The 361,567-nt window shown below is 62.3% G+C and carries 322 protein-coding genes, 2 tRNA genes, 5 pseudogenes and 2 riboswitches (1 of these 331 running past the window's edge); of the genes and pseudogenes, 131 read left to right on the top strand and 198 right to left on the bottom strand.

Annotation, left to right across the window (positions count from 1 at the left end; genetic code table 11):
• From AC07VH_RS14365 to AC07VH_RS14340, 6 genes and pseudogenes are all read left to right on the top strand, one after another.
• A pseudogene (locus AC07VH_RS14365) lies at positions 1-112 on the top strand (IS5/IS1182 family transposase); the annotation flags it as partial.
• A gap of 19 nt (positions 113-131) precedes the next feature.
• Positions 132-479, top strand: coding sequence for a hypothetical protein (locus AC07VH_RS14360; RefSeq protein WP_494789563.1), 348 nt, complete (start codon positions 132-134; stop codon positions 477-479).
• A gap of 715 nt (positions 480-1,194) precedes the next feature.
• Entirely contained in the window at positions 1,195-1,512 is a 318-nt protein-coding gene (locus tag AC07VH_RS14355; protein ID WP_494789562.1) for a hypothetical protein, read from the top strand.
• Positions 1,513-1,575: 63 nt separating this feature from the next.
• Complete coding sequence (locus AC07VH_RS14350) at positions 1,576-2,127, top strand: hypothetical protein (RefSeq protein ID WP_494789561.1); 552 nt, start codon at positions 1,576-1,578, stop codon at positions 2,125-2,127.
• A gap of 542 nt (positions 2,128-2,669) precedes the next feature.
• The gene (locus AC07VH_RS14345; RefSeq protein WP_494789560.1) at positions 2,670-3,125 is read left to right on the top strand and encodes a hypothetical protein; all 456 of its coding nucleotides are present in this window, start codon (positions 2,670-2,672) and stop codon (positions 3,123-3,125) included.
• 565 nt (positions 3,126-3,690) lie between these two features.
• Positions 3,691-4,770 carry a DUF4062 domain-containing protein gene (locus AC07VH_RS14340; RefSeq protein WP_494789559.1) on the top strand — a complete coding sequence of 360 codons (1,080 nt, stop codon included), beginning with the start codon at positions 3,691-3,693 and terminating at the stop codon, positions 4,768-4,770.
• 578 nt (positions 4,771-5,348) lie between these two features.
• On the opposite strand, the pseudogene AC07VH_RS14335 reads toward AC07VH_RS14340, so the two are convergent.
• A pseudogene (locus AC07VH_RS14335) lies at positions 5,349-5,477 on the bottom strand (IS6 family transposase); the annotation flags it as partial.
• 454 nt (positions 5,478-5,931) lie between these two features.
• On the opposite strand from AC07VH_RS14335, the gene AC07VH_RS14330 reads away from it, so the two are divergent.
• Positions 5,932-7,545, top strand: coding sequence for a hypothetical protein (locus AC07VH_RS14330; RefSeq protein ID WP_494789558.1), 1,614 nt, complete (start codon positions 5,932-5,934; stop codon positions 7,543-7,545).
• Between the two features lie 439 nt (positions 7,546-7,984).
• A pseudogene (locus AC07VH_RS14325) lies at positions 7,985-8,140 on the top strand (IS3 family transposase); the annotation flags it as partial.
• Positions 8,141-8,431: 291 nt separating this feature from the next.
• On the opposite strand, the gene AC07VH_RS14320 reads toward AC07VH_RS14325, so the two are convergent.
• Genes AC07VH_RS14320 through AC07VH_RS14310 form a run of 3 tightly spaced genes read right to left on the bottom strand, consistent with a single transcriptional unit; the run spans position 8,432 to position 10,297 of the window.
• Positions 8,432-8,911 (bottom strand): toll/interleukin-1 receptor domain-containing protein, encoded by a 480-nt coding sequence (locus AC07VH_RS14320; RefSeq protein WP_494789557.1) that lies wholly within the window; start codon positions 8,909-8,911, stop codon positions 8,432-8,434.
• A gap of 21 nt (positions 8,912-8,932) precedes the next feature.
• On the bottom strand, positions 8,933-9,907 hold the full coding sequence (locus tag AC07VH_RS14315) for a caspase family protein (RefSeq protein WP_494789556.1): 975 nt from the start codon (positions 9,905-9,907) through the stop codon (positions 8,933-8,935).
• An 18-nt stretch (positions 9,908-9,925) separates the two neighbouring features.
• The gene (locus AC07VH_RS14310; RefSeq protein WP_494789555.1) at positions 9,926-10,297 is read right to left on the bottom strand and encodes a TIR domain-containing protein; all 372 of its coding nucleotides are present in this window, start codon (positions 10,295-10,297) and stop codon (positions 9,926-9,928) included.
• A 151-nt stretch (positions 10,298-10,448) separates the two neighbouring features.
• Between AC07VH_RS14310 and AC07VH_RS14305 the strand changes: the two genes are divergently transcribed.
• Positions 10,449-10,688: a transposase gene (locus AC07VH_RS14305; protein WP_494789554.1), complete on the top strand. Its 240-nt coding sequence runs from the start codon at positions 10,449-10,451 to the stop codon at positions 10,686-10,688.
• Positions 10,689-10,962: 274 nt separating this feature from the next.
• Here the strand turns inward: AC07VH_RS14305 and AC07VH_RS14300 are convergent, their stop codons facing one another.
• The 34 genes and pseudogenes from AC07VH_RS14300 to AC07VH_RS14135 form a co-directional block, all read right to left on the bottom strand.
• The gene (locus AC07VH_RS14300) at positions 10,963-12,528 is read right to left on the bottom strand and encodes a TIR domain-containing protein (protein ID WP_494789553.1); all 1,566 of its coding nucleotides are present in this window, start codon (positions 12,526-12,528) and stop codon (positions 10,963-10,965) included.
• A 354-nt stretch (positions 12,529-12,882) separates the two neighbouring features.
• Positions 12,883-13,403 (bottom strand): annotated as a pseudogene (locus AC07VH_RS14295) (DDE-type integrase/transposase/recombinase); the annotation flags it as partial.
• Between the two features lie 93 nt (positions 13,404-13,496).
• Positions 13,497-13,815: pseudogene (locus AC07VH_RS14290) on the bottom strand (transposase); the annotation flags it as partial.
• Positions 13,816-13,953: 138 nt separating this feature from the next.
• On the bottom strand, positions 13,954-15,195 hold the full coding sequence (locus tag AC07VH_RS14285; RefSeq protein ID WP_494789552.1) for an RNA-guided endonuclease InsQ/TnpB family protein: 1,242 nt from the start codon (positions 15,193-15,195) through the stop codon (positions 13,954-13,956).
• A 122-nt stretch (positions 15,196-15,317) separates the two neighbouring features.
• Positions 15,318-16,316, bottom strand: a complete 999-nt coding sequence (locus AC07VH_RS14280; RefSeq protein ID WP_494789551.1) for a S49 family peptidase — start codon at positions 16,314-16,316, stop codon at positions 15,318-15,320.
• A gap of 32 nt (positions 16,317-16,348) precedes the next feature.
• Positions 16,349-16,927, bottom strand: coding sequence for a hypothetical protein (locus tag AC07VH_RS14275; RefSeq protein ID WP_494789550.1), 579 nt, complete (start codon positions 16,925-16,927; stop codon positions 16,349-16,351).
• A gap of 449 nt (positions 16,928-17,376) precedes the next feature.
• Entirely contained in the window at positions 17,377-20,241 is a 2,865-nt protein-coding gene (locus tag AC07VH_RS14270; RefSeq protein WP_092797224.1) for a conjugal transfer protein TraG N-terminal domain-containing protein, read from the bottom strand.
• 37 nt (positions 20,242-20,278) lie between these two features.
• A complete protein-coding gene (locus tag AC07VH_RS14265; protein ID WP_494789549.1) occupies positions 20,279-21,700 on the bottom strand; it encodes a conjugal transfer protein TraH in 1,422 nt (473 codons plus the stop codon).
• Between the two features lie 10 nt (positions 21,701-21,710).
• Positions 21,711-22,565: a conjugal transfer protein TraF gene (traF, locus tag AC07VH_RS14260; RefSeq protein WP_494789548.1), complete on the bottom strand. Its 855-nt coding sequence runs from the start codon at positions 22,563-22,565 to the stop codon at positions 21,711-21,713.
• The gene (locus tag AC07VH_RS14255) at positions 22,562-22,975 is read right to left on the bottom strand and encodes a hypothetical protein (RefSeq protein WP_494789547.1); all 414 of its coding nucleotides are present in this window, start codon (positions 22,973-22,975) and stop codon (positions 22,562-22,564) included. Before AC07VH_RS14255 ends, traF (AC07VH_RS14260) begins: the two co-directional genes overlap by 4 nt.
• Positions 22,969-24,282, bottom strand: coding sequence for a conjugal transfer protein TraN (gene traN, locus AC07VH_RS14250; RefSeq protein WP_494789546.1), 1,314 nt, complete (start codon positions 24,280-24,282; stop codon positions 22,969-22,971). Before traN ends, AC07VH_RS14255 begins: the two co-directional genes overlap by 7 nt.
• A gap of 2 nt (positions 24,283-24,284) precedes the next feature.
• Positions 24,285-24,962 carry a type-F conjugative transfer system pilin assembly protein TrbC gene (gene trbC / locus AC07VH_RS14245; protein ID WP_494789545.1) on the bottom strand — a complete coding sequence of 226 codons (678 nt, stop codon included), beginning with the start codon at positions 24,960-24,962 and terminating at the stop codon, positions 24,285-24,287.
• Between the two features lie 85 nt (positions 24,963-25,047).
• On the bottom strand, positions 25,048-26,055 hold the full coding sequence (locus AC07VH_RS14240) for a TraU family protein (protein ID WP_494789544.1): 1,008 nt from the start codon (positions 26,053-26,055) through the stop codon (positions 25,048-25,050).
• Positions 26,052-26,744 carry a type-F conjugative transfer system protein TraW gene (gene traW / locus AC07VH_RS14235; RefSeq protein ID WP_494789543.1) on the bottom strand — a complete coding sequence of 231 codons (693 nt, stop codon included), beginning with the start codon at positions 26,742-26,744 and terminating at the stop codon, positions 26,052-26,054. Before traW ends, AC07VH_RS14240 begins: the two co-directional genes overlap by 4 nt.
• A 14-nt stretch (positions 26,745-26,758) precedes the next feature.
• On the bottom strand, positions 26,759-27,283 hold the full coding sequence (gene traF, locus AC07VH_RS14230) for a conjugative transfer signal peptidase TraF (RefSeq protein WP_494789542.1): 525 nt from the start codon (positions 27,281-27,283) through the stop codon (positions 26,759-26,761).
• Entirely contained in the window at positions 27,280-27,624 is a 345-nt protein-coding gene (locus AC07VH_RS14225; RefSeq protein WP_494789541.1) for a hypothetical protein, read from the bottom strand. Before AC07VH_RS14225 ends, traF (AC07VH_RS14230) begins: the two co-directional genes overlap by 4 nt.
• A gap of 5 nt (positions 27,625-27,629) precedes the next feature.
• Positions 27,630-30,197 (bottom strand): type IV secretion system protein TraC, encoded by a 2,568-nt coding sequence (gene traC, locus AC07VH_RS14220; protein WP_494789540.1) that lies wholly within the window; start codon positions 30,195-30,197, stop codon positions 27,630-27,632.
• A gap of 24 nt (positions 30,198-30,221) precedes the next feature.
• On the bottom strand, positions 30,222-30,884 hold the full coding sequence (locus AC07VH_RS14215; RefSeq protein ID WP_493027838.1) for a TraV family lipoprotein: 663 nt from the start codon (positions 30,882-30,884) through the stop codon (positions 30,222-30,224).
• A gap of 2 nt (positions 30,885-30,886) precedes the next feature.
• A complete protein-coding gene (locus AC07VH_RS14210; RefSeq protein WP_494789539.1) occupies positions 30,887-31,663 on the bottom strand; it encodes a DsbC family protein in 777 nt (258 codons plus the stop codon).
• Positions 31,647-33,029 carry a TraB/VirB10 family protein gene (locus tag AC07VH_RS14205; RefSeq protein ID WP_494789538.1) on the bottom strand — a complete coding sequence of 461 codons (1,383 nt, stop codon included), beginning with the start codon at positions 33,027-33,029 and terminating at the stop codon, positions 31,647-31,649. Before AC07VH_RS14205 ends, AC07VH_RS14210 begins: the two co-directional genes overlap by 17 nt.
• Before the next feature lie 6 nt (positions 33,030-33,035).
• Positions 33,036-33,842, bottom strand: coding sequence for a type-F conjugative transfer system secretin TraK (locus AC07VH_RS14200; protein ID WP_494789537.1), 807 nt, complete (start codon positions 33,840-33,842; stop codon positions 33,036-33,038).
• Positions 33,793-34,395: a type IV conjugative transfer system protein TraE gene (gene traE / locus AC07VH_RS14195; RefSeq protein WP_076572811.1), complete on the bottom strand. Its 603-nt coding sequence runs from the start codon at positions 34,393-34,395 to the stop codon at positions 33,793-33,795. Before traE ends, AC07VH_RS14200 begins: the two co-directional genes overlap by 50 nt.
• 16 nt (positions 34,396-34,411) lie before the next feature.
• Positions 34,412-34,711 carry a type IV conjugative transfer system protein TraL gene (gene traL / locus AC07VH_RS14190; RefSeq protein WP_494789536.1) on the bottom strand — a complete coding sequence of 100 codons (300 nt, stop codon included), beginning with the start codon at positions 34,709-34,711 and terminating at the stop codon, positions 34,412-34,414.
• A gap of 44 nt (positions 34,712-34,755) precedes the next feature.
• On the bottom strand, positions 34,756-35,136 hold the full coding sequence (locus tag AC07VH_RS14185) for a hypothetical protein (RefSeq protein ID WP_489627811.1): 381 nt from the start codon (positions 35,134-35,136) through the stop codon (positions 34,756-34,758).
• Between the two features lie 171 nt (positions 35,137-35,307).
• A complete protein-coding gene (locus AC07VH_RS14180) occupies positions 35,308-35,955 on the bottom strand; it encodes an OmpA family protein (protein ID WP_494789565.1) in 648 nt (215 codons plus the stop codon).
• A 59-nt stretch (positions 35,956-36,014) separates the two neighbouring features.
• A complete protein-coding gene (locus AC07VH_RS14175) occupies positions 36,015-36,575 on the bottom strand; it encodes a transglycosylase SLT domain-containing protein (protein WP_494789535.1) in 561 nt (186 codons plus the stop codon).
• Between the two features lie 153 nt (positions 36,576-36,728).
• A complete protein-coding gene (locus AC07VH_RS14170; RefSeq protein ID WP_489627813.1) occupies positions 36,729-37,235 on the bottom strand; it encodes a hypothetical protein in 507 nt (168 codons plus the stop codon).
• A gap of 154 nt (positions 37,236-37,389) precedes the next feature.
• Positions 37,390-38,004 carry an IncC plasmid conjugative DNA transfer DtrJ family protein gene (locus tag AC07VH_RS14165; RefSeq protein ID WP_489627814.1) on the bottom strand — a complete coding sequence of 205 codons (615 nt, stop codon included), beginning with the start codon at positions 38,002-38,004 and terminating at the stop codon, positions 37,390-37,392.
• A complete protein-coding gene (traD, locus tag AC07VH_RS14160) occupies positions 37,998-39,911 on the bottom strand; it encodes a conjugative transfer system coupling protein TraD (RefSeq protein ID WP_494789534.1) in 1,914 nt (637 codons plus the stop codon). Before traD ends, AC07VH_RS14165 begins: the two co-directional genes overlap by 7 nt.
• A gap of 2 nt (positions 39,912-39,913) precedes the next feature.
• Positions 39,914-41,605 carry a MobH family relaxase gene (gene mobH, locus AC07VH_RS14155; protein ID WP_494789533.1) on the bottom strand — a complete coding sequence of 564 codons (1,692 nt, stop codon included), beginning with the start codon at positions 41,603-41,605 and terminating at the stop codon, positions 39,914-39,916.
• Between the two features lie 463 nt (positions 41,606-42,068).
• Positions 42,069-42,551, bottom strand: a complete 483-nt coding sequence (locus AC07VH_RS14150) for a hypothetical protein (RefSeq protein WP_494789532.1) — start codon at positions 42,549-42,551, stop codon at positions 42,069-42,071.
• Between the two features lie 91 nt (positions 42,552-42,642).
• Entirely contained in the window at positions 42,643-43,152 is a 510-nt protein-coding gene (locus AC07VH_RS14145) for a hypothetical protein (protein WP_494789531.1), read from the bottom strand.
• A gap of 1,810 nt (positions 43,153-44,962) precedes the next feature.
• The gene (locus AC07VH_RS14140; RefSeq protein WP_489627819.1) at positions 44,963-45,544 is read right to left on the bottom strand and encodes a FlhC family transcriptional regulator; all 582 of its coding nucleotides are present in this window, start codon (positions 45,542-45,544) and stop codon (positions 44,963-44,965) included.
• 7 nt (positions 45,545-45,551) lie between these two features.
• A complete protein-coding gene (locus AC07VH_RS14135; RefSeq protein WP_489627820.1) occupies positions 45,552-45,899 on the bottom strand; it encodes a flagellar transcriptional regulator FlhD in 348 nt (115 codons plus the stop codon).
• Positions 45,900-46,288: 389 nt separating this feature from the next.
• Between AC07VH_RS14135 and AC07VH_RS14130 the strand changes: the two genes are divergently transcribed.
• A complete protein-coding gene (locus AC07VH_RS14130; RefSeq protein ID WP_494789142.1) occupies positions 46,289-46,945 on the top strand; it encodes a S24 family peptidase in 657 nt (218 codons plus the stop codon).
• A gap of 97 nt (positions 46,946-47,042) precedes the next feature.
• Here AC07VH_RS14130 and AC07VH_RS14125 read toward each other — a convergent pair whose 3' ends face one another.
• From AC07VH_RS14125 to AC07VH_RS14110, 4 genes are all read right to left on the bottom strand, one after another.
• A complete protein-coding gene (locus tag AC07VH_RS14125; RefSeq protein ID WP_494789141.1) occupies positions 47,043-48,104 on the bottom strand; it encodes a DUF932 domain-containing protein in 1,062 nt (353 codons plus the stop codon).
• Between the two features lie 165 nt (positions 48,105-48,269).
• Positions 48,270-49,289 carry a DUF7146 domain-containing protein gene (locus AC07VH_RS14120; protein ID WP_489627824.1) on the bottom strand — a complete coding sequence of 340 codons (1,020 nt, stop codon included), beginning with the start codon at positions 49,287-49,289 and terminating at the stop codon, positions 48,270-48,272.
• Positions 49,267-49,641, bottom strand: coding sequence for a hypothetical protein (locus AC07VH_RS14115; protein WP_489627825.1), 375 nt, complete (start codon positions 49,639-49,641; stop codon positions 49,267-49,269). The genes AC07VH_RS14120 and AC07VH_RS14115 overlap by 23 nt, the downstream gene beginning before the upstream one ends.
• Entirely contained in the window at positions 49,634-50,254 is a 621-nt protein-coding gene (locus AC07VH_RS14110) for a hypothetical protein (protein ID WP_494789140.1), read from the bottom strand. The genes AC07VH_RS14115 and AC07VH_RS14110 overlap by 8 nt, the downstream gene beginning before the upstream one ends.
• A gap of 583 nt (positions 50,255-50,837) precedes the next feature.
• Between AC07VH_RS14110 and AC07VH_RS14105 the strand changes: the two genes are divergently transcribed.
• The gene (locus AC07VH_RS14105; RefSeq protein WP_494789139.1) at positions 50,838-51,623 is read left to right on the top strand and encodes a DUF1845 domain-containing protein; all 786 of its coding nucleotides are present in this window, start codon (positions 50,838-50,840) and stop codon (positions 51,621-51,623) included.
• Positions 51,624-52,431: 808 nt separating this feature from the next.
• A complete protein-coding gene (locus tag AC07VH_RS14100) occupies positions 52,432-52,833 on the top strand; it encodes a helix-turn-helix transcriptional regulator (protein WP_494789138.1) in 402 nt (133 codons plus the stop codon).
• 4 nt (positions 52,834-52,837) lie between these two features.
• Here AC07VH_RS14100 and AC07VH_RS14095 read toward each other — a convergent pair whose 3' ends face one another.
• From AC07VH_RS14095 to AC07VH_RS14075, 5 genes are all read right to left on the bottom strand, one after another.
• Positions 52,838-54,034 (bottom strand): tyrosine-type recombinase/integrase, encoded by a 1,197-nt coding sequence (locus tag AC07VH_RS14095; RefSeq protein WP_489627829.1) that lies wholly within the window; start codon positions 54,032-54,034, stop codon positions 52,838-52,840.
• Positions 54,035-54,433: 399 nt separating this feature from the next.
• Positions 54,434-56,044: a glutamine-hydrolyzing GMP synthase gene (gene guaA / locus AC07VH_RS14090; protein ID WP_489627830.1), complete on the bottom strand. Its 1,611-nt coding sequence runs from the start codon at positions 56,042-56,044 to the stop codon at positions 54,434-54,436.
• Between the two features lie 175 nt (positions 56,045-56,219).
• Positions 56,220-57,680, bottom strand: a complete 1,461-nt coding sequence (gene guaB, locus AC07VH_RS14085; protein ID WP_475414226.1) for an IMP dehydrogenase — start codon at positions 57,678-57,680, stop codon at positions 56,220-56,222.
• A gap of 129 nt (positions 57,681-57,809) precedes the next feature.
• Positions 57,810-58,106, bottom strand: coding sequence for an RnfH family protein (locus tag AC07VH_RS14080; protein WP_475414227.1), 297 nt, complete (start codon positions 58,104-58,106; stop codon positions 57,810-57,812).
• Positions 58,099-58,530, bottom strand: a complete 432-nt coding sequence (locus tag AC07VH_RS14075) for a type II toxin-antitoxin system RatA family toxin (RefSeq protein WP_035818194.1) — start codon at positions 58,528-58,530, stop codon at positions 58,099-58,101. Before AC07VH_RS14075 ends, AC07VH_RS14080 begins: the two co-directional genes overlap by 8 nt.
• Positions 58,531-58,623: 93 nt before the next feature.
• Here AC07VH_RS14075 and smpB point away from each other — a divergent pair, with 93 nt between their 5' ends.
• Positions 58,624-59,073 carry an SsrA-binding protein SmpB gene (smpB, locus tag AC07VH_RS14070; RefSeq protein WP_034784131.1) on the top strand — a complete coding sequence of 150 codons (450 nt, stop codon included), beginning with the start codon at positions 58,624-58,626 and terminating at the stop codon, positions 59,071-59,073.
• A 311-nt stretch (positions 59,074-59,384) separates the two neighbouring features.
• Here the strand turns inward: smpB and AC07VH_RS14065 are convergent, their stop codons facing one another.
• The 6 genes from AC07VH_RS14065 to ppsA form a co-directional block, all read right to left on the bottom strand.
• Positions 59,385-59,693, bottom strand: coding sequence for an H-NS histone family protein (locus AC07VH_RS14065; RefSeq protein WP_010397665.1), 309 nt, complete (start codon positions 59,691-59,693; stop codon positions 59,385-59,387).
• A 329-nt stretch (positions 59,694-60,022) separates the two neighbouring features.
• Positions 60,023-60,205 (bottom strand): hypothetical protein, encoded by a 183-nt coding sequence (locus tag AC07VH_RS14060; protein WP_494789137.1) that lies wholly within the window; start codon positions 60,203-60,205, stop codon positions 60,023-60,025.
• Between the two features lie 132 nt (positions 60,206-60,337).
• Positions 60,338-61,282, bottom strand: a complete 945-nt coding sequence (locus tag AC07VH_RS14055; RefSeq protein WP_326458630.1) for an SPFH domain-containing protein — start codon at positions 61,280-61,282, stop codon at positions 60,338-60,340.
• A gap of 15 nt (positions 61,283-61,297) precedes the next feature.
• Positions 61,298-61,714 carry an NfeD family protein gene (locus AC07VH_RS14050; protein WP_475414229.1) on the bottom strand — a complete coding sequence of 139 codons (417 nt, stop codon included), beginning with the start codon at positions 61,712-61,714 and terminating at the stop codon, positions 61,298-61,300.
• A gap of 177 nt (positions 61,715-61,891) precedes the next feature.
• On the bottom strand, positions 61,892-62,389 hold the full coding sequence (locus AC07VH_RS14045; protein ID WP_070304020.1) for a Dps family protein: 498 nt from the start codon (positions 62,387-62,389) through the stop codon (positions 61,892-61,894).
• Between the two features lie 147 nt (positions 62,390-62,536).
• A complete protein-coding gene (gene ppsA, locus AC07VH_RS14040; protein WP_070221573.1) occupies positions 62,537-64,969 on the bottom strand; it encodes a phosphoenolpyruvate synthase in 2,433 nt (810 codons plus the stop codon).
• Between the two features lie 152 nt (positions 64,970-65,121).
• On the opposite strand from ppsA, the gene ppsR reads away from it, so the two are divergent.
• The 3 genes from ppsR (at position 65,122) to AC07VH_RS14025 (ending at position 67,542) form a co-directional block, all read left to right on the top strand.
• Positions 65,122-65,970 (top strand): posphoenolpyruvate synthetase regulatory kinase/phosphorylase PpsR, encoded by an 849-nt coding sequence (ppsR, locus tag AC07VH_RS14035; protein ID WP_475414230.1) that lies wholly within the window; start codon positions 65,122-65,124, stop codon positions 65,968-65,970.
• Positions 65,971-66,618: 648 nt separating this feature from the next.
• On the top strand, positions 66,619-66,930 hold the full coding sequence (locus AC07VH_RS14030) for a hypothetical protein (RefSeq protein WP_494789136.1): 312 nt from the start codon (positions 66,619-66,621) through the stop codon (positions 66,928-66,930).
• Positions 66,931-66,990: 60 nt separating this feature from the next.
• On the top strand, positions 66,991-67,542 hold the full coding sequence (locus AC07VH_RS14025) for a hypothetical protein (protein WP_494789135.1): 552 nt from the start codon (positions 66,991-66,993) through the stop codon (positions 67,540-67,542).
• Positions 67,543-67,578: 36 nt separating this feature from the next.
• On the opposite strand, the gene AC07VH_RS14020 is transcribed toward AC07VH_RS14025, so the two are convergent.
• The 17 genes from AC07VH_RS14020 to rpsB all read right to left on the bottom strand — a co-directional run bounded on the left by AC07VH_RS14020 (position 67,579) and on the right by rpsB (position 84,476).
• Entirely contained in the window at positions 67,579-68,787 is a 1,209-nt protein-coding gene (locus AC07VH_RS14020) for an aminotransferase class V-fold PLP-dependent enzyme (protein ID WP_494789134.1), read from the bottom strand.
• 22 nt (positions 68,788-68,809) lie between these two features.
• On the bottom strand, positions 68,810-69,595 hold the full coding sequence (locus AC07VH_RS14015) for a TrmH family RNA methyltransferase (RefSeq protein WP_475414232.1): 786 nt from the start codon (positions 69,593-69,595) through the stop codon (positions 68,810-68,812).
• Entirely contained in the window at positions 69,592-70,230 is a 639-nt protein-coding gene (rnhB, locus tag AC07VH_RS14010; RefSeq protein ID WP_489627834.1) for a ribonuclease HII, read from the bottom strand. Before rnhB ends, AC07VH_RS14015 begins: the two co-directional genes overlap by 4 nt.
• 44 nt (positions 70,231-70,274) lie before the next feature.
• On the bottom strand, positions 70,275-71,459 hold the full coding sequence (gene lpxB / locus AC07VH_RS14005) for a lipid-A-disaccharide synthase (RefSeq protein WP_494789133.1): 1,185 nt from the start codon (positions 71,457-71,459) through the stop codon (positions 70,275-70,277).
• On the bottom strand, positions 71,443-72,234 hold the full coding sequence (gene lpxA, locus AC07VH_RS14000) for an acyl-ACP--UDP-N-acetylglucosamine O-acyltransferase (RefSeq protein WP_494789132.1): 792 nt from the start codon (positions 72,232-72,234) through the stop codon (positions 71,443-71,445). Before lpxA ends, lpxB begins: the two co-directional genes overlap by 17 nt.
• The gene (fabZ, locus tag AC07VH_RS13995) at positions 72,234-72,728 is read right to left on the bottom strand and encodes a 3-hydroxyacyl-ACP dehydratase FabZ (RefSeq protein ID WP_436472853.1); all 495 of its coding nucleotides are present in this window, start codon (positions 72,726-72,728) and stop codon (positions 72,234-72,236) included. The genes lpxA and fabZ overlap by 1 nt, the downstream gene beginning before the upstream one ends.
• Positions 72,725-73,780 (bottom strand): UDP-3-O-(3-hydroxymyristoyl)glucosamine N-acyltransferase, encoded by a 1,056-nt coding sequence (gene lpxD, locus AC07VH_RS13990; RefSeq protein ID WP_494789131.1) that lies wholly within the window; start codon positions 73,778-73,780, stop codon positions 72,725-72,727. The genes fabZ and lpxD overlap by 4 nt, the downstream gene beginning before the upstream one ends.
• A 21-nt stretch (positions 73,781-73,801) precedes the next feature.
• Positions 73,802-74,320: an OmpH/Skp family outer membrane protein gene (locus AC07VH_RS13985; protein WP_046684967.1), complete on the bottom strand. Its 519-nt coding sequence runs from the start codon at positions 74,318-74,320 to the stop codon at positions 73,802-73,804.
• 51 nt (positions 74,321-74,371) lie between these two features.
• Positions 74,372-76,708 (bottom strand): outer membrane protein assembly factor BamA, encoded by a 2,337-nt coding sequence (gene bamA, locus AC07VH_RS13980; RefSeq protein ID WP_475414238.1) that lies wholly within the window; start codon positions 76,706-76,708, stop codon positions 74,372-74,374.
• 83 nt (positions 76,709-76,791) lie between these two features.
• Positions 76,792-78,153, bottom strand: a complete 1,362-nt coding sequence (gene rseP / locus AC07VH_RS13975) for an RIP metalloprotease RseP (protein ID WP_494789130.1) — start codon at positions 78,151-78,153, stop codon at positions 76,792-76,794.
• Positions 78,150-79,334, bottom strand: coding sequence for a 1-deoxy-D-xylulose-5-phosphate reductoisomerase (gene ispC / locus AC07VH_RS13970; protein WP_494789129.1), 1,185 nt, complete (start codon positions 79,332-79,334; stop codon positions 78,150-78,152). Before ispC ends, rseP begins: the two co-directional genes overlap by 4 nt.
• Before the next feature lie 8 nt (positions 79,335-79,342).
• A complete protein-coding gene (locus AC07VH_RS13965; protein WP_475414241.1) occupies positions 79,343-80,176 on the bottom strand; it encodes a phosphatidate cytidylyltransferase in 834 nt (277 codons plus the stop codon).
• Entirely contained in the window at positions 80,176-80,943 is a 768-nt protein-coding gene (uppS, locus tag AC07VH_RS13960) for a polyprenyl diphosphate synthase (protein ID WP_475414242.1), read from the bottom strand. Before uppS ends, AC07VH_RS13965 begins: the two co-directional genes overlap by 1 nt.
• Positions 80,944-81,042: 99 nt before the next feature.
• Positions 81,043-81,603, bottom strand: coding sequence for a ribosome recycling factor (gene frr / locus AC07VH_RS13955; RefSeq protein WP_092715571.1), 561 nt, complete (start codon positions 81,601-81,603; stop codon positions 81,043-81,045).
• Positions 81,604-81,788: 185 nt separating this feature from the next.
• Positions 81,789-82,505 (bottom strand): UMP kinase, encoded by a 717-nt coding sequence (gene pyrH, locus AC07VH_RS13950; protein WP_034752258.1) that lies wholly within the window; start codon positions 82,503-82,505, stop codon positions 81,789-81,791.
• A gap of 148 nt (positions 82,506-82,653) precedes the next feature.
• Complete coding sequence (tsf, locus tag AC07VH_RS13945; protein WP_086137734.1) at positions 82,654-83,565, bottom strand: translation elongation factor Ts; 912 nt, start codon at positions 83,563-83,565, stop codon at positions 82,654-82,656.
• A 158-nt stretch (positions 83,566-83,723) separates the two neighbouring features.
• Complete coding sequence (rpsB, locus tag AC07VH_RS13940; RefSeq protein ID WP_086137733.1) at positions 83,724-84,476, bottom strand: 30S ribosomal protein S2; 753 nt, start codon at positions 84,474-84,476, stop codon at positions 83,724-83,726.
• A 400-nt stretch (positions 84,477-84,876) separates the two neighbouring features.
• Between rpsB and map the strand changes: the two genes are divergently transcribed.
• From map to AC07VH_RS13920, 4 genes are all read left to right on the top strand, one after another.
• Complete coding sequence (gene map / locus AC07VH_RS13935; protein ID WP_326459945.1) at positions 84,877-85,689, top strand: type I methionyl aminopeptidase; 813 nt, start codon at positions 84,877-84,879, stop codon at positions 85,687-85,689.
• A 36-nt stretch (positions 85,690-85,725) separates the two neighbouring features.
• A complete protein-coding gene (locus AC07VH_RS13930) occupies positions 85,726-88,293 on the top strand; it encodes a [protein-PII] uridylyltransferase (RefSeq protein WP_494789128.1) in 2,568 nt (855 codons plus the stop codon).
• A 41-nt stretch (positions 88,294-88,334) separates the two neighbouring features.
• Entirely contained in the window at positions 88,335-89,084 is a 750-nt protein-coding gene (locus tag AC07VH_RS13925) for a pseudouridine synthase (RefSeq protein WP_289915539.1), read from the top strand.
• 144 nt (positions 89,085-89,228) lie between these two features.
• Positions 89,229-89,993, top strand: coding sequence for a flagellar brake protein (locus AC07VH_RS13920; protein WP_475414244.1), 765 nt, complete (start codon positions 89,229-89,231; stop codon positions 89,991-89,993).
• Positions 89,994-90,090: 97 nt separating this feature from the next.
• On the opposite strand, the gene def is transcribed toward AC07VH_RS13920, so the two are convergent.
• From def to AC07VH_RS13885, 7 genes are all read right to left on the bottom strand, one after another.
• On the bottom strand, positions 90,091-90,627 hold the full coding sequence (gene def, locus AC07VH_RS13915) for a peptide deformylase (protein ID WP_475414245.1): 537 nt from the start codon (positions 90,625-90,627) through the stop codon (positions 90,091-90,093).
• Complete coding sequence (gene galU, locus AC07VH_RS13910) at positions 90,624-91,517, bottom strand: UTP--glucose-1-phosphate uridylyltransferase GalU (protein ID WP_475414246.1); 894 nt, start codon at positions 91,515-91,517, stop codon at positions 90,624-90,626. Before galU ends, def begins: the two co-directional genes overlap by 4 nt.
• A gap of 25 nt (positions 91,518-91,542) precedes the next feature.
• Entirely contained in the window at positions 91,543-93,894 is a 2,352-nt protein-coding gene (gene ligA, locus AC07VH_RS13905) for an NAD-dependent DNA ligase LigA (protein WP_494789127.1), read from the bottom strand.
• A gap of 14 nt (positions 93,895-93,908) precedes the next feature.
• Complete coding sequence (locus AC07VH_RS13900; RefSeq protein WP_475414248.1) at positions 93,909-95,075, bottom strand: cell division protein ZipA C-terminal FtsZ-binding domain-containing protein; 1,167 nt, start codon at positions 95,073-95,075, stop codon at positions 93,909-93,911.
• Complete coding sequence (gene smc / locus AC07VH_RS13895; RefSeq protein ID WP_494789126.1) at positions 95,072-98,599, bottom strand: chromosome segregation protein SMC; 3,528 nt, start codon at positions 98,597-98,599, stop codon at positions 95,072-95,074. The genes AC07VH_RS13900 and smc overlap by 4 nt, the downstream gene beginning before the upstream one ends.
• A gap of 184 nt (positions 98,600-98,783) precedes the next feature.
• Positions 98,784-99,419 (bottom strand): phosphatase PAP2 family protein, encoded by a 636-nt coding sequence (locus AC07VH_RS13890; RefSeq protein ID WP_475414250.1) that lies wholly within the window; start codon positions 99,417-99,419, stop codon positions 98,784-98,786.
• A gap of 162 nt (positions 99,420-99,581) precedes the next feature.
• On the bottom strand, positions 99,582-100,154 hold the full coding sequence (locus AC07VH_RS13885; RefSeq protein ID WP_489627840.1) for an ATP-dependent Clp protease proteolytic subunit: 573 nt from the start codon (positions 100,152-100,154) through the stop codon (positions 99,582-99,584).
• A gap of 169 nt (positions 100,155-100,323) precedes the next feature.
• Positions 100,324-100,410, top strand: a riboswitch (glycine riboswitch).
• A gap of 28 nt (positions 100,411-100,438) precedes the next feature.
• Positions 100,439-100,544, top strand: a riboswitch (glycine riboswitch).
• A 75-nt stretch (positions 100,545-100,619) separates the two neighbouring features.
• On the opposite strand from AC07VH_RS13885, the gene gcvT reads away from it, so the two are divergent.
• From gcvT to gcvP, 3 genes are all read left to right on the top strand, one after another.
• Positions 100,620-101,741 (top strand): glycine cleavage system aminomethyltransferase GcvT, encoded by a 1,122-nt coding sequence (gcvT, locus tag AC07VH_RS13880; protein ID WP_475414252.1) that lies wholly within the window; start codon positions 100,620-100,622, stop codon positions 101,739-101,741.
• A gap of 69 nt (positions 101,742-101,810) precedes the next feature.
• Positions 101,811-102,191, top strand: a complete 381-nt coding sequence (gene gcvH / locus AC07VH_RS13875; protein ID WP_494789125.1) for a glycine cleavage system protein GcvH — start codon at positions 101,811-101,813, stop codon at positions 102,189-102,191.
• Positions 102,192-102,309: 118 nt separating this feature from the next.
• Positions 102,310-105,210 (top strand): aminomethyl-transferring glycine dehydrogenase, encoded by a 2,901-nt coding sequence (gcvP, locus tag AC07VH_RS13870; RefSeq protein ID WP_494789124.1) that lies wholly within the window; start codon positions 102,310-102,312, stop codon positions 105,208-105,210.
• 218 nt (positions 105,211-105,428) lie between these two features.
• On the opposite strand, the gene AC07VH_RS13865 is transcribed toward gcvP, so the two are convergent.
• On the bottom strand, positions 105,429-105,587 hold the full coding sequence (locus AC07VH_RS13865) for a hypothetical protein (RefSeq protein ID WP_489627843.1): 159 nt from the start codon (positions 105,585-105,587) through the stop codon (positions 105,429-105,431).
• 145 nt (positions 105,588-105,732) lie between these two features.
• Here AC07VH_RS13865 and AC07VH_RS13860 point away from each other — a divergent pair, with 145 nt between their 5' ends.
• The 5 genes from AC07VH_RS13860 to AC07VH_RS13840 all read left to right on the top strand — a co-directional run bounded on the left by AC07VH_RS13860 (position 105,733) and on the right by AC07VH_RS13840 (position 111,540).
• A complete protein-coding gene (locus AC07VH_RS13860; protein WP_494789123.1) occupies positions 105,733-106,950 on the top strand; it encodes a Bcr/CflA family efflux MFS transporter in 1,218 nt (405 codons plus the stop codon).
• 25 nt (positions 106,951-106,975) lie between these two features.
• Entirely contained in the window at positions 106,976-107,572 is a 597-nt protein-coding gene (locus AC07VH_RS13855) for a TetR/AcrR family transcriptional regulator (RefSeq protein WP_494789122.1), read from the top strand.
• A gap of 387 nt (positions 107,573-107,959) precedes the next feature.
• Complete coding sequence (gene mgtA, locus AC07VH_RS13850) at positions 107,960-110,644, top strand: magnesium-translocating P-type ATPase (RefSeq protein WP_494789121.1); 2,685 nt, start codon at positions 107,960-107,962, stop codon at positions 110,642-110,644.
• A 36-nt stretch (positions 110,645-110,680) separates the two neighbouring features.
• On the top strand, positions 110,681-111,022 hold the full coding sequence (locus AC07VH_RS13845) for a hypothetical protein (protein WP_475414259.1): 342 nt from the start codon (positions 110,681-110,683) through the stop codon (positions 111,020-111,022).
• Complete coding sequence (locus tag AC07VH_RS13840; protein WP_475414260.1) at positions 111,019-111,540, top strand: ribonuclease HI family protein; 522 nt, start codon at positions 111,019-111,021, stop codon at positions 111,538-111,540. Before AC07VH_RS13845 ends, AC07VH_RS13840 begins: the two co-directional genes overlap by 4 nt.
• Here the strand turns inward: AC07VH_RS13840 and AC07VH_RS13835 are convergent.
• From AC07VH_RS13835 to AC07VH_RS13825, 3 genes are all read right to left on the bottom strand, one after another.
• A complete protein-coding gene (locus AC07VH_RS13835; RefSeq protein ID WP_494789120.1) occupies positions 111,537-113,174 on the bottom strand; it encodes a methyl-accepting chemotaxis protein in 1,638 nt (545 codons plus the stop codon). The genes AC07VH_RS13840 and AC07VH_RS13835 overlap by 4 nt on opposite strands.
• Before the next feature lie 81 nt (positions 113,175-113,255).
• Positions 113,256-114,884 carry a methyl-accepting chemotaxis protein gene (locus AC07VH_RS13830; RefSeq protein ID WP_494789119.1) on the bottom strand — a complete coding sequence of 543 codons (1,629 nt, stop codon included), beginning with the start codon at positions 114,882-114,884 and terminating at the stop codon, positions 113,256-113,258.
• Between the two features lie 242 nt (positions 114,885-115,126).
• The gene (locus AC07VH_RS13825) at positions 115,127-115,618 is read right to left on the bottom strand and encodes a chemotaxis protein CheW (RefSeq protein WP_034752308.1); all 492 of its coding nucleotides are present in this window, start codon (positions 115,616-115,618) and stop codon (positions 115,127-115,129) included.
• 328 nt (positions 115,619-115,946) lie between these two features.
• On the opposite strand from AC07VH_RS13825, the gene AC07VH_RS13820 reads away from it, so the two are divergent.
• The 4 genes from AC07VH_RS13820 (at position 115,947) to AC07VH_RS13805 (ending at position 119,782) form a co-directional block, all read left to right on the top strand.
• Positions 115,947-116,597, top strand: coding sequence for an HD domain-containing protein (locus AC07VH_RS13820; protein ID WP_489627849.1), 651 nt, complete (start codon positions 115,947-115,949; stop codon positions 116,595-116,597).
• A 117-nt stretch (positions 116,598-116,714) separates the two neighbouring features.
• A complete protein-coding gene (locus tag AC07VH_RS13815) occupies positions 116,715-117,995 on the top strand; it encodes a TCR/Tet family MFS transporter (RefSeq protein WP_475414264.1) in 1,281 nt (426 codons plus the stop codon).
• A 100-nt stretch (positions 117,996-118,095) separates the two neighbouring features.
• The gene (locus AC07VH_RS13810) at positions 118,096-118,917 is read left to right on the top strand and encodes a substrate-binding periplasmic protein (protein WP_494789118.1); all 822 of its coding nucleotides are present in this window, start codon (positions 118,096-118,098) and stop codon (positions 118,915-118,917) included.
• A 7-nt stretch (positions 118,918-118,924) separates the two neighbouring features.
• Positions 118,925-119,782 carry an EamA family transporter gene (locus AC07VH_RS13805; RefSeq protein WP_494789117.1) on the top strand — a complete coding sequence of 286 codons (858 nt, stop codon included), beginning with the start codon at positions 118,925-118,927 and terminating at the stop codon, positions 119,780-119,782.
• On the opposite strand, the gene AC07VH_RS13800 is transcribed toward AC07VH_RS13805, so the two are convergent.
• On the bottom strand, positions 119,779-121,722 hold the full coding sequence (locus AC07VH_RS13800; protein ID WP_494789116.1) for a CocE/NonD family hydrolase: 1,944 nt from the start codon (positions 121,720-121,722) through the stop codon (positions 119,779-119,781). The genes AC07VH_RS13805 and AC07VH_RS13800 overlap by 4 nt on opposite strands.
• A gap of 316 nt (positions 121,723-122,038) precedes the next feature.
• Between AC07VH_RS13800 and trpS the strand changes: the two genes are divergently transcribed.
• The 3 genes from trpS to AC07VH_RS13785 all read left to right on the top strand — a co-directional run bounded on the left by trpS (position 122,039) and on the right by AC07VH_RS13785 (position 126,096).
• Positions 122,039-123,115 carry a tryptophan--tRNA ligase gene (gene trpS, locus AC07VH_RS13795; protein WP_494789115.1) on the top strand — a complete coding sequence of 359 codons (1,077 nt, stop codon included), beginning with the start codon at positions 122,039-122,041 and terminating at the stop codon, positions 123,113-123,115.
• Between the two features lie 120 nt (positions 123,116-123,235).
• Positions 123,236-124,825 (top strand): pyridoxal-dependent decarboxylase, encoded by a 1,590-nt coding sequence (locus AC07VH_RS13790; RefSeq protein WP_494789114.1) that lies wholly within the window; start codon positions 123,236-123,238, stop codon positions 124,823-124,825.
• A gap of 35 nt (positions 124,826-124,860) precedes the next feature.
• On the top strand, positions 124,861-126,096 hold the full coding sequence (locus tag AC07VH_RS13785; RefSeq protein WP_494789113.1) for a voltage-gated chloride channel family protein: 1,236 nt from the start codon (positions 124,861-124,863) through the stop codon (positions 126,094-126,096).
• A 9-nt stretch (positions 126,097-126,105) separates the two neighbouring features.
• On the opposite strand, the gene AC07VH_RS13780 is transcribed toward AC07VH_RS13785, so the two are convergent.
• Positions 126,106-130,329, bottom strand: coding sequence for a DUF3857 domain-containing protein (locus AC07VH_RS13780; protein ID WP_494789112.1), 4,224 nt, complete (start codon positions 130,327-130,329; stop codon positions 126,106-126,108).
• 210 nt (positions 130,330-130,539) lie between these two features.
• Between AC07VH_RS13780 and AC07VH_RS13775 the strand changes: the two genes are divergently transcribed.
• The gene (locus AC07VH_RS13775; RefSeq protein WP_494789111.1) at positions 130,540-131,271 is read left to right on the top strand and encodes a class I SAM-dependent methyltransferase; all 732 of its coding nucleotides are present in this window, start codon (positions 130,540-130,542) and stop codon (positions 131,269-131,271) included.
• Here the strand turns inward: AC07VH_RS13775 and AC07VH_RS13770 are convergent.
• From AC07VH_RS13770 to AC07VH_RS13740, 7 genes are all read right to left on the bottom strand, one after another.
• The gene (locus AC07VH_RS13770) at positions 131,268-131,729 is read right to left on the bottom strand and encodes an ADP-ribosylglycohydrolase family protein (RefSeq protein WP_494789110.1); all 462 of its coding nucleotides are present in this window, start codon (positions 131,727-131,729) and stop codon (positions 131,268-131,270) included. The genes AC07VH_RS13775 and AC07VH_RS13770 overlap by 4 nt on opposite strands.
• Before the next feature lie 90 nt (positions 131,730-131,819).
• Entirely contained in the window at positions 131,820-132,770 is a 951-nt protein-coding gene (locus AC07VH_RS13765) for a cupin-like domain-containing protein (protein ID WP_494789109.1), read from the bottom strand.
• Positions 132,771-132,822: 52 nt separating this feature from the next.
• Positions 132,823-133,410, bottom strand: a complete 588-nt coding sequence (locus tag AC07VH_RS13760; RefSeq protein ID WP_494789108.1) for a chemotaxis protein CheB — start codon at positions 133,408-133,410, stop codon at positions 132,823-132,825.
• Between the two features lie 231 nt (positions 133,411-133,641).
• Positions 133,642-134,385 carry a DNA-binding protein gene (locus AC07VH_RS13755; protein WP_494789107.1) on the bottom strand — a complete coding sequence of 248 codons (744 nt, stop codon included), beginning with the start codon at positions 134,383-134,385 and terminating at the stop codon, positions 133,642-133,644.
• Positions 134,386-134,526: 141 nt separating this feature from the next.
• Positions 134,527-135,144 carry an LON peptidase substrate-binding domain-containing protein gene (locus AC07VH_RS13750; RefSeq protein ID WP_494789106.1) on the bottom strand — a complete coding sequence of 206 codons (618 nt, stop codon included), beginning with the start codon at positions 135,142-135,144 and terminating at the stop codon, positions 134,527-134,529.
• A gap of 66 nt (positions 135,145-135,210) precedes the next feature.
• Positions 135,211-136,449 carry a DEAD/DEAH box helicase gene (locus AC07VH_RS13745; protein WP_475414277.1) on the bottom strand — a complete coding sequence of 413 codons (1,239 nt, stop codon included), beginning with the start codon at positions 136,447-136,449 and terminating at the stop codon, positions 135,211-135,213.
• A 119-nt stretch (positions 136,450-136,568) separates the two neighbouring features.
• Entirely contained in the window at positions 136,569-138,797 is a 2,229-nt protein-coding gene (locus AC07VH_RS13740; protein WP_489627860.1) for a TonB-dependent receptor plug domain-containing protein, read from the bottom strand.
• A 238-nt stretch (positions 138,798-139,035) separates the two neighbouring features.
• On the opposite strand from AC07VH_RS13740, the gene asd reads away from it, so the two are divergent.
• Positions 139,036-139,884: an archaetidylserine decarboxylase gene (gene asd / locus AC07VH_RS13735; protein WP_475414279.1), complete on the top strand. Its 849-nt coding sequence runs from the start codon at positions 139,036-139,038 to the stop codon at positions 139,882-139,884.
• A gap of 15 nt (positions 139,885-139,899) precedes the next feature.
• On the opposite strand, the gene AC07VH_RS13730 is transcribed toward asd, so the two are convergent.
• Complete coding sequence (locus tag AC07VH_RS13730) at positions 139,900-140,805, bottom strand: LysR family transcriptional regulator (RefSeq protein ID WP_099411149.1); 906 nt, start codon at positions 140,803-140,805, stop codon at positions 139,900-139,902.
• A gap of 125 nt (positions 140,806-140,930) precedes the next feature.
• Between AC07VH_RS13730 and AC07VH_RS13725 the strand changes: the two genes are divergently transcribed.
• The 3 genes from AC07VH_RS13725 to AC07VH_RS13715 all read left to right on the top strand — a co-directional run bounded on the left by AC07VH_RS13725 (position 140,931) and on the right by AC07VH_RS13715 (position 143,522).
• Entirely contained in the window at positions 140,931-141,530 is a 600-nt protein-coding gene (locus AC07VH_RS13725; RefSeq protein WP_494789105.1) for an FMN-dependent NADH-azoreductase, read from the top strand.
• Between the two features lie 57 nt (positions 141,531-141,587).
• The gene (locus tag AC07VH_RS13720) at positions 141,588-142,463 is read left to right on the top strand and encodes a pirin family protein (RefSeq protein WP_494789104.1); all 876 of its coding nucleotides are present in this window, start codon (positions 141,588-141,590) and stop codon (positions 142,461-142,463) included.
• Positions 142,464-142,580: 117 nt separating this feature from the next.
• Positions 142,581-143,522, top strand: a complete 942-nt coding sequence (locus AC07VH_RS13715; RefSeq protein ID WP_494789103.1) for a cation diffusion facilitator family transporter — start codon at positions 142,581-142,583, stop codon at positions 143,520-143,522.
• A 136-nt stretch (positions 143,523-143,658) separates the two neighbouring features.
• On the opposite strand, the gene AC07VH_RS13710 is transcribed toward AC07VH_RS13715, so the two are convergent.
• Genes AC07VH_RS13710 through AC07VH_RS13700 form a run of 3 tightly spaced genes read right to left on the bottom strand, consistent with a single transcriptional unit; the run spans position 143,659 to position 147,237 of the window.
• Positions 143,659-145,911 (bottom strand): RelA/SpoT family protein, encoded by a 2,253-nt coding sequence (locus AC07VH_RS13710; protein WP_494789102.1) that lies wholly within the window; start codon positions 145,909-145,911, stop codon positions 143,659-143,661.
• 39 nt (positions 145,912-145,950) lie between these two features.
• A complete protein-coding gene (locus tag AC07VH_RS13705) occupies positions 145,951-146,301 on the bottom strand; it encodes a RidA family protein (RefSeq protein WP_475414283.1) in 351 nt (116 codons plus the stop codon).
• Positions 146,302-146,355: 54 nt separating this feature from the next.
• Entirely contained in the window at positions 146,356-147,237 is an 882-nt protein-coding gene (locus tag AC07VH_RS13700) for an alpha/beta fold hydrolase (RefSeq protein ID WP_489627867.1), read from the bottom strand.
• A 252-nt stretch (positions 147,238-147,489) separates the two neighbouring features.
• Here AC07VH_RS13700 and AC07VH_RS13695 point away from each other — a divergent pair, with 252 nt between their 5' ends.
• Both AC07VH_RS13695 and AC07VH_RS13690 read left to right on the top strand, forming a co-directional pair.
• Positions 147,490-148,791 (top strand): dicarboxylate/amino acid:cation symporter, encoded by a 1,302-nt coding sequence (locus tag AC07VH_RS13695; protein ID WP_475414285.1) that lies wholly within the window; start codon positions 147,490-147,492, stop codon positions 148,789-148,791.
• A 248-nt stretch (positions 148,792-149,039) separates the two neighbouring features.
• Positions 149,040-149,450, top strand: coding sequence for a DoxX family protein (locus AC07VH_RS13690; protein WP_489627869.1), 411 nt, complete (start codon positions 149,040-149,042; stop codon positions 149,448-149,450).
• 52 nt (positions 149,451-149,502) lie between these two features.
• Here AC07VH_RS13690 and AC07VH_RS13685 read toward each other — a convergent pair whose 3' ends face one another.
• Both AC07VH_RS13685 and AC07VH_RS13680 read right to left on the bottom strand, forming a co-directional pair.
• Positions 149,503-150,153, bottom strand: a complete 651-nt coding sequence (locus tag AC07VH_RS13685; protein WP_077403229.1) for a CoA transferase subunit B — start codon at positions 150,151-150,153, stop codon at positions 149,503-149,505.
• A gap of 157 nt (positions 150,154-150,310) precedes the next feature.
• Positions 150,311-151,009 (bottom strand): CoA transferase subunit A, encoded by a 699-nt coding sequence (locus AC07VH_RS13680; protein ID WP_092715653.1) that lies wholly within the window; start codon positions 151,007-151,009, stop codon positions 150,311-150,313.
• Between the two features lie 147 nt (positions 151,010-151,156).
• On the opposite strand from AC07VH_RS13680, the gene AC07VH_RS13675 reads away from it, so the two are divergent.
• Complete coding sequence (locus AC07VH_RS13675) at positions 151,157-151,723, top strand: LuxR C-terminal-related transcriptional regulator (protein ID WP_494789101.1); 567 nt, start codon at positions 151,157-151,159, stop codon at positions 151,721-151,723.
• Here AC07VH_RS13675 and AC07VH_RS13670 read toward each other — a convergent pair.
• Positions 151,720-152,496, bottom strand: coding sequence for an SDR family oxidoreductase (locus AC07VH_RS13670; RefSeq protein ID WP_034752351.1), 777 nt, complete (start codon positions 152,494-152,496; stop codon positions 151,720-151,722). The genes AC07VH_RS13675 and AC07VH_RS13670 overlap by 4 nt on opposite strands.
• A 251-nt stretch (positions 152,497-152,747) precedes the next feature.
• Here AC07VH_RS13670 and AC07VH_RS13665 point away from each other — a divergent pair, with 251 nt between their 5' ends.
• Positions 152,748-154,424: an electron transfer flavoprotein-ubiquinone oxidoreductase gene (locus AC07VH_RS13665; protein WP_475414287.1), complete on the top strand. Its 1,677-nt coding sequence runs from the start codon at positions 152,748-152,750 to the stop codon at positions 154,422-154,424.
• Positions 154,425-154,487: 63 nt separating this feature from the next.
• Here the strand turns inward: AC07VH_RS13665 and AC07VH_RS13660 are convergent, their stop codons facing one another.
• Positions 154,488-155,150: an acetyltransferase gene (locus AC07VH_RS13660; RefSeq protein WP_494789100.1), complete on the bottom strand. Its 663-nt coding sequence runs from the start codon at positions 155,148-155,150 to the stop codon at positions 154,488-154,490.
• Between the two features lie 272 nt (positions 155,151-155,422).
• On the opposite strand from AC07VH_RS13660, the gene AC07VH_RS13655 reads away from it, so the two are divergent.
• The 7 genes from AC07VH_RS13655 (at position 155,423) to AC07VH_RS13625 (ending at position 164,863) form a co-directional block, all read left to right on the top strand.
• Positions 155,423-158,632, top strand: a complete 3,210-nt coding sequence (locus tag AC07VH_RS13655) for a tetratricopeptide repeat protein (RefSeq protein WP_494789099.1) — start codon at positions 155,423-155,425, stop codon at positions 158,630-158,632.
• The gene (locus tag AC07VH_RS13650; RefSeq protein WP_489627874.1) at positions 158,632-159,783 is read left to right on the top strand and encodes a DegT/DnrJ/EryC1/StrS family aminotransferase; all 1,152 of its coding nucleotides are present in this window, start codon (positions 158,632-158,634) and stop codon (positions 159,781-159,783) included. The genes AC07VH_RS13655 and AC07VH_RS13650 overlap by 1 nt, the downstream gene beginning before the upstream one ends.
• Positions 159,783-160,511: an LbetaH domain-containing protein gene (locus AC07VH_RS13645; protein ID WP_489627875.1), complete on the top strand. Its 729-nt coding sequence runs from the start codon at positions 159,783-159,785 to the stop codon at positions 160,509-160,511. The genes AC07VH_RS13650 and AC07VH_RS13645 overlap by 1 nt, the downstream gene beginning before the upstream one ends.
• Before the next feature lie 143 nt (positions 160,512-160,654).
• Positions 160,655-161,530, top strand: a complete 876-nt coding sequence (locus AC07VH_RS13640) for a flagellin N-terminal helical domain-containing protein (protein ID WP_070303093.1) — start codon at positions 160,655-160,657, stop codon at positions 161,528-161,530.
• 243 nt (positions 161,531-161,773) lie between these two features.
• Positions 161,774-162,649, top strand: a complete 876-nt coding sequence (locus AC07VH_RS13635) for a flagellin N-terminal helical domain-containing protein (RefSeq protein ID WP_070303092.1) — start codon at positions 161,774-161,776, stop codon at positions 162,647-162,649.
• A 180-nt stretch (positions 162,650-162,829) separates the two neighbouring features.
• Positions 162,830-163,705: a flagellin N-terminal helical domain-containing protein gene (locus AC07VH_RS13630; RefSeq protein WP_494789097.1), complete on the top strand. Its 876-nt coding sequence runs from the start codon at positions 162,830-162,832 to the stop codon at positions 163,703-163,705.
• A 57-nt stretch (positions 163,706-163,762) separates the two neighbouring features.
• Entirely contained in the window at positions 163,763-164,863 is a 1,101-nt protein-coding gene (locus tag AC07VH_RS13625; protein WP_494789096.1) for a hypothetical protein, read from the top strand.
• 80 nt (positions 164,864-164,943) lie between these two features.
• On the opposite strand, the gene AC07VH_RS13620 is transcribed toward AC07VH_RS13625, so the two are convergent.
• The 7 genes from AC07VH_RS13620 to AC07VH_RS13590 are packed head-to-tail and all read right to left on the bottom strand — an operon-like array spanning position 164,944 to position 171,257.
• Positions 164,944-167,031, bottom strand: a complete 2,088-nt coding sequence (locus AC07VH_RS13620; RefSeq protein WP_326457476.1) for a flagellar biosynthesis protein FlhA — start codon at positions 167,029-167,031, stop codon at positions 164,944-164,946.
• A complete protein-coding gene (locus AC07VH_RS13615) occupies positions 167,028-168,167 on the bottom strand; it encodes an EscU/YscU/HrcU family type III secretion system export apparatus switch protein (protein ID WP_489627878.1) in 1,140 nt (379 codons plus the stop codon). Before AC07VH_RS13615 ends, AC07VH_RS13620 begins: the two co-directional genes overlap by 4 nt.
• Complete coding sequence (locus tag AC07VH_RS13610) at positions 168,157-168,957, bottom strand: flagellar biosynthetic protein FliR (RefSeq protein ID WP_475415843.1); 801 nt, start codon at positions 168,955-168,957, stop codon at positions 168,157-168,159. Before AC07VH_RS13610 ends, AC07VH_RS13615 begins: the two co-directional genes overlap by 11 nt.
• 11 nt (positions 168,958-168,968) lie before the next feature.
• Positions 168,969-169,241: a flagellar biosynthetic protein FliQ gene (locus tag AC07VH_RS13605; RefSeq protein ID WP_034757874.1), complete on the bottom strand. Its 273-nt coding sequence runs from the start codon at positions 169,239-169,241 to the stop codon at positions 168,969-168,971.
• 3 nt (positions 169,242-169,244) lie between these two features.
• A complete protein-coding gene (gene fliP, locus AC07VH_RS13600) occupies positions 169,245-170,015 on the bottom strand; it encodes a flagellar type III secretion system pore protein FliP (protein ID WP_475415842.1) in 771 nt (256 codons plus the stop codon).
• Entirely contained in the window at positions 170,012-170,377 is a 366-nt protein-coding gene (locus tag AC07VH_RS13595) for a FliM/FliN family flagellar motor switch protein (RefSeq protein WP_046684914.1), read from the bottom strand. Before AC07VH_RS13595 ends, fliP begins: the two co-directional genes overlap by 4 nt.
• A gap of 1 nt (position 170,378) precedes the next feature.
• The gene (locus AC07VH_RS13590) at positions 170,379-171,257 is read right to left on the bottom strand and encodes a FliM/FliN family flagellar motor switch protein (RefSeq protein ID WP_475415841.1); all 879 of its coding nucleotides are present in this window, start codon (positions 171,255-171,257) and stop codon (positions 170,379-170,381) included.
• Positions 171,258-171,803: 546 nt separating this feature from the next.
• Between AC07VH_RS13590 and fliE the strand changes: the two genes are divergently transcribed.
• The 17 genes from fliE to AC07VH_RS13505 all read left to right on the top strand — a co-directional run bounded on the left by fliE (position 171,804) and on the right by AC07VH_RS13505 (position 185,485).
• Positions 171,804-172,142 carry a flagellar hook-basal body complex protein FliE gene (fliE, locus tag AC07VH_RS13585; protein ID WP_152252600.1) on the top strand — a complete coding sequence of 113 codons (339 nt, stop codon included), beginning with the start codon at positions 171,804-171,806 and terminating at the stop codon, positions 172,140-172,142.
• Positions 172,143-172,202: 60 nt separating this feature from the next.
• The gene (fliF, locus tag AC07VH_RS13580) at positions 172,203-173,945 is read left to right on the top strand and encodes a flagellar basal-body MS-ring/collar protein FliF (RefSeq protein ID WP_494789095.1); all 1,743 of its coding nucleotides are present in this window, start codon (positions 172,203-172,205) and stop codon (positions 173,943-173,945) included.
• Positions 173,923-174,963 carry a flagellar motor switch protein FliG gene (locus tag AC07VH_RS13575; protein ID WP_475415839.1) on the top strand — a complete coding sequence of 347 codons (1,041 nt, stop codon included), beginning with the start codon at positions 173,923-173,925 and terminating at the stop codon, positions 174,961-174,963. The genes fliF and AC07VH_RS13575 overlap by 23 nt, the downstream gene beginning before the upstream one ends.
• Positions 174,960-175,649, top strand: a complete 690-nt coding sequence (fliH, locus tag AC07VH_RS13570) for a flagellar assembly protein FliH (RefSeq protein WP_076569647.1) — start codon at positions 174,960-174,962, stop codon at positions 175,647-175,649. Before AC07VH_RS13575 ends, fliH begins: the two co-directional genes overlap by 4 nt.
• Positions 175,646-176,956 carry a flagellar protein export ATPase FliI gene (fliI, locus tag AC07VH_RS13565; RefSeq protein WP_475415838.1) on the top strand — a complete coding sequence of 437 codons (1,311 nt, stop codon included), beginning with the start codon at positions 175,646-175,648 and terminating at the stop codon, positions 176,954-176,956. The genes fliH and fliI overlap by 4 nt, the downstream gene beginning before the upstream one ends.
• A gap of 8 nt (positions 176,957-176,964) precedes the next feature.
• The gene (locus AC07VH_RS13560) at positions 176,965-177,402 is read left to right on the top strand and encodes a flagellar export protein FliJ (RefSeq protein WP_046684908.1); all 438 of its coding nucleotides are present in this window, start codon (positions 176,965-176,967) and stop codon (positions 177,400-177,402) included.
• 89 nt (positions 177,403-177,491) lie between these two features.
• Positions 177,492-178,904 carry a flagellar filament capping protein FliD gene (gene fliD, locus AC07VH_RS13555; RefSeq protein ID WP_494789094.1) on the top strand — a complete coding sequence of 471 codons (1,413 nt, stop codon included), beginning with the start codon at positions 177,492-177,494 and terminating at the stop codon, positions 178,902-178,904.
• A 50-nt stretch (positions 178,905-178,954) separates the two neighbouring features.
• The gene (gene fliS / locus AC07VH_RS13550) at positions 178,955-179,344 is read left to right on the top strand and encodes a flagellar export chaperone FliS (RefSeq protein ID WP_034757830.1); all 390 of its coding nucleotides are present in this window, start codon (positions 178,955-178,957) and stop codon (positions 179,342-179,344) included.
• Positions 179,337-179,654 (top strand): hypothetical protein, encoded by a 318-nt coding sequence (locus AC07VH_RS13545; RefSeq protein ID WP_475415836.1) that lies wholly within the window; start codon positions 179,337-179,339, stop codon positions 179,652-179,654. Before fliS ends, AC07VH_RS13545 begins: the two co-directional genes overlap by 8 nt.
• On the top strand, positions 179,651-180,790 hold the full coding sequence (locus AC07VH_RS13540) for a flagellar hook-length control protein FliK (protein WP_494789093.1): 1,140 nt from the start codon (positions 179,651-179,653) through the stop codon (positions 180,788-180,790). Before AC07VH_RS13545 ends, AC07VH_RS13540 begins: the two co-directional genes overlap by 4 nt.
• An 11-nt stretch (positions 180,791-180,801) precedes the next feature.
• On the top strand, positions 180,802-181,266 hold the full coding sequence (locus AC07VH_RS13535) for a flagellar basal body-associated FliL family protein (protein WP_475415834.1): 465 nt from the start codon (positions 180,802-180,804) through the stop codon (positions 181,264-181,266).
• Positions 181,267-181,299: 33 nt separating this feature from the next.
• Entirely contained in the window at positions 181,300-182,043 is a 744-nt protein-coding gene (locus tag AC07VH_RS13530) for a FliA/WhiG family RNA polymerase sigma factor (protein ID WP_326456117.1), read from the top strand.
• Between the two features lie 56 nt (positions 182,044-182,099).
• Positions 182,100-183,014 carry a flagellar motor stator protein MotA gene (gene motA, locus AC07VH_RS13525; protein ID WP_034757817.1) on the top strand — a complete coding sequence of 305 codons (915 nt, stop codon included), beginning with the start codon at positions 182,100-182,102 and terminating at the stop codon, positions 183,012-183,014.
• Positions 182,941-184,002, top strand: coding sequence for a flagellar motor protein MotB (locus tag AC07VH_RS13520; RefSeq protein ID WP_494789092.1), 1,062 nt, complete (start codon positions 182,941-182,943; stop codon positions 184,000-184,002). Before motA ends, AC07VH_RS13520 begins: the two co-directional genes overlap by 74 nt.
• 16 nt (positions 184,003-184,018) lie before the next feature.
• Positions 184,019-184,309, top strand: a complete 291-nt coding sequence (gene flgM, locus AC07VH_RS13515) for a flagellar biosynthesis anti-sigma factor FlgM (RefSeq protein WP_100872639.1) — start codon at positions 184,019-184,021, stop codon at positions 184,307-184,309.
• Positions 184,306-184,746, top strand: a complete 441-nt coding sequence (flgN, locus tag AC07VH_RS13510) for a flagellar export chaperone FlgN (protein ID WP_494789091.1) — start codon at positions 184,306-184,308, stop codon at positions 184,744-184,746. The genes flgM and flgN overlap by 4 nt, the downstream gene beginning before the upstream one ends.
• Positions 184,733-185,485 carry a glycoside hydrolase family 73 protein gene (locus AC07VH_RS13505; protein ID WP_494789090.1) on the top strand — a complete coding sequence of 251 codons (753 nt, stop codon included), beginning with the start codon at positions 184,733-184,735 and terminating at the stop codon, positions 185,483-185,485. The genes flgN and AC07VH_RS13505 overlap by 14 nt, the downstream gene beginning before the upstream one ends.
• A 7-nt stretch (positions 185,486-185,492) precedes the next feature.
• Here AC07VH_RS13505 and flgA read toward each other — a convergent pair whose 3' ends face one another.
• Positions 185,493-186,089 (bottom strand): flagellar basal body P-ring formation chaperone FlgA, encoded by a 597-nt coding sequence (gene flgA / locus AC07VH_RS13500; RefSeq protein ID WP_475415830.1) that lies wholly within the window; start codon positions 186,087-186,089, stop codon positions 185,493-185,495.
• 305 nt (positions 186,090-186,394) lie between these two features.
• Between flgA and flgB the strand changes: the two genes are divergently transcribed.
• The 14 genes from flgB to AC07VH_RS13430 all read left to right on the top strand — a co-directional run bounded on the left by flgB (position 186,395) and on the right by AC07VH_RS13430 (position 198,561).
• On the top strand, positions 186,395-186,757 hold the full coding sequence (flgB, locus tag AC07VH_RS13495; RefSeq protein ID WP_034758109.1) for a flagellar basal body rod protein FlgB: 363 nt from the start codon (positions 186,395-186,397) through the stop codon (positions 186,755-186,757).
• Between the two features lie 8 nt (positions 186,758-186,765).
• On the top strand, positions 186,766-187,182 hold the full coding sequence (gene flgC, locus AC07VH_RS13490; RefSeq protein WP_034757795.1) for a flagellar basal body rod protein FlgC: 417 nt from the start codon (positions 186,766-186,768) through the stop codon (positions 187,180-187,182).
• A gap of 3 nt (positions 187,183-187,185) precedes the next feature.
• Positions 187,186-187,839, top strand: coding sequence for a flagellar hook capping FlgD N-terminal domain-containing protein (locus AC07VH_RS13485; RefSeq protein WP_475415829.1), 654 nt, complete (start codon positions 187,186-187,188; stop codon positions 187,837-187,839).
• Positions 187,840-187,897: 58 nt separating this feature from the next.
• On the top strand, positions 187,898-189,076 hold the full coding sequence (locus AC07VH_RS13480; protein WP_475415828.1) for a flagellar hook protein FlgE: 1,179 nt from the start codon (positions 187,898-187,900) through the stop codon (positions 189,074-189,076).
• A gap of 26 nt (positions 189,077-189,102) precedes the next feature.
• Complete coding sequence (locus tag AC07VH_RS13475; RefSeq protein WP_475415827.1) at positions 189,103-189,831, top strand: flagellar basal body rod protein FlgF; 729 nt, start codon at positions 189,103-189,105, stop codon at positions 189,829-189,831.
• 32 nt (positions 189,832-189,863) lie between these two features.
• Positions 189,864-190,652 (top strand): flagellar basal-body rod protein FlgG, encoded by a 789-nt coding sequence (gene flgG, locus AC07VH_RS13470; protein WP_171985002.1) that lies wholly within the window; start codon positions 189,864-189,866, stop codon positions 190,650-190,652.
• Positions 190,652-191,326 carry a flagellar basal body L-ring protein FlgH gene (flgH, locus tag AC07VH_RS13465; RefSeq protein ID WP_475418120.1) on the top strand — a complete coding sequence of 225 codons (675 nt, stop codon included), beginning with the start codon at positions 190,652-190,654 and terminating at the stop codon, positions 191,324-191,326. Before flgG ends, flgH begins: the two co-directional genes overlap by 1 nt.
• 9 nt (positions 191,327-191,335) lie before the next feature.
• Positions 191,336-192,448, top strand: coding sequence for a flagellar basal body P-ring protein FlgI (locus tag AC07VH_RS13460; protein ID WP_475415825.1), 1,113 nt, complete (start codon positions 191,336-191,338; stop codon positions 192,446-192,448).
• 18 nt (positions 192,449-192,466) lie between these two features.
• Positions 192,467-192,862 carry a rod-binding protein gene (locus AC07VH_RS13455; RefSeq protein WP_494789089.1) on the top strand — a complete coding sequence of 132 codons (396 nt, stop codon included), beginning with the start codon at positions 192,467-192,469 and terminating at the stop codon, positions 192,860-192,862.
• An 81-nt stretch (positions 192,863-192,943) separates the two neighbouring features.
• On the top strand, positions 192,944-194,305 hold the full coding sequence (gene flgK / locus AC07VH_RS13450) for a flagellar hook-associated protein FlgK (RefSeq protein WP_475415823.1): 1,362 nt from the start codon (positions 192,944-192,946) through the stop codon (positions 194,303-194,305).
• A 10-nt stretch (positions 194,306-194,315) separates the two neighbouring features.
• The gene (gene flgL, locus AC07VH_RS13445; protein WP_475415822.1) at positions 194,316-195,227 is read left to right on the top strand and encodes a flagellar hook-associated protein FlgL; all 912 of its coding nucleotides are present in this window, start codon (positions 194,316-194,318) and stop codon (positions 195,225-195,227) included.
• A gap of 5 nt (positions 195,228-195,232) precedes the next feature.
• Positions 195,233-196,276 carry a hypothetical protein gene (locus AC07VH_RS13440; protein WP_489627893.1) on the top strand — a complete coding sequence of 348 codons (1,044 nt, stop codon included), beginning with the start codon at positions 195,233-195,235 and terminating at the stop codon, positions 196,274-196,276.
• A 170-nt stretch (positions 196,277-196,446) separates the two neighbouring features.
• Positions 196,447-197,415, top strand: coding sequence for an IS1595 family transposase (locus AC07VH_RS13435; protein ID WP_475415820.1), 969 nt, complete (start codon positions 196,447-196,449; stop codon positions 197,413-197,415).
• Positions 197,416-197,460: 45 nt separating this feature from the next.
• Positions 197,461-198,561, top strand: a complete 1,101-nt coding sequence (locus tag AC07VH_RS13430; RefSeq protein ID WP_494789088.1) for a glycosyltransferase family 9 protein — start codon at positions 197,461-197,463, stop codon at positions 198,559-198,561.
• Here AC07VH_RS13430 and AC07VH_RS13425 read toward each other — a convergent pair.
• Positions 198,546-200,720, bottom strand: coding sequence for a putative bifunctional diguanylate cyclase/phosphodiesterase (locus tag AC07VH_RS13425; RefSeq protein WP_475415818.1), 2,175 nt, complete (start codon positions 200,718-200,720; stop codon positions 198,546-198,548). The genes AC07VH_RS13430 and AC07VH_RS13425 overlap by 16 nt on opposite strands.
• A gap of 117 nt (positions 200,721-200,837) precedes the next feature.
• Positions 200,838-201,287 (bottom strand): hypothetical protein, encoded by a 450-nt coding sequence (locus AC07VH_RS13420; protein ID WP_494789087.1) that lies wholly within the window; start codon positions 201,285-201,287, stop codon positions 200,838-200,840.
• A 193-nt stretch (positions 201,288-201,480) separates the two neighbouring features.
• Here AC07VH_RS13420 and AC07VH_RS13415 point away from each other — a divergent pair, with 193 nt between their 5' ends.
• The gene (locus tag AC07VH_RS13415; RefSeq protein WP_314608180.1) at positions 201,481-201,948 is read left to right on the top strand and encodes a PACE efflux transporter; all 468 of its coding nucleotides are present in this window, start codon (positions 201,481-201,483) and stop codon (positions 201,946-201,948) included.
• Here the strand turns inward: AC07VH_RS13415 and AC07VH_RS13410 are convergent.
• Positions 201,924-202,805 (bottom strand): LysR family transcriptional regulator, encoded by an 882-nt coding sequence (locus tag AC07VH_RS13410; protein ID WP_489627898.1) that lies wholly within the window; start codon positions 202,803-202,805, stop codon positions 201,924-201,926. The genes AC07VH_RS13415 and AC07VH_RS13410 overlap by 25 nt on opposite strands.
• A gap of 96 nt (positions 202,806-202,901) precedes the next feature.
• On the opposite strand from AC07VH_RS13410, the gene AC07VH_RS13405 reads away from it, so the two are divergent.
• Positions 202,902-203,105, top strand: coding sequence for a DUF3460 family protein (locus AC07VH_RS13405; protein ID WP_475415815.1), 204 nt, complete (start codon positions 202,902-202,904; stop codon positions 203,103-203,105).
• Positions 203,106-203,111: 6 nt separating this feature from the next.
• On the opposite strand, the gene AC07VH_RS13400 is transcribed toward AC07VH_RS13405, so the two are convergent.
• Entirely contained in the window at positions 203,112-203,861 is a 750-nt protein-coding gene (locus tag AC07VH_RS13400) for a YcbK family protein (RefSeq protein ID WP_489627899.1), read from the bottom strand.
• A 99-nt stretch (positions 203,862-203,960) separates the two neighbouring features.
• A complete protein-coding gene (locus AC07VH_RS13395; protein WP_475415813.1) occupies positions 203,961-204,788 on the bottom strand; it encodes an EAL domain-containing protein in 828 nt (275 codons plus the stop codon).
• A 233-nt stretch (positions 204,789-205,021) separates the two neighbouring features.
• Between AC07VH_RS13395 and AC07VH_RS13390 the strand changes: the two genes are divergently transcribed.
• Complete coding sequence (locus tag AC07VH_RS13390; RefSeq protein ID WP_494789086.1) at positions 205,022-205,834, top strand: class II glutamine amidotransferase; 813 nt, start codon at positions 205,022-205,024, stop codon at positions 205,832-205,834.
• 77 nt (positions 205,835-205,911) lie between these two features.
• On the opposite strand, the gene AC07VH_RS13385 is transcribed toward AC07VH_RS13390, so the two are convergent.
• Positions 205,912-206,442 (bottom strand): GNAT family N-acetyltransferase, encoded by a 531-nt coding sequence (locus AC07VH_RS13385; RefSeq protein ID WP_070291260.1) that lies wholly within the window; start codon positions 206,440-206,442, stop codon positions 205,912-205,914.
• 301 nt (positions 206,443-206,743) lie between these two features.
• On the opposite strand from AC07VH_RS13385, the gene AC07VH_RS13380 reads away from it, so the two are divergent.
• Positions 206,744-207,799 carry a sulfate ABC transporter substrate-binding protein gene (locus AC07VH_RS13380; RefSeq protein ID WP_494789085.1) on the top strand — a complete coding sequence of 352 codons (1,056 nt, stop codon included), beginning with the start codon at positions 206,744-206,746 and terminating at the stop codon, positions 207,797-207,799.
• 43 nt (positions 207,800-207,842) lie between these two features.
• Here the strand turns inward: AC07VH_RS13380 and AC07VH_RS13375 are convergent, their stop codons facing one another.
• Positions 207,843-209,099: a helix-turn-helix transcriptional regulator gene (locus tag AC07VH_RS13375; protein WP_494789084.1), complete on the bottom strand. Its 1,257-nt coding sequence runs from the start codon at positions 209,097-209,099 to the stop codon at positions 207,843-207,845.
• Positions 209,100-209,147: 48 nt separating this feature from the next.
• Between AC07VH_RS13375 and AC07VH_RS13370 the strand changes: the two genes are divergently transcribed.
• Positions 209,148-210,395: a hypothetical protein gene (locus tag AC07VH_RS13370; RefSeq protein ID WP_494789083.1), complete on the top strand. Its 1,248-nt coding sequence runs from the start codon at positions 209,148-209,150 to the stop codon at positions 210,393-210,395.
• 17 nt (positions 210,396-210,412) lie between these two features.
• Here the strand turns inward: AC07VH_RS13370 and AC07VH_RS13365 are convergent, their stop codons facing one another.
• Complete coding sequence (locus AC07VH_RS13365; RefSeq protein ID WP_494789082.1) at positions 210,413-210,898, bottom strand: hypothetical protein; 486 nt, start codon at positions 210,896-210,898, stop codon at positions 210,413-210,415.
• A 173-nt stretch (positions 210,899-211,071) separates the two neighbouring features.
• On the opposite strand from AC07VH_RS13365, the gene AC07VH_RS13360 reads away from it, so the two are divergent.
• Positions 211,072-211,290, top strand: coding sequence for a TOBE domain-containing protein (locus AC07VH_RS13360; protein ID WP_034757699.1), 219 nt, complete (start codon positions 211,072-211,074; stop codon positions 211,288-211,290).
• Positions 211,291-211,312: 22 nt separating this feature from the next.
• Here the strand turns inward: AC07VH_RS13360 and AC07VH_RS13355 are convergent, their stop codons facing one another.
• The 3 genes from AC07VH_RS13355 to AC07VH_RS13345 are packed head-to-tail and all read right to left on the bottom strand — an operon-like array spanning position 211,313 to position 213,780.
• Positions 211,313-211,741 (bottom strand): DsrE family protein, encoded by a 429-nt coding sequence (locus AC07VH_RS13355; protein WP_494789081.1) that lies wholly within the window; start codon positions 211,739-211,741, stop codon positions 211,313-211,315.
• 42 nt (positions 211,742-211,783) lie between these two features.
• Positions 211,784-212,533, bottom strand: coding sequence for a LytR/AlgR family response regulator transcription factor (locus AC07VH_RS13350; protein ID WP_494789080.1), 750 nt, complete (start codon positions 212,531-212,533; stop codon positions 211,784-211,786).
• Positions 212,530-213,780 carry a sensor histidine kinase gene (locus AC07VH_RS13345; RefSeq protein ID WP_494789079.1) on the bottom strand — a complete coding sequence of 417 codons (1,251 nt, stop codon included), beginning with the start codon at positions 213,778-213,780 and terminating at the stop codon, positions 212,530-212,532. Before AC07VH_RS13345 ends, AC07VH_RS13350 begins: the two co-directional genes overlap by 4 nt.
• Before the next feature lie 418 nt (positions 213,781-214,198).
• On the opposite strand from AC07VH_RS13345, the gene AC07VH_RS13340 reads away from it, so the two are divergent.
• Positions 214,199-215,077, top strand: coding sequence for a serine hydrolase (locus tag AC07VH_RS13340; protein WP_034778183.1), 879 nt, complete (start codon positions 214,199-214,201; stop codon positions 215,075-215,077).
• A gap of 46 nt (positions 215,078-215,123) precedes the next feature.
• On the opposite strand, the gene AC07VH_RS13335 is transcribed toward AC07VH_RS13340, so the two are convergent.
• Positions 215,124-216,056, bottom strand: coding sequence for a DMT family transporter (locus AC07VH_RS13335; protein ID WP_494789078.1), 933 nt, complete (start codon positions 216,054-216,056; stop codon positions 215,124-215,126).
• A gap of 119 nt (positions 216,057-216,175) precedes the next feature.
• Between AC07VH_RS13335 and AC07VH_RS13330 the strand changes: the two genes are divergently transcribed.
• A complete protein-coding gene (locus tag AC07VH_RS13330) occupies positions 216,176-217,075 on the top strand; it encodes a LysR family transcriptional regulator (RefSeq protein ID WP_494789077.1) in 900 nt (299 codons plus the stop codon).
• A gap of 3 nt (positions 217,076-217,078) precedes the next feature.
• On the opposite strand, the gene AC07VH_RS13325 is transcribed toward AC07VH_RS13330, so the two are convergent.
• The 6 genes from AC07VH_RS13325 to AC07VH_RS13300 all read right to left on the bottom strand — a co-directional run bounded on the left by AC07VH_RS13325 (position 217,079) and on the right by AC07VH_RS13300 (position 232,332).
• On the bottom strand, positions 217,079-219,010 hold the full coding sequence (locus AC07VH_RS13325) for a methyl-accepting chemotaxis protein (RefSeq protein WP_494789076.1): 1,932 nt from the start codon (positions 219,008-219,010) through the stop codon (positions 217,079-217,081).
• 159 nt (positions 219,011-219,169) lie between these two features.
• Positions 219,170-221,128 carry an exodeoxyribonuclease V subunit alpha gene (gene recD / locus AC07VH_RS13320; RefSeq protein ID WP_494789075.1) on the bottom strand — a complete coding sequence of 653 codons (1,959 nt, stop codon included), beginning with the start codon at positions 221,126-221,128 and terminating at the stop codon, positions 219,170-219,172.
• Positions 221,118-224,780, bottom strand: coding sequence for an exodeoxyribonuclease V subunit beta (gene recB / locus AC07VH_RS13315; protein ID WP_494789074.1), 3,663 nt, complete (start codon positions 224,778-224,780; stop codon positions 221,118-221,120). The genes recD and recB overlap by 11 nt, the downstream gene beginning before the upstream one ends.
• A complete protein-coding gene (gene recC, locus AC07VH_RS13310; RefSeq protein ID WP_494789073.1) occupies positions 224,777-228,196 on the bottom strand; it encodes an exodeoxyribonuclease V subunit gamma in 3,420 nt (1,139 codons plus the stop codon). The genes recB and recC overlap by 4 nt, the downstream gene beginning before the upstream one ends.
• 75 nt (positions 228,197-228,271) lie before the next feature.
• A complete protein-coding gene (locus AC07VH_RS13305; RefSeq protein ID WP_494789072.1) occupies positions 228,272-231,298 on the bottom strand; it encodes a CHASE domain-containing protein in 3,027 nt (1,008 codons plus the stop codon).
• Between the two features lie 143 nt (positions 231,299-231,441).
• On the bottom strand, positions 231,442-232,332 hold the full coding sequence (locus tag AC07VH_RS13300; protein WP_494789143.1) for a LysR family transcriptional regulator: 891 nt from the start codon (positions 232,330-232,332) through the stop codon (positions 231,442-231,444).
• Positions 232,333-232,440: 108 nt separating this feature from the next.
• Here AC07VH_RS13300 and AC07VH_RS13295 point away from each other — a divergent pair, with 108 nt between their 5' ends.
• Positions 232,441-233,424 carry a cyclase family protein gene (locus AC07VH_RS13295; protein WP_475417860.1) on the top strand — a complete coding sequence of 328 codons (984 nt, stop codon included), beginning with the start codon at positions 232,441-232,443 and terminating at the stop codon, positions 233,422-233,424.
• Positions 233,425-233,436: 12 nt separating this feature from the next.
• Here AC07VH_RS13295 and cobA read toward each other — a convergent pair whose 3' ends face one another.
• The 11 genes from cobA to AC07VH_RS13240 form a co-directional block, all read right to left on the bottom strand.
• The gene (gene cobA, locus AC07VH_RS13290) at positions 233,437-234,201 is read right to left on the bottom strand and encodes a uroporphyrinogen-III C-methyltransferase (protein WP_494789071.1); all 765 of its coding nucleotides are present in this window, start codon (positions 234,199-234,201) and stop codon (positions 233,437-233,439) included.
• A gap of 14 nt (positions 234,202-234,215) precedes the next feature.
• On the bottom strand, positions 234,216-235,394 hold the full coding sequence (locus tag AC07VH_RS13285; protein ID WP_494789070.1) for a CmpA/NrtA family ABC transporter substrate-binding protein: 1,179 nt from the start codon (positions 235,392-235,394) through the stop codon (positions 234,216-234,218).
• Positions 235,395-235,551: 157 nt separating this feature from the next.
• Positions 235,552-236,190 carry an ANTAR domain-containing response regulator gene (locus AC07VH_RS13280; protein WP_475417857.1) on the bottom strand — a complete coding sequence of 213 codons (639 nt, stop codon included), beginning with the start codon at positions 236,188-236,190 and terminating at the stop codon, positions 235,552-235,554.
• Between the two features lie 73 nt (positions 236,191-236,263).
• Positions 236,264-237,763 (bottom strand): CoA-acylating methylmalonate-semialdehyde dehydrogenase, encoded by a 1,500-nt coding sequence (locus AC07VH_RS13275; protein WP_494789069.1) that lies wholly within the window; start codon positions 237,761-237,763, stop codon positions 236,264-236,266.
• Positions 237,764-237,777: 14 nt separating this feature from the next.
• Positions 237,778-238,575, bottom strand: coding sequence for a 5-deoxy-glucuronate isomerase (gene iolB / locus AC07VH_RS13270; protein ID WP_494789068.1), 798 nt, complete (start codon positions 238,573-238,575; stop codon positions 237,778-237,780).
• Positions 238,572-239,486: a myo-inosose-2 dehydratase gene (gene iolE, locus AC07VH_RS13265; protein ID WP_494789067.1), complete on the bottom strand. Its 915-nt coding sequence runs from the start codon at positions 239,484-239,486 to the stop codon at positions 238,572-238,574. Before iolE ends, iolB begins: the two co-directional genes overlap by 4 nt.
• Positions 239,487-239,488: 2 nt before the next feature.
• A complete protein-coding gene (gene iolD, locus AC07VH_RS13260; protein WP_494803989.1) occupies positions 239,489-241,318 on the bottom strand; it encodes a 3D-(3,5/4)-trihydroxycyclohexane-1,2-dione acylhydrolase (decyclizing) in 1,830 nt (609 codons plus the stop codon).
• The gene (locus AC07VH_RS13255; RefSeq protein ID WP_494789575.1) at positions 241,315-243,261 is read right to left on the bottom strand and encodes a bifunctional 5-dehydro-2-deoxygluconokinase/5-dehydro-2-deoxyphosphogluconate aldolase; all 1,947 of its coding nucleotides are present in this window, start codon (positions 243,259-243,261) and stop codon (positions 241,315-241,317) included. The genes iolD and AC07VH_RS13255 overlap by 4 nt, the downstream gene beginning before the upstream one ends.
• An 8-nt stretch (positions 243,262-243,269) precedes the next feature.
• Complete coding sequence (locus AC07VH_RS13250) at positions 243,270-244,055, bottom strand: ATP-binding cassette domain-containing protein (RefSeq protein ID WP_494789574.1); 786 nt, start codon at positions 244,053-244,055, stop codon at positions 243,270-243,272.
• Between the two features lie 3 nt (positions 244,056-244,058).
• Positions 244,059-245,228, bottom strand: coding sequence for an ABC transporter permease (locus AC07VH_RS13245; protein WP_475416882.1), 1,170 nt, complete (start codon positions 245,226-245,228; stop codon positions 244,059-244,061).
• 139 nt (positions 245,229-245,367) lie between these two features.
• On the bottom strand, positions 245,368-246,417 hold the full coding sequence (locus AC07VH_RS13240; protein WP_070218091.1) for a sugar ABC transporter substrate-binding protein: 1,050 nt from the start codon (positions 246,415-246,417) through the stop codon (positions 245,368-245,370).
• Positions 246,418-246,676: 259 nt separating this feature from the next.
• On the opposite strand from AC07VH_RS13240, the gene AC07VH_RS13235 reads away from it, so the two are divergent.
• Genes AC07VH_RS13235 through AC07VH_RS13225 form a run of 3 tightly spaced genes read left to right on the top strand, consistent with a single transcriptional unit; the run spans position 246,677 to position 249,588 of the window.
• Positions 246,677-247,543 (top strand): MurR/RpiR family transcriptional regulator, encoded by an 867-nt coding sequence (locus AC07VH_RS13235; protein WP_326457795.1) that lies wholly within the window; start codon positions 246,677-246,679, stop codon positions 247,541-247,543.
• On the top strand, positions 247,536-248,528 hold the full coding sequence (gene iolG, locus AC07VH_RS13230; protein WP_494789577.1) for an inositol 2-dehydrogenase: 993 nt from the start codon (positions 247,536-247,538) through the stop codon (positions 248,526-248,528). Before AC07VH_RS13235 ends, iolG begins: the two co-directional genes overlap by 8 nt.
• A 37-nt stretch (positions 248,529-248,565) precedes the next feature.
• Positions 248,566-249,588, top strand: coding sequence for a Gfo/Idh/MocA family oxidoreductase (locus AC07VH_RS13225; RefSeq protein WP_494789573.1), 1,023 nt, complete (start codon positions 248,566-248,568; stop codon positions 249,586-249,588).
• A 15-nt stretch (positions 249,589-249,603) separates the two neighbouring features.
• Here AC07VH_RS13225 and AC07VH_RS13220 read toward each other — a convergent pair whose 3' ends face one another.
• Both AC07VH_RS13220 and AC07VH_RS13215 read right to left on the bottom strand, forming a co-directional pair.
• Complete coding sequence (locus tag AC07VH_RS13220; protein WP_494789572.1) at positions 249,604-249,951, bottom strand: helix-turn-helix domain-containing transcriptional regulator; 348 nt, start codon at positions 249,949-249,951, stop codon at positions 249,604-249,606.
• On the bottom strand, positions 249,908-250,273 hold the full coding sequence (locus AC07VH_RS13215) for a type II toxin-antitoxin system RelE/ParE family toxin (RefSeq protein ID WP_475416885.1): 366 nt from the start codon (positions 250,271-250,273) through the stop codon (positions 249,908-249,910). Before AC07VH_RS13215 ends, AC07VH_RS13220 begins: the two co-directional genes overlap by 44 nt.
• Positions 250,274-250,510: 237 nt before the next feature.
• Between AC07VH_RS13215 and AC07VH_RS13210 the strand changes: the two genes are divergently transcribed.
• Positions 250,511-251,728, top strand: a complete 1,218-nt coding sequence (locus tag AC07VH_RS13210; protein ID WP_494789571.1) for a hypothetical protein — start codon at positions 250,511-250,513, stop codon at positions 251,726-251,728.
• 16 nt (positions 251,729-251,744) lie between these two features.
• Here the strand turns inward: AC07VH_RS13210 and AC07VH_RS13205 are convergent, their stop codons facing one another.
• The 3 genes from AC07VH_RS13205 to AC07VH_RS13195 are packed head-to-tail and all read right to left on the bottom strand — an operon-like array spanning position 251,745 to position 255,217.
• Positions 251,745-253,208: an ATP-binding protein gene (locus AC07VH_RS13205; RefSeq protein ID WP_475416887.1), complete on the bottom strand. Its 1,464-nt coding sequence runs from the start codon at positions 253,206-253,208 to the stop codon at positions 251,745-251,747.
• Entirely contained in the window at positions 253,201-253,914 is a 714-nt protein-coding gene (locus AC07VH_RS13200; protein WP_475416888.1) for a response regulator, read from the bottom strand. Before AC07VH_RS13200 ends, AC07VH_RS13205 begins: the two co-directional genes overlap by 8 nt.
• Positions 253,889-255,217, bottom strand: coding sequence for an ABC transporter substrate-binding protein (locus AC07VH_RS13195; protein WP_494789570.1), 1,329 nt, complete (start codon positions 255,215-255,217; stop codon positions 253,889-253,891). Before AC07VH_RS13195 ends, AC07VH_RS13200 begins: the two co-directional genes overlap by 26 nt.
• Before the next feature lie 355 nt (positions 255,218-255,572).
• Here AC07VH_RS13195 and AC07VH_RS13190 point away from each other — a divergent pair, with 355 nt between their 5' ends.
• The 6 genes from AC07VH_RS13190 (at position 255,573) to AC07VH_RS13165 (ending at position 262,303) form a co-directional block, all read left to right on the top strand.
• Positions 255,573-256,838 (top strand): ABC transporter substrate-binding protein, encoded by a 1,266-nt coding sequence (locus AC07VH_RS13190; protein ID WP_494789569.1) that lies wholly within the window; start codon positions 255,573-255,575, stop codon positions 256,836-256,838.
• Between the two features lie 111 nt (positions 256,839-256,949).
• Positions 256,950-257,864, top strand: a complete 915-nt coding sequence (locus tag AC07VH_RS13185; RefSeq protein WP_475416891.1) for a carbohydrate ABC transporter permease — start codon at positions 256,950-256,952, stop codon at positions 257,862-257,864.
• An 8-nt stretch (positions 257,865-257,872) separates the two neighbouring features.
• Positions 257,873-258,712: a carbohydrate ABC transporter permease gene (locus tag AC07VH_RS13180; RefSeq protein WP_070218105.1), complete on the top strand. Its 840-nt coding sequence runs from the start codon at positions 257,873-257,875 to the stop codon at positions 258,710-258,712.
• 10 nt (positions 258,713-258,722) lie between these two features.
• Entirely contained in the window at positions 258,723-259,856 is a 1,134-nt protein-coding gene (locus AC07VH_RS13175; protein ID WP_494789568.1) for an ABC transporter ATP-binding protein, read from the top strand.
• Between the two features lie 90 nt (positions 259,857-259,946).
• Positions 259,947-261,182: a maltoporin gene (locus AC07VH_RS13170; protein WP_475416893.1), complete on the top strand. Its 1,236-nt coding sequence runs from the start codon at positions 259,947-259,949 to the stop codon at positions 261,180-261,182.
• A gap of 98 nt (positions 261,183-261,280) precedes the next feature.
• On the top strand, positions 261,281-262,303 hold the full coding sequence (locus AC07VH_RS13165) for a ParB/Srx family N-terminal domain-containing protein (protein ID WP_494789567.1): 1,023 nt from the start codon (positions 261,281-261,283) through the stop codon (positions 262,301-262,303).
• 71 nt (positions 262,304-262,374) lie between these two features.
• Here AC07VH_RS13165 and AC07VH_RS13160 read toward each other — a convergent pair whose 3' ends face one another.
• The 5 genes from AC07VH_RS13160 to AC07VH_RS13140 all read right to left on the bottom strand — a co-directional run bounded on the left by AC07VH_RS13160 (position 262,375) and on the right by AC07VH_RS13140 (position 268,168).
• Positions 262,375-263,484, bottom strand: a complete 1,110-nt coding sequence (locus AC07VH_RS13160; protein ID WP_494789566.1) for an ABC transporter ATP-binding protein — start codon at positions 263,482-263,484, stop codon at positions 262,375-262,377.
• Between the two features lie 9 nt (positions 263,485-263,493).
• Positions 263,494-264,363: a carbohydrate ABC transporter permease gene (locus AC07VH_RS13155; RefSeq protein ID WP_070290751.1), complete on the bottom strand. Its 870-nt coding sequence runs from the start codon at positions 264,361-264,363 to the stop codon at positions 263,494-263,496.
• A complete protein-coding gene (locus AC07VH_RS13150) occupies positions 264,360-265,244 on the bottom strand; it encodes a carbohydrate ABC transporter permease (protein ID WP_010397323.1) in 885 nt (294 codons plus the stop codon). Before AC07VH_RS13150 ends, AC07VH_RS13155 begins: the two co-directional genes overlap by 4 nt.
• A gap of 115 nt (positions 265,245-265,359) precedes the next feature.
• Complete coding sequence (locus tag AC07VH_RS13145) at positions 265,360-266,613, bottom strand: ABC transporter substrate-binding protein (protein ID WP_475416896.1); 1,254 nt, start codon at positions 266,611-266,613, stop codon at positions 265,360-265,362.
• 268 nt (positions 266,614-266,881) lie between these two features.
• The gene (locus tag AC07VH_RS13140; RefSeq protein WP_475416897.1) at positions 266,882-268,168 is read right to left on the bottom strand and encodes a maltoporin; all 1,287 of its coding nucleotides are present in this window, start codon (positions 268,166-268,168) and stop codon (positions 266,882-266,884) included.
• Between the two features lie 345 nt (positions 268,169-268,513).
• Between AC07VH_RS13140 and AC07VH_RS13135 the strand changes: the two genes are divergently transcribed.
• Together AC07VH_RS13135 and AC07VH_RS13130 are read left to right on the top strand one after the other, a co-directional pair.
• Positions 268,514-270,427 carry a glucokinase gene (locus AC07VH_RS13135; protein WP_489627936.1) on the top strand — a complete coding sequence of 638 codons (1,914 nt, stop codon included), beginning with the start codon at positions 268,514-268,516 and terminating at the stop codon, positions 270,425-270,427.
• Positions 270,411-271,475 carry a LacI family DNA-binding transcriptional regulator gene (locus tag AC07VH_RS13130; protein ID WP_494788122.1) on the top strand — a complete coding sequence of 355 codons (1,065 nt, stop codon included), beginning with the start codon at positions 270,411-270,413 and terminating at the stop codon, positions 271,473-271,475. Before AC07VH_RS13135 ends, AC07VH_RS13130 begins: the two co-directional genes overlap by 17 nt.
• 20 nt (positions 271,476-271,495) lie before the next feature.
• Here the strand turns inward: AC07VH_RS13130 and AC07VH_RS13125 are convergent, their stop codons facing one another.
• The 5 genes from AC07VH_RS13125 to AC07VH_RS13105 all read right to left on the bottom strand — a co-directional run bounded on the left by AC07VH_RS13125 (position 271,496) and on the right by AC07VH_RS13105 (position 276,265).
• On the bottom strand, positions 271,496-271,948 hold the full coding sequence (locus tag AC07VH_RS13125; RefSeq protein WP_475416900.1) for a hemerythrin domain-containing protein: 453 nt from the start codon (positions 271,946-271,948) through the stop codon (positions 271,496-271,498).
• Positions 271,949-272,212: 264 nt separating this feature from the next.
• The gene (locus tag AC07VH_RS13120; RefSeq protein WP_475416901.1) at positions 272,213-273,145 is read right to left on the bottom strand and encodes a carbohydrate kinase family protein; all 933 of its coding nucleotides are present in this window, start codon (positions 273,143-273,145) and stop codon (positions 272,213-272,215) included.
• Positions 273,142-274,356: an AGE family epimerase/isomerase gene (locus tag AC07VH_RS13115; RefSeq protein WP_494788121.1), complete on the bottom strand. Its 1,215-nt coding sequence runs from the start codon at positions 274,354-274,356 to the stop codon at positions 273,142-273,144. The genes AC07VH_RS13120 and AC07VH_RS13115 overlap by 4 nt, the downstream gene beginning before the upstream one ends.
• Before the next feature lie 68 nt (positions 274,357-274,424).
• Complete coding sequence (locus tag AC07VH_RS13110) at positions 274,425-275,426, bottom strand: tetratricopeptide repeat protein (RefSeq protein ID WP_475416903.1); 1,002 nt, start codon at positions 275,424-275,426, stop codon at positions 274,425-274,427.
• Positions 275,423-276,265 carry a tetratricopeptide repeat protein gene (locus tag AC07VH_RS13105; RefSeq protein ID WP_494788120.1) on the bottom strand — a complete coding sequence of 281 codons (843 nt, stop codon included), beginning with the start codon at positions 276,263-276,265 and terminating at the stop codon, positions 275,423-275,425. Before AC07VH_RS13105 ends, AC07VH_RS13110 begins: the two co-directional genes overlap by 4 nt.
• 134 nt (positions 276,266-276,399) lie before the next feature.
• On the opposite strand from AC07VH_RS13105, the gene AC07VH_RS13100 reads away from it, so the two are divergent.
• A complete protein-coding gene (locus tag AC07VH_RS13100; protein ID WP_494788119.1) occupies positions 276,400-276,789 on the top strand; it encodes a DUF1090 family protein in 390 nt (129 codons plus the stop codon).
• Here the strand turns inward: AC07VH_RS13100 and mmsB are convergent.
• The 3 genes from mmsB to AC07VH_RS13085 are packed head-to-tail and all read right to left on the bottom strand — an operon-like array spanning position 276,786 to position 280,438.
• Positions 276,786-277,691 carry a 3-hydroxyisobutyrate dehydrogenase gene (mmsB, locus tag AC07VH_RS13095; RefSeq protein WP_494788118.1) on the bottom strand — a complete coding sequence of 302 codons (906 nt, stop codon included), beginning with the start codon at positions 277,689-277,691 and terminating at the stop codon, positions 276,786-276,788. The two genes, AC07VH_RS13100 and mmsB, sit on opposite strands and share 4 nt — an antisense overlap.
• A 9-nt stretch (positions 277,692-277,700) precedes the next feature.
• Positions 277,701-279,215, bottom strand: coding sequence for a CoA-acylating methylmalonate-semialdehyde dehydrogenase (locus AC07VH_RS13090; RefSeq protein WP_494788117.1), 1,515 nt, complete (start codon positions 279,213-279,215; stop codon positions 277,701-277,703).
• A 26-nt stretch (positions 279,216-279,241) separates the two neighbouring features.
• A complete protein-coding gene (locus AC07VH_RS13085; protein ID WP_494788130.1) occupies positions 279,242-280,438 on the bottom strand; it encodes an ABC transporter substrate-binding protein in 1,197 nt (398 codons plus the stop codon).
• 141 nt (positions 280,439-280,579) lie between these two features.
• On the opposite strand from AC07VH_RS13085, the gene AC07VH_RS13080 reads away from it, so the two are divergent.
• From AC07VH_RS13080 to AC07VH_RS13070, 3 genes are all read left to right on the top strand, one after another.
• Positions 280,580-281,497: a LysR family transcriptional regulator gene (locus AC07VH_RS13080; RefSeq protein ID WP_494788129.1), complete on the top strand. Its 918-nt coding sequence runs from the start codon at positions 280,580-280,582 to the stop codon at positions 281,495-281,497.
• A 178-nt stretch (positions 281,498-281,675) separates the two neighbouring features.
• Positions 281,676-282,206, top strand: a complete 531-nt coding sequence (locus AC07VH_RS13075) for an isochorismatase family protein (RefSeq protein WP_494788116.1) — start codon at positions 281,676-281,678, stop codon at positions 282,204-282,206.
• Between the two features lie 106 nt (positions 282,207-282,312).
• Entirely contained in the window at positions 282,313-284,184 is a 1,872-nt protein-coding gene (locus AC07VH_RS13070; protein WP_494788115.1) for a transthyretin-like family protein, read from the top strand.
• Positions 284,185-284,205: 21 nt separating this feature from the next.
• Here AC07VH_RS13070 and AC07VH_RS13065 read toward each other — a convergent pair whose 3' ends face one another.
• Genes AC07VH_RS13065 through AC07VH_RS13055 form a run of 3 tightly spaced genes read right to left on the bottom strand, consistent with a single transcriptional unit; the run spans position 284,206 to position 288,424 of the window.
• Positions 284,206-285,363: an acetyltransferase domain-containing protein gene (locus AC07VH_RS13065; protein ID WP_494788114.1), complete on the bottom strand. Its 1,158-nt coding sequence runs from the start codon at positions 285,361-285,363 to the stop codon at positions 284,206-284,208.
• Between the two features lie 3 nt (positions 285,364-285,366).
• Entirely contained in the window at positions 285,367-287,457 is a 2,091-nt protein-coding gene (locus AC07VH_RS13060) for a TonB-dependent siderophore receptor (RefSeq protein ID WP_494788113.1), read from the bottom strand.
• Positions 287,458-287,512: 55 nt separating this feature from the next.
• Complete coding sequence (locus tag AC07VH_RS13055) at positions 287,513-288,424, bottom strand: LysR family transcriptional regulator (RefSeq protein WP_494788112.1); 912 nt, start codon at positions 288,422-288,424, stop codon at positions 287,513-287,515.
• A 121-nt stretch (positions 288,425-288,545) separates the two neighbouring features.
• Between AC07VH_RS13055 and AC07VH_RS13050 the strand changes: the two genes are divergently transcribed.
• Together AC07VH_RS13050 and AC07VH_RS13045 are read left to right on the top strand one after the other, a co-directional pair.
• A complete protein-coding gene (locus AC07VH_RS13050; RefSeq protein WP_494788111.1) occupies positions 288,546-289,532 on the top strand; it encodes a zinc-dependent alcohol dehydrogenase family protein in 987 nt (328 codons plus the stop codon).
• 73 nt (positions 289,533-289,605) lie between these two features.
• Positions 289,606-289,929 (top strand): tetratricopeptide repeat protein, encoded by a 324-nt coding sequence (locus tag AC07VH_RS13045; RefSeq protein ID WP_475416915.1) that lies wholly within the window; start codon positions 289,606-289,608, stop codon positions 289,927-289,929.
• A 5-nt stretch (positions 289,930-289,934) separates the two neighbouring features.
• Here AC07VH_RS13045 and bla read toward each other — a convergent pair whose 3' ends face one another.
• From bla to AC07VH_RS12985, 12 genes are all read right to left on the bottom strand, one after another.
• Positions 289,935-290,876, bottom strand: coding sequence for a subclass B3 metallo-beta-lactamase (gene bla / locus AC07VH_RS13040; RefSeq protein ID WP_494788110.1), 942 nt, complete (start codon positions 290,874-290,876; stop codon positions 289,935-289,937).
• 81 nt (positions 290,877-290,957) lie between these two features.
• Positions 290,958-292,721, bottom strand: coding sequence for a M56 family metallopeptidase (locus AC07VH_RS13035; RefSeq protein ID WP_494788109.1), 1,764 nt, complete (start codon positions 292,719-292,721; stop codon positions 290,958-290,960).
• On the bottom strand, positions 292,718-293,110 hold the full coding sequence (locus AC07VH_RS13030; RefSeq protein ID WP_494788108.1) for a BlaI/MecI/CopY family transcriptional regulator: 393 nt from the start codon (positions 293,108-293,110) through the stop codon (positions 292,718-292,720). The genes AC07VH_RS13035 and AC07VH_RS13030 overlap by 4 nt, the downstream gene beginning before the upstream one ends.
• A gap of 61 nt (positions 293,111-293,171) precedes the next feature.
• On the bottom strand, positions 293,172-294,665 hold the full coding sequence (locus tag AC07VH_RS13025) for a hypothetical protein (RefSeq protein WP_494788107.1): 1,494 nt from the start codon (positions 294,663-294,665) through the stop codon (positions 293,172-293,174).
• A 98-nt stretch (positions 294,666-294,763) separates the two neighbouring features.
• Complete coding sequence (locus tag AC07VH_RS13020) at positions 294,764-296,110, bottom strand: DUF3422 family protein (RefSeq protein ID WP_494788106.1); 1,347 nt, start codon at positions 296,108-296,110, stop codon at positions 294,764-294,766.
• A 121-nt stretch (positions 296,111-296,231) separates the two neighbouring features.
• Complete coding sequence (locus AC07VH_RS13015) at positions 296,232-297,440, bottom strand: multidrug effflux MFS transporter (RefSeq protein WP_494788105.1); 1,209 nt, start codon at positions 297,438-297,440, stop codon at positions 296,232-296,234.
• Positions 297,437-298,111 carry a CerR family C-terminal domain-containing protein gene (locus AC07VH_RS13010; protein ID WP_494788104.1) on the bottom strand — a complete coding sequence of 225 codons (675 nt, stop codon included), beginning with the start codon at positions 298,109-298,111 and terminating at the stop codon, positions 297,437-297,439. The genes AC07VH_RS13015 and AC07VH_RS13010 overlap by 4 nt, the downstream gene beginning before the upstream one ends.
• A 122-nt stretch (positions 298,112-298,233) precedes the next feature.
• Positions 298,234-298,698, bottom strand: coding sequence for a copper chaperone PCu(A)C (locus AC07VH_RS13005; protein WP_489627957.1), 465 nt, complete (start codon positions 298,696-298,698; stop codon positions 298,234-298,236).
• Between the two features lie 17 nt (positions 298,699-298,715).
• Entirely contained in the window at positions 298,716-299,312 is a 597-nt protein-coding gene (locus AC07VH_RS13000; protein WP_475416924.1) for an SCO family protein, read from the bottom strand.
• A gap of 62 nt (positions 299,313-299,374) precedes the next feature.
• Positions 299,375-299,761, bottom strand: coding sequence for a DUF2946 domain-containing protein (locus AC07VH_RS12995; protein WP_475416925.1), 387 nt, complete (start codon positions 299,759-299,761; stop codon positions 299,375-299,377).
• 20 nt (positions 299,762-299,781) lie between these two features.
• The gene (locus AC07VH_RS12990) at positions 299,782-300,405 is read right to left on the bottom strand and encodes a helix-turn-helix transcriptional regulator (RefSeq protein ID WP_475416926.1); all 624 of its coding nucleotides are present in this window, start codon (positions 300,403-300,405) and stop codon (positions 299,782-299,784) included.
• Positions 300,406-300,467: 62 nt separating this feature from the next.
• Positions 300,468-301,169, bottom strand: a complete 702-nt coding sequence (locus AC07VH_RS12985) for a Crp/Fnr family transcriptional regulator (protein ID WP_494788103.1) — start codon at positions 301,167-301,169, stop codon at positions 300,468-300,470.
• A gap of 115 nt (positions 301,170-301,284) precedes the next feature.
• Between AC07VH_RS12985 and AC07VH_RS12980 the strand changes: the two genes are divergently transcribed.
• Complete coding sequence (locus AC07VH_RS12980) at positions 301,285-302,919, top strand: acyl-CoA synthetase (RefSeq protein ID WP_494788102.1); 1,635 nt, start codon at positions 301,285-301,287, stop codon at positions 302,917-302,919.
• 13 nt (positions 302,920-302,932) lie between these two features.
• Here AC07VH_RS12980 and AC07VH_RS12975 read toward each other — a convergent pair whose 3' ends face one another.
• From AC07VH_RS12975 to AC07VH_RS12965, 3 genes are all read right to left on the bottom strand, one after another.
• Positions 302,933-304,339 (bottom strand): MFS transporter, encoded by a 1,407-nt coding sequence (locus tag AC07VH_RS12975; RefSeq protein WP_494788101.1) that lies wholly within the window; start codon positions 304,337-304,339, stop codon positions 302,933-302,935.
• A gap of 77 nt (positions 304,340-304,416) precedes the next feature.
• A complete protein-coding gene (locus tag AC07VH_RS12970; protein WP_489627963.1) occupies positions 304,417-305,133 on the bottom strand; it encodes a ribonuclease T2 family protein in 717 nt (238 codons plus the stop codon).
• Positions 305,134-305,203: 70 nt separating this feature from the next.
• Entirely contained in the window at positions 305,204-306,304 is a 1,101-nt protein-coding gene (locus AC07VH_RS12965; RefSeq protein WP_494788100.1) for a branched-chain amino acid aminotransferase, read from the bottom strand.
• 196 nt (positions 306,305-306,500) lie between these two features.
• Between AC07VH_RS12965 and AC07VH_RS12960 the strand changes: the two genes are divergently transcribed.
• The 4 genes from AC07VH_RS12960 to AC07VH_RS12945 all read left to right on the top strand — a co-directional run bounded on the left by AC07VH_RS12960 (position 306,501) and on the right by AC07VH_RS12945 (position 310,372).
• On the top strand, positions 306,501-309,047 hold the full coding sequence (locus AC07VH_RS12960) for a PepSY domain-containing protein (RefSeq protein ID WP_494788099.1): 2,547 nt from the start codon (positions 306,501-306,503) through the stop codon (positions 309,045-309,047).
• A 135-nt stretch (positions 309,048-309,182) separates the two neighbouring features.
• Entirely contained in the window at positions 309,183-309,368 is a 186-nt protein-coding gene (locus tag AC07VH_RS12955; RefSeq protein WP_219136259.1) for a hypothetical protein, read from the top strand.
• 150 nt (positions 309,369-309,518) lie between these two features.
• Positions 309,519-309,674 (top strand): hypothetical protein, encoded by a 156-nt coding sequence (locus tag AC07VH_RS12950; RefSeq protein ID WP_175445243.1) that lies wholly within the window; start codon positions 309,519-309,521, stop codon positions 309,672-309,674.
• A 299-nt stretch (positions 309,675-309,973) separates the two neighbouring features.
• Positions 309,974-310,372: a bacteriohemerythrin gene (locus tag AC07VH_RS12945; RefSeq protein ID WP_475416932.1), complete on the top strand. Its 399-nt coding sequence runs from the start codon at positions 309,974-309,976 to the stop codon at positions 310,370-310,372.
• A 7-nt stretch (positions 310,373-310,379) separates the two neighbouring features.
• On the opposite strand, the gene AC07VH_RS12940 is transcribed toward AC07VH_RS12945, so the two are convergent.
• Positions 310,380-311,231 (bottom strand): hypothetical protein, encoded by an 852-nt coding sequence (locus AC07VH_RS12940; protein ID WP_475416933.1) that lies wholly within the window; start codon positions 311,229-311,231, stop codon positions 310,380-310,382.
• A gap of 327 nt (positions 311,232-311,558) precedes the next feature.
• Here AC07VH_RS12940 and AC07VH_RS12935 point away from each other — a divergent pair, with 327 nt between their 5' ends.
• Together AC07VH_RS12935 and AC07VH_RS12930 are read left to right on the top strand one after the other, a co-directional pair.
• The gene (locus AC07VH_RS12935) at positions 311,559-313,793 is read left to right on the top strand and encodes a TonB-dependent siderophore receptor (RefSeq protein ID WP_494788098.1); all 2,235 of its coding nucleotides are present in this window, start codon (positions 311,559-311,561) and stop codon (positions 313,791-313,793) included.
• A gap of 190 nt (positions 313,794-313,983) precedes the next feature.
• A complete protein-coding gene (locus AC07VH_RS12930; RefSeq protein ID WP_489627970.1) occupies positions 313,984-315,792 on the top strand; it encodes a carbohydrate binding domain-containing protein in 1,809 nt (602 codons plus the stop codon).
• A gap of 3 nt (positions 315,793-315,795) precedes the next feature.
• Here AC07VH_RS12930 and AC07VH_RS12925 read toward each other — a convergent pair whose 3' ends face one another.
• Entirely contained in the window at positions 315,796-316,554 is a 759-nt protein-coding gene (locus AC07VH_RS12925; protein ID WP_494788097.1) for a nucleotidyltransferase domain-containing protein, read from the bottom strand.
• A gap of 95 nt (positions 316,555-316,649) precedes the next feature.
• Between AC07VH_RS12925 and AC07VH_RS12920 the strand changes: the two genes are divergently transcribed.
• Positions 316,650-317,216 (top strand): methylated-DNA--[protein]-cysteine S-methyltransferase, encoded by a 567-nt coding sequence (locus tag AC07VH_RS12920; RefSeq protein WP_494788096.1) that lies wholly within the window; start codon positions 316,650-316,652, stop codon positions 317,214-317,216.
• A gap of 58 nt (positions 317,217-317,274) precedes the next feature.
• A complete protein-coding gene (locus AC07VH_RS12915) occupies positions 317,275-317,649 on the top strand; it encodes a DUF1294 domain-containing protein (protein WP_475416191.1) in 375 nt (124 codons plus the stop codon).
• A 2-nt stretch (positions 317,650-317,651) separates the two neighbouring features.
• On the opposite strand, the gene AC07VH_RS12910 is transcribed toward AC07VH_RS12915, so the two are convergent.
• Complete coding sequence (locus AC07VH_RS12910; RefSeq protein ID WP_494788095.1) at positions 317,652-318,371, bottom strand: hypothetical protein; 720 nt, start codon at positions 318,369-318,371, stop codon at positions 317,652-317,654.
• A 165-nt stretch (positions 318,372-318,536) separates the two neighbouring features.
• Here AC07VH_RS12910 and AC07VH_RS12905 point away from each other — a divergent pair, with 165 nt between their 5' ends.
• The gene (locus AC07VH_RS12905) at positions 318,537-318,728 is read left to right on the top strand and encodes a hypothetical protein (protein WP_475416193.1); all 192 of its coding nucleotides are present in this window, start codon (positions 318,537-318,539) and stop codon (positions 318,726-318,728) included.
• Positions 318,729-318,893: 165 nt separating this feature from the next.
• Here AC07VH_RS12905 and cydX read toward each other — a convergent pair whose 3' ends face one another.
• From cydX to cydD, 5 genes are all read right to left on the bottom strand, one after another.
• Positions 318,894-319,019 (bottom strand): cytochrome bd-I oxidase subunit CydX, encoded by a 126-nt coding sequence (cydX, locus tag AC07VH_RS12900; RefSeq protein ID WP_092712907.1) that lies wholly within the window; start codon positions 319,017-319,019, stop codon positions 318,894-318,896.
• 22 nt (positions 319,020-319,041) lie between these two features.
• A complete protein-coding gene (gene cydB, locus AC07VH_RS12895; RefSeq protein WP_494788094.1) occupies positions 319,042-320,196 on the bottom strand; it encodes a cytochrome d ubiquinol oxidase subunit II in 1,155 nt (384 codons plus the stop codon).
• A 13-nt stretch (positions 320,197-320,209) separates the two neighbouring features.
• On the bottom strand, positions 320,210-321,787 hold the full coding sequence (locus tag AC07VH_RS12890) for a cytochrome ubiquinol oxidase subunit I (protein ID WP_489627974.1): 1,578 nt from the start codon (positions 321,785-321,787) through the stop codon (positions 320,210-320,212).
• A gap of 124 nt (positions 321,788-321,911) precedes the next feature.
• Positions 321,912-323,594, bottom strand: a complete 1,683-nt coding sequence (locus tag AC07VH_RS12885; RefSeq protein WP_494788093.1) for an amino acid ABC transporter ATP-binding/permease protein — start codon at positions 323,592-323,594, stop codon at positions 321,912-321,914.
• Positions 323,591-325,279 (bottom strand): thiol reductant ABC exporter subunit CydD, encoded by a 1,689-nt coding sequence (gene cydD, locus AC07VH_RS12880; RefSeq protein WP_494788092.1) that lies wholly within the window; start codon positions 325,277-325,279, stop codon positions 323,591-323,593. Before cydD ends, AC07VH_RS12885 begins: the two co-directional genes overlap by 4 nt.
• A 137-nt stretch (positions 325,280-325,416) precedes the next feature.
• Here cydD and AC07VH_RS12875 point away from each other — a divergent pair, with 137 nt between their 5' ends.
• The 3 genes from AC07VH_RS12875 to AC07VH_RS12865 all read left to right on the top strand — a co-directional run bounded on the left by AC07VH_RS12875 (position 325,417) and on the right by AC07VH_RS12865 (position 327,197).
• Positions 325,417-325,968 (top strand): GbsR/MarR family transcriptional regulator, encoded by a 552-nt coding sequence (locus tag AC07VH_RS12875; protein WP_494788091.1) that lies wholly within the window; start codon positions 325,417-325,419, stop codon positions 325,966-325,968.
• 313 nt (positions 325,969-326,281) lie between these two features.
• Positions 326,282-326,848, top strand: a complete 567-nt coding sequence (locus tag AC07VH_RS12870) for a PEP-CTERM sorting domain-containing protein (RefSeq protein WP_475416198.1) — start codon at positions 326,282-326,284, stop codon at positions 326,846-326,848.
• A gap of 169 nt (positions 326,849-327,017) precedes the next feature.
• Positions 327,018-327,197 (top strand): hypothetical protein, encoded by a 180-nt coding sequence (locus AC07VH_RS12865; RefSeq protein ID WP_489627976.1) that lies wholly within the window; start codon positions 327,018-327,020, stop codon positions 327,195-327,197.
• A gap of 81 nt (positions 327,198-327,278) precedes the next feature.
• Here AC07VH_RS12865 and AC07VH_RS12860 read toward each other — a convergent pair.
• The 6 genes from AC07VH_RS12860 to AC07VH_RS12835 all read right to left on the bottom strand — a co-directional run bounded on the left by AC07VH_RS12860 (position 327,279) and on the right by AC07VH_RS12835 (position 332,752).
• Positions 327,279-327,353, bottom strand: a tRNA-Arg gene (locus AC07VH_RS12860).
• Between the two features lie 94 nt (positions 327,354-327,447).
• Positions 327,448-327,524, bottom strand: a tRNA-Pro gene (locus AC07VH_RS12855).
• Between the two features lie 135 nt (positions 327,525-327,659).
• Positions 327,660-328,997 carry a phosphoglucosamine mutase gene (glmM, locus tag AC07VH_RS12850; RefSeq protein WP_494788090.1) on the bottom strand — a complete coding sequence of 446 codons (1,338 nt, stop codon included), beginning with the start codon at positions 328,995-328,997 and terminating at the stop codon, positions 327,660-327,662.
• A gap of 39 nt (positions 328,998-329,036) precedes the next feature.
• Complete coding sequence (gene folP / locus AC07VH_RS12845; RefSeq protein WP_475416201.1) at positions 329,037-329,870, bottom strand: dihydropteroate synthase; 834 nt, start codon at positions 329,868-329,870, stop codon at positions 329,037-329,039.
• A 115-nt stretch (positions 329,871-329,985) separates the two neighbouring features.
• The gene (ftsH, locus tag AC07VH_RS12840) at positions 329,986-331,866 is read right to left on the bottom strand and encodes an ATP-dependent zinc metalloprotease FtsH (protein ID WP_077402824.1); all 1,881 of its coding nucleotides are present in this window, start codon (positions 331,864-331,866) and stop codon (positions 329,986-329,988) included.
• 202 nt (positions 331,867-332,068) lie between these two features.
• The gene (locus AC07VH_RS12835) at positions 332,069-332,752 is read right to left on the bottom strand and encodes an RlmE family RNA methyltransferase (RefSeq protein WP_034757436.1); all 684 of its coding nucleotides are present in this window, start codon (positions 332,750-332,752) and stop codon (positions 332,069-332,071) included.
• A 42-nt stretch (positions 332,753-332,794) separates the two neighbouring features.
• On the opposite strand from AC07VH_RS12835, the gene AC07VH_RS12830 reads away from it, so the two are divergent.
• The gene (locus tag AC07VH_RS12830; RefSeq protein WP_010397237.1) at positions 332,795-333,265 is read left to right on the top strand and encodes a YhbY family RNA-binding protein; all 471 of its coding nucleotides are present in this window, start codon (positions 332,795-332,797) and stop codon (positions 333,263-333,265) included.
• 203 nt (positions 333,266-333,468) lie between these two features.
• On the opposite strand, the gene AC07VH_RS12825 is transcribed toward AC07VH_RS12830, so the two are convergent.
• The 6 genes from AC07VH_RS12825 to AC07VH_RS12800 all read right to left on the bottom strand — a co-directional run bounded on the left by AC07VH_RS12825 (position 333,469) and on the right by AC07VH_RS12800 (position 340,653).
• Entirely contained in the window at positions 333,469-333,912 is a 444-nt protein-coding gene (locus AC07VH_RS12825; protein ID WP_494788089.1) for a DUF4149 domain-containing protein, read from the bottom strand.
• The gene (greA, locus tag AC07VH_RS12820) at positions 333,912-334,388 is read right to left on the bottom strand and encodes a transcription elongation factor GreA (protein ID WP_034757428.1); all 477 of its coding nucleotides are present in this window, start codon (positions 334,386-334,388) and stop codon (positions 333,912-333,914) included. Before greA ends, AC07VH_RS12825 begins: the two co-directional genes overlap by 1 nt.
• A gap of 172 nt (positions 334,389-334,560) precedes the next feature.
• Positions 334,561-337,797, bottom strand: a complete 3,237-nt coding sequence (gene carB, locus AC07VH_RS12815) for a carbamoyl-phosphate synthase large subunit (RefSeq protein ID WP_475416203.1) — start codon at positions 337,795-337,797, stop codon at positions 334,561-334,563.
• Positions 337,790-338,968 (bottom strand): glutamine-hydrolyzing carbamoyl-phosphate synthase small subunit, encoded by a 1,179-nt coding sequence (gene carA, locus AC07VH_RS12810; RefSeq protein ID WP_494788088.1) that lies wholly within the window; start codon positions 338,966-338,968, stop codon positions 337,790-337,792. The genes carB and carA overlap by 8 nt, the downstream gene beginning before the upstream one ends.
• 295 nt (positions 338,969-339,263) lie before the next feature.
• Entirely contained in the window at positions 339,264-339,671 is a 408-nt protein-coding gene (locus AC07VH_RS12805; RefSeq protein WP_070219521.1) for a GlcG/HbpS family heme-binding protein, read from the bottom strand.
• Between the two features lie 70 nt (positions 339,672-339,741).
• A complete protein-coding gene (locus AC07VH_RS12800) occupies positions 339,742-340,653 on the bottom strand; it encodes a patatin-like phospholipase family protein (protein ID WP_494788087.1) in 912 nt (303 codons plus the stop codon).
• Between the two features lie 172 nt (positions 340,654-340,825).
• On the opposite strand from AC07VH_RS12800, the gene AC07VH_RS12795 reads away from it, so the two are divergent.
• From AC07VH_RS12795 to AC07VH_RS12780, 4 genes are all read left to right on the top strand, one after another.
• Entirely contained in the window at positions 340,826-341,488 is a 663-nt protein-coding gene (locus tag AC07VH_RS12795) for a hypothetical protein (RefSeq protein ID WP_494788086.1), read from the top strand.
• The gene (locus tag AC07VH_RS12790) at positions 341,485-341,772 is read left to right on the top strand and encodes a barstar family protein (RefSeq protein ID WP_494788085.1); all 288 of its coding nucleotides are present in this window, start codon (positions 341,485-341,487) and stop codon (positions 341,770-341,772) included. Before AC07VH_RS12795 ends, AC07VH_RS12790 begins: the two co-directional genes overlap by 4 nt.
• A gap of 352 nt (positions 341,773-342,124) precedes the next feature.
• Positions 342,125-343,831, top strand: a complete 1,707-nt coding sequence (gene leuA / locus AC07VH_RS12785) for a 2-isopropylmalate synthase (protein WP_489627981.1) — start codon at positions 342,125-342,127, stop codon at positions 343,829-343,831.
• A 168-nt stretch (positions 343,832-343,999) separates the two neighbouring features.
• Positions 344,000-345,604, top strand: a complete 1,605-nt coding sequence (locus AC07VH_RS12780) for a methyl-accepting chemotaxis protein (RefSeq protein ID WP_475416209.1) — start codon at positions 344,000-344,002, stop codon at positions 345,602-345,604.
• A 16-nt stretch (positions 345,605-345,620) separates the two neighbouring features.
• Here AC07VH_RS12780 and egtB read toward each other — a convergent pair whose 3' ends face one another.
• Positions 345,621-346,865, bottom strand: coding sequence for an ergothioneine biosynthesis protein EgtB (gene egtB, locus AC07VH_RS12775; protein ID WP_489627982.1), 1,245 nt, complete (start codon positions 346,863-346,865; stop codon positions 345,621-345,623).
• 9 nt (positions 346,866-346,874) lie between these two features.
• On the bottom strand, positions 346,875-347,867 hold the full coding sequence (egtD, locus tag AC07VH_RS12770) for an L-histidine N(alpha)-methyltransferase (RefSeq protein ID WP_475416211.1): 993 nt from the start codon (positions 347,865-347,867) through the stop codon (positions 346,875-346,877).
• A gap of 322 nt (positions 347,868-348,189) precedes the next feature.
• On the opposite strand from egtD, the gene AC07VH_RS12765 reads away from it, so the two are divergent.
• The 3 genes from AC07VH_RS12765 to AC07VH_RS12755 all read left to right on the top strand — a co-directional run bounded on the left by AC07VH_RS12765 (position 348,190) and on the right by AC07VH_RS12755 (position 355,093).
• Positions 348,190-348,882, top strand: a complete 693-nt coding sequence (locus AC07VH_RS12765) for an ABC transporter ATP-binding protein (RefSeq protein WP_289905495.1) — start codon at positions 348,190-348,192, stop codon at positions 348,880-348,882.
• A gap of 179 nt (positions 348,883-349,061) precedes the next feature.
• Positions 349,062-349,349, top strand: coding sequence for a hypothetical protein (locus tag AC07VH_RS12760; RefSeq protein WP_034757399.1), 288 nt, complete (start codon positions 349,062-349,064; stop codon positions 349,347-349,349).
• Positions 349,350-349,615: 266 nt separating this feature from the next.
• Positions 349,616-355,093, top strand: coding sequence for a CHAT domain-containing protein (locus AC07VH_RS12755; protein ID WP_494788084.1), 5,478 nt, complete (start codon positions 349,616-349,618; stop codon positions 355,091-355,093).
• On the opposite strand, the gene AC07VH_RS12750 is transcribed toward AC07VH_RS12755, so the two are convergent.
• On the bottom strand, positions 355,026-355,787 hold the full coding sequence (locus tag AC07VH_RS12750) for a GNAT family N-acetyltransferase (RefSeq protein ID WP_475416214.1): 762 nt from the start codon (positions 355,785-355,787) through the stop codon (positions 355,026-355,028). The genes AC07VH_RS12755 and AC07VH_RS12750 overlap by 68 nt on opposite strands.
• Positions 355,788-355,932: 145 nt before the next feature.
• Between AC07VH_RS12750 and AC07VH_RS12745 the strand changes: the two genes are divergently transcribed.
• Positions 355,933-358,236 carry an FdhF/YdeP family oxidoreductase gene (locus AC07VH_RS12745; RefSeq protein ID WP_494788083.1) on the top strand — a complete coding sequence of 768 codons (2,304 nt, stop codon included), beginning with the start codon at positions 355,933-355,935 and terminating at the stop codon, positions 358,234-358,236.
• On the opposite strand, the gene fdhD is transcribed toward AC07VH_RS12745, so the two are convergent.
• From fdhD to AC07VH_RS12725, 4 genes are all read right to left on the bottom strand, one after another.
• Complete coding sequence (gene fdhD / locus AC07VH_RS12740) at positions 358,233-359,060, bottom strand: formate dehydrogenase accessory sulfurtransferase FdhD (RefSeq protein ID WP_494788082.1); 828 nt, start codon at positions 359,058-359,060, stop codon at positions 358,233-358,235. The genes AC07VH_RS12745 and fdhD overlap by 4 nt on opposite strands.
• Positions 359,061-359,128: 68 nt before the next feature.
• Positions 359,129-359,812, bottom strand: a complete 684-nt coding sequence (locus AC07VH_RS12735) for a hypothetical protein (protein ID WP_494788081.1) — start codon at positions 359,810-359,812, stop codon at positions 359,129-359,131.
• Between the two features lie 93 nt (positions 359,813-359,905).
• A complete protein-coding gene (locus tag AC07VH_RS12730; protein ID WP_475416218.1) occupies positions 359,906-361,363 on the bottom strand; it encodes a Ppx/GppA phosphatase family protein in 1,458 nt (485 codons plus the stop codon).
• Positions 361,364-361,526: 163 nt separating this feature from the next.
• A protein-coding gene (locus tag AC07VH_RS12725; protein WP_475416219.1) for a calcium:cation antiporter crosses the window boundary here: on the bottom strand, positions 361,527-361,567 show its 3' portion. The gene runs 1,042 nt beyond the window's last position; 41 of the gene's 1,083 nt are visible here — the last part of the coding sequence; the start codon falls outside the window, past its right edge; its stop codon occupies positions 361,527-361,529.

Here is a 361,567-nt window from a genome sequence, read left to right as displayed (position 1 = left end):
CCGCTTCCGCCGATTACGCATCCGCTACGAGCGCCGTGCCGATATCCATCAGGCATTCCTCTCGCTTGCCTGCATACGCATCTGCTGGAGATACATTCAGCGGTTTTGTTAGGCGTTCTTAAAGGAACTAAGTGGCCTATCATCTGATGATATTTAAACAGTCTACAGCGATTGAGCCAACCATCGATCTGTACTTAGGTTCCGCTCGCACCGTGAATCTCTATTGGGAAGCCGCCGGCATCGATATCGGACTGCCAACGATTAGTGCAATTACGGAACGAGCTGATTCCGAGGCGGGATTCTGCCTTTCGGGTACCACGCTTACTGCTTTTAAGGTGGAGTTGGAGCTGCTTTACAAACACTGGAATACATCACACAAAGGCCACGAATTGCCGCCTACGCATTGTGAACTGATGCGTGCAGTGATTTTAGCATTGGACGATGAGTCGTTTGACAACGCAACGCTGATGATTGCATAGCTCGCTGGTAGGATTTGAGAGTCCACTTTGGGGCGTAACCTGCCGACGACGGCAACCGGCCAGGAGCGGACATTCGCATCAGCGTGACAATGCGTGACTTTTCTCGCTTGGTAATTCGTTATGCTCATAGGCCGCAGGCGGCCAACTCCGTATGTTGACCAACTCATCAAATCAGTTTTTCGCACAGTCCGATCATGACCACATTGCGTAAAGCAATTATCTTGGCAGTCTTTTTTTCGATGATAAGCGCTTGCGCAGCGATGTCATATGCAGCACCGTGGACGGACATATCGTGGCGGCACGCGTTGCTTTGGACAGGTTCCCTCTGTTGTCTCGGATTCTTACTCGGGGGGATATACGCCTTCGATCCAGATTCCGACTTGAAGATCAAGTCCAGTGCAATCGGTCGGATGTCATTCGGAGTCATAGCCTCGTTAATATTGTCCGCTTTGTGGCGCTGGCCGCTTGAAGGCGTCGCGCTCGCATGCCTTATTGGTGCTGTGCTTGGGTATTTAGGCATGATGTGGGCAAAATTTGCCGACTTTTGACGATAGGGCTCAAGGTCTGCAACGGGACGGAAACTGCCAACGACGGCAACCGGCCACAAGCGGTCATTCGCGGCAGCGTGACAATTTGTGAGTTTTTCTGCTTGGCAATCCGCTATGCTCTGGTGCCGCTACCGGCCACTAGCAGACGTTGCCTATAGAATTATGATATGAAGCTTACTGAAGATATGCGAGTCGACGAACAGTCAATCGGCATGCTGAAAGACAAAGAGACCGATGGGTTCGTCGACTATTTTTTCATCGCGAATCTGTGGTGCGAAGACCCTCGCTACGAAAGCCGCCACATGCAGGCTGGAGAATGCCGTGGCCTTTTTCGTTTCGACAAGAACACTCTGGATGCGGAGCTTCTATTACCAATGCCCGGCGATGACTCCGGAACTAGATTTAAAAAAGCTGTGTGGAAAATCCTTAACGAGTATCGTGCAAATGGCGAATGGCCTAAAGGCAACCAATATGCGTCGGGCTGAATCCGGCCAAAAACAGACGTAGGAATTCGTCTGCGAATCACCTAATAAAAGGGCTCTATCCAGATGGCTACGACTTATCGATTTGCCGCCAGTCCAGAAGCCTGCTCTGAAATACTTGAATGGTTTCGTGCGCTTGCTGCACCCCCAGCCGTTACACTTACTGACTGGGGCGCTGCTCTGCACTTCAAGGATTTCGGCGAGATCAAGTACCGCTCTGACGGCTCGATTGATACCGATGCTTCGCCTTTGGCGACTGTATTGCTCCCCAAGGTTCGCCGCGACATCATCTGGACCATCGGCGAGGTTCGATTTCTGACGACGCCGTTACGTCGTTTATATCCGGGGCTACACGGAATTAGTACCCAGTTCGCAAAATGGATCGAGGGGTTCGACTGCGTCTTCGCCAATGACGCCAAACGCGGATCGATAGACGGATTTAACTATTATTTAGAAGGCTCACTCAGAAATTATCTTGAGCCAATCTGGGCGCTGCCGTCTGGATTTGAGGCTCTGCAAAATGAAAGATATTTTGTGAGCGTGCAGGATAATGAAATTAAGGTGGATACGCTTTGTCGTTCGCTTCGCTTGCGTGGTGTCGAATGTTCCGCGACATAGGCAATGTCCGCTTTGGGGCGCAAGCGGACGGAGCCGATTAGCGCTCTGAGGCGCTGCCAGTAGCTTACTCTCCTCGCTGCCAGTAGCTTACTCTCCTAATCCATAGTTCTTGAAAGATGAAAAGCCGATGTTCGTGTTTAGGTCTGGGGTCTTGCCAGGCGCCGGTGTGCGATTTCGTAGCTACCTGATCCAACGACGAGATCGGGTCTGGCCGGTCTATCTCCCCTGCACTGTAGAGACTCTTGCCGAGCTGAAGCCATAGTTGCTTGAGCTTCGGTGGATTCCACCATGAACGCTTCCGTGGCTAATCCTCTTGCAACGTTAACCCCGGCTTTCGCGGGTCGCGGCGCAATCGATTCGAGTTATCTCTCGCATCATTTCCGCTCTGCAACGATGCATTTAAGTTAAAGTGTTGCGTTGATCGATTGAGTCCGCAGCCCTTTCCAGACGGTCACTCCTTCCCCGCAACTGATATCGTTTTGCCTGAAATTTTTTGATAGCAGCATTCGCTGATTCTGAACTCTACATGATTGGCATATTTCATGGATCTCCAAACATTCATGCCGCTCCTCGTTCCAAAAGCAATTGCCTGGGCGCAGGAGCAGTCTCATCTCATACTTCGCAGCGGCGTTTCCTTGAATGAGAAGGGCGCGGCGCTTGCGATGCGCTCGGGCGTTGCGGAGCCTGGACTAGTCCGAATAAAGTATGTCTCGGAGCTGCCGATGCCGGAAGACCAGTTGCTGCGTGAAGTCGCCGAAGCTACTGGCCTGATTGGTCCAAACATGGCGGGGATGACCCTTGGCTATGGCATTTTCATCGTGGAGAGACATGCTGATGTACGGCTCATTTCCCATGAGCTGCGCCACGTACAACAGTACGAGAGGTTCGGAAGTATCGAAGCGTTCATGCCTGTGTACTTGGCCCAGATTGCTTCCGTAGGCTATTACGATGCACCGCTTGAACAGGACGCACGCGCCTATGAAGTCGATGCGATCTAATTTGGCAATCGACCAGCACGTCGTGTCGATTGGCGGTCGCCCGCCAAATGTCCATTGTCATCACTGCTGCTCTGCGACTTCTTCAGAAGCAGTTTCGGGGCCAAAGCGCACGGAGCCAATTAGCGCTCTGAACCGCAGCCTGTAGCTTAGATCCTCCTGATCCATAGTTCTTGAAAGATGAGAATCCAATGGATCGTGTCGGGAGCCAGGGCGCCCTGCCAGGCGCCTGGTGTGCGATCTCGTCGCTGCCTGATCCAACGACGAGAGCGGGTCTGGGTCTATCTCCCCTGCCCTGCAGAGACTCATACGGCGCACGAGCAAGAGTTGCTTGAGCTTTGGCGCGTTCCTGCACTAACGTTCACATCGCAAAACGCCTTGTGACGGTAATCTCGGGTTCCACGGGGCGCGGAGCAATCGATTCGAGTGCTTTTTCGCATCATTTCCACTCTGCAACGATGCATTTAAGTTAGAGTGTTGCTTTGATCGATTGAATCCGCAGCCAACAGCGGTCATTGACTAGATGCAAAGCGTATCCAAATTGTGGACTCAAGAACTAGGAGCGTAAGTGGAGAAGAAATACCAAGTTTTCATAAGCAGCACGTTCCGCGACCTCGAGGTCGAGCGGCAGGAAGTCATGCACGCACTCCTTGAGTTAGATTGTATGCCCTCCGGCATGGAGCTTTTCCCAGCTGCGAATGAGACTCAATGGAACTTGATCAAAAAGGTAATAGACGACTGTGACTACTACATTTTGATTCTTGGAGGTCGCTATGGCTCAATTGGGACCGAGGGCATCAGCTATACGGAGATGGAGTATCGATATGCTCTCTCAACCGGCAAGCCAACAATTGCCTTCCTGCACCGCTGTCCCGGAAAGATAATCGCCGACAATTCGGAACCGACAGCAGAGGGAAAAGAAAAGCTACAAGCGTTTCGGGAATCTGTAGAGCAAAAGCTTTGCAAACATTGGGAGTCAGCTCAAGAACTTGGATCTGTCGTTAGTAGGAGTTTAATTCAACTGATAAGGTCAACCCCAGCAGTGGGTTGGGTGCGGGCCAACGAGTTGGCAGATCGAGAAGCAACGATGGAATTGCTGCAGCTACGTCGTCGCGTTGAAGAACTCCAAACCGAGTTATCTCGGGCACGTATTTCTGCACCTAAGGGTTCTGAGGGGTTAGCTCAGGGCGATGAAGAGCATTCAATAAGGTTTTTATTTTCAGCGAAAGCGCCAGGCGATTACCTAAGCCAAAAGTGGAATTCGACCTTTTCGCCCACCTGGAATGAAATATTTGCATCGATTGCTCCATTAATGATTCATGAGGCGACGGAACCCGTGCTAAAAAGTTCACTTGACCAGTTTGCCGAAACAGTCAGCATTGAGCGTGTGAGCAAAAACAAGGAACTCGTTGGCCATGCGCTGCGCAACTTTTACATTAGCGAAGACGACTTTCAGACGATCAAAGTTCAACTTCGCGCCTTGGGCCTTATCACTAAAAGCGAAAAAGCTAGAAGCGTTAAAGACGCGGGTACTTATTGGACGCTAACGCCATATGGCGATGAGATTATGACGCAATTGCGTGCAATTCGGCGCAATGAAGATGAGTCCCAATTTAGCGAGGAGATTCTTCTTAGTGATGCTGAGTAAATCGCCCTTTGTTCCCATTGCCAGCTTTCGGTTACTCCCGGACACGAAAATTGACGGTCAGCTTTGGGGGCGGAAGCGGACAGTACCATTGAACCGCCACCAGTAGCTTAGACTTTCCAGGTCCATGGTTCTTGCAAGATGAAAACCCGATGAATTGTGTTGGGCATGGACACCCTGCCTGACTCTTGGTGCGCGATAGCTGCCTGATCCTACGACGAGATCGGGTTTTACCTGTCCATCTCCCCTGCCCTGCAGAGACTCCTGCCGCGCTCAAACAAAAGCCAATTGAGCTTCGGCAGGCTCCGGCTGGATCTCTTCCATGGTTAAACTCCTTGCGATGATGTAGCTGAGGTTTTGCGGGGCGCCGGCTTTGACTTGATACGTTGGCGGTGCCAGCGGTTTGGGGCTGGCAGCCACGGCCGGTCAAGGCGTTTGAACGTCGATTGGTACTGCAGTGCATCGTTCTGGTCGCGTTGCATTGGGGTGTGCGATCACACTGCCCTCCTCTGCTGATTGGTACGCGCCGATATGGATCGGGTTATATGTCAGGCCTTGCCGCGCTGGTTGATCGATGATTAGTCGACCGATACGCCACGCTCCTCCATAATTTCCTCGATGTGCGGGTAGCTCAGTGGGTAGGCCGTATATCAGCGGATGCTGACCAAGATGACGTCGGTCGAGAAACGTATTCCTTTAAAGTTGATCATGGCGCGCCGTCAAGGCTTCGATAGTGCAGCTATCCCATGGCAGCGGTCGTGTCGCCAATACGACTGAGCCACTCATACTAACCGGCCTTCACAAAATCCGGGGCGGTTCACTTCTTGTCCGGTACGCGTGCGAGACGAGGACGAACCGGTCGCTGTGTATTAACGTACTCCCGAAACATAATTGCGGGTGTGTTAGTCTAGGAATGACCTTCTGGCGTAGAGGGTAGTCCGGGCGTTACACGTGCTCCGCCGAAGAGGTAGTTTGGTCGTTATTTGGCGCTCAACATGCAAGTGTGTTTTGAACTGTGACAACGCCCCTACCAAAAACTCGATTCGTGAATTTCTCAAGATGCTGATTTTAAACATCTTTTTCGTCGCCACGGCAGAAATTTTCGCACCACTGTCACGCCGCCTTACGATTATAAATATCGCTCTGTGACATAGGAAGATGACCATGCGTGATGATGTACTTGACGTCTTATTGAGTGAAGGGCCCCAGCTAAGCGGCCAACTTGCCGTCGCCCTTGAAAAATGGCTTGGTATCACGCCGGCTGCTGCTCGGAAGAAGGTCGAACGACGAAGCACGGCAGTTCGCGAGTTGAAGCTACCTTTTGCACGCAGAGCGAAGTTTTTGTATGCGACAACTCAATACGGAAGTGATAAGTTTTGGGCACGTTTAGCTGAAGCGCTCGAGATGGGTAACGGTGCGTATGCGCGGGTTATTCGAGCACTTCATGCTCGCGGTGGCCTTCTCCCGCTGGCACATCTTGCCTCTGCAGCGGGTATATCGTCCGGGGCTCGCCAAATTTCATTCGAACGTGTCTGGCAAGACCTTGTAGGCACTGAGCTCTTTCAGACTATTGAAGTACCTGGCTTGGGCGAGTGTTTCGCATTCGCGAAGAGAAGTGCATCTATTGATGAGCAGCTCCCTGGTGTACGCGCTCGATTGATTGTGGAAAGTGTGCTGCTTCAGTCCATCCAGGAATGGGCTGCGAGACTTGGGCTAGGTAGCTTTGCGAGCTTTAAGTTGCGAAGCTATCAACAGGAATCCGCGCCGACCGTCTCTGTTTTTCAGTGGGACTTGACGGCACCGTCCTATATTAGTGCGCTTGCTGCCTGGAATAACTCTGGCCGCCCGAAGCCGGGGTTTATGGTTTTGGACGTGCTTTTGAAAGAGCAGGTCGAACTAAACGACCTTAAGTCTTTCATATACAAATGCAAGACACTGCGCCAAGTCCGTAACGTTCGCACGCTTCAATTTTTCGTCGCTCACCGATATACCCGCGAAGCGCTCGATGCGATGCGCCAAGAAGGCATTATTCCCGCTACTACTGAGTCAATATTTGGTACGGATGTCGCTAATGCTTTGATGGAGCTAAGCGGCATGCTGACGCAAGCCGCGACTCAAGCTGTTGACCTCGACAAGTTCGCGTACCTGTTCGACAAACTCGGAAAAGTCGAAGGCGCGGCTGGCACGCTTCGCGGGGCTCTTTTCGAGTTCGTCGTGGCAGAGGTGATGCGGAGAACGGTAGGAGGAGCCACCATCCTGATGAACAAGATTTACCGCAAGGACGGAAAAGACGTAGCGGAAGTCGACGTTAGGGTGCATGTCCCCGATCAGGAGATTAGATTCATCGAATGCAAAGGGCTATTGCCCGGCCGACTGCTGCAGGATTCAGAAATCGAGGCGTGGCTGACCAAGCGTATTCCGAACGTGAGAAACCAAACTCTCGACAACTCCGAATTCAAGAACATCACGCAAACCTTCGAACTGTGGCTTACCGGCGAGCTTTCGCCCGAAGCTCGAGAACGAATCTCGGCCGCACAGGCGCAGGTAGACCCGAAACGTTACACCATTAAAGTTTCGTTTGCTCGGGACATCGAAGAATCAGTGAAATCATTCCCAGACCTTCGAAAACTTGTAAAGCAGCACTTCCTGGCACATCCTTTGGCGGCGTCCCCTGAAGAAATAAATCCTCTTTCCAAACGGAAGATTTCTCAAGTCGAGGTTGCTTTTTCGGACCTTACGCGTCGCGACTTTGGTGGTGAATCGCCACCAGTAGCTTAAACTCTCCTGAACCAGAGTTCTTGAACAATGCAAAACCTATGGATCGTGTTAGGTAATTGGGCGTCTTACCATGCACCTGGTGTGCGATCTCGCAACTGCCTGACCCAACGACGAAGATCCGGTCTGACGTGCCTATCCCCTGCCCTACAGAGACTTCTGCCGCGCGCTAGCAAAATCAGACCTTCCCTAGCCATGTTTATCCGATCGAGGCAGCAGCAGAGCGCCTGCATTCGCGCGCGATAGCGGCACAGTTGGCTACGATAAACTAGCCCGTCGTCTGCTACGTGCGCTCGGCCAGATCGGGGACTTTGCGCGCTGGCGGTTGAGTTGCGATCACCGCTGACGCGACATGGCACCTGACGCTATCACGCCAAAACAGAAGCTTGCCATGGCCGCTTAACCTCTACTTTTAGCACGATCTAAAAATGGGGGGATTACCCCGTCAACTGGTTACATGACGGCACAGGAAGCACAACGGGACATTAGCCATTACCTGATGCACCGGCATAACTGGATGCGGCCACATCAGTTCAACCAGGGACTGGCACCGGCCGTCGCCGAAGAAAAACTTAACGTAGTGTCCGGGATGGGTTGACCACTACATTAAGTTAAAGTGTTGCGTTGATCGATTGAGTCCTTAATCCTAAAGGAGTCCTGTTCAAGCCAATATTCCGACTTGCGAATTTCCTACCATTTTATCTGTATCTAAAGTAATTCCCATCAAAAACGTGACGGGAACTACTTTGAAATATGCGGGCTTTTAAAGGTAGGCGGCGGTGGGAAAAACTTTCCATTATTGTGGCTGAGTTGGAATCGGTATCGCTTGCTGAGAGTAGCATTATTTGTTTAGCACCCTCAGCAGGGAAAGCTTCGCCCCCCCACACATTCACTGCCCGAGTTTTGCACGCAATATTTTGTAAAAGTGTTTGGTCGCATCGCCTCTGAATACAGTCGATCTGGACGATTCTGACTCCATGGTTGCTGTCAGCACATGTTTTGACGCATCTTTAGAAGCCTCAGCATATTTATCCAAATCAGATATGCTTTTGAGGTACGGCCATTTCTTTAAGTATTCTGGAAGCACAACATTTCCTCCAAATGTTGCAAGAGGAAAATCTTTCTCGGTTGCAACACCTATTTCCCACGGCACCCACCATGACGCTTTGGTCGCATCAGAAACGACGGCCAGGAGTTGCGTGCATTTATCGAGTTCCTTTCTAACGTGCGCGGCAATGTCCTCGCCATTGTCAAATTTAGGATCAATGACGTCTAGATAACAATCAATCTTATGATTAATTTTCAGATGCTCTTGTATCTTCAGGGCTAACATCGAGTCAGTCTGTTGGTGAGACAAAAATATTTTCATTCTTAATCCTTTGGCTAAACCCTATAAACGTTGCTTTTCAGCCAGCAGTCGATAATGTTCGCCTAGCACTGTTAATTTGCAGGACTTGCTTTGCATGGCGGCGTGCCACATATGCGGGGCATCCACAGGCGCGACCAAATTTAGGCGGTTATATCGCTGGAGAAGCGCGAACTTCCGCGTGTTTTCAGGATCAGGGGGAAGCATACCTGGGTCTCTCCCCTTCAATTCAGGCTCAAACGTAGGGTCAAGCTTATATTCATAACCCCGCCGAGGGAAAAACTCCGTTATACGCCTGAGATCATCTAGGGAAATAGGCGGATTAACCTTTCGAAGCGACACAAATTGCCGGACGTTAGTTTTAAAAATCGGACGTTGCTCCCACGCTCCCAAGGATTGGTCAACATGCGCATAGATGCTGCCCGGGGTAATATCACCAGTGAGATTGGCTGCCCCGCCGTGAAGGGCATCAACCAATAGTGTTGTGAATACCCCTCTGCCATTTTCTTCCGTTGCATATTGATCGGCCGCTGATGCAGTAAGAATTGTCAAGCCCTCAGATAAACTGGCAAGTTCTCCAGCGGTTGGTGGAATACCAGCTATTCCTGAGTGGCAACTGTCAAGGATGACTATCTTATTGCGTGCTGGTGATTTATTGGCCATTACTAGAACGTCGGAGAGCGATAGCCCTTCGTCGCCACGGCGAGAGTCCGTTGCCAGCAAATAACCTCCGGTTGCTTCGATATGCCCATGGCCGGCAAAATAAAACAGCGCAATATCGGCCTGGGCCTTGAAAAGCTCTTCAACACGATCTTTTAAAAAAGCCCGTTCAACGCGATCTTTAGGGCCGGTCCCTGTGAAAATTTTGCAATCAAAGTTAACCGATCCATCACCATGTCGAGCTAGAACAGCTTGCAATGCATGGGCATCATCAACACACCCATACAAAGAGCCGCCATGCTCGTAGTGATTTATACCGACTACAAGAGCTATACGCATAAAGTAACTCCTCTTATGTTAAATTCCGTCAATAAAGTTTTTGATTGCATCCCATGTCCATACGACGGTATTTACGCCTTCAATTTTTGTTCGATCATCGGAATAGGCCCAAATACCTAGGACCTTCTTTCCCTCCTCCCGCGCGCAAGAAATCTCCCACTTCTGTCCGCTTGATGCTAAGGAATTTTTGCTGATCAAGGCGATTACACCATCAGATCTGCGAATCCGTGTGCGAACTTTATCTTTCCATTCCGATGCATAGGCTTCTTTGACTGACATATCTATGTATTCAAATGGAGAGTTTGTAAGGAGCGATTGCCCCTTCAAAAAGTCCCTCTGCCTTTCGTCTTCAATTGCAAATGCAATAAAAATAGTTTTCTTGTCTGCCATGTGATCCTCTCTTTTTGAAATGGTGTTGGGAGTGCCAGTTGTGCACGCCAGATCAAATATAACAGATATTTTGTTAATAATCGTGTCGGTCGCTGAATCCCCACGACTACTGTAGACACTCCTGAGCCAAAATTTAGAAAAAGGAGAAATCATGAGTGGTAAGCGTTACACGGAAGAATTTAAGATCGCTGCGCTCAAGCAGGTGATTAATCGAGGGCACCCAGCGGCTGAGATCGCTGAACGGCTTGGTGTCAGTATCCACAGCATTTATACGTGGACAAGGCGGCATGGCGTACCTGAAGCCGAGCGCAAGGCCGAGGACTCCCAGTCTGACGAGATGCCTCGACCGAGGGTCGAATTGAAGCGCGTCACGAGGAGCGAGATACCTTAAAAAAGGCCGCGGTGTACTTTGCCAAGACGTCCGGCTAAGGTACACCTTCATTCAAGAGGTACAGGACGAATTTCCAGTGCGGCGCTTGTGCAAGATGATGGGGGTACATCCCAGCGGCTTCTATGCATGGCGCCTTCAGCCGGAAAGCGAGCGTCCCAGGAAGACGCTACACTACTAAACACCGGCTCAACGATTTGAACAGTGTGTTGCGTTGACCGATTGAATCCGCACCACGTTGCTGTCAGTCGCTCTCCCCCCTATTTAAGATGTTTTTTCAAGTCTCAGAACCGATTTTCTCAAGCATTGGCAAAACACACCTATTCTTAATTGTATTGACGTTATCAGTAGAAATTGCTCCCGTCTTTTTAATTTCCGACCATATATCTTTTAATTCAATTCGCCCGATAGTATTGGAAATTCCAACTGTACCACTGGCACCTTCCTCATCGATAATGACTGGCACTATATGCCCACTTCTTTTTCCAGAAGTTATCACATCTTTTTCAAATCTAGTCCAAACCTTTTCACGATAATTCTTATCCATAAACACAAGGTAATATCTACAGGACTCGGCATATATCTTTTCAAGGACATCTTGCAAGTCCGACGCAAGTAAAATAGCTTGCTGATCAAAGTCGTAAAACGTGATTACATCTTCGGCTTTCATTTCGGCATTGATCAGCTCTACAATTTTTCTTGCCTCACCTGCAAACGAGAATCCTATATCGTACGTGTACAAACGGCCATTTTCGACGGCGCTCTCTTCGATACCTAAATCGCGGAACAGTACTTTCACATCGATATTAGTAAGGAAATACCTAAATAGCGGATCTTCAATCGAAAAGCCAGAATCCGATTCAAAAACAATTTGTTTTCGCAAGTCTGTGCTCTTACTTGGATCATGTATAACCTCGGCGATACGTGTTCGAACCGCTTTAAGACCAGGACGTCGACGATCAGAAACGACCTGAAGCAACTGATCGAAAGTAACAACCGAATCAGGAATTTTGCACAGCGCGAGCAAAATTTCGAGGTAAGGCTTGTTGCCACCTGGGCGCCACTTTTTCCCTTTAGCGAATGTCCTTGCGATCGGTAGATATCGTTGTGTCAGTTCGGCCATCAATCGGCTTCGAATCCCGAGGATATCAAATGTCAGTATGCGAGTGTCATCTTGCGTTTCGTATACTTCTTCGATGGCGCAAACCTTGTTGCAGACATATTGCGCTAACCAGAAATTGCCGGCACTTTCAGACAGTAAAACTGCGCGGTCCTCAAAGATCACCTCGAGGGCCTGCTCTCCCTCACTGATTAGTTTATCGATTTCGGAATCAGATGCGCGTTTCAAAGAGTACGAGCCCAAGCGCGGCCCAAGATCATAGGCTTCGGACAGCAGGGAGACCCCTGTTGTTGGGATTCCAATTAAGATAACTTTTGCTGGCTCAATTAATTCAAAAGACCGATCGCTCAAGCGTTTCAACGTTGACCCGATTTCTGCTCTCTTTTTTATAGTCAAGAGGTGGAAGTCATCGACGACTAAAACGCGCGGCATTGGCATATCGCCCACGACAGCATTCTTGAGAAAATCATCTATTATCTGCTCGGAATTTTCATCACGGCAGCCAATATATTTGAACTCTTTTCCCTGCTGCCATTGGAGTTCTTCAAATACCTTAAATACGACGCAGGTTTTACCAATTCCGGAGGGCCCCTCGATTAAGAGGTGTTTGCCAGTCTGTGAAATATCAGCTCGCACTTCGCCAAAGTGGTGCGGTTTCACATAGGTATACGGCGGCAATCCAACTGTTTTGAAAACATCCTCAAGCTTCTTTTTATCGACCATTTTTAAATTCTCAATTAATATTCTAAATTATTGATTTCTGGAAAACCTCAATGAATATTTTATCTTATTTTATTTTATTTTATTTTTGCATTCCAGGATAGTGACTTTTCAAAAGAAGTGTGTGTGCCATAGTTCGTTCCACTATATCTCGTTCATTAATACTTGTTGATCACATGCTAAATTTTGAGTAGGTCCGCTAATGGCCGGACTAGGCTGGTGACCATAGAGAATAGCATCTTGCTCATCTGAAAAATACGCGAAATATCACAAGTCTGATTGGCGGTGTTCATGCCATGGGATGGCGGTGACTAGTGGGGTAATCCCCCCATTTTTGGAGCGCTCTAAAAGTAGAGGCTAAGCCGCCATGGCAAGCTTCTGTTTTGGTGTAATGCCGCCAAGTGCCATGCTGGGCTTGTCGTGATTGTAAGTCCACAGCCAGCGGTTTGCAAAATCCTGAGTGTCATCAATCGTTTCAAACAGATGAGGGGCAGCCAGTCGTATCGCACCGTGCGGTTATAGCGCTCGACATAAGCATTCTGCTGCGACTGGCTAGGCTGAATGAAGTCGATGCGTATGCCGCGCTTGGCAGTTCAGGCCAGCGTCACGGCGCTGATGTATTCCGGGCCGTTATCGCAGCGAATGACCTGGGGTTTGCCACGCCATTCGATGATCCTATCGAGGGAGCGCATGACGCGTTCGGACGGCAATGAGAAGTCAACCTCGATGCCGAGCCCATCACGGTTGTAATCGTCGATCAGATTGAACAAGCGGATGCTACGGCCATCACCCAGCTGGTCATGCATGAAGTCCATCGACCAGGAGTCGTTGATCTTTGCAGGTACGGCCAGCGGCAGCGGCTTTTCGCGCACCAGTCTTGATCCGCAGGCTAGCTTTTTCGTAAAACCCGGAGCAACTTATTGTTAAAGCGGTGACGTACGCGCCGTTACTGCCCCCTTCCCTCCCTAATTCGGGTACGTCTGACTGGCGCGGTATAGTGGCACGGCCAGCAACATGCCGCCATTCCATCTGGTACGCGAATTGCCGCCTGAACTCGACCCACCTCTGGTCGAGAATGGCACGGTGCAGCCCCGACTTTTGGCTGACCTTCTTGCCCGGCTGTTCGAGGGTGCCTTTGGAGGATCTGGACATATTCCGTACCTGCAAATCCTCAATGCAGACAAGCCCGTGGTTTTTGCTAATCGCCACTGTAGCCTTGTGCAGGAAGTCGCGTCTAGCCTTGGCGATACGGGGGTGAATCTTCTGGGCGCGAGATTTCGCCTTGTTCCATTGACATCCTCCCCGTCTAAAGGACGGAGATTTCTACGGCGCGGCGCGATGAGATGCGACGCGCTTCGGCGGGTTCCTGCTTCTTCGAGCGACCTGACTGCACCATCTCTCCGCAGGCTAAATTGACATCCTCCCTGCCTAAAGGACAGGGATTTCTACCGCGCGGCGCGATGAGTTGCGAAACGCTTCGAGGGGTTCCTGCTTCTTCGAGCGGCCTGACTGCGCCATCTCTCCACAGGCTAGCAAGCGGTGCCCCCGCTCAACAATATTAATCGCGCCGACCACGTCTGCGTGATTTTTGTAGCCGCACTCGACGCACAGGAATTTCGCCTGGGTCTGCCGATTGTCTTTTGATATGTGCCTGCAAGCCGGGCAAGTCTGGCTAGTGTGGTGCGGTGGCACGGCAAGCAGCATGCCGCCACTCCATTCCATCTTGTAGTTGAGCTGCCGTCTAAACTCGCCCCATCCCTGGTCGAGAATGGCGCGGTTTAGCGTGGCTTTCTGACGCACCCTCTTGCCTGGCTGTGCAACCGATCCCTTTGACGATTTGGACATATTCCGTACCTGCAAATCCTCAATGCAGACGAGCGCGTGATTTCGGCAAATTGTCGTGGTAGTTTTTTGCAGGAAGTCTCTCCGGGCATTGGCGATGCGGGTGTGAATCTTCTGGACGCGCGCTTTCGCCTTATTCCAATTCCTGCTGAATTTGACCATGCGGCCCATGCGGCGCTGGTAGCGCGCCAAGCGCTGCTGGTGTCTCTTGAAGCTGTTCAGCGGCGCTATGAAGCTGCCGTCGCTCAGGGTGGCAAAGCGAGCGATGCCGACATCTATTCCAACTGCACTCGTAGCGATAGGAACCACCGGATCTACCTCGCGCCGGGTCTGTATTGAAATGAACCACTTACCAGCAGCCTGGCTTATGGTTGCACTCACAGGTTCACCAACAGAGTCCCGGCTCTTGCGGTACCGTAGCCATCCTAATTTGGGAAAACGCAGGCGGCTGTTAGTTTGTTCGAATCTAATTGCCCCTTTTGCTGCCACGCGGAAGGAAATTCTGTCGCCCTTGCACTTGAATCTTGGAAATTTTGCACGGCCAGCAAAGAAATTCGCGTAAGCTTTCTCTAAGTCCTTCAACACATATTGAAGTGCTGAACGAGGTGCGGCAGCAAGCCAAGGAGTTTCGCAACAGTTGCGCCATGCTGTCAGATATTTCGACATGTCCACATATCCGATGAACTTGTTGCCGGCTGCGTGATTTTCTTTTTGCAGAGCCAAGGCTTTGTTGAAGACGAACCGGCACGAACCAGCGAAGCGGCGCATGGCGCGCTCCTGTTCGCCGGTTGGTCTCAACTCGAACCTGTAGGCTTGATATCTTTCCATGATTCTTCAAGCTTACTCGTGTGAAGGCAGTATCGGCCACAAGAAAGCTAGCCAATTTGCACCGTATTTTTGCTTGACATGGGTCGCATACCGTACGGAATTGCACCTCCGCTCTCCCTCCTCTACCTGAGCTGAAACCTCTGCCTCGCGATGATGTCGTCGAGCGAAGAAATGAGCGAGGTTGAGATCAGGGCACCCATTTGGCCAAATCCGCCAGGATGTGGTCCAAAGTTGAATGCAGTCCCCTCCTTTTGACCATCCACGAAGTCATCCACCGTGCCGATGGCATCGATCAGGCCAATTTCCTTTGCCTCTAACCCGCTCCAGATTTCCCCGCTGGCGTAGTTGACGTCGTGCCGCAGTACGCGGCCGCGCCGTTCCTCTAGTTCGCGCAAAAATGTTCGCCCTACCCTGTCCACCAAATCCTGCGCCTTGGCTTGCGCGTCTTGGCTAGGCGGTGTGAACGGATTCAAGAATGCCTTCAGGTGACCGGATGCATATACCTGCTGCGAGATTTCCAGGCGGTCCAGCGCACGCGACAGCTGCCATGGCGCGATGATGGCGCCGATCGATCCCACCAGACTGTATTTCCCCGCGATGATCTTGTCGGCGTGCAAGGCAATCATGTAGGCAGCCGATGCGCCGACGTTGCTGATCGCCGCCACTACCGGTTTCGGGTGCTTTTTCCTGAAAGAGTGAATCGCGTTTCCGATACGCTCGGCCTCGACCGGCGCGCCGCCGGGACTGTCTATCGCCAGAACTATCTGCGTAACGTTGCTGGACTCAAACGCCCGCTTCAGGGCCGGCACAATCTTGTCTGCGGACGCGAGTGAGGTTGCAGCGATCTCGCCTTCGATGTGCACAATGCCTATGACCGGGCTGAAGGGACCTATTTTAAACTGCAACATTTGCATGAAAAAGTACAGGCCGAGCAAGAGTGGCATGAGAACGAGCAACGACTTCAGCGTCAAGGTGAGGCGGCGAGCAAATTTTCGATCCCGCTCAAGCGCCAGGCGTTCTTCCCTGAATCCCGCGCGTTGTTCGCGTATCTCAGCCAACATCAGTAGTGCGAGATTTGCGGCCTGCAGTTCAGCTTGACTCTTATGGTCTTTGTTTTCCATGGCGTTTCCTTGGGGGGGCTAGGCGCGAGAAGTTAGCGACAACTGCCCCCCCAACCCAGTACGACAGTTTCCCAGGTCATCTTGTCACCGCACGTTTTTTTGTCTTCTTCTCTCCGGTTTGGCTGTGCACTTCGCATCGGCGCACCGTCCGCGATCATGGCTTCCGTCGGTTTTGCTTTTTCCATTTCGGCTAATGCTGCGGTGGCTTCTTTGATCTTCGAGATCGGGCATTCCAGCATGAAAGCATGTGGGCGTTCTTGAGTAGCGGCAGATTCTCGTTTTACCGCAGAGGCGCTACATAGCTGAGCTGTAACGGCGCGAAAATATTGCTCGTCGAATTCTGTTCCATCCTCGGAGTGCAAAAGCAAAACCTGGCCATTTGTACACGCCTTTGTGACGAAGCGAAGGGCGAGCCGAGCATAAATTTCGCTCTCATCGCGCGTGCCGGCTTCAACGAAGGTCCTTTGCCCTAACCGACTCGTGGTCTTCGGCGCTAAATCGCAGACCGAGTCATCCGTCGGTTTTTTTGCGAAGGCTACAGCATGCGACGAAGTTGAAAAAAGACTTAAAGAAAGGAAAATCATAATTGATAAAAATTTCCAGCCATACATGATTTTAATGTCCTTCCGTAAAGTTATTCAGTCTGAATTTATATTTAAATACTTGAAAAAAGAAAAAATATCACTATTATTTCCTTTCTTGGTCACCTGTTCGTGGAGGAAGTTCATGATTCATTTAAAGAAAGTATTGATGTGTGGAATCGTCGGATCGATCTTCGGTGGCGTTCTCGGATATGGCGAATCTACAACGGTAACAGCCATTTTTTCGATAATTGGTTTCATTTTTATTGTAATGCTATATGAATTGATTTACATTATACATTATACAATTACGAAATTTCACAAATGCAGTGGGAAAACCACATTGCGCTCTCATGCTCATCGATACGATACCGATTTTAATGATGGAAATCTCATAAAAAATCCGTCATACAGAATCGATGAGCATGGCAATTCAAGTTTAGATGCTAGATGGTTATCTAGGGAGAATTAATGTGCGTCTATTTATTTAATAATTTATTCAAATTATCTTTCGCCTTTCTTTTTAGATATTGGAAATGTTTGGCAACGACATCGGGATCTTCAGTAACCTGTTCATTTGCATTTCCAAAAAGAGATTTATCTGTCGCAATGTGTCCTGATGGGTTTTCTTTAATGCCTGTAGATTTGTAAAAATCCTTCTTTGATTGATTTACTTCTCGGTCTAAAGCGTCGTATTTGTTAGAAATTTCCTTCTGCAATGGCGATGGGGATTCTTTGATTCTCACTTGTTCCTTTTCAACCCAGCTTTTTCCTTCTCGCTGTAAGCTTGTGCCGCCTGCATCGGCAACCTCCCCGCTGCCCCCTATTTTCCCGGAAGGTTTTTGATTCACCTTTAATTTGTTGTTTTTGTGAATTTTTATTAAATCCTGATTCAAAGACAGGTCGGATTTATCACGATGATAAATTTCTCGAACAGCTTTAAATGAATTCGGAAGATTAGATTTTGCGCTAGGAATAATCGGTGACTTCGCGATACTACCTAAATGCGAATCAAATAATATTTGAGCGGAAGCGCTACTCTCGCCATGTGAGAGTAGCGCTTCAAACAAGTCGATGTTTTTAGGATTTTTTGCAAGATCGATGCTCATTAATTCACCGCGTTCAAATGCCCCGGAGACAGTTCTTGAATATTCTTCTTGTTCTCGAAGCGTTGCATCCGCTCTTTCAGATCTAGAAACAGAATTTGTCAATCTTGCAGCGATCTCTTGCCCATTTCTATGGTCCGATATTACCGAATTCAATAAGCTAGTATTTTTGGCAAGCATTTCTCCCCATTCCTTAAATTTTGTTACTTCTTCACTACTTAGTTTATTTTTGATCTCTTTTAGTTGTTGGTCAATCGATGCGACGTAATCCTTGGCACCACGAGCAGATATACCGACGCTTCCGACTCCAGGTATGCCGGGCTTAAACTCAACAGCGCCGCCAAATGCGACGGTTGCTACTTGCTGCTCGGTGGCCCCAGTTGCTTTGGCCACATTCTCGGCCACTTGGCGGAGCTCGTTCGTACGTTGTCCAAAACCTTCTGTACTAGCCCTGTTTGTACCTTTAGACGCGTTTTGAATACCAGAGGTTCCTTGCGAATGTGTTAGCGCGTCCGACAGGACTGCGGCTTTATCATTGGTGGCTGCGATGGCCTCAGACTTTGCCGCGCTAGCGGACTTCCTAGCGGCTGCAACGTGCTGTTGCGTAATCTTGGCGTCGACGATCTTCGAAACAGGCCCCTCATTGGCAAATGCTTTTCCTGCCGTGATTCCAGACAGTTCACCACCTGTATACGTGTTCCCCGAAAAATCATTTTGCCGACTTCTGAAGAACGGTGACGAGCGGACAGGCGCCAAGGTCATCTGGTCCATGGAGACATTTCCCATAGATACGTTGCCTGTTGCCGCCGAATTGGTGGCAGTGGTCACATTGCCTTGCAACAGGCGCATGCCATCGACGAGCGCGGTGCCGAAGTTCTCCATGCGCTTGAGGGCAGCCCAGGCAATGAAGGGAATGCTGATGGTCATATAGCCGACGACGGCTTCGCCAGAAATGGCGCTGGAAAAAATGGTCGAGGAAGTAGTCAGCGACAGGGCGTTGACCCCGTTGCCTACGCTGGCCGCGGCCGCCAAATCGCGCATTGCATACATGGTCGCAGCGTAGTTGAGGATGGCATACAACGGCGGCCAAAGCTGGATCCAAATAAGCACAGACGCATAGTTCTTGAAGCCAGCCACGGTATCTTTGCCGTTAGCCAGCATAAGGAGCAGGATCAGCAGCGGGAACATCGCGTACGCCACCACTTCGACCACGTTACGGATGACGGGCAGTGCTTGTTCAGCTATTTTCCCAGCATTGATCCACGCCGCATTGGTCTGAACCACCGCCTGCGCGCGGCCGACAGCCAGCAGCATCGTGGCCGGATCGTTGTCCTTTTGGCCAGCCAGAAGGCTAGTGTCGTTCACAGCATTGATGAGTGCGTTTTGGCGGATGATATCAGCAGCGCTGGCCGAGGCGTCGGCAATTTTTGCTTTCAGATAGGCTTGCTGTATCTGGTCCGCGATCAGGGCCGAGGCTACCGCCCCAGGAAGCGTCGGATTCATGCGGAATGCCAGTGTGCCCTGGATGCGCTGAACTTCGGCCGGCATTTTCGCCGATAGCTTTGTATATGCCTGAGGACAGGTGAGCACTTCCGAGGTACCGGCCGCATTCGTGACGCCGGTAAACCTGGCAGGATTGGGATCCCCCATGAGCGCCCAAACGTCACCAGAGGTCGCAAATGCTTCCGGTGACAGGTAGCCAGAGGCCAGATCGAACATCGTGCACTGGTGCAGAAAATTAATCAGATCGTTCCTGAAGTACGGACTTTGGAACACGACCTTGGACGTTTCGCGCACCAGCCGGCTGCCGAACATGAGTCCATTGTTCTGATAGCTCAGCTTATCCGGCATGCCGGCGGGCCCCGGAATCACCTGCATGGCTGTTTCTTCGAGTTCCGTCAGACTATTGCCGACCGTACTGGTCAGCGAAGCAAGCACCGCCAGGCCGAACGGGACGTTGTCGACGAATACTTCGGCCGAACCTCCCGTCTTGTCGACAATACCGACAGTGACCTTTGGCACTACGAGTACTGAAAATACCAGGACGACCGAGGCGAGCCACTTCCAGCCCACCATCTTTTCCGGGGCGAAGGCATAGCCTACCAGTGCGGCCACGAAGCCGCACACGGCGACGATGCCGAGAGCATTTCGGTAGGTGTTGGCGCCGACCATGGCGGCCACTGCATTCATCAGCCCGTACAAACTGTCCGAGTTCTGGTAAGCGAAAATTTCCCACATGACTATTTACCTCCTTCTTTTACTTCTCTACTTTTTATCAACGCAGATAGGCGGCCTGGCGTCCCAGCAGATCGAGTACCTGCTGCGGCATATTGGCGCGCATTTGCCGTGACAGTTGTTCCAGGTGGTTGGACACCACCGTGATAGAGCCTACTTTCTGGTAGACGAGGGCCTTTTCGCGGGACAGCTGGGCCAGCATGTCTTTGGCACGCAGCCGGATTTCTTGCGCTCTTATCTTTTGTTGGGCGTTTAACGTGAAATCCTTTTCGAGCGCCCCCATACCCAACCTGAGGTTCTTCTCGAGAAACATGTAGGCGTAATCCGCGGCAATCACATCCCGATAGGTGGCAATCAGCTGCTCATTGGCTGTGGCAGAAGGAAACGATGCGCCGATCGACAGCATGCGGTAGACAGGCTCACTGGTCTGGTTCACAAAACCGACCTCCGGCGACATGTTGGGAATCGGTGTGCGCGTCTCGATTTTGTAAGCGATAGAACGCATCAGTTTTTCAACCTTGGCGGTAAATGGCGTGTGGACGTAGGCGGGATCCACGGTAACCTGGTCACACGTTGTAAAATTGTTGCACCGCAACACTGTTTGGTGGACGTTCCCGCCGCCAGCGTCCGACTGGCCATAGAGCAGCTGGGAGATGGAAGTGAAGGTCGGAGCAATTGGGTTGTCGTCTCGTCCTTCCGGATAGAAAATAACGGTGCCGACCATGCTCATGACCATTTCCCGCTCTTTGTCGTCGAGGTAGTTGCCAGCGAGCTTAAGCGATTCCCAGGTGAGGTTGCCGACGAACGGCGCCTTGTTTTTGACGAGGGGATCGGAGGATTTACGCGCGGCATCCAGAATGGAACCCTTGTCGGACTTGCAGCGGACGGCTGCGGCGGCATAGTCCGATTCGAGGCCCAGCGAGACGGCGATGTCCTCGCAGGCCTTGCTGGAGCTGAACCCCGTGGCCTCGGCGGCCGACGAGACCAGGGATTTGGCGGTGTTGCAGGAATTGATTTGCGCATTCGTCATCATCGATTCGAGGTTTTTGGTCCACTTGGTGATACCGCCGAGCATCGGAGACACCGATTCGAGCGCGAGCTGAAACGCTACGCCTGGCAGCGCGGAGGTGACGTTCTTGAGCATGTTCTTGAATTCGGCCGCCGAAATGTAAGAGAACGAGCCGCCGAAAAGATCAATGCCACCGCAGCCAGCTTTGGCCGTCGGGTAGTCGATGGCCATGAGTTGATAGGTCTTGTTCGGCGCGCGCAGCATCAGGCTGCCGCCACTGTAGGTGTTGTAGACCTGGCCTCGGAAGGCGCCCGGCGCCGAGTAGTTGCCGATGGCGCCGAGGTCGTTGAACATCTTGTTGACTTCGGCATTCAGGTCACCGGCGAAGGCCGGATGGATGTACAGGCTGCTGGTGGACAGGGATAGTGCGATGATGAGTTTGCGCATAGGCATGATGAGCTCCTTAACGAGATGAAAGTGTTTTTCCAAAAAGTGTTTCGACGGTCTCAACGGCGCGCGGCCGCAAGGCGTCGATCCGTTCCACCAGCTGGCCTTCCGACAGCACACCAAAACCGACCGGCATGATCTTGCCGGTGATGGGTTGTGCCAAAAACAGCGCCGGAACTTGCTTGACGTTGAGCGTGGCGGCGGTACCGTTGTCGGTGCGGGCATTGGTAAAACCCGGCACCGCGCCGCCATCCAGGCTGACCGGCAGCACCTGGATACGGTATTTCGTGGAAAACGCCCGCAATACCGGCCCATAGGCATGGCAGTACGGACAATCGCCACGGAAGAAGAACATCAGGATGTGGTCGCTCCCGATGTTGGCGAGGGCGGAATATCTCTCCTGCATCTGCACCTGTTCAAAGACCTCCAGCGCCTGGGCATTGACGGGGCGGCCCTGCGTGGTGGGGTCCAGGTCCGGATTGGCCCACGCCACTTTCTGCGACAGGTCGGCAAACAGCGAGGCATTCCTGACGATCTTCGATTCGAGCTCCATGTAGCGGCGCACATTGGCGACAGTGGGATGCATGACGGCGACGGCCTTGAGCTGTTCCAGCTGCACCTGTAAATCGCGCAGCGCCTTGACTTCAGGCGGTGGCTGCGGCCCGGTGGGTTTTGGTAGCGCGACTGGCGCAGGCGACACTATTTCCTTCTGCGGTTCGTACCTTGCCGGGTCGTCATAAAAATGCCAGCCGCGCCGCACAGCGGCCTGCGCGCCAGCAGCGTGGCCTTGTGCAGGGACACTGGCGGGAACCTGGGCGTGTACGGCTCCGCATGCGAGCAGCACTGCCAGACAGTATTGGTACGTTCTCATGGCGATTTCTCCAGACGCAGATGGGCGGGCGGCTGGCCATTGCGGCAGTAATTGATGCCGATATCGATCGTTTGCCTATTTGGTGCCTGCCCCGGTGCGAGCCTGACGCCTTCCTGCCAAAATCTGACGTTGAGCCGGCGGCAGCCGTCCTGGGCGTAGCGGGCCAGTGTCGTGACCTCCATGAAGAGTGCGGAGGTGGCAGAAAAGCGCTGGGTGATCGCGTCAGCCAGTTCTCCCGTCAGCATGCCGGCTGCACGGCCGTCTGGTGCATCGATGGCCGCCAACATCAGTACTTTCGGATCGTTCACCGCCACGCGGGGTGTGGTTTCCGGAGCCGCACAGGTTGCGGCGCAGAGCATGGCAGAGCAAAGGGCAAGCGAAACCTTGCGCGTCGTGGTTCGATTCAGCATTTCCCTCTCCCCAGATAACAGGCTGGCGCACGCTGGGCGGCAGCATCCTTCAGTGCCGCCACGTTGGGCAGCGTCGGCACGATGGAGGCATAGAACTCGGTCAGATCGAGCTTCGCAAAGTCGATGCTTTGCAATTGATCCACACTAAAGCCGGAACAGGCAGGATTTTTGGGTGCTCCCCAGCCCATGCCGAGCTGCGCCCTCCCCTGTTCGTTGATCATCCTGGCCAGGCGCGAGTTAAAACAGCATTTAGAGGTCGTGTGCTCGATGCACGACACGCATTTGCCCAATACCCGGATGCAGGAGCTGCACCAGGTGCCGATGGTGTGACATAGCTGGGCGCCCTCCTTCATCGCCAGCTTTCCCTCACCGGCGTTGCAGGACATCATCGACACCGCGATGTACATCACCGCAGTCATCGCCAGGCTCCAGGGATTGAACGCGATCGCCAGGTGCTCGGTGGTGGCCAGCGTGATGGAACCTGCAGGCAGCGCCGTGCCATTGACGGCCACCGTCACACCAAACGTCGTATAACTGCCGCTGAAACCGCCACTGGTTAGCAGTGCCTTGGCGCCTTGCGTGATGAACTCGCGGTTGCCGCTGTTCATCAGGATGTCGAATACCAGGCGCGAGCCGATACCAAACAGGGATTGGTTAGTAAAGTGGGCCCCGGCGCCATCGGTATAGCAGCAGTTTTTGAGGAGCCGGTTGCGGCAGGTATTACCCTCGCCATTGAACAAAGTCATGGTCTTCGGATCGAGATAGACGCCGGCCTCGCGCACGGCCTCCATGTAGGTCATGACCTGCGCAAAATCGACGTCATTCGTATAACTCGTACTGAAGCATTGCGTACCGAGACAGAACGTTTTTGGCGCACATGTAGCGCCAGCGGGGCAGCCGGTGGTGTACGCGGCCAGCGTCGTCTCGGCACTCAAGGGATCGCGGGCGATGGCTTGCGCGGCGGCGATAGCCGGATCGGTGGCCAGCACGGGCGGGCGCGGCGTGTTGGCCGAGTTCAGGGCACCCACTTGCGCCGCGCAGGCCGGGTCGCCGGGTGTCAGGGCGCAGGCCGCCAGGTGGGTACTGGCATCGCTTTTGAGGTTACTCTTGCCGTGGTAGACGGTTTCGGGTGGCGACAGCGTATAGCCGGGCACGTGGGCAGTGGCGCTCTGGGTGGTGACGCTGGCCCGGGCCGCCTGGTTGGCAGCCGTGGCGCCGGCCAGATCCTGGTTGACTTGCGCCAGGACAATGGCAGGCTGCATGCTGCTCAGGCAGCAGGCGGTCGTCAGGGCGATCAAACGGCGCATGGCTATTTCCTCATCTTCTCCAGGAGGCGGCCGGCGCTGTCGGCGAAGCGCGGTGCGCGTTGCTGGATGGTTTTGAGCGCGTATTCAAGCGAGACGTCGCCGGCGACGCGGACATAGGCATCCGGTGCGAAACAACTCCCTGCCCCGCAGGCCTGGGCGGGTGCGCCGGCACTTAGTAAAACGAAGGTCGGCGCCTGGCGTACGGCAAAGCGGTCAAATGCCTGCGGATCGATTTGCCATGCCACCTTGCGCTCGCCCATGATTTTTTGGACATGCACCACGGTTTTGACCAGTGATCCGTCGTCCAGGCCACGTAGTAACAGGGTCGCCTGCAGCTGCGCCGCTTGCATCGCCAGTTTATTCAGCGCGGCTTCCGGCATGGCGAAGGTCACAAAGACCAGCAGCCGGTCGCCATTCAACGCGGACAGCGCGATTGGATTGGATGCCGCTTCATAGCCTTTGGCAATGGCGCCCAGATCAACGGGTGGCGTTGGGCGAGGCTGGGGCAAGGCGTCGATCCGCATCCGTGGCGTAGTGGAAGTTGGCCCTGGCGACGGGTCGTGCGGCATGGGATTGGCCCGTACCGCGCGGGCGATATCCTGCTCGGTGATGACCGGCTGCAGCTTTTTGGCGCGTTCGATGTCCGCGTCGGTGATCGTTGGTATCGCTTGCGCCGCCATGGCCTGGGCCAGGAACAGAGAACTTAGCCCTGCCATGGTACGCAGCGCAGCAGGCCTGGCGCCCGCAGGGGGCACTTGGATCGAATTAGTAGCCAACACAGCAGTTCCTTTTTCGAAATAACATAAACGCAAAATCTTCGCCCTTGACCGGGTACTCCTTCCCCGCTCCCCAGGCGATGGTGGTGCGGCCAAAAGGCTGGCAGCATTTGCCCAGGTCCTTGTCGGTGGCCGGAATCGGATACGTCAGCTGGGATTTGTAGGCCGTCTTGTCCATTTCCGGCAGGAAGTACGGACCGCACAGCCCTTTCTGGCCATGCATGCCCCATGTCAGCAGTTCTCGGTGCATCTTGGCGGTGAGGCGCTGCATCATCAATTCGGCGGTGCGCACCCCGCCTACGTGGTAGGCCGCGTGGCCATCGAGGGGGAAAAGACCTCCCTGGCAACCGGCGCACCAGAACAATTCCGGGCGGCCGAATCCCGCCGTGGCGGCAACGCAGTCGGCAGCGCAGGCGGCGACGGCGCCCGGATTGGCAAAGAGCACCGTTTCCGGATTGATAATGAGCGTGAGTTCGTCATCACTCCATAGCGGATCGACCTCGGTCATGTACGCGACATCGAAGGAGCCGGCTTCCAGGCAGGGAAAATCAGCGACCGCCTTAAGCCAGTACATGACCGGATTAACGTAGTAATGCGCCTGGTAGAAGGCGTCCTGGGCGCCGCCTGCGTCCGTGGCCCGGGCGGCTTCCGGCGCAGGAATGCCGGGATTGAGATCGATGCCACCGAGGGACACCAGGCAGAACGGTTTGCGCACCACTTCCACGTGGCGCACGGGTTCCCAAAAGCCAATGGACAGGCCGATCAGCGGATTGACTTTGCACGAACAAATCGGACTGGACGGATTGGCGGTGTCTTCCTGGCCGCCCAGGTTGCCCAGGGTGACGCTGCCCAGGGAAATCGGCAGGATGCATGACCAGCAGATATCCGTGATCGGGTTCGGGAAGGCGCCAGTGCAGGTTCCGACCGGCGCCGCCTGGGCATGGCCTGCCCCGATCAGGAGCAGGATCAAGCCGATGGTGTGTTTTAGTAGGTTCATTTGGCCACCACGATTTCGTCGATGCGAAGGCGCATGCCTTCCTGGTAGACCAAGGCCGGGACATGCCGGATGCCAAAGCGCCCTACTAATTTGCCCTGCTGATCGAAGTAGATCCGCGTTTTCCACTGTTTCATCAGCTCCAGATACGAACCGCCGACGAGTACCGGCTTGATCCGCGCGCCATCGCGCTGGAGCAGGCTGCGCGCCAACTTTGCCTGCATAGGATCGCGCGCGTCAAAAAACAGGAGGCTCTTGGACATGGACGTGATCGCGAGCGGGTTGGTGCGGGTGCCTGCGGGGAACAGGACGTGACCCTTTGCGTCGAGGATGTTCTTGTCGAGCACATACGTGGGGTCAACATACAGAGTCCGTGGTTCCTTCGCCGGCGTCAAACCAGCGACCGGGGCCGGACTGGCCACGGCCGCCCTGCCTTTGGCGATCGCCTGCTCCTGCAACTTGTGAAGCTGGCCGCTCTTTTCCAGCGCGCGCAGGCGCTGGGCGATCATGTCGAGCAAGTTTTTCTCGGCAATCGGATATGTCGGCCCGATCGCGGCCAGTTCCTCGGCCTCTGCCAATGCTCCCATGAGGCCACTGGCCAGCAACAGGACGGACAAAATCCGGCTGGTCAGCCCACCGCATAGCAGGCAGTGAAAGCCCCGTGTCGTGGGTGCGGGTTCAGGTAATGGCATGATTTGCTTTTCCTTCAAAAGATCGGAATGACGACGCCCAGGACCGCGTCGGCGCGTACCAGGCCATTGATGCTGTAGCGTGAATCGAAGCTGTCCGGGCTGGTGCCTTGCACATAAAAATACGAGGGTGGAATCACGGTCTCGGCGATGGGTTCGAGCCGGAGACGTTTGACGGTGGTATGCGTCTTGGCAATGCCGACCTCCTCACCATTGACGAAAACGTGGCGATCCCGGACGGTCACTTTATCGCCGGCCACGCCGCGCACGATCTTGAAGAACGGCTGGTGGTACAGGCCGGGGAAGATGCGGTACGCCGCCCCTTCGAATGCATAGATCACATAATCCCCGCGACGGATGCCGTTCGCCCGGTAGTCGACCACTGCGACCGTGTAAGGCAAGCTGGGGGTCACGTTAAACAGAATAGGCAAGCGCGGTGTGGCATCGATAAACAGACGCACATAGGCGAGTGTCCAGATCACGACCAGCACCAGGTACAAATACCAGCGTCTGCGCACATGCTGAAAAAAATCACGGGTCACAGCTTCACCTTTTTTCTGAGCAATGGAGTGAGATCAAGCAGCGTTGCGCGGCTGCCGATCACCGCCGTTTTGTCGACCACCAGGCATGCGCACTCTTGCGGCAATTGCGCCAACGCGGCAGCAAAACTGGGAACGAATCGTTCTGCATCGGATATCGCCTGCCGCCGTTCCATGTCGGTACGGCTGGCCGCCACCACGTTGAGGTACTGTTCCTGTTTTGCATTGAAGACGTTCGCCGCGTCGACTACCCCGATGACCAGCATCGGCCGCAGCACCAGCCGGTCATAGGCCGCAATGCCGATCGCCACGAAGCAGGCCGATACGAAGATATTGATCAGCATGATCCTCATTGAAGTCCCCTATCTGCCAGTACCCGGGCGATGGCCTCGTCGATGGAGTAGCCTTGGGCGCGCAGGGCGTCGATCGGCTTGTTATCGGCGAGTTTGTTCGAGAACAGCAGCTGTGTGGCGTGATCAATGACCAGGCGTACGACGCCTTCGCCGATGGGCGACGAGACGTACATTTCCGCAAAGGCCCCCGCTTCCGTGCGCAGCGATTTGAGCAGCCGCTTTTTGGCCGCATCCATGACGAGGCGCTTGTTGCTTTCCAGGATGTCAATCGACTCCGGTTTTTGCCGCAGCAGGAAAACCCAGTCGGAGCAATTGAAAGCGGCCGTCATTTGCACCGAACCGTAATAATCATCGGCACCCTGCGTCGCGGTGCCCAGTGCACCGCCATACTTGCGCGCACGCCGGGCTGCTTCTTCCACCACGGCGGCCTTGACCGGGTCGTCCGCACCGATCTCTCCAAGCTGTTGCTTGAGTTCATCGATGATCAGGAGCTTCTTGCGATCACGGTTCAGGTACATCTCTCCGGTGATCTGGTACATCTGCAGGATATTGACGACGGCATGCAGATCTGGCTTGCGTTTGAGTTCTTCGTTTTCGATCACGACGAAGTCATTCGAGAAGTCGACGTTATTCTTGCCCTCGAAGAAGCGTTCGTACTGCCCGTCCTTCGAGTATGGATTGAGCATGATGGCAAGATCGCGGATGCGGTCATCGCCTTTAATTTCGAGTTCGGCAATACTGCCGGTCTTGAATTCGTCGCGCAAAGCGGTGATCGTCAGATCATTGCCGTACGACTTCCATAGCTTCAGGAGGACCGTTGAAATGGCCTTATATTGCACTTCTTGCAATTGCTGACTCATGGAGCACATCTTCGCCAGGGCGGGCATTAGCATATCGATGTCTTCGTGAATGTCATTGACCGCTGTAAACGGGTTCAAAATGATCTTCGAGCGGGGGCTGAACTCGACATGCGTGCCATTGGCTTTCTTGCACAGCTTCTCGAACGAGCGTCCCAGATCGAGCAGGCGCACCTGCGCACCGCCGGAACGGTACGACCAAGCGATTTCGTTGAGGGTGACAGATTTACCCGATCCTGGTGCCCCCACGACGGCAAAATTGGGGTTGCCCAGGTCATTGTCATACAGGTCCAGCGTCACGAGCTGGCCGCGGCGGCCGGCGAAGATGAGCGTTGGCGTGTCGGTTCCTCGCCATTCCGCCAGCAGGGGCGCGAGATGGATGGCGTTCGCCATGGATTTGCGCGTCACCCGCTTCATCTTCTTCATATCATTGTGGAATGCGGGTGTCAGGGTCATGGGCAAGCTCGCCAGCAGTGCCTGGCGGTGCATGTACACATCGGCATTGAGTTCAAAGCCGCTGGCACGCCAGATTGCCTTGGCCGCTTCTGCCGCCGCCGTCGCCTCGGCGGGCGGGCAGAAAATGGCCAGCTGGTGGTACATCGAGACGAGGTTGCCGCCGACATCCATCGCGTTGGCGACTGCATTCCAGTCTTCCTGCTTCTTCTGCACGTCCGGCATAATGGCGGCCATCTTGCTGCCCGCGTTCTGTGTCGCGCGGATATGGTTCGCAGTAATCAATGTCCGCGTCGTGTTCGTATCGAGGATGTGCACGCCCATGGTGAGCAGGAACGGTGCACGGTACTGCAGTGCCGGTTGCATGACGTGGCCGATGAGCGCACCCATCTGCCAGAGGGCGAAACGTTCTGGAAACGATTTAATGGAGAAGAAGCGTGCTTCCACGTGCTGCGGCTTGCCTGGCTTCGAAAACCGGATGCCTTCGTTGGTCGGCTCCTGGACGGTATCGAAGTCCACAATCTGATCCCGCAGTTCCCTTCCCTCATCGTAGTGAATCCATGGGATGAAACCATCTGTGAGCCGGTGCGGATTGGTGAACAGTGCGCACCAGTTGATTAACGCGGCCGCATCGCATTCTTTGCTGGGTATAGAGGCGGCGTCAAGGGTGCTTGCCATCGAGTCGCGCAAACCAATCGCCGCTTCGCGCTGGCCGATATCATCGGCGCGTCCATCCACCGTGACGCTCATCATCAGTCGAAAGTCGCGCAGCGTAAAATGAAATCCCTTGGTCAGGGATTTCTGGCTCCCGGCCAGCAGATGATGCACGCGTTGGCGTGCCAGCTGGCGGTACAGGTTGCTGTTCCGGGCCGGACGGCCCCACTGCTGCGAGTTTTCATACTGATCCTCGTCTTCCTTGCGCATGTTGGCATATTGGATCAGCGGGGCGCGGATGTCCGGCGAGCCAAACAGATGAAATTGCACACCCGTGTTCGCGGGACAATTGCTGTACAGGCTTTGCAGCACCTCCACCATACGTTCGTCGGCGCCGGCCTGGGGCATGAGTTCCAGCATGAAGCCGAGCCGGTGATGGCGATTGATGAACAGGTGCTCGCTGTCGACATAGGGACCGTACGGTAGCCAGCTGGAAAACTGATCCTTGGAAAACGCCTCGCCTCGGCTTAATCCAAACAGATCCCAGAGGCCAGCGCGGATCCCTTCGCCATCGTTTTCTGACGTGAAGAACTTGAGCATATTTGTCCTCTGAATGCAATACCGCTATTGGCTTGTCGCCGACGCTGGAGACGGCGCGCCTTCTGGAACCGTCGTGACGGTCCCGATGGGAGGATCGGCAAGCGCTCCCGCTGGCGGCAAGGTTGGCCGTGTTTCGGCGCCGGAGTTGGCCTGTCCAGAGGGAGACGCAGTACCCGAAGATGACGCCTGCTGAGGTGCGGGCGGTTTCAGGGGAGCAAAGGCATCACGGATCTGCCGCTGCGCGTGGGCGATCTGCCACCGGCCAGAGTCTGTCTGCAGGTAGACAAAGGACTGATCGTGGAGATCATGGTCGCTGTCCTCCCACGGCTTGATCCAGAGCCGCATGACGCGCGGCGGCGAGCGCAGTGCGGCGGGTTCGAACGCAGGCAGTCCCTGCATGGAACTGCCGCTGGAGGCCGCTTTGGCCATCGTGTACATGCTGCGCGGGGCTGCAGGTGGCCTGCCCTTGGCAGCTGCCCCTTTGGCCGCCGCGCCGCCGCCCAATGTCAACGAGTTGTAGTAATTGCCGGATACGGAGTTGCACTGCACGCCTTCCGGCGCCTTGCAGGCATATTCGGACTTGCCGCCCAGGCCTGTCATGTCGCCGCACCCGGCCAGGATCGTCAGGCAAACCGCTGTGACGGACAGGTTTGTGGCACAGAATGAAATCGATGGATTCAGTTGCATGATTACTCCTTTGGGTTCTTGCTGGCTTGGTGGCGCGACGCGGCCTGCGCCAGATGGGCCTCGATTTCGCTGGCACTGATAAAACCGGTTTCCCGTGCGCCATCAGCAAAGAAGAGGGTCGGCGTGCCCTGTACGCCCAATTTGCTGGCCAGGGCCAGGTTGCGGTCGAGCGGATGGGCGCATTGGGCTGGTGCGCCCTGCCCGTCCAAGGTGCCGCTGACGGCGCTGCGCCAGGCAGCGATGCGGTCGGTAGCACACCAGATGCGCAGAGGTAAAACCTGGTCCTGGAACGGCACCATGAAGTTGTAGATGCGCAGGTTCGGGATTTTCGCCAGTTCCGGTTCGAGCTGGCGGCAATACGAGCAATGCGGATCGGTGAAGAGATAAAGGACGCGTTCGCCCTTGCCCTGCGTAGAGACGATCGCATCGGCCAACGGCAATTGGCGTACATCGATAGCCGCTGCCGTCGGCGCTGCCGGGTTGGCGGCATTGCTCCGCTGCTGCAGTTTCGGTGCGGTCATGTCGCGCATGGCGCGCAAATCGACCAGGCGGCCAAAAATCATGTAGTCAGGGCGGGTATCGGCGACAAAGCCGACGTTCTCTCCCATCCACACCTCGAAGACGCGGGGGATCGGCGTCGCCGTGACAGTATCAAAGGCCGTGCCGGGATAGGATCGCCTCAGCGCGGCGAGCAATGTGTCCTCGGCCGTACTGGCGTGGGCGACCAATGTAGCGGCGCAGGTGAGAGCGGCGAGGGCCAGTCTAGTCGGTATCATCATTGGGAACCTCCATCGTGCGCTCGGCAAGGCCGAGCCGATCCTGCCGGTCCGCGTCACTGCGTGACATGGGCCGCGCGGGAATACGCACGCCACGGGTCAGCACCACGTCCACTTTGCGGCCCGCATGTACCTCGATGACGGGAAACGTCTGTTCGGCCAGCCGGATGTAATAGTTGGCCAGGTTGTTGAGCGCGCTCCCCATGCCGTTGCCAATGCCGCGGCGGAATTGATCGCCGGTGCCGCCGGTTGTTGTCGACAGGGTGCCAAACGGCGAAGTCGTAAATGAGGTGTTGCCTTGTGCAAAACCCTGGCCGATGCCGCTGACGATCCCGGCGCGCAGGCTGTTGGCCAGCAGCTGCCCCTGTTTGGAGACGAGCGTGCCGCGCAGCCCCAGGTTGCCATCCTCCCCAAAGATGTTGCCCTCGATCTTGACCTCGACCACCGAGCGGTCGTAGCGGATGCAGGAGAGCACGTCAGTGCGCAGGTACGCGCGCTCGGAACTGATGTCGCCATAGCCGGAGGCAACCACAAAGCATTCCTTGACGTCCGCGTGGAACTGATTCGGCAGGATGGCGGCGGCTGAAATCTTGATGAGTGCCGGCAGCGGATTGCTTTGGGCCTGGCCGCCCGTCGGCGCATCGATCCCGCCGAGCAGTTCTCCCGGCAGGACGCCGACTGGGAGAAAGTCGTCCAGCGTATTTACTGGTTTCACCACATTGGCCCCGGCCTCCTTGGCGGCCCCGGTGTTCCCGCTGGAGTCTGTCGCTGCGCCCAGGGAGACGCGAATCATGGGGGCGGGCGTCTCCGGTGGCTCGTTTGGCCGCAGTACGCCGGTGTTGCCACTGGCTACGTCGGTGGCGGGCGGTCCTGGCGGCACGTTGCCACCGAGTGGCGTGCCTGGAGGGTACTGCAACGGAGCCGGCGCCGGTGGCTGGGGAATGGGCGGCGTGACGGACGCGGGCGGCGCTGGTGGCGGCCCTTGTTCTGCCGTGGCGGCCGTTTTTGCTTCCAGATCCGCCAGGCGCTTGAGCAAGGCTGCTTCGACGGCCTTGCGATCACTGTTGATTTTGTCTTGCGCTTCCTTGTCACTGTCATATTGGGCCAGCTTCTTGCCTGCATTGCCGACCCATTGATCTTCTGGCGATATCTGGCCCGGCACCATCATGCTGGCACCATCCACATTGACGGTGGCGCGTTTGTCGGTCGACTTGGGAAGCTGCCGGGCGGGGCTGCCGGACTCGGAATAGGCCAGTACCGCCCACAGGACGCCAATGCAGGCTGTCACGATACTGGCGGCGGCCAGGTACTGCTGCTGCCTGGGCGTCAACCGTGCCGTGCAGGATTTCAATGTTTGCATGATGCGCATGGCGGCTCACTCCCCTGCCCTGATGACATAGACTCGCGTGCTTTCATTCGGACGCAAGTTGAGGTTGTCGATGGCGACGGCCAGGACATCGCCATCGTCGCGGTCAAATTCCTGTTCTGCGAGCACCAGCGGCGCACCGCTGATATTGCTCAGTGCATAGGTCTCGCCGATGAGGCCACGGCCTTCAAACTGGCGGATGAGCTTCATTTCCGCTTCCGCCCACAGCAGGCGCGCTTCGTCGCGCTCTTCCATCCGGACGTCGTCGGGCACCTGCTCGGAAGCCATGAACATCAGCATCGATTTCAGGGAGCGGATGAATGTGGCGGACCTCCCCGGCGCCGCCCCGCCGGCATTGGCTGCCTTGACCGGGCGTCTGGCCGACTTGTCTGAGATCACGATGGTGTCTGCAGGAACCTCCGCGCGGTTCAGGCGCAAGGTATAGGTGGCCGTGGCGGACGAAATAAACAGGTTGATCGGCTTGGCAGCAGTGCCCACCGGTTGAATATAGATTTCGCCTTTGGCCAGGTCGCAGGCAAGCGACAGCTGGCCGCCGGGATTGACGGCAGTAACGCCACCTGGCGCCACGGGCAGGCTGGCGTCAGTCGGTTTGGGAGCACAGTTGCTGCTCGAGTAAATGTTGCCAACGACGTCGATGATCTTGGCGCCCTCGATGCGGATGCGCGTGGGTTCATGTGCGGCGATGACCGCCTCGATGGTGGCGCCGTCCCTGACCTCTCTGGTCTGTACGGCCCAGGCGGGCAGCTCAACGAGCCCCAGCAGCAGCCACGCCAGTGGCAGTATCCGGTTTTCCATCTTTCAACTCCTTGAAATCTTTCAAATGCACGCGCGCGCCCCTGAAGGCGAAGTCCACGCGGTAGGTCTTGAGGTTGTCGGAGGTATTGGCCCCGTTTACCTGGGTTTTGAGATAGCCGGTCATCGTGACCGATTGCGTTTCTTCGTCAGGTACCAGTTGCTGCATCTGGAAGTACGTGCTCGCATTGAGCTTCTTCAGTCTTGCCGCCTCCAGATCCTGGCGGGTCTTGATGCTGCCGGCGTTCTCCGGCAGGCACCAGCTGAGCAGCATGTCCTTCTTCCATTCGATCGACTTCGGCGTGACGTCCAGCATCAGGTAGGCGATATAGCCGGACATCTGCACCAGGTAATCGTTGCTGGCCTTACCATCCTCGATCCAGAACGTTTTATTGATAGCCGGCGGAACAATGACAGTGCGTTCCGTGCCCGCGATGCGGACAATGATGGTCAACGCCAGCATCAGGCAAACGGAAAGGATGCCAATGGCCAGGCGCTGGTCAAATACGCGGCGCCGTAGTGCACCCAGGTCATCCTGATAGGTTTCCAATTTCACGGTGCTCTCCTTGGTACTACCCGACCATCTTGCGGATATGCGAAGGCGGGGTCGCGCGCATGGACGTCAACGGGCTGACAGGCAGGTACCAATACGCCCAGTGCAGGACAAAGGCCGGATGCTTGTCCGCTTTTTTGCGGCTGAGCCAGCGCGACACGGCAACACCGGCGCAGACCGCGAGGAAAAATCCGAGTTTGCTGCTGGCCAGATAGCCGACAAAGATGGAAAGGAGGACCGGAAAGGCAACATCAAAGTCCCAGAGGCCAATCTTCCACTGGTCGTCTAGCCGCCGGGGAATATAGGTATCGGCTTGCATGGCGTCCTCCTTTCGTCGATGTGCAGCGTATCGGTTGGCCTGGTTCAGATCGTGGCGCCCATGATGGAGCCGCCGATGATCAGCCCAACCGCGCCGAAAATCGCCAGGCCGATGTAGAACAGCACCGGACTGAAATTACGTAGGGCGGTCAGCGAGATCAGGGCCACCACGAAGCCGATGAAGCCGACCAGTGCTTTCACGCCAGGGGCCAGTGCGGCCAATTGCGTCAGCGCCGACGTCAGCGGGCCGGTGATACCGGTGAACGCGACGAGGTCGATGGCGGTAGCGGGGATCGCAGCGAGCAGGCCCAGGGTGATCAGGGTCAGCAGTGCCAGGACCTTGGCCGCAGTGGAGACGCGCAGGCCAAGCGGCCGCTTGCCGTGTTGTTTGAAAGGGAGAACGGTGACGTATTGCAGGGTGTTCATGTGCATTCCAATCGTGATCGTGAAGAAAATTGCCTAAAACTGTCTGTGCGGGCGGCCAGGTGATGCGGCATGGCGGCGTAGGGGGACCACGGACGGGGCATTGCCACGCGATCTTGCCCGGCCGGCACGTTACCCGTGCCGAAGTCAGGTTGATCAGGTGAGTTGGGGTTCTCATCTCTGCACCTGCCGAGGTGCGTCGGCGGTGAGGCTGAGCTCTACCCTCCGGTTGTTCTGGCGGCCCGTTTCGGTCGCGTTGGCGGCGGCGTAACAGCAAGCGCCGCTGCTTTCCACCTCAAGCTGGACAGCAGGCACGCGTAGATGGCGGCGCAGATAGCGCTCGACCCTGGCCGCGCGCTGGCGGGCAATGGCATCGTTCAAGGCAGGCGTACCGGTGTTGTCTGTTCTGCCCGCGATACGAATATGGGACGCTGGCTGTACCAGCGTGAGAAATTGCTGCAGAGCGTGTTGCGCCGTTCTATCCAGACGGGAAGATCCCGGCGCAAAGTACACCGCAAGTTCGGTGACATCGGACAAATCATTGTCGTTCGCCGCACCAGTTCCCGCGGTTGTCCCAGCCAGTGTCTGTTGGGCGCTGGCTGCCGCGATCGTGGTGTGCGGCACCTCTTCAATGTGCGCATCCCGTCTTGCCAGCGTCTTGGGCGTACGCGTAGGGCAAGCTGGATCGATACACAGGCCGTAGTGTGCTTGTCTACCGTAGTGCAACTGGGTGATGTGCTGCAGGTGGGCCCCATGCGTGGCTGCGCGGGAAGACAGTCCTGCAGGTTGTGGCTGGGTAGGCACATTTTCGCAGGAGGCCATCAGCAAGCAGGCTGCAGCCACTCCTGTGGCGGCTCGTGTGGCATGAGCAAAAGAGCGTCTCATGTCAGCCCCACTGCCACCAGAGCAGGCTGCGTTGGGGCGACCGATTCAGCTCGCGTGTTTTTCTGAGTCCGGTACTTGTCCCGCGGTGTAGCGCGGCGTATTGCCGGCAGCCTGGTATTGGTGAGAAAGCCGTATACGCGCCAGGCGTAGCGGGTGCGCGTAGCTTGACATTGGGCCGCATCCAGTTTGGTACACGAGGCGTTGTATGCTCCGATCGCCTCCCAGGTATTGCCGTACCTGTGCAGCTTTTCCACGAGAATACGGGAGCCAGCATGAATGTTTTTGCAGGGCTCATGCAGGTCTTGCTCGGTCACCCCCAAATTGCGCAGGACCCGTGGATCAGAACTGACACCCATATAACCGATATCCACGGTACCAGTTTGGCGCAGATGGCGGCGATTGACTGCGTTCGGATCCAGTGACGATTCCGCTTGAGCAATCGCATAGAGCAGCGGTGCCGGCACATTGTGGCGAATGGCGGCTTGATCCCAGCAAGCCCAGGCAGAACCCGGACAAACAACGAGGATCGCGATGAAGCACGAAAGAGACCGTTCCATGGCAAAGAGCAGGCATGCCCCCGAAAGCGTTGATCCACCCGGCGCGCGCAGACGCCGGACCAATAAGGGTGTAGATCGGGTAAGCCTGGCATCAGCCTGGCAAGGTCACTTCGGGTCGCATATCCGTTTGCGGTATGCCTTACGATCTGTCCTTTATGGCAGGTGGGATACTGCTCGCTCGGCGATATTGCGGCGTGCCTGTTCAAATATTTTGCTTTGCGCCCCGTCTTCCAGCAGAGCCAGGGCGATGCACGCGGTCGTAAACTGTCCCAGATCGAATCGAGGATGGGGATGCCGATTCATTTCTGACTTCTGCAGCGCCAGCAACAATACATACTGGGCGCGCCAGATTTCCTCTTGTCGACGCGGCATGCGTTGGTCGCGCAACACCATCCGGGTATGCAAAAACGAAAAAATATGCTTGGCGGGTTCCGGCTGCGCAAACACTCTCGCAATACAAGCACTAATCAGATCGGGGTGCCGCAATTTTGGCGAACAATTGTGATGATGGTTGAACAGCTGATCGAGCTGATGAAATTCCTCCAGCCATACCAGCGTACCGACCGTTTCCTCACACCCCGTCGATGAGGCCGCAGAACGATGCGTAGCGGCCTTGTGAGCAGAGGATGAGGACGGCATCGAACGATATTCAGTATTCATGGCAACTCGAAATCAAAAGTGATTACGTAGACATCATGCTAGCGCATCGCAGAATCAATGTTTGTCCAAAAGATCGCGCTTTTTGTGGACTATTTGGATTAACCTAGTTTCCCTTCGATAGGTAGCGATGGCTGCAGGGCTGTGAATGGGACGCTCACGCATAGTGCACTGCCATTTGCCCGGCCAGCCACGCAACCACGAACAACATGGCAGGTAGCAGAAACGGGGACAATTGAACAGGCAGCACACACGCGACAGCCAGCAGACAAACTAGAAAAATCGCTATCCCCATCGCTGCCGCGAACCACTCCGGGTGCTGCCTGGCGAATTCCAGGCGTTTAATTCGCCGGCGCACCAAAGCGTCCACGATACAGGCTGTCATCAGCACCACGAACGTTGACCACCACTGTACAAGGCCGGCCAGTCGATACAGCGCCAGCATGATCAACGTATCGAGCGAGCGGAAATAGCTGCTCTGAAAAAGCTGCAGACGTACCCGCCCCAGGCTATTGGCGATGGGTTGTGCGACCGGATCCCCCTTCACCTCGTGGGTGGGAACCGATCCCGGTTCGATGGCCAATGCAGCTTGATACTCAAACAATCGGCTCAACACGCGGCGTGCATACGGACTCCCCCAGCAATCCGCACTGGCGATATGTTCTGCCCGAATCTGCGCGACAAATCGCTGCGGGGGAAAGGCTGACGGCAGGTACAGCACCAGAATCAGGAGCACGCTCAGCGAAACAATGGCCGTCAACCGAATCAGCATGTCTCCCCCTTTTCCTTCTCTTCAAGGCTAGCATCGTCCACGCCAGGGTTGATCAGCGTAAACCGTCCCTTGTACACGTGGCCGCCGGAAACTGAGGCGAAAAACTGCAAATTGGGCAGCTTACCCAGGATCGATGGCGGCACCAACTCGTTGACTTCCTCGCTCAACTGCGTTGAATCGACCGCCGTATAATCCGTGAAATGGCCATCTCTGGCCGTGTTATGCCCCACTTTCATGTTATGGATGGTGGTCTGCCCCAGTGTTTCATTGATGAACTCCTGAGTGGGCTGATCCTTTGTTCGGAAAGCGATGAGGTTATTTAAGTTCCCCAATGCCATGCGTGCCGCCTCCTGGCTGCCAAGGCGTTTTGCCAGGTCGGCAATCGTCTGCATCGCGGCCGTGGTATACAGCCCTCCTTCTGCCCCCTTGTTCAGTATTTCAATCAACGGCTGATTGATCACGTTCGACAGCTCATCCACAAACAGGGAAATGCGCCGCTCTCCTCCCAGGTTGTAGCGAATTCCTGAGCGGGCCGCCAGGTCGGCAAGCGCCATGGCGCCGATTGCCGTTGCAACGGAAGGATCTGGCAACGAATCCAGACACAGCAGCAGTACATGTCCCGCGCGCTCGATCTTTTCCAGATTCATGATCGGGCGCTGGTCATCGGCATCAAACGGATCCGGAGACAGGCTTTTCCCCAGGTCTCCGGATGTCAGCATGGACAAGATCGGTAAGAGATTGGCGGTTATTTTTTGATAATGTTCGCGATTATGCTGAAATACCCGGACTTGCGAACTGATCACCGGATCACGCCGAGCCTCATGGACGTGGTGATCGTAGTACGTCACATACGCCAACAGTTCATGACTCGCGGCCGGCGTCGGCGATTTAATCTGGCCTCGTCGTGCTTTATCCAGCAAGCGCACCATCTCAGGTGTGCTACGCCACTGCATGCCAAGGAGCTCTTCGTAAAAACGCTCGAGCGCCTGTTCCAGGATGGGTTCGACGCCACCTTCAATATATTGCTTCAACTTTGCCAAATTCGGGCGCCTCTCCAGCTGCACCATCCCTTGTACGACCACATTCACCGCGTCCCAACCAAATGCGCTGAACGTTCCCGCTGTGTCCGGCGGCATGATCGACTGAATACGGGAAGCGACTTCGGTAGGTTTTTGCCAATTGAACGTGAAGTCGAGACGAACACCCGTTTCCGGAAAGGCCGGATGAAACCAAAGAAAGCTGTCTGGCTCGCGATACAGTTGACATGCCTTCATGACCAGTCGCTTGAGGCGGCGTGAATTTTTCGGATCAATAATAATGACGACGTCGCCACGTCGAATGGCTTGAAAAATCAACCAGCCAAGGCATACCCCTTTACCCGACTGAGTGGTTCCGACCACCAAGGTTCCACCTTCAAAGTTCTGCAAGGGCCGCATCAACAAGCGCTCGTCCGACTCGACACCATGAATCCAGGGTAGGCCAATCTCTGCGTCGGATTGTGGATTGGGCTGATATCCCAGCGCCCGTATGAGCCAGGGAGAAATGGTCATTGCGCGGTAGTCGATCTTGATCAACTCGTAGAGGCGCTGTGAGTGTAGCGGCAGCCAGATAAAGCCCAGCCCAAACACGACCTGTTCAGGATCGCCTGTCCATGTCGCCAGCCGGGAAATTGGCACCATTTCCATCGCGCGGCCAGACAACGCGGCACGAGTACGTATGACGCGCAAGGCTTGCCGGCAGCGGATCAATGCTATGAGTATTGAACAAAAGATGAGAAGAAAACCTGCACGTGGTGGCAAATGATCAGGTATCAGAAAGCAAAAAATGGCGGCGGCGAGCATCCATGCCAGAGCGGCAGCCGCCTCAACGGGGCCACGCCATGGCATTTCGTACTGTCGCAGCAACATGGTCAACCTGCGTTCGAATTGATTGGGGGCTCCCCTGCTCCATCCATGCCCTCGATGAATTGGCGTGCGATGACTATACCGGCCAACACCTTGCCATGTAAGTTGTGATGCTCAACAGGCTCGGATCCTGCTGGCCCTGTGACCAGCATGTTGGCATCGGCAAGTGCACGTAGCGCCATCTTCGCATCCGCCTGTCGCGCCGCGAAGACATCCAAGGGGACAAACAGGCCTGACGCCATGGGATAGCATGCCGGAGGCAAGCTCGTATCATTGAGAGTCTGCACGATCGCTTGCAGTATCTTGGCAACACCTGGATTCAATCGAATCGGTGCGCGTAACGAGTAGTTCCCGATTGCCGACTGAATTGGTTCAGTATGTTTGACCTTCTTTGCCTTTCCTTGGCGGCCATCTGTACGTGGTTCGATACCGGCACTCCCCGCAACTGCAGGGATGGGTGGGATGGTTGGCAGCGACAACTGACGATCACTAGCATCCGGAGGGGTCTCTGGCGCAGGGCACTCTTCCTGAGCCTGGGATGGTGTCGCCCTCGCCTGCCGCAGCTTGATATCACTCTCCGTGGTGCGCTCCTCCTCATGCGATCCACTGAGAGCAATGTTCATGTCCAGCGCCACTGGTGACGGGTGTAAGACAGCAAGGACACAACCTGGCGTCACCAACTTCAACGCCTCCAAGGGTTCGGGGGCACCTGGTGGCCGGATAGACCAAACACAGTCACATTCGTCTGAATTCCTTGGCAGGACGATCCCGGCATCGTTCAAAATTTCCATGGCATCTACTGGCGAGGCCGGCAAGCCATACAATCCCTCGTCTTGCAGCAAGGTGAGTACGTCGCTGATACCGTTCGGCCACACCAGAAACAAACCATCCCGCCCAAGCCACATGCGGGACCGATCCGAATTGGGCACCCATCCCTGATGAGACTGCACCAACTCGCGCATCGCGTTCAGGAGAAACCTCGCAAGGTAGGCTCTCGCCCGCGCCCTACCTGCCGGCGCATCTGCGTCGCGCAAGTCGCGGTGTATCACCAAAGTCGATGCTCGATTGACGAGATGATCAATGACATTATGATCTTGATACCTCACCTCACCACTGATCGCCGCAAACATGTGGGCGACGATCGTCGAGCCGTCCTGGGTCAGGTAGGCCAACGTGTCGGTCGGCAGGATCATCGGTAGCGCGAACAACGACAGGGAGCGGCATTCCTGCCTGGCCTCCCCCCATTTTACAAACAGACGGCCAACCTCGTGTTTGTGGATCCATTCCCCGAGGGATGTCAGGTATGGTTGCCACACGGTTCCATGCGCGTCACTCACGACAACAGTGTCTAACGCGCGGTAGAGGTATGCGCATAGGCCTGCGGCGAAGGTGCCGAAGCGCCAGCGTGGCTCCAACTGTCGACGAGTAGAAATCGTCGCTCTGCCAGCAAAAATCTGCGAATCGGTCGCTTGTAATGCAAAGAACGCCGTCTCCAGCCCCAGGCGTGCTAAACCTCCTGGGCGAGCAAAAAAACTGTCCTGCGTCGCAGGCATTACGTTCACGTAAGCGATGTACTTCCTGATGAGCGGAAGCATTTCCTTGGCAAAGGCATTCGCATCGCCGCCATAAGCCAATTTAATGCGCCCCAGGATATCCCGATTATCGTCCAAGATCGCATCGACACTACGGGGACGCATCCCGCCGTCACGCGTTTGAGCGGGTTGGGGCAGTGAACGTTGCGGACAGATGGGCGCGGCCTGCCGGCCGCGATCACATTGGTGATCGTGGCCAAGCCAACCCAGGTACTTGAGGATATTCACACCGGCCATAAGAATCACTCACTTGGCTAGGTGAGCATTATGGCTATGCAGATCGACTTACATCCAGGTGAAAGCCCGCCCTCCGCTGCGATCATTCATCGACACACGGCTCGATCACCGATTAACAAGCGCCTTGCTTTGACAATGCTAAATGTACAAGAAGGTGAGCCGCGATATTGGACCCGAGCATATCGGCCGGCACTACCGTAGCCAAAGGCGTACCCCTGCTGAAAGCACGTTCGCAATCCTGTCGCTGACTGCCGTGTACGTCCGCTTCCGCCCCGAAGCAGACCTTCCCAACCGCAAGATCCGGATGGTTGCGTCTCATCTCTCCGCTCGTTCAACGCGTTGATCGACCAGCCGGTTCTACCTGCCCAGCCAGATATGCCGTAATGCCGCACCAGGCGGATGGAGTGAAGCTCAGTTTGCTGCGGCCAACTAATCCTGATCCCAAAGGAAAAATAGTCAAGCACTGCTTTTCAACAATAAAACCAATCATACCGATCCAACCTTCAGGTATGAACCACCATGAGTCACCTTCAATTGAATAACTCAGGTCGCACTCAACCGGTCGGCCAAGGTGCCGCTGTAACGCTCTGACGGCTTGGTCGAGAGAGTCTTTTGAATTGTGGCCAACGCTTCCGCGTCGGCCATGAAGAGAATATCGTTCAAGGAATTCTGATTCGCGCTGCTGAACTTTTCGATCAGCTTCGATGACCCACTTATCACAAGCCGGATGAGCTCCTTGCATCCCACAGATTTCGCACACGCCTTCACCGAAGAGGCCGCAGGCCTCGACTTCTTCCAAATATTGTTTGTCCATTGTTCAGGCTTGCAAGTCACGTAAATATGTCTGCTTGTGGCCGGTTGCCGCCGTTCATGTGAGACAGCTTCCGCCCCACAGCCGACCTTTCCTAACCAATGCTAGCTTGGAAAATTCGATCGCTGGAAGCGAGAAATGCGTTTGGATCCTTGACGAATCTGGATGCAGACGATGCTTTCAGGGCTTCTGTCACTTGTTCCACTATGGGAGCGATAACTCGTCCCCCTTCGCACAGTACTATGCAGTACCCACAGTCATCAGCAATAGCAACGATGCTTTCAAGCAGCCTGATATTCAGATTTGAACAATCCAGACGAACGTCAACGGAATCGTCCCAAACCTGTATGTCGTCTGTTTTAGAATTGCCATACATAGTCGCCTCAGCGCTCCAAGAATCAGCTACGGGCAATACACTCTTCGCGAGGGCATGTATGGCAGATTTGTCTACGCCTTCCCAATAATTTGGCCAAACCATTTCATCATCGAAACTTGCGTCTGGCACAACAGCAGCAAACTGAAGCAGGAAATCAGGCACTTTGCCATGTACTTCGACAATCCGTCTTGCGGGAATCAAGGTGAACTTGAATTGCCATACAGCCATTGAAATTCTCCAGTATTCAAAAAAGCTCGACCGTTCTGCCCCCGAACGCTTTGTCGAACGACCGCTTCTGGCCGAATGCCGCCTAAATTTAGTGATGAATCATTGGCCCATCCACTGGATTTCAGGTGTTCTCACCTGCAGCGGCAACCAGTACTTCAGTGCATTTATTGCAGTCTCGACGGTCAATCCATCCACAAAAAACCCTCGATGCTCGTGTGCTTGTACCGTGGCTCGACCTTGTGCATCTACGTTAATTATAAAATTGCCATAGTCGATGCCGTCGCCGAGGCACGCGACAAAAAGGTCCGATTCAGGCTTCAGATTGACAATCGAGAACGTCAGAACATCATCCTCGCTAAGGGACCTGAACTCCAATTGAGTTGGCTTTTTCCCTAAGGTCTCGAACTCTACATAGTAATGTGCTGCTAATCGCGTTCTGCTTTATCTTATAGTGGCTGAAGCTTAGTTCTGCCGAATGTCTGCTACTGGCCGGTTGCCGCCTAGCCGAAAACCTGTTTGTACCAATACATTTTCGGAGCAGCAAACCAACCTTCATTCCTGATATTTCTAAACTGAGCCAGCTGCTTCATGGGTATTTGATACCGAGAAAAAAGTGCTAGCAAGTCCCGTAAGGACGCTTGATTGAGATTCGATGACCTCATCACAAGAGTATCTTGCTCCCACCGAAGCGTGCCCGAAATTTGCATGCCCCACTCGAACAAATGTCGTTCGTCAAGTTGCGAGGCGAAGGTGATGCCAGAACAGTCAAGTCGAACCATCAATTCTTTCCATTCATTGCTCTGAGTGCTTTCCAATGGCTGCTTCTGGCCGGTTGCCGCCGTTCATGTGAGACAGCTTCCGCCCCGAAGCGGACAATTTCGATCTGGCCGATGCGGACCTTAGAGGCACGCAGGTGCCCACATACAGCCAGGTACAAATGAAACAATAAGGTACGCTAAGCAAGACCAAACGCTAACGGCCACAACCCAAAGCAGTTTCCTCACCAAAGAATAGGAAAAATAGCTTACGGTGAGAACTGCAGCACCCAGTGCCAGAAAGAGGGAAATTGGCTCAATAAATTCAGGGAAGGGCCACGGCAGCCGGTACTGCCAGTACATCAGCGCGATTTTGGAGACGGGGACACATCCTGCTGCGAAAGCAAGCGCCGGGACGCTCGCATATCGAGGGCGTACTTTAAAATTCATGCTATCCATAAATGCCCGCTGTTGGCCGTTAGCTGAACAAATATTCGTCGGCAAATGGAATCATGCCGGCTTCATGCCTTAGTCTGCCACTTGACATCTTTCGGGGATAATCCGAAAAATTGCACCAGCAGCGTAACTGCTGAATGGACATGGCAGGAGGCATCCACATATAGAGCTGTTAGTCCCGATGGGCTGTTGTCGTGCCTCATGATCAAAACCGTCCCCACTCCATCAATTTGTACATAGGCCCCCTCGAACCAGTCGAGGTCATCTTTATCTCTAAAGATGGTGGCATCAGTATCAACGATTAGCTCAACTGGAGTGCGCAGGGTAGCGATGATAGGTTTGCAGTCCCCACTCGGCCATACAAGGCCAGTCTGTTTACTCACTTGAGCCGCCCACCTATCAAAGAGAAAAATGAAATACCACAGGCAATACAAAGGCCCGCTTCTGGCCGATAGCGGACGATCTGAATAGCTCAGTGTACGATATTATTGCTTTAATGGCAAGCAAGGAGTTTGTTATGGGTTCAAGCCTGATGTTGGATCGCAATACAAAACTATCAGGGCATCACTACAAAGAACGCAGAAAAAACCATGCCATGACTAATTTTTCTCTACATTCAGGCGCAAGTCAGGGTTGCCGGCAAAGCTCGATTGAATACGGGAATCAGTGGCATACCGTTTAACGAGCTTGCAGAACACACATCCGGAGTGATCCGCCGAGGTATCCCCGAGTGCGATCAGATAGCGGCAGCGGCAACGCGGGCAGGTATGCAGCGCCAACTGCGATGAATGGTGGGTCCAAATGCCCTCTACGCTAGCGATCAGCTCGAAAGCTCGGTCAAACGAAATGCTGGACCGGCCAGTCCATCGCTCTCGATACATTTTATAGGCGTACACCATGGCCTTGCGTGCCGAGCATGCATGTTGCGTACGCAGGAAATGAAAAATAGTAGCGATCAGTGACGCCTCGGCACGTTGCACCACGGTCGCCATGTGGTACCAATCCTGCGAGCTAGGCCATCGACCGCCGGTGGCCGCCCGGTCATTGTAGAAATATTCCCGTAGCAGTGATGCACTCAATCCGGTCAAATAGGCGACGGTTTTCATGCGCGCGCCCTGTTCGACGCAGGATTTGGCAAGCTGCAGGGCCTGAATGTGTCGCTCAGCATGTTCGTACGCCATACGTCACCTATGCAACGCGCGCACGGGCCGCAGTGGCCTGGCTGGCACGCGATGGTCCGCGGGTTGCATCCGTATCCACAGCGCCGACCCGGCACAACGTCATGGCTAATACGGGCGGCGTTTCAAGGAGAGTTTTAAAATTACCTATCGGCTTAAACAAGCTTTCATGCGACATGCTAGCGGCAAGCTGCTGCAAGGAGTCCACGCTCATTGCGGCCAGCGTCTCGGCGGAGGCAGTGTCGAGGTGAAAAGTGCAGCAAGTGGCAAGGGGGTCTTGCTTCAGACCCACCTGGATAGTGAGTAAGTAATTTAAGTTGAGGTACTGCACGTCCGTGTATCGAATCGCGTCTTCCATGGTCCACCCCGCTTTGCCCCGCTACGGCGGGGCGTGGTCATTCATCCGGTTTCCGCTGTGCACATCTGCCACGTCGGTCAACGAATGGGCGAAGTCATGGGTAAGAGGACCGCGCGCGACGGCAATAGCACATTAAAAAAAGACTACTCCGCAAAATTTCAAAGGTCAATAGCAACTGCTAATCGAATAAAAATATTTATATGCATTTTAGCAAAATTTTACTAGAGGAAATGCGATTCCCAGCCTAAAATCAAACTCTACCCGATAAAAATCTACTCGTAACAACTGCTACAAATAATCTACAAATAAATCAAAGTCTCTCACTTTACCCCTGCATGGAGACAAAAATCGTGACAATAAGCAATAACATCCCGCTTACCAGAGAGGCCGTGCGCGAACTGGACATTGATATCGTCCCTGGTGTGCGGCAACGCCTCATTGCAGAACTCGACAGGCGGGGAATACATCCTGGACAACGCGAGCACTTCCTGAGCCAGATTACCGGCCGAGCCCTGCAAACAGTGGCGCGGTGGATCGATGAAGAAAAACCAGGTCTCCCCGATCTCAAATCCCTCGCCATTGTCTGCCTTCAGTTCGACATGGATGCGAACTGGATCCTGGGATTGACATCGCATCGTCTCCCGTTCCCCAAGCAACAACTATCGCCACGGGTTCAGGAACAGATGTACGGTGATGAAGAGCCCACCTTTGACTGGATCGGTCACATGCTCGGGCAAACCGCATCGTTCACCGGCCCCAATCAAGTAGGAGTGATGAAAGGAGATGACATGGCTCCGCTCATCCATGATGGCGCCCCATTTTTTTTTGATGCGACGGTCCATGAGGTGGAGGTCAACGGAATCTATCTATTGGATTACCAAGGCAGGCGCCTTGTGCGACACATTGAAATCATCGTGGGAGAAGGCCTATTACTTCGTTGCGAAAACCAACGCTACAACTCAACTCTTGTGAAAATATCAAAAGCAATGCTTACCCTGAAAATTGTAGGACGTGTTAAAGCCGCCATTAATATCAATCGTTTTTGACGTATCAAGACTCGCATCATGTTTCATTGAGCGAAATTCCCCGGTAGCCAAGCTACCGGGGGAACCCAATCGTCGTGGTGTTAGATTTCATGCCACGCTACTTTGCTTCAGCGACCTCGCTCCACTCCTTAAGCGAAAATTCGAGCATTTTTCCACCAAACTCCTCAAATTCAGTGGCGCGATCATAAGCATCCACTTCTTGCGAGTAGCCTGTCACCGCATTGAGCAAGCCGTAGCCGTTCAGCTGCTGTTCCGCAATCAAATGGCGTAATACGCCGGCACGCTCCGCCTCGTTCATTACGAAGCGATTCGCTAGCACCTCCACAGATTTCACCGGATCGCCCGTCAATGCGATGCCCATGGTCTTGCGCATCTTCTCCGATATCAGTTGAAAGGTCGTCTCCGATACAGCGGTCTGCACCATGTCCCGCGCTTTCAAAAAGATCGCGCGATCTTCGGCCTCGACTGTGTCATCTTGCAGTACGACGTCATCACCACACTCCAGTAAACGCCCAGCATGGTTTTTTCGCATCGAGCGCTCACAAGCGATGAGCCCGTTGCTGCATTTCAGCCGATAAATCAACGGGTCCACGCGCAGCCGCCCCACCCCGATCTCCGAATTACTGACGACGACGCCGGCCTGCAATATGTCTCCTGGCACGACCTCATGCGTCACCTCGGCACTCACGACCTTCAAATACATCTTGGTTTCGGTCAGCTCCACCGACTCAAAACGGGCACCGGGCAGTTTAAGCAAGATCGGTAAAATGCTGTGGGCCAAATCGATGTTGTCGAGCCGACGGAAGCGCGACGACAAGAATGCCCTGGCCCGACCCGCCATGGTCCGCACCATATAGCTATCTGTGGCATTGATTCTGAGCCACGCATTGATGTTGTCATCGAGCAGTTGGGTATCAAACGAACGCATGCGCTTGAAGTACGGCAACGGTATATCCAGTTTCCTTGCCAGCTGCGCGCAGGCAAAATCGTTCATCAGGTATCGCTTCTTGCCATAGGGTTCATCAATGACGAGATTGCACTGCCCTGCCGCCGTCGTCTCGCTTACCAGCTTCGTCGCCGGCACGATCATGTCCTTCTTGAGCGCTGCCTGCCGCTCAAGTTCGATGACGAGTTGTTCCAAAGGACGTCCTGTTTTCATCACAACCTCCATGAAAAAAGCGGGCGATGCAGCTCCCTGGCGGGAGTGCATCCCCGCAGGGTCAAGCACGCGGAATTCACTGACTTCCACGTGGGCGCACTATTGCGCCAACATGCGGCGCCCAAACGGCCACCGCGCCACATCTACTGTTTTGCTCTCGGGACTTCACGCCGCATGACGCGCGCGGTGTGAAATCTTCAGTAACACCTCGGCCCAATCGGCGCCAGCCGACTTCGGCACAAACACCTCGGCCGATCTCCCTGTCCTTCCTGCATGAGATTTCAGGTAGCGACGCGCAAGGCTATAAGCCGCAGCCTGCCCATCAAAAAATGCATTCGCATCGTTGTCAGCATAAATTCGTAGGCGTTTGACTGTTTCCGGAATCCATAGCTTTTCCAGGTTCCCGGCACTCATCCCCGCCCACACTGGCTGATGCGAACGTTTCATGACCGCCAGCGCGGTCTCGATGCCTTCACACACAGCCAATTCGTCTGAGGATGGCGCCAGACGAATGGCAGCGCCACCTATGCCAGCACACAGCAGCTTCTTGACCGCGCATTCGCGGGCCTTCTCGCCATTGCTCAAATACGTGCGATGCAACGACACCGTGCGCCCGCTCTTGTCCTGTACGCAGGCCACCATGGCAGGGTACCGCCGAACCACAACGGCTTGACCAGTGAGCACATTGCGCTCGTAGTAACCCAACGCAGGATGCATGCGCAGCGTCGATGGGTACCGCTCCAGGTTGATGCCCCGGTTCCACAAATACCTGTCCACTGCATCTCCGGGTGTCACTGGCACTGTTTCGGCCAGAATCCTCCGAATCAGGCCATCCCGTTCTGTACGCGAGTCCTGTGGCAGCGAGATCGCCTCCCTCGGCGCAGTCATACCAAGATGGCCTTCTACCCTGCTCAGCGCGTCAACAGCACTAAGCCCCAAGCAGCCCATTAGCAATTTAAATCCGCCACCGGCGCCGCAGCCACGGCAAACATAATTGCCGTGGCCAAACTTGTCCGTGTATTGAAACCGGTCTGTGCCGCCGCAATCACCCAATGGGCACGGCTGATTGCGTTGATTGAGCACTTTCGCGTCCACGCCCAGCGCCAGCAGAATTTCCGTCCATCGCCCAAACGCGCGCTGCTTAACCTGCTGAAAACGCGCGTTAAATTCCTCGTTTCTGATCATGTTGACCTCCCCAGGTCAGGCCCCAAGAAAATTTGCCTTCGCACGGGTAGGCTACGCGGCGTGCGAACAGCCACCCGTGATCCATGGCAACGCCAACTTCCCCAGACAGCAGTTCGCTTACAGTAATGGACATCGCTCTCCTATCCGGACGGCCACGCTGTGGATCAACCTGAAAACCACCCGGCACTAAGGACAAGCGTATTGACCGCAGTTCTTGACCGAGGTAAAAAACACGACCTGCCTTCCCCACAACAATCTCGCTTTCCTTGATTCTGTAAATCAACTCGTCGATGTCCCGTACCCGACAGAAGCGAACGGAAGGGAATGCAGCGGTAATGAAGGCATCAAGCATGGCGCCCTCCCTTCGTATTTACCTGGCGTCCAGACTTACCGCCATGGCCACTCAAATATTCCTCACCGTCCTCTGCAATCAGCGATGCAAAAAGATCGGACTGATGGAGCTTGATCTGCTCATTCATCCATTGTGGATTTTTGAATAAGTTCTCGGAAATCCAGTCTGGCTTTGTCAGTACCGCTTGGCGGGCCCACTCGGGGTAGTCCTGCAGCGCAGTCATAAACCAACGGCACAACTGCGAACCAATCCAATCGCGCACCTCCTGCGCATCGATGGCGCCGATGAATGGCAGCTGCGACAACGGACTGCCGCTCACCACCTTCATGCAATTGACGAAGGAAAACGGCTGCCTATCACGAACCGGATCCGTAAACACCCAACGGACCAATTCAAATTTCTCATCCAGTGGCGTGCGCGGGTCGCTGAGCAAACTTACTTTGCGCAATAGCCACCAGTGCAATGCCACCAGCTCCTCTTCTGAAAATTCAATCGCGTCATCATTCGTTTCGCGCGCGGGTACCTTGCTCACAGGTGCGCGCGGCGCGGCGCGATGGAAGGAAGTGTCCCTATCCTGGGGGACGCGACAATAGTTGATCTGAGATCTGCTCATGATTGCCTCGCACAAGAAAAAGAGACGAGGCAAGTCCCTCCCGGGATGCATCGTCCCAAAGGGGGAAATAGATCATCCGGTTGCTGCGACGCACCGGAACTTCAATTGACTGGCTTGATACTGTCGGCTGATGCCGTTTCGGCGGGGATGCCAGCTACCGTCCTGAAAACGCATGCAAAGTGCTTTGACGTAACGGCGCGGTGCGCGTGGCGCGTCAAAACACTCTCGTTATTCAGGAACACGGACGTCACGCCTGGAAACAGGAGACGGTCCAACCGGTGCTGCGGCGCGCTGGGCGCAATTGATCAGGCTTGCCAGACGATGCAGGGCTAGCTGCTGCGATATAACTTTAGGTCGCCCTCCCCGGGCTGTCAACACAGGTTCGACGAAAAATGCTTCCGGCAAATCCACCGGCACCGGGATCACGCAGTGGCGTACGCATCCTTAAGGGTATCGACGTATCCGAATGGCGAACACAGTACCCGCAAATACGCTTCCAAAGCTCCGCGCATTCCTCTTGAATCAACAGGATGGTGAGTACACCATGTTATGTAGCCCAATGGGCATTTTCGAGGACATCACCATGAACTACCCAGCTCCCACCCATTTAATCGTCACGCGTGATTATGGCGAAACCAACAGGAAGTTGCTGGCCAAAGAGGCCGCCGCCGATCTGACACGCGTCGAATCAGCGAGCCGCAAGGTCAATATCTCGCTCGCCAGTCCGGAAGGCAAGCGTTTGTACTTGCGCTGCTTCTACGTATCACAAGCGAATTTCCATTTTATTTCCGTCTTTGCCAGGATGAAATTACCAGCCGAGGATGTCGATCAAGTGGAGCAGGAATTGCGCACCATGCTTGACGCGCGCATTGCCCTTGCCAACCAGCGGATCGTCGCCTTCGAGAAACTATGCCATCAACATGGCATCCACGAACTGGCCAGCTACGACATCGAACCTCTCGCCCTCGAAGCAAAAGTCTTTTCCATGTTTGGCCGGCGTTTACTGGAATTGATCAGCAAAGTCGACCAGCTCATGCCCATGCTCGAAACCTTGTGCATTGACGAGGTGCTCTCGACAAGCCAGCTCATCACCGAAAAATCGCAGATCAAGAAAACCGTACGAGCGGTCACCGCTACCACGCGCGCGCTATCCCTCGGCCTGCTCAAACGCATCAATGCACTGCCAGCATCCGAGCGCAAGCCCACCGCACCGAGCAGCCTCCCCTCCCAGGGCGATGATTCAGCCACCTCTCCAGCGTTCACCGGAGTGACGCAACGAGCAGACCATCCGGCACCAAATCCGGCCCCTGAGCAGGTTTTAAGCACTCCAGTCGCCCCATTCAGCGAAGAGGTTCCGGCAAGTCCCTGACGAGCCTTACAAGCCTTCCTACCCGCATCCCGGATAGGAAGTCTATCCCCCAACCAACCGGCACGGAGGAAGCCATGTGCCTTAAGATGTTACTCTGCAGTGAAGCGCCTGCGGCACCGGCATGGTGCCTAGCAGCGATGGAAGTCGCATTTGGTCGGTCCTATCGGGTGGAGCCAAGAGGCGACAGCATGTTGGCTCTGGAGACGCCGCAACGACACAGCGGCATAGCAATCATGGTGATTGAGCAGGCAACCAGGTTCGACCCGCATGATGTCCGGCGCCTGATCGAATGGTGCCATGTCCACGACAAGGTGTTGTTCGCATGCGGAGTGTTAACGGAGGACGAGCGGGAATCCTACGGATTGAACCATTGCATCGAATTGGATGTCATTGCCACACATGCACCGCTCTGTATTCAATGGACTTCCTGCGCCGGCACGCTTCACCTTTTCGAAGAGATGTTCGTGCCAACGCTGAGAGCCGTCCAGCGCACTTCTCATCTCTATTGCTCCGGGCTACGATGCCAGCACCATCGCAGTAGAGACACAACAGGAACGCAGCGGACATGGACACCTCGCCAGGGTCCTGAGCGCAGGAAATGTCTCACAGGCCGTTCCCATGCCATCTCTTTTCCACAGGGTGACAATCCATCGGCCACACGCCACTAACAGCGGCCACCGCGCCTTCACGCAATTGCCGTGAAATACCACCGAAATATGCCGGTTTTCAACTTGATGCCCAGGATCAGCGCGGCCACCATGGAGCAGGATGATTCGTCATCCGTCATCGATCATGGAGACAGCTCATCATGAAATATATCCCCCCTTCGAACCATTCGCCGTTTACCAACTTGATGCACCCTGCCATTGGCCTGCGAACATTTGCCGGCAATCTCAAACGCCAGCGTCGGTCTAGCCCGAAAACCGGCCGCTCTCCTCGCGCAGTACGTGTCTTGACCGAGAGCGAACTCAATGTACCTGGCCGGGTTCTCATTAAACGCCGCCAGCTCTTACAAAAAGTGCCGCTATGCGAGCGCACTATCCTAAACCTTGAAAAAAGCGGGCAATTTCCCCGGCGTTTTACTATTACCTCGCGCCTAGTTGCCTGGGACCTCAACGAGGTGGATGCATGGATCGCCGAACAGCAGACGGCCGCACGTCTGCCTGGCGTGCCGCAGGCACACCCAGTGCCACGCAGCCCTTCCAGGTAACACCCTAATCTCTCTGCGTTGTCCAGGCGTCGATCATGTCTGCCCACTCCTGCAGCATGGTCCGGCGCTGAACCGCGTATTCAGCCTTGTTGTAGACGGCTCGCACGCCCCTCTGCTCGTGGGCGAGACATTTTTCGATCCAATCGGTGTTGTAGCCGGCTTCGTGCAGCAGGGTCGATGCTGTTCGCCGTAAATCGTGCGGCGAAAAATCGGCCAGTTGTTTCCCACAGTCTCGTGCCGTGGCACAGACTGACACCAGGATGCGATTGAGCGAAGCACCATTCATCGGCACATCAGGGTCATATCGCGATGGCAAAATGTAAGGGGACGTACCAGCACAGGTGCGTAGCGCGACGAACATATCGAGCGCCTGGCGTGACAGATAGACGTTGTGGGGGTTGCGACGCTTCATCCGCCTGGCCGGAATGGTCCATAGAGCATCGGTAAAATTCACCTCACTCCATGTTGCGTCCGTCAGTTCGGATTTGCGCACCATGGTGAGTAATAGTAATTTGCAAGCCAGACGCAAGGTCGGCGCGCACTGCACGTATTCGATATGTTCGTAGAACAGCGCGATCTCTTCGGCACCCAACGCGCGGTCGCGCGGCTCAAATACGGCAATGGATGAGGGAGCAACCAGATCCGCAGGGTTTTCAACCTTCTGTCCTCTTTGTTCTGCGTACTTAAAGACCAGTTTCACGATATCGCGCACATGCACGGCCGTCGCGGGGGCGCCACGTGCGAGGATGGCGTCGCATACGGAACGCAACTCGTTGTGCGTAATCTCATGCAGCAGGAGACTGCCAAAGGGGCGTTTCAGATCGCGTTCGTACACCGAGCGCCGCATATCCCGCGTCGACTCCGCCATTTTGTACTTTAATAACCAACGTTCGGCCCACACACTAAAAGGCTCTCCATCGGCCAACTGATTGCGCAATTGGGCTTTGAGCCGCGACGGGGACTTGCCTTCCGATTGCGCTTTCTTGGCGTCCTGCAGGCGCTCCCTCGCGTCTTGCAAACTCAAGCCACCGGCGCCGTACCGTCCAAGCACCAAGGTTTCGTATCGGCCATTGACGCGGTAGTTATAGCGAAACGAGATCGTGCCACTGGGAAGGACCGTTGCATACATTCCATCACGATCCGGCACCTTGTAGGCTTTTTCAGCTGGTTTCAGATTTTTCAATTTTGTATCGGTCAGCATGGGCACCTCCCATTCATTCACAAGTCTGTACCGGCACCGGGCGCATTTCAAACAATCAATCACTGAGTACGAAAAAAGTGATATCCACTGCCACTCGCGAGGCCTAGATACCCTCGCCCCGACGAGCTTCCCCGGAACCTAAAATTAACCTTAAAATCAATGACTTGGCATAAAAAAATACCCTCATTGATACCCTCGCCGTGGAAATGACCAGTAAGAACCAAATGTTAAATATTCCCCACGACAATTTGAGTCCCCTTAAAAATACCCACAAAAAAACGTGCTTGGCTCTGCCATGGGTTGCTTGCGTTTGCCAGACAAAATAAAAAAAGCCCCTGAAAAATCAGGGGCTTAGCTGTTGCATTGACCCGGCGTTACCTTACGGTGCCGGACGGGAGATTATTCCCACTCAATGGTCGCCGGCGGCTTGCCCGAAATATCGTAGACGACGCGGTTGATGCCGCGCACTTCATTGATGATGCGGTTCGACACCTTGCCCAGCAGGCTGTGCGGCAGGTGCGCCCAATGCGCCGTCATGAAGTCCTGCGTCTGCACGGCGCGCAGGGCCACCACGTATTCGTAGGTGCGGCCGTCGCCCATCACGCCCACCGATTTGACGGGCAGGAAGACGGCAAAAGCCTGGCTCGTCGCTTCGTACCAGTTGGTCGGCACGCTATCCTGGTCGAAGCCAGGCACCACCACCGGTTCATACGGCGTATTGCGCAGTTCTTCGATGAAGATGGCGTCGGCGCGGCGCAGCAGGTCGGCGTAGTCTTTCTTGACTTCGCCGAGGATGCGCACGCCCAGGCCCGGGCCCGGGAACGGGTGGCGGTAGACCATGTCATGCGGCAAGCCCAGGGCCACGCCCAGTTTGCGCACTTCGTCCTTGAACAGTTCGCGCAACGGTTCGAGCAGCTTGAGCTTCATGGTGTCCGGCAAGCCGCCCACGTTGTGGTGGCTCTTGATGGTCTGGCCCTTCTTGCCCTTGCCGGCCGATTCGATGACGTCCGGGTAGATCGTGCCTTGCGCCAGCCATTTGGCATTGACCAGCTTGCCGGATTCCACCTGGAAGACTTCGACGAATTCGCGGCCGATGATCTTACGCTTCTGCTCGGGGTCGGTGACGCCGGCCAGGTGGCCCATGAACTGGTCTTCCGCATCGACGCGGATGACTTTCACGCCCAGGTTCTTGGCGAACATGTCCATCACCATCTTGCCTTCGTCCAGGCGCAGCAGGCCGTGGTCGACGAAGACGCAGGTCAGCTGGTCACCGATGGCGCGGTGGATCAGGGCAGCGGCCACGGACGAATCGACACCGCCGGACAAGCCCAGGATGACTTCATCGGTACCGACTTGCGCGCGGATCTTTTCCACCGCTTCGCTGATGTAGTCAGGCATGTTCCAGTCCGACTTGCAGCCGCAGATCTCATGCACGAAACGGCCGATCATGGCCTTGCCCTGCACCGTGTGCGTCACTTCCGGATGGAATTGCACGCCGTAGAACTGGCGCTCTTCATCGGCCATGGCGGCGATCGGGCAGCTTGGGGTGTTGCCCATCAGTTTGAAGCCTGGCGGCATTTCCAGCACCTTGTCGCCATGGCTCATCCACACTTTCAGCATGCCGTGGCCTTCGTCGGTGACAAAGTCGGCAATACCGTTGAGCAATTTGGTGTGGCTGCGGGCGCGCACTTCGGCGTAGCCGAATTCGCGTACCAGGCCGTTTTCCACCTTGCCGCCCAGCTGGGCCGCCATGGTTTGCATGCCGTAGCAGATGCCCAGCACGGGCACGCCCAGCTCGAACACGGCTTGCGGCGCGCGCGGCGAATCGCCGTCCAGCGTGGAGTTGTGGCTGCCCGACAGGATCACGCCGGCGGCGCCATAGTTGCGCACGAATTCGTCGCTGACGTCATACGGGAAGACTTCGGAAAACACGCCGGAATCGCGCACGCGGCGGGCGATCAACTGGGTGACTTGGGAACCGAAATCGAGAATGAGGATTTTAGAATGCATGATGGGGACTTTATCTGAGGTCATTACAAAACCGGCGCACTAGGCGCCGGTCTGGTCTGTCGCTACCACAATAGCGTAGCTGGAAAACTGTTCAGGGCAAGGCGCAGTGCCGAAGACAGTACGAATAGTACGGCGAGGCACTGGAACGCAGTCATGGACAGTTTCTCCAGTACGCTTACTCTGAACGGTAGTTAGGGGCTTCTTTGGTAATCTGCACATCATGGACATGCGACTCGCGCATGCCGGCCGAGGTGATTTCCACGAATTCTGCCTTTTCGCGCAGTTCGTCGATGGTGGCGCAACCGCAGTAACCCATCGATTGACGCACGCCGCCCACCAGCTGGAAGATGATCGCCAGCACGCTGCCCTTGTAGGCCACGCGGCCTTCGATACCTTCAGGCACGAACTTGTCGGCCTTCATGGTGGCATCCTGGAAATAGCGGTCGGCCGAACCATCGGACATCGCGCCCAGCGAACCCATGCCGCGGTACGATTTGTAGCTGCGGCCCTGGTACAGGATCACTTCGCCCGGTGCTTCTTCCGTACCGGCAAACATGGAACCCATCATGACGGTCGAGGCGCCGGCTGCCAGCGCTTTCGAGATATCGCCCGAGAAGCGGATGCCGCCGTCGGCGATACATGGCACGCCCGTGCCGGCCAAAGCTTCGGCAACGTTCGAGATGGCGGTGATTTGCGGCACGCCCACACCGGCGACGATACGCGTGGTGCAGATCGAACCAGGACCGATGCCGACCTTGACCGCATCGGCGCCGTATTCCACCAGCGCCTTGGCGGCGGCGGCGGTAGCGATGTTGCCGCCAATCACTTCCACTTGCGGGTACTTGGTCTTGATCCAGCGTACGCGATCGAGAATGCCTTGCGAGTGGCCGTGGGCCGTGTCGACCACCAGCACGTCGACGCCGGCGGCGACCAGCAGGTCGATGCGCTCTTCATCCTTGGCGCCCACGCCGACGGCAGCGCCGACCAGCAGTTTGCCCTGGCTGTCTTTCGACGCGAACGGGTGGGAAGTCGACTTCTGGATATCCTTGACGGTGATCAGGCCGCGCAGTTCAAACGCGTCGTTGACGACCAGCACGCGCTCGAGGCGGTGCTTGTTCATCAGGCGCTTGGCTTCGGCCGTATCGGCGTCTTCCTTGACGACCACCAGCTTTTCGCGCGGGGTCATCTTGGCGGAAGCTTCCGCGTCGAGTTCCTGCTCAAAGCGCAAATCGCGGTTGGTGATGATGCCGACGACTTCCTTGCCTTTGACGACAGGGAAACCGCTGATGCCGTATTGTTCCGTCAGGGCGATCACGTCGCGGATTTTCATGTCCGGCGGAATCGTGATCGGATCGCGCAGCACGCCAGCTTCGAAACGTTTTACGCGGGCCACTTCACGTGCCTGGTCCTTCGGATTCAAATTCTTGTGGATGATGCCGATGCCGCCTTCCTGGGCCATCGCGATCGCCAGACGGGCTTCCGTCACCGTATCCATGGCTGCGGACAGCAAGGGAATATTCAGGGTGATATTGCGGGTCAGGCGAGTTTTGAGGGACGTATCGGCGGGCAGAACGTTGGAGTAGGCTGGGACGAGCAGCACGTCATCGAATGTGAGTGCTTTTTGAAGTAGACGCATAGCATTTCCTATTGGCGCAAAAGCAGATTATACAGAAAAAAGCGCCCTCCGTCCTTGCAGCATAGAAAAGATATTTAAAAATGGCAAAAAAATGACCCTCGCCATGTAGCGGCCAGGCAAGCACCGCCCTCAGGCCTTGGCGGGCTTGCTGCCAGCGCGGCGCCGGCGCGCTTCTTTCGGGTCCGCCTGCAGGGGACGATACACCTCCACCCGGTCATGCTCGTGCAATACGGTATCCAAAGGCTTCTTCTTGCCATAGATGCCCACCATATTGATGGCCAGGTCGATGCCGGGGATGGCCTGCAGCAAGCCGCTCTGCGTCACCGCCTGTTCGATGGTGGTGCCGGCGGGCACCGTCAAGGTACGCAGGAAACTGCTATCCGGCAAGGCGTAACAGACTTGCACCTGAATGCTGGCCTCAGCCATACACGGTCTCCGCGCGCTTGCAAAAGGAATCGACCATGCTGTTGGCGATCATGCCGAAGACGGGGCCGATGATCTGCTCCAGCACGCGGCTGGAAAATTCGTAGTGCAGGTCCAGTTCGATCTTGCAGGCATCTTCGCGCAGAGCCTTGAAGGTCCACACGCCGTCGAGGGTCTTGAAAGGACCGTCCACCAGCTTCATCTTGATGGAAGTCGGCGGCACGTTCTCGTTGGACGTGGTGAAGCTTTGACGCACGCCGTGGTAATGTATGCCCACGCTGGCGACAACCGTGTTCTCGCCCCGCTCGCGAATCTCGACCGCACCGCACCAGGGCAGGAATTTGGGATAATCCTCCACCGCCGCCACCAGCGCGAACATTTGTTCGGCGCTATAGCCGAGAAAAACTGATTTATGTACTACTGCCATTGAAGAACCATTTGCTATGATGTTGGATACATTTGATTTTATCGCGCTTGCGCGAGACAGTAGTTTAACCGACCCGCGCACATTTACCATCTCATGACCATAGCAGACAACAGAAAAGCCTTCCACGACTACTTTATCGAGGATCGCTACGAAGCGGGCATCGTACTGGAAGGCTGGGAAGTCAAAGCCATCCGCGACGCCCGCGTACAAATCAAGGAAGCCTACGTCGTCGTCCGCGGCGATGAACTCTTCCTGTTCGGCGCGCATATCAGCGCCCTGCCGACCGCCTCCACCCACATCCACCCGGAAGCGGTGCGCACGCGCAAGCTGCTGCTGCACCGCGCGGAAATGGATAAGCTGATCGGCAAGGTGGAACGCTCCGGCTACACCCTGGTGCCGCTCAACCTGCACTACAAGGGCGGCCGCGTGAAATGCGAAATCGGTCTGGCCAAAGGCAAGAAACAGCACGACAAGCGGGCGGCGGAACGCGACCGCGATGGCGCGCGCGAAGTACAGGCGGCAATGAAGTCGCACCGCCGCTGATCCGGCACTGCGCGCAGCATGCTGCGCCGATACCAGCAAGCCCGGCTATATGCCGGGTTTTATTTTGCCGATTGCCTGCGGCCAGCGGAAAAACTCAGCGCGAGGGGAATAAAACAGGGAAAGAAAGAGATATAGCGGGAGAAAGACTGGTATTGGCGAAAATACCGTGGAAATACGGCGATATGCATCAGCTTGGCCTGCCTGGCCCAAGACAACAGTAAAGTTCCGGATGCTTGCGTGCTGCCTGGTATTACCCCTGCACGACTCCACAGGACAAGCATCCGAATGAACGGTTTTTTACGCCTTCAGAATCAAACCTTCAGCAGATCACGCGACTTGCCCGAATCGGTCCACTCCTTGACCCATTTCGGTTGACGGCCACGGCCAGTCCATTGCTGCGTCGCGTCGTCCGGATTGCGATAGCGTACGGCAACCGTGCCGGTTTTAGCGCGGATGCCCGTACCAACCAGGTCTTTTACGGAAACGCCGACGCTCTGGGCAATCGCCAGTATTTGTTCGCGCGCCTTGGACAGATCGTCCTGTTCGCGTTTCTTCATTTGCTTCTTGATGTCGTCCTGCAAGGTGCGCAGTTCGGACAGGGATAAGCTGGACAGATCCATGATATTTCCTTGTGTGAGTTGAAAAATATAACTGAACAGTTAAATTCTATCCAATTGTAACGCGACTGAGGTGATTTTTTCTAAAGATTTGATTGTTTTTTACAATTCTTTTACCAAAAAACCGACTCCCCCGGCTTTCAAGCGATGTAAATCATCAATCAAGGAGGGAACAGCGCACATGAACCGTCTGCGCAAGTACCTCTACCCCTGCCTGGTGCGGTGGCGATGCAATACAGCGCCATCGGCCGCATTTATTCTGCAGTAATTTTTGTTTCATTGCAATTTATAGTAATTCTAAATAACAATTCAAAAATAGACATGGGCCAATACTATCGCCCATCGCCCATCGCATCCAACCCGATCCCGACATCCGCACCGGACATCGGCGCAATCATCACCATGCATGCGCGGCAGATTTTACGCCATTCAAAGAAATCAGCGCCGCACGACAGCACATAATCCCGAAAGTGCGCACAGCATAGCATGAAGAAAATATTTTCAGCGTTACGCATTCACCTGCAGATACTCCTTCCCGGCTGCTGCCAGATAATCATGGCGGCGCAAATGCAAACTGCCCGCTATACAGCGGGCAGTTTGGACAACAAACATGCTACGGATTTGCTATTCACCCAAGCGGCAGGCAATCAAGGAATGGCCACGCCGCTTTTCGGTTTCTGCGTTTTTACCACCTGCATCGCCGTAGCGATCAAACCGCTCATATCGCCCAGATTGGCCGGTACGATAATCGAGTTATTCGTTTTCGCCAATTGCGCGAAGGCGCCCACATACTGCTCGGCCACTTTCAGGTTGACGGCATCTTCACCACCGGGCTCGCGGATGGCGGCGCCCACCTGGCGCAACGCTTCGGCGCTGGCCTGCGCCAGCGCGACGATGGCCGTGGCCTGGCCCTCGGCGCGGTTGATCGATGCCTGCTTCTCGCCTTCCGAACGGGCAATATTCGCTTCCCGCTCGCCGCTGGCGATATTGATCTGCTCCTGCTTGCGCCCTTCCGAGGCGGCAATCAGCGCGCGCTTTTCGCGCTCGGCCGTAATCTGCGCCTGCATCGCATGCAAAATTTCCTTGGGCGGCGTCAAATCCTTGATTTCATAGCGCAATACCTTGACGCCCCAATTCGCCGCCGATTCATCGATGGCATTCACGATGGCCGTATTGATATGGTCGCGCTCTTCAAATGTCTTGTCGAGTTCCATTTTACCGATCACCGAACGCAAGGTCGTTTGCGCCAGTTGCGTAATGGCGGCAATATAATTCGACGAGCCGTATGAAGCACGCATCGCATCGGTAATCTGGAAATACAGAATACCATCCACCTGCAATTGCGTATTGTCACGCGTAATGCACACCTGCGGCGGCACGTCGAGTGGAATCTCCTTAAGCACGTGCTTGTAAGCGATACGATCAACAAAAGGCACGACAATATTCAGGCCAGGCCCCAATACCGCATGGAACTTACCCAAACGTTCCACCACCCACGCATGCTGCTGCGGCACCACATTGACCGTCTTGAAGACAAATACCAACGCCAGCAATAACAAGATCAGCGACATGCTTCCGATACTTACTTCCATAATCTATTCTCCAGGTTATCCAACAATCAAACGGCTTCCACGCACGGCACGTATCGTGTAATGACCGGCCTGCGTATCGCTGCCGGGTATCAGTTCCACATCCCACAAGGCGCCGCGATACATGACGCGCGCCACGCCATCGACCCAATGCGCGACCGCCACGCTTTGGCCGATATCCAGATTCACATTCGGATCCTGCGCCGCATCGCGCCGCCCCGCCCTGCCAAAACGGCTGCGCCGCAATAACAGCGTAGCCGCCACGCCGACCACGGCGGCCGTCAAGGCCTGCCAACTGCCATTTCCGCCGGCCAGCGCCACCAATCCTCCGGCACTGATGCCGATGGCGATCATCAGCAGATAAAACGTGCCCGTGAACAGCTCCAGGATCAATACCGCGCCAGCCGCTACAAACCAGCCTACCCATTCAGCCATGATGCCTCCATCTTTGTGAATCCAAAATAAAAAACCCCGCAGCCTATATAAGCGACGGGGTTTAATGCGCTGTACTGCCTGATATTATTCTTGCCAAACACCTATATACAAGCAGTCTAACGCAATTCCAGATGACGTCAATAGCCGGGGGCGAATTAGCGCCGCCAGACCAGCCAATTATTCCTCGAGCAGGCTGCGCAGCATCCACGCCGTCTTTTCATGCAGATCGAGGCGCTGCGTGATCAGGTCGGCCGTCGGCTGGTCATTGGCTTTTTCCAGCAGCGGGAACAGGCGGCGCGCCGTGCGCGCGGTCGCTTCCTGCGCCGCCACCAGGTGGCTGACCATGTCCAGGGCCGGCGGCACGCCGTCGATTTCCTTGATCGAAGCAAGCTTGACGAATTCCTTGTAGGTGCCGGGCGCCGGATAGCCGAGAGCGCGGATACGCTCGGCGATCAGGTCCAGCGCGGCCCACTGCTCCGTGTATTGCGTCATGAACATCAGGTGCAGGGTGTTGAACATCGGTCCCTTGACGTTCCAGTGAAAATTATGGGTCATCAGGTACAAGGTGTAGCTGTCGGCCAGCAGGCCGGACAGGCCTTCCGCAATCTTCGCGCGGTCCGCCTCGGAAATGCCGATGTCGATCTTTGCCACCTTGCTCGGTTTCTTGCTTGCCATGTGAACTCCCGTTTCAATGTATTGGTGGAATCATTTTAGCTGATCTGGCGCAAGCCCATCGGATACTCCCGTGCGCCCCATGGCAGGCATAAAAAAACCCGCTGCCGGGTCAGCGGCAGCGGGTTTTTCAGCGGACGGGAAAGACGCTTACGCTTTCAGCGCAGCGAGCTTTTGCCACGTATCGATCACCGAGTCGGGATTCAGGGACATCGACTCGATACCCTGCTCCATCAGCCAGACGGCGAAGTCCGGATGGTCGGAAGGCCCCTGGCCGCAGATGCCGATGTACTTGCCGCGTGCCAGGCAAGCCTTGATGGCCAGGGCCAGCAGGGCTTTCACGGCAGGATCGCGCTCGTCGAAGTCGGCGGCCAGCAATTCCATGCCGGAATCGCGGTCCAGGCCCAGGGTCAGCTGGGTCAGGTCGTTCGAGCCGATCGAGAAGCCGTCGAAATGGTCGAGGAACTGGTCGGCCAGGATGGCGTTCGACGGTACTTCGCACATCATGATGACGCGCAAGTCGTTCTCGCCGCGCTTCAGGCCATTTTTCGCCAGCAGGTCGATGACTTTCTCGGCCTGGCCCAGGGTACGCACGAATGGCACCATGATTTCCACGTTCGTCAGGCCCATGTCGTTACGCACGCGCTTCATCGCTTCGCATTCCATGTTGAACGCTTCGGAGAAGTCTGCCGACAGGTAGCGCGCCGCGCCGCGGAAGCCCAGCATCGGGTTTTCCTCGTCCGGCTCGTAGCGCGAACCGCCGATCAGCTTCTTGTACTCGTTCGACTTGAAGTCGGACAGGCGCACGATGACTTTCTTCGGCCAGAACGCGGCGGCGATGGTGGCGATGCCTTCGGCCAGCTTGTCGATATAGAACGCCTTCGGCGAAGCGTGGCCGCGCGCCACCGATTCCACGGCCTTTTTCAGGTCGGCATCGATGTTCGGGTATTCGAGGATCGCGCGCGGATGCACACCAATATTGTTATTGATGATGAATTCCAGACGCGCCAGGCCCACGCCCGCATTCGGCACGGACTGGAAGTCGAACGCCAGCTGCGGATTGCCCACGTTGAGCATGATCTTGGTGTCGAGCTTCGGCAGTTCGCCGCGCGACACTTCCGATACTTCCGTTTCCAGCAAGCCATCGTAGATCTTGCCTTCGTCGCCTTCGGAGCACACGACGGTGACAAAGGTGCCGTCTTTGAGCACGTCGGTCGCGTCGCCGCAGCCGACGACGGCCGGCACGCCGAGTTCACGGGCGATAATTGCTGCGTGGCAAGTACGGCCGCCACGGTTGGTGACGATGGCCGACGCGCGCTTCATGACCGGTTCCCAGTTCGGGTCCGTCATGTCGGCAACGAGCACGTCGCCTGGCTGCACGCGTTCCATGTCGGCCGGGTCGTGAATCACGCGCACTGGGCCGGCGCCGATCTTCTGGCCGATGGCGCGGCCCGACGTCAGCACGGTGCCGGTGCTCTTCAGCTTGAAGCGTTCCTGCACGTCGGTCGCCTTTTGCTGCGACTTGACGGTTTCAGGGCGTGCCTGCAGGATGTACAGCTTGCCGTCGCGGCCATCCTTGCCCCACTCGATGTCCATCGGACGGCCGTAGTGGTTTTCGATGATGACGGCATATTTCGCCAGTTCCACCACTTCGCTGTCGTTGAGCGAGTAGCGGTTGCGCATTTCGACGGGCACGTCGACGGTTTTCACGGAACGGCCGGCTTTCGCTTCGTTCGTGAATTCCATCTTCAGCAGCTTCGAGCCGATATTGCGGCGGATCACGGGCGACTTGCCCTTTTCCAGCATCGGCTTGTGCACATAGAATTCGTCGGGGTTGACGGCGCCCTGCACCACGGTTTCACCCAGGCCATAGCTGGAGGTGACGAAGACCACGTCCTTGAAACCCGATTCCGTATCGATGGTGAACATCACGCCGGCCGCGCCCAGGTCGGAACGCACCATGCGCTGCACGCCCGCCGACAAGGCCACTTCGGCGTGCGTAAAGCCCTTGTGCACGCGGTACGAGATGGCGCGGTCGTTGTACAGCGACGCGAATACCTGTTTCATGGCTTCGAGCACGTTGTCGATGCCGACCACGTTCAGAAAGGTTTCTTGCTGGCCAGCAAAAGACGCGTCCGGCAAGTCTTCGGCCGTGGCCGAGGAACGCACGGCAAACGACATTTCCGTGTCGGAATCGGCCACCAGCTTGGCGTAGAACTGATCGATTTCAGCGGCCAGGCGTGGCTGGAACGGGGTTTCGACGATCCATTGACGGATCTCGGCGCCGGCTTGCGCCAGCGCGCGCACGTCATCGATGTTCAGCCCTTCGAGGCGCTGGGCGATGCGTTCGGCCAGCGGCAAGCCGCCGTTGGCGCTATACGAGAGGAAATCGCGGAATGCCTGTGCCGTGGTGGCAAAGCCACCGGGCACGCGCACGCCGGCTTCCGCCAGTTGGCTGATCATTTCGCCCAGGGAGGCGTTCTTGCCGCCGACGGATTCGACATCCGTCATGCGCAAATGCTCGAACGAGGCAACATACACCGCGTCCTTGTCTTCCTGCTGTTGCGATACTGCGTTGGTCATAATGACACCCTTACTGATGATAGAAATCTTTACGCGCGGCGCACAGACAGTCTTCTTGTTATTCTTGGCGTCGTGCAGCACAATCATACCGTTACAGCCATTTTACCTTGTGCGGCGCAAATTGACGACGCACAATCTCGATCCAAAGACCCATGACACAAGAACCACGCCCTCCTCTGCCCGCCGCGGCCCGCACCGTCTTCTTCGTTTCGGACGGCACCGGCATCACCGCCGAGACCTTCGGCCATTCGGTGCTGACGCAGTTCGATCTGCGCTTCCGCCAGATCCGCCTGCCCTTCATCGACACCATGGACAAGGCCTACGAGGCGGCGCGCAAGATCAACGAAGCCTTCGCCGCCGATGGCCAGCGCCCCATCATTTTCTCCACCCTCGTGAAGAACGACCTGTCGGCCGTGATCCGCAAGTCCAGCGGCATGCACATGGACCTGATCCAGACCTTCGTCGCCCCGCTGGAGCAGGAACTGGGCGTGATGTCGACCCATACCATCGGGCGTTCGCACAACATCGTCGACAGCGAGGAATACAAGAACCGCATCGAGGCGATCAACTATTCGCTGGCGCACGACGATGGCCAGTCGCACAAGAACCTGTCCTCGGCCGATGTCATTCTGGTGGGTGTTTCGCGCTCTGGCAAGACCCCGACCAGCCTGTATCTGGCCATGCAATACGGTATCAAGGCGGCCAATTATCCGCTGATTCCCGACGATTTCGAGCGCGACAAGCTGCCATCGGCCCTGCTGGAATTTAAGAATAAAATTTTCGGATTAAGCATTACGCCCGAACGTTTGTCGGAAATACGCAACGAAAGACGCGCAGGAAGCAAGTATGCGGCGATTGAAAACTGCCGCTACGAGGTCAACGAGGCGGAAAAGATGATGAAACGCGAAGGCATCCGCTGGCTCTCGTCGACCACCAAGTCGATCGAGGAGATCTCCACGACGATCCTGCAAGAGATCAAGCCGAACCGCCGCGAGTATTGACACAAAAAGGTCCGCCGCGTAGCGCAGGCATCAAGTCGAAAGCAAGGTGTCTGCAAGGTGGCCCAGGCTATCGCATGTTGAAGTGGCACTGCCGCTGGCCGAGGTCTTGCCAGTGGCTTGCGCTGGCGGTCTGGCGGTCTGGCGGCGGCCGTCATCGTCGTAACGGTATTGGATTCAGAGCAAAGCAAAACCGCGTGGCCAGCGATGCTTTTACCATGCCGCTTAAGGCTTGCTCTTAAAATATCTTTCGCACTTTCCACGACCATACTCGCTGCTGCAGTCATCCCCGACTGGCCAGTGATCAAAAACTCCCTTTCGAGGTCCCTGACCAAACTACGGTGATCCGGCGTGGCAGGCCAGGTCGCAGCGGGCTGAAAACTCAATCTTTACACTTTCCTATTTATCAAAAATGCATTATTATTTTATTTCTTAAAAGCAAATAAGAGTTCTGCACCGCGCGAACATTATTTTGCTCGATCGCGTTACCACCTAGGCCATCATAGTATGTTTAAACGTAATACCCTTTCCGTTTTTGCTTCAAGCTGCACTATGCTGGCGGCTCTGTCCCTGACCGGCTGCGCTGTCAATAGAGCCACCAGCTCGCTCAGTCCGGGAACCGATCTGAACAGCATCAAAAGCGTCTACGTGGTGAAGTTACCGCAAGACGGGCGCCATATCGACAAGATCATCAAGGCTAATCTGGAAAAGCGCGGCTATGTGGTGACCAACGGTCCTGTATTGGAGGGACCGTACAACGCCGATGTCGCCGTCACGTACGCCGATAAGTGGGTGTGGGATATCACCATGTACATGGTGGAACTGAGCGTCAACTTGCGCGACCCGAAAACCAGCTTCCCGCTTGCCACTGGCAATTCCTTCCATACCTCGATGGCACGCAAGTCGCCCGACGAAATGGTCGATGAAGTGCTGAACAATATTTTTTCCGCCTCGCCGCAGTAAATCCTGCGGTTTGCTGCCTGCGGCAAACCGCGCCGTGTTCACTCATCCACTCCCCATACCATGAAAAAAATTCTGCCATTCCCTGCAGCGCGCCTGCTCGCCATCCCTGTCGTTGCCACTCTGCTGACACTGGGCGGTTGCGCATCACCCGTCACCTATCAGGCAATGGTGCCGGTGACGCTGAAAGTAAGCCAGCAGCACCCACAATCGGTGTCAGTGGCGGCGCTCGGAGGCAGCGACACCGACAGCATGGGTAAATCGCAGATCGACAACGCGGAACTGGCGAAAGCGGTCACCGAAGCGATCAACCAAACCAAGACCTTTTCGCGCGTGGTGCCCGGCAAGGGCGGCGACTACCTGCTGACCGTCAACATCGTCAACGTCGTCCAGCCCAATTTCGGCTTTTCCTTTACTGTGGGCCTGGAAATGGGTTGGACACTGATACGCGCCAGCGACAGCAGCAAGGTATGGCAGGAAGCCATCAAGTCGGAATACACGGCCAGCGCCACCGACGCTTTCGCAGGAACCACACGCCTGCGCCTGGCGACGGAAGGTGCGGCACGTAACAATGTCGAACAGGGCCTGCGCAAGATCGCTGAGCTGAAACTGTAAGTCACCGCACAGCCGGCTTGCCTGGCGGACCTGCCGCTATGCCTCGCTGCCCAGCACCTCCAGCGCCGCCACCAGCCGGTCCAGTTCACCGGTGGTGGTGGTGACGGCCACCGTGGCGCGCACGATGTCGGCATCGCCGACATTGCGCTGCACGGTGAATATGCCAAAGCGCTGCAGCAAGGCTTGCTGCAGATCGCGCGCGCTCATGCCGTCGACGGCGAAGGCGACCAGCGCCGTGCCACGCTTGGCATCGAGCGGCGACAATATGCGCACGCCAGGCAGCTGCGCGGCGCGGCTGACCCAGTAATTGCGCAGCCAGGCCAGGCGTTCCGTCTTGGCCGGCGTGCCGCCCAGGCGCGCATGGAAGTCCAAGGCGGCAGGCGCGGCCAGGATGGCGCCGATCGGCGGCATGCCCATGTGCAGGCGGCTGCGGATATCGTCAAGCGGATAATCGTCGTCGCCACAATGCGGCTCGATCTTGTGCAGCTGCGATGCACGGATATACACGACACCGAGTCCCGCCGGCGCCCCCAGCCATTTGTGCAGATTGAAACCGGCGAAATCGACGCCCATGGCTTGCACGTCCACGTCGAGCTGTCCCAACGCATGGGCGCTGTCGAGCAGCACGTCGATACCGTGTTCGCGCGCCAGTGCCATGATGGCCTGCAGCGGCAGTTGCTGGCCATTGGCCGGCGCCACCTGCGACAGCAGCAGCAATTTCGGCTTGACGGCCTGGCGCATGGCTTGCGCGTAACGGGCGATGATCTCGTCATCGCCGATGGGCAAGCGCAAGGTGACTTGCGTGCTGGTGACGCCACGGCGCTGCGCCAGCCAGCGCATGGCCGTGCGCATGGCCGGATAGTCGAGATTACTCCACAGCACCGTATCGCCGGGCGCCAGGCCGTGGTATTGCGTGATCAGCACCTGCATCGACTCGGTGCCGCTGCGGGTCAGCAGGATCTCGTGCGGCTGCGCATGGATCAGCGCGGCAACGCGGCGGCGCAGGATATCCACATGCGTGCGCGTGAATTCTCCGCGCACGAAGGGACTCAGTTGCTCGTTGGTGTAGCGCACGGCCTGCTCGAAGGCCGCTTGCACGGGGGCGGCCATGGCGCCGAAATAGCCGTGTTCCAGATTGACGATGGCGTCCGGCGGCGCGGGATACAACGCGGCGACCTGGCGCCACCAGGCCTCGTCGCGTGCGGCACCGTCGGCGAGCAAAGGAAAAACAGGATAATCAGGCATGGCTGGCCTCGGTGTGAAAGTGTCAGGACTGGCCCTGGCGCAGCTGTTCGAAGAAGCACACGGCGGCGCAGGCGGCCACGTTCAGCGATTCGATCTGCCCCAGGTGGGGAATGACCACCTGGTGCGTCGCCATCGACAGCAGGTCGTCGGCCACGCCCTGCCCTTCATGGCCGAACAGCCAGGCGACGGGCTGGCGCAGGTCGACGTCGTACAATCGCTGGGTGGCGTAGCCGCTGGTGGCCAGCGTCGCCACCTTGGCGTTCGATACGAGTGCCGCCAGGTCGACGTTTTCAAAGATGTCGAGCACGAAGTGCGCGCCCATGGCCGCGCGCAGCACCTTGGGCGACCAGCAGAACGCCGTGCCGGCACTGCAGTACACCTGCGTGATGCCGGCGGCGGCCGCGCTGCGCAGGATGGAGCCCACGTTGCCCGGGTCTTGCAGGTTATCGAGCAGCACGGCCGACACGCTCAGGGGCTGCGTGACGGCCCGTTCCGGCGTCTCGATGAGGAACATCACGCCCACGCCGTGCTCGACCTGGCTCACCGCGTGGTACAGCGCGTCGGGTAAGCCCAGTACGTGCGCGCGCCGGCTTTCCAGCTGACCGACGATGTCCGCCACTTCGGGGTTCTGCAAGGCGCTTTCGCTGACGATGCACTGCTCCGGCATGCCGCGCAGCTGCAGGTACGACTGGCACAGGTGCACGCCGTCGAGCAGGGTGCGGCCCGACTTGCGGCGCGCCTGGGAACTGCCCGCCAGCTTCAATAAATCCTTGTATTGCGCATTGTCCCGCGAGGTAATCGTCTTCATGCGACCACCTCCTGCCCGCCAAACAGGGCGATCACGTTGCGCACGGGCGCGAACGAGCGGCGGTGCACGGGCGAGGCGCCGTGCAGGTGCAGGCGCTCCAGGTGCAATTTTGTGCCATAGCCCTTGTGCTGGTCGAAGCAGTACTCGGGATAGGCCGCATGCAGGTGCACCAGGGCCGCATCGCGCGCCGTCTTGGCCAGGATCGAGGCGGCGGAAATCGAATCGACCTTGTCGTCGCCGCCGACGATCGCCATGCCGCGCACCGGCATCACGGGGCAGCGGTTGCCGTCGATCAGGGCCAGGGTCGGCACGGTCGCCAGGGCTTCGACGGCGCGGCGCATGGCCAGCATCGACGCCTGCAGGATGTTCAGGCGGTCGATTTCCTCTTCCGACGCTTCGGCGATGGCCCAGGCCAAAGCCTTGGCCTTGATCTGCGGCGCCAGCAGCTCGCGCCTGGCTTCGGTTAGTTTTTTCGAGTCGCGCAAGCCGTCGATAGGCTGGTTCGGGTCGAGGATCACGGCGGCGGCGAAGACGGGGCCGGCCAGCGGACCGCGCCCTGCCTCGTCGACGCCGCAGATGATTTCGTCGAGCGAGAATGGCAAGTCGTCAAACAGGCCGGGATAGATATTTTTCACGTTGAATCTTTAGTTGGTACTGCGGTTGAAGCGGTGATCGGGCGTTACTTGCGGTTGGCGGCGATGACCTGCATGACGGCGTTGGCGCTTTCGCGCGCGCTGTCGCGCAGCAGGCTGTGGTGCATGTCCGTAAAGCGCTGCACCAGGCGCAAACGGCCCGGCACGTCGCTCAGCTGCTGCCACATGGCGTCCGCCAGCGCTTGCGGGCTGGCCGCGTTTTGCAGCAGCTCGGGCACCAGGTAATCACGCGCCAGGATGTTCGGCAAACCAATCCACGGCTGGTAGCCCATGTGGCGCATGATTTCCCACGAGGCGCGCATCATCTTGTAGGCGATGACCATGGGCTTCTTGTACAGCGCAACTTCCAGCGATGCCGTGCCGGAGGCCACCAGCACCGCATCGGCGGCGCAGATGGCCGTGTGCGAGCCGCCATCGGTGAGCAGGATCTCGACGTCCTGCAAGCCCGCTTCACGGATCAGCTGCAAAAAGTACTGGCGCTGCTTTTCTCCGGCCATGGGCGCGACGAAGCGCAGCGAACGGTCGCGCGCCAGCAGCAGCTTGCAGGCGCCGACAAACGCCACCGTATTGTATTTGAGTTCGCCCATGCGGCTGCCCGGCATCAGGGTCACGACATTCGCGTCTTCCGGCAAGCCCAGGACACGGCGCGCGGCCGCTTCATCGGGCTGCAGGGGGATCATCTCGGCCAGCGGATGGCCGACATAGGTGACGGGCACGCCCGCCTTGCGGTAGATATCTTCCTCGAAGGGGAAGATCACCAGCATGTGCGAGACGGCCTTGATGATTTTCTTGATGCGGCCACCGCGCCAGGCCCAGATCTGCGGCCCGATGTAGTGCACGGTGGGGATGCCGCCTTCCTTCAATTGCTGCTCGAGTCCCAGGTTAAAGCCAGGATAGTCGGCGCCGATGAAGACGGCGGGACGCTCGGCCAGCAGCTGGTCGCGCAGCGCGTTCTGGATGCCCTTGATTTCGCGGTAGCGGGGAATGATCTCGAACAGGCCGCGCACGGTCAGCTTGTCGAGCGGCCAATCGGACACAAAGCCCTGCCTGGCCATGTGCTCGCCGCCGATGCCGTGGAAACGGGCACCGGGCAGCTGCGGCACGAGGCCCGACAGCAACCGGCTGGCCAGCAGGTCGCCCGACACCTCGCCGGCGACGATGGCGACATTGGCGACACCGAGGCCGCTGGACTGGTCAGCGGACGATGCCACGCGACGCCACGCCAAGGAATTCGCGCATGGCGCGAATGTGTTCCGCCACCTCGGGCGACGCTGCCGCTTCTTCTTCGAACAGGGCCGCCTTGGATTCTTCCAGGGTCAGTCCGGAGCGGTAGATGAGCTTATACGCGGTGCGGATGCCGTTGATCTGTTCGCGCGTAAAACCGCGGCGTTTCAAACCCTCGATATTGACGCCGTGGGCCTGCGCCGGATTGCCGTTCAGGAGCACGAAAGGCGGCACGTCCTGCGTCAGGCTGGTGCTCATGCCGACAAAGGCGTGCGCGCCGATCTTGCAGAACTGGTGCACATTGGCGAAACCGCTCATGATGACCCAGTCGCCGATTTCCACGTGGCCCGCCAGCTGGGCGTTGTTCGAAAAGATAGTGTTGTTGCCCACCAGGCAGTCGTGCGCCAGGTGCACATACGCCGAGATCCAGTTGTCGTTGCCCAGGCGCGTCACGCCGCCGCCCTGCACGGTGCCCGTGTTGAAGGTGCAGAATTCGCGGATGGTGTTGCGGTCGCCGATTTCCAGGCGCGTCGCCTCGCCCGCCCATTTTTTATCCTGCGGCTGCGCGCCGATGGAAGAAAACTGGAACAGGTGGTTGCCGCTGCCGATCGTCGTGTGGCCGTCGATGACCACATGCGGGCCCACCTTCGTGCCGGCACCGATGCGCACGTGCGGACCGATGATGGTGTACGGACCCACCTCGACCGAGCTGTCGAGCTCGGCCTTCGGATCGATGACTGCCGTGGAGTGGATGCCCGCCATTACTGCCCCGCTGGCTGGCTCGCAGACTGGCTCGCATCCTGCGCGCTGCGGATGGTGCACATCAGTTCGGCTTCCACCGCCAGCTTGCCGTCGACCGTACCGACGGCCTTGTATTTCCAGATGCCGCGCGAAACGCGCAGGATTTCCACGTCCATCTTCAGCTGGTCGCCCGGTTCGACAGGACGCTTGAAGCGCGCATTGTCGATGCCGACGAAGTACACCACCGAATTTTCGTCCGGTTTCACACCCATCGACAGGAACGACAGCAGGGCCGCAGTCTGCGCCAGCGCTTCGATCATCAGCACGCCGGGCATGACCGGCTTGTGCGGGAAATGGCCCTGGAAGAACTCTTCGTTGACCGTTACGTTCTTGATGGCGGTGATGGTTTTGTTCGCTTCCCAGTCCAGCACGCGGTCAACCAGCAGCAACGGGTAGCGGTGCGGCAGCAGCGATTTGATGGCGAGGATGTCGAGGGTCTTTTTTTCAGTAGTCATTTTTCGTCTTGCGTGGTCAGTGTTTTAATTGTTTTTTCAAGCGCGCGGATCTTCTCGCGCATGCTTGACAGGTTGCGCACGATGGCGGCGCTCTTTTCCCAGTCGGCGTTCTTCGCCAGCGGATAGAAACCCGTGTACTGGCCCGGCTCCGCGATCGAACGCGAGACCATGCTGCCCGAGCCCACGTGGACGCGGTCGGCAATGGTCAGGTGGCCCAGCACCATGGCGGCGCCGCCGAAGGTACAGTACTTGCCGATGATGGCGCTGCCGGCCACGCCGACGCAGCCGGCCATGGCCGTGTGCGCGCCGATATGGCAGTTGTGGCCGATCTGGATCTGGTTATCGAGCTTGACGCCATCTTCGATGATGGTGTCGGCCAGCGCGCCACGGTCGATGGTGGTGTTGGCGCCGATGTCGACATCGTCGCCGATCACCACCCTGCCCGTCTGCGGTATCTTGATGTACACGCCGCCTTCGTTGGCGAAGCCGAATCCGTCGGTGCCGATCACGGCGCCCGAATGGACGATGCCGCGCTGGCCGATCACGCAGCGCGCGTGGAAGGTGACGTTGGCCAGCAATTGCGTGCCGGCGCCGATGACGGCGTCGCGCCCCACCACGCAGCCGGGGCCGATGACGCAGCCGGCGCCGATCACGGCGCCCGCTTCGATTACCGCGTGCACGCCGACGGAGGCGCTGGCGTCAACCTGCGCGCTGGCATCGACAAAGGCGCGCGGATGGATGCCGGCCGGCGCCTTGATTTCGTGCAGGGTGGCGAAATACTGCGCCGCGCGCGCGAAATACACATAGGGATTCGGGGTGACGATGCGCGCGCCGGCGTAGTCGCCGCCGATCAGCGCGTCGTCCGCCGGAGTGAGTATCAGCGCCGCGGCGCCGCTCTGGGCCGCCTGTGCGCGGAATTTGCTATTGCTCAGAAAGCTGATGTGCGAAGCGCCGGCGTCGGCCAGCGGCGCGATCCCTGAAACTTCCAGATTGGGATCGCCCGCCAATTGTCCGCCGAAGCGTTCGACCAAGTCTCCTAGTCGAGTGCCCATCTATTTACCTCTATTCTAATGTTACTTGTCCAGCGCCTTCAAGACCTTGTCGGTAATGTCGATGCGCGGGCTGGCCCACAGGGCTTCCTGCAGCACGATGTCATATCCTTCGATATGCGCCATCTGCTGGATGATGGTGTTGGCTTTTTCCGCGATGGCGCTGCGCTCTTCGTTCGTGCGCTGGCTCAGGTCTTCGCGGAACTCGCGCTGGCGGCGCTGCAGTTCCTTGTCCAGCTCGAAAAATTCGCGCTGGCGCTTGGCGCGCTCCGCTTCGCTCAGGGTCGGCATGTCCTTTTCCAGGGCTTCATTGGCCACCTTGAAACGGGCCGCCAGTTCCTGCACGGCTTTTTCGCGCGAGCGGAACTCTTCGGCCAGCTTGGCGCTGGCCAGCTTGGCCAGCCTCGATTCGTTATAAATACGTTCGCTGCTGATCCAGGCGATCTTCGACTCCTGAGCCTGCGCCTGCACCGGCAACAGCGAACTCCAGCACAATGCGATCACGGCAAGGGTCTTGGGCAGGGTAGCGGATGCGGTGTTCATGATACTCCATGGTCAAAAGGTAAAAGCTGTCGCCCCCGTTCAGATGGCCGGTTAGAAACCGGTGCCCATCTGGAACTGGAAGCGCTCCAGGCGGTCCGTCGGCTTGGCGTTCAGCGGTTTGGCATAGCTCAGCTTGAGCGGGCCCACCGGTGAAATCCAGCTGATGCCCAAGCCAGCAGAATAGCGCAATTGCGAGATCCGCATTTTTTCGCCTTCCTGGTAGACCTGGCCGCCGTCAAGGAAACCGAACCAGCGCAAGCTGCGGTCATTGCCCGAACCGGGGAATGGCATCTGCAGTTCCGCGTTACCGATCAGGCGCGACGCGCCGCCCAAGGCATCGTTGGTGCTCGGTTCGACCGCGCCCAGCGAGGAACTCAGGTAGCCGCGCACCGAACCGATACCGCCGCCGTAGAAGTTCTTGAAGACGGGGTAGACGTGCTTGCCGATGCCGTGGCCGTAATCGAGCTCGCCCTTCAGCGCCAGGGTGACCTTGCTGAACAGCGGACGGAAATACTGGTGCTCATAGATGGCACGGAAGTATTTCTGGTCGCCGATCAGGTCGGCCTCCAGGTTGACGCGCTGGTAGCGGCCGATCGATGGCGTCAGGGCGCTGTCGCGGCTGTCGCGCTGCCATGCCGCCGTCAGCGGGATGGAATTCGTGGTGGCCGAACCGATACCGTCGGACGGGCCGCCATTGTCGATCACGTACTGCTTGAAGCGGATCGGGCTGGTGATGTCCGTTTCGATGCGCGAGCGCTCGGCGCCGATGCCGAAGAAGACGGTGTCGACTTCCGAGAACGGCACGCCGAAACTGACGCGGCCACCGGTCTGCTTGATCTTGTAGCTGCCGATGTTGAGCGCCGGCGGTTCCGTCGTCCGCAGGTAGACTTCGAAGCTGCGCGAAATGCCATCGTCCGTGTAGTACGGATTGGTTTGCGAAAACGCGATCGTGCGGCTGTAGTGGCTGGTATTGAGTTCGATGCCGACCGTGTTGCCGCTACCGGCGAAGTTGGCTTGCGAAATCGAGGCCGACAGGGTGAATTTTTCCGATTGCGAGAACGCGCCGCCGATCAGGAAGTTACCCGTTGGTTTTTCCACCACCGTCACGTTGACGTCGACCTGGTCGGTCGTGCCCTGCGCTTCCGGCGTGTCGATGGTCACGTCCTTGAAGTAGCCGAGGCGGTCGACACGGTCGCGCGACAGCTTGATCTTGTTGCTGTCGTACCAGGACGATTCGAACTGGCGGAATTCGCGGCGGATGACTTCATCGCGCGTGGTGGTGTTGCCGGCGATATTCATGTGGCGCACGTAGACGCGCTTGCCCGGATCGATGAAGAAGGTGAAACCGACTTCGTGCTTTTCGCGGTTGATCTCGGGATTGGCGTTGACGTTGGCAAACGCGTAGCCGAACGTGGCCAGGCGGTCCTGGATACGCTTGTTCGTCGCCGTCAGGCGCGCGCCCGAGTAGATCTCGCCTTCGCGCATCAGGTTCAGCGCCTTGAGCTCTTCTTCGCGGCCGAACATCTCGCCTTCGAACTTGGTGCCGGCGATCTTGTACTTCTCGCCTTCGGTGATGTTGATCGTCAGGTAGATGTCTTTTTTATCGGGCGTGATCGACACTTGCGTCGAATCGACCTGCATCTCGATGTAGCCGCGGTCCAGGTAGAAGGACTTGAGCGACTCGATGTCGCCCGTCAGCTTGGTCTTCGAATACTGGTCGGCCTTGGTGTACCAGCTGAACCAGCCGCCCGTGTTCAGGGCCAGCTGCTCGCGCAGTTCCTTGTCCGTGAAGGCCTTGTTGCCGACGATGTTGATCTGCTTGATGCGGGCCACGTCGCCCTCGTCGACGGCGAACACCACGTTGACGCGGTTGCGCTCGATCGGCGTGACGGTGGTGGTGATCTTCACGCCGTACAGGCCATGCGACAGGTACTGGCGCTTGAGTTCCTGTTCCGCGCGGTCGACGGACGCCTTGTCGAAAATCTTGGCTTCACCGACGCCGATTTCCTTCAGGGCCTTGACCAGCACGTCCTTCTCAAATTCCTTGGTACCGGTAAATGCCACGCTGGCGATGGCCGGACGTTCCTCGACCAGCACCACCAGCACGTCGCCATCGGCTTCCAGGCGCACATCCTTGAACATGCCCGTTGCATACAGGGCCTTGATGGCGGCAACGCTCTTCTCGTCGGAGAACGTTTCGCCGACCCGCACCGGCAGGTAGGCAAAGACGGTGCCCGCTTCAGTACGCTGGATCCCTTCGACCCGGATGTCCTTGACAGTAAATGGCTGGACGGCCAGCGCGTGGCCGGAACAGATGGCCATGACGGCGGCGCCGATCAGGCTGCGGCGAAAGGAAGGCAAGGCAAAACGAGCAGAATGTAATTTCATTGGGGTTATTCAATGGGTAAATCAATGGACAACATACACAAAAGATTGCTTGTGCGACTCACGCAATGGCATCAACCACCGCCCTAATTCAGCAATCGCAACACGTCATTAAAGACGGCAAGCACCATCAAGGTCAGCAACAAACCGATCCCCAGGCGCTGGGCAATCTCGCCTACGCGCTCCGGCAAGGGGCGTCCGGTCAAAACTTCCAGCGAATAATACAGCAAATGCCCGCCATCCAGAACAGGAATGGGTAGCAAATTCATCACGCCCAGACTGATACTGATGAAGGCGATGAAGCTCAGGTAGCTTACCAGGCCGATGCGCGCCGTCTGACCCGCGTAATCGGCGATGGTAATGGGTCCGGTCACATTCTTCAGCGACACCTGGCCCGTGATCATTTTGCCCAGCATTTTCAGGCTCATGACACTGGTATCCCAGACCTTGGCGGACGCCTTGCCAACGGCAGAGAACGGTCCCGATGCCACGGTGATCATATCCGGCACCTGTCCCAGCTTTGCCTGTATCTTACCAACTGTTACAGCTCCCTCTGCCCCGGCGCCCGGCACGGCGTCCGGCGTAATCGACAGGGTCAGGTCCTGGCCCTGACGCAAGAGCTGCAATTGCAGGGTTCGGCCAGGCGTCTGGCTCAGGGTGGCGATGACGGCCGCCACGTCGTGCACGGGCTGTTCGTCGATGGCCAGGATCTGGTCGTTTTTCTGCAGGCCGGCGCGCGCGGCGGCGCCACCGGGCATGATTTCCATCAAGGTGGGCGCGGAACGGGCCATGGTCAGGCCCAGCTTGCCCAGCACGTCGCCTTCCAGGTCCGTTTCCGTCAGGCTGGCCGTCGGCAAGGCCGCTTCCTGCTGGCCACGGTCGGGGCGGCGCACTTCGATGCGCGCCGGCAGCTTGTCGAGGGTGGCCTGGATCAGTTCCCAGCGCAGTTCGGACCAGCTGGCCACGGCCTTGCCATTCACCGACTCGACCGTATCGCCGCTGCGCAAGCCGGCCGCAAAGGCGGCCGTCTGTTCGGCCACGGGACCGAGCTTGCTCGACGGCTCTTCGATGCCATGCATGAACAGGCCCGCGTACAGCACGATGGCGACGAGGAAATTGGCCAGCGGGCCGGCGGCCACGATGGCGATGCGGCGCCACACGCTCTGGCGCGTGAATTCGCGGCGCAATTCGCTTTCCGGCAAGTCGCTGAGGTCTTGCGCACGGCTGTCGAGCATGCTGACATAACCGCCCAGCGGCAGCGCGGAAATCGCCCATTCCGTCTGGTCCTTGCCAAACTTGCGCGAATACACCACTTTTCCCATGCCGATCGAGAAACGCAGCACTTTCACGCCGCACCAGCGCGCCACCAAATAGTGGCCCAGCTCGTGCAGGGTGATCAGTGAACCGAGCGCGACGATAAAGGCCAGCAAGGTGGTGATGAGCGTCATGCAGCCAGCCTTTGCGCGATGTACGCGTGCGCGGCCGCTCTGGCCAGGCGGTCCTGCTCCATCACGGCTTCGATGCTCGAAGCGGCGCCGTGCGGCACCGTCTCGATCACGTGGGCGATGACGCGGTCGATCTGGCGGAAGCCGATCTGTTCGTCAAGAAACGCTTGCACGGCCACTTCATTGGCCGCGTTGAGCAGGGCCGGCGCCGTGCCGCCCGCGCGCAAGGCGTCGAAGGCCAGCGCCAGGCAAGGGAAACGGCGGAAATCGGGACGTTCGAACTGCAGGGTAGCCACTTGCGCCAGGTCCAGCTGCGCCACGCCGGAAGCGATGCGCTGCGGATACGCCAGCGCATGGGCGATCGGCGTGCGCATGTCCGGATTGCCCAGCTGTGCCAGCACGGAACCGTCGATGTACGAGACCATCGAATGGATCACGCTTTGCGGATGGATCAGCACCTCGATCTGGTCGGCCGGGGCGCCGAACAGCCAGTGCGCCTCGATCACCTCCAGGCCCTTGTTCATCATGGTGGCCGAATCGACGGAAATCTTGCGTCCCATGGCCCAGGTCGGATGCTTGCACGCCTGGTCCGGCGTCACGCTATCCAGCGTCTCGACGTCGCGCGTGAGGAAGGGGCCGCCGGAAGCCGTCAGCACGATTTTTGCCACGCCGGCGGCGCCAGGCGCGCGGCCATGGGCGTGCGGCATGCATTGGAAGATGGCGTTATGTTCGCTGTCGATCGGCAGCAGCACGGCGCCGTTATCGTGCACGGCGTCGATGAACAGCTGGCCGGACATGACCAGCGCTTCTTTATTGGCCAGCAATACTTTCTTGCCAGCACGCGCTGCGGCCAGGGTGGGCGCCAAGCCGGCGGCGCCGACGATGGCCGCCATCACGCCCGTCACTTGCGGTGCGCTGGCGATGGCGCACAGGGCTTCCTCGCCGTACTCGACCTGCGTATCGACGCCCTGCCCGCGCAGCAAGCGCGTCAGTTCAAGGGCGGCATCCGCCGTGCCGACGACGGCGCGCCGGGGGCGGAATTGCAGACACTGGGCGGCCAGTTCGGCCACACGGCTGTGGGCACTCAGCGCATACACGCTGTATTGCTCCGGATGACGCGCGAGCACGTCCAGGGTGGACACGCCGATCGAGCCGGTCGCGCCTAGAATGGTGATGTATTGCATGAGTTTCCTTAAAGCCAGCTGGCCACGAGGGCGGCAAATGGCAGGACCGGGATCAACGCGTCGATACGGTCGAGTACGCCGCCATGGCCAGGCAGCAGCTTGCTGCTGTCCTTGATGCCCGCGCGGCGCTTCAATTGGGATTCGAACAGGTCGCCGACGATGCTGGCGGCGACGAGCAATAGCAGCACCAGCAAGGCCAGCGGCCAGCCGCGGCGCAATTGCAGCTGCACGGCGAAGGTGTCTTGCAGCACCGGCAGCGATGGCGCGGCCACGATGGTGATGGCGGCGATGGCCAGCACGGCGATGCCGCCGCCGATGGCGCCTTCCCAGGATTTGCCTGGGGAAATACTCGGCGCCAGCTTGCGCTTGCCGAAAGCCTTGCCCGAGAAATAGGCGCCGATATCGGCGATCCACACGAGGGCCATGACGGAGAGCAGGTACAAGGGGCTATGCAGGAACAAGGCGATGATGGCGACGAAGCAGCCGACGATGGTCACCGGGTACACCAGGCTGAGCAAGGTATTGCCCAGGCCTTCGGTGGGCGGCAAGCCTGTCGCCAGCGAGGGCACGAAGCGGATCAGCCAGATGGCCACGCACAGGGCGAACCAGAAATTGAGCTGCGCCATGCCGTTACCGACAAAAAACGTATAGGCGAAGGCGGCGGTCCAGACGGCGGCGATCGGCAGCGCCTGGCGATTTTTGAAGATGCGGAAGCTTTCCCAGACGGCGGCGCCGAAGAACGCCGTGGCGATCACGGCGAAGGCGGGGAAATAATTCAGATACAGAACCGGCAGCAAGACCGCCAGAAGGACCAGGGCGGTGATTATCCGTGTTTTCAGCATCAGTTTGTCTTTTCAGTTAGTTGCGCGCTGGTACGGCCAAAGCGCCGTTCGCGCTGCTGGTAAGACGCGATTGCCGCGTCGAGGCACTCGTCATTGAAGTCAGGCCAGAAAGTCTCGGTAAAAAACAACTCAGTGTACGCCAGTTGCCACAGGAGGAAATTGGAAATGCGCTGCTCGCCGCCCGTGCGGATGAACAGGTCGGGCTCGGGCGCATAGGCCATGGCCAGGTGCGGCGCCAGTTGCTCTTCCGTGTAAGCGTGCCCGTCAGGCTGGCCCTTGACGGCAGCCTCGGCCGTCATTTTGTTGACTGCCTGCATGATGTCCCAGCGGCCGCCATAGTTGGCGCAAATCGTCACGGTCAGGCGCGTATTGCCCGCCGTCTTGCGCTCGGCGTCCGCCACCAGTTGCTGCAACTGGGCATTGAAGCGCGACATGTCGCCTACGACCTTCAGGCGGATATCGTTGGCGTGCATGCGTACGACCTCGCGTTCCAGCATCGTGACGAACAGGCGCATCAGCATCGACACCTCTTCTTCCGGGCGGCGCCAGTTTTCCGAGCTGAAGGCAAACAGCGTCAGATATTCGACGCCCCGGTCGAGGCAGGTCTCGACGACACGGCGCACGGTGTCCGCGCCCTTGACGTGGCCAGCCACGCGCGGCAGGAAGCGCTTGGTTGCCCAGCGACCATTGCCATCCATAATGATTGCCACATGGCGCGGCACCGTGCCCACCTCAGGTACTGCCGTTGTCGAACTCGAATAGATCATGAAAACACGAATACCAAAAATAAAAGATAACTATTATGCGCCAAATAGCACTGCCCGGAAAAGCCATGCTTTCCCGGGCAGCGTCAAAAGAACTGAAAACTAGACCGTCAGCACTTCTTTTTCTTTGTCGACAACCATCTTGTCGATGTCCGCAATAAACTTGTCCGTCAGCTTCTGCACTTCTTCCGACGAGCGGCGCTCATCGTCCTCGGAGCAGGCTTTTTCCTTGACCAGTTTCTTCAGCGACTCGTTCGCATCGCGGCGAATGTTACGCACGGCAATCTTCGCGTCTTCCGCTTCGCTCTTGACCAGCTTGACCATTTCCTTGCGGCGCTCTTCCGTCAGCGGCGGCGTCGGCACGCGGATCAGGTCGCCCTGTGCCGACGGGTTCAGACCCAGGTCGGCGTCACGGATGGCTTTTTCGATGGTGCTGGCCATCTTCTTTTCATACGGCTGCACGCCGATGGTGCGCGCGTCGATCAGGGTCACGTTGGCCACCTGGGTCAGCGCCGTCGGCGAACCGTAGTACTCCACCATCACGTGGTCCAGGATACCCGTATGGGCGCGGCCGGTACGCACTTTGGCCAGATCGGCCCGCAGTGTTTCCAGCGATTTCGTCATGCGTTCCTGGGCATTCTTTTTAACGTCAGCTAAGGACATTGCTGTACTCCTTGTCTTGATAATAATGAATATTGCTACTTCGCTTGCGATGAAAACACCAGCGCAGTCGGGAGTGCCGAAAACCGTTCAGGGCAAGGCGCGGCGCCGAAGACGCTACGAATGTACATAACGTGGCTCAGGCACTGCAACGCAGCCATGGACGGTTTCTCGGCGCTCCGCTTCCCTTATACGTGCACCAAGGTGCCTTCGTCTTCGCCCATGATGACACGCATCAGCGCACCTGGTTTGGTGATCGAAAACACTTTAATGGGCAGCTTCTGGTCGCGGCACAGGGCGAATGCGGTGGCATCCATCACTTGCAGGTGCTTGGCGATGGCGTCGTCGAACGTAATCGTGTGGAACAGGGTGGCGTTCGGATCCTTCTTCGGATCGGCCGTGTAGACGCCGTCGACCTTGGTGGCCTTCAGGACGATCTCGGCGCTGATCTCGGAACCGCGCAGGGCGGCTGCCGTGTCGGTGGTGAAGAACGGATTGCCGGTACCGGCGGCGAAGACGACCACTTTGCCTTCTTCCAGGTATTGCAGGGCTTTCGGGCGGACGTACGGCTCGACCACTTGTTCGATGCCGATGGCCGACATGACGCGCGCGGTGATACCGACATGGCGCATGGCATCGGCCAGGGCCAGTGCGTTCATCACGGTGGCGAGCATGCCCATGTAGTCGGCGGTGGCACGGTCCATGCCTTGCGCGCCAGGCGCGACGCCGCGGAAGATATTGCCGCCGCCAATCACGATTGCCAGTTCCACACCCAACTTCGCCACCTCGGCCACATCGGCCACCATGCGCTCGATCGTGGCGCGGTTGATGCCGTAGGGATCATCGCCCATCAGGGCTTCGCCGGACAACTTGAGGAGGACGCGCTTGTAGGCTGGTTTTGACATGAGCTGGGGCTCCATAAATGAGGTTATTCGAGTATGACATGGCGCAGCGCCTTGCAGCGCCGGATAGGCGGGAGGAAGCTGCCCATGCCGCCGCCCGGCACGACAGGTGCGGGCGGGCCAAAAAAACGGGCCTCTCGGCCCGCTTTACTTACGCTCCCTGGGAGGCAGCCATCTGTGCTGCGACTTCTGCTGCGAAGTCGTCTTGCTTCTTCTCGATGCCCTCGCCTACCACGTACATGGCAAAACCTTTGACGCTGGTGTTAGCCGCCTTCAGCATTTGCTCAACCGACAGCTTGTCGTTTTTCACGAAAGCCTGGTTCAGCAGCGAAACTTCTTTCAGGAACTTCTGTACGGAACCTTCCAGGCGCTTGGCCAGGATTTCCGGCGATTGCGCTGGCTTGCCTTCGGCGGCCGCTTTGGCTGCGTCTTCTTCGGCTTTCAGTTGGGCAACCGAACGCTCTTTTTCGATCAGTTCCGCTGGCACTTCGTTCGACGACAGCGATACTGGCTTCATGGCAGCGATGTGCATGGCCACGTCTTTGCCCACTTGCTCATCGGCACCGTCGAATTCGACGATCACGCCAATGCGCGAACCGTGCAGGTACGAAGCCAGCTTGGCGCTGGTTTCGAAACGCTGGAAGCGGCGGATGGTCATGTTTTCGCCGATCTTGCCGATCAGGGCAGCGCGCACTTCGTCCAGGGTCTTGCCGTCGAGCGGCAGGGCCAGCAGGGCAGCGACGTCAGCCGGGTTGTGTTCCGCTACCAGACGGGCAGCGTTGTTGGCCAGTGCCAGGAAATCGTCGTTTTTCGCAACGAAGTCGGTTTCCGAGTTGACTTCGACCAGGGCGCCTACGCCGTTGGCGATGTAGGTTGCCACGACGCCTTCAGCGGTGATGCGCGCCGATGCTTTCGATGCCTTGCCGCCCAGCTTGACGCGCAGGATCTCTTCCGCACGCGCCATGTCGCCTTCGGCTTCGGTCAGTGCTTTTTTGCATTCCATCATTGGTGCGTCGGTTTTGCCGCGCAATTCGCCTACCATCGCTGCTGTAATCGCTGCCATGTGTTTCTCCTGATTCGGTGAGTCGATAGTCGCGGCCGGGCATGCATGCCTCGCCAGCGGTCACTATCGTTTTTTTGTTAAAAAAAAGGGGGAGCTGCTGCCACCCCTTTTCCCTTACTGCTGTGCTTACAAACGGCTATCCTGCGATAGCCTGGCCATTAAGCCTGTTCGTTTACTTCGACGAATTCGTCGCCAGCGGCTGCTTTAACCATTTCAACAACTTCGTTACCGGCAGCTGCACGGCCTTCGATGATTGCATCAGCAACACCGCGAGCGTACAACATGATGGCTTTCGAGGAGTCATCGTTACCTGGGATCACGAAGTTCACGCCTTCTGGGGAGTGGTTGGTATCGACAACGCCGATGACCGGGATACCCAGTTTAGCTGCTTCGGTGATCGCACCTTTGTGGTAGCCGACGTCGACGACGAAGATTGCGTCAGGAACGCCGCCCATGTCCTTGATGCCGCCGATCGATTTTTGCAGCTTGATCATTTCGCGGGAGAACATCAGCGCTTCTTTTTTCGACAGCTTCTCGATCGAACCGTCTTCGATCATCACTTCCATGTCCTTCAGACGCTTGATCGAGGTTTTGATCGTCTTGAAGTTGGTCAGCATGCCGCCCAACCAACGTTGATCAACGAAAGGCACGCCAGCGCGTTGTGCTTCAGCAGCGATGATTTCGCGAGCTTGACGCTTGGTGCCAACCATCAGGATGGTGCCACGGTTTGCAGCCAGTTGACGCACGTGCTTCATTGCGTCCTGGTACATCGCCATGGTTTTTTCCAGGTTGATGATGTGGATCTTGTTGCGATGGCCGAAGATGAACGGTGCCATTTTTGGATTCCAAAAACGGGTTTGGTGACCAAAGTGGACACCGGCTTCCAGCATTTCGCGCATTGTTACGGACATTATTAACTCCAGGGTTGGGTCTGGAATCCGATCAGTCACCATACAGGCACCCTTGTCGACCGGATTCGCGTGTTTATATAAATTAAAGACACTGTTTTGCTGCATTGCTTAAAAGAGAATTCAAGCAACCCGGGATTCTACACTGAAATGCCCGCAGCATCAAGTCCACGCCGCAAATCGCGCGCCCGATGGAAACAGCCAATGCACCACGATGGTGCAAGGCGTGGCGGCACCGCCTTTTCATCCATTTTCCACTCATAATTCCCTTCCCGGCCATAGGAAGGAGGCGGCGGATTCAGGGCGCCTCGTTTATAATTTCGGCATATTTGCAGACTTTTCCCCCTACAGCAGGAATCGTCTGTGCTTTTCACCTGAATTCTTGCAGATTGCGAATCACACCATGTCCACCATCCGTATCAATACCGCCGCCGACATCGAAGGCATGCGCGTTGCAGGCAAGCTCGGCGCCGAAGTACTCGACTACATCACGCCCTTCGTCAAGGTCGGCGTCACGACGGGCGAACTGGACCGCCTGTGCCATGAATACATGGTCAACGTGCAGGGCACCATCCCTGCCCCGCTGAACTACTGCCCGCCCGGCTACACGCCCTACCCGAAGGCCATCTGCACCTCCGTCAACGACGTCATCTGTCATGGCATTCCAGGCGACAAGGTCCTCAAGAGCGGCGACTCCGTCAACCTCGACATCACCGTCATCAAGGATGGCTACCACGGCGACAACAGCCGCATGTTCCTCGTCGGCACGCCGACCATCCTGGCCAAGCGCCTGTCGGAAATCACCTATGAGTGCATGTGGCTGGGAATCGACCAGATCAAGCCGGGCGCCCACCTGGGCGATATCGGCCACGCCATCCAGCAGCATGCGGAAAAGGCCGGCTACAGCGTGGTGCGCGAATTCTGCGGCCACGGCATCGGCAAGGTCTTCCATGAAGAACCGCAAGTATTGCATTACGGCAAACCTGGCACCCTCGAGCGCCTGGAAGCGGGCATGATTTTCACCGTCGAGCCGATGATCAATTCGGGCCGCCGCGAAATCCGCGAAATGAACGATGGCTGGACCATCAAGACCAAGGACCGCAGCCTGTCGGCGCAATGGGAACACACGGTGCTGGTGACGGAAACGGGCTACGAAGTGCTGACCGTCTCGCCCGGCATGCCGCCGCCGCCCGCCTTTATCGTCAATAAAGCCTGATCGATCAAACCCGACCCACCGCCACCCAGGGCCCAGATGAAAAAGCAAGTTCGGGAACAGCTGAAACAGCAACTGAAAGCCGACCGCCAGGTCGTCATCGCGGCCTTCCAGGCCGACGGCAAGCCTGAAAAACTGCTGCGCAGCCTGCGCCACAGCGTCGACGGCGTGCTGGCGCGCGCCTGGCAGGAAGCGGGCTTGCCGCCCGGCATGGCCCTGGTGGGCGTGGGCGGCTATGGCCGCGGCGAACTGTTTCCGTATTCCGACGTCGACCTGCTGATCCTGCTGCAACAGGCGCCCGATGCCGCCACGCAGGAAAAGCTCGAGGAACTGGTGCAGCTGCTGTGGGACCTGGGCCTGGAAATCGGCCACAGCATCCGCACGGTCGAGGAGTGCATGGTCGAATCGAAGGCCGACATCACCGTGCAGACGAGCCTGCTCGAAGCGCGCCTCGTGTGCGGCAACGCGGACCTGTTCGCGCAATTGCAGCAGCGCTATGACGCGGCCATGGACCCGCAGGCGTTTTTCCAGGCAAAAACGGCGGAAATGCGCCAGCGCCATGCCAAGTACGAGGACACGGCCTTCAGCCTGGAGCCGAATTGCAAGGAAAGCCCGGGCGGCTTGCGCGACCTGCAGGTCATCCTGTGGGTCGCCAAGGCGGCCGGCCTGGCGAACTCGTGGCGCACCCTGGCCACGGGCGGCCTGATCACCCTGACGGAAGCGCGCCAGCTGATGGAAAAGGAGCGCGCCTTCAAGGATATCCGCGTGCGCCTGCACCTGCATGCGGGACGGCGCGAAGACCGTCTCGTGTTCGACGTGCAGACGGCGATCGCCGAATCGCTGGGCCTGCAGGCGACGGGCAGCGGGCCGCACATGCGCCGCGCCAGCGAATTCCTCATGCAGCGCTATTACTGGGCCGCCAAGACGGTGACCCAGCTCAACACGATTTTGCTGCAAAACATCGAAGCGCGGCTGTTTCCGCAAGACGACGTGGCCGTGCCCATCAACGAACGTTTCAATGAAGTCAACAGCCTGATCGACATCAGCGCTGACAATACCTTCGAGCAACACCCGTCGGCCATGCTGGAAATCTTCGTCCTGATGACGGAGCGCCCGGCCCTGAAGGGCATGACGTCGCGCGCCACGCGGGCCCTGTGGCACGCGCGCTTCAAGATCGACGCCGCCTTCCGCCAGGATCCCGTCAACCGCGCCCTCTTCCTGCGCATCATGCAAGCCCCGGTCGGCATCATCCATGCGCTGCGGCGCATGAACGAGATGAGCATCCTGGGGCGTTACCTGCCGAACTTCCGCCGCATCGTGGGCCAGATGCAGCACGACCTGTTCCACGTGTACACGGTCGACCAGCACATTCTGATGGTGGTGCGCAACATGCGCCGCTTCACCATGAGCGAACACGCGCACGAATACCCGTTCTGCAGCCAGCTGATGGCCGATTTCTCGCAATCGTGGCTGCTGTACGTGGCGGCCCTGTTCCACGACATCGCCAAGGGGCGCGGCGGCGACCACTCGAAGCTGGGCGTGGCCGACGCCACCCAGTTCTGCCAGGACCACGGCCTGTCCGCCGAGGACACGGAACTGGTCGCCTTCTTGGTGGAAAATCACCTGACCATGTCGCAAGTGGCGCAAAAGCAGGACTTGTCCGACCCGGACGTCATCGCCGCCTTTGCGAAAGTGGTCAAGGACGAGCGCCACCTGACGGGCCTGTACCTGCTGACGGTGGCCGACATCCGCGGCACCAGCCCGAAAGTGTGGAATGCCTGGAAGGGCAAGCTGCTGGAAGACCTGTACAAGATCACCCTGCGCGTGCTGGGCGGCGAGCCGCACACGGCCGACCGCGAGCTCAAGAACCGTCAGCAGGAGGCGCTGGCCACCCTGCGCCTGTACGGCTTGCCGCCCGATGCGCATGTAAAGCTGTGGCAGCAGCTGGACGTGGCGTATTTCCTGCGCCACGACGCGTCCGACATCGCCTGGCAGACGCGCTCGCTGTACGACAAGCTCGACAGCAAGTTGCCGGTGGTAAAATGCCGGCTGGCGCCCATCGGCGAAGGCTTGCAGGTGGCCGTATATATTCCCGACCAGCCCGACCTGTTCGCGCGCATCTGCAGCTATTTCGACCGCAAGAATTTCAGCATCCTCGACGCGAAGATCCACACGACGAAAAATGGCTATGCGCTCGACACCTTCCTCGTCACCGAGCAGAACTTCGCCAAGAGCTACCGCGACATCATCAGCCTGATCGAGCATGAGCTGGGCGAGCTGCTGCAGTCGCAGACGCCGCTGCCGCCGCCGGGCAAGGGACGGCTGTCGCGCCTGTCGCGCACCTTCCCCTTCCAGCCGACGGTGGACTTGCGGCCCGATGAAAAGGGCCAGTACTACCTGCTGTCGGTGGCCGCCAACGACCGCACGGGCTTGCTGTATGCGATCGCCAACGTGCTGACCAAGTACCGCATCAACTTGCACACGGCCAAGATCATGACCCTGGGCGAGCGGGTCGAAGATGTCTTCCTCGTCGACGGCCCCGCGCTCAACAATGCCCGCAACCAGATATTGCTGGAAACCGATTTACTCGATGCGCTGAAAGTGTAAGCTTTCCGCGCAGCGCCTACCCTTACTGAAACTGAAACAACATGACCGAAGAATTATTACGCTTGTCCAAACGCATGTCCGAACTGGGCCTGTGCTCGCGCCGCGAAGCCGATGAATGGATCGCCCGCGGCTGGGTCCGCGTGGATGGCAAGGTGGTGTCCGAGCTGGGCAGCAAGGTCTACCCGAGCCAGCGCGTCACCGTGGAACGCCAGGCGGCGGCCGAGCAGTCGAAGCGCGTCACCGTGCTGATCAACAAACCGGTCGGCTACGTCAGCGGCCAGGCCGAAGACGGCTACACGCCCGCCGTGGCCCTGATCAAGGCGGAAAACCGCTGGGCGGAAGACCGCAGCCCGGAACAGTTCCACCCGACCCAGCTGCGCAGCCTGGTGGCCGCCGGCCGCCTGGACATCGATTCCGTCGGCTTGCTGGTCCTGACGCAGGATGGACGCGTGGCCAAGCAGCTGATCGGCCACGATACCGACATCGACAAGGAATACCTGGTGCGCGTCAGCTACACCAAGGGCGGCACCCTGCCCGACAGCGAACTGAAAAGACTCAACCACGGCCTGTGGCTCGACGGCAAGCCGCTACTGCCGGCCAAGGTACGCTGGCAAAATGAAGACCAGTTGAGCTTTACCTTACGCGAAGGCAAGAAACGCCAGATCCGCCGCATGTGCGAAGCCGTGGGCCTGAAAGTGCTGGGATTGAAACGCGTGCGCATCGGCAAGGTCAAGCTGGGTGACTTGCCGACGGGCCAATGGCGTTACCTGAGCGCGGACGAACAGTTTTAAGCGGCGATGTCAGGGCGGCAGGCCAGGATATATAAATAAGCAACAGGAATATAGTGATATAAAATCAATTATTGTGATTTACTTAGTAAATATTGCCTTAAACCTATACACTATTCCCCATTAGAATAAAAGAGATACGCTGTCGTGAACGATCCCATCCCCAATCCCCTGCGCAAAGGCGCGCCCAGCCTGGCTGACGTGGCCGAGCCGATGGCGCCCGGCACCAAGCCGCACCATATGAGCGATCCGTGGGATATCGGCGAAACCCTGTGCAGCCTGGCTGATAACGGCGATGCCATTTCCATCTACCCGACGGGCGGCGAAGACGTCATCCTGGCGCGCATCCTGTCCGTCGACGATGACTTGCCGCAATTCGTACTGGAACTCAATGAAGGCGCGACCCTGCCGCCAGGTGGCGCCACGTTTGTGTCGTGGGTGCAAAGCGCCAAACTGCAATTCACCATCAATGGCGAATGGCAAGCGTATCCCGAGCGGCCGAACGTCTACCTGACGAACTTCCCCAGCCATTGCCTGGTGCTGGAACGGCGTGAATCGGCGCGCCTGGAAACGCCGCTGGGCGTGTACTACCTGGCCGCCTTCGTGCTCGAGGGCCGTCCGTATGAATTGCAGCTGTATGATTTCTCGGCCGGCGGCATCGGCATGCGCGCCCATCCGCGCGACACGGTGGGCCTGTACGTGGGCCGCAAGCTGTCGCGCGTGCGCCTGGAACTGGGGCCGGACAAGGTCATGATCGCCGACCTGGAAATCCGCCTGTCGCGCACCTTCCGCTCCTTCCTGCTGGGCGAGCAGGTGCAGATCGGCTGCCGCTTCCTGAACCTGACGGATGCCATGCAGGATGAGCTGAAAACCTTGCTCGACAACCTGGGCAGCAGCCGCAAGGTGCGTTAGGTTCGCAGGTTTGCCCCAGGCATAAAAAATGGCCGCGCAGCTAATGCTGCGCGGCCATTTTTATACTTGATGATCACAGTCATGAGGCAGGTGTCGATCAATCGTCGTCGTTCGGGTCCAAATCCGGGAACATGACGTCAGTAAATCCGAACTGCGTGAAGTCGACGATACGCATCGGATACAGGATGCCGTGCAGATGGTCCACTTCATGCTGCACCACGCGGGCATGGAAGCCGTCGCAGTCGCGGCTGATGGGCTGGCCGAACTGGTCGACGCCCTCATAGTGCAGCTCGCTCCAGCGCGGCACGCTGCCGCGCAGGCCGGGCACGGACAGGCAGCCCTCGAAACCCTCTTCCTTGCGTTCCGACAAAGGCGTCAGCACGGGGTTGATCAACACGGTTTCCGGCACTTGCGGCGCGTCGGGATAGCGCAGGTTCTGCTTGAAGCCATAGATCACCAGCTGCAGGTTGACGCCGATCTGCGGCGCCGCCAGGCCCGCGCCATTAGCCGCATGCATGGTGTCGAACATGTCGGCGATCAAGGCACGCAATTCGGGCGTATCGAATTCACGTACGGGCTCGGCCATCCGCAGCAGGCGCGGATCGCCCATCTTCAGAATTTCACGTATCGTCATTTTGCTTCCAGTGCCGCTTGCAGTTCTTGCAGATAGGTGCGGAAGGCCGCCCCCGTTTCCGGATGTTTCATGCCCATCGCCGTCGTTGCTTTCAGATAACCCAGCTTGGAGCCGCAGTCATAGCGCTGCCCCTGATAGCGGTAAGCCAGCACGCGCTCTTCGCGCATCAGGGCGGCGATGCCGTCCGTCAACTGGATTTCGCCACCTGCGCCCGTGCCGATATTTTCCAGGTGGTTAAAGATGCGGCTGGTCAGCACATAACGTCCCACCACGGCCAGGGTCGATGGCGCCTCTTCGGGCGCGGGTTTTTCCACGATGGCCGAAACCAGCTCCAGATCGGGCTGATAATTCTTTGCCGACACGATACCGTACTGCTTGGTTTCCGCGCGCGGCACATCCTGCACCGCCAGCAGCGAGCAATTTTCATACTGGAAGACATCGGTCATCTGCGCCAGCACGGGGCGCACGCCCTCTTCCACATCCATGAAATCGTCGGCCAGCAAGACGGCAAACGGCTCGTCGCCGATCACGGGACGGGCGCACAGCACGGCATGCCCCAGGCCCAACGGCGCCGACTGGCGGATGTAAATGCAATTGATGTGCTTGGGAATGACGTTTTGCACCATTTCCAGCAACTGGCGCTTGCCGGCCGCTTCCAGTTCCGACTCGAGCTCATAGGCCGTATCGAAATGGTCTTCGATGGCGCGCTTGTTGCGGCCCGTGATGAAAATCATTTCCGTGATGCCCGCCGCCACCGCTTCTTCCACTGCGTACTGGATCAAGGGCTTGTCGACGATGGGCAGCATTTCCTTCGGTTGCGCCTTGGTCGCAGGCAAGAAACGGCTGCCCAGGCCTGCGACGGGAAAGACTGCTTTTCTGATTTTTTTCATGGGTCTTCTGTAATGTTTTGAATAATTAGTCTTGCACCAACAGGTTCAGCAAGCCAGCCTCGTCGAGTATGGCCACACCCAGTTCCTGTGCCTTGGCCAGCTTGCTGCCGGCGTCCGAGCCAGCCACGACGTAACTGGTTTTCTTCGACACTGAACCGCTGACCTTGCCACCGGCCGCCTCGATCAGCTCTGCTGCCTCGTCGCGGCTCATGTTGGGCAAGGTGCCCGTCAAAACGAAGGTCTTGCCGTCCAGCTTACCGCCAGCGGCTGGCATTTCAGGCAATTGTGACAGTAATTCATTTCGCAGGGCGTCCAGTTGACCAAGCAGCTTGACATTACCCTCATCGGCCAGCCATTGCGCCAGCGCTTCGGCCACGGCGGCGGGCAAGCCCGCGTGGAAGCTGGCGCCCTGCGCCGCCAGACTGGCCAGGGTCACGCCCCGCTCGACCAATTGCCTGCTGCGCGGCTCCGTCAGCTTCGGGATGCCGATGGCGGCCAGCAAGGTGGTTTGTTCGAGCTGCGTGCGCAGCTTGGCGCTGGGCGCGTGTTCGCCCTGCGGCGTGACGCCCGCGTCCAGCAAAGCCTGCAACGCCTGCTGATTCTTTTCTTCGGCAAAGAAATCGGCAATCGATTCAGCCACGGTGCCGCCGATGTCGGGCAGCACGCGCAGCAAGGCGGCCGGCGCCTGCCGCACATAGGCCAGACTGCCCAGCCACTCGGCCAGGGTCTTCGCCGTCGATTCGCCCACGTGGCGGATGCCCAGGGCGAACAGGAAACGTTCGAGCGGCGGGCGCTTGCTGGCCTCGATGCCGGCCAGCAGGTTTTCCGCCCACTTGGTGGGAATCTTGCCTTGTTGCACTGTTTCCGGCGTGGAACCATCACGTTCGTCGGCGCGCAGCTTCATTTCCAGCAGTTTTTCCAGCGTCAGGCTGTACAGGTCAGCCAGGCCATGCACGTATTCGAGTTCGACCAGGGTATCGATATAACGTTCCCCCAGCCCCTCGATATCCATCATGCGGCGGCCCGCGAAATGGCGGAACGCTTCCTTGCGCTGCGCCGAGCAGAACAGGCCGCCCGAGCAGCGGGCAATCGCCTCGCCCTCTTCGCGTACCACGTGCGAGCCGCAGACGGGACACGCTTCCAGCATCTTGAACGGCAGCGGCGCCGGTTCCGGACGCTTCTCCAGCACCACGGACAGCACTTCGGGAATCACGTCGCCGGCGCGCCGCACGACGACGGTATCGCCCACGCGCACATCCTTGCGCAGCACCTCGTCTTCATTGTGCAAGGTGGCGTTGGTCACCGTCACGCCGCCCACGGAGACGGGCGCCAGGCGCGCCACGGGCGTCATGGCGCCCGTGCGGCCCACCTGGATGTCGATGCCCAGCACCTGCGTCAGCGCTTCTTCGGCGGGAAACTTGTGCGCCAGCGCAAAACGCGGCGCGCGCGAGACAAAGCCCAGCTCCTGCTGGTCTTCCGTCGCGTTCACCTTGTAGACGACGCCGTCGATCTCATACGGCAAGGCGGGGCGGCGCGCACCGATATCGGCGTAGTAGGCAAGCAATCCCTGCGCGCCCTGCACCACACGGCGCTCCTTCGACACGGGAATGCCCAAGGTCTCGTACCAGTCGAGCAAGGCAGAATGCGAGGCCGGCATGGCCGCGCCATCGAGGGCGCCGATGCCGTAGGCATAGAAACGCAACTTGCGCTGCGCCGTGATGCGCGAATCGAGCTGGCGCAGGCTGCCGGCCGCCGCATTGCGGGGGTTGGCAAATTCCTTGTGCCCCGCTTCGCGCTGGCGTTCGTTCAGGCGGGCAAAATCGCCCTTGAACATCATTACTTCGCCGCGCACGTCGAGCAAGGCGGGAATCTTGTCGCCATGCAAGCGCAGCGGGATGCCGGAAATGGTGCGGATATTCGCCGTCACGTCTTCGCCCGTGGCGCCATCGCCGCGCGTGGCCGCCTGCACGAACAGGCCGTGCTCATAGCGCAGGTTGATGGCCAGGCCGTCGAATTTCACTTCGGCCGCATACGCGACGTCCTGCGCATCGAGGCCCAGGCCTTCGCGCACGCGGCGGTCGAAATTGACGATGTCGTCATCGGTGAAACCATTGTTCAGCGACAGCATCGGCACCGTGTGCGTGACTTGCTCGAATTGCGGCAAGGGCGCCGCGCCCACGCGCAGGGTGGGCGAATCAGGTTGCAGCAAGTCAGGATGGGCCGCTTCCAGCACCTGCAGTTCGACGAACAGCTTGTCGTACTCGGCGTCTGGGATGGTGGGATTGTCGAGCACGTGGTAGGCGTGCAGGTGCCGATTGAGTTCGGCCGTGAGTGCCAGGACCCGCGCTGCGGCGTCCTGGTTGATCGGATCAGTCATTGTTGCGGGATTCTTCAGCTAAATAAACGCAGGGCGCGGGTGGAACCGGCCGGAATGTCGGCCGCATCCATTTCCTGGTAAAACTCGTGCACCTGGCCGGCGATCTCGGCCAACGCCGCGTCCGACAGGGCCTGGTTGTAATCATCGACGATGGTGGCGTCCAGGCGGCCCACCAGTGCCTTGGCGCAAGCGACCATGGCGCCGAAACCGTCGCGCGCGGGCGCCACGCAGGGCACGTCCAGCAGCAGGGTCAGGCGGGACGTCGTTTCCTCGGCCAGGGTGACATTCGTCGACAGCGAGAACAGATAGCTGCCGTCGCCGTCGGGCATGACGAAACGGCCGTCCGGACGCACGTCGAAGCCCTGCTTTTCCAGCGCGAACAGCAAGGTGGAAATGGCCCATGGCGCGCCATTCGTATGCAGGTTGACGCCCAGCTGGGCGTCGTGGCCGGCCACGAAACGGTGCAGATTGCGCGCTTCGGCCATCACTTCCATCATATCGGGCACTTCCGGCTCGGCGCCGATCTCGTCGGCGACGCCGCGCAGGCGCGTGACCAGTTCCGAGTATTCGAGTTCATTCAGGGCCGTGCTGCGGCTGGCCAGCTGCACGCCGCCCTGCATCTTCGTGTAGACACCGCCATGCGTGATCGGTTCCCAGTCGCCATTCACGTGCAAACCGATGAAGTGGACGGGCTTGTTGCCCACCAGGCGCAGGGTTTGCAGCACGGGCAGGATCTTGTCGCCGCGCACGGGCGCTTCCAGCGACAGGGGCAGCAGGCAATCGATCAGCGGGTCGACCAGGCTGGTCGCCTGCTCGCTGGCGGCGCTGACTTCCTGCTGCAGCGGCGCGGCGGCGGCGGGAGGCGCTTCCACGCCGGCATCGCCGAGCGACGGTTCCGTATGGACGGGCGCGTCCGGCACGGCGCTAGCCGGCGGTGCGCCGAACGATGGTTCCGCCTTGGCGGCGGGCGCGGCATCAAAACGCGGTTCCTGGCGCAGGACGGGTTCCTGGGCCTCCACTGCCGGCGCATCGCCGTCGCGCATCAGCACGTCGTCGTGGTCGGTGGAAAAAGCCCGCTCCACGCTTTTCTTGGCCTTGTATTCCTGCCATTTGTTGTACGAGAAAACGCCGACGATAAAGACGCCGCCGGCGCCGAACAAGGTAATTTGAAGGTCTGTCATGCTGCTTGTGCCTCGGTTGCAAAATTTGCGGCGGACTCCATGTCCACCGCCACGATGCGCGATACGCCCTGCTCCTGCATCGTCACACCGATCAATTGATGGGCCATTTCCATCGCAATCTTGTTATGCGAAATGAAAAGGAATTGGGTCTGGTCGGACATGCGCTTGACCATGCGGCAAAAGCGTTCCGTGTTCGAATCGTCCAGCGGTGCATCGACTTCGTCGAGCAGGCAGAACGGCGCCGGATTCAGGCGGAACATGGAAAACACCAATGCGGTCGCGGTCAGCGCCTTCTCTCCACCGGACAACAGGTGGATGGTGGCATTTTTCTTGCCGGGAGGCTGCGCCATGACTTGTACACCGGAATCGAGAATCTCGTCGCCCGTCATGGTCAGCCTGGCCTGTCCCCCGCCGAACAGGATGGGGAACAGCTCGGAAAAGTGGTGGTTGACCTTGTCGAACGTGTCTTGCAGCAAGTCGCGCGTTTCCTTGTCGATCTTGTGGATCGCGTCTTCCAGCGTGTTGATCGCTTCCGTCAGATCGGCATTCTGGGCGTCGAGGAAATTCTTGCGCTCGGATGCCTGCGCCAGTTCATCGAGCGCGGCCAGGTTGACGGCGCCCAGGGACGTGATGGCGTTGGTCAGGCGCGTCACTTCGCCCTGCAGATACGATGGACGCATGTCCGGATGCAGTTTTTCCGTCAAGGCGGCCTCGTCGGCGCCCGACTCCAGCAATTGCTGGGCGAATTGCTCCTGATTCAGGCGCGCGGCCTGTTCCTTGAGCTGCATTTCCATGATCTTGTCGCGCTGCGGCTGCAGACTGCGTTCCGATTGCGTGCGCGCATCTTCGGACAGGCGCAGCTGCTGCGTAATCTGATCGAGTTCATGGCGCGCGTCGGCCAGCGCCTTCTCCTGCGTCGTGCGGCGCTCGAGCAAGTCCTGCAAGCCGTCGGCGGCCGCGCCGCTTTCCAGGTTGGCCAGCTCCAGTTCGCCCGCCTGCAGGCTGGCCGTCACTTGCTGGGCCTGCGTACTGGCCGTGGCGATATTGCGGCGCAATTCCTCGATCTTCGCGCGGTGGGCTTTTTCCGCGTACTCCGTATCCTTGGCAGCCCGTTCCAGGTCGCGCAAGGCTTCGCGCGCCTCGGCCAGACGCTGTTCCTTTTGCAGGAAGTCCGTATGGCCGTCTTCGTGTGCTTCCTGCAGGTTGCCCAGCTCCATGTCGAGCTGTTCGAATTTCTCTTCCGATTCGGCCTTGATCTGCTGCTGCTCCGCTTCCTGCGCGGCAATTTCCGCCAGGTCGGCGCCGATCTGCGTGCTGCGCTGGTTGAAACGCGCTTCCACTTCCGACAGTTTCACCACGTCCAGTTGCAGGGTATGCACGGAGGAAGTGAGCTGCTGTATGCGCAGGCGCAAGTCGGACAGGTTGCGCGTGAGCGTCGCCACGGCCGCGTCGGCCCGCACGGAACGGGCGCGCGCCTCTTCGGCCAGTAGTTGCTGCGCGCGCAGCTGCTTGCCGATATTGTCGATTTCCTGCTGGCGGCCCAGCATGCCTTCCTGCTCCGAATCGGCCGCATAGAAGCGCACGCTGGTGGCCGTGACCACGTGGCCCGCGCGCGTGACGAAATAGCCGCCCGGCGGCAATTTCGCCCGTTCGGCCAGCGCCTCGGCCGCGTCTTCCACGGCGTAGGCGTTGTACAGCCAATCCTGCAGCAAGCCGCGCAAGCCGGGATCGTTGAGTTTCAGCAAGTTCAAAAACGGCTTCAGGCCTGGCACGTCCGGCAGCGGCAACGGCGCCACCGTCGATGGCGCATACAGGGCCAGCTTGGCCGGCGGCGCGTCCGCAAAGAAGGCCTTGGCCCAATCGATATTCGACAGTTGCAGGGCCGACGTACGCTCGCGCAAGATCGACTCCATGGCCGCTTCCCAGCCCGCTTCGATCTGCAGCTTTTGCCACAGACGGGGCAAGGTATCGAGTTCGTGCTTTTTCAGCCACGGCTGGACCTTGCCCTGCGTCTGCACCCGCTCCTGCAATTGTTTCAACGCGGAAAGACGGGCTTCCAGCTGGGCATTGGCCGCCGTCTCGGCATTGACCTGCGCCTGGGCCTCGGCCCGTTCCTGTTCCAGTTTGGGCTGCTGCTCCAGCGCCTCTTCCAGATAGAAACCCTGCTCTTCCAGGGTTTGCTGCTTTTCTTCCAGCTGCAGTTTCAGGTTTTCCAGGTGGCTGCTGTCGGGCAAACTCAGGCTGTTCTTTTCCTGCTGCAGGCGCTCGCGGCGGCTCAAGAGGCTGGCCAGGATGTTCGAGGCGTTGCGCTGATGCGCCGATTCCAGTTCCAGCTGCTGCTGGGCCTGCATGATCCGCGCGCGCGATTCCGTGCTCTTGTTCTGGGCGGCGCGCCAGGCGGCATCCAGCTCGGGCAATTGCTCGCCCTTCTGCTCGGCCATCATTTGCGACTGTTCCACCTTCGCGGCCAGTTCCTCGAGATGGAATTCCGCCTCTTCGATCTGTTCCTGGTATTCGCTACCCTGCTGCGTCCACTGGTCGCGCTGGGCCGTCAAGGTGGCCAGCTGGGCCTGCAGGCGGGCGCGCGATTCGATGACGAACTTGATCTGCGCTTCCAGGCTGCCGATTTCCGCATTCGTCTGGTACAGATGGCCTTGCGCCGTATGCAGGCGGTCGCCCACGGCAAAGTGCGCCTGGCGCATCTGCTCCAGGGTCAGCTCGACATTGCGCAGCTTGGCCGTCTGCTCTTCCAGGTCCGTCTGCGCCTGTTCCACTTCGCGGAAATAGCGCGTCTGCTCGTTTTGCGCCTCGTTCTTGCGCAGCAGCCACAACAGTTTCTGTTTTTCTTCCTGGTCCGCCTGCAAGGCGTGGAAACGCGTAGCCACGGCCGCCTGCGCTTCCAGCTTTTCCAGGTTGGCATTGAGTTCGCGCAAGATGTCTTCCACGCGCAGCAGGTTTTCGCGCGTGTCCTGCAAGCGGTTTTCCGTCTCGCGGCGGCGCTCCTTGTATTTGGAGACACCGGCCGCTTCCTCGAGGAAGACGCGCAATTCTTCGGGGCGCGATTCGATGATGCGCGAAATCATGCCCTGGCCGATGATGGCGTAGGCGCGCGGGCCGAGGCCCGTGCCGAGGAAGATGTCCTGGATGTCGCGCCGGCGCACGGGCTGGCCATTGATGTAATAGGTGGACGTGCCGTCGCGCGTCAAGGTGCGCTTGACGGCGATCTCGGCGTACTGGCCCCACTGGCCGGACGCCTTGCCGTCGTTATTGTCGAACACGAGTTCCACGGAAGCGCGGCCGGCCGGCTTGCGGTGGGTCGAGCCGTTGAAGATGACGTCCTGCATCGATTCGCCGCGCAATTCCGACGCTTTCGACTCGCCCAGCACCCAGCGCACGGCGTCGATGATGTTCGACTTGCCGCAGCCATTCGGTCCGACCACGCCCACGAGCTGGCCTGGCACCTGAAAATTGGTGGGATCGACGAAAGACTTAAATCCCGACAACTTGATGGAAGAGAGACGCACGTGTTTTAGAGTTCCTGGCCTATGCTGGCGGTTGAATTATCGGCGAACCCGGTTCATATTCAGTTCAGATGCACCATTGCGACGGCAGCCTGGCCGCTCGCCGCAAAAAAAGTGGTTCATCATACCATTTCCTGATGCTTTTCTGGCCAAAAAACCGTAGCGCCAGGTGCCTGCTGGCAGCGGATCAGGGGGCCGGGCGGCCATCCTGCGCCAGTTTCCAGTCCGCGCGGGAAAAAACGCGCTCATGGCCGGACAGCACCATGGCCAGTTTTTGCAGCCATTGCTCGGTCGGCATGGGTTCGGCCTTGAAGCTCAGCACCACCATCAGCGCCAGGCTGGCCAGGGCCAGCGCATGGCTGACGGCGAAATTGACGGCGCCACGGGCATTCCACATGAAGCCCAGCGCCAACGCCAGGCCCAGCACGCAACCGCTGACGGCTTCCGACACGCTGTGCGCATGCACGGCCACGCGGGAAATGGCCACCAGCACGGCAAAAGCCACGCCGACGAGCACGCCGGCATGGCGCCAGCGCGGTTCGGCCCGCTGCAGCAGCACGTACATAAGGACGGGAAACACGGCACCGGCGCGCATGGCGTGGCCGCTGAAACCCGTAAAGTCGAGCGTGCTGCTGCCCACGCCCCAGCTCATGAAGGCCAGCTTCGACAGCACCACGAGGGCCAGACCGCCGCCGTACCACAGGCTCCAGCTGAGTACCAGACGCCACTGCCGCGACACGAGCAGCCACAGGGCGATCGCCACGCCAGCCGGCCCCATCACGGACATGTCGGCCGCAAAAGAAATCCCATTCCACCAAGTCATCGTGCCTACGCTTATTTCATGATCAGCGTGCACTATGCCACGACTGACCCTGCTTGCACCCGGGTTTTCATCAACTACGGGCAAGAATTACATTCCATTACAATTTCCACCTCGAAAATTGCCATAAGAAAATATTCTCGCGGATGCCCCACCGGCGGCGCGTCAGATATTCGTCAGGCGCTTGCCCTTGGGCGGCGCAAAGTCGCGGATCGATTCGACCATGCCCACTTCCAGCGCCTGGTCGGCCGTCAGGTGCAGGTCGGAATACGCATGCACCTGCCACTGCTCGTCCGTCAGGTTGACGTGGCCGCGCAGGATGCGCTCGGTGCGCATGTCGTCGGCGCGCAAGCCCTCGACGATGATGCTCAGCGCATCGGGGCGCGAACCAGGCGAGGCTGTCGCATGCGACTTGTGCACCATGAAGCGGGCCGTGTCGCTGGCATGGCGGTGCCGCCCCGACAAGAACAGGGTGACGGCGATGGACGCCACGGCGCCCGCGTTGTAGGTAATGATGTCGAGCGGCAACTTGCTGAGGAAGTTGTACAGACAGATGCCATCGCTGACGTAGCCGCCGTTGGACTGGATCAGGATGTGCGCGGTGGTGAGCTTGTCTTCCGTCATGTCGGCGGCGGCATTGAAGACGCGCCGCACCATGTCGCTGTTGACGTCTCCCGAGAGGGTAAAGTAACCGTGCTGCTCGGTGTTGTTTTGCGTCTCGCTTTGTGTAGTGTTCATGGCAGGCACCCGCAAGAAAGCCAGGATTTCATCATAGCGCATTCCCGCGCGGCCGGGCGCCCTTTTGCACCGGGCCAGCACCCCTCCCAGCCCCGCAAACCGGGACTTTTGCTGCAATTTGGCAACGTCTTTTCAGATTGACAGAAACACCCTGCTGGCATATATTCCTCCCACTTGATCGGGAGAGGGCAACCCAGCGTTGCCGCCGAAGGGGCACTACCCAAAAACTCTCAGGCAAAAGGACCGATCAGGCGGACTGAAGCTGTTGCTTTGGCGACACGTTTTAGCTCAACTCTGGAGAGCGGCCGCGGCACATGCCGGCGGCCCACCGAAGGGGCGCACGGGGCAAGCCCCCGTAATCTCTCAGGTACAAAGGACAGGGGGGTCAGTGATCACGCTGGAAAGCCGTGTTTGGCTATTCTATGTTTTGTTAACTTCCCCCTTTACCTTCGTCCCGAGGAATCCATGACGCTCAAAGCGACCCCACTCAACAACGCCCACCGTGCCCTCGGCGCCCGCATGGTCGATTTCGGCGGCTGGGACATGCCTGTCAACTACGGCTCGCAAATCGAAGAGCACAACGCCGTGCGCGGCGACGCTGGCATGTTCGACGTGTCCCATATGTGCGTGGTCGATATCGAAGGCCCGAACGTGCGCGTCTTCCTGCGCGGCTTGCTGGCCAATAACGTCGACAAGCTGCAAGTGTCGGGCAAGGCGCTGTACTCGTGCATGCTCAATGCCGAAGGCACCGTCATCGATGACCTGATCGTCTACTTCTTCAACGAAAACTGGTTCCGCCTCGTCGTCAACGCGGGCACGGCTGAAAAAGACGTGGCCTGGATGCAACAGCAAAATACAGCCACCAACAGCGGCCTGACGATTACCGAACGCCGCAATGCGAACAACCCGATGGCCCTGGTGGCCGTGCAAGGCCCGAACGCGCGCGCCAAGGTGTGGCAAGTGCTGCCGGAAACGCAAGCCGCTTCCGAGGCCATCAAGCCGTTCAACGTCGTCATCGTCAAGGACACGGCCTTCGGCGAAGTCATGCTGGCGCGCACCGGCTACACGGGCGAAGACGGCTTTGAAATCGGCGTGGCCGCCACCCAGGTGGAAGCGCTGTGGAACGCCCTGGCTGCCGCCGGCGTCAAGCCGGCCGGGCTCGGTGCGCGCGACACCCTGCGCCTGGAAGCAGGCATGAACCTGTACGGCCAGGACATGGATGAAACCGTCAATCCGCTCGACGCGGGCCTGGCGTGGACCATCGACCTGGTCAGCGAACGCGATTTCATCGGCAAGGCCGCCCTGCTGGCCAAGGGCCAGAACGCGCAATTCGTCGGTCTGATCCTGCGCGAAAAAGGCGGCGTGCTGCGCGCCCATCAAAAAGTCATCATCGCCGGCAGCGACGCCACGGGCGAAATCACCAGCGGCACCTTCAGCCCGACGATGCAGGAAGCCATTGCTCTCGCGCGCGTGCCGAACGGCGTGAACGTGGGCGACACCGTGCACGTGGAAATCCGCGGCAAGCAGCTGGCCGCTTCCGTCGTCAAGCTGCCTTTCGTGCGTAACGGTAAAATCCTGGCTGCGTAAGCGATGAGAGCCGCCCGCAAGACCGTACAACCATAATCAATAACGAACACTTACCATCTGGAGCCACACATGAACATTCCTGCAGACCTGAAGTACACCGCTTCCCACGAATGGGTACGCCTTGAAGCCGACGGCACGATCACCGTCGGCATCACCGAGTACGCGCAGGACGCCCTGGGCGACATCGTCTTCGTCGAACTGCCAACCGTGGGCAATACCTACGGCGCCGGCGACGACGCCGCCGTGGTGGAATCGGTCAAGGCAGCGAGCGACATCTACGCGCCGATCGCCGGCGAAGTCGTGGCCGTCAACGACGACGTGGTCAACTCGCCTGAGTCGATCAATGCCGACGCCTACGCCAACTGGCTGTTCAGGATCAAGCCAGCCGACGTGTCGGCCCTGGACGGCTTGCTCGACGCTGCCGCCTATGGCGCCACCACCAGCGCGTAATCGCGTTTGACTCACGGGCCGCGTTTGCGGCCCGTTTGCATTTAATTTTGTAGCTATACCCCGCCGCCGCGCCCGCGCGCCGCATCCCGGTTTTTCAGTCTTTTTTGGCCTCTATATCATGACCCGCACCAGCCTGACCCAACTCGAAGCACGCGATGCCTTCATCGCCCGCCACATCGGCCCTTCTGCCACCGAACAGCAAGCCATGCTGGCGACCCTCGGCTATCCATCGCGCGCCGCGCTGATCGACGCCCTGGTACCGGCCAACATCCGCAACAAGGGCGCCCTGCCCCTGGGCGCGTACTCGCAGCCGATGCCGGAACAGGAAGCCCTGTCGCGCCTGAAAGCCATCGCCGGCAAGAACCAGGTGCTGAAATCCCTGATCGGCCAGGGTTACTACAACACGTTCACCCCTGGCGTCGTGTTGCGCAACATCTTTGAAAACCCGGCCTGGTACACGGCGTACACGCCTTACCAGCCAGAGATTTCGCAAGGCCGCCTGGAAGCGATTTTGAACTTCCAGCAAGTGATCACGGATTTGACCGGCATGGGCATCTCGAACGCCTCGATGCTGGACGAAGGCACGGCCGCCGCCGAGGCGATGACCCTGATCCAGCGCGTGGGCAAGTCGAAGTCAAACGTGCTGTACGTCGCCAATGACGTGCTGCCGCAAACCCTGGAAGTGGTGCAGACGCGCGCCCAGCCGATCGGCATCGAGGTGCGTACCTTCGACCCGGCTGAAATCGAGTCGCTGGACGCCTGCTTCGGCGTGCTGCTGCAATACCCTGGCGTGAACGGTGTCGTGCGCGACTACCGCGCCGGCGTGGAAAAACTGCACGCGAATGGCGCCATGGTCATCGTCGCGGCCGACCTGCTGGCCCTGACCATGCTGACGCCGCCGGGCGAATGGGGCGCCGACGTCGTCGTCGGCAACAGCCAGCGCTTCGGCGTGCCGCTCGGCTTCGGCGGCCCGCACGCGGGCTACCTGTCCACGCGCGATGAATTCAAGCGCAATATGTCGGGCCGCCTGGTGGGCGTGACCGTCGATGCGCAAGGCAACAAGGCCTATCGCCTGGCCCTGCAAACGCGCGAACAGCACATCCGCCGCGAAAAAGCGACGTCGAATATCTGCACGGCGCAAGTGCTGCTGGCCGTGATGGCCTCGATGTACGCCGTCTACCACGGCCCTGCCGGCCTGCTGCAGATCGCCCAGCGCGTGCACCGCTTTACGGGCGTGCTGGCGGCGAACCTGAAGACCCTCGGCTATGGCGTCGTCAACGCGAGCTATTTCGACACATTGACGATCAACGTCGCCGATGCGGCGCAACTGCACGCGACGGCCATGCACCACGGCGTCAACCTGCGCAAGATCGACAATACTCACGTCGGCGTGTCGCTCGACGAAACCACCACGCGCGACGACATCGCGCTGCTGTGGAAGGTGTTCGCGCACGGCCTGGCCAACGCGCCTGCCGCGCCTGACCTGGACGCCGTCGAAGCAACTGTCACCAGCGCGCTGCCGGCGCAGCTGGCGCGCGAGAGCGCCTACCTGACGCACCCCGTCTTCAACAGCTACCACTCGGAACACGAAATGCTGCGCTACCTGCGCAGCCTGGCCGACAAGGACCTGGCGCTGGACCGCACCATGATCCCGCTCGGTTCGTGCACCATGAAGCTGAACGCGACGAGCGAAATGATTCCCGTCACCTGGCCCGAGTTCTCGAACATCCACCCGTTCGCGCCGGACGCGCAAACGGTGGGCTACCGCGAAATGATCGCGCAGCTGGAAGAAATGCTGTGCGCGCTGACGGGCTACGCTGCCGTCTCGCTGCAGCCGAACGCCGGCTCGCAGGGCGAATACGCGGGCCTGCTGGTGATCAAGGCCTACCACGAGTCGCGCGGCGAAGGCCACCGCAACATCTGTTTGATCCCGTCGTCGGCGCACGGCACCAACCCCGCATCGGCCAACATGGTCGGCATGCAGGTCGTCGTCACCAGCTGCGACGCCAACGGCAACGTGGACCTGGCCGACCTGAAAGCCAAGGCAGAAAAGCACAGCGCCAACCTGGCCTGCGTGATGGTCACCTACCCGTCCACCCACGGCGTGTTTGAAGAAGGCATCCAGGAACTGTGCGAGATCATCCACTCGCACGGCGGCCAGGTCTACATCGACGGCGCCAACATGAATGCGCTGGTCGGCGTGGCCGCTCCCGGCTCGTTTGGCGGCGACGTGTCGCACCTGAACCTGCACAAGACCTTCTGCATCCCGCACGGCGGCGGCGGACCAGGCGTCGGCCCGATCGGCGTGGGCGCCCACCTGGCGAAATTCCTGCCGAACCAGCGTTCCTCGGGCTACCAGCGGGACGTCGCCGGCATCGGCGCCGTCAGCGCCGCGCCATTCGGCTCGGCCAGCATCCTGCCGATTTCGTGGATGTACATCGCGATGATGGGCGCGGAAGGCTTGACGGCCGCCACCGAGACGGCGATCCTGGCGGCGAACTACATCGCGCGCCGCCTGGCGCCGCACTACCCCGTGCTGTACTCGGGCCACGACGGCCTGGTCGCGCACGAGTGCATCCTGGACCTACGCCCGATCACGGACGCCACCGGCATCAGCAACGAAGACGTGGCCAAGCGTTTGATGGACTTCGGTTTCCATGCGCCGACCATGAGCTTCCCCGTGCCGGGCACCCTGATGATCGAGCCGACGGAAAGCGAATCGAAAGTGGAGATCGACCGCTTCATCGACGCCATGATCGCCATCCGTGCGGAAATCGCCAAGGTCGCCAGCGGCGAATTCGACCATGACGACAACCCGTTGAAAAATGCGCCGCACACGGCACAGGTATTGATGTCGGACAGCTGGGAACGCAAGTACAGCCGTGAAATCGCGGCCTACCCCGTCGCTTCCCTGCGTCAGCGCAAATACTGGCCGCCGGTCGGCCGCGCCGACAACGTGTACGGCGACCGCAACCTGTTCTGCGGCTGCGCGCCGATCAGTTCCTACGAAGAGGAATGACGCCAGACCAAACCTACTGCGCGTCGCGCTTTGCGGCCGGCGATGCTCACCGTACTAGAGTACGGTTGCGCTTCTCGGCCACAAATCACTGACGCTCGCTACGGTTTTGTCAGGCGTCGAAACTCAGCAATCAAGAAATGAAATCCCGGCAAAAGCCGGGAGTATTAAATTAAAACAGAACGGCAGGCCGCAAGGTCTGCCGTTTTTTTGTGCGCGCTCTACAGCGCCAGCAAGACGGCGCCCGGCAGCCCTAGGGTAGTGCCGAGTATCGTCAGGCACACGACGTCGCGCCGTTCGCAGCGGCTGCGGTGCGAACTCCAGGCCGCGAACAGCAGCGCGACCGCCACGCCGCTGAGCGAAATTCCCACTTCCGTCATGCCGACTCTCCCCTCATAGTTTCTTCCCTCATCGTTCTCATCCTTTTCATTGATCGAGCAAACTACCTACCGGTAGGCAGTGAGTGTACAATAAAAAAGACGGCAGTGTCCATGCCCCGTTTTTTTGATAGATGAAGGAATCGCAATGCAGCAGCAAACCACTCTCCCCGCCGCCAGTCTCGGGCTGGCGGCTTCCCTGGCCCTGGTGGCCGTGCTCGGTCCGGCCGGCATCGACATGTACCTGGCCTCGATGCCGGCCATGGCGCGCGAGCTGCACACCTCGTATGCGAACGTGCAGCTGAGTCTGACTGTTTTCCTGCTGGCCCTGGGCGGCGGGCAGCTGCTGTGCGGGCCGCTGACGGACATGCTGGGCCGGCGCCGCCCATTGCTGGCCGGCATCGCCGTCTATATCGCTGCCGCCGTATGGGCGTCGCAGGCGGATCAATTGACCACCCTGCTGCTGGCGCGCACGGTGCAAGGCCTGGGTGCGGCGCTGACCCTGGTCGTGGTGATGAGCATGGTGCGCGACGTGGCCGATGGGGTCAAAGCGGCGCAGCTGTTCGCCCTCCTGATGACCATCGTGGGCCTGGCGCCCGTGCTGGCGCCCGCCGTGGGCGGCTTGCTCGACGCGCATTACGGCTGGCGCGCCGTGATGCTGGCCCTGGCCGCGCTGGGCGCCTTGACCCTGCTCAATAGCGCGTTGTTCCTGCCGGAAACCTTGCCGCCGAAGCAGCGTGTATCGCCGAAAGGCATGCACCGCACGTATGCGCGCATCGCGCTCGACCGCGCCTTCCTGCTGCCCGCGCTGGCCCTGTCGGCCGCCTTCTTTTTCCTGTTTGCGTATATCGGCGGCGCCTCGCTCGTGTACCAGCGCGATTTCGGCCTGTCCGCCGGCAGCTTCGGCCTCGTGTTCGGCGCGACGGGCGTGGCCGTACTGCTCGGTGCCATGGCCAGTGGGCGCCTGGTAAGCCGCCATGGCGTGGCGCGCTTGAGCGTGGCGGGCAGCCTGGCCATGCTGGGCGGTGCGGCACTGGCCCTGCTCGGTGTCTGGGCCGGAGGGGGAATCATGGCCGTCGTCCCCGGCATGTTCGTGGCCCTGTTTGGCCTGGGCATGGCGGAAGCGGCGCTGATGGCCATGGCCATGGGCTCGCAGCAGCGCGCGCTCGGTTCCACGGCCGCCCTGCTGGGCGCCATCCAGATGAGCTTATCGTCGCTGGCCACGCCGCTGGCGGCCGGCCTGTCCGAACGGGGGCCGCTGCCCTGGCTGCTGTTCTTGACCATGGCCGGCCTGCTGGTATCATGGCTGACCCTGGCCACTGCGCGCAGCCATCCGGCACACGCCACCAGCCTGGGAGCGCACTGACGCTTCACCCAACTACTACCCTCATATGAAGAAACGCTCGGCCTCGGCCGATAACATCTGCGCCGTCGCCGTCGTGCACTTTTCCGAACACGGCTACGACGCCTCCTCCCTCAACGATATCGCCGCGCAGGCGGGCATGCGCAAGGCCTCGCTGTACTCCCACTTCGCCGGCAAGGACGCCCTGTTTCTGGACGTGTTTGCCGACGCACTGGCCGAAGAGCAAGCCTTCATGGACGCCTGCTTCACCGACGAGGCTACGCTGGCGGCACCGGGCGGCCAGCTGGCCGGTTCCCTGTACTGCGACCGCATGGCACAGCGCTATGCCGATTCGGCCCATCTGCGCTTTTTGCTGCGCACGGCGTACCTGCCGCCCGCGCCCCTGCGCGTGGAAGTCGGCACGGGTTACGAAGCCTTGCTGGCGCAATTGCAGCGGCACTACGTGGCCAGCCTGGGGCGATTGGCGCCCGCCCTGCCGCCGCAACGCATCGACCTGTATGCGCAAGCCTATCTGGGCATCGTCGACAGCCTGCACGTGGAGCTGATCTACGCTGGCGGCGCCGCCCTGCAGCAGCGCCATGCGGCCCTGTGGCAGATATTGTCCGATTCGCTGGCGATGGCATGACAGCGGCCGATACAACAACCACATTACACTTTGGAAACCTAAGATTTCTTCAGTTGACACTGAAGCGGCCCATCCATAAGATGCCCCCATTATTCATTTACGGAGTCCCACGTGGGTACTTGTTCTAGTGACAGTAGCCGATCTTGTATCGGCGATTGCCTCGGCAGCTAAACAGCAAGCAACGCGGAATTCCGTTTCCTCCGTGCCTTGCTGAGCAAGGTGCGGTGTCTCGCGCGGCCAGTCCGGCTGCGCGCCTCTCCCTCCCTCTTTCCGATCGCGACCGGCTACTGACCCGGATTGCCCGCCAGCACGATTGTGTCTTGGCGGCACGCAAGGCTTGCCTGCGGCTGCGCCGCCCGTCAACACCTCGTCGTGAAAGGAAGAGCAATGAATCTCTTCACCCGCTTATTCGAATCGTTCCTGCGCAAGCGCCACACGGCTGGCAACTTCCGCCGCCGCGCCATGCCGCTGGAAAACAGCACGGCCCGGCCCGTACCCGACCACCTGGCGCGCCAGCTGCTGGCCGCCGCGCATGAAGACCTGGACAGCGCCCTGAACCGCCTGCACACGCGCCTGGAAGGCTTGCGCGATGCCGAGGCACAAGTCATCGGCGCGCAAACGGGGCCGAACGAGGTCGAGCATGAGAAACCGCTGGCCTGGTACCAGCACCTGTGGCTGTGCTACAAGAATCCGTTCAACCTGCTGCTCACCGTGCTGGCCATCGTGTCCTACCTGACGGAAGACCCGAAAGCGACCATCGTCATCGGCACCATGGTGATTTTGTCGACCCTGCTGCGTTTCGTGCAGGAAGGCCGCTCGAACCGGGCTGCCGAACGCCTGAAAGCCATGGTCAGCAATACCGCCACCGTGCTGCGCAATGGCCAGCAGGTCGAACTGCCGATCCGCCAACTGGTGCAGGGCGACATCATCGTGCTGTCGGCCGGCGACATGATCCCTGCCGATTGCCGTTTGCTGTCCGCGAAAGACCTGTTCGTCAGCCAGGCCGCCATGACGGGTGAATCCTTGCCGGTGGAAAAGATGGCCGAGCTGGCCGATGCCCATGGTAAAGACCCGATGGAGCTGGCCAATCTGTTGTTCATGGGCACGAATGTGATTTCGGGCGCCGCCACGGCGCTGGTCTTGGCCACGGGCAACCGCACCTATTTCGGCACCATCGCCACGCGCGTGACGGCCACGGAGCGCACGCCGACGGCGTTCGAGGCGGGCGTGAACAGCGTCAGCTGGCTCCTGATCCGCTTCGCCCTTGTGATGGCGCCGCTCGTGTTCCTGATCAATGGCTGGACCAAGGGCGACTGGATGGAAGCGTTTCTGTTTGCCCTGTCCGTGGCCGTGGGCCTGACGCCGGAAATGCTGCCCATGATCGTCACCAGCACCCTGGCCAAGGGCGCCGTGAAACTGTCGAAAAAGAAGGTCGTCGTGAAGCGCCTGGATGCGATCCAGAACTTCGGCGCCATGGACGTGCTGTGCACGGACAAGACGGGCACCTTGACGCAGGACAAGATCGTGCTCGAGCGCCATACGGACGTGTTCGGTCAGCCGTCCGATGAAGTACTGCAATTTGCCTACCTGAACAGCCACTACCAGACGGGCCTGAAAAACCTGCTCGACCGCGCTGTGCTCGACCATGTGGAGTTGCAGACGGAAATGCAGCTGGCCCGCGATTACGTCAAGGTCGATGAAATCCCGTTTGATTTCGTGCGCCGCCGCATGTCCGTCGTCGTGTCTGAAAAGAATGACCACCATGAGCTGATCTGCAAGGGCGCCGTCGAGGAAATCCTCGCCGCCTGCAGCCAGCTGCGCCTGGGCGGCGTCAACATTCCGCTCGACGCCGCCCTGCTGGACAAGGTATTGGAAACCACGCATGGCCTCAATGCGGAAGGCTTGAGAGTGGTGGCCGTGGCCGTCAAGGAAGTGCCGCCGCATAAAACCGTGTACGGTGTGGCCGATGAAACGGCGCTGACCCTGATCGGTTATGTCGCCTTCCTCGATCCGCCGAAGGAATCGACGGCGCCCGCCCTGCGCGCGCTGGCGGAACACGGCGTCACCGTAAAAGTATTGACGGGAGACAACCACCTGGTGACGGCGAAGATCTGCCGCGAAGTGGGCCTGGCCGTGCATGGCGTGCTGCAAGGCCCGCAACTGGACGACATGGATGACGCCACCCTGGCCAGGGCGGCCGAGGACAACACGGTGTTTGCCAAGCTCAGCCCGCTGCACAAGGAGCGCCTCGTGCGCGCCCTGCGCGGCAATGGCCATATCGTCGGCTTCATGGGCGACGGCATCAACGACGCGCCCGCCCTGCGCGCGGCCGACATCGGCATTTCCGTCGATTCGGCCGTCGATATCGCCAAGGAAGCGGCCGACATCATCCTGCTGGAAAAAAGCCTGATGGTGCTGGAGGAAGGCGTGCTGGAAGGCCGGCGCACCTTCAGCAACATGCTCAAATACATCCGCATGACGGCCAGTTCGAACTTCGGCAATGTGTTTTCCGTACTGGTGGCCAGCGCCTTTCTACCGTTCTTGCCCATGCTGCCGCTGCACTTGCTGGTGCAAAACCTGCTGTATGACGTGTCGCAGATCGCCATCCCGTTCGACAATGTCGACGCCGAACTGATCCAGCAACCGCTGAGCTGGAACCCGCGCGACATCGGCCGCTTCATGGTATTCTTCGGCCCCATCAGCTCGATCTTCGACATCAGCACGTTTATCCTGATGTGGCATGTGTTTGGCGCGAATACCCCGGAACAGCAGACCCTGTTCCAATCCGGCTGGTTCGTCGTGGGACTGCTGACGCAGACGCTGATCGTGCACCTGATCCGCACGCCCAAGCTGCCCTTCATCGACAGCATCGCGTCCGTGCCCCTGCTGGTGGCGACCACCGCCATCATGGCCGTGGGCGTGTTCCTGCCGATGGGGCCGCTGGCGACCTACTTCAAGCTGCAAGCCTTGCCACTGAGCTATTTCCCATGGCTGCTGGGCATCCTCGTCTGCTACACCGTGCTGACGACGTTCATGAAACGCGTGTATCTGCGCAAATTCGGCTGGCAATAGTATGATGAGCCGCTCTTTCCCCTAGAAAAGGCACGCATGAGCGGCTCCTCCCTTTCCAAACGTCATCTCGCCCTGCTGCTGTCGGCCCTCGTCTTCCCCGGCAGCGGGCATTTTGTCTTGCAACGCAAGGCCCGTGGCTGCCTCTTCCTCGTGCCGGCCCTGGTCGCGCTGGCGATCGTATTGCGCCAGATCATGGCACGATTGGACCAGGTTATGGCACAGATCGACAGCGGCGCCCTGCCCCTCGACGTGCAGCTGATCATGGAAAAAGTGGAGGCGCTCTCGGTCAACGACGGCCCCGCCATGACGGTGGCCGTCTGTGTGCTGGTGGCGTGCTGGATAGCCAGCCTGATCGACACCTTGCTGATCAAGCCATGACGCCGGAAGCAGCGGCGCGCAATGAACGCAAAAAACGCAAGGAAGCCAGGATGCAGGCGCGCCGCGCCCAGCTGGCGCTCAGCCGCCAGGACCATGGCGGCCCGCTGGCCTGGCGCGGCTGGTTCGACGGTTCCGCCCACCCGAACCCGGGCAAGCTGGGCATAGGCGCCCTGCTGCAGGGACCGAACGGCGAGCGCATCGAAGTGAGCGAGGCGGCCGGTTATGGCAGCAGCAGCGATGCGGAATATGCGGCCCTGACGGCCGTGCTGCAGGCGGCACTCAAGGTGCGTCCGCTGCCCGAGCAGTTGCTGCTGTACGGCGACAGCCAGGTGGTGATCAATGACGTGCTGGGAACGACGCCCGTGGGCGCCAAGGGGCTGGAAACGCAGAGGGCCACCGTCGTGGCCCTGCTGGAACAATTCACGGATGTAAGCTTGCGCTGGCTGCCGCGCCACCGCAATGGCGAGGCGGACCGGCTGTCGCAGCTGGCGATCGCCGGCTGGGTGGAGAAAGATTAAGCGGCGCGGCCGATCCGCAAGGCTTCTTGCGGCTCTTTCGCCACCGCACGTTGCTTGCCCTTCAAACCGCTGACACTCGCCTGCTGGGCATTGAGCTTGAACACGCTGACGACTTGCGCCAGGTTATGCGCCTGGTGCTGCATCGATTCGGCCGCCGCCGCCGACTCCTCCACCAGCGCAGCATTCTGTTGCGTCACGGCATCCATCTGGCCGATGGCGCGGTTGATCTCGTCGATGCCCACGCTTTGCTCGCTGCTCGCTGCCGTGATTTCCGTGATGATGTCGCTCACGCGCTGCACGCTGTCGACGATGTCGTTCATGGTCGAACCGGCTTGCGCCACCAGCATGCTGCCCGCGTTGACTTGCTCCACGGAAGCACCGATCAGCGTCTTGATCTCTTTCGCGGCGCTGGCCGAGCGCTGGGCCAGGTTGCGCACTTCGGACGCCACGACGGCAAAGCCGCGGCCCTGCTCGCCGGCACGGGCCGCTTCCACGGCCGCATTCAGGGCCAGGATGTTCGTCTGGAAGGCGATGCCGTCGATGACGCTGATGATGTCGACGATCTTGTTCGACGACGCGTTGATCGATTCCATCGTGCCCACCACCTGCGCCACCACTTCGCCGCCCTTGACGGCCACTTGCGCGGCCGAGGCCGCCAGCTGGTTCGCCTGGCGCGCATTGTCCGCATTCTGTTTCACGGTGCTGGTCAGCTCTTCCATCGACGAGGCTGTTTCCTCCAGGGAACCGGCCTGCTCTTCCGTGCGGGAAGACAGGTCCTGGTTGCCGGCGGCAATTTCCGTCGACGAGGTCGCGATGCTGTCCGTGCCGCTGCGCACTTCGCCGACGATGTTGAGCAGGCTCGTGTTCATGTCCTTCAGGGCCAACAGCAGTTGCCCCGTTTCATCCTTGGCGCTGGCGTCGATCTGCGCCGTCAAATCGCCATCGGCCACCTTGCGGGCGATGTCCACGGCCGTGCGCAGGGGACGTACGATGCCCATCGTCAACAGCCAGGCGCAGACGACGCCAAAGCCCAGCGCCAGCACGGCCAGGGTCAGCAGCAAGTTGCGGCTGGTATTGGCGACGGTGTCGATCTCGCGCGCCGTCGTATCGATGCTGGCGCGCTGGTGCTGCAGCATGTCGTTGACCACTTTCAGGTATTTCGTCGAACCGGGCACGAAGATACCCTGGAACGCCTGTTCCGCTTCCGCTTCCTGTCCATCCGCCTTCAGCTTCGACACTTGCGCGCGTGAATCGAGGTAAACCTTGCGCTGTTCGCTCACCAGGCGGAACAGTTCCTTTTCTTCCGGGCTGGAAATCAAGGCTTCGATTTTCTTTTGCAGTTCGCCCGAGACGACGGACGACTGTTTCGCCTCTTCCGCAAAATACGCGCCCAAGGTCGTGTCGCTGCTGCGCGCGATGGCCGTGGTGCGGCGCACGCCGCTGTCGATCTTGGAATACCAGTCGGAAATATAGCGTTCCTTCGCCAGCGGCAGCTCCATCATGGTGCGCGTGGCCGTGGCCACGTCGTGCAAGCGCCACACGCTGATGCCCGTGATGAGCATGGAAAACAGCAAAATCACGGCAAAACCCAGGCCGAGGCGCACACCAATACTGACGTTTCTTAACAAATTCATGTGAATATCCTAAAAAAGCGGAACCAGACTATATAAAAGGGGGACAGCAGAAAGCGGCCGCACGGGGCGGCCACGACGGCATCAGCGTGTGCCGATGCGCAAGGCGGTTTGCGGTACGGCCGGGCGTTTCAGCGCGTGTGTTACACCGTTCGCACCGCTCTGGCCATGCAGTTTAAAGACGCTGACGACTTGCGCCAGGTTATGCGCCTGGTGCTGCATCGATTCGGCCGCCGCCGCCGACTCTTCCACCAGCGCCGCATTTTGCTGCGTCACGGCATCCATCTGGCCGATGGCGCGGTTGATCTCGTCGATGCCCACGCTTTGCTCGCTGCTCGCTGCCGTGATTTCCGTGATGATGTCGCTCACGCGCTGCACGCTGTCGACGATGTCGTTCATGGTCGAGCCGGCTTGCGCCACCAGCATGCTGCCCGCGTTGACTTGCTCCACGGAAGCACCGATCAGCGTCTTGATCTCTTTCGCGGCGCTGGCCGAACGCTGGGCCAGGTTGCGCACTTCGGACGCCACGACGGCAAAGCCGCGGCCCTGCTCGCCGGCACGGGCCGCTTCCACGGCCGCATTCAGGGCCAGGATGTTCGTCTGGAAGGCGATGCCGTCGATGACGCTGATGATGTCGACGATCTTGTTCGACGACGCGTTGATCGATTCCATCGTGCCCACCACCTGCGCCACGACTTCGCCGCCCTTGACGGCCACTTGCGCGGCCGAGGCCGCCAACTGGTTCGCCTGGCGCGCATTGTCCGCATTCTGTTTCACGGTGCTGGTCAGCTCTTCCATCGACGAGGCTGTTTCCTCCAGGGAACCGGCCTGCTCTTCCGTGCGGGAAGACAGGTCCTGGTTGCCGGCGGCAATCTGCGTCGACGAGGTCGCGATGCTGTCCGTGCCGCTGCGCACTTCGCCGACGATGTTGAGCAGGCTCGTGTTCATGTCCTTCAGGGCCAACAGCAGTTGCCCCGTTTCATCCTTGGCGCTGGCATCGATCTGCGCCGTCAAGTCGCCATCGGCCACCTTGCGGGCGATGTCCACGGCCGTGCGCAGGGGGCGCACGATGCCCATCGTCAAGACCCAGGCGCAGACGACGCCAAAAGCCAGCGCCAGCACGGCCAGCACCAGCATCAGGTTGCGGCTGGTATTGGCCACGGCGTCGATCTCACGCGCCGTCGTGTCGATGCTGGCGCGCTGGTGTTCCAGCAATTCCTGCACCATCTTCTGGTACTTGGCGGCGGCCGGCACGAAGGCCTTTTCAAACACGTCATTGGCGGCATCGACCTGCGCTTCACCCTTGAGCTTGTAGACCTGGTCGCGCGAACCGATATACACCTTGCGCTGTTCCAGCAAGCCCGCGAACATGGCTTTTTCTTCCGGCTTGTCGATCAGCGCCTCGATCTTCTTTTGCAGTTCGGCCGAGCTGGCAGACGAGACTTTCGATTCTTCGGCGAAATAGCCACTGAGCGAGGTATCGCTGCTGCGGGCAATGGCGATGGTGCGGCGTACGGCGCTGTCGATGCGGCCATACCAGTCGGAAATATAGCGTTCCTTCGCCAGCGGCTGCTCCATCATGACGCGCGTGGCGCTGGCCACGTCGTGCAGGCGCCAGACGCTGATGCCCGTAATGAGCATGGAAAACAGCAAAATCACGGCAAAACCGAGTCCGAGGCGGACACCGATGCTGACGTTGCGTAATACATTCATGTGACTATCCTAAAAAGCCCTGCCGTCAACCTGAGACAAGCTGACGATCTCGCTCATGGGCGGGCGCTGGCTGGCCGCTGTCGCGAATTGGCGTAAAAAGTGAAACGAAAGTGAAACTGGCGCACGGTTCGGCTGAACCGTGCGCCAGGAAAGGTGCTAGCGTGCACCTTGCAGAAAAAGCAAACAATGCTTGGGGTCAATTGTTTCCGACAAACTTGATCTAAATGACCTTCAGCAAGAACTTAGGCAGCAAGCTTCTCGATCAAGCCCATGTCGGCGCTGGACATCAGCTGGTCGATATCGACCAGGATCAGCATGCGTTCGTCGATGGTGCCCAGGCCGATCACGTATTCCGTATTGATCGAACGGCCCATGTCCGGCGCCGGCTTGATCTGTTCCGGCATCAGGGTGGTGACGTCGGAGACGCGGTCGACGACCATGCCGACGACGCGGTTGCCGATATTGAGGATGATGACGACGGTAAACTGGTCGTAGCTGGGCGTGCCCAGGTTGAACTTGATGCGCATGTCGACGATCGGCACGATGATGCCGCGCAGGTTGACCACGCCCTTGACGAACTCGGGCGCGTTGGCGATGCGGGTCGGCGTTTCATAGCTGCGGATTTCGCTGACTTTCTGGATGTCGATGCCATACTCTTCCTGGCCGAGGGTAAAGGCCAGGTATTCGGCAGCCTTGGCAACGGTGGCGCCAGTGTCGCTGGAATTGGTGTTCATGATGATCCTTTCGTTAACTCGCCTGTGGCGCAGACCGAGGCACGCTGCGCGCAACCTTGGACGTGACGCGCCATGCACGATGGAATGGCCGCCACTGCTATGTTTTTGCAAATACTTTCTCGCAATTAGCTTATGCTTCTAATTTCCGTGCGGCAATGTTACCCCATGTAAATTTTACATGCACTAAAAAAGAGCGGCCGTCTGATTTTGGCTTTTCAAAAATGCAATTTATGTGGCGAATACGGCACGCCGCAGCGTCACGCTCCCCGCCGCACGGGGCGGCGTTTTATGCCACACTGGCGGCCCCTGCTTTTTATGACTTTGAACCATGGATTCTTTGCTTTCTCAATGGCAGCCACGCCTGCTGGCGCTGGCCGCGGCCGGCCTGGGCGATGACGGCGCCCACGACATCAACCACCTGCACCGCGTCTGGCGCAACGCCAGCGTCCTGCTGCAGGAGCATGCGCAGGCCGACGCCCTCACCGTGATGGCCGCCTGCTATCTGCACGACCTCGTCAACCTGCCGAAAAACCACCCCGAGCGCCACCTGGCCTCGCGCCAGGCAGCCACCCTCGCTTGCCGCCAGCTGGCCGAACTGGACTTCCCGGCAGAAAAATTGGCTGGCGTGGCCCACGCCATCGAGACGCACAGTTTTTCCGCCAACTTGCCGCCGCACACGCTCGAAGCGCAGATCGTGCAGGATGCCGACCGCATCGACGCGCTGGGCGCCGTCGGACTGGCGCGCCTGTTCTATACGGCGGCGCGCATGGATAGCGCACTGGCGCACGGCACGGATCCGCTGGCCCGGCATCGCGAACTCGACGACAAGGCGTATGCGCTCGACCATATCGTCACCAAGCTCGACAAGCTGCCAGGCAAGATGCAGACGGCGGCCGGCCGCGCGCTGGCTGAACGGCGCCTGGCCGTGCTGACGGATTTCCGCGCCGCCTTTGCCGACGAATGGGGAGTTGCGCTCTGACATGGGTGGCGATAGCCAGTCTGGTCCACGCTGTCTATAATGCAAGCCTCAGCTATTGCGCCGCGCCAGCAGAAAACTGCAGCGCGCCGGCGCTTTGCCAACGCGCCGAAAGCATGCATGTCCGATAAAACCAGCCCCGACGGCCATTCCCCGTCCAACGACGCGCCCGCGCGCGCCGGCAACCTCAATTTCATCCTCGTCTGCGTCTTCATCGACATGCTGGGCATCGGCCTGGTGGTACCCGTACTGCCCATCCTGATCGGCGACTTTGTCGACGGCAAGGATGCGCAGGCGTTCTGGTACGGCATCATGGCGGCCGTCTTCGGCTTGCTGCAGTTCATCTTCATGCCCATGCTGGGCGCCATCAGCGACCGCGTGGGACGCCGTCCCGTGCTGCTGTACTCGATGGCCGGCATGGGCATCAATTTCCTCGCCACGGGCTGGGCGCCGAACCTGGCTTGCCTGTTCATCGGCCGCATCATCGGCGGCGTCTCGTCGGCCAGCATGTCGGTCGCGTCCGCCTACGCCTCCGATATTTCCACGCACGATAACCGCGCCAAGAGCTTCGGCAAGATCGGCGCCGCCTTCGGTCTGGGCTTCATCTGCGGCCCCATGCTGGGCGGCCTGCTGGGCGAGATCAACCTGCGCCTGCCGTTTTACGTGGCGGCCGGCCTGTCGGCGGCCAATTTCATCTATGGCTATTTCTGCGTGCCCGAATCGCTGCGGCCCGGTCCCCGCGCGCCCTTTACTTTGGCGCGCATCAATCCGTTCGCCGCCCTGATAAAACTGGTGCGCCGCGTGGAGATCCGCGGCCTGGTGCTGGCCTTCGGCCTGATGACGTTTGCACAAATGATGCTCAACACCACCTGGGTGCTGTACACGCATTTCCGCTTCGACTGGACGCCGCGCCAGAACGGCATCGCCATGTTCTGCGTGGGCCTGTGCGCGGCCGTCGTGCAGGCGGGCTTGCTGGGCATCCTCATCAAGCGTTTCGGTGAAGTGCGTTTGTCCTTGCTGGGCATGGCGTCTGGCGCCCTCACCTACCTGCTGTACGGCCTGGCCACGCAAGGCTGGATGATGTATGCGTTGATCCTGTGCAACCTGCTGGCCTTTGCCGCCGGCCCAGCACTGCAAGGCATCATCTCGAAATCATCGAACGCCGGCGAACAGGGCGAACTGATGGGCTCCCTGCAATCGATCAGCAGCCTGGGCATCATCATCATGCCTTTGCTCGGCAGCATGATCCTCGGCGAGGTGAGCCACTTGCCAGCACAGGACTGGCGCATCGGCAGCACCTTCTATCTGTGCGCCATCATGCAAACCCTGGGCATCGTGGTGGCCTGGCGCTACTTCCAGGCGCAGCGGCTGGCCAGACTTGTGGTTTCCACCACAAAGTAGTCAGCGGGATAATATTGCATTTGAGAAATAGATCGGCGAGAATGGGATAATCAAGCGGACGTTGCCGACGCCCGCGATTCGATGGTGAGCAAGGATGGGTATGACTGAATTTTATTCGAGCGCCTGGCGCCGGACCATGGCCATGCTGGCGCTGGCGCTGCCGGCCCTGGCGGGCGCGCAATGCTCGCGCGACATCCAGGTGCCCGTCTCGGCCATCGGCGCCAGCGTGGTGGTCAATGGCGCCGCCATCGGCGGCATCTACCCCGACTTGCTGCGCAGCATGGGCGCCAAGCTCGGCTGTAATTTCATCTTCACGGCCGTGCCCCGCGCGCGCCTGGAGGCGATGTTCGAGGCGGGCAAGGCCGATATGCTGATACCGGCCAGCAGCACGCCGCGGCGCGACCAGCACGGCCTGTTCATCCCCCTGATGGGCAGCCGTCCCCTGCTGATCTCGCTGCAAGGCACGCGCACGCCCATCAACACCATGCAGGAACTGATCGAGCGGCGCGACTTGCGCGTGGCGCTCGTGCGCGGCTACGACTATGGCGTGTCCTACCAGGCGCTGGCCAAGGAGCTGAGTAGCCAGGGCCGCCTGTTCTACGAAGTCGACGCGCTGTCCGTGGCGCGCCTGATGCAAAGCGGCTTCATCGACGCCACCATCATGAGTCCCACCATCCTCGCCGGCGTGGCGCAAAACGATGCGCGCGTGTACGGCCTGGCCGACCGCCTGCGCCTGGAAGCCTTGCCGGAATTGCCGTGGGGCATGAGCGGCGTCTACCTGTCGCGCAAGTCGCTGACGGCGGATGACCAGGCGGCCCTGCGCGAACTGCTGGAAAAAGCCAGCCGCTCGGGCACCCTGATGGAAGGCTTCCAGCGCCATCACCGCCAGGAACTGTTGTCGCAGAGCATACGCCCGCGCTAGGGCCTGCATGTCCGGTCTCGTCGTCGCCGTCGTCCTGTTTGCCGCCCTGCTGCATGCCAGCTGGAACGCCATCGTCAAGGCGGGCAAGGATACCTTCCTCACGACCGTGCTCGTCTCCGTGGGCGCGGCCCTGATCTCGCTGGCAATCCTGCCCTTCGTCGATGCTCCCGCGCCCGCCAGCTGGCCCTACTTGGCCGCCTCGGCCGTGGCGCAGCTCGCCTATTATTCTCTGCTGGCGGCCGCCTACCAGGCCGGCGACATGAGCCATGCCTACCCGCTGATGCGCGGCAGCGCGCCGCTGATCGTGGCGCTGGCCAGCTGGCCGCTGATCGGCGAGCGCCTGTCTTCCATGCAGATGGGCGCCATCGCCTGCATCTGCGCGGGCATCTTCGGCCTGTATGTTGCCGCGCGCCGGCCCGCCACGGCCATCGCCGCGAAAAACACGGGACGCGCCACCGCCTTTGCGCTGGGCAACGCCTGCGTCATCGCCAGCTATACCCTGATCGACGGCATCGGCGTGCGCCTGTCCGGCGCGCCGGCCGCCTACACCATGTGGATTTTTGTCTTGAACGGTACGGGACTGTTGCTGTGGACGGTGCTGCGCCGCCGCGCCGGCCTGCTGGCGTATGCGCAAACGCAATGGCATCTGGCCGCCTTTGGCGGTTTCGGCACCCTCGCTTCGTATGGCCTGGCCCTGTGGGCCATGACGCAGGCACCCGTGGCGGCCATCGCGGCCCTGCGCGAAACGTCGATCCTGTTCGCCATCGCCATTGCGGGCCTGTTTCTGCGCGAAAAGATCAGCCCCCGCCGCTATGTGGCCATCGGCCTGATCGCGGCGGGCGCCATCCTCATGCGAATCGCCTAGCGGGCGTCGAGCGGCGCGATCGGCAACTCGATCGCGCTGGCCGCCCCTGCCGCGTGGTACACGCGCTGCGTCGCCTTTCTATAATGGCCTGGGTCGGCCAGGAAGATGTTCGGCACGTAGTTTTGCGGGTTGCGGTCGTACAGGGGGAACCAGCTCGACTGCACTTGCACGGCAATGCGGTGACCGGGCAGGAAGACGTGATTCGCGTTCGGCAAGGCGAAGCGGTAGCGCTCCACTTTGCCCGCCGGTATCGGCGTCGGGTGCTCGAAGCTGTCGCGGTAACGCCCGCGGAAGATATCCATGGCCACGCCCAGCTGGTAGCCGCCCATGGCCGGCTGCGACGGCACTTCGTCTGGATACACGTCGATCAGTTTCACCACCCAGTCCGCATCCGTGCCGCTGGTGGCGGCGAACAGGTTGACCATCGGTGCGCCGGCGATGCGCACGGCCGTTTTCAACGGTTCCGAAACATAGCTGAGCACGTCCGTGCGGTCCGCATAGCCGCGCTGGTCGCTGACCAGCCATGGCTTCCACACGTCGGCATCGCTCAGGCGCACGGGACGGGGCACGAAAGGCACGGGCTTGGCCGGATCGGCCACGTATTCGTCGAACGCGCCTTCCGCCGCCTCCGCAGCGCCCGCTGGCGCCGCAAAGCCCAGCCTGGAACCGTCCTGCAGGTAGATCGGCGTCAGCTTCGTGTCGCAGGTCTCGCAAGCCAGCGGCCACTGCTGCAGGCGCTGCCACTGGTTGGTGCCGCTCTGGTAGGACACGACGGGCGCCGTGTTCGCTTCCGGCGCGCCATCCTTCAGGTATTGATTGAGGAATGGCTGCATGACTTTTTCGCGGAACTGGCGCGCCGTATCGCCGTCAAACTTCAGGACGCCCAGGCTGGAGCCTTCATAGTTGACGCCGCTATGGCGCCACGGGCCGATGGCCAGGTAATTGAGGTTGTTGTGCTTGTCGCGCCCTTCCATCGCCGTATAGGTGGCATAGGGGCCATAGATATCTTCCTGGTCCCACTGCCCCACCACGTGCATGGTGGGCACGATCAGCGGACGCTTGGCGAGGATTTTATCGAGCGCCTGTTCCTGCCAGTAACTGTCGTAGGCCGGATGCTCGAACAGCTTTTTCGTGTAGGTCAGCTTGTCGATGCCGAATTTCTTCGCGAAATCACCGGCCGAGCCGATGCGCAGATACGCGTCGTAATCGTCGTAGACGCCCAGCACGGGCGCCTCGCCGCTGCCGCGCACGCTCGTCTGCCATGCCAGGTAGGACAAGCTCGGCATGCGGAAGGCGCCGTTATGGAACCAGTCGTCGCCGCGCCAGCCATCGACCATGGCGCTCATGGGAATGGCCACCTTCAGCGCCGGATGCGGGTCGACCAGAGCCATCAGTACCGTATGCCCTTCGTACGAGGAACCGAGCATGCCCACCTTGCCATTGCTTTCCGGTACATTTTTCACCAGCCAATCGATGGTGTCCCATGCATCGGTCACGTTATCGACCTTGGTATTGTTCAGCGGGCCGCGCACGGGGCGCGTCATCACGTAATCGCCTTCCGAGCCATGCTTGCCGCGCACGTCCTGGAACACGCGGATGTAGCCGTTTTCCACCAGGGTATCGTCGCCCTGCGGCAAGGTGGCCAGCATGCTGGCGCTGGTGGCGCGCTGCGCGCGGCGGGCCGCGTTGTACGGCGTGCGCGTGAGCATGATCGGCGCCCGCTTGGCGTCTTTCGGCACGACGATCACCGTGTACAGCTTGACGCCGTCGCGCATGGGGATCATCACCACGCGCTTGACGTAATCATTCATATCGGGCAGCACCAGCCTGGCGCCGATATCGGGCGCCATCGGCGGCGTTTGCGCCAGCACGGGCGCGGCAAACAGGGAACTCATAACCAGGGCCAGGCCGGTGAGCCGGACGGGGGACGACACGCGCATACTGTTCTCCAATGATTCATGCCACGCAAAAGTGGCCGAACGGCAATAGTACCCGGAAAGCAAGTTCCGCAGTAGGCTAGCCTCTGACGCGGCGCAGCAGATATATGGGCACGCAACTTGACAGAACGCGCCCGAACTGCAACCATATCGCCATGAAATTTATCCCGTCACAACACGCCTGCTTGAATTGGTGGTCCCGCTCACTTTCGCGCGGCCACTCTATAGTGATGTGAATTTGATCCACGCCGCCTCGATCGGTGGCGTAACAGGCTCAGCCTGGATCATCCCCGATGCAGGCGGCTCAAAAGGAAACTTGATGAGCTTGCCTAACACCCCCGATACCCCCGACACCGACAACGCCCCGGCAGCACCGCTGTCCGCCGCCGCCATCGCGTCGCAATCCGTGATCCTGACGGGCGACCGCCCCACCGGCCCCCTGCACTTGGGCCACTACGTGGGCAGCCTGCGCGACCGCGTCGCCTACCAGAACAGCTACAAGCAATTCATCATGCTGGCCGACGCGCAGGCGCTGACGGACAATATGGACGACATCGACAAGGTGCACCGCAACGTCGTCGAAGTGGCGCTCGACTACCTGGCCGTCGGCATCGACCCGAGCAAGACCACGGTCTTCATCCAGTCGCAGATCCCGGAACTGGCCGAGCTGACCTTTTACTACCTGAACATCGTCACCGTGGCGCGCCTCGAGCGCAATCCCACCGTCAAGGAAGAAATCCGCCTGCGCGGCTTCGAACGCGACATTCCGGCCGGTTTCCTGACCTACCCGGCCAGCCAGGCGGCCGACATCACGGCCTTCAAGGCGGGCGTGGTGCCTGTGGGCGAAGACCAGATCCCCATGATCGAGCAAACGAATGAAATCGTGCGCCGCTTCAACCGCATGTACAACCGTGAAGTGCTGATGGAATGCAAGGCGCTGGTGCCGGACATCGGCCGCCTGCCCGGCATCGACGGCAAGGCGAAGATGAGCAAGTCGCTGGGCAACACCATCAACCTGGGCGCCACCCCGGCCGAAATCACGGCCGCCGTGAAAAAAGTCTACACGGACCCGCTGCACCTGCGCGTGGAAGACCCGGGCCACCTGGAAGGCAACATCGCGTTTACCTACCTGGACGCGTTCGATCCGGAAAAAGCGGCGCTGGCCGAAATGAAAGCCCATTACGTGCGCGGCGGCCTGGGCGACAGCATCGTCAAGAAACGCCTGGAAGTGGTCTTGCAGGAAATGCTGGCGCCGATCCGCGCCCGCCGCGAAGAGTTCGCCAAAGACAAGGGCCAGGTCATACAGATGTTGAAAGAAGGCACCTTCAAGGCGCGCGAAGTGGCGGCCCGCACGGCCGATGAAGTCAAGTCGGCGCTGGGCCTGAATTACTTCTAATTACCATTTGCAAATAGCAAACTGATGCGCCCAGGCGGAGTCGGGTAAAATCCCGCTTCCGCCTGGGCGCAATTCGTTTGTCACCGTGGCACCAGCAATCCGTAGAAAAGACAACGCGCCATGACCGAGACCCCTATCGAACAGCTGCTGCGGCAGCATTTTTCCATCGATGCGCTGCAGCAGGCACCCGCGCCCTTGCAGCAGGCCCTGCGCATGCTGGGCGGCTGGCTGGCGGCCGAACGCGCCGAACCGTATCCGCACACGCCGTATGCGGAACTGCTGACGCAGCTGTCCGACATCAGCCCGCCCGCGCACGGCATGCCCGTGGCCGATTTCCTGCAGGAGCTGGACGCCACCGTGCTGGCCAATACGGCCCAGCTGAACCATCCGCAATACATCGGCCACATGACGCAGGCCTTGCCTTGGATCAGCGTGCTGGCCGAAGCGTTTACGGCCACCCTGAACCAGAACCAGGTCAAGATCGAGACGGCGTATGTGTCGACCCTGATCGAAAAGCAGATCCTGGGCTGGCTGCACCACCAGGTGTACCAGCAGCCGGACGCCGTCTACGCGCAGGCCATGGCCGCCACCAGCGGCGCGCTGGGCAATGTCGTCAATGGCGGCACCATGGGCAACCTGACGGCGCTGGCCGTGGCGCTGGAAAAACAGTTGCCCGGCACGCGCAAGCGCGGTTTGTTTGCCGTCATGCAGGAGTCCGGCTACGTGGGACTGGCCGTGATCGGTTCGGCCCGCAGCCATTATTCCGTGAAAAAGGCGCTGGCGACCCTGGGCCTCGGCGAAAACGCCCTGCACCTGGTGGCCGTCGACCGCGACAACCGCATCGACGTCGCCGCGCTGGAAGCGACGATTGCCGACTTAAAGTCGCGCAAGATCAAGGTCGTCGCCATGATCGGCATCGCCGGCACGACGGAAACGGGCGCCATCGACCCGCTGGCCGCCATGGCCGCCATTGCCGCGCGGGAAAACATCTGGTTCCACGTGGATGCGGCCTGGGGCGGGGCCCTGCTGATCGCGGAACAGTACCGCGCCCTGTACGACGGCATCGCCCTGGCCGACTCCGTCGTCATCGACGGGCATAAATTGCTGTGGGTGCCGATGGCGCAAAGCATGGTGCTGTTCAAGGATAGCGCCAGCCTGAACCTGTTGAAGCACAACGCCAACTACATCCTGCGCGACAACTCGGGCGACCTGGGCCAGACCTCGCTGGAAGGCTCGCGCCGCTTCGATGCCTTGAAACTGTGGACCTCATTCAAGGTGCTGGGCGTGTCCGGCTACACGGCCCTGCTGCAGCAGGCGGCCGCCCTGTCCGGCCAGTTGCAGGACTTGCTGGCAGACCAGCAGGATTTCGAACTCGTCACGCGCTCCGACACCTTCATTCTCACCTACCGCTACGTGCCCGCGCCCTTGCGCCAGCGCATGGAGACAATGCTGGCCGGCGGACAGGTCGAGGCGGCCACCGAGCTGAACAAGCAGCTGAACACCTTGAACGCCAAGCTGCAAAACCGCCAAAAGGCCGAAGGCCACAGCTTCGTCTCGCGCACGGTGCTCGAATCGACGCGCTACCCTGGCCCGACGAATGTATTGCGCGTGGTCATGACGAATGTCAAGACGCGCCCTCACCACCTGCGCGCCATCCTGGCCGAACAGCGGGCCATCGGCCAGGCGCTGGTGGCGGAACTGGGCCTGTAAGAAACACCCACCCATCGCCCATGACTGGATGACCGATGCACCGCCTGAGCGCCCTCACCGATCTGTTACAGCATCTGTTGAAATGGCTGCTGCTGGCCTTTGTCGTGGCCGTCCTGGCCGGGTCGGCCTCGGCCGGCTTCCTGTTCGCCCTCGACTGGGCCACGCGCACGCGCCTGGCGCACGCCTGGCTGATCTGGCTGCTGCCCATGGCGGGCTTTGCCGTCGGCTGGCTGTATCTGCGCTACGGCAGCAGCGTCGAGGGCGGCGCGAATCTGCTCATCGATGAAATCCACGATCCGAAAAAAATCATCCCGCTGCGCATGGCGCCGCTGGTGCTGGGCGGCACCGTCATCTCGCATCTGTTCGGCGCTTCCGTCGGGCGCGAAGGCACGGCCGTGCAGATGGGCGGCGCGCTGGCCGACCAACTCACGCGCCTGTTTCGCCTGAACAATGAAGACCGACGCATCATCCTGATGGCCGGCATCAGCGCCGGCTTCGCCTCCGTCTTCGGCACGCCGCTGGCGGGCGCCATCTTCGGCCTGGAAGTGCTGGCCATCGGCCGCTTGCGCTATGAAGCCATGCTGCCCTGCCTGGCCGCCGCCGTCATCGCCGACCAGGTGGGCTTGCTGTGGGGCGTCCAGCACACGCATTACGCCATGCCATTGATCCCCGCCCTCTCCGCCTGGACTTTATCCGCCATGGTGATCGCGGGCGTGCTGTTCGGCGTGACAGGTAAAATGTTTGCGCAAGCCACGCACGGCTTGAGCGCACTGATGAAGCGCTGGATCGGCTACGCCCCGCTGCGCCCGCTGGCGGGCGGCGTCGCCGTCGCCGTCGCCGTGTGGCTGCTGGGCACCGACAAATATATCGGCCTGGGCATCCCCACCATCGTCGACGCGCTCAAGGAGCCGCTGCCCGCATACGATTTCCTCGGCAAGATGGCGTTCACCATCGTCTCGCTGGGCACCGGCTTCAAGGGCGGCGAAGTGACGCCATTGTTCTTCATCGGCGCGGCCCTGGGCAATGCGCTGGGGCCGCTGCTGCACCAACCCGTCACTCTGCTGGCCGCCATCGGCTTTGTCGCCGTCTTCGCCGGTGCCGCCAACACGCCGATCGCCTCGACCCTGATGGCCATGGAACTGTTCGGCGCCGAGATCGGCGTGTACGCGGCCATCGCCTGCGTCGTGGCCTACCTGTTTTCCGGCCACGCGGGCATTTACCGGGCGCAGCGGGGCGGACATGCCAAGCGGCAGCCGCCAGACCAACAATAACGAGCTGACTTAAAGACTGCCCGGAGCCGGCAAGGCACTGCCCTGCTTCCAGCCAAGCGCAAACGCATCCGCTGCGGCAACCTTCTCAGCATTGACCTTTGTCGACAAGGGCATGCACACTTCTGCAGAATATCTTGTCCCTGCATGCACGGCGAGCTTGCAATATGTATAGGCAAGCACCGGGTCCAGCTGTACCCCCAAGCCTTTTTCATACAGAGAGGAAAGACTGATCAGCGAGGTAGCAAATCCTTTTTGCGCTGCCTGGCGATACAAGCCGAACGCCTTGGCATAATCCTGCGGCACGCCGTGGCCTGTTTTATACAGGTCAGCCAGGTTATTCATGGCAAAAAGATTTCCATCATCCGCCGCCTTCTGGTACAAGCTGGCAGCCACAGTGAAGTTCTTGCCCAGGCCACCTTTGCCAAAGTGATACATGGCGCCCAGGCGACTCTGCGCATCACTGTCGCCCAGGTCGGCGCCCGCCTGCAGATAATCACGCGCCCGGACCTCATCGACCGGCATGTCTTTCTCGTACAGATAGATATCTACCAAGTCCCAGTACGCAGCCTTTCTTAACTCAATATACGCCGCCTTTCCCTTATCTTCGCCGGCCTGTTGCAACAGCGCGATCGCCTTCGGCAGATTTCTCTCCGCACCCTTGCCATCCCTGTACATCCGGCCCAGATAGAGGCTGCCATACCCATCGCCAGCATCCGCAAGCTGCGTATACAGCTTAAATGCCATTCCCAAATCTTGTGTCACACCCAGGCCACGTTCGTACATGAAAGCCACTCTTAGCCTGCCCCGGGAATTACCCTTACTCTCCAGCAACTGGTATAGGCTGAAAGCCTTGGTCTTGTCTTCCGTTACTCCCAAGCCATCATCGTAAATATTCGCCAGCGCCAATATGCCATCCTCATTCTCGCGCGTGGCAGAACGCTTGGCCCAGCGCAATGCCTTTGGTTCGTTCAACTTTATATTCGACCGCATGTAAAACGCAGCAAGCTTGGCCTGTGCGCCGGCATGGTTCCGCTCAGCCCCCTGACGGTAGTAGAAAACAGCCTTATCCAAATCCTTTTCCACCCCATCTCCATACTCATAGGCCTGCCCCAAGTTAAACGAAGCGTGGCGACTGCCCAATTCCGCCGCCGTCGCATACCATTTTGCCGCCATGACAAAGTCCACCGGAAGGCCTTGACCATTGCCATACATATTACCCAGTGAATTCATGCCGCCCTGAGAGCCATTTCCTGCCGCAAGCTCGAACCAATGCTTGGCCTGCTGGTAATCCTGGGGAATATATTTGCCGGCCTCATAAAGCATGCCCATTTCATGCTGGGATGCGGCGCAACCCGCTTCGGCGCTGGCACGCCACTTCACGATGGCCGTCGCAAAATCGCCACGATTGAAAGCGGCGTTGCCTAAATGATGGTTCTCATCATCAGGCATAAGCCTGTCGAGTTCCCGCTCTGCCTGACCATACAGAGGAGAGCTACGCAAGCCGTCCACGCCATACCACAGGAAAGCGCGGCGAGCCGCCAGCGTGTCGTTTGCCAGCAAGCGCTGCTGGCCGATATAAAACCAGGCGTCGTTCAAGGCCAGATCGCGCTGGTCTTCAGGAAAAGTTGCTATCAGCTTCAGCAAGGCATCGGCACTGAGTACGCCAAGCTGCATGGCCAGCAGGGGACGCGGCCAGATGCCATCAGGAATTTCCCGGGCCAGCCGTACCAACTCATCGGGCACGGGTTTGCCCGCCCTTTGCGCCAGGACAATCTCATCGGCCAAGCTCAGTCCCGCGCTGAGATTGTTGCCTGCCACACCGCGCGCTGCGCGATACGCGGCCATGGTCGCCATGCCGCCGGCGTCGTCGCCTGCATAGGCTTGCGCCCACGCCAGGTCGCGGCGATAGGGGCTCGCGTCCTGCAATGCGGCGCTTCGATAAAATGCAACGCTTTCCGCAAAACGCCCCTTCGCAAAGGAAAGGCGCGCCAGGCACAGCGTTCCGCCCGGCACTTTTTCTTTCTTCAAGCTTTGTTCCATTTGCCGCAGCGTGCCCTCGACATCGGAGTCCAGCAGATCGCGCAGTCGGTACGCGCTGAGCAGCACATCGCACGCCTTGTCCAGATTGGCCGGCGTCGCCTTGACGACATCGACCTTCTGCACCAAGGCATGAACATCGGCCACAATCTGCAAAGCGTCCAGTTCGCGCATGGACAGCGACATGGCGACAACTTCGGGCTTGCTGACGATTTCCTTATTGATGCGGAAAGTTGCCGAAATATAGGGCGCCAACAATTTCGACTGGGCCTGCAGCTCGGGCACGTCGGCGGCCTGGACCACGGGCTGCTTGACGCGGTAGTCCAGCATATAGTCGAGGACATTGCCTTTCAGGGTCAATTCGTCGCGCACCGTGAAGAAGGGATTATCGATCGACTTGACGCCGGGTGCCTGGTCGGCGCGCACGCCATCGGGCCACTGGATTTGCAAACGGTAGCGCGCAGCATACCGGCCCCTGGGCAGCGCCAGCGGATAGCTGCGGACGATTTTCTTGGGCAAGCCCAGGCTACCGTCGACGATATGGCTTTCATAGTCGATGACATAACCATCGTCGTTCTGGCGCACCGGCTTGGGCAGCTTGTAGCGCCCCACCATGGCAAAGACATTCGCCTCGCGGTCGTCCTCGACACGCGGAGGTTCGAGCAGGGTTAAGCCCGGATACAGGCTCTCGTAACGTTCCAGCATACTCTTGCTGAACTCGACGCTGGACAGCTTGGGAATGCCGGCGCGCATCGCCTCGGCATAGCCGCCGCGGTAGGTCTCCCGCGCTTCCAGCACGGCGTCGCCATCGAAACTGCCGATGCTGATACGGTCCAGGTGTTCGTATTCTGGCCCTACATCGCTCCGCTCAGGCAGCAGCGTCAAGCCTTGCGTTGCGGGGTCGACAATCAGGCCGGAAGCGCCGACGAATACCGTCGTCAGCTTCTCCAGAGGCAGCTTCTGCCCGTTGGCGGTCGGGTCGACGTAATAATCGCGGCCATCGAGGTGCATTTGCACGATCACATGATCGAACCAGGAGGGTGAAGCGATGATCTTCGTCATTGCCTTGGGCGCCTGGGCATTGAGCAAGACCAGACGGGCGCGTATGCCCAACTGGTTGAGCAAACTGACCAGCAAGTAGCTCTTGTCCTTGCAATCCCCATATCGGAGCTTGAGCACGGTATCAGGTGCTTGCGGACGATGCGAATTCTCGCCGATGGAGACACTGAAATAGCGGATTTCATCCTGCACCCAGCGCAAGGCAGCGCTCGCCTGTGCGGCGGGCGTCGCTTCCTTGCGCAATTGCGCAGCCACCGCCTGCAAAGCGGCACTGGCCGGAGCCGGCGGAAACAGACTGTTGGCCCAAACGGCGACGCTGTTCCAGTCACGGTGTTCACTCAGCTGCAGCGAACGCCCCGGCTGATACTCGCTCGGGGTGGACTCCTCCGACTCCACTGCCTCCAGCGAGTGCTGCTCAAATCGCAGCGTCTCGATATCGCCCTGACGCGAAATGACGGGCGTCAACGGCGCCCCCTGGAAATCGCCCAGCTGGCGCCAATACAGAGACCTGTCTTGTCGATGGAACACCGTCAGGCTACGGCGTTCCAGCGGCAGGCCCGTATCCCAGGAGAAGTCACCGGACCACTGCTTGCCGAAGACAGGATTACTGCCTTCTACGCTATAGGTAGTCCACAAGGTGTCACCCACGCGCACGTCGTCGAGCAAAAGTTGCAAGGTGACGGCGCCCCCATACATGCCCGCATCGATACGGGTTTCCCGCTCAAGCAGGCGCGTGCTGACGGTCGCCGTGCGATCCATGACTTGGCCGCCGCGCAGAATGGCCACGCGGTGCAGACGCAGTTTCTGATATGCGGGGAAATAGTCGATACCAAACTGGCCTATCACCCCCAGTACGGATTGCTCATTGACTTGAATGGCACGGTTCAGCAACACCGCGTGGTTGTCGCCTACCCAGGCTTGAGTTTCCGCCAGGCGAATGACCACAGGATCCTTGCGTGCAGTGGCCGGGATATCCAGCAAAGGCGCGGCCCATTTTGGCAATACCGAGCCACGGCTGAATGTGTTTTTTGGTGAGGACTGTGCTTTCTTGGCGGCGGAAAGCAATTGCCCTGCGCTTGCGGACTCAATGGTTGCCAATGCCAGGGTGCAGGCGAATACGGATAAAAGAATACGCATATAGAGTCGATGAGATATAAGATAACGTCCAGCCACCCAGGTATCTGGACAAGCGCCCCTATCCGCTTTTACTCGGGCAGAATAAAAAAGCATGAATTTTTATTGTAATTTGGAAATTAACAAAAAATCAAACTTTAAATAAGTGGACATCATCAATAAGTGCCCTGCCGCCGGCAAGCGATAGCCCAACGCGCGATTTTTCAAGAGCCCATGACACAAAATATCTACGACAACGACGCCTTTTTCACGGCCTACAGCCAGCTGCCCCGCTCCATCGGCGGCCTCGACAGCGCGCCCGAATGGCCGGCCCTGCGCGCCATGCTGCCAGACGTGCAAGGCAAGCAGGTACTCGACCTGGGCTGCGGCTATGGCTGGTTCTGCCGCTGGGCGGCAGAACAGGGCGCGGCGCGGGTCTTGGGCGTGGACGTGTCGGAAAAGATGCTGGCGCAGGCAAGCAGCATGGGAGAGCAGACAACCGTCAGCTATGCCCGGCTGGACCTGGAACAACTGGCCTTGCCGCCAGCCAGCTACGACCTGATCTACAGCTCACTGGCCTTCCACTACATCGCGGATTTCGCCACCTTGCTGGCCGCCATCCGCCACGGCTTGAAGCCCGGAGGCAAGCTGGTGTTTTCCATCGAGCACCCGATCTTCATGGCGCCGCGCCAGCCGGGCTGGCTGACGGATGGGCAAGGCCGAAAATGCTGGCCCGTCGACAGCTACCAGCAGCAAGGCCCGCGCGTGTCGGACTGGCTGGCGCCCGGCGTCATCAAACAGCACCGCACTCTGGGCACGACCGTCAATGCGCTGCTGCAAGCGGGTTTCCAGCTGGAGCATGTGGAAGAATGGGGGCCGAGCGACGAGCAGGTGGCGCAGCAGCCGGCCCTGGCGGAAGAGCGGGAACGGCCGATGCTGCTGCTTATCGGCTGCGGCCTGCGCTAGTCCCGGCCCCGCTCGAACAATTTGCCCGCCAGTTCCTCGATATCGCCGCGCATGGCCAACGCTTCCAGCCATAGCGGCGGAATTGCCTGTGCGCCATAATACGCGCCGGCAAGCTGGCCAACGATGGCGCCGGTCGTATCGGCATCCTCCCCCAAGTTGACTGCGCGCAATACCGCCGCTTCCAGCGATTCCACGCAATAGCCGCTGCCGCGTATCTGCTGCTCCGTCTTGGCGAGGAAACTGCCGCTGGCCAGCTCCACCAGCTTCGGTTCGACAGGCCGGAACGCGATACGGTCCATCAGCGCGTCTTTCACCGTGCCCGCCAGCGCACCGCACAGCAAGGCGGCAAGCAACTGGCAGCTTTCGACGGCTTCCGCCGCCGCGTAGGTGGTGCGCGAACTGTTGGCAGCGCAGGCCCTGTTGTGTAAGGTTGGCTTGTGCAAAGTAGACACCATCATGGTTTTCCCTGGATTCCTGGCTGGCCACATTCATCCGGTTTCCACTGCCAGCACGGTGCGCCTGCCGGCACTGGCCATCGCGCCATAAGGTCAGGCCTCCTTACGCCGCAGCGCCGTATCTCCATGCAGGGCCAGCGGCATGGCCCTGGCCCAGCGGTTAGACGACAGCGAAAACGTCAGCGCGCGCACCTGATGGTACCAGCCGGCGGGTACGTACAGCATGTCGCCCGGCTCGACGAGGCATTCGATCATGGTCGCCTGGCGCGCCAGGGGGAAGCGCTGGAAATCGGGCGCTTCCGGGTCGAAGGGCGAACCGAACAGGATGGCGTTCGCTTCGCTGGGATACAGGAAGGCATCGTGGTGCGGCGGCGACAGGAAGATACGCTTGCGTCCCCACACTTGCGCGAAGATATTGTCGTCGTAATCGCAATGCAATGGCGTCACCGTGCCGGCCGGCCCCACCCAGAAGCGCGGCGGGCCCATCTTGTCGAAATACGTGGGCCAGTGGCACAGCCGGTTCAGTTCGCGCAATTCCAGGTTGCCCAGGTACGGCGGCAACGCGTGCCCCCCTTCTTCCACCAGGTCCAGATATTGCCCCATCGACATGTCCTGCATGGCGCGGTCGGCCGCGAACGCCGTGTTGATGTAGTCGCCCACCCGCGCACGCACGGGCACGTGGCTGAACTGCTCGCGCAAGACCTCTGGCCCCAATGCCGACAAGGGCCAGCGCCGCACCAGCCCGCGCATCAGGAAGGGCAAGCCCAGCGCGGCGCGCGCGCGGAAGGCGCCGGCATCCAGCATGGGCAGGCGCGGCACCTCGGCGATGGAGGGCAAACCGCGCGCCGCGCGCTTGATGGCCTCGCGCATGGCGTCGATGGACGTGACGCCACGCACCTGCGCATCCTTGTCTTCGCGCGCCTGCTTGCGCGCCAGGGCCGCTTCGGGCGAACTGAATTCTGCTGGCGGCCGGGGCGGCAGCGCGCGCGGTGCCGTGGAGGGCGGCAGACGCCCGGGGGCCGGTGAATTTTTCTCTACTGACATAAACCTTCTTTGCTATCGATGCCTTGCGCGGCAGGGGCCGGCGTGCGCTATTTTAAGCGAATGCGGCCCGGCCGGTGCCGGCCAGCGCCAGCAGGACGGGAGCGATGCCGGCGGCGGGCAAACGCCAGTCCACGTCCACATGGGCCAGCGCGCTGTACGGCATCGATGGCGCTTGCGCCTCCCGTGGCTCCTGCACCAGCGCCTTGCCGCCACAGGCCTTGATGGCCCGCAAGCCCGCCGTGCCGTCGTCGAGGTAGCCGCTGAGGATCACGCCCACCACCGCCGGGCCGAAAGCGGCGGCCGCGCTGCGAAACAGCGGGTCGATGGCGGGACGCGTGTGATGTTCCATGGGACCCCGGGTCAGCTCGACCGTCGCCCGGCCAGCCAGCCTGGCGACGAGCATATGCCGGTCCGGCGGCGCCAGCAGGATGCAGCCGGCGCGCAAGGGTTCGCCCGTTACGGCAAAGCGCACGGGCAAGGCGGAGTTCTTGCCGAGGATGGCGGGCAGCACGCTCTTGCGCGCCCCCACGTGCATGACGGCCAGAATCGCCGCAGGGAAACTCGCCGGCAAGGCGGCAAAGATGGTGGACAGCGCATCCACGCCGCCCACGGAAGCACCGATGACGATCAAGGCCCGCATGCCAGCCCCTTTTGCCCACATCCAGCCTGGATTCTGCTGCGCCTTGCATCACGATTCCGTGCGCCGTCTAACCCAGTATGTCACATCAGACACGCCCCCCACGACGCATCGACGCCTGGCAAAAGCGTCGCGAGCGGAAGGGAGAGGTGGCCGAGAAGCGCAACCGCACTGAAGTGCGGTGAGCATCGCAGGCTACCTATACCGACGCGCAGCAGCTTAGGCCAGGCGTCCTCAGACAGGGGTCTTGAAGATGGGGTCCACGATAAACTGCTGCGCCTTGATGCGCAAGGTACGCTCCTCGTCCAGCTCGGCGCGCGTTTCGCCCAGCTCTTCGCGTTCCGCTTCCAGTTCCAGGCGCACGGCCGCCAGTTCCGTTTCCACGCGCGTCAGGCTTTCCAGCTTCAGCTGGGCCTGGATCAGTTCCGCGCGCGCCGCTTCGGCGGCCTCTTCCAGGCGTGGGATACCTTCGAGCTTGAATTGCGCCTTGGCCAGGTCCATGCGTGCCTGCTCGGCCGCCTCTTCCAGGCGCGGCAAGCCTTCCAGGCGCAGTTGCGCCTTGGCCAGGTCCGTGCGGGCCTGGTTTGCCACCTGCCGCTCGCGTTCAAGTTCCTCGCGCAAGGTTTCCAGTTCGCCCGCCTGCAGGTCGAGCAACTCTTGCTGGCGCTCGTTTTCGCTGGCCAGGTCCATCAATTCCTGTTGATTGTCGTTCATCTCGGCTTCATGCGCGCTGTGGCTGGCGCTTAATTCCTGTCCTACATAATCGAGGATGGCTTGCTGCAGCACGGGCGACAGTTCGGCGGCGGCAGCGATCTGGCGCTGCGCACCCGCCTTGCGGCGCTGCAAGAGCTTGCTGATGGTGCCCAGGCAGGCGCCGTTGCCCAGCCGTTCGCGCAAGGCGCGCACCGTGATGGCCTGGCCTTCGCCCGCCATCGCTTCCATTGCCGCATTGATCTGTTCCGCGCTTACTTTTGCCATGTCGTCTGCTCTTGAATGTTGCCCAGGGCAATCTTGCCCAGGGGCATTATCTTATGTCAGCGGAGGCAAAGCGTAAAGTATTTCTCAATAGTAATTGCAATTGCACAACGGAAGCGCGAGAAAACATGCGGCCTGGTGTGTCTACTCTTCCAGCAAGCCGTTTTCCGTGAGCATATCCTGTACCAGCTCCAGGCGCAGCACGGGATTGTCCTGGCTCAGCAGCAATTGCTTTTGCATGGCACTCAGGGACAGCAGCTCGCACCAGCGGTTCGCCACCCAGCCGCACTCGTCGAGGCGGTACGGCGGCTGCAGGGGCATTTGATCGGGCGGAATCTTTTGTTCCTGCAAGGTGCGGATCAGGGCACCCAGCGCGTCGGCCACGTTCTGCTGCTCCTGGGGGATGGGGATGGTTTTGTCGGGCGGCAAGGTTTCAATCTGCGCCATCCACAAGCCGTGCTTCAGCTGTTCGCTGGAGACGATGTGGAAGCGCTGCATGCCCATGCATTTGATTTGCAGCAAGCCCGACAGGGGCGCGGCCCAGTCGATAACGCGCGCCAGGGTGCCCACGGGCGCCAGGGTTTCCAGCTGGCCCGGCTTGCGCACTTCCGCGCCGTCCAGCAGCTGCACCACGCCGAACGGCTGCTCGCCCATGATGCACTGACGTATCATGTCCAGGTAGCGTACCTCGAAGATCTGCAGGGGCAGATAGCCGTCGGGATACAGCACCGTATTGAGCGGGAACAAAGGTATCGAGGTCATGGCGCATGATGGCACGAATGCGATATCCGTGCTGCGCGCCTTGCCCTGCCCGGCCAACTGCGCCGATTATTTGTAGAAGCGCCTTTTCTTGGCCCGCTCCGCCGCCTTCGGCGCCAGCACTTTCACGATCTTTTTCTGGATGGTGCCGCCGGCGGACGTGCCCGGCACGCGGTGTTCCGCCTCGAAACCGGGTTCCTCGTTGCGTTTGAGGGTTTGCCGCGTCAGCGCTTCCACGGCCGACAGCAATTCGACTTCGTCGGCGCAGACGAGGGAAATGGCTTCGCCCGAGGCGCCCGCGCGGCCCGTGCGGCCGATGCGGTGGATATAGTCTTCCGCCACGGTGGGCAAGTCGAAATTGACGACGACGGGCAACTGGTCGATATCGAGGCCACGGGCGGCCACGTCGGTAGCCACCAGCACTTGCACCTCGGCAGATTTGAAACGGGCCAGCGCGCGCAGGCGGTTCGGCTGGGTCTTGTCGCCGTGGATGGAATCGGCGCGCACGCCCTGCTCCAGCAAGGTGTTCACCAGCAGCTCGACACCCTTGCGCGTCTTGACGAAGACCAATACCTGGCCCCAGCGCTTTTTCTTCAGCAAGTGCAAGAACAGTTCCGGCTTGCGTTTCTTGTCGCACACGATCACCGACTGCTTCACGGCCTTCACCGTGCTGTTGCGCGCGCTGACTTCCACCGAAATCGGGTCTTTCAGCATGGTCTTCGCCATGGCGCGGATGGCGTCCGAGAACGTGGCAGAGAACAGCAGGGTCTGGCGCTGCTTGGGCATCGTCATCAGCAATATATCGAGTTCGCGCTCGAAGCCCAGATCCAGCATGCGGTCCGCCTCGTCCAGCACCAGCGTCTGCACTTGCTCGAACTTGACGGCGCCCTGCGTCTGCAAGTCCAGCAAACGGCCCGGCGTGGCCACCAGCACGTCGAGGCCCTTGCGCAGCTTGCTGATCTGCGGCTCGATGGGCACGCCGCCATAGGCGACAAAGCTGCGCAGCGGCAAGTTGCCGCCATAGCTGCGGAAGCTGGCATAGACTTGCTCGGCCAGCTCGCGCGTGGGCACCAGCACCAGCACGCGCACGCATTGGGGCGCCACCACGCCTTCCAGGGTCAGGCGCTGCAGCAGCGGCACGGCAAAGCCGGCCGTCTTGCCCGTGCCCGTCTGGGCGGCGGCCATCAGGTCGCGCCCGGCCAGCACGGCCGGGATTGCCTGTGCCTGCACGGGCGTGGGCTTGGCATAGCCGAGCTCATCGAGTTTGCGGGCCAGAGGATCGATCAGGCCGAGGGAGGAAAACGTCATGGGGAAAGCAATCTTGGCAAATGAAAAGGCGGCGCGCACGGGCTGGCCGCGCGCGCAATTGCCGAGATTATAGGCCAGCGGGGATGCCGGCCGGGGTTTTCAGCGCGAGAACATCGCCATCAGAACTTCATTTCCAGGGTCGCGCGCGCCTGCGGCGAGCTCGGCGAGATGCTGTTGCGCACGATCGTGCCGCTGGCATCTGTATAGATGGTGTCGCTTTCGAAGTCTTGCGCCAGCAGGTTCGACACGGCCAGGCGCAGCTGGTTCTTCGCATCGAATTTCCACAGCGCATAAATGTCGACGTCGCGCCGCGGCGACGTATAGGCGCTCTGGCGCTCGGTGATGCGCACGGGGCCGCCGTTGCGGAAGTTGAAGCTGCCGCCCGTCGTCAGCATGCCGTCCGGCGTCTTGTAGTCGATGCCGAAATTGCCGCTGACGGGCGTTTGCTGGTCGAGCCGGTTATTCGGCCCCGGCACCTGCTCCACCTGCGACCAGTTGCGGCTGACGCTGGCGCGCAGGTCGATGGCCGGCACGGGCGCGGCCAGCACGGCGCGCAGCGGGAACTTCGCTTCCAGTTCCAGTGTCTGCGTATTCGCGCGGCCATCGTTGACGGGCGTGGAGACCCAGCGATCATTGATGAACAGCAAGCCCTGGCGCGTATAGCCGTCGATGCGGCGGGCCGAGGCGCGCGCACTGAGCAAGGCGCCTTCGGCCCAGTAGTGCTCATATGAGGCATCGATGCCCAGCGCCAGCTCCGGTTTCAGGTAGGGATTGCCTTCGCGGTCGGGGTCCGTCTGGCTGTTGTTGGTCGAGGTATTGCGGCGCGGAATCAGGCTCGCCGTGGGCTGCGCCTTGTAGGTGCGCGTCAGGGCCAGGCGCACCTGGTCGCCCTTGGTATCGGGCAACTTCCACAGGGTTTGCAGCAGCGGGCTCCACACGCTGGTGCGCTGGTTCACTTCGTCGTAGGTATCGCCCGCGCTGCGCGTATCGATGCCTTCCCAGCGCACGCCCGCATACATCGACCAGCGCGGCGTGATTTCCCATTCATCCTGCACGTACAGGGCCAGGCGCTGGATGGTGGCGTCGAAACCCTCGTCGCTGTTGACGGGCGGGCGCGCGCCCAAGGCCGCCAGCGCCGCTTCGCGCTGCCGGCGCGTTTCCTCGCGCTCCGTGTAGGCGCCATCCCAGCCCATCGACAGAGCATGGCCGGGCAGCAAGGGCGAGGAGTACTTGCCGGTGGAACTGACGCCGTTTTCCGTCGCCTTCACGCCCACCTTGCGCTCGAGCGCCAGGCCGCTGCCGTCGATAAAGCCCTGCTGCAGGCTGTCGGACGTGTTGCGGGCGGCCGAGGCGCCGATCTTCAGTTCCAGCTTGGCGCCGCCGGCCAGCTTGTGCATCCACGTCAGATCGCTGCGGCCGAAGGCATTGTGGTTGCTGGAGCTGCCCGTGTTGGTGTCGTAATCGGGGCGCAAGCCCAGTTCTGTTTCCGCGCGGCTGAAATTGCGGTGGTTCGAGCGCCCGCCGTTGAAAAAGAATTGCGCCGTCACGTTATCGCCGTTGGCCAGCACCCAGTTCAGGCGCGGCGACAGATTGATGCCTTCCGGACGACCGTCGCCCGTGCCATTCGTGCGGCGCAGCAGGTTTTGCCGGCCATCGGGCGCGTAGCCCAGTTCCAGGCCGGGATTGTCGTAGTGATAATCGTAGCGGAACAGCGAGCCGGCCAGCGAATACGAGAAATTGCCGTCGCGGTCGGACAATTGCAGGTTGACGCTGGGCGAAAAACTCACGTCGCTGCCCTGCACGCCCAGCTTGAGTTCGCGCTGCGCCGTCTTGACCGCTTTTTTCAGCACCACATTGATGGTGCCGGCGATCGACTGGGTGCTGTATTCGGCGCTGGCCGCATGCAAAATCTCGATGCGTTCGATCACGTCGGGCGACAGGGTGTCGAGCGAAAAGCCGGCCGGCGCCCGCTCGCCGTTGAGCAATATCTGCGTGTAGCCGCTGCCCAGGCCCCGCATGCGGATTTCGCCGCCCGAACGCCCGGCCGCGCCGGACACGGTAATGCCGGGCAAGCGCTTGAGCACGTCGGTGACGTTCGTGTCGCCATACTTGAGGATTTCCTCGCTGCCCACGATCATCTTGCTGGCCGTATCGTCGCGGCGCGGATCGTAGCCGCTGCCCTTGACTTCGACGGTTTGCATGGCGGGCGCGGCGGTTTTATCGGCCTTCAGCGGCGCGGCGGCGGCACCGTCGGCGGCTGGCGTTTCGGATGGCTGGGCCTGGACATTCCAGGCGAGTAAAACGGCGGAACAAACAACGGTGAGGCGGAGGCAACGGCGTGGCATCATGACCTGGCTGAAAAAGTTGGCTGAATAAAAATGGCTAAAAACTAAAAAACCGGCCGCCATATTGTGCTGCAATTTTTTCCGAGCGACACAGTTTCCTGAAAATATTTCCTATGGCAAATTAAATTCGGTGGCAGACTGCGATACGCACCCTTGCATACGGCACATATCATTGCCTGCCACATCGCCGCTATAATGCGTTTTTCGCCGATTCCCATCACCCCGTCAAAGGCTTCCCATCGTGTCTGACCGTCTTGCCGTTTTGCCTCAATATCTGCTGCCCAAGGGAGCGTTGACCAACTTCGCCGGCCGCATCGCCGGTGCCAAGGGCGGCGCCATGACCACGCGGCTGATCCGCTGGTTCGTCGGCCGCTACAACGTCAACATGGATGAGGCGCTGGACCCGGACATCACGCACTACGCCAGCTTCAACGACTTTTTCACGCGCGCGCTGCGCCCTGATGCCCGCCCGCTGGCCAAGGCCGACTACGTCTGCCCCGTCGATGGCCGCATCAGCCAGTTCGGCACGATCGACAAGGACCAGATCTTCCAGGCCAAGGGCCACAACTTCAGCACCACGGCCCTGGTAGGCGGCGACGCGGCGCTGGCGGCCCAGTTCGAACACGGCAGCTTCGCCAACCTGTACCTGAGCCCGCGCGACTACCACCGCATCCACATGCCGTGCGACGGCCGTTTGACGCGCATGATTTATGTGCCCGGCGAATTATTCTCCGTCAACCCGACAACGGCGCGCGGCATTCCCGGCCTGTTCGCCCGCAACGAGCGCGTCGTCTGCGTATTCGACACGGCCAACGGCCCCTTCGTCATGACCCTGGTGGGCGCCACCATCGTCGGCAGCATGGCCACCGTCTGGCACGGCGTCGTCAACCCGCCCCGCACGGGCGAGATCCGCGACTGGAGCTATGCCAACGACAATGTGGTGCTGAAACAGGGCGAAGAGCTGGGCCGCTTCCTGCTCGGTTCCACCGTCGTGATGCTGTTCCCGAAAGACACCGTGCAATTCAACGCCAACTGGCAACCGGCCGGCCCCGTGCAGCTGGGCGAAGTCATGGGCAACGTGCCCAGGTAGATCCTCTGGACGCGCCTACACGGGCGCGTCGGTCCGGTACATTTCTTCCATCAAATCGAGAAACGCCCGCGTCTTGGCCGGCATCAAGCGCCGGCCGGGAAATACGGCCCAGCCCGTGACCAGCGGGAAACTCCACTCCGGCAGCACGCGCACCAGTTCCCCCGTCGCCACATAGGCCTTGGCGAAGCGGTCCGTGCTGGCCGCGATGCCCACGCCCGTGCAGGCCATGCGCACCAGCAATTCCGGCGAGTTCGCCAGCAGGCGCACGGGCAAATCGCGCTCCCACGTCGTCTTGCCGCGGATCAAGGTCCAGTGCACGAGGCCATGCACGGCGCGCGGCAAGCTCAGCAGGTCATGGCCATACAGATCGTCGGGATGCTCGGGCAAGCCGTGCACGCTCGTGTATTGCGGCGAGGCGTACAGCGCCAGGGTGCTGAAGGCCACGCGGCGCGCCGCCAGGCTGGCGTCGTCGGGCAAGTTGCCCATGCGGATGGCCAGGTCGAAATTTTCTTCCAATAAATCCACGCGGCGCGCCGACAAGTCCAGTTCCAGCGAAATTGCTGGATAGCGGCGCACGAATTCGGCCAGCACCTGGCGCATCAGCGCGTCGCCGAAGTCGGCCGGCATGGAAATGCGCAGCAAGCCGCTGGGCCCCGCCTGGCGGTGCTGGGCCAGCGCGCCGGCCGCCTCCGTTTCCTCGACCACCTTGCGCGCGTGCTCGAGCAGGCTGGCGCCAAATTCCGTCAGCGCCAGCTTGCGTGTGGTGCGCAGCAGCAGCCGTTCGCCCAGCTTCGCTTCCAGCTGCGAGATGCGGCGCGACAGGGTCGACTTGGGCAAGTCCACGCGCACGGCGGCGCGACTGAAACTGCCGCACTCGACGACGCGGGCGAACAGCAGCAAATCTCCGGGATCGATATCCATCGCTTACCTTTACAGTCAATTGTTCCATGAGTGAATTAATGTTATCCATTTTAACGGCTTCCGCATCAATTTTGGAATTGCTATAGTTCATCCATCGCAAGACACCTCACAACGGAGAAAACAAGATGAACATCCTGCAAATCAATTCCAGCGCCCGCAGCACCGGTTCCGCCTCGACCCGCTTGGCTGACGCCATCGTTGCCCGCGTGCAAGCCGCCAACCCCGGCGCCACCCTGGCGCGCCGCGACCTGGCTGCCCAACCGCACCCCGTGCTCGACGAGCCGACCCTGCAAGCGCTGTTCACGCCGGCCGACAAACGCACGCCGGAACAGGCAGCCCGCATCGCCCTGGACGACGCTTTGATTGCGCAAGTGCAAGCGGCTGACGTCATCGTCATCGGCGCGCCGATGTACAACTTCGGCATCACCGTGCAACTGAAAAGCTGGTTCGACGCGATTGCCCGCGCCAACGTCACCTTCAAGTACACGGAAAACGGCCCCGTGGGCCTCTTGGCCGGCAAGAAAGTCTACGTGGGACTGTCCCGCGGCGGCTTGCACCGCGACAGCGCCCACGATAGCCAGGTGCCTTACCTGAACACCATGTTCGGCTTCCTGGGCATGACCGACGTGCAGTACGTGTATTCGGAAGGCATGGGCATGGGTCCGGAAGCCGTCGCCAAGGCGCAAGCCCAGGCGGACGCAGAGATCAATGCCATTTTGGTGTAATTCCCAGCAGTGAATGGGGCGGCGCACTGGCGCCGTCCTGGCCTAGAGGAGAAAGCAATGAGCGACATCACCACCGTCACGAAACCACGCGCCGTCGAGCGCGTGATCGCCGGCCAGGCCGTCATGGATGGCGCCGGCGTGAAGATCAACCGCGTGCTGACGCAGCAGTTGCAGCGCCGTCTCGACCCGTTCTTGATGCTCGACAACTTTGCCAGCGACAAGCCGAACGACTATATCGCCGGCTTCCCCGAGCATCCGCACCGGGGTTTCGAGACGGTGTCGTACATGATCACGGGGCGCATGCGCCACAAGGACAGCGCTGGCCACGAAGGCTTGCTGAGCTCGGGCGGCGTGCAATGGATGACGGCCGGCAGCGGCGTGATCCACTCGGAAATGCCGGAGCAGGAAGAAGGCGTGATGGAAGGTTTTCAGCTGTGGCTGAACCTGCCCGCGCGCGACAAGATGCGCACGCCGTGGTACCGCGATTTCACGAGCAACGAAATCCCCCGCTACACGACGGACGCGGGCGTGGCCGTGCAAGTGATCGCAGGGACCAGCCATGGCGTGACGGGCGCCGTGCAGCGCGAACTGACGGAACCGCTGTACCTCGATATCGACTTGCCTGCCGGCAGCAGTTTCGAGCAGCCCTTGCCGCCAGGCCATAACGCTTTCCTGTACACCTTCCGCGGCGAAGTGCAGGTCGATGGCAAGGCCGTGCCCGCCCTGCGCATGGCCATCTTCGCCAACACGCCAGGCAGCGACGGCGTGCGCATCGAAGCACCGGAAGGCGGCCGCGTGATCCTCGTCGCCGGCCAGCCCTTGAACGAGCCCATCGCGCAGTATGGCCCGTTTGTCATGAATACCCAGGCGGAAGTATTCCAGGCCGTGCAGGACTTCCGCGAAGGCAAGTTTGGCGAGACGGCCGCGCAGTAAAAATGTTTGCTTAAGAAAAAACCTGCAGCGCCTCCGGGCCTGCGGGTTTTTTGTCGTGCCGACTATGTTGTTGCTTTTCAATTACACTGACGGCAAGTTCATTCCACAAAGTATTCCATGCAGCCGACGCACACCGAACACGACGCTACCCATTTGCACGCCCACCTGAAGGGCGACGCCAAGCATACCCACTCGTTCGAGGGCCGCAGCCAGAGCATCCTCGCCTGGGCGCTGGGCCTGACCCTGTCGTTTGCCGGCATCGAGGTGGCGGCCGGCTTCCTGTCCAATTCGCTGGCGCTGATTTCCGACGCGGGCCACATGGTGACTGACGCGGCCGCGCTGGGCCTGGCCTTGCTGGCGCAGATCATCGCGCGCCGCCCGCCGTCGCCGCGCCACTCGTTCGGCTTCGGCCGCGCCGAGGCGCTGGCCGCCTTCGTCAACGGCCTGGCCATGCTGTGCGTGGTGGGCTGGATCTGCTATGAAGCCGTGCTGCGCTTTTCCGCCCCGCAACCCGTCAAGGGCGGCATGGTCTTCATCGTCGCCTTCATCGGCCTGGCGATCAATATCGTCGTGGCGTGGGTCTTGTCGAAAGACAAGCAAAGCGTGAATACGCGCGCCGCCCTCGTGCACGTGATGGGCGACCTGCTCGGCTCGGTCGCCGCCATCGTCGCGGGCGCCGTGATTTACTTCACGGGCTGGATGCAGATCGACCCGCTGCTGTCCGTGCTGGTATCCCTGCTGATCCTGAAATCCACGTTTGGAGTATTGAAGGAGTCCTACCATTTCCTGATGGAAGGCGTGCCCATGCACATCGACTACGTCCAGGTGGGCGCGGACGTGGAACAAGTGGACGGCGTGATCGCCGTGCACGATCTGCATGTGTGGGACATGTCGCCGGGCCAGCCGGCCCTGATCGGCCACGTGGAAATCGAACACCTCGACCATTGGCCGAAGGTCTTGCGCGCGATCAAGAAGATGTTGCTGGCCAAGCATGGCATCGACCACATCACCCTGCAGCCGGAGACGGCCACGATGGCGGGCTTGCACGAAAACACCTGATCAAACCTACTGCGCGTCGCGCTTTGCGGCCAGCGATGCTCACCGTGCTTCAGCACGGTTGCGCTTCTCGGCCACAAATCACTGACGCTCGCTACGGTTTTATCAGGTGTTGTTACTCTGGATAACCCCAAAAGCGCTAGCTGCGGCGTGCCTCCAGCACCCCGCTCACATCCTTGATCACATTCAGCGCTTTTAATAACTGCGCCGTCGAGCTGATCTCGGCCGTAAACGTCATGCGGGCCTGGCCCTTGGCGCTTTGGGTGTTGACGCCGATCACGTTGATCTTTTCGCGCGAAAAGATTTCGGAGATGTCGCGCAGCAAGCCCTGGCGGTCGCCTGCCAGAATGAAGATGTCGACCGGATACACGGTATCGTGCCCGCCCGTGCTGCCCCATTCAGTAAAAATCACGCGCTCGGGCGATTTGGCGCGCATTTCCTCGAAGTTTTTACAAGTTGCGCGGTGGATGGAAACGCCCTTGCCGCGCGTCACAAAACCGACGATGCTGTCCGGCGGCGCCGGCTTGCAGCACTTGGCCAGCACGGTCATGAGGCCTTCCGTGCCCACCACCAGCACGCCGGACTTGGCGCCCTGCTCCACGCTGGAAGCGCGGCTCTTGCCGACCAGAACGGCGTCTTCCGGCACCACCACTTCGCCATTATCGTGCAGCGCCTGCTCCACATGGCGCAGGCTGAATTCATCCTTGCCCACCGACAGGAACAATTCGTCGACTTTGGCAAAGCCCAGCTTTTGCGCCAGTGCCTCGAGGTTGACGGCCGTCTTGCCTTCGCGCTGCAGGGACTTTTCCACCAGCGCGCGGCCGTGGGCCAGGGTTTCCTGCATGTCGATGGCGTGGAACCAGGCGCGGATCTTCGAGCGCGTGCGCGTGCTGACGGCGTAGCCGGCGCTGAGCCAGTCGCGCGACGGCCCGGCCGTGCCCGGCGCGCCCTTGGCCGTGATGATTTCGCAGGTCTGGCCGTTCTTCAGCTGGGTATTCAGGGGCACCATGATGCCGTCGACCTTGGCGCCGCGGCAGCGGTGGCCCACGTCCGTGTGCAGGTGATAGGCAAAGTCGACGGGCGTGGCGCCCACGGGCAATTCCAGCACGCGCGCCTGCGGCGTCATGACGAAGATGCGGTCATCCAGGGTGGCGGATTTGAGCTTTTCCACCCATTCGCGCTGGATTTCTTCCTGGCCCACGACGGCATCGGCCACTTCCGTTTTCCACGCCAGCAACTGGCGCAGCCAGGCGATCTTTTCGTCGTATTTCTGCCCGGCAAAGTTCGAGCCTCCCTCTTCCTTGTAGCGCCAGTGCGCGGCCACGCCGTATTCGGCAAAGCTGTGCATTTCATTCGTGCGAATTTGCACTTCCAGCGGGCGGCCATCCTCGGCCGTCACCACCGTGTGCAGCGACTGATACCCATTCGGTTTCGGGCGCGAAATGTAATCGTCGAACTCTTTCGGGATGGGGGTCCAGATATTGTGGACCACGCCCAGCACCGTGTAGCAAGTTTTCACGTCGGCAACGATGACGCGGAAGGCGCGCACGTCGTACAGGGCCGTGAAATCGAGTTCCTTGCCGCGCATCTTGTTCCAGATGCTGTAAATATGTTTCGGGCGGCCAAATACTTCCGCCTGGATACCGGCCGAAGCCAATTCCGTCTGCAGGCGCAGAATCGCCGAGGACACGAAGCCCTCGCGCATCATGCGCTTTTCTTCGAGCATCTTGGCGATGCGTTTATACGCTTCCGGTTCGATGAAGCGGAACGACAAATCTTCCAGTTCCCACTTCAATTGCCAGATACCGAGGCGATTAGCCAGCGGGGCGTACAAATCCAAGGTTTCCTTGCCGTATTCGCGCGTCATTTCATTGAACAGCTTCAAGTCGGCAAAGTAACGCAAGGTCGTCACGCAGGCGGCCAGGCGCACCAGCACGACACGCATGTCGGATGCCATCGCCAGCAGCATCTTGCGCAAGGTTTCCACCTGGGCCACGGCTTGCTGCGCCGCATTCTTGCCGCGACCGCCAGCGCTGCCGTGCTGCGCCTGGGTCAGCGCGCGCAGACGGATCAGCTGGCGCACGCCTGTTGCCAGGTCGCACACCTGCTTGCCGAAGCGCGGCTCGATGTCAGCCGCCGTATCGGGTTCCAGCAAGGTCAGCTCGAACATCAGGCCCGCGATGCGCGTTTCCGCATCGCTGCGCAAAAACGCCAGGGTGGTGGCCACGCCGATGGCGAACTCCAGCGCGGAACGGCCGGCAAAGGTCTGCTTGTCGCCATATGCTGCGGTGGCATACGCGAGCGCATCCAGCACGCGCGCGCTGTCCGGCGCACTCAAGCCCTCTACCAGTTGTTCCGAGGTGGCGCTATTCGGGGCCGAGATGGAAACCATGTGACACCTTTAAACTTAACAACTCAATAACTGAATGACTTAACGCTCTGCAGCGATGATGACGATTTCTACCAAGCAAGCCGGATTGGCCAGTTTCGCTTCCACCGTGGCGCGCGGCGGCGTGTGGCTTGATGCGACCCAGTCGTCCCATACTTCATTCATGCCGTCGAAATCCTTCATGTCGGCGATATAGATCTGGCACGACAGGATGCACGTCTTGTCGCTGCCCGCTTCCATCAGCAGACGGTCGACGTGGCCCAGCACTTCGCGCGTCTGGCCGACGATGCCTTGCGTGGTGTCTTCCGCGATCTGGCCCGCCAGGTAGATGGTGCTGTTGTGTATCGCTACTTCGGAGAGGCGTTTGCCTACGTGCAGTCGTGTAATTTCCATGCTTCTTCTTTCGGTTGTTTCAAAATCGGTACAGCGGTATCGCTTGATATCTGATTACTTGCCTAGCAAAAACTTGCGGGCGATGGCGATCTGGTCGTCATGCACGAAAGTGGGCGCATGGCCCACGCCGGCGATCTCGACCAGCTGCGCCTTCGGGCCGCGGCCCAGCATGATCTGCGCCGTATCGTGCGACAGCAGATCGGATTCCGACCCGCGCACCAGCAAGGTGGGGCAGCGCACGGCATCATACGCGGCCCACAGCATGGCTTCGTCGCTGGCCGCCGATTCCGGCGTTGCCGAGCGGAACGGCATGGCCAGTCCCATATCATAGTGGCGGCGCCAATGGCCATCCTTGTCTTGCCGCAACACATCCACCGCCAGTTTATGCCATTCCGCGTCCGTGTGCGGGCCGAAGCTGGCGGACACGTCGCGCACAAACTTGGCGCCCTGCTCGAAGGTCTCGAAACGCAAGTCCTGGCCGATGTAGTCGCCGATGCGCTGCAAGGCTTCCGGCGCCAGGGTCGGGCCGATATCGTTCAGGACCAGCTTGCTGATCGGGCTGTCCGGCAGCGAAGCCAGGCCCAGGCCGATCAAGCCGCCCATCGAGGTGCCGAACCAGTCCACCGTCTGGCGCTCGCCATTGGCCAGCACGCGCGCCAGCAGGGTCACCATGTCGCTTACGTATTGCGGCACGCGGTAGAACTGGGGATTGGCCAGCCAGCCCGAGCGCCCGCGTCCCACCACGTCGGGGCAGATCACGCGGTAATCGCTGGCCATGGCGCGCGCCAGGTTGTCGAAGTCGTCCGCCACGCGCGTCACGCCATGGGCGCAGACGAGCACGTTCGGATTGTCGGGTGCGCCCCACTCCTTGTACGACATGGTATGCAAGCCTGCGGGGGAGATGCATTGCACTGACTTGATGCTCGCTTCGATCATGCCGATTCCTTATTTGATATAAAAAGAGCACCGCTTCCTGCCTTCTGCCGGGTCTCCCGCGCGCGACGCTACGGCAGTGTAGCGCAGCGCGGGCAATGCTCCAAGCGCGCGCCTGAAATGCTGCGCCGCAGCACGCTGGCCATGGCGCAATACCCGATATAGCGAAACTGCATATCTGCGGTTATCCACAATTGAGCACGCCTGGCAATGGGCGGATGATTCGCAGCATCAACCCGCAAGAGGAGACCACTCGTGAAAAAACCATTCTATAAAATCCTGTACGTGCAGGTGCTGTTCGCCATCGTGGCTGGCGTGCTGCTGGGGGTGTTCTACCCATCGAACGCCGTCGACATGAAACCGCTGGGCGACGGCTTTATCAAACTGATCAAGATGATCATCGCCCCCGTGATCTTCTGTACCGTGGTCTCCGGCATCGCCGGCATGCAGGACGTCAAGAAAATCGGCCGCGTGGGCGGCAAGGCGCTGCTGTACTTCGAAGTGGTCTCCACCTTCGCGCTGGCCATCGGCTTGCTGGTTGCCAATATCCTGAAACCGGGTGCCGGCTTCAACGCCGATCCGGCCCACCTGGACGCCAAGTCGATCGCGCAATACACGCACGCCGAAGGCATGACCACCGTCGACTTCCTGATGAACATCATCCCGAAGACCTTCGTCGATGCCTTCGCCAAGGGCGACATCCTGCAAGTGCTGCTGATCGCCATCCTGTTCGGCTTCTCGCTGTCCCTGCTTGGCGAGCGCGGCCGTCCGGTCACCAAGCTGATCGACGAGCTGTCGCATGCCATCTTCGGCATGGTCAACATCATCATGAAAGTCGCACCGATCGGCGCGTTCGGCGCGATGGCCTTTACCATCGGTAAATACGGCCTGGCGTCGCTGATCCCGCTGGCCAAGCTGATGGGTTCGTTCTACCTGACCTGCTTCCTGTTCGTCTTCGTCGTGCTGGGCCTGATCGCCAAGTACACGGGCTTCTCCATCGGCCGCTTCTTGCTGTACATCAAGGAAGAACTGCTGATCGTGCTCGGCACCAGCTCGTCGGAATCGGCCCTGCCGGCCCTGATGAAGAAACTCGAGCGCCTGGGCTGCTCCAAGCCAGTCGTCGGTCTGGTCGTGCCGACCGGTTACTCGTTCAACCTGGACGGCACCAACATCTACATGACCATGGCCGCCCTGTTCGTGGCACAGGCAACCAACACGGAACTGACGATCTGGCAAGAGCTCACCATCCTGGGCGTGGCGATGCTGACGTCGAAAGGCGCGTCCGGCATCACGGGCGCCGGCTTCATCACCCTGGCCGCCACCCTGGCCGTGGTGCCGACGATTCCCGTGGCCGGCATGGCGCTGATCCTGGGTATCGACCGCTTCATGAGCGAATGCCGCGCGCTGACCAACTTTGTCGGTAACGGCGTGGCCACCATCGTCGTGTCGAAATGGGAAAAGGAACTGGACATGGACAAGCTGCACAGCGAGCTGGCCCATCCCACCCACCCGGCCGACGACGCCTACGTTGCACCGAGCGTCAATATCGTCAAGTAAGCCCGTCAAGCAAGCTGTACTCTCCATTGAAAAGCCCCGCAGAGCGATCTGCGGGGCTTTTTGCATGCGCGCGGGTTTTTTATTGCATTATCAACATACAGTAAATCATGCATCAATATTTCACTGAATGATCAATGAATGCAAAACCATTACAGTACTGCTTACCGTTCGCCGCCAGGCTCCCGCATAATGACATTGCGTTAATGCAAGTCTGACACCGAACCATCCACCTTTGAATGGAGTACGCCATGTCCCTCTCGCCCGCCCTCTACGCCACCTGGTCCCCACGCTTGCTGGGCCTGCTGCGCATCATCCTCGGCTTCCTCTTCCTGCAGCATGGCACGGCCAAGCTGTTCGGCGCGCCGCACGTGGCCATGTTCGACGGCTTGCAACTGTTTTCCCTGATGGGCGCCGCCGGCGTCATCGAGCTGGTGGGCGGCACCCTGCTGCTGGTCGGCCTGTTCACGCGCCCCGTCGCCTTCATCCTGTCGGGCCAGATGGCTGCCGCCTACTTTATCGCGCATGCGCCGGCCGGCTTTTTGCCGATCCTGAACGGCGGCGAAATGGCCGTGATGTACTGCTTCACCTTCCTGTATTTCGCGGCAGCGGGCGCCGGCGCCTACAGCCTGGACGGCTTGCGCGGCAAGGCAGGCGCATAAAAAAAGGGCGGACATCGCTGTCCGCCCTGCTTCGATACGACCATCTGCCTGCTTACACGGCGGAAACGTCCAGTTCCGCGCCCGTGGCCGCCTGCACCTGCTCCTTGGTCACGCCCGGCGCCAGTTCCACCAGCTTCAGGCCGTTTTCCGTCACGTCGATGACACCCAGGTCGCTGATGATGACATCGACCACGCCCACGCCCGTCAGCGGCAGGTCGCACTGCTTGAGCAGCTTGTGCGACGTCGTGCCATCCTTGGCCGTGGCCACGTGCTCCATCAGCACGACGACGCGCTTGACGCCGGCGACAAGGTCCATCGCGCCACCCATGCCCTTGACCATCTTGCCTGGAATCATCCAGTTCGCCAGATCGCCCTTTTCCGACACTTGCATGGCGCCCAGGATGGCCAGATTGATCTTGCCGCCGCGAATCATGCCGAAGGAATCGGCCGAGCTGAAGTAGGCGGCGCCGGGCAAGGCCGTCACCGTCTGCTTGCCCGCGTTGATCAGGTCGGCATCAACTTCGTCGTCGGTAGGAAACGGGCCGATGCCCAGCAAGCCGTTTTCCGACTGCAGGAATACTTCGATATTCTCCGGCACATAGTTGGCCACCAGGGTCGGCAAGCCGATGCCCAGGTTCACATAAAAGCCATCCTGCAATTCCTTTGCCGCGCGCGCGGCCATTTCGTCACGTGTCCAAGCCATTATTATCTCCCTCAATTTTCGTGGAACGCCTGTCCAAACCTACTGCGCGGCGCGCTTTGCGGCCTGCGATGCTCACCGTACTAAAGTACGGTTGCGCTTCTTAGCCACAAATCACTGCCGCTCGCTACGGTTTTGCCATGCGTAAATCTTCTATTTATTAGTCGGCGCGCACGGTGCGCTGCTCGATGCGTTTTTCCGGGTTCGCGTTGACCACGATGCGGTGCACGAAGATGCTCGGCGTGTGGACCTGGTCCGGATCGATCTCACCCACTTCGACCAGTTTTTCCACTTCGACGATGGTGATCTTGCCCGCCATGGCCACGTTCGGGTTGAAATTGCGCGCCGTTTTGCGATAGACCAAATTGCCCGCGCGGTCGGCCATGTAGGCTTTGACCAGCGCCACATCGGCCACCAGGCTGCGTTCCATCACGTATTGTTCGCCGTCGAATTCACGGATTTCCTTGCCATCGGCAACGATGGTGCCCACGCCCGTCTTGGTGAAGAAGGCGGGAATGCCGGCGCCGCCGGCGCGCAGTTTCTCGGCCAGGGTGCCTTGCGGCGTGAATTCCAGTTCCAGCTCGCCCGCCAGGTACTGGCGCGCGAACTCCTTGTTTTCACCCACATAGGAGGCGATCATTTTCTTGATCTGGCGCGTGGTCAGCAGCTGGCCCAGGCCGAAGCCGTCCACGCCCGCGTTGTTGGAAATGGCCGTCAGGCCCGTCACGCCCGAATCGCGCAAGGCGCCGATCAGGGCTTCGGGAATGCCGCACAGGCCGAAGCCGCCGACGGCGATGGTCTGGCCATCTTGGACGATACCGGCCAGCGCCGAGGCGGCGTCAGGATAAACTTTATTCATGGGTGTCCCTCTATCTTTTGTTAAGCTTTGGTCTTGAGTCCATGACTCAGGCAGCGACTCAGCATAAAATACGCGAGTGGAAAGTACAATACCGTAGAACTACCGGCGCCGTGCCGGCCATCCCCCTGTGAGAGTGATACGTATCAGATGAACGCCGCGTCAGCCATCGATTATGAAAGCATCTTCCTGCACGCGCCCGTGGGCATGTGCATGTCGGAAAACCGTATCATGCGCAGCTGCAACGAAGCGCTGGCAGCCATGTTCGGCTATGCGCGCACCCAGCTCGACGACCAGTCCTTCGAAGTACTCTACCCCACGCACGACGAATTCCTGCGCACGGGTGACCGCATCATCCCCATCATGAACGCCAGGGGCCGCTATTCGGACGAGCGCATCATGCGCCGCAGTAATGGAGAATTGTTCTGGTGCCATGTCACGGGCCACGCCATGCTGCCGAACAAACCGCTGGGAGCGGGCATCTGGACGTTCGAGGATGTCAGCGAGAAACGTCCCGTGACGGCGGAACTGACCCCGCGCGAGCGCGAAATCGCCGCCCTGCTGGTGGAAGGCAAGACCAGCAAGGTCATCGCCCGCCAGATCGACCTCAGCCCCCGCACGGTGGAAATGCACCGCGCCAAGCTGATGCGCAAGTTCGCCGCCTCGACGTCGTCCGAACTGGTGCACAAGCTGGTGGGACTGCAGCTGCAGCGTTAGAAGGTACTCATTCCACCGTCTGCGGAAATGATCGCGCCATTGATGAAGTGCGAATCCTCGCCCGCCAGCAACAGCAGCAGGCCGTCGAGGTCTTCCGGCTTGCCCGGGCGTTTATTTGGCAGCATCTCGATCAGCTTCTTGCCCTGCTCGGTGGCGAAATAATCTTCGTTGATTTCCGTGGAAATGTAACCGGGGCAGATGGCGTTGGTGTTGATGCCATATTTACCCCATTCCACGGCCATGGCGCGCGTCATGTGCACCATGCCCGCCTTGCTCATGCAGTACACGCCGATCTGCGGCAGCACCTGCAAGCCCGCCATCGAGGCGATATTGATGATGCGGTGCTGTTTCTTCGGATCGCCCTTGGCGCGCGCGATCATGCGTTTGGCCGTCTGCTGGGCAACGAAGAACGAACCGCGCAGGTTGGTGTCCATCACGAACGAGTAATCTTCGGGCGTGACGTCGACCAGGCGTTGCGTGGTGGAGACACCTGAATTGTTGACGAGGATATCGATGGGGCCCGCTTCCGTTTCCGCATGCGCGATGGCCGACTTGATGCTGGCGAAATCGGTCACGTCGAGCGACACCACGTGCGCGGCGCCGCCGTCCGCCTCAATTTCGGCGCGCAACTCCTTCAGGCGTTCGGTGCGGCGCGAGGCCAGCACGACCTGGGCGCCGGCCTGGGCCAGCACTTTCGCAAAGCGCGCGCCGAGGCCGCTCGATGCGCCGGTAATCAGGGCAATCTTGCCCTCGAAATTGACTTCTATGCCCACGAGCTACTCCTGTTTTATTTTAGATAACACTTTACGCCGTGCCGCCGGCACCGGGGCAAAATACCCTGCGCCGTACTTGAGCAAAGGTAAACGTCATCATTACACAAAATGGCCGGATTTAGATTGCGGCGAGGGGCAATGTCACGCAAAATGGCGCCAAAGTTGCAATCCTCGCCAAAAACAAGCACACTCGTGCTTAAATTTCCCCGAAGATTCCTCACCCACCCATTTAGTGACTAACAATCGAGACCATGACACAGCCTAATAACTTAGTTGAACAGTACGGACCGCGCGAGACCATGGAGTATGACGTGGTGATCGTCGGCGGCGGCCCTGCGGGCCTGGCGGCGGCGATCCGCCTGAAGCAGCTGGCCGCGGAAAAGAGCCAGGAAGTGTCCGTCTGCGTGCTGGAAAAAGGCGGCGAACTGGGCGCGCATATCCTGTCGGGCGCCATCATGGACCCGAAAGCGCTGACGGAACTGATTCCGAACTGGAAAGAACTGGGCGCGCCCCTGAACACGGCAGTAACGGAAGACCGCATCCTGTTCCTGACCGAAACGAAAGCCTATAAAACGCCAGGCTTCGCCGTGCCGGCCTGCTTTGAAAACCATGGCAACTACATCGTCTCGCTGGGCAACGTGGTGCGCTGGATGGGCCAGCAGGCGGAAAACCTGGGCGTGGAAATCTTCCCCGGCTTCCCGGCCGCGGAAATCCTCTACAACGACGACGGCTCCGTGAAGGGCGTGGCAACGGGCAATATGGGCGTCAAGCGCGACGGCGAGCCGGGTCCCGACTTCCAGCTGGGCATGGAATTGCACGCCAAGTACACCCTGTTCGCCGAAGGCGCGCGTGGCCACCTGGGCAAGCAATTGATGGCCAAGTATGACTTGAACGCCGGCAAGGACCCGCAATCGTACGGCATCGGCATCAAGGAATTGTGGGAAATCGACCCGGCCCAGCACAAGCCGGGCCTGGTGATCCACTCGAGCGGCTGGCCGCTGGACACGAAAACCTATGGCGGCTCCTTCCTGTACCACCTGGAAAACAACCAGGTCATGGTCGGCTATGTGGTCGGACTGAACTACGAAAACCCCTACCTGTCGCCGTACGAGGAATTCCAGCGTTATAAAACGCATCCGGAAATCCGCAAGTTCTTCGAAGGCGGCAAGCGCATCTCGTACGGCGCGCGGGCGATCGCGGCCGGCGGCTTGCAATCGCTGCCGAAGCTGGTGTTTGCCGGCGGCGCGCTGATCGGCTGCGATGCGGGCTTTTTGAACATGAGCCGCATCAAGGGCAGCCACGCGGCCATCAAGAGCGGCATGCTGGCGGCGGACGCGGCCTTCGGCGCGCTGGGCGAGCAGCGCCAGCACGACGAACTGACGAGCTACCCTGTGGCATTCGAGAAATCCTGGCTGCATGAAGAACTGCACGTGGCGCGCAACGTCAAGCCATGGCTGTCGAAGGGTTTGTATCTGGGCAGCCTGATGACGGGCATCGACCAGCTGATCTTCCGCGGCAAGGCGCCGTGGACCCTGCACCACTCGCATGGCGACCACGAATGCCTGAAACCGGCGGCCCAGTCGAAACCGATCGTGTATCCGAAACCCGATGGCAAGCTGACCTTCGACAAGATGTCGTCCGTGTTCATCTCGAACACGAACCACGCGGAAGACCAGCCCATCCACCTGACCTTGAAGAACGCCAGCGTGCCCGTCGACGTCAACCTGGCCACGTATGCGGGTCCGGAAGCGCGTTACTGTCCCGCCGGCGTGTACGAATTCGTGAAGAACGACGACGGCGCAGAGCGCCTGCAGATCAATGCGCAAAACTGCGTGCACTGCAAGACCTGCGACATCAAGGACCCCACGCAGAACATCGTGTGGGTGACACCGGAAGGCGGCGGCGGGCCGAACTATCCGAACATGTAAGCTCGTCGCGCGGCATGCCAGCGCAGCAGCGCTAGCGCTGCCGCGCTTCGGCTGCCGCGGTTTCTACAGATACTTGTCGCCCGCCTGGCGGCCGCGTACGGTTTTTGCCGGCGCGCCATAGCTGACGCACAGATCTTCCACGGGCCGCGTCACGACGGCGCCGGCGCCGACCACGCAATGACTGCCAATCCGCATGCGCTGCAGCAGCAAGGCGCCCATGCCCAGGGCGCTGCACCTGCCGATAAGGCAATTGCCGCCCGTCGCGGCGGCAGGCGCCAGGCTGGAAAACGCCTCCATCACGGAATCGTGGTCGAGCGAGGCGCGCGCATTGACGATACAGCCCTCCCCCACGTCGCAGCCGGGATTGATCACCGCCCCCGCCATCACCACGCTGCCCGCGCCGACGCGCACGGCCCTGGCAACGCTTGCCTGCGGATGCACGGCGCTGACGAATGGCAGTAGCGGGCACAATGCCGCCACGCGGGCCGTCACGCTTGCCCGCACAAAATTGTCGCCGATGGCCACCAGCACCCCGGACACGGCGAGCCGTTCCACCAGGACCGGCAAATCGGACTCGGCGCCAAGCACGCGATAACCCGAGGTTTCTTCGCCGATCGTCCGGAACGCGTCGATCAAGCCGGCAATGCGAAAGTTCCCCTGTCGCTCGACCACGTCGATCACGACCTTCGCATGGCCCGATGAGCCTATGATTAAAATGTTTTGCATATATCTGCTGAAAAATGAACGATATCGGGCAGCGGCCATCCACCAGGGAAGGCGCCAATGCCGGGCATCATACCAGCAGCCCGGCGCGAGGCATGCCGTCCATTCCCCTGCAAGGTTTTTAAAACGGCCACTTTTTCCCACGCTTTGACCAGCCAGCAACACCTAGTTTGCATTGCGACAGCATTCCTGGATAAATTCCATCTGGAAAGTTTCTCAGAAGCACTTTCACCAGTTACAATTCCCTCTGCTAACTATTTCACCTCCGCCCGCCCATGAACGCTAACGCCCTTCCCGCAGTGCCCCTCGACGCCGACTTGCAGCAGGCAATTGCCGAACACCAGGCTGGCCGGTATGCCGAGGCGGAAGCACTTTACCTGGCGATTCTGCAGGCACAGCCGTATCACGCCATTGCCAACCATAATATGGGCTTGCTGGCGGGCCAGCTGGGGCAATACCAGGCCGGCTTGCCGTATCTGCACAAGGCGCTGTCGGTCAATCCCGACGAAGGCCAGTTCTGGCTGTCGTATGCGGATGGCTTGCTGAAGGCGGGCGAACGCGAGCAGGCGCTGGAAATCGTCACGGCGGCCATCGCGCGCGGCCTGGACAACGACCAGTCGCAAGGCTTGCGCAAGCGCATCGAAACGGCCATCGCCAGCACGCCGACAGCGCAGGAAACGCAGCACGTCATTGCGCTGTATCAAGCCGGCCACCATGCGGCACTGGAAGCGGCCAGCCGCGACCTGACGCAGCGCTACCCAGACTCCGACTTTGCCTGGAGCGTGCTGGGCACCGCCCTGCAATTACAGGGCAAGGACGCCTTCGAGGCCCTGCTGAAAACCACGCAACTGGCGCCCAACGATGCCGAGGCACATGGCAACCTGGGCACCGCATGGCAGGAACGGGGCATGTACGAGCAGGCGGTCGACAGCTATACCCGGGCGCTGGAACTGAATCCGGACTTTGTCGAGGCACATGGCAACCTGGCGGCGGCGCTGCAGGCGCAAGGCAAGCTGGAGCAAGCCGAACAGGCATACCGGCAGGCGCTGGCGCTGCGACCCGATTACGCCAAGGGCCATTTCAATCTGGGCAATACACTGCAAGCGATGCAGCGCAGCGCCGAAGCCGTCGCGTGCTATCAACGCGCGCTGGCCCTGCTGCCGGGCGACGCGGACATCTACCTGAACCTGGGCAATGCCCAGCAAGACCTGCAGCAATGGCACGCGGCCATCGTCAGCTACCGGGCGGTGCTGCAACTGGCGCCCCACACCACGGCGGCGCATGCCAATCTGGCCGCGGCGCTGCATGAAGCCGAAGACTACGCGGGTGCCGTGGCCAGCTACCGCCGCGCCATCGCACTGCATCCCGGCGACGCCAAGCTGCACAACAACCTGGGACGCGCGCTCCAGTCGCTGGACCAGGCGGAGGAAGCCATCGCCGCATATGCCCAGGCGATCGCGCTCGATGGCGATTTCACCCAGGCGCTGAGCAATCTGGGATTGCTTCAATGCAAACAAAAAAATTACACGGCGGCCATCGAGTACTGCGCCAGAGTGCTGCGCCTGCAGCCGGACGATGCGCAAGCCTGCGGCCAGCTCGCCATCGCCTACGGCGCGGCCGAAGACCGGGACAATGCCCTCAAGTATTTCCAGCAAGCCATTGACCTGGCCCCCGGCAGCGCCGCGAACCACAGGCAGCTGGCCGATTACTACAGCACCATCAAACGCTATCCGCTCGCCGTGGAGGCATACCGCCGCACGCTGGAACTCGATGCCGGCGATAGCGAAACGCACAATCACCTGGGCGTCGCCCTGCAGGAACTGGAGCAATACGAGGCAGCCACCGCCGCCTATGAGCGCGCGCTGGAACTGGAACCGAAAAACATCTCGGCGCTGTGCAACCTGGGTTCGACGCGGCAGGCGCAGAAACAATTGGAACACGCAAAGCGGACGTATCTGGCCGCACTCGAGCTCGACCCCGCCTTCGAGCGCGCGCACTTTGCACTCGGCAATTGCTACGTGCTCATGAACGAGCCTTTGCTGGCGCTCGAGTGCTACCACAAGACGCTGGAGATCAATCCCGACTATCGTGACGCCTACGTCAACATCAGCGCCACCTTCAGCAATATCGGCAGGATAGAAGAAGCGATTGAAACCTGCCGCAAGGGCCTGGCCGTCTGCCCGCTGTGGGAAACCCTGTTCAGCAACTACCTGTTCTTGTTGTCGCATAGCACCGAGATCGATCCGCAGGCGCTCTTTGCGGAGCATCAGCGTTTCAGCGCCACCTTTGAAACGCATATCGCCAAGGGACGCGCAGGCCACAGCAACAGCCGCGACCCGCTGCGCACCTTGAAGGTCGGCTTCGTGTCAGGCGACCTGCACAACCATCCGGTGCCGCACTTCCTCATTCCGGTACTGGAAAATATCGCCGATGGCGCCCAATTGTCGCTGTATGCCTACCACAACAATCCGCAAAACGACGATATCACGGAGCGCCTGCGGGAAGTCATTCCCCACTGGCGCCAGGTCGAACACCTGTCCGACCCGGACCTGGGCCAGCTGATCCGCGACGATGGCATCGACATCCTCATCGATCTGTCGGGCCACACGGGCAAGAACCGGCTGCTCATGTTTGCTGGCAAGCCCGCGCCTGTCCAGGCCAGCTGGATCGGCTACCCGCTCACGACGGGACTGCAATCGATCGATTACTATCTGGGCGACCAGCACTTCACGCCGCCGGACGAACTGGGCGACCAGTTCTCCGAGAAACTGATGCTGCTGCCCGCCTGCGTTCCGTTCCTGCCGTCCAAGCTGGCGCCCAGCGTCCAGCCGGCGCCTGTATTGACTAATGGCTACATCACGTTTGGCAGTTTCAACCGCACCAATAAAATCAATCGTCAGGTCATCGCGCGCTGGGCCAGGGTGCTGCGCGCCGTCCCCGACGCCAGGATGATCGTGGCGGCCATGCCGAAATCGGAAGCGCCGCCGCAACTGGCAGCCTGGTTCGCGGAAGAAGGCATTGCGCCCGAGCGCCTGACCTTCGAAGGACGCACGGGGATGGCGCAATTCATGGCCATCCATCACCGCATCGATATCTGCCTCGATGCCTTCCCCTACTGCGGCAGCACGACGACCCTGCATGCGCTGTGGATGGGCGTCCCCACGCTCACGACGGCAGGGCCCACCATGCCTAGCCGCGCCGGCAACATGATCTTGCGCCAGGTCGAACTCGATGACTTCATCGCCGCCGACGAAGAGGATCTCGTGCGCAAGAGCGTGGCCATGGCGGCCAACCCCATGCTGCTGGGCGCCTACCGCTTCAGCATGCGGCACCGCCTGGAGCGCTCCGTCCTGGGCAAGCCCAAGCTGATTACGGAAGGGCTGGAAAATGGCTTGCGCATGGCATGGCAACGCTGGTGCGAAGGCTTGCCGCCCGTTTCGTTCGAAGCCCCCGTGGCCGTGCCCAACCCGCCGATCGGATTATGATGAGTATCAAAAAAAACAAGCCGGTCTATGTCACCCAGCCCCTGCTGCCGCCGCTGGAGGATTTCCTGCCCTATCTGGAAACGATCTGGGACAACAAGATCCTGACGAATGGCGGCCCGTTCCACCAGCAGCTCGAGCAGGCGCTGTGCGACTACCTGGGCGTCAAGCACATCTGCCTGTTCGCCAACGGCACGCTGGCATTGATGACGGCCTTGCAGGCGCTGCGCATCAACGGCGAAGTGATCACGACGCCGTATTCGTTCGTCGCCACCGCCCACTCGCTGCTGTGGAACAACATCAAGCCCGTCTTTGCCGACATCGAGCCGCACAGCCTGAACCTCGACCCGACCAAAATCGAGGCGGCCATCACGCCGCAGACCACGGCCATCATGCCGGTGCATTGCTACGGCCGGCCATGCGACATCGAGGCCATCGAGAAAATTGCCGACAACTATAATCTGAAGGTGATCTACGATGCGGCGCATGCGTTCGGCGTGCGCCACCGGGGCGGCAGCGTGCTCAATCACGGCGACCTTTCCGTGATCAGCTTTCACGCCACGAAGATCTTCAACACCTTCGAAGGCGGCGCCATCGTCTGCCCCGACGCCAAGACCAAGCAGCGCATCGACCACCTGAAAAACTTCGGCTTCGTCGATGAAGTCACGGTGGTGGCCGCTGGCATCAACGGCAAGATGAGCGAGATCAATGCGGCCTTCGGCCTGCTGCAGCTCAAGGGCATCGACGGCGCGCGCCAGAAGCGCAAGGCCATCGATGCGCACTACCGCCAGCAGCTGGCCGGCATTCCAGGCATCACCTGCGTGCAGCAAGGGGATGCCGAGGCGGCCAACCACGCCTATTTCCCGATTCTGGTGGGTCCCGGCTATCCGCTGTCGCGCGACGCCCTGTTTCAATCGCTGCGCGACCAGGAAATCTACGCGCGCCGCTATTTTTACCCGCTCATCAGCGACTTCCCCATGTACCGCGGCATGCCGTCCGCCGCACACGCGAACCTGCCCGTGGCGCGGCTGGCGTCGTCGCAAGTGATCTGCCTGCCCATCTATCCGGATCTGGACATGGCAACCGTCGATGCCATCATCGCCATGATCGCCGCCCCCGCCTTGCAGCAAGAAACCGTACGGAACATCGCCTGATGCACATTTCCACCGAAACCAATTTCTCGGGCGTGGCGGAGAACCATGCCTGGTCGGCCCAGTTCACGGTACTCGGCTACGACGATGGCGCCATCAGCACCCTGCCGCATCAATTTTTCCGCGACTGGCTGGACCAGGAACCGGAGAACGGCCACTTTTATATCGGACGCGGCTCCTGCTTCGGTGTCGGTTCGCTGGTGAAATATGACAGCGGACAGCAAAGCCTGTGCGTGGGACGCTATGTGGCCGGCGGCTCGCGCCTGAGTTTCATCCTGAATGGCCAGCACGAGATGCGCACGATCTCGACGTACATGCTGTCGATCCTCGGCGGCGGCCTGAAAAATGTGCCGCCGCCGCAGTACGCCGACACGGTGATCAAGAACGACGTGTGGATCGGCGACGAAGTGATGGTACTGGGCGGCAGCGTGATCGAAAACGGCTGCATCATCGGCGCACGCTCGCTGCTGCCACCGAATTTCCGCTCGGAACCCTATGGCATTTATGCGGGCTCGCCGGCGCGCCTGATACGCTACCGTTTCACGGAAAAAGTCCGTGCCGCGCTGCTCGAGCTGGCCTGGTGGGAAATGCCGCTGGAATGGGTACGCAACAACAACGCCATGTTCCTGGAAGACCTGTGCGCCGACGAAGCGAAGGCATTGCTGGTCCTCGACATCCTGAAAAGCAGCCGCAAACAATGGGAAGCGGAACACGGCGGTGTGGCGGATTGAAGCCGGCATGGATTATCATTCAGGCAAGGGAAAAATATATTTCCACACGGCATTTAATAAAGTGAAATGAATGGTCGTCTTGTACTGGTAGGAGCAGATAAACCGTCGCTCCTCACCATAACCACCCAATTAGGAATGACACCATGCTGAGTCTTCACACCAACGCTGCCTCCCTGTCGGCACAAAATTCGATCTCGAATACCCAATCCAAACTGTCGACTTCGATGACGCGCCTGAGCACCGGCTTCCGCATCAACTCGGCCATGGACGACGCTGCCGGCCTGCAAATCGCCACCCGCCTGAAAGCGCAAACCAGCGGCATGACCGTTGCGATGAACAACACGCAAAACAGCACCTCGCTGCTGCAAACGGCTGAAGGCGCGTTCGCCGAAGTGACCAACATGCTGGTACGCATGAAAGACCTGGCTACCCAGGCTTCCGATGCCTCGTCGACCGCAGCCGACAAGACCGCCATGCAAGCTGAATACAATGCATTGGGTCAAGAGCTGTACAACGTCATGACCAACACCACGTTCGGCGGCACCAAGCTGCTGGGCAAAGGTAGCGCTGCTGCCGACGGCACGCTGTCGACGTCGATGACGTTCCAGATCGGCGCCAGCTCGACGGAAAAAATGACCTTCGACGTATCGGGCAACCTGTCCACGCTGAACACCGCCCTGAGCGGCCTGAGCGCGAACTTCTCGAGCGGCGCATCGACCGGCGCGACGGAACTGACCGCTTCCGCCAACGCCACCATCGGCCTGCTGGCTACCGCCATCGACAGCGTCAGCACCGTGCGTTCGGCACTGGGCGCGACGGCCAACCGTCTGGACCACGTCAACACCAACCTGTCGAACATCGCCACCAACACCAAAGCCGCTACCGGCCGCATCATGGACACCGACTTCGCGACCGAAAGCTCGAACATGACGTCGTCGCAAATGCTGCTGCAAGCTGGCACCGCGATGCTGAAACAAAGCAACAGCATGTCCTCGATGGTCATGTCCCTGCTGCAATAATATGGACTTGGCCGCTTGCGGCCAATCTATTGAAGCCAGACTCCGGTCTGGCTTTTTTTTCATGCGCGCCTGGCGCGGGCATGCCGTCGCACGGGTCTGGCGGAGCGGCGAGGCAACAAATACCATTTATTTTCAAAAATTTCCGTAAAGCATTTAATTAAGGTGGCGGCACGGTCGTCTTGTACTGATAGGAGCAGATAAATCGTCGCTCCTCACCGTAACCACCCAATTAGGAATGACACCATGCTGAGCCTTCACACCAACGCTGCCTCCCTGTCGGCACAAAATTCGATCTCGAATACCCAATCCAAACTGTCGACTTCGATGACGCGCCTGAGCACCGGCTTCCGCATCAACTCGGCCATGGACGACGCAGCCGGCCTGCAGATCGCCACCCGTCTGAAAGCACAAACCAGCGGCATGACCGTTGCGATGAACAACACGCAAAACAGCACCTCGCTGCTGCAAACGGCTGAAGGCGCATTCGCCGAAGTGACCAACATGCTGGTACGCATGAAAGACCTGGCTACCCAGGCTTCCGACGCCTCGTCGACCGGCGCCGACAAGACCGCCATGCAAGCTGAATACAATGCATTGGGCCAGGAACTGTACAACGTCATGACCAACACCACGTTCGGCGGCACCAAGCTGCTGGGCGACGGCGCGGCTGCCGCCTCCGGCACGCTGTCGACGTCGATGACGTTCCAGATCGGCGCCAGCTCGACGGAAAAAATGAGCTTCGACGTATCGGGCAACCTGACCGCGCTGAACGCAGCCCTGACCGGCCTGAGCAAAAACTTCTCGTCGGCAGCATCGACGGGCGCGACGGAACTGACCGCCACCGCCAACGCCACCATCGGCCTGCTGGCTACCGCCATCGACAGCGTCAGCACCGTGCGTTCGGCACTGGGCGCGACGGCCAACCGTCTGGACCACGTCAACACCAACCTGTCGAACATCGCCACCAACACCAAAGCCGCTACCGGCCGCATCATGGACACCGACTTCGCGACCGAAAGCTCGAACATGACGTCGTCGCAAATGCTGCTGCAAGCTGGCACCGCGATGCTGAAACAAAGCAACAGCATGTCCTCGATGGTCATGTCCCTGCTGCAATAATATGGACTTGGCCGCTTGCGGCCAACCTATCGAAGCCAGACTCCGGTCTGGCTTTTTTTTCGCCTGCAGCGCGACGCATTCAGGCAAATTGAACTAAATTGCCATCACGTTTAACGATGTTGCCGGCATAGTCGCCTATACAAGGCAGAACACCGAACAATCATCCACTGGAGCCGCCGCGTGCTGAGCATTCATACCAATACCGCCGCACTGTCTGCCCAGCGGGCCATGGGCTGGGCCCAGCAGCTGCTGTCGACGTCGATGACGCGCCTCTCCACAGGCTTTCGCATCAACTCGGCCATGGACGACGCGGCCGGCTTGCAGATCGCCACCAGGCTCAGCGCCCAGACCAGCGGCATGGCGGTGGCCATGCGCAACACGCAAAACAGCACCTCGCTGCTGCAGACGGCCGAAGGCGCGTTTGGCGAAGTCACCAGCATGCTGGTGCGCATGAAGGACCTGGCCACCCAGGCAGCGGACGCCTCGTCGAACCAGAAGGACCGCGACGCCATGCAGGGCGAATACGATGCGCTGGGCGCCGAACTGTACAACGTGATGACGAACACCCGCTACGGCGGCACCTTATTGCTGGGCAACGGCGGCGCCGGCAACGGCACCTTGTCGCAAGCCATGACGTTCCAGATCGGCGCCAGCGGCAGCGAGACCATGCAGTTCAGCGTGGCGGGCGACATGGCCGGCCTGGATGCGGCGCTGCAGGCGATCTCGGCCAATTTCGCGCCAGGCGCCACGCCCGGCAGCGAATTTGCCAGCAACAGCAGCGCCAACGGCATGATCGACCTGCTGGCCGCGGCCGTCGACAAGGTCGGCAGCGTGCGCTCGGCGCTGGGCGCCACCGCGAACCGGCTCGGCCATGTCTACAATAACCTGTCCAACATGATCACCCACACCAAGACCGCCATCGGCCGCATCATGGATGTCGATTACGCGGCCGAAAGCGCCAACATGACCTCGGCGCAAATGCTGATGCAGGCGAGCACGGCCATGCTCAAGCAAAGCCAGAGCATGAGCAAGCTGATTCTTTCTTTACTACAATAGTGACTGGCAGGACGCGATGGCGGATCGGATGAATAGGTATCAGCAGGAAGCAATGGCATGGCGATAGACCGCATTGCATCGGGCAATCCCGTGCCCCTGATTACCCAGCGCTTCGACGTCAGCCCCGCGACGCCGATGGTGCCGGGCGTGGTCCAGCCGCTGGTGCCGATCGGGCCCTACATGGCACCCGCACCGGACGCCGGCACCCTGCCCGCCCAGCTGCAGCAGCAGGGCCAGGACAGCCTGGCGTCCCTCATCAAGCCCAACGCCGACGGCACGGGCGGCGCCATGCCGCGCGACAGCAGCGCCATGCAGGTCAATCAGCTGTTCTTCACGCGCCAGCTGGTGTGGCAGCCGCCCGACGCGGCGCAGCTGGCCGCCTCGTGGCGCGTGATGGTCAAGACCTATGGCGAACAGTATGCGGCGCTGCAGGAACAGGCGCGCGGCCAGCACGTGCCGGGCAGCCTGTTCATGGCCGAGCAGCAACCGGCGCTGCTGCGCGAAGGCGCGCGTCCGCCACTTACGGTCGACAGCGAAGCGTGGCGCTTTGCCGTGTATGGCTGGGGCGGCCAGCGCCTGCTGCTGCGCGTGCTGGCCAGCGATGAAGACGATGAGGCAACGCCGAGGCGGCGCGGCAAGGTGGCGCTGCGCGTCGAGCTGATCATCATCGGCATCGGCCGGGTGGTGATCCAGATGGAGCCGTCCGGCGACGGCGTGCTGCTGGAACTGGCCGCCGACGAGGAAGCGGCGCTGCGCCACCTGCGCCTGGCCCTGCCCGAGATCGCCGGCGCCGTGCGGCGCGCGGGCCTGCGCGTCGTGCGCTGCCGCCTGAACCGCCAGCTGCACGCGCAGCGCATGCACGGCAATTACCCGATGCAGGCGGGTGCCGCTGCGCTGTCGCTGCCCCTGTTCCGCGCCATGGCCGAAGTGGCCTTGCTGCTGACGCAGCCGGAAGCGGAAGCGGCGGCCGATCCCGATGCGCCCGCAGCACCTGCGGCGGCGGCAGAAGAAGAGACCATCGCCGCCTCGAAGGAAGTAGCGGCGCCGCTCGGCTACGACTATGGCAACGAGGCAGAAGCGGCGCAAGGCGGCACCGTGCTGCTGCTGGCCGATGGCCAGGAGCACGACCTGCTGCCGCCCATCGACGAGCAGGATTGATACAGCAGGATTGACGCAGCAGGATTGATGCAGCACAAAAAACGGCGCCCGCAGCGCCGTTTTTTTTATTGCCCCGCCGTTTACCCCACCGTGCCGATGATGCTCACTTCGCGGTTTTCCGGGATTTCGTTGTACGACAGCACATGCAGGCCCGGCGCGAACAGGCGCGCATAGCGGGCCAGCAGCGGACGGATCTGCGGCAGCACCAGCAGCAGCGGCGGCGTGGCCTGCTGCTTCATCTGCTCGCGCGCCACCGGCATGTTCACTTGCAGCTGCGACAGCAGGTGCGGGTCGATCGGATAGTTATCGAGCGTCACCTTGCCCGACTGGCGCGCCTGGTTCAAGGAGCCGAGCAGCATGTTTTCCAGCTCGCCGCCCAGGTTGAACGCCTGCATTTCCATCTTCTGGCCAAACAGGCCGCTGACGATCTGGCGCCGCAGCGCGCAACGCACTTCGGCCGCCAGCAGGATAGGATCCTTGGTGGTTTCTGAACTGTCGAGCAAGGTGGTGGCGATGGGCACGATATCCTTCAATGACACGTTTTCCGCCAGCAAGACGCGGAACACGCGCAGCAGCTGCGTGTGCGTCAGCGCCTTGTCCAGCGCGCCGGCCAGTTTGGGCGACAGGGCCGTCAGGCGCTCCATCATGTTCGAGACGTCTTCGTGGCGGAACAGTTCCGGCAGGTATTCGCGCACCATCTTCGACAAGTGCGTGGCGATCACGCTGGGCGCCTCGATGACCTGGTAGCCAAGGCCCAGCGCATGCGCCTTTTCGCTCGGTTCGATCCACGTGACGGGCATGCCGTAGGCCGGCTCGATGCCGGGAATGCCATCCAGCTGGCCATACACGTTCGGCGACGGGATCGCCATCAGCCGGTCGGCCTGCACTTCCGCCTGCGCCACCACGGTGCCGGACAGCACGATCGCGTATTGCGACGGTTTCAGGGCCAGGTCGTCGCGCACGCCGATATTCGGCAGCAGCAAGCCCATCGCCTCGGACAAACTCTGGCGCACGCCCTTGACGCGCTTGTTCAGCGGCTCGCCTTGCGTTTTATCCACCATGCCGACCAGTTTATAGCCGAGCATCACCATCAATGGCTGCACGGCCGGCAGTTGCTGCCACTCCAGTTCGGCCGGCTTGTCGTCGCGCAAGGCCGCCTCGATGGCCGCCATGCCCGCCGCGTCCGGCCCCTTCACGCGCTTGGTCAATCGCCAGGCCACGAAGGCCAGCACGGCGGCGAAGGTCATGAACATGAACCACGGCATGCCCGGAATCAGGGCCAGCGCCACCATCATGCCGGCGGCGCTGAAGATCACCGTTGGCGAGGTCAGTACCTGGCCTGCCACCTGCTGTTCGAAGTCGCCCGAATCGCTGATGCGGGTGACCAGGATGGCGGCCGCGGCCGACAGCAGCAGCGCCGGGATCTGCGCCACCAGGCCATCGCCGATGGTCAGCAGCGCGTATTGACGGAAGGCATCGCCAAACGACAGATCGTGCATCAGCGAACCGATGGCCACGCCGCCGACCATGTTGATGATCAGGATCAGGATACTGGCGACGGCATCGCCGCGCACGAACTTCGACGCGCCGTCCATGGCGCCGTAGAAATCCGCTTCGGCGGCCACGTCCTTGCGGCGGATCTGGGCTTTTTCCTGGTTGATCAGGCCGGCGTTCAGGTCGGCATCGATGGCCATCTGCTTGCCCGGCAAGGCATCGAGGGTGAAGCGCGCCGACACCTCGGAAATACGCTCGGCGCCCTTGGTGACGACGGCGAAGTTGATGATCATCAAGATCACGAAGACCACGATACCGACGACGAAGTTACCGCCGATCACCACGTTACCGAAGGCCTCGATCACCTTACCGGCCGCGTCCGCGCCAGTATGGCCGTGCAACAGCACCACGCGCGTGGACGCCACGTTGAGGGTCAGCCTGAGCATGGTGGTGGCCAGGATCACCGTCGGGAAGACGGAGAAATCGAGGGGCCGCTTGGCCGACACGCTGACGAGGATGACGATCAGTGCCAGCACGATATTGAAAGTGAACAGGATATCGAGCAGCACGGGCGGCAGCGGCAGGATGATCATCGCCAGGATCACCAGCAGGAACAGCGGCGTGGCGAACTTGTGGCGGCGCATTTCGGCAACCAACCGGTTCAGGAAATTCATGGCGGTACGACCTCGCTCAAATGAGATGGCACGGCCATCTCGGTGGGTAATACGGGCTGGGCAGCACGCTGCCCGGACCGGAATGCTTTCAATTGCAGGATGTAGTTCAGCACCTGCGACACGGCCTGGTACAGCTGCACGGGAATCTGCTGCTGCACCTGGCTGGTGTTGTAGATGGCGCGCGCCAGCGGCGGCAACTCCAGCGTTTCGATATGGTGTTCCTTCGCCACTTGCCGGATATACAGCGCCATCTCGTCGACGCCCTTGGCAACGACGAACGGCGCCTCGGCGCGGTCCTGGTCATACTTGAGCGCGACGGCGTAGTGCTCGGGATTGACGATCACCACGTCGGCGTCGGGCACGGTCTTGCGCACGCTGCGCCGGCCGATCTGCTGCTGCAGCTGGCGGATGCGCTGGCGCACTTCGGGCCGCCCTTCGCTGCTCTTGTGTTCTTCCTTGACGTCCTGCTTGCTCATGCGCTGGTTGCGGGCAAAGAAAAACGCCTGCGCCGGCACGTCGATGATGGCGAACAGCACGAAGACGGAAATGAGCGCCATCAGGCCGTCAAGCATCAGCGCGGAACCGTCGAGCATGGCTTGCTGCAGGGGCCGGTGTTGCAAATCCACGTACTGCGTCAGGCTGGAGCGGCTCACGTGCACGAGCACCATGCCCAGCACGGCGGCCTTGGCGATGGACAGGCCGAATTCAAAGCCATGCTTGGGCGACACCAGGCGGCCCAGGTTCTTGGCCGGGCTCAGGCGCTCCATCTTCGGCATCCAGTTCTTCGTGCTGACGACCCAGCCGCCGGGGATCAGTGAGCCGAGCACGACGAACAGGGGCACGCAAAACAGCGGCACGATCATCTTGATCAGCAAGCCCACCGAGGTGGTAAACGCCATCGACATGGCATTGTCCAGCGCGCCCTTGCTGTCGAGCGGCATGAAGGCCATGGCGAACAACTCGCGAAAGCTCACCAGATAGCCGGGCAGCAGGTAGATGAAGACCTTCATGCTGATCAAAATGCCCAGCGCCGTCGACAGGTCGCGCGAACGCACCACCTGCCCTTCCTGGCGCGATTTCTTCAGCTTCTGGGCTGACGCCTTTTCTGTCTTGTCGCCCGTGCTGCTATCCGCCATGGGCCACCCGCATCTGTTCGGCGATCATGTCGAGCACGCGGTTCGTCATGGCGACATAGTGTTCGGGGATAAAGCGCACGATCTGCATCAGCATCAGCAGGCCGAACATGGTGATCATGGAAAAACCCAGCGAAAACAGGTTCAGCGATGGCGCCACGCGGTTCAGGAAGCCGAAGCCCAGCTGCACCACCATGGTGGAAAAGATGATGGGCAAGGCCAGCAGCATGGCCGCGGCGAAGATCCACGCCACGTTGTACGCCACCGTCTGCAGCAGCAGCGGCCCGTAGCCCTGCCCCACTGGCCAGGCCTTGAAACTGGCGCCGATCACGCCCGTCAGCACGAGGTGGCCGTCGATGGCGAAAAACACGATCATGCACATGATGGTGAGCAAACCCGTGATCACGTCCGACGAAGTGCCGTTGAGCGGGTCGTTCATGACGGCCATGGAAAAGCCCACCTGGCTCGACACGAGGTAACCGAGCACCGACATGACGGACATGGCAAAGTGGAAGGCCAGGCCCAGGACGAAGCCGACGATGGCCTGCTCAAGGGTGGCGACGACGGCGTGCAGGGAAAACGGATCGATCTTCAGCAAGTCCTGCGAGATGCCCGACGCCTGCATCACGGGCAGCATCAGGATCGCCAGCACCAGCGACAGCAGCACCCGCACGGGCACGGGCACCATGGCGTCGCCGATCACGGGCGAGGCGCTGAGCATGGCCAGGATGCGGCAGAACGGCCACCACACGGCCAGCAGAAACGGCAGCAGCTGATTGAAAATCTGATCCATGGCGCGCGGCGCTATCCGACCAGGGTGGCGGCGCGCTGAAAAATGGACACGCAATAATCCATCAGGTAGCCGGCCATCCAGCGTCCGGCCAGGATCAGGGCCAGCAAGGTGACCAGCAAGCGCGGCAGGAAACTCATGGTCTGTTCATTGATCGAGGTGGCCGCCTGCACCAGCGCGACCAGCAAGCCCATGAGCAAACCCGGCACGACCAGGATGACCACCAGCAGCATCACGACATGCAGCGCTTCGATGATCAGGTCGACGGCGACTTCAGGGGTAAACATCGCTCAATAGCCCTGTATGCTGGTAACCAAGGTGTTGACGGTCAGGGTCCAGCCGTCGACCAGCACGAACAGCAGCAGCTTGAACGGCAACGAGATCACCAGCGGCGAGAGCATCATCATGCCCATGGCCATCAGCACGGACGCCACCACCAGATCGATGATGAGGAACGGTATGAACAGCATGCAGCCGATCTGGAACGCCGTCTTGAGTTCGGACAAGACAAACGCGGCCAGCTTGACCGTGAAGCTGTGGTCTTGCGGACGCATGCTCGACGGTTCGCCGGCCAGGTGGGCGATCTGCGCCAGCGCGGCCTTGCTCGTCTGCGCCAGCATGAAGCGCGAAATCGGCACTTCGGCGATCTTCAGGGCCTCCTGCATGCCGATCTGGTCGCGGTCGTACGGCACGAACGCTTCCTTCCACACCTGGTCGCCGATGGGGCGCATGACCAGCAAGGTGAGGATCAGGGCGATGCCCGTGACGATACGGTTGGGCAAGCCCTGCTGCAGGCCCAGGGCCTGGCGCAGCAGGGACAGCACGATGACGAAGCGGGTAAAGCTGGTCATCATCATGACCATCACAGGCAGCAGCCCGAGCAGGGTCATGACAACGAGGATCTGCATCTTCACCGACAGGTCGGTCTTTGCGCCCGGCACCACGCCGGCCAGCAGGTCCTGCGCGCCGGCGGCGCCGCAGCACAGCATCAAAAGAGGAACAGCCAGCGCGGCAGCCAGCGCGCCGCGGCGCCGGCTCAAACCGGGTACCGCCAGCTTCATGCTGTCATCAGGTCGAGATTGAGGCCGTCGAGGTCGATGACTTTGAGGCCATAGTTCTCGCCGGCCACCACCACTTCGGCGCGGCCGATCGGCGTGCCGTTGACCTTGATCACCAGCGGTTCGCCGGCCAGCATGTCGAGTTCGATCACGCTTTCCGGGCCGATGGCCATCAGCTCTTCCAGCGAAATGCGGGCCGAGCCCACTTCCAGGGTCAGGGTGACGGGAATCTTGCGCATCATCTGCGGAATGTCGCGGCGCGCGCGGGTGCTGGCCACGTCGGAGACGTCGCCCTGGTCGATGATCATGTCATCGCCCAGGTCTTCCAGCAGGGTTTCGCTCTGGTTGGTATCGGTCATATTCATATTATTCGACATCTTCAAATGAGGTTAAACAGAGCTTGCCCTTGTGTTCGGAAACAGCCGCTGTAAATAAACGGGAGTCGTCCAGCATGACGTCGGTACGACTGAGGCTGACGGGAATCACGTCGCCCACGCGCAAGTCGAACAAGGCGCCCAGCTGCATCTGCTTGCTGACCAGCCGGCCTTCCAGGGTCACTTGCAGGCGCGACGCGAGCGGGCGCACGCTGCCGCGCAAGGCTTTCTTCGCTTGCGCGCGCTCAGGCAGCAGGCCGCGCAGCACGTCGGCCATCAGGCGCTTGTCGAGCGAAAACCAGAACTGGCCGCTCTGCCCCGCCTCGACGTCGCTGAGCGCCACCGTGATGATCCAGCTGCCGCGCGCCGGATGCACGCCCGACTGCACGGCGACCTCGGCACTGGTGTCGATGTCGCTGCTCTTGCCCAGGGTTTGCAGGTTCTTGTGGATGCGGGCAAACAAGCTGCCCACCAACTGTTGTCCCAGCACCACAGCGAGGCGCTCCTCCGTGGCCGTCACGCGCACCTGCGCCGGATCGGGCAGCGCCCCCTTGGCGCCGGCACTACCATAGCGATAGTTCAGCACGCTCAAGAGTATCTGCCGCTCGAGCGCAAAGCCCGGCTGGCCGGCCGGCGCGGAAAAACTCAGCCAGCGGTTCGCGCCGTCCTCGTTCTCCACGCGCGACAAGCTCACGGCATCGATCTGGAAATTGCCCCAGTAGCGACGGCTCATGGGCTGGCGCAGGGCCACGGCCAGGTCGTCGCGCAGCTGGGCGCCGAATACATGCAGCAAATGGACAGGACGTCCAAGCAGACAGGAATCGAGGACTTGATGGCGCGCAGTTTGATCTGTCTTGGTAATGATTGTCATGTAGTGGTCATGTCGGTATTGCGGTGGCAGAACAAATTATACGGATCGCCCGAAATTAAATACAGCATCATCTTGGCCTGGCCGGCAGGCCCGCAAGCAAACGATTGCGCATCGTATCGCATGGTAGATGACTACGGTGCTGAACAATACATGAAAACGCTAAATATTGCCATGTATCAATATTCCTTGAGCCAATCCACTCTTTACTTTATAGTTGCCGCGAGGTAAGCTTATAGCGACAAAATAGTGATTTGCAGTGCGCCATTCCGCTTACCTGATTCCGGTTTTTATGGCAGTTTCCATTCCGTTATTGCCACCAGAAGAAACTTTTATCAGATAAATATTAGTTGTCATGGCCATGTGAATCATGTCGGCGCAGGTTTGCTGAGTTTGTTCGAGTCTGCTTCAGCGGATGGTGTGGCAACTGATAAAACTGATGGGCCTTGTGGACCGGGCCGGGCAGGATGGCATGATTGCACTGCTGCCGGATTGGCAACACCAGTAATTCTATTGATACGTCACCGCATATTGAAAGTAGAGGGCAAGATGAGCAACGAACTCGCAGGTCTGATCAAGGCCGATCTGGCAGCACTGAGCAATGACGCGCGCGCCCTGGGCGCCAGCATCGCGCCCGCCGCCCAGTTCGGCGCGCCGGAACAATCGGGCTTCTCCTTTGCGCAAAGCATGCAAGACGCCATCGGCAAGGTCAACGGCGACGACCGCCTGGCCGCGCAGAAAATGAGCGACGTCGACAGCGGCAAGAGCGACGACATGGTCGGCGCCATGCTGGCCAGCCAGGAAGCAAGCCTGTCCTTCTCCATGTTGATGCAAGTGCGCAACAAGGTCATGGGCGCCGTCGACGAACTCATCAAACTGCCTCTGTAATCTTCACGTCCTGATCCACGCCCAGCCTCCCAGCGAAAGTTACCCCAAGTGATTACCACCATGAAGTCCGCATTTGCGCGCTGGCGCCCTGGCGCCCAGCCCGCCATCCCGCCCGCCCTGCTGAAAAACCTGGTTCCCATCGTCGTGCTGGCCATCGGCATCACCGCCATGGTGACCATGTATGCCTGGCGCGACCAGGCCAACTACAAGCCGGTGTTTGGCGCGCGCGAAAAGGTGGCCGTGACGGACATGATGGCCACGCTGGACGCCGAGCACATCCCCTACCGCCTGCATCCGGACAGCGGCCAGGTGCTGGTGCCCGACGCCATGCTGGGCAAGGTGCGCATGCTGCTCGCCTCGAAGGGCGTGACGGCGCAGCTGCCGGCCGGCCTGGAACTGATGGACAAGAATGATCCGCTGGGCGTGTCGCAATTCGTGCAGGACGTGCGCTTCCGCCGCGGCCTGGAAGGCGAACTGGCGCAAAGCATCATGACGATGGACGCGATCGCTTCGGCGCGCGTCCATCTGTCGATCGCCAAGTCGACCTCGTTCGTCGCCAGCGACGGCGACAAATCGTCCGCCTCCGTGGTGGTGGCGCTGAAACCGGGCCGCACCCTGGCGCCGGAACAGATCGCCGCCGTCATCAACATGGTGGCCGGCAGCGTCGCCAGCCTGGCGCCCACGCGCGTGAGCCTGGTCGACCAGGGCGGCAACCTGCTGTCCTCGCACGTCGACCTGACGGACGGTTTCGATGCGTCGGCCGCCGGCAATGAAGGCGCGAAACGTTTCCAGGATGAAATTCGTCGCAACGTCACGGGCTTGCTGGGCCCCGTCATCGGCGAAGACAACTTCAAGCTCAGCGTGACGGCCGCCGTGAACAACGACCGCGTGGACGAAACGCTGGAAAAATACGGCGAAGCCCCGAAAGTGACGAGCGAAGCGATGCGCGAAGAGCAGGAACGCAACCGCACCGTGGCCGGCATTCCCGGCAGCCTGTCGAACCGTCCTCCGGCGGCCGCCGTGCCGGCACCGGCCGACGCCGCCGGCGCCGCGCCCGCCGATGGCGCACCGAAGCCATCCGACGACGGCACGGCCCGCAAGAACGCCACCACGCGCCAGTACGCGTATGACCGCAGCATCACGCAGATCAAGCGCAGCCGTGGCCGCCTGGAAAAACTCAGCGTCGCCGTGGTCCTCAACAGCGCCGCCGCACCGAACCCGAAAACGGGCTGGACCCCTGCCGAACTGGGCAATATTGAAAAAATGCTCAACAGCGGCCTGGGCATCAACGCCCAGCGCGGCGACAGCCTGAGCCTGACGGCGCTGGCCTTCCCTGCCAAGCCGCCCGTGGCGCAGTGGTGGGAAGAGCGCGACACCGTCGTCGATTTCAGCGGCTGGCTGCTGTACGCCCTGGGCGCCGTGCTCGGCTACTTCCTGATCCTGCGTCCGCTGCTGCGCCTGCTGACCTCGCGCCTGGCGCCGCCGCCACTGAAACAGCTCGATCCGGCCCTGGCACTGGGCGGCAGCAGCAGCGCCGCCGCCGCCGGCGCCAATGGCGTGGCCGCAGCCGGCGCGCCGGCCTTGGGCGTAAATGGCAGCCCGCTGGCGCTCGAAGGCGAGGCCGCCGCCGGCAACAGCATGCCGGTGGTGCCGCTGCTGGAAAATTATGACTTGCCGCCACCAGGCTCGGCGGTCGACGTGATGGTCGACCACCTGAAAGTGCTGGCTGAAAAAGAACCCGAGCGTGTCGCCGAAGTCGTCAAACAATGGATGCAGAAAAATGGCCGAACTCAACAACAATAATCCCTCCGACGGCGCAGAGTACGAAAGCGTCAGCCTGACTCCCGTGGAACAGGCCGCTATCGTGCTGCTGAGCATAGGCGAAGAACAGGCCGCCAACGTGCTGCGCTGCCTGTCGCGCGAAGAATTGCTGGAAGTCACGCAAGTGATGTCGCGCATGAGCGGCATCAAGGTCGAATCCGTGAAAACGGCCATGCAGACCTTCTTCGACGACTACCGCCAGCAAAGCGGCGTGCATGGCGCCTCGCGCAGCTACCTGAAGCGTTCGCTGGACATGGCGCTGGGCAGCGATATCGCAAATAGCGTGCTCAACAACATTTACGGCGACGCTATCCGTCCCAAAATGGCGCGCCTGCAGTGGGCCTCGCCAAAGTGGCTGGCCGAATACATCGTCAACGAGCACGTGCAGATGCAAGCCGTGTTCCTGGCCTTCCTGCCGCCCGCGCTGGCCGGCCAGATCCTCGACGCCCTGCCCGCTGAAGGCCGCGACCTGGTCTTGCTGAACCTGGCGCGCCTGGACGAGATCGACCGCGACCTGCTGGTCGAGCTCGACGAACTGGTGGGCCGCTGCCTGGGCACGCTCGACACGCAAAGCACCAGCGTGGAAGGCATCCGCCAGGCGGCCGAGATTCTCAACCGCATGCCGGGCAACCGCGCCGCGCTGGTCGAACTGCTGCGCGCGCACGACCCGGACGTCGTCTCGGAAATCGAACTGAGCATGTACGACTTCCTGATCCTGGCCACGCAGAGCGACGTCACGCTCACGCGCATCCTGGAAGACGTGCCGATGGAACAGTGGGCCATCGCCCTGAAGGGCGCGGAACCGTCGATCCGCGACGCCGTGCTGAAGACCATGCCGCGCCGCCAGGCGCAGAGCTTCGAAGACATGATGCGCCGTTCCGGTCCCGTGCCGCTGTCGCGCATCGAACAGACGCGCCAGGAAATCATGGCCACCGTCAAGGGCCTCGCCGATGCGGGCGAGATCGAAGTGCAGTTGTTTGCTGAAGCGGTGATCGAATGAAACACTTCCGCTCGTATCGTTTCCCGCCCCTGTCGCAATTCATCGCCGCCGGCCAGCGCGCCGCCAGCGAGGACACGGACGGCCAGTGGCAGGCATCCGTCTCGGAAGGCTTCGAGCAGGGCCAGCGCGACGGCTACGAAGTGGGCCTGGTGCAAGGCCAGCAGGACGGCTATGACGCCGGGCGCAGCGATGGCATGGCGCAGGGCCGCGAAGAAGGCCGCAATGAAACCCTGGTGGCGCTGGACCGCCTGGCCCGCCCCGTCGACGCCATCCTGCGCGACCTGAAGAAAGTGCGCGCCGATTACCGCGAAGCGCAGCGCAAGGAAGTGGTCGACCTGGTGGCCAAGGTGGCGCGCCAGGTGATCCGCGCGGAACTGGCGCTGCAGCCGGTGCAATTGCTGGCCCTGGTCGACGAGACCCTGGCGTCGATGCCGCCTACGCGCGAGGAAATCGACGTCTTCCTCAATCCGGAAGAATTGAAACGCATCAGCGAACTCGATCCGAAGCGCGCCAAGCGCTGGAACCTGATCGCCGATGCGCGCCTCGACGCGGGCGAATGCCGCATCAAGGCCGGCGACAATGAAGTCGACGCCGGCTGCCATCAGCGCCTGTCGGCCTGCATGGAACAGGTCAGCAGCCACCTGGCGCTGGCCGCCGAACACGCGGACCAGGGCGCGCCTGCATGATCGCCGACACGCTGCGCAGCTTCGAGATCGGCGATATCCCGGTCGCGACACCGACCGGCCGCCTGGTCGGCGCTTCCGGCCTGCTGCTGGAAAGCGCCGGCTGCCGCCTGCACACGGGCCAGCGTTGTCAGATTGAAACTGTGAGCGGCGAGTGGCTCGATGCGCAAGTCGTCGGTTTCCGCGAAAAACTGTCCTACCTGATGCCGTTCAAGAAGGCGACGGGCCTGACCACGGGCGCCAGAGTCCTGCCCCTGCCCGACAAGGCCAGCCTGCAGATCGGCCCCTCGTGGCTGGGCCGCATGGTCAACGGCCTGGGCGAACCGATCGACGACCTGGGCCGCCTCGGCGGCGAACACGTCCTGGAAGTGACGCCGCCGAAAATCAATCCCCTGAAGAAACAACCGGTCGTCGAGCCGCTGGACGTGGGCGTGCGGGCGATTAACAGCATGTTGACCTTGGGCAAGGGCCAGCGCGTGGGCCTGATGGCCGGCTCCGGCGTGGGCAAGAGCGTGCTGCTGGGCCTGATCACGCGCCAGACGGTGGCCGACGTCGTCGTCGTCGGTCTGATCGGGGAACGGGGCCGCGAAGTACGCGAATTCGTGGAAAAGTCGCTCGGTGCCGAAGGCTTGAAAAAGGCCGTGCTGGTGATCGCGCCGGCCGACGAATCGCCCTTGATGCGCATCATGGCCACCGAACTGTGCCATTCGATCGCCGCGCATTTCCGCGACCAGGGCAAGCACGTGCTGCTGCTGGTCGACTCGCTCACGCGCTATGCGATGGCCCTGCGCGAAGTGGCGCTGGCCCTGGGCGAGCCGCCGGCCACGCGCGGCTATCCGCCGTCCGTGTTTTCGAACCTGCCGCAACTGGTGGAAAGCGCCGGCAACGGCGCCCACCTTGACGGCAGCATGAGCGCCATCTACACGGTGCTGGCCGAAGGCGACGACCAGCAGGACCCCGTGGTCGACACGGCGCGCGCGATTCTCGACGGCCACATCGTGCTCACGCGCGAACTGGCCGAGCGGGGCCACTACCCCGCCATCGACATCGCCGCCTCGATCAGCCGCTGCATGGCGCAGGTGATCACGCCCGGGCACATGCAGGCGGCGCGCGCGCTGAAAGCGTCGATGGCGCGCCATGCGCGCGTGCGCGACCTGATCCCGCTGGGCGCCTACGTGCCCGGCGCCGATCCGATCACCGACCGCGCCGTGCAGCTGCACGCGCCCATCGAAGCCTTCCTGTGCCAGGGCACGAAGGAAGAGGCGCCGATGGGACCGTGCATCGAACAACTTGAACAGATCATGGCCTAGGAGCATACGTGAGCGACGCGCATACCATCCGCAACCTGACCACCCTGGTCGGCCTGCGCAGCACCGAAGTGGAACGCCTGCAAGGCGAAATGGCGGCGCAGACGGCCGTGCGCGAGCGCTACCAGAAGAACCTGGAGCGTCTGACGGGCCTGTACACGGATAGCGGCCCCAGCGGCGCCCTGCCCCTGGCCCTGTCCGTCAATTGCGGCAACTTCAAGCAGGCGGTGATGCAGATGGCCGACCAGCACCGTACCGACCTGCATTTGCACGAAGCCAACATGGCCGTTTCGCAACGCGCCCTGAATACGGCCTGGGCCAAGCGCGAGGTGCTGGACCAGGTGCTGACGCAAAAACAAAAGCATGTTGCGAATGAGCAACACCGAGTTGATGCCAAGCGACAAGACGAGCTGGCGACGCAATTCTGGTTCCGCGGGCAGGTAAAATGAGGCTTGTGTAAGTTTCTTTCAGGAAAACTTCACGAAACGGGAATGGGGGTCGCCTTGTACCGGTATATCCCTTTATTCAGGAGTCTGGCATGGCAAACGCAATTACCGCACCACGATACGATCCGCTCGTCACAGCAGAACAACTGGCAACCAAATCGGTCGCGGCGCAAAAGGCAGCCCTGGCGGCTCAGACCACGCTGGCCAACAACACCACTAGCGCGCTGAGCAGCCTGAAATCGGCCATCTCGGCATTCCAGCTGGCGATGACGACCATGACGTCCAGCAAATCCGTGCTGAGCCAGTCCGCCACCTTCAGCAATACCGCGTATGGCACGGCCACGGCCGGCATCAAGGCGTCGCCGGGCAGCTATGCGTTCTTTGTCGAACAACTGGCCACGGCCAGCCAGACTTCGTATGGCGGCTTGAGCAGCACCACGCCCGCCAACGGCGGCAACATGACCATCCGCATCGGCGACCCGCTGGCCGCTGTCACGGCCGACAACGCCTTCGACATCGACCTGGCAGCCGCCAACAAGGATGGCGACGCCTACCTGACGCCGCAGGAGCTCGCCGCCGCCATCAATGGCAACAGCAAGAATAACGCGCGCGTCACCGCTTCCGTCATCAATATCGGCAGCCAGGCGCAACTGGTGCTGACGTCGAATCTCACGGGCGTGGCCAATGCCGTCTCGATCGACACCGGCAGCGTGACGGATCCAGCGCTGCAGACGGCGCTGCAGAGCGACATGAAAAGCCTCGTGGCACCCAAGGATGCCATCGTCTGGCTGGGCGCCCAGGGCACCGGCACCAAGATCACCCAGGCATCGAACACGTTTACCAACGTGCCCGACGTGAAAATGACGTTCACCAAGGCCATGACGGCAGGCGAGAATCCCCTGACCGTGACCGTCGGCACCGACAGTGCCGGCACCATCGCCAACGTGCAAGCCTTCGTCGACGCCTACAACAAGCTGAAAAGCGTGATGGATGGCCTGGCCAGCCCCGGCAATCCGGAGAAAAATATCGCCGCCGGCATCTTTGCCCACGACTCCGGCCTGAACGCCCTGCGCAGCAGCATGGGCGATGCCTTGCGCCTGAACGTCGATGGCGTATCGCTGGTGGCGTACGGCATTACCGCCCAGCGCGACGGCACGATCAGCCTGAATACGGCCAAGCTGACGGCCAAGCTGGCGGACAATCCAGGCGGCCTGGACAAGCTGTTCGGCAACAACAGCCTGTCGGCCCCTGCCGGCGTGCTCGGCGGCCTGGACAAGGTGCTGGGCCAGTGGAGCAATGTCACCAAAGGCCAGATCACCCAGCGCATGGCAGCGACGGACAAGTTGCAGAAAAGCCTGGCCAAGAGCAGCGAGCGTCTGACCAACCAGTACAACACGGCGTACACCCGTTTCCTGGATCAGTATTCCCGCCTGCAAGTATTGCAGGAACAAATGACGCGGAATTCCGACATGTTCGATGCCATGTTCAGTAACGACAAATCCTAAGGCGGACGTGCCAGCCGCGCCGCCACAGTTAACATAGCGAGAAGATAACAATGTTGAACAATGAAGCTTACGGCAGCTACCACGCCGTCAACCTGGACTCCCAGACCGCCCGCGCCACACCGGTCGAACTGGTACTGGTGCTGACGGACGGCCTGCTGGAAGAACTGGCGCGCGCGCGCGGGCATATCGTGGGCAAGCGCTACGAGCAGAAGGCGATCAGCCTGGACAAGTGCACGCAAATCATCAATGGTTTGTCGAGCTCGCTCGATTTCGACAATGGCGGCGAGGTGGTGGTCAATCTGGCGCGCCTGTACGACTACTGCGTGGCGCGCCTGTACACGGCCGGCATCAAGCTCGACCCGACGCTGATCGACGAAGTGACGACCTTGATGACCACCATCAAGCGCGGCTGGGTGGGCGTCCAGGCCAACAATGCCTAGGCGCGCCGCGCTGCAGCAGCTGAGCCGGCAATTGAGCGCGGCGCTTGCCGAGCCGGACTGGGCGGCGATGGAAAAACTCTCGGCCAGCCTGGCGAAAAACATCCCGCTGCTGGCCGAACGTGGCGCATGGACTGCGCTGGAACAAACAGAATTGTTGCAATTGCGCAAAATTCACGCGCAAGCGGTTAAAATTTGCTCTGAGGAAAAAGAACGCCTGGGCTTACACCTGGGTGCATTACAGGCAAATAAGGAAGGTTGGGTCGCCTACGCCGCGCTCGGCGAATACGACTCGGACGGGAATCAAGCATGATCATGAACTTCAACACGGCGCCGGCCGCTCCGGCACGGGCGGCCCAAGCCGCACCTGCACCAGCACCGGCGCCTTCCCAGGCCGCCGCCTTGCCCGGCGCGCCAGGCTATGGCGGCAATGGCGCCGCCCCCGCCGCCCTGCCCCTGTTTGCGCAGGTGCTCGACGTGACGGGCGTGGACAAGGCCGACGCCGGCACGCCCGCGCCCGCCAAGGACGGCGATGCCGAGAGCCAGGCCGATGGCAGCCTGCCGGCCATGGCCGCCCCCGTCATCGGCTTGCCCGTGACCATGCTGCCGCCAACGGACGCGGCCGAAGCGCGCGCCGGCGCGCAGGCACAGACACAAGCGCAGGCGAATGTGGCGCAAGCGAACCCGGCACTCAACATCAGCCTGCATCCGGCGGCGGTCACCCTGAACGCGGCTGCGCCGGCAACGCCGCAAGCGGCAGGCCGCGACACGCGCGAACCGCTGGCCGCCGCCAATCCGGCGACAGCCGCCAAAGGCAGCGCGCCGGCGCAGCCGTTCGAATCGCTGCTGCAGCAGAACGCGCCGGTGACAGCCGCCGCCCCTGCCGTCACCGCGTTCACCGCGCGCGAAGGCGAACGCGGCGCCGCGGCGCCGGCCGCGCCCAACCTTGGCCTGGCGGGCGCGGTGGCCAACACCGCCACGGCGGCCCCGGCCGGCGACACCATCAAACTCAACGGTCCAGCCCAGCAGTGGCAGGAACCGCTGCGCGAAGCGCTGGGCGAACGCCTGCAGACGCAGATCGGCCGCAACAGCGAACACGCGACGATCCGCCTCGAGCCGCCCATGCTGGGCCGCATTGAAATTTCCATCCGCCACACGGCCGGCGCGCTGCAGGTAAACGTCACGGCGTCGAACTCGGAAGTGTTGCGCCAGCTGCAAGGCATCGGCGAAAACATGCGCAGCGACCTGGCGCAGCGCCAGTACACCGACGTGGCCGTGAATATCAGCGCCACCCCGCGCAGCCCCGCCGCCCAGGCGTTTGCCGAAGGCGATGCGCGCGGCCAGCGTCAGCCGGGCCGCCAGCAGGACGATGCCGAACCGGGCCGCGCCCTGTCCGACGGCAGCACTGCCGCCACCACTTACGCCATGCACGAGCGAGAGAGCGCCTGATGAATATGAAAATGAAACTGATCGCCGGCTTTGTCGGCGTGGCCGTGCTGGCCGCCGGCGCGGCTGGCGGCGCCATGTGGTACCTGGCCAAGCCGGTCGCCGGCCATGCCGATGCCGCCGAAGCGAAAGCCCCGCCGCCGCCCGCCACGGGCAAGAAGGCGCGCAAGTTCATCACGCTGGACAAGGTCATCGTGATGCTGCGCCGCGGCCCCGGCGAAGGCGACACGCATTACCTGTCGGCCGACCTGGTGATCGCCACCACCGAGGAAAAGGAAAAGCTGACCAAGGATCACTTGCCGCTGATGCGCTCGATCGCCGTCAGCACCCTGTCGAGCTTTCCGCTGGACAAGGCGCAAACCATGACCGTGGAACAGTATGCCGAGCAGATCAACAAGGCCTTCAATGTCAGCTACGAGCGCGAACAGATGGAAAAGCCGTTCACCGAAGTCATGGTCGGCAAGCTGATCATTGAATAAGCCAACACGCCAGCCGACCTAGTGGGAGATCCCTTGGCCTATGTAGAGCAATACCAGGAAGCGTATGGCGCCGGCGAATATGCCGCCGCCAGCGCTTGCGCGGCCGTGCTCAGCGTTGCTGAAGAGCAACAACATCTGGTGGCGTACTCCCCGCTGGTGAAACGCATCGTGCGCCAGCTCAATTCGCAGGTGTCGGGCGCCATCGACCGCGACGACATGGAACAGATCGGCCTGATGGGCCTGCTCGAAGCCCTGCGCCGCTACGGCGTGCCGGACCAGTCTTTCGGCAGCTATGCCAGTCTGCGCATCCGCGGCGCCATCCTCGATGAACTGCGGCGCCAGGACTGGCGCCCGCGCGCCGTGCGCCAGGAAAGCCACCGCCTGCGCGACAGCGTGCGCGCCCTGACCCGGCGCCTGGGACGCGAGCCGCAGGAAGCGGAAATCATGGCAGCCCTGAAGTTGACGCCGGAAGCCTTCCAGGAATATCAATTGGCGGAAAACGCCGAGCTGATCGCCAGTTTCGACGAAGTGCTGCAGGAAAGCCTGGGACAGGCCGACAGCGCACCGAGCCCGGAAGAGCAATTGATGGTGCGGCGCAGCCTGGAACAAGCGCTGCGCGCGCTGGACGAACGCGAGCAGCGCGTGATCCAGATGTATTACGAATTCGAACTGAGCTACAAAGAAATAGCCGCCGTACTGGACCTGAGCGACGCCCGCGTCTGCCAGCTCAACAAGACGGCGCTGGGCAAGATGAAAGCCATGCTGCAAGACGCATAAGTTTCAGCACTATCCATCAAATTGACGCAGCACAATGACGCAGAAAGGCAGTTGACATGGTAATTATCGGTATCTTAATCGTGATGGGGTGTGTATTCGGAGGCTTCGCCCTGATGGGCGGCACCGTCCACGCGATCTGGCAACCGGTCGAGCTGATCATCATCATCGGCGCCGCCGTCGGCGCCCTGGTGCTGGGCAACCCCAAGCATGTACTCGGCGAAATGCTGCACCAGATGCGCAAGATCGTCACGCACAAGAAGCAAGGCTCGGAATTCCAGCGCCAGTTGCTGCTGCTGATGTATGAACTGCTGCAAACGGCCGCCGGCGGCCTGAAGGCGCTCGACGCCCACGTCGAGGCGCCGCGCGAAAGCGCCCTGTTCCAGCGCTATCCGCTGGTGCTGGAAGAGCCGAAGCTGCTCGCCTTCATCGTCGACAACTTCCGTTTGATGGCGATGGGCAAGATCAACGCGCATGAACTCGAAGGCGTGCTGGAGCAGGAACTGGAAGCCATCCACGACGAACTGCTGCAACCGTCGAAGTCGCTGCACAAGATCGCCGAAGCCATGCCCGGTTTCGGTATTCTGGCCGCCGTGCTGGGCATCGTGATGGCCATGAATTCCGTGGCCGACGGCGCCGATGCGGCGGAGATCTCGGAAAAAGTGGGCGCCGCCATGGTCGGCACCTTCATCGGCATCTTCTTTTGCTACGGCGTGCTCGATCCGATGTGCAACATGATGAAACAGCTGGTGGGCGAGGAAGGCTCGACCATGGAATGCGTGAAGGTCGTGCTGGTCACGCACGTGGCGGGCAAGCCGCCCCTGCTGGCCATCGATGCGGGCCGCCGCCTGGTGCAGCTGAACATCAAGCCGAGCTTCGCCCAGCTGGAAAGCTGGATCAATGCGCTGGAAGATGGCGGCGCCGAACAAGAGCAAGGCCAAGGCCGGGGAGGCCGCCGTGCTAAAGCCGCATGAGAAACATGAACAGGCCATCATCAAGCGTGCCGGACGCAAGCACGACGACGATGGCCATGGCGGCGCCTGGAAAGTAGCGTTCGCCGATTTTTGCCTGGCCCTGCTGTCGCTGTTCCTCGTGCTGTGGCTGATGGCCGCGCGCGAGCAGCAGGCGATGAAGGAAATCATGATGGATGCATCGGCCAGCAGCCGCCAGGGCGAAGGCCAGGGCGTCATGCCGGAACAGAGCGGCGGTCCCCGTGGCAGCCTCATCGAGCGCTTCCCCATGCCCCGCAAGGGCTCGGGCGACACGCGCACGGAAGGCAAGCAGACGCAGGAAGGCAAGGCCGGCGCCGCGCCGCAAAACCAGACGAAAGTGAGCTACCAGTCGCCGGAAGACTTGCTGAGCCTGTCGCGCGCGCTCGACAAGCTCAGCGACGAAGCGGGATTGAAGAGCAACCTGCAATCGGTGATCACGCCGTACGGCTTGCGCGTCATGCTGCACGATACGGACAAGCAAGGCATGTTCGTGCGCGGCAGCGCCGTGCCGACCGACCGTTTCCGCAAGCTGTTGCGCCAGATGGGCCCCGTGTTTGCGCAAATGGACAACCAGATGCTGATCGTCGGCCACACGGACTCGATGCAATACGCCAACACCGGCTATGAAGGCTTTTCGAACTGGACCCTGTCGGCCAACCGCGCCATGTCGGCGCGCGCGCAATTGCTGATCGGCAGCATGAGTCCGGACAGCGTGCTGCAAGTGGTGGGCATGGCCGACCGCGCGCCGCTGGACGTGAAAAATGCCAGCGCCGGCATCAACCGCCGCATCGAACTGTTAATATTGACGCGTGGCCAGGCCGACAGCATCGCCGCCATGTTCGGCATGGCCGGACAAAAACCGCAAGGCGAGGAGCTGCAGGTGGGTGAGCCGGACTCGGGCACCTTGCAGCGCCTGCGCGACAAACTGGGCCTGCCCGCAAAGAAGGAACGGGACGAGCATGCAAATTAAGGGCAAGGGACAACGTATGAAAATCTCCTCCGGCAATACCGGCGCCGCCGTGCGCAGCAGCGCCGTCGCGCCGGCCGAGGCGATCGCCGAGAACGCGGGCGCCGCGGGCGCCATGGCCGGCTCGTCGGCCGGGGCGGAACTGCAATCGGCCGTGCTGCAACCGGCCATGGCCGCCCTGCGCGCCATGCCCGAGATCGACCACGAGCGCGTGGCCATGCTGCGCGATGCGCTGGCCAAGGGCGAATTGCCGTTCGATCCATCGAAGCTGGCGGGCTTGATCCAGCGGTTCCACGGCGGCGAATCGTGACCGCGCCGCGCAAGGGCATCACGCGCCAGGAAGCCGTGCGCCGCGTGCTGCTAGGCATGACGGAAGACCGCGCCGGCTATGCCGCCCTGCAAACCTTATTGGAAGAGCAATTCCAGGCCACCCTGCAGCACCAGAGCGCCCGGCTGACGGCGCTGGCCGACCAGGTCATCGCCGCCGTCGAACCGCTCGACGCGCGCCGCCGGCAACGGGTCAGCCTGGTCACCGCCCTGCTGGGCCCGCAAGGCGATATGGCGCAATTGTTTGCGCTGTTGCAACAAGACGCGCGTACGACCGCCCAGCGCGACTGGGCCGCGCTCGAACAGATGGTGCTCGAATGCAAGCGCCTGAATGCCCGCAACAGCGATTTATTAACAGAGCAGTACAGCATCATGCAGCGCGTGCTGCATGGCGAGGAAGATACGTATGCGCCAGGCTGATTTCCTGACCACCCGCGCCACGGCGGCGACGCCATCGACGGCGGCGACCCATGCCGTGCAAAGCAATATGCGCGCCACCGACGCCACCGCCTCCGGCGGCAGCTTTGGCAGCGTGTTCCGGCAAGTGCAGGGCGAAGTGGCCCGCTTCATCGAACAGGGCGGCGGCAATGCCACCAGCCTGAGCCCGCAAGGACGCGCCTACCTGGAGCAGAGCCAGCCTGTGAATGTGCTGGGCGCCATCAGCCAGGGCGGCGAGATCGGTGAAACGCAGCAGCAATTCCTCGCCTCGATCAAGCCATGGACGCAGGAAACGGGCGCGCGCCTGGGCGTGGCGCCGGAAATCGTTGCCGCCCACGCGGCGCTGGAATCGGGCTGGGGCCAGCGTCCGCTGCGCCAGGGCACGGGCGCGGATACGAATAATTTGTTCGGCATCAAGGCCGGCGGGAAATGGCAGGGCGACGTGGCCAGCAATGTCACCACCGAATACGAAGCGGGCAGCGGCACGGCCCTGAAGAAAACGGAGCGCTTCCGCAGCTATCCGGACCAGGCCAGCGCCTTCCGCGACTATGCGCAGGTGTTGCTCGACAACCCGCGCTACCGCGCCGCCCTGAACACGGGCGCCGATGCGGGCGCCTTCGCGCAAGGCTTGGCGCGCGGCGGCTATGCCACCGATCCCAACTACGCCGCCAAGCTGACCCAGCTGGCGACACGGCTGCAGCGCACGGCCGCCGCCGAGTAAGTTTCCCTCAACGGCCGGGAAGTTCGGCCGGTTCCACCACGCCCGCATCGACCACCCTGGCACGTATCACCGTGCCGCTGGTGGCGTTGCGCACGCGGATCAGCTCGCCCAGCGCGCCCGGGTCCATCGCTTCGCCGGCCATGCTCACTTCCACCTGTTCCTTGCGCGCCACGATATTCACCGCACTGCCCCGCTTGACCAGCACGGGCGACGCCAGCTGCCCTTGCCGCAGCACTTCGCCCGTACGCAAGCTGCGCCGGCTCGACAGGCCAACGGCGCCGGGCAAGGAAGAAATGCTGTCCGGCACCATCGTCACGTCGCGCCGCGCCATCGTCACGTCGCCCGCCTGCAGCGGCGTATTCGCCGTGACGGGGGCGCTGGTGACGGCCACTTGCGCCGTGATGCTGCCGCGCGCCAGCATTTCATAGCGCCATCCGTTGCTTCCAGGACACACCGCGACAAAGCGCATGCGCTGCGCCGAGCGGCTGTCCGCCGTTTCCAGCGTGACGGGCGCCGCGCACGCCGGCACGGGGCGCGTGCTTTTCACGACGGCCACTTGAAACTGCGGTTCCAGCAATCCTGCCGTGGCCGCCTGCTGTGCCAATTGCTCCCGCGCCAACTGTTCCACACGTGAAAATATATTGTCGGCTGGCAATTCTGCGCGACCTGCACTACTATATAGGCTGGTCAGTAAAAAGAGACCAGGAAGCAGTATGTAGCGACATTGCGCCTTGTTCCACATCACGGAATAGTTCTCAAAGTAAATCATTGCTAACCTTAATCAAAGATACTGAAGCGGCATGACCTTACCATGCGTCAACATGACCAGGCTGGGATTTTACCTCTGCACCACCTATTTTCTGGCCCGAACCGCAAAAAGCACGATCGAATTCAATACAAAGGATGACCATGGGGATTAATTTCAAGGATGCGCTGGGCGTGCACGCCGATGCGCTCGCGCTGCGCGCCGACCGTACACGCGTGCTGGCGGCCAACATCGCCAATGAAAACACGCCCGGCTTCCAAGCCATGGACATGGATTTCGGCAGCGCCCTGCAGCAGCTGCAGGACAACGAGGCCGGCCTGCTGTCGACCGATGACGACGCCAGCGCCCTGTACCGCGTTCCCTACCACCCCAGCCGCGACGGCAATACCGTCGAAATCGGCGTGGAGCAGGCGGCGTTCTCGCAGAATGCCACCGACTTCCAGACCAGCCTCACTTTCGTCAACATGAAACTGAAGGGGCTGTCCAAGGCCATTTCCGGACAATAAGGATCAGCATGAGCTTCCAGGATATTTCCAAGATCGCCGGTTCGGCGATGGCGGCGCAAACCGTGCGCCTCAATACCATCGCCAGCAACCTGGCCAATGCCGATTCCGTTGCCGGTTCCGAAGGCGAGACCTACCGCGCGCGCAAACCCGTGTTTGCGGCCGTGATGGATGGCCCCGGCGCCAGCGGCGCCGGCGGACGGGTTCAGGTGCTCGACGTGGTGCAAAGCGATGAGCCGCTGCGCAAGGTGTATGAACCGGGCCACCCGATGGCCAATGCCGATGGCATGGTGTTCTACCCCAACGTCAATCAGGTTGCCGAGATGACCGACATGATGTCGGCGTCGCGCGCCTTTGAAACGAATGTCGAAGTTCTGGGCCGTATCAAGTCGATGCAGCAATCGCTCCTCAAATTAGGTGAAGCATAATCCATGGAAACCAATCTCTTTACAAATAACACCAGCGGCAGCAACAACGGCAGCAATGCCGTCAAGTCGCAAGGCAATGCCACCCAGGACATGTTCACCAAATTGCTGGTTGCGCAGATCAAGAACCAGGATCCCCTCGCGCCGACCGACCCGAGCCAGTTCGTCAATCAATTGACGCAGCAGGCGCAGACGGAAGCGATGCAAAACCTGTCGGCGCTGACCAGCGCCAATGCCAGCGTGCTGCAATCGATGCAAGTGCTGGCCCTGGGCGCGCAAGTGGGTTCCGAAGTCATGGTCAACAGCGACACGGTGCAGCTCGACAAGAGCAAGGTCAGCGGCAGCATCGCGCTGGCCGCCGGCACCACCAAGACCACGGTGACCCTGAAAGGCATCGACGACAAGGAATACAAGATCGAACTGGGCGCCAAGGGAGCCGGCACGGTGCCGTTCACGATCGACCCCGTCGCGCTGGGCTTGCCTGCCGGCACCTACAGCATGAAGGTCAGCACCAGCGGCACCGAAAAGCCGACGGTCGACATCGCAGGCAAGCTCAACAGCGTGCGCCTGTCGTCCGGCGGCAGCATGATCCTGAGCGTGTCGAACCTGGGCGAAGTCAACCCTGGCGCGATCACCGGTTTCAACGGCAAGACGGCTTGATCCGCCCTTTCCTTCGTTTCCTGAACACTAATATCGTCCTTCACTAAAGGAAATCAACATGAGTTTCGACATCGCCCTGTCCGGTATCCAGTCCATCAACCAGCAGTTGAACAGCACCAGTAACAATATCGCCAATGCCGGCACCTACGGCTTCAAGAGCAGCCGCGCCAACTTTTCGGCCATGTATGCCGGTTCGCGCGCCACGGGCACGGAAATCGGCTCGCTGACGCAAAGCATGTCGCTCAATGGCGGCGTGCTGAACACGGGCCGGGCGCTCGACGCGGCCATCGACGGCCGCGGCTATTTCGTCACGCGCGATGCGCAAAACACCATGACCTACAGCCGCGTCGGCATCTTTTCGGCCAGCAATGATGGCAAGCTGATCGACTCGAACGGCCGCCTGGTGCAGGGTTATGCCGCCGTCAAGGGCACCACCACCCTGGGCACCATGGGCGACATGCTCATTCCGACGGGCCAGATTCCCGCCGTGGCAACGACCAAGCTGGCGTATGCGGCCAATATGTCGTCCGAATGGGCCGTGAAAACCCCGCCTTTCAGCAAGACCAATGAACTGAGCTACAACAGCGCCAAATCCTCGATCGTCTACGATTCGCTGGGCGCCAAGCACTCGCTGGGCCAGTACTTCGTCAAGACGGCGACGGGCGTGGACGTGCACTACACCTTCGACAACGCCGACGTGACGCCGGTAACGAGCATGACCTTCGACACGAACGGCAAGCTGGTGACGGGCGCGTCCGCCTCGCCAGTGCTGCCGACGCCGCCTGGCGCGGCGCCGATGACGGTCGCCATCGATTACACGGGCACGACCCAGTTCGCCGGCGAGGCGACGACCTCGACCGACCGCGCCGACGGCTATGCCTCGGGCACCTACACGGGCGTGGAACTGGCCGACGACGGCTCCGTCGTGGCGAAGTACACGAACGGCCAAAAGCAGAGCATCGGCGTGATCGCCCTGGCCACCTTCCCCGACGAAGGCGCGCTGACGGCCGTCAACGATACCAGCTGGGTCGCCTCGACCACCTCCGGCACCGCCATGTATGACCGCCCGGGCGTGGGCATGGCCGGCAAACTGGTGACGAGCTCGCTGGAACAGTCGAACGTCGACATCACCTCGGAACTGGTGGGCCTGATGACGTCGCAGCGTAACTACCAGGCGAACTCGAAGGTCATCTCGACCGAGAACGCCATGCTGCAATCGCTGATGCAAGCGCTGTAATCCACGATACGCAAAGGTAAAGAGCAATGGATGCGCTGATTTATACCGCCATGAGCGGGGCCGACCGCGCCCTGCGGGCACAGCAGGTACACGCCAACAATCTGGCCAATATCGAGACGGGCGGCTTTCGCGCCAACCTGGAAGTGTCCACTGCCCAGCCGCTGCAAAACGGCTATGGCTACGACGACCGCCACATGACGCAGACGCAGTCGAGCGCCGTCGGCACGCGCACGGGCACCATCAAGGAAACGGGACGCGAACTCGACGTGGCCGTCACGGGCCCCGGCTTTCTCGCGGTGCAATGGCAAAACGGCGAAGCCTACACGCGCGCCGGCGCCATGGACCTCGATGAGACGGGCGCGCTGACCATCAACGGCCGGCCCGTGCTGGGCGAAGGCGGCCCCATCACGATTCCCGAGCACACCAGCCTGTCGATCGGCGCCGATGGCACGATTTCCATCCAGGTGCCGGGGACGGCGCAGATGCAGACCGTCGACAAGCTCAAGCTGGTCAATGCGGAAGCGGGCGAGCTGACGAAGAACGAGGCGGGCCTGATCGTGGCGCGCGGCGGCGAAGACTTGCAGGCCGATCCGGCGGTGCGCCTGCGCGACCGTCACCTGGAAGGCAGCAACGTCTCTGCCGTCGAGGAAATGGTCGCCACCATGAGCCTGAACCGCAGTTTCGAGATGCAGATGAAAATTTTCAAGGCCAGCGACGCGATGACCGAGTCCGGCAACCGCCTGCTGGGCGCCTAAGCCCAACGCCAACCAATTACCAGGAGTAAATCATGAATCCAGCAATGTGGATCAGCAAGACCGGCGTGCAGGCGCAGGACGCCAAACTGCAAGCCATCGCGAACAACCTGGCCAACGTCAATACCGTTGGCTTCAAGCGCGACCGCGTCGTCTTCGAAGACCTGTTCTACCAGGTCGAGCAGCAGCCGGGCACGCAGCGCGCCGACAATACCCTGTCGCCATCGGGCGTACAGTTGGGTAACGGCACGCACATGGTGGGCACGCAAAAGGTGTTTACCACGGGCAGCCTGCAAACGACGAGCCGCGAATTCGACGTCGCCATCACCGGCAACGGCTTCCTGCAGGTGCTGCGCCCGAACGGCGAAGCGGCCTACACGCGCGCCGGCCAGCTGGGCATCAATGAAAACGGCGTGATGGTCAACGCCCAGGGCTTGCCGCTGGTGCCGCAGATCACCGTGCCGAACAACGCCACGGCGATCACCATCGGCGAAAACGGCATGGTCACGGCCACCGTGCCGGGCAATGTCAACGGCACCCAGCTGGGCCAGCTGAACCTGTCCAGCTTCGTCAACCCGACGGGCCTGCTGGCACTCGGTGAAAACCTGTTCCAGGAAACGGCATCGAGCGGCACGCCGACGGAAGGCCGTCCCGGCGAAGGCGCCCTGGGCAAGCTGAAACAGTTCGCGCTGGAAGGCTCGAACGTGCAGGTGGTCGAGGAGATGGTCGACATGATCGCGGCCCAGCGCACCTATGAAATGAACACCAAGGTGCTGTCGGCCGCCGACAATATGCTGCAATACCTGGCGCAAGCGGCACGCTGATGACAGTCGCCATGAAAGCCACGGCGGCCCTGCTGCTGGTGCTGGGCGCCGGTTGCGCCAGCCGGCCGGCCGCGCCGGTGGCGCCCAGCTTTTCCGATACGCCGCTGCCCGTGGCGCCGCGCAGCGCCGCGCGCGGCGGCGTGGGCGGCGGCGTCTTCAATGCCGATGCGGGCCTGGACCTGATCTCGGACAGCCGCGCCTTCCGCGTGGGCGACGTCGTCACGGTGGCCCTGCAGGAAACCACGCAGGCGAGCAAGAAGGCCGGCACCTCGTTCAACAAGGGCTCGTCCGTCGGCGTGAATGCGGCCAACATCCTCGGCAAGACCTTCCCGAAGACGGGCATCGACCTGTCGGCCGACCGCAACTTCGCCGGCGACTCGACCAGCACGCAGCAAAATGCGCTGTCCGGCGCCATCACCGTGATCGTGCAGGAAGTGCTGCCGAACGGCTTGCTGCGCGTGCAGGGCGAAAAAACGCTGACCCTGAACCAGGGCGAGGAATTCGTGCGCCTGCGCGGCTACCTGCGCGCGGCCGACATCGATTCGAACAACCAGGTCTCGTCCTTGCGCATCGCCAATGCACAGATCGCCTATTCCGGCCAGGGCACCCTGGCCGAAGCCAATACACCAGGCTGGCTGACGCGCTTCTTCGTCGGCCCATGGATGCCGTTTTAAGGTGAGCTCATGAAATTTCGTTCCGCCCTGCCCCTGGCAGCCATGCTGGCCGCGCTCTCCGGCCTCGCCCTGCCCGCCAGCGCCGCGCAAGTGCTGCGCAACCTGGTCAGCATCGAAGGCGTGCGCGACAACCCGCTGGTCGGCTATGGCCTCGTCGTGGGCCTGAACGGCAGCGGCGACACCACCCAGGTGAAGTTTTCCAGCCAGTCCGTGGTCAACATGCTCAAGCAGTTCGGCGTGAAGATGCCGGACGGCGCCGAAGCGAAAAGCAAGAACGTCGCCACCGTCATGGTCAGCGCCGTATTTCCACCAGGATACCGCCGCGGCCAGGCCATCGACGTCACCGTCTCCTCCCTGGGCGACGCGAAAAGCTTGCGCGGCGGCACCTTGCTGCTGACGCCATTGCGCGCGGCCGACAATGAAACGTATGCGCTGGCGCAAGGCAACGTCGTCGTCGGCGGCCTCAACGCCACTGGCAAGAGCGGCTCGTCCGTCACCGTCAACACCCCCACCTCGGGCCGCATTCCCAACGGCGCCAACATCGAGCGCGAGATTCTCAGCGATTTCTCCACCAAGCCGACCGTCACCCTGAACTTGCGCCACCCGCATTTCGAGACGGCCATCAATATCGTCGAAGCCGTCAACCGCCGCTTCGGCGCCGTCGCCACCACGCGCGACGCCACCAGCGTGGAAGTGCTGGCGCCGGAAAACCCGACCCAGCGCGTGGCCTTCATGGCCAAGCTCGAAGCGCTCTCCGTCGACGTGGGCGTCGATACGCCGAAAGTGGTGTTCAATTCGCGCACCGGCACCGTGGTCATCGCCGAAGGCTTGCGCGTCAAGGCCGCCGCCGTCACGCACGGCTCGCTGAAAGTGGTCATTTCGGAAAGCTCGGCCGTCAGCCAGCCGGCGCCGTTCGGCCGCGGCCAGACCACCGTCACGCCGCAGTCGAAAGTGTCCGTCGACCAGGGCAACGGCAATATGTTCAAATGGCCGGCCGGCGCCAAGCTGCAGTCGATCATCGACGTCGTCAACAGCCTGGGCGCCTCGCCCGACGACATCATGGCAATTCTGCAAGCCCTCGACCAGGCCGGCGCCATCGAGGGCGAACTGGTGGTCATCTAACGTGGCACTGAAAGCGGAATGGAAATGAATGTAAACGACAGCAGCAGCGCCCTGCCCTCGGCGCTCGACGACCGCTCCCCTGCGGCAGCCACGCCGGCCGATCCCCGCTATGCGGCCAAGGCCACCGAGGCGGCCGTCAAGTTCGAAGCCTTCTTCATCTCGCACATGCTGCGCCAGATGCGTTCGGGCACGCGCGAGATGGCGGGCGAGGACAGCGTCTTCAAGGACCCCGTCAACAGCGACATGCTGGAAATGGCCGACAATCTGGTGGCCGACAAGATGGCCGGCCAGCGCGCGTTCGGCATCGCCGACGCCATCCTGCGCCAGCTGCTGCCGCCTGCCGGCGCTCCCGTGGCGGCCCGTGGCGCTGTCAAGACCGACAATATTGCAGCGCCGCTTAATAAATCCGTCTGAAGCGTCGCCTGTACAAGGTAACAACGAATCAATGCCTGCCCACCCGCACGCGCCACTCTCTTCACGAAAGAAACTTGCCCAATGAGCATCATCAGCAATGCATTGTCAGGCAGCATCGCCGCCCAGGCCGCACTCAACGCGGCCAGCCAGAACATCGCCAACCTGCAAACGGCGGGCTACACGCGCCAGGGCGTGCTGTTGTCCTCGCTTGGCGCCGGCGTGGGCGTGCGCTCGGCCGGCAATGGCGTGGAAGTGTCCGCCCTGCTGCGCTTTGCCGATGCCTATAAGAGCCAGCAAATGTGGCGCGCCGCGTCCGATCAGGGCGCCCGGTCGCAGACCCAGCCTTACCTGACCCAGCTCGAGCGGGTGATGGGCGACGACGCTTCCAGCATCAGCAACGGCATCGACGGCTTTTTCGCCGCCCTGAACGCCTCGGCCGTCGACCCGACGTCGACGCCGCTGCGCCAGCAGATCGTCACCTCCGCCGACGCCATGGCGCAGCGCTTCAACAGCATCAGCACCGTCATGAGCAACCAGTTGCTGTCGGTGCAGCAGCAACGCTCGGCGATCGTGCCGCAAGCCAATACCACGCTGGCGAATATCGCCGCGCTGAACCAGCGCATCAGCACGTCCACGGCGGCGGGCACGAATGTGTCGTCGCTGATGGATGCGCGCGACCAGCTGATCGATGGCCTGGCCTCGCAAATGGGTATCGAAGTGCTCGACCAGCCGGACGGCTCGCGCAATGTCTCGCTGAAGTCGGGCCAGCCGCTGGTCATCGGCAGCCTGGCCGGCACCCTGAGCAGCAACATGACGAACACGGGCGAACAAACCCTGAGTCTCGATTTCGCCAAGTCGACGTACACCCTCGACCCGGTGGCCATCGGCGGCCAGATGGGCGGCCTGGGCGAGTTCGAGCAAAACACCCTGAAACCGCTGCAGCAGTCGCTGCAAGACATGGCAACCCAGCTGACCAGCAAGGTCAACGCGCAGCTGGCCCTGGGCAAGACCATGGCTGGCACGGCCGGCGGTCCCCTGCTGGTCTACGCGAATGGCAAGTTGAGCATTACCCCCGGCTTCAACGCCAAGGACCTGGCCCTGTCGCTGACGGGCCAGGCCGGCGACAGCGGCAACTTGCAAAAATTGATCGAAATCAAGAATCAGCCGATCACCGTCAGCTGGGTGGGTTCTGTCCTGATGAGCGACGCGGATACGCAGCTGGTCGGCAAGCTGGGCATCTACAGCCAGCAGAACCAGTCCTTGCTGAAGACGGCCAACACGGTGCGCTCGCAAGCGATCGACGACTGGAAATCGACCAGCGGCGTGAACAAGGATGAAGAAGCGATGAGCCTGGTCGAATTCCAGAATATGTATCAAGCAAACATGAAAGTCATTTCCGTGGCGAACAGCTTGTTTGACGCCACCTTGCAAATGATGGGTTAAGGAGAAGATCATGCGTGTCGCCAGTAGCCAGTACCAATCGCTGATCAATATTTCGCTTCAGCAAAATCAGGAACGCATCAACTTCCTGACCCAGCAGATGTCGTCGGGCCTGCGCATCCAGCTGCCATCGGACGATCCGATCGGCAACGTGCGCATTTCGCGCCTGACGCGCGAGCAAGCCATGGTCACCCAGTACCAGGACAATATCGCCACGGTCAAAGTGCGCCTGCTGAAGAATGAAAACTACCTGTCGAGCATGGTCACCGACATGGGCCAGGCGCGCGACCTGCTCGTGTGGGCCGCCGACGGCAGCAATACGCCGGGCGACCTGAACGCGATGACGCAATCGCTGACGGCCATGCGCGACAGCGTGCTGTACACGGCCAACCTGAAGGACCAGGAAGGCCGCTACATGTTTTCCGGCACCGCCACCGACCAGCCAGCGATCAAGTACGACCCGGCGGCGGCCGTCGGCTCGCGCTACAGCTACATCGGCAATACCGACACGCAAACCGTGGTGGTCGGCAATGGCGTGACGCAGGCGGCCAACGTCGACGTGAAGAACCTGGAAGTATGGCTCAACAAGATCGACCAGGTCGTCGCCACCCTCGGTGCGCCGGGCGTGAACCCCAACGATCCGGCCGTGCGCGCCATCGTCAACGACGGCCTCGGCGGCACCGATGACGGCATGGATTTACTCTCAGGCAAGATCGCCATCTTCGGCGGCGCGCAAAACATCCTTACCACGCTGTCGGGCAACCTGGCCAATGTCTCGCTGTCGAACAATTCGGCCCTGCTGGACCTGAAAAAGACCGACATGGGCGCGGCGGCCATTGAACTGACCGGCTACCAGACGGCCCTGCAGGCAACATACAAGGCCTACGCCAAGGTTGGCACTATTTCCCTGTTTGATCTTCTCTGACCATCATGCAAATCGTTCAGACCTCCTCCTCTTCCGGCGTCAATGCCAAAGGCGCCGGCACCGCCCGCGTCGTCGATGACGCGTCCGCCGCCATCAACGGCAGCGCCAGCGCGCGCAGCGAGGCGCCGGCGGCGAAGAGGTCGACGGCGAGCCTGCAGCGTGGCCTGAGCAACTGGGATCACCAGTTGCAGGGGGAGATTTCCAACGCGCAGCAAACACTCGATTACCTGGAACGCAGCAGCAGCCAGCTGCAGGCGCTGAAAAGCGAGCTGGCGGCCAAGCTGGCCGCGCGCCAGGGCCGCGAAGGGCAAGTCGAGGCAAGAGTGCGCCAGTTCAGCAATACCTGGCGCCAGCGCGCCAGCGCCTCGGGTGGCACGCTCGACGCACAGCTCAGCTATACCAGCCCGCAGGCGGCACAGCAGCAATTCAGCATCCGCGGCCTGACCATGGCCAGCCTGCAGGAAGGCCCGCAGGAAGTGCTGGCGTTTTCCGTGGGCGGCGCGAACCAGGCCTTGCGCTCGGTCAATATCGAGCCTGGCCTGAGCGCGAACGAAATCGTCTCGCGCTTCGACCGCGCCCTCATGCCGTCAGGCATCAGCGTCAAGCAGGGCGAGAACGGCGAACTAGTGTTCAGCACGCCGGAAGCGGCCTGGGCCAACGTGCGCGACAGCCTGTCCGTGCGCGGCAGCGGCATCCGCTACCCGACCGGCCAGATGAGCCGCGTGCGCACGGATGCGGAGCCGGCCGCCATCGCCCCGGAAGAATGGAATACGGGCGACGTGGAAGCCCTGCGCGCCACCCTGCAGCAAGTGGTGCAGGCGCTGGCGCAGCTGCAGGCGGCGCGCAGCGCCGTCAGCCTGGCCCTGGCGCAGGCGACGGGACGGGTCGCCCGCGCACAACCGGTGCAGGTGAACGTCAGCATGGATACCCTGGCGGAAAACTTCACGCAAAAGGCCAGCGAGCCCGGCTACGAATCGCTGCTGGCGATCAGCTCGGCATTGGTCGGCATCAGCCGCGAAAGAGTCGTCGCCCTGCTGGGCCTGGAATAAGCGCTCTTCGCCCGTGCGCCGCCCTGGCGCACGCGGCAATAATGGGGCACGCCCCCTGGCTCAGGACGGTGAAAATCCGTAGGCTCTGTCCCCGACAAATAGGGGAACTCAAGGAATCTTCCCCAGCCCCGGCTGTCTGACTGTTCATATCAGACAAACGGGAGCCTTCCATGCAGCCAGCCGAATGGAAAACCTTCATCGCCCAGTTTGCCGCACTGAGCCGTCGCCAGCGTCTGGCGAGCACTGCTCTGCTGCGCGGGGCAGGATCGCAGAACGCCGTCGTGGCACTGGTCGAAAGCGTGGCCCGGCAGCGGCTACACTGTCCCGCCTGCAACAGCAGCCATGCGCACCGGCACGGTCATGCGCACGGACTGCAGCGCTACCGTTGCGTGCCGTGCGGGCGCACCTTCAATGCGCTCACCGGCACGCCGCTGGCCCGCTTGCGCCACAAGACATTGTGGCTCGACTACGCCGACTGCCTGCTCGAGTCGGCTTCCGTGCGCAAGGCAGCAAGCCAGCTGGGCGTGCACCGCAACACCGCCTTTCGCTGGCGTCACCGGTTTTTAAGCCTGGCCAAGACGGACCGGCCCCATTGCCTGCATGGCATCGCCGAAGCGGACGAGCTGTATGTGCTGGAGTCAGAAAAGGGCGCGCGGCATCTGACGCGGCCGGCGCGCCGCCGTGGTGGCCATGCCCACAAGCGCGGCATTTCAAGTGAACAAGTCTGCATCCTGGTGGCGCGTGACCGCACGGGACAAACCCTCGATTTCGTCGCGGGAAAAGGGGCGCTGACCAAGGCGCAGCTGCATGCTTGCCTGCCACCCGTGATCGACAAGGACGTCTTGCTGATGACCGACGGCCACGCTGCCTATCGCGCCTTCGCGCGTGAAGCGGGCATCAGTCACCAGGCCGTCAACTTGCGTGCCGGCATCCGCGTGCAGGGCGCCGCCCACGTGCAGAACGTCAACGCGTATCACAGCCGCTTGCGCGGCTGGCTGCGCATCTTCCATGGCGTGGCCAGCCGTTATCTGCCGAATTACCTGGGGTGGCGCTGGATACTGGACGCCGGGCGCATCCGCTCCCCAGAAACATTATTGAAGGCAACGCTGGGAGAGTTCCCACATTTGACGGTGACATAGCCAATCCGTAAGATGCTGCTGTCGCCATCCACTTCCGGAGTTTCCTTGATAAAAACCGCCGCCCGGCTGATCAGCTATGCCCTGCTGGGCAAATCCGGCAAGCAGCCCCTCGATATTGCCAAGGTGCACAAGGTACTGATTTTGCGCAATGACAAGATCGGCGACATGATCGTCACCTCGGCCCTGCTGCGCGAGCTGAAGAAAAACTATCCGCACTGGCAGATCGACGTGGCCGCCAGCAGCGCCAACCGCGATGTCATCGCCGACAACCCGCACGTGAACGAGATCCTCATCTGGGACAAGCAGCCGCTGCTGCGCGACTTGCGCACCACCATCGCCGACCTGCGCCGGCGCCGCTACGACGTCATCTTCAATCCCTACAACCGCTTTTCGATTCCCTTGCTGCTGCGTATCAAATGGCTCGGTGCGCGCTACTTGACGGGCTTTGCCATTCCCAAGTACGGCACCTCGACGGCGAAGCTGGGCATGTTCGACCATACGGTGCCATGCGACCGCAGCCGCCACATCCTGCACAGCTTTTTCGCCACGTTCGAACAATTTGGCTTGCGCGACATCGATATGCGCTACGAACTGTTCGGCGTGGACACGCACGCGGCCCGGGTCGATGCCGCCTGCGACACCCTGCTGCGCACGCATGCAGGCTTGTTTTGCCTCAATTTTCAGGGCAGCAATGCGCAGCGCACGGTCAGCGTGGCCGACGCCCAGCGCTGCTGCGCCGCCCTGGCGGCACGCTATCCGCGCCATGCGCTGCTGGTGATCGCCGCGCCGGGCACCGAGGCGCGCGCCGCCGAGATCGTGCGCGGCGCCGGCCATGCCAACGTGATGCGCGCGCCCACCACCGGCCACATCCTGGAACTGGCGGCCCTGATCCGGCGCTGCGAACTGGTGCTATCGCCCGACACGTCGGTGATCCACATCGCCTCGGCGTACGACAAGAAAATCGTCGGCTACTACATCCGCACCGACAACTACCGCTGGTTCTATCCGGCCAGCCGCCATTACCGCGTCATCCTGGCGCCGGGCCTGACCCTGGCCTCGGTCAGCGATGCCGAGACGCTGGCCGCCGTGGAAGAGCTGATGGAAGGCGGCGGGCAGACGCAGGAGACGCTTCAGGCCGCCGGCTGAGACGCCAGCAGGCGGTCCATCTGCCCCGCCGGCAGCGCGCGCGAGAAGAAATAGCCCTGCGCATAGTCGCAGCCGGCGGCGCGCAGCAGATCGCGCTGCGACGCCGTCTCCACGCCTTCGGCCACGACCTTCAGCCCCAGCCGCTGCGCCAGCGCGATGATCGCCTCGCACAGGCCCTGCCCGGCGCCCTCGCGCCCCAGCTCGCCGACCAGGGAACGGCCGATCTTGAGAAAATCGATATCGGCCTTCTTGATGCACGCGAGCGACACCTGCCCGCTGCCGAAATCGTCGAGCGCCAGGGCCAGGCCCATGGCGCGGAACTGGCGCAGGCGGTCGACCACCTGGCGCCCCTCGTCGAGCAGCACCGCTTCCCTCGCCTCGATGGCGATGGCGCCCGGCGCCAGCCCCTGGCGCGCCAGATGGCCGCCCCAGTCCTGGTATAGCGCGGCGTCGCAGCGAAATTCCATCGCCGACTTGTTGATGCAGATCTGGAACGCAGGGCCATATTCATCCTGCCACAGCCGCGCCTGGCGCACGACCTGGCGAAACACCCACTCGCCGATATCGATGATCAGGCCGTTCGCCTCGGCAAAGGCGATGAAATCGGCGGGCACCAGCAAGCCGCGCAGCGGATGGCGCCAGCGCAGCAGCGCCTCGGCCCGTTCGATGGCCCCATCGCGCAGGCGGATGATGGGCTGGTAGTGCACTTCGAACTGGTCCTGCGCCAGCGCCAGGCGCATCTCGCGCACCGTGCTGCGGCGCAGTTCGGCCGCCTGCTGCAAGGCCGGCGTGAAATAGCTGTAGCCGTTGCGCCCCGCACTCTTGGCCGCGTACATGGCCTGGTCGGCATGCCGCAGCAAGGCGTCCGGCGACTCGGCGTCGGCCGGATACAGGGCCACGCCCACGCTGGCCGACACTTGCGCCGTGTCGCCGTCGAGCATGAAAGGCAGGGCCAGCGCGGCCGTCAGTTCCTGCAGCACGCGCTCGATGCCGCCCAGCTGTCCCACGCCGGCCAGGATGACGGTAAATTCGTCGCCCCCCAGCCGCGCCACCGTATCCGTGGCGCGCACGCGCTCGCTGATGCGGCGCGCCGCCTGGCGCAGCAGCATGTCGCCCTTCTCGTGGCCGAGACGGTCATTCACCTGCTTGAAATGGTCGAGGTCGATGAACAGCAGGGCCAGGCAGGCGCCCTCGCGTTTGGCATGGGCCGCCTCATGCTGCAAGCGGTCGAGAAACATGTGGCGGTTCGGCAAGCCCGTCAGCTGGTCGAAATTGGCTTGCCGCCAGATGCGCTCGGACGCCGCGCGCTGCGCCGTGATGTCGCTGACCAGCGCCAGCGCGCCCAGATAGGTGCCGCTGGAATCGAAGATGGGGTTGGTGGCCAGGGTGGCCCACAAGGTGCTGCCGTCACGCCGCAGGAACTTGAATTCGTGGCGCTCGACAATGCCATCCTGGCGCCGCGCAATGTTGCGCTCCAGGATGGCGCGCCCCTCCTCATCCATGAAGGCGGCCAGCGGCTGGCCCAGCATATCCTCGATCTGGCAATCGAGCATGTGCGCCATCTTCGGATTGACAAAGCTCGTCAGCGCCTGCGCATCGATTTCCCAGATGCCCTCCTCGGCGCTGTGCACGATGCGCCGGAAACGCTCTTCGCTGCGTTCGAGCGCGGCCAGCTTGCCCTCGGCCTGCTCCAGCACCAGGCGCAGCGCCTGGCCGTTCGGATCGGCGCTGCCCAGCAGGCTGACGGGCAAGCTGGCCTCGCGCGCGCCGGGACGCGGCGGCGGCAGCTGCACCTGCAGCTGGATACGCTCGGGCTCGCTGCTATTGAGCACGCGCTGCACGAACCGCTCGTAATCGTGGCGGAACGCTTCGTGGACAAAGGAACGGAACAGCACGTGGCCGGGATGCCCGCGCGCCAGGCCGAACAGTTCGGCCGCCACCAGGTTGACCTGCAGGATCACGCCATCGAGGCCCAGCACGAAATAGGCGACGGGCGCGAGCAGGTATAAATCGTTGAAATAGGCTTGCTCGCGTTCGGCCTTCATCCGTTCCGGACTGAAGACGCCATCGTCAAGCAGGGGCGCGACGTGCCGCGGCACGCCGTCGTGGACGCGCGGGGAGGAATCCGGAGCAGGTACTGCTGACGGTGGTGTGTCCATGGCTATCCTTTGCACCGCCGCCCTGGCAAACAGGTGGGTGCAGTAGCGAGACTAGCACGCGTCACGCGCAGTGTCGAGCCATGCCTGCCGCGGATAACGTTTCCACAACAAAGCCGGTCAGCGGCCCTGCCCCATACCGCGCCGGCGCAAGCCGAAATCATGGCCGACCACCAGCAAGGTGCTGGCCACCAGGCTGGACAGTCCCACGATCAGCTGGATCAGCTTATCGTCAGGCAATATCCACAAGGACGAAGCGGGTGTCTCGCAACCCGTGGCCGCGCTGATCAGGGGAGACACCCAGGCCGCGTCCGGCGTCACGTCGAGCACGACGGCGCCGTCGGCGCTCGTCTGCATATAGATGTCGCCCCCCTCGGCCAGGGTAAAGCAGATGCCCACGCCCGTTTCCGTGGCGCGGATATTGTCCTGCATGCTGCGGTTATGTTCCTCGATCCACACTTCCACGTCGTACGGCGTCTCCAGGTGCTCCCACGGGCGGGGGCGGAAACGGGGACGTTCGTCCGCGCCGGCGGGGGTATCGGGGATGTTGCTGTCTGCTGCGCCTTGCATGCTCGTGACCTTTTCTGCGGTGATGTTCTGCGGTGATGCGCGGGAGCGTTGGCCCGCCAGCCGCCATTATCCCTCGTTCGCAGGCAATATGCGATTACGCGCATCAACACATCAGGAAAACTGACAGCTATCAACTTTTAACATCAGCATGACTGACTTAAAATACGCGCCATCTCTTCTTTACAGGCTTTACATGCAAGGCATCAAACGCAAAATCGTCTACGTCACCGCCTTTGAAATCATTGGCATGGCCATTTCCACGGCCTGGCTGACCCTGCTTTCGGGCGAGTCGCCCACCAGCACGGGCCCGCTGGCCATCATGATCACCACCATCGCCGTGATCTGGAACCTGCTCTACAACACGGCGTTCGAATACTGGGAAATCCGCCAGGTATCGCGCACGCGCACCGTCTGGCGCCGCATCCTGCATGCGATCGGCTTCCAGATCACGCTCGTCATCTACCTGATCCCGCTGATCGCCTGGTGGCTCGACATCAGCCTGTGGCAAGCCTTCGTGCTGGACTTCGCGCTGATGCTGATCATCCCCTGCTACAGCTTCATCTTCAACTACTTCTTCGACGGCCTGTTCGGCGTGCCCCTGTCGGCGCAGCAGCCGAAGGAAGAGCCCAGCGACGTTCAGGCCGCTTCGCTGAGCAACTGAAGAAAGGACCGCGCCGCCATGCCCAGCGGCCGGTCCTTCATCCACACCAGGTGGATGGGCACGACCAGGCCATTACCCGTATTCTTGAACGCCACGCGGCGCACGCGCCCCGCCGCCAGCGAGTCCTGGATGGCCGAGGCGGCGAAGTTGCCCCAGCCCAGCCCCGCTTCCACCATCGCCAGCGCCATCGGCAAGCTGTCCGTGCGCCAGTAGGACAGCCCCACCACGGGGCGCGCATCGGCCAGGTCGAGTTCCCGGCTGGCGACGATGATCTGGCGCAAATTCACCAATTCCTCGATATACAGGGGCCGGCCCGCCGCGTCGGGCGGATGCTGGGTGGAGATAATCGCCAGCAAGGCATCGCTGCCCACCAGCTGGAACTGTTCCTCGTGATTGATGCGCCCGCCGGCAAAGGCCATGCAGGCGCTGATGCGGCCCCGGTGCAGCATGTCGAGCACGTCGTCCTGCGGCGCCGTCAGCACCTCGATGTCGAGCAGCGGATGGCGCTGCGACAGCGCGCGCACGGCGGCGAGAAAAGGCGCATGGTCGAGTTCGGCCGCGATACCCAGCGAAATGCGGCTTTCCAGCCCCTGCGACAATTCCTGCACGTGCAGGTGCAACTGCTTCAGCTGCTCGGCGATCAGGCGCGCGTGGGGCAGCAGCGCCATCGCGGCCGGCGTGGGCACGGCTTCGCGCGCGCCCCGGTCGAACAGGGCGATGCCCAGTTCCGCCTCGATGTTGGCCATCGCCATGCTGACGGCCGACGGCGCCCGGCGCAAGGCGCGCGCGGCGGCCGAGAACGAGCCGCCGTCGACGACGGCCAGGAACAGTTCGATGTTATGGCTGGAGAGTTTCATGGGAAGGGGAAATGGGAAGCGTGGGAAGCTGGAAACGGGCGACGCGTTCCTGCCGCCGGCGATAGAATGGCAGAAATCTCGATAGCAGGAGGGGCCATGACTCGTCCACTTCCCTACCGCCGCGGCGGCTATGTCTCGGAGTTTACCCGCTTTATCGACGGCTATCTGCGCGAGCATCCCGAAGCGCAAACCAGCCAGCGCCTGGGCTGGCGCATTTACTGGGAACGCCCCGTGAATTTCGATGAATGGCGGCGCACCAGCACCGATAGCGTGCCGGAGCCGCCGTATCACTACGATTAGAAAGCCTTAGCCTTTCCAAACGCGCTGCAATCCCGTATCCGCATGGATCCAGCCGCCACGGGGTCCCGAGCGGTAATAGAAGCCCACGCCGCCCTGCTTGAAGCTGCGCACCAGCGAACCGAGCACTTCCGCGTTCAGATTCGCCACGCGGATATCGGCGGCGCGGCCCGAGATGTGCAGCGACTGGCGCGCGGCCGGCACGCCCGCTTCGCGCAGCTTGCCATTCGATTCGGCCGTGCGGTAGCCCGACAGGATCTCCAGCGGCTGCTCGATGCCGTAGCGGGCCACGAACGCTTGCGTGCCCCACAGGGTTTCCAGCAGTTTCGGGTCGATGGGCGCCGTCTTCTTGCCGTTCACGTCGCGCAGCAGGTGGCACAGTTCCTGGTAGGCCGAATCGATGACTTCGCCATCTTTCCAGTACAGCAATTTCGCCTTTTCATTGCTGGCCGGGCGCACCACTTCCAGGGTGCGGGGCTTGAGCCAGAATTCCAGGTCCAGCGCCTGCGCATCGAAGATGTCGGGTGGCGGTTCCAGTTCCGTGATCGCCTGGCGCGACTGCGCGGTGATCGAGCGGTCGACGCTGGCCAGCTGCGTCGGCTGGGGCGGCACGCCCGTGCGCGGCGCGCGCGGCTTGGCGCTGGCCGAAGCCGCGGCGGGAGCGGCCGTGCGCGAGGCGCAGCCGATGAGAGGGGTAGCTACCAGGCCCAGCGCGGCCAGGCCCATACCGTGGTGTAGAAAATTTCTGCGCGATGCCATAGTCAGTCCAATGTAACGATGGGAATACTATAGCGTATTGTGCTGCGAAGAAAAACCCTCAATGCCTATCGTGCCGCCCTCATTTCGACTTCCGGCGCCCTAGGCAGTGGCGGCAACGTCCCGATTTGCCTGCGCCAGCGCCGTCAGGGGCTTGTCCAATAAATATCCCTGGGCCACGATGGGCAAGCCCGTGATGGCGGCGATGCGCTGCAGCGCAGCCAGCGCGGCCGGCGTGTCGAGGCGCTTGAAGATGACGCGTATCTTCGCCGCATGGCACACGCTGACGAAGCTGGCGACGGCCTGCTCGTCGCTGAGGTTACCCGCGTCGAGCTTGAACGCGTGCGGGTGCAAACGTTCCAGCATGCCCGCCGCCTCCTGCACGCTGGCCACGTTGATGGCCAGGCGGAAACCGTTGCGCCGGTAATTGTCGGCCACGTAGTTGAGCAGCCAACCCTGGTTCGGCGTGACCGTCGGCAATTGCAGCACGATGCGCTCGATGGGCAAGCCCAGCGCGTCGAGGATGCGCTGGAAGGCGTGGCCGTGATTGCTGCTGACGGCGCTGAGCAAGCGGTCATGCACGTTCAGGTACAGGTCCGACTGCTCCGCTTCGCCCTGGCGGAAGAAATTAATGGCGTGCAGCATGCGGCACAGCCGGTCCAGCTCCACCGATTCGTCGTCGCTGGCCGCGTGGTCCAGCAAGCGCCACAGCGACAAGCCCTCGTCCGCCTTCGACACGCTGCGCGCCAGCCCCTCGAACGCCACCAGCTTGCCGCTGTCGAGTTCGCGCAGCGGCTGGAAGGCGCTGGTCATGGTGCAATTGAAAAAGCGCCCCAGCGCCCTGCCCTCCCCGTCGAGCCAGACGCTGGTGCCGGCCTGGGTTTGGTGCGACAGGCGGGCCAGGTAGTTTTTCAGGACGGGAAATGGCATACATGCTCCTTCGTAAGGCTGCGCCAGGCTGTCCTCGCGGGAAAAGCGGCGCCAAAGCGTGCAGACTAAGGCAAGGCGAACCAAAGGAGAACGAATGGTTTCGCCATTTGATATGCGTCCAGCACATAAGGGATGCCACGGCCAGCGCATAACGATAGTCGGAAACATTCGTTCCAGCGGCCTGCCCCGGCCTTTACTGTGGGCGTGTACCGATACCATCAGGAAGGGCCGCCATGTGCCAGTTACTCGCAATGAACAGCAGCAAGCCGGCCGCGCTGGAATTTTCCTTTGCCGGCTTTGCCGAGCGGGGCGGCCGCACGGACGAGCACCGCGACGGCTGGGGCATCGCCTATCATTCCAGTAGCGGCTGCACCTTGCTGACAGATCACCTGGCCGCCATCGATTCCCCGCTGGCGGCCCAGGTGCAGCGGCATCCCGTGAAGGCGAAGAACATCGTCGCGCACATCCGCAAGGCCACGCAGGGCCGCATCGCGCCGGAAAACACCCACCCGTTCGCCCGCGAGCTGTGGGGCAAGACCTGGTCCTTCGCCCACAACGGCGACCTCAAAACGTGGCGCGCGCCCGCCAATGCCCACTACCAGGCCAGCGGCGACACGGACAGCGAACAGGCGTTCTGCCACCTGCTGGCCCGTCTGCGCACGCAGTTTCCCGCCGGTGAACCCGCGCGCGCCGACTTGCGCGCCGCCATCGCCGAGGTGGCGCGCGAGATTGCCGCGCACGGCAGCTTCAATTTCATCCTGTCGGACGGCGAGCTGCTGTTTGCCCACTGTTCCACGCATCTGCACTACGTGATCCGCGAATACCCGTTTTCCGTGGCGCACCTGATCGATTGCGAGCGCAGCATCGATTTTCGCCAGCACAACCACCTGGACGACCGCATCGCCGTCATCGCCACGCATCCGCTGACGCAGGACGAAGACTGGCTGGCGTTCGCGCCCGGCGAACTGAAACTGTTTGCCGGCGGCACCTTGCTGCCGGCAAACGATGCCGCGCCGCAAGGCGTGTATATCCAGATCAGCTACTGAAGGGAAACTAAAGGGAAATATTCAAATGGAGGGAAAGGCCCGCCGCCGGATGGGCGGGCTGAAATGCTGGCGGGCCGTCAGGCCGAATTGCAGTTGCAGAAGCGCTTGCGCTTGGGGTCGCCGCTGGCAATGCCCGCGGGGTCAATCTGTTTCCAGCAAAAAATCGTTTCCACGCCATACGGCGAACGCACATTGCCCGCCTCGATATAGCCCTGCTTGACGAAAAAGGCCTGGCTGCTGGCCGTGCTGTGCAGTTGCAGGGCCTTGATGCCCCACTCGCGCGCCTGCGCTTCCAGCTGCTCCACCAGCGCCTTGCCGGCGCCGCGGCCTTGCGCTTCGGGCAGCAGATAGCACAGGGCCAGCTTGCCGGCGCGCGTCAGCAAGCCGACGCCGACGACGGCACCCTGCTCGACTGCGACCAGCGAAAAATTGGTGGGCGACGCGAACCAGCACGCCACCATCTGCGGTGTTTTATTGCCCAGCCAGGCTTCCAGGATGGCCGGATCGTCCCGATGGTCGAGGCTGCAGCATTCGACGATGGAGCGTCGTAATACGTTGCACGCCTCGAAAGCGTCGGTCGATGTTGCAATACGAATTTCAAGACTCATGTACGCTCACAAAATATTCCAGTTGCCGATGCAGGCGGCTTTACCCCTGTATCGTGCGATTCGACTATACACCAAGCGGCGCAATCGGGTTTTTTGCCGCGCGCCACGCGCCGGTTTTGCCTATGGCGCCATGCCTGCAGACTAAGTGCTGATGCGCGCCTTGCCCACGAATGTTTCCAAAAAACGATATCTGTTTTTTAGCGCAAACGGGAATCGGATCTAAGCATATTACGAAAAATTCGTTTCTTTTCCGGCCGGAATTTTAGACTATGACTGTCTATTCTCACAACAAGAGTTCAACATGCCCCATTCCAACGCCGTATCGACTGCCGCAGCGACACTCACCCAACGCTCGCGCCGCTGGTTCCTGGCCAGCGCCCTGGCCGCTTCCGCTGCCGCCATGAGCCTGCCCATGAGCGTGTCCGCCGCCGAACCCGTGGTCTTGCTGAACGCCTCGTACGACGTGATGCGCGAACTGTTCAAGGATGTGAATCCCGCATTTATTGCTGATTGGAAAGCCAAAACGGGCGAAACCATCACCATCAAGCAGTCGCACGGCGGCTCGAGCAAGCAGGCGCGCTCCGTGGCCGACGGCCTGGAAGCGTCCGTCGTAACCATGAACCAGGCCAATGACATCGATATCCTCGTCGACCGCGGCCTCGTGGTGGCCGACTGGGCCAGGAAATTCCCGAACAATGCGACGCCGTTCTATTCCACCATGGTATATCTGGTGCGCAAAGGCAACCCGAAACACATCAAGGATTGGGACGATCTGGCCAAGCCCGGCATCAAGGTCATCGTGCCGAACCCGAAAACCTCGGGCAACGGCCGCTACACCTACCTGGCGGCGTGGGGCTATGCCGTGAAAAAAGGCGGCAGCGAAGCGCAGGCGCGCGATCTGGTGACCAAGCTGTTCAAGAACGTGCCCGTGCTCGACGGCGGCGGCCGCGGCGCCACCACCACCTTCACGCAGCGCGAAATCGGCGACGTGCTGGTGACGTTTGAAAATGAAGTGCAGCTGGTGCGCGCCGAATTCGGCGACAACTTCGAAGTGGTGTATCCAAGCATCTCCATCCTGGCCGAGTCGCCCGTGGCCGTGGTCGACAAGGTGGTCGACCGCCGCGGCATCCGCAAGGAAGCCACGGCCTACCTGCAATACCTGTACTCGGAAGCGGGTCAGGAACTGGTCGCCAAGCACTACCTGCGCCCCCGTTCGGCCGCGGTCGCGAAGAAATACGCGGCCAGCTTCAAGCCGATCACCCTGTTCACCATCGATGACGTGTTTGGCGGCTGGAAACAGGCACAAAAGAAACACTTTGACGATGGCGGCGAGTTCGACAAGATCTATCAGAAGTAATCTGATCTGCATCAACGAGAAACCGGGACTTGTCCCGGTTTTTTTATGGCGGTGCGCCAGCGTCCCACTCCAGCGCGCTGAACAGGCTGGCGATCTCGCTGCTGCGGCGCGTGCCTGTCTTGGCCAGGATGGCCTGGATCTGGCTGCGCACGGTGCTGATGCGCACACCCTTGCGCTGCGCGTACTCGGCAGGCTCCATGCCATCCGCCAGCGCCAGCGCCAGCGACCACTCGGCGCCCGTCAAGCCGCATGGCCGCTCGAGCGCCCCGGGCCAATGCCGCCCTGCCCGGAACAGGGGGCGCAAGGACAGCATGGCCAGGCCGGCGCCCTCCCCGCCGGCCTGGCCTATGCGCAAGGGCAGGATGCCAATTTCCAGCGCCGGACGGCCATCCTCATCGCTCGCATACAAGGGGGCTGGACGGTGGCACGCCAGCCCGGCACACGCTTGCCGCACACGCTGCGCCAGTTGCTGTTGCAGCTGACTCATGCGCACAACCACGTTACCGCCATGCAAGGTGATCACGGAGGCGAGCGGCGACGTGGCCCCCAACAGCCGCTGCGCCGCCAGGTTCATGAAAACCAGCCGCAGGCAGGCATCGGCCAGCAAGATGGCGCGCGGCAAGGCATCGAGCGCTTCCCAGGCCAGCGCGCCATGCGCCTGGGCTTGCTGTGCCGTATCGCGCAGGCGAAACACATTCGGCAGATGGTCGAGCACGCGCTGCAGCTGGCCGCGCGTGTTGCGGTCATAGGGGCCCTGGCCCGCCGCACGGTGCGCGGACAGGATGGTCAGCGCACCGTTGTCCCGCACGACGCCGCTGCATGAATAGCGCACTCCCGCGCGCAAATAGAAATCCTGGAAATACTCGCTGCGCGCCACGGCCTGCTCGCTGAAATAATCTTGCATCAGATGCATGCGCCCGGGCGGCGCGCGCGTGAGAATCGCATAGCCGGGATCGAGCGCATGGTAGTAGCGCCGGTAGCCATCCTCCCAGGCCCCCTGGTCCAGTCCGGTGACATGGCCGCGCGAGGGTACCGCGCCCGTTTCCGCTTTCAGGAAACAGCAGGCCACCTCACCGCCCGCCAGGCGGGAAAACGCGCGCATGGCCACGCTCCACTGCAGCGGTTCCAATGCCGCCCGGTAAAAGGCGGCAATGACGGGATCGGCGCCGTCCTTGTCCATCGCGTCCCTTGCCTGTAATTGCCCCGCCCCTGTAAAAACTGGCGCCGCATCCTTCACATGAAGGATGCGCGGCACCGGTCCGGCAAGCACCATGGCATCGACGGCTGCCGCCATGCGCATGCCATCGCCAGTGTTTTTCCGACTTCGCCCTCATCAAGGAGCAGCATCATGCATACAATTGATACCGATCGCAACATTCTCCACCTGGTCCGCGCAGGCAACAAGCCCTTGCGCCTGGCCGCGAGCGCTTCACTCCTGCTGGCGCTGTCCGCATGCGCCAACCTGCACACCATCCACCGCTCGACCGACTTGCCAGACGATGGCAAGGCCATCCACCTCGATGCGGCCCAGCGCGTGATTCATGTCACGAAAGACGGCAAGGCCTGTGCCGAGCCAACGCCGGACGCCCTGCAGTCGTACGCGTCCGCATTCGGCAGCGCGCTCAACGCGGGCGCCGATGGCGCCTCGTTCTCCAATGCACTGCGCGCCAATGCCGCCAGCGTGGGGCTGCACTCGCAAAGCATCACGCTGATGCGCCAGCATCTGTTCAACATCTGCGAATATGCGCAAAACAAGTGGCTCAACGATGCTGACGTCATGCTGCTGATGGAACGTTCGCAAGACCTCACCCTGGGCATATTGGCCATCGAGCAACTGACTGGCGCCGTGGTGGCGCGCCAGTCCTTGCCCGAAGACAACACCGACGTGGCTGCCGCGGCAAAACAGCGCCTGCAGGCTTCGCAAGACGCCCTGGCAACACAAGCCAGACTCGACCTGGCAATCAAGAAAGAACAAGCCTTGCAAGCCGATGCCGCTGCCCAGATCAAGCCAGCTACCCTGGCCGCCGGTGACAAGGAAGCCGTCCTGCTTAAGACAGCGCAGGAAAGCACAAGTTCTGACAACGGCACGGATGGCAAGACCGGCAAGGCACAGGCCGGCTCCAGCGCGGCGCTGGCGCAGGCACGCGCCGAACGGGCCGAGCTCGAAGCCCAGCTAGCCGATCAGCTGGCGCAAAGCCAGTCCGGCGCCAGCGGCCGAAGCGGCATGACGACACCGCTGCATGCCAGCAACGTCAATGACAAAACGGCGGCGCACCTGGCCAGAGCCAGCACCGAGATCGTCAACATGATCTTGAACAAGGGCTATTTGACGGATATGTGCATCACTTTCATCAACCATCCGAAGAAGTACGTGGAAATGTGGGAGCACTACAAGGAAGTGATGAACCAATGCAAGGAGGTCCTGACGGCAGACCTGCGCCCCGGCACGACGCGTCCATACAGCATCACCTTCGACATCAACGATGGCCCGGCGCACTCGCCTGACGCCGCCGACGGGAGCGTCGTCATGCCAATGACAAGCAAGCCGAAGGGCAACACGGCGCCTTCCGCCAGCAGCAAGCCCGCAGGGGAATAGGCGTGGCCGGCGCAACCTTACTGTTTCGTCAGCAGCAGCTTGAATTGCGGTACCCAGCGCCCGTCCACCAGCATCTCGCTGGCCGCCTCATAGGCATTTCCCGATGGCGTCCAGCGCACGCGGTACGTCAGCGCCTTGCCGCTGGCGCCCACGTACTGCGTGGTGGGAAAGTCGAGGCCGCCGTCCGCCGGCAGCATCGTGCCGCGGCTATGGCCGCCGCTGTTTTCCAGATACAGGAACGCCACCTTGCCTGCGGCGGGATCGTGGTAATACGTGGTTTCGCCCACGTAATCGGGCTTGCCGGGACTGCGCACCGTGTGTACGTCGCGCAGCATCTGGCCGCCGTACAGCCACTGGAAACAGTGCTCATCCGTTTGCTTGCCACCAGGAAATTCGCCCTTCCAGCAATGCCCGGCCAGGAAGGCCATCGGCTGCAGCGCCGCGATGGGGTCCGCCAGCACGGCAAATGAGGGCAACAGCAGCAGCAAGGGCAATGGGCGCATGGCAAACCTCCAGGTCAATGCAAACGAGTATAGGCGAATAATATGCTTGCAACAGCGGATTCGCACACTTTGCGCATATCGATATGCGCATCGATTCGTGGTCAAAAGCGTGCGCGCGCCGTACTCTGGCCCTGTCGCGCCATACGGCGTATAACGGACGCAAAGGAAACATCATGGCTATCTCGGAAGTAAATGTACGCAACCAGTTTCGCGGCAAGATCAAGGAAATCATCTTTGGCCCCGTGGTGTCCGAAGTGGACGTGGAAACGCCGCACGGCATCGTCACTTCGGTGATTACCTCGCGCTCGATCAAGGACCTGGACCTGAAAGTGGGCAGCGAGGTCATCGCGCTGGTCAAGTCGACGGAAGTGTCGATCGCCAAGATCCAGTAAGCGTTGCCCGCCCCCACTGACTTCAGGGCTTGATATACACATAGCCTTCCTGCCACTGCAAGCGGCTCAGCTCGGCCACGCCCGAGGGCACGATGACGGCTTCGGGCAGCACGCGCTGGCGGTCGATGTTGCGTCCTTGCAAGGTGTTATTACAGACGCGAAAGCTCACGCCCCGCTGGACCAGCTCACGCACCACCGCGTCATACGGCGTGCCGTTCTTGTCGGTGGCGCCGTCGAGCAGGAAATCGATGCCGGGGCCGTGCGCGACGAGCACGATGGTGGCTTTGGGGCTGGCGTCGAGGTGGTTGCGGATATTTTTCAGCGCAGCCGTGGCATTGCTGGCGTCATTGACGTGGTACACCACCTTTTCCTCCTTCTGCGCGGCCGTGGCGGCGGTGCAGGAGAGCAAGGCGAGGAGGATGGCGGTGAACCAGCGGCGCAAGATTGTCATGAGATGTCCATTCAGTATCAGATTAAAAACATTGGCATCATATCAATCCCTGAACAAATAGGTAAACGTGCGGCTGACGGGCAGCTTTTCCGTGCTGCCCCGCACCAGCACCTGCATGCGCTCGGCGTCGATGCGTTCGGCCGCCTCGATGGCTTTCACGTTGACCATGGTGCCGCGGTGGATTTGCCAGAACTGTTCCGGATCGAGGCCGCCAAGCAAATCCTTCAGCGGCGTGCGCACCAGCGCTTCCGAACCGGCCAGCACCACGCGCGTGTACTTGGTGTCGGCCTGGAAGAACAGCACTTCATTGACGTCGATCAAACGGATCTGCCTGCCCACGCTGGCCCTGATCCATTTCAGCTTGTCGCGCGGCGGCGCCGGCAAGGCGGCGCGCAGCGACTGCAGCAAATGGGCCATGTCGGCCGGCTGGGCGCCCAGCTTGTCGCGCAGGCGGGCCAGCGCCCGCTGCAGCCGCTCGGCCTGCACGGGTTTCAGCAGGTAATCGACGGCGCCCGCGTCGAACGCGTCGACGGCGTACTGGTCGTAGGCCGTGACGAACACCACGTGCGCCCGCTTGCCGATGCGCTCGGCCACTTCCAGACCCGACAGGCCCGGCATGCGGATGTCGAGGAAGACCACGTCCGGCTCATGTTCGAGGAAACCGTCCCAGGCATCGTTGCCGTTTTCCGCCACCAGCACGACTTGCGCCTCGGGCCAGGCTTGCGCCAGCAGGATTTGCAGGCGCTCGCGCATCAGGGGTTCGTCTTCGGCGATCAGGATGGTGGGATTCATGCGGTGGCTTCTTTCAGGCTGGATGCAATTTTGATGGGCAACACTATGTCAGCGATCACGCCGCCCTCTTCGCCGTTGCGCAGGCTCAAGCTGGCGGATGGAGCGGACAGCAACAGCCGGCTGCGCACGTTTTCCAGGCCCAGGCCGCCTCCGGGCACGCTGCCCTCGCCGCTTTCCGGCAAGCCCATGCCCGTGTCCCGCACGCGCAGGCGCAGCATGCCGTCCACCCGCAGCGCCGACAGGCTGATCTCGCCGCCGCGCAACGATGGTTCAATACCATGCTTGATGGCATTTTCCGCCAGGGTCAGCAAGATCATGCTCGGTATCGTCGCGTGCGCCAGCTCGGCCGGCAAGTCCAGCGCATAGCGCAGGCGCGAGCCCATGCGCGCCTGCATCACGCGCAGGTAGGCGGCCACCATGTCGAACTCGCTTTGCAAGGACACTTGCTCGCTGCGCATCTCCGCCAGGCTGGCGCGCAGGAAGGCGATCAGGTCGGCCGTCAGCGCCGCTGCCCTGGGGGCGCCCTGCTCGGCCAGCTGCTGCACGGCGCCCAGGGTATTGAACAGGAAATGCGGCTCGATCTGCGCGCGCAGCAGGCGCAGCTGCGATTCGCTCAGTTCGCGCGCCAGGCGGTCGCGCTCGGCATCCTGCTGCAGCTGCAGGGTCAGCGCTTCGTACTGCCGGTTGCGCCAGGTGGTCACGATCGCCAGCGGCACCATGTAGAACAAACCGGCCACCAGCAGGGCAACGCCGCCCACGCGCAGCAAGCGCTCGAAAGCCATGGCCATGGAACCGGTATCGCTCAAGCCGGCCAGCAGCACGCCGGCCGCCACCCCAGCCGCGCAGGTCGAGACGATCAGCAGGAGTTTCTTGAACTTGTAACGCACGGAACTGCGGTAATTGAACCAGACGCCCACCAGGCCCCACGCCAGCGCAAAGCCCAGGCCGTTGCTGAAGACCAGGGCCTTGAGCAATTCGAAGCGGGCCGGCAGCAGCAGGTGCAGGACGACGCCGATGGCGCTGAACAACAGCATCAGCTTGAACGCGGCGATGTAAAAACCGGCGCCACGGTACTTGAGCAGGAAATCGTGCAATTGCTGGCGCTCGATCGGCGTCAGCTTGACCAGCTTCATGGCGACGTAGCGGCGCACCCGCCCCTGGACCTGCGTCGCCATTTCGGGGTGTTTCAGCACCCGCAGCGATTCCTCATCGATGCTGCGGTACCAGTCCGTATATTTTTTTAACATGATGCGTTCTCCCTAGTCCGTGATGCAGGCATGAACGCAGTCTACGGCGCACCGCTTGCGGGGCCTAGCGCGGGGCGACGAAGCACGAAGGGGCAGGCATCAACGACGAAGCGCGCGGCGCCTGCCGCATCAAGGCTGCCAATCTTGCTGAAATCATACGAAGTTTCCAGGATGAAATCAATAATTGCGCAACAATTTTCACTACGGCAAGAATAGACCCATTTATTTGCCAAATTGGCCGCAACGCCGCCTGTCGCGGGCTTGTACCGTAGACATCGCTTGATCTTTAATGGTATTGTTTAAGCTTGGCAAATATTGCCTCCGAGATACACATGCCGCGTCCCCGCGCGGCCCTGTTCCGGATTTGCGCGCAGCGCCCACGATGGCGCCCCAAAACTGCTTTTCCACATACGATCCCATGCTCAAAAAAATGTTCGCCGCGGTGCTGATGACGCTTTCGACAGCGGCCATCGCCGTGCCCTTCGGTTCCCAGTCGATACTGGTGGTCGAAGACGGCACAGGCAAAGTCTTGCTTGAAAAAAATTCCAACGTGGTGGTGCCCATCGCCTCGCTGACCAAACTCATGACAGCCATGGTCGTGCTCGACTCCAAGGCGAATATGCAGGAAGAGATCAGCATCGACCGCGAGGACGTCGATACCTTGAAACACAGCACCTCGCGCGTGCCCGTGGGCGCCACCCTGAGCCGCCACGACGTGCTGCAGCTGGCGCTGATGTCGTCCGACAACCGCGCCGCCGCCTCGCTGGCGCGCACCTTCCCCGGCGGCCCGACGGCGTTTGCCGTGGCCGTCAACGCCAAGATCAAGGCCCTGGGCATGCGCCAGACCGTGATCGAAGAGCCGACGGGCTTGTCGCCGAACAACCAATCGACGGCGGCCGACCTGGTCAAGATGGCCGTGGCCGCCTCGCGCTACCCGGAAATCAGCCGCATCACCACCGATTCGAAGGACGTCATCCAGATCAAGGGCCGCGACGTGGAATACCACAACACGAACCGTCTGGTGGGCGCCAAGGGCTGGGATATCGGCCTGTCGAAGACGGGCTACACGAATGAAGCGGGCCGCTGCCTGATCATGCGCATCAAATCGGCCGGCAAGTTCGCCACCATGATCCTGCTCAACGCGCGCGCCAATTCCGTGCGCGCCATGGACGCCGTCAACATCCGCCGCATGCTTGCGGCCGAGAACGGCATCGAAGAGCCGAAAGTGATGCGCGCTTCCGTCAGCCGGCACAAGAAGGCGCCGGCCAAGCCATCGAAGCGCCGCCGCGCCCGCTAAGCACGGCTCAATGCCGGGGTCGGACCCGACGGGTCTGACCCCATAACTATTTCCCCTGCCGGTTGGTCATCACCACGCCGGCAATCGTCACCGCCCCGCCCACCAGCATCGAGGCCAGCACCGGCTCGCCCAGGAGCGCCGCCGCCAGCACGATGCCGAACACGGGCACGAGGTTGTTGAACACGGCCGTGCGCGACGGTCCCAGCGCCTTCACGCCCTCGTAATACCAGACAAAACCGATCACCGTGCCGAACACGCCCAGGTAGCCGATGGCGGCCCACACTTGCCAGCCGAAGCTGTGCCATGGCACCGTGGGAAACTCCACCACCGCCCCCACCAGCAAAAAGGCCAGGCCCCACATCGACGCATACGTGGTGGCGGCAATCGGACTCAGTCCCTTCAGCGCGACGCGGCCGATCAGGGTGTAGGCGGCCCAGCTGGAAATGCCGCAGAACATGAACACTTCGCCCATGCCGATGCCGCCGCCCGTGCCGTGCAGCACGCCGGCCAGGTCGCCGCGCGTGATGACGATGGCCGTGCCGCAAAACGCCAGCATGATGCCCAGCCATTTGAACGATCCCAGCCGCTCGCGGAACAGCATGGCCGAGGCCAGCGCCGTGACGATGGGGTTCAAGGCCACGAACAGGGCCGTGCGCCCCGCCGGCATGCGCGACAGTGCCGCCAGGAAGCACAGGTTATATAAAAAGATGCCCGTCAGGCCCAGCGCGGCCGTCGTCGCCAGCTGCTTGCGGTCCAGGCGCGGCAAGCCCCCTTCCAGCTTCCACGCCAGCGCGACGAGCAGCAGCACGGCCACGCCGAAGCGCCCGCTGGCAGCCGTCATGGGCGGCATCTGCTGCGCCAGCACGCGGCCCGCGATAAAGGTGCCGCCCCAGAACAGGGCGACGAAAATCAGTTTGAGGTAGACGAGCGGCGATTGCGCGGCAGGCAAGGCGGCAGAGGGCAAGGCGGATGAAGACATGGGAGTTCCTGTAAGGCCGCTTGCGCGGCGGGTGGCGTACATGCTGTACACTTATATATTAATACTAATATTAACTCATGAAATAATGAGCAAATACTCATAGAGCAGGAAAACCACAGATGACCTTCACGCAACTGGAAATCTTTACCCTGGTGGCCGAGCTGCACGGCTTTTCCGCCGCCGCCGCGCAGCTGGGCATCAGCCAGTCGGCCGTCTCGCATGCCTTGAAGGCGCTGGAAAAGGAGATGGGCGTGGACCTGATCGTGCGCCACCAGGCCTCGGCCGAGCTGACGGACGTGGGCCGCCAGCTGCTCGTGCGTGCGCGCGAAATCCTCGGTCTATCGGAAGCCATGCGCCAGGAAGCGGCCGACGTGCTGGGCCAGCGCCAGGGCAGCCTGCGCATCGGCTCCTTCGGCCCTACTTCGTCCTTGAACCTGCTGCCGGCCATCACGGCGCAATTCCGCCTGCGCTATCCGGGCATCGCCCTGCGCATCGACGAAGGCGCCGACCATGAAGTGGTGCAGTGGATACGCGAACGCCGCGTGGATGTGGGCTTCGTCGTGCTGCCCGACGAGCGTTTCGATACGGCGCCGCTGGTGGAAGACCAGATGATGGCGCTGTTGCCGCGCAGCCACCCGCTGGCCAGCGAAACGGCCATCACCCTGGCGCAGCTGTGCGAAGGGCCGTTCATCATGTCCGAGGCGGGCTGCGCCTGCCTGATCGAACCCCTGTTCGCCAACGCGGGGCTGCAGCCGAATGTCCCCTACCGCATCAGCCAGGTCATCACCATCCTCGACATGGTCAGCCGCGGCGACGGCGTCTCCATCGTGGCCGAACTGGCCCTGCCGCAGCGGCTGCGGGAGCAGTATCCGGAGCTGGTGGCCCTGCCATTGAATCCGCCCGTCAGCCGCAAGGTGGGCCTGGCCGTGCGCGACCGGCGCCAGAACACGCCGGCCACCAACGCTTTTTTTGAAGTCGCAAAGCAGATGGCGCCGACCCTGGCGCCCCGGCGTACTTAAAGTTTAAAACGTCTCCCACTCGTCGCTGCGCTCCTGCTTGGCGACGGGCGTTTTTGCGGCGGGACGGCTGGCGATGCGCGGCGCGATGGGCACGCGCACCACGGGCCTGGCTGGCTGCTGCTGCGGCGGCGCTTGCCCGTCATCGAGCTTGAACACACCCACCACCTGCGCCAGGGTGCCGGCCTGGTCCTGCAGGCTTTCCGCCGCGGCGGCCGCCTCCTCCACCAGGGCCGCGTTCTGCTGCGTCACCTGGTCCATTTGCGCGATCGCCTGGTTCACCTGTTCGATGCCCGAGCTTTGTTCCTGGCTGGCGGCCGTGATTTCGCCCATGATGTCGGTCACGCGGCGCACGCTGTCGACGATTTCCTGCATCGTCGCCCCCGCCTCGTCGACCAGGCGCGCGCCCGAGTCGACCTTGCCCACCGAATCGTCGATCAGCAGCTTGATTTCCTTCGCCGCGCCCGCGGAGCGTTGCGCCAGGCTGCGCACTTCCGTCGCCACCACGGCAAAGCCGCGTCCTTGTTCTCCGGCGCGCGCCGCTTCCACGGCCGCATTCAGGGCCAGGATATTCGTCTGGAAGGCGATGCCGTCGATGACGCTGATGATGTCGACGATCTTCTTCGATGAATCGTTGATCGAAGCCATGGTGTCGACCACCTGCGCCACCACTTGCCCGCCCTTGCTGGCCACGCCGGACGCCGATTGCGCCATCTGATTGGCCTGGCGCGCATTGTCCGCGTTCTGCTTGACGGTGGACGTCAGCTCCTCCATCGAGGCGGCCGTCTCTTCCAGCGAGCTCGCCTGCTGTTCCGTGCGCGACGACAGGTCCTGGTTGCCGGCGGCGATTTCCATCGATGAGACCTTGACCGATTCGCTGGCCGTGCGGATCTTCACCAGCACAGCGGCGATCTTGTCGATGAAGCGGTTGAAGGCACCGGCGATCTGCGCCAGTTCATCCACGCCGGAAGCGTCGAGGCGGCGCGTCAGGTCGCCCTCGCCCGAGGCGATGTCGTCAAGCGCATCGCGCACCAGTTCCAGGCGCTTGAGCATCTTGAACACCAGCAGCGACAGCAGCACCGCCGCCGCGCCGGCCAGCAGCACGGCCGTGACGGTGGCCGTCGTCAGCATCGTCTGCAAGGCTTGCATGGCTTCCTGCTGGTCCAGCACCACGGCCAGCAGCCAGTCGGTGCCCGCCACGCGCGTGACGTACAGCTTGCCGTCGCGCTCATTGAGGCGCACGGCCTCGCTCGCGCGCGTGCTTTCCAGCCGGTTCACCTGCGCGGCCGACAGCGCCGCATCGAGTTTCGCCACCGGCTGCAGGCTCAGGTCCTTGTTGGCATGCGCGATGATGGTGCCGCTCTGGTCGACCAGGAAGGCAAAGCTGTGCGGCGTCGGCTTGATCGCCACCACGTTGGCGATCACCGTATCGAGCAGCACGTCGGCGCCCGCCACGCCCAGCAGCGCCTCTTTCGGGCCGACGGGCGCCGTGAACGACACCACCAGCTTGTGGCTGGCCGCGTCCACATATGGCGGCGTGAGCATCGGCACGCCCGCCTTGACGGTGTCCGTGTACCAGGCGCGCGCCGTCGGGTCGAAATCGGCCGGGCGGCCCGGATGGGTAAATACGGAGCGCTTGTCCGCGTAGCCGATGAACACTTCCGCAAAATCGCCGGCCTTTTCCGCGATCTGGAAGGCACGCAGCGGATCGGGCGTCTCGGCCGACATGACGACGGAGGCCATGACCTTCTTCTTGCCATCGACCCATTGCGCCAGCACGGCCGACTGGCTTTGCAGCAGCTGCTGCATCTGCTGGTCGGACGAGGCCAGCATGCTGCTGCGCGTGGTGACGTAATTGGCGGCCGACAAGGCCAGCATGGACAGGACGACGATGGCCACGCAAATGAGCACCAGCCGCGTGCGAAGGGAAGACAACATGATGGACTCCTCGTTTCGATTTTATTGGCGTGAAACAGTACTTTTGCACTACTTCACCTACGCAAGCATTCTCACATAAAAAACGGAACAATTATCGTCAATATTCGGAATACAACACATATATTTCCGTAAGGAAATGCGTCGAACCCCATCAAGCCATCAGCCGATCAATCCTCTCAAGCCGCTGGCGCGCTGCGTGCGGCGCAGGATCGCGTCGAACAGCACGGCCTGCGTGGGCGAGACCAGGGTAAAGAAGTCGCGCGCGCGCGTGATGCCCGTGTAGACCAGTTCGCGCGCCAGCATGGCGCCGCCTTCCTGCGGCAGCACCAGCACCGTGTGGCGGAATTCCGAGCCCTGCGATTTATGCACGGTCATGGCGAACGCCGTTTCCACGTGGCGCAAGCGCGTGGCCAGCACGCTGCGCACATTGTCCCCTTCCAGGAAGTACACGCGCAGGGAACCGGGCCGCGCAGGGTCGCGCAGGGTCAGGCCGATGTCGCCATTGAACACGCCCGTGCCGTAATCGTTGCGCGTGACCATCACGGGACGGCCCACATACCACTCGCTGCGGCGTATCAGCCCTTCCTTTTCCAGCCGCAGCTCGATGGCCGTGTTCAAGCCCGCCACGCCCCACTCGCCTTCGCGCACGGCGCACAGGATGCGGAACGCTTCAAAAGCGTGCAGCACGGCGCGCACCCAGTCGTCATGCTGCGCGTAAGCTTCGCCGCCAGCATTCACCAGCGCCAGGTAGGGCTGGTAGCCGCCCGGCGCATCAAGACGTCCGCGCAAGGCCAGGCGCAGCACGTCTTCCTGCTGCGCCGGCACGCTCCACGCCAACTGGCCGCCGCTGTCGGCGGCGAAGCACGCCTTGGCCAGGTCCGGCCTGCCGGCATTCACGGCCAGCGCCAGCTCGCCGATCGGGCCGCTGAAACGGTGGCTATGGCGCAGCATCACCGTCTGCTGCGCCAGCGCGCCGGCGCTCCCCGCAAACTGCGCGGGAATGGCCACGCCGCTGGCCGCCTGCGCATACGCGATGGTGTCCCCCGTGTAGCCGCCCGTCTGCGCGTCGTGGCACAAGTCGCCCAGCACGGCGCCCGCCTCCACCGATGCCAGCTGGTCCTTGTCGCCCAGCAGAATCAGGATGGCGGTGGAAGGCAAGGCGTCGAGCACGGAGGCCATCATTTCCAGGTGCACCATCGACGCTTCATCGACGATCAGCACGTCCACGTCGAGCGGATTGCCCGCGTGGTGGGCAAAGGCGCGCGTATCGGGCCGCGCGCCCAGCAAGCTATGCAAGGTGCGCGCCGCGCCCATGCGCCGCGCCAGTTCCAGCAACGGCAAGGCTTTCCCGACCTTTTCCGCCAGGCCGCTCAAGGCCTTGTCGATCGACTGTTTTAATCGCGCGGCAGCCTTGCCCGTCGGCGCGGCCAGCGCGATGCGCAGCTGCTCCGGTTGCGGCGAGACGGCAAACAGCAAGGTCAGCAAACTGGCCACCGTATAGGTCTTGCCCGTCCCCGGGCCGCCCGTGATGATGGCCACCTTGCCGCGCAAGGCGACGGCACACGCCACCTTTTGCCAGTCCGGCCCACCGTCCTGCGTGGGCTGGTCGAACAGGATGTCGAGCCATTGCCGCACCTGCGCCAGCGGCGGATTCGTCAAAGCCTGCGCGCGGAGGGCGATCTTTTCACCGACCAGTGTCTCGTCGCGCCAGTAGCGGCGCAGGTACAAACGGTCGCCGTCGAGCACCAGCGGCTGTTTCACGTCGGGCGCACCCACCCGCCACACCTGCGGCGCGCCGGCCAGCAGCGTATGCCAGCCGGCGGCGCTGTCCGGCAGCGGGCCGGCAACGGCCAGCACGGCGTGCCACAATTCCTCGCTCCAGCCCAGCAGCTGCGACGGTTCGCCCGCCAGGTCGGCCAGCATCAAACAGCTGTGGCCCCGCCCTTCCAGCTCGGACAGCACCACGCAGGCCACGGCGACGGCGGGCGCATGCGGCGCCTCCCCGTCCAGGCTGGCGATGAAGCGGGCGAAGGCGGCGCTCAGGCGGCGCAGATGGCCGTCCCCGGCGACGCCGTCGACGTGGCTGAACAAGGCATTCATTTGCTCACTATGCTGCATGATGTTCCGCTTCTTCTGACAACAGTTGATCGAGGCCGTCCAGCAGTTCCAGCTGCGGCGCCAGCCAGTAGCAGCCGTGCGTGTCCGCATTCGCTATGCCGCGCAGGAACAGGAAGATGGCGCCGCCCAGGTGTTCGGCCGGGTCGTAGGTATCGCCAAGCCGGCTTTTCAGCAGCCGGTGCAGGGCCAGCATGTAGATGGCGCCCTGGATATCGTAGCGGTGCTGCGCCATGCCGGCCGCCAGCGCCTGCGTGTGATAGGCGGCGTCGTTGGGTCCCAGCGCGTTCGACTTGTAGTCGAGCACCCAGTAGCGCCCCTCCCGTTCGATGACCAGGTCGGCAAAGCCTTTCAGCATGCCGTGCAGCTGGCGCCGTGGCAGCGCGGGGCGCGGCGCGCCATCGAGCAGCAGCCGCGTGCAAAGTCTGTCCAGCGCCTCGGTGGACAAATGCTCGCTGGGGAACCAGAACTCCATCTCGGAGAGGGTACTGTCCAGCTGCGACAGCGAGGCATCAAGCAGCGGCAGCGGCGTGACGGCGATTTCCCTGAGCCAGGCGATGGCGTCTTCCTGGCGGTGACCCCAGCCGGCCCGTTCGCAGCGCGCGGCCAGGCGGGTGTCGAAATTGGCATCGTGGACGCCGTCAAAGCCTTCGCTGCCCATCCACTCGAGCTGCTCGTGCAGGAAATTGCCGGGCACGGAACCGCGCGGGAAACGGTGCCAGGGCGCGTCGCCCGTTGGCGTCGGCGCGGCCACGGCCACGGCCGTGCCATCTTCCAGCAAGGTCTCTTCCAGCGCCCGCTGCGGCACGTGCGCGGCCGCCACGGCGCCGATCTGGCGCGTCAGCGAGGTAAAACTGCCCACCGACCAGTCGCGCTCGAACTCGCCCGCGAACACGGGCGCGGGGCGCAGCTCGGGCCGGCGCTCGATGCGATCGAGCACCGTGCAGGCGCCGGGTTGCGCCAGGGCAGTCACATAGATGGCGTCGCAGCTGCCCGCCACCTGCTGCCAGCGCAGCAGCAGCTGCTCCGCCGGCAGCTTGTCGCCGCCCGTCAGCAGGTAGCCGAGCGCCGACTCGTGCAGGGTGTTCTCGCCCGCCTTGCGCGCCGCCTGGGCGGCCACGCCCAGCCACAGGAAGTGGCGCGCGCGCGTCAGGGCCACGTACAGCAGGCGCAAGTCTTCCTCGATGCGCGCCTCTTCCACAAAGGCCATGGCCTCGTCGGACAGCGACAGGTCGAGGCGGCGCTCGCCTTTTTCATCCGCATACTCGAAGAAGCTGCGGTTGCGTTTGTCCACCTTGCGCGCCGTGACGGCGAACGGCAGATACACGAGCGGGTATTCGAGGCCCTTGGACTTGTGCACGGTGATGACCTTGACCAGCTCCGCGTCGCTTTCCAGGCGCAGCACGCGCTCGTCGCCGTTTTCGCCTTCGCCGGCGATCTGCTCGGCCAGCCAGCGTATCAGCGCCTGTTCGCCATCAAGCTGGCGGCTGGCCGATTGCAGCAGTTCGGCCAGGTGCAGCAGATTCGTCAGGCGCCGTTCGCCGCCCGTCTGCTGCAGCAGCATGGCGGGCAGCTGCAGTTCGTGGATGAAGCGGCGCAGCATGGCCAGCACGCCCTGGCGCTGCCAGATCAGGTGCAATGCCTTCAATTGTTCGACCCGGCGTTCCCATTCCAGTTCGTCGCTCGACAGGCGCGCCAGCTCGCCCAGTGACAGGCCGATGGTGCGCGTGGCAAAGGCGGCGCGCGCCAGCCCCCCGTCGAGCGGGTTGGCCAGCGCCGCCAGCCAGCGCAGCACGTCCTGCGCCTCCTCGCTGTCGACGACGGAATCCTTGTCGGACAGGTAGACGCTGGCGACCCGGCGGCGCGCCAGCGCGCGGCGGATGGCCGCCGCTTCCTTGCGGTCGCGCACGAGGACGGCGACGTCGGCCGGCTGCAGGCGGATAAAACCGTCGGGGCCGTCGAAACCCGCTTTCGCATCGCCCAGCATGGCGACGATGTGCTCCGCGCAATGCTGCGCGAAATACTCGCGGTAGCCGTCGCCGCGCAGCCCTTCATCGCTGGCGCAGGCGGCCAGCAGGGCCGGCAGCGGGCCGCCCGCGTTCACCAGCCATTCATCGCGCCCCTTGGCGTCGACGGCCTCGAACGGCAGCGGATTCTCGCCGTTTTTGCGGTAGCGGAAGGCGCCGGCCGGCACCTCGTCGCGCTCGGCGTGCAGGAACAGCTGGTTGACGGCCGCCACCAGCGGCGCCGTCGAGCGGTAGTTGGTGCCCAGCTGATAGTGGCGGCCCGCAGTGGCGCGCCGCGCCGCCAGGTAGCTCTGGATGTCGGCGCCGCGAAAGCCGTAGATCGACTGCTTCGGATCGCCGATCAGGAACAGGCCCAGCGCCGGATCGTTGTCGGCGATGCGGTACAACAAATTGAATATCTGGTACTGCGCGGGCGCCGTATCCTGGAATTCATCGACCATCGCCAGCGGATACTGGTCGACGATGCGCTGGCGCAGGGCCGCGCCGTTTTCGCCGGCCAGCGCGTCGTGCAGGCGCTGCAGCATATCGGCAAAGCCGAACTGGCGCGACTGGCGCTTCAACTGATCCATGCGCCGCGCGATGGCCGCCGCCGCATGCAGGTGCAGCTTGTGCGCCAGCGGCGTGATGGCCGCCAGGGCGATCCCCAGCGCTTCCGTATGCTCGAAGCACTCGGGCACCTGGGCCGTGAAACTCTTGGCAAACGCATCCTCGATGCCGAACGGCGTCAGGCGCTCCCATGCCTTGGCCGTGATGACGGGCAGCAGCAACAGCGGATCCTGCGCCCAGCGGCGCAAGCCGTCGAACCACTTCGCCAGGTTCTCCGGCTTCATCTTGACGCCGTTAAAACACTTGGGATTGACGGCGCGGTGGTCGTTGATCCAGGCGGCCATCTGGTCCACGCGCTCGACCCAGCCCGCCTTCAGGGTGGCCAGCTGCGCGGCCAGCGCCCGCTGTTCGCGCGCGATCAGGGTGGACAACGGTTCTTCGTCCGCCATGCCCATGATGTCCGCGCGGCGCGCCAGCTCGCGCGCGCCCTTCTTCAGCGCTGCCACGTCGGGCCAGCAGGCCAGCAGCACGTCGAGCGCCTGCGGCGGCAAGGGGTAGACTTGCTGACGCCAGTAATCGTGGGCGGCATCCTCGAACAGGGCTTGCTCGTCGCTGACCAGTTCCTCGTCGAACAGGCTGCCGCTGTCGAACGCGTGCTCGCGCAGCATGCGCTGGCACCAGGCGTCGATGGTGAAGATGGCCGCTTCATCCATCGTCTCGGCGGCCAGCATCAGCCGGTGCGCGGCCTTTTGCCGTTCGCTCTCGTCCGGATAGGACTCGAGCAGGGCGTCGAGGAACGGGTCGCTGCCGCCGGATTCGTGGCGAAAATACGCGGCCGCCTCGATCAGGCGCTCGCGCACGCGGTTCGACAATTCGCGCGTGGCCGCGCGCGTAAACGTCATCACCAAAATGTCGGCCGGCAGCAGCGGACGCGTGAAACGGCTGTCGTCGTCGCCGTGTCCCAGCACGAGGCGCACGTACAGCGCGGCGATGGTCCAGGTCTTGCCGGTGCCGGCGGACGCCTCGATCAGGCGCGAGCCGTGCAGCGGAAACGCCAGGGGGTTGAGCAGGTGGCTCGTCATGGTTCTTCTCCCGCGCCATCATCGGGCGCGCTGATCGGGTCGATCGTGATGTGTTGCTGCAGCCAGTCGGCCAGCGGGCCATACAGCTCGCGCGAGCAGTCTTCCCACGCTTCCTCTGCGGCCAGCGCGGAAAACTCGGGCCACAGGCGCGCCAGGCACAGTTCTTCGCGCTCGCCCGACATCTCGAAGCCGCCATCGTAGACGGCGCGCGGGTCGCCCTGCTGCACCAGCGCCAGCCCCGTCTTGCACGCCGTGGGCAGCGGATGGTTCATGCCTTCGCGCCACAGCGCCAGCAGGGTGGCCAGCGCGTCGCGCGAACCGGCCGGATCGAGCGGCGCCATGCTGACGATGGCGTCGCGCGCCACCAGGTAGCCGGTGACGGGAAAGCCGAGGGCGGCGGCGGCCAGCTGGCGCAGCCACATCAGCATCAGCTTGTCGCCGCGCGCCAGGCCGTTCTTGTCCGTCACCTTCGAGGAAATCTGCATCAGCCAGGCCGTCTCCTGCCCGTTGCTGCACAATCTGTCGAGCCAGTCGTCGATCTGCACCTCGCCGAAGGGCAAATTGATGGCACGCTTGTCGGCCGCCAGCGGGAACGAGGCGCGCAAGGACAGCCACGCGCTGCGCACGGGCACCAGCGCCTCGACCAGCTGCGCCTGCACCTGCCGGCCGATCAGGCCGATGGGCAGCACGCCTTCGCGCGCCAGGCGTGCCGCGCGCGCCTCCAGGCTGGCGCGCACGTCGCCGATATCTTCCACGGCGCCGCCGTCGTCCAGCATGGTGTCTTCCAGCAGGTAGCGCTCGAGCGCATTCAGGCCGAACGGCTCCTCATCCTCACCCAGCATGGCCGCGTCGGCGAAATACACGCTCAAGCGGCGGCGAAAGAAGTACTTGACGGGCTGGCGCAAGAAGCTGGCCAGCTCGCCCAGCTTCAGACGCGTGCCGGGATCGAGTTCGTAGGGGCCCAGCGGCAGCGCGGCGGCCTGCGCATCGGCATCGGTATGGACTACGCGCCATTCGCGCGCGTAGGTCAGCAAGCCATCGGCCTCGAAATAGCGGCGGCTGAACGGCTGCAGCGCGTGCTCGGTGGTCAGCGATGCCAGGTGCCGGTCCAGCGACCAGCCGGCGGCCAGGTAATCGCGCAGCTGCGACACCAGCACGGACGGCGGCTGCTCGGAATTGTCGCGCACATTGCGCCCCACCCAGCTCACGTACAGCTTGTCGCGCGCGGCCAGCAAGGCTTCGAGCATCAGGTAGCGGTCGTCGTCGCGGCGCGAGCGGTCGCCCGGGCGCGCCATGCCGGGCAGCGCCAGCAAGTCGAAATCGGCCTTCTGCGCGCGGCGCGGGAAGTCGCCATCGTTCATGCCCAGCAGGCAGACCACGCGAAACGGCACGGCGCGCATCGGCATCAGGGTGCAGAAGGTCACGCCGCCGGAGACGAACTGGTGGTTCAGGGTCGGCTCGTCCAGCGCGCCCAGCCATGCGACGCGCAGCACGGACAGCGGCACCGGCTCGACAAAGCCCGCATGCTCGCAGGTTTCCAGCCAGCCCTGCAAGGCGCCCTCGAGCTGCGCCAGGGTCAGGCGGTCGCCCTCGTCGTCGGCATCGAAAAAGGCCGCCAGCAGCGCGCGCGCCTGCGCGCCCCACTCGGCGGGCGTGCAGGCGCCGGCCAGCACGGTGCGCCAGTGCAGCAGCGCCTCGACCAGCTGCGCCAGCGAGCCGGCCAGCGCCGCATCGAGGCCGCCCACTTCCGCATACGGCTCGATGCCGCCAAAGCTGGCGCCAATGCCGCTGGCGTAACCGAGCAGCATGCGCCGCACGCCGAAGATCCACGCATTCTGTTCCCCGGCCGCGCCCAGTCCCAGGCCGCTGCGGTGATGCTGGTCCAGGCCCCAGCGCACGCCGGCTCCCTCGATCCAGGCGCCCAGCGTGACCAGGTCGTCCGGCTGCAGGCCAAAGCGGGCCGCCAGCGCGGGCACGTCGAGCAGGTCGCGCACCTCGCTCTGGCGGCAGCGCTGCTGCGGCAGCTGCAGCAGCCACTCGAGCGCGACGAGCAGCGGGTTGACGCTGCGGTCCTTCACGTCGCCGATCTCGAACGGGATGAAACGCTCGTCGCTGCGCCGGTACTGGCCGAAGACGGCGTGGATGGCGGCCGTAAAGGTATCGATGTCGGGCACCATCACCACCACGTCGCGCGGACGCAAGCCCGTCTCGGCGCTGTGCGCGAACATGGCCAGCAGCTGGTCGTGCAGCACCTCCACCTCGCGCTGCACGCTGTGCGCCACGTGAAATTCGATCGAGCGGTCGCCGGCGCCGGGCGGTGTTTGCTCATGTTCGGCCAGCGGGCGCAGTTCGCGGATGGCCACCTGCACCTGCTGCAGCAGCGTTTCGCCCGTTTCCTCGCCGAACAGGTCGATGCGCAGGCTGTCGTCGCGCCCTTCGGCTTGCGCGTGTTCGTCGAATTCGTCGAGCATGCGGATGAAATCGCGCCCTTGCCTGCCCCAGCTGGCCAGCAGCGGATGGCTGTGCGCATGCAGTTCTTCCAGCGGAATGTGCGCCAGGTCGGTGCCGTTGCGCTGCCGCTGGCGCTTGTTTTCCGCGCGCAGCAAGTCGCGCCCGTCGATGATGTCGCCCCAGTAGAACTGGCATGGATTGGGCACGGCCAGCAGCACCTGCGTGTGGCGCGCCAGCGCGGCGAGCGCCTGCAAGGTCTGGTACGGCAAGGCCGACACGCCGAACAGCACCACCCTGCGCGGCAGCTTGCCAGCCGGCGCATCGCCGGCGGCGATCGCCGCCAGGAAGGCGTCGTGGATGTCGGCGCGGCCCGTGTCGCGCTCGAACGGTTCGACGTCCTGGCCCACGGCGCGCCACAACCGCGCCTGCCAGCGCTGGTCCTCCTTCAAGACGATGGACTCGCCGCGCGCCGTGCGCAACTGGTCGCGCCCGGCCGCCCAGTCGGCCAGCCAGTCGGCGCGGTAGACCTGGTACTGGTCGAACAGGTCGGCCAGGCGCTCGGCCAGCTGCAGCCGGCGTTCGCAATCGCCATCGGCCAGGAAGTAGCGCAGCGGCGCAAACACGGGGTCGGCCAGCAGCGACGGCAACAGCCGCATCAAACGCCAGGTCAGCGGGGACTTATCGAACGGCGACACGCGCGGGACGCGCTCGCGGCCCAGCATGCCCCGGTAGCTTTCCCACAGCAGGCGCGCCGGCAAGGCGATGCGCGTGGCGGCGCACACCCCCATCTCCTCGGCCAGCGCGATCTTCAGCCATTCGGCCACGCCGTTCGACTGCACCAGGAAGATGTCGGTTTCCAGCGGCGCCAGCGGGTGGCTGCGCAGCCACTGGAAGACGGCGGCGCGCAGCTGCTCCAGCTGGTTGCCGTGCAGGATGAGTAGGCCGGGCGTGACGGGTGTTTGCATGCTGATCCGATGGGTTGCCGCGCCTCCGGCCGGATGGCTGGAGACGTCAAAGGCATATTATCGCCGCTGCTTGCGTCAAGGGGCGTCGCTGGCGGCAAATTCCATGGAAATTTGTTCCGCCACCTGCGTCAGCGCCGGCCCGAGCGCCGTCAGCAAGCCGCGCGCCTGCTGCAGGTCGCCGCCCAGGCGCAAGCCCTCGATCGACGTGCACAGGCCCGCGAAGGCATGGGCGCCCACGGCCAGCGCCGACGATTTGCTGCGGTGTCCCAGGTCGGCCAGGCGCCCCAGGTCTTCCAGCGCCAGGGCTTGCTCCATTTCGGCGATGCCGTCGCGCGCCGTGTCGAGAAACAGCTGGGTGTACTTGCGCATCTTCACGGCATCATTGCTGAAGGTGAGCGCCAGGGTGGCCAGGTCGAGGATGGCCGTGTCGCGCAACTCCGGCGCGGCGCCCGCCGGCGGCGCCTTCGGCAGCGCCGCCAGCCTCTCGCGGCCGATGCCGCCGATGCCGCCACGCAGCCGGAACCATTTCGCCAGCAGGTGAAACAGCAGGTTCGGGGCGATCGGCTTGGTCACGAATTCATCCATGCCAGCCGCCAGGCAGCGGGCGCGGTCTTCGCTGCCCGCATTGGCCGTCATGGCGATCACCAGCAGGCCGGCAAGCCGCGGGTCGGCACGGATGCGGCGCGTCGCCTCGAAGCCGTCCATCTCCGGCATCTGCACGTCCATCAGCACGCAGTCGTAGCGCTGGCGTGCCAGCAATTCCAGCGCCTCGCGGCCATTGCAGGCGACGCAGACGGTGGCGCCCGCGTCTTCCAGCAGCTCGCAGCCCACCTGCTGGCTGAAGATGTTGTCCTCCACCAGCAGGATGGAGGCGCCGCGGATCACCCCCAGTACTTCCGGCTCCACTTCGGCGATGCGCTCGTCGGCCCCCTGCGCGCTCTTCTCCAGACGCGCCGTGAACCAGAAGGTGCTGCCCAGGCCCGGCTGGCTGTACACGCCCACCTTGCCGCCCATGAGCTCCACCAGCTGCTTGCTGATCACCAGCCCCAGGCCGCTGCCGCCATACTTGCGCGTGGTCGACGGGTCGGCCTGGTGGAAGGAGCGGAACAGCTGCGCCACCTCTTCCTGGTTCATGCCGATGCCCCGGTCCTGCACCTCGAAGCGCAGCATGGCGTGGCTGGCGCGCTCCTCGGACTGGCGCACGCGCACGAAGATGCTGCCATTGTCGGAAAACTTGATGGCGTTGCTGGTCAGGTTCAGCAAGACCTGCTCCAGGCGCAACGGGTCGCCGCGCCAGCGCTGCGGCAGCTCCGGCGCGATATCGAACTGCAGCGCCAGGCCCTTGACGGCGGCCGCGTCGCCCAGCTGGCTGGCGATGTTCGCCAGCAGGGTGTCGAGACGGAAGTCCAGCACCTCCAGCTCCAGCTTGCCCGCCTCGATCTTGGAAAAATCGAGGATGTCGTTGATCAGGCCCAGCAAGTGCTGGCCCGAATGGAAGATTTTCTGCAGGTAGTCGCGCTGGCGCGCGTCGGCCACCGATTTCAGGGCCAGGTGCGCCATGCCGATGATGCTGTTCATCGGCGTGCGGATTTCATGGCTCATGTTCGACAGGAAGTCGCTCTTGGCCTGGCTGGCCGCGTCGGCCTGCTCTTTCAGGCGGTGCAGTTCCGTCACGTCGGTGGACAGGCCGATCAGGCCCGTGACGGGACCGGGCAAACCCAGCGGCACCTTCACGCTCCACAGGTGATGCACCTGGCCCTGCGCATCGACGAAGCGCTCCTCGCCGACGAACTTGGCGCCGCTGTCGAAGACCTGGCGCTCGGTCAGCTGCGCGGCGGCGGCCGCATCGCCGAGCATCAGCTCGCCGTCCTGGCGGCCGATCAGCTGCTCCGCCGGACGGCCCAGTATCTTCGCCGTGCGCGCATTCACGTAGCGGTAGCGCAGGTCGGCATCCTTCATGTAAACGTAGGCGTCGACGCTGTCGAGCACCGTATCGAGCAGGGTGCGCTGCGCCACCGCGTTGCGGCGCGACCGGTACAGGGTAAAGATATAGCCATAAATAAGCAGCGTGCCGGCCACGCCCACGCCCAGCGCCAGCCATGGAAAATAGCGGTCGAAGGGGCTGTACAGCTCCGCCTTGCGCACGCGGAAATGGGCTTTCCACAGGCCGCCCTGGTAAGCGACGGGCAGCACCTGGTCGAAATAGTCGGCATCGCTGCCCGGTTGCGGCGGCGGCGCCGCCAGGTCGCCGTCATCGTTGAACAGCAGGCGGTCCTGCGGCGTGATGGCCAGGACCCCGCCGGCCGGCAACGGGTCGGCCGCGCTGTACAGGGTCAGGTGCAGCGGTTCCAGGGCGCTGCGTTCGAGCGCGCTGTGCACCAGCTGCGCCACGCCGAAGCCGATGCCCACGGAGCCCTGGTAGGCGGCGCGGCGCTCGGCCACGCTGCCCTGCGGCATGCCGTTGCGGTACACGGGCAGGCGCATGCCCAGGCCGATATGCGCGGGCGGCCCCTTGATCATGATCACCTGCCCCGACGCGCTGACCTCGCCGCTGTCGCGCGCCTGCGCCAGCGACTGCGCCACCAGCGGGTTGGCGCCGATATCGACGCCCATGCGTTCGCCCAGCAGGGAATCGGGTTCAAGGTAAGTGAGCACCGTGTATTCCGCCCGCTCGCCGGGCGGACGGATGGTGAAAGCGGGATAGCCGCGCGGCGCCAGGCTGGTGTCGCGGCGCACGTCGGCGACATAGGCCGCGCGCTGCGCCTGCGTCAGCGCCACCGCATAGTTGACCGATTCGATGGCCGGGAACTGGCGCGCGATATCGAGGCCGGTCACATAATCGTGGAACTGGCGGCGCGTCAGATGCTCGCTGGTGCGGAACAGGGCTTCGAGGCCGCGCAGCAGGTCGGAATAGCTTTTTACGCGCGTGATCAGGCTATGCTGGGCGCCATGCGTGAGATTGTCGAAACGCTGCTCGGCGTCGTCATTGACCGTGCGCGCCGCGCCCGCGTACAGGGCGCCGCCCACCGCCAACGCCAGCAGCAGGCCCCCTGCCCAGATTCTGACGCCTGATCCCGCCCCGCCCTTGCTCAAAGTGTGCATTGTCGATCGCTTATTCCGGTTTCCTCGAATGTGCGGCGCTCCGGCCACCCAGCAAGCACGAGGATACTATCAAAGCTCATGCCCGTCGCGCTTGTGGAAGAAAAAAAGCGCGCAGGATGGTTCTACTGGAAAACACCGCACGCCTAGGCCCCCTGCAGCGCCCTGGCCAGGAAGTCGCAAAAGGCGCGCACCTTTTCCTGCACGTGGCGCCCATCGGGCATCAGGGCATACACGCCGCGTCTGGCCATGCCGTGCGACGGCAGCACACGCACCAGGGCGCCGCTGGCCAGCAGCGGCGCGGCGACGAACGACGGCAGCGCGCCCACGCCGATGCCCGCCACCAGCATATCGGCCAGCAGCAGGCTGTTGTCTGCGGAAAAGCGCACGGGCAGGACGATGCTGCTCGCCCCTTCCGGCCCGGCCAGCTGCCAGACGCCGGGACTGTCGGCCAGGCGGTAAGCGAGGCAATCGTGGCCGTGCAAGTCCTGCGCCTGGCGCGGCGTGCCGCGCCGCGCCAGGTAGGCCGGCGCTGCGCAAATCATCTGCTCGACGTCGCCCAGACGGCGCGCCACCAGGGACGAATCGGCCAGCGCGGCGCGGATGCGCAGCGATACGTCATAGCCCTCGCCCACCACGTCGCGCAGGCGGTCGTCCAGGGTCATCTCGATCTTGACGTCCGGATAACGGGCCATGAAGTCCGGCAGCAAGGGCGACAGCACCTTCAGGCCGAACGACAGCGGCGCATTCACGCGCAGCCGCCCCGCCACCTTGCCGGCGCAGCCGCGCGTGGCCAGTTCCAGCGCATCGACCTCGTCGAGCAGACGGCAGCATTCGAGATAGTAGGCACGCCCGCCGTCCGACAGGCTCATGCGTCGCGTCGTGCGCACCAGCAGCAGCGTGCCCAGGCGCGCTTCGAGCTGGCGCACCTGCTTGCTGATGGCGGCCGCCGACTGGTGCAAGTCCAGCGCCGCCTTGCTGAAGCTGTCGCGCTCGACCACCTTGCGAAACACGCGCATATGCGCCAGGACATCCATCATTCTTTCCTTGCAGTTGAATATCTTATTATTTTATCGCTGATTATCATTGAAATGAAAAACAATATGATGGCGGCTTCTTTATTCATGTCACGCAAGGAGTACCCCATGTTCAAACCATCCGCCACCCTGACTGCCCTGCTGCTGGCCCTGCTGGCAGGAACGACGCAAGCCGCCGCCCTGCCCGAAGTGGGCATCAGCCCTTGGGGCCCGAAAGACGAGATCGGCCGCCTGAACCTGATGACGCCAGCCTCGCGCGCCGCCATCCTGGCGCGCATCGACGGCGGCAAGAGCTATGACCTGGCCGTCGATTTCTATGTCGGCATGCCCAGCTGGCAGGCGGCAGGCGACCCGCCCTACCAGATGTGGATGACGCACACGCCGAAGGGCAACGTGGTGGCCGACTCGATGCACGTGGGCGAACAGATGAACCGCCACGTCAGTTACACGGGCTCGGCCGTGTCCATGTATGCGCACATGGGCACGCATATCGACGCCCTCAACCATTTCGGTCTGAACGGCAAGATCTGGAACGGCTTTACGGAAGAGCAACACCTGGGCGACCGGGGCTGGACGGTGACGGGGGCGGAAAAGCTGCCGCCGATCGTCGCGCGCGGCGTGCTGATCGACGTGGCCGTGGCCAAGGGACTCAAACAACTGCCCGACAATTACCGGGTGACGCGGCAAGACTTGCGCGCGGCGCTGGCGCAACAGAAGGTCACGCTGGAAAAGGGCGACGTGGTGCTGATACGCACGGGCCGCATGCAGCACTATGAGCAGGCGCAAGCCTACATGGCCAATCCGCCCGGCCTGTCGCTCGATGCGGCGAAATTCCTCGTGGAAGATGGCGGCGCCATGGTGGTGGGCGCGGACAACCTCAGTTTCGAGGCGTTTCCGTCCGAAGTGGCGAACAATTACCTGCCCGTGCACACCTATCTGCTGGCGCAGCAGGGAACGCCGATCCTGGAACTGGTCGACCTGGAAGCCTTGTCACGCGACAAGGTGTACCAGTTCGCCTTCATCGGCGCCTCGCTGAAATTCCGTGGCGGCGACGCGGCGCCCATCCGCCCCGTGGCCCTGCCGATCCGCTAGATGCTGACAGGCTCAGACGCAGGCGGCCTGCAAGGCAGCATGGTCATCCCAGGCATCGGCACAGCGCACCACCTCGCCCACGACGATGATGCTGGGACTGCCCAGGCCGCTGGCCTGCAAGTCGCCGGGCAAGCTATGCAAGGTGCTCAGCAGCTGGCGCTGGACCGGCAGGCTGGCCGATTGCACCACGGCCACGGGCGTGCCGGGCGCCATGCCGCCGGCCAGCAAGCCGGCCTGGATGGCCGTCACCCTGGCCACGCCCATATAGATGACGAGAGTGAGCTTGCTTTGCGCCAATGCCGCCCAGTTCGGCTCCGACGCGCCGTCTTTGCCGTGGCCCGTGACGAAGATGGCGCCCTGGCTCCAGGCGCGGTGCGTCAGCGGCACGCCGATGCTGGCCGGCGCGGCCAGGCCGCTGCTGATGCCGGGGATCACGTCAACGGCCACGCCGTGGCTGCGCAGGTAGGCGCGCTCTTCGCCGCCGCGCCCGAACAAATACGGGTCGCCCCCTTTCAGGCGCACCACGTGCAGGCCGGCGCGCGCCTCGGCCAGCATCAGGCGCTCGATGAACGCTTGCGGCGTGGAAGCACAGCCGCCCCGCTTGCCCACCTCGACCACGCGCACGCCTTGTGCCGCATGGGCGAGGATGGCCGGGTTGACGAGATCGTCGATCAACACCACGTCGGCCCGCGCGATGGCTTTTACTGCCTTGATCGTCAGCAGGTCCGGATCGCCGGGACCGGCTCCGACCAGTGTCACGCTTCCACATTGCGCCATGATGCAGTCTCCAGTCAGAAAAAGTGGCCGATGGCAAACGATGCCGCATACGCTTCCGGCGCGCTGCCGTCCCACACGACGCCGTCGCACAGGGTCGAGCTGCGCATGGGGGCCTTTGGCACGGGCGTGGCCGTCATCTCCGCCGCCTGGCGGTACAGGTCGATGCGGTTGACTTGCCTTGCCACCGCCAGGTAATCGGGTTCGTCGCGCAGCAAGCCCCAGCGCCGGTGCTGGGTCATGAACCACATGCCGTCGGAAAGATACGGGAAATTCACGGCGCCATCGCCGTAGAACTTCAAGCCGTGCGCCTCGTCCCACGTCTTGCCCAGGCCATCCTGGTAATGACCGAGGATGCGCGGCGCCAGCGTTTCCTGCGGTGTATTCAAATAGGCGGGCTCGGCCAGGGTGGCCGCCATGGCCAGCCGGTTGGCATCGCTGGCGTCGATCCAGCGGCCCGCCTCGAGCACGGCGGCGATCAGGGCGCGGCAGCTGTTCGGATGCTGCTGCGCAAACGCGGCGCTGGTGCCCAGCACCTTGCCCGGATGGTCGGGCCAGATGGCGCCGCTGGCGGCGGCCGTCACGCCCACGCCATCGACGATGGCCTTGTAGCCCCACGGTTCGCCGGCGCAAAAGCCATCCATCTGGCCCGCGCGCAAGGCGGCCACCATCTGCGACGGCGGCACCGTCATCACGCGCGCGTCGCGCAGCGGATCAATGCCATGCGCGGCCAGCCAGTATTGCAGCAGCATCGCGTGGTTGCCGGTCGGAAAAGTATGCGCGAACGCAAACGGCCGCGCCGTAGCGCGCATATGCCGCGCCAGGGTGGGACCATCGTGGGCGCCCTCGCGCGCCAGCGCCGCCGACACGGTGACGGCCTGGCCGCTGTGATTGAGATTCATCAGCACGGCCATGTCGCGCTGCTGCCCGCCGATGCCCATCTGCACGCCATACACGAGGCCATACAGCACGTGGGCCGCATCGAGTTCGCCATTGTTCAGTTTATCGCGTACGCCGGCCCACGACATCTCGCGGCTCAGTTCGATCTTGATGCCGTGTTTCTCATCCAGACCCAGCTTCGACGCCATCACCAGCGAGGCGCAATCGGTCAGCGGCAGATAGCCGATGCGTATCGTGTGTTTTTCCGGATGCAGGGGGCGCATCACGTGGGCATTGGTGCCCGCTTGCTGTGTCATACCGTTCCTTGCTGATAAGTACTGTTTTGCCGCGCCGCCGTGGACAAGGCCAAGCACCTCCAGCAGCAAGGAGCGTGCCCGTGCATGCCCGGTTCGTGGCGGCTGAAAACGCACCGCGATGGTGCATTGCACCAGCATGTGTCAGGAAATGCGCCATTCATCCCAGCAAGTCCTCCACGTCGAGGATGCGCTGGGCAATTTCCGCCAGCTTGAGTTTCTTGTTCATGGCCATGCTGCGCAAGCGCTGGTAAGCCTGCTCTTCCGTCAAGCCGTGATGCGTCATCAGCAGGCCCTTGGCCCGCTCGATCACCTTGCGTTCAAGCAGCTTGTGCCGCGTGTCGTGCAATTCGGCGCGCAATTTTTCTTCCTGGCGGAAGCGCGCCAGCGCCACGTTGAGCACAGGTTGAATGCGCTCGGCATGCAAGCCGGCCACGATGTAGGCGGACACGCCGGCCGCCATGGCCGCGTCGATGCTGGCCGTGGCGCCGTCTTCCGTAAACAGCACGATGGGGCGGCGCTCGTCGCGCGTGGCGATGACGATGTGTTCGAGCACGTCGCGCGCATCCGATTCGGCGTCAATGATGATGAGATCAGGCTGCAACTGCGCGATGCGCTCGGGAAGGTAGAGGTCGGCTGGGAGGGAGGCGACGATGTCGTACCCCGATTCCAGCAAGCCGATGCGCAAGGCATTGCCGCGCTGCACCTGGGCAGCCAAGGCCGCATTCTCGTGCACGCCGTGCTCGACAATAGTGTTGACGACGACGATGCGCAAAGGCTGGGTACGGCTGGACGTCATGGGAGCGATCTGCAATGGCTAAACACAACCATTGCAGTAAGCAAGAAACGAACCAGCCGGTTTTACAGCGGGATTACTTCAGGGTCGGCATGGCAAACTCGGCCCCGGCCGCCGTCGAGGCCGGCCAGCGCTGCGTCACCGCCTTCTGCTTGGTATAGAAACGCACCGATTCCGGCCCGTGCGCATGGTGGTCGCCGAACAGGCTGCGCTTCCAGCCGCCGAAGCTGTGGAAGGCCATCGGCACGGGGATCGGCACATTGACGCCCACCATGCCGACCTGCACCCGGTGCGTGTATTCGCGCGCCGTGTTGCCGTCGCGCGTGTAGATCGCCGTGCCGTTGCCGTATTCATGCGCATTGACCAGGTCCAGCGCGGTGGCAAAATCGGGCACGCGCACGATGCACAGCACGGGGCCAAAGATTTCTTCCTTGTAGATCGTCATCTCGGGCGTGACGTGGTCGAACAGGCTGCCGCCGAGGAAAAAGCCGTGCTCATGGCCGGGCAGGACGAAGCCGCGCCCGTCGCAGATGAGCTTGGCGCCCTCTTCCACACCTTGCGCGATATAGCCGGCGATCTTCTCCTTGTGCACCTGCGTCACCACGGGCCCCATCTCGGCCGACAGATCCATGCCCTGCGTGATCTTTAACGCCGCGATGCGCGGCACCAGCGCTTCCACCAGCTGGTCCGCCACATTGCCGACCGCCACGACGACGGAAATGGCCATGCAGCGCTCGCCAGCCGAGCCAAACGCGGCGCCCATCAGGGCATCGACCGTCTGCGGGATATCCGCGTCGGGCATGACGACCATGTGATTCTTCGCGCCACCCAGCGCCTGCACGCGCTTGCCCTGCGCGCAGCCCGTCGCATAGATGTATTCGGCGATCGGCGTGGAACCGACGAAGCTGACGGCGCGCACGTCCGGGTGGTGCAGCAAGCCGTCGACGGCTTCCTTGTCACCCTGCAGCACATTGAAGACGCCGTCGGGCAAGCCCGCGTCCGTCAGCAGCTGCGCCAGGAGCAGGCTGGCCGACGGGTCGCGTTCCGACGGCTTTAATACAAACGTATTGCCGCAGGCAATGGCCATCGGGAACATCCACATCGGCACCATCACGGGAAAGTTGAACGGCGTGATGCCGACACAGACGCCCAGTGCCTGGCGGATCGACCAGGCATCGATGCCGCCGGCCACCTGCTCCGAATACTCTCCCTTCATCAGTTGCGGGATGCCGCAGGCAAACTCCACCACTTCGATGCCGCGCGTCACTTCCCCTTTCGCATCCGTGAACACTTTGCCGTGCTCGGCCGTGATCAGGGCCGCCAGCTGGTCGGAATGTTCTTCCAGCAACTCTTTAAATTTGAACATGACGCGGGCGCGGCGCAGCGGCGAGGTTTGCGACCAGGCGGGAAACGCTGCATGGGCGGCGGCCACGGCCGCGTTCAGTTCGGCAGGGGTGGCCAGCGCCACCTTGGCCGTCACGGCGCCCGTGGCGGGGTTGAAGACGTCGCTCGTGCGCTCCGAGCGCGAAGCCATCGGGTTGCCACCAATAAAGTGGCCGATCATCGGGGTCGTCATTGTCTTGTCCTTGGTTATTTCGTCATCAGCCAGTCATGGGCCGGGTCGTTTTTAAAATGCCACACGCGTTTCGGGCCTGCCATCACGTTCAGGTAATAGCCGTCATAGCCATACGGCACGGTGACGGGGTGGTAGCCGCGCGGCACCATCACCACGTCGTGGTTTTCCACGGCCATGGCTTCGTCGATGGAACGGTCATCCGTATAGACGCGCTGGTAGGCAAAGCCCTGCTCCGGGTTCAGGCGGTGGTAATAGGTTTCTTCCAGCGAACTTTCGGTTGGAATATTGTCGCTGTCGTGCTTGTGCGGCGGATAGCTCGACGAGTGGCCGGACGGCGTGACGACTTCCACCACCAGCAAGCCGTCCGCGGCTTCCGTCTGCGGCAGGATGTCGCACACATAACGCGTGTTGGCGCCCTGGCCGCGCACGGAGCGCGTCATGCTGGCCGGTTCGATCAGGCGCGCCGGACGGTGAGTCGTGGCCGGCGCGCTGCACAGGGCCACCTCGGCGGCGCTCACGGCCGTGATACGCACCGTGGTTTCCAGCGGCACATACACGGCGTAGGGCGAGACGTCCTCGAAGACGCTGGCGCGCTTGCCGATGGCTTCCCAGACTTGATCGCCCGCCTGCACCGTGACCGTGCCCGTCAGCACGACGAGGCACAGTTCGCGGCGGCCCGTCTCCAGGCTCAGCGATTCGCCGGCCGCCAGGCGGTGGGCAGCAAAGCCCACGTGCGTCCAGCCGGCGGATGCGGGCGTGACTTCCACAATCTTGCCGCCGGCCTTGCCTGCTTTGACTAACAGCGGGCTCATGCCGCCTCCCGGCCCAGTCGGGGGATGGCATCGACCAGGCGCGCCAGGTAATCGTGGCCCATCTTCGCGTATGCGTAGCTGGGCGCGACGGCCGGGTCTTGCTCCGCCTCCACCACCAGCCAGCCCTCGTAGCCGTGCAGATACAAGCGCGTCAGGATGGCCGGGAAGTCGATGCTGCCGTCGCCCGGCACGCTGAAGGCGCCATTGATCACCGCCTGCAAAAAACTCCAGTGGCCGTTGCGGGCCAGTTTCACCACATTCGGGCGCACGTCCTTGCAATGTACGTGGCAAATCCTGTCGATATGTTTATTTAACACCGCCAAGGCATCGCCGCCGGCAAAGGTGATGTGACCCGTGTCGAACAGCAAACCGACCTCGGGACCCGTCAGGACCATCAATTGGTCCACATCGGCCGGCGTTTCCACATAGGCGCCCATGTGGTGGTGATAGGCCAGGCGCACGCCGTGCGCCAGCAAATGGGCGGCAAAGGCCGTCAACTTGTCGGCGTAGTCCTGCCACTGCTGCTGCGACTGGAAACGCGGGCGTTTATACAGGGGGCGCGCTTCGCCCTGGATGGCGTCGGCCACTTCGCCGTAGACCATGACGGTGGCGCCGCTGTCGGCCAGCAGCCGCAAATGCGGGCCAACGGAAGCGATCTCGTCTTCCACCGAGCGCTGCGCCAGGCGTCCCGAATACCAGCCGGAGACGCACGCCAGGCCATACTTGCCCAGCACGGCGTTCAGCGCCGGGGCATCCTTGGGAAACTTGTTGCCCAGTTCAAAGCCCACGTAGCCGATCTCGGCGCCCTCTTTCAAAGCCGTCTCCAGCGGCGTCTCGCCGCCCAGGCTCGGTAAATCGTCGTTCATCCACGAGATCGGGTTGATGCCGATGCGTACATTCCAGGTAGTCATTTTCAATTCCTTTGTTTCAGGCGATCGTTTTCATAACGGGTACGCGCAGCTTGCACGCCGGACTGGGTGGAGACCTCGGGCACGGCCACTTCCCACCAGCAGCCGCCCTCCTGCGTCGTGCGCGTGTCGTCCGTGTCGATGCAGATCAGATACGTGCGCGAAGCTGCCCGGGCACGCAGCATGGCCTGTTCCAGTTCGGCAATCGAGCCCACATGTTCGGACAGCGCGCCCAAGGATTGCGCATGCAGGGCGAAGTCGATGCGGGGGGCGCTGTCGGGCAGCATATTGTTGAACGAAGCATTGCCGCAGGCCTGTTGCAGGCGGTTGATGCAACCATAGCCCCGGTTGTCGAGCACGACGATGATGAGTTTTTTGTCCAGCATCACGGAGGTGGCGATTTCCGAATTCATCATCAGATAGCTGCCGTCGCCCACCATGACGATGACTTCCGAGTCAGGCTTGGCCATCTTGACGCCGAGGCCGCCGGCGATTTCATAGCCCATGCACGAGTAGCCGTATTCCATGTGATAGCCGCCCGGCGTGCTTGTCCGCCACAGCTTGTGCAGCTCGGCCGGCAGAGTCCCTGCCGCGCAGACGACGATGTCGCGGGTGGTGGAGTCAAGTGAAGAGCGCTGCACGGCGCCGATGACTTCGCCGTCGTACGGTAAGCCGGCCACTTCCCGCTTGCCGGTGATCGCCAGCAAGGTGGCGCGCCAGGCATGCGCTTCCTGCTGCGCCCGCTCCTGCCACTGGCCCGCGCTGTGCCAGCCATCCAGCCGCCGCGACAGTCCCTGCAAGCCAAGCGTCGCGTCCGCCTGTACACCCAGGCCCCGGCGTTTCAGCGCATCAAAGCTGTTGACGTTCAGGCTGAGCAGTTGCGCCTGCGCAAACAGGGAGTTGGACCCCGTCGTGAAATCCTGCAGGCGCGTGCCGATGGCCAGCACCACGTCCGCGTCCGCCGCCAGCGCATTCGCGGCGGGCGAACCGGTGACGCCGATGGCGCCCAGCTGCAAGGGATGGTCCCAGGGCAAGCTGCTCTTGCCGGCCTGGGTTTCCGCCACGGGAATGCCATGCCGTTCGGCAAACGCCTGCAGGGCGGCGCCGGCCTGGCCGTACAGCACGCCGCCGCCGGCGACGATCAGCGGCTGTTTCGCGTTTTTCAATAGCAACACGGCCTCTTCCAGCTCCTGCTCGACGGGCGGCACGGCACGGAAACGCACGCTGCGCGGTTCGAAAAAATCGGCCGGATAGTCATACGCCATCGTCTGCACGTCTTGCGGCAACGATAAGGTGACGGGACCGCAGGCGGCCGGGTCCGTCAAGGCGGCAATGGCGCGCGGCAAGGCCGTGAGCAATTGCTCCGGATAGACGATGCGGTCGAAATAGCGTGATAAAGGTTTAAAAGCGTCATTCACCGAAACGCTGCCGTCCGTGCCGTCTTCCAGCTGCTGCAAGACCGGGTCCGGCGCGCGCGAGACGAACACGTCGCCGGGCAGCAAGAGCACGGGCAAACGGTTGACGTGCGCCAGCGCGGCGGCCGTCAGCAGGTTGGTGGCGCCGGGACCGATGGAACTGGTCACCGCCAGCATGCGCCGGCGCATGTGGGCTTTCGCATAGGCGATGGCCGAGTGCGCCATCGCCTGTTCGTTATGGGCGCGGTAGGTGGGGAACACATCCTGGTACTGGTACAGCGCTTCGCCCATGCCCGCCACGTTGCCGTGGCCAAAGATGGCGAAGGCGCCGCCGAACAAGGGTTCGCCGTCCTCGGTGCGCAGCGCGGACAGATAGCGCACCAGCGCTTGCGCCATGGTCAATCGGATCGTGGCGCTCATGCGGCACGCTCCAGGCGATTGCGCGTGCGCTGCCACAGACCAATCAACTGCTCGAAATTGGCGCGCACGGCGGCGATCAGGCCCGCATCGTCGAGTTCGCCGGCCAGCCAGCGGCGGCTCGGTTCCTGGAAGATGGTGCGGCCCACCATGAAACCCTTGCAGGTGCTGCTGGCACTGGCCTGCTCAAAACTGTCGGCCAGGGCGGCGATGGGCGCGTTCAGGCCAAGTAATACCACGCCACGGCAATACGGATCGCGTTCATGCACGAGGGCATCGATGGCTTGCCATTGCTGGGCCGACATGCTTTCCAGCTTCCACCATTCGGGGTAGATGCCCAGGTTGTACAGGCGCTTGACGGCGCGCAAGACCGTGTCTTCACTGTGCGGCAAGGCTTCCGACGGTATGACTTCGAGCAACAGTTCGTGACCGCTCACTTGCGCCGCATCGTACAGGGCCTTGATCTGCGCTTCCTGTTCCAGGCGGTTTTCCACGGCGTCATCCGGGTGCAGCTGCACCAGGCACTTGATCACGTGTTCCTTCGGCCAGCTGAGCAGGTGTGAACCGATGGAGCGGCCCCAGTCGAATTGCAGCGGGTTCGATCCCGGCAATTCCACGGGACGGCCTATCCACCAGCCGCGCCCCGTCGCATCGTTGAGCGCATCGACGCCATAGCGGCCATCGATCAGCACGCCCGTCTTGCCGGCCAGTTGCAAGGCCGTTTCCGTCTGCGCCACGGCTTGCACCATCAATTGCTTCAAGGCCGCAATGGCCGCTTCGGGCGCGCCGGTTTGTTGCGCCAGTTCGAAGAATTGCGTACGGTGGTCGAAGGCGAACACGCACAGTTCATTCCACTGCGGGCGCGCCACCGTCGTGCGATGCAGGCGCGACAAGGTGGCATCCTGGTCCGGCTGCGTCAGTTTGGCCGCATTGGCCAGGAAATAGTCGAGCTCGACGGGCGACGGCATGGCCGGTGCGCAGCCGTGGCGCGACACGACCAGGGCGCCGCAGCCGTTCGCGTAGCGGCAGCACGCCTCGTAATCCTCGCCACGCAGCCAGCCTTTCAGGAAACCGGAAAGAAAAGCGTCGCCCGCGCCGAGCACGTTCAAGACTTCCACGCGCACGCCGCGGTAGTTATACGCGTCATCCAAACTGGCCGGCACCACGTTGCCGATGATGGCGCTGCCCAGCGGCCCGCGCTTGACGACGAGCGTGGCCAGGGTGGCGGCCCGCACGGCGCGCAGGGACGCCATGATATCAAAGCCGCCGCCGGCGATCATGAATTCCTCTTCCGTGCCGACGATCAGGTCGAACTGCGGCAGGATGGCCTGCAAGTGGCGGGTCACGCCTTCGTTCGAGACGAAACGCGTTTCGCCGTCCGCCTTGCCGGACAAGCCCCACAGCACGGGCCGGTAATCGATGTCGAGCACGGTGCGCACATTATTGGCGCGCGCCAGCTGCAATGCCTGCGTGCTGACGGCGTGCATGGCGCTAGTCGAGAAATGCGTGCCGGTGATTAATAAGGCTTTGCTCGATGCAATGAAGGCCGCATCCACCGACGATGCGTCGATGGCCATGTCGGCGCAATTTTCACGGTAAAAAATCAGCGGGAAGGTGTCCTTGTCCTTGATGCCCAGCATCACCAGCGCCGTCAGGCGGTCGCGGTCAATGCCCACATGGCTGACGTCGCAGCCCTCCTGCGCCAAGGTCTCCGTCAAGAAACGGCCCATGTGGTCGTCACCCACCTTCGACAGCATGGCCGACTTCAAGCCCAGCCGGGCCGTGCCGAAGGCGATATTGGCGGAAGAGCCGCCCAGGTATTTGGCGAAACTGGTCGCGTCTTCCAGGGGGCTGCCGATCTGCTGCGCGTACAGGTCCACCGCCAGGCGGCCCAGGCAGATCACGTCCAGCGCCCGCCCCTGGGCAAATTGTGTGGAATTATTCATGGCTATCCTTAAATCGTGACACCGTCGAGTTCACTCATCAGCGTTTGCATTTCCGCACCGCCCGCCATCATGTCCAGCAAGGCATCCTTGGTCACCGTCTCCTTGGTGAAGGTGCCCAGCGACTTGCCCCGGTTCAACAACGTGAACGAGTCGCCCACCGGATACGCATGGTGCACATTATGCGTAATAAAGATCACGGAAATGCCCCGCTCGCGCGCCTTGTAAATCAGTTTCAGTACATTGAACGATTGCTTGACGCCCAGGGCCGCCGTCGGTTCATCGAGGATCAGCACGCGGGCGCCGAAGTGGATGGCGCGGGCGATGGCCAGGCACTGCTTTTCGCCGCCCGACATGGTGCCGATGGCCTGATGCGGGTCGCGCACCATGATGCCCATCTCGGCCAGCTTGTCGCGCGCCGTGTCGGCCGCATAGTCGATATCCATCACGGGAACCAGGCCCAGCAGCTTTTTCATCGGCTCGCGGCCCATGAAGAAATTGCGCGCCACGGACAGCAGCGGCACCAGCGCCAGATCCTGGTAGACGGTGGCCACGCCCATGTCCAGCGCTTCGCTGGGCGAATTGAAGACGACGGGCTTGCCATCGACCAGGTATTGCCCATCGGTGGGCTTGTGCACGCCGGCCAGGGTCTTGATCAAAGTCGACTTGCCGGCGCCGTTGTCGCCCAGCAAACAATGAACCTCCCCCTCGCGCAACCGCATGGTGATGTTTTGCAAGGCCAGCACGGAGCCGAAGCGCTTGCTGACATTTTCCAGGGCAAGAATATATTCGCTCATGATTTATCTCGCTTCCGTGACGCGTGAGCGTACAAAGTTATTGAACAGCACCGCGATCAGCAGCATCACGCCGAGGAATACGCGGAACCAGTCCGAATTGATGTTGGTATAAGTGATGCCGATCTGCACCACACCGAAGATCAGCGCGCCGAAGCAGGCGCCGACGACGGAACCGTAGCCGCCCGTCAGCAAGGCGCCGCCGATGACGGCCGCGATGATGGCTTCGAATTCCTTTTGCATGCCCCGGTCGGCGGCGGCCGAACCCACGTCGCATACTTGCAAGGTGGCAAACAGGCAGGCGCAGAAGGCCGTGAAGACGAACAGCGAAATTTTCACCTTGCGCACCGGCACGCCTACATTCTTGGCCGCGTTGGCGTCGCCGCCGACGGCAAACATCCAGTTGCCGAAGCGGGTACGCGACAATACGAATGCGGCGCCGGCGGCCAGCACCAGCCACCAGGCGATGACTTTCGGCACGCCTTTCACCAGCGGCGAGCCGTCGTCGAGCACGGCGATCCAGCCATGCGCGCCCAGCCACTGGAACAGGCCGGTGGCGACGTTGCCGTGGAACAGCAGGCTGGCCAGCCAGTCCTGCGCCGCCAGATCGCCCACGCCGCTGACGATGGTGCGGTTGGCGAACATGATCGACAGGGCCAGGGTCAGGCCGCGCAGGATGAACAGGAATGCCAGGGTGACGATGAACGATGGCAAGCGCGTCTTGATGACGATGTAGCCGTTGAGCCAGCCCAGCGCCATGGAACCGGCGAAGGCGAACAGGATCGCGGCCCACAATGGCCAATGGAAATAAATCGTCGGGATGGCGATCATCATGCCGGCAAAGCCGATCATGGAGCCGATCGACAGGTCGAATTCACCGGCGATCATCAACAGGCAGGCGCCGATGGCGATGATGCCCAGGTAGGACGCCACTTGCATCCAGTTGACGACGCCATCGAGGTTGAACATGCCGGAATCGCCGGCCGTGATGACGAAGAAGGCAAACACGAGCACCGCGCCGGAGATCGAGGCGAACTCGGGGCGGCCGAAAAACCGTTTGACCCAGCTGGTCGTGCCCACACGCTCGTCGGCGGCGGCAACTGGCTTGCTGGAGGCGCCCGGAGGCGGAGGAGGATACTTGCCGGGGCTAGCCAGGCTGGATTTGAGCGCAGTCATACGAAGTCCTTTCAGTGATACTTGTTACCAATTCCGATTACTTTCCTGCCGGCATCGCTGGCGCCAGGCGTGTTGCTCCCATGCGCCGCCCGCGGGAGGCGGTGCGGCGCTGGGCAACTCCTGGTGGCGACTGGGTGGCTTAGCGGTATTGGCCGGCGTACTTTTCGACCTTGGCGATGTTTTCCTTGGTCACGAAACCGGGGCCGGAGCTGATGTGGCGCGGGCCGTAGATGGGCGTCAGGCCGTATTCCGCCAGGCGCGCCTGATATTTCGGATTGGCGATCAGGATTTCCTTGACCTTGGCCAGGTCCGTGATTTTTTGCTGTTTCATGATGGCCATCACGGCGACGGGAATGTAGCCTTGCAGGTAGGGCTGCTGGTCGATGGCGAACTGGATGCTGCCATCCTTGATGCCCTTGGCGATTTCTTCCGACAAGTCGAAGCTGGCGAAGTACATCTTGCCTTTCAGGCCCAGCTTCTCGACGGCGCGCATGGCGGCCGGCGCCGAATCCGGTCCCAGCGCCAGCACGGCCTGGGTCTTCGGATTGCTGCGCAGATAGGCGCTGACCTTGCTTTCGATCACGCCAGGGTCGACGCCATTAGTGTCGAGCGTGGACGCTTTGAAATCGACGCCGAGCGCATCGGCAAAACCGCGGCAGCGTTCGAACGACGATGCATTCATCGCATAGTGATTCACGCACACGAACGATTTGATGCCCGCTTCCTTGGCCCGCTTGCCGGCGCCCAGGCCCGCGTCATACTCGGGCTGGCCCACGTGCATGATGGCTTTCAACTGTTCGCTTTGCGCCAGGGTGCCCGAATTGATGGTCACGAGCATGATTTTCTTCGCCACGACCGTGCCCAGCGGCTTTTGCAGCACGCTGAAATCGGCGATGTCGGCGATCAAGCCATCGTAATTGCGCGCGGCCGATTGCTCGATCAGGCGCGCCATGTCGGCCAGGTCGCCATTCGGCGGATTGCGGTAGTCGACGGACACGTTGAAGTCCTCGCCCGCTTGCTTGATGGCGTTCTTGATGGTGTTCCACCAGGAATCGGAGTCCGGCGCATGGCTGACCATGACGAATTTCTCGCCGGCAGCATGGCTGGCGCCCGTGCTCAATCCCAGGCTCAGGCCCAGGCTGGCGATGGCCAGGCACTTCATCAAACCCTTGCTTTTATTGCTATGCATGAATGTCTCCTAGACGGATTAATTTTTATAGTTGCGAGCTTTTATGAAGGGTGTCACCGGCCTGGCCTTGCGGCACGCGAACCGATGCACTGCGCACAGCTTAGGCCACAAAAAAGACAAATGCAATAAAATTTTCAAAATAAATTTAAATAGAAATTCGTTTCTATTTTCAGGATTCCCTCCTATAATTCTCGCCAGAACCAGCCGCACGGAATTGATACGTCATCGCGGCCCAGCAAGCACACCGAGGAAAAAAATCATGGCAGCCACCGCCCCCATCGAACAGCTGATGCAGCACATTGCCGCCGAGTACGACAACCTGTCGCGCCAGTTGAAAGTCATCGCGCAATACATCGAAAAGCACCGCGCCAGCCTGATGCTCGAGCGCATCAGCGACATCGCCGCCGCCTGCGACGTGCAGCCGTCGGCCATCGTGCGTTTCGCGCAGCGCTTCGGCTACACGGGCTTTTCCGAAATGCAAGATGTGTTCCGCCAGGCGTACACGGACCAGGCCGGCGCCACGCCCGACTACCAGCAGCGCATCCGCAAGCTCATTTCCACGCGCGACGCGGCCCTCAGCGCGGGCGACCTGACGCGCGAATTCGTCGGCGCCAGCCGCGCCGGCCTCGACGACCTGGCCGCCGGGCTCGACGACGTGCAACTGGAAGCGGCCGTCAACCTGCTGCTCAAAGCGGAAAACATCTATGTGATCGGCGTACGCCGGTCCTTTCCGATCGCCTCCTACATCGCCTACGCGCTGGAACACACGGACAAGCGCGTGCACCTGATCAGCGGACTGGGCGGCATGCACCGCGAACAGATGCGCAGCGTGCGCGAACGCGATGTGGCGATCGCCATCAGTTTCTCGCCTTACGGCAAGGAAACCCAGCAGTGCATCAAGGCGGCGCAAGACAAGGGCGCCAAGGTCCTGGTGATTACCGACAGCAAGCTGGCCCCGCTCGCGCGGGCCGCCGACGCGCTGCTCACCGTCACCGAGGGCAGCGCCTTCGCCTTCCGCTCGCTGACCAGCACCATCTGCCTGTGCCAGGCGCTGTTCATCGCGCTGGCATACAAATTAGAGCTCGACATCGAAGAAATCCACACCCCAGGAGAACATGATGATTGAAGTAGCGTTGTTCGGCGCCGGACGCATCGGCAAAATCCACGCGGCCAACCTGGCTGCCCAGCCCGGCGTGCAGTTCAAGTACGTGGTCGACGTCAACCAGGAAGCGGCGGCCGCGCTGGCCGGCCTGCATGGCGGCAGCAGCGCCACGGTGGAAGCGGCGCTGGCCGACCCGGCCGTCAAGGCCGTCGTCATCGCCTCGAGCACGGACACCCACGCGGACCTGATCCTGCGCTCGGCCGCCGCCGGCAAGGCCATCTTTTGCGAAAAACCCGTCGATCTGACCATCGACCGGGCGCGCGCCTGCGCCGCCGCCGTCAAGGAAGCCAAGGTGCTGTGCATGCTGGGCTTCCAGCGCCGCTACGATCCCACCTTCAATGCAGTCAAGACACGGATTGAGGCAGGCGAAATCGGTACGCCGGAATTGCTGGTCGTCACCAGCCGCGATCCCGGTCCGCCACCCGTGAGCTACATCAAGGTGTCGGGCGGCATCTTCAAGGATATGCTGATCCACGATTTCGACATCTTCCGCTGGATACTCGACGATGACGCCGTCAGCGTGCACGCCACGGGCAGCTGCCTCGTCGATCCGGCCATCGGCGCGGCGGGCGACCTCGATACGGCCGTCGTCACCATCCGCACGGCCAAGGGCCGCTTGTGCCAGATCAATGCCTCGCGCCGCGCCGCCTACGGCTACGACCAGCGCTTCGAAGTGCTGGGCAGCGCCGGCATGCTGCAGGCGGGCAACCACAAGCCGACGGAAGTGACGGCCTATGGCTCGGTGAACGTCAGCGTGGACAAGCCGGAAGATTTCTTCCTGGAACGTTATCGCCATGCTTACGCGCAGGAAATGGCGCATTTCTTTGACGCCCTCACCCACGGCACGCCGCTGCGCACCACCGTCCACGATGGCTTGAAGGCACTGGAACTGGCCGAGGCGGCGACACTGTCGTGGCGCGAGGGTCGTGTTGTAAACCTCGTGTCGTGACCCTGTAAAAATACAAAAACAAGATACTGGAGACCACATGTCATCCCCAACATTAAAAGTCGGCATCGTCGGCCTGGGCCGGCTGGGCCAACGCCATGCCATCAACCTGGCGCAGCGCGTGCCGAACGCGCAAGTGGTGGCCGCCTGCAGCCCCGTGCCGGCCGAACTGGACTGGGCCGCCAGCCAGCTCGGCATCACCACCGGCTATGCCGACTACGACGCCCTGCTGGCCCACCCGGGCCTGGACGCAGTGTTTCTCGTCACGCCCACCTCGCTGCATGCGGACCAGATCATCGCCGCCTTGCGCGCCGGCAAGCACGTGTTTTGCGAAAAACCGCTATCGCTGGACCTGGCCGACTGCCTGAAGGTGGAAGCGGAAGCGGCGCGCCACCCGCAGCTGACCATCATGATCGGTTTCGTGCGGCGCTTCGACGCCAGCTATCATGACGCGCAGCAAAAGATCGCACTAGGGCGCATCGGCAAGCCGTATCTGGTGCGTTCGCAAACCTGCGACCAGAACGACCCCAGCGGCGCCTTCATGCGCTTCGCCCCCACCAGCGGCGGCATCTTCCTCGATTGCAGCGTGCACGATATCGACCTGGCGCGCTGGCTGCTGGGCAATCCCGTGCCCAAGCGCGTGTATGCGAGCGGCACCAACGCCATCCACACGGGCTTGCAGGCCTTCGGCGACGTCGACAACGGCCTGGCGACGGTCGAGTTCAGCGACGGCAGCATGGCCAGCTTCATGGCGTCGCGCACCATGGCGCATGGCCACGAAACCCTGACGGAAGTGTTCGGCACGGGCGGCCGCCTGGCTGTGGGCAGCAATCCGCGCCTGAACCGCGTGGAAATTTCGGATGCGCACGGCGTGCGCAACGAGTGCACGCCGGACTTCTATGCCCGCTTCGCCGACGCCTTCCTGATCGAGGCGCAGGAGTTCACGGATGCGGCACTGGGCCGGCGCACCTTGTCATTGACCTTGCACGACGCGACGGAAGCGACGCGCATCGGCCTGGCCATGACACAAGCCATGCGCGAGGCCCGGCCCGTGGAGTTTTAAGCGCACGCGGTGGACTCAGGCGGCCGGCGCGGGAAATGGACGTTCGGGCTGCCTGGGTTCCACGGCCAGCCGCAAGCCCATGGCATCGAGGATGGCCGTCAAGGTGCTCAGCGAGGGATTGCCCTCGGGCGACAGGGTACGGTACAGCTGAGTGGGATTAAGCCTGGCCGCCTGCGCCACGGCCGGCACGCCGCCAAAGGCGCGCGTCAGCTGGCGCAGCACGGCCAGCAGTTCGCCGTGGTCGCCATCGACGAGGATATTGTTGATCAATTCGAGGGCGAGTTCGGGATCGTCGCGGTACAGTTCAGCCATCGCCTCGTCATGCGAGCGGTCTCTCGGTGGTTTGCTTAGTTCCTCTTTCATGTCCTCTCTCCTTCCAGTCGTGCCAGCAGGCACAAGCGTATTCGATATCTTTCGGCTGCGTGCGCTTGTCGCCTCCGCACAGCAATAAAATGATCTGCTCCCCGGCAATGGCGTAATAGATACGGTAACCGGCTCCCACATCGATCCGTAACTCCCACACGCCGTCATGGCAGAACTTGTGGTCGCCAAAATTGCCGGGAATCATACGCAGCACGCGCCGGGCTATGGCCACCCTGGCCGTAGTATCGCGCTGGCGTTTCAGCCATTCCGTGTATAAATCCCTGCCCGATGACGTCAGATAGTGCCGGATCTCGACCACCATATTCGTCCATAAACGAAGGAAGATCAAGGAGAAAGTCACGTGGTTGCATAAAAAAGAAGACCACGCCATCTTGCGGCGAAACCGCATGACGCAGGGGCCGAATGCCGGGATCACTGATGTATATCAAGATGCGTTTCCCCAGTTACTGTAGAGAAATGATGTGACGCGTACACGCCTCACGCGCATGCCATTGCGCTATACAATAGGCGCTGCCCAACCGCGAAAAACCCTGCCGCCATGACGAACAACGACAGCAACTCCCCTCCCCTTGCCGACGTGGCCGAACGCTACGTCAAGCTGGTCCTGGCCATGGGCCAGCATGATGCGTCGTATGTCGACGCCTATTACGGCCCGCCCGCCTGGCAACAGGAAGCGGCAGAGCGGCAACAGGGTCTGAGCGATATCCAGGCTGCCGCGCAGGACGCACTGGCCCTGCTGGCTGGTGACGCCTCCTTACGCGCAGTCAACCTGCGCAAGCAATTGCAGGCCGTGCTGGCCAAGGCGGACATGCTGCAGGGATCGCGCCTCGATTTCGATACACAAAGCGCGCGCCTGTACGACGCCGTCTCGCCCCATCACAGCCGCGCGTACTACCAAGCACTGGTGGCGCAGATCGACGCCCTGCTGCCCGGCGGCGGCACGGTCAGCGCACGCGTGAATGCCTTGCGCGCGCAACTCGTCATTCCCGCCGACAAGCTGCGCGCCGTCATGGAGGCGGCCATCCGCGCGGGCCGCGAGCGCACCTTGCAGTACATCGCCCTGCCCGAAGGCGAAGATTTTATATTGGAATTCGTCACCGACAAGCCCTGGAGCGGCTACAACTGGTACAAGGGCAACTACCAGAGCGTGATCCAGATCAATACGGACTTGCCCGTGTATATCGATCGCGCCGTCGACCTCGGTTGCCACGAAGCGTATCCGGGCCACCACGTCTACAACGTGCTGCTGGAACGCGACCTGGTGCGCGGCAAGGGCTGGATGGAATACTGCATCTATCCCCTGTATTCGCCGCAATCCTTGATCGCCGAAGGTACGGCCAATTACGGCATCGAACTGAGTTTCACGGAGGCGGAAAGGCTGGACTTCGAACAGCAGGTGCTGTATCCGCTGGCCGGCCTCGAGCCAAAGCTGGCGCCCCGCTACGCGCAACTGAACCAGCTGCTGGCCAGACTCGGCTACGCCGACAACGACATCGCGCGCCAGTACCTCGAAGGCGGCATCACGCGCGAAGAAGCGCTGGAATGGCTGGTCAACGTGCGCCTGTATCCGGCCGAAAAATCCGCGCAGCGCCTGCAGTTCTACGATGCCATGGGCGCGTACGTCATCAATTACAACCTGGGCCAGGACATGGCGAAAGCCTATGTCGAGCGCCAGGGCGCGACGCGTGCCGCCCATTGGGCCGCCTTCCTCGACCTGATGTCCTCGCCCCGCGTGCCCAGCGCGCTGCTGGCCTGACGCTGCCGCCGGCGCCTCACTGGGCCGGCAGGCGGATGGTCGCTTCCAGGCCGCCGTCGCGGTGGTTGGCCAGGGTCAGCTCGCCGCCGTGGGCCTGGACGATGCTGCGCGCAATGCCGAGCCCCAGCCCCATGCCATGCGCATTCTGCTCGCGGCCATGCTCCAGGCGCACATACGGCTGGAACAGGCTGGCGAACGCCTCTTCGGCCACGCCGGGGCCGTCGTCGCGGATGCGGATGACGATATGCCCTCCTTCACGGCACGCCGACAGGTGGGCCGTCTTGCCATAAAACAGGGCATTGTCGAGCAGATTCCCGATGGCGCGCTTCAGGGCCAGGGGCTTGGCCTTCACGCTCAAGCCCGTCTCCGCGTAATGCACCTCGTGGCCAGCCAGTTGGGTCCCGCGCACCATGCGCTGCAGCAAAGGATCCAGGCGCACCTCGGTGGCGTTTTCATGGATGTCGCTATCCTTCACGCATTGCAGCGCCCCCTTGACCATCATGTCCAGCTCGTCGAGGTCGTCGTGGAATTCATTGCGCTGCACATCGTCGTCGAGCAGTTCCGTGCGCAGTTTCAAACGCGTGATGGGCGTGCGCAAGTCGTGCGAAATCGAGACGAACAGCCGTTCGCGGTCTTCCAGATAGCGCTGGATGCGTTCGCGCATGCCGCTGAAGGCGCGCGCCGTCTGCACGAACTCGCGGCTGCCCGTCTGCGGCAGGGGCGGCGGCGTCTCGCCGCGGCCAAACGCTTCGGCCGCATCCGACAGGGCCGCCAGCGGCCGCGTGGTCCAGCGCACGACGAGGATGGACAGCAGCAGCACGGCCGCCAGCGACAATGCCTGCAGCAGCACCCGGTCCAGGGTCCACGGATTACTGCTTTGCAAGAAATACGGGTTGGGCATCAGTGCCGCCAGGTACAGCCAGTTGCCCGGCTCCAGCTCGGCCTGGATCACGAGGACGGGCGCGGGATTCGGTTTCAGCAGCAAGATATGCTGGACCCAGTTTTCCGGCAAGTCGCCGATGTGCGCACCGCTGTCGGCCACCACCAGGTCGCTCGGCCAGGCGAAGCCCACGCGGTAGCCGGCCAGCTGCGGCAAGTCGCTCTTCAGCGCCGCGCCCACCGTGGCCACCACCGTATCGGCCAGCGCGTGCGGTGCGATTTCGCGAATGGCCAGCGGCCCCTGGTTGACGTTGACAAAGAAGCGCGTGCCGCCCATCTCGCGAAATTGCTGAATCAGGATGGGGCGGTAGTTGGCCGGCAGGCTGAGGAAGAAACGGATGGTGCTGGCGGCGCTGCGGGCCAGGTGCTGCGACGCCATGCGCGCCTCCACCGCCGAGTCGCGGCGCAGCTGCGCGGCCCAGATCAGGTTACCCACCAGTTGCGTGGCCAGCACACCGGCCACCATCACGACGGACAGGCGGCCCAGCAGCGATGGCGGCAGCAGGCGCTCGAGCAGACGGCGCGCGCCCCGCTCAGGCATGCGCACTGCTCACGTCGGCCGAAAACACATAACCGGCACCGCGCACCGTCTTGATCAGCACGGGTTGCTTGCCATCATCCTTCAGGCGCAGGCGCAGCCGGCTCACCTGCACGTCGAGCGAGCGGTCGAGCGGCCCCGCGTCGCGCCCCCGCGTCTGTTCGCACAGCACGCTGCGGTCGAGGATATCGCCCGGATGTTCGACAAAGTAGCGCAGCAGCTGGAAATCGAGGCCCGTCAGCTGCAGCGCCTCGCCATCGGCATCCGTCACCGTGCGTTCCAGCGTGTCGAGCGTGAACCCCACGAAGCGGTAAAAGCGGGGCGGCGCGGCCGCGTCGATGCCCGTGCGGCGGTGGATGGCCTTGATGCGCGCCAGCAATTCACGCGGACTGTAGGGCTTGGCGATGTAATCGTCGGCGCCCAGCTCCAGGCCCACCACCCTGTCCGTCTCGTCGGAGCTGGCCGTCAGCATGATGATGGGCACGTTCGAGCGGGCGCGCACCACCTTGCACAGGGCAAAGCCGTCCGTGTCGGGCAGCATCACGTCGAGGATCACCAGCGACAGGCTATCGACGTGGCGATGGAATTCGGCCAGGAAGGTGGCGCCATCGTGCGCCAGTCCCACCTCGTACTGGTTCTTTTCCAGGTAGGCCTTCAGCAGCATGCGGGTCTTTTGATCGTCGTCAACGACCAGGATTTTGCGTGACATGGTCTCGTCCTTTTTTATTCAGCGCCTGCAACATGCTGCCGATGCGGCGCTGGGCGTCGGCCGCGCTGATCGTCTCGTCCAGGAAATAGCGGTGCACCTCGGCGATGATGGCGTCCTTGCTGGTTTCATCGGTGGCCATGCGGTGCACGAGGCTGGGCGCCTGGAAGGCGGCGCCGCGCGCGAACGCCTGCGCCGAGGCGCGCCCACAGCTGTCCAGGCGCGACAGGTCGGCCTGGCGCAAGGCGGGAATCGAGCCCTTTACCTGGCTGTACTCGAGCTGCACGGACGGCGAAGCGACCACCTGCGCCAGCTTTTCCTGCGCGCCCTGGTGCGTGTAGTCCGAAGCGAACATGGCCAGCGTATCGATGCTGTACAGGTGATATTCGCCCGTGTCGGGCGCGGCGGCGCAGCCGAAGACCTCGTCCGTGGCGCGGCCCCAGGCGTTCAGCTCGCCCTTCGCCCAGTCGCCCATGATATACATGGCCGCCTCGCCATCACCGACCTGGCGCGCCATCTCGGGCCAGCCCTGTTCGCGCAGCGGCGCCGCCATCCATTGCTTGAGTGACCTCAAGCGCTGCAAGGCGTGCCGCAGGCGGGGGTCCGCATACGCCTCGGCTTTCTTGTCGACAAACAGGGCGCGGTAGTAGGCAGGTCCCGATTCGGCCAGCACCAGCGTCTCGAACAGGGTGGCCACTTGCCACGCCTCGCTGCTTTGCGCCAGCGGCGTGATGCCGGCCTGGCGCAGCGTGGCGGCCACGCGCTCGAAGTCGCTCCAGCTGCGCGGCACGGCCAGGCCCAGGCGCTGGAATATCCTGCGGTTGTAAAACAGGGTATTGATGCGGTGGATGCCGGCCGGCACGCCCATCGTATGGCCGCGGTTCTGCAGCAGGCCCCACACGGTGGGATACATGGTCGCGCGCCAGTTGTTGCTGGCGGCAACGCTGTCGAGCTGCAGCAGCAGGCCCAGGTCGCTCCACTCGCCCAGGGTGTAGCCGATCAGCTGCATGACTTCCGGCGAATTGCCGGCCAGCACGCGGCTCTTCAGCACCTTGCCCGCGCCGACGCCGGCGCCGCCCGCGATACCCGCGTCGCGCCACTCGACGCCTTCCTGCGCCAGGCGCGCCACCAGCACGTCGGCCGCGCGGCGCTCGCCGGTCGAGGTCCACCAGTGCAGCACTTGCAGCGGCTCGGCCCGCACGGGCACGCCGGTCCACATCAGTGATAGCAGTGCCAGTGCCGCCACGCCGCGACGGCGGGCGGCCCCGGCATGGAGGTCGGCGGTGCTGCGCGGTGGCGTCTTCAATGCTGTCCCCTTGTTCTTGTCGCGACAAACTATAGCCCAACTACAAAACAGCAGGTTGGTAATTTAGTACCTTGATTTGTAAAGAAATGTGAGCTTTTGTTGCCCGATCTTGCGCGGCGGCTAAACCACCGCTGCCGCCTGACGCCCCGCGCGGCGCGCCATGGCAGCGGATGACGGTAAGGAAAGGTAAGCAAGCGCACCTGCGCATTTCAATATTATCCTTTGAAATCAACAAGATAAGAGACGATCGCCAGCGCAATGCCGGGAGCTGGCGTCACATTTTCCCCGATGCTACTGTCCGCCAACTGCAGCGTAACAGGCAGTCAAACAAGACCAACACCAACAAGGAGACATCATGCGATTGCATGCACAAGGCGGCGTGGCCGCGCGCAACACATTGCTGGCACTGCTGCTGGCCAGCGGCACGGCACAGGCGGGCACGCTGACCATCGAAAGCTGGCGCGTGGACGACAAGACCCTGTGGGAAACGGTGCTCATCCCCGCCTTCCAGAAAAAACATCCGGGCATCGAGATCAAGTTCTCGCCCACCGCCCCCACCGAATACGATTCCACCCTGAACGCGCGCCTGAGCGGCGGCACGGCCGGCGACTTGCTGGCTTGCCGCCCGTTCGACGTCTCGCTGGCCCTGTACAAGCGGGGCCAGCTGGAAAAGCTCGACGGCAAGGCCGGCATGGACAACTTCCCCGTCTCGGCCAAGGTGGCGTGGCAGACGGACGATGGCAAGGACACCTTCTGCATGCCGATCGCCTCCGTCATGCATGGTTTCCTGTACAACAAGAAAATCTTCCGCGAACTGAAACTGCAGCCGCCGGCCACGGAAGAGGAATTCTTCAAGGTACTGGAAACGGTCAGGAAGAGCGGCAAGTATGCGCCGCTGGCGCTGGGCACGGCCGACCAGTGGGAAGCCAACCAGGTGGTGTTTACCAGCATCGGCGCCAATTACTGGAAGGGCGAGGATGGCCGCAAGGCGCTGATCGCCGGCAAGGCCAAGTTTACCGATCCGCAATTCGTCGCCGCCTGGGAATATGAAGCCCGGCTGGGCAGCTATCTGTCCAAGGGCGCCAGCGCGCAAACCTATGGCGACAGCCAGAACCAGTTCGCGCTGGGCAAGGCCGCCATCTACCCGTCCGGCTCCTGGGACATCGCCTACTTCAAGCAGGACCCTGAGCTGGAGCTGGGCGCCTTCAACCCGCCCGTGCGCAAGGCGGGCGACAAGTGCTATATCTCGGACCACACGGACATCGGCATGAGCGTCAACAAGAAGTCGAAGAACAAGGAAGACGCCTACAAATTCCTCGCCTGGCTCGGTTCGCAGGAATTCGCCGACATCTACACCAACAAGGTGACGGGCTTCTTCTCGCTGTCGAACCATTTGATTTCCATCAAGGATCCGCTGGCCAAGCAGATGAACGGCTGGCGCGCCAGTTGCGCCTCGACCATCCGTCTGAACGCGCAAATCCTCAACCGTGGCGAACCGAGCATGGAAAACGAACTGTGGAACGTCAACGCCCAGGTCTTGAACGGCAAGCTGGCACCGAAAGACGCGGCGCGCCAGATCCAGTCCGGCTTTGCCAAGTGGTACAAGCCGCAGCAGCAATAAATCCCCCCATCCTCCCCGCGCAACCGGCCCGAGCAATGCGATGCGGCAGCCGGTGGCACGGTTTTGCCGGCGGCCCCGCCGCCGGTGCTTTTCTTCGTCTGGAGTTTCGCCGTGAAAAAAGCTTTCCCATGGCACGTGCTCGTGTTCCTGGCCCCGGCGCTGGTCATCTACTCGCTGTTCAGCGCCTTGCCGCTGGCCGATACCCTGCGCCTGGGCCTGTACACGACCGATGAGGGCGGCCAGCACCATTTTGCCGGCCTGGCCAACTACGCCACCATCCTGTTCGACCCGCAGTGGTCGCAAAGTTTCTGGAATGCGATGTGGAACAACTGCAAGTTTTTTCTCATCCACATGCTGCTGCAAAATCCCATCGGCCTGCTGCTGGCCACCCTCTTCAGCCTCAAGGGCTTGAAGGGCGAGCGCAGCTACCGCACCCTGATCTTCCTGCCCACATTATTGTCCGTGGTGATCATCGGCTTCATCTGGCAGCTGATCCTGTCGCCGCTGTGGGGCGTGGGCCAGTCGCTGATGGATGGCGTGGGCATCGGCAGCTACTTCGCGCCATGGCTGGGCCAGGAATCGACGGCCCTGCTGACCATCGCGCTCATTTCTGTTTGGCAATACATCGGCATTCCCATGATGCTGATCTATGCGGCCCTGCTGGCCGTGCCCGAGGAAATCATCGAGGCGGCCCACGCGGAAGGGGCCGGCGCCATGCGCATCTTCTGGCAAATCAAGCTGCCGCTGATCTGGCCCACCCTGGGGCTGGTGACCATCCTGACGTTTGTCGCCAACTTCAATGCCTTCGACCTCGTGTATTCCGTGAAAGGCGCGCTGGCGGGGCCGAACTACGCCACCGACATCCTCGGCACCTTCTTCTACCGCACCTTCTTCGGCTACCAGGCCCAGCTGGGCAGTCCCACCATGGGCGCGGCCGTGGCCACCATGATGTTCCTCGTCATCCTCGCGGGCGTGGGCGTGTATTTCTTTTTCGTGCAGCGCAAGCTGACACGCTACGAACTGTAAGGGCCGCCATGCGCAACGTTTCCACCCGCCCCCTGGGCCGCGCCGCCGTGCACGTGATCCTGGCCGGCTACACCCTGATCGCCCTGTTCCCCATCGTCTTGATCCTGATCAACTCGGTCAAGACGCGGGCCGCCATCTTCGACAATCCGCTGGCCCTGCCCACGCCCGCCACCTTTTCCCTCGTGGGCTTTCACAAGGTGCTGGCCAATTCGGACTTCCTGCTGTACTTCGGCAACAGCCTGTTCGTCACCCTGCTGTCGCTGCTGCTGATCGTGCTGTTCGGCGCCATGGCGGCCTGGGCCCTGTCCGAATACACGTTTACGGGCAACCGCCTGCTGACCCTGTACCTGGCGCTGGGCATCATGATCCCCATCCGCCTGGGCACGGTCTCCATCCTGGAACTGGTGGTGCGGCTCGACCTGATCAACACCCTGACGGCGCTGGTGCTCGTGTACACGGCGCAGGGCCTGCCGCTGGCCGTGATGATCCTGTCCGAATTCGTGCGCCAGGTGCCGCGCGAACTGAAGGATGCGGCGCGCTGCGACGGCGTGGGCGAATTCGCCATCTTCTTCCAGGTGATCCTGCCCCTGATCCGCCCCGCCATCGCCACGGTGGCCGTGTTCACCATGATTCCCGCCTGGAACGATCTGTGGTTCCCACTGATCCTGGCGCCATCGGACCGCACCAAGACCGTCACCCTGGGCGTGCAGCAATTCATCGGGCAATACGTGACGGACTGGAACTCCGTGCTGGCGGCGCTGTCGCTGGCCGTCATTCCCGTGCTCGTCATGTACGTCATTTTCTCTCGTCAACTGATCCGCGGCCTGACATCCGGCGCGGTCAAATAATAGGTGCGCCATGGCCCATGTAAGCCTGCAACAACTGACCAAATCCTACGACGGCCGCCACAATGTGCTGGCCGGCATCGACCTCGACATCCGCGACGGCGAATTCGTCGTGCTGGTGGGCCCTTCCGGCTGCGGCAAGTCGACCTTGCTGCGCATGCTGTGCGGCCTGGAAAGCATTTCGCACGGCACCCTGTCCATCGGCGGCAAGGTCGTCAACGACCTGCCGCCCGCCGAGCGGGGCATCGCCATGGTCTTCCAGAGCTATGCGCTGTATCCGCACATGAGCGTGTTCCGCAACATGGCCTTCGGCCTGAAGATCGCCGGCGCCGGCAAGGACGACATCGCCCGGCGCGTGCGCCACGCGGCCGCCATCCTGAAGATCGACCACCTGCTCGAGCGCCTGCCGCGCGAACTGTCGGGCGGCCAGCGCCAGCGCGTGGCCATCGGTCGCGCCATCGTGCGCGAGCCGCAGCTGTTCCTGTTCGACGAGCCGCTGTCGAACCTCGACGCGGCCCTGCGCGTGCAGACGCGGCTGGAAATCGCCAAGCTGCACCGCCAGCTGAACGCCACCATCGTGTATGTGACGCACGACCAGGTCGAGGCGATGACCCTGGGCGACAAGATCGTCGTCATGCATGGCGGCCATATCCAGCAGGCGGGCACGCCGCTCGAGCTGTACCAGCAGCCGGCCAACCGCTTCGTGGCCGGCTTCATCGGCGCGCCCATGATGAATTTCTTCGAAGGACAAGTCATCGCCGCGCAGGACGATGGCGTGCGTGTGACCCTGGCCAGCGGCCAGGAAATCACGGCCCTCGTCGATCCGGCCGGCCTGCATGCGGGCGATGCCGTCACGGTGGGCCTGCGCGCCGAACACATCCTGGAAAACGGCGATGGCGGCGCCCGCTTCCAGGGCGTCGTCAGCCTGGTGGAACACCTGGGCGAAGCCAACTTCATCTACCTGGCGCTGGACAACGGCCAGGAACTGGTGATACGCGGCGACGGCAACAACCGCGTGCCGCTGGGCCAGCCGTTCACGGTCTCGGCCGCCAGCAGCGCCTTCCACCTGTTCGACGCGCAAGGCGTGGCGCGCACGCGGCGCCAGCCCGGCAACCTGATTTCATCGAAACAGATATTGGCCGCCTGAGCCTTCCGCCCAGGCAGCCCCCCGATTGGATCGGCAGCGATCCGGTACGACGTGCCCAAGCACGCATTTTAATAACGACAAGGAGATTTCATGCAACACCCGATCAAGACCTCGCTGGCCCTCGCCTGCACCATGCTGCTGGCCTGCGGCGCCGCCCACGCCAGCGATGCCGAAGGCGAATACCACGGCTACTTCCGCGCCGGCCTCGGTTCGAGCACGGACAGCCGCGGCCCGCAAAGCTGCTACGGCCTGGGCGGCAACACCATGCGCTACCGGCTCGGCAACGAATGCGACACCTATGGCGAATTCGAATACCAGAAAGAAATGGCCAGGTCGCCCAACGGCGTCAGCTTCGTCGGCCACGTCATGGTGGCAGCCTACACGCCCAGCTCCGCCGTCAGCGATGCGGACCTGAGCATGTCGAAGATGTACGTGGAAGCGAAAAACATACCCACGCTCAACGGCGGCACGGCCTGGATCGGCAAGCGCTACTACATGCGTCCCGACATCCACATGCTCGACTTGCAATATATCAATATGAACGGCACTGGCGGCGGCATCGACCAGTACAAGCTGGGACCGGGCCGCATCAGCTATGGTTTCTTCAAGGATAACGACAAGCCCGGCAACTCGGCCATCCGGCAAAATCTCGTCTACCAGGGCATTCCCGTCAATCAGGATGGCACGCTCGAAGTGCTGACCACCCTCATCACGCCCGACAAGAAGGACAGCACCTCGCACGGCGGCTGGCAGGCGACCGTGCTGCACAAGCAGGATAAAGTGTGGGGCGGCGCCAATACCTTCGGCATCCAGTACGGCGTGGGGCCGGGCACGGGCGCCGGCGGCCAGTGCTGCGACCGCATGGGCACCACGGGTTCGATCCGCAACGGCAGCGACGTGACGCGCCTGCGCATCTTCAATTCGCTGTGGATACAGCCGACGCCCGAGTGGAGCGCGGAAATGGTGGCCATCGTGCAGCGCGACAAATCCAACGTCTCGGGCGGCAGCTCGACCTGGACCACCCTGGGCGTGCGCCCCGTGTATGCCGTCAACGACAACTTCAAGCTGCAGTTCGAGCTGGGCACGGACCGCGTGACCTCGCCCACGGGCGGCGCCGCGCAGCGCCTGACCAAGCTGACCTTCGCGCCCACCCTGACGGCGGGCAAGGGTTACTGGTCGCGTCCCGAGCTGCGCGCCTTCGTCACCTACGGCAAATGGAACGACGCCGCCACGGCCGCCGTCAACAAGGCCAATGAATCGGGGCCCGTGTACGGCAACGCCACCAGCGGCACCTCGTTCGGCCTGCAAGTGGAGACGTGGTTTTAGAAGCTGTCTTGATCTGGCGCAGTGCATGCGCCTATCGGACTGCGCGAAATCGCGTGCCGCGCTATGCTGCACGCCATATCGCTCACTTCGGAGGCCGCATGCACGCCGCATTTCCCCGGGCCGCCGCCGCGCTGGCCCTGTCTTTCGCCAACATGGCCTGGGCCCGCGATGCCGCCGTCGCGCCCGCCCTCAGCGCGCGCCAGCAGGCGCTGATGTCCACCGTGGTGGGCAGTGCCGCCCATCCGCGCATCCTGCAGGTGCGCCTCGATGAATTGCATCCGACCCAGCCGGCCATCGGCTACGACCAGGTGTATTACAAGCTGGGACGCTATGCGGCCGAAGAAAAACATATCGCCGACATCGCCAAGCCCAGGAAATTTACCGACCTGTGCGAAGCCAATGGCCAGGGCGACGTCTTGCCCGGCACGGCCAACGTGGCCGGCGCCACTCTGGCCGCGCCACCGGCCGGCTACCGCTGCAAGGCGGCGGTGGGCAGCCGTCCGGACGACATGAAGACCGTCGTCATCGGTCCGCGCGGCATCGTGTACCTGACCGATGGCCACCACACGTTTTCCGCCTTCCGGGAAGCCGATGGCGGGCGCAATCATCAATTGAAGGTCTGGGTCAAGGTCAGCGACAATTTCAGCGCGCTGGGCGAAACGGCCTTCTGGACCCGCATGCGCACAGAAAACAAGGTCTGGCTGAAAAACGGCCGCAACCAGGCCATCACGCCGCAGCAGCTGCCGTCCGCCATCGGCTTGCGCACACTCGGCGACGATCCCTACCGCTCGCTCGTCTACTTTACGCGCGGGATCGGCTACGAGCCACCCGGCAAGGCCACGGAATTTCTCGAGTTTTACTGGGCCGACTGGCTGCGCGGCATGCCGGCGCTGGACCTGGCGCGTGTCGACCTGCGCGACCCTGTCGCGTATGCCAATGCCATCCTGCTGGCCGCGCAGGCGATGGTGGCGCTGCGGCCCGGCGACAGCGTCAGCGGCGGCAAGAGCGCGCGCGAACTGGGCGCCCTGCGGGAAGTGAACCGGGAAGCGTTCGATGAACTGATCGACGACAAGGGCAAGCTGCGCCACGCCATCGCGTATAAGAAATCGCTGGCGCAATAAGCGCGGCGGCATAAACGACAACGACCCGCCTGTCATGCGACAAGCGGGCCGTTTTTATTGGCAGGTGGCGCTTACGCGATACGCTCGCCGTTGGCCGGATCGAACAGGGCCGCCTTCGACAGGTTGAACGACAGCTGCATGGTCTGCCCCGGCAGCACCGCTTCGCGCGGGTGCGTGCGGCAGGTCACGGCGGCGCCGTTCAGGCGCGTCGTCAGCAAGGTGTCGGGGCCGGTCGGCTCGACCAGGTCGATCAGGCAACCGAGTTCCTGGCCCACGTCGCCGTGCGCGCTGCTCATGTCCGTGATCTGCTCCGGACGCACGCCCAGGATCACGTCGCGGCCCGCATAGCCGCGCAGCTTGTCGGCCGCGAACGGCAGGGCCAGGCGCAGGCTCTTGCCCGCGTTCTCGATGGCGACAAACACCTCGTCACCCTCGATGACAGGCTTGACGGTGATGAAGTTCATCGACGGCGAACCGATGAAGCCGGCCACGAACAGATTCGCCGGATTGTCGTAGATTTCCTGCGGCGTGCCCAGTTGCTGTACCACCCCATCCTTCATGACGGCGATCAGATCGCCCATGGTCATTGCCTCGATCTGGTCATGCGTGACGTAGACGATGGTGGCCTTCAGGCGCTGGTGCAGCAGCTTGATCTCGGCGCGCATTTCCACGCGCAGCTTGGCGTCCAGGTTCGACAGCGGTTCGTCGAACAGGAACAGCGAAGGCTTGCGCGAGATGGCGCGGCCCATGGCGACCCTCTGGCGCTGGCCGCCCGACAGCTGCGCCGGACGGCGGTCCAGCAAGTGCGTGATCTGCAGCGTTTCGGCGACGCGGGCGACGATTTCTTCCTGCTCCGCCTTCGGCACCTTTTTCACGTTCAGGCCGAACGCGATGTTTTCGCGCACCGTCATCGACGGGTACAGCGCATACGACTGGAACACCATGGCGATGTCGCGGTCCTTCGGCGGCAGGTCGTTGACCACCTTGCCGTCGATGAGGATTTCGCCCGAGGTGACGCTTTCCAGGCCGGCCACCATATTGAGCAAGGTCGATTTGCCGGAGCCGGAGCCGCCGACGAGGATCAGGAACTGGCCATCCTTGATCTCGATGTCGATGCCTTTCAGGACTTCGACGCCATTCGTGTACACCTTGCGGATGCTGCGTATCGATAAACTGGACATATTCTTTCCTTAACCTTTGACTGCGCCTGCGGTCAGGCCGCGCACAAAATAACGGCCTGCGACCAGATAGACCAGCAGGGTCGGCAGCGCGGCAATCACCGCGGCGGCCATGTTGACGTTGTATTCCTTCACGCCCGTGGACGTGTTGACCAGGTTGTTCAAGCCCACCGTGATCGGCTGCGAATCGCCGCTGGCGAAGACGATGCCGAACAGGAAGTCGTTCCAGATCTGCGTGAATTGCCAGATGATGCAGACGACGAAAATCGGACCCGAAATCGGCAGCACGATCTTGCGGAAGATCAGGAAGAAGCCGGCGCCGTCGATGCGCGCCGCCTTGATCAGCTCTTCCGGCACGCCGATGTAGTAGTTGCGGAAGAACAGGGTCGTGAAGGCCGTGCCATACACCACGTGCACGAAAACCAGGCCGGTGGTGGTATTGGCCAGGCCGAATTCACCGAGCAAACGCGCCATCGGCAGGATCACCACCTGGAATGGAATGAAGCAGCCCACCAGCAAGGCGGCGAACAGGATTTCCGAACCGCGGAAGCGCCAGTGCGCGAACACATAGCCGTTGAAGGCGCCCAGGAAGGTCGAGATCAGCACGGCGGGAATCACCATCTTGATCGAGTTCCAGAAGAACGGCTGCATGCCGTCGCAGGTGACGCCCGTGCAGGCCGAAGACCAGGCCTTGGCCCAGGAATCGAACTGCCACACGTGCGGCAGCGCCAGCAGGTTGCCGCTGCGGATCTCGTCGAGCGACTTGAACGACGTCGACAAGGTCACGTACAGGGGCACGATGTAGTACACCGCGAACAGAATCAGCAGCAGGTATACCACCACCCGTCCGAGGGTGAGGCGATTATTGCGGGTAGGTGTCATCTCATCGCCTTTGCGCTGCGCGTTTCCAGGTACATCAGCGGCACGAGCACGGCCACGATGGTGGCCAGCATCATCATTGCCGATGCCGAGCCCAGGCCCAGCTGGCCGCGGGTGAAGGAAAACTGGTACATGAAGATGGCCGGCACGGACGACGAATTGCCAGGTCCGCCAGCCGTCAATGCGATGACCAGGTCGAAGCTCTTGATGGCGATATGCGCGAGGATCAGCAGCACGCTGAAGAACACGGGACGCATGGCGGGAATCACGATGCGCCAGTAGATCGTCGGCAGCGATGCGCCGTCGACTTGCGCCGCCTTGATGATTTCATCATCGATGCCGCGCAGGCCGGCCAGGAACAGGGCCATGACAAAGCCCGACGACTGCCATACGCCGGCGATCACCACCGTGTAGATGGCCATGTCGGAGTTCACCAGCCAGTCGAAGGTAAACGAGGTCCAGCCCCAGTCGTGCATGACCTTTTCCAGGCCCAGGCTGGGATTGAGCATCCATTTCCAGGCCGTGCCGGTGACGATGAAGGACAGCGCCATCGGATACAGGTAGATGGCGCGCAGCGCGCCTTCGGCGCGGATTTTCTGGTCCAGCAGGATGGCCAGGAACAGGCCGATGGCGATGCTGCAACCGATGAACAGGACACCGAAGATGCCGAGGTTCTTGAGCGAGGTCCACCAGCGCTCGTTGTCGAACAGCTCGACGTATTGCACCAGGCCGGCGAACTCGTAGTTCGGCATCAGCCGCGATTCGGTCAGCGACAGCCAACCGGTCAAAAAGATAAAACCATAGACGAATACCAGGCTGGCGATGAGCGTGGGGCCCAGCACCATCTGCGGTATCCATCGGTCGAATTGCTTGCGTATGGACATAGGACAGCCGTAGAAGTAAAAACTGCGTGTGGCGCCGGCCTGGCCGAAGCCAGGGCGGACGCCTGCGGTGCATGCGATGCAGCGGGCGCCGGCGGGAGTGCCGGCGCCGTCGTGATTACTTCACTTTTGCCGCTTTGGCCAGGGCGGCAACCGCGTCTTTGGAGCTCATGTTGGTGTTCATGAACTTGGCGATGACGTCGGTCACGGCGCCTTGCGTGGCCGATGCCAGCGCCATGCCGTGGGCGAACGATGGTACCAGGCCGCCGGACTTGTTGGTGGCGTCCATGTCTTCCATCGATTTCAGGGCGCAAGCGTCAAACTTGTCCTTCGATACGCCGGAACGCACGGGGATGGAACCCTTGTTCAGGTTGAAGATCGACTGGAACTTCGGATTCATGATGGCGTTGGCCAGGGCGATCTGCCCTTTCTTCGCATTCGCATCCTTTTGCGTGAACATGGCAAACGAATCGATGTTGAAGGTGTAGGCCTTGTCCGTGCCAGGAGCGGCCACGCACAGGTAGTCCTTGCCCGGCACCTTGCCGGCGGCCGTGAACTCGCCCTTGGCCCAGTCGCCCATGAACTGGAAGCCGGCCTTGTTGTTGATGACCATGGCGGTGGCCAGGTTCCAGTCGCGGCCGGCCGCATCCTTGTCGATGTAGGTCTTCACCTTGCCCAGGGTGTCGAACACCTTGAGCATGGTCGGGCCGGTCAATTCCTTCTGGTCCAGCTTGAGGATGGCCTTCTTGTAGAATTCCGTGCCGCCCACGCCCAGCGCGACGGATTCAAACACGGTGGCGTCCTGCCAAGGCTGGCCGCCGTGGGCGATCGCGATGCCGCCCGATTTCTTGATCTTCTCGGCCGCGTCGAAGAACGCATCCCAGGTGGTCGGGGTGGTGGCCACGCCGGCTTTTTTCAGCACTTCCGGATTGACCCACATCCAGTTCACGCGGTGGACGTTGACGGGAGCGGCAACGTAGTGGCCCTTGTATTTCATGATGTCGGCGACGACTTTCGGCAGCACGGCATCCCATTTGCCTGGAATGGCGGCATCATCGATATTGGCCAGCACGCCTTCCGCGCCCCACTCCTGGATCGACGGGCCCTTGATCTGGGCGGCCGTTGGCGGATTGCCGGAAATGACGCGGGTCTTCAGCGCGGTCGCGGCGTTTTCGCCAGCGCCGCCAGCCACGGCGAAGTCTTTCCAGCCGAAGCCGCTTTCCTTCACGATTTGCTGCAACTGGCCCACGGACTTCGCTTCGCCGCCGGAGGTCCAGTAGTGCAACACTTCCACGTCGGTCGCAAACGCGCTGCCGGCAAACGCCAGGGTGGTCAATGCGGCCAGTTGGGTAATCTTGAATTTCAGTTTCATCTCCACATTCCTTTTTTGATCAAGCTTTTAGGGGGCTTCGGCATACGGGGGCCGAAAAAGGTGAAATCTGCGCCTGTACCGGCGCTCTTGTGCTCAGACCCGCTTGCAAACGGGCATCATCTTGGTGTAAAGACGGCGCCGCGATCCATGATATGACTACATTGCATTTATATCACGGGACGGCGCCAAAAACGCATCCGCGAAGGATGCGCCAGGTTGATCTGCACTTACAAACGTCAACACTGAACAAAACCGTTTGGTTCGGTGTTTAGAACCAGGTTTCGACTTGGAAGCCGTACGACGTACCGCTGGTATTGTTGTTGTAGATCGGGCCGCCGTTGTTCGACGCATTGACCGAGGCGGTGGCCGCATCGTTCCATTTGCCGTAGGTCACGAAAGCGCGCAGTTCAGGACGCGACCACAGGCCAGGGCCGGCCGAGATCGTCGGGGCGATGGTCAGCTTGGTCAGGCGCTTGGCCGGCAGGCCGCCCGCTTGCGTCACGCGGTCCGTGCCCAGTTCGCCCACCAGCTTGAAGTTGTTGGTGAATGCGTACACGGGACGTACGCCGACCGAGGTCCAGGTCGAGGAACCGGTGGCGTTCGACTCGTCTTTTTGCCACAGGGCGACGAATTCCATGCCGAAGTTGGCCATCGGCTGGATCGCCATGTCATTGAAGATGCGCGTGCGTTTCACGTCCGAACCGAAATTGGTGTCGCCCGAAGCGCCGAACTGCGCGCCCTTGCCCGTGCCAGGGCCGACGCCGTACTGCACGCCGAAGGTATTGCCGCCGCCGAAGACTTTCGCTTGGCGGTGGAAGGCCGACAACTGCCAGCCATTGTGCTTCTGGCCGTAAGCGTCGTTGTCCTTGCCTTCGCCGATGATGTAGGTCGCTGCCAGGTCCAGGGTGCCGTTTTCATTGACGGGAATCTCGCCGTAGATGAAGTTCTGGCGCACGGCGGACTTGGTGCTGACGACGCCGGTCGGCGACACGGTGTTGATGTCGTTGTCCTTGAAGAAGGCGTACGAGAATTTGCCGGGGCCGGCAGGAATGCGGTCCAGGCCGGCACCCGTGCCGTTCATGTTGATGTACTGCAAGTCCAGCATGTGGATGTCGGGACGGTAGTAGAAGCGCTTGCCGATCCAGGCCGTGCCGCCGTTCAGGAAATCGAGTCCCTGCGCTTCGACATAGGCCTTGACGATGCCCAGCTTGTTGTCGCCGAAATCGGAGTTGGGCGCGTAGGCGTTGACCCAGATGGTGGCCAGGTAGTTCACGCCGCCGGACTGGGCGACGGACTTGGTGTAGCCGAATTCCGTGTAGGCGTCGCACTCATTGCCCAGACGATATTTCATGGTATTGCCGCCCAGGCCGAAGCAGCCTTGCGAACCGCCGTCGCCCGAGGTATTGCTGCCGGCGCCGGCGCGCAGGTAGCCGTGGAAGCCTTCGGAGTCGGATGGGTACATGGGGTCGGCGGCAGCGGAACCGCTGGCGATAGCCAAGACGATGGCAGCTGGCAGTGTTTTCAGCACAGCCTTCAACATGTTGCGATGCAGCATGGTAAGTCTCCTCAGTAATTTATTTTTTATCTAGTCATTCGTGGCCGAATGTACTGGCCAGAATTCTTTCCAGCAGGGACATAGTAACTATACTACGAACAAATATCAACATATTATGTTGTAATCCTACGACTACTCTGCGACACTTTATTTGCGCCCGCATTTGCCGTCGGAAGGCACTGCTTTTCATGGTGAGGTGTCCGTTTTTGACCCGACACATGAGCATCTGCATGGCTGGGCCGCATTTTTCGGCACGCGGCACGTATACGAATTAAAATCCTTGGTTTTTGCCATAACGACAGTGCGCCGCCAAGACAGCGCACGCAAACGAGACGAGGCACCGCCATGAAAATTGATGAAAAAATGGAAGTAGCAGGCAGCGATCCGGCGGAGCGTTTCAGTGAAGGGCCGCGCCTGCTGGCAGACATCGGCGGCACCAATGCCCGCTTCGTGCTGGAAACGCGCCAGGGCCACCTGGAAGCGGTCGCCGTGCTGCCCTGCGACGACTACGCATCGCTGCTCGACGCCATCACCGCGTATATGGATAGCAGCGAGGCGCGCGCCGCCGGTTCGGCGCGCGTGCGCCATGCGGCCATCGCCATCGCCAATCCCATCGACGACGACAATATCCGCATGATGAACCATCACTGGTTCTTCTCGATCGAGGCCATGCGCGCCGCGCTGGGCCTCGACACCTTGCTGGTGGTGAACGACTTCACGGCGCTGGCCATGGCCCTGCCCTACCTGCGGCCCGACCAGCGCCAGCAGATCGGCGGCGGCATGGCGCGCGCCGACAGCGTCATCGGCCTGCTCGGTTCGGGCACGGGCCTGGGCGTATCGGGCATGATCCCCGCCGAAGACCGCTGGATCGCGCTGGGCAGCGAAGGGGGCCACGTCAGCTTCGCCCCCTGCGACCAGCGCGAGATGGACGTGCTGTCCTTCGCCTGGCGCGAGCTGTCGCACGTCTCGGCCGAACGCCTCGCCTCCGGACGGGGGCTGGAACTGATCTACCGCGCCCTGTCCGACCGGGCTGGCCGGCATGACGTCCCGCCGCTGCTGGCGGCCGACATCACCAGCCGCGCCCTGAACAATGAATGCGACGTGTGCCTGGAAGCGGTGGACTGCTTCTGCGCCATCCTCGGTTCCATCGCCGGCAACGTGGCCATGACCCTGGGCGCGCTGGGCGGCATCTATATAGGCGGCGGCATCGTGCCGCGCCTGGGACCTTTGTTCGAACGGTCGCAGTTCCGCGCCCGCTTCGAGCAAAAGGGCCGCCTGAACGAATACTTGGCGCAGATCCCCACGTTTCTGATCACGGCCGAACTGCCCACTTTCCTGGGCATCGCCGCCATCCTGGCGCAAAAGCTCAAGCGCGCCCATACCGGCGCGCCCGTGCTCGAATCCGTGCGCCAGGCGCGCGGCCGCATGAGCCCATCGGAATGCAAGGTGGCCGACTGGGTGCTGAAGGAGCCGAACGCCATGCTGACCCTGCCGATCGCCGAAATCGCCCAGCGGGTCGGCGTCAGCCAGCCGACCGTGATGCGCTTTTGCCGCTCGATCGGCGTGCAGGGCCTGGCCGATTTCAAGCTGAAGCTGGCCTCCGGCCTGACGGGCGGCGCCATCACGGTGGCCCACTGCCACGTGGAGATTTCGGACTCCGACGCGGAACTGGCGCGCAAGGTGCTGGGCAATAACGCCTCGGCCGCGCTGGCCCTGCGCGACATGCTCGACGTGAAGGCGCTGACGGCGGCCATCGAGCTGCTGCGCGGCGCGCAGCGCGTGGAATTGCTGGCCGTGGGCAGCGCCCGCGTGGTGGCCGACGACATGCAGCACAAGCTGCTCAACCTGGGCATCGTCAGCAGCTTCTTTGCCGACCCGCAGGCGCAGGAAATGAGCGCCGCCATGCTGAAACCGGGCGACGTGGCGCTGGTCATTTCCCGCTCCGGCGCCCTGCCCGACCTGCTGCGCACCGTCAAGGTGGCGCAGGGCTGCGGCGCGCGCGTGCTGGCGATCACGGCCAGCGGTTCGCCGCTGGCCAAGCTGGCCGACGTGCTGCTGACCCTGAACCATCCGGAAGGCAACCTCAATTTCGTGCCCATGATCGTACGCCTGCTGCAGCTGATGATGCTCGATATCCTGTCGGTGGGACTGGCGCGGCGCGACACGGCGCAGCGCACCAGCGCCGCCGAACTGGAAGAAGGCCAACTGCACGGCATGCGCATCAGCGGCAAGCTGAAATTCGGTGGCCACCTCGAATAAGGCGGCGCCCGCCGCCCCCGCCCCCGATACGGCCAGCGGCGCCACCGTGCACGACGTGGCGCGCCTGGCCGGCGTCTCGGCCATGACGGTGTCGCGCGTCATCAACGGGCGCGCCAGCGTCAGCACGGCCACGCGCGACAAGGTCGAGGCGGCGATCGCCAGCCTGCGCTACCAGCCCAACCTGGCGGCTCGCGCCGCCCGCACGGGCACCCTGCGCATCGGCCTCTTGTACAGCAACCCCAGCGCGGCCTTCCTCAGCGAATTTTTAGTTGGCGCCATGGACCAATGCCGCCAGGGCGGCGGCCAGCTGCTGCTCGAACGCTGCGAAGACCTGGACAGCCAGCGGGCCGGCATCGATTGCCTGGTGGCGGCCGGGGTGGACGGCATCCTGGTGCCGCCGCCGCTGTGCGATTCGCCCGCGGTGCTGGCGCAGCTCAATACCATGGGCATCCCCGCCATCGCCGTGGCCACGGCGCGCCCGTCGGCCGATGTGTCGGCCGTGCGCATCGACGACTACGAAGGCGCGCTGGCCATGACGCGCCATCTGCTCGCGCTGGGTCACCGCGACATCGGCTTCATCGAGGGCGATCCGGCGCACACGCCCGCCCTGCTGCGCCGCCAGGCCTTCGAGGACGCCATGCGGGAAGCGGGCTTGCAGGTGCCGCCGCACAGGGTGGCGCAAGGCTATTTTACGTATCGTTCGGGGCTGGACGCGGCGCGCCGGCTGCTGGCGCAAGCACCGCACCCCAGCGCCATCTTCGCCAGCAACGACGACATGGCCGCCGCCACCCTGGCCGTGGCGCACGGCATGGGCTTGCAGGTGCCGGCGCAACTGAGCGTGTGCGGCTTCGATGACACGCCCGTCGCCACCACCGTCTGGCCCGAGCTGAGCACCATCCACCAGCCCATCGCCGACATGGCGCGCGCCGCCGTCAGTCTCGTCATCGACGAGATACGCCAGCGCCGCGCGGGGGAGACGGCGCCCGCCACGCACCACCTGATGGCATTTACCTTGATGGAACGGGCGTCGACGGGACCAGCGCGCTAATCACACGCCGCCAGGCAGGCTCAGGCCTGCATTGCGGGCAGATGCATTCCCGCCTTGCGCGCCGCGATCTGGCCGCCCATGGCCAGCAGGTCGAGTTGCGCCTCGCGCGCACGCGGAAAAATCTCGTCCTCCTCTTCCTGTACGTGCTGCTCGATTTGCCTGGACAAGACCTTGACCTTGGCGTCGTACAAGTCTTCGCCGGGCGCCATGGCGACGATTTGCGCGATCAATTCCTTGGCCGAGGCGTGTTCGACGGTGGCTTCATTGATCAAGTCTTCGTTCGAACGGCTGGCGTCGCGCACGGCAGGGTAGAAGATTTCCTCTTCCGCCATCGTATGCTTGCTCAATTCCTCGCAGATTTTCAGCGCCAGCTTGCGTTTGCTGGCAAGCGACCTGTCGCTGAGTCCCTCATACTGTTCGAACAAGTCCTTCACCGTCTGATGATCTTGCGTCAGCAGTTCGATCGCATCCATGTCTTGCATTCCGACATTTCGCCGGGAAACGGAAGCTGCCTGATGGGATTGCGTAGCCATGATGTGGTCTCCAGGTGTGCAATGAAGTCCCCATTCTAGACGGGGCCATGCGGCGTCCATGTAGGACGATTGCCAACGTCAAGGTAGGCCTGGCGGGAAGGTCAACGCGTTTCGATGCAGATCAAGCTGACCATGATAAATTTTTGCATTGCGCAAAAAGTATGCGTGGCGCGCCTGCCTGTCCGGCGCGCCACGCCGTGCGACTTAACGCAGCTGCGTGCGCCGCGCCAGCGATTCCACCAGTTCCACCGAGGGCGGCGAGCCGCCGGCCGCCAGGCAGGCGCCCGCCCCGGCCGCGACGGCGAAGCGCAAGTGCTGGCCGCCATCCGCATCGGGCCGGTACATCAGGCTGTACAGCAAGCCGCCGATGCTGGCGTCGCCCGCGCCCACCGAGTCGACCACCTCGATGGCGGGCGGCGCCGCCTGCCATGTCTGTTCGCCCCGGTACAGCGCCGCGCCCTGCGATCCGCGCGTATACAAATACGTGGCGTGCGGATTCCAGCCGCGCAGCACGGCAAACGCGCCATCGATGTCATCGTGGCGGAACAGGCCCGCCAGGTCTTCGTCCGACACCTTGATCACGTCGGCCAGCTCCGTCATGCGGCGCAGGGTGGCGTCGTAGCGTTCATCCATCATGATGCGGAAGTTCGGGTCATAGCTGATCTTCACGCCGGCCGCCTTGAGTTCCTGCGCCAGCGCCACCAGCTTGCCCGCCAGCGGTTCGCGCGCCAGGCTGATGCCGCCGAAATGCACCCATTGCGCGCCCTGCATCCAGCCGGCGGGCAACTGCGCCGCGTCGAAATGCAGGTCGGCGCTGTCGTCGCCGATGAAGTAATACGTGGGCGGATGCAGTTCATGCACGATGGCCAGCAGCGGCGACTTCGCGCGGCGCTGCAAAAAACGCATGTCCAGGCCCGCCGCGTCGGTCGCTTGCGCCAGCGCGTCGCCGAAGACGTCGAGGCTGACGGCGCCCGCAAAGGCGCTGGGCACGCCCAGGCGCGCCATCACGCGGGCCACGTTCCAGGTCGAGCCGCCCACCTGGCTGCTCCACGCGTCCGCGCCCGTGCGGAGCATGTCCGTCAGCGCTTCGCCGGCCGAAACGAATTGTGGAAACTCGCGCGTGACGGCGGCGCTCATGCGGCACCGCCGATCACGTTCAGCACTTCATAGCAGGCGCCCATCGTGTGGTAATCGGTCTTGCCGGCAGGGCTTTTCTCCTTGCTGATTTTCTGGTTTTCCGGCGTCAGGATGCGGTACCAGGCGCCGTGTGCATGGTCGACGAAGTGCTTCCAGCTGTAATCCCATATCTTGTCGTAGCTTTGCCAGTAGGCGTCGTCGCCCGTGCGCGCGGCCAGCACGGCGGCGGCGGCGAAGCTTTCCGCCTGCACCCAGAAGTATTTGTCGCCATCGCAAATCTCATTCTGCGGGCCGAAACCGTAGTGGATGCCGCCATGCGTGCCATCCCAGGCCTTGGCCAGCGCCGTGTCGTACAGTTCGCGCGCACGGGGCAGCAGCCACTCCGATGGGCCGGCCATGAACCTGGCGTGGCGCTCCATGATCAGCAGCAGCTTGGCCCATTCCGTGAAGTGACCGGGCTGGTAGCCCCACGGACGGAAGATATTGCTCTTGTCGTGCAGGTTGTAATCCCAGTCGATAGCCCAGTCGGGCGTGTAGTGTTCCCAGATCATGCCGTTGGCCAGACCCGCCTGGCGCACCGTGATGTTGTGCGCCAGGGTTTCGGCGCGGTGCAGATATCTCGCCTCGCCCGTCGCCTCGAACGCGGCCAGCATGGCTTCGCACGCATGCATGTTCGCGTTCTGGCCACGGTAACCGTCCAGGGTGGACCAGTCGGCGCTGGCCACGTCCGCGTACAGGCCGTGTTCGGGCAGCCAGAAGCGCTGCTCCATCAGTGCGAACGTTTCGTCCAGGTAGGCGTGCGCTTCCGTCACCCCCGCCTGCAGGGCGTGCGCATACGCGAGCAGCACGAAGGCCAGGCCGTAGCAGTGGTTGGCGCCGTCTTCCACCGTCTTGACGCCGTCTTTCCACGACAGTTGCCAGGCGTAGCCCCCCGTGGCCGGGTCGCGGTGCACGTCGCGCAAAAATGCCACGCCATGGCGCAGCGCCGCCTGGTAATCGTCGCCGCCGAAATGACGATACGCCATGGCGTAATTGAAGATGAAGCGCGTGCTGCTGACCAGGTGGCGCGTGGCAGCGTCGTAGACGGTGCCGTCGTCGAGGAAGAAGTGATAGAAGCCGCCGCTCGCATCGATGGCGCGCGGGTGGTAGAAGTGCATCGTGTGCTGGATGTGCTTTTCAAGCATTGCCCTGGAGCGGAAATCGGGATTCATGGGTCTCTCATGATATTGTTATCGATAACAATGATGATAGCATGCCGTTTCCGCCCCGTCTCGTCCACCTAGGGAGTCTTGGCCGGCTTGCGCTTTTCACGCCACAGCGCCGCCTGCGCGGGATCGGCCGTCTGCCCCAGCTCGCCCTGATCGTACACCTTGACCAGCCGCTCGATGGCTTCCGCGTCACCCTGCTTCGCCGCCAGCAGATACAGCGCGAAGGGCTGGGGCGCCGGCCCTTGCCGCGTGGGACCGCCGCGGCCCTGCTCCAGCAGGCGCGCAAAACCCGTCTGGCCCGGCGGGCTTTTGGCGATGGCCGCCATTTCATACCAGCCTAGCGCCGCCTCGTCGCTCTGCGGCACGCCCTGCCCCACTTCATACGAATAGGCGACATTGTTCAAGCCGGACGGATCGAGCGCCTTGGCCGCCCGCATGTACCAGCCGAACGCTTCCCTGCGCTGCGCGTCATCGTGCGCCGTCATCATCAGCCGGTAGCCGATTTCATTGTAGGCGGGGATGAAGCCGTTTTCGGCATAGAACTTCAGCCAGTGCAGCGCGTGCGCCTGTTCTTCCGGGCTGCTGTGGATGTTTTCAAAGTGCTGGGCCACCATGAAGTTGGCCAGTTCCACGCCTTGCGCGGCGCCCTTGCGCGACCAGTATTCGCCCAGCTTGCGGTCGACGGCCATGCCCTGGCCCAGCGTATAGGCCACGCCCAGGAATGCCTGCGCCGGGCCATAGCCGCCTTCGGCCGATTTCCGCATCCACGCCAGGCCGGCGTCGCGGTCGCGCGGCGTCCCCTCGCCCTCGTGCAGCATCTGCGCCAGCTCCAGCTGGGCGGCCGCATCGCCCTTTTCCGCGGCGCGGCGCGTCTTGTCGTAGGCGGCGACCTTGTCCGGCGACAGGTCGGCCGGGCGGTCGATCACCGCCTGCACCCTCGCGCGCATGTCGTCGAGGCCCTTGGTGTCGAATTCGGCCAGCGCCGGATGCTGGCGCGGTTCCTTGGAGGACGCGGGCTGCGCCAGCACGGGCTGCGCCAGCGCCAGGGTCAATAACAATACGATGGTCTTCATTTCTTCTCGCTTTCCGCCAGCCTGGCGCGCCATTCGGCGGCGTCTTCGGCATTCGCCGCCTGTCCCAGTTCGCCCTTGACATACACGTCGAGCATGCGCCGCATGGCGGGCAAGTCGCCGCTCCATCCCGCCCGCTCGTACCAGACCAGGGCCAGCTTGTCCGACTGTGCCACGCCCAGGCCCAGCTCGTGCGCGCGGGCCAGGTTGCGCATGCCGGCAGGGTCCTTTTCACGCGCCGCCCTGTCATACCAGTGGAAGGCCTCGCCGCGCTCCTGCTCATCGGCGGCTGCGCGCATCAGGTGTTCACCGAGCGCGTTATAGGCAGGAATAAAGTGTTCTTCGAGCGCGGCCTTCTTCAGCCAGGCGATGGCCAGCGCCTGCTCTTCGGCAGGGCTGCCGCCATCGATGAATTCCAGCGCCAGGATGGTTTGCGCCAGTGCATCGCCCTGCGCCACGCCCTTGCGCAGCCAGTATTCTCCCTGCACGCGGTCGATCGGCACCTTGCCGCCCACCGTGTAGGCCAGGCCCAGGGCCGATTGCGCCGGCGCATAGCCGCCTTCGGCCGACTTGCGCACCCAGGCCATCGAGTGCGCCGTGTCTTGCGGCGTGCCGACGCCCAGCTGCAGCATGCGCGCCAGTTCCAGCTGCGCCTCCACGTCGCCCGTTTCAGCCATACGCCGGGTCTCGGCAAACTCGGCGATGCTTTCCGGACTATGACTGGCCGCATCGGCCCGTGCCTTGATGGCGATCAGCTGCAGATCGAGCAATGTGGGCGAGGTTTGCGCCAGGACGGGCAGCGGCAATAGCAAAGGGATCAGCAACAGTAATTTCTTGGGCATGCGGCGGCGTCGGAAAGAAGAAAACACGCATGGTAGCCGATGCCATGCCAGACTGGCGCGCACGGCAGGCGACGTTTGACAGGGGGCGTTGGCGGGCTTACATTGCACGGGCCCACCACTGACACAGGAATGCCATGAACCTTCTATCGAAAACCGCCTTGACCCTGCTGCTCGCCGCAGCCGCCATGGGCGCCAGCGCCGCCGACACCCAGCTGGCAGGCTGCGCCGCCAAGCGCGAGAACATCCGCAGCGAATTGCGCCAGGCCAAAGAACAGGGCTTGTCCGACAAGGTCGCGGGCTTGACGCGCGCGCTCGACGAAGTCAACGCCCACTGCCGCGACAGCAGCCTGGTCGAACGCCACAACAAGAAGGTGCTGAAGGCGCAGGCGAAGGTGAACCAGACGGAGCGTTCGCTGCGCCTGGCCCAGGAAGCCAATAAAGAGCCGAAGAAGATCGCCAAGCTGGAAGGCAAGCTGGAAAAAGCCAGGGCGGAACTGGCCGCCCTGCAGGCGCAGCAGCCTTAGGCTTTCTCGCCCAGCAGCTGATAAATGCTGGAGAAATCCAGCGCACCCGCCCCCGCCTTGCTGTGCAAACTGTATAGATTGCGCGACAGGGCGCCCAACGGCACGCTAGCCCCGCTGGCCAGCGCGCTTTCCACGGCCAGGCCCAGGTCTTTCAGCATCAGGTCGACGCCGAAGCCGCCCGTGTAGCCGCGCGACGCGGGCACGTTCTCGGCCACGCCGGGACACGGGTTGTACACCTCCAGGGTCCAGTTGCGGCCCGAACTTTTCGCCATCACGTCCGACACCACTTTCGGGTCCAGGCCATTGGCCACGCCCAGGCGTATCGCCTCGCTGGTGCCGATCATCAAAATCCCCAGCAGCATGTTGTTGCAGATCTTGACCGTCTGCCCGCAACCCGAGCCGCCCGCGTGGAAGATCGCCTTGCCCATGACGTCCAGGTAGGGGCGCGCCGCCGCCAGCGCGGCTTCTTCGCCGCCCACCATGAACGTCAGGGTGCCGTTGGTGGCGCCCGCCGTGCCGCCCGAGACGGGCGCGTCCAGCATGGGCATGCCCTTTTCCTCGGCCGCGCGGCCCACCTGGCGCGCCGCCTCGGTGGAAATCGTCGAACAGTCGATCAGCAGGGTGCCGGGCCGCGCCTGCGCCAGGATGCCCGCGTCGCCAACAGAGTTACCCAAGTACGCGCCCAGCACGTGGCGGCTGGCCGGCAGCATGGTGATGACGATGTCGGCCGCGCCTATCGCCGCGCCCTGGTCGTCGGACACAAGGCCGCCGCCGGCGGCAAACTGCCGCACGCTGGCCGGCAGCAAGTCGAAACCCGTCACGGCATGGCCCGCCCGCACCAGGTTTTGCGCCATGGGCAGCCCCATGTTGCCCAGGCCGATAAAAACGATATTGGTGCTCATCGCTCCCCCTTATTTCATCGCAATGGTGGTGTTGACGCCGCTGCCGCCGTCGTCCGGGGCGAACCAGCGCGCCGTGACGGTCTTGGTCTGCGTCCAGAAATACAGCGCTTGCTTGCCGTTCGGCCCCAGGTCGCCCAGTTTCGACGCGCGCGAACCCGTGAAGCTGAAATAGGCGACGGGCACGGGGATGGCCACGTTGATGCCCACCTGCCCCACGTCGATCTCGTTCTGGAACTTGCGTCCCGCCCAGCCGGACGAGGTGAAGATCGAGGTGCCGTTGCCGTTCGGGTTGGCGTTGATGAAGGCGATCGCTTCGTCGAGCGTCTCCGTTTCGACCACGCACATGGCGGGGCCGAAAATTTCCTGCGTGTAGACGGCGTTCGATGCCGCCACCTGCGAGAAAATCGTCGGCCCCATGAAGTTCCCGCCCTCGTAGCCTGCCACCTTGTGGCCGCGGCCGTCGAGCAGCAGCTGCGCGCCTTCGTCCACGCCCGCCTGGATCAGCTTTTCCGCCCGCTGCATGGCGGCCTTCGACACCATCGGCCCCAGGTCAGCCGTGCGGTCGCTGCCCGGTCCTACTTTCAATGCTTTGGAACGGGCGACGATTTCCGGCAGCCAGGAACGCGCCTCGCCCACCAGCACGACGACGGAATTGGCCATGCAGCGCTGGCCGGCCGCGCCGAATGCGGCGCCGATCAGGTTATTGATCGCCTGCTCCTTGTTGGCGTCGGCCAGCACCACGCAATGGTTTTTCGCGCCCATCATCGATTGCGCGCGCTTGCCCGATTCGCTGGCGCGGCGGTAGACATGCGTGCCCACGTGGGTGGAGCCGATGAAGGAGACGGCCTTGATGTCGGGATGGTCGCACAGCATGTTGACGACGTCGGCGCCGCCATGCACGACGTTCAGCACGCCCGCCGGCAAGCCCGCCTGGTACATCAGCTCGACCAGGTACATGCTCGAGGACGGGTCCTGTTCCGATGGTTTCAGCACAAAAGTATTGCCGCAGGCAATCGCGATGGGGAACATGAAGCATGGCAGCATGACGGGGAAATTGAAGGCCGTGATGCCGGCGCCCACGCCCAGCGGCTGGTAGATATTGTAGACATCGACACCCGTGGCCGCGTTTTCCGCGATCTCGCCCAGCTGCAGGGTGGCGATCGAGCACGCATGCTCCACCACCTCCAGGCCCCGCATCACTTCTCCTTCCGCATCGGGCAGGGTCTTGCCGTGTTCGCGCGTGATCAGTTCGGCCAGGGCGCCGATGTTTTCGCGGATCAGGTGCTGGTACTTGAGCATGATGCGCATGCGCGCCGCCAGCGGGGTATTCCGCCAGGTTTTAAAGGCTTCCTTGGCCGTGGCGACGGCCAGATTGACTTCGTCGGGCGTGGAAAACGGCACCCTGGCGACGATTTCCTGCGTGGCCGGGTTGACGACGTCGCGCCATTCGGTGCTGGTCGATGCGTGATGCTTGCCGGCTATGTGCAGGGGGACGGTGGGGACTGAGGTGAGGGCTTGGTTCATGTGAGGCTCCGTAAGGTATTCGATGGTTATTTCTTGACCAAGTTGCACGCCGCCGCATCCATCGGCTTGAACGCCTGGTCGGCGGGGATGGTGGACAGCACTTTCAGGTAGTCCCACGGTCCCTTCGATTCGGCCGGAGTCTTCACTTGCACCAGGTACATGTCGTGGATGACGCGGCCGTCGGGGCGGATCGAGGCGTTGTTCATGACGGCATCCTTGATGGGCAGCTCGCGCATTTTCTGGGCGACGACCTTCGAATCGTCGCTTTTCGCGGCCGCCACCGATTTCAGGTAGTGGTAGACGCTCGAATACACGCCTGCCTGCACCATGGTCGGCTTGGCGCCCTTGTTGAGCGCCTCGAAGCGCTTGGCGAAGGCGCGGCTGCGGTCATCGTAGTCCCAGTAAAAACCGTCCGCGTAGACGAGGCCCTGGGCCGTTTCCAGCCCCAGCGCATGCACGTCGGACAGGAACACGAGCAAGGCGGCCAGGCGCTGGTCCTTCCCGCTGCCGATGCGGAATTCGCGCGCCTGCTTGATGGCCGAGACGGTGTCCGCGCCGCCGTTGGCCAGGCCGATCACCTGCGCTTTCGACCCTTGCGCCTGCACCAGGAAGGACGAGAAATCGGATGCGTTCAGCGGATGGCGCACGGCGCCCAGCACCGTGCCGCCGTTGCGCTTGACGACTTCGCTGGCGTCCTTTTCCAGCGAGTGGCCGAAGGCGTAATCGACGGTGACGAAATACCAGGATTTCTGTCCCAGCTTGGTCAGCGCCGCCGCCGTGCCGGCCGCCTGCGAATACGTGTCGAACATCCAGTGGAAGCCGTTCGGCGAGCAATCCTCGTTCGTCAGGCGTCCCGTGGCCGGGCCGCTGAACATGGCGATGCCGCCCTTCTCTTTCATCAGTTTTTGCACGGACAGGGCCACCGAGGAATTGGTCAGATCGGCGATGGCGTCGACCTTGTCGCGGTCTATCCACTCGCGCGCCTTGGAGGCGGCGATATCGGCCTTGTTCAGGTGGTCGGCCGACAGGATTTCAATCTTCATGCCCTTGCATTCGGCCTTCAGACAATCCTCGACGGCCATCTGGCTGGCGACGACGGAGCCGCGCCCGCCCATGGCCGAATACGGGCCGGACATGTCGGTCAGGATGCCGACCTTGACGACGCCATCGGAAATCTGCGCGTGCGCGCCAGTGAAAGACAGGGAAAGCGCCAGCGCGCCCATGGCCAGAACGGTTTTTTTCATGCGTGTCTCCAAGTGGATGGGTTTTTCTTATATGTATAGATGCATTCTGCATGTGTAAAAATATGCACTCAAGTGAAATTAATGCATAATTCCTTTGCAAAAATGCACAAGGAGAACAAAGTGCTCGATTGGGACAATGTACGGGTCTTCCTGGAACTGACGCGCAGCGCGGGACTCGTCGACGCGGCGAAAAAGCTGGGCATCGACCATTCCACCGTGTCGCGGCGCATGCGCAAGTTCGAGGAGCAGGTGGGCACGCAGCTGTTCGACCGCAACTACGTGGGCTACCAGCTGACGCCGGAAGGCCACCGCCTGATGGAATACGCGGAAACCATGGAAAGCACGGTATTTGCCGCCACCGAGGAGCTGGGCGAACACAACCGATTGCTGTCGGGCCAGGTGCGCCTGGGTGCTACCGAGGGCTTCGGCGCCATCGTGCTGGCGCCCCACCTGGCGCAGTTTTGCGGACGCTACCCGCACATCAGCGTGGACCTGATCGCCGTGCCCCGTTTCGTCAGCCTGTCCAAGCGCGAGGCGGACGTGGCCATTTCCATCGAACGGCCCCTGTCCGGCCCCTACGTGGTAACCAAATTGTCCGACTACCGGCTGAAACTGTACGCCACGCCAGCCTACCTGGCGCGCCACGCCACGATCACCAGCGTGGCACAGCTGGCGCAGCACCCGATCATCGGCTATGTGGACGACCTGGTCTTCAGTTCGGAGCTGCGCTACATGGACAACGTGGCGCCCGATTCCCTGCGCGCCTTCCGCAGCACCAGCGTGATCGCCCAGTACCACGCGGCGCGCGCGGGCCAGGCGCTGGCGATCCTGCCCTGCTTCGTGGCGCAGCAGTCGAACGAACTGGAGCCCGTGCTCGACGGCGAGATCGACCTGCTGCGCGCCTTCTGGATGATCTCGCCCAGCGAGCGGCGCAACATCGCCCGCGTCAGCGCCCTGTGGAACTACCTGCGCGGCGCCATCGACCTCAATCACGCCTATCTGATGGGCGAGACGGCCGTGCCCAGCTGGCCAAGCTGAGCACACTGCGGCGCGCTACACTGTCGCCACATATTAATTACTAACAACGCCTGATAAAACCGTAGCGAGCGGAAGGGAGTTGTGGTCGAGACGCGCAACTGTACGAAGGTACAGTGAGCATCGCAGGCCGCGACTACCGACGCGCAGTAGGTTTTGGCAGGTGTTTCAGGAGATCGCCATGCTGATAGATGCAAACCAGGCTGTTTTAGTCATTGTCGACCTGCAAGGCCGCCTGATGCCGGCGATCCACGACGCGGGCCTGGTGCTGACGCAAAACCTGCGCCTGGCCAGGATCGCCCGCCTGCTCGGCGTGCCCGTGCTGGGCACGGAACAGAACCGCCAGGGACTGGGGCCGAACGTGGAGGCAATCGCCGCCCTGTGCGAACGGACCTTGCACAAGACGCATTTCGGCGCCTGTGCCGACGGCTTGCAGGCGATCTTGCCGCCCGGACGCAAACAGATCGTCGTCACGGGCTGCGAAGCCCATGTGTGCATGCTGCAGACGGCCATCGGCCTGCTCGAACTCGGGTATGACGTCATCATCGCCATCGACGCCGTCGGCTCGCGCCAGGCCGCCAGCCGCGACGCGGCGCTGGCCCGCCTGGGCAAGCTGGGCGCGCAGCTGGTGACGGTGGAAATGCTGGCCTTTGAATGGTTGCGCGACTGCAAGCATCCGCGTTTCCGCGAGGTATTGGCACTGATTAAATAAGCACTCCTTTACGCAGGATCAAGCCCGAAGGCCATCCATTTGCTAGCTTGGTAACAGCGCCGCCACTGCGAGCGGCGCAGTTGTCCAACCGAGCTGGAGAACCATCATGGCCTATATCCTGCGGGGCAAACTGTGCGGCTTGATCTGTGCCGAGTGTCCTGAACCGTTGTCGCACGTCATCGTGCGCCTGTACCGGCCACGCGAGTCGCAAAACGTCACGGCCCTGGCCGTGGCCAGCGCCAAGGAAACCTTCGCCATCCTCACCGACGAGGAAGTGCAGGCGAAAGCCCCCTTCCTGCTGGCCGAAGCGCGCACGGATGACGACGGCAACTACAGTTTCACCCTGGAAGGCGATTATCAGGGCGAGGCCGTGGAAGTCGATATCCTGTGCCCTACCGTGCCGCATCTGAAGCCGGGGCCGAAAGACCCCGTGCCGCTGCAGTTTTCCATCACCACCCTCCAGCCCCGCTGGCGCCAGGTCGACAACGATTTCCTCGCCATCTGGGATTACTGCCTGCCGCAGCGCTTCTGGTGCCTGGTGCGCTCCCGCTTCGGCGCCTGGACCATCTGCGGCCGGCTGCGCACCTGCGACGCGCCGCACGCGCCGATCGCGGGCGCCACCGTGCGGGCGTTCGATGCGGACTGGCTGCAGGACGATGCGCTGGGCGTTGCCGTCACCGATGCCACGGGACGCTTCCGCATCGACTACCTGACGTCGGACTTCACGCTCACGCCCTTCTCGCCGTTCATCAACGTGGAATTTGCCAGCGGGCCCGACGTGTACTTCACGGCGCAGCTGGGCAGCGTGACCATCCTGTCGGAAACCCAGGCCAACGGCCGCCAGCCGGGGCGCGAAAACGTGGGCCACTGTTTCTGCGTCGAATTGTGCTCGAAAGACGTCTTGCCGCCGGACGTGGAAGGCGTGCCCCACTGGCAGCAGGTGGAAATCTTCGACATCCACCCCTTCCCCTCGCTGGCGGGCTTTTCCGCGCAAGGCTATGCGGGCGGCCCCGGCGCCTCGTACGTGTTCGCCGGCGGCGTCACCTTGAAAGGCAATTGCCCGCTGCGCAATAGCGCCATCCCCGCCAATCCGCTCGAGTACCGTTTCCTCATCGGCGAATGGTCCTGGCCCGGCGGCAGCGACGACCCGACGGCCATCCCGACGGTGCCGCCCGCCAGCCTGGCGCCGCTCACACAAGTGCTCGGCACCCTCGTCGGCTATGTGTTTTATACGAACGGACTGGGCTTGAGCGACTCGGCACAAGTGATCGTCGATGCGGGCGATCTGAAACCGGGCGGGTGGATACGGGTGGACGGCAAGCCCGTCACGGTGGACATGCGCGATGGCACGACGGCCGTCGTCAACGTGGCGCCCAACATCTTCCTGCGCACGTTTGACTTACTTACCGTGAATACGCCCGCCATCACCAGCCTGCATCCGGCCAAGCTGCCGGGCGGCTTGCCCATCCTCGACGCGGGCCGCAGCCTGACGGCGGCCGAAAGCGAACCGATACGCCGCTACCGCATGGGCTTCGAGGTGCGCGATGGAAATACCCTGGCGCTGCTGGCCACGGACGGGCTCGACTCCATCGTCTTCGACAACTCGCCCGTCATCGTGGCGCTGGACCTGGAAGAGTTGCGCAGCAATGCCTGCAACCCCATCGCGGGCGGCCTCGTGCATATCCTGTACACGATCGACCATCCGCATTTGCGCTTCTTTAATATCACGATTTCCAACAACAACGGCATCGCGCACCCGCCGCCACCGCTGCCGGCCGCCAGTTTCACGCCACCACCGCCACCCAGCAACTATCTGTTCCGCGGCGGCGCGGGCGGTCCTCACCTGTCGGGCAACAATGGCGGCTTCCCCGTCAACGTGGCGCTGGACCCGCCGTGCGCCTACCGCGTGGCCATCGGTTGGCAGACGCGGCATTACCTGGCATCGGCGCATAGCATCGACAGGCTGTACTGCAAGTAGGCGTTGGCAAGCAGGCGTCATTCAGAAATAACGCACCCACGCCTGCTTCGACGCGCGCTTGTAGCTGGCAAACGCGCGGCAGGGGAAGTACAGCACGGGCATCAGCACCAGCGCGATCAGCCAGACTTGCCAGATGTGTTCGACGCCGTAGCGGGTGCCGTGATTGGCGCCCAGCACGGCCGTCAAGGCCAGGCCGATGGCCAGCAGCAGATACAGGTGCAGCAAGTAATAGAACATGGGCGCGCCGCCAAAGGTGGCGCAAGCCCGCGTGAACCCGTTTTCGACGCTTTCCAGCCAGGCCAGGCCCAGCAAGCCCAGGCCCAGGGTGAACAACAAAAAGTCCAGCGACGGCGGATATTTCGTGAAGTTCAGCACGCTCATGGCCGTGCGCAAGGCCGTGTCGCCCGCCACCCAAGGCAGCGTTTCACCATACAGATTGAAGCCGCGCAGCAGGCCCAGGAGCAGCAGGCTGCCCGCGCCCAGCGCCAGCAGCCAGCGCCGCCGTGCCGTGACAGAAAATGCGCGCGCATACAGGGGGCCGGCAGCATAGCCGAGCACGATCACGCCTATCCACGGCAGCAGCGGATAGCTGACCTTGATCTGCATGGTGCCGTCGGCCACCAGATAACCGCGTTGCAGCAGCACCGTCAGAGCGTAATAGCCAAGGCTGCCCTGTTCCGCGCGCAAGCCAGTCATCAAATGCTGGCCCGCGATCATCGCCACGCCCAGCACGAGCAGCACGTTCAAGGGCAGCTTGTGCAGCACGGCCAGCGCCATCATGGCCAGGCCGATGACCCAGATCACCTGCAGGTACAGCACGGCGGGCGGAAACGCCCCGCTCCACGCGAAATTGACGAACACCAGTTCCAGCACGACCAGCAGCAAGCCCCGCTTGAACAGGAAACCGGCCGCGCTGCGGGGACCGGCGGCAGGATGCGCGTACAGCCAGGCGGACAGGCCCGTAAGGAAAACGAACATGGGCGCGCACACGTGGGCCGCCAGGCGCGTGAAGAACAGGGCCGGATCGACGCTGGCCGCATCCATGGGGTCGCTGACCTGATGGTGTAAAAAGACGGTTTCGCGCACATGGTCGAACAGCATGATCAGCATGACGAGGCCGCGCAGCACGTCGATGACGGCGATGCGGGTGCGCAGGGTGGCAGATGTAGTCAAGGTCATCCCTTAAAAGCGGTAATGGGCATTCAAGTTCAGCGTGCGCTCCGCTCCCGGCGCCACCCACATCTGGCTGTAGGAACTCGCATAGTAGCTGCGGTTGAACAGGTTTTCCACGCTCAAAGCGAATCGCAGTCTGGCGTTGGGCGCATACGATGCCAGCAATCTGGCCGTCGTATAGGCCGGCAGGGTAAATTGGCTGCTGACGGCCACGTCGCCCAGGCGTTCGCCCACATACTGAAAACCGCCGCCCACGCTGGCCGTGCCCGTACCCAGCGCGAATTGTTGCGTGGCGATCACGTTGGCGCTGTGGCGCGGCACGTTGGCGAAGCGGCTGCCCGTCACGATCGTATTGTCGCCGCGCGTGACGGTGGCGTTGGTGTAGGCATAGGCGCCCGAGATGCGCAAGCCGCGCGCCAGTTCGCCCGACACGTCCAGTTCCAGGCCCCGGCTGCCCACCTCGCCCGCCGCGATGGCGAAATCCGTGTTGACGGGATTCGTCGTCAGCACATTGCGCTTGCGGATGTCGTACACGGCCACCGTGCCCGTCAGCTTGCCCGTTTCCAGCTTGGCGCCCAGTTCATACGAGCGGCTGCGCTCGGCCGGGAAAGCCTGGTTATCGATGCTGATGCCGCTGTTGGGCCGAAAGCCCTTCGCCGCGCTCGCATACAGCGACCACATTTTCGACGGCTGGTAGACGAGGCCCGCGCGGGGGCTGGTGGCCGACAGCGACTGGCGGTTGCCCGTGTTCAGGCGATGGTTCGCCACATCCTGCGTGTAGCTGTCGTGGCGCACGCCAACGAGCGCCTTCCATTGAACGCCCAGATCGACCTGATCCTGCGCGTACAGGCCGCGCGCCCGTTGCCTTTCCTGCGTGTCGATGGACAGGGCCAGCGGAGCGGCCTTGCCGCCGTACACGGGCGCGTAGATGTCGATGGCATAGGCATTCGCGGCACTGGGGTTGCGCCGCAGCTGCAGCCGGTGGTCGTCGAAATGATAGGCGTCCACGCCGGCCAGCACCTCGTGCGCCAGCGCGCCCGTTTTGAACTTGCCCAGCAACTCGACGCGGGCGGAGGCGTCGGTGGCCGAGAAATCGCGGTGGCGGCGCTGGCGGTTCAGGGTGCGGCCATCGGCCAGCAGCTTGTTCGCCTCCGTCGAATAACCGCGCAATTCGCTGTCGCGGTAGGAAGCGCCCGCCTGCAGCGTCCAGTCGTCGGACAGCGCATGGTGGATAAACAGCTGCTGCCCCAGCGACTTGACCGTCATGGGGCCGTCGCCCGGTTCGCCCAGGAAACGCGAGACGGGGACAAGGCCCAGTTTGCCGTTCACGGCCAGCACGCCCCGGTCGAACGGCGCGCGCTGGCGCACCGCTTCGATTTCATACGACACGGTCGTGTGCTCGCCCGCCAGCCAGATAAACGAGGGAGAAAACAGGCTGCGTTCGACTTTCACCGTATCGCGGAAGCTGTGCCCCTCCTCGTGCGCGGCGTTCAGGCGGTAGGCGACGGTGTCGCTCAACGGCCCCGTCAAGTCGACGGCGGCGCGGCGCGTCTGAAAGCTGCCCAGCGATACATCGGCGCCGTACTCGGGCGCGAATTTCGGCTTTTTCGTCGTGATGTTCACCGTGCCGCCCGGCTCGCCCCGGCCGTACAGGGCCGACGCGGGGCCTTTGAGCACTTCCACATTCTGCGTATTGCCGCCATCGCGCAGACCGTTGTAGCCGCGGCTGGAACTGAAACCGTTGACCATGTAGTCGGAACCGAAATTCGGATCGCCCGTGAAACCGCGCATGGCGTAGCTGTCCCACAGGCCGCCCAGCGGACTTTGTCTTGAAATACCGCTGGCCAGGTCCAGCGCGCCGGCCAAAGTCGTCACGCCGGCGTCGCGCAGCAGGTCGCCCGTCAGCACGCGCACGCTTTGCGGCAAGTCCATCAATAAAGCGTCCGTCTTGGTGGCGCCCGTGGCGGACAGGCTGCGGTAGTGCTGGCGCTCGGCCTTGACGGTGACGACATCGCCGGCCTGCACATCATCGATTGCCAGTGACCAGGGGCTGGCGGCGGCAAGTAACAGCGCCACGGGGCGGCGTAAAAACACGGGCATGGAATTCCTGACGAGGGCGCAAATCAATGCAATAGGCTTGCATTATAATTGATAATCAATTCTCATTAAAGCTGTCATCAAAAATCTGCGCCAAAAAATCCACGAACACCTGCACCTTGGCCGCGCGCAGCTGGCGCGGGTGGAACAGCGCCCACAAGTCCGGCCCCCGCGTGCGGAATGGCTGCAGCACCGGCACCAGGGTTCCCTCGCGCAAAGGCTGCAAGACGGAAACAGACAGGGCCTGCACGATGCCGCAACCGGCCTGGGCGGCGGCGATCATCGATTCGATATGGTCGAAAGACAAGGCCGCGGCCGGCGTGTGGGCGTACGGCTCGCCTGCTTTCCCATCCTGGAACAGCCACGGCCGCACCTGGCGCGCTTTCGGATACAGGAAATGCAGGCAGGCAAACTGGTCCAGTTCCTGCGGCGTGCGCGGCACGCCATGCCGGGCGATGAAGGCGGGGGAAGCGCAGCACAGATAATCCATGGTCAGCAGGCTGCGCGCCACCAAGGACGAATCCTGCGGTTCGCCGATGCGCAGCATCACGTCGATGCCCTCTTCCACCATGTCGACCAGGCGGTCGCTGACCGTCAGGCGCAGGGAAATGTCGGGATAGGCGGCGGTAAAGTGGGGCAAGGCGGGCGCCACCAGATTGCGGCTGATGCTGCTGGGCATATCCACGCGCAGGCTGCCCGAGGGTTTCCCTGCCGCCTGTTCCAGACTGGATTCCAGCGCCGCCATGCCGGCCAGCACCTGGCGCGCCTGCGCATGGCACTGCTGGCCTTCCGCCGTGAGCGACATGCTGCGCGTGGTGCGCTGCAACAGGCGCACGCCGAAATGCTTTTCCAGCGCCGCCACCTGATTCGTCACGGACGAGGTGGAAATGCCCAGGCGCTGCGCCGCCTTGCTGAAACCGCCCGCCTCGACCACGGCGCAAAACACGCGCATCGCTTCCAGCCTGTCCATGTATTGCCCTCCTGTTAACCAATGATTATCCACGATACTGAAATAGTGCATCGGGCCGCGCCCCATTTTTCTTTGTGCCCCTCCCGCCTAGACTGGCCACATCAACCCAAAGGAGAACCCCATGCAAGCCCTCGTCCTCAACACCTTTTCCGCCCGCATGACCATCGAACACCTGCCCGTGCCGCAGCCTGGCCCGGGGCAAGTCCTCGTGCGCATCGCCGCCAGCGGCGTCAATCCGCTGGACACGAAGATCGCCGCCGGCGCCGCGCCGCACGCCCGGCCCAGCCTGCCCGCCATCCTTGGCATCGACGTGGCCGGCACGGTGGCGGCCGTGGGCGAAGGCGTGACGACTTTTCACGTTGGCGCAACAGTGTATGGCATGGCGGGCGGCATCGGCGGCATCCAGGGCTCGCTGGCCGAGTACGCCGTCTTCGACTCTGCCCTGCTGGCGCCCGTGCCGCCCGCGCTGAGCATGCGCGAAGCGGCCGCCTTGCCCCTCGTCTTCATCACGGCCTGGGAAGGGCTGGTGGACCGCGCCCACGTGAAGGCGGGAGACAGCGTACTCGTGCATGGCGGCGCGGGCGGCGTGGGACACATGGCCGTGCAGCTCGCCGTCGCCCTGGGCGCGAAGGTGTCTGCCACGGGCAGCGCCGCCAGCCGCGCGGCCATCGAAGCGCTGGGTGCGCGCTTCATCGATTACCGCACCAGCACGGTCGATGACTACGTGGCCGAACACACGGGCGGCGCCGGCTTCGACATCGTCTACGACACGGTGGGCGGCGCCACCCTGGACGCCAGTTTCAAGGCGGCACGCATGTATGGCGGCCACGTCGTCAGCTGCCTGGGCTGGGGCACGTTCACCCTGAGCCCGCTGACGGCGCGCGCGGCCAGCTACTCGGGCGTGTTCACCCTGCTGCCCCTGTTGAGCGGCGAGCATCACGCGCGCCATGGCGCGATTCTGCGCGCAGCCAACAAATTAATAGAGGCGGGCAAGCTGCAGGTGCGGCTCGATCCGCGTCGCTTCACCTTACGCACGGTGCACGAGGCGCATGTGGCGCAGATGGACGGCAGCGCGCGCGGCAAACTGGTGGTGGATGTGGCGGATTGAAGGATGGCTTGTTTCTTGCACGCGCAAGCGTTAATATACAAGAATTGACTTGCATATTAAGGTGAGGCCGGCAATGCGTGAACAACTGGAAAAACTGCTGGCGCAGGGCCGCGACAACGCCCTGCTGCGCTTTGGCCTGGGCGATGCCTGTCTGAAAGACAATGACGCCGAGCAAGCGGCCGTCCACCTGGCGCAAGCCACCGTGCAGCAGCCAGGCTATTCCGCCGCCTGGAAACTGCTGGGCAAGGCCTTGCACCAATTGGCCCGGCTGGACGAAGCCGAGTCTGCTTGGACCACCGGCGTGACGGTGGCCCAGCAGCAAGGCGACCTGCAAGCCGTCAAGGAAATGACGGTATTCCTGAAACGCCTGCAAAAACAGCGGCAGGCGGCAGGGTAAAACGCTTAATGCACGTGCACGGCGGCCTTGGTTTCAAGAGGCACCGCCTCGCCCCGTTCCTTCGCCAGGCGCTTGGCCAGCAAGCCGCCCGCTTCGGCCGCATAGGCGCGGCAGGCGCTGGCGTCGATCAGGGGATTGCTTGTGGCGCTGCGCTTCGCGGCCTTGCCCAGCACGTCCGTCGTGCCCGGATGCACGGGGATGATGATGTCGCATGGCAAGGCGGCCACCTTGGCGATGCTCGCTTCGAACGCGGCCGAGACGTCCGGCGTCTTGCCTTTGCCCGCGCCTTTGCCCGTATAAGTGAAATCGCCGCTCGCATACGGGTTCAGGCTGTCCGCGTACACCACGTTCAGGCAGCGCGCATCTTCGCACGAGGTCCAGGTCCACGTCGTGCCGCCCGGCGTGTGGCCTGGCGTCATGTGAGCCGTGAGCACCAGGGGGCCGACCTTGACGGTATCGCCCTCGCCCACCACCTCGACCTTGGCCACCTTGGCCACATGCACGACGGGATTGGCCTGGTATTGCGGGTCATCCTTGCCATTAGTGCCGCTTTGCAGGCCCAGGGCGCCCGAGGCGCTGGCCATCACGGTGGCGCCGCTGGCCCGCTGCAGCGCGGCAATACCGCCCGCATGGTCCCAATGGGCGTGCGAATTGAGGATATATTTCACATCCTCGATGCGAAAGCCCAGCGCCTGGATGTTGGCCACGATCAGGGGCGCCGATTGCGGCAGCGCGCCGTCGAGCAGGATATGGCCCTGCGGGCTCGTCACCAGCACGGCGGACAGGCCTGCCGTGCCCACATACCAGCTGTTGCCATAGATATTGAACGGCTTGACGGGCGCGTTCCATTCCTTGCAATTGTCGCAATTAACCGGTTTATCCTGCACCGGCGCGGGGGTCTTCGCCTGCACCGTGCCTGCCGCCATGGTCGCAACCGTAGCCAGCATCAACTTCGCCAATAGTGTCATCTTCATCTCCAGAGTGTAAAAAAGATGGGCGCCCGCACTGGCGCGCCCGGGGGGGGGGTATCAATGCATGCGGCCTGGGCTCCCGGCCAGGGTGTCACGGATGTGTCCGGCGTCGAGCGAGCGCCGCTGCGCGCCGTCGGCATCGAGCAGCACCACGGTGACGTGCTTGCCGCCGCTGCGCATGCGCATGGTCAGGCAGCTGCCCGCCTCGTGGCTGCTGCCCGTCTTGGACAATAAAATGTCCCAGCCCTTGCCGCCCACCAGCGGGTTGGTGTTGCGCAAGGTGCGGAGCTTGCCATTGACGGCTACGCTCGCCTGCGGGTGGCTGGTGATGCGCGCGATGTCCGGATAGCGCGCGGCCGCCGCGACGATCTTCGCCACCTCGCTGGCCGTGGAGGTATTCGCCGGCGAACTGCCGACGGGGTCCGTCAGGGTGGTGCGGCGCAAGTCCAGGCTGCGGATCTTCGCCTGCAAGGCTTGCTGAAACGCCGCGCTGCCGCCGGGATAGGTGCGCGCCAGCGCGGCGGCGGCGCGGTTTTCGGACGGCAGCAGCGCCAGTTGCAACAGCGCGCCGCGCGACACGGCCACACCCTCGGCCAGCAGGCTGTGGCGCTGCAAGGACGCATCGCCATCGGCGCGCACGATGCGCAGCTGTTCGTCGGGGTCGAGGGCTGCATCGAGCACCACCATGGCCGTCATCAGCTTGGTGATCGAGGCGATGGGCACGACGGCGTCCGCATCTTTCGCCATCAGCACCTTGCCGCTGGCGTCGTCGAACACCAGCATGTGTTTCGCGCTGACGGGCAAGGCCAGCATATCGGCGGCGGCATCGGCCAGCATCGCCCCGTTGACGGCGGGCTTGCCCTGCACCTGCAGCAGCAAGGTGGCGCAGGCCAGCAGCAAGGCGGGCACGGCCAGTTTCCAGCCGGCCGTATCAAGCCCGGGCGCCATCAGCCGTTCGATGCGCGTGAGCAGCGCCCCGCCCCGGGCCGACATCAGCAAGCCGGCATGTTGCGGGATGGCCGTGTGCAGGGACAGCGCATGCAGCGCCGTGGCCAGCTGCTGCGGGTCTTGCAGCGCCTGTGCGGCCAGGGCATCGGCCACCTGTTCCCGCTCGGCCCGCATGCGCGCCGACAGCCACCAGACGACAGGGTGAAAAAACAGCAGCGCCTCGGCCACGCTTTGCAACAGGTTGACCAGGTAATCCCAGCGCCGCACGTGCGCCAGTTCATGCGCCAGCAGCGCTTCGAGCAAGGCGACGGGCATGCCGCTCAGCAAGGCGGCCGGCAGCAGGATGACGGGGCGCCAGAATCCCACCGTGACGGGGCTGGACAATCCTCCGTGCAGCTTCAGCGGCACTTTCCGACTGCCGTGCAAGCCCATGCGCAGCGCCAGCGCATCGAGGCGCGCCTGCCAGATGGCCGGGGCAGCGACGGCCTGGCGGCGCAGCTTGCCGACCCAGGCCAGGCCCATGCACAGCCGCAAGCTCATCAGGGCGACACCGGCGCTCCAGGCCAGCACCAGGGCCGGCATCCACGCTTGCAGCGCGGCGCGCCAGGCGGGCGGCGCGGCCAGCGGCAGCTGGGCCGGCGACGTGCCAGACAGCAGAGAAAGCAGATGGATGGCGGGAATACACAGGCACAGCAGCAGCGCCAGCGCGCAGACGGCATAGCGCCAGCGCGCGCTGGCATGGCGCAGCAGCCAGAGCAGGACGGCGGACACGGCGCCCACGATCAAGCCCTGCCAGACGAAATACAGCAAGACCCAGCCCAGCGCAGGGACCAGCTTGCCCAACTCGATGCCCAGGCGCAGATCCACATTCATGGCTGTTGGCCATCCTTGCTGCGCAGGATTTTTTCAATTTCCAGGCGTTCCGCGTCGCTCACGTGCTCGCGCAGCGCCGTCAGCACGAGCGCCTTGCCGGAACCGGAAAACACCTTGCCGATCAAATCCTTGAGCAAGCTCGTCTGCAGTTTTTCCTGCGCGTCGACGGCCGCATACAGCTGCGGCCGCTGGCTTTCGTCGCGGCTCAGCAAGCCCTTGCCATGCATCAGCTGCAACTGGCGCAGCACGGTGGCGTAGCTGGCGTCGGCACGCTCGGCGGCCAGGGCGTCGTACACGGCGCGCGCGTCGGACGGACCGCGCCGCCACAGGATGCGCAGCAGATCCAGTTCGGCGGCCGTGGGATGGGGAGTGGAGGTATTTTTTAACATGACGCTAGAATACCGATTCTAGAACTTCATGTCTAGAACTTTTTTTCTAGCGCATGCCTGACTAAAAATCGCGCAAGCGGTCAAACAAGGCATACAGCGCCGCCACATCCGGCAGCGGCACCTGCGTCAGCACCTGCTCCAGCGCCACATAGATTTCATCGCGCTCCACCGTCTCGATGACGCTGGAACGCCGCTCTATCTGGTTGAACACGCCGACATAGGCAGTGACCATCTCCTGCGCCATGGCTTGCGCCGTCCCGCCATCGTTCGCGCCGTCGAGCGTGCGCGCCGTCGCCAGCAGCTTCTTGTACGCCTGCGCGGCTTTTTTGGCATACGCCGCCGCAATGTGTTCGCGGCCATCCCAGTCGCGGAACGGGTTATCCAGGTTTTCCGCCAGCCATTCCGGCTTGCGCGGCCGCGTCACGGACAGGTCCAGACCCAGCGCCGCCGCCTTTTTATAGCTGGCCTTGATGGCCTTGGCGGCGTCGGCCGGCAGGCTGGCCAGACACAGGCTGGACAAGGCCGGCAACTGCGCCGGCGCGGGGAAGTCGTCGGCACCGTAGCCGAACAGTTCATACGCGGTGAAGGAGCGCAAACGGTCCAGTCTGGCAATGCTGGCGAGGTTCGACGCCAGCCCCGGCTTGCCCCACACGGTCAGGTCCGTCAGCAAGGGAAAACGCTGCGCCACCATGTCGAAATCCACGGCCGGCATGGCGCTCAGCGACAGGCGCGCCAGCTGGTCGAGGCCATGGAATGGCGCCAGCGCACCGGACAACTGCAGGCGCAGGAAGCGCCCCGCATGCGGGGCGTCGATACGCAGCGCGGACGACGGCGCGCCATTCAGTATCAGGGTGCTCAAACCCTCGTTCAGGCGCAGCGAGCGCAAGCCTGCACCATGCACGGCGAGGCGGCTGACATTGCTGTTGCGCAAGTCGAGTTCGCCCTCCGTCGAGGATTGCCAGTGCACTTCGTTGATGATGGGGTTGCCGTTGATGTAGGCGGCCAGCGCCGCGCTGCCGTGGCGCGTCTCGATGGTCGTCAGGCAAGGCAGCTGGTCCAGTTCGGACAAGTCGCTGATCGCCTGCAGGATATCGTCGCCGATGCGGCTCGTCTTCTGGCGCACGGCCTGGCCGCCGACCATCACTTCCTCGCTCGACGCCGCCTTGAAGCGCTGGCGCCTGGCCGGGTCGACCTGCTCCCAGCGGCGCTGGCGCCAGACGCTGTCGCCCATGTGCCAGCCGCCGCTGTAGCTTTTCACTGCCGTCTCGACCAGCGGCGCGACATTAGCCACCAGGGTGTAATGGCGCGGCACCGTCGCGCTGGCAAAGCTGTGGTCGTGGCGCTTGTTCCAGAAATAGTAATCGCACACCAGGGGGCGCATCGCCTGCACGGCGTGCGCATCGGGCAAGGCGTCGCCCGTCCAGTCCAGCTGCAAAATGGCGGCCAGCGGGGGGCTGCCGGACGCAGCATCGTCGATGGCCGTGACCTGGCAAGCCACATACTGCTGCAGCCTGTGCGAAAACACACTATAGATATCTCCAACCTTGGCAAGCACGCTGATTTCCTTGTAGCAAACAATGAGGCCAGCACGATAGCAAAGATTGGCGGCGCGCGGCGTACGCACCGCCGGAGCCGCAAAGCTGCTTACACGGCTCAGTCCGCGTGCAGCTTGTGGTGCATGCGCCGCAAGCCCAGCCAGACGGCGGCCGCCACGAACGGCACCAGGGCGCCGACGAGGATTTCCGGATTCACGGGCAGCCCCATCACCTTGGCCGCCTTGCCCGTGTAGCTGAACAGGCCGATCACGTAGTAGGAAATGGCCGCCACGGACAAGCCTTCCACCGCTTGCTGCAGGCGCAGCTGCTGCGCCGCGCGGGCGTTCATCGATTGCAGGATTTGCCGGTTCTGCAATTCCTGCACGATACCCACGCGCGTGCGCAGCAAATCGTTCGTGTTGGCAATGCGCTGCGCCATCGCTTCCTGGCGGCTGGCCATCGCTTCGCACGTGTTCATGGCGGGCGTCAAACGGCGGTCCATGAATTCCTCGACCGTCGGAATGCCTTCGATGCGCACTTCGCGCAACTCGTCGATGCGCGCCTTGACGAGGCCCATGTAGGCTTTCGAGGCGGAAAAACGGTAGCTATTGTCGAGTGACAGCTTTTCTATGCGGGCCGCCAGGCGCGTGATGCGGTCCAGCAAGGTTTGCTCGGCCACGCCCTCGTCGGCCTTGACCAGACCCGGCGCATCGTCCGTGTCGACCATGGCGGCGGCCAGGGTGGCCAATTCATTCTCGATGGCATTCAGGGACGGCGCCGCCTGCATGGCGTAGGGCAAGCCCAACAAGGCCATCATGCGGTAGGTTTCGATTTCCAGCACGCGCTGCACCAGCCGGCCCGACTGCTGCGAGCGCATGCCCGCGTCGCGGATGACGAAACGGCTGAAGCCGTCGGACTGGATGGTGAAATCCGTCCATAATTCGCCGCCCTGCAGCACCTTGCTGCCGGCCAGGGTATTGCCCTCGAACACGCGCGACAAGCCTTGCATGAAGATTTCGGCCGGCTCCGTCGCCTGTTCCAGCACCACGTGGGCGGCCACCATCAGCTTGCCCTTCAAGCCCACCAGCCATTGCTGCGGCAACTGTTCCAGGGGCATGCGTTCGAACGCCTGCTCCAGCGGCAAGGCCGCGCCCGGATGCTCGGCGAAGGTAAACGTGGCAAATTCCGTGTGGCATTCCCATTTCAGGCGGAAGCGGCCGAAGTCGTAATAAAAATACTTGGCTTCGGCAGCGGGCGGCGTGACGCCGAAATGCGTGCACAGGGCCGCCAGAGTGGCGTGCTGGGCCGCCATATTCGACGCGCCGGGCGCCGCGCTGTCATCTTTATAAACGGCAAGATGGGTGATCAGCTCGGGAGCATCGAGCTGCAAGAACGGCCGCGAGTGGATTTCCGCGGCCAGCGGCACGCGCAAGGCGTGGTTCAAACTGGAGTTAATCAAGTGCATGATAGCCAAAGGTAAAGTTGCAAAACTGCTTAGACCCTGCCGCGTGCTGTGCCGCCCGCGGCAGGGTCTGATTGTCACAGTGTAACAAAGCAGGAAGCATGCCATCCTTTTCCGGGGCCTGTCATACTGTTTTAACAACTCCAGCCACGCCCTGCCCCGTCACCTGAGGGCTGCCCAGCCACCAGAACGCGGCGGCCAGCGCGACGGCCGAAGCCTGTCCCAGCGCCAATTTAAACGTGCTGTCGAACAGCAACGGTGCGACAAAACCGGACACCAGCGCGAACACCAGCATTTGCACGAAATTCTGCAGGGACGCGGCCAGGCCCCGCATCTGCGGGAAAATGTCGAGCGTGGACATGGTCATGCCCGGCAAGGCCAGCGACATGCCGAACGCGTACAGCATCACGGGCACGACGGCGAACGGGATGCCGGCCGCGAACCAGTGGTTGTAAGCGATATTGATCGCCCCCGTGGCCGCCATGGCCAGCAAGCCCCAGCGCACCAGTACGGCGCTTTTCACCGTATGGGCCAGCTTGCCAGACAGCGCCGAGCCCAGCACCAAACCGGCCACCATGGGGATGAACATCCAGCCGAAGGCCGTTTCCGGCAAGCGCAGCAATTCCAAGATGAAATGCGGGGCCGAGGCGATGTACAGGGCGAAGCCGCCAAAGGCGAAGGCCACGGCCAGCGAACGCAGCAGGAATGCCCGGTGGCGCAAGGCCAGCCAGTAATTGCGCGCGATGTTGGCCGGGTGGAAGGGTTGGCGTTGCTCGACGGCTAAACTTTCCGGCAAGCCTTTCAGGCAGGCGAGCGCCAGCAGCACGGTGACGGAAAAGGTGAACACGAACGTGGATTGCCAGCCATAGGCCACGTGCAGCCAGCCGCCGATGATGGGCGCGATGGCGGGCGCGATGCCGAACACCATCATGATGTTGGCCAGCATCTTTTGTGCGGCCGCGCCAGCTAAACTGTCGCGCACGACGGCTTGCCCGATCACCCTGCCCGCCCCGGCCGACGCGCCCTGCATGCCGCGGAAAAACAGCAGCCAGCCAAAGCTGGGCGCGAACGCGGCGCCGATGGAGCCGGCGGCAAAGATCAGCAGGGATGCCAGGATTACGGGACGGCGGCCGAACGAGTCGGACAAGGTACCGTAGAACAAGGTCATGAAGGCATAGGCGGCCAGATAGACGCTCAGGGTCTGCTGCACCAGCACGCTGCTGACGTCGAAATGCGTGCCGATCGCGGGAAACGACGGCAGGAAGGTATCGGTGGCGAACGGGCCCAGCATGGCCAGCCCGGCCAGCACCAGGGTCAGCTTGCGCGCCGTCATGCGTCCGCCTGCACGGCATATTGACGGCGCATGCCGTCGAGGGCCGCCAGCGAAAATTGCGCGATGTGGCGCGCGATGCTGGCGGTGCCCGCCTCGTCATAGGTGATCTCCGGCACCACCAGTTCATGCACGATGCGCGAACGGGCATAGAACACGGCCTGGCCGATCACGCTGAACACGCATTTCTGCACCACGTCATCCGGCATGGCCGCGCCCACCACGCCGCGGATCAAGCCCGTGAACAAGGCGTGCTGCGGGCGCACATGGCGTTCGGCCAGCTTGTGGATGGCAGCCGTCGGTTCGATCAGCTCGCGCGCCACCAGGCGGCTGAACAGCGATGCCGAGCCCGAGCGCAGCATGTCGGAGACGAGCGCCTCGATAGCCAGGCGCAACTGTTCCACGGGCGGCAACTGCGCCCGCGCGCTGGCGGCCGCCACGTCGGCGGCCGAAGCTTGCGCCAGCGCGCGCGCGTAGTCGAAGGCGGCCAGGTGCAGCGCTTCCTTGCTATGAAAATAATAATTGACCATCGCCACGTTCACCTTGGCCGCCTCGCAGATCTTGCGCACGGACGCGACCTTGTAGCCTTCGTCGGCAAACAGCTGGGCCGCCGCCTGCAGGATGCGCGCGCGCGCCGGTTCGTTTTCTTTTTCGCTTTCCTTTTCTTGCTTCATGCCATTCCCATCATTTAAACAACTGTTTAATATTCTGCGGCATTATATCAAACAGCCGTTTAACTTTCAGGCGGGCGCAAAAAAGCCCGGCGAACCGGGCTTTTCAAGGGACAGCGGCAGGCTTAGTGCTTCATCGCCGGCATGCCGGTGGCGCCCAGCGGACGCGCCACGGCATGGACTTCGATGGTTTCGCGGTGCTTGTCCTCGCCTTCGACGACCAGGGTGAGCGGGATCTTGTCGCCTGCCTTCACCTGGCTTTTCAGGTCCAGCAGCATCACGTGGTAGCCGCCCGGCTTCAGCTCGACGGCTTTGCCGGCAGGCAAGGCGATTTCCTTGATCTGGCGCATGCGCATCATATTGTCCGCCATGCTCATTTCATGGATTTCCGCCACGCCCGCCACGGGCGAGCGCACTTCCAGCAAACGCATGGTTTTCGGCGCCGTGATCTGCATGAAGGCGCCCGTGGCTTTTTGCTGCGGCACGGTGGCGCGCACCCACGGGTCGGTGATCTGCACGGAAGTCTGGGCAGCGGCGGAGAAGGACAGCACGGTCAGGGCCGTGGCCAGCAGGGTTTTCAGATGGGTCATGATCATTTCCTCGGTAGTTATAAGGTGTATTTCGATTTCATCAGGGTCTTGATGTCCTGCACGCACTCGTCGCCCGTCAGCTGGTGTTTCAAACCCAGGCGCATGCGCCCCTCGTTATCGAGCACATAGCTGATGGCCGTGTGATCCATCGTGTACGAGCTGCCACTCGGCACGCGGCGGTAGAAGACCTTGTAATTGAAGGCCGTCTGCGCCGTGTTCTTCGGGTCCGTGCGCAAGCCGAGGAAGCTGGGGTCGAAGGCGCGCATGTACTCGCCCAGCAACTCGGGCGTATCGCGTTCGGGGTCGATGCTGATGAAGAGCACTTGCAGCTTGTCGGCATCGGCGCCCAGTTTCTGGCGGATTTCCAGCGCGCGCGACAGGGCCGTCGGGCACACGTCCGGACATTGCGTGAAGCCAAAGAAGACCATCACATACTTGCCCTTGAAGTCGGCCAGGGTGTAGACCTTGCCGTCGGGGCCGCTCAACGTGAAGTCGGGCTTGTAATCGCCCCCCGTCAAGTCGAGGCCGTTGTAATGGGGTTTCGGCGCTGGCTCGCAAGCGGCAAGCGTGAGCAATCCCGCCGTGCCGGCGAGAAGGAAAAGACGACGTTTCATGGCATTCTGGCCCGATGGGCGTTGTAGATACGGTTAAGACGTGGAAGGTATGATTGCTGCGCTCAGGCGGCCGATGGGGGACCGCGCGGGCTGGCGGCCAGCCACGCGAACGGCGCTTTGGGCGCCTGGTAAAACAATGGCGGATAGGCGTCGTGGCCCGCGATGACGGCCAGCGGCGAGGATGAGGACGGCGGCAAGCCGACGCTGCCCGCATGGCTCATGCAGAACGGGCAGTGCTCGATGTGGTGCAGCACGGAATCGGTGGTGGACTTGGCGGCCGGCGCCAGGTCCGCTTGCGTGTAGACGGCGCCGCTGGCCGAGCAGATCTCGACGGCGGCATTGTTCGCGTTCGCGTGCAGCGAGGCAAACGCATACGACAGGGACGGCGACAGCGCATTGAGCAGTATCGCCAGGCAGGCGAACCACATGTGCCACTGTTTGCGTTTCAATAAAGATCCCATGGCTCCGATTATAACGGAGTCTGGCTATCGCGTTGCACAGCCGTACCTGCCTGGCCGCGCAGGAACAGGCTGGGGCGCACGCCGGCCACGTCCACGCAGGCGTCGCAAAACGCGGGGATCGAGGCAAAGCCGGAGCCGGCCGCCACTTGCGCCAGGTCGCGCTCGCCGTGCTCGCCCTCGGCGTCCGCTTGCGCCGCCGTGTGCAGCGCGTGCGCCAAACGCTGTTCGCGCACCAGGCTGAGCAATGCCTCACCCTCGGCAAACAGGCGCGCGCGCGCCTTGTGCGGCGTCACTTGCCACAGGGCCGCCAGCCGGGCCGCCGTCCATTTGCCTTGCGGCGTATCAAAGATGTGCTGCGCCAGCGCCTGACTCCAGCGCTTGCCGCCGCCGTGGCCGCCATCGGGCTCATCGCCTTCCAGCGCCAGTGTAAACACGGCCGGCTTGCCCCGCCCCGGCATCACGTCGCAGGCGAAGCGCAAGAAGGCGGGCACGACGAAGCTGTCACCGCTGGCCAGTTTCTTGGTGGCGATTTCATTATGCAAGGTGACAAAACCCTGGCGCACGGTGACGCGCAGCCGGAGCGGAAAGCGCAAGCCCAGCAAGTGCAGAGGATGATCGGAAACGAGTGCCATGCGTCAATTCAATGTCTTAAGCCAGCCGCCAGCATGCCACACATCGCGCGCCCAGTCTGTCATCACAGCGACGCCACGCCATAGCGGCGCAAGCCATCGAGGTCGACGACGCGGATCGATTGGTAGGCGATGCTGATCAGCTTGAGCTCGGCCAGATGGCCCAGCGCCTGGTTCACCCGCTGGCGCGAAATGCCGGTCAGCAAGCCGATTTCTTCCTGCGACAGCTCAAGCACGCTGGAAGTGCGCGGGTATAACATGGGGTGGAACAGCTGCGCGATCGCTTGCGCCACCTGGGCGTCGACGGCCAGCAGGCGCTGGTTCTGGATGGTGGCGATGAATTGGCCCATGCGCTCGTTCAGCTGGCGGATGACGAAGGCATTGAAGGAGAGGCTCTCGGCCAGCAGCAAATGAAACAGTTCCACCGGCACGAGGAGGATGCTCGACGCGCGCACGGCCACCACGTCATAGCGGCGCAGTTCGCGCTTGAGCACGCTGCCCTCGCCGCACCAGCCGCCGGCCGGCACGCCGGAAAACGTGGCGCCGCGCCCATCGGCGTTGTAGACGGCCAGCTTGATCAAGCCCGTGTGCACGCCGATCCAGTGCGCCGACGGTTCGCCGCGCCGCGTGATGAAGGCGCCCGCCTCGAAATGCCGGAGCACGCTGCCGGCGCGCAACAGAGTCTGATGCCGCGCGTCGAGCGCCGGGAACCAGTCGTGGCTGTCGAGTTCCGGCATTGCAAGGTCTACACTATCGTTGCTGTCCATTCCATCCTTCAGACTTGTCACTAAGATGACAGTGATTTTCCAGCGCCGGTGCTATGCTCACCCCTATCAATCCCGAAACAGGGAGCTGCAGAATTTTATTTAACAGGAGACAAGCATGACTGCTGATTTCAACACGGGCCTCGGCAAAAACAGCGCCAACTACGCCGCCCTCACCCCGCTCGACTATATCGCCAGGGCAGCCGCAGTATATGGCAATCGCCTGGCAATTGCACATGGCAGCCTGCGCCAGACGTGGCGCGAAACGTATGCGCGCACGCGCCGCCTGGCGTCAAGCCTGATCAAGCTGGGCGTGGGCACGGGCGACACGGTGGCCGTGATGCTGCCGAACACGCCCGCCATGGTAGAAGCGAGCTTTGGCGTCCCCATGGCCGGCGCCGTCCTCAATGCGCTCAATATCCGCCTCGACCTGGCCTCGCTGACCTTCATGCTGCGCCACGGCCAGGCGAAAGTCTTGCTGGCCGACACGGAATTTTCCGAGCTGGCACGCCAGATGGCGGCGCAGATTCCCGGCTTGCGCGTGATCCAGGTCAACGACGTGCTGGGACCGGAAGTGGACGCGTTTTCAGACCTCGACTACGAAACCTTGCTGGCCGGCGGCGACCCCGATTACGACTGGCAGCCGCCTGCGGACGAGTGGGATGCCATCGCCCTCAACTACACATCCGGCACCACGGGCGACCCGAAAGGCGTGGTCTACCACCACCGCGGCGCGGCCTTGAATGCCCTGTCGAACATCTTGGAATGGGACATGCCCAAGCATGCCGTGTATTTATGGACCTTGCCGATGTTCCACTGCAACGGCTGGTGCTTCCCGTGGACCGTGGCCGCCCGCGCGGGCGTCAACGTGTGCCTGCGCAAGTTCGAGCCGAAGCTCGTGTTCGACCTGATGCGCGAATTGCGCATCACCCACTATTGCGCAGCGCCCATCGTGCATGCGGCCCTGGCCAACGCGCCCGCCAACTGGCGCGAGGGCATAGCCTGGACCGTGCGCGGCATGGTGGCCGGCGCGCCGCCGCCGGCGGCCATGGTGGCGAAGATCGAAGCCATGGGCTTTGACTTGATCCACTCGTATGGCTTGACGGAAGTGTATGGCCCGGCCGCCATCTGCGCCGAGCAGGACGAGTGGGCAGCCCTGAGCCAGGAAGAGCGCGCCGTACTCAAATCGCGCCAGGGCGTGCGCTACCACTTGCAAAGCGCCGTTGCCGTGCTCGACCCGGAAACCATGCAGCCCGTGGCGGCCGATGGCGAACAGATCGGCGAGATCATGTTCCGTGGCAACATCTGCATGAAGGGTTACTTAAAAAATGAAAAGGCGACACAGGAAGCGTTCGCGGGCGGCTGGTTCCACACGGGCGACCTCGGTGTCATGTATCCGGACGGCTACATCAAGCTGAAGGACCGCAGCAAGGACATCATCATTTCCGGCGGCGAGAACATTTCCAGCGTGGAAGTGGAAGATGCGCTGTACCACCACCCGCAAGTGCTGGCCGCCGCCGTCATCGCCCAGCCCGACGAGAAATGGGGCGAGACGCCGTGCGCGTTTGTCGAACTGCGCGAAGGCGCAACGGTGACGGAAGCGGAATTGATCGCCTTCTGCAAGAACAACCTGGCCGGCTTCAAGGTGCCGAAAGCCATATATTTCGGCCCCCTGCCCCGCACGTCAACGGGCAAGATCCAGAAGTTCGAATTGCGCAAGCGCATGCACTCGGACAAGGCCATCGACGTCTGATTCTTGTGATAAATTAACTGCCCTTGCCCGACAGCCACGCCGGCTGCGCCACCGCCAGGCGCGCAAAGCTGGCGATGCTGGCCACGGCGGCGAACCCTGCCGCCAGGCACAGCGCATACGTCGTGCCCCGGCTGGCCGACACCGTGAAGCAATACGCGACCAGCGCCGCGCCCGTCGCTTGGCCGATCAAACGCGAGGTGGCTACCACGCCGCTGGCGCCGCCGGCCCGCTCGGGCGGCGCGCTGCCCATGATGGCTTTCAGATTGGGCGCCTGGAAAAAGCCGAAGCCGATGCCACACAGCGCCATGCGCCAGCCGATGTCGAACGCGCTCGGGTGCGTCGGTATCCACACCAGGGTCAGCAAGCCGCCCGCCAGCGCCGCCAGGCCGATGCCGCCCAGCACGCCCGGCGAATAACGGTCGCTCAGCCGTCCGGCCACGGGCGCCATCACGGCCACCAGCACGGCCCACGGCGTCATCAGAAAACCCGTCTCGACGGGCGAGCGGCCCAGGGTCACTTCAAAATAGAATGGCAGAGAAACAAACGCCAGCCCCTGCGCGGCAAACGTGCAGATGGCCGTCAGCGACGACAGCAAGAACAGGGGACGGCGGAACAGGTCGATCGGCAGCATCGGCGCCGCATGTCCCGCCTGGCGGCGCAGCAGCAACATAAAAAAGATCACCACGGCCACCAGTTCCGCCAGCAGGACGGCGCTGGACGCGTGATGGGCCGCGTCGCCGAACAGCAAGATGAGCAAGCCGAAGGCGCCAACGTTGTACAGGGCCGTGCGCGCATCGAGCGTGTGGCCGGACAGTTTTGTCGCCGGCAGCATGCGGCTGGCGAGGAAAAAGCCGGCCACGCCCAGCGGCACATTGATGGCGAACAGCCATGGCCACGAGGCCGTCGCCAAAATCAGCGAGGCGGCCGTGGGCCCGATGGCGAACGCGACAGCCACCACCAGCGCATTGTTGCCGAACGCGCGGCCGAGCAAATGTTTCGGGTACAGGGCGCGCAGCAGCGCCGTGTTGACGCTCATCATGGCGCTGGCGCCCACGCCCTGGAACAGGCGCGCCGCCACCAGCGAAGGCAAGGACCAGGCCAGTGCGCAGGCGAGCGAGGCCAAAGTAAATAAAAACATGCCGGAGATAAACACCCGCCGGTAGCCGGCGATTTCGCCGAGGGCGGAAAACGGCAGCAAGGTCGCCACCATGGCCAGCTGGTAGACATTCACGATCCAGACGGAGGCGGCCGGCGTCGTGTGCAGCTCGCTGGCGATGGCGGGCAAGGCCGTGTTGGCGATCGCCGTATCGAGCGAGGCCATGCCCACGCCGATGGCCAGCGCCAGCATGGCCCATAAACGGGCGCCGGGCGGCAAGCCGTCCTCGCCAACCATGACGGGTTGCGTGTGCCGCTGCTGCATAAATACACTACCTGTTCATCTTGCTGATCCGGACAATACACTAACATGTATGTAAGAAACCTGCAGGACTGGCAAGCTTACTTCTGGCAGTCGATCACTTTAAAATCTTTCGAATAACAGATGCGCAACTCGCCCGAGTGCTTTTCATAGCCGAGCCAGCGGCCCTTCAGCTGCGGGTTGTGCTGCTTCATCCACTGGAACAGTTCGTTTTTCGGCATGGTGCCGTCCGGCAACTTCAAGGCCTGGAACAGTTCGCGTTCCTTTTCGAAATACTGCTTGGCCGTATCGAAATCGCAGGCGCCATGCTTTTCCCATTCGCCCTGCAGCAAGGCTTCGCCGGGCTGCATGCACATGTACGGCAAAATGTCCGACGGCGCCAGCTTCGGCAAATTGCCCTTGCAATAGCGCGGATGCAGTTCCGTCCTGCGCGGCGGCGTCACTGAAATGTCTTCGCAGGTGGCCGGATTGGCCGACTGCGCCCACAAGCCATGCACGATCCAGCCGAAGTGGTTGCTCTCGGCGCACTGGAAGGCGGCCTTCTTCGACACTGCGCCACGGCGGCGCTGGCTGTCGCAAAAGCCGGGCGACCACGACAGTGCCAGCATGAAGTAATCGGTGGGCACGTTCGTGCTTTGCTTGTAGCAGGTATTTTTCTCGTCCGACGGCTTGACGTCGTAATCGTAGTAGCTGACGTTGCGGGGAATGGCGCAGGCGGCATCGGCCGCGTGGACGGCACCGGCCGACAGGCTGAGGAAAACGGCGGCCAAGGCAGGCAGGATAGAGCGAATTTTCATCGTATTTCCTTCAAGATATAAAAACGCCGGCAACTGGGTGCCGGCGCGGTAGTGAAATTACACCATCAACTTAGCAGACGGTATGCATCCAGCCATGCGTATCCGGTGCCGTGCCATGCTGCAGACCCAGCAGGGCTTCGCGCAGGGCCAGGGTGACGGCGCCGTTTTCATTGTTGTTGATGGTCATTTCAAAGCCGTTGGCCTTGGCCACGCCCACGGGCGTGATGACGGCGGCCGTGCCGCAGGCGAACACTTCGGTCATGCGACCCGAGGCGATGTCGTCGCGCCATTGCTGGACGGACAATTTACGCTCTTCCGTCGCATAGCCGAGGTCTTTCGCCATTTCCAGCAGGCTGCGGCGGGTAATGCCTGGCAGCAAGGTGCCCGTCAATTCCGGCGTCACGACAGTGATCTTCTCGCCATCCTTGTAGACGAAGAACAGATTCATGCCGCCCATTTCCTCGATGAACTCGCGGTGCACGGCGTCGAGCCACACGACCTGGTCGCAGCCCTTCTCCTGCGCTTGCGACTGGGCCATCAGGCTGGCCGCGTAGTTGCCCGCGCACTTGGCTTCACCCGTGCCGCCCGGCGCGGCGCGCACGAAGTCTTCGCTGATCCACACGGTGACGGGTTTCACGCCTTTCGGGAAGTAGGCGCCGGCCGGCGAGGCGAACAGCACGAACAGGTATTCTTCCGACGGGCGCACGCCCAGGTAAGGGTCGGTGGCGATCATCAGCGGACGCATGTACAGGCTCTCGCCCGTGTTCTTCGGCACCCAGTTGCGGTCTTGCGCGATCAGCGCGTCGCCCGCTTCCAGGAACAGCTCGACGGGAATGGCCGGCATGGCCAGGCGCGCGGCGCTGCGGTTGAAGCGCTCGGCATTCTGTTCCGGACGGAAAGTCTTGATGCTGCCATCGGGCTGGGCAAACGCTTTATAACCTTCGAAGATGGCCTGGCCGTAGTGCAGCGACGACGCGGACGGGTCCAGCATCAGCGGGCCGTAAGCCTTCAGTTCGCCCTGCTGCCACTTGCCGTCGCGGTAAGGAATCACCACCATGTGGTCCGTGAAGATGCGGCCGAAGGCGGGATTGACCATGCGCGCGGCGCGCGCGGCGTCGGACAAGGGGTGGGCGGACGGGGTGACGACGAGATTCGGTGTGGAAGTGGTCATGGCAGCAATGGGAACTAGTGAACAGTATCCCTATTGTAGCGCCTATAGGGCCCGATCAGGCAAACGTGGATGGGGCCCGTCCCGCGAAAATAGGGCGCCATCATTTACGAATGATTCTCGTTTGCGTTACTATGTCAGCCTTCCTTCTTCCCCGCCATGCCTGACGCGCCGCATGGCGGCGCTATCGAAAGCCGCCATGACGACCTCCTCCCTGCCACACTCCCTGCCGCGCACCGGCGCCGATGAGGCGCCGGAAACCGGCCAGCGGCGCCAGCTTGCCGCCGTCGCGCAACAACGGCGCTGGCACTGGAACTGGAAGCAACTGTGGTTTCAATTACACTGGTTCATCGGCATCACGGCCGGCACGGTGCTGGTAATCATCGGCCTGAGCGGCGCCACCCTGGCCTTCAAGGATGAACTGCTCGATGTCATGAACCCCGGCGTGCGCCATGTTCCCGTGGAAACGCGCGCCCCGCTGACGCCGGCCCAGCTCGCCAGCATCGCCGCGGCCGAACACGGCCAGCGCGTCGCCTCGGTCACCGTGTATGCGGAAGCGGGCACCGCGCCGCGGCTGTTCTTCGCGCCGAAAAACGGCCAGCGGCGCGGCGAGTCCATTTATCTGCACCCGTACACGGGCGCCACCCAGCCGGCGCTGGCGGGCGCGGCATTTTTCGAGTGGACGGAATCGCTGCACCGCTGGCTGCTGCTGCCGCGCGATCCGGGCCGGCAAGTGGCGGGCGCGCTGGCCCTGTGCCTGCTGGGCCTGGCACTCTCCGGCCTGTACCTGCGCTGGCCCCGCCGCCCGCTGGACTGGCGCACGTGGCTGACCTTCGATCCTGCATTAAAAGGCCGCCCCTTCCTGTGGAATCTGCACGCCGTGGCCGGCACCTGGTGCCTGGTCGTCTATGTGGCGCTGACCCTGACGGGCATTTACTGGAGCTATGACGTAGTGCGCGACAATATCGACGCCTGGGCCGGCAAGCCCCCGCGCACGGCGCAGGCGCCCGCGAAAAAGGGTTCAGCTAAGAAAGATGCACCGCCCGTCGACGTCAGTCTGGCCTGGAGCAGCTTCCAGCGGCACGCCCCCGGCTGGACCCTGGCCACGGTGCGCCTGCCCGTGCGCCCCGGCGAAGCCGTGCAATTCACGTGGCTGGCCAGCGATGCGCCGCACGAACGGGCGCGCAGCCGCATGAGCATTGCGCCGGCCGACGGCACGCGCACAGAAAACGAGCCGTACAGCCAGCAGGCGCTGGGGCCGCGCCTCGTCAACATCATTTATCCGCTGCACATGGGCACGTATTTTGGCTTGCCCGGCCGCATCATCGTCACCCTGGCCAGCCTGGGCCTGCCCCTGTTTGCCGTCACGGGCTGGATGCTGTACCTGGGCCGCCGCAAGGCCAAGCGGGCCGTGCAGGCGCAGCGCGCGCTGCTGGGCGCCGGCGCGCCGGGCAAGACGGACACGGACTTGCCCACCCTGGTGGCCTACGCCAGCCAGTCGGGACAGGCCGAGCGCCTGGCTTTGGCAAGCGCGCGCGCCCTCCAGCAGGCGGGCGTGGCCGTCGACGTGCAGTCGCTGGAGCAGCTTGATCCCGCGCAATTGCGCCAGTATGAACGGGCACTGATCGTCGCCAGCACCTTTGGCGAAGGCGAGGCGCCGGACGGCACGCGCCGCTTCGCGCGCCTGCTGCAAGCCACCCCGGGTGCGCCGCTGGCGGGCCTGGACTTCGGCATGCTGGCCCTGGGCGACCGCCACTACAGCGCCTTCTGCGGCTTTGGCCATGCGCTGGCGCAACAATTGCAGGCGCTGGGCGCCACGCCTATGTTTCCGCTGATCGAAGTGGACAAGCACGATCCCGCCGCCCTGGCCGCCTGGTCGCAAGCGCTGGCCCGCTGCAGCGGCAGCGCCATCGATGCCATCGGCGTGCAGGAAGAGGCATCGTATGCAGAGTGGCGCCTGGCGCGCCGCGTGCTGCTGAACCCGGGCAGCCTGGGCGGCGAACTGCATGAAATCACCTTGACGGGTCCGGTCGATGCCAGCTGGGAAGCGGGCGCGCTGGCGGAAATCATCGGGTGCAACGCGGATGGCAGTGAGGGCGACGCGCAAGGTGAGCACAAAGCCCCGCATGCGCCGCGCAGCTATTCGCTCGCGTCGCTGCCGTCCGATGGCGAACTGCAATTGCTGGTGCGCCAGGAACGCCACGCGGGCGGCGAAAACGGGGGCTACGGCGTCTGTTCCGGCTGGCTCACGCGCTTCGCGCCGCTGGGCAGTCCCATCCGCCTGCGCCTGCAAGCCAATCCTGCCTTCGCGCCCGCCCTGGTCGACGTGCCCTGCATTTATATCGGCAACGGTTCCGGCCTGGCCGGCCTGCGGGCACACCTGCGCGCGCGCCAGCGGGCGGGGCTGGCCCGCAACTGGCTGCTGTTCGGCGAGCGCCAGCAAGCTTTTGACAGCGTCTGTGGCGAAGAGTTGCAAGGCTGGCTGGACGCTGGCCACCTGGCGCGCCTGGACCTGGTCTTTTCGCGCGACGGCAACGATGGCGGCAAACGCGAATACGTGCAGGACCGCCTGCGCGCCAACGTCGGCGAGCTGCGCGGCTGGCTGGCGCAAGGCGCCATCGTCTACGTGTGCGGCAGCCTGCAAGGCATGGCGACGGGAATCGATGCTGTACTGCAAGAAGTGCTGGGCCAGGACGGCCTCGACGCCCTGCTGGCGGCCGGACGCTACCGCCGCGACGTGTATTGATCTGCATCAGCCCGCCGCCGGCACCGCCCGGCTATGTGGGCAGGCGCACGGTCATGGCCAGCCATCGGACTACAGTGGGGGCATCGCGGCATGGCAACATGCGCGCCGCCCCACCCACTGTCTGCGAGGCTAGCCATGAAAAACCCCTGGATGAGCATGTACCTGAGCGCCGCCAACCGCATCGCCAACACGGCGCGCGGCCATGCGACGGCCGCCGTCAAGCGCGAGGCGGCGAAAAATACGCGGCAATTGACGCAAGTGTGGTTCGATTCCTTCCTGCCTCCCGCGGGCAAGCCACGGCGCAGCCGCAAGGCAAAATAAGAGCCGTCACGATCGGCAACTGGTGCAGTGCATCACAGCAGCTAGTTGAAGTTTCAATCAGATGAACTAAACTGCAAGCATGGTAGTACACAAGAAGTGACCGGCAGGCGCCGCATCCCCGCGCCGCCGCCGGGACACCGGGAGACGACCATGTTGACGCTCAAAGTGCTGCTCTGCCTTGCCTTGTCGGCCCTGATGCTCGTGCCCCTCGTGCTGAGGGATGCGATGCAGACGTCGGCCGGGCAGCAGATGCAGGTGCCGAATGTGGATGCGCAGGGCATGTGGGCCCACTGGCCCAAGCAGTAATACGCGCGGCTGAGGGCAGTTGAACAAGCGCGCCGCTGGCTGCGTTGCTTTGACTTGCCGTACTAGCGTACTGTCTGCGTCAAAGACGCCTTGCCGGCGGCGTTTTTCAGCGGCGCCCGCTAGTGGTGTTCAGCGTTAAAAACCGCTTTGTTGCGGGTGGGAATTTGTTCTCTTCGCCGGCGGCTTTCCTGATCCCCTCTTCAGCATACTTTGATCCAGATCATGGATTTCGCCCTTCGCTGCGTCCACACTGGAACAGTCCGCTTCGCACCGCGACGGACTTAACCGGGGGTATCGGCATGGGTAACTCGCATTGGAAGGATGAGATGGCGCTGGGCGTTCCCGTCATCGACGAGGCGCATGAGGCGCTGTTTCAGGAGCTGGCGCGGCTGGGGCAGTTGAGCGACCAGCATTTCAGCGTGGCGTTCCGCGAGTTGATTGCGGCAGTCGAACGCGATTTCCGCGAGGAAGAGGATTTGATGGAACAAATCGGCTTTCCCTCGCTGGCGAATCACCGCGAACAGCATGCGCGCGTGCTCAGCGGCTTGCACCATGCCTGGGCCGCCGTTGATGAAGGCGACCTGGAACAGGGGCGCCATGCGCTGTCGCTGTTGCCGCAATGGCTGATCTTCCACCAGGCCACCATGGACCTGGCCCTGGCGGCGGCGCTGGAACTGGTGCAGCGCCAGCCTAACTAGCAGTTAATTACAGCAACAGCACCGTCGCCTGCTCGGGCAAGACCACGCGGTAGTGTCCCGGATATTTGTCTTCGCCGTCGAAAATCTTGCAAAACACGGGCTGGTTGATGTCGTTGACGGCCGCCTCGTTCATGGGCAGGGTGGCGATCAGCTGTTCGCCATCCATCAACTGCAAGGCGCTGCCCCGCTCGGCCGCGCAAAAGGCCAGCGCTTGCACGTCGCTGGCGAACGGCCGCTTGTACCACGGCGTAATGGCCCGCACGGCACGGCGGGCGTCGTGCAGGACTTGCCCCACGCGCGTGACGTTCCAGGCATCGCGCGCCACGGACGGCTGCAGCACGATATTGGCCGTCAGTTCGCCCCTGCCCTTGTTCACCAAAAACGTGCCATCCTGCGCGGCGATATCATCGTTGAGCGGCACGACAAACACGCCGCCGGCCGACACCTTGACCGGCACGGGGGCGCCATTGCCTTGCAAGGCCACGCGCACGTCGTCGATGGTGGCGCTCAGCTTGGCAGGAATCAGGCGCAGGGCCATGACCACGCTGCCGCTCGACACTTGCCACACTTTCCGGGCCGTCAGATAACTGTCGCGGTAAGCCGTGAAACGCACCCGCGGCGCCTTGGCGTCGCTGCTGGCCGTGATCGTCACCGTCTGCGATGGCAGGGCTTCCTCTGCGCTCACCGCCGGCGCTGGCGCAGCGGGCGTGGCCGGCGCAAGGGGGGGCGGAACGACTGCGGCGGCGGGCGGCGCGCTGGCGCTCTGCAGCGGCGCGGGCACGGCCGGCGGCGCGTGTTCCTGGGCCTGGCCCAGCGACACGACACACAACCATCCGGCACAGGCGATCCATGTACGCATGCATTTCTTTCATTAAGGAAAATATTTTGTCAGCGCCTGCATTATCGCAGAAGGCCGGACGATGCGCCGCCCTTGGGCTGCCTGCGCTCCGCCGCCTGCACTATTTTGGTGCGCGCGCTTGATTATTTGGCAAATACCCATTATATTGATAATGATTCTTATTCACAAATCATGACTGGAATCATGCACGACCTTTCCGCCGCCATGCGCGGGCGGAACTGCTATCCGAGCCAGATCCCGGGCCAGCGTCACGCCATCCCCCCAGCCACTGCGCCACTCGCCAGACGAGATAGGAACCCTCACGACTAAAAATACACCAGGAAAATAATGCAATCGACCACCGTCCTCTCTTCTTCGCGCCTGCCCGCCTTGCGCCCCCTGCCCCATCTACTACACATCAGTCTGCTCACCCTTGCCGCTGGCGTGGCCCTGCCCGCACTGGCCGCCGACGCCGCCCCGGCTGACGTGACCATGCCCGCCGTCACCGTGCTGGGCCAGTCAATGGCCACCACGGAAGGCACGCAGTCGTACACGGCTGGCGAAGCCCGCAGCGCCACGCGCATGGACCTGTCGCTGCGCGAGACGCCGCAGTCGGTCAGCGTCATCACGCGCCAGCTGCTCGACGACCTGGGCGCCGTGCGGCTGGACCAGGCGCTGGCGCAGACGACGGGCATCCAGGTGGGCCAGAACGACACGGAGCGCACGACGTTTTATGCGCGCGGCTTCGGCATCAACAATATCCAGATCGACGGCATGGCGCGCGGCGGCAATGCGCCGCTGCAAGACACGATTTTGTACGACCGCATCGAGGTCGTGCGCGGCGCCACCGGCCTGATGGGTGGCACGGGCGACCCGTCGGCCACCATCAACATGATACGCAAGCGGCCGGGGAAGGAATTCCAGGCCAGCGCCGGTCTCATCATGGGACGCTGGGATGATCAGCGCGTCGAGGCCGACCTCTCCACGCCGCTCAACGCCGATGGCAGCGTGCGCGCGCGCACGGCCCTGGCCTGGCAAAAACGCGATTCCTACCTGGACATGTATCACGAACGCAAGACGGTCGGCATGCTCATCGTCGAGGCGGACGTGCGCCCCGGCACCCTGCTGACGGCGGGCGTCGACTTCCAGGACAACAAGCCCACGGGCGCCACCTGGGGCGCCGTGCCCTACTGGAATGCGGATGGCAGCCTGGCGAACTTGCCGCGCAACACCAGCCTCACGACGCCATGGAGCACCTGGGCCAACAAGCAGCACACCATCTTCACCTCGCTGGACCAGCACCTGCCCGGCAACTGGAATCTGCATCTCGGTTATGCGCGCACGGAAAGCACGAACCGCACCACCGTCGCCTATGCGGGCGCGGGTCATCCCGACCCGGCCACGGGCGAAGGCATGCGTCTGTGGACGGGCGCCTATGGCCCGGGCAAGAACACGGGCGACAATTTCGACGTCTACGCCAGCGGCCCCTTCACCTTGCTGGGGCGCAAGCATACGGCCATCGCCGGCTGGAACGGCGGCAACCAGCGCGCCCGCTCGCTGGGCGGCGAGGCGGAAATCAATTACCCGAACTTCGTCCCCGATTACCGCAGCTGGACGGGCAACATTCCCCGCCCCGTGTTTCATCCGGACGGCTCGCACACGGAAACCGTGACGCGCCTGGCGGGCGGCTACGTGGCCACGCGCTTGAGCCTGGCCGACCCGCTGCACCTGATCATCGGCGCGCGCAGCAGCACTTACCGCACGGATACGCGCAACTACGATACGCGGGGCGTGCACACGGACAATAGCGACTTTGCCGAAACGCGCAATGAAGTCACGCCCTACGTGGGCGCCGTGTTCGATATCAACAAGCAATATTCCGCGTATGCCAGCTTCACGCAGCTGTTCAACCCGCAAACGAGCAAGGACCGCAACAACAAGTTCCTGCCGCCGGAAACGGGCGACAATGCGGAACTGGGTATCAAGGGCGAATTTTATGAGGGCAAGCTGAATGCGTCGGCCGCCCTGTTCCACACGAAGAAAAAGAACCTGGCGGAACTCGACCGCAGCGTGCCGCCCGGCTTCCTGCTGCCCGACGGCGGCCAGGCCATGGTGGCCAATGGCAAGGGCGTGACGGCCAAGGGCGTGGAATTCGACGTCTCCGGCCAGTTGACTCCCGCCTGGGAAGCGAGCGGCGGCTATACCTATCTGCACGCGGCCGAGGCCGATGGCCGCCGCGCCGCCACCACGCAGCCGCGCCATTTGCTGCGCCTGGCCACCAGCTACCGCTTCGACGGCCGCCTGGCTGGCCTGAGGGCGGGCGCCAGCATGACGGCGCAAAGCGCCACCTACAGCGAATCGTGGTACGGCCGTCCGCCATCGGGAACCATCACCAACATCCCGCAAGCGGGCTATGCACTGGTCAACGCCATGGCCAGCTATGCCATCAACCGCCACGCCAGCGTACAGCTGAACGTGAATAACTTGCTCGATAAAAAGTACTACCGCAACGTGGGCTTCTTCGACGGCGTCTTCTGGGGCGAACCGCGCAACATCAGCCTGGCCGTGCGCACGGCGTTTTAAAGAATCGTAGCAGCATCGCCGGCACGGCGGATGCGGCCCTGTCCGCCGTGCCCGCCGTGCCTTGAATGGCAATGGCTTGCGCGATAGCGCATGCATTGATATGGAATAGAAATAGCCGGCAATCATCCTGCAGACGTGCCCACGTTGATAATTTTTTGATATTATCAAAAATTTAAAACAGGGATATCTGATGAAGATGAAAGAGACGATTATCTGGACGGCGCTGGCGACGTTATGCGCCAGCGTACTGCCCCTGGTTTCCGCAAACGGGGCGACGCCACCTTGCACGAACTGCTTTGAAAAACGCTGGATTTATTACGGCGGCAATATTACGGCGGCAGCTTCCACAGCTGATGCCAGTTTCAACAAAGTCATCGAACTGATACATCTGGCCAAGGCAGAAGGCTATAACGGCATCGCGCTCAATGCGGGTGGCAGCGGGTCCTATGTAGCCATGCTCAATCCCGCCACGGCGGCCAGATATCCGAATTACTTCCCCAATTTCGCCCTGGTGCTACAAGCGGCCAAGGATAACGGCATCGAATTGATACCGGTCGGCGGCGGTCCGGAAGTCCCCGTTAGCGCCGCGCCCGACTTGATCGAGGCCTTGCCGACCATCGATACGCCGTTCATCGTGCAAGGCAGGCGCGCGGTGCCTGTCGGCATGTCGGTCATCGACGATCCCGGTTTTGAAAACAACAGCCCGGCATGGGAATTGTTTGAAAAAACGGTAGGCAACAGCGTTGTCGACAATACGGTCGCGCACACGGGCCAGCGCTCGATTAAATTCAGCAAGGCTGGGGACAGCAATATGGCCCGTTTGCACCGCAAGTTAAACAATTTGCGCCCGAATACCGCCTACCGCGCATCGTTCTGGGTCAAGACTGAAGACTATCATCCCGATGCCGCCTTCAGGATACAAATTACCGACCCCACGGCAAAGGCCCCCATGTACTCGAATGCCAGCGCCGGGCTGGGATGGGGTACGCAGAATGGCGCCTGGAATGGCAGCGGCAACACGCTGGCCAGCACGCAGGATTGGAAACAATATAATCTGGACTTCAATACGGGGAACAATCCCCTGACATATTTGTACATAGGCAGCTGGAAGGCGAATCTGCTGCAGGCCGGGACCGTCTGGCTCGATGATCTGGAAATCAAACAGATCGGCCTGGCCCATACGATACGGCGCAATCCCGCGACCTTGCCCGTCACGGTCAAGTCGGAAGACGGCAGCATCACATATGTGGAATCGCTCGATTATGTCGTCGACACGGAAGCGCTAAGCCTTCCCGCGCAAAGCAGCATCGGCGAAGGTGCCCTCCTGCGCGTATCGGCCTATCAGTCGGCGCAGAACATGACGGCCATGTGGGGTACGCCGGCCAGCGCCTGCTATCAGAAATTCTTCGATATCCAGAAACAATATTACGACAATATCCACGGTCTGCTCGACGCCCCGACAAAATTCTTCCTCTACTATGATGAAAATCGGGTGCTCAACTGGGATCCTGCCTGCGGCAACATCACAGCCGGCAAATACCTGGCGAACATGATCGAGAAACACCAGGAAACCCTGCTGCAAGCGTATCCGAATCTGGAACTGTATGTGTGGAATGACATGTTCGATCCGAAGATGAACGCCATTCCGAAATACTGGGCCGTCAACGGCGACCTCAGCAACTCATGGCTAGGCTTGAAAGCGACGACGATCATCGTCAACTGGAGCGATGAAGGAACCGCCAAGCGCAAGGCATCGCTGGAATTCTTCCATGGCCTCGGGCATCGGCAAATGATCGCCGGCTATTATGACGACCGCGCCCTCGAAACCGGCAATGTGCATTCCTGGATGGAGGCGCTGGCGCAGGCGGAAAGCAATGGCGTGACGGGCGTCAACGGCTTCATGTACACGGCCTGGCGCGGCAATGCCGGCTATGCCGACGTGAAAGCCGTCGCCGACTACATCAAGCAGCATTATCCGCAGCGCTGGCCACAGCAGTAAGACTCATCCCCGTTCGCAGCGCCAGTGCGCGGGCGCCGGCAGGGTAAAGCCGTCGAGCAAGGGACCGCCCACGGGCGCCAGCACGGCGGCGGCGACTTGCCCGAACGCGCGCTGGCCGGCCGGCAAGTCGGCGGCGACTAGGCGCAGCGCGCCATCGATCTGCCCGGCGATCGCGGGATCGACCGCCTGCAGGCGGCGGAACAGGTGCTTGCCGCCGCCGCTCCATTGCCCCGCCGCGCGCAAGTGCAGGTCGGCCAGCGCTTGGTACAGCTGGCAAGCGACGGCCAGCGCCTCGCCCGGGTGCGTGCTGTCGACCAGGTCTTCCAGCGCGGTGGTGATGGCGTAGCGCCGGCGCTGCAGGTTTTCCGCGTCGAGCACGGGCGGCCCGGCCGTGACGAAGGCGTGCGCCAGCGCGTGCAGCTGCGCGTAGGCGTCGCCGGCGGCGACGATGTTTTCCCCTTCGACGACCATCATCGCCAGCGGCACCGTGCCGCCGGGCGCATCCATTTCCTTGCAAAAATACGTGAACGTGGCCACGTCGTGCGCGAACAGTTCCACCGTGCGCCCCTCGGCCACGATGGTATCGCGCCAGGCGCAATCGACGTGCTCGAACAGCAGCAGCAAATCGATATCGGAAGTAGGCGTTTGCCGGCCCGTGGCGAACGAGCCGCCGATGATGGCCGCCACGGCCGTGGGATAGCGTTCGCGTACCAGCCGCTGGGCAATGCCGCGGATGGTCTCGTAGGTGGGGATCGTCGTCAAAGCCGGTGCTCCATGTCGATAAAACACTATCCTACACGCAATACGCAGGCTGCCGCCATCCTGCTACACTGGCGCCATCTGACCGAGGAACGAACATGGAATACGACTGCATCGTGGTGCCCTCGCCCGTGGGCGAACTGACCCTGGTGGCGCGCGGGGAAGCCCTGGCCGCCATCCTGTGGGAAAACGACAAGCCGAACCGCGTGCGCCTGGGCGCGCTGCGCGTCGATGACGGTTGCACCGTGCTGCAGGAAACGGCGCGCCAGCTGGATGAATATTTTGCCGGCACGCGCCAGCATTTTGAGGTGCCGCTCGATTTTGCCGGCACGCCGTTTCAGCAGGAAGTGTGGCGCGCGCTGCTGACGATACCGTACGGCCAGACGCGCAGCTATGGCGAGATCGCGCGCCAGATCGGCCGTCCCGCCGCCGTGCGCGCCGTGGGCGCCGCCAACGGCAAGAATCCCATTTCCATCATCGCCCCCTGCCACCGCGTCGTCGGCGCCACGGGCGAGCTGACGGGCTTTGCGGGCGGCTTGCATGCCAAGGAAACCCTGTTGGCGCTGGAAGGCATTTCCCTGTCCAGCGACCGCGAAGCGCTGAAGACGGGCCACGCCCGCCGGCGCGCCGTGCACATCGATACGGAGCAAGGCTGTTTATTTTAGGCGGCGGCATCGCTCCCCGTGTGGGATACTCACGCCCTCGTTCAAGCCACCACATCCTATGCCCTACCTTGTCATCGTGTTCTTTGTCGTCCTGTATCTGCTGGCCACGTTCTTTTTCCACATTCCCGTCCTGGTCGCCCTCGCATATGGCGTGCTGAGCCTCAGCTGTTTCGTTGCCTATGCGATCGACAAGTCGGCCGCAAAAGGGGGCCGCTGGCGCACCCCGGAGCGCACCTTGCTCCTGCTGGGGCTGCTGTGCGGCTGGCCGGGCGCCGTGCTGGCCCAGCAATGGCTGCGCCACAAGTCGAGCAAGCGCTCGTTCCGCATCGTGTTCTGGATCACGGTCGCCCTCAATATCGGCGCTTTCGTGTATTTCAGCATGCATTACGCGGCGCCCGATATCGGCACGGACGTCGCGCCCATCGAGTTATAAGGTCACTCGCCCAGCAGGCGCAGCGATTCCAGCCAGTCCGCCTTCCACTCGCGCAGCAACGGTTGCGTGGCGAAGGCCTTTTTCAGGTGCGCCATCGGCACGCGGTGCACGTCGTGCAAGCCGAACGCCAGGGTCACCGGATGCCACAAATGGCTGTTCTTGCCGCCGCGCGAATTCTTGCGCACGCGCGCGCCATCGTCGCCGAAGATGCCCACGCCGCTGGCGAGTCCCTGGTCCAGGTCGACCTTGCCCACGCCGGCAAAGGCGGTCAAAATCTGCTCGCGGCCCAGGCCCTTCAGGGCGCTGGGCAAGACCACGAGCGCCTTGTCCGACTCCGCTTCGGCCGGCTGCGGATGCTGGAGTTCCTTGAGCAAACGCAAGAGATCGCGCTCCTGGAAGTGCAAGCCGCCCAGCGGCACGCGCAGTCCCGGCGCCTTGAGTTCGATGGCAATATTACTGGAGTCGCGCGTAAAACGCAGCCACACGTCGCCGGCGCCCGAGGCCAGGTGCTGCTTGTCCTCGATGAACACGACGGGCGCCGCATAGCGCGTCACGCCGTCATGGAACAGCTCGCTCCACTGCTCGCTGTAGTCGAGCCAGACGTACGGCAAGCCGCCCTGCTCGAGCAGGCGCGCCAGGGTCCACGGGGTGCCCGTCTGTTGCGCCAGCCAGGCGCAGGCGTCAAAGGCGGTGGCGCGGTATGGCAGGGAGATGGAAGTCATGGCGGTTCCGTAGCTAAAAGTGGAGCGCAGTGTAGCAGACGCCGCCATCCGCTCCTGCGGCAGGCGCATCCGGCGCGCCATTCCTGCGCGATGTGCTAGGCTGGATGCATCAGTCCGCGCCAAGGCCACCCCGGCCCCATGGCGCACCACCGCGAGGGGAATATCATGCATTCCAGCACCAACGCCGCCACCACGCCCGCCCCGCCACCGGAGCGCGATTCGCCCACGCCGGCCAGCGAAAGCCATGCCGAGGAAGCGCTCGATGAAGCGCTGAAGGAAAGCTTTCCGGCCAGCGATCCGATCGCCATTGCCGTGCCGAAACCTGCGCCCAAGACGCCCGCCAGTAGGTCGGCTTAGTCCGCAGGGCGTAAGCCGACACAGGCGCCGCCGGCTGCGCCTGTCGGATGACGCGTTCCGCTCATCCGACCTACCTCTCATGTTGCTTGCATAAAGCAAAATGCCCCGCCGGGCGGCAATGGCAAAACCATTGCACCGGGCGGGGCAGATCAAATTCAGGCGCGACTAGTTCGGCGTGTCGCGGTACTGCTCGGGCGTCGTGTCGCCATCGGCGATTTCATACCACATCGCATTGAGCACGGCGAAGGTCGCCGCCAGCGGAAGACCCAGTATCCAGGCGAAATACCACATAATTAATTCCTTTCGTAAAGTCTTAGTAGGCGTGACCGCTGTCGTCCTTGATTGCTTTTGCATCAACCTTACCCCACAGCACTTTATACACCCAGGTCGTGTAGGCCACGATGAGGGGAATGAAGACGGCGGTGACGACCAGCATGATGAACAGGGTCATGTGGCTGGACGAGGAATCCCACACCGTCAGGCTGGCGCGCGGGTCGATCGACGAGGGCAGGATGAACGGGAACATGGCCGCGCCTACGCTGAGGATGATGCCGGCGATGCTGGCCGCGCTGGCCAGCAAGGCGGGCACTTCGCGGCGCGCGCGCAGCAAGGCGAACGCCAGCAAGGGGCCCAGCAAACCGGCCGCAGGGGCGATCCAGGTCCACGGGTGGGCGGCAAAGTTGAGGAACCAGGCGCCCACGTGGACTTCCGCCGTTTTCAGCAGCGGGTTCGACGGGCCATCGACGACGACGGCGCTGGTGACGCGGTAGCCATCGACCCACAGCCACAGGGCCACGCCGGCCAGTGCATACAGCACCACTGTCGCGATCGCCGCCACGCTGCCGTAGCGGCGCGCACGCTCCGCCACGGCCCCGTCCGTTTTCACTTGCAGCCAGGTGGCGCCGTGCATCACCAGCATGGCGACCGAGACGAGGCCGCACAACAAGGCGAACGGGTTGAGCAGCGCAAAGAACGTGCCGTCATAGAAGATATGCATGTCCGGCGAAAAACGGAAGGGCACGCCCTGCAGCACGTTGCCGATGGCCACGCCGCAGATCAGGGCCGGCACGAAGCCGCCCACGAACAGGGCCGCGTCCCAGCGGGCGCGCCAGCGGGGGTCTTCGCGCTTGCTGCGGAATTTGAAGGCCACGGGACGCACGATCAGCGCCACCAGGATGACGAACATGGCCAGGTAAAAGCCCGAGAACGAGACGGCGTACAGCTGCGGCCAGGCGGCAAAGATGGCGCCGCCGCCGAGGATCAGCCATACCTGGTTGCCTTCCCATACGGGACCGATGCTGTTGATGATGACGCGGCGCTCGAGGTCCGTCTTCCCGGCGAACGGGAGCAGGATGCCCGTGCCCAGGTCGAAGCCGTCCGTGATGGCAAAGCCCACCAGCAGGATGCCGATCAGCAGCCACCAGATCAGGCGCAGGGTTTCATACGAAATCATTTCATGCAAAATCATGGTCTGGCCCTCCTCAGGCGCGTTGAGTATGAATGGCTGCGGCCGCTGGCACGGGAGCCCGCGGCGTCTCTTCCGGCCCCTTGCGGATGGCCTTGAGCATGAGCTTCATCTCGATAATCAACAGCACGGTGTAGATGGCGGCAAAGCCGGCGATGGTAATCAGGAGCGTCGACGCCCCCAGGTTGGATACGGCCACGGCCGTCGGCAGCACGCCTTCGATGACCCACGGCTGGCGGCCCACTTCGGCCACGATCCAGCCCGCCTCGATGGCCACCCACGGCAACGGGATGGCGAACACGGCCAGCTTCAGCAGCCAGCGGTGCTTGTCCAGGGTGCGGCGCGTCGACAGGATGAAGAAGGTGCCGGTCAACAGGATAAAGAACATGCCCAGGCCCACCATCACGCGGAAGGACCAGAACAGGGGCCCCACGGGCGGCACGGTGTCGAGCGCGGCCTGGCGGATCTGCTCGGGCGTGGCCTGGCGCGGATCGTCGACATAGCGTTTTAATAACAAGGCATAGCCCATGGACTGGCCTTTCGACTCGAACATGTCTTTCGCCTCTTGCGGCACAGGCGCACCTGGCGCCACGCTGCGGATGGTTTGCAGCGCGTCATACGCCTTGATGCCATCCTGGATCAGCAGTTCGCCGCGGTCGACCAATTGCTCGATGCCGGGAATTTCCGTCGTCAGCGAACGCGTGCCGATCAAGCCCATCACCATCGGGATGTGCACGGCGTAATGCGTCTCGCGCGCTTTCGCGTCGGGAAAGCCGATGGCCGTGAAGGCGGCGGGCGCCGGCTCCGTGGTCCACATGGCCTCGATCGCGGCCAGCTTCATTTTCTGGTGTTCGGACGACAGGTAGCCGCTTTCATCGCCCAGCACCACCACCGACAAGGTGGCGGCCAGGCCGAACGAGGCGGCCACCGTCATCGAGCGCTTGGCCAGCTGTACATGGCGGCCCTTCAGCAGATACCAGGCGGAAATACCCAGCACGAAGATGGCCGCCGCCGTATAGCCGGCCGACACCGTGTGCACGAATTTCGCCTGTGCCACGGGGTTCGTCAGCACGGCGCCGAAATCCGTCACTTCCATGCGCATGGTCTGCGGATTGAAGGCCGCGCCGACGGGATTTTGCATCCAGCCGTTGGCGATCAAAATCCACAGGGCCGAGAAGTTCGAGCCGATGGCCACCAGCCAGGTGGTGACCAGGTGGCCGCGCTTCGACAGCTTGTCCCAGCCGAAGAAGAACAGGCCGACGAAGGTCGCTTCCAGGAAGAAAGCCATCAAGCCCTCGATGGCCAGCGGCGCGCCGAAAATGTCGCCCACGTAATGGCTGTAATAGCTCCAGTTCATGCCGAACTGGAATTCCATGACGACGCCCGTCGCCACGCCCATGGCGAAGTTGATGCCGAACAAGACACCCCAGAACTTGGTCATGTCGCGCCAGATGGGGCGGTTCGTCATCACATAGACCGTCTCCATGATGGCGAGGATCACTGACAGGCCTATCGTCAGCGGAACGAAAATAAAGTGGTACAGAGCTGTCAGCGCGAACTGCAGTCTGGATAAAGCGACAATATCGAAGTCCATATGATTTCCTTGGTATTTCCCTACTGTGTGTAAACTTGGTATCTATCTGATGCAATCCGATTGCTTCCGCCGCCTTCAGGCTGGCGTGCGGCACCGCCTGTGTCTCCAGTCCTTCCTTGATCCCTTAATCTGCGCGCAGGCCCGCCAGCGCCACTTCGAAGGCTGGCGTGCCACGGCGCGCGTCGCCGACGATACGGCCGTCGCGCAGGCTGACGAGCCGGTCCGCCAGCGCCGCTTCGCGCCGCAAGTGGGTGGCGATCAGCAAGCTGCGCCCTTCGCTGCGCGCGCGCAGGCGCTGCAGGACATCGATCGCCGTCTGCGCATTGAGCGCTTCCGTCGCCTCGTCCAGCAGCCACAATGTCGATGCGTGCAGGAACAGCCGCGCCAGCGCCAATCTGCGCGCCTGGCCGCCGGACAAGCCCAGCCCCCCCTCGCCCAGCAGGGTGTCCAGGCCGTCCGCGAAGGCACGCACCTCGTCATCCAGGCCGGCCGCCTGCAGGGCCGCCCACAGCTGCGCGTCGCTGGCGGACGGGTCGGCCAGACGCAGGTTGTCGCGCAAGCTGTCCTGGAACAGTTCCGTCTTCTGCGTGAACAGGCAGGCGCGCGGCGCGCTGACGCTCCCCGACAGGGGCGCCAACTCGCGCGCGGCGATGGCCAGCAAGGTGGACTTGCCCGCGCCGCTGGGGCCGATCAAGGCCACGCGCTCACCCTCGCCGATGTGCAGCGATACGTCATGCAAGATGGCGACACGGCTGCCCGCATGCGCGGCGCAGACCTGCTCCAGGCGCAAGCCCGGTGCGCTGTCAGCCGGCGGCGCGGCGGCCTCCGGAGCATCCAGGCGCGGCGCCAGGCGGCGCATGGCCAGCAGCATGCGCCCCGCTTCCAGCGCGCCGCGGCGCAGTCCCGCAAACGGTTCCACGGCCGTCAGCGCGATCAGCAAGGCCAGGGCCGCCAGCGGAACACTCATCGTTTGCTGTTCGACCAGCGCGGCCACGGCCAGCAGCACCCCTGCCAGGGTCGCGCTGCCCGCCACGCCGTACGCGGCGCCGGCCGCCGTCTCCAGGCGCAGCAGGGCGACATCGGCCTGCGCCAGCGAGGCGTCGATGCGCGCCAGCGCGGCGCAGTGGGCGCCGATGCGGCCGGCCATCACCAGGTCCGTCTGGCCGGCCACCAGGTCGATGGTGCCGGAGCGCAGCTTTTCGATGGCGCGTGTACGCACGATGGCGGGACGGCGGGCGCGCTGCGCCACGACCCAGCTGATGCCGCCGCCGGCGGCCAGCAGCCACGCGGCCAGGCCCAGGCCCAGCTGCCACCGCATCGCGCCCAGCGCCACGCCGGCCAGCAGGGCCGCGCACAGTGCCGTGAAGGCGGGCACCAGCAGGCGCAGGTACAGCGATTCGAGCGCGTCGATATCGGCCGTCAGGCGGAACAGCAGCTTGGCGGGCTGGCGCAGCAGGCGGCTGGCCGCTTCCGGGCGCGACCAGCCGCGAAACAGTTGCACGCGGATACTGGCCAGCGCGGCGAACGTGGCGTCGTGCGTGACGAGGCGCTCCGCATAGCGCGAGCCCGTGCGGCCGATGGCCAGCAGGCGGATGCCGGCGGACGGGCCGAAGACGTCGAACAGGATGGCCGTCGAGGCATGCAGGCCGGCGATCGAGGTGGCCGTGATGAACCAGCCGGACAAGCCCAGCAAGGCCATGCCGGCCACGGCCGTCAGGGCCGCCAGCATGGCGCCGCCGACCAGCTTGCGGGGCTGGGCCAGCAGCAATTGCCGCAGGACGGGATGCGATATCAGGGATGTTTTCATGCGCGCGCCTCCTCCTTCTGCGTCGCCGCATCGACCCGCACCGTGCGCTGCAGCCGGCCAGCCAGCACGGGGTCGTGCGTGGCGACAAGCATGGTCTTGCCTTTTGCCAGGGTCAGCAAGGCGTCCGTGACGCGCGCCGCCGTTTCGCTGTCCAGGTGCGCCGTCGGTTCATCGACCAGCAGCAAGTCCGCATGCGGATGCAGGGCCACGCGGGCCAGCGCCAGGCGCACGGCCTCGCCGCCGGACAGGCCCTGGCCGCCATCGCTGAGCATGACGGCCGGCTGCGCCTGCGCCACGCTGGCCAGGTCGGCCAGGTGCAGCGCCTGCGTCACGTGCGCGGCCTGCGCCCCTGCGCGGCCCAGGGTCACGTTCTGGCTGACGGACGCGGCAAACACGTGCGGACGCTGCCCCATCCACGCCATGCGCTGGCGCAAGGTATTCACGGTGTTGTCGCTCAGGCGCACGCCGCCGATGCGGAGCTCGCCGCCGCTGGCGGGCAGCAAGCCGGCCAGCAAGGACAGCAAGGTGGTCTTGCCGGCGCCGCTGGCGCCCAGCAGGGCCACGTGTTCGCCCGCGCGCACGCTCAAGTCGAAGCCGTCGAACACGGGCGCTTCGCCAGGGTGGGCAAAGCGCAGTTGATGGATGTCAATGGCGGGCGGCGGCGCCACCGCCATGGCGGCGGCGGAGACGGCAGCCACTTCCGCACCGAAGCCAGGCAGGGGCACGCCCTCGCCCGCCAGGTCGTGCAGTCCGGCCAGGCCTGCCTCGCCGGCCGCCTTGTCGTGCCAGACGGCGGCCAGTTCGCGCAGCGGCTCGAAGAACGCGGGCGCCAGCAGCAGGATGAACAAGCCCTGCCCCAGGCTCAGTTCGCGGCCCCAGGTGCCGAAATCGAGGCTGCCCAGCAGGGAGAAGCCGATGAAGGCGGCCACCATGGCCACGCCCAGCGCGGAAAACAGTTCCAGCACGGCGGACGACAAAAAGGCGATGCGCAGCACCACCATCGTGCGCCGGCGCACGGATTGCGACGAGGCGTCCAGCCGTGCGGCCGTGGCATCGACGGCATCGAGCGCGCGCAAGGTGGCCAGACCGCGCAGGCGGTCCAGCAGGAAGGCGTTCATGCCGCCCATTTCCACCATCTGCGCGCGGCTGGCCGCTTGCGCGCCCATGCCCACGAGGGCCATGAAGACGGGAATCAGGGGCGCGGCGATGAGCAGGATCAGGGCGGCCGTCCACGACAGCGGCGTCACGGCGGCGAGGATGACGAGCGGCACCAGCATGACTTTCCAGCGCGCCGGCTTGTAGCGCACCAGATACGGCACGATGGCTTCGGCCTGCTCGGCGATGACGCTGGCCGCCTGGCCCGACTGCGCGCGCCGGCGGTCCAGCGGCGAACGGCGCGCCAGCGCCTGCGCCACCTGCCCGCGCAAGGTGGACAGGTGCGCGCGCGCCGCCGCATACATGCGCCGCGCGCCCCACGCTTCACAGCCGGCGCGCAGCACGCCCAGCAGCAGCACGCCGGCGGCCGGCCACAGGGCCGCGCGCCACGGTGCGCCATCGAGCATGGCTTGCACGGCCCAGGCCAGCAAGGCCGCTTGCGGCAGCCACAGCAAGGCGGCGCCGCCTTGCGCCAGGCTGGCGGCACGGGGAAGAATAAAGCGGGGCAAGGACAGTGGCGAGGTCGTCATCTTATACTTTTTGAGTTTTCAGAATTTTCTGTAAATTCGATTTTTTGTATAATACTGCGAAACATGACATATATCAATTGACCCTGGCGGTTTGGCGTGAAAAAATTCAGATAATTATGAAAACTCAAAATATCCAAATGACGCCGCTGATCCTGACCTTCGTCAGTCATTTCGGCGAGATGGGCAGCCGCTGGGGCTTTAACCGCACGGTGGGGCAAGTGTACGCCTTGTTGTTTGTCGCGGAGCATCCTTTACACGCGGATGAAATCGCGGAACACCTGAGTTTCTCGCGCTCGAACGTGAGCATCGGCCTGAAGGAATTGCAGGGCTGGGGCTTGATCCGCCAGTCGCGCATTCCCGGCGACCGGCGCGAATATTTTTCTTCGCTGGGCGATGTGTGGCAAATCTTCCGCGTGGTGGCCGCCGAGCGCCGCCGCCGCGAGGTGGCCCCCACCCTGACGGTGCTGCGCGAAGCGCTGCTGGCGCCGGCCATGGAACCGGTGGATCAATATGCGCAGGAGCGCATGCGCGAAATGTATGAACTGGTCGACCTGGCCAACACCTGGTTCGACGACTTGCAGCGCCTGTCGCCCGAATCGATGGCGCAACTGATGAAAATGGGCGCCAAGGTACAAAAGCTGCTCAACGCCAAGGATCGCCTGTTTGGCGTCAGCAACAACAGCGACTGAAGCACCCGCCGCCTCCCCCCAAGCAGGGACGTCGCTAGCACAAGCTGGCGCGCCTTGTCACGCCATTTCCTCCTGCCATGTTGGCTATCGCTGGCACAGCCGTACATAGCCGTATGCGATGTTGTCAACTGAACCAATAGTATTATTTAAATTGTATTAATTTACATCAAGAGTAAGCTTGCATTTGCGTACTCAGTACGCGCAGGAAGTAGCTAAAAAGATAGCTAAAAACGGGCAATGGGATGACTTCCACGGCAGGCAGGGACGCATCCCTACACGATGAAGCAACTGTCTCAAGCACAAGGGGATTTTCATGAAAAGCATAAAGAGCATTGCCGTCAAGGCATCCATGCTGGCCGCAATGACTGTACTGGCAAGTGCGGCGCAAGCGGCCACCTGGGTCGATGTGGGGCCGGCCAGCGGTTTCGTCATCGCCGGCAGCACCGTCACCTATTCGCCATCGCCGGCATTGGAGGTGAAATATTATGACGATAATCTGGTGCCGCAGAGTCCCTCGGACATCCAGGGCTATATCAATGGCGTGTTCGGCAGCAGCCTGGGCGCCGCCGTTTCATATTGCGACAGCGCCACGTCGGGCTGCACTGCCGGCACCACGGCGGGCTTGAGCGGCGGGGTCAATTCCTATACGAGCGCGGCCGCCTATGACTATCTGGCCATCCATTTCGGCCAGGGCGAACTGGTATTCCACTGGGCCGCACCCGTGGCTGCCGGCACCACCTTCACGATCGAGGGCCTGCCCAAGGATCTGAGCAACTACAGGGCCTTCATTTCCGCCGTGCCGGAACCTGGAACCTATGCCATGCTGCTCGCCGGCCTGGGCCTGCTGGGCTTCATGGCACGCCGCCGCCAGGGAAAGTAAGCATCATCAAAGCCTCATGACGGCAGCGGTGCACCGTGCCCGCTGCCGCTTTCAATGCCAGCCGCATCTTTACGCCGCGTTTGCGGCGCCAGGTCCACTGTTTACACCATTTTTAGATCCCCCTCGCTATGCTCGACGGCATCAACTGCTGATCGACGAGGGAGAGCTCATGCACGAACAACCGTTTCGACCACGCGCGCGCAGCGTGATCCGCCAGCACCTGCCCGTGCGGGAACGGCTGCGCCTGGCCCGGCTGGCCAACAAGAAAATGGGAGCGGTAATCTCTGCGCTGCTGTGCGCGGCGCCGCTGCTGTACTTGCTGAGCGTGGTGCTGTTTGCGCAGCCGTGACACGGTCTGCAGGCAAACGATGAACAGAGATGAAGAAGGATGGCAATGCGACAGCTTGTCGCCTGCATGACCAGCAAGGACTGGTCCGCCCAGAGGGAATCGAACCCCCATTCACGGTTTAGAAGACCGTTGTCCTATCCGTTGAACGATGGGCGGAAAGGTGCAGCATTTTAGTCTATGCGCGCCAGCAATGCCAAGGCGCCGCAGAATAGAAAACGGGCTGTCATCTCTGACAGCCCGCTTATGACTTTGGTCGGAGTACAAGGATTCGAACCTTGGACCCCCTGGTCCCAAACCAGGTGCGCTACCGGGCTGCGCCACACTCCGAAGACAAGATAATAACGCTTCCCCACAATTTCGTCAATTGCCATAGACGAATTAGGTGGAAATAACTATCGCTCCCACTTGGGTGCTTGCTGAAAACGTTCAGGGCAAGGCAGTACAACGCCGCCCTGCGCGTTTTCAGCTGGCGACCTTGTCGGCGATGCGGCGCGCCATCGATTCGGCCTTCTCCTTGTCTTTCGCCTCGACCATCACGCGGATCAGCGGCTCGGTGCCCGAAGCGCGGATCAGCACGCGGCCCGTGTCGCCCAGTTCAGTCTCGACCAGCTCTTTCTCGGCCACCATGGCGGCATTTTTCTGCCAGTCGAAACCGGGCGCCACGCGCAGGTTGATCAGGGTTTGCGGGAACAGCACCAGTTCGGCCAGGCATTGCTGCAGGCTCTGGCCGCTGCGCTTGAGCGCGGACAACACTTGCAGCGCGGAGACGATGCCGTCGCCCGTCGTGTGGCGGTCCAGGCACAGCAGATGGCCGGAACCCTCGCCGCCCAGTATCCAGCCCTTTTCCTTCATGACTTCCAGCACGTAGCGGTCGCCCACCTTGGCGCGCGCAAAACCGATGCCCTGCTGCTTGAACAGCACTTCCAGCGCCATATTCGTCATCAGGGTACCCACGGCGCCGGCCACGGGGCCCGTCGCCAGGCGGTCCTTGACCATCACGTACAACAACTCGTCACCGTTATACAAGCGGCCCGTGGCGTCGCACATGATCAGGCGGTCGGCGTCGCCATCGAGGGCGATGCCCAGGTCCGCGCCGTGCTCGACGACGGCTTCGGCCATGGCCTTGGTCGCCGTGGCGCCAAAGCCCGCGTTGATGTTGAAGCCATCGGGCTTGTTGCCGATGGCGATGACTTCCGCCCCCAGCTCATGGAAGACGTGCGGCGCGATATGGTAGGCGGCGCCATGCGCGCAATCGACGACGATCTTCAGGCCGCGCAAGTCCAGCTCGTTCGGGAAGGTGCCCTTGCAAAATTCGATGTAGCGGCCTTGGGCATCGTCGAGGCGCTTGGCGCGGCCCAGCTTTTCCGACGCCACGCAAGCCATGGGCTCGTCGAGCGCCGCTTCGATTTCCAGTTCCACGCTGTCGGGCAGTTTGGTGCCCTGGCCGGAAAAGAACTTGATGCCATTGTCATGGTAGGGATTGTGCGAGGCGGAAATAACCACCCCGGCCGACAGGCGCAACGCCCGCGTCAGGTAGGCGATCGCCGGCGTCGGCATGGGGCCGGCCAGCATCACGTCCACGCCGGCGGCCGACAAGCCAGCTTCCAGCGCCGCTTCCAGCATGTAGCCGGAAATGCGCGTGTCCTTGCCGATCAGCACAGTCGGGCGCGCCTTGCCGCCCTGCGACTTGGCCAGCACCTTGCCGGCCGCATAACCGAGGCGCATGACGAAGTCGGGGGTGATCGGAGCCGTGCCCACCAGGCCGCGGATGCCATCGGTGCCAAAATATTTACGCGTCATAAATTTCTCTTTTTGTTGTTTATAATGAATCTTACAGCTTCAGTGCGCCATGCGCCAGACCTTCAGGGCATCGACGGTTTCGGCTACATCATGCACACGAATAATTTCTGCGCCTTGCGCTACCGCAGCAAGCGCACCGGCAACACTACCGGCCAGGCGCTGCTCGACGGGACGACCCGTCACGGCGCCGATCATCGACTTGCGCGACAGGCCCGCCAGCACGGGCAGGTCCAGTTCGCTGCGCAGCTGGCGCGTGGCGCGCAATAAAGCGTAGTTCTGTTCCACCGTCTTGCCGAAACCAAAGCCGGGATCGACGCACAGACGTTCGCGGGCGATGCCGGCCGCCGTCATGGTGTCGATGCGTTCGCGCAGGAAATCGATGACTTCGCGCACCACGTCCTCGTATTGCGGCCGGTCCTGCATGGTTTGCGGCACGCTTTGCATGTGCATGATGCACAGCGCGCAGTCGCTGTCCTGTACGGCCGCGATGGCGCCTGGCGCGCGGAAACCGTTGATGTCGTTGATCATGTCGGCGCCCGCCAGGATGGCTTCGCGCATCACTTCCGGCTTGTACGTGTCGACGGACAGGGGCTTGCCGCAGTCGCGCAAGGCGTACAGCACCGGCATGACGCGCTGCAACTCATCGTGCAACGGCAGCGGCGGCGCGCCGGGGCGGCTCGATTCGCCGCCGATATCGATGATGTCTGCACCGTCGAGTATCATCTGCTCGGCGCGCGAGAGGGCAAATTCCAGGTGCTGGTACTGGCCCGCATCGGAAAAGGAGTCGGGCGTGATGTTCAGGATGCCCATCACCAGCGCCTGCGCGCCGGACAGGTTGAAGCCGAAACGGCCAAATTGCAAATAGTGTCGCATGTAAATCTTTGTAGTCGTCAGGAAAAAACTGCGGCGGCAACGAAAAAGGGCAAGGATTGCTCCTTACCCTCGTTCTTGCCATACCCTTGCGTGCAGCCCGTCAGGGCGGCCCTAATCAGGCTGGTGCCGTCACGTTCGGCGAGATGCCGCCCGTGCCGCTGTCGCCCGCATTGCGGCGTGGCGGAATGACTTTCGGCGGACGCGGCTCCAGGCCGGCCATGATGTCATTGATTTGCTCTGCATCAATGGTTTCCCATTCCAGCAAGGCTTTCGTCATCATTTCGACCTTGTCGCGGTTACTTTCCAGCAATGTGCGCGCCAAAGCATATTGCTTGTCGAGAATGTTGCGGATTTCAGCATCGACCTTTTGCTGGGTCGCTTCCGAGATCGTCTTGGTGGCGCCACCGAAGAAACCTTCGTTTTCGCTGTCTTCGTAGACCATCACGCCCATGCTGTCGGACATGCCGAAGCGGGTCACCATGGAACGGGCCAGCTTGGTGGCGCGCGAGAAGTCGTTCGACGCGCCCGTGGACATCTGCCCCACGAAAATCTCTTCGGCGATACGGCCGCCGAACAGGATGGAAATTTCTTCCAGCATCTTGTCCTTGTAGGCGGACAAGTTGTCGTGTTCCGGCAGCTGCCAGGTCAGGCCCAGGGCCCAGCCGCGCGGCATGATCGTCACTTTATGCACGGGGTCAGCCTTTGGCAGCAGCTTGGCGACGACGGCGTGACCGGACTCATGGTAAGCCGTATTGCGGCGCTCTTCCTCGCGGATGATCATCGATTTACGCTCGGGACCCATGTAGATCTTGTCTTTCGCGTCTTCGAAGTCAGCCATTTCCACCAGGCGCTTGCTGCGGCGTGCGGCGAACAGGGCTGCCTCGTTGACCAGGTTGGCCAGGTCGGCGCCGGAGAAACCCGGGGTGCCGCGGGCCAGGATATCGGCTTTCACGTCGGTACCGATAGGCACTTTGCGCATGTGCACGTTCAAGATCTGCTCGCGGCCACGGATATCGGGCAAGCCGACGGAGACCTGGCGGTCGAAACGGCCCGGACGCAGCAAGGCTTTGTCGAGTACGTCGGCACGGTTGGTGGCGGCCACGACGATCACGCCGGAGTTCGCTTCAAAACCGTCCATCTCGACCAGCAACTGGTTCAGGGTTTGTTCGCGCTCGTCATTGCCGCCGCCCATGCCGGCGCCGCGGTGACGGCCGACAGCGTCGATCTCATCGATGAAGATGATGCAAGGCGAATGCTTTTTCGCGTTTTCGAACATGTCGCGCACGCGGGACGCGCCCACGCCGACGAACATTTCCACGAAGTCGGAACCGGAAATCGAGAAGAACGGCACCTTGGCTTCGCCGGCGATGGCGCGCGCCAGCAGGGTTTTACCCGTGCCCGGAGGACCGACCATCAGCACGCCGCGGGGAATGCGGCCGCCCAGTTTCTGGAATTTGCTCGGATCCTTGAGGAAGTCGACCACTTCGTTGACTTCTTCTTTCGCTTCGTCGCAACCGGCGACATCGGCGAAGGTAACGGTGTTGCTGGCTTCATCCATCATGCGCGCCTTCGACTTGCCGAACGAGAATGCCCCGCCCTTGCCGCCGCCTTGCATCTGACGCATGAAGAAGACCCAGACGCCGATCAACAGCAGCATGGGGAACCAGGAAACAAAAATAGTTTGCAGGAAAGACGCTTCCTCGGGCGGACGCACATCGAAATGCACGCCATTGTCGCGCAAGTCGCCGATCAAGCCCTTGTCGAGGCTGGTGGCGGTGGTACGCACCTTGGTGTCGTCCATCAGCTTGGCGGTGATCGACGAACCTTCGATCACGACATCCTTGACGCGCTTGGCTTTGACTTCATCCAGCAAATCGGAATAAGCGATGGCCTTGCTGCCGCCTGTGGCGCCATGACTGTCGAATTGCTTGAACAGCATGAACAACAGCAGCAATACGACTACCCAGATGGCAGATTTGGAAAACATGTTATTCACGAAGACTCCTTGGATGCAGTGCGCATCTCTTTACCTATAGCTAGAAACACGATTTTACTCGCAATAAGCGGGCCGTGCCAAAGCCCGCCGATCCGTGCGCGCGAAAAAACCGCGTTCACGCAAAAAAATGCAGTATAAACAATTTAGGCTTTTATGCCATCAGACGCTACTGCACTTCTCGTTCCCATGTGCGGATTCCCCCTTAAATATCAAGGGCGGAATCATCTTCTTCTACGGCATTTTTCAGCGGATTCTTGATTCCACGGCCCATCAGGAAGATTTCCGACGATTTATCGCGGCTGGCCTTGGGCTTTTTCTGCACCACGACCTTGAATTCGGCGCGGAATTTCTCCACGATCTGGCTGAAACCCATGTCTTTAAAGCATTTCACCAGCAATACGCCAGATGGCTTCAGGTGCAATTGCGAAAATTCGATGGCCAGGTCGATCAAATGCTCCATGCGCGCGGCGTCCGCCGTGGCAATGCCCGACAGGTTGGGCGCCATGTCCGACAGGACCAGGTCGACCTTGCGGCCTTGCAACACCACTTCCAGCTGGCGCAGCACGCGCGCTTCGCGGAAGTCGCCCTGGATGAAGTGGAAATCGGCAATCGGCTCCATTTCCAGCATGTCCAGGCCAATCAGGGTACCATTGACCCCGCCGCCGTCCTTGCCGGCCAGCTTGCGCCGCGTGTACTGAGCCCAGCTGCCGGGAGTGCAACCAAGGTCGACAATCACCTGGCCAGGTTTGATCAGTTTCTCGTCTTCATCGATTTCTTTGAGCTTGTATGCTGCCCGGGCGCGGTAGCCCTCTTTTTGCGCCAACTTCACATAAGGATCATTTATGTGGTCGTGCAACCAGTTTTTGTTTAATTTCTTCTTTGCCATTCGCGTAGAATACTGCTTTTAAGGGAATTACTAAATATTATTATGCTAAAACTTACACCCGTAGAGCGCAGCGCACTGCGCGCCGAAGCACACGCGCTGAAGCCTATCGTCATCATTGGCGAAGCGGGCTTGACACCTGCTGTCCTCAAAGAGATCGACCTGGGCCTGGATTCGCACGGCCTGATTAAAGTCCGCGTGTTCGGCGACGACCGCGAAGCCCGCGTCGGAATGTACGATACGATTTGCGGCAATCTCGGCGCCGCCCCGGTACAACATATTGGCAAACTGCTGGTAATCTACCGTCCGAAAAAAGAAGTGGTTAAGGAGAAGGTCAGCGCCGGCAAAGGCATGCGCGAAGTGACCATCGTCAAGGCCAGCGCCAGCGGCACCAAGCGCCCGAGCGTGACGAAAGTCATGATCAAGGGCAATGAGCGCGTTACCGAAGGCGGTTCCATCAAGCGTGCCAAGCCACGTCAGAAAAGCGCCAAGAAAAGCGCACTGGGCAGCAAGTAAGCCTGTTCACCCGGCCACCGCAAGGCGGCCGGGCTTGAAACAAGAAGCGGAGCACGGGATATTCCCTGCTCCGCTTTTTTATTGCAATTGCGCTTGTCGGATTACACGGCGCCAAGGCGCCGCTAATCCGACCTACGATATCGACCATCAGTCATGTAGGTCGGATTAGCGCGCAGCGCGTAATCCGACAACACCACAGCCGATTACTGCTGTTTCCAGATCAATACGCCCGCCAGCAGGCTTTGCACGGCAAAGATCAGGGTCGACGCGCCATGCAGCAGGCCGAAGCGGCTGCGCATGGCCTCGTCCATGATGCCCGACGGCGCCTGCGCCTTGAGTTCGGCCATCAGCGGCGAAATGCCGAAATGGCTGAGCAGCGCGCACACCAGCATGGACAGCACCAATGCTGCCAGCAAACGCCGGCGCTTCAGTTCCAGCGCGCCGGGCGCCCATTGCAGCAAGGCCAGCAGTACTAAAGCGCAAGCAAATGACAGCCAGGCCTCGGCGCGGAACATGCTGCCGGCGATATTGCCCGCCAGCACGCGGTCGCTCAGGGTGCCGAACAGGGTGGGCGCCACGATGAAGCCGATGGTCCACAGGCTGCCCGCCCACAGGGCAGCAACGAGGAGGCGCACGCGGCTGAGCATCAGATGTACAGCACTTCCAGGATTTCGTATTCGCGCGGGCCGGACGGCGCCTGCACTTCCACCACGTCGCCGGCGTACTTGCCGATCAGCGCGCGGGCGATCGGGGACGTCACGGAAACCTTGTTCATTTTCAAGTCGGCTTCATCGAGGCCGACGATCTGGTACGTGACTTTCTGGCCCGATTCCAGGTCTTCCAGGTTCACGGTCGAGGCAAACACCACGCGGCCTTCCGCGTCGAGCGCGGTCGGGTCGATGATTTGCGCAGCACCCAGCTTGCCTTCGAGTTCGGCAATGCGGCCTTCGACGAAAGCCTGGCGCTCCTTGGCGGCATCGTACTCGGCGTTTTCCGACAGATCTCCGTGCGAACGCGCTTCGGCGATCGCATCGATGACGATGCGGCGTTCCTTGGTCTTCAAATGATGCAGCTCTTCCTTCAAGAGTTCTGCGCCGTATTTGGTCAATGGGACTGAGGTCATGTTATCTCTACTATCTGCTAGTTATCGGCGCCGTTGTCCATGTTTTGCCACGGTTAACGGACTTACCAAGTGAAAACCACAGAGGCCGCGCGCTGCTCTGCACGGAACTCTGTGGTTGATAAGCATGCAGTGTACCGCCTAACGGCGGCCACTGCAAATCACACGCGGACTATCAAGCCTGCTGCAGGGTCTTGTGCAGGCCTTGCAGATCGTAGACGCGCAACTCATCCAGATGGCGGATGCCTTCGACGGCCGCTTCCGCGCCGGCGATGGTCGTATAGGTCGTCACGCGCGACGCCAGGGCCGACGTGCGGATGGCCCGCGAATCGACGATGGCGCTGCGCTTTTCTTCCACGGTGTTGATCACCAGCACGATTTCATGGTTCTTGATCATGTCGACGATATGCGGACGGCCTTCGATCACCTTGTTCACTGGCGTGACGGCGATGCCGGCAGCAGCGATCACGGCGGCGGTGCCCTTGGTGGCGACCACGGTGAAACCGGACTCGACCAGGTCGCGCGCCACTTGCACGGCGCGCGGCTTGTCCGACGCTTTCACGCTGATGAAGACCTTGCCCGATTTTGGCAGGTTCACGCCGGCGCCCAGTTGCGATTTCACAAACGCTTCGCCGAACGTCAGACCCACGCCCATGACTTCGCCCGTCGATTTCATTTCAGGGCCGAGGATGGTGTCCACGCCCGGGAACTTCACGAACGGGAACACGGCTTCCTTGACGCTGAAATACGGCGGCACGACTTCCTGCGTGATGCCTTGCGACGCCAGCGATTGGCCGACCATGCAGCGGGCGGCGATCTTCGCCAGTTGCAGACCGGTGGCTTTCGAGACGAAAGGCACGGTGCGCGAGGCGCGCGGATTGACTTCCAGCACGAAGACGACGTCTTTCATTTCGCCGTCGATCTCCTGTTTCTGGATCGCGAACTGCACGTTCATCAGGCCGACCACGTTCAAGCCCTTGGCCATCAGCGCCGTCTGGCGTTTCAGTTCTTCAATGGTTTCCGGTGCCAGCGAATATGGCGGCAAGGAGCAAGCCGAGTCGCCCGAGTGGACGCCAGCCTGTTCGATGTGTTCCATCACGCCGCCGATGAAAGTCGTTTCGCCGTCGGAGATGCAATCGACGTCGCACTCGATGGCGTCGTTCAGGAAGCGGTCCAGCAACACGGGCGAATCGTGCGAAACCTTGACGGCTTCGCGCATGTAGCGCTCGAGGTCGCGTTGCTCGTGGACGATTTCCATGGCGCGGCCGCCCAGCACGTACGATGGACGCACGACCAGCGGATAACCGATTTCCTGCGCCAGCGCCAAAGCGTCGGCTTCCGTGCGCGCGGTGCGGTTAGGCGGCTGGCGCAGTTCCAGCTTGTGCAGCATCTGCTGGAAACGCTCGCGGTCTTCGGCCGCATCGATCATGTCGGGCGAGGTGCCGATGATCGGCACGCCATTCGCTTCCAGGTCCAGCGCCAGCTTCAATGGCGTCTGGCCGCCGTACTGCACGATCACGCCCACCGGTTTTTCGATGGCGACGATTTCCAGCACGTCTTCCAGGGTCAAGGACTCGAAGTACAGGCGGTCCGAGGTATCGTAGTCGGTCGAAACCGTTTCCGGGTTGCAATTGACCATGATGGTTTCGTAGCCGTCTTCGCGCATGGCGAGGGCCGCGTGGACGCAGCAATAGTCAAACTCGATACCCTGGCCGATACGGTTCGGGCCACCGCCCAGCACCATGATCTTTTTCTTGTCGGTCGGATTCGACTCGCACTCTTCGTCGTACGTCGAATACATGTACGCCGTGTCGGTCGAAAACTCGGCCGCGCAGGTGTCGACGCGCTTGTAGACGGGACGGATGTTGAGCGCATGGCGCTGCTGGCGCACGGCCGTGTCGGTCGTCTGCAACAGGAAGCCCAGGCGGCGGTCCGAGAAGCCCTTCTGTTTCAACTTGTACAGGGTGTTCTTGTCCAGGTTTTCCAGCTTCTGCGTGTCCAGCCACAGTTCCAGGTCGACGATTTCCTTGATCTGGATCAGGAACCATGGGTCGATCTTGGTCAGCTGGTGCACTTCTTCCAAAGTGAAACCTTGGGCAAACGCGTCGCCCACGTACCAGATGCGCTCAGGACCAGGCTCGCCCAGTTCTTCTTCGATCTTTTCGCGGTCCTTGGTCTTTTCGTTCATGCCGTCCACGCCCACTTCCAGGCCGCGCAAGGCTTTCTGGAACGATTCCTGGAAGGTACGGCCGATGGCCATCACTTCGCCGACGGATTTCATCTGCGTCGTCAGGTGGTGGTCGGCGGTCGGGAACTTCTCGAACGTGAAACGGGGGATCTTCGTGACGACGTAATCGATCGACGGCTCGAACGATGCCGGCGTGGCGCCGCCCGTGATTTCATTGCGCAGCTCGTCCAGGGTGAAACCGACGGCCAGCTTGGCGGCGATCTTGGCAATCGGGAAACCCGTCGCTTTCGATGCCAGGGCCGACGAACGCGACACGCGCGGGTTCATCTCGATGACGATCATGCGGCCATCGACGGGATTGATCGAGAATTGCACGTTCGAACCACCCGTGTCGACGCCGATCTCGCGCAGCACCGCCAGCGAGGCATTGCGCATGATCTGGTATTCCTTGTCCGTCAGGGTTTGCGCCGGCGCCACCGTGATGGAGTCGCCCGTGTGCACGCCCATCGGGTCGAGGTTTTCGATCGAGCAGATGATGATGCAGTTGTCCGCCTTGTCGCGCACCACTTCCATCTCGTATTCTTTCCAGCCCAGCAACGATTCTTCGATCAGCAGCTCTTTCGTCGGCGAGGCTTCCAGGCCGCGCTTGCAGATGGTTTCGAATTCTTCTTCGTTGTAGGCGATGCCGCCGCCGGAGCCGCCCATGGTGAACGATGGACGGATGATGGTCGGGAAGCCCAGCGTGCGCTGCACGGCCCACGATTCTTCCATCGAGTGCGCCACGCCGGAGCGTGCCGAACCGAGGCCGATCTTGGTCATCGCGTCCTTGAACTTGGAACGGTCTTCCGCCTTGTCGATGGCTTCCGGCGACGCGCCGATCAGCTCGACGTTGTATTTCGCCAGCACGCCATTGTTGAACAGGTCCAGCGCGCAGTTCAGCGCCGTCTGGCCGCCCATCGTCGGCAGGATGGCGTCAGGACGCTCCTTGGCGATGATGCGTTCGACGACCGACCAGGTGATCGGTTCGATATACGTCACGTCGGCCATTTCCGGATCAGTCATGATGGTCGCAGGATTGCTGTTGACCAGGATGACTTTGTAGCCCTCTTCGCGCAGGGCCTTGCACGCTTGCGCGCCGGAATAATCGAATTCGCAGGCCTGACCGATCACGATCGGGCCGGCGCCAATAATCAGAATACTTTTGATATCTAAACGTTTAGGCATTTTTCTTTTTCTCCTCCGCAGCCATCAGGTTGATGAAGCGGTCAAACAGGTAAGCAACATCCATCGGGCCCGGCGACGCTTCAGGGTGGCCCTGGAAGCAGAAGGCCGGCTTGTCCGTGCGGGCAAAGCCCTGCAGGGAGCCGTCGAACAGCGATTCATGGGTCACGCGGCAATTCGCGGGCAAGGTTGCCGCGTCGACTGCGAAACCGTGGTTTTGCGAGGTAATCAAGACCTGTTTCGTTTCCAGGTCCTGCACCGGGTGGTTGGCGCCGTGGTGGCCGAACTTCATCTTCAGCGTCTTCGCGCCGGAAGCGAGCGCCATGATCTGGTGGCCGAGGCAGATGCCGAAGGTCGGGATGCCCTTCTCGATCAGTTCCTTGGTCGCCGCGATGGCGTAGTCGCACGGCTCCGGATCGCCGGGGCCGTTCGACAGGAAGATGCCGTCCGGATTCAGTGCCAGGGCGTCGGCCGCCGTCGCTTGCGCCGGCAGCACGGTGACTTTGCAGCCGCGCGCCGTCAGCATGCGCAGGATGTTGCGCTTGACGCCGTAGTCGAAGGCGACCACGTGGTATTTCGCGTCCGCGTCGGCCAGCTGGCCATAGCCTTCGCCCAGGGTCCATTCCGTTTCGCGGTATTCATACGGCGCCTTGGCCGAGACGACCTTGGCCAGGTCCATGCCGGCCAGGCCGGGGAAGGAGCGGGCCAGTTCCAGCGCTTGAGCGGCGGATGGCTCGTTGCCTTGCGTGCCGACGAGGATGGCACCGCCCTGCGCGCCTTTTTCACGCAGGATGCGCGTGAGCTTGCGTGTATCGATGCCGGCGATGGCGACGATATTTTCAGCTTTCAGGTAGTCGGACAGGGAGAGGGTGGAACGGAAACTGGATGCCAGCAAGGGCAGATCGCGGATGATGAGGCCAGCGGCGTGAACCTTGGAAGATTCGACGTCTTCCGGATTGACGCCAGTATTGCCGATATGCGGATAGGTCAGGGTGACCATCTGGCGGCAATAGCTTGGGTCGGTAAGGATTTCCTGATACCCGGTCATCGAGGTGTTGAAAACAACCTCGCCCGTGGTATGACCGGCGGCACCGATCGAAAAACCTTTAAAGATCGTTCCATCAGCAAGCGCTAATATGGCTGGAACGGCAGGGCCAGAAAAAAATGGCGGCAAGGGCAACTCCTGATAAAGTTACCGTAGCTGCGCCACGTCAGACCGACCGCCTAGTTACCCGAGCCAGATGCACTCAGGGTGTTTCAACGGTCATTTTGAATGAGGGGATGGGTAGTCGCTACGGTATATGTGTGATTGGCTAAACCTTTGAATTATAACCAAAAGGAAGCTTTTCCACAAGGAAGAAAATACGGAAGCCCCGGCATTTTTTTGCGCAGCAACATAATGCCGGCGCCCCATGAAAAAAGCCGCCCGGCTTGCGCGGAGCGGCTGGTTCTGCAACTGTGGCTACTACTTAGGCCGTCAGGGCCGCAATGCCCGCTTTGGCGATTTGCGCATCTTCCGCCGACTTGACACCCGAGACGCCGACGGCACCCACGTAGTGGCCGTCGTACACGATGGGCACGCCGCCTTCGAGCAAGCCGTCGATTTCCGGCGCGCTCAGGAACGACACGCGGCCGCCGTTGATCATCTCTTCATAGATGCGCGATTCGCGGCGGCCCAGTGCGGCCGTCTTGGCTTTCGATGGAGCGATGTGCGACGAGATCGGCGCCACACCGTCCATGCGCTGCAGCCATACCAGATGGCCGCCGTCGTCGACGATGGCGATCGTGACCGCCCAGTTATTCTTGACCGCTTCCGCTTCGGCGGCGGCTGCGATTTTCTTTACATCGTCCAGGGTCAAAATCGGTTTCGATTGCATGGTGCATCCTTGTTATGTTGAAGCAAAATTGTATACGAAATGCGCAGCGGTGCGATCGCGTACTGATCGCTTACTGCTCGCGCTTGGCTTTCAGCTTTTGCTTGAGCTGCGCCATGACGGCAAACGTCGCCTGCTCGCCCGCCAGGATGGCCTGGTTGCGGCTGTTGAAATCGTTGCCCTTCATGGTGCCCAGGCTGGGCTGGATCACCACGTCCGCATCCTTCAGTTCGAACTGGTTGATGCGCTGGCCCATGATGGCGAACGTCTGCATCAGCACTTCCATCGAACTGATGGCCTTTTGCGTATCCGTTTGCGACGAGATATTCACGGCGATGATGAAATCGGCGCCCATGTCGCGCGCAAAGCGCACGGGCACGGGAGCGACGAGGCCGCCATCGACATAGGTGTGGCCCGCGATCGTCACGGGCTGGAACACGCCCGGCACGGCCGACGAGGCGCGCACGGCCATGCCGGTGTTACCGCGCTGGAACAGGATCGGCTGGCCATTTTTCAAATCGGTCGCCACCACGCCGAATGGAATCTTGAGTTTTTCCAGCGACACGCCGCCGACAGCCTTGTTGACATAGCTTTGCAGCGCCTCGCCTTTCAGCACGCCGGACGATTTGCCGAACAGGGGCAAGGCCCAGTCCGAAATGGCGGCCTCGTCCATGTCGAACGCCATCTTTTGCAGGGCGAAGCCCGAGTTGCCCGCCGCATACAAGGCCCCCACGACGCTGCCGGCGCTGGTGCCGGTGACGATGTCGGCCTCGATGCCCTGCGATTCGAGCGCCTTGATCACGCCGATGTGCGCGAAACCGCGCGCCGCGCCGCCGCCCAGCGCCAGACCGATCTTGATCTTGCGCGGCGTGACGGCGATGGGTTCGGGCGGTGTCAATACTTGTACGGGTTTCGGGGCGGTGGTATCGCAGCCGGCCAGCACGAAGGCGGCCAGGGCAAGCAGGGTCAGGCGTTTAGGGAACATGGTGGAGAGTGAGAACCGCGCGCGGCAGTGGCAATAAAGGAGAGCCGATTGTAGCGCAAGCGGGGCCGGCCGCACTGAAGGCGGTCTTAAATGTTTATAGTGACAAGATTGCGAACCGTGCGTGCCGCTCCGGCTGCTAGACTGGCGCCTGGTTTCCCACTCGCTATCCCCCATGCCAGAACAATTGCAATTTGCCGACAGCCGCGCCCTGAACGCCCCATTTACGCAACAGTTATCGAGGCAGCCGCCCGACGGCGCCCTCGCCTGGCTGAGCGCCATCCTCGCCACGCAGGCACCCGCACTGCGCTCGTCGAACGCCATCCTGCTGGCCTACACGGGCAATCCAGCCGCCATCGCCTGGCTAGAGAACAATGTCGGCTCGCCCGTGGCCGGGCAATGGGGCGTGGCAGCGGCCCTGCTGAACACGCCCTGGCCGCAAATCGTTGATTGGCTGCAACGGGGCGGTCCGCACCGGCTGATGGCGCTCGATGCCCTGCTCGCGTACCGCATGCCAGCCGTCAACATGTCGCCGCTGGAACAGATCGCCGCCCCCGTGCTGCCGCAGGCGCCCGCGCGCGCCGAACTCGACGCCGTGCTGGCCGCCTGCCTGGCGGCATCTTCCACGCCGCGCATCCAGGCTGCCATCGACTCGATCAACAAGCATGTGGACGAGATCCTGCGCGGCGGCCCGCGCGGCGTGGCCGTGGCCGACCTGCCACGCCTGTACCTCGACCCGGCACCGTTCAAGGATGCATCCGCCATCCTGGAGCAGCACGAGGCAGTGGTCGGCGGCATGCGGCAAAACCTGCAGAACCTGCTCAAAGGCATATTGTGAATCGACCGGCCCTGGTGACGATCGACTTGAGCGAGATCACCTCGCCGCGCCAGTTGCACGCAGCACTGGCCGCCGCACTGGGTTTCCCTTCCTTCTATGGCATGAACTGGGATGCCTTCTGGGATGCCATCACGGGCCTGGTGGACATGCCGCAACAGCTGGCGCTGCGCGGCTGGCAGGGGCTGGCGGCGCGCCTGCCCCACGATGCGGCCCTGTTGCGGCGCTGCCTGGAACGCGCGCGGCAGGAAATGCCGGACTCGGCATCACACGTGCACTACATGTAAAACGGAAACGCTTGACAGCCCCGCCCGACATCCCTTACATTGAGTGCATGTCCTCCTTCAAACATTCCTCCCCTTCCCTGCTGTCGCTATCGCGACTACTGCTAGCACGCGCATAAGTTTGCCGCATTGCTTCGCCTGGCCACACGCCGGCGTGTTTCAAAAACCCTGGAAGGTTTGATGATGTTTGCACCATCCCCATACGTACACGTAATTCCCGCTGCGACCGCCCCTGCCGGCATCGCGGCCGCTCTGCTACCGCTACCGATCGCTTGCCTGGCCTAGTGTTGCGTGGCCGCCCGGCAAGCTTGCGCCACAACCCTTGATTTCCCCCTATCTTCAGGAGTACCCGATCATGATGTTGCAAAACCCAGCTTCCAAATACCGCGCCTTTCCTCCCGTTAAATTGACCGACCGTCAATGGCCGAACCAGATCATCAGCAAACCGCCCATCTGGATGAGCACCGACTTGCGCGACGGCAATCAGTCCCTGATCGAGCCGATGAGTGCGGAAAAGAAGCTGCGGTTCTTCGACATGCTGATCGCCATCGGCCTGAAGGAAATCGAAGTGGGTTTCCCATCGGCATCGCAGACGGATTTCGATTTCGTGCGCAAGCTCGTCGATGAAGGCCGCATCCCGGACGACGTCACCATCATCGTGCTGACCCAGTCGCGCGAAGAGCTGATCCGCCGCACGGTGGAATCGGTCGTCGGCGCCAAGCGCGCCATCGTGCACCTGTACAACTCCGTGGCGCCCGTGTTCCGCAAGGTCGTGTTCGGCATGTCGCGCGAAGAAATCACGCAGATCGCCACCACCGGCACCACCCTGGTAAAACAGCTGGTGGCCCAGCATCCGGAAACGGAATGGGGCTTCGAATACACGCCGGAATCGTTCTCCACCACGGAACTCGATTTCTCCAAGCATATCTGCGACGCCGTCAGCGCCATCTGGAAGCCCACGCCGGCCAACAAGATGATCATCAACCTGCCCTCGACCGTCGAATGCAGCACGCCCAACGTGTATGCGGACCAGATCGAATGGATGTCGCGCAAGCTGGCGCGCCGCGATTCCATCATCATCAGCGTGCACCCGCATAACGACCGCGGCACGGCCGTCGCGTCGGCCGAGCTGGCCGTGATGGCGGGCGCCGACCGCGTCGAAGGCTGTTTGTTCGGCAATGGCGAGCGCACCGGCAACGTCGATCTCGTCACTTTGGCGATGAACTTGTACACGCAGGGCGTGCACCCGGGCCTCGATTTCTCCGACATCGACACCGTGCGCAAGTGCGTGGAAGAGTGCAACCAGTTGCCCGTCCACCCGCGCCACCCGTATGCGGGCGACCTGGTGTTCACGGCATTCTCCGGCTCGCATCAGGATGCGATCAAGAAAGGTTTTGCCAAGCAACAACCGGACAGCATCTGGGAAGTGCCGTACCTGCCGATCGACCCGGCCGACCTGGGCCGCAGCTACGACGCCGTGATCCGCGTCAACAGCCAGTCCGGCAAGGGCGGCATGGCGTACTTGCTGGAACAGGAATACGGCCTGGTCTTGCCGCGCCGCCTGCAGATCGAATTCTCGCGCGCCGTGCAAGCCGTGGCCGACGCCACGGGCCGCGAAATCGCCGCGCAGGATATCCATGCAATCTTCCAGAAGGAATACCTGGAGCAGACGGCACCGTACGCCTACGCCTCGCACCGCATGGTGGAAGACACGAGCAGCGATGAATCCGTGCAGATCGACATCAGCCTGTCGCACCGCCAGACGCCGCTGGCCCTGCAAGGCGGCGGCAACGGCCCCATCGACGCCTTCGTCAACGCGCTCGGTCTCGACATCAAGCTGATGGATTACCATGAGCACTCGATCGGCTCGGGCGCCAACGCGCAGGCGGCCTGCTACGTCGAATTGCGCCTCGATAACGGTCCGACCCTGTTCGGCGCCGCCATCGACAGCAACATCGTCACCGCCTCGTTCAAGGCCGTGCTGTCGGCCGTGAACCGCCGCATCGGACAGACGGAAGCCGAAAAAACAACAGCGGCCGACATGGCGGCCAGCGCCGTCTAAGGACTGCGTTCCCTCTCGCGCAGGGAAAAAAAGCGGTACGGCTTGATCGCCGTGCCGCTTTTTCATTTCCGTAGGGCAATTGTTGCTGCAAAAGAAGTATCTCGCGCCGTATAATCGACTCATAATAAGACCACCGGGGACAGATCATTAGCTACCGAGGGAATCAGTATGAAATTGACGGACATGAAGATAGGCGTGCGCCTGGGCGCCGGCTTTGGCGTGGTGCTGCTGCTGATGGCAGTGCTGGTGGGCACGGGCCTGTTCCGGCTGGACAAGATCGGCGCGCTCAGCGAAGCCATCATCGAAAAAGACTGGGCCAAGGCCGACGCCATCGCCACCATCCGCAGCACCACCCGTTCGAACGCGGCACTGGTGCTGGAGCTGTTCATCCATGAAGATCCGGCCCGCGCCAGCGCCATCCACGGCGAAATCGATGCCAACAAGGCCACCATCACCGATGCGCTGGCCATCCTCGACCGCCTGATCGTGCTGCCTGAAGGCAAGGAACTGCTGGCCACCCTGAAGCAGCAGCGCAAGGCCTATGTCGTCTCGTTCAGCCAGGCAGACAAGCTGCTGGTGGCGGGACAGCGCGCGGAAGCGGCCAAGCACGTGCGCGACGATACCCTGCCCGCCCTGAACCAGCTGCAAAAGACCGTCAATCGCCTGAACGAACTGCAGCGCGGCGTGGTCGTGCATGGCGGCCAGCAAATCCAGAGCAATATTTCCGCAGCGAATGTGCTGATGGCCAGCCTGGGCACGGCCGCCCTGCTGCTGGGCGTGCTCTTCGCCTGGTGGGTCACGCGTTCGATCACCACGCCGATCGCATATGCGCTGCGCGTGGCGCAAGCCGTGGCAGGAGGCGACTTGAGCAGCAAGATCGTGGCCGACGGCAAGGATGAAGCGGGCCAGCTGCTGCAGGCCTTGCGCGACATGAACACCAACCTGGCCACCCTGGTGGGCCAGGTGCGCGGCGGCACGGGCACGATTGCCGTGGCGTCGAGCCAGATCGCCAGCGGCAATGCCGACCTGTCGGCCCGCACCGAGGCGCAAGCGAGCGCGCTGGAAGAGACGGCCTCGTCGATGATCGAACTGACGGGCACCGTGCGCAGCAACAGCGACAATGCGCGCCAGGCCGACAGCCTGGCCCGCTCGGCCTCGGCCATCGCGCAGCGCGGCGGCTCGGCCATGGCGGAAGTGATCGGCACCATGGACGCCATCAATGCGTCGTCGCGCAAGATCGTCGACATCATCGCCGTCATCGACGGCATCGCTTTCCAGACGAACATCCTGGCCCTGAACGCGGCCGTGGAAGCGGCGCGTGCCGGCGAGCAGGGCCGCGGCTTTGCCGTCGTGGCGTCCGAAGTGCGTAACCTGGCGCAACGTTCGGCGGCGGCGGCAAAAGAGATCAAGGAACTCATTGCCGACTCCGTCACCCGCGTCGGCCAGGGCGCGCAGCTGGTCAGCCAGGCGGGCGCCACGATGGATGAAGTGGTGGCCAGCGTGGGACGGGTCAGCGCCATCGTCGGTGAAATCAGCGTCGCCAACCACGAGCAGAGCGAAGGCATCGAGCAGATCAATGCCGCCATCATGCAGATGGACCAGACGACGCAGCAGAATGCGGCCCTGGTCGAGGAAGCGGCCGCCGCGGCGGCAGCCATGCATGAACAGGCGGGCGAACTGGAAACCCTCGTCAGCCAGTTCAAGCTCGAGCAGAACGCCAGCGCCAAGGCACCGCCCCGCCCTGATGCGCCCGCCGTCCCGCGCCTGCACTAAGTTATTCCACCTTTGCTTATTCCACCTGGCGCGCCAGGCGGATGCCCGTAAATTGCCAGCGCGCGCCGGCCGGAAAGAAATTGCGGTAGCTGGCGCGCGCATGGCCGGCCGGCGTGGCGCACGACGAACCGCGCAGCACATACTGGTTCAGCATGAACTTGCCGTTGTATTCGCCCAGCGCCCCGGGCGCCGTTCGGTAGCCCGGATACGGCGCATAGCTGCTGCTGGTCCACTGCCAGCAATGGCCGAACATTTGCCGCAGTCCCGCTCCCGGCGCGCCGGCAGCCGGATGCAGCTGTCCCACTTGCATGTCGACGCCCTGCGCCGCCACTTCCCACTCCGCTTCCGTCGGCAGGCGCGCGCCGGCCCAGTGCGCATACGCGTCGGCCTCGAACAGCGACAAGTGCGTGGCCGGTGCCTGCGGGTCGAGCGGACGCAAGCCGGATAAAGTGAATTCCTGCCAGTGGCCCGCCTCGTCGCGCTGCCAGTACAGCGGGCAGGACAGCTGCTGCGTGCGGACCCAGTCCCAGCCTTCAGCCAGCCACCAATGCGCCATGCGGTAGCCGCCCGCTTCGATAAAGGCGAGAAATTCGCCATTCGTCACCAGCGCGCTGGCCAGTTCGAACGGCGCCACGTATTGCGGGTGGCGCGGCAATTCATTGTCGAAGCAAAAACCGTCGCCCGCGTGGCCGATCTGCGCCAGGCCGCCGTCGAAGGCGAGCCAGGCCGTGGGCTGCGCGTGTTCTTGCGCTGGCGCCACCGCGCCGTCGAGCGCATTGTCCAGGTAAGCGGGAAACAGCGCGCTCTGCGCCAGCAGGTGCTTGACGTCCGTCAACAGCAATTCCTGGTGCTGCTGCTCGTGTTCCAGGCCCAGCGCCAGCAGCATGGTCAGCCGTTCGCGCTCGGGCCGCGCCAGTTCCCCCGCCAGCAGGCGCGCGATGCGCGCATCGACGTTGGCCCGGTAGGCGCGCACCTGCGCCATGCCGGGGCGCGTCAGCAAGCCCCGCTGGGCGCGCGGGTGCTTCTCGCCCACGCCGTTGTAATACGAGTTGAACAGCACGCGGAAGGCCGGGTGGAATGGCGCGAACGCCGCCTCCATGCTTTCCAGGATAAACGTTTCGAAAAACCAGGTGGTATGCGCCAGGTGCCATTTGACGGGACTGGCGTCCGGCATCGACTGGGCGCCGCAATCCTCGTCGGACAGGGGTTCGGCCAGCCGCAGCGAGTGCTGGCGCACCTTGTTGTAATGATCGATCAGCATCGTGGCCTTTTAGTCCCGGATGACGCGCGCGTAGATGACTGCAAACCACTGCTGCGGGTCCGTCCAGACTTGCACGGTGGAAAACCCCGCCTGTTCCAGCAAGCCGACGAAGGCCGGGCGCGTGTATTTATAGCTGTCTTCTGTATGGATGCGCTCGCCTTTCGCGAAACGCCGCTGGCCACCTTTCCAGCGGACAAACTGCTCGCTGCGCGCCTCCAGGTGCATTTCCACGCGGTTCTCGTCGGCATTGAAAAAACCGTGGTGCCGCCATGCGCGCACGTCGAAGTCGGCGCCGATCAAGCCGTTCACGTGGCGCAGCATGTTCAGGTTGAAGGCGGCCGTGACGCCCAGCGCGTCGTCATAGGCGGCGTCGAGGATGGCCTCCTCCTTGATCAGGTCGATGCCGATCAGCAGGCCGCCATCGCCGTCCGCATTCGCGCGCAGGCGGCGCAGGAAGGCGGTCGCTTGTTCAGGCGAAAAATTGCCGATCGACGAGCCGGGATAGAAAAACAGGCGCCGCGCGTCACGCACGCTGTCGGGCAAGTCCAGGCGGCTGGAGAAATCCAGGCCCAGGCCCGTCATCTCGATGTGCGGGAAGCGCTGCTGCAGCCGGCTCAGCGATTCACTGAGGAAATCGTAGGAAATATCCACGGCCACGTACTGGGCCGGATGCAGCAGGGGGAACAGGCTGGCGGCCTTGGCGCAATTGCCCGCGCCCAGGTCGATCAGGGTGCTGCCCGGCCCCACGGCGTGGGCGATCTCGGCGCCGTGGCGGGCGAAGATGGCCGCCTCGGTGCGCGTCGGATAGTACTCGGGCAAGGCGCAGATGGCTTCGAACAGTTTCGAGCCCAGCGCGTCGTACAGGTACTTGGGCGAGGTCCAGGCATCGCGCGCCAGCAAGCCGCTGCTGATCTCGGCTATCGTGGCAGGAGTGGCGCTGGCCGCGCCGGCGTTGCTGGCGGGATACAAATCAGACTGCTGTTGCGCGAGTGGCATGGTCATGGGCTGGCGTCGTCAATGTTAGGTTCACGAAGGGCTTGCACGGTCAGCCACCGGGCGCGCCAACCCTGCCGTAGCGGTCTGCGGGCGCCTTGCCGATGACTTTTTCTCATCATAGCGGAATCCGCGCAAGCCAGCCGTGCGGCAGGTAACTTAAGGTCGAACAGCCGGCGTGCACACAAAATTGGTATTGCCAAGCAAAAAGGATAAGCCTGTCGTATACTACACATTGCCGGCCAAACAATCCGCGCCCCTTTGCAGTTCCCAGGCCCCCCTCTCCCCCGCGTGCCTCCCTTTACGATAGCCGTTATTAATCAAGATCACCATGCTCGAATTGCGCCATCTGTCGAAGTCCTATGCCAATGCCCGTCCCGTGCTGGCGAATATTTCCTGCCGCTTCAAGGCGGGGGAATTCATCGCCATCATGGGCGATTCGGGCGTGGGCAAATCGACCTTGCTGAACCTGATCGCCGGCCTCGACACGCCCGATGCGGGTGCCGAAGCGCACCCTATCCTGGTGGACGGCATTGCCATGTCCAGCCTCGATGACGCCGCCGCCACCCGGCTGCGTCGCGCCCGCATGGGCTTTATCTTCCAGGCGTTCCACGTCTTGCCGCACCTGACCCTGCTGCAAAACGTGGCCCTGCCGCTGCTGCTCAACGGACTGCCCCAGGAGCGTGCCGCCAGCATGCTCGAGGCCGTCGGCCTGGGCGGACGCGGCGGCGACTTTCCACAGCAATTGTCGGGCGGCGAAATGCAGCGCGTGGCCATCGCCCGCGCGCTCGTGCACAAGCCGGCGCTGGTGCTGGCCGACGAGCCCACCGGCAACCTCGACCCGGACACGGCGCACGGCATCCTGCAATTGCTGCGCGCCGAAATCAAGGCCAACGGCAGCTGCGCGATCATGGTCACGCATTCGCTGGCCGCCGCCGAAATGGCGGACCGGACCATGATCCTGACGAAAAGCGGCTTACAAAATACAACAATCGTCAACCAAATTGATCAAACAATCAGTTAATTTAACTGACCATCTGTCACAAGTTTTGTTATCGTAGTATTATTGAAAACACTTGCCTGGTTATCAATGTTGTAACGCGAATGTTGTCACGTCACCCAGACAGCCGTACTGCGATGACGAACTATAGCCGGGACCATAGAAAGTGGTCTCGTCCCTTGCATAACCTGAAGGAGGAGTAAATGAACGTTCGGCAAAAGAAGCTGGAAATGATTGAAGCGATGAACCGGGCGCGCGCGCTCGAACCATCGAGTTTTGTGCCCAACAAGCTGCTCGATACGCTGATCGAGAAGTTGAACTTGAAAAATGATGCGGAACTGTGCCGTGTCCTGGAAGTTCAGCCTCCCATCATCAGCAAGATTCGACACGGCAAACTGTCGGTCGGTGCAACGATTTTATTGCGCATGCATGAAAAATCGGACATCACCATCCGCGAACTGAAAGAACTGTCCGCCACGCCAGTCCATTGAAGCACCCGCTGTTGTAATGCCATGCCAGGCACCCAGGTCCCCGGCGCCATGAACTTTTGCCATACAATTCGCGTAGTTCGCTCACCGCACACCATCCGCGCACGATAGCGAAGAGACCCAGCCCAAACCATGCTGACCGTTTCTCTGCCCTGCCGCTCCAGCCCTCCCAGCATCTCCCCCTGCATTTCCACTCAAACTTGATCTGACACAACACGCGTCGTCCCCGCAGGCATCAAGGTCAGCTTTTAACCAGTGATCTCAACCGCATGTCCAGCGATTCCCTTGCGCCGCCCGTGCTGCGCCTGACGCTCACGCGCGATCCCCTCGCCAGCGCCGGCGACTGCCCCGCCGCGCCCGGCTGGGATGGCCAGACCCACGTGCTGTCGAGCGCGCGCGGCATCGGCAGCTGCCGCATCGCCCTCGATATCGGCCCGGCCGACGTGGTGCAACTGCTGCTGTGCGACGGCAGCTCGCTGCTGGCCAGCAGCGCCGACCTGCCACGCTACTTGGGGCCGGCCACGCTGGCGCGCGACGGCGCGCCCGCCAGCATCGAAGTGGGGCTGGCCCTGCGCCCGCAGGCGGCGCGCCCGCCGCCCGGCGCCAGCCGCGACGGCCTGGGCGCCTGGATGCTGCGGGCCGTGCGCGTGTACCGCTGCGGCGCCGCCGCCATGACGGCGCTGGCGGCGGCGGGCGCCTTCCAGGACCGCCAACTGGAACAACGGCTGGGACTGTACCGCTGCGGCATCGAGGCGGGCAGCATGACGGCCGTCGCCAGCCTGCCCGCCGGGCCGGAACCGGTGCTGCTGCTGTTGCACGGCACGGCCTCGTCGACCCAGCGCAGCTTTGCCGGCCTGTGGCGCAACGGCCTGGCGCCGCAGCTGGCGGCGCAGTACGGCAACCGCATCTACGGCTACGAACACCGCAGCCTCAGCGACAGCCCCATCGAGAACGCGCTGGCCCTCGTGCGCCAGGTGCCGCACGGCGCCGTGCTGCACCTGCTGACGCATTCGCGCGGCGGCCTGGTGGGCGAATTGCTGGCCCGGGCGCAGCGCATCGACAGCCGCGGCGCCGTCGACCTGGCCGGCGACGGCCTGGAACGGCTGAGCGAAAACACGGTGGGCGGCGAAGCGTTCAACAGCCACGATATCGAGCACTTCACGGCGCAGGGGCGGCTGCGCGGACGCGGCGGCCACGAAGCGGATGCGGCGCGTTTGCGCGAATTGAGCGTGGAACTGAAAACGCGCGCCATCCGCATAGCCCGCTTCGTGCGCGTGGCTTGCCCCGCGCGCGGCACCACCCTGATGTCGGGCCGGCTCGACCGCTGGGCCAGCGTGATGTTCAACCTGCTGCTGCACGGCGGCGTTCCCGATGGCGCCATGGCCTTCCTGCTGGCCGTGGTGCAGCAGCGCTGCGACGCGCGCATCCTGCCGGGACTGGAAGCGATGATGCCCGACTCGCCCCTGGTGGCGCTGCTCAACGCGCCCGACGTGCGCGTGGCCAGCCCGCTGCACGTGCTGGCCGGCGCATGCAGCGGCGATGGCCTGCTGGGCTGGCTGGGCGACTGCCTCGACGACCAGCTGTACGGCGGGCAGAACGACCTGGTGGTCAACTGCGCCTCGATGGCCGGCGGCGCCACGCGCACCACGCCCGTGCGGCAACTGCTGCTGCGCGGGCCGCACACGCACCACCTGAACTACTTCGAGCGCGCGCCTTCCAGTCAGGCCGCCATGCAGGCGCTCGCCGGCGACGAGAGCGCCTACCTGCCGCTGCCCGGCATCGAGCACGGCCCGCTGGCGCGCGGCGGCGAAGTGCCGAAACGGCGCGCGCACGCGCCCATCGTGCTGCTGCTGCCCGACATCATGGGCAGCCACCTGCAAGTGGGCAGCAACCGCATCTGGTTCGACCCCGTCAACCTGGTCGAAGGGCGCATCGAACGCCTGGCCGTGGGCCAGCCGCACATCGTCAGCGCCGGCTGGCTCGAGTCCTGCTATGAGCCGTTCGCCCGCTTTCTCGCGCAAAGCCAGGAAGTGCGGCCCTTTACCTATGACTGGCGCTTGTCGCTGCAGGAGTCGTGCCGCGCCTTCCTGCCCGTGCTCGAAGACGCCATGCGCGACGCCGAAGAGCGCGGCCAGCCCTTGCGCATCGTCGCCCACGGCATGGGCGGGCTGGTGGCGCGCCTGGCCCTGAAGGACCGCTGGCAACGCTTCGGCGCCCTGCCCGGCAGCCGCCTGCTGCAGGTGGGCACGGCCAACCGGGGCACGCTGGCGATGGTGCAAGTGCTGCTGGGACGCGACCGGCTGGTGCAGATGCTGGCCTGCTGGATAGGCTGGAAGCACACGCGGCGCCAGTTTCTCGGCTTCGTGCGCGCCTTTCCCGGCGTGCTCGACATGCTGCCGTGGCCGCAGGCGGGCGGCATCGATTATTTCGACGCGGGCGCCTGGGCGCAGCTGGCCGCCGGCGACGCGCAAGCGGGCCTGCCCGGCGGCTGGCAGGCCCCCGAGGCGCCGGCGCTGGCCGCGGCGCGCGCCACCGTGGCCTTGCTGGAAGCGGCCCCGCTCGATGCCCGCCTTTGCAGCTACCTGGCCGGCTGCGCCGACACGCCGGTGGCGCTGCGCCTGCGCGACGGCGGCATCGAGACGGCCTGGTCGCCGGACGGCGATGGCCGCACGGCCTGGCAAGGCGCGGTGCCGGACGGCGTGGCGGCCTGCTACCTGCCGGTGGCGCATGGCGACCTGCTGCTGCAAAAGGAATACTACCCGGCCATCGCGCAGCTGCTCGACGGCGGCCAGGGCGCCGCCCTGCCCCGGCACCCGCCGCACGTGCCTGGCGGCGCCCCGCCCCGCTTCCATCCGTATGCGCCCGACGCCACGCCGCTGTACCCGCAGCCGCAGGAACTGCTCGACGCGGCCATCGGCGCCGCCGGCCCCGCCAGCGCGCCGGAAAGCCGCGCGCCGCAGCTGAGCCTATCCGTCATCCACGGCAGCATGGCCTCGGCCGATGCGCCCGTCATGAGCGGCTGCTACGCGTCCGAATCGCTGCGCGGCAGCATGAGTTTTCTCGACCGTCTGCTGGCGGGCAAGCTGCAGGAAATCCACGCGCTGGGACGCTTTCCGCAGCGCCCCGACTCTGCCCTGGTGGTGCTGCAGCCCGATGCGGCGCGCCGGCCCGGCGGCGCCATCGTCATCGGCCTGGGCGCGCTGGGCGAGCTGACGCCGGGCGAACTGGCGCGCGCCTTTGCCGGCGGCCTGCTCGAATACGCGTGCGTCTGCCTGCAGGTGCGCGCCGCCGGCCACGTGGCCGCGCCGCCGATGGGAGACCACGGCTTGCGCGTGGCCAGCCTGTTGTCCGGTTCCGGCTACGGCGGCTTGAGCATCGCCCTGTGCGCGCGGGCCCTGATCGACGGCGCGCGCAGCGCCAACCGGCGCCTGGAAGACGCGGGCATGGCGTGCCGCATCGGCCACATCGCCATCTATGAACAGTCCGAGGCGCGCGCCATCGCCGCCGCCGTGGCCATCGAGCAGATCATGGCCGAAGCGCGCTACCAGGGCAGCTTCACGTTCGAACGGCGCATCCGCCACAGTCCCGGCGGCTACCGGCGCATCCTGCCCAGCCTGAGCGGCGACAACGGCTGGCGCCGCGTGCAGATCGTCGCCGCCGACCTGTCCGGCGCCCTGCGCTTCACCGTGCTGACGGACCGCGCCCACAACAGCGTCGACGAAGAGCCGAACCAGCGGCAGGCCGTCGATGGCCTGATCATGGATGCCACCGACAACACCACCGACCAGCCGGGCCTGTCGCGCGCACTGTACGAACTGATGCTGCCCAATGGCCTGAAGGCGGCCATCCCCGAGATGCGCGGCCTGATCCTGGCCGTCGACCAGAGCGCCGCCATCTACCCGTGGGAGCTGATGCGCGACGAGGCGGGCAGCGAGGAAAGCCCACTGTCGACGCGCATCGGCATGGTGCGCCAGCTGGCCAGCCTGCGCGAGAAGCCGCCCGCCGTCAGCCCGCCCAGCAACAGCGTGCTGGTGATCGGCGACACCGATTCCGGCCTGCCCGAGCTGCCCGCCGCGCAGGCCGAGGCGCAGGACGTGGCGCGCATGTTCGGCGCGTACGGCTACCAGGTGCGCGAGCTGCTGCGCCCGCAGGCGCAGCGCGTGCTGGTGCACCTGTTCGACGAGCGCTATTTCGCCATCCACCTGGCCGGCCACGGCGAAGTGGCCGGCCCCGGCATCGCGCATACGGGCCTGGTGCTGGGACCGAAGACGCGGCTGACGGCGGCGCAGGTGGGGAAATTGAAACGCGTGCCGCAATTCGTCTTCATCAATTGCTGCCACCTGGGCGACATGCGCCCGGACGCCATCGCGCCATGGTCGAAACTGGCCGCCAGCCTGGCCACTGCCTTCATTGAAATGGGCTCGCAAGCCGTGATCGCGGCCGGCTGGCGCATCGACGACCAGGCGGCCAGCATCTTCGCGCATAGCTTTTACCACGCCATGCTGAGCGGCGAATACTTCGGCGACGCCGTGCGCCTGGCGCGCGAGGCGGCGTATCTGCAATTCCCCGCCTCGAACACCTGGGGCGCCTACCAGGCGTACGGCGACGACCGCTACCGCTTTCCCAACACCCAGAGCCGGCCCTGGCAAGCGCCCGACTATCACTACCACGGCCACCTGCTGGCCGACCTGGAAACCCTGCACGCGCGCCTGGCGGGCGCCGATGCGGGGCGCCGCGCATCCATCGAGGAAAAGCTGGGCAGCATCGAGGAAGCCGTGCGCGCGCGCTTCTTCGGCTGCGCCGACATCCGCGAAAACATGGCCGCCACGCGCGCCGGCCTGGGGGGACTGGAGAACACCCTGCGCGCCATCGAACATTACCGGGCGGCGCACAGCGCGGCCGACGGCAAGGTGGGCTTGCGCGCGCTGGCGCACTGGGCGGAACTGGAGATACGCCAGGGCGCGGCCCTGTGCGGCATCGATGCGGGCGAAGGCATCGAGATGCCTGCCGTGCCCGACCCGGCCCAGGGACGCCAGCTGCTGCAGGATGGAAAACAGCATATCGACCTGCTGGTGGCGCTGGCGCCCACGGCGCAGCGCCTGGCGCTGCTGGGACGCTACTGGGCCTTGCAGGCGCGCCTGGCCTGCCGCGCGGGAAACTCCGGCGCGCCGGCCCTGCGCGCCATGACGGACGCCTGCCTGGCCGCGCTGGAAGAAGCGCGGCGGCGCAGCGGCGCGGCCGACTGCGACCTGATTTTCCAGGTGCTGGCAGGCGCGCTGCTGCTGAAAACCCATGGCGACGGCGGCGCCTGGCGCGCGCTCGATCCGCAGCTGGGCGACTTGCTGCACGACGCCATCGCCTATGCGCGCCAGCGCCATGCGGACGAACACCGCGCCATCGATGCCGGCGCCCCCGTGCGCGCCGCCCTGCTGGCGGCCCTGTGGCAGGTGCCGGACGGCCCGCCCTTCGACGCGCCCGCGCGCGCCGCCTTCCTGGCGCTGTACCACGACGCCGTGCGGCGCCACGGCAGCATCGGCGAACCCGAAACGATCACGGCGCCGCTGCGCTTCCTGCTCGAACTGCTGCCGCCCGACGGCGCGGACACCGGCTTGCGCAGCGCCGTGCAGGCGCTGGCCAGCCAGCTGCAAGCCTCGCTGCCCTGCGTGAACCCTGGCAGCCTTAGCCTGGCGCCACCCCGTAATGGCGCGCATAGCGCTCGTCCAGATTCGCCAGCGGCATCATCATGAACATGTCGGCGCTTTCGAAATCGGGGTCCCAGGCCGGTTCGCCGCAAATCCAGGCGCCCGAACGCAGGTAGCCCTTGATCAGCGGCGGCACCTGCGGCTTGTGCGCCGCTTCCACCTGGTGGATGGGGAAAGGCAGGTGCGGCGTGACGCGGTACTCGCTTGGGGCCATGTGCTTTTCGGCCAGCGCCTGGTACACGGCGACGGCGTTATGGCCGCCGTCGGCCAGGCTGATGCTGGCGCAGCCGACCAGGTAGTCGCAGCGCTCGCGGCGCATGTACTCGGCCAGGCCCGACCACAACAGCATGATCACGCTGCCGCCCCGGTATTTCGGGTGGATGCAGGCGCGGCCCGCTTCGACCATGCGGCCGCGCAGGTTCTTCAGGCGGCTCAGGTCGAATTCGTTTTCCGAGTACAGCCGGCCGATCTTGGCCGCCTTGGCCGCGCTCAGCACGCGGTAGGTGCCCACCACCTTCAGGGTATCGGCATCGCGCACGATCAGGTGATCGCAGTGCGCGTCGAATTCATCGCTGTCGAGGCCATCGGCGTTCGCCAGCGAGCTCAATCCCATGGTCTCGATAAACACCTTGTAACGCAAACGCTGGACTTCGCGCAATTCCGCCGCTGTAGTGGCCTGGCTCAGCACCAGTTGGACCGGCCGGGCCTTGGCTTCGTTTGATGCGATTATGTTTTGCATGGTTTCACCCCCTGTGATCAAGACGACTCCAGCGTACTTGTCTAATATGTCAAGAAAATGACAGCCGAATGTCATTTCCATGACGCAAGTCAATGCCATGCGGGGATCGTGCATAATTACCACACTCCCCTACAGGAAAGCCACGATGGACGATCACGAAGCGCCCCGCATCACCCCCTATGCCAAGCCTGCCGCCGGCTGGGACGCCCTGAAACACGTGGCCATCAGCCTGCGCCAGGAGCGGGTCGCGCCCGGCAATCTGAAGGCGCTGCTGGCGCAAAACCAGCCGGACGGCTTCGATTGCCCCGGCTGCGCCTGGCCCGACCGCAACCACGCTTCCACCTTCGCCTTTTGCGAAAACGGCGCCAAGGCCGTCGCCGCCGAAGCGACCAGCCGCCGCGCCGGCCCGGAGCTGTTCGCCAGCCACACCGTCACGCAGCTGCTGGAACAATCGGACTACGCGCTCGAGCAGCACGGCCGCCTGACCGAACCGATGGTGTACGACGCCGCCAGCGACCGCTACGTGCCCATTGCCTGGGAAGACGCCTACGCCCTCGTGGGGCGCCACCTGCGCGCCCTGCCCGATGCCAACCAGGCCGCGTTCTACACCTCGGGCCGCGCCAGCAATGAGGCGGCATTTTTGTACCAGCTGATGGCGCGCCTGTACGGCACCAATAACTTCCCCGACTGCTCCAACATGTGCCACGAGGCGACCAGCCGCGGCTTGCCGGCCACCGTCGGCATCGGCAAGGGCACGGTGACCCTGGCCGACTTCGAACTGGCCGACACCATCCTCATCTTCGGCCAGAATCCCGCCACCAACCATCCGCGCATGCTGGGCGAACTGCGCGAGTGCGCGCGCCGCGGCGGCAGCATCGTTTCCATCAATCCCCTGCGCGAGCGGGGCTTGCAGCGCTTCATGGACCCGCAAAGCGCGCTGGAAATGGCGACCCTGGGCAGCACGCGCCTGGCCGGCCTGTTCGTCCAACCCACCCTGGGCGGAGATTTCGCCCTGATCAAGGCCGTCGCCAAGCGCGTCGTCGAGCATGACGACGCGGCGCAGGCGGCCGGCAGGCCCGCCGTCATCGACCACGCCTTCATTCTTGAACACTGCAGCGGCTTCGACGCCTTCCGCGACGACCTGCGCGCAGAGAATTGGCAACTGCTCGTGACGGAATCGGGCGTGGCGCGCGCGCAGATCGAGGCATTGACGGACATTGTCGTCAAGGGCCGGCGCATCATCGCCACCTGGGGCATGGGCCTGACGCAGCACAAGCACAGCGTGGCGGCCATCCGCATGCTGTCGAACCTGATGATGCTGCGCGGGCAGATCGGCAAGCCGGGCGCCGGATTATGTCCCGTGCGCGGCCACTCCAACGTGCAGGGCGACCGCACGGTGGGCATCGAGGAAAAGCCGACAACCGCCTTCCTCGACCGCCTGGGCCAGGTGTACGGCTTTGCTCCGCCGCGCGCTCACGGCCACGACGTGGTGGCCACCATCGAAGCCATGCGGCGCGGCGACGTCAAGGTCTTCATCGCGCTGGGCGGCAATTTCGCCGCCGCCACGCCGGACACGCCACTGACCTTTGCCGCGCTGCGCCAGTGCGCGCTGACGGTGCAGGTGGCCACCAAGCTCAATCGCAGCCACCTGGTCATCGGCAGGGAAGCCCTGCTGCTGCCCACCCTGGGCCGCACGGAGATCGACCTGCAGCACGGCGTGGCGCAGGGCGTGACGGTGGAAGACTCGATGAGCATGGTGCATATCTCGTACGGCCGCAATGCGCCCGCCTCGCCGCAGCTGCGCTCGGAAGTGGCCATCGTGGCCGGCATGGCCGAAGCGGCGGTGGGCAGCGGCCTGGTGGACTGGCGCGCGTACGCGGCCGACTATGCGCGCATCCGCGACGATATCGAAAAGGTATTCGACGATTTTTACGACTACAACGCCAGGGTGGCGCGGCCGGGCGGTTTTCATCTGACGGTGGCCTCGCGCGAACGCGTGTGGAAGACGGCCAGCGGCAAGGCCAGCTTCCTCGTCGCCCCGCTGGACCTCGACACGCCGCTGCACCGCGCCCGCGCGCGCCATGGCGAACGCCTGATGGTCTTGATGAGCACGCGTTCGCACGACCAGTACAACACCACCATCTACGGCATGGATGACCGCTACCGGGGCGTGTACGGCACGCGCAAGGTGGTCTTCGCCAACAAGGAAGATATCGCCATGCTGGGTTTTGCGGATGGCGAGCTGGTGGACTTGATCGGGGCCTGGGACGACGGCGTGGCGCGCCGCGTCGACGGTTTCCGGCTGGTCGCCTACGACATCCCGCGCGGCTGCATGGGCGCGTATTTTCCGGAAACGAATGCGCTGGTGCCGCTGGCCAGCACGGCCGACGGCGCGGGCACGCCCACATCGAAATCCGTGCCGGTGCTGCTGCAGCGTTCTGCTGCTTAGATGCTGATGCCGGGCGTGTAATCGACGAAGGCATCCTGACGGCAGAATCCCACCAGCTTCATGCCCGCCTGCGTGGCGATGGAAATGGCCAGCGAACTGGGGGCAGAAATCGTCGCCAGCAAGGGAATCTGCATGCGCGCCGCCTTGCGCGCCAGCTCGTAGCTGCCACGGCTGGACAGGAAGACGAAGCCGCGCCGCATGTCGATATCGTGCAGCGCCAGGTAGCCAATCAGCTTGTCGAGACCATTGTGCCGGCCGACATCCTCGAACACATGCGCGATGTCGCCCTCGGGCGTGCACCACGCGGCCGCGTGCACGCCGCCCGTTTCCCGCATCAGCGCCTGGTGTTCGCGCAAGCCAGCGGATGCGCGCGCCAGTGCGGCGGGCAAGTCGACGCGGATCAGGGATGGCGGCAGCGCCGCGGGCCGCAAATCGAGCATGTCGATGCTGTCGATGCCGCACACGCCGCAGCCCGTGCGACCCGTCAGCTGGCGGCGCCGGTCCTTCAGGCGCACGAAATCCTCCTGCGCGATGGTCAAGGCCACTTCGGCGGAGTCGGGACGCAGGAACACGTCGCAATCGAAGATGGCAGCGGCGGAAGCGACCACGCCTTCCGTCAGCGCGAAGCCATACGCAAATGCTTCCAGGTCGCGCGGCGTGGCCATCATGACGACGTGGGAAATGCCATTGAAGACCAGCGCGACGGGGATTTCCTCGGCGACGTGGTCGATGGCGGCAGTGGATTCGCCCGCGCGGTGGCGGACGATGGAACGCTCGACGAAGCCGGCGCGTTCGGTATTGGTATCTTCTGACATGGCAACCATGGGGGAACTATCACAGGCCCCATGGTAAACCAGAACGGCCAGGCAGGGGGCGGCCCCCGCCCGCGCCATCAATCCTTCTTCGGACGGCCCGTTTTCAGCTGCGGCAAGCCGGCCAGCACGTTTTGCAGCGTGGCCAGGTCGATCTGGCTGATCAGCGCCACGCCGATGCGCAGCAATTCGCTTTTCTTGATCTCGAAACCGGCCTTCAGGCAGGCTTTTTTCACCTGGCCCAGGACTTCGTACTCCGCTTCCGGCATGGTGAAGCTGTCGCGCACCAGTTTCGGCTTGCGGGCTTTTTCCTTGACGGCGGCGACCTTGGCTGCCGGCGCTTTTTTCGCTGGCGCAGGCTTGGCGGCCGCCTTGGCCACGGGCTTGACGGCGATTTTCGCTGCCGGCTTGGCGGCGGGCTTCGCAGCCGGCTTGGCAACGGCTTTTACCGCCGCCTTGGCGACCGGCTTGGCAGCGGCTTTGGCCACAGGTTTGGCAACGACGGCCTTGGCCGCCGGCTTGGCGGCAGGCGCCTTGGCGGCGGCGGGCTTGGCGGCGACAGGTTTCACCGCCGCCGGTTTCGCAGCGACGGGCTTGACGGCCACTGGCTTGACGGCGGCCTTGGCCACCGGCTTGGCTGCCGGCTTCGCGGCAGGCTTGGCGGCCGGTGCGGCCTTGGCCGCTGCCGCATTGATCGATGCGCTGGTCGGGAACATCGATACGGGCGCGCTGTCGGCCTTTTTCGCCGGGACGGTTTTGGTCATGGATTCTCCAATCTGGTAAATAATATAAACAATATATACTGTTTTTTTAAATCTTGCTTGCGGTACATCAAGTCATGCGCATGTCATGCCCCACTACGCACTGGCGCGGATGGTGAAATCGACCCCGACCTCGTCCCAGAATTCCTGCTCCTTCTCGATCCAGAACGACACGGTGGGATGGTGCGCCACCCAGCCGCGCTTGATGTCGAGTTCGATGCGGCTCTTCATGCGCAGGCGCAGTTCGCTGAAGTCGGCCTCGATGCGCGCATGCATGAGCAGAATCGACAGGCGCAGCGCCAGCACGGCCTTGGCGAAATCGGGGTCGGACAGCACTTCGCCGATCTTGCGCAAGTTGCCCTTCTGCGCCAGGATCAAGCGGCTCATGGTCTTCTGTTCGCGCGTTGTAAAGCCGGGCAAGTCCGCGTTTTCCACGATATAGGAAGCATGCTTGTGATAACCCGTCTGCGACACGGCCAGCCCCACCTCGTGCAGCAGGCTGCTCCAGCGCAGGCATTTCACCAGGGCGTCGGACGTGGGCTTGAGCTGCGCGTACATGGCCAGCGCCTGCTCGGCCACCCGGCCGGCGCGCTGCTGGTCGATATGGAATTTCTCCATGCAGCCCTGCACCGACTGTTCGCGGCGGTCGCGCTTGGTCGAACGCAGGTACAGGTCCCACATCACGCCCATGCGCAGGCCCGCCTCGATCGGCGTCATGGCGGGAATCGCCAGTTCGCGGAACAGGCCGATCAAGATGGCCAGGCCGCCGACGATGGTGCTGGCGCGGTCGGGGCGCAAGCCTGGCATGTCGATGCGGCTGGTGTGACCGAGTTCGATGAAGCGGCGCGCCAGCGCATCGAGGCTGACGCTGGTGAGCAAGCCGTCGCCCAGCTTGTTGCGGGCGATGATGTCGGCGATCGTGCGGATGGTGCCGGAAGAGCCGTAGGCCGTCTTCCAGTGCTGCGGGCGGTACGGCGGGGCGGCATCCTCGAAATGGCTGCGCGCCGACAGGATGGCCGCCTCGAACGACGGCGCGTCGATGCGCCCGCCGATGAAGAACGACAGGCTTTGCTTGACCGTGCCCAGGCTGAAGGATTCCACGCGTTCGATATCGTTGCCGCGCCCCAGTATCAGTTCGGTCGAACCGCCGCCGATATCCATCACCAGCCGGCGTTCGCCGGGAATCGCCAGCGCATTGGCCACGCCCATGTAGATCAGGCGGCCCTCTTCCTCGCCCGAGATGATCTCGATCGGGTAGCCGATGGCTTGCTCGGCCAGCGGCAGGAAGACGGCGCCGTTGCGCGCCACGCGCATGGCCGACGTGGCCACCACGCGCACGGCATCGAGTTCGAAGCCGGCGAGGATGGCGCGAAAGCGCTGCAGGCAGGCCAGCGCACCCTGCATGGCCGCCTCGGTCAGGTCGCCATTGGCGTCCAGGCCGGCGGCCAGGCGTATCGGGTCGCGCACGCTCTTGACCACGCGGATGGTGTCGCCATCATGCTTGCCGACGTGTAAACGAAAACTGTTGGACCCCAGGTCCACCGCTGCATACATACTGGCCTCTTGTCTTGTCATTACTGTGCCAACTGAAAAAGTTGGCAAATTCAGTTGCTAAACTATATAAATCATTTAAACGATTTAAAAATCCTACCACACTACCCTCATCGTATGACAGCGGCGTGACAGGATTGTGACAAAACGGCAGTTGTGCGGCGGCTTACGGCACGATGGTAGTAAAGAGATACACGGCGAAAATTA

This window comes from Janthinobacterium sp. GW821-FHT03C10, assembly GCF_059420865.1.
Note: the sequence above shows the minus strand (reverse complement) of the source record. Positions and strands in the feature narration are given on the sequence as shown.

Coding starts and splice junctions, on each gene's coding strand:
- AC07VH_RS14355 (WP_494789562.1), top strand. CDS start 1,195: ATGAAGCTTACTGAAGATATGCGAGTCGACGAACAGTCAATCGGCATG.
- AC07VH_RS14350 (WP_494789561.1), top strand. CDS start 1,576: ATGGCTACGACTTATCGATTTGCCGCCAGTCCAGAAGCCTGCTCTGAA.
- AC07VH_RS14345 (WP_494789560.1), top strand. CDS start 2,670: ATGGATCTCCAAACATTCATGCCGCTCCTCGTTCCAAAAGCAATTGCC.
- AC07VH_RS14330 (WP_494789558.1), top strand. CDS start 5,932: ATGCGTGATGATGTACTTGACGTCTTATTGAGTGAAGGGCCCCAGCTA.
- AC07VH_RS14320 (WP_494789557.1), bottom strand. CDS start 8,911: ATGAAAATATTTTTGTCTCACCAACAGACTGACTCGATGTTAGCCCTG.
- AC07VH_RS14315 (WP_494789556.1), bottom strand. CDS start 9,907: ATGCGTATAGCTCTTGTAGTCGGTATAAATCACTACGAGCATGGCGGC.
- AC07VH_RS14310 (WP_494789555.1), bottom strand. CDS start 10,297: ATGGCAGACAAGAAAACTATTTTTATTGCATTTGCAATTGAAGACGAA.
- AC07VH_RS14305 (WP_494789554.1), top strand. CDS start 10,449: ATGAGTGGTAAGCGTTACACGGAAGAATTTAAGATCGCTGCGCTCAAG.
- AC07VH_RS14300 (WP_494789553.1), bottom strand. CDS start 12,528: ATGGTCGATAAAAAGAAGCTTGAGGATGTTTTCAAAACAGTTGGATTG.
- AC07VH_RS14285 (WP_494789552.1), bottom strand. CDS start 15,195: ATGGAAAGATATCAAGCCTACAGGTTCGAGTTGAGACCAACCGGCGAA.
- AC07VH_RS14280 (WP_494789551.1), bottom strand. CDS start 16,316: ATGGAAAACAAAGACCATAAGAGTCAAGCTGAACTGCAGGCCGCAAAT.
- AC07VH_RS14275 (WP_494789550.1), bottom strand. CDS start 16,927: ATGTATGGCTGGAAATTTTTATCAATTATGATTTTCCTTTCTTTAAGT.
- AC07VH_RS14270 (WP_092797224.1), bottom strand. CDS start 20,241: ATGTGGGAAATTTTCGCTTACCAGAACTCGGACAGTTTGTACGGGCTG.
- AC07VH_RS14265 (WP_494789549.1), bottom strand. CDS start 21,700: ATGCCTATGCGCAAACTCATCATCGCACTATCCCTGTCCACCAGCAGC.
- traF (WP_494789548.1), bottom strand. CDS start 22,565: ATGAGAACGTACCAATACTGTCTGGCAGTGCTGCTCGCATGCGGAGCC.
- AC07VH_RS14255 (WP_494789547.1), bottom strand. CDS start 22,975: ATGCTGAATCGAACCACGACGCGCAAGGTTTCGCTTGCCCTTTGCTCT.
- traN (WP_494789546.1), bottom strand. CDS start 24,282: ATGCGCCGTTTGATCGCCCTGACGACCGCCTGCTGCCTGAGCAGCATG.
- trbC (WP_494789545.1), bottom strand. CDS start 24,962: ATGGCGGCGCAAGCGATACCAACGATCACCGACGCGGACATCGAACGC.
- AC07VH_RS14240 (WP_494789544.1), bottom strand. CDS start 26,055: ATGAACCTACTAAAACACACCATCGGCTTGATCCTGCTCCTGATCGGG.
- traW (WP_494789543.1), bottom strand. CDS start 26,744: ATGCCATTACCTGAACCCGCACCCACGACACGGGGCTTTCACTGCCTG.
- AC07VH_RS14225 (WP_494789541.1), bottom strand. CDS start 27,624: ATGCTGATCAATATCTTCGTATCGGCCTGCTTCGTGGCGATCGGCATT.
- traC (WP_494789540.1), bottom strand. CDS start 30,197: ATGCTCAAGTTCTTCACGTCAGAAAACGATGGCGAAGGGATCCGCGCT.
- AC07VH_RS14215 (WP_493027838.1), bottom strand. CDS start 30,884: ATGCAACTGAATCCATCGATTTCATTCTGTGCCACAAACCTGTCCGTC.
- AC07VH_RS14210 (WP_494789539.1), bottom strand. CDS start 31,663: ATGATGATACCGACTAGACTGGCCCTCGCCGCTCTCACCTGCGCCGCT.
- AC07VH_RS14205 (WP_494789538.1), bottom strand. CDS start 33,029: ATGCGCATCATGCAAACATTGAAATCCTGCACGGCACGGTTGACGCCC.
- AC07VH_RS14200 (WP_494789537.1), bottom strand. CDS start 33,842: ATGGAAAACCGGATACTGCCACTGGCGTGGCTGCTGCTGGGGCTCGTT.
- traL (WP_494789536.1), bottom strand. CDS start 34,711: ATGCAAGCCGATACCTATATTCCCCGGCGGCTAGACGACCAGTGGAAG.
- AC07VH_RS14185 (WP_489627811.1), bottom strand. CDS start 35,136: ATGAACACCCTGCAATACGTCACCGTTCTCCCTTTCAAACAACACGGC.
- AC07VH_RS14180 (WP_494789565.1), bottom strand. CDS start 35,955: ATGGCCTCCTGCGAAAATGTGCCTACCCAGCCACAACCTGCAGGACTG.
- AC07VH_RS14175 (WP_494789535.1), bottom strand. CDS start 36,575: ATGGAACGGTCTCTTTCGTGCTTCATCGCGATCCTCGTTGTTTGTCCG.
- AC07VH_RS14170 (WP_489627813.1), bottom strand. CDS start 37,235: ATGAATACTGAATATCGTTCGATGCCGTCCTCATCCTCTGCTCACAAG.
- AC07VH_RS14165 (WP_489627814.1), bottom strand. CDS start 38,004: ATGCTGATTCGGTTGACGGCCATTGTTTCGCTGAGCGTGCTCCTGATT.
- traD (WP_494789534.1), bottom strand. CDS start 39,911: ATGTTGCTGCGACAGTACGAAATGCCATGGCGTGGCCCCGTTGAGGCG.
- mobH (WP_494789533.1), bottom strand. CDS start 41,605: ATGCGTCCCCGTAGTGTCGATGCGATCTTGGACGATAATCGGGATATC.
- AC07VH_RS14150 (WP_494789532.1), bottom strand. CDS start 42,551: ATGGACAAACAATATTTGGAAGAAGTCGAGGCCTGCGGCCTCTTCGGT.
- AC07VH_RS14145 (WP_494789531.1), bottom strand. CDS start 43,152: ATGGCTGTATGGCAATTCAAGTTCACCTTGATTCCCGCAAGACGGATT.
- AC07VH_RS14140 (WP_489627819.1), bottom strand. CDS start 45,544: ATGGCGTACGAACATGCTGAGCGACACATTCAGGCCCTGCAGCTTGCC.
- AC07VH_RS14135 (WP_489627820.1), bottom strand. CDS start 45,899: ATGGAAGACGCGATTCGATACACGGACGTGCAGTACCTCAACTTAAAT.
- AC07VH_RS14125 (WP_494789141.1), bottom strand. CDS start 48,104: ATGAAAACAGGACGTCCTTTGGAACAACTCGTCATCGAACTTGAGCGG.
- AC07VH_RS14120 (WP_489627824.1), bottom strand. CDS start 49,289: ATGATCAGAAACGAGGAATTTAACGCGCGTTTTCAGCAGGTTAAGCAG.
- AC07VH_RS14115 (WP_489627825.1), bottom strand. CDS start 49,641: ATGCTTGATGCCTTCATTACCGCTGCATTCCCTTCCGTTCGCTTCTGT.
- AC07VH_RS14110 (WP_494789140.1), bottom strand. CDS start 50,254: ATGAGCAGATCTCAGATCAACTATTGTCGCGTCCCCCAGGATAGGGAC.
- AC07VH_RS14105 (WP_494789139.1), top strand. CDS start 50,838: ATGAACTACCCAGCTCCCACCCATTTAATCGTCACGCGTGATTATGGC.
- AC07VH_RS14100 (WP_494789138.1), top strand. CDS start 52,432: ATGAAATATATCCCCCCTTCGAACCATTCGCCGTTTACCAACTTGATG.
- AC07VH_RS14095 (WP_489627829.1), bottom strand. CDS start 54,034: ATGCTGACCGATACAAAATTGAAAAATCTGAAACCAGCTGAAAAAGCC.
- guaA (WP_489627830.1), bottom strand. CDS start 56,044: ATGCATTCTAAAATCCTCATTCTCGATTTCGGTTCCCAAGTCACCCAG.
- guaB (WP_475414226.1), bottom strand. CDS start 57,680: ATGCGTCTACTTCAAAAAGCACTCACATTCGATGACGTGCTGCTCGTC.
- AC07VH_RS14080 (WP_475414227.1), bottom strand. CDS start 58,106: ATGGCTGAGGCCAGCATTCAGGTGCAAGTCTGTTACGCCTTGCCGGAT.
- AC07VH_RS14075 (WP_035818194.1), bottom strand. CDS start 58,530: ATGGCAGTAGTACATAAATCAGTTTTTCTCGGCTATAGCGCCGAACAA.
- smpB (WP_034784131.1), top strand. CDS start 58,624: ATGACCATAGCAGACAACAGAAAAGCCTTCCACGACTACTTTATCGAG.
- AC07VH_RS14065 (WP_010397665.1), bottom strand. CDS start 59,693: ATGGATCTGTCCAGCTTATCCCTGTCCGAACTGCGCACCTTGCAGGAC.
- AC07VH_RS14060 (WP_494789137.1), bottom strand. CDS start 60,205: ATGCGTAACGCTGAAAATATTTTCTTCATGCTATGCTGTGCGCACTTT.
- AC07VH_RS14055 (WP_326458630.1), bottom strand. CDS start 61,282: ATGGAAGTAAGTATCGGAAGCATGTCGCTGATCTTGTTATTGCTGGCG.
- AC07VH_RS14050 (WP_475414229.1), bottom strand. CDS start 61,714: ATGGCTGAATGGGTAGGCTGGTTTGTAGCGGCTGGCGCGGTATTGATC.
- AC07VH_RS14045 (WP_070304020.1), bottom strand. CDS start 62,389: ATGGCAAGCAAGAAACCGAGCAAGGTGGCAAAGATCGACATCGGCATT.
- ppsA (WP_070221573.1), bottom strand. CDS start 64,969: ATGACCAACGCAGTATCGCAACAGCAGGAAGACAAGGACGCGGTGTAT.
- ppsR (WP_475414230.1), top strand. CDS start 65,122: ATGACACAAGAACCACGCCCTCCTCTGCCCGCCGCGGCCCGCACCGTC.
- AC07VH_RS14025 (WP_494789135.1), top strand. CDS start 66,991: ATGAAAAAAATTCTGCCATTCCCTGCAGCGCGCCTGCTCGCCATCCCT.
- AC07VH_RS14020 (WP_494789134.1), bottom strand. CDS start 68,787: ATGCCTGATTATCCTGTTTTTCCTTTGCTCGCCGACGGTGCCGCACGC.
- AC07VH_RS14015 (WP_475414232.1), bottom strand. CDS start 69,595: ATGAAGACGATTACCTCGCGGGACAATGCGCAATACAAGGATTTATTG.
- lpxA (WP_494789132.1), bottom strand. CDS start 72,234: ATGGCGGGCATCCACTCCACGGCAGTCATCGATCCGAAGGCCGAGCTC.
- fabZ (WP_436472853.1), bottom strand. CDS start 72,728: ATGACTACTGAAAAAAAGACCCTCGACATCCTCGCCATCAAATCGCTG.
- lpxD (WP_494789131.1), bottom strand. CDS start 73,780: ATGGGCACTCGACTAGGAGACTTGGTCGAACGCTTCGGCGGACAATTG.
- AC07VH_RS13985 (WP_046684967.1), bottom strand. CDS start 74,320: ATGAACACCGCATCCGCTACCCTGCCCAAGACCCTTGCCGTGATCGCA.
- bamA (WP_475414238.1), bottom strand. CDS start 76,708: ATGAAATTACATTCTGCTCGTTTTGCCTTGCCTTCCTTTCGCCGCAGC.
- rseP (WP_494789130.1), bottom strand. CDS start 78,153: ATGACGCTCATCACCACCTTGCTGGCCTTTATCGTCGCGCTCGGTTCA.
- ispC (WP_494789129.1), bottom strand. CDS start 79,334: ATGCAATACATCACCATTCTAGGCGCGACCGGCTCGATCGGCGTGTCC.
- AC07VH_RS13965 (WP_475414241.1), bottom strand. CDS start 80,176: ATGCTGAAAACACGGATAATCACCGCCCTGGTCCTTCTGGCGGTCTTG.
- uppS (WP_475414242.1), bottom strand. CDS start 80,943: ATGATCTATTCGAGTTCGACAACGGCAGTACCTGAGGTGGGCACGGTG.
- frr (WP_092715571.1), bottom strand. CDS start 81,603: ATGTCCTTAGCTGACGTTAAAAAGAATGCCCAGGAACGCATGACGAAA.
- pyrH (WP_034752258.1), bottom strand. CDS start 82,505: ATGTCAAAACCAGCCTACAAGCGCGTCCTCCTCAAGTTGTCCGGCGAA.
- tsf (WP_086137734.1), bottom strand. CDS start 83,565: ATGGCAGCGATTACAGCAGCGATGGTAGGCGAATTGCGCGGCAAAACC.
- rpsB (WP_086137733.1), bottom strand. CDS start 84,476: ATGTCCGTAACAATGCGCGAAATGCTGGAAGCCGGTGTCCACTTTGGT.
- map (WP_326459945.1), top strand. CDS start 84,877: ATGTCCACCATCCGTATCAATACCGCCGCCGACATCGAAGGCATGCGC.
- AC07VH_RS13930 (WP_494789128.1), top strand. CDS start 85,726: ATGAAAAAGCAAGTTCGGGAACAGCTGAAACAGCAACTGAAAGCCGAC.
- AC07VH_RS13925 (WP_289915539.1), top strand. CDS start 88,335: ATGACCGAAGAATTATTACGCTTGTCCAAACGCATGTCCGAACTGGGC.
- def (WP_475414245.1), bottom strand. CDS start 90,627: ATGACGATACGTGAAATTCTGAAGATGGGCGATCCGCGCCTGCTGCGG.
- galU (WP_475414246.1), bottom strand. CDS start 91,517: ATGAAAAAAATCAGAAAAGCAGTCTTTCCCGTCGCAGGCCTGGGCAGC.
- ligA (WP_494789127.1), bottom strand. CDS start 93,894: ATGACTGATCCGATCAACCAGGACGCCGCAGCGCGGGTCCTGGCACTC.
- AC07VH_RS13900 (WP_475414248.1), bottom strand. CDS start 95,075: ATGACAGACCTTCAAATTACCTTGTTCGGCGCCGGCGGCGTCTTTATC.
- AC07VH_RS13890 (WP_475414250.1), bottom strand. CDS start 99,419: ATGACTTGGTGGAATGGGATTTCTTTTGCGGCCGACATGTCCGTGATG.
- AC07VH_RS13885 (WP_489627840.1), bottom strand. CDS start 100,154: ATGAACACTACACAAAGCGAGACGCAAAACAACACCGAGCAGCACGGT.
- gcvT (WP_475414252.1), top strand. CDS start 100,620: ATGACGCTCAAAGCGACCCCACTCAACAACGCCCACCGTGCCCTCGGC.
- gcvH (WP_494789125.1), top strand. CDS start 101,811: ATGAACATTCCTGCAGACCTGAAGTACACCGCTTCCCACGAATGGGTA.
- gcvP (WP_494789124.1), top strand. CDS start 102,310: ATGACCCGCACCAGCCTGACCCAACTCGAAGCACGCGATGCCTTCATC.
- AC07VH_RS13865 (WP_489627843.1), bottom strand. CDS start 105,587: ATGACGGAAGTGGGAATTTCGCTCAGCGGCGTGGCGGTCGCGCTGCTG.
- AC07VH_RS13860 (WP_494789123.1), top strand. CDS start 105,733: ATGCAGCAGCAAACCACTCTCCCCGCCGCCAGTCTCGGGCTGGCGGCT.
- AC07VH_RS13855 (WP_494789122.1), top strand. CDS start 106,976: ATGAAGAAACGCTCGGCCTCGGCCGATAACATCTGCGCCGTCGCCGTC.
- mgtA (WP_494789121.1), top strand. CDS start 107,960: ATGAATCTCTTCACCCGCTTATTCGAATCGTTCCTGCGCAAGCGCCAC.
- AC07VH_RS13845 (WP_475414259.1), top strand. CDS start 110,681: ATGAGCGGCTCCTCCCTTTCCAAACGTCATCTCGCCCTGCTGCTGTCG.
- AC07VH_RS13840 (WP_475414260.1), top strand. CDS start 111,019: ATGACGCCGGAAGCAGCGGCGCGCAATGAACGCAAAAAACGCAAGGAA.
- AC07VH_RS13835 (WP_494789120.1), bottom strand. CDS start 113,174: ATGAATTTGTTAAGAAACGTCAGTATTGGTGTGCGCCTCGGCCTGGGT.
- AC07VH_RS13830 (WP_494789119.1), bottom strand. CDS start 114,884: ATGAATGTATTACGCAACGTCAGCATCGGTGTCCGCCTCGGACTCGGT.
- AC07VH_RS13825 (WP_034752308.1), bottom strand. CDS start 115,618: ATGAACACCAATTCCAGCGACACTGGCGCCACCGTTGCCAAGGCTGCC.
- AC07VH_RS13820 (WP_489627849.1), top strand. CDS start 115,947: ATGGATTCTTTGCTTTCTCAATGGCAGCCACGCCTGCTGGCGCTGGCC.
- AC07VH_RS13815 (WP_475414264.1), top strand. CDS start 116,715: ATGTCCGATAAAACCAGCCCCGACGGCCATTCCCCGTCCAACGACGCG.
- AC07VH_RS13810 (WP_494789118.1), top strand. CDS start 118,096: ATGACTGAATTTTATTCGAGCGCCTGGCGCCGGACCATGGCCATGCTG.
- AC07VH_RS13805 (WP_494789117.1), top strand. CDS start 118,925: ATGTCCGGTCTCGTCGTCGCCGTCGTCCTGTTTGCCGCCCTGCTGCAT.
- AC07VH_RS13800 (WP_494789116.1), bottom strand. CDS start 121,722: ATGCGCGTGTCGTCCCCCGTCCGGCTCACCGGCCTGGCCCTGGTTATG.
- trpS (WP_494789115.1), top strand. CDS start 122,039: ATGAGCTTGCCTAACACCCCCGATACCCCCGACACCGACAACGCCCCG.
- AC07VH_RS13790 (WP_494789114.1), top strand. CDS start 123,236: ATGACCGAGACCCCTATCGAACAGCTGCTGCGGCAGCATTTTTCCATC.
- AC07VH_RS13785 (WP_494789113.1), top strand. CDS start 124,861: ATGCACCGCCTGAGCGCCCTCACCGATCTGTTACAGCATCTGTTGAAA.
- AC07VH_RS13780 (WP_494789112.1), bottom strand. CDS start 130,329: ATGCGTATTCTTTTATCCGTATTCGCCTGCACCCTGGCATTGGCAACC.
- AC07VH_RS13775 (WP_494789111.1), top strand. CDS start 130,540: ATGACACAAAATATCTACGACAACGACGCCTTTTTCACGGCCTACAGC.
- AC07VH_RS13770 (WP_494789110.1), bottom strand. CDS start 131,729: ATGATGGTGTCTACTTTGCACAAGCCAACCTTACACAACAGGGCCTGC.
- AC07VH_RS13765 (WP_494789109.1), bottom strand. CDS start 132,770: ATGTCAGTAGAGAAAAATTCACCGGCCCCCGGGCGTCTGCCGCCCTCC.
- AC07VH_RS13760 (WP_494789108.1), bottom strand. CDS start 133,410: ATGCGGGCCTTGATCGTCATCGGTGCTTCCGTGGGCGGCGTGGATGCG.
- AC07VH_RS13755 (WP_494789107.1), bottom strand. CDS start 134,385: ATGGCAAAAGTAAGCGCGGAACAGATCAATGCGGCAATGGAAGCGATG.
- AC07VH_RS13750 (WP_494789106.1), bottom strand. CDS start 135,144: ATGACCTCGATACCTTTGTTCCCGCTCAATACGGTGCTGTATCCCGAC.
- AC07VH_RS13745 (WP_475414277.1), bottom strand. CDS start 136,449: ATGACGTTTTCCTCCCTCGGCCTGATCGATCCTCTGGCCCGCAAACTC.
- AC07VH_RS13740 (WP_489627860.1), bottom strand. CDS start 138,797: ATGATGCCACGCCGTTGCCTCCGCCTCACCGTTGTTTGTTCCGCCGTT.
- AC07VH_RS13730 (WP_099411149.1), bottom strand. CDS start 140,805: ATGGATATCGATCCCGGAGATTTGCTGCTGTTCGCCCGCGTCGTCGAG.
- AC07VH_RS13725 (WP_494789105.1), top strand. CDS start 140,931: ATGAACATCCTGCAAATCAATTCCAGCGCCCGCAGCACCGGTTCCGCC.
- AC07VH_RS13720 (WP_494789104.1), top strand. CDS start 141,588: ATGAGCGACATCACCACCGTCACGAAACCACGCGCCGTCGAGCGCGTG.
- AC07VH_RS13715 (WP_494789103.1), top strand. CDS start 142,581: ATGCAGCCGACGCACACCGAACACGACGCTACCCATTTGCACGCCCAC.
- AC07VH_RS13710 (WP_494789102.1), bottom strand. CDS start 145,911: ATGGTTTCCATCTCGGCCCCGAATAGCGCCACCTCGGAACAACTGGTA.
- AC07VH_RS13705 (WP_475414283.1), bottom strand. CDS start 146,301: ATGGAAATTACACGACTGCACGTAGGCAAACGCCTCTCCGAAGTAGCG.
- AC07VH_RS13700 (WP_489627867.1), bottom strand. CDS start 147,237: ATGATCGAAGCGAGCATCAAGTCAGTGCAATGCATCTCCCCCGCAGGC.
- AC07VH_RS13690 (WP_489627869.1), top strand. CDS start 149,040: ATGTCCCTCTCGCCCGCCCTCTACGCCACCTGGTCCCCACGCTTGCTG.
- AC07VH_RS13685 (WP_077403229.1), bottom strand. CDS start 150,153: ATGGCTTGGACACGTGACGAAATGGCCGCGCGCGCGGCAAAGGAATTG.
- AC07VH_RS13680 (WP_092715653.1), bottom strand. CDS start 151,009: ATGAATAAAGTTTATCCTGACGCCGCCTCGGCGCTGGCCGGTATCGTC.
- AC07VH_RS13675 (WP_494789101.1), top strand. CDS start 151,157: ATGAACGCCGCGTCAGCCATCGATTATGAAAGCATCTTCCTGCACGCG.
- AC07VH_RS13665 (WP_475414287.1), top strand. CDS start 152,748: ATGACACAGCCTAATAACTTAGTTGAACAGTACGGACCGCGCGAGACC.
- AC07VH_RS13660 (WP_494789100.1), bottom strand. CDS start 155,150: ATGCAAAACATTTTAATCATAGGCTCATCGGGCCATGCGAAGGTCGTG.
- AC07VH_RS13655 (WP_494789099.1), top strand. CDS start 155,423: ATGAACGCTAACGCCCTTCCCGCAGTGCCCCTCGACGCCGACTTGCAG.
- AC07VH_RS13650 (WP_489627874.1), top strand. CDS start 158,632: ATGAGTATCAAAAAAAACAAGCCGGTCTATGTCACCCAGCCCCTGCTG.
- AC07VH_RS13645 (WP_489627875.1), top strand. CDS start 159,783: ATGCACATTTCCACCGAAACCAATTTCTCGGGCGTGGCGGAGAACCAT.
- AC07VH_RS13640 (WP_070303093.1), top strand. CDS start 160,655: ATGCTGAGTCTTCACACCAACGCTGCCTCCCTGTCGGCACAAAATTCG.
- AC07VH_RS13635 (WP_070303092.1), top strand. CDS start 161,774: ATGCTGAGCCTTCACACCAACGCTGCCTCCCTGTCGGCACAAAATTCG.
- AC07VH_RS13625 (WP_494789096.1), top strand. CDS start 163,763: ATGGCGATAGACCGCATTGCATCGGGCAATCCCGTGCCCCTGATTACC.
- AC07VH_RS13620 (WP_326457476.1), bottom strand. CDS start 167,031: ATGAATTTCCTGAACCGGTTGGTTGCCGAAATGCGCCGCCACAAGTTC.
- AC07VH_RS13615 (WP_489627878.1), bottom strand. CDS start 168,167: ATGGCGGATAGCAGCACGGGCGACAAGACAGAAAAGGCGTCAGCCCAG.
- AC07VH_RS13610 (WP_475415843.1), bottom strand. CDS start 168,957: ATGGATCAGATTTTCAATCAGCTGCTGCCGTTTCTGCTGGCCGTGTGG.
- AC07VH_RS13605 (WP_034757874.1), bottom strand. CDS start 169,241: ATGTTTACCCCTGAAGTCGCCGTCGACCTGATCATCGAAGCGCTGCAT.
- fliP (WP_475415842.1), bottom strand. CDS start 170,015: ATGAAGCTGGCGGTACCCGGTTTGAGCCGGCGCCGCGGCGCGCTGGCT.
- AC07VH_RS13595 (WP_046684914.1), bottom strand. CDS start 170,377: ATGAATATGACCGATACCAACCAGAGCGAAACCCTGCTGGAAGACCTG.
- AC07VH_RS13590 (WP_475415841.1), bottom strand. CDS start 171,257: ATGACAATCATTACCAAGACAGATCAAACTGCGCGCCATCAAGTCCTC.
- fliE (WP_152252600.1), top strand. CDS start 171,804: ATGAGCAACGAACTCGCAGGTCTGATCAAGGCCGATCTGGCAGCACTG.
- fliF (WP_494789095.1), top strand. CDS start 172,203: ATGAAGTCCGCATTTGCGCGCTGGCGCCCTGGCGCCCAGCCCGCCATC.
- AC07VH_RS13575 (WP_475415839.1), top strand. CDS start 173,923: ATGGCCGAACTCAACAACAATAATCCCTCCGACGGCGCAGAGTACGAA.
- fliH (WP_076569647.1), top strand. CDS start 174,960: ATGAAACACTTCCGCTCGTATCGTTTCCCGCCCCTGTCGCAATTCATC.
- fliI (WP_475415838.1), top strand. CDS start 175,646: ATGATCGCCGACACGCTGCGCAGCTTCGAGATCGGCGATATCCCGGTC.
- fliD (WP_494789094.1), top strand. CDS start 177,492: ATGGCAAACGCAATTACCGCACCACGATACGATCCGCTCGTCACAGCA.
- fliS (WP_034757830.1), top strand. CDS start 178,955: ATGTTGAACAATGAAGCTTACGGCAGCTACCACGCCGTCAACCTGGAC.
- AC07VH_RS13545 (WP_475415836.1), top strand. CDS start 179,337: ATGCCTAGGCGCGCCGCGCTGCAGCAGCTGAGCCGGCAATTGAGCGCG.
- AC07VH_RS13540 (WP_494789093.1), top strand. CDS start 179,651: ATGATCATGAACTTCAACACGGCGCCGGCCGCTCCGGCACGGGCGGCC.
- AC07VH_RS13535 (WP_475415834.1), top strand. CDS start 180,802: ATGAAACTGATCGCCGGCTTTGTCGGCGTGGCCGTGCTGGCCGCCGGC.
- motA (WP_034757817.1), top strand. CDS start 182,100: ATGGTAATTATCGGTATCTTAATCGTGATGGGGTGTGTATTCGGAGGC.
- AC07VH_RS13520 (WP_494789092.1), top strand. CDS start 182,941: ATGCGCTGGAAGATGGCGGCGCCGAACAAGAGCAAGGCCAAGGCCGGG.
- flgM (WP_100872639.1), top strand. CDS start 184,019: ATGAAAATCTCCTCCGGCAATACCGGCGCCGCCGTGCGCAGCAGCGCC.
- AC07VH_RS13505 (WP_494789090.1), top strand. CDS start 184,733: ATGCGCCAGGCTGATTTCCTGACCACCCGCGCCACGGCGGCGACGCCA.
- flgB (WP_034758109.1), top strand. CDS start 186,395: ATGGGGATTAATTTCAAGGATGCGCTGGGCGTGCACGCCGATGCGCTC.
- flgC (WP_034757795.1), top strand. CDS start 186,766: ATGAGCTTCCAGGATATTTCCAAGATCGCCGGTTCGGCGATGGCGGCG.
- AC07VH_RS13485 (WP_475415829.1), top strand. CDS start 187,186: ATGGAAACCAATCTCTTTACAAATAACACCAGCGGCAGCAACAACGGC.
- AC07VH_RS13480 (WP_475415828.1), top strand. CDS start 187,898: ATGAGTTTCGACATCGCCCTGTCCGGTATCCAGTCCATCAACCAGCAG.
- AC07VH_RS13475 (WP_475415827.1), top strand. CDS start 189,103: ATGGATGCGCTGATTTATACCGCCATGAGCGGGGCCGACCGCGCCCTG.
- flgG (WP_171985002.1), top strand. CDS start 189,864: ATGAATCCAGCAATGTGGATCAGCAAGACCGGCGTGCAGGCGCAGGAC.
- flgH (WP_475418120.1), top strand. CDS start 190,652: ATGACAGTCGCCATGAAAGCCACGGCGGCCCTGCTGCTGGTGCTGGGC.
- AC07VH_RS13460 (WP_475415825.1), top strand. CDS start 191,336: ATGAAATTTCGTTCCGCCCTGCCCCTGGCAGCCATGCTGGCCGCGCTC.
- AC07VH_RS13455 (WP_494789089.1), top strand. CDS start 192,467: ATGGAAATGAATGTAAACGACAGCAGCAGCGCCCTGCCCTCGGCGCTC.
- flgK (WP_475415823.1), top strand. CDS start 192,944: ATGAGCATCATCAGCAATGCATTGTCAGGCAGCATCGCCGCCCAGGCC.
- flgL (WP_475415822.1), top strand. CDS start 194,316: ATGCGTGTCGCCAGTAGCCAGTACCAATCGCTGATCAATATTTCGCTT.
- AC07VH_RS13440 (WP_489627893.1), top strand. CDS start 195,233: ATGCAAATCGTTCAGACCTCCTCCTCTTCCGGCGTCAATGCCAAAGGC.
- AC07VH_RS13435 (WP_475415820.1), top strand. CDS start 196,447: ATGCAGCCAGCCGAATGGAAAACCTTCATCGCCCAGTTTGCCGCACTG.
- AC07VH_RS13425 (WP_475415818.1), bottom strand. CDS start 200,720: ATGGACACACCACCGTCAGCAGTACCTGCTCCGGATTCCTCCCCGCGC.
- AC07VH_RS13420 (WP_494789087.1), bottom strand. CDS start 201,287: ATGCAAGGCGCAGCAGACAGCAACATCCCCGATACCCCCGCCGGCGCG.
- AC07VH_RS13415 (WP_314608180.1), top strand. CDS start 201,481: ATGCAAGGCATCAAACGCAAAATCGTCTACGTCACCGCCTTTGAAATC.
- AC07VH_RS13410 (WP_489627898.1), bottom strand. CDS start 202,805: ATGAAACTCTCCAGCCATAACATCGAACTGTTCCTGGCCGTCGTCGAC.
- AC07VH_RS13405 (WP_475415815.1), top strand. CDS start 202,902: ATGACTCGTCCACTTCCCTACCGCCGCGGCGGCTATGTCTCGGAGTTT.
- AC07VH_RS13400 (WP_489627899.1), bottom strand. CDS start 203,861: ATGGCATCGCGCAGAAATTTTCTACACCACGGTATGGGCCTGGCCGCG.
- AC07VH_RS13395 (WP_475415813.1), bottom strand. CDS start 204,788: ATGCCATTTCCCGTCCTGAAAAACTACCTGGCCCGCCTGTCGCACCAA.
- AC07VH_RS13390 (WP_494789086.1), top strand. CDS start 205,022: ATGTGCCAGTTACTCGCAATGAACAGCAGCAAGCCGGCCGCGCTGGAA.
- AC07VH_RS13385 (WP_070291260.1), bottom strand. CDS start 206,442: ATGAGTCTTGAAATTCGTATTGCAACATCGACCGACGCTTTCGAGGCG.
- AC07VH_RS13380 (WP_494789085.1), top strand. CDS start 206,744: ATGCCCCATTCCAACGCCGTATCGACTGCCGCAGCGACACTCACCCAA.
- AC07VH_RS13375 (WP_494789084.1), bottom strand. CDS start 209,099: ATGCGCATGGCGGCAGCCGTCGATGCCATGGTGCTTGCCGGACCGGTG.
- AC07VH_RS13370 (WP_494789083.1), top strand. CDS start 209,148: ATGCATACAATTGATACCGATCGCAACATTCTCCACCTGGTCCGCGCA.
- AC07VH_RS13365 (WP_494789082.1), bottom strand. CDS start 210,898: ATGCGCCCATTGCCCTTGCTGCTGCTGTTGCCCTCATTTGCCGTGCTG.
- AC07VH_RS13360 (WP_034757699.1), top strand. CDS start 211,072: ATGGCTATCTCGGAAGTAAATGTACGCAACCAGTTTCGCGGCAAGATC.
- AC07VH_RS13355 (WP_494789081.1), bottom strand. CDS start 211,741: ATGACAATCTTGCGCCGCTGGTTCACCGCCATCCTCCTCGCCTTGCTC.
- AC07VH_RS13350 (WP_494789080.1), bottom strand. CDS start 212,533: ATGAATCCCACCATCCTGATCGCCGAAGACGAACCCCTGATGCGCGAG.
- AC07VH_RS13345 (WP_494789079.1), bottom strand. CDS start 213,780: ATGTTAAAAAAATATACGGACTGGTACCGCAGCATCGATGAGGAATCG.
- AC07VH_RS13340 (WP_034778183.1), top strand. CDS start 214,199: ATGCTCAAAAAAATGTTCGCCGCGGTGCTGATGACGCTTTCGACAGCG.
- AC07VH_RS13335 (WP_494789078.1), bottom strand. CDS start 216,056: ATGTCTTCATCCGCCTTGCCCTCTGCCGCCTTGCCTGCCGCGCAATCG.
- AC07VH_RS13330 (WP_494789077.1), top strand. CDS start 216,176: ATGACCTTCACGCAACTGGAAATCTTTACCCTGGTGGCCGAGCTGCAC.
- AC07VH_RS13325 (WP_494789076.1), bottom strand. CDS start 219,010: ATGTTGTCTTCCCTTCGCACGCGGCTGGTGCTCATTTGCGTGGCCATC.
- recD (WP_494789075.1), bottom strand. CDS start 221,128: ATGCAGCATAGTGAGCAAATGAATGCCTTGTTCAGCCACGTCGACGGC.
- recB (WP_494789074.1), bottom strand. CDS start 224,780: ATGACGAGCCACCTGCTCAACCCCCTGGCGTTTCCGCTGCACGGCTCG.
- recC (WP_494789073.1), bottom strand. CDS start 228,196: ATGCAAACACCCGTCACGCCCGGCCTACTCATCCTGCACGGCAACCAG.
- AC07VH_RS13305 (WP_494789072.1), bottom strand. CDS start 231,298: ATGCACACTTTGAGCAAGGGCGGGGCGGGATCAGGCGTCAGAATCTGG.
- AC07VH_RS13300 (WP_494789143.1), bottom strand. CDS start 232,332: ATGGATGTCCTGGCGCATATGCGCGTGTTTCGCAAGGTGGTCGAGCGC.
- AC07VH_RS13295 (WP_475417860.1), top strand. CDS start 232,441: ATGTTCAAACCATCCGCCACCCTGACTGCCCTGCTGCTGGCCCTGCTG.
- cobA (WP_494789071.1), bottom strand. CDS start 234,201: ATGGCGCAATGTGGAAGCGTGACACTGGTCGGAGCCGGTCCCGGCGAT.
- AC07VH_RS13285 (WP_494789070.1), bottom strand. CDS start 235,394: ATGACACAGCAAGCGGGCACCAATGCCCACGTGATGCGCCCCCTGCAT.
- AC07VH_RS13280 (WP_475417857.1), bottom strand. CDS start 236,190: ATGACGTCCAGCCGTACCCAGCCTTTGCGCATCGTCGTCGTCAACACT.
- AC07VH_RS13275 (WP_494789069.1), bottom strand. CDS start 237,763: ATGACGACCCCGATGATCGGCCACTTTATTGGTGGCAACCCGATGGCT.
- iolB (WP_494789068.1), bottom strand. CDS start 238,575: ATGAGCCCGCTGTTAGTCAAAGCAGGCAAGGCCGGCGGCAAGATTGTG.
- iolE (WP_494789067.1), bottom strand. CDS start 239,486: ATGACTACCTGGAATGTACGCATCGGCATCAACCCGATCTCGTGGATG.
- iolD (WP_494803989.1), bottom strand. CDS start 241,318: ATGAGCGCCACGATCCGATTGACCATGGCGCAAGCGCTGGTGCGCTAT.
- AC07VH_RS13255 (WP_494789575.1), bottom strand. CDS start 243,261: ATGAATAATTCCACACAATTTGCCCAGGGGCGGGCGCTGGACGTGATC.
- AC07VH_RS13250 (WP_494789574.1), bottom strand. CDS start 244,055: ATGAGCGAATATATTCTTGCCCTGGAAAATGTCAGCAAGCGCTTCGGC.
- AC07VH_RS13245 (WP_475416882.1), bottom strand. CDS start 245,228: ATGACTGCGCTCAAATCCAGCCTGGCTAGCCCCGGCAAGTATCCTCCT.
- AC07VH_RS13240 (WP_070218091.1), bottom strand. CDS start 246,417: ATGCATAGCAATAAAAGCAAGGGTTTGATGAAGTGCCTGGCCATCGCC.
- AC07VH_RS13235 (WP_326457795.1), top strand. CDS start 246,677: ATGGCAGCCACCGCCCCCATCGAACAGCTGATGCAGCACATTGCCGCC.
- iolG (WP_494789577.1), top strand. CDS start 247,536: ATGATTGAAGTAGCGTTGTTCGGCGCCGGACGCATCGGCAAAATCCAC.
- AC07VH_RS13225 (WP_494789573.1), top strand. CDS start 248,566: ATGTCATCCCCAACATTAAAAGTCGGCATCGTCGGCCTGGGCCGGCTG.
- AC07VH_RS13220 (WP_494789572.1), bottom strand. CDS start 249,951: ATGAAAGAGGAACTAAGCAAACCACCGAGAGACCGCTCGCATGACGAG.
- AC07VH_RS13215 (WP_475416885.1), bottom strand. CDS start 250,273: ATGGTGGTCGAGATCCGGCACTATCTGACGTCATCGGGCAGGGATTTA.
- AC07VH_RS13210 (WP_494789571.1), top strand. CDS start 250,511: ATGACGAACAACGACAGCAACTCCCCTCCCCTTGCCGACGTGGCCGAA.
- AC07VH_RS13205 (WP_475416887.1), bottom strand. CDS start 253,208: ATGCCTGAGCGGGGCGCGCGCCGTCTGCTCGAGCGCCTGCTGCCGCCA.
- AC07VH_RS13200 (WP_475416888.1), bottom strand. CDS start 253,914: ATGTCACGCAAAATCCTGGTCGTTGACGACGATCAAAAGACCCGCATG.
- AC07VH_RS13190 (WP_494789569.1), top strand. CDS start 255,573: ATGCGATTGCATGCACAAGGCGGCGTGGCCGCGCGCAACACATTGCTG.
- AC07VH_RS13180 (WP_070218105.1), top strand. CDS start 257,873: ATGCGCAACGTTTCCACCCGCCCCCTGGGCCGCGCCGCCGTGCACGTG.
- AC07VH_RS13175 (WP_494789568.1), top strand. CDS start 258,723: ATGGCCCATGTAAGCCTGCAACAACTGACCAAATCCTACGACGGCCGC.
- AC07VH_RS13170 (WP_475416893.1), top strand. CDS start 259,947: ATGCAACACCCGATCAAGACCTCGCTGGCCCTCGCCTGCACCATGCTG.
- AC07VH_RS13165 (WP_494789567.1), top strand. CDS start 261,281: ATGCACGCCGCATTTCCCCGGGCCGCCGCCGCGCTGGCCCTGTCTTTC.
- AC07VH_RS13160 (WP_494789566.1), bottom strand. CDS start 263,484: ATGTCCAGTTTATCGATACGCAGCATCCGCAAGGTGTACACGAATGGC.
- AC07VH_RS13155 (WP_070290751.1), bottom strand. CDS start 264,363: ATGACACCTACCCGCAATAATCGCCTCACCCTCGGACGGGTGGTGGTA.
- AC07VH_RS13150 (WP_010397323.1), bottom strand. CDS start 265,244: ATGTCCATACGCAAGCAATTCGACCGATGGATACCGCAGATGGTGCTG.
- AC07VH_RS13145 (WP_475416896.1), bottom strand. CDS start 266,613: ATGAAACTGAAATTCAAGATTACCCAACTGGCCGCATTGACCACCCTG.
- AC07VH_RS13140 (WP_475416897.1), bottom strand. CDS start 268,168: ATGCTGCATCGCAACATGTTGAAGGCTGTGCTGAAAACACTGCCAGCT.
- AC07VH_RS13135 (WP_489627936.1), top strand. CDS start 268,514: ATGAAAATTGATGAAAAAATGGAAGTAGCAGGCAGCGATCCGGCGGAG.
- AC07VH_RS13125 (WP_475416900.1), bottom strand. CDS start 271,948: ATGGATGCGATCGAACTGCTGACGCAAGATCATCAGACGGTGAAGGAC.
- AC07VH_RS13120 (WP_475416901.1), bottom strand. CDS start 273,145: ATGAGCGCCGCCGTCACGCGCGAGTTTCCACAATTCGTTTCGGCCGGC.
- AC07VH_RS13115 (WP_494788121.1), bottom strand. CDS start 274,356: ATGAATCCCGATTTCCGCTCCAGGGCAATGCTTGAAAAGCACATCCAG.
- AC07VH_RS13110 (WP_475416903.1), bottom strand. CDS start 275,426: ATGAAGACCATCGTATTGTTATTGACCCTGGCGCTGGCGCAGCCCGTG.
- AC07VH_RS13105 (WP_494788120.1), bottom strand. CDS start 276,265: ATGCCCAAGAAATTACTGTTGCTGATCCCTTTGCTATTGCCGCTGCCC.
- AC07VH_RS13100 (WP_494788119.1), top strand. CDS start 276,400: ATGAACCTTCTATCGAAAACCGCCTTGACCCTGCTGCTCGCCGCAGCC.
- mmsB (WP_494788118.1), bottom strand. CDS start 277,691: ATGAGCACCAATATCGTTTTTATCGGCCTGGGCAACATGGGGCTGCCC.
- AC07VH_RS13090 (WP_494788117.1), bottom strand. CDS start 279,215: ATGAACCAAGCCCTCACCTCAGTCCCCACCGTCCCCCTGCACATAGCC.
- AC07VH_RS13085 (WP_494788130.1), bottom strand. CDS start 280,438: ATGGGCGCGCTGGCGCTTTCCCTGTCTTTCACTGGCGCGCACGCGCAG.
- AC07VH_RS13075 (WP_494788116.1), top strand. CDS start 281,676: ATGCTGATAGATGCAAACCAGGCTGTTTTAGTCATTGTCGACCTGCAA.
- AC07VH_RS13070 (WP_494788115.1), top strand. CDS start 282,313: ATGGCCTATATCCTGCGGGGCAAACTGTGCGGCTTGATCTGTGCCGAG.
- AC07VH_RS13065 (WP_494788114.1), bottom strand. CDS start 285,363: ATGACCTTGACTACATCTGCCACCCTGCGCACCCGCATCGCCGTCATC.
- AC07VH_RS13060 (WP_494788113.1), bottom strand. CDS start 287,457: ATGCCCGTGTTTTTACGCCGCCCCGTGGCGCTGTTACTTGCCGCCGCC.
- AC07VH_RS13055 (WP_494788112.1), bottom strand. CDS start 288,424: ATGGACAGGCTGGAAGCGATGCGCGTGTTTTGCGCCGTGGTCGAGGCG.
- AC07VH_RS13050 (WP_494788111.1), top strand. CDS start 288,546: ATGCAAGCCCTCGTCCTCAACACCTTTTCCGCCCGCATGACCATCGAA.
- AC07VH_RS13045 (WP_475416915.1), top strand. CDS start 289,606: ATGCGTGAACAACTGGAAAAACTGCTGGCGCAGGGCCGCGACAACGCC.
- bla (WP_494788110.1), bottom strand. CDS start 290,876: ATGCTGGCTACGGTTGCGACCATGGCGGCAGGCACGGTGCAGGCGAAG.
- AC07VH_RS13035 (WP_494788109.1), bottom strand. CDS start 292,721: ATGAATGTGGATCTGCGCCTGGGCATCGAGTTGGGCAAGCTGGTCCCT.
- AC07VH_RS13030 (WP_494788108.1), bottom strand. CDS start 293,110: ATGTTAAAAAATACCTCCACTCCCCATCCCACGGCCGCCGAACTGGAT.
- AC07VH_RS13020 (WP_494788106.1), bottom strand. CDS start 296,110: ATGCACTTGATTAACTCCAGTTTGAACCACGCCTTGCGCGTGCCGCTG.
- AC07VH_RS13015 (WP_494788105.1), bottom strand. CDS start 297,440: ATGACGGCGCGCAAGCTGACCCTGGTGCTGGCCGGGCTGGCCATGCTG.
- AC07VH_RS13010 (WP_494788104.1), bottom strand. CDS start 298,111: ATGAAGCAAGAAAAGGAAAGCGAAAAAGAAAACGAACCGGCGCGCGCG.
- AC07VH_RS13005 (WP_489627957.1), bottom strand. CDS start 298,698: ATGACCCATCTGAAAACCCTGCTGGCCACGGCCCTGACCGTGCTGTCC.
- AC07VH_RS13000 (WP_475416924.1), bottom strand. CDS start 299,312: ATGAAACGTCGTCTTTTCCTTCTCGCCGGCACGGCGGGATTGCTCACG.
- AC07VH_RS12990 (WP_475416926.1), bottom strand. CDS start 300,405: ATGGCACTCGTTTCCGATCATCCTCTGCACTTGCTGGGCTTGCGCTTT.
- AC07VH_RS12985 (WP_494788103.1), bottom strand. CDS start 301,169: ATGGACAGCAACGATAGTGTAGACCTTGCAATGCCGGAACTCGACAGC.
- AC07VH_RS12980 (WP_494788102.1), top strand. CDS start 301,285: ATGACTGCTGATTTCAACACGGGCCTCGGCAAAAACAGCGCCAACTAC.
- AC07VH_RS12975 (WP_494788101.1), bottom strand. CDS start 304,339: ATGCAGCAGCGGCACACGCAACCCGTCATGGTTGGCGAGGACGGCTTG.
- AC07VH_RS12970 (WP_489627963.1), bottom strand. CDS start 305,133: ATGAAAATTCGCTCTATCCTGCCTGCCTTGGCCGCCGTTTTCCTCAGC.
- AC07VH_RS12965 (WP_494788100.1), bottom strand. CDS start 306,304: ATGACCACTTCCACACCGAATCTCGTCGTCACCCCGTCCGCCCACCCC.
- AC07VH_RS12960 (WP_494788099.1), top strand. CDS start 306,501: ATGACGACCTCCTCCCTGCCACACTCCCTGCCGCGCACCGGCGCCGAT.
- AC07VH_RS12955 (WP_219136259.1), top strand. CDS start 309,183: ATGAAAAACCCCTGGATGAGCATGTACCTGAGCGCCGCCAACCGCATC.
- AC07VH_RS12950 (WP_175445243.1), top strand. CDS start 309,519: ATGTTGACGCTCAAAGTGCTGCTCTGCCTTGCCTTGTCGGCCCTGATG.
- AC07VH_RS12945 (WP_475416932.1), top strand. CDS start 309,974: ATGGGTAACTCGCATTGGAAGGATGAGATGGCGCTGGGCGTTCCCGTC.
- AC07VH_RS12940 (WP_475416933.1), bottom strand. CDS start 311,231: ATGCGTACATGGATCGCCTGTGCCGGATGGTTGTGTGTCGTGTCGCTG.
- AC07VH_RS12935 (WP_494788098.1), top strand. CDS start 311,559: ATGCAATCGACCACCGTCCTCTCTTCTTCGCGCCTGCCCGCCTTGCGC.
- AC07VH_RS12930 (WP_489627970.1), top strand. CDS start 313,984: ATGAAGATGAAAGAGACGATTATCTGGACGGCGCTGGCGACGTTATGC.
- AC07VH_RS12920 (WP_494788096.1), top strand. CDS start 316,650: ATGGAATACGACTGCATCGTGGTGCCCTCGCCCGTGGGCGAACTGACC.
- AC07VH_RS12915 (WP_475416191.1), top strand. CDS start 317,275: ATGCCCTACCTTGTCATCGTGTTCTTTGTCGTCCTGTATCTGCTGGCC.
- AC07VH_RS12910 (WP_494788095.1), bottom strand. CDS start 318,371: ATGACTTCCATCTCCCTGCCATACCGCGCCACCGCCTTTGACGCCTGC.
- AC07VH_RS12905 (WP_475416193.1), top strand. CDS start 318,537: ATGCATTCCAGCACCAACGCCGCCACCACGCCCGCCCCGCCACCGGAG.
- cydX (WP_092712907.1), bottom strand. CDS start 319,019: ATGTGGTATTTCGCCTGGATACTGGGTCTTCCGCTGGCGGCGACCTTC.
- cydB (WP_494788094.1), bottom strand. CDS start 320,196: ATGATTTTGCATGAAATGATTTCGTATGAAACCCTGCGCCTGATCTGG.
- AC07VH_RS12890 (WP_489627974.1), bottom strand. CDS start 321,787: ATGGACTTCGATATTGTCGCTTTATCCAGACTGCAGTTCGCGCTGACA.
- AC07VH_RS12885 (WP_494788093.1), bottom strand. CDS start 323,594: ATGAAAACATCCCTGATATCGCATCCCGTCCTGCGGCAATTGCTGCTG.
- cydD (WP_494788092.1), bottom strand. CDS start 325,279: ATGACGACCTCGCCACTGTCCTTGCCCCGCTTTATTCTTCCCCGTGCC.
- AC07VH_RS12875 (WP_494788091.1), top strand. CDS start 325,417: ATGACGCCGCTGATCCTGACCTTCGTCAGTCATTTCGGCGAGATGGGC.
- AC07VH_RS12870 (WP_475416198.1), top strand. CDS start 326,282: ATGAAAAGCATAAAGAGCATTGCCGTCAAGGCATCCATGCTGGCCGCA.
- AC07VH_RS12865 (WP_489627976.1), top strand. CDS start 327,018: ATGCACGAACAACCGTTTCGACCACGCGCGCGCAGCGTGATCCGCCAG.
- glmM (WP_494788090.1), bottom strand. CDS start 328,997: ATGACGCGTAAATATTTTGGCACCGATGGCATCCGCGGCCTGGTGGGC.
- folP (WP_475416201.1), bottom strand. CDS start 329,870: ATGCGACACTATTTGCAATTTGGCCGTTTCGGCTTCAACCTGTCCGGC.
- AC07VH_RS12835 (WP_034757436.1), bottom strand. CDS start 332,752: ATGGCAAAGAAGAAATTAAACAAAAACTGGTTGCACGACCACATAAAT.
- AC07VH_RS12830 (WP_010397237.1), top strand. CDS start 332,795: ATGCTAAAACTTACACCCGTAGAGCGCAGCGCACTGCGCGCCGAAGCA.
- AC07VH_RS12825 (WP_494788089.1), bottom strand. CDS start 333,912: ATGCTCAGCCGCGTGCGCCTCCTCGTTGCTGCCCTGTGGGCGGGCAGC.
- greA (WP_034757428.1), bottom strand. CDS start 334,388: ATGACCTCAGTCCCATTGACCAAATACGGCGCAGAACTCTTGAAGGAA.
- carB (WP_475416203.1), bottom strand. CDS start 337,797: ATGCCTAAACGTTTAGATATCAAAAGTATTCTGATTATTGGCGCCGGC.
- AC07VH_RS12805 (WP_070219521.1), bottom strand. CDS start 339,671: ATGCAATCGAAACCGATTTTGACCCTGGACGATGTAAAGAAAATCGCA.
- AC07VH_RS12800 (WP_494788087.1), bottom strand. CDS start 340,653: ATGTTCCCTAAACGCCTGACCCTGCTTGCCCTGGCCGCCTTCGTGCTG.
- AC07VH_RS12795 (WP_494788086.1), top strand. CDS start 340,826: ATGCCAGAACAATTGCAATTTGCCGACAGCCGCGCCCTGAACGCCCCA.
- leuA (WP_489627981.1), top strand. CDS start 342,125: ATGATGTTGCAAAACCCAGCTTCCAAATACCGCGCCTTTCCTCCCGTT.
- AC07VH_RS12780 (WP_475416209.1), top strand. CDS start 344,000: ATGAAATTGACGGACATGAAGATAGGCGTGCGCCTGGGCGCCGGCTTT.
- egtB (WP_489627982.1), bottom strand. CDS start 346,865: ATGCTGATCGATCATTACAACAAGGTGCGCCAGCACTCGCTGCGGCTG.
- egtD (WP_475416211.1), bottom strand. CDS start 347,867: ATGACCATGCCACTCGCGCAACAGCAGTCTGATTTGTATCCCGCCAGC.
- AC07VH_RS12765 (WP_289905495.1), top strand. CDS start 348,190: ATGCTCGAATTGCGCCATCTGTCGAAGTCCTATGCCAATGCCCGTCCC.
- AC07VH_RS12760 (WP_034757399.1), top strand. CDS start 349,062: ATGAACGTTCGGCAAAAGAAGCTGGAAATGATTGAAGCGATGAACCGG.
- AC07VH_RS12755 (WP_494788084.1), top strand. CDS start 349,616: ATGTCCAGCGATTCCCTTGCGCCGCCCGTGCTGCGCCTGACGCTCACG.
- AC07VH_RS12750 (WP_475416214.1), bottom strand. CDS start 355,787: ATGCAAAACATAATCGCATCAAACGAAGCCAAGGCCCGGCCGGTCCAA.
- AC07VH_RS12745 (WP_494788083.1), top strand. CDS start 355,933: ATGGACGATCACGAAGCGCCCCGCATCACCCCCTATGCCAAGCCTGCC.
- fdhD (WP_494788082.1), bottom strand. CDS start 359,060: ATGGTTGCCATGTCAGAAGATACCAATACCGAACGCGCCGGCTTCGTC.
- AC07VH_RS12735 (WP_494788081.1), bottom strand. CDS start 359,812: ATGACCAAAACCGTCCCGGCGAAAAAGGCCGACAGCGCGCCCGTATCG.
- AC07VH_RS12730 (WP_475416218.1), bottom strand. CDS start 361,363: ATGTATGCAGCGGTGGACCTGGGGTCCAACAGTTTTCGTTTACACGTC.